The organism is Acinetobacter proteolyticus (genome assembly GCF_000367945.1).
Lineage (GTDB): Bacteria > Pseudomonadota > Gammaproteobacteria > Pseudomonadales > Moraxellaceae > Acinetobacter > Acinetobacter proteolyticus.
In genome coordinates this window covers 3,081,470-3,542,842 of the sequence record NZ_KB849179.1, presented here as the reverse complement: position 1 = coordinate 3,542,842, position 461,373 = coordinate 3,081,470, and the positions used below count along the sequence as shown (strand labels likewise).

The following is a 461,373-nucleotide window of genomic DNA, read 5'->3' as shown; positions in this document are numbered from 1 at the left end:
CATACAAGAAATAGGCATGTAAAGAATGTGCAGGACGATCGGTGGTATATGAAGCAGCTCTTAATGCTTGTCCAAGAACTTGTCCGCCGAACACTCGCTTGCCTACCAAATTGCGGCTATTGCCTCGGAAAATATGTTCTTCCAACTTTTCCAGATTCAACAGTTCAACCAATTCTTGAGTTAACGCATTCATGTAATAGCCTTCCAACATCAATGAGGAGAGATCAACCAATCCATTCAGGGTTGATAATTTTGATTGTGCCACAAATTCAAATGACAATGGTCAGGATAAAATGATTCATCCGTCACGTTAATTGTATTTATAACCGCTAAAAATACGATTTTTAACGATAAAATCTACCAAATACGCTATATTTTGTCAGAAAATAACATACCGTTTCATGTAAGAATATCGCAGAATGTCGTGTTCATCATGACTCGATGTCAGGATTATTATTTAGGAGTTTGTAATGTCCAAGACTGGATTTGGTCAAATGTATCGCCAACTTTCGAGTAAGTTACTTGACCTTGTGGTAACCCCACATGTTCTTGGTGAAGTTCCTACAGAATCCACCACAGCAGTGCCAAACGCAACAGAATCAAATAAGTTGGTTTGCTATGTATTACAAAATTATTCACGCAGTAATGCATTGGTGGTCGATGGTGAGACCCGCCGCCTAAATTTAAAACCAGCCTTGGATTCATTGAGTTTTGGAACTTATCAAGAAAAAAACTCCATCCTGTTTTTACATCATAACGAAAATAATTTTTTTAATACCCAAACTTTCCCACCGCGCCTGTTACAGCTGGTCGAGGCACTTGAGCAACACCCAGACGTTGATATTCAACTGGTTCCAGTGACGGTACTTTGGGGACGCTCGCCTGATAAAGAAGATTCTTGGTTCAAATTATTATTCTCAGATACTTGGGCAACACCAGGTACAGTTAAACAACTGATGAATATTGGCTTACATGGCCGCCAATCTTATTTAGAGTTTCACGAACCGCAATCTTTGCGTGAGTTGGTAGATTATGCCAAGACCAACCACCCAAATGTTTCACCAGCAACCTATATTGCAAGTTCATTAGACACCTATTTGGATCAGCAACGTGAAGTGGTACTTGGCCCAGACTTGTCAGACCGTCGCAATGTGATGCAATCCGTGGTGAAGTCTCCTGAGGTACAAGATGCCATTCGTCGTGAAAGCATTCAGCATAAAATTAGTATGCTCGAAGCTGAACGCCGTGCCATTGGTTATGTCAATGAAATCGTATCGGACTATTCTGCATCAGCAGTCCGTTTTGCCGATATGGCCCTGACCCGTCTCTGGACGCAACTCTATGACGGTGTTGAAGTACACAACTTCAGTACCGTGCGTGAACTCGCCAAAGATTATGAAATTGTTTATACCCCTTGTCATCGTAGTCATATCGACTATTTATTATTATCCTACGTGATTTATAAACGTGGCTTGATGATTCCATATATCGCTGCGGGTGATAACCTCAACCTACCATTTGTGGGTCAGTTATTACGTGGCGGCGGTGCCTTCTTTATTCGTCGTTCTTTCCGTGGTAATGCACTTTATACCTCTGTATTTAAAGAATATTTGCATAGCATTTTATCGCGCAATACACCAATCGAATACTTTATTGAAGGTGGTCGTTCTCGTACTGGTCGTTTGCTTCCGCCAAAAACAGGCATGCTGGCGATGACCATTCAAGGGCATTTACGTGGTCCAGCCAAACCGATCGTGTTTGTCCCAACCTATATTGGTTATGAGCGCCTGATGGAAGGCTCGACCTATGTCGGTGAAATGCAAGGCAAACCGAAAGAAGCGGAATCGATTTTTGGCATCGTGAAAACCTTGCGTAAAATTGAGCGTATCTTCGGTAAAGTACACGTCAACTTTGGTGAACCTGTGTTCCTGAATGATATTCTGAAGCAACACGATGCTGAAAACATTCAACCAGACACCGCAAGTACCACCGAGATTTCAGGTGTTGTCGCAAGCTCAGCCAATTTGATTTTAGAAAACATTAACCGTGCTGTGGTGATTAATCCTGTTTCACTACTCTCTTTAATTTTATTGGCGACACCAAAACACACCTTAGATGAAGAAATTTGTGCTAAGCAACTCGATATCTACCGTGATTTGGCGACTCAACAACCTTATGACGAACGCACACAAGTCACGTCATTATCGGGTAAAGAAATTATTGCCTACGGCCTAAAACTCAAGCTGATTAAACGCGTGCAGCATGTTTTAGGCGATATTATTGCGATTGAAGATAATCAAGCCGTATTACTGACTTACTTCCGCAATAACATTTTGCATGCCTTTGTATTGCCATCCTTGGTGGCTTCGCTGGTTGAACATAATGGTAAAATTAATAAGGCAGATTTAAGTAACGTGATTCGTACCTTATATCCGTTCTTAAAAGCTGAATTATTCATGAAATGGCAAACTGCTGATCTACAAAAGCAAATTGATAATTATATCAATGCGCTGGTGCAGATCGGCTTAATCTTCCAAGATCATGATGGTAATTTATTTAGCCCAACACCAAACAGTGAAGAACATCAAAAACTGGTAACTTTGGCGATGCCAGTCAAACAGAGTTTAGAGCGTTACTACATGACTTTGGCACTGATCACCCAACGTGGTTCAGGCAATATCTCAACCAAACAAGTTGAAGAACTCAGTCATTTATTGGGTCAACGTCTCTCTGTACTATATGAGTTCAACTCACCTGAGTTCTTCGATAAAGCCTTATTCCAAAGCTTTATTAAAGTTCTGACGCAACAGAATTATATTCGTAACAATGAACAGGGTTTCATTGAATATGATGATAATTTCAGTGAGATGGCCGCTGGTGCTCAACTGGTGTTAGATGAAACCACCTTACAAATGTTGCAGCACATCACTACATTTAGCGATGAAGAGTTGGCTGAGGCATTAGAGGCCATGGCATCACAGCAAGCCAAACGCCGCTTAAAACGTAAGAAAGCGTAAATAGAAAATAAATCCTCCCTCTTGCGCTGCTATAACCGCAGTTCACCTTTCAAAGGAGGGAGTTTCAGAAACCTAAAATCCTCTCAGATTCTCAATAATCCCCCTCTTGTTAAAGAGGGGTGAGTAGAGATTTTAAATCAGTCATCACAAAATTATGATTTACTGATCAATATTACTACTTAGATTGGCGTTTCTTTTAATCACTTAACGGCGACACTCCAAGTATTTAGGGTCATCCAGACAGCGCAGTCGTTTGATCAATTCGACAAAATAGGCATCGTAATAGCCGGAATCGACATAACGATTTCGAATCTTCACCACCATCGCATCATAACCTTGCTTTTCATAACCTGAGATATCTGCCCAATAATACGCTGGTAAATGGTTTTCCCATTGAATGGCTTGGGCAGCAAGTACATTGCTGTTGCGCACAAACCAAGATCGTATTTGATGACCGAAGCCTACTGGGTAACCTTGTGGCCGAATCACGATATTCATCGCAAAATACGCCATAGGGAAGTTCACCACTTGTGTCTCAGCACCAAATTCCTTTTTCAAGTTATACGGTAATATTCCATAAGCTGGCGCTGCCAAAATATCAATTTTTTTCTGCTTAAAGGATTCCACCGCATTGGAAAAATCAACATAGATCGGTTTAGCCCCCACACTTTGTACCAGCGCCTGTTGTGGTGGATTATTCTGCAAAATCCCAATGCTTTTATTCTTTAACTGAGATACTTTATTAATCTGTTGAGTATTCATGATCATATAGGCGGTCCCAATTGGAATCATACCCAGCACTTCATAATCCCCACTCAGCATGCGTTTTTCGATATTTGAATTATTCAACAGTTGTAGAAATGTCCGAGCCACACGATTATTCGGAATCAGTCCAATCCCTCCGCTTGTGCCCATAAAATGGTTATAGCGATAGGTATTAAAATTGGATGCGACCAAACCCGAACATTTACGCTGATCAAAAGCCTGTATGGCATCTTTTTCTTTTTTAAAGGTTTGAAAGCTTAGCTGAACTTGATTTTGTTGTGCGTACAGACGGATATCCTGTAAACGACGGCTGATATCACCCTGAGTACTTAAAGGATCAAACACGCACCAAGACTGCTCCGCAGCCCAACTTGCAGTTGTGATCAATCCAAATAAGATCATGCAAATTATTTTTCTCATGTATCACCCTTTACGCCGTACAGCAAACCTCGTGCTCAATTTAGGCGGTTCCTTTCAGGAATCTATTGGTATTTATAATTCAAAATACATACCAACTCTTTAAACTTTCTTTACAGTCTAATCGAATTATTTTTCATTACTATGTGCCAATAACGCCGCTGCATAGTCATTAAAGCAAATCAAATGGTCAAATCGAAACCCAGTATTGGATAGTCGTGTCGCATAGATTCGCTTACCTGTCTGTTGTTGTGACAAGAGTGTTAAGGCCGGTAGGTTTAACTGTTGTTGAAACCACAATAGAATTTCATGCATCGGGATCGGTAAATTATTGGTGATGATATAACTCGCCTCAACTTGAGCGACATCAGCCAATCTGGCTAGAAACTTGGCCAAATCATCAATATGAATGCGATTACTAAAATGCACTGCAGGATAAGTCGATGTTTGCTCAGCCAACTTTTTTAGCCGAGTGATTGAAGTTCCATAAATGCCAGTTGGGCGAACAATAATACTTTGTTGCGGATAATGCGCTTGCCAAAGTAATTCCATCTCCCGAAGAATGCGCCCTTGCTCATCAGCAGGCTGTATCAGCGATTCATCATCTATCCTTTGCCCTGCATTTTCGCCATAGACCCGAGTCGAAGACACAATCACGATGCGCTGTACAGGATGCCCTTTGAGTGCTGCAACAATTGCTGCAATGCTGTCAACATAAGTAGCTTGATAAGCATCAACCCCACTCTCTGAGGGTGCCAGAATCACATAGACCATTTCAATCGGCGCTAAGTCTGCCAAATCGAGTTGCTGCACATCCTGAATATAATGGGTCGCGTAACAATCTGTTTTTTCACTGCGACTTATTGTGCTAATGTGGTGTCCTTGCTCAAATAAGTGTTTAGCGACACGCTGAGATGTTTTACCATAACCAATAAATAAAATATGCATACACACCTTTGACCAGAGATGACATCAGTTCAGCAATTACAAGGCGTTGGTGCTGCCGCAGCGACCCTCTTAGAAAAGCTTCATATTTTTAGCACGGATGATTTGTTATTCCATCTTCCCCGTGACTATGAAGATCGTAGCACTATTATTCCAATGAATCAGCTGATCGTTGGACGAAGTTACTTGCTTGAAGGTGAAGTCCGTTCTGTCGATTTTCCACCAGGAAAAAAAAAATCGCTCGCAGCCCTGCTACAAGATGATTTTGGCAAGGTAACTTTACGCTTTTATCATATTTATAAAGGCCTGACTGATCGTATCCAAATGGGGCAACGATTACGGATTTTTGGTGAAGTTCGCGTTGGCGCACGGGGTTTGGAGCTATACCACCCTGAAATTCAGGTGATCCAACAGCATACTGCTTTACCGAAAACCCAGCTCACCGCGATTTACCCCAGCACCGAAGGCTTAACCCAACCTAAACTGCGTGAATACGTACGCCAAGCACTCAAACATCATAGTGATGACTTACCTGAATTATTGCCAAGCAAATACAGCAATGGCTATGAACTGAAACAAGCACTCCATTACATCCACGAGCCCCCGATTGATGCCAATATGCTGCAACTCAATCAAGGTTCGCATCCTGCACAACAACGCCTGATTTTTGAAGAACTGGTTGCCCATCAAATCAGTTTACTCACCCGACGTGCCTATATTCGGCAAATTTCTGCACCTCGCTTTAGTAGTAGCAAAGTGCTTGCGAAGAAGCTGTTAGAGGGCCTGCCCTTTCAGATGACCAATGCGCAAAAGCGGGTTTCCAAGGAAATTTTGCAGGACCTTAAACAAGATCAACCCATGTTACGTCTGGTACAAGGGGATGTCGGTGCAGGTAAAACCCTTGTGGCTGCCGTGGCTGCCTGTCATGCGCTGGAAGCCGATTGGCAAGTGGCGTTAATGGCACCGACGGAGATTTTGGCTGAACAACACTATTTAAACTTTAAACGCTGGTTTGAACCCCTAGGCATTCAAGTAGCATGGCTCTCGGGTAAGCAGAAAGGTAAAGCCCGAACCCAAGCCGAACAACAGATTAAAGAGGGTCATGCGCAATTGATCGTGGGTACGCATGCCCTGTTTCAAGATACCGTTGGATTTTCTAAACTTGGCTTGGTGATTATTGACGAACAGCATCGCTTCGGTGTTGATCAACGCCTCGCTTTAAGAAATAAAGGTGCCGATCAATTTACCCCACATCAATTGGTGATGACGGCAACACCGATTCCTCGTACTTTAGCCATGAGTGCTTATGGGGATTTAGATACCTCGATTATTGACGAACTTCCGCCTGGACGTACCCCGATTCAAACCGTAACCATTCCCCTAGAACGGCGTGAGCAGGTGCTGCAACGTATCGCAACCAATTGTCGTGAAGGTAAACAAGCTTATTGGGTCTGTACTTTGGTGGAACAATCTGAAACCTTGGATGCACAAGCGGCAGAAGCCACCTATCAAGAAATTAAAGAGCGCTTTCCAGACATTAATATTGGTTTGGTCCACGGCAAGATGAAGGCTGATGAAAAGCAAAGTGTCATGCAAGCCTTTAAAGACAATCAATCCCAACTGTTAATTGCCACTACAGTCATTGAAGTTGGGGTCGATGTCCCCAATGCGTCGATCATGGTGATTGAAAATGCCGAGCGCCTAGGTCTCTCTCAACTGCATCAATTGCGCGGTCGAGTAGGCCGTGGGGCAACTGCCAGTTTCTGTGCCCTACTGTATAAAACCCCATTATCGCAAAATGGGCAGGAACGGCTTTCGATTTTACGTGAAAGTAATGATGGCTTTGTGATTGCAGAAAAAGATTTGGAAATCCGAGGTCCGGGAGAATTACTCGGCACCAAACAAACCGGGGATATGGGCTTCCGCGTGGCACGTTTGGAACGGGATGATCATCTGCTTAGCCAAGCGCATTATGTGGCTGAGCAAATCCTGAAAGATTATCCACAACATGCAGATGGTCTACTCAAACGCTGGCTACCCGAAGCGCCAAGATATGCCTATGTTTAGACAGCTCGCAAAATCAGCACAACAGCTATTTGATTATTTTACGCCATGCAGTCTCTGCGACATCGGCATGAAACGCCAGTTTGGTGTGTGCCACAGTTGCTGGCAACAATTGCCTTGGCTCAAACAAAGTATTGAGCGCAATCAGCAACACGTCTTGGTTGCTTGCCATTATCAATATCCAATTGATCGGATCATTCAACAATTCAAATATGAGCAAAAACTGCACCAGCAAAGACTATTAGATGGCCTACTATTACAACTCAGACTTCCTAAAGTACATGCGATTGTACCGATGCCGATTTCGGCTGATCGTCTAGCAGAACGCGGCTTTAATCAAACCCTTCTTCTCGCCAAGGTATTGAGCAAAAGTTTGAAGATTCCCGTTTGGCAACCCGTACAACGCTTGGCCCAACACTCACAAAAAGGCCTGTCACGTTTAGAACGACTCGAAGATATTGAACAGCAATTTGTGGCAGCACCGCCCAACTCAATTCGTTATCGCAAAGTCCTCATTGTCGATGATGTGCTGACCACAGGCAGTTCGATCAGCGCATTATCCAAAGTCCTGACCCAACTCGGCTGCCAACAGATTTATAGTGCCTGCGTAGCAGCCGCACAAACACAACCGACTAACTCGCTTGATTTTGCTGGCACCACGGAATCACAACTTCTTTAGTCAGTGGTGCCAACAGGGTAGATTGGTCATTCAACTCAATCCATTTCATTTCTGCAATTTCAGCGGCAATTTTGGGTGTCTGTTTTAATTCAACCGCATACACATAACTCACCAACACATGATCAGGTTCATTGGCCGCGGCCGTTTCAAAACGACCAATGAATTGTTTCAATTCACATTCACAACCAATTTCTTCTAAAATCTCGCGTTGCATCGTGATTTCAGGTGCTTCATTTGTTTCGAGCTTTCCACCGACTTGCATAAAAGCATGGGTATTTTGTTTACGGACTAAGAGCAATTGATTGTGTTCATTCAAAATCACAGCAGCAGCCACAGTAATGGTTTTCAAAAATCGCTCCTTAGGCTTGAATTTCGGCGGTTGACATCCATTTCGGTGTCACAGGTTGATAAACCGAAAACGCAGCTAAAATATCCTCAATCTGCTCTGCGACAATTAATTTATCGACAAAACGTTCCTGACTAAAACCACGCTCAACAGAGCCTTGCAGCATTTTAAGCAGATCATCGTAAAAGCCTTCAACATTTAAAAATGCACATGGTTTCTGATGAATTCCCAACTGACTCCAAGTCCATTGCTCAAAAATTTCTTCCAGTGTGCCTGCACCACCAGGCAAGGCCACAAAGGCATCGGACAACTCAGCCATTTTGGTTTTACGTTCATGCATATTATTGACAATATGCAATTCGCTCAGGCCTGTATGCGCCAGCTCTCGATCAACCAAAGCATGGGGAATTACCCCAATCACTCGGCCTCCCGCCTGTAACGCACTATTGGCGACAACACCCATTAAGCCGGAACGGCCACCACCATAGATCAAGCTTTGACCCTGTGCTGCAATCGCCCGCCCTGTAGCCTCTGCCATTTGCTGATAAATAGGGTCATTGCCGAGAGAAGAACCACAGAAAACACATATAGAATTCATACAATTAAAACCGTTTTATATAACTGTCATGCTGATAAAGTAGGCTATGTAACAAGATTTTTGAGAAAATAACGTTTAGGCAAGTGTTTTTCGTTTCATCCTTGTCTAAAATACACGCTGCTTTTCGGTAAATGACCGAAAACATGATATCGACTGCGCGAGGAAAAAAGACATGCTTGAAGCCTTTTATGCCACAGAGCGCGGTAGTCTAGAAGATGCAACCATCAACGGAGGTTTCGATCTCCACCCCGAACTGGTCTGGATTGATCTCATCGCCCCGTCCCAAGAAGAACAACAATGGGTTCTGGATGCGTATGACCGAAACTTACCGACCCTAAAATCGCTTGAAGACATTTCCTCATCAGCACGATTTTACCGTGATGATGATGGAATTTTGCATATCAGTACCTATTTTTTAACAAAGAATAAAAACTTTCAAGTCGATGGTGATACTGACGACTCCTTGCCCATGTTAGCCATGGTACAAACGGTTGCATTTATTTTGCATAAAGATCGCTTATTTACCATGCGTGGTGAAAAGTTGGTCGCCTTTCGTGCCTTTCGTGCCCGTGCACGTCGTAATGACTATGATATGGATTATAAAGATCCCACATGGATCTTGCTCGGCTTACTTGAAGCGAAACTGGATGAACTTGCGGATATCTTGGAAGATATCCACAAGGACTTGGAACGATATTCCACGGAAGTCCTGAATAACCATCATCGCGAGAAAATTTTAGACCTTGATGACATGATTACCCGCTTAGCCCAGCAAGAAGATATGCTGGGAAAGGCACAGCTGTGTTTAATTGATTTACGCCGTGTATTGACCTTTTTAGCGCGTCCACGTGCATTAGGTAGTCACATTTATGATGCCGACATTCGTGAGTTGAGTGAAGATGTTCGCTCACTGGTCGAACATGATGCATTCTTGTTCCAAAAAGTACGATTCTTACTGGATACCACCTCTGGATTCATTAATACCGAACAGAATGACACGATTCGTCGATTCTCGATTTTACCGAGTATGCTTGCGCCACCGATGTTGATTGCGAGTATTTATGGGATGAACACCGATGTACTGCCCTTTGCGCATGGCAGCCTCAGTTTTTGGATTGTGATTGGTATTCTGATGGCCTTCCTCGTCTTGCCAATGTTTTACTTCCGTTGGAAAAAATGGATCTAAACAGAAAAGGATTATGTCTTTTTTTCAACATAATCCTTTCAATCTCAACAGCTTTTGCATGCGCACCACACTCTCCCAAAGATGTGTTTATAGCACGTGTCCAATCTATACCAAAGCAGTCTTCTAACACTCAAAATCAATTTGAATTTCAGCATGTTCGCTTTGTATTTCAGCATTTTCTCACCAAGTTATTGACACCTAAACCTACCCAATGGCACAGTAATTTTCCAGCCAAAACAATAAAAGCAAATGATTTAGTGATTGGTCTTGCCTATCCCGCAGATTCTGCTGTTCCCAATAACTATCAGATCAGCACTATGGCATTATTAGGTTGTGAGAAAAATATCATATCGATCAATCATCCAATTGCTCCCTTTACGGCATGGGATAGACAAGTTAAAAGCTGTAGTAATACTCCATCCAACATCAAATTATTGGATGTTTTTTTAGAATATGATCAGAGTTATTATTTAGCAAAGTTACATCAAAAATATCCAAGCTGTGAGGCGCTATTTTCTGCTTTTCCCAAAAGCTAAGCATAAAAAAAGAGAGCTATTTTTAGCTCTCTTTTTCCACTCTGCCAGATCAATCAAATCAATTTCAAATCGTCTTGTAAATGGCAAGCTTGGATGATTTTCAACATCTTCTCAGACACATTTTTAAAGTGCAGGCCTTTATTTTCAGGGGTTTGACGCAACCATTGCACCAAAACCGCCAAAGATAAAGTATTGCCTTGTTCAAGCTGGGCCAAATCAACAACCAAAGGAAAATTCTGATGTTGCTGAATATGCTTTAAACCAGCCTGATAGATCTGTTCTGCATTTTCAAAATTAATTGTCTTCGACACAATTAATTGCTGATCAATATATTGAATCACCCGTCACCTACTTATTTTTTGCTTACAGCAGCGTCTGCATCTGGTTTAAAGGTTGCAATCGCTTTATTGATGTCACCACCATTACGCTGAACCGTTGCCGCAAACTGGTTACGGAATTGCAAACCAAGGTCAATACCAGACACATTGATATTACGTACTTTCCATTGATCGCCTTTGTCGGTTAACTGGAACGATACTGGAATCTTTTCGCCATTGTGCAAGAAGTCTAAAGTGACCACAGGGTTTTTGCTGTTGGTCGATTTGAACGGACGCATGGTGTAGCTTTCATTGGTATATTTTGCGAAAGCACCGCCATAGTTCTCGATAATCACTTCACGGAAATTCTTCTCGAACTGTGCACGTTGTGCAGCATTGGTATACTGGTTATTCGCATATGTCCCCAATACAATACGGGTAAACGCTTGAGAATCCACATAAGGATCAAGGTTTTGACGAATAATCGTACGAACCAAAGCAGGATTATTCTGTAATTTTGCATTATCTGCTTTTAAACGTGTAATCAAGCCATCAGCCACACGCTTCACAAAATCAGGTGGGGTCTCTGTTGGTGCTGCAAATGCTGCACTAGCAAGCATAGTTGATAAAACGCTTGCTGTTAGAGTTTGTTTCAATAATGTATTCACTTCAATCTCCTAACCTGAATTACTCAACAAAAGATGGTTCTGCTTCAGCAGCAGGCTGCGAAGCTGAACTTTCTGTCGCAGTTGAGCTTGATGTGGCTTTGCCAGCACCGCCAGTAATAAACTTACTGATTAAATCTTCTAAATCCATGGTTCCTTGGGTATTTGAAACTACGTCACCACGTTTTAAGTAGTTCACACCACCACCTGGCACAACTTTCAAATATTTCTCCCCCAAAAGACCATTGGTTGCAACCATAATATAAGCATCTTCATCCAAACTGGTGATGGATGTCATGTTACTGATAAGTTGCTGTTCCATTTCTTTTTGTTTCGCAGCATCTGCTTGTTGATAATCAGCGCTATAGCGTAATTCTTCAAGTGCATTTTTTTGCACTTCTTTCAATTGCTCTGGGCTAAAGCTCGTCAACTTACCATCAAGATCAAATTTCACTGTTGCCAAACGCGTCACAGGATCAAGGGTAATCGATTCAACACGGCCAATGGTCACACCACTCATAGTGACTTTCGCACGTGCTTTTAAACCGTTTACGTTATCAAACTGCGCTGTCATGCTGTAGCTATCACGTAAATTAGTACCGACTAAACCACTGACTTTCATCGCAAGAAAAAATAGAGCGATACCGAAGATAATGACAAAAATACCTACGGCCAGCTCACTAGTACGTGATTTCATTAAATCCCTCCGAACATGACCGCAGTCAACACGAAATCAAAACCTAATACACAAAGTGAAGAATATACGACCGTTCTCGTCATTGCGGTCGCGATACCTTCTGGCGTCGGATCACAAGCATAACCTTGGTATACCGCTACCCATGTACAAATTAAAGCAAATACAATGCTTTTGATAATGGTGCCGTTAAAAACGTCATGCCAGAATTGTACGCTGCTTTGCATACCTCCCCAGAATGAACCTTCATCTGCACCCAAGAAATCAACACCCACCATTTTGCCGCCAATAATACCAATGGTTGCAAAAATCACAGTAAGCATTGGCAAGCTAACAATCCCCGCCCACAAACGTGGAGACACGATTTGTCTAAGTGGATCAACACCAATCATTTCCATACTGGCAAGTTGTTCACTTTGTTTCATGGAACCAATTTCAGCGGTTAATGCTGAACCAGCACGGCCTGCGAAGAGTAATGCTGCCACCACTGACGCCAGTTCGCGCAGCAGTGTCAATGAAATCGCCGTACCCAGCATCGCCTCACTACCGAAAGTGACTAGAATGCTATACATCTGTAAGCCAAGCACTGCACCAATAAACAAACCTGAAACAGCGATAATCAGCAGGGACATTACCCCGACACGATACATCTGATAAACAAAGCGCTGAAACCCACCTTTCGATGGCATGGAAAACAAAACTTGCAAGAGCATCAATGCCGCGGCACCAATCCCCTTTATCCGCTCAATAACGAGTCTACCTAACCAGGCAATCGTATTCATGGACGAACCTCGTTATCTAAATATGCTTGGTGAGTAAATTGATATTCGACAGGTCCCTCAACCGAACCTGTTAAAAACTGGCGCACAAATGGCGAAGCGTGATTTTTTAATTGTTCAGGTGAACCTTCACCCTGAATTTTGCCTTCTGCAACCACATAAATATAATCAGCAATCGACAGGGTCTCATCAACATCATGCGAGACAATAATCGTGGTTAAATCGAGCGCTTCTCTTAACGAACGAATTAGACGAGTTAAGACACCCATTACAATCGGATCTTGGCCCGCAAAAGGCTCATCATACATAATTAATTCTGGATCAAGTGCAATCGCACGCGCCAAAGCAACACGACGATTCATCCCACCTGACAGTTCAGACGGCATTAACTGTTCAGCGCCACGTAAACCCACCGACTCCAGTTTTAAAGCCACCAATTCTGCAATGATATGTTCAGGCAGTTTGGTATGTGCACGAATTGGGAAAGCGACATTTTCGTAGGTCGACATATCGGTAAATAATGCGCCACTCTGAAATAACATCCCCATACGTGCACGTGCAGCAAATAATTCTTGGCGAGACATGGTCGCAATGTTCTTGCCATCGAGCAGCACTTCACCCTGATCAGGGATCAATTGCCCACCGATCAAACGCAATAAGGTTGTTTTACCTGTACCAGATGGGCCCATAATTGCAGTAATTTGACCACGTCGAATGGTGAGGCTGATATCGTCATAAATGACGCGTTCTCCTCGATTAAAGCTCAAGTTTTTAACTTCAATTAAGGCTTCAGCATCGAGAGGAGCTTTGTTATTCATAATGGCATCATTCCTGCACTTTTTATGCACGCATACTATACACTGAAACATTAAACACTTGTTTTTATTTTGATAAACGATGTATGAAGATTATTAATTTATGTAGTTGTTCTTTGAAACAGTTTGGCTGGTGGTGTGCTGGGAATTGACCTTAAAAGAATCTGAGTGATTGGTATCAAATAATGCATAGGCAAAAAACAAACCATTACAGAGCATCAAAATGACAAATAGACACGGCAGCCCTTCACTACACATGAAAGACCAAGTTTGACTCAAAAGACTTTTATTTTGCTTAACCCTATTCATTTCTTATTTAAAATTTGAATTAGTACACATTTTTATAATTTTACATGACTAGCACAAAATAAAAAAGCCAGTTTTTCAACTGGCTTCTTGTTTTTATCGGTTTTTAACGATTAAAAATCGTTTTTGCGACGACGGTCACCACCGAAAGTTTCTTCACGTGTACCGCGCGCTGGACGATCATCGCTACCAAACTTACGCTTTGGACGATCTTCACCGCCGAAGCTGCGTTTTGGACGGTCATCACCGAAGCTACGCTTTGGACGATCGCCGAAACCACCTTCACGTTGTGGACGATCACCAAAATCACGTTTTGGACGGTCACCGAAGCTACCTTCACGACGTGGTTTGTAATCTACACGGTTACCACGGTTGTCATCATTCGAATCAAAACGCGGCTTATCGTTGAAACCACCTTCACGGCGTGGGCGATCTGAATTGAATTCGCGACGTGGACGGTCTTCACCACCAAAGCTGCGCTTTGGACGATCATCAAAACCACCTTCACGGCGCGGACGATCTGAATTAAATTCGCGACGTGGACGGTCTTCAAAACCGCCTTCACGGCGTGGACGATCTGAATTAAATTCGCGACGTGGACGGTCTTCAAAACCACCTTCACGACGTGGACGATCTGAATTAAATTCGCGACGTGGACGATCTTCACCACCAAATGATGGACGTTCGCCACGAGGTTTGTCATCGAAGCTACGACGTGGACGGTCATCACCACCTTCACGACGCTTGAAGCTACCTTCACCTTCAAAACGACGACCACCGCCGAAACCACCACGACCACGACCGCCGCCATCACGACCACCGCGACCACGACCACCGCCATCACGACCTGAACGCGCAGGAGGTGGAGATGGCTCAAGACCTTCAATTTCAGATACATTTAAACGTGCATCTAAATAATCTTCTAACGCACGAATTTTGCCACGCTCACGGTAAGTTGCTAAAGTCACCGCTTGACCTGTACGACCCGCACGACCTGTACGACCAATACGGTGTACATAGTCTTCGTTTTTCATCGGTAAACCGAAGTTAATTACGTGAGAAATTGTTGGTACGTCTAAACCACGTGCTGCTACGTCAGTTGCAACCAAGATTTTTGCACGACCTTCACGGATGCTGCGTAAACGACGGTTACGAACGGTTTGTGGCATCGCACCATGCAATGCAACAACAGAGTGGCCCGCTTCAGCTAATTCTTCAGCAAGCATATCGGTATCTTCTTGCGTGCTTGCGAATACAACAGCTTGATCTACTGATTCGTCAGATAACCAATGCGTAAGTAATTTTTTCTTGTGTTCAAAACCATCCGTCCAATGTAATGTTTGAGTTACATCAGTGTTGGTGCTGTGACCAGTTTCAATCGCAATACGTTGTGGATCATTCATCATGCGTTCAGCAAGACGGATAATACGATCTGCAAAAGTTGCAGAGAACATCAACGTTTGGTTACGGTTTGCAGCTAATTCACCAATCGCTTCTAAATCTTCAGCAAAGCCAAGATCAAGCATACGGTCAGCTTCATCAACAATTAAAGACTCAACTTTATCAAGCTTTAATTGACGACGGTTAACAAGGTCAAGTAAACGACCTGGAGTCGCAACAACTACTTGTGCACCTTTAAGCTGTTGGATTTGTTTGCCAAAAGGCATACCACCCATAATTGCAGCAATACGAACACCTTTCATGTGACGTACAAATGCAATCGCGTCTTGGCTTACTTGTTGAGCCAATTCACGTGTAGGAGAAATAACTAAAATTGTTGGCTGAGTCACAGCTTTCATGCGATCTTTAAATGGCACAAAAGTTTCCTGACCCGCTAAAGCGTTTAATGTAGGAAGTAAGAATGCTGCTGTTTTACCAGAACCAGTCTGGCTTGAAACCAATAAATCTTTTCCTTCTAACGCAGCTGGAATCGCTTGTTCTTGCACAGGAGTTGGTGTCGTAAAACCTAAACCTTCTAGGGCTTGTTGTAAGGTTTCGTGCAAAGAAAATTCGGCAAAAGTTTTGCTCATAGAGAGTTTCACCCTTGTGGGTGCTCCATTTTAATAAATACAAAAAATAGACATCGGCAACAAGCGGCAAAGCGACTCAAGCTGAAAATAGATGAAATTCAGCGGCAATCCGAATAACGACGATGTGGACTAAACGCACGCTTGATTACTGCCTCAACCTGAAGAATCGCTAAGCGATTTGGGCGCAAGATGTGGTCCTCTCTATGGACAGCGTGCGCTAATATGAATAGAACTGAATGTTCAGGTAATGAACTGGAATTTAAGTGCGTGGGCGGATTATAGCAGAATAATTTTAAAAGTCACCTTTTTTAATTGGTTTTTTCAATTTCATCACCCTTTATATTTGTATCCAAGCCACAGTAAAAACAAAAGATTAAGAATAATTAGGTACTTGAGTAAAAATTTTTCCTATATTTAAAAATTCATCATTTAATATATTTTCAATCGTGCTGACTAAACACTCAATCGTTATTTCTTTAACAACCAGCATATCGGCACACCAAAAATAGGAACCAAAAGCAGACTCACCTGCTCTATTATCTTTAGTCATTAAATATTGAATATTGGCGAGTGTAAACGCACTTCCAGAAAACGTCTTACCATTCACAGTTAACCAAAAATCAATATTTTGCTCTTCAACTTTATCCACATTCACCCGTATTTCATGATGGGTTTCTATATAAAAAAGCTCATTCTCATAAATAATCTTCATTACTTCCACTAACCCAAAATAAAAAAACCCTCAAAATATTGAGGGTTTTTTTAAATCTACAAATTATTTTGCAGCATCGCCCCAAGCTGGAACAACCGCTTGCATCAATGGTTTTAACATTTTAAGCGAACATGCAAGCACTTGACCATTGTCAAATGATTCACTACCACCACGTGCATCAACCACAACACCGCCTGCTTCCTTTACAATCAACTCACCCGCAGCGATATCCCACGGTTTTAAGCCTAACTCAAAGAAACCATCAAAACGACCTGCAGCAACATAAGCCAAATCTAATGCAGCTGAACCACCGCGACGAATTTGTGCGCCTGCTTTAGTTACAGCCAATAATGAAGCAAAATGTTGTTCTGCATAAGAAACAATTTCACCATTACGCTTTGCACGGTATGGATGACCTACTGCAAGGAAAGTATTTTCCAAGTTATCTTTTACATTGACACGAATACGGCGTTGATTCATCACTGCGCCACGACCACGACTTGCAGAGAATAATTCATCACGGACTGGATCATAGATCACACCATGTTGAGTCACGCCTTTATGTTGTACAGCAATCGAAATACAGAAATGTGGAAAGCCGTTGATAAAGTTTTGCGTACCATCTAAAGGATCAATCACCCAGCACCAATCTGCATCGTGACCTTTACCTTCTTGTAACCCAAACTCTTCACCAAGGAAGCTGTGGTTTTTATAACTTTTACGAAGCGTTTCAATTGTCAATTCTTCCAAGTAACGGTCAACACGCGTTACTGGACCATCAATGCCTTTTTCTTCAACTTGTAAATCGAGTTTATGACGATTCTGATGAGCCTTTAAAAGCTCTTGACCAACTGTTTGAGCCGCACGCGCAGCCATAACCACCATAGGTTCCATTGAACACCCACTACAAATTTGAAGATTTTGACAAAGAATAATGCATAAAAGCCCCTATATTCTATCAAATATAAGCGCTTTTAGGGGAAAAATGTTGCGAAAAATTATTCTAACTTTTACATCAACTTATTGATGAGCAAACCACGCGTGTTCAATTGAAGCGAGAATTCCTTGAGCATCTAGACCACAGTCTTGCAACATTTGCTGATGGGTGGCTTGATGCAAGAAGCTATCTGGTAACCCCAGATTCAAAATCGGTTTGAGAATACGTGCTTGTGCCAAAAATTCATTGACGGCACTGCCCGCACCTGCCATCACCGCATGCTCTTCAACAGTCACAAAAAGTTGAGTATGTGGCGCTAAGTCACGCAGTATCTGTTCATCCAATGGCTTCACAAAGCGCATATTTACAACACGTACACCAACCGCATGTTTCTGTGCAAACTGTTCAGCAGCATCAATAGATGCTGTAACACGGCTACCAAAGGCAAGGACACTAATCTGCTGTTCAGCATCCGAATTAAATTCAGCCACGATTTCAGCTTTACCAATTTCCATGGTGGTCATCTGCTGTTGAATCTCAACACCTGTACCGACACCACGTGGATAACGTACCGCAGTTGGCCCTTCATACAGGTAAGCGGTATGCAACATCTGACGACATTCATTTTCGTCTTTTGGTGCCATGATCACCATGTTGGGTACAGTACGCATATAAGCATAATCATATGCACCTGCATGCGTCGGGCCATCTTCACCGACCAGACCTGCACGATCTATTCCAAAAGTAACATCAAGGTTTTGCAGTGCCACATCGTGGATCAACTGGTCATAACCACGTTGCAGGAAAGTCGAATAAATCGCAACTACAGGTTTTAGACCTTCACAAGCCATACCCGCGGCTAAAGTCACCGCATGCTGTTCTGCAATGGCCACATCGAAGAACCGTTCAGGGTATTGCTGTGCAAATTGCACCATACCCGAACCTTCACACATCGCGGGGGTAATCGCGAGTAAGCGTTGATCTTGCGCAGCTTCATCACATAGCCATTGTCCAAACACATCGGAATATTTAGGTGGCGCTTTTACAGTCGATGCTTTTGTAGGCGTAGATGTTGTAGGTGCAATCTTAGTAATTGCATGATAGGTAATCGGATCTGCTTCTGCAGGCGCAAAGCCTTTACCTTTTTTGGTATAAATATGAACTAAACGTGGGCCTTTACGTTTTTTCAGTGCATGAAAAACTTGCGCTAGTTGTTCCACGTCATGGCCATCAAATGGCCCAAAATAATCAAAACCAATTGCTTTAAATAAATTATCAGCGGCATCGGTGGCGGATTGATGTAAACGTGAATTATAGGTCCACTTTGGATGTGGCTGAACATAAGCTTCGCCTTGTTCATTCACATTCACCAATTGACCTGTTTCCCAAATCGCAGCCAAGTGTTTCGCAAAACCGCCCGTACTGCATGAAATGGACATATCGTTGTCATTTAAAACTACGATTAAATCAGCATCATGTGCAACGGCGTCATTCATGGCTTCAAAAGCCATCCCCGCAGTCATTGCGCCGTCACCAACAATCGCCACAACATCACACGGATCTTTTTGGTAGCGACGTGCCAAAGCCATACCTAAACCTGCTGAAATTGCAGTTGAGGAATGCCCTACACCAAAAGTATCAAACGCAGATTCGTCACGTGCAGGAAATGCAGCCAAACCGTCTTTACTACGAATCGTAGTAATTCGATCACGGCGGCCTGTCAGAACTTTATGTGGGTAAGCTTGATGACCTACATCCCAAACCAAACGGTCGTTTGGTGTGTTAAAACAATAATGTAAGGCAACTGTCAGTTCAATCACACCTAGATTTGCGCCAAAGTGCCCACCACTCTGTCCTGCTGCATACAAAATATATTGACGCAACTCATCCGCCAATTGTGCGAGTTGGCTTTGCGCGAGCTGACGTAATTGTTGTGGATGATCAATTCCATCTAACAATGGCGTAACAGGGCGTTGAGTTGGAATTTCGGTATACAACATAATGTGGCAAAGCCTTTTTAAGCCTGGCAAATCCGAAGCTGGGTTAAATGGGGGCAATCATACAATTAAATATGATCTGCCTTCAATCAGCCACATGAGCAAATGATGTAGTGCTGAGCATTTGCATGTCAATCTTAATGACTGGCTCGCAGATTATCCTGAATTATGTCACTGTTTATCAACCATTATTGTGTGCTTTGTATGAAAAAGAAAAACTTATGTGAAAAATCAGAAATTCCAATTCACGCAATCTTCATACATTAGGCTATACTCAGACTGTTTTTATTATCATAGTGAGCTCTCTGTGCCGATTGAATTTATTGCAACATCAAAGCTTCCCACCGCTTTTGGTGACTTCAATATTTCCGTGTTTCAAGACCCCGCAACAGGTGAAGAACATGTGGCGCTTTCCAAAGGTTTAGAAACGGCTCCAGATCAGCCTGTACTCGTGCGTATCCACTCGGAATGCTTGACAGGTGATGCTTTTGCCTCACTGAAATGTGATTGTGGACCTCAACTGCAAGCCACGCAACGTTTAATTAATGAGGCAGGCCAAGGCGTGATTTTATATTTACGCCAAGAAGGTCGTGGTATCGGTTTAACCAACAAAATCCGTGCTTATGCCTTACAAGATCAAGGCCATGATACGGTTGATGCGAACCTGTTATTAAACCTGCCTGCCGATGCGCGTCGTTATGATATGTGCAGCATTATGCTTGATCATCTTCAAGTCAAAGAAGTGAAATTAATCACCAATAATCCTTTGAAATTAAAGGCTCTGACTGATTTAGGCATCAATGTAGTTGATCGAGTTCCTTTAACCGTGGGCCGCAATCCATTCAATGAACAATATTTAAAAACCAAACGTGAGCGTATGGATCATCTCTATAAAAAGGATGATTTCTAAGTGTAGAGTCATCACACTCATTAAAAGAGTATTCATTAATATGAAATTATTAAGTATTTTCTTAGTAACAGGTCTCCTGTTACTAAGTGGCTACACTCAAGCGAATGAGCATAAAGCATCCACGTTAAATACTAAAATTATCAATCAATTACATAAATTTCAACAGCAAGATCATTTTTTAAGTGATGGCTATCTATATACAGGCGTTCAAGATAATCAATTGAAAAGAGTATTAAATCAAAAAGTAGCCCAGACTGCTGAAGCGTACATCCAGCTTTATCAGCACTCGGCTCAACCAAGTAAACAACAGCGACTGAAAATACTTTCTGACGGTATCCATCAAATTGATCCTGACTCACTTGGTACAGATGATAGAGAGCAAGTTGCAGGTACATTTGAACATTTTTTAGATATTACTGGCTTGGAAAGTTCTGAGGGTATTTTAAATACTTGGCTATATAACGAAGAAATTAATAGACTTATCGAAAAGAATCGCGCTGCGCAGTCTAAATAAAAAGGATTATTGGCTCTCCAAACTTTTTATCCCAACTCATGTATCTGAATATAGATTCAGAAATCCCTTACTTTTCTTATGGATTTATGTTTTGATATAACTATCCCTAGATCACTTTACGAGGATCATCATGCAGCACCCAACTTCAGCTGATATTCAACGTGTTCGTGAGTTTTTACTCGATCTACAGGCACGGATTTGTGCAGGACTAGAGCAACAGGAACGTGCAGGCGGTGGCACCGCTGAGTTTATCATTGATGATTGGCAACGCACCGAAGGTGGCGGTGGTCGCTCTCGAGTTCTGCAAAATGGTGAAGTGATTGAAAAAGGTGGGGTCATGTTCTCCCACATCAATATCAGTAAGCTGCCCGCTTCTGCGACGGAACGTCACCCACAAATTGCAGGCGCAAAAGCACAGGCGTTGGGTGTATCATTGGTGATTCACCCGAAAAACCCAAATATTCCAACTTCGCATGCCAATGTTCGTTTATTTGTTGCGGAGCCTGAAGGCCAAGATCCAGTGTGGTGGTTTGGGGGTGGCTTTGACTTAACTCCTTTCTATCCTGATGAGCAAGATGTTCTCAACTGGCATCAAACTGCGTATGACTTATGCCAGCCTTTCGGGGACACGGTTTATGCGGAACATAAGCAATGGTGTGATGATTATTTCTATTTAAAGCATCGTGATGAGCAGCGTGGCGTGGGTGGTTTATTCTTTGATGATTTAAATCAATGGGATTTTGAAACCTGCTTTAAATACATTCAAGCCGTAGGTAATGGCTATTTAGCAGCGATCTTGCCGATTTTCGAAAAGCACCGTGAGCAGCCGTATACCGAAGCGCAGCGTGAGTTCCAACTGTATCGTCGTGGTCGTTATGTCGAATATAACTTGGTTTATGACCGCGGTACTTTGTTTGGCTTACAAACGGGTGGCCGTATTGAATCGATCTTGGTCAGCTTACCTAATCTTGCAGGTTGGTCATATCGCCCGGAGTGGGATGCAGACTCGGCAGAAAAGCGTCTTACCGATTATTATCTAAAACCAAGAGATTGGTTGGGTTTGCAGAAGTAAAAAGCGGCAATCCCTAATATTTCTATTAGGGATTTTTTTGATTATTGAAATAGACATTTCCACCCTTAAAAATGTACAATAAAAATGTACAATAAAAAGGATTAAAAATGTCTAATATCTCATTTACACATGCCCGAGCAAATCTCGCTAAATTAATTCAGCAAAGCCAACAGGGTCAAAGAACCTTTATTGCCCAACATGGGCATACTTCGGCTGTTCTTATTTCTTATTCTGAATATAAAAAATTACAGGGTGAGCCAGAAAACTTCATGCAGGCTTGGGAAAAATGGCATCAACAAGCACTTCAAGAATTAAATACTGAGAATACTGACTTTCAAACTGAACGAGACACTAGCCAAGGACGTGAGTTTTCATGGTAAGCCAAATCAGTTATTTACTTGATACCAATATCATTTCTGAATTGGCCAAACCTCAACCGAACTCAGCCGTTTTACAACAATTTTATGTCGCGCAACATGAAATTTCGATTTCAAGTATCGTCTGGCATGAATTACGCTTTGGCTGGTTGAGAATGCCTGATGGACAACGCAAGCAGCTCATCACAAAATTTTTACATGATGTGGTGAGTCTGATTCCGATTTTGGATTATGATGCGCAAGCTGCAAAAATCCATGCAGAAATTAGAATACAAACTCAGAAAATGGGAAATAATATTCCTTTTGTTGATGGACAGATTGCAGCTATTGCGATGGCTCAGGGCTTAATTCTAGTCACTCGGAATACCAAAGATTTTCAAGCCATAGAAGGATTACGGCAAATCAATTGGTTTACCGACACTATAGATCGCTAAATAACTCAACATATTCCTTGATCATTCTCATGATATTGGTGAATCACTCATGACCAAACAATTTGCTGTTATTGGAAATCCGATTGAACAATCCCGCTCACCAGAGCTTCATCATGCGTTTGCAGCAAAAACTGGGGTCGATCTACACTATAAAAAAATTCTTGCACCCTTAGATGGTTTCGAAAGTGGCGTAAAAGATTTCTTTGCACACAACGGCATCGGCATGAATGTCACCGTACCGTTTAAAGAACAAGCCTTTGCCCTTTGCGACCAACTGACTGAACGTGCCAAGATCGCCAAAGCCGTCAATACGCTGTGGATGCAGGACGGCAAACTGTATGGTGATAATACTGATGGTCAAGGCTTAGTTGCAGCAATTCAGGCATTGGGTTGGAACCTAGAAAATAGCCGTATTTTAATTTTAGGGGCTGGTGGCGCAACCCGTGGTGTGATCTATCCGTTGGTACAGGCGGGCGCAAAGCAGATTATGATTGCTAATCGTACCCTCGCCCGTGCTGAGCAGTTACTTGCAGATTTAGAAGATGCGGTTCCGCAAGCTGAGCTAAAAGCCATTGGCTTAGATCAATTGACAGGTGAATTTGATCTTGTGATTAATGCGACATCCGCAAGTTTAACCGGGGATACACTACAACTGCCTGAAAGCTTAGTGTTCCATCATGCTTATGAAATGGCTTATGGCAAACCCTCCAGCTTTCTCGATCAAGCCAAACAACGTCAAATTCCGTCTACTGATGGTTTCGGTATGCTGGTCGGTCAAGCGATTGAAGCATTTTCGATCTGGAACGGGGTAAAACCAGAACTAAAAGACTTTTTATAAACATCAAAGCACAAAATAAAAAACCTGCACTTTGCAGGTTTTTTATCAAAGATAAAGAAATTATTTAACGGTCAGCATTTTCTGATACACCTCTTTGAAAATCTCATAATCAATAAATTCGTTATGCTCGATTTTTAAAGACTGAATCGACTTTTCAGACAATTTATTCTTACGCGCATCTACATACACTTGTCCTAAGATATTTGCGGTTTGTCCAAGTAAGGCTTTTTCCTCACTTGAAGCACCATTCTCTTGTTCGAATTGAATTTGATATTGTTTGGCAAATAACTGCTGTGGTTGCTTATATTGCGCTTGTAGCTTTTTCCACGCTTGGCGATCTGTATCGCCACGCATGGCATCAAGCACAATACGATTCACCGCTTGACCCAATGTATCATCAAACTGGTCTTCGTTTTCAAGATGATGTTTCTTCTGTAAAGCTTCAATGCTTTGCAGGGCTTTCCCTTTTGGATTATAAACCTCTTCATTGGCATACCAATATGCATATACAGTGGCAATTTCCTGCAACTCTGGGCTTGAATAACGCTGTACAATCTGTGGTGTGCTTTCTGTTAGTTTCGCAATAAATACCGCTTTATAGGTTTGATCATAAGCATGCGTTGCATCATAGCGTTGTTCCGCAATGACTTTGAGTTGATCTTCCAAAGACATGGTATATGGTTCTGCTGAACGTTCTTGAACCCCTGCCTGACCTAATTTCTCAGAGAAACTGCTCACTGCTTGTTCCAGCATCGAGCCTTTGCTTGCTTCTGACCAACTCTTGGCGCGTTTCAACTGTGCCTGATCAATAGGTGTGGCTTTGCCATAATTTGAAATCAGCATATCGGCTTTGACACTAAAACGTGACTTCAATTCAGATAGGCCATAGTTCAAATCATAGTCTAATTTAACCGCACGACCTTGGGCATCCAAACCAACATCCATAATAAATGGATTTCGTTTCTCAACTGGTGGCAATGCTTTTGCAATATCCGCTTGGTGCTTGATCCAAAGTGCCTTAAATCCCTGATCATCAATAAATTGATTTTGATCATATGCCGCAAACTGTTTTTCGACCGCTTGTAATTTATTGATATAACTCAAGAAACCAGATTCAGCTTTCTGCTCACCAAAGACATCAATGTCATACATACTTTGGCAATACTGTGCATCACCATATGTAGTTTTTGGCGTATTTTGCAGGGCTGTACATTGCTCCTCAGTTAAACCCGCCTGTTCGTCTTCGGATACGTCTGAATCATCGGATACTTCTGGATATTCAGATGCTTCTGAATCGCCAGCCGCTGCTGCAACTGCTCGTGCCGCTGCTGCTTCTACCGTATCCTCTTCGGCTTGATCACTATCTTCCGATTCAGCATCATATTCAGTTTCCTCATCCTCCACGCCAAAGTGTTTATTCACCAACCGATACAATTCTTGGCTGACCACACTGGCATCATCCGCTGAATTTTTCTTATCCAACAATGAAGCGGTTTTTTCTGATTTAGATGAACTTGCAGCATCAACCTCATTGGCAATCAGTTTCTCAAGATTCTCTTCTTTAATATTGAGAACACTTTGCATGAAGTATTTTTCATTGACCTTGCTATACAAATTGGCTTGTAAAATCAGTTCTTCAATTGAGCTTTTTAAACGGATTTTCTCGACCACGCCAGCTGCTTGATCAGCAGAAGAAACCGATAAGGCTTGGATATTATTTTGATCTGCAAGACGATAATAGACAGCGCCAGAAGCTTTCACATATTCAGCAAATTTCTTGTAATCGACTTGCTTGAACATATCCTGATATTTAGAAAAATCTAAATAAGCCAGATTATTCTGACTGTCTTTATTGACTAAATACGGCATCAAAGCAAAATAGTTGATATAAAACTTATAATTATTCAGATCAACGACCATCGGTATTTTAGCTTGTACTAGCAAAGTTGGCTTTTCATAACGTGCTGTCAGGTTAAATGAGCCCATTTTCTGACGATAATGCACTGAGCCATCATATTCAAACTGCATGTCATTGAGGACATTGGCCATGATCTGGGTAAACTTATCTACTTTCGTTTGTCCTGAACTTTTTTGCTCTTGTGCCAAGGCTACATACAACGCTTGTTTTTGTTTTGAGTTTAAATTGACCTTCTGATCACGTAAATATTGATCGACTTTTTGTTTCAATGCCGTATCTAGAACAGCATTTTCTGCTTTTGCATTGCTATGCTGTTGACTCGGTTCAACATGAATATTAAATTTCCCGCGATAATCATAACTCGGATATTCATACATCGCGTTGATACTATTGATGGCTTTCTGTTCCAGATTGGTCGAAGCTGTATTGGTTTTAATGACATGTTGTGAACATGCCGAAAGACTTAGACCCATTAAGCATAAAGTTAAATATTTTAAACGCATAGCTTTACCAAACACCTTTATATCATTATATTTTCAATTCTAAAATTGAGTAATTTTCACATTTCATATCCGTTTTGACACCAACAGAAATGTGGTTTTTCTAAGAACTTATCTTCAAGGAAATTCGCTTTTCTGACATTCTTTTCCCTAGTGATTATCAATGTATTTTTATCACCATTGTGAATAATCAAAGTATCGAAACAGATAATCCAAAATGATTCAAATACAGGATTAAGATTATGCCAGCTTATAAAGCCCCGCTCCGTGATATTCGTTTCTTGATGAACGAAATGTTAGATTATCCAGCACATTACCAAACTTTGACAAGTGGTCAAAATGCGGATGCTGAAACAGTTGATATGATTCTTGAAGGTGCGGCAGATTATTGCGAAAACGTACTTTCTCCACTCAATCAGTCAGGTGACGAAGAAGGCTGTAGCTTTAACAACGGCGAAGTCACTACACCAAAAGGCTTTAAAGAAGCATATGACCAATTCGTTATGGGTGGCTGGCAAGGTCTTTCTTATCCAGAAGAATTTGGTGGTCAAGGCTTGCCGATGTCTTTAAACCTGATCAAATCTGAAATGATGGGAACGGCGAACTGGTCATTCACCATGTACCCAGGCTTGAGCACAGGCTGTATGAATACCATCATGCAGTTCGGTACAGACGAGCAAAAAAATACCTATATGCCTAAATTGGTTGAAGGGACTTGGTCAGGCACCATGTGCTTAACTGAACCGCAATGTGGTACCGACTTAGGTCAAGTTAAAACCAAAGCAGAACCTGCTGCTGATGGCACCTACAAAATCTCTGGGACTAAAATCTTCATCTCTGCGGGTGAGCATGATTTAACCGAGAACATTATTCACATCGTATTGGCTCGTCTTCCAGATGCGCCAGCAGGTACACGTGGTATTTCTTTATTCATCGTACCGAAGTTTATCCCAACTGCAGATGGCGGCGTAGGTGAGCGTAATACCGTTTCTTGTGGTTCAATCGAGCACAAGATGGGGATCAAAGCATCTGCAACTGCAGTGCTTAACTTTGACAATGCGACTGGTTACCTGATCGGTGAAATCAACAAAGGTTTACACGCAATGTTTACCTTTATGAATACGGCGCGTATCGGTACAGCAGTTCAAGGTATTGCACATGCTGAGCTTTCGTTCCAAGGCGCTTTACCATATGCGAAAGATCGTATGTCTATGCGTGCCCTTTCTGGTAAGAAAGAACCTGAGCGTGTCGGTGATGCAATCATTCACCATGCTGACGTTCGTCGTATGTTATTGACGCAAAAAGCAATTGCTGAAGGCGGCCGTTCAATGATCTATCATGCTGCAAAACTTGCAGACAAAATGACAGATGCATTGGTCAATGGCGATCAAGCAGCGTATGAAGCTTATGATGACAAACTCGGTTTCTATACACCAATTTTAAAAGGTTTCTTGACTGAGCTTGGCTTAGAAGCAGCCAACCACGGTATGCAGGTATACGGCGGTCATGGCTATATCCGTGAATGGGGTATGGAACAAATCGCACGTGATGCACGTATCTCAACCTTGTATGAAGGTACCACAGGGATTCAAGCACTTGACTTAATTGGCCGTAAAGTCCTGTTAAGCTCGAAAGGTAAAGTGGTTCGTGACTATACCGCTGAAATCTTGAAGTTCTGCGCAACTCACGCACGTAACAAGTATCTTCGTCGTTTTGCTTGGGACTTAACTAAGCTTTGCGCACAATGGAATACCTTAACTGTTCGTATCATGCTTGCTGCACGTAAAGACCGTGACATCGTTTCTTCAGCTTCAGTTGATTTCTTGATGTTCTCTGGCTACGTCATGATGGCTTATTTCTGGGCGCAACAAGCAGTGGTCGCTTCTGAGAAATTAGAAGCGGGTAACGGTAGCGAAACACCTGAATTCTATAAAGCGAAAATCAAAGTTGCCGATTTCTACTTCGACCGTTTATTGCCACGTGCACAGGGTCATGCAGAATCAATGGTAACCACGTCTCGTACCTTGACTTCACTTGCCCCTGAACATTTCAGCTTCGACTACTAATCGAAACTGCAATAAAAAAAGAGCGCTTAATGCGCTCTTTTTATTTTGAGTAAAAATTATTTATTCAACTTTTTTAAATACATAAGCCTGTTCTGGGAATGGATATTCTTTAAAGAATTTACGGTTACGCCCATTATCCCCATTCCAGATTTTATCCAAATCCATCACCAAGTCCTGATTAGGACTGACTTGATAATACAAGTTAACATCCGCAGCATCACAACGAATCATAATTTCGTTGAGTTCTTTATGCACATGCCACTGGACCTGCTTACAGGTTTGCTCAATCTTGGCGATGTTGCGTGACGGATCTGAACCGAGCCGGCTAAAACTGGTATTGGTCCAGAATACAGAGCCATCATCCATTAAATTCAGAATATATTCTGCTTCTTTCTCGTTATTGACACAGCCCGCAAAAGCATCACTACATGGAATACGTGCGTGATAACGGCCCGCATATACCAAATCGGCTTCTGATGGTTGACTTAAATTATGTTTACGGTCCGCAGAATACGGTAATGTTGCTTGGCCAGCCACTTGGGTCAATGAGACCCCTTGAGTATCAGATGCACCTAGTTCCTGTTCATCGACTAGTACTTCGCTTGCATTACGACTCGATTGCATCTGGGCTTGTTGCTTCATTGGCTCAGGATGATGGCTATCACAAGCACTCAAACCAAGACTCAATAGAACTCCTACACTCACATACTGTAAGAATAACCTGAACTGCATATTCATAAATCTCTAACATCAATATCGTTATCGCGTGCTTTTCACAAACAGACCCCGAACTTCCGAAAATATAGGGATCATTGCCGTGTTCGTCTATTCCCCAAATGGGTAATAGCCAATGCGATAGGACTGAAATAGCAAATTGACAAAGCAGTATGCTTTAATTCGGTGCATTTTAGGCGATGCTGTTGGTTTTTCCATCAAGGATTTACACAACTTAACCAATTTCCCATCTGTTTAAACTTTAAAAAATTCAGTTCGACCCTATTTCTTATTTAACAGCATTCCAAACTGAAATAATTTAATTTTTACTGCTGTTTCATAAATTTAAGGAGACAAACTCGATGACCAACTCTGGTTTATATCGCTCAAACCAACAAAGCATGATCGCTGGTGTGATGGGCGGTATTGCGGAACGATTTGGTTGGAACGCAAATTTATTACGCCTGATCTTTGTTGTGATCTCACTCATGAGTGCAGCCTTTCCGGGTATCTTGGTCTATCTGATTTTATGGCTGGTGATTCCAAAACAGCAGCAAGCGCGTGTTGATCATGTGCAAGGTTATAAGCAACCTGTAAAAACAGTTTATGAAGACCAGAGCATAAAACGTTAATTCAATTTAACTTTTGGTCGCTACGGTTGAAATTACCCCTAATCCAACCGTAGCTTTTTTTTATCTAAAATTTAGCCTTGACGATTGAGCAGTTTTTGCAAGGCCGCAATCATATCCGCACGGCTGATAATCCCAATCAAACGCTGTTCTTCAACCACGGGAATATAGTTAAACGACTTTTCTACAAAGTAAGGCACCAAATCCTGAATCGGCTGCTTAGGGCTGACTGTCACGACTTTGTGGCTCATAATTTGTCGAACATAATGTTGCCAAGAGTTTCGTGGATCTGTTGCACCCTTGAACCACTCCACCACTTCATATAAAGCCAAAGTCCCGACCAAATGATCATCGGCATTCACCACTGGCAAACTCATTAAATTCACTGCCTTAAACTTATCTAAGGCCTGATGAATATCATCATGCTCATGTAGCTTAATCACATCACGACTCATAATGTCCTGACAGACAAAGGAGTTCGCCAAACGTTCATTGGCATGTGACTGTGCCTCTAAAATGATTTTTTCTAAATCGTACTGACTAATATCCAGTAGCTCAGTGTGATGCTCTAAAGCATATTCAATATCTTTCGGTTGAATTGAGACTTTCTGAGTGGGTGTCGGGTCTTTCGATCGCTCATTCACATGTGCCGTAATTGGATAATGACGGCCAATCAAACGATTAAAAAACACTGCAAACACAAGTAATAAAATTGAATTAAGCAGGACTGGATACAAAATGAAATGAAAACCTAAGCGGTGTACAGCTTCTCCCCCCAATACCGCAGTAATCGCGACTGCGCCACTCGGTGGATGCAAGGAGTCTGTGGTCATCATCACAAAAATCGCCAACCCAACAGCAATGCTAAAAGCGCTGGTTAAATCGGGTAGGTATTGTGTACAGGCAACACCAATACATCCGGCCAAGGTATTTCCGACAATGACATTCCAAGGCTGCGCCAACGGGCTATTGGGTACTGCAAATAGCAGCACAGAAGATGCGCCCATCGGGGCGATATACCACGCATTCATGCCCCCTAGGACATACCAGCTAATCAAGGAGGAAATCGCCAAACCACATAAAGCCCCGAGGCCAGAGAGCATCCTCTCTTTTAAAGGCAGGACTTTATAATTTGGTTTTAGAAAATTTAGCCAGTCTGATTGGGTCAAGCTCACAATGCACCTTGCTGGATTCGCGTGGTTCTACTCGATGCAGAAGTATACGCCTACTCAAGTTTAAGGTGTATTTAAATTACAGTTTTAAATCATGATAAAAGCTGCTCAAGATCAATTTAAATATTCTCTCAATTGCTCCAATCGTTCTGCATATTTTTGCATCGGACAAAATTCATACATCGGTGAGCCGATATAAGCACCTGCATTCCGGCACTCTTGATCCACAAAATTTTTCCAGAGTTGTTGCGATTTCATGATGTCGTTATATCGTTCAGGCTGCTTATATTGCTTGCTCTGAGTTTTAATTTGATCCAGTAATTGTACGATCTGTTTGGTATAAAGCGTTTTAGCCCTTGTACTACAGATTTCTACTACTGCATTATTGATATTTCCCAACTTTAATTCTTGAATGGTTTCGTCAACACATTGGCTATAAGGGTCTATGGTTTTATCCTGTGCTTTGGCAAAAACATCGGCACTCAAACCTGTCATTGCAAGCAATACAACGGTGAACATTAATTTAGTCATTGATCTGCTCTTTTGTTCTTTTCATATTGTTTAATCATAATCAAAAATCACACCCATACTTATTTTTTTATTCTCATATGTTCTAAGAATATTTTTTCAAAAAACAGAAATAGCTTCAAATCAATTTTTCATTCAGATAACGCCAATATCGCTTCGGTAGATATTGCACATGCAATTTAATATTCTGTCGTTCTTTAATATTAATACTCTGAAAATAATCTTTCCAAAGCTGATCATATAATACTTCCTGCTCATCAAGCTCTAATTGAAAACTTTGACTCCCCCCCTTTTGCAAATTGCAATCAATTTCATACGCATCCATAAACACTTCGTGGATTTGCTGCAGATCATAATAAAGACCATAGTTACGCTGTTCATCATAAATCAACCAACGCTGATCCTGATAGCGCCGTTTAAAATGCGGCTGAATTAATGGCAGCACATTAAAATCGGGACGAACCAAACTCAAAAACAACCCATCTGTAGTTTTCTTAAAACGCACAAAAGCCTCCATCCGATGCTTTTCACGCCCTACTTTTTTGGTCCACTGAGAAATGGCCAACACACTCGGATGTAAATAATCTTTTTCTATAGAATGCGGCTGTTGAAAGACATAGATACAGTAATTAAAAAGATGCTGATACGCCTCCAATGACTCCGACAAAGACGCAAAATAAATCTGCTTTAATGCAGCTGGAGAAAGCTTTTGTTGTAAGGCAGACCATACCCGTTGGGCGTGTTGCTCATGACTCGGAACCTCAATGACTTCAGAAAACAAGCCATGTTGTGCTCCATCCAATAAACCAAGCTGAACCTGAAACTCTTTAAACTGAAAGGCATGAAATACGCAACTCAGTAAGCCTGCCATTGAACCATCAAAATAATAGCTCAGTTGCTCATTTGACATGGTTAAAATCCCAAACTCAACTGAGGTGAAAGCGGCTTGATATATTTAGATGAGCCTTGGGTCAAAATTTGCTGACGGATAAAACTTGAAGAAAGTTCTTTCTGAAAGCGAGGACTATCCTCACAACGAATAAAATACTGTGCACGTGAATAGGCCACACCCAATTGCTTTAATAAATCGACATGAATTTTGCCAAAACGACGCGCCTGTACAATTTTCTTGGCTGATTTCACCCCAATGCCCGGCACGCGTAAAATCATATGGTAGTCGGCACGATTTAAATCCACCGGAAACTGTTCAGGATGACGCAATGCCCAACTGAGTTTCGGGTCAACATCCAGATCCAGATGCGGGAAGCGTTCATTAACGATTTCATTGACCTGAAAACCATAAAAACGCATCAACCAATCACTCTGATAAAGTCGATTTTCGCGTAACAAGGGCGGTGCTGAACCCACTGCAGGTAGATAATTATTCTCGGTATTAATCGGGATATAGCCTGAGAAATAGACTCGCTTTAATTTAAATTCTTTATAGTGCCGATCTGCCATAAACAGCACATCTTGATCCGTTTCCTGATGTGCCCCGACTACCATCTGTGTGGTCTGTCCTGCGGGGACATATTTCGGCACATGCTTGATAATCTGGCGTTCATCTTTAAGTTGAATCAAGCGATCCCGAACCAGCCCCAAATCTTTTTGTACTTCCTGATGCGACTTTTCAGGTGCAAAAGCTTTTAAACCGACCTCGGTTGGCATTTCTAGATTGATGCTCATCCGATCGGCATACAGACCCGCTTCATGAATCAATTCAGGTGAAGCCCCCGGAATGGTTTTAAGATGAATATAGCCGTTAAAATTCTCTTCCAAACGCAGTTTCTTCACCACTTGCAGCATACGTTCCATGGTGTAGTCGGCTGACTTAAAAATACCTGAGCTCAGAAACAGCCCTTCAATATAATTACGACGATAAAAATTAATGGTCAGATCAACCACTTCTTGTACCGTAAATGCAGCCCGTTTCACATCATTGGAACGGCGTGACACACAATAGGCGCAATCAAAAATACAGACATTGCTGAACAGGATTTTCAGCAAAGAAACACAGCGCCCATCTTCGGTATAGCTATGACAAATCCCTGCCCGACTGGCATCACCTAGACCTTTGTCTTTATTTTTACGGTCACTGCCACTGGATGAACAGGACACATCATATTTGGCAGCGTCCGCTAAAATTTGCAGCTTTTCACGAATGCGATCAGACATTTCAAACGACCTGAAGAAAACAGAGAATATTGTTTTAAAATTAGCATTTCAAAGTTGTGAAATTAAGAGCATGTGAGATGCAATACGTCATGAGCTGACGTGAGGATTGTTCACTTTAAATCCAGACGGTTCATTTCAACGTTATTTAATCGATCTATACATATAATTAAGAAGAGCCGCTCTATTTTTTATTTCTGATCAGAACTTGCTGGCGAAGTGCTAGAAGCCTTTGCCACTCCCCTACAAAATCCTTATACTTAAGCACAATTTTTGTTTGATTCCAGTGGATGCACCATGAGTCGTGCTATATCGCATATTGATACCTTTCAGGGCTTAATTCTTGCCCTACAAAACTATTGGGCGGAGCAAGGCTGCGTCGTATTACAGCCATATGATATGGAAATGGGCGCAGGTACTTTCCACACTGCAACCTTCTTACGGGCATTGGGGCCAGAAACTTGGAACGCGGCTTATGTTCAACCTTCACGTCGTCCGAAAGACGGTCGTTATGGCGAGAACCCGAACCGTTTACAACACTACTATCAGTTCCAAGTGGTACTTAAGCCAAACCCAGACAATATCCAACAGCTTTATCTTGATTCATTAAAAGCCATCGGTATTGATACCCTCACTCACGACATTCGTTTTGTAGAAGACAACTGGGAATCTCCAACCCTTGGTGCTTGGGGCTTAGGTTGGGAAGTTTGGTTAAATGGTATGGAAGTGACTCAGTTCACTTACTTCCAGCAAGTCGGTGGTATTGAATGTTACCCAGTGACAGGTGAAATCACTTACGGCTTAGAACGTCTGGCGATGTACCTTCAAGGTGTGGACTCAGTTTACGATCTGGTTTGGACCAAAGGTCAATTCGGTACCGTAACCTATGGTGATGTATTCCATCAAAACGAAGTTGAGCAATCAACCTATAACTTTGAATACGCACCAGTCGACAAAATGTTTGAATTGTTTGACTTCTATGAAGCAGAAGCATCTCGTTTAATCGAAGCTGAACTGCCACTTCCTGCTTATGAGCAAGTGATCAAAGCATCGCATTGCTTTAACTTGTTGGATGCACGTGGTGCGATTTCGGTAACTGAACGTCAACGTTATATTTTACGTGTCCGTACTTTGGCGCGTTCAATTGCTCAAAGTTATGTGGCGGCCCGCGCGAAACTTGGTTTCCCAATGGCAGAACCACATTTGCGCGATGAAGTATTGGCTCAACTTAAAGCACAAGTTGAAGCAGAAGCTTCATTAAAAGCAAAAGACTAAAGTTGTTTTTCTGATGCAAAATCCTCACTCTATTGCCCATTATGGTATTGACGATCAGCAGCAAAGTATTGCCAATGCCGTTAAAAATGGTCAATAGGTGAGTGCTGCCAACAATACCAAGTGGTCTGAGCTGATCACATTTATGCAAAATGACGACTGGAGTCCTAGTTATCGTTATTGCTGGATCAGTAATAAATTTATCAGCAATTGGGATGTTGAGTGGTTTGGTCATTTACCCTATCCATTCGCAGGGGTGTTATGGCTAGACTTAAGTACATTAGAGCATCAGGTTGAAAAGCCTTGGGGACATAAAAAAATCATTGACCACTCGGCTCGATTTAAAAATTTATTGGTAAAGATTGGTTTAGAGTTTGAACAACGTGAAGATGTCATTCGGATTTGGGGATACCTACCCAAAGATGAAACAGATTTTCCACCCCAGACCAACTTTGTACAGCCACACCATATTTTTTCGGATACATGGAAATGACACATACCGTACTATTTGAATTGGGTTGTGAAGAACTTCCACCCAAAAGCTTAAAGACTTTGCGTGACGCACTTAAAGCAGAAACTGAAAAAGGTCTAAAAGATGCGGGCTTAAATTTCGCCTCTGTCGAAGCCTATGCTGCACCACGTCGTTTAGCATTGAAAATTGTTGATATCGATGCTGCTCAAGCGGACACGCAAAAACGTTTTGATGGCCCTGCGGTACAAGCGGCTTATGATGCTGAAGGCAAACCGACCAAAGCACTTGAAGGCTTTATGCGCGGTCAAGGCATCACGGCTGACCAACTTTCGACGTTCCAAGCAGGTAAAGTTGAAAAAGTTTGCTTCTTGAAGGATGTCAAAGGTCAAAGCCTTGATGCTTTACTGCCACAAATTTTACAGACTGCATTGGATAACTTACCCATCGCAAAACGTATGCGTTCAGCGGCAAGCCGTACTGAATTCGTACGTCCAGTAAAATGGGTAGTATTGCTGAAAGATGATCAAGTGGTTGAAGCAACCATTCAAGATCATAAAGCAGGGAATGTGACTTATGGTCATCGTTTCCATGCACCTGAAGCTGTGACTTTGGCACATGCAAATGACTATTTGGCGACTTTAGAACAAGCCTATGTGGTTGCGAACTTCGAAAAGCGTCAAGCGACGATTCAAGCACAAGTCAAAACATTGGCAGATGAAGTCAATGCCACTGCCATTGTGCCAGCTGACTTGCTTGATGAAGTAACAAGTCTTGTTGAATGGCCTGTTGCTTTACGTGCGACCTTTGAAGAGCGTTATTTAGCGGTTCCTCAAGAAGCGTTGATCACCACCATGCAGGATAACCAAAAGTATTTCTGCTTAATCAATGCCGAAGGTAAATTACAGCCTTACTTCATTACCATTTCAAATATTGAGTCGAAAGATCCGATTCAAATTATTGAAGGAAATGAGAAAGTTGTACGTCCACGTTTGTCTGATGCGGAATTCTTCTTCTTACAAGACCAAAAGCAACCGCTTGCGTCTCGTAAAGAAAAATTAGCCAACATGGTGTTCCAAGCACAATTAGGTACACTTTGGGATAAATCAGAACGTATTGCTCAATTAGCAGTGGCATTGTCTCCAATTACCGGTGCAAATGTTGCTGATGCTGAGAAAGCTGCGTTACTTGCGAAATGTGACTTAACCTCTGAACTTGTAGGTGAATTCCCAGAACTTCAAGGGATTGCCGGCACTTACTATGCGCGCCTTGAAGGTGAAAATAGCGAAGTTGCCGAAGCCTTAGGTGAACAGTATTTACCTAAGTTTGCTGGAGATGTATTACCACAAACCAAGACAGGTACAACCATTGCGCTTGCGGATCGTTTAGACACATTGGTCGGTATTTTCGGTATCGGTCAAGCACCAACAGGTTCTAAAGATCCATTTGCATTACGTCGTTCTGCAATCGGTATCTTGCGTTTAATCATCGAAAATGAACTTGATGTGACGATTGAAGAACTCGTTAACTTTGCATTGCAAGGTTATGGCGACGTTGTTAAAGATCACGATAAAACCCGTGCTGATGCGGTTGCATTCCTTGAAGGTCGTTACCGTGCCAAGTATGAAGACCAAGGCGTAGCGGTTGATGTAATTCAAGCGGTTCAAGCACTTGCACCAAAATCGCCACTTGATTTTGACAAGCGTGTGACTGCGGTCAATCATTTCCGTACCTTGCCAGAAGCAGCTGCACTGGCTGCGGCAAATAAACGTGTTGCCAATATTCTTGCTAAAGAAGCGACACCAGAAGGTGCTGTGGTTGAAGCGAATCTGGTTGAAGCTGCTGAAAAAACACTTTATGCAGAATTGTCTGCCCTCACACCTGTGGTTCAGCCATTGCTTGCTGCACGTAACTATACCGAAGCATTGTCTAAGCTGGCTGCGCTTCGCGCACCAATCGATGCCTTCTTTGAAGGTGTAATGGTCATGGCAGATGATGCTGAATTAAAAGCTAACCGTTTACGTTTATTGGCTCAATTACGTGATTTATTCACAGCGATTGCAGATGTAAGTGTATTACAGGGTTAAGCCTTTATAATACTTGATCTTTTTTAAATAAACCCCGCTATAAATTGGTGGGGTTTATTTTCGGCAATTTAGTTGACGGTTTTTCTAAAAGTAGCGGACACAGCATATTTTGGTTTATTGCTCATCTAATCTCTCCTGAGAGTACTAACGTCCGGCTCAACTGCCGGAGGTCAGATTGCAGCCACTTGTTATACGGCATTTGATTAATTCATGCCACAATGTTTTTAGCTAGGCCACATCTTCTCTCAATAAATAACCAGTAATGGAATATTGCTCAACTAGAAAATCCAAAACCACCATTGACTGTGTCCTTAAATTTGGTGTTCGTCTCACTTTGTCATGATTTTTGAATAAATACCTTCTCATATATCTTTCCAAGTAAAATAGAGTATTTCCTGATTTATCCTTTGATATATCAATATCAAATGTCTTTATTGCGTTACTGATCCAGTAAATACCATCATCTAAAAATTCACCCCCTATGCCGCAAAGAAGTTTGCTGATGCTATATATAAAAGATGATTCACCACCTATTTTACTGCTTAAATCACTAAAAAACTCTTTATTCTCAGGAGAAAATGTATGCCATGTCGTTGCTTCATCCTTCCAATAAATTCTTGCAAATAAAAAAGATTCGATTATACGCTCCCTATTATGCCGCCAACCTTGCGTACTTATTGAATCAACAATGTGGCTCTTAAATCGGTTCCATACATACCAGAATGAGTCCGGCATATTCAGCGAGTCTTCAGCGCTAACAAATTCATTTAATAAATCTGCCATACCTTCACTCAAGGCGAAATTATCGGTAAAATATTTAAGGTATTTATCCTTCTCGCTATTCTCTAGATGAAGGATAAAACGAGTATAGTGCTTCAAAAATTCATGTCTGAAAGCATAGTCAAGACGGTCTTCTCTATCATGTGAGAGTAATTGTTGTGAAATTATCCTAACAATTTCCTCGGTAAACGGCGCTAGCTCCTTGTGCTGGCTTTCCAATGGTGCAAGCTGAAAAGCCGTTATCAATATGTCGTTATCTATATTTTCAATATTGTCTATGGCGGCTTCTGTAATGGTTTCGTCTTCGATACTCTCTGCTAAACCCTCTAATTCTTTCAACAATTCCTGTTCAAAGTTATTTTTGTCAATATCATATTTGTGCTGCTTATATGCTTCTTGTCTTAAGCGATTCTGAACATCCCTATATTTTTGAGCAATTACCAAATACCCAATGCACAGAGACTTCATGAACTCAGGTTCACTCTTCCATAAGTGCTGAACGGCTTGAATAGCTACTGAATTTATTCTATCCGTTCCCATCATCGTTATTGGATCATGCCTCATTAATGCTTTGATTAATAGCAACTTGATAGTTAGTCTTTCGTTCGGAAAATCTTCTACCAATCTTGGGAGTACAAATAACGCAGGAACAAGGCCATCGCCGATCTGGTGCATGTAATCATCATTATTGACAATATTTGCGTACTCAAATATGACTTCCCTACAAAATTCTAGCTCAGTTTTTCCTAATTTTCCCTTAAAGTCTCGCAATAACACAGCGCATACATACGATGGTGTGGCTCGATCAAACAGTAACGCTTCACCCAGGTTGCCTTCTGAAAGCTGATCCCATATTTCTTTTGCCTCGCCCAAAGCAGTCAGCGGATCATTTTCATATGATTCATATTTTATGTAGTTATCTTTATTATAGAGCCTGCTATCAGCCCATATTTTTAAACCGGAATGTGCAAATGGCTTGCTCGCCTCTCGCTGAGACGTTTCACTATATTCCTTAAGCTCAGGATCAATCTCTGGATTGAATTCTATTGCTATACCATTTTCTACTTCTTTTGCTTCAGGTGACATTTTTCTTTTGTCCATACGGGCTAAATATAAAAGCCATGTTTTATCTCGATGATTTTCGTGTCCCTTGTCTGGTAAATTTTTGTAGTGGGCATCTAAAGTTTTCCAAATTTCCTGAAGCCTCTCCTCTGATTCCTCTTCACTTATTTCCTCTGTTCTAAAAAACTGATATTGAAGCGCTATATCTTCTAATGAAAATTTCCGATGTTTTTGGTCGCAAGCGCTTATTCTTTCATTTTCGTGATGCTCATTGATCCGATTAATACTAAAATTTTTTAGCGAAGTAAGCTGAGTTTTATGTGTTTGATCCAGCATCAATCGAGATGTGTCATAGAAGAAAAATTCCTTTGTCCTGAATAGAATTCTCGCCGTATTGAATGTTTTCTCATGAAACGCACATACAATGCTTGCAACAACCGCCACAAGCGCAGAAGATTCAGATCTGCTTAGGATATAAATTAGATAATATTCAAGTGTTTGAGTTTTGGTGTTTTTGCCTCTCTCAAGAAAGAAGCGTTCTAGTGACATTAATATTGATTCTAACAAATCAGGGTTTACCTGTGTTCCTCGGTACATGCACCAAAGTCGATTTGAGATAGGTAGGTCAATTTTCTTTCCATCATCTAGTAACAATGTTGCTGTTTCAATCTGACCGTTATCAAGGCTGGATTCCGCATATTTTTTTGAAGAATAATTTATTAGGTCGGCAATGAAGTCTAGAGTTAATTCTAAATTGGTTTGCAGCAGGGCGTATATGGGTGTTTGATAAGCACTGGCAGGGTAATAGTCTTGATGCCCATTCTCAATGCCAAATTCATGATTAATCTCTAGTCTTGATCCATAAAAATAATCGTCATTTTCTGGTGGTTCATACATCCAAAGGCACTTGGCTAAAGCGATCACTTTTTCCGGAATTTTCATAGCAACGTTGAAGCATTCCATTTTGGTTAAAATGAATTCACTCATAAGATGATATGGATCGTTATGTCGCCTCCAATTCTTTTGAATTATTTCATCAATGATGGCTTCAAGTTCATTTTTGATTTCACCTACCCCATACAGAATGGTGAGGATCAACTCCTTGGAAAAACCTTCATCCCTAATATAGACGTTGTTTTCGATTACTGATTTGTAAAACGATAATGCAATTAAGCTGGAATATTTAGTTGCGTCTCCAGACTTGTTGTGGCTGTTCCAGTCGTAAAGGATGGGCAATACAAACCTGAGATTATCTACACCTATATTATCGATATTATTATTAATGAACTTAATTAGTGAGTTCCATCCAGTGCCTTTTGGTCTAGTTATTACATAATCCATTGACAATATGTCAGGCGTTCGCACGTCAAGCCTATAAAAAAGACTATTATCTATTTCCTTGCACCCTATTCTTATTAACAAGCATATGCGCTTGAGAAGACTGAAGTCATCTTGCAATAGTAATTTTTTGCTGATATTAAAAAAGTACTCCGAGTAGTCGGACAAAAGCATAGAAACTAACGCTTCATCTTTCCACAACTTGGCTATACTGTGAGATGATAAGGTTTCTACGATAAGATGACTAACTTCTTCATTTTCGGTACTTAACTTCTCTGATAGCCACCGCCTAAAAGCTCTTCTGATGGGCAAAGACTGCTGTATTTTATCAAAAAATATTTCTGTATTTTCTGAGGATAAAAAGCTACCTTCGACGAATTTTCCCAGTGCCCACTCTTCATAAATGTCATGAGTAATAAAATATCCTCTATTGGGCTCATAATTAATAATCCCTTCAACAACTAAAGCATTTTCTACTTTTTCATTGGAGTAACTAATGTCAGGAATGACAAAAAATTTTCCTGTATTGGCTCTTTCTTTAGCAAGGCTAATAAAAAACTGCTCTCTTTGAGGAGATCTTTTCGTAATGACTCTCGGCCACAGAGACTCCTTGAACTCAAAGTAACTAGCGCCTTTGTTGTCCTGATAATGCTTCAAATATTCTCTCAGATAAAATGGAGTCAATATGAGTGTTTTAAATTTCTTGTCGTCTGGGATAATAAAATCATGTTTTTTAGCAAGCTCGAATAATGCATCTTCATCCAGCTTTTCTATATATATCGACTTAAAGCTAATTTTGTACACTTCATATAGCTGAAAAATCAAATCATCTAAGTAAGTATTTCTCGTAGTGAACCATACCTTCCATCCAGTTTTGATTAAGCTGGATAGATACTCTTTAATTGGATCAGTATTTTCTAGAGCAAGTAAATGCTCCGCAGAGTCAATAACAACGGTTTTATTATCGGCCCCATCATGTGCATCAATAAAATCTTTTAGAAAAATGCCTGACAAAAACTCGTTCAGACTACAAACAGAAAATTCCGTAGCTTTATGGACGTAAAAAGCATCGTTTGCACCTTTTTTTCCATATAGCTCTTTTATTAATGCTGTTTTTCCTATACCGCCTTCTCCACTTATAATTAACGCGCTGGCTTCTGACTCTTCAACTTCAGATATTAAATCAAAGCGATTAATTGAAACATCTTTGTCGCCAAAAGTAATTACAGTTTCAATATCATCTAGAATTGCGCCTGTGTGAGATTCAAACGATTTTAAAAGTCCAAATAAATTATCAGATTGGGTGAAGAAATATGAAGTGATCCGGCTACAATCATCTACAACAAACGGCGACTCGAAATAACTACAGCATCTCCACTCAATTACTAAGTTGTTGTCTTTTGCCTTTTTTTCTGCGTCTAGTTTACCTTGTGGTTCCTTTCCTTTGTTTTGACCCCACTCTGAATTTGTATAGAAAATTATTTTATTTAAATCAGGGTAATAACGTTTCGCCTTTGTAATTGTTTCTAGTATGTCATTTTTGTGGCTAGATAATGCCGTCTCATAAAATTTAGCCTGCCAGCCAACATTAACTCCATTTGAGGAAATTGGATTGGTCTCTATTGCGGACTGGTTCTTGTAGCGAAAAATTCCAGTTTTAGCTTTAAATTCATTGCAGAAAAGTAGATAACACATCCACTCAAACGCATCTTGTGGATTTTCAGAGAACTTTGTTTTAAATATTTCCCAATCAGTTTTAAACAATTTTACTTTTCCTTTTTGACTAGTAGCTGATATTAAGCGAATAAGATTTGACAGCAATACATTAAAATCAGCTTTAGTTTGAAATCCGAGACCCGCTTGATATCGCCTAACTACTCTTATGCGGCAGAAGTGACATATAAGATTCCAACCTCGGCTTCATAAAATAACTATTTTGCTTAAAATAAACCGTGAAAATATTGATTTGTATGGAATTAAAATTACCATGAGCAATATAAGGCGTCAACGATCATAAAATGTTAGATTACCTCTATCTTCTTGATTTGATGAAGCAGCGAATATGCTATAAACATATGTGCTATCGAACTGAACAGGCATAATGTTTACGCACTGTATCAATTTCATACCATCCCCACTCTTTTCTTCGCTCTAACGATAAGATATAAAATCTCGATTGCGACGCTATCGCTGAAAGGACAGAAAAGATGATGAATAAAGTACAAATATTATGTGTTACGACGGCACTGATTGCATCGTCTTCGCTTTGGGCAGCAGACACAACTAGCACCACAAGCAATGCTTCTAATGCTGTCCCTGAAAAAGCCATGCCCTACGGCGACAATCCAAGCCTAGGTCGTATCCTGCTATATAAAACAGGTAAAGGCATGCAGAATCTCGGTGATTCAATCCAAGGTGCATCTGATAACACCTCACAAAAGATCAGTGAAAAATGGCAAGACACCAAGAAATATACGGAAGAACAATCTGAAGTTGTTCAAGTGCAAACTGAAAAAGCCAAGCAATATACAGCCAAAAAATGGCAAGATACCAAAGATGCGGTGGTGGGCACCAATGAAGGTAATGTTCCAATTGAACGTGCCGAACTCAGCCAGCCCTCAAAAAACTAAGTCCACGACCTCTACTCAGTAGAGGTTTTTTATAACTAAAAATTGAATCAAACTACGGGAACTTGGTCCCTACGCAATACAGTTAATCTAAGATAGGCTGAGGTATTACTTTGAAAAAAATAAACTTTAAATTTACAGTGCTTATTCAAAACATTCATTGAACTTCACGGGTTTTGCCGACAAACTCAATCGCATAAATTCATCGGACTGGAATTTTGCACATGACGCAACATGCTTTTAAAACGATTCTATTTTCCTGCATCAGTGCAATCAGCTTCACTGCTTGCTCAACATTATCCACACCAAACAATGGTACACAAACATTACAACAAGTGAAGAATATTGGCGCCACGCCTTCAACTGAAGGCAATACTGCAAAACTAAGTAAGCAAGACCAACACTGCAACATTGAATTTACGGGCTACTTTGATGGCGGTCAGGCCGTTGAGCATTGGGTGTTTAATCAACACGGTTTAATTTCAGCAAGCTCGACCACCCGACACTATCAAGATAAAGCGCTTACTCAACCAACAACCGCAACCGCCTTTGATGTGCAAGATGCGACCGTTCAAGCCAATTTTCAAAAACTACAAAGTAACTTTAGTGCAGATAAGCTAGCACAATGTCATTAAGCCTATAAAAAAACTCGTTGCATCTATCTCTAGCTGCAACGAGTCATGGCTTTTTAAACTATTTTGGATCGATCTTTACACTATAAAATCATCTTAATTTGAACTGAGTCCGCTGGTTGCAGACAGTAAATCAATACGAGGGAACACTAAACCTGTACGCGTATCGGTAATCGGTTTACCTGTCACTCTTAAACGATTTACGGTTTGATCGATAGTCTCTGATGGTGTTACGCCATTGGCGCGTAATAACGCAATTGCCCCTGCCACATGAGGTGCTGCCTGTGAAGTTCCACCTTGAGTCTCACCACCCGCGGTAATCATTGCGCCTGGCGCCAATAAAGTCACCAATGAGCCACCATTACTAAAGCAGGTCACTTTATCGGCAGCGGTGGTTGGATCAGAGCATTTCAATGGATTGCCCCAAGACACCCCACCAATATTACTATCGTACACCGCACCTACTCGTATTGCACCTTTCACACAGGCTGGTGAAGAAATCCCATCAGCAAATGCATCATTACCTGAAGCGACTACAGGGACGACGCCTGCAGCGCGTGCATTGGCAAATGCCGTACTATAACTACTATTGTTACATTCTGAAGTGTATTTCACTCCAGGCACACCTAAGCTTAAATTAATGGCTTTGATGTTATAGGTCTGCGCATTATTCACCGCCCAGTTAATCCCCGCTAGAATATCACTGTCATAGGCAGTACTGGCCCATTGCCCTTGCGATCTGACTTTCCTAAAGGCATCAATCCCAATGATTTTAGTTTTAGCGGCAACTTTGGCAACAATCCCAGACACATTACTGCCGTGCCCATCATCATCCAGAGTATTGTCATCAGGTGCACTATCAAAGGCATAAACCACGCGACAAGTCGAAGCGGGGGTGTTCACTGCGGTACAACCAAAGTCAGCATGTTTATAATTCACCCCAGTATCAATCACCACCACGCTCGAACCTTCTCCAGTAAAACCATTTGTAACCGCTTGCGGTTGGTTAATTAAAGGCAAACTTTCCATGGTGGTGGTTACATTTTTACGGTTTGGATAGACCCCTTTGACATTCGGATCATTCAAAACTTGCGCTAAGGTTTCACGGTTTTGAATCCGATATAAGCCTAAAGGCAAACCATTAAACTCACGTAAGGTTTGAAAACCAGTCGCTTTAGCAAATTTATTTTTAAACTGACTTTTACCATCGGCAATTAAGCTTCGCTTTTCTAGTCCAAAAGTAGTGCTAGCAGCATTACTTTCATATTCAATCAGTAGGTCATTCGAATCATTGTCGACCAAGGCATCAATATTAATTTTACCTTGTTGTACTTTGTTGAGGGCCGCCGAGCTGAGTCGTTGTTTGAGTTGGACAGCATTGAGTGTCGCGGCTGAGGTGGTCGTGGTTAAAAAAGCGGATAGGCTTAATAGTAATAAAGTTTTATTGTTCACTGTTGATCTCCATCGTTCTTGGGTAAAGAACTGTTTTAATGGCTGTTTTTCTTGGGTAAAGAAATCCAGACGTTTTTAAAGTTTTTTAATTTCATTAGCTGGATCAGTGTCAGGATCGATCGGTTGTATCGAAGGATCACTCTTGGTGTCATAAAATTGGTCCTCTTTTTGCGTTGTATCCAATTTATTCAACATAGTTGAGGTAGTATGCTCTACGGGCTTCGTCTCCTGTTGATGTAAAACGGTTGAAGTTAACCCTGATTGTTCAGGATGGATTTGATAGATAGCGGTGTCATTGACTGAATTGTTCGATTCGGCAGGTTCAAAATAAAAAACCACCACACCCAATCCAATCAATACCAGAAGGAATGCTGCAATCTGTTTCATTCATATTCTCCAGCGCTTTATTTACTGGCCATTACTTGGTTTTCAATTATTTTTCTATAAATAATGCGAATACAATTTAAGATTCACTTTAAATTTCACATATTCTTTTAAATCAAATACGATCTGAATCGTTGTATTATCAAAAAAAGATCGTGATCTTCTCGTTCAATCTGATGCTTCAAAAAATGTAGTTAACGCACAAACAATACATCCCGTGAAATAAACAAATTGCTTTAAAAAAGTGCAATATTTATTTCACATAGATATACCAAGCAATAAAAATGCCATTTTTTTAATCTTTTTAAAAGCGGTTTAAATCAATTTATATATTCTTAATTTTCATATTCATTTAGATAAAATATAACCATAAGAAGAATGCCATTCTTATTCATCAATTTTTCAAAAAATGATTCTTTACAGTTATTTACACTCATTAAAAAAGTACATTTTTCACGTGCTTAACGCAATAATTAATCTTCACAATTTCTCTCCAGATTGTTTTTAAGCTGTAATCTGGTTGTAACGTTTGATGAAAATCACACATTTCTGATTTTTTGCTCGCTATGATGCAGTTGCGTTAATGAAGTACCCCAATACGGTACATCGCTTAAGGAAATCGCAATGAAAAAAATGATCAAAACAGCTATCGTGACAACCTCTATCCTCGCTTCTGCTTCTGTTTTTGCACAGAACGTAGGGGCAAATGCCAGTGGCTCAGCTCAAGTTAATGTACAATCAGGCGGCCTGCTTAAAGGCGTCACAGGTGCAGTGAAAGGTACAGCACAAGGTGTCGGTCAAGTGGCTCAAGGTGTTGGTCATACTGCACATAATGTCGGTCACGCTGCGGTAAATACGGGCGTTGCAGCAACTCAAAAAACTGTGAGCACAGCAACACAAGTGGGTTCACAAGTCGCAAATAAAACTGGTGAAGCTGTAAAAACCACAACCAACTATGCCGTAGACAAAGCCGTTGATGGTAAGGAATTGGCTGCGGATACCACAGCCAATGTAAAACAACGAATTGCAGACAAGAAAGCGGCAACTCAATCTAAGTCTTTAAATTTAGGTGCTGAAACCAATGCGCAAGCACAAGTAAATGGCAAAACCTCAGCGGTGAATGCACAAACTGGCTTAAATGCAGATAAAAAGAGCCTTCAAACAGGTGCGAATGTGGGTGTGAAAGTATTAGGTGTGAATGCGAACGTCAATACCAATGCAAAAATTGGCGCCAACTAATTTAAATCATAGCTAAAAAAAGCCCTTTGAATATTCAAAGGGCTTTTTTTATTGCAGTGCGGTCATTTAGCATAATTGCAGTTTGGTCTGTTCATCTGCATTATTTTCAATAAACTGAGTCAAGCCTTGTGGGTCACAACTCAAGGTCAGTTGTTTATAACTCAGACTATAAAAATCGGCATAGTGTTTAAACACCAGTGGCGATTGATCCAGTGCAAAAGGTTCGCCCTCTTTGACCAATTTGTGAATCCCGCGATCATTCATGCTTAACAGATAATATTCATCATTTAATCTGAGTTTCACCAAACTATTGGCCGTCAGGTTTAATGGCAATAGATAGGTTGGATTGGCCGCAATGATCTCAGCGCTATAGCACTCTAATTTCAAGCTTGCCAAGTTAAAGACCAAAAACTGATTCTGCACATTCACCACATTGGCGGCTTGGGTCTCGGTATGTTGCGCAAAATGCAGATGTACACCCAGCTTATGTAAATTCTGTTCAGTACCTTGTTTTAGATTAAACAGCTGCTGTACCAGTTTTTGTTTAAGTACCGCATCAAAATAACGCTCATCTAAGGCAATGTCGTTCTGTTGCAGTATTTTTAATAAAGCTTGGTGATGGCGCGGCAACAAAGCATCCAGCACATGTCGATAATAGAACTTGCTTTGTTTTTTAACCTCTCGAACCCGCTGATAGAAATAAGTGATCTCAAATGGTTTAACCACAAAATCATTCAGCAACTGAGAACTTGCCAACACTGAAAGTGCTTCATGGCCTGTAAATGGCAAATGAATCACATGCATTTTAGGCAATAAAGGTTGGATTTTTAAAAAATGCTCTTTGTCTTCTGCATAATATGGATCATAGACGATGATGTATTCACGCGATGAATCGACTTCATCTGCCTGAATTTGCATATCTTGATGGATAGACGCATCAAAAAACTCAGCATAACGGCGATCTTGTACCACATCAGGGTCAATAGAATACTGCGGCACAAAAGCCACAATCTTTTGCATATTCAATAAATTTGAATACTTGATTGCAGCATAGCCACCCATTGAGCCGCCATAGCCGACAATGCCTTTAAATTGCTGCAAAATCGGTTGAATCTGCTGCTGCATCTGCAACATGCTACTTTTTGGAAACCATGATTTCTGCTTCGGCATAATGCCGATCACATTGTATTGATATTTTATTAAGGATTTTTCAGCATTAATTGACATGCCTTTAGCGCGACTAATCAAATCGCCAAACGAAATCACTAAAGTGTCACTTGAACCTTTTAAAAAAATAACGCGAATATGCTCATCTTCAAATATTATTTGCTTATCCATGCTCACACTGAAAAGTTGATCCTAGGTCTGTAGCAAAAAGTCACCAAATGATGGCTTTGCCAAACCATAATTGCGGAGTATCTTATTTTATAGAGATAAGACAGATTAAAAAGCGCAAAAAATGACACAATCCTTACATCCTACTGCTCAAAAAGGCTTTAGTTTAGGGGCTGAACTATACCAACAGGTTCGCCCCAATTACCCGCAAGAAATAGCGGTTTGGCTGCAAGATCGGCTCCAAATAGATGAAAGTTCCACTGTTGTTGACCTCGGTGCTGGGACTGGCAAATTCTTACCCTACTTGATTCAGACCCAGGCAAAAGTGATCGCGGTCGAGCCTGTCACGGAAATGTTACAGCAGCTTCAACAAACCTATCCGACCGTCGATTGTCTACAAGCATTCAGTAGCGAACTGCCATTCGCGGATGCCTCAATTGATGCCATTCTCTGTGCACAATCGTTCCATTGGTTTGCCAATATTGAAACCTTAACAGAAATGCATCGTGTGCTCAGTCCAACAGGGCATCTTGGTTTGATCTGGAATCAGCGCGATACTGCTGTCGATTGGGTCAAAGCCTTGGCCGATGAAATTGCACCTTTAGAAGGTGATACCCCCCGTTATCATAGTGAATTATGGAAACAGGTCTTCGAAGGACAATCCTTATTTAAACTGGATGGATTAACCACCTTTCAACAAGCGCATCAGGGCACTGTCGAGCAGGTGGTGAGTAAACGCTTATTGTCTACCAGTTTTATCGCCGCGATGCCCTCCACAGAGCAACAACAGTTAAAAGCAAAGTTTGAACAAATTGTATTTGATTTTACAGGCTTAACTGCGCAAGATCAGATTAGTTTCCCCTATACCACTTTCGCCTACCATTTTCAGAAAATATCCAACTAATTCTTGAACGAGCTCTGCTATGCCTAACTTAAAAACCACATTTGCCATCACCTGTGTACTCAGCTCAGTGCTGATGCTCAGTGCTTGTAATAAGGACAAAGAGCCAACTGCAAAGCAACAGCAGCAAAGCAGCCCAAGCAATGATGCGATTGGTCAACTGAATCAAACACCGATCAAGCAATTTCCTGCCACAGCAGATGATGGACATGATATTGCGATATTGGACGACTATGATCGTCGCTTTACCGACATGAGCGATAGCATGGAAATGGAATTGGCCAAGATGAAAGAGGCCAATAGTCTCACGCCTGAATTCGAGCAGCAACGTCAAAAAGATAATGTGAACTCAGCCTTGAAAATGCTCAAAGAACTGGAGCTCAAAACTGAACAGGGTCGCTATATTCAAGGCTTACTTTATGATTATTGGGAACATCAAGCCCAAGTCTTGAAACAAGCCAATACCGCTCAAACGACAGATGCAAATCAGCAGGTCAATCAGCTGAATGAATATCTACATGCGCAAAGCCAGCTACATCATTGGAGAAATGCGCAAACAGCGGAAAGCAAAATGCAAGCCGAGTAACTGAATAAATAAAAAGGGGCTACTGCCCCTTTTTCATTGTAAATTCATTGTTAAATATTCTGTTTCTCAATCCAGTGAATGGAACTCACACGAAATAACTCACAGGCGCCATCACCCACTCCACCTGGGGTTAAAGAAGATTTCCACACCAAGTCCTTATCCCGGACCTCGACCAGTTCACCTTTGAGTTGGACCAAGTCACCGCGTTTCACTTGCTTGATTTGTTTGGCAATCTCTGGATTGGCAGGAATAATATGCATATTGGACACCAGTTTGATCGCTTGATCCGGTGGCACAGGTAAGGTGTTCATTTTCCAATTCAAATAACGGTCATATTGACGTACATCAATCGTCCGCGCGATCGCAGGATCAGTAAACAGACCCAAACTCACCGCATAGTCAATCGGAGAAAATTTGGCTTGCTCATCGTCATGATAGACCTTCGAACCGAGAATACGGAAATTACCATCAAAAGGTTTTAATACCGAAATCGATTGATATTCCACAACAGGCGCTAAGCCATTGGCAATATTATATTCTGCCTGACCGGTTGATGCATGTGTTTGCCCAATTGCAGCCACCATGCATAAACTCATCCATAGACGTTTTTTCATGGCTCGATTATCCTCGAAAATATTAGAAAAGCCTTTCTGTTGATAGTATGCTGAGATGGTGAAAAAAAGTGCTTTTTTTGGTAACAATCAAACTCACTTTAGTCATATTTTTGTGCTGTTATTTAAGTATCCTCTGAATTAAAACCAACGAATGGATCTCTATGATTTACCAATTTTACCAACGTCATATCTTTCCTCATTTGCTCAATCAAGTCATGCAAACTGCCAGCTTGATGGACCGACGTCGTGAATTATTGCTTCCACTCGAAGGTGAAGTACTCGAAATTGGTTTTGGTACAGGGCTGAATATTCCGTTTTATGGCAATGTTGATTCAGTCTACGCATTAGAGCCAAATCCTGATATTTATCAATTGGCCGTTGAACGAGTACAACATGCACCTTTCTTTATTAAGCATGTGCAATCCAGTGCAGAGAAATTGCCTTTCGCAGATGCGTCTTTAGATCATATTGTGTCGACGTGGACACTGTGTAGCATTGCTGATCTTGAACAGGCCTTAGCTGAAATACATCGAGTACTCAAACCGACAGGTACCTTCCATCTGGTTGAGCATGTCAAACATCCGAACTCGACAAAAATACAATCTTTGCAAACACTGCTGACCCCAATTCAGAAGCGTATTGCTGATGGCTGCCATCTAAACCGAGACGTTGAACGCCAGCTCTTACAAGCCAAATTTAAATTCATCGAAAAACAATATTTTGATGCAGAAGGTATTCCTGCTGTGGCACAAACAATGCTGTTGGCGCGTGTACAAAAATTAGAAACGCCTCATTGATCTTCAAAATCAATTCGCAAGGTTTCAAAACGAATGCGACCTTCTGTGACCGCTTGGGCAATCGCCTGTTGTCCTTTGCTCAAGCGTGCACCACCACTTTTAATATCCAGTAAAATCACCTCAATATCTTCGGCTGTGCCATCGCCATCTCGAAAGTCGGTATAACCATCAAAAACCACATAATCGACAGGATCACCTAAAAATTTAGCATCACTGGGTAAATAACGAAATTCCGGCAGAATCGGTGCAAACTGCTCAGCCATTTTGCCTTTTAACACCGCGCGACTGGTGTTGACACTGCGCTTCTGTGCATCCAGTAAAGCCTGTTTATGTTCTAACTCTAGTTCGGCGATATATTTTTCATACTCAGCCTGAATCCGACCATTACGGGTACTGGATAAAATAATCGTGGTGATCACGACACCAATACAACCACCAATCAGCATCGCCAACCAAACCGACATAGCAACTTTCCTTTTCTTGAATGTGGCTATTTAACTGCAACATGAAACTTTTGTCATGTGTAACACACTTGACCGAAAAAGATGCTAAGGTATAAACGAATACGAGAGCCTAGTTAATAAATCTAATTTCATGAAAACCATATTAATCGCAAATCAAAAAGGTGGCTGTGGCAAGACCATGACAGCTATTACACTCGCTGCAGCATTATCTCAAAAAGGATATAAGGTTGCGCTAGCAGATGCTGACAACCAAAAATCGTCTTTGCAATGGCTCAAGCAACGTCCTGAAACGGTCACAGGTATTCAGAGTCTGGATTGGCGACATGAAAAATCCATTGGCGAAGCACCCAAGAATTTAGATTATTTGATTATTGATGCCCCTGGTGCGCTCTCAGGTGAACATGCAGAGCAACTGGTCAGCGAAGCGCATGCGATTGTGACACCATTGCAACCATCGTTCTTTGATATCGACAGTACCCGTCGCTTCTTAAAACATTTACAAGACATTAAACGGATTCGTAAAGGCAAAGTGCAAATCCTATTGATTGCCAATCGTGTCAAACCGAATAGCGCCAGCTCCAAAGACATTCAAGACTTCTTCAGCAAAATCGAGCAAGATCCTGTGGCCTGGATTTCCGAGCGTAGCGCCTACGGTACATTGGCAATGCAAGGACTGAGTGTGTTTGATAAAACCCAGAAAAACTTTGTCAGTATCCAAAGCCAATGGCAACCTGTTTTAAACCAGTTGGTTGATGATCCAAGCGAGTGGTTCTAAGGCTTTGCAAAGAAACGTAATCTTTTGATCTCAAATCTTAAAATGGGGAAATGAAAATTTCCCTCGCCTACTTTTTCAGTTAAGATGGTTTTATTCAATTTCTAGCACTTGAGAAATACTATCGTGCAACAATACGCTCCCATATTACAACGCGTTTTGCTGTTTGGACTGTTCTTTGTCCTGCTCTTTTTGGGATTCAGTATTCTCAAATACTTTATTGTCCCTGTCCTTTGGGCTGCAATTATCGCCTATATGACTTGGCCCGTATATTTATGGGTTCAGCGTCGTTTCTTTGGTGAAAACCGACCTACACTGAATGCGACCCTGATGATTAGCTTGGTGATTATCGTGATTGGTGTACCTTTCATTTGTGCCATCTTTATGTTGCAACTTGAAGGTCGTAATTTATATTTTAATTTACAGCGACAACTGTTTTCAGGCCATGTTCAAGTCCCTGAATTTATCAAAAATCTACCGATTATTGGCAAAGACATCAGTCGTACTGTCAATGAACTGAGTAGTGATCCAAACAGTATTACCAAGAATATTGCCGAATGGATTCAAAGCCATCTCAGCTATGGGCGTTTTGTGTTGAGCGAGATTAGCCGTAACTTGGTCAAACTCACATTTGCACTGATGACCTTATTCTTCTTCTACCGTGATGGGCAAATGATTTTGGCACAAGTGAGTCGTGCCTTGGAAATGGTGATTGGCCCGCGTGTCCATCATTATTTAGATACCATTTCGGAAACGACTCGTGCTGTTGTATACGGCGTTGGCTTAACAGCCGTGGCACAAGCAATTTTGGCTGGCCTCAGCTATTTTGTTGCAGGCGTCCCGAATCCAATGCTGTTGACCATGGTCACCTTTATCTTGGCGCTGATTCCTTTTGGAACACCTGTTTCATATCTTGGGGTAGGCCTATGGTTATTTGCTCAAGGGCAAACCATGGAGGCCATTGGTGTTGTGGTTTGGGGTGTGGTGATTGTGAGTAGCTCGGATAACGTCATTCGTCCACTGGTGATTTCAGGTGCAACCCAGATTCCATTCATCTTGATCATGTTTGGGGTATTAGGCGGTATTGCCAGCTTTGGTCTGGTCGGCCTATTCATTGGCCCAGTGATTTTAGCCATCCTGTTAGCGATTTGGCGTGAATGGCTGCATGAAAATGTCGATGAGCCTGTTGCGGCTTTGGAAGCTCCTCCCGAAAATAAATAGGTTTGTTTTGTTTAATTTTTTGTCATGAATTGATTAATGTTGCTTGCGAGATATCCCTGACTTTGTTTGAATCGTCAAATAAAGATAATTTATAAGGATATCTACGCAATGACTTCAATGCTTCAAAAAATTTCTCTACTGAGCTGTCTGAGTTTAACTATCGTGGCCTGTTCTTCGGTTTCTCTCGATAACAATGCATCTAAAATCCAGACTCAGGCCAGCACAACGGATCAAAAGCAATTAATCCAAGTTTATCAAGTCGATGCCAATGGTGTGGGTGCTTCCATCGGAACCGTCGCATTTCAACAAACCCCTAAAGGCTTACTCATTACGCCAGCACTTTGGAAACTTTCTCCTGGTGAACATGGTTTCCACATCCATGAAAACCCATCCTGTGAAGCGGCACTAAAAGATGGAAAAATGGGCGCAGCCTTGGCCGCAGGCAGTCATTTAAACCCTGAAAAAGTTGCGCATCATGGTACACCTGAAACGGGCCACTTAGGTGATTTACCGGTATTGGTGGTGAATGATAAAGGCTTTGCAACTACTCCCGTAATTGCACCACGTTTAAAACTGGCTGATATTCAAAATCGTGCGATTATGATCCATGTCGGTGGAGACAATTATTCGGATACACCTAAGCCATTAGGCGGTGGTGGTGACCGTATTGCATGTGGTGTGATTAAGTAATCTAAATACTGTGGGTATCTTCCGAGTTATCCACAGTTGCTTTGCTTTTAGTCATTTTTTATATGTTCTTTCATCTCATTATAACAAAATCCAACTGAGCACGATTTTTGCATCTGATCTATTATTTGAAAAATCATGCAAATATTGATGCTAAAAAATAGTACTACTTGTTGGTTAACAGTGCTTTCCTTTGGGAAATTTATTTGTATGATGAATCCAGAACATATTCAAGAATAAGAATCGTGAAAAATTTATCCCGCCTGTTCAATCGCTTTCGCTCCAACTCAATTGTTCTTTATTGCCTACAAATCCTGATCGTGCTTTGCGGTACAACATTAGGTTTATATCAACTTGGTCTCGGGCAACTGATTGTTCCTGTCACCTTAGGCGCAATTGCGACCGCACTGACCGACTTTGATGATCGTCTCAGTATCCGTTTACGTAATCTGATCTATGTCTGCGTGCTGTTCTTTATAGTCAGTACCATTTTAGAGTTTCTCGCCCCCTATAAGTTTTGGTTTATTGTCTATCTCAGTCTCTCCAGTGCAGCACTGGTCATGATGGGTGCGCTTGGGCAACGCTATGCCACCATTTCCTTCGGTACGATTTTACTTTCGATCTATACCATGTTTGGTTTAGGAGAATATTCAAATTGGTATCAGCAACCGAGTTATTTTGTATTGGGTGCTTTGTGGTACGGACTGACCTCGATCTTATTTTTTGTTATTCGCCCAACCTTGCCTTTACAAGAAAAGGTCTCCACTATTTTTCAGGATCTTGCTGAATTACTACAAGCCAAATCACGGTTATTCGACCCAGATAATATTGATAATGTTGAAACACTGCTATTCGAACTTTCTCACAAAAATAGCCAAGTGGTCAGTAGCCTGAATCAAGCCAAGAACTCCTTACTGACCCGCTTAAAAGCATCTCGCGTTAACAACACCAGTATTTATTGGCTGAACTTATATTATTTTGCCCAAGACATGCATGAACAGGTCACGTCCAGTTATCTGCATTATGAAAAAATTCATCAGAACTTTAGCCGCAGTGATTTGATCTTTCGTATTCAAAAAAATATGCAGCTTCAAGCCTTGGCATGTCATGATTTAAGCCGAGCGATCTTAGATCATCAAAGCTATCAGCCCCGTGAATCTGCCAGTAAAGCATTAGAAAATCTAGAATTGTCGATGCGTGATTGGGTGCAACAACATCCGCATAATCTTGAAGTTAAAAATCTGGAATTGATCCTCAATAATTTAAAGAGTGTGCATGAGCAGTTTGCTCAACTGCAACTTAATCAAAATATTGAACAGCTTTCACCTCAGCAACATCAAGATCATTTGAACTTACTTGATGATGATATTCAGGGTGTGCAGGATTTAATTTTAAAAATCAAACAGCAGCTCAGTCCGCAATCGGCGCTGTTCCGTCACGCGGTGCGTTTGGCTGTGATCTTTGCAGTGGGTTATGCCATTTCCTTATTGCCCTTTGCTCAAAATGGCTACTGGATTTTACTCACCAGTTTATTTGTTTGCCAAATCACCTACTTTGCCACCAAAAGTCGTCTCAAACTCAGAACCATCGGCACTTTACTCGGGGTGTTATTAGGTATCCCCATTCTTTATTTTGTGCCAAGTATTGAAGGCCAGTTGCTATTAACCGTTATCTGTGGGGTCTCATTTTTCTATTTAAGACAGAAGAAATATGCACTTGCCACGGTCATGGCTACTTTGATGGTGTTATTGATTTTTAACTTAAAAGGAGCGGGTTTTAGTATTATCCTGCCACGCATTATTGACACTTTTATTGGTTGTGCAATTGCATGGCTGGCGGTCAATTTTATTTGGCCCGATTGGAATTTCCGCAATATCTCCAGCAACATCAAGAAAAATAATCAAACCACCTTCGATTATTTTCATGTGGTGGTACAGCAATATCATCAAGGGCGTGAACTCGATCTGGAATACCGAACCACTCGACGTGCCGCACACAATGCCCAGGTCGAGCTGTCGAATATGATCTCAAGTCTGAGTACTGAACCGCAGCCCAACCAAGAACTCATTCAATATGCCTTTCGCTATTTGGTCTATAGCCATAGCCAACTCAGTTATGTCTCGGCCTTGGGACATCAACGGGAGAAAATTGAAGATCAGGCGTTATTGGAATTACTAGATGAAATTGAGAATGTGCTCAAGCAAAGTCTGATCGAACAAGCCGCTATTCCGCAACAGCAAGTAGAACGCTTGCTCGAAGAGATTGAGATCTTAAACCAACAACATCAGGTCTCTGCAAAGCACCCGTTGCTGTTAAAACAAATGAGCCTGTTACTCGAAACTTTGCCTGAGTTAGTCCTATTAAAAAACAAACTGCTTGCCTTAGAAATTAAGTGAGCGTAATGAGTGCAAGTAAAACTGAAATCAGCTAAAAATATGATACTCGGAAGTGTCATCTGCAACCTGCGGAATATCTATAATATACTGTTTTTGCAATACTATTCTTCAGATGAAAGAAGTGAATAGGTTTTGCAGATGACAATGGTTTTGCCTACTTTTCCCGAAAGAAAAGTAGGTCGAACCTGAACGATGTTGAAATATATTTCAACTGAAGAGCAAGACGCAGTGGTTTATCCTAAACTAAGGTGAGAGCTCGGGACGACACCGTTAGGATTACTCACATCGCAAATGTTGGAAATGAATTTCATTAAATTCAAGCTAAATAAACCCTATAAACCTAAGCTTAATTCAACCCGTCTTGCTGACGTGCCAGCATATGTTGTTTCAAGGCATGACGTGGCGAACTAAACCAGAATAAAATCAAGACCAAACTGGCTAAAGCAAAGGCCCAAATATGGAAATGCGTATATAGCACCCGAACCAATTCAATCACGACAAAATAACTCACCATCATCAACATCGAGACTGCCGCTGCGACTGTTCCTTTTGAGACTTCCGAAGACATCAGTGCAAAACGGTACATCACCGAGAAGCTAATCCCCTCGCCCAAACTGATTAAGGTCATACCAATCAATAAACAAGGCACCAAATAGCTTTGCCAAATGACACCGAGCAGCAAGAATGCTGTACCCAATAACATGATCGGCAAACCAAATAGAATGGTTTGACCTAGCGGGAAACGATCAATAATCTTGATCAGAATGATATTGCCTGCAATTAAGCCAAAGAACACAGGGAACTGTGCCAAGCCATATTGCACACTGCTCAATTTCAGCTCATCAACCAAAATAATCGGTGATAAGGCAATCCATAGCATCAACGGCATCCCCACCATCGGTAAGGCGATGCTTAAACCCAAGAAGCGACGGTTACTCAATACCTTTTTAAAGTCATCAAAGATATAACTAAAAGGCTGTTTCGGTTGTTTACGGCTTTCTTGGGTCGCAGGCATAAATTTCTTTAAGCCAAACCAACTGATAAAAGACACCGCGGCAATGGCGACGAAGCCCCAATGCCATGACACATAATCAATCAGGAATGCCCCCAATACAGGGCCTAGTAAAGGTGCCAATAGAGAAATATTTGCCATCAGTGCCATAACTTTGATCGCATCACGCTCTTCAAAGGTTTCTTGAATGGCTGCATAACCGACCGCAGAAATGACGCTCAGCCCCATTCCCTGCAAAAAACGCAGTGTCAGGAACTGTTCAATATTATGGGTCAGTAATATCAGCAAACAGCATAGCGTAAAAAATGCCACACCGGCCAAGAGCACTTTTTTACGCCCGAGACGATCCGAAAGCGGTCCCAACAGCCAAGCAACACTAGCGCCACCCAACAAATAAAATGACATTGACGACGGTGCCCACGTTGCACTAACTGCAAATTGTTCTGTAATCGACAACATCGCAGGTTGAATCAAGTCATTACCGATATAAACTGAAAATTCAAATAGCACTAAAGCTAAAGGAAACATGAGCGTTATACGGTTTAACGTCATGTTCTGATTATTCGTCATCATGTTTTATTCACAAAAATAACCAACTCGTGTTCGTCCCATTTTTCAGCAAGAAAAATAGGCCCATCACCACAAGGTTTTATGGCTTAGATTTAAATTAAATTTTGATTCCATGCTGTGAGCCAGCATGTGATAAATGTGAAAACACCGTATTCACTGGGTGTATATAAGAAAAACAATTTATTTACGTGAGATTGGTAAATGTTTTACCGTTTGGCTAAATTGCCACGCGCAACTGTAGCACTTTTTAAAAATGACCGCAATTTAAACAGCCGATAACGATCATATTGAGATGTGCATAACCAAAAAGTTATCCACATCTTTGCTGATATTTTAGACGCAGCTCTGAATAAAATCCGTCCTTATGGGCAGAGATCAAATTGGAAAGTCTCGGTATTCTCGCCTCTGGCACATTGATAGCTTTGCTTTTTATTGACCACTTTCCAAACATCTTGATTTCGTTTCAGTTGATATTCTGTCCGTACCGCGATCACAGAGTCATCTAATTGTGCTTGCTCAACCGTGACCTGTGCATCGGTTGGATTCTCGGCACTGTTAAATTGTTGATCTATTTTTAAATTGCTGTCTGCATGAAATAGATCGGGCTGATCCGATAAAATTGCATGCATTACCGTACTCTTTTGCACTTCAGCTTGCTGCTGTGAGGGTGCTGTTGGTTGATTACATGCTGTGAGGAATAAAGCAGATCCCAAGATCATCGCAATTTTATGCATTTTGTACCCATCCAATCCATTTACTCATCTATGCTACTATGCAAAACTGAATGGCCACGCAACAAAATGTATGTGGCATACATTAAATTTGTTGTCATTATTCGATGATGATCATAACAAATGATTAAAAAAACACAGTTTATAACATCAAAATCACCTTAGTTTGGACATGCCGATATGTCAGATTTAGCAAAAAATTTAAGCATTATTTTAATCTTGGGCAGCACTTTAGCTGCCTGTTCCAAACATCCTGACAGTGCAGCAAGCGATGCTGCAGTTGCAACTGAAAGTGCGGCAATGGATAGTACTGCTGTTCAAGAAAATGCCGTTCAAAATCCAGAGCAATTGCTCAGCAATCAACAAAGTGCTTTGGAACAAAATCGCCAATTGGTGAAAAGCGCACAATTACAATTTGAAGTGAAAGATGTATTAAAAACCACATCAGCACTGGAACAGCAGTTATTGCAATACAATGGTTATATCGAAGAAAAGCAGATTAATTATCAAGTCAGTGACCGATCTGAACGTGACCGTATTGATGGCAGTGTCGATATTTATGAAAAGATCACCCCCACCGTGCAACTCACGGTACGTATCCCTAATGCACAGGTGACTAGCTTTTTAAATAATTTATTGCCACTCATGCTCAACTTTAATAGCCAGAGCTATGAAGCCAAACGTTATGAATTAAAATTGCTCGAAGAAAAGCTGAATACTGCCAATCAAAGTAACAGTGGATCAAATGCAGTGAACAATCAGCTGCAACAACTGACCAATTTAGAAGTCAAAGACCGCTTGGCCTATAGCACCATTCGACTGGAATTCTTCCAGCAATCACAAGTGCGTAAAAGCCATGATCTCAATATCAACCGTATTGCCACCTTAGACAGTGATCCGTTATTCAGCCGAATTTGGGAAGCGATTAAAGTGGGATTATATGGCTTTAGAGAAACTCTCATTTGGCTGGTGATGCTGTGGCCGTTGTATGTAGCGATTGCGATTTTATGGGGAGCTCGTCGTTGGTATAAGGCTAAAAAATCAAAAGCTGAATAGTTTAATTGTTGATTTTTGATCAAGAGTATTTTGCTCATTTATGCATTTTTACTCATGAATAGATTTTCTAAAATGCTTTCCAGTTTTTAGAGATTTATTTTTGAGTAATCGCATGAGCAATATTTTAATTATTAATGGCGCCAAACAGTTTGAACATTCGAATGGTGAGTTAAATGACACCTTAACCGAGTTTTCTCAAGCACATCTAAGCACCTTAGGTCATCAGGTACAAGTTACGCGTACCGATAGTGACTATGACATTCAAGCCGAAATTGCCAAATATCTATGGGCAGATGTGGTGATTTACCAAATGCCAGGTTGGTGGATGGGCGCACCGTGGACCATGAAAAAATACATCGATGATATCTTTACCATCGGACATGGCTCGCTTTATGCCAGTGATGGCCGTAGTCGTTCGGATGCCTCTAAAAAATATGGTTCGGGTGGTTTAATCCAAGGTAAAAAATACATGTTGTCTTTGACATGGAATGCACCGATGGAAGCCTTTACCGATCCGGACCAGTTCTTCCACGGTGTTGGTGTCGATGGCGTTTATTTACCTTTCCATAAAGCCAATCAATTCTTGGGTATGGACTCACTGCCAACATTTATCGTGAATGATGTCATCAAGGCGCCAAATGTGCCAAGTTATATCGAAGCGTACAAAACACATTTAGACCAGCTTTTTGCAGCAAGCCATTAAGTGAGAAAATAAGATGCTAACCATTATTGCTGAAATTTATACGCATGCAGGCACTGAACATCGCCAAGCAGTTTTAGATGCCTTTGAAAAAATTATTCCAACCGTTCTGGCAGAAGATGGTTGTCATGGCTATGAGCCTTTGATTGATCATCTTCCTACGATTGCGATGCAGGAAACGAATGAAAATACGATTGTCATGTTAGAGAAATGGCAAAGTACTGCTCATTTAGAAGCCCATATGCAAACTACCCATATGCAGCAGCATTTTGAAGCAACCAAAGACCATGTAGCCGATGTAAAAATCCGTATTCTAAACAGCGGGATTTAACAGATAACCCCATACATCTGAGTCCGACAAAATATAAAATCATTGTATCTTTAAGTCGAACTCAGCTGATGAGTAAACGCATTGTTCTACTGATAGTAATGCTGTTTTAAATGACGGCTATAATCGGTTAAATAGGCTTCCAAACTGGCACGACGATCTGCCTTCGGCATCGACTTTGCTGCCAGTTGCTCTATCTTGCTTTGCAACAGTTGAAGAATCGCAGCTTGTTCCGCTTGGGGTAGTTGTGCTTTTTCTTGCTGCTGCTTTTTAATTTCCAGATAGTCTTCTGCCCAATGCCGTAATGGATCATTTACATCCACTTGCGCAAACAGATCGGTAATCAATAATTCAGGCATCTGCTCTTGGGTTGCCAATTCTGCTGACATCAAGCCGCGAATCGAATAAAATACTTTTTTATAGGTAAAGTTATCTGCGGTTTGCATCACTTTCATGCCACCATTCGCCAATGATAAATAGTGGTGATACAGCGCACTATAGTCAATTCGCTCAAGCAATTCATCACGAAAGATTTGCCATTCTGGAAAGGCATTAAAATACACAATATGTGCTCTGACCCACTCCAAAACAGTAGGATTACTTTTTGCCAGTAACCCAAACATTTTATCGAGGTCATAAGAGACAAAATCAAAATCACCATCCATGATCTCGATCAAGTCACGATGTTTTTTATAATCAAAATATTGGTCTTTACTCGGTAGATGAAAACCGCGTACATCGTAGTCACTGTCAGGACTGGTCATGCCCCATAAACGGCTACCACTTTCAATATAAAATAGTGGGATGTCTTGGCGTTGTTCGAATAATTTTTCGATTTCGTGATGGATATTCATTGCGATGACTTCATTATTTAAAAATTTATACTTGTGAGAGACAATACTCTTTTCTACCGTACTCATTAATTTGATTTTAAAAAAATTATCGTTTGATAAAATCAATCTCTATTCAATATAACAAATAGGATCATGCATGCAACTGACTTATGCGGGACAGGTTTTCTTGGTGGTGGTTGCGATCTTGTGTGTCTGGTCTTTTGTGCTGACAAAGTTTTGGCTAAAACGTTTAGCTAAGAATCGCAACAGCAGTAAGTTTGAATTTGCTTATTTATTTGTTGTGGTGTTTAGCATCAGCTCCCTATTTTTCCCTTTTACTTATTGGGTGTCGCAAGCTGTATATGGTTTAGCAACCAAACCGAGCTACGATGCAACTATCGTGAGCTATAGCTCTGAATGGGTCGATACCGAACGTACAGATTCCAACGGGCGTAAATACAAAACCAAAACCTTAATGCATACGGCTCAGGTGCAATTCAAAGATGATCAAAACAGAACATTGGTCTTGGACAATTCAGTCCGTTCTGGCGATGTACCTGTGGTCGGAGACCATATTCAAGTGGTTTATGAGGCAGGTGATCAGTCTGCTCAAGAAAAGAGTTGGCGCACAGGTTTACTGTTTGCCGCTACCCTATTTATGCTGTTTATTATGGGCTATATCTTGGTCATGATTATTGCCTATGCTTTGAATCGGAATATGCAGGCTTACAAAGCCTTTACTAACGTCTTAATTTTTAGAATTACCCTTCCACTCGGCACAATGGCGATGTTTGGGATGCTGTCTTATTCGGTTTTTGCTTATTTCTTTTTGGGCAATCCACAGAATATACCTGTCTGGGCTGTTGCGATTTGCAGCTTCTTTTCACTCTGTCTTTTACCACTGATTTATCATATTTTGACAGGTTGGAAAGCGTATAAGAAATAAAAAAAAGCGAAGATCGTCCAAATAAAGGAATGAAAAAGGAAATGGATCACTCCTAACCTAAACATAGGTGGGTTATGAGCTGTAGAATATAAATGGTTAATTTAAAACAATCTTTTTACTTTTTATATTATAGATAAAAGTCGTAGTAAATTTATTGGAGTCGACACCTACTCCTATGTCACTATTATTCTTAATAAAAAAACTAGATAAATCTGAATAAGCAACCCTTTTTTTATTCTCAATTAGGCTTTGTAGTGTCATATCAGCACAGTAATCAGGTAGAGATTTTTTTACGGAAAGGCAAGGTGAAATAAAACTATTTATACTCTTCAATACATCATACTTAGAAATTTTTTTATCTTTAAGATATTCTGAAAGACTTAGCTCCTTTTTATTGGAGAGACTCAGTGTGTAATATTTATTAAAGTATCTTTCTGTTGAGTTGCTGATGTTATAATTAATTGAAAAACTTAATATATCCTCATTCTGAAATAGTTTTTCAAAACTAATTTCTGTAGGGTACTGCTCATCTTCTCTATCAAAATTGGTTGCAATAAATTTAGAAATAGAATTATTAATCTCTTTAAATTGTTTTCCTTTTATTGATGGATATGAACCACTTAATTGAAGATTATGGCTTGGCATAATATGGTTTCTAATTAGCTCATTATTTGTTTTTGTATGCCCTATAGTTATGTATGAAAAAAACATAAATATTAAACTGAATACTTTAAACTTCATGCTGCTTTCCAAAAAATAGTATGGCCTGCTGTTACTTTGGCAGTTAGTGATTTGCTAACGTTGCTACCCGTGTTGTATTCAGAGTTTTAAAAATATCAATAGGAATCACTGTTAGAGTTTCTCGGACACAACAGAACGTGCTCTAAAATTCTAAAATATGAGAAAATTTATCTGAATGAAAGAGACAAAAGAAGTTAAAAGAGCCCCAACTAAGCAAGATTGAGGCATGAGTTGGGGATGTTATAATCACAAATTATTGTTTACTTTAATGTTAAGCATTTTAGCTGGTTTAAATGGTCTTTATCCTCATTAAGTCTTTTAATGTAGAGAGGTTGGAACTCTAAAGATTTCTCAGTATCTTCTTGAATACTCTGAGGAGTTTTTTTCAAATCTATAATTCCTGTATATTTTTTAACAAACTTATTCATAATACATAGACCATCTATTGCTTCTAATGATATGTATTTATTAACGCTAATATCATTCTTGAAGCTATCATGATCCATTTCATAATTACCTATTAATGAATCCACCTTACGAATGGTATATATAAATAATTCATTATTTATTTCTGATTTATTATCAATAGTATTATATGCCGTTACATATAATCTTCGTGATTGACTTATATCATCTGAAATAGCAGTAGTTCTAGATTTAAGTACATCACTAATTTCATTTTCACGCTCTTTTTGGCTTATATCATTTGCATGACTACACCCTACTAAAGCTATACTAAATAATAAGATTGCTGAATAATTCATTAATTCTACCAATTCTTTGTATCAATGCTTTCATTTTCTTCGGAGATTGGAACTTGGTAACCATATTCTGTTCGACACAGTTCATAGGCTTTTCTATTCCATTTTTTATTGAAGATCATTTGATAGAGCCGATGCCCAATCATTAATGCACCTCTATTACTTCTATTGTTCGTAGCTAGTGCGATGTATCTTGCTTTATCAAAAATACCATATCCTGCGGGAGTTAGCTTTATAATATCTTCTAGATTCTTATAGTGTGCTGTGACTCGGATATCAAAACTATCTTTTAAAAGTTCTGTCGCAGCAATAAGTGCTTTATCTCTAGAAATTTTATATAGATAAGTAGAAAAGCGTAGATACATCAATGTGTGAAAGTATTCTGTGTAAATTAATCCAGGATTACTTTTTTCTATTTCCTTTAGATCAAACTCAAGACCAAAACGTAAAGCCATATCATACTCGAAAGGCTGTCTATTCTTGATATGATCCCAAAGATGCTGCGGAATACAAAAAGTATAAGGTACTATTTTTCTTACTTTTATTAGATTTTCCCAACCACTACATGCTGTCAAATATCCATCATCTGCTCTACATAAATTGGTAGTTTCTTTTAGGTTTATTCGACTTGATGCTTCGGAATTTATAGGTGTTTTATCATAGTTTGAATGAAAAATTATTCGACCTTCATTACTACTAACTCGATTACTGCTTCCCATATATAACCCTTATAGCTCGTCTAATGGTTTTGATAGATCTACAGTGATTAGCTGAACTGATTCTGGAGAGTATTCGCTTTCATAAAGAGCAGTCATTCCCTGTTTATTTGTATATCCTTTTACGAGCAAACTACCAGTTTCTTTACTATAAATTTCATATAGCATTTCAGAGATTCCTTCCTCTGTTTCCTCATCTACAATTTTAAACTGAATCTTATGAATTTCTTTAGATGGGGTCCCTACAAGAGAATTTTGCAAAGGTGTTAGAGGTGATGATGATATTGGAGAATAGTTAGCTCCTTGGCTTTCTCCCACAACATGAGATTGTTTCGGTAAAATTTTAGCACCACAAGTAAGCTGATCACCGACATAAGCAACAGCTTTGTCATCAAGAATAATATGATCATGACTTTTAATAATCTTTGACCAACATTTACATTTAGGGCAAAAATGGCCATCACCTGCTACCAAAAATAAGTTACCCATTTGAGAGGTTCTCATTTGGGTTGCAGGAATGATACCACCATGATTTGTCATCGAGTTATGAATTGCAAAGCCTACAGCCATGATTGTCTCCTAAGAAATTTAGTCATGACTGAGAAAACCTTGAGGGATTTCTTGATCAGCATACAAACGATACTCAAATACTGATTGTAGGCTTTCAATGATTTCATCACCATTTTCTAAGCGGCTACCAACAAGTGCAATGTCATATCCTTCAATTGCCCCTGCCTCGCCAGCACCCGAAATAATTTTAGAAGTTGTTCCATCCTCATAAATGGCTTCATCACCAACAACAGCAATAAGATGACCTTGTACTTTAATTTTTTGATTAATCATTGCTCTGATTAATCCACCATTTTTTGTTTTAGAACCATGTGTCGCTGCAAAGAACTTTTTATGCTTCTGTTTATTCATAAACTCTTGTTCAGCAGCAATACGTTCTTGGATTTCCTCTACAGATAAATTGGATACTTCATCTTGAGATAAATGTTTTTTAGGATTCACTTATATATCCTCATTCTTATTTAATTGAACAATTAATATTAAATACATTATTTTTCTTTATTTATTCAATAAAAACCATATACAACACTTATAATTGGCATGTAATGTCAACAAATAATGATAATTAAGTTTATATGTTTACATTTTGTATTATAAGAAAAAGTACGGCATTAACTTTTGATTTACAGAAAATAAAAAAGCGCATCTTTCGATACGCTTTTAACAGAGCTTCTTTTATTTAATCAAGCATTAAAGATCAAATAATTTTCCTGGGTTCATAATCCCATTCGGGTCAAACGCCAACTTCAATGCTTTCATATATTCAATTTCTTCAGGTGAACGTGAATATTCCAAATATGGCTTCTTGGTCATGCCCACACCGTGCTCGGCAGAGATCGAACCATCATATTTTTTCACGGTCTCAAACACGTATTTATTCACCACCTGACACTTGGCAAAGAACTCATCTTTGGTCAAGTTTTCAGGTTTTAGAATATTTAAGTGCAAGTTGCCGTCACCAATATGACCAAACCAGCAGATTTCAAAGTCAGGATAATTATCTTGAACAATTGCATTAATCTCACGAATAAATGCAGGTACGTGGGTAATTAATACTGAAATGTCATTTTTGTATGGAATAAACGGCGCAATTGATTCCGAAATATCTTCACGTAAACGCCATAAGCTTTCGACTTGATCAAGGCTCTGGCTCATCACGCCATCCAGCACCCAACCTTGTTCCATACAATGCTCAAAAATCTGCATTGCCTTGTCGACAATCGGCTCATACGGCGCTTCAAACTCAAGCAATACGTAGAACGGGCACTGTGTTTCAAATGGACGTTGTACATGACCACGGTCGAGTACTTTTTGCATCGCAAGTTCACCAAAGAACTCAAATGCGGTTAAGTCGATATCTTTCTGGAAAGCATGGAGTACCGGCATCACGGCATCAAAATCAGGCACACCGAGAACCAATACCTGTAAATTCTGTGGCTGACGCTCAAGTTTGATTTCAGCTTCTGTCACTAGGCCCAGCGTACCTTCACCACCAATAAACAAGTGTTGTAGCGAATAACCTGTCGCATTCTTAATCATGCCTTTGTTTAAACGCAGCACATCACCCTTACCTGTCACCACCGTCAAGCCAAGTACCCAGTTACGAGTCATGCCGTACTTGATGACTTTAATACCGCCGGCATTGGTGCCGATGTTACCGCCAATCTGGCTTGAACCCGCTGAAGCAAAATCGACTGGATAGTACATGCCTTGTTCTTCGGCATAATTCTGTAATTGCTCAGTCACCACACCTGCTTGTACGCGTACCATACGATCCGCTGGGTAGAACTCAAGAATCTGGTTCATCTTGTCAAAGCTAATCACGATCTCGCCATTGGTTGCGACCGCGCCCGCAGAAAGGCCGGTACGACCGCCCGATGGGGTAATCGCGATATTAAATTGATTGGCAAGTTTAACAATGGCCTGAACTTGTTCAGTGCTTGAAGGGAAAACGATGACTGATGGGTTCGGATCAAAATGTTTGGTATGATCTCGTCCCCAATTTTCCAAACTGTCGGCATCGGTTTTAATTCGGTTTTCACCCACAATTGCCGTTAATTGGGTCAATAACTCAGGTGTTAAAGCGACTGAAGCATTCATCGTTTACAGGCCTAGCAAGAAGTAAAGATAGAGCATTTGAATAACAACACAATATTTTTCAATATCTTAAAATGGTGTATTCAACATATAGAAACTCGGCAGAACAGCGCAAACCTGGTGTTTTCAGATTTGACTATCAGATCTCTGCATTTTACATAGAAGCAGGCACGGGATAAAGCTTAGGATAAAGATACTGTAATAACAAAATGTGTATAACCAATAAAATTCAGCTTCAACTGAAAAATTATCAATAATTCTGCTGTGCTAATTTTAAACCAAATATTTATATCTCAAAGCTCTATGCTATAGTACTGCAACTAAATTTTGGCCTTTGTAGCGGAGCCGTAATGAGCCAACATCTATCACTACCTAAAGACAAAATCCGTTTCCTTCTGTTAGAAGGTGTGCATCAAAACGCCATCGATACTTTAAATGCAGCGGGTTATACCAACATCGATTATCACAAAACTGCGCTTGAAGGCGATGCTTTAAAAGAAGCAGTTAAAGATGCTCACTTCATTGGTATTCGTTCCCGTACGCAATTAACTGAAGAAATCTTTGAAGCTGCGAACAAACTGATCGCAGTCGGTTGCTTCTGTATTGGTACCAACCAAGTCGATTTAAAAGCGGCGATGTCTCGTGGTATCCCTGTATTCAACGCACCGTATTCAAATACACGTTCGGTTGCAGAATTAGTTCTTGCTGAAACAATTCTGTTGCTTCGTCGTGTACCTGAAAAATCGAAAGATACACATGCGGGCGGTTGGAATAAAGCTGCGGTGGGTTCATTTGAAACTCGTGGTAAGACTTTAGGTATCGTCGGTTACGGCTCGATCGGTTCACAACTTTCTGTTTTAGCAGAAAGCTTAGGTATGAAAGTCATCTATTTTGATGCTGTGACTAAATTACCATTAGGTAATGCACGTCAAGTTGGCTCTTTAGATGAACTTTTAGAAACTGCGGATGTGGTAACGCTACACGTTCCAGATGTTCCGTCTACGCGTAACTTCTTCAAGAAAGAACAATTCGCGAAAATGAAAAAAGGCTCAATCTTCTTGAATGCTGCACGTGGTACATGTGTAGTGATCGAGGATTTAGCAGATGCAATTAAATCAGGTCACATCGCGGGTGCAGCGGTTGACGTATTCCCGAAAGAACCAAAAGCCAATGGTGAAGAGTTCCTATCTCCACTCCGTGGCTTAGACAACGTGATCTTAACCCCACACGTGGGTGGTTCGACCATGGAAGCGCAAGCAAACATCGGTTTAGAAGTAGCTGAAAAATTCGTTGCGTATTCAGACAAAGGGATGACCCTTTCTGCGGTGAACTTCCCAGAAATCGCATTACCACTTTCTGATGGTCAGCACCGTTTGCTTCATATCCACAAAAACGTTCCGGGTGTGTTATCGAAAATCAACACATTGTTTGCTGAACAAGGCATCAACATCTCTGGTCAGTCGTTAATGACGAAAGGTGATATCGGTTACTTGGTGATGGATGTTGATGCATCTGCATCTCAAGAAGCACTTGATACTTTGAACCACGTTGAAGGCACCATCCGCGTTCGCGTATTGTTCTAAGCAATATTTAGAATAATGTCGAAAAAGCCACAGTTGATGCTGTGGCTTTTTTATGGGCGTTTGACTTATTATGTGAATATTATACCAACTGTTAAATAATAAAATGTCTACCCCAATGCTGAAAACACCACTACATGCTTTATTGCTGTTGATGATTGCCATGTTGTGTGTGCAAGGCAGTGGTTCCTTGGCCAAAATTCTATTTCAAAGCTTTCCTGTATTAACCGTTTCCGCTATGCGCCTATTTTTTGGTGCGATCATATTGGCGGTGATTTTTAAAATCTGGACCATCAATTTTAAAGTGGTGCGCTGGAAAGCCATTCTCACTTATGGGGTGGCACTTGCAGGCATGAATGCGCTGTTCTATTTATCACTAGAACGCTTACCGCTCGGTCTTGCCGTTGCCTTTGAATTTATTGGGCCTTTAAGCGTCGCGCTGTATCATGCTCGGCAGAAATATGACTTCATCTGGGTTGGCTGTGCCATTCTGGGCTTAATGTTGCTCTTTCCTTTGCAACAGGCACAACAAGGTCTCGACATGCTTGGCGTATTCTTTGCCATCAGTGCAGGTGCGTGTTGGGCACTGTATATTATTGCAGGACAAAAACCATCGGGCATCTCAGGCAACCATACTGTTTGCTTAGGTATGTCAATTGGTATGCTCTGTCTACTCCCTTTCGCGCTCTTCTCAGGAGCAGTCGATCGGGTGTTTGAACTGCCGAATTTATATTATTTTATTGGCCTTGCGATATTAGCCAGTGCCTTACCGTTTACCTTAGAAATGATTGCGCTGCGCAGTTTAACCCCGCTGAGTTTTGGTACCTTGATGAGTCTGGAACCCGCGGTTGCTGCACTCTCAGGCTTTATCTTCCTTGGTGAAGTGTTGCTTTGGAATCAATGGCTAGCATTGGGCACCATTATCATTGCCTCGATTGGCTGTACCTTTACCACGCAACAGGCTCGACAGCAAAAAGAGGCTGGATAATCAGGGTATTCTGTATATGCAAGAATATTTAGAACTCACCTTAATCACCTTAGAAGGCTTATCTGAACAAGCAGGCAAGCCGATTGATCACGCTTCCTATTTAACCTCATTAATTAGCGCTTCAAATCAAGGTTATCTATTTGAGTATCGAAAAAAGCAGCAATTATTAGGCTATTTCACTGTTGAAAAATTAGAAGGACAACACTGGTTTGTTCCTATGTTCGTGATCCACCCTAATTATCGAAACAAAGAAGTTTTTGCTGCTCTGATGACACAGTTCATTCAATTTATTGAAGATCATCAGGTTGCAACACTGACCAGCCATGCTTTAAAAAATAATGACCCATCTTTAAAATTCCATAAACGCTTAGGCTTTACAATTATTCGTGAAAATCAGATCGCTTTTGAGCTTAAGCTTGAAATCAACGATGAGATTAAAAACAAATGGTGCTCAATCTTTGCACTACGGATAGACGTTCATGAATAAATATCCCAGCTCTTCCATCTACATGACATGGCTATCAACATGAAAAATATCCAGTTAATCGCCGTGCTATACATGGTGTTGTCCATGTTGTCCTATCAAATCAGCGCATCCTTTGCCAAGCAATTGATTGCCACACTTGATCCACTCACGGTGACCATTTTAAGACTGTGTTTTGCGACCATTCTGGTCGCGATCATGTTCCGTTCATGGAAAATCATTTCCAAATTGAAAGAACTGAAATGGCGAGATTTACTCTGTTATAGCGCAGCCTTAGGGTGTATGAATATTCTGTTCTACACCTCTTTGGGTAAGTTACCTCAAGGCATTGCGGTGGGCTTAGAGTTTATTGGCCCTTTGGGTTTGGCGTTACTCTCGATTAAACAGCGTAGTGATTATATTTGGGTGGCATTTGCAATTTTAGGCATTGCTTTGATGGTACCGTGGCACGATGCTCAAGCACAGCATTTCTCCTATATCGGTGCAGCATGTGCGCTGGGTGCAGGGTTCTTTTGGGCCTTGTATATATATTACGGACATCGTGTAGTACAGCAAAATATTGGTATGCATGCCTTGACCATTGCCATTGGTTTATCCGCACTAACCTTACTGCCCTTCGGGCTATGGAATAATGCGCCTGTACTGCTAGATACCCAGTATTGGGGCAAAGCACTGGTGATTGCCCTACTGGCAACTGCGATTCCTTATGCCTTGGATTTAATGGCACTCAAACGTCTGACTAAGCTCAGTTATGGGACGCTTTCTAGCCTTGCACCTGCATTAGCGGCCTTAGCTGGTCTGGTGCTACTGCATGAGCGAATTAGCTTAATTCAGTGGGTGGCTTTGGCTTGTATTATGGTGGCTTCGATTGGTGTTACTTTACGCGGAGGGAAAGCATAATTTTTAAGGAAAGTCGTTAGTAACGGGAGATTGATATGGAAATTGATGAAGAACTCACTCTAAAAAAAATACAAATCTTTCTGGCTTTTATGCGCTGTGGAAATCTTTCTAAAACAGCAACTGAAATGCAGCTGAGTAATGTCAGTGTTCATAAAGCCTTACACTCCTTGGAAAGTGCCCTACGTTGCCCTCTTTTTAAAAATGAAGGTCGTAATTTAATTCCGTTAAAAAGCGCTTATGTATTCGAAGAACGTGCGCAAAAAATCGTACAGGACATTTTTATTACGGTGAATAAAACCAGAGAAGCTGCCGGCTTTGCAGCAAAAGTTCTACATTTAGGTTCTCTTTACTCTTTAACCGTAAAAACGATTCCAAATGTGATTAGCGGACTCAAATTAAGACGCAGTGAACTCGATATTCAATTACTTCTTAGCTCCAATCAGGATCTGGTTAAAAAGCTTAAAACGACGGAACTTGACGCCATTATTGTGGCACTCAATGAAACAACGCAAGATGATGACTTTGAAATTTTGCCCATGTTCTGTGATGATATTTTTTTAGCGGTAAATAAAGACTCTAAATATGCTGATTTTGAGGAAATTGATCTCAGCCTACTCAAACAAGAAACCTTTTTGACTTTAACTCAAGGCTTTGCCACCCATAATGACAGTGATTTCATTTTTAAAAAGGCTGGTTTTTCACCTAAGGTTGCCTTACAGCTCAATGATATTTTTACTTTAATCAGTATGGTCAGCTCAGGTGTTGGTTTTGCACTTTTGCCCGGCCGTATTTCTGCGGTATATGAAAGCTCGGTTAAGCTTATCCCCTTGAAACAGCAATATCATCTGCAACAGGACATTGGGTTGGTATTCCTGAAAAGTAAGGAACGTGACCCCAATTTGCTGGCCTTGATTGCAGAGTGTCGGATGTTTGCCTCTCATGTACAGAAATGAATGATAAGCAACTTATAGCAATGAATAAGTTGCAAATATTCATGCTTGATTAGTTATCCAAAAATCGCATTTACCGTCAGAAAAAATACAGAGGGGCCAAGTAAGCAGCCAAGACCTGTATAAAAGGTTGCCACCAATGCACCATAAGGAACTAATCGGACATCTGTACCTGCCAATCCCGCGGCTGTACCACTGGTTGTGCCAGCCAGCCCACCAAAGACCATGGCTGAACGTGGACTTTTTAGATACATGAATTTTGCAAGCAGTGGTGTGCCGACCATAAAGAACACCGATTTGATCAGCCCGATTGCGATAGAAAGCGCAATCACATCGGAACTTGCACCAATGGCTGTTCCTGTAATTGGACCCACAATATAAGTCATCGCACCTGCGCCAATCGTGGTCATAGAAATCGGATCTCGATATCCCATAACCCATGCCACCATTGCACCAATGACAAAAGGAACAATACAGCCAAGCGTGAGTGCAATTAAGCCAATTTTTCCTGCTTTTTTCACTTCTTTGACATCCACTTCAAATGCAGTTGATGCAATTGCCAGATCACGGATCATTGCACCACCCAAGAGTGCAAAGCCAGAGAAAATAGCAATATCAGAAATTCCTTTTGTACCTTGTGTATAGACGCCTGCACAATAAGCCACCACAAGCCCTAAAGTAATGGCGATTGCCGAGCTTTGTAGTTTTCCCTTGGTTAAATATTTTGACAGCAGATGGGATACAAACATCATCAAACCTGTGACCGCAAGTGCAGTCACCAAAGCATTTTTTGTAAATACCGTCATTAACTCGTCCATTGTTTAAATCCTTTTGTTATTCATTATCGTGAGAATTATTTATGCTGCTTTTTCAGTGCCTTCTATTGTCCATTCATAGGTTTCATAATCACCACTTAATCGATTTAAATGGCGAATAACCAGCACCGTCCCAATCAGAGAAGTAATAGAAACGATCAGCCCTAACATACCACCAGATAACGCTGCAACCACATTTTGTCCTGCTGACATCGCCACCACGATTGGAATATACATACCAGACCAATATAAGATTCCAAACTGTGTCACCTGTGGTAAATAACCTTTTTTTGCTAATAATTCTTTAGCGAGAATCAAAAGAATCATAGAGATGGCGACACCACCCACATTGGCTTTTACTCCGATAAGGACACCTAAGGTATTGCCAAGATAATCACCGAGTAAATGACAAATCGCTAAAATTGCTGTTCCATATATAATCATTGTAAATCCCTCATATCCTTGGATTACTTACTATTTTTTAAATCATATTCCCATAGAAATCTGATTTTCCTGTTCTTTTTGCATTGCCATTCCAATGCTGTCTATGCGCGTTCCTTGAAATGACAATACAGTTCCTTCTTGAAATGGTCGACGTGCAAGTGTCGTCAGTACCATTCCCGGTAAAGCTTCAATCTGTAATCTGACTCCTCGTTCCCATGCCGCCTGAATCATGCTTTCCCAATCTACAGTACGACTCATATTAAAAGCCAAGTCATCACCAATCTGTTCTGGCCTGCCAAGTGTACGCGCCGTTGTACCACTTAAATAACGTATTTTAGGCTGCTTTAAAGTCACTCCCTTCATAGACGCTGCAAGCTGCTCAGCTTGCGGACTTAATAATTCACAATGCGATGGCACCGATACATCTAATTTTTTTGCCACTACGCCTTGTTGCTTCGCCAAAACTGCAACTTGGTTCATGGCTTCAAAGCGACCTGAAATAACGATTTGGTTATGTGCATTAATATTGGCGACAAAAACCTGTGGCATTATTTCATAAACTTGTTTCACCCACTTCTCAACAGATGTGCGATCTGTACCTATTAATGCGGTCATGCCATATCCTGTTGGATAAGCGTTTTGCATAAGTTCACCACGATAGGCAACCAAACGAACAGCATCTTCATAGGCTAAAACGCCTGCTACAACTGCTGCCGACCAAGCACCAATCGATAGACCGGCTACATAATCAGGCATTAATTTTTCAGCAGTTAATAGGGCTGAACTCACCACACCTGAAATCAGTAAACATAGCTGTACTGAACGTGTCGATTGCAATGCAGCCGAGCTGTCCAACAACAAGACATCTTCTTTAAGTGCATCCGATGCACGCTCAAGGTATTCTTTAACCAGAGCCGTTTGTGGTAGGTCGTGCAGCATATTGCTTCTTTGCACTCCCTGTCCTGGATACACCCAAATCGAAGCCATGATATCTACTCCCTAATTCCATGGGTTTTCTACTAAAACAGCACCATCAGGACGCTTCAATAAAACTTTTCCACGATTCCCAGCCCACTCTTTTAACGCCAGACCACCTTTTGGCAGTTGAAGCTGAATATCGACATTCAGCCCTGCTTGCTGAAAATTTTCGAGTAACGCAGTTGCCTGCTTTTTGGCAAAAGGCTGTTCCGCTCGAATCAACAAGTCGATATCGCTGTGCTGGGTGACGGTTTCAATACCTGTTGCCAGTTCAAAACCAAAACTTCCTGTATATCCCCAACACCCTGAAAAACTTTTCATGATGTTGGAAATACTCTGTAAACGTTCTGCCAAGTGTTTAAAGTGACTGGTATTTACTTGGGTCAATGCTTCGGGTTTAAGCTGTCTAGTAATGGCCGATCGTGGCATTTGCGTTGCATATCGTTGATGACGAAATTGCCCTCTTACACCCACCACGACCTGATCTACAGAGGTAATTGCCCGTCGAACGACAACAGGATCGCCTCGTAGCAAAACCTCTTTCACCCAAAGCGGAGCATCATCAGCCAAACAACTGACCGTCATGCCCCACAGTAAATCATGGGCTTCCAGCTCAAGTTTCATGACCATTGCTCACGCAATAATTCACGCACCTGTTTAGACATCTGACGATTTTGTCCGTGAAGTCTTTGTTCCAGCCCTCTGGACGGCTCAGCATGAATCTCTTTAAACGCTTGTGCAATTTCCTGCTTTGCCAATGAAAGATCATTCACTGTTGGTTGCTCTGGATTCTCAACCGATAAAAGTTGAGATAACAATCCAAGCGTTGCATAACTCTCAATGTCATAGGCCATCGGTGGAATGCTTGAAGCCAATTGCTCTAACTCATCAACAGACCGCAGAGTAACGCGTGCAGCAGATTCTTTACCCATTGCATGCACCATAACACCTGAATCTTTTAAGGCAATAATACGATTGGCTTGGTATCCATGCGCCAAGAAAGCACCCGACATTGACTTACCAACCAATAAACTGACAATAGGATGACCTGCCAATCTGGCTCTGGCATAGCTATCTACGGCACCTGCTAATGCTTGATGGATACCCAGCAATTCTTCACGGCGTCCATAAGCCTGACTAGGCACATCCACCAGACATAAAATGCCACGTTTCGTTTCAGCATTTGCATCGGCCTGAATCACGTCATCAACAGCTTTTGCCAAAGTCCAACCTTCCAGCAATCCAACTTCACCTTGTCTTGCACGCGGGAACAGATTACTACTATCTGGAACAACAGCAATTACCCGTAGTGCTTGTTGACCGATCTGACCATCCGCAACCAAAACAGAAGCAGGAAAGCCTTCAACTACCTTAAAACCTCGTGTAAAAGCCTTAAACCAATCTGCACCTCGAGTAGATGCTTTTAATGTATCAACGGCGATATTCATGCTTGCTCTCCTTGATACAAAGCCTGAACCTGTGCTGGAGTAATCTGCTCGGCAGTATCGACTTGTTGTAGCTGCGCTAAATAAAATGCGTAATTTGAACTGCGATGTTGATAAGGCAAACCTTGTTTCAAATAATCAATCACTTGTTGACGGATTATATTGCGGTCATCATCCACATAAGCATCGGCCAAACCACTGGCGAAGCGCTGATTACCACCTGTAATACTCCAAATAAATGGACGATCTTTGGCGTTATATTCTTGTATGCCTGCTTCCTGCTCAATCACTTGTGGGCCATTCAACCCCAATCTGCCTTCTTGCGTCATCACAATATAACTGCATAATCCGGCAGCAATTGACATACCACCAAAGCACCCGACACTCCCAGCAACCACAGCAATCACGGGTTGATACTGACGTAAATTCACAATTGCGGCCTGAATTTCAGCAATTGCAGCCAAACCTAGATTTGCCTCTTGTAAGCGAACGCCACCCGTCTCTAACAGTAAAATTGCAGCAGTAGGAATACCCTTAAGATTATCTTCAACCGCAAGCTCTAAAGCACCCGCAATTTTGGCACCACCGACTTCACCCAAGCTTCCACCTTGGAATAAACCCTCAATTGAAATTATAACGACGAGGTGCTCTTGAATAGAACCTTTTGCAATCACCACGCCATCATCCGCTTGCGGGACAATATTCTGCCGAATCAGCCAAGGTGACATGACGCGTGCAAACGGATCAAGTAACTCTCGAAAAGTGCCCTCATCTAACAATGCTTTGGCACGTTCCCTTGCGCTGAGTTCAATAAAATCCTGTTTATTTAACAAACTCTCGATATCAGTCATGCGCAATCTCCTCTAATGCTTGTTCCAGACGTAAGCGAACCACACCGGGGGTTGCACCAAAATCATGAATATCAATTTTGACCGCTGGCGGTGTCTGTGCAGTAAAAATTCGCTCAAACAGATTGTGCCAACGTGCAGCACTACCATCCGCCGAAGTGACGACATGAATAGAAGCTTTCCCTTTCTCGCCAGGTTCCATCAGAATTTCTAAATCACCCGAGCCCACACACCCTACCAATGCTTTTTTTACAGGTGGCTCTGTCGCAACAAACTCAAAATGAAGTGTTTCCATCATCAAAATCCCTCTTTATTTTTTAAAGTTGACTGCTCAACACGATCTATAAACAAGGTTGCTGCCAACAGATCTGCAGCACCGCCGGCAGAAGCCTTCATACGAAGCAGATCAATCTCTAAAAGGTGCAAAGCACGTCGGCCTTCCAAGCTGGAGCTTCCGCCCAAATCGAGTACGTGCTGTGCCCCTTGCTGCATACGCTTTAAACCCGATATTCCCGAGCGATAAAGCACGCAGGTATCGGTCAGGTCAGTCATCATGGCAAGCAAGGCATCTAGACGAGCAAACGCTTCTTTCATAGGTTTATTGCGACTTTGATAAAGCTGCTTTAAACCAAAATTCACAATCGTTGGAAAACCTTGTTGAGCCTGTTCTTTGGCACCTAAAATGCCTAATTTCTTCTGTACCTGCTGACCATGACTTAAAGCCTGCTCAGGAATAAAACGATCTTCAAACTGGGCAAGCTGACCTGCTAACTGACATAGCTCAACAGCCGATAAATATTGTTGATTGGTACGTGCCAACGCTGCCGCCGTCACCATTAACCCCAAGGCCCAAATTGCCCCGCGATGTGTATTGACACCATCTGTCGCCAACATCATGACTTTTTCACCTTGGCGACCAATTTCACCAATGTCTTCACGCAAAACTAAACAAACTTTTCCGTGATGCACTGCGGCTTGAGCCATCGTCTCGAACATGGGCTTTAAGCTTTTTGCAGAGCGCTCCATTAATTCCAATGTCAGGTCATCATGGGCACCACTGCCACGGCGATCAACCAAGGCTGGTTTAGGCGTCAGATTCACTTCATCAATCAAAGCCTCGACCGCCATATCTGCCAGAAGCTGGCTATCGCTGAGTGTTTGATATTGAACTTGTGCCATCATTACCAACTCCTGAATTTTGCAGGGGGTTGATATAGACCATCTGACCATGTCACCAAGTCGGCAATATTTTTCGCAGCTAACAGCTCACGTGTTGCATCGGTGCGGCGAATACCTAAATCTTCAGGGAACACCACCAAGCCTTCGCTTCTTAAACGCGCTGTCGTTTTAGGGTCTTGGCTTAAACCAATACTGGTCACGCCTGCCACCGCAGCAATCATGGCTTGGCGCTCTTCTTGGCTACTTGCTTTATATAAATAAGCAATACCTTCTTCGGTGAGTAAATGCGTGACATCATCGCCATAAATCATGATCGGTGCTAAAGGTAGACCTGCTGTTTTAGCAACATCAATCGCATCAAGGCGTTTCACAAAAGTTGGTTTTCCACCTTCTTGGAAGGTTTCGACCATTTGCACAACCAGTTTTTTTCCACGTGCCAAATAGGTTTCTGTTTCATTAGCACCGTGCAATCGCATATCTAACCATGCAGGGGTATCGTGACGACGGCCGCGAGGATCATGCCCCATGTTCGGTGCACCACCAAAACCAGCCAAACGCCCCTTAGTGACAGTCGAAGAATGTCCCATACCATCGACTTGCAACGTTGCACCAATAAATAAATCAACTGCGTACTGACCTGCCAGCTGACACATCATACGGTTGGAACGCAACGCACCATCACGACCTGTAAAGAAAACATCGGAGCGAGCTGCAACATATTTTTCCATACCGAGTTCGGTACCAAAGCAATGCACGCTTTCTACCCAACCTGTCTCAATCGCTGGAATTAAAGTTGGATGAGGGTTCAGTGCCCAGTTTCTACAGATTTTTCCTTTTAACCCTAAAGACTCACCATAGGTCGGTAAAATCAGTTCAATTGCCGCAGTATTAAAACCAATGCCATGATTGAGAGACTGTACATTATGCTTTTCATAAATCCCACGAATGGCCATCATCGCCATAAGTACATGAACGGGTTTGATATGTTTTGGATCACGAGTAAATAGTGGTTCGATATAAAAAGGCTGATCCGCCACAACCACGTAATCAACCCAAGAAGCAGGAATATCGACACGTGGTAACTCTGAAACGTCATCGACCAGTTCGTTAACTTGTACAATCACAATCCCATCGCTAAAAGCCGCAGGTTCAATGAGTGCAGGAGAATCTTCCGTACTTGGACCCGTGTAAATATTGCCTTGACGGTCTGCCATAAAGCCCGCCGATAACACCACATTTGGAATGAGATCGACCACCAAGCGTGAATACAATTCGATATAGGTATGAATCGCACCAACTTCTAATAACCCATCTTCAATCAGCTGGCTAATACGCAAACTCTGTGGACCAGCAAAAGAAAAATCCAATTTGCGAGCAATACCTTTCTCAAATAAGTCGAGATGTTCTGAACGACCTACGCTCGGCATGATCATATGCAGATCATGCAAAACATCTGGATTGGTTTGTGCCAAAGAACGTGATAAAAAATCTGCTTGTTTTTGATTATTGCCTTCGAGGACAACTTTATCACCCGGTGTAATCAATGTTTCCAAGACTTTAATAATGTCTTGAGTTGGAATGATCACACCATCGGTATATTGGTTTGCCATGTCCAGCTTTAGCTGTTTCGCATGACGCCGCTTTGTCCATAACCGTTCTTTATTCTGAACTGAGCCTTCCATGTGTGCTTACCTATAGATCACAGTTTTATTCTGAATCTATAAAAGCGCTTTATGGAATTTTGATCAATCAACCTACAGTGCTGATTATTAACCTGAAGTTAATGGTTTATTCAGTAATAGCGGTGATCGCAGGATATCACCCCTTATTTATTAAAATATTTACGATGTTCCACTCAAAATCTGATAACCCAAGCGACAGATTAAAATACTCACTAAAATCAAGAATAAAATACGGATAAAGCCACTGCCGTATTTTAGAGCCAAACGTACACCCAATAACGAGCCTGCAATATTGGCAACCGCCATCATCAGCCCCAATGCAAACAACACATGTCCTGTCGGAATAAAGAAACTCAGTGCTGCCAGATTAGTCATGAAGTTGCCGATTTTAGATAATGCCGAAGCATGTAGAAAGTCGACTTGCAAAAAACGAATAAAAAAGAAAATAAAGAAACTGCCCGTACCTGGGCCAAAAATACCATCATAGAAACCAATCGCTAAACTGCCAATTGCAGCCAGTACCAATAACTTAGGCGTGATTTGTTGATCGACATGCACTTGCCCAAATTGCTTCTTCATAAAGGTATAAATCGCAATCACGATCAACATGACCAAAACAATTGGTCTTAAAATATGTGTGGGTACTAACGATACACACGCCGCCCCAATAAATGAGCTGATAAAGGCGAATAATGCAATCACACCGAGCAACGACCATTGCAATTTTACACGGCGTACAAATGAAAAAGCCGCCGACCCTGTGCCACAAATCGAGGCCAGTTTATTGGTGCCAAATAAGGTGGCAGGTGCGGTTTGTGGTAAAGCCCCCATCAGGGCAGGAATCTGAATCAAACCGCCGCCACCTACGGCAGCATCAATGGTTCCTGCACAAAAAGCAAAGAACACTAAGGTTAGAATCAGTTCCCATTCCATTGACGATACTCTTATAAATTTAACAAGCGTTTTGGTACTAGACGTTTTTTATCGGTGATTTCAGCCAAGCCTAGGCAACGTTCACCATCAAAAACCAACACTTCAGCTGCGGCTTCATGATCAATGTTACTTTCCTGACCGTTACCAAAATACTTTTCACGGCCTTCAGGCAATTGCACCCGAGGAAAATGCTCAACAGGTGCATAGACTGACAGTAATAATGCATCCCGTTCTTCCAAAGAAAGGCTTTCGAGATATTCAATGGTATAACTTGGATTAATCTCAAAATGGCCTGTTTGAGTACGATGCAATTGGGTTAAATGGCCACCACAGCCCAAAACCTCACCAATATCTTCACCTAAGACACGGATATATGTACCCTTTGAACAGGTCACATCCAGCGTTAAGCTATCTTCAGTAAAACTAATCAGTGTTAATTCATAGATGGTGACTGGGCGCGCTTCACGCTCAATTTCGATCCCTTTACGTGCTAATTCATAGAGTGGACGACCTTCACGCTTCAAGGCTGAATACATCGGTGGCACTTGCTGAATATCGCCTCTGAATTGCGCCAACACCTGTTCAATACCTTCAGCCGTTAAAGTTGGTACTTCTCTCTGCTGGAGAATTTCACCTTCAACATCACCGGTCGCCGTGGTTTGTCCTAACTTGACCGTGGTTTGATAACGTTTGGTCGAATCGAGTAAATAATGCGAAAACTTGGTCGCTTCGCCTAAACAGATCGGCAATAAACCTGTCGCTAATGGATCGAGCGCACCGGTATGCCCTGCTTTTTGTGCATTAAAAAGACGACGCACCTTTTGCAATGCTGAGTTAGAGCTTAAACCTAAAGGTTTATTTAATAGGAAAACACCGCTTAAATGACGATAAGAACTTTTTTTCATAAAAGAAAAATCAAAGCATAAAGACCTATTTTAGCAAAACTCGGCCTAGGATTTAAAAAAGGATTGGCTTTTAGCCACAAACAGACATAAAAAAATGCGCCAAAGGCGCATTTTCTTGCTTTACAACAAAGTTAAAATTAACCTTGTTTACGAGCTGGTAACTTTTCACGAATACGTGCAGCTTTACCAGACAACTCGCGTAGGTAGTAAAGTTTAGCACGACGAACGTCACCACGACGTTTCACTTCGATTTTAGCAACGATTGGAGAGTGAGTTTGGAAAACACGCTCAACACCAACACCGCTAGAGATTTTACGAACTGTGAAAGCAGAGTTTAAACCACGGTTTTTCTTCGCGATTACAACACCTTCAAATGCTTGAAGACGCTCACGGTCACCCTCTTTTACTTTAACTTGAACGATAACTGTATCGCCCGGTGCAAAAGCAGGGATGTCTGATTTTAACTGTGCATTTTCAACAGCTTGAACTAAAGGATGTTTACCACTCATTGTGGAATCTCCAATATGTGCGGGAGAGAAGAGGTCTCTGACACCGCTGGGAATAGAGGCTAAAGCGCATATCTCCCGTTTAACTTTCCCCTTAAGACCAACGTCTTAAAGAGCCTATTTTTAACTTAAACTAAGTTTAAGTAGAACTCGAAGCAAAGCTTCTCGTCGGGTACAAAGACAAACTGATACCAGTTTAACCTTTGGAATTTTTTAACCATTTCATTTGCTGTCTGCTCAACGCTACTTTTTCCACCAATTCTGGTCGGCGATCTAAAGTTCGTTGATAACGCTGCAAAAAACGCCATTTCTCAATATTGGCATGATGTCCTGATTTAAGTACCTCAGGCACATCCAGCCCTTCAAAATGGTCAGGCTTGGTATATTGTGGACAATCCAGTAAACCATCCACAAAAGAATCTTGTATCGCAGATTGCTCGTCAGACATGACATTGGGCAATCGACGAATAATACTATCAAGCAACACCATCGCTGGTAGTTCACCACCCGATAAGACGTAATCCCCAATTGACCACTCTTGATCAACATAATGCTGGATTAAACGCTCATCGACCCCTTCATAACGTCCACACAATACAATCAAACCATCGTAATCAACGAATTGTTGTACTGCCTGTTCATTTAAGGTTTTGCCTTGCGGTGACATATACACCACTGGGGCATGAACACAGCCTGCTTGTGTTGCAAGTTGTTTGGCATGGTTAATTGCTTTTGCCAATGGCTCGGCCATCATCACCATACCCGGACCACCACCGAAAGGACGTTCATCCACTCGTTTGTAGTTACCCTCAGCAAAATCTCGTGGGTTAATGCAAGTCACTTGCACGATGTCACGCTTTGCTGCACGTCCGCTAATCCCGTACGCTGTAATCGCTTCAAACATTTCAGGAAATAATGTGATGACTGCAAAAAACACCGCAGACTCCTCTATTTTCCTGCTGCGCTACCTTCCTCGAAAGGATTAGTAGTCTACGCCCCAATTGACGTAAATACGACCAGCTTCAAGATCAACGCGTTGCACCACATCTTTATGCCAAGGAATCATTCGCTCTTCAGCATCAATGCTATCAGGGGTCGCTTTGACGACCATGACATCATTGGCACCTGTTTCAAACAGTTCGTAGATTTGACCAAGATTAACTTCTTGCTCTTCATCATCAAGACCTAACACCGTTAGACCTTTAAGATCAGACCAGTAGTACTCGTCTACATCTGCTTTAGGAAGCTGGGATTTGGCAATCCAAATATTCGCGCCAACCAGATTTTCCGCACCCGTACGATCATTCACGTCCTTTAATGCAACAACCAAGCCTTTGCCATGTGGTTTCCAACGTTTTACATCTATGGTTTGCCAACCTGCCTTGGTCTCGATGTACCAAGGAAGGTAGTCAAACATATTGCTCATGGGTTCAGTATTTGAATACACCCAGAGCCACCCATTCAATCCATAAGCTGAACGCAACTGTCCAATCTGAATACGATCTTCTGGCACATTCTGTACTGATGTCATGGGCTACCTACTACTATTATGCAGTAGTTGCAGCTTTTTTAGCTTGAGCAGCTAAAGAAGCAACGCGATCTGAAGGTTGAGCGCCTTGAGCAACCCAGTGAGCAAAACGGTCAGCATCTAAACGAATTTTTTCAGCTTTACCTTGTGCAGTTGGGTTAAAGAAACCAATACGCTCGATGAAACGACCATCACGTGCATTGCGGCTATCAGTTACAATGATTTGATAGAATGGACGTTTTTTTGCACCACCGCGCGCTAAACGAATAACAACCATGAGAACAACCTTATAATTTTTACGGATTATCCCTGCGCCGACCATCGGCAACACTTCAAACCCCTTTCATAGAGGGCGATATTCTACGTTATATTTGCCTTGAAAGAAAGATTAAATTTCAGCTTATCCACAGATCTGAATTTAATTTATAAAATCTGCAGTCTTACCAGTCCTCAGCAGCATTACCACAACTTGATGCCGTAATATTAGCTGCTGTTTTGGTCTTACATTTAAAACCCGCACTGGTCATCAGTAAGGAATAATTCCTCGGGCTTTGACTCACAGCTTTTAAAGACCATGTCTGAGCATTCACAGTTAATGTGAGCGTAAACTTCTGATTGCCAATACTTGAATTTAAAGGGAGCAACAAGCTGCTATTGGTTGCACTCGGAATGGTATAATAGGCACCTTGATTACTCGCAGTACCTTTCAGGGCAAAACCATCATAACTAAAGTTACGTGCTCGATGTTTTTCCAATAGCTCGGCAACTTTGAGCATTTCTTGTTGCGCCGTAGATAAATCTGCACGGCGGATATAGGTGTCATAACTGGGAACAGCAATTGCTGCAATAATTGCAATAATTGCCACCGTAATCATCAGTTCAATTAAGGTAAAGCCTGAATTGTGACGATGGTTTCCCTGCTCAGTAGGCCCGCGACTCCACCTAAGGAGGCGAGCGTGCAAAGCCTCCCCTTCATCTGAATCAATACACGGACCTAACTTCTTTTTATTCATTACGTTCATACCAAGTCAGTGGCACCAATTGGCGACGCATTTGATTGACAGGTAAACCACTCAACGTATTGCTACTATTCCCCGAAATTAACCCACGTGATTGTAAATTGTTTTTGCTTGTAGAACCTGCGCCAACACTGAGTGCCACAATGCCATCACCAGATTTACCCACCAATCCAACGGATTCCGAAAGCTGCGTTTGCTCACACACACCAAATGGTAAACAATAACGATACACCTCAGTTTTCCCACGAACCTGAACAGGGCAGGTTGGTGTTATGCCTCGATCATAAACACTGGCATACAAATTCTTGTTCATCACAACCATTTCATCTGTAACTTTTTTCGCATTGGAAAAAGAAACAGCCCAACCATTTGGCATCAATCCTTTTACTTCTGCAATATTCTTATCTTTAGCTTCATCTTTACCCAATATGCCACGTAGCGCTTTGCCTGTTGTGGTTAAATCAATATCTTTTGTCTCCAATTTATCTGCTGCCAAAGTATATAAATTAGTTTTGATTACATCGCGATCAAACAAATTATAAATAGCCCCCGAGCTAGAATCACTGGCTGGTAAACTACGATTGCCTGAGGCAATGCTAATGACAGCTAATGGTTGCTCATAGCCATAGACCGTAAAGTTTGGTGCATCAAAGAATCGTGGGCTAAGACCGCCAGCGACATGTAAATTTAAGATACGTGTCGCGCGTTGTGCAAAATCACCTGTTGTTGTATTGGCATTGATATCCACTCGCCAAACCTGCCCCCCTAAGTCACCAAAATACAAATGATCAACTAAACCATTGCCATCACGATCAGCGACACTGATACGACTGACAACGCTATAATCCATATTCGTTACATTTAAAGCATTCTCTTTTGCAGTATCATTTTTAGTTGTTGCACTTGAACTTGCCCACCACAATAAATCACCATTATCAGCATCAAACATATAAACTCCTGCACCTTTTTTATTGGTTTGGTTATATGTTGGGCACTCATACCCCTTGTTACTATAAGCAGATAAACTCACACCTGTTTCCGACTCAGCACAAGCAACCGTCCCTGAGGCATCATAGCCACCTCCTACAAACATCACTTGTTTACGTTGTCCTTTCCAATTGACATAAGCAATTGTAGGTTTAGACCAACTTTGCCCCATATTCTCGATTGCTGAGAATGCTTGCCCTGCCGGATTTGCTGCTGAATAAACTTTGCCTGTATTTGGATCGATATGGAATTTGATTTCGGGCTTGTCTAGATCTGCAAGGTTAAGTGCATAATAACTACGCCCTCCCATACGCAAACCACCATATAAAGTTTGTTTTCCTGTTGCGATGACAATATCTTTATTCTTTGCTTGCTGAACAGTTGCATAAACTTTGCCATCACTACCCATACCATAGGCATATTCGGTATAAGCGGTCCACGCACCGTCTATTCCATACGGCATATCAGGCCAATAACCTTTACGGTCTTTTAAAAATGCTTTTCTTTGCTCAGCATTTTCCAGCATTTCATTTGGTACAAAAGCAAATTTCTCTGTGCCATCGTCAGCATCCACGACATGTAATAAACCTTGAGTTGAACCAAAAGCAATGTAGTCATCCCGATCAATTTTATTCGTATCAAACTTAGCATATTGAGTCAGTTTTAATGGCGTAGAATGCAGTGACATACCCACTTGCCAAAGTGGTTCGCTTTGCGTAAGGCTATTTCCTGTTGCACTTTCGGGATTATCTAACTGATAGCCCAAAAGACTCATTAAATAACCACCATAGCTATCTTTGGCAGAAGCATTGATTGCACAGCGCGCCTCACTTGAATCAGCCAAATAATCAGTTGTTACTTTTTTCAGGCTTGAACTTTCAGCAAAAGTCCCATCAGTTTTACAATTTCGATTAATCCATAGTTTACGCACTGATGCATCCGCCTTTGTTGGACGTAAGGTCTTAAGTTGACCTAATGCCCCCCCTGTAAATAATTTAGTATTTTTATTTTGGTCTTCTAATTCATTACTATTCCATTGGTCTTTCCAATCCACCATACGGATAACATTATTTCCACTGGTCATATCTGTAACGGAGTATTTTTTAAGATTCCCAAACCAATTTTGTTGATCTGCTGGTGCAAACATACTGTTATATACATCATTGCTCAATTGATAGGGTGTTAATGGATCAGTTGGTATGGTTTGTAAGCCCATAAATGGTGCTGATTCCACATCAACAATATGCTGATTAAAATTGACAATACTCTGTGCAATCCCCCCGGTACTTGCTTCTGTATACCAGCCACCTTTACCTTCTTTCCCCCAATATGCAAGATTCCTCACATCTCCAAGTTCTGCGTCGGTTGTAGGCTGAGTCGGCAAAATGATATCAACCACATTTAAAAGTGGTCTTAGATCAGCAATAATACTCAAGAGACTCAATGCAGCATTTAATAAATTTTTTACACTGCTCAACAAAGTATTGACAATACTGCCACCTGTACCTGCACCAATGACAGTGTCGCCATTAAGCCGTACATAATTAAACTCCTTACCAATACCTGCTACACCTGTTTTAATCTCAACCTGCGTTCGATAAGCAGCATTGCTATCCAATAATGCTTTGGAATAATTCGCTAAGCATGCCCAAGTCGCTGTAGAGCTACCCAACTCCCAACCACTTGGCGGAGTTGCCTTACAAAAATCATTGATATTGGTTGTTGCAGTTTTTCCAAGTGATTTTTGCATAATGCGCTGTACTCCCAACGCATCAGCTGGCACAAGTTTTGGTGCATTGCCTGTTAAAACGAAAATCCCTTGCGCTTGGCATTGTGACGTTGTCGCTCCACTTATTTTTTGTTTGATCGAAGCTGGATTATCATAATCATCACTATTTGCCTTCATTGGAATAGTCGTAACACGATAGTTATAGCCTGAATAACTCGCATCCGCAGCATAGTAATAACGAACCACGCTCTTATTGGTATTGCCAGACAACCATCCAAGCAATGCTCCCAACAAATCGCCTAGCAGCCCATTGCTTGGTGTTACTTGTTCCGTACGAATGTAACCCGTTGGAATGGTATATTCTTTTAAATCTTGTGACCAACCACCCTTTTTTTCATATGAGGTACAATCATTATCTGCTTGTCGAGTTAAACATTTATATGCAACACTTGGCTTAGCTACAGGCACTTCAAACTCAGACAGAACCTCGCCTGTTGCTCTGGTATTATGTCCAAGTAAATAAGCTCCAGTTTCGGCATAGGCTGTGACCAACGGTGATTCTGGATTATTTAATAAAGCAATAAGTGTTGCAGGAAGACTACCAATAAGCCCAAGTACATCTGTCACTAAACCAAGAATATTAAGTCCATCAAGTACATTTCCAAGAATACCCACCACTTTGTCTAACGTATTTCCTAATGGATCAGAACTTGGTGCCAAACCGTCGATTGCGGCTTTAAGTGCTTTTCGTTGGTTACTATCATCGGCTACAACTGTACCACTTTCATCTTTATCGCCCTTTTTATAACCTAGCTCTAGTGCAGGCACGACAATCATTCCTGCTTTTTGGTTTACACCACTACCGTTTTTAGCAGGAGCAACCGAAAGACCTATTGCTGTTTTAGAAGATAATGCCGTAACCCCATTCTTTGCATTACCATTTAAAACATCACGTACAGCCATTTTGATTCGGGATAGACGACTATAACAACGATAACCTTCACCTAAGTTAATATTCACGGAAAGGATTTTATTACTTCGGACAGGCTCACTTGCTTCAAGCTTAGAAAATGGCGTACAACTGGCACGCATATAATCTAATGAACTTTGCAGACCTAATAAACTATTTTTTTGGGTTCCTGTGATGGTGTCGACCGTACCTAATAAGTCTAAAACTGCTTTTGGAAACACCACATCACAATAGACCTCTGTTCCAGCTGGTGGTGTCAACTTAACATCCACAACTGGCAATGCCCCAACAACCGCAAAAACTTTACTGCTAATACATAATGGATAGTCTTTTAATAAGTCCAATGCAGGAGATCCCATGCTTTGGGAGGTATCTACCATTAACATAATCGTGCTATTTCCCCCACTACTCCCTTGTCGGTAGATCTCAACATCACTTGCATGAACAGTGGGTGAAACAACAAAGAAACACGACAATGCAGAGCTGATCAATACAATCCATTTCGTGTTGTTAATAGTCACATTGATTGGTTTTTGTTGTTTCATCTTATTATTTTTCATGATCATTTCTCCCTTATGAACCTGATGGCTCAAAGTCAGATAAGAAGCGATATTCTGCAACTTGTGTGCTATATAAAATATTTTTCTCTTGTAGGCACTGAACCAATCCTGTTTCTTTTTTTTCAATCGCTTCTGGCGTTAGCTCAATACTTTTATTCAAACACCCTGTTTTCGTATCAAATAAATCACTATTGGGGTTTGAAAGTAGCCCTTCCATTACTGAGGTCACCTGTACACGCAAACGGATACTATTTTCTGTTTTTGCACCAATAGCATCTGTGCCACGCGCTAAATCCGAAAAAGGTTGAGCCGTAGAGGCTGCTTTTTTAATATGAATCTGGGTCACCACTTGTGAACGTCCGCCAGAAAACTGGGTTACATCACGTTTATCTTCACTACTAAGCGCCTGACATGCTCCACCACCTGTTGCCATCAACTGACTATGTTTCGTCGCACCATCCCAATACAACCAACTCGCATTTGACAAGTTAAAAGGCTGGGTTCCCTTAAAACAGAAAACCAGTTCTTTATTCCAGTTATCCTCATTCTTAAAGAAACCAACAATCCCATTGGCAGAGGCCATATTCTGCTGAATATCCGGATTTTGAAAATACATCAATGCTGCATCAGCATTTTGTGCCAATAACGTTTGTATTTGATTATTACTCACTAATTTTAATGAGCTCACACTTTGTCGAATAGCGAGAGTTCCTATGATCGTGATCATCAATACAATCATCAGTACAACAATCAGTGTCGAGCCACGTTGAGCATATCTCATGTTCCAGCCCCCCCATTTGTACAGGTTGTGGTTTTACTGCTATCGCAACCCTCTGAAACCCACCCCATCGCATTTCTTAAAGAAATTGTTTGATCCACAGCCTGACGTAAATAATTATCCTGAGAAGCGGGCGTGAGACTGACTTTGGTGCCAAGGACTTGAAATGGCTCTTTATTTCTTTGGTTAATCACAGCTGGATTGCCTGTTTTATTATCAGAACGAACCAAGACACCAATTTGAATGGCATGCACATGCGGACGAACAGTCAAGGTGACACCATCAATATTTTTTTTAGCTGGCGTCAATGCCATATAGTTCTTTACATCTGTATAAGCTAGGGTACTATTCGTACTATTAAGATCGCCATCCATATACCCCAAACGAATCTGAAAAAGATCCACATTAGGTAAAATGACCTGACTTGTACCCCAAGCCAGCTTTAAGCGATCAGTTGATGTCTTGGTATCAAGCATCGCTTGTGTATATTGTGCGGCTTGGCAACGTAAAGATTGCCGCGGGTCTGTTGACGTAGAACCAACATAATAACGCTGTACCACGAAAGTCCCATTCGCAACATCCGCACCAGAACAATCAAGACCGCCTTGAGGTGCTTGATAACGAATCAACAATTGATCATTGGTTAAACCCGTTACATTGGCATTCCCAAAACTAGTGATTTGGTTATTGGCAAAACAGTCTGCGCAATTTAGATCAACCGCCGCGCCCACATTATTTGAAGTCAGTAAAATACCTGCATAAGCGGTTTGGTCATTAATCGCTGGGACTGGGGAGCTTAAATTAGCTTTACGGATATCATCCACAATAAAGTTTAAACCCAAGCTGGCATTGTCTTGAATATGCGCCATTGCTTTTTGCAATTTATAACTGGTAATACCTGTGATAAATAATTGAATCGCAGCAGCGACAATCAGCAAACCCAATGTCAGTGAAATCATCAGTTCGATCAGGGTAAATCCTGCCTGAACCTTACTATATTTTAGATTGAAGAGGCCTGTTTCCATTTTAATAGGCCTCCAAAAATAAGCAGTGTGATCCAGAAACATAGACACCATCTTTAATACATGCTGCGATGCCTTGATCACCTGCTAGATTGGTTTCATTCCAAGCCACATATATACATTGTCGATTACTTCCTGTTGGACATTGGTCAACAGCGAGGTTCATGCCATTATTTTTGGCATCAAGTGCCACATTTTGTAAGTCTTGTAATGCAATCTTTTCAGGCTTATCTGCTACATTTACAACTTCAGTTTTAGAGATTTCAACCGCTTTCACGTTATATATTCCAGCACGGGTTGCTTGCGGATTAGCCCGCATCCGCTCTGCAAGGTCACGTGCAATCGTGAGTGCCAATACCTGTTTATTCGCTTCAAAGCTGGCATCAATCGCCCGCAACTGTAAAGCAGCAAAGCCCAACACACTGATTGCCAATAAAACCAGAGCAACCAATACTTCCACCAGCCCGACACCTTTCTGTTTTTGAATATTCATGTGCAAGCTCCTTCTTTGATTGTGGTATCGCCAATCACCCCAACCTGAATGCAATAAGACAGATTTTGCCGCTCTAAAATAAAATTCTTTTGTGCAGCAAGGCTGCCATTTCGTCTAAAGCTAAGATTGGTCGAGGAGCTATTGGCACTGATCACACCATGATCTAAACGTGCAATAAAGATTCGTTGTGTTTCTGCTTTTGGAATGGCGATGGCTGTAGCACAATCGTCATCGGATAAAGAGGCTAAACAGACTCCCGTACTTTGTCGTAACAAAACAGCTTGACTACGAGCTTCTGAAATTTTCATCACCAGTTCACGTGCTGAAGACTCAAGCTTTTGCCGGCTATACATGGTTGTAAATGAAGGAGCTGCCATGAGCGCAATGATTGCTAGAATAGTAATCGTGATAATGAGCTCAACCAACGTAAATCCTAAGATAGGAAACAGTCGAGTATTACTCGATCCTATCGCAAGACGAGAAGCTAGACTTCGAGTACGAAGATGAACAAAGCTCTGCTTTGTCTGAGCGCAAGATGGAGAGCTACACTCGAAGTTGAACGGATGAAGTTGGACAACACTCGACCCTATCATAAGACGAGAAGCTGTAACGCGAGACTGTAGGTCATCATGTGCTTGTTGCATACAGTCCTCCATATGCACAAATCTTTTTGTTTTAACGAGCATTTTGATTAATTTTTTATTAAGCATTGATTTTACAAATTATTTTTATAAAACCCTTACAGGTCTTTAATTTTAAATCAGTAAAATCAAATCGTTATATTAATAAGATGCACGTTATTTTCGTGATTGTTTTCATGTTTAATATCAATTTCCGTCTAAAATGCACTTAAATCCACCTTTAAGAGATAAAAGGTAGGTAAGAGCAGATAAATGATAAATGGGTCACATTCATTAATTATTGTTATTAAAAATATTAAATAGTTCAAAAAATCATCTGCCATAAAAAAGCAAACACTGAGGTTTGCTTTTTAAAGTACGCATAAAGGTTTAAAGAATTAGCGTCCGTCCCATGTAGAAATATTTGACAATCTAGCAATACATGCAGCAGCAGTGGATGAGGATTTACTCCAGTCTTTTTGACCTTGATCGTTTAGACAAATCACGCCATTGCCAGCTTGTGGTGTACCAGTCTTAGGTATTGCCGTTAATACCCATGTTGAAGCTGTAAGCGTATTAAAAGCAAGATCATAGAGTGGAGTTCCTTGCTTCGGACTAACAGATGAACCATAAATAGCAGTTATGGTATTCTTTGATGTGTCTGTATTAAGATAACTATTATACGCTAACTTCCTTGCCTGCATTATCTGAGCGATATTAATCATTTCTGCTTGCACATCAGCACGCTTAGCTCTTTGTCCATATTGTAGATATGATGGATAGGCGACAGCCGCAATAATGCCAATAATGGCCACTACAATCATTAATTCGATTAGCGTAAAACCGTTTCTAATATTCCTCATCACCAATTTTCCCCACCTGTTCCACATGTAGCATAGGTAATGTTTGCACTTGTTTTATTTTGACAACGTAAGCCAGAACTGGTCATTAAAAATGAAAAGTTTTGCACATCAGCACTCGTTGCTCTAATCGCCCAACTCTGTCCTGTTGCCGATGCTGCAGACAAAAGTGGATTTGTCGTCATTCCATCAACGATCGTTAATGTATATCTTACAGCTGCATCAGTCGCATTTAATGGTACTGTCAAAGTTTGAGTACTTGCATCAAACGGCGTTGTCCCCGTTGAGTTATACAAATATTGGGCATTAAAGCCTTTATAGCTAAAATTCCTTGATTTATGCCGTTCAAGTTGCTCAGCTAATTTCTGCATTTCTTGTTGTGCTGCAGCAGCGTTTGCACGGCGGGCATAATTTTGATAACTAGGCAGTGCAATTGCAGTAAGGATAGCAATTATAATCAGTACTAACATAAGTTCAACTAGGGTAAATCCTAGTTTGAACTTAGCTTGAGATTGGTAATTTTGCATAGCATATCTCTTATTGGCGGTAACGTTCATACCAGCGCGTTTGTATTAAACGACTGGTACATTGCCATTCACCTGTTCCTTGCGTATTACCTGCCATCGTGAGTTTACCGCAACTTCCTGCACTACTATCAGGTTTTGGTACAAATGTAATGCCGCGAATACCACCACCGATCACATTATCATTACATTCAGTTACCCCCGCAGGACAGCCGTTTGTCTTTGTCTGGAAGCCACTCTTAATTTCTAGTGCAGTATTTAAAGTTCCATCTGTTTTAATACATGCTCCAAACGGTAAACAGTACCTTTGCCAATCTGTTTCACCAACAACACGAGGTTTACAAGGGTCTTGTTGCTCAATACCAGTACCTTGTGGATCATAGACTGGTACTAACAAATTATTTGTAATGGCTAACGGCTCTTCGAATGCTTTCTGCCCCCCTCTAATACGGAAAGTACCATCCGCTCTTTCCATACTATTAATACCCGTTGTCGATGTACTTTTACTCGATAATGATCGATACCATCCAGCAGCCCCTGTGGTTGAACTCGGGAAAAAGAATCCAACAACTGTCTCACCTGTACCTAAAACTTGGGGATTCTTCTTAAAATCAGCTCGTGTCTTATTTTGCGTACTCAAAGTTGGACTAGCAGTAATCAAATCTCGCTTAGCAAAATCTTTATCCAATATGCCGTATACATTATTTACTGGTTGAGAGGTCAAGGCTGTTGTTGGTGTCATTCCATCTCGACCTGTCAATGGGAAAACATCTAGCGGGGTACTTCGATTCCCTGATGCAATACCAACCACAATAAAAGTACTTGTACCTTGATCATGAATGGTGACCGTTGGTGGTTCATAAAAACGCGGGGCTTTCGCTCCAGTGTAGTCATTCCCAACATCATTAGTTGTATCATTGGTTGCAAGATTTGCTAAACGGACTACACGAACACCAAAATCGCTATACGTTGAACCAGTCAATTTCTGATTATTATTAAAGTCAGCACGAAATACCTGCCCTCCCAAATCACCAAAATATAAATGATCAACTAGCCCATCAGCATCGCGATCCAAGGTACTAATACGACTTACAATACTATGTTTCATATATTGCTTATCACCATCAGCAGTTGTAGACCCGTAGGTAGCGGACCAAACCAGTTCTCCAGTTTTAGCATTAATCATATAAACTGCATTACCTTTTGCTTTCGTTCTAGTCGCACAGGTACTATCATTTCCTGATGCCGCTAAGGTAAATTCAGGATCCTCATAACATTCATCATAGCCACCACCGACAATTATGACTCGGGTAAGCACACCATCTTTGCGAATATTTGCCAATACAGGTTTAGACCAAGTTTGCCCTAAACGATCGAAACCAGAGGTTGAACTGTCAATTCTAAATAATAATTTAGGTTGAGTCGGCTCCAATACATTAAGACCATAATAACTATTCCCCCCCATTCGCATCCCACCGTAAATATTCATTTGTCGAGCAGTCACGCTACTAGTCGCAGGAGTTGCTGTTGTATCTGTTGTGATTTTATAAGTCGGATCTGCTACCCAAGAACCATCTATACCATATGCTGGGGCTAAAGAAGAATCACTTTGCCCTACTACAAGCGCTTTAGATTTCACACTATGGTTAAGAATCTCGGCAGGCACAAATACCATTTGCTCTTTACCATCCGAGGCATCAACAATATGAACACCTCCCTCCATTGAACCGTATAATATGGACTGAGTTCGGGCACTCGTTAAATTACCATTCGTGTCCAAAGTTCCTGAATATGTCAGTTGCATCGGATAGGAATGAATACTTCCTCCCATAGATAAATAAGGTGCGTCCGATGTTGTTAGTGACGAAGGCAATGTTGTAGCTGTAATATCTGTACTATAGCCTAAATAATTTAATAATTTGAGCTTAATACCTATAGGGAAGTCTTTAAGTGTAGTTTGCCCCGTTGTGGTATTAAATTTATTTAAAACATAAGCCGCAGATAAATCAATATTAGTATAAGGATCTGAGTTATCACTCGGCTTCGCAGGAATTTGCAATAATGCAGTTCCTGCAGTTGAGCCCGTTAACGGTGTTAAGCTTGTCCCATCAGAACTAGCAACATCGGTAAAAAGATTACGAATTTTATAGGCAGCAGAATAAGCATATTGTGAAATCACCCCATTAATACTAAGTTCTGCTTGTCCATTAATAGGTAATGGAACTTTTGAAAAAGAACCACCCAAGAAGACCTTTCCACCATCTGTATAGGTTGAGCTATTCCAATAATCCTTAGTCGCAGTTCGAAACGCACCATCAGAAGAGTAGACTAATCCCCCAGAATTCCCCTGAAAGGCTCCTAGATTTGCTGCACCTGACGTTGCAACACTGTATTTTTTTAGATTACCACGCCACGTTAAAGAATTATTTGCAGGATCAGGTTCAATCGCACGTAAGAAACCATATTCGGATAAGTTGTTTGGGTTTAATGCATCATAAGGTACCGAAATCTGTCCTGTCGTCAACGGATCAAGTGTTGCTCCACCTAGGTTTTTAATAAACTCGACTACACTATTCGTTACATCTGAGGGGCTAGATGCTTGAAAGAAACCACCATTACCATAACCACCATCATAGTTATAACCATCTGGTGTTCTATAACCTGAGGCTGAGGTCGCAGCGGTTGGTGATGAAACTGGGAGCGATCGCCCACCACCTGGTGAACATTTATCAGCGGGTAAAGCACCCGTTATTGGATCGCGATAGGCCCTTGAACTAATTTGACATGCATTTTGAATATCGACGTCGCTTGAACTATTAATTCTAGAGGCATTAAATAAACTACCGAAACCGACAAATGCAGTTTTAATTGATACCTGCTGCGGATTTCTTGCTGGATTAAATATTGCTTTTGCAAAATCCCCCATACAAGCCCAAGCTGAATTACTTGCTGAATTACTCAAAGATCCTGAGCAACTAAAAGAGTTACCTGATGAGCCCAATGCTTTTTGCATAAGTTGTAAGGACCGATCATTACTTGAACCGTTGGCAAAACCATCAGATAAAAAATAAACCCCCTGACCATCACAACTGGCACGGTCAGAAGCGGTTGGTAAAGGAGATTTATATCTTACATCTGTGTTAGAACTATTTCTATTTTCAACAATATCTGAATTCGCTGAAGTATCATTTAGTTTCGATTTTGGAGTACCACTATCAGCATTGGCAACTGTATATTCAAAAGTCGTGTAATAGTAAGTATAGTTATAAGAGCTATCCGAATTTGTACCATACACTTGAGCATTTCCAACACCTGGATCAATAGATGACCAAGAACTCCAACTACGGCAATCTTGCCAAAGTCTATCTGTATTAATATCTGAATCTCGATATCTTTCACATTGTTGATATCTCACCGTTCCGTTATAACGATCAACCCTTCTAACATAACTATCTTTACGGATCGTATATTTATTTTCTGAATAAGTTGTTGTCCCCAACAAATAGGAAGCGGCTTCCGCCATTGCATGAGCGGAAGGAGTACCTGCATCTGCAGTAAGACCTGCTATTTTTGTTTTTAATAATGTTCTTTGTGTACTAGTAGTACTTGTTTCTAGCGGTTTAGCCGCCACCAAAATTTGTGCAGTTTGGCCATCACCATCAGCAGAGAAATTACCCAAACCAACATTAGTCGCCGATAATTTAATCCTCGTATTACTTCCTGTGACATTAACATCCTGATCAGTACTATTTAATAACGCAAACATTCCATCTTTAAGACGAGTTAAGCGATCATAACAACGGTAAGCTGTAATTGAATTTCCTGTAGCTCCTAATGGAAAAGATTCACATGCTCCTACAGCTTTAGCTTCATTTGGGGCATTAGACCGAGTTAAGTAACAAAAATTTCTTTGATATGATGGTGTTGTCGAAGAATCAACATAATAATTAGTACCGCTTGATGGCGAGTTCGGATACGCAACTGGATTAGAGTTACACCCACTAGTTATATTATAATCCTCATAGCTATAACCTGAGCCCCTATATGGTCCCATACTTCCAGACGTATCCAACATCATAATAATGGTTTTTTTACCCGCTTTAGGCACTGCATAAATCTGTAAATCGCTTGCCTGTACTATAGATGTAGTCATCAGCCAAGTCATCGCTAAAGAACTCGTACAAATGGCATACCATAGCTTGTTATGTTGAAAGTCTTTTAATCTTTTATTCATGGTATTCCCCTTAACTTCCTGGAGCTGAGACTTCAGTTAACTGATTCACATAGTTAAATTCTTGAACTTGAGTACTAAATGGCACTCCTTTGTCTGCAAGACATTTTGCAAGCGTATACTCGCTTCCCGTGGCTAATGTCGCTGTAAGATCATCACTAACTTTGGCGTTGGCTGAGCTTAAGCAGTCTGTTTGAACAGATGAGATATCCACAGCATAGGCAGGTAACATCGCTGTTGTAGTTACCCGTATTCGCTGTGCTGATGTCATACTCTTTGGTAATTGAGTACCTTCTGAAACATTAATTCCTCGAGGTAAGTTCGAACCTGGAGCATCATTATTAGCATTAGTTGGAACACTAACAGCAACTTGAGTCACCACAGCAGGCCTATTACTACCAAAGTCAGACGTCAAACTACAAAAACCAGCCACACCACCATCATCAACACTGGCATTCTCTGTTGTGCCTTTACGAAGTAAGCTTGCATTCTTTGTTTGTGCAAAACGACTTGTTGTTGATGTTGGTTTATAACAAAAAATATATTCTCCACCTGGATTACTTTCATTTTCTTTTAAAGCCGCCCCAATTACATTACCAACGCTTGTTACCGTAGTTGGATCAAAATTATTAAACCATGCAAGCGGCGTATCAGAGGATTGAAAATTTAACTGTCCAACTTGACTATTTGTTGCCACACCTAATGAAACTATAGCAACACGAACAGCAAGGATTCCCACCACAATAATAATCAACAATATAATCATGACCACTATTAAGGTTGCACCACGCTGATGTTTTATATATGTACGTTTTGGATGGTTCATAGTGAATCTCCCATTGCATTACGTAGTGCAACAGTGGTGCTATATACTCTGCGTTGAAAACGTGTCGTTGTATCTGATGGCGTAGCTGTTTGATCCAACATTAAGACAGGCTGAGTTGGATCAATCGCATTATTTTGTGCATTATTTGCCGAACGCACTAATACTGAAATCTGTGTTGATAAAATTCGTGAACTCACCGTGACTTTTGTATTTGTTTCTGTTGCACTTCCAGCACCTGTTGTATTATCTGTTGCTGCAGTCTGAGCTACTGTACGGTACTGTGGAATTGTGTAATAAGCGAATTGATTCGAAACAGTTTTTGTAGTTGTCGAGGTTGAAGGGGTAGCTGTTCTATTTGTAATGGTCTTTGTAGTTTCCGTTGTTACCATTGCACCCAATAAGACATGAAAGTGATCAACACGAGGAATAATAATTTGCCCCGCATCTCCTAAACCAGTAATTGGTAAAGGAGAAATTGTATTTGTTGTTGAATTCACCGTTGTTCGTGCTGTAGTAGCTGCTATAACACCAGCAGCTGTTGCTGATGGTGTATTTGCATCACAAGCTAAAGCAAAGTCTGTAGAGGAACCATTACTATCGGGACGTACAAAATAACGCTGAACAACCAAATCGCCAGATAAAACGGTTGCACCTTCACAGTTAGTCATCTGCGTTGGTGCAAAAAATTGAATCGTCAATTGATCACTTACAGGATTTGCAATAACTGCGCCTGCTGAATCTTTTAAAGTTACTCGGGTTAGTCCTTTCCAATAGTTTGATGTGGTTGAAACAGTATCATCCTGCCCACGACTTAATAAAGCAGAATCAATATAAGCCGAACTACTCACTTTCGGTACAAAGTTAACATTGGTTGAACTTGTTGCGGTTGATCCCGTTAAAATAATTCCACCATAAGGTGTTTTATCATCCAGCTTTAAATTAGCTAAATTGTCTTGGTTCGCAAATCGAATATCTCGAACAATATAATCTAAACCAAAAATTCCACTGTCCTGAATTTCAGCATTGGCTTGCTGTAAGCGGCTTGAAAGAATTCCACCAGTAAATAATTGTACTGCAGCAGCGACGACAATTAAGCCTAGAACCAGTGCAACCATTAACTCAATTAAGGTAAAACCTGACTGCGACTTGACATTATTTTTTTTCATTAATAAACCTCCATCATGAGACAAGAGGCTCCAGCAACATAGATACCATTATTTCCCATACAACTAGAGACATCTGCAGAGCTGGTTGTTACGCCAGAAGCTGTATCTTCTTGCACCGTAGGCGATGTTTTACCCCAGAATGCATATAAACATTGGCGACGTATCGCCATTGTAGAAGTTACACCTGGACAATTATCCATGGTCAATTGCATTCCTAATTGATTAGCATTACGTGCTGCTTGATACGCATCGAATTGGGCAACTTGAATGGCTGTACATCCAGAATTAAAACAACTGGTAGGTGCTGTTGTTGCCGATGTAAGACCAGTGTAACTACGAACAAATGCAGGGTAACTCCCCATTTGGCTTTTATTAATACGCATATTTTCAGCAAGGCCACGCATAATCACCATCGCCTGAGACTTCTGCATCGCTTCAGCAGACGCATCATATGCTCTTAATTGCAAGGCCACGTACCCCAAAACGCCTATTGCCAGTAATAGTAGAGCAACAAGAACTTCCATTAACCCAATGCCCGCTTGTTCTTTATATTTGATCATCAGCAAGCACTCACTGTCGTATCTGGCTTAATAATGTATGCTCCTAGTCGAGTGATAACGATTGGCTTTTGAATCAATAACTTGGAATTACACAATGTAATCGTGGTGTCGCCTGTAATATTGGCGACTAAGCCATTGCTATCAAACCTTAAGGCAGAGGTTGTTGTGGTTGTCGTAGATGGCGGAGTCGTAATCACACTAACTGAAGTCGGGGTAGGAGAAATCGTCAATGACGTATTACTGTTTGCGACACCCCAGCTTAGTGTTCTTGCATTATTTGTACTTCCAGAAGAAGCAGCCAAATAAGCATCTATATTTGTCCTATTTAAAATTGCTTGGCTTTTAGCTTGAGATAATGCAGTTAGCAACTCCCTTGCATTTCGTTCATAACGTCTTTTTTCCATTAGGTTCGACATTGATGGCGCAGCCATGGTCGCAATCACCCCCAGCACAGAAATTGCTAACATCAATTCAATTAAGGTGAACCCCTGACTTTTCCCCATTTCCCCAGCACCCAATGATTAAAATTCACTACTCTATATTAAATTTTATTTTTACATAACCAATACAAAGCAGATAAGCACCAAAAAAAAACGGATGGAGTGCAATCCATCCGTTTCCAGTTCACATTTTTCTAATAAAATTAGGCTTGTATCACTTGGATACGCAACTCTTTTGGTAGACTAAAGGTAATGTTTTCTTCTCGTCCTTGTAGCTCTTTGGGTGGTGTTGCACCCCAATCTTGTAAACGCTGAATCACTTGTTTAATTAAAATTTCAGGCGCTGAGGCACCCGCCGTGACACCGATTTTACTGTCCTGTTTAAACCAAGCTTTTTCAAGTTGATCTGCATTATCGACCAAATATGCAGACTTACCCATACGCTCGGCCAATTCGCGCAAACGATTCGAATTTGATGAATTCGGAGAACCAACCACAAGCACGACATCACACTGTTCCGCTAGATCACGCACTGCATCTTGACGGTTTTGAGTGGCATAGCAGATATCATCTTTACGCGGACCTTGAATCAAAGGGAATTTGGTCCGCAATGCATCAATGACTTTAGCCGTATCATCAATTGAAAGTGTGGTTTGCGTGACAAATGCAACTTTTTCAGGATGCTTAACCATGAGTGCTTCGACATCTTGCTCATCTTCAACCAGATAAATCTCACCACCTCGAGACTTATCATATTGCCCCATGGTGCCTTCAACTTCTGGATGACCTTCATGTCCAATCAGAATTGCTTCAGTCCCTTCGCGTGCATATTTGGTCACTTCGATATGCACCTTGGTGACTAAGGGGCAGGTTGCATCAAAAACTTTTAAACCACGGCGTTCTGCTTCTTGCTGTACTGCTTTAGATACGCCATGCGCACTAAAGATCACAATCGAATCATCTGGGACTTGATCTAACTCATCCACAAAGACAGCACCACGCTGACGTAAATCATCGACTACAAACTTGTTATGTACGACTTCATGGCGTACATAAATCGGTGGGTTAAAACATTCCAGTGCCCGATTGACGATTGCTATAGCACGGTCAACACCAGCACAAAAGCCTCGTGGATTGGCCAACACGATTTCCATAACATCCTCTCTCATCAACTGAATTTTTACACCAAACTATTTCGTTTAATGGCACGCTACACTACAATAGCCAAGATATTTTATCATATTCAGGAAAAATATCATGTCGGGTCTCTTGTTTGTCGTTTCTGCAGCCTCAGGAACGGGCAAAACATCTTTGGTCAAAGCCCTACTCGATCGAGTCAGCAACCTACACGTTTCTGTCTCACATACCACACGCGGTCAACGTCCTGGTGAACTCGATGGTGTTCACTATCATTTTACCAGTAAAGAAAACTTTTTAGCACAAGTGGATGAAGGCGGCTTTATCGAATACGCGGAAGTCTTTGGTAACTACTACGGCACTTCTCAAGCCAAAGTTAAAGAGCAACTGCAACAAGGCCATGATGTTTTACTTGAGATCGACTGGCAAGGTGCTGAACAGGTTCGTCGACTTTTTCCTGAATCAAAACAAATCTTTATTCTCCCACCAACACAGTATGACTTAAGACAGCGTTTGTCTAATCGTGGTACAGATGCGGTCGATGTGATTGAACATCGTCTTAGTTGTGCCGTTGAAGATATGCGTCATTTTGCCAGTTTTGACTATGTCATTATTAATGATGATTTCAATAAAGCTGTGCATGATTTGGAAGCAATTATTACCGCAAACCGTTTGGTGACCTTGCAACAAAGCGCTCGCCATCAACAATTAATCGAAAACTTGATTACCCTTAATCGCGAATGACTTGAGTCTGGCAGAAAAGCCTTTTATACTACTCAGTCTTTTCAAATGTAATGTTCAAACGAGACAACTTATGGCACGTGTAACCGTTGAAGATTGTTTAGACCATGTAGATAACCGCTTCGAGTTAGTACTGGTGGCGAGTAAACGTGCACGTCAATTGGCACGTCAAGGCATGGAACCAACTGTAGAATGGGACAATGACAAACCAACAGTAGTTGCATTACGCGAAATTGCGGTTGGTCATGTCACTAAAGAAATTTTAAAACAACGCGATCAAGACTACCAAACATCAAATCTTGATATGGTATTGTCTACAAATTCATTAAACTTAGAAGGTTTCACTTTCTAAATCGAATTTGTTATGCGAAAAGCCCATTGTGAATACACTGGGCTTTTTTCTTTCTTGCAAAATTCAGCGCATATTGATAAAAGCAATATCCGTCATTGAAAAAATTTACGAGTTTTTATAATGAACAAATTGACAAGTTTCTCAATTTGCTTTTCATTAGAAGATAAGCGTAATGTCTTTGAGTACTAGCGCTAGAAATGAGTTTTCAATGGTATTCAATATGATTGAGTACATGTAGATTGTACTGAGTCACAAAATCATCCATGTAATACATCGTTAAAGTATCAACAGACAGATCATTACTGAATTCAAGTTATAAAAGGTGTTATATGCCAGGCGAAGAAGTCAGCCAAGCGAAGCAGCAGCTCAAAGTAATTATTGAAGCCTATCTCAAAGATAGTGACGTTCAACATGTGCTTGCTGCCTGCGATTTTGCTGATCTAGCGCATAGCGGTATTACACGTAAAAGCGGTGAACCCTATGTATTGCATCCGATTGCAGTCAGTTGCATTTTGGCGCATATGCGTCTTGATGCAGACACCTTAATGGCTGCACTTTTACATGATGTGATTGAAGATACTGAATTTACCAAAGATGAAATTGGGCAAAAATATGGGGTCGTCGTCGCCGAACTGGTCGATGGTGTTACCAAACTGAGCCATTCTAGCGATAAAGAATATAACAAAGCCGCATCATTCCGAAAAATTCTACAAGCGACTCTACAAGATCCACGTGTCATTATTATTAAACTGGCTGACCGTTATCACAATATGACCACCTTGGGCGCGCTGCGTCCAGATAAACGGGCGCGTATTGCTCAAGAAACACTTGATATTTTTGTTCCAATGGCGCGTCTGGTCGGTATGAACGAGATGGCGGATAACCTTGAACATCTCTGTTATCAAAATCTTGATTTAGACATGTTTAATGATGTGCAAACCGCATTATTGGAAACTAAGCCAAAGCGTTGTGAATACCAAGCGGTTTGGGAGCAAAAACTTTCTGAACTACTAAAAGCCTATGACCTCAAAGGTCGAATTAAAAAGAAAAATAACAATATCGAATTACTGCGCCATTTTATAAAAAATGAAATCGACTTAAATGAACTCAGCCACAGTCATGCCTTTGAAATCATTTTACAAAGTATTGCTGACTGCGACCGTCTGGTTGATGCGCTAAAAGATAATTTTCAGGTATTACAATACCGCGATCATATTCGCCGCCCTTTACCTGGTGGTAATCAGTCACTCATGATCCAGTTGAAAGGTGAGAAAACCACACTTTCCTTGACCATCCAAACTGAACTGATGCGTAAAGCAGCCCGTTTTGGTGTGGTACTGGGTGAAAATGCACCGCAAGCCTGTCGCTCAGCGATTCAGGCATCCATGCAGAACTTGAATACCTTAATTGATAGTGGCTGTGCGAAAACCACCTTTAGTGATCTGCTCGATTATTTGCACCAAGAAAAAATTTGGGTCTATACCCCACACGGACAATTGCATGAATTACCGCAAGGTGCGACCGTGGTTGATTTCGCCTATTCAGCCAGCTTGTTCTTAGGCAACCACGCGGTTGGTGCCAAAGTCGATGGTGAAATTCGCCCATTATCCACCCCACTACATAGCGGCCAAGTAGTTGAGATTATCACCGATGTGTTGGCAACACCGAATCCTGATTGGCTCAGCTTCATCAATACCCAAAAAGCACGTCGTGCATTACAGAATATTCTAAGAGAACAAGACATTGATGAGCAGCGCTTAGTCGGACAGCAGGCCTTAAACCGTGCCTTAAAACTGTTCCAGCGTTCAATCAATGATCTTTCTCCAACAGACTGGATCAATGTACTTGAATGGCGACACTTAGGTAGTAAAGACACGCTATTTGAACAGATTGCGGTAGGTGATCTATTACCCCAGTTGGTTGCCAATCATTTATTTGCACAAGACTATCACTCACAGCATCAAGATGCTTCTGATCGCTTAATCGTCGGTACAGAAGGCGTCGATGTCAAATATGCGCATTGCTGTAACCCAGTATTGGGTGACCCAATTCAAGGACATTTGTCGCGACGCGGTCTTATCGTACACCGTTCCCGTTGTCGGAACTTATTACACGAACAGCATCTGCATCCTGAAAACATCATGCCGTTACATTGGCAATCTGAAGAAATTGATGATGTTCGTTTCAGCGCCTATCTGTGCATCCATATGGCCATGAACGATGAACAAATTTCTGATTTGATCTATCAATGTCGTAAAGCCAAAACAGGCGTGGAAATGGTGCACTCGCAAGACCAAAAAACCTACGTGAATATCGTGGTCAGTAACCGAAATCAAATTGCTCAAATCATTCGAGATTTGCGTATGCACTTTGGCTTCCCACGTATTGAACGCTTGAATATGCCGATTGTTCAGCCTGAAGTTGCGAAATTAGCCACCGCCAGCTCAATATAAACATACTGTTCCAATCAAGCGTTTAGGCTACTTACAGGCATAAATATGCGAATAAAAAACTTCTGCTAGGGCGACTACGCAGTATTCAGCTCTTTCGTCGCTATGGTTTTGTGTTAAAGTCACAGAGATTTAAGATAGAAAAACGACATAGGAGAGCTAAATGTCACGCCAAGTTATTCATACTGAACACGCCCCTGCTGCTATCGGAACATATTCTCAAGCAATTCTCGTTGGCAACACGCTCTATCTTTCTGGCCAGATTGGTTTAGATCCGTACAGTATGGAACTTGTAGAAGGCATTGAAGCCCAGATTCGTCGCGTATTTGATAACTTAAAAGCGGTCTGCACTGCTGCAGGTGGCAGTCTAGCAGATATTGCGAAACTGAATATTTTCCTGACTGATCTCTCCCACTTCCAATTGGTGAATCAAATCATGGGCGAGTACTTTGCGCAGCCTTATCCTGCGCGTGCAGCATTGGGTGTTGCTAGCCTGCCGAAAGGTGCCTTGGTTGAAATGGATGGAATTGTGATCATTCCCTAAGCATTTTTTTAAATTTATATTTATCAAAAAGTTATAAATCATCAAAAATATCGCCGATCAGGCGGTATTTTTTTATTCAAATTCCCAATAAGAATATACTCATTGTTAGAATGAAATTCATTGACAAACGATAACAATTATCAATAATATCAATTATCGCATTTATATTTGTGGCTCACTCCCATGTATGTTTGTTTATGTCGTGGAATTACAGATCAGGATATCAAAGACGCCGTTGCAAATGGCGCAGAGAGCTATCGTGAAATCCGTGAACTACTCGATCTAGGAACATGTTGTGGTCGTTGTGCTCCAGAAGCCCGCGCTATTATCAGTGATGAGCTTGCTGAAATCGCCGCACGTATTTCTATAGCTGCCTGATTTATCTTCAAAATTACCGATCCAATTCAACTCGTGTTTTACGACTCCACCGCTTCCTGCAGAACCTAAAAAGTTCCTCATTTAAGCGGTTTTTTTATAAAAATCATAACCATATCATGATGTTTTTGATTGTGATTTTCATTTGCCGTTCAATAAATTACTCGCCAGTCGATTCGTTGTTGATTAAAATAAAATAAATTGCCTTAGCAACTAGGGCATCACTTGGTGTTTTTGGAGTAAGTGCAATGAAAGGCAATCGCGAAGTTATCAATCAGCTCAATCAAGTGCTGTATCATCATTTAACTGCGATCAACCAATATTTCTTACATTCTCGCATGTTTAATGATTGGGGAATTGAACAATTAGGTTCAGCTGAATACAAAGAATCTATCCGCCAAATGAAACATGCAGACAAAGTGATTGAGCGTATTTTATTCTTAGAAGGTTTACCGAATCTACAACACTTAGGCAAGCTGTATATCGGTCAACATACTGAAGAAGTCCTGAACTGCGATATTCGCAAGGTCAAAGAAAATATCGAAGCAATTAAACAAGCTGTTGAACTTGCAGAAGCAGAACAGGATTATGTGACCCGTGATTTGGTTCAAGAAATTCTAGAGAAAGAAGAAGAGTATTGGGATTGGCTCGACACCCAACTTGATCTGGTTGAAAATGTGGGTATCGAGAATTATATTCAAAGCCAAATTTAATTCGTCTCTTCAACCCCAACTATTTATTGAGTTGAATCAAAAATAAAGCCCTAATTAGGGCTTTATTTTTATCTCGCTTGCTTATTCATCTCAACCACTTCTGGCAAGCTGAGTGTTTGTCCATACAACTGCTGTAAAATAAACAGTTGCTGTTCTGCTTCTTCAAACTTGTGATTATAAACCAATACCTGTGCGTACTTTTTCAGGTTATAAGGGGTTGCTTTATTTTTGACTAAAGCATTAATCCACTCCAAATCACGCTCTGACATTTGTGTTTGAGGTTTTAGACTGATCCAATCAAGTCGCTGCTGAAATTGCGTTAGCAGTAGAATTTTAGAACTTCCCAGTATCTCTACTGTCGGTTGCTGCTTTTTAAAAATCAAGCGGCTATTTTCCTGAAATAGCTTGTAATCACGCCAGATCAATAACAACAGTACGATACCAATCAGCCAAATAAAGCGAACGACATGTTTATTTAAAGTCACTGCTTTTAGCTGAGGTGTTTGTGCTTGAACTAGCCCTAATAAAAAGCCCATAGGCAGCAGGAAATACGCATAGCGTTGTGGAAACTCCAGCATGGCATGAATCAGGATTGCAGCGACCATCATGATTGCAATCACCGAAGTGCTGTCTTTGGCATTTCGATCTAACCAAAAGAACCACAGTCCCATATAAGCAATAATGAACAATCCAAGTGGCAAACCATTCCACACCAACAAATCAAGTAATACATTATGTGCACTGATCACCCACTCATGTGAGGGATGTAAATTGAAAATACTGATTTGCGCAACGCTGGTCTGATTCCAGCCATAGCCTAACCATGGCTGTTGTTTCAACGCCAACAGCATTTGCGTCCAAATATCAAAACGCAAATATCCAGAACTGGCACGTTCAGCAACACTACTTGTTTGGATGACTTCTGAACTAAAGAGATTACCTAGCAATGGTAACCCCCAAATCGCAATCACAAAGAAACCTATACACCATACCCAGAGCAGTCTAAAGTTGAAACGCGGTTGCTGCTTATATTGTTTATACATCCAATAAAAGAAGATAAACAAACACACCACCCATGACGTTCGAGACTGAGTTAAAGCAACGGTAAATAGAATCAATAAACTCGCTAGCAGTAACCAATATGACGCTATGGCTCTTTTTTCATAGAGATATAATGCGCCCATCAACCCCATAATCAAAAACGTGGCTAAGTGATTTGGCTGGCCAAAGTTAGCATAAGGTCGATCCCCTTTTAACTGCATGATGCCATTAATGACACCACCTAGCCCACACCACTGCACAATCGCCATGACACTACAGACCATCGCAATACCGAATAGAAGCTTTGATATCTCCTGCATCAGCGCTTCACGCTGATCAGCTTGCAAAGAAAGATTATAACCAAGCACAATCATCAGCCAAAAAGCCAATACATAAAGAGAGCTTAATAGTGCCGTGCTAAAGTCATTGACCAGACCAAAGCTCCATTGCAGCAATGGAACAGCAATAATTGGCGTGATCCAGAGTTGGGCTCGTGGAATAATTATTTTTTTATTGAGAAATACAGCAAGTAGGACTAAGCCAGCTGAAAAGCTGGCGAGCTCACCTGAAAAAGTCACCCAAGGGTAAGTATGAAATGGAGAAAGCCAAGCAAAGCTGATCAGAACGCTGGCAAGAAAAAAGCATAAAAATTGCATAAGGTATCTTAGAAAAGCACTTATCTCTTATAATACAGCAAAGTACTTTATACAGCTTAAACAAGTCAGATAAACTACATTTCTCAACTGATCAAGTCGTGTCCCGATTATATTTCTATTTAAAAAAATTAAAGATATTTATAAGATTGAGTATTTTTGTATAGCCATACATATTAGAATACATACATATTATCAATGCTTTATCAAAATGAAAACCGAGCCTAAAAACAAAAACATGTCACATCTTTACACCCTGATTAACAACAAGATCACAACTCAGCAATTAACGATTGCTGTGGTTGGCTTGGGTTATGTCGGTTTACCGCTCGCCTTGGCCTTTAGCAAACAATTTAAAGTCATTGGCTATGACACTAATCAAAAAAGAGTAAGTGAACTTACAAATCAACAAGACTCTACGTTAGAGATCAGCCGCACAGAACTTGGTGATTTATCTAATCTTCATCTGAGTTCTGATCCAGACAAACTCACGGAATGTGATGTTTTTATCGTCACAGTACCGACACCAATCGATCATTTTAAACAACCCGATTTAAATCCCTTAATTCAAGCATCAACCACAATTGCAAGACATTTAAAGGCTGGCGATATTGTGATTTATGAATCTACAGTCTACCCCGGTGCGACCGAAGAGGTTTGTGTTCCAATATTAGAAAAATATTCACAACTCAAGTTTAATCAAGATTTTTTTGTAGGTTATAGTCCCGAGCGTATCAATCCTGGCGATAAGAGCAAAAGTGTTACAACCATTAAAAAAGTTACTTCAGGTTCAACACCAGAAATTGCCGATTTAATTGACCAAATTTATTTAACTATTATTACCGCAGGCACACATAAAGCTACTTCAATCAAAGTAGCCGAAGCAGCAAAAGTAATCGAAAACACTCAACGTGATGTTAATATCGCCCTCATCAATGAGCTTGCTCTTATTTTTAATAAGCTCGGCATTGATACTGAAGAGGTGTTACAAGCTGCAGCGACCAAATGGAACTTTCTACCTTTTCGTCCAGGGCTCGTTGGTGGGCATTGTATCAGCGTAGATCCATACTATCTGACACATAAGGCTCAATCTATAGGTCTACACCCAGAGATTATCTTAGCGGCGCGTCGATTAAATGACCGTATGGGTGAGTATGTTGCGACGCAACTCATCAAAGAAATGGTTAAACAAAAGATCCAAGTTGTCGGGGCAAATATTCTGGTGATGGGACTGTCATTTAAAGAGAACTGCCCAGATATTCGCAATACTAAAATCATTGACCTGATTCAATCACTCAAAGAGTATGATTTGAACCTTGATGTCTATGATCCTTGGGTTGATCCATCAGAAGTCATTAAAGAATATGGTTTGGAACCTGTTCAAACCCTTCAACCAGCTCATTACGATGCGATTGTACTGGCTATTGGGCATCAACAATTCAAGAGCATGAGTTTTGAGGAACTTCAGGCTTTAGGTAAGGAGAACTTTGTTCTTTATGATCTCAAATATATCCTCCCTCCTCACCAGTCCAATCTCAGATTATAATTTAAATACCACGGCAACTAGAAGGTAAGTATGTTTGCTGAATATTAGAGGAAGCACACTCCCAACGTGTTGCACCATTATCTCTATATGCCATCATAGCAATTGTGATCTGCTTACCCGCAATATTTTGATTGGTATTTACTGAATTAAGAGTAAATTCGAATGCACATATTGCTCCCGTATAAGCAGTGCTAAGACTAATTCGATTCACATACTCTGTATCAATCAATCCTGATACTGGAACACCTAAGTCAACAATACTTGTTGGACATGTGCCGAGTTCACCATATTTTGCAATTAATTCATTTTTAAAATAGCCTGTTATTGCTAAAGCTTCTGCCACTTGCGCTCTAGCCACAAAATTCTGGTACGCGGGAATAGCTATACTTGCCAAAATACTAATTATGGCCATAACAATCATAAGCTCAATTAGTGTAAATCCCTTGACACTAGTCATTACTCCACTCCCAATACAATATAGGAGCTTATAAACAAAAATCGTGCCAAATAAATAAAGTGTTTAAATTCAAATATTTAAACCAAACCCCATCAAAAAAGTAAATGACATATTTTGTCAAATGATGACTTACTCGATTCATTTATTTAATAGAAGTTAAACTCTCACACAACAAAGGCTTACAAGTTTCAAGAGCTATCTTCAGAATTAATTTCCCACTACACTCTAAAGATTTATTCTCCCTGCGCAAATTAAATTTAGTTTACCTATAGCATCTAACTTGAAATACTAAGTTATTTAATTTTATGAAATATCTTAGATACATTTGACCGAATATCCTGATATATTTCTAAATTGTTTACCCAAAGTGTCAATAAAGAGAATAATTGTGAGTAAAAATCATATTTTTATAGTCGGGACGAGAGCACAACTCATAAAAGTTGCACCAACTCTTAAATTTTTTGAGGATAATCAATTATCTACAAAATTTATTCTGACTGGACAACATAAAGACACTATGGGTGATCTTATTCAAGAATTTGATATCAATACTCCTCCAATCCAACTTATTAAAGATAAAGAGCACTCTTCAATTATAAACTTGTTATTATGGATGCCTATGATTTTCTTTATTTTAATAAATACTTTAAAAAAAGAGAAAAAATCATATATTTTTGTGCATGGTGATACCCTTACTACCCTATTTAGCACTATAACAGCAAAGCTCACTGGACATACGGTTGTACATTTAGAGAGTGGTTTAACTTCAAATAAGCTTTTTAATCCATTTCCAGAAGAAATTATTAGACGTATTGTCTTTAGATATACAGATATTGCATGTTGCCCAAGCTTACAAGACACTCAAAACATGAAAAAATATAGCAGACTTCATATACTTAATACTCATGGAAATACAATATTAGATAGTATTCAATGTTTAAAGATTGGCGAGCATATTACAAAGAAGCCTAATACTATTTTAGTATCTCTACATAGATTCCAAAATATTTATAATAAAGAAAAACTTGCAGAAATTACAGAAATGTTAATTCGCTTAAGTACTCAAAATAGAATATTTTTCGTCTTACATCCAGCCACAGAAAAAAAGCTAAACTCTCATAATTTACTTACTCGTTTACAAGGACAAGCAAATATAGAATTATTACCAAGAATGACTTATCAGAACTTCTTGAATCTTTCACTTTCAAGTGATCTCGTGATTACTGATGGTGGTTCCAATCAAGAAGAGCTTTCGTTCTTTGGACATCCAACAATTATTTTAAGAGATACTACAGAGCGGCAAGATGGTATTGGAGAAAATGCAATTCTAATAAATGATACTCACGAAATAGTGAGCTATATTCAATCAAAAGGTTACCTATCCCTACAAAGGAATAAAAGTAAGCTAGAAAAGTCCCCAAGTGCTATGATTGGTAAATACTTTAAGGAGCTTAATAAGATTAATTAAACTAAATTTGTCTAATCAAAGAATTAAAGCATTCTAAATTATTTTTCCAATCAGGAATTTCTATATTTACTTTGGTTAAATAAGTAAGTTGGTCATTTATTTTAAATGCTAATGATTCAAAATCATTAGCATCATATAGTAAGTCTTGTTCTAACAACTTTTTCATATCACCAACATTTGTCGATATAATTGTCAAATTTGTTGCTAGCATTTCATATGCTTTTTGAGGAAAACAATATCGTCCAAAGTTATCATCAGGGATACATAAAATCCCGACATCTAAAGCTTGAAATAGATAATTAACATCTGAATGAGGAAGCAGACCAAGGTAAATTACTCTATTATCATCTGGTAAGACCGTACACTCTCCAACAGGACCAGCCAATACAAGATAAGCATCAGGATTTTGTTGACGAACAATTCTCCATGCACTTAACAAGTCATTAATTCCTTTAGCTTTTGTTAGACTTCCAGCAGTTCCTATTAATTGTGCCTGAATAGGTAATTTTAATTTTTTCCGCGCCTCAATTTTATTTCCTTGAAAGAATAATTCTTTATCTATAACACTAGGCATTGTCAAGATGAATGGCACATCAGGATGATCTTGTTTTATTTTTTCAGCTAGACTATGGCTTGTGGTACTAATTAATTGCGCAGAATCTAATGCATGCTGAAACAAAGTCTTAATAAACGGAATTTTGGCTTGACCATAGGATTCAAAATTATCATATAAGTCTGCTACAAATGGTTTATTCAACTTTTTTGCGCACCATGCTCCTAAAACAATATGAGGGATATCGGATGCCGCAATAACAATATCTGGTTGAGATTGTTCTATTTTTTTTAATAGATAGATGGGATAACTCAATATTTTTAATTTCTGATAGGCTGAATAACTTTTAGATGTCCAAATCAGATACTTATTTTCATCAGATTCATTCCAAACACCATCAATATGAGATTGATAGCTTAGACAGAAGCATTCAACCTGATGCCCCAATAAAGCAAGTTGATTTGGTATCTCATATAAACGAGCATATCTGTCCAAAATGACATCTTTAGACATGTATTGTCGTTTACATAAGAATGCAATTTTCAATTATTTTTCTCCAGAATTTTATATGCTGCATTTAGAGCAGCACCTACAACTTGATCCATGTTGTAATAACGATATTCAGCTAAACGTCCTACAAAAGTGACATTTCCCTCTAAATTTGCAAGCTCCTGATATTTTTTAAATAATGTCTCATTTTCAGTACGTGGAATTGGATAATACGGATCGCCATCAGCCATCGGGTATTCTTTAACAATTGAAGTTGAAGAATGATTTTGTCCGGTTAAATGCTTAAATTCAGTGATACGAGTAAAATCAAAATCATTTGGATAATTCACCGTACCTACACTTTGACTCCACTCTACTTTTTCTAAATGCTCATGCTCAAAGCGCAATGATCGATATGGCAACTTTCCAAATTTAAAATCATAGAATGCATCTATCGGTCCTGTATATACGATATGATCAAATTCATATTGCATTAATACATCTTTGAACTCAGTTGCAAGCTTCAATTGAATATTTGGATGATCCAACATGTTCTCAAACATTCTCGTGTAACCATATAGTGGCATCGCTTGATAAGTATCAGTAAAGTAGCGATCATCTGTATTCGTGCGTGTTGGAATACGCGCCGCAACCCCAGCTTTTAATTGTGATGGCTCTAAACCCCACTGCTTCCTTGTATAATTTAAAAAGAATTTTTCATAAAGATCTCGTCCTACCGAGTTAAGAACAACGTCTTCACTCGTTTGTATAAGAGGGCGGACTTCTCGTACTTTATCGAAATATTCAGTAGCTTGTGCTTCTGTGAGCTCTAAATTATAGAGCTTGTTTAAGGTATCCCGATTTATAGGAAATGGATATTCTTGTCCATTAACAACACCACGAACCCGATGCTCATAATTTCTCCACTCAGTAAATTTCGAAAGATAATTAAAAATTCGTTCACTATTGGTATGAAATATATGTGGACCATATTGGTGTATCAAAATCCCATGTTTATCTATCACATCATAAGCATTTCCTGCAATATGATCTCGACGATCAACAACGAGTATTTGATGCCCTGCCTCAGCCAGTTCACGTGCAACAACAGACCCAGCAAAGCCCGCTCCTAAAATTAAAAAGAACAATTTACTCTCCTACTATTTAATTTTTTAAATTCTCTTTTAACTTGAAAAATAATCTAGGAGATATACATAAAAGTAAAGATGCTAGAAAACCAATCCATATACTAATTGAAAAAAACCTCGAAAAATATCTAACCCATAATACTGAAATATATTTTCTTTCAAAATATTTATCTTCTTTACTCCTACTAAAAACATCATTTATATAATGTGACGTATATAAAGTGCTATTTAAATCCTTAACATTATCAACAAACCTATTTGGGAAGACAATATCAGAGTCCTGCCAATCATAAGTATGAAAATTTAAAGAAATCAACAATTCAGAAATTTTAAAATAATAAAAGTTAATAAATCCAGGGAACTTCATTTTAATTGAAAAATTATTTCGATTTAACCAACCCACCATAAGAGTTTGTTCAGGAACAAGTTTTTCATTTGACATATAAGGATAAAAAAAACACATCCAAATTTTCTTCTTAGAAAACATAGCATCTTCATACTTTAAAATTTTTCTATCCCAAAGCCTAGTCATATCCTCTTTACTACCAAATTGAACTACGTCACTTATATGAAATAACAAACAAGCATAAGAAGTTGGCTTTCTCATATATAGATTAGTTACATTAATAGATCTTTCATTTAATATATATTTTTCTAATTCATTATCATCATTATTTTGATTTTTATAAATTTTAAAAAAACTTACCCCCTTTAAAAACAAGTCAGCTCTAAACTTAAGAACATATTTTTTAGTACACAAACAAATACCTTGAAATGTAGACACCACCATTTTATTATAATTCCAGGTTTTATCATGAAGTGTAAGAAATGAAGGCGGCTCTTTATTATATAAAACATGATTTACAATTGATTCATCACACTTTTGGCCGACCCAAGTTGATACCACAATTTCAGCATTTGGCAAATATTTTTTAATAGAGTTTACACAACGATAGAATAAACAATTTTCATCACCTTCTACATAATGAGTTAATCCTTGGATAACGACAGAGATATTAGATGAATCAATTGTTTCACCATCATCAATTACTTTCATTTACTCATTCACCATAAACTTATCATTTAAAGCACCAGGTATTTTAACTACAACATTAACAGTATCAGTTAAAGCTTCAAATGCTGTGATCTCTCCAGGCTCAAGAACTATAATATCCCCTTCACACCACTCCCTATTAACCATTCTTACTTTACCACTTAAAATCATTGTAACTTCAGTAGCAACTTTATGATAATGAGCCTCTTCAAATTCGCCAGCCTTATATTTCTTCACAGCGACTTCACAGATGTCTGTTTTTAATGCACTTGGAGAAAATCCCCCAACAAACCAACCCTTTACCATATTTTCATATTTAAAACTATCCATTACAAAACCTCCTTAAGTTGAAATAATATTAACTATTCTTCCTCTCAATAAATGCTTCTAATTGCTCTAATTGTTTCTCACTCTTAATTGGATGGTATAAATTTTTATCTATTTGATATATTCCTATTTCTTTATGGGCTAGAACTAACTCATTTAAAACTGGGCAAATATAAAACAATCCATTCAATGAGGCATCTTTCCGAATCATCTTTTTTGTAGCATCAACAAAGTCTTTCCCGTTCTTAAACCAATAATAACCAACTGTTGCATATTGACTAATTGGCCGTTTTTCAGCAGCTTCTACTACCAAATTATCTTTCAAACTGACATAGGAGTATCTTGGATGAATCGAGTTGAAGCTTACAACTCCAGCATCTAATGATCTTTCCTTAAAACTCTTTATAGGTAATGATAAATCAATGTCCAATAATTCATTGATATTTAAAATCAATAACTCATCAGTATTATCAATATAAGGCACAGCAAGTAATGCTGTGCATGCTGCACCTTTAGTATTATTACCAACCTGCAGTATCTTTGCATCTGGAGCTAATAAATGAATAATATTATCCAAGTAATAATAACGCACATCACTACTTCTTAATGCAATAATAAGCTGAATATCCTTACCCATAGTTAATTGACAAGCATTAATTAAATGTTGAATTAATGGTGTACCATCAAATTCAACCAAGGGTAAAGGATAGGCCTCATTCTGCTCATCTACTATATTTTGTCCAGCTGCTAACAATAAAATATTCATAATCGCTCTTCAATTACTGCAAGATAATTCTCAATTTTAGTCAGATTAACATCATAAACATCTCTTACTTCTAATACATGCGCACCTGATAATCTTGCCGCTTTAATACCATTTTCATTATCCTCAATGATTAGACATTCATGAGGATGTAGTTGCAATTTCGACATGGTTTTCAAGTAAATTTCAGCATCTGGTTTTGGTTTAATTACATCAGAAGCAGAAACTATGACAGACAAATATTGTGCTAAACAAGCTTTTTCCATCATTACCTCTACTGTATCTCGTACAGAATTAGAAGCTACAGCAAGTCGATAACCACTAGTCTTTAATGATGAGAGAGCATATTCATGGATAAATTTTGGTTTACATTGAGTATAGACCATTTCCATAGTATATAGTTGCTTCATTTCATTAATGAATAAATGTAACTCTTTAGGTAAGTCTGATTCTAAAGATAACATTTCTAATTTTTTTTTTGTTGGAAGCCCATCATAAGTTGTTAAATGATCATACCGACTAATAGCGAAACCAAATAGCTGAAGTGCTTTGTTTAAAGCTTCGTAGTGCCACTCCTTTGCCTCAATTAAAACTCCATCCATATCAAAAATAATGGCTTTAATTTTTTTCATTATGTGTATCTCCGAAAAAAAAATTTCGAGCTAATTCGGGGTAATCTGTACATAAAATTAAATTAGGTGATTTTTTTAAAGAATAAATCTTTTCCCACAAATCCTTTTGACTACGTCCATGTAATTCAGAAGAAACAATACATACCTTTTTTCCTTGGCTTAAGAACGACTCTATTAGCTCTACACTATACCAATCAGTATAAAAAGCATCTAACCAAATACCACTAGATTGCTCTAACCAAATCGGGTGCCGCTCAACTTCACTAATCCGAGTAAAAACAGGAATGTTCAGATCTAAATATACTTTCATATCAGGTATAGACATATCAAAAACAAACCAATTCAAACTAGGATATTCATTCATAGTTTGAAGTAATGGTTTAGCTAAACCATCAGCTTTTATATTTAGAGCTAAATATAGCGACTTACTTCCTAGAAGATTCAGAAAATCACTAAGATACATGGATTGACTTATAGGAATATCATGTGAAATCACAAGCCTACCCATTTGATCACGAATATCTGTTTCAGTACCAAAATCCAGATCAAATGATCTTTGAAATGCAACTAACGTATTTTTTTCATGTTCTGCTTGCCAGTATCCACGATGACTTAAAATTTCCATCATTCTTCTACCACACTCTTTGAAAGCGGAAGTTTTAAAAAGACTTCCAAATCTGTAGGAGTACCCAATCCATACATTCCTTCTGCTTCAGAACCAATATTATATATACCTATTTTTTTATTTTTTGATATTAACTTATTATAAACAGGCGCAACATAATACTCATTATTAGTTTTTTCTTGATTTTTAATCATAATTTCTGCTGCTTCAACAAAATCTCTTCCATGAGAAAAATTATAAATCCCAACAGTTGCTTCATTAGAAATAACCTGTTTTTCGACAACTTTATCTACAAGACCCTCATGATTTAATGAAACGAATGACCACTTTGGATCATTAGCATTCATTGTCATAATAAGACCATCTAATTTTTCTACATTAATTTTTGAAAGATAATCATTAATAGAAATATCAACATATTGATCACTATTTGCGATCATTAATGCATCATCATTATTAATATAGTCTTTTGCATATAAAACTGTACAAGCAGCACCATCAGTCACTCCATCAACCCCAATAACAATAGAGTTTTTCGACCATTGATTTAATTTTTCTTTTAAATCATACTGCAGAATATGTTTTTCCTGGCAAATAAAAATAAATCGATGTGGCTGACTTGGCTTTATATTCTTAACAACCAATTTAATCATTGGAATATTATGAATACTTATTAAAGGCTTAGGATTTTCATAACCCTCTACCTTAAATCTACTGCCCGCACCAGCCATAGGTATTACAATATTTAACATTTGATATCCCCTCTCAAAATTCAACCTATAAATTAATAATCTGATCACATTTCGCTACGGCAGTTTCTCTATGTGCGATAATAACTATCGTTTTTTTCCCACTTAGAGATTGAATTGCTTCATTAACTGCTTTTTCAGTTTCCACATCTAAAGCACTTGTGGCTTCGTCCATAAATAATATCTTCGGTTTTTTATATAAAGCTCGAGCTATGCCTAAACGTTGTTTTTGCCCACCAGATAACATTATTCCTCTCTCACCAATCATAGTATTATAACCATCTACTAAGTGCTTAATTATAAATTCATGTAACTGTGCTTGTTTTGCAGACGATTCAACTTGATCCCAATTAATTTTATCTTTTTCTATACCGAATGCGATATTCTCAGCAATACTCTTATCTGCTAGATAAATACTTTGAGGTACATACCCAACAATTTTATGCCATATTTGAATATTTTCATTTGTTAACTTAACTCCATCAACTGATATCGTTCCATGTTGAGGTTGAAGGATTCCTAACATGATATCCATTAATGTACTTTTTCCACTCCCGCTTCTTCCTATAATACCCAAACTAGTATTTTTTTTAACTTTCAGACTAAAATTATTAATTATTATATGCTCAGGCCTATTTGGATATGAAAAACAAATATTTTCTAAAATAATTGATTGTTTGAACTCCAGGTTCTGATCTAACGCCGCTGGACTATTTTCTAAATATTTTTTTTCTAAAAGAAACTCTGGCATTAATATAGATAAAATTTGCTCTGAAAATCTAATTTGGGAAATAGATCTATACATATTTTGTGCTGCTGGCAACATACGATAAGCAGCAAAACCATATAAACCTAATATTGGTAAAATATGAGAAACTTCTTTACCAGATATAACAAGTATCATAGCTAAACTAATTAAACATCCATACCCTACGGTTTCAATAATATTGAGTGGGATTTGCCCTAAAGTATCACGTGTTGCTATATGCCTGGCAAAAATACGGGATGACTGCTCGAATTTTTCAATATATCCTTTTTTTGCATTATTAATAATTACATCCTTTATGCCTGCCAATGCCTCTTGACATGCTTGGTATCGTTCTGTATTTGCCTGCGTAAATTCACCACCAATTTGTGTAAGTTTATTTTTCACTAAAGTATAAATAACTGAATAAAACAGTATGAGTACAATTGCAGTTGAAACAGCCATAACTGGATCATATAACAATAGAATCCCAATCATTGCAAATAAAACCATACCATATGACATCAGCGTTAAAGCAGGTAAAATCATAGTCCAAATTAGTTGATCTACTTCAGATAAAATATTTTTTATAAGCGTTGCACTGTTTCTCTGAATAAAAAACTCATAATTTTGTTGTAAATATATTTTAAGTAATCGAGTAGAAAAATAATGTCGCTGCAAACTTGAGAAACGATTCACTGCATATTGAGTAACAATTTTAAAAAAAGTTGAGGAAACAACAATAATTAATGATAAACACCCAAGATAAATAATAAAATCCTGTTTATTTACAGAATTTGAGAATCCATAAAACATTTTCAAATAGTAATTTGAATCTACAATATCTGGATTAGATAAAACAGCTAAAAATGGCATAATTGAAAGAACACCAGCAGATTCAATAAAAGCCATACCTATGACTAAAATTAAAACATAAACTACTTTACGTTTATCAAGCGGAGATAAAATCTGCCAAAGTTGCTTCAAGCTTTTTAACACAATTAACCTACTTTTCTTTATACATGAGCGCAGTAATTTGCTCTGAAATTAGACCCATTAAAAAAATCATGACACTTCCTGTATATAACAGTGCACTCATATTGGTAAAGCGATGATACTCATAAAGTGTATAACCATACCAGCTTGTAGCCATGAAAAATAATACAACAGCAATGGGTAAAAACATTTTTAAGGGTGAGAACAAAGTCGCAATTTTAAAAATAATCAGAAAAAAACGAACCCCATCTTTAATTGGGTTAATATGACTTTTACCAATTCGCTTAGCTGCATGAATAGGTACATAAGTCACCGAGTAGCCAGCTCTAAAGAATGCCATGGTACTGGTTGTTGGGTAGGAAAACCCATTAGGCAATAAATACAGAAATTCTCTAAATTTATTTGCCTGCACAGCTCTAAAGCCTGAAGTTAAGTCCTCCACTTCATGCTCAGTCATATATGTAGCAAGATTATTATACAAAGCATTTGCCACGCCCCGTCCAATACTAGCTTGAGATCCCCTCTGTCTGGCACCAACAACAAGATCATAACCCTGTTCGATTTTACCCAATAACAAAAAGATATCATCAGGATTGTGTTGCCCATCAGCATCCATAAAGACAAGCACATCACCTGTTGCTGTTCTTGCCCCAGTTTTAATTGCTGCACCATTCCCTTTAGAGTATGGATGCGAAACTACTTTGGCTCCGGCCCCAGCTGCAATCTCTGCTGTGTCATCTGTTGAACCATCATTAACAACAATAATTTCATGAACAATATTAAGTTGTTTTATTTTATCAACTGTTTGCCCAATAGCCCCAGACTCATTTTTAGCAGGTAAAACGACTGTAATTTTATTCATAACTTTTACCAAAAATTTTTGAAGATGTATTCATATCCTCAATTGATTTTTTCAAACTATTTAGACTAATCATCCAAGACTCTTTTGCTGCATTATTTGGCGCATAAGTTAGGGATTCATTAATCCATTTTATTGCCTCATCATTGTCATGTATTTGAAATAAATTTACAGCGACAAGTTGTGCGATAGATAGACTTGGATAATCATAAAATGCCTTTTTTGCAAATTCGACATATGAGTCAATAACACCTAATGACTTGAAATTTAAAGCAATTTCATAGTGTATATGATGTCTAACTTTGGGATTTCTTTCAACTCTTGCTAATTTCAAAAGTCCTTCAAGAAAAGACTGATAATCTTGTATAGATACACCTACACAGTGCCCTTCTCTGATTAAACTACCAAGCTGAGCTAACCCCGTAGTGAACTCTAACGTAGCTTTTACTTTTGGAGCATTTTCAATCAACTTTAAGAATTGTTGTTTGTTTTCAAAAAGATTAACTTTTGTGGAACACATTTTTGTCATGATTCCAATCCCAACACTAATATGCTCAGGATGCTTTTGATAGAAATCAGTTAAAATTTTAGTCGAAGCCTCCTTAAAACCATATAAATCGTATTGCCAAGATAAAGTTTGAATTGCTCTTGTAGATTCAGGATTTCTCATAGCCCATAGCTCAGCTGCAATTAAAGGCTGTCCCCAGATATAAGTGACTTGTTGTGTTGAATAAATAGGGATGCCACTATAAATTATTGCCAAAAACCAGACCATAAATCGAGTAGTTGTTACATATAAAGCTTCAGCAATTAAGACGGGTAAGAAAAATGAAATACCTAGAATTGCAAGATAATTTCGATGTTCAAAGTATAACTCTAATGGAATGAATGTTGACTCAATTAAATGTGCAGATAAAAAGAAAAAAACAGAAAAGGTTAGAAATGCTACCCACGCCATATTATTTTTTATAAATAAATAACTTAAAAATACAATCACCCCTATCCAGAAAAGTAAAGCTAGCCAGGGTTGATACATTTCCCAAGAATAGATTGGATAACCATCATGAAAAGGCCCAAAGTCTATTGCTCTTGGTAAAATAGTTTGCTTTATATAATCAAGCAAAATAATTAACTCTGTTGCAAGCCTTTCTAACAAACTAAATTCTCTGTAATAATTATAATTATTGATCATTCCATTCCAAGCTATAATGCCATAGATCAATAAAAATATAGGTATAACCAGCAAACTTAGCTTGGACCAAATGAACCATATTTTTTTATATGCTGGTTTTTCTAAGCTTCTAAATAGAAATAACTCACATAATGCAATATATATTACCGTTAGCACCCCATTTTCTTTAGCATATACACTAAGCAAAACCCCTAAAGATACAATGGAACTCATAATAAAAAGTTGGGAAATACGATGTGTCCCCGTATATTTTATCCGCCACCAAATAAAATATGCCAAAGTTACTAAACTAAAAAATGCAGAAACAAGAGTCATTCTTTGCACGGGCATAAGAATCGCACTTACTTGAATCGGCGAAAAAACCCAAAAACATGTCGCAAAACAGGCCATCCACCAAGCATTACTTCGATATTTTTCCTGAATTTTAAAAAGATGATAGGCAATAAAATAGACCAAAAGACTATTCAGTACATGCCAGATCAATGAAGTCTGGACAAAACCCCATGGATTATTAGGCCAATCACTAAAATTTGGAATAAAGCTCAATAAGGAAATTGGACGGCCTGTTGGCCCCGCTCCACCACCAAAGGCAAAATTGATAATCCCTTGATAAGTATTGGCACTTGCTAAGCCTTTTAAATTTGCGAGGTCATCAAATTGCCAAGTCAATCCTTTTGCTTGGGCATAAATAAAATACAGACAAGTAATCAGAATAGAAAAAAAGAACAATAAATATCCTAGTTGTTTTTTTTGTATCGCTCTAGGTTGGAATTCCAAACACGTTCTCCAAGAAAATTACCTTAGCATAAAAAATCCAGCATATAGCTGGATTTTTTAGTATCCCATAAATTAACGGAATGCTTTAGGTGCCCATTTAGCATCAAAACTACAAACGCCTTTCCACACAACGCTACCACCAGCATCACGTGGAGTAACAGTACAAGTTCCGTTATTAATTTTTGAGTTTACATTACGACCATAAGTTGCTGTGATTGCACCGCCAGTTCCGACTACAACCTGAGTGACATATGTACCAACAATAGATGCCGCAGCTGGTACGCCTGCCGAAGCATTAGAAGCAGGGAAACGTCCTTTATCCGCCCAGAAATCAGCAACACCTGCTTTCGCTCCAGCCATTAAGTTTACGCCTTCACCCACTTGTGTGCGAATAACATAATCCTGATATGCAGGAATCGCAATCGCAGCCAAGATACCGATAATCGCGACAACGATCATCAATTCGATAAGAGTAAAACCCTTTTGCATTGATTTCATAACATTTCTCCAATGAGTATTTTTTTATAAGCTTTTTTCAGCTATTTAGTAATTAGCATGTTTTATGCCAGTCCTTAGCTTAGCTAATTTTAACCTAAAAAAACAGGGACTTAAAAAAAATTCATGTTGGATAAAATCAGCGCAATTCAGACATTTTAAGAAAAAAAATGACAAATAACGTCATCTTTACTGCTTAATTATTCATTTTTTTCGCTAACGAATTTGACTATTTTCTACTTGTATGTAAATTGAGCGACCCAATTCACAGAAAATTTATTGATATTTTTTTTACCGCTTATCAGAAGATATTTGGCATAATCGACCGATAATAGATTTAATGTACAGAACATTCTGCACATTAATTGATTTCTTTAAAAATCTCAAGTGCCAATGATTAAAGAAAAATTAAACTCTCTTTTAATTTAGGATAATTGGTTCATTCGGTAATTCATTTTGATCGTTGAGATCTGTTTTTACATAATACTGATCTAAGACCAGTCCAACCTCCGCAACACCATTATTTACGGCCTGTAGATATTGCTTTTGAGCCAAGAGCAGCACGATACTTTGACAAATTTCATTCCAAGTTTCAGCCGGTATGGCGTTTTTTAAACCGCGATCAATCACAATTTCAACTTTACGCTCGCACAAATTTAAATACAGCAATACACCACTATTCAGTTCAGTATCCCAAACACCCAATTCAGCAAACAGTTGTTGAGCGCGTAAACGGGTATTTTGATGGTAGGCTTGCGAACAGGGGATATGTCCTTCGATCACCACCTGAATCTCCCCCACATGATCCTTTTCTGCCTGCTGGACCGCTTTGGCTATCTCGGCTCGATCTTGCTTACTAAAATAACGATGTGCGGAGGAGACGTAGAGAAAGTGCTTAAACCAGCGCTTTAAACTCGGTTGCACCTGATCATCCAATTTAGGTTGGGTAATAATCTGTGTTGTATCTGTCTTGCTTACCATGAGCCTGATGCTCCTCCCCCGCCAAAGCTGCCGCCACCGCCACTATAACCACCGCCGCTGCCACCACCGAATCCTCCACCTCCGCCGCCACGACCACCACCAGATAGGAAGGCTTGAAAAATCAGTTGTGCCAATGAGGTAATCAGTAAAAAGAAGATTCCGACACCGAGCAATAAGCTCATCACTAGACCTGCACCGTTGACTAGACCAGCAACGGTTGCAGCCACGGCAGCGGTGGAAGCACTCAAACGATTACCGACAATAAACGAACCAACCACACCCGCAATCAAGATAAACAGTGCCATAGTCAACGTATTGTCTTTAGCCTGCTGTGCTTGGATTGCTTGTTCATGTCGATCTTTCAACTCTTGTGCGGCTTGCTGCGCAATTTCAGGGTCTAAATTGACGATACGGCTAATTTCATCCAAACCTGCTGCAATCCCTTGAGCATATTGCCCCTGTTTAAAGTAAGGGGTGATTTGATTGCGGATAATTCGACTCAGTACCACATCAGGCAATACGCCTTCCAGACCATAACCGGTCAAGATTTGGATATTACGATCATTGACTGCAATTGCCATCAATAAACCATTATCGCGTTTGGCTGAGCCTAATTGCCATTTCTCACCTGCACGCAAGGCAAAATCAAAAATGGCTTCCTGCCCAGTGGTCGGTACAATAATCACCCCGATTTGGGCTTTGCCTTGCTGATATAGACTCAAAATCTTCTGGTTGAGCTGCTGCATCTCAGCAGCACTCAAGACTTTGGCCTGATCAATCACAGGTTGATTTAAAGTCGGCAAACCACGAATCGATTCACCTTCGGCCATATCATTGGCCACTTGCGGTAAAGCTGGTGTTTCTGGCTGCTGAGGCGTTGTAGATGAGGTATTTGCTTTTTGCTGTTGTTGAATAATCTTACCCGCAACAATCACATCGCTTTGATCGGTTGTGGTCGCGACTTCAGCCCAAACCGTATGCTGGAAAAGCAGTGTCGCAAAAACGATGCTTAAAACAGGTAAAATTCGCTGCTTTAAGTTCTGCTTAAACAGGTTCAACATACGGCAACTCCTCACAGTTCAGAACAATTTCACAGATTAATTAAATGAAACTGTCGGTGCTTGCTGTGCAGCTTGTTCCGCCTTGAAGTTTTCTTTGGTTTTCATGCCAATCACTTTAGCCGTCATCACTTGCGGGAATTGACGTACATAAGCGTTATAGTCTTGAACCGTGGTGATATAGCGGTTACGCGCAACCGCGATACGGTTTTCAGTACCTTCAAGTTGTGCCTGTAAATCACGGAACTGCTCATTGGCTTTCAAGTCAGGATAGTTTTCTGACACCGCAATCAAGCGCGATAACGCACCTGTCAACTGGCTTTGCGCTTGTTGGTATTTCTCAAATAATGCGGGATCTTCCAGCACTTCTTTATCGACTTTCAGACCTGCTACATTCGAACGTGCCTGAGTCACCTCAGTCAGCACCTGTTCTTCATGTTTGGCATAGCCTTTCACCACATTGACTAAATTCGGCACCAGATCGGCACGGCGTTGATATTGGTTCTGCACTTCAGACCAAGATGCATTCACCGCTTCATCTTTAACTTGCAAGGTATTATAACCACAACCCGTAAATAACAAGGTGCTTGCCAATACGGTTGCCAATGCCGTTTGTTTGATGATTTTCATAAAAATTTATCCTCAAATTTTTCTTTATATTTTTGCGATAATTCATTGTAATGGGATTTTTTGTCAGCTGTGTAACATTTATTAAAGTTGATTTATTGATATTTAAATAAAAAAGGCATTACCCAAGCAAGCTTGAAGTAATGCCGCGCTAAGCACAAACTTTGTGATTTGAATTGGAATTAACTATAGATTTTAGATGCTGTTTGTTCTTGAAAACTTGCCATCCCATATTCATCAGCCATACGTGCTTTCCAGTAATTGACCAAGCTGGTGTAGTCATGTTTGGCAGGATGAAAATCAGCTTGATAATAGGATAAATATTCCGGAATAAGCTGCAATAACATTTTTCCGAGCAAGTACATACCAAATAGATTGCCACCGAGTTTCGGTAAACTTTTCCACTTATCTTGCCAGATTAAACGTGTAGTGGCATAAAAAGTTAGGCTGGCAAAGCCTGTGGTCACACTGCGCATTAGTAAACGACGAATACGATCATCACCATAGACTTCTTGATAAACATCAAAGGCCACCGAACGATGTTCAATTTCTTCAATCGCATGCCAGACCCACAACTTCATCGCATCCTCATCTAAAGTACTGAGGATTTCAGGATGTTTAAGAATATACCCCCCTAACATTGCGGTAAAATGCTCAAAGGCACAGGTCAAAGCCAATTGTAGTTTCGGGTGGATATTTCGCAGCATATCATCCCGTTTCGCCAACCATGCCTGAAACCGATCGAGATTATAATCCTCACGTCGCCATGCATCATTAAACTCAGTATGCGCTTTGGAATGCATCGCCTCTTGCCCAATAAAGGCCGCAATCTGCGCCTGTAATTGTGGATCTTGCACTTTATCTCGGACATTACGCACACTATTGACAAAATACTGCTCTCCAATCGGGAAAGTTGAAGACAGTGCCGTGAGTAAATGTGACATTACTGGAGAATTGGCAAAATAATGACGTTTGATTTTGTTCGGATTAAATTGCAAACGTCGTACTGTAATTCCCAAGGCTTTGGGGCGGTTTAAATAAGTTTTCTCGACCTTCACATTCGCAAGAGCCATCTCAATTGCCTGCAGCATTTCCTAGACTGAGTTCGAGTATTACGCTGGAAAAATGGCAAAGACAGGGCCAAAAAGCTTATAAAGTTTGCCAAAACTACCAAAATGATGACTGGTCTAGGCCGATGAAATTGGTGCGACACATTCTTCTGGTTTAATTTTTCTCAGGCTCAACATGGCTACAAGAAACAGTCCGCCCATAATCGCAACCACACTATGAAAGGCCAATAATTGGGCTTGAGCCATAGAATAATGCAAGCCTGTCACCGCCCATTTGATCATAAACGCAGTTAGTGTGCCCAATACCGCAATGCCAAAAGTCAGCCCAAGCTGTCTGAGCATATTTAAAATTGCCGCAGCAAAACTGGCATCGGCCTGCGATACCGCATGCAAGCTCAAAGTACTGGAACTGGGTACAATCAATCCAATGCCCGCTCCCATCAGGCCACTTAAACCCATAAACAACAGATAAGAAGAATTACTCTGGAAACTGATCATTGCGATCAAGGCGATTCCAGAAATGAATAACCCTATTCTGAGTAAGGGCAATGCACCATAACTTTGCTGTAAACGACCAAAGCAAATAGAAACCAGCGCCTGCATCAGAAATTGCGGGGCGATCAACCAACCCGCTTGGGCAGCACTTAAATGAACCTGTTCCTGATAAAACAAGGCAAAGACAAATAAGGAACTATAGCCTGCAAACCCCAATAGAAAAGAGATCAGATTAAAACGTAAAAAAATGCGGTTATGGAATAAATGACGTGGAATCAGCGGATGCAAAGCGTGTTTTTGATGTCGAATAAAAATCAGTGCAAACACCACCGAAAGCAAGAAACTAAAAACAATCAAATACCCTATATGCGCTTGCTGAACCATGATAATACTATAGGTCAAGGTGGCAATCGCAATCACGCTATAGATCAGCCCCAAATAATCAAAACTGATTTTTTGCTGATATTGATCGACGGCAATACCTTTCCAGCCCAAAAATAAGGCCAATAATCCAACAGGGAGATTCAACCAGAAAATACTCTGCCAGCCTAAATAATGCACCATGAGGCCTCCCATCAAGGGCCCAACAATCAAGGCAAAGGCACTGAATGAACTCCAGTTGCCAATTTCCCGTGCTTTGCGATTGGCTTGGGTAAAATGATGTACGATGATCGCCAAAGTCAATGGAATCAGCATCGCACCTGCGATGCCCTGAATCACTCGCCCAATAATCAAGATGCCAAAATCCGGTGCTGCGGCACAAATCACAGAGCCTAAAATAAAGATCCCGACACCGACCAACCACAAGCGTTTACGCCCCAACCATTGGCTTAAAGCCCCCACTGCCAACATCAAACTCGACATACTCAACGCATAGCTATCAATCACCCACTGTAAATCGGCGAGATGACTATTGAACTGTGTCTGAATTGCAGTTAAAGCTAGATTGACACTGCTCAAATCCACCAAGCAGAGAAAGGTACTGGTATATAGTGCCGCAATTAACAGCCGATCATTGAGTTTCGATGTCATTATTTTATCCACTCAGTAAAAATCAAAAATGAGAATTATTATCATTAATAGCATAGCAATTTATTAAACACTTGTTAAAGTTTTTATTTATTTTAACCAACAAACTAAGCAGCACAGATTAAGACCATGTAAAAAAGCCCAAGCACGAGGCTTGGGCTTTTGAACAACTTAAATATGTCGAATAGGTTTATACACCAAGATAATCCAAGATACCTTCAGCAGCTTGACGGCCTTCCCAGATCGCGGTAACCACCAAGTCAGAACCACGAACCATATCTCCACCTGCGAAGATTTTTGGATTCGAAGTTTGGAATTTGAATTCTTGCTGTTCTGCCGCAACCACACGACCTGAACCATCTAAACTCACATTCGCACCACCGAACCAGTCTGCTGGACTTGGACGGAAACCAAATGCCAATAATACGGCATCCGCTGGTAGAATTTCTTCAGAACTCGGAATCGGTTCAGGACTACGACGACCACGGCTGTCTGCTTCACCCATTTGTGTAGTGACCACCTTAACGCCAGTCACTTTGCCATTCTCGCCCACAATCTCGATTGGCTGACGGTTGAACAGGAATTTTACACCCTCTTCATAGGCATTCTTCACTTCACGTGCAGAACCTGGCATATTGCTTTCATCACGGCGATAAGCACAGGTCACATCATGCGCACCTTGACGTAATGAAGTACGGTTACAGTCCATCGCAGTATCACCACCACCTAGAACGATCACCTTTTTACCATCGACACTGATGTATTCGCTTGGATCTTTTTCCCAACCTTGGCAACGGTTCACATTGGCAATTAAGAAATCTAAGGCATCGTAAACACCGTCAAGATCTTCACCAGGGAAACCACCTTTCATATAGGTATAAGTGCCCATGCCCATAAACACGGCATCGTATTCCGCAAGCAATTGCTCAATGGTCACATCCACACCAATTTCAGTATTTAAACGGAATTCAATGCCCATCCCCGTGAAAATCTCACGGCGACGTTTCATGACGTCTTTTTCCATTTTAAATTCTGGAATACCAAAAGTCAGTAGACCACCAATTTCAGGACGCTTGTCAAATACAACTGGTTTAACCCCACCACGTGCCAAAATATCCGCACAGCCTAAACCTGCAGGACCTGCACCAATGATGGCTACTTTCTTATTGGTCCATTTGACACCTGACATATCTGGACGCCAGCCCAAAGCAAACGCGGTATCATTGATATATTTTTCTGCATTACCAATCGTGACTGCACCAAAACCATCATTTAAGGTACATGCACCTTCACAAAGACGGTCTTGTGGGCAAACACGGCCACAAACTTCTGGCAAGGTATTGGTTTGATGGCACAGTTCAGCCGCTTGGAAAATCTGACCTTCTGCAATCAGCTTTAACCAGTTTGGAATGTAGTTATGGACTGGACATTTCCATTCACAATATGGGTTACCACAGCCTAAACAACGGTGGGTCTGATTAGCAGCCACTTCCGCGGTAAAAGGTTTATAAATTTCCACAAACTCTGCCTTGCGGACAGTAATATCTTTTTTCTCTGGATCTTGGCGTGCTACATCCAGAAATTGAAAGTCATTATTAAGGCGCTCTGCCATGTCTCTCTCCGTGGGTAGGCGCAGTGATGTCCTTCACCGCTGCACCTGCCTATGTCTTTGCAGTCGTGGAATTATTGTGGATCAGCTTGGGTTGTTTTTAAAAGCGTTTGCAAATTAGCAGCTTTCGGTTTTACAAGCCAGAACTTACGACTATAGAAGTCGAACTCATTACGGATTTTGTAGGCCCAAGCACTACCTGTCTCTTGGATATGCTCATCCAGAATACGTAATAAATTCTCTTTATGATCTTCCATCGCCTCAGTAGAAATACGATTCAGATCAATCAGTTCATGGTTGTAATAATCTACAAAGTCATTATCAAGGTCGAGAACATAGGCGAAACCACCTGTCATCCCTGCACCGAAGTTATGACCGACTTTACCCAATACCGTCACCACACCACCTGTCATATATTCACAACAGTGGTCGCCAGCACCTTCAATCACCGCAAATGCACCTGAGTTACGAACTGCGAAACGCTCGCCTGCAGTACCAGCAGCAAAGACTTTACCACCCGTTGCACCATATAAACAGGTGTTACCAATGATTGCTGTGTTTTGGGTTTGGAATGGTGAGCCTTTTGGTGGGAAGATCGATACGCGACCGCCCGCCATCCCTTTACCGACATAGTCGTTGGCATCACCTTCCAGTTTGATATGCAAACCACCCGCATTCCAGACACCAAGTGACTGACCAGCCGTACCGACAAGGTTCATCACCACTGGGCTGCCTTCCATACCCAAGTTGCCATAGCGACGCGCAATCTCACCAGAGATACGTGCACCAATCGAGCGGTCACAGTTACCCACAGTGAAGTTGAATGAACCACCTGAACCCGCTTCAATTGCTGGTAACATCTCTGCCACCATTTTTTCAGCCAAGACACCTTTATCAAATGGCGCATTACCTTGAACTTGGCAATATTGTGCCTTACCTTCAGCAGAAGGATGCGACGTCAATAACGCACTGAGATCAAGATGCGCATGTTTCTCTGTTTCACCCGGTAAAACTTCGAGTAAATCCACACGACCAATCAAATCTTTCAGTGATGCAACACCCAATGCGGCTAACCATTCACGGGTTTCTTCTGCAATAAACTTGAAGAAGTTGATTAGCATTTGTGGCTCGCCAATATAATGCTCTTGACGTAAATGATCTTGTTGCGTTGCAACACCCGTCGCACAGTTGTTTAAGTGACAAATACGCAGGTATTTACAGCCTAAAGCAATCATCGGTGTTGAACCGAAACCAAAGCTTTCAGCACCTAAAATCGCAGCTTTGATCACATCTAGGCCGGTTTTCAAACCACCATCGGTTTGTACACGCACCTTGCCACGTAAGTCATTCACACGTAGCGCTTGATGCGCTTCGCTAAGACCTAACTCCCATGGTGAACCCGCATGGTGAATCGATGATAATGGTGATGCAGCCGTACCACCGTCATAACCTGAAATGGTAATGAAATCGGCATAGGCTTTTGCCACACCCGCAGCAATGGTACCAACACCCGGCTCAGACACCAGTTTTACTGAAACCATCGCTTGTGGGTTGACTTGTTTTAAGTCGAAAATCAATTGCGATAAATCTTCAATCGAATAAATATCGTGGTGCGGTGGCGGAGAAATCAGCGTGACACCCGGCACTGAGTAACGTAAACGTGCAATTAAGCCATTCACTTTACCACCTGGTAACTGACCACCCTCACCAGGTTTTGCACCTTGCGCCACTTTAATCTGCAACACTTCAGCAGAGGTTAAATACGCAGGAGTAACACCGAAACGACCCGATGCAATCTGTTTGATTTTCGAGTTACGAATCGTGCCATAACGCGCAGGATCTTCACCACCTTCACCTGAGTTTGAACGACCTCCAATGGTGTTCATGGCAATGGCAATGGCTTCATGTGCTTCTGGTGATAAGGCACCCAGTGACATACCCGCTGAATCGAAACGTGGCAGAATTTCTTCAATTGTTTCAACTTGATCAATCGCAATCGAATTCGTGGTTTTTAATTTAAATAAATCACGAATCGTTGCAACAGGACGGTTATTCACCAATTCTGCATATTCTTTAAAGTCTTGATATTGACCTGAACGCACCGCTTTATGCAGTGAGTTAATCACGTCTGGGTTGAACGCGTGATACTCTTTACCAAATACGAATTTAAGCAAACCACCTTGATCAATCGGCTTACGATTTTGCCAAGCTGTAGTCGCCAATTTTTTCTGGTCATTTTCAAGGTCAGCAAAAGTCGCACCTTGGATACGGCTCGGTACACCAAGGAAGCATTTATCGACCACTTCAGATGATAGACCCACCGCTTCAAACAATTGACCGCCACGATAAGAAGCAACTGTCGAGATTCCCATTTTAGAAAGAACTTTCAATAAGCCTTTCTCAATCCCTTTCCGGAAGTTGGCTTGAGCATGGATTGGATCACCCAATAACTCACCTTTCGCAACCAAATCATTGATCACATCATAAGCCAGATATGGATAAACAGCAGTCGCACCGAAGCCTAGCAATACCGCAAATTGGTGTGGATCACGAGCAAAACCAGTTTCAACTAGAATGTTTGCATCAGTACGCAAACCGGTTTTAATTAAATGATGGTGCACAGCGCCTGTTGCCAATGCAGAATTTGCAGGCAAGAAACCTTCACACAAGTTCTTATCGGTAAGCACAATCAATGTCTTACCATCACGAACGGCTTGTGCCGCTTCTTCACAGATGCGTGCAATTGCCGCTTGCAGACCTTCAGCTTCTGCATAGTTCAGATCGATATCAACAACGCCGTAACCTTCACGTTCTTTTTCAACATCACGAAGCTGCTGCATTTTCGAATTTGACAATACAGGGCTTGAAATGATGATACGGTCCGCATGTTCTGGGCCTTGCTCAAACACGTTCTGTTCACGACCCAAACAGGTTTCCAACGACATTACGATTGATTCACGTAATGGATCAATCGGAGGGTTGGTCACTTGCGCAAACTGTTGACGGAAATAATCAGACACATGGCGAACTTGGCGAGACAATACTGCCATTGGCGTATCATCACCCATCGAGCCTACTGCTTCCTGACCGCTTTCTGCAATTGGACGCAATAACTGGTCGCGCTCTTCAAATGTCACCATAAACATTTTTTGAGCTGCTTTTAATGCATCACCCGTTAAGCCTTGGTCAAGCAACTGCTCTTCAAGCTGTGGATTGGCTTGTAAACGGATGGCGTGGTCACGCAACCATTCACGGTATGGACGCATATTTTTAAGATGATTGCTAACATCTTTGGTATCCAACACTTTGCCAGTCAAAGTATCAATCACTAAAATTTGACCAGGCCCCACACGGCCTTTAGACACCACATCTTCAGGTTCATAACCCCATACACCAATTTCTGATGCAAGTGTGATGTAATCATTCTTGGTGATCACCCAACGCGCTGGACGTAAGCCATTACGGTCAAGCATACAAATTGCATGACGACCATCTTGAATCACCAGACCTGCTGGACCATCCCATGCTTCCATATGCTTCGAGTTAAACTCATAGAAAGCACGTAAGTCAGCGTCTAAAGTTTCAACGTTTTGCCATGCTGGCGGAACCAGCATACGGAGTGCACGGAACAGATCCATACCACCACCAACCAAGATTTCAAGCATGTTATCTAAGCTTGAAGAATCCGAGCCAGTACGGTTCACAATTGGATTTAACTCAGTTAAACCTGGAAGTAATGGGTTTTCAAATTTTGGCGTACGTGCCAATGCCCAGTTACGGTTTGCAGTAATGGTGTTGATTTCACCATTGTGCGCTAAATAACGGAACGGCTGCGCCAACGGCCAACGTGGTAAGGTATTGGTCGAGAAACGTTGGTGGAATACCACAATATGTGAGGTTAAACGTGCATCCGCCAAATCGGTATAGAAGTCAGCAATCGCAGCTGGCATCATCAAACCTTTATAGCTGATCACCGTTGTCGCCAACGTAGTCACATAGAAAAGCGGATCATTTTGTAATTGTTGTTCTGCACGACGACGAGCCAAGAAGAGCTTACGGTTAAACTCAACTTCAGTTAAACCCATCGGGCAGTTCACGAGAATTTGTTCGAATGCAGGTAAGGATTGTAGTGCAATCTCACCCAAGGCATCATTATTTGTAGGTACAACACGCCATGCTGCAACAGTTAAACCTTCAGCAGCAATTTCTTTATTTAAAATATTTTTGGCATTTTGCGCTAAAGCAGGATCGATGTTTAGGAATACAGTCCCTGCAGCAAAAATCTCAGTCAGGTTACTGCCTAATTTTTGTGCTTCTTCACGGAAAAATTGTTTCGGCATCGCCAATAACAATCCGCAACCATCTCCTGTCTTACCATCCGCGGCAATACCACCACGGTGCGTCATGCAACTTAAACTGTGAATCGCAGTTTCGACCAGATGATGGCTTGAGTCACCCTTCATATGGGCAATCAGACCAAAACCACAGTTATCCTTAAACTCGTCAGGCTGATATAAACCTTGAGCGGGAGCTACAGTATTAGGCGATGGCATGTGCATAGCGTACCCTTCTTTCAACATGGCTCTTTCGAGCAACAAACAATCAATTCATTTTCTGCGATATTGCCGATTAACTCATACAAAGTTCAATGCTTCGCGAAAACATTTTTCATGGCGAATTTGCAATATACGTCTTTCCTTTATGAGATTGCACCCTATAAAGTGTTTTCAGTTATTACACCTTCACCTAGGTTTGTAAAGCACAAAAACTTTCCATTTCACCCAATTAATGAACTGTTTAGCACAAAACAGGGCAATGAGCAGACAAATTAGCACCACAAAAAAGCAAAAAACATGCCATATATGCATGTTTTTACTAAATCATTAAAAAAGTTAAAATAACATCAAGATACACGCAAGAATGCGCTCATTTTTGCGCACAAAAATGCACCAAAAAATACCGTTCTGCTATAAAAAGAACCATCAATGCACAATTATGGTGCAATTTTAATTAAAAGGATCACTCACTTCACGCTTTGAAGCATCTGAATTTTCTTTTATTTTTTCAGCAGTTGCAGGTGGTTTTGGTGCCGATTGAGTTTGTTTTACATTGACGACATTGCCCTGTGCATCTCGTTGCGTCACCGTGGTTTTTACCGTGCTCGATGCATCTGTACTACGCGCATTGCTTGCAGTTTGGGTTCCAATCAGCAAACTTTCATCCACACGCGGCAATGCCGCAGGCCTTAACTGCACAGCATAGAGCTGATTGTTTGCTGACTTCATTTCATCAGAGCCTAAGTCATTCACTAAAGCAGCGTAGCTTGATAACTGATGAGCCGTGGGCTGAATAGATTCTGGTAAGGCCAAATTTAATTGCGCAAATTGGCGACTTGCATCTTCGGCACTGCCAAACACACCATAAGCAAGCACATATTGCTCAACCTGATCTTCACCACTCAAGCGAAAATATACAAACTTTCTGCGGTCTTCACGATTAAGTAAAAAGTTTTTAATAATCGCCTCATCTGAACTACGGAAAACTTCCATGGTCCATTGGCGTTGATTTTCTTTGATAAATTTGGTTCCACGGAATTCAGGTGCATGATCATTGGACACCACGACACGCGTGGTCAAATCCAAAGGTTTGACCTCATCCGAGAGTGCGCCTAAATGCGCCGTGGCCGCAACTTTTTCAGGTTGGATCTGAATCTGGGCCTGAGTTTCCTTTTCGGTTGGCTGCTCTTCTTTGATCAAGGCTTTACTATCTGTCACACCCCAGAATATCAATGCAGCAATTAAACACGCCACAGCAAAAATGAGCCAGCTATATTGTTGAATATTTTGCCAAATTGATCGTGATACAGCCATGCTTTTCCCAAATGAGTAATTATGCAGATTGATTTGCAAGAATAGATTGTTTCATCAGCTCAACATCAAAATCTTTGGTAATCACAGCTTGCCCTAATTTTTTCAATAAAACCAAGCGTAATTGACCATTTAAGACTTTTTTATCGTGTGACATATAAGCCAAGAATTCATCTAATGGAATTTTCGGACATGATATCGGTAAATGAGCACGTTGAATGATATTTTTTGTACGTTGCAGATCTTCCGCAGAGATCCAGCCTAAACGCTGCGACAAATCTGCCGCCATCACCATTCCTGTTGCTACCGCCTCACCATGTAACCATGTGCCATAACCTAGATAGGATTCAATTGCATGACCGAAAGTATGACCGAGATTGAGCAACGCACGCTCACCCTGTTCTTTTTCATCATTGGCCACGATACGTGCTTTATGCGCACAGGAGCGAAAAACTGCTTCAGCCAATAGATTTGCATCACGGCCAACTAAGGCATCTATGTTTTGTTCCAACCAAACCAAGAAATCAACATCGCCAAGCAAGGCATATTTAATTACTTCAGCCAAACCTGCAGACAATTCACGATCAGGCAAGGTATCCAGTTGTGCCATATCTGCAAGTACCACTTGTGGTTGCTGGAAAGCGCCCAACATATTTTTACCTAAAGGATGATTAATCCCCGTCTTACCACCGACACTGGAATCCACTTGCGACAATAAAGTAGTCGGTACCTGCACAAAGTTCACGCCACGCTGGAAACAAGCCGAGGCAAAACCCGCCATATCCCCAATTACACCACCACCCAGAGCAAGCACGGTGCAATCACGGTTAAAACCCGCTTCCAGCAGAGCATCAAAGATTAAATTCAGGTGCTGAATATCTTTATATTTTTCACCATCGGGCAAGATGCACTGTGCAACTTGTTTATCCAGTTGGGTTAAAGCATCGAGATAATGTTGTAGATAGAGTGGTGCAACCGTGGTATTGGATACCAACATGACTTGGCGGCCATGAAGATACGGCTCAAGTAAGCTTTTAGGATCTAAATGACTGCCAATATAGATTGGATAACGACGATCACCTAACTCAACATGTAACGTTTGCATAAACTTAGACCAACCAGAAACGACTTAAACTTGTTTAGATAAAATAACGTGCAAAATACGTTGTGCTAAATCCCGTGCCGCACCTTGATTTGTTTCAATAATATAGTGCGCAACCTCACGATACAAAGGATCGCGGATCGCCAAGAGATCACGTAATTTTTGCTCTGGATTTTCGACTTGCAATAAGGGGCGATTTTTATCCCGATAGGTTCGCTGTAGTTGCAGTTCTACAGGGGTATACAGATAAACAACGATGCCACGTTGTTTTAGAAATTCTCGGTTTTTGGGTTGGGTAACAGCGCCTCCACCCGTTGCCAATACCAATAATGGACGTGAGGTTAAGTCATTTAAAACATTGGTCTCGCGTAACCGAAATCCGACCTCTCCTTCTTTTTCAAAGATCCATGGAATGGTGGCACCTGTTTTACGTTCGATTTCATGATCACTATCAATAAAATCCCGACCTAACAATTCTGCTAAATGTCGGCCAACTGTTGTTTTTCCTGCCCCCATTGGCCCTACCAAATAAACATTTGGTAGGGTTTCAAACGCTTTGCTTGGCAACGCGCCACCTATATTCATTGCAATTATTGAAAATATATTAATGATTTCTAGTCAAAGTGTCATTAACAATTCTCGGCGTCACAAAAATAAGCAGTTCACGTTTATTATCGGTTTTGCGCTCTCTACGGAATAATTTACCTAAATAAGGAATATCACCTAAGAAAGGTACCTTTGTTTGTGAATTAATATTCTCTTGTTCGAAAATACCACCAAGCACTACTGTTTCACCATTATCGACCAATACATTGGTATCAATCGAGTTTTTATTAATCGTCAATTGACCTGTTGGTGTTGGGTTACTTGGTGAGTCTTTGGTAATGTTCAACTTCATCATAACTTTACCCTCAGGGGTAATACTTGGAGTGACATCCAGGCTCAAAGTCGCATCAATAAACTCAGTCTTCGGCACCGCATTTGCCCCACCACCTGAAGAAGATGCATATGGAATTTTAGTCCCTGATTCAATTTTTGCAGGTTGTTTATCTGCAGTCATCACTTTTGGCGTTGAAATCACTTCACCGTAACCATCTGCTTGTACCGCTGATAGCTCTAGGTCCAACATAAAGTCAGATAAACTAATTAAACCAAAAGCAATACGACTTGCGCCTGGGGTAACAGCGCCTAAATCGACATTCAGGTTATCAGGACGTTCAATATCATATTTCCAGCCACCCGTATCACTATTTTTTTGTGGGTCACGTAAATTCCATAAAGTCGTATTACTACCGCCGACCAGAAGGTCATTATTATTGGTGATTCCTTGGGATAAAATACCCCACTTGACCCCCATTTCTTTGGTAAAGTCAGTACTGGCACTAACAATCCGCGCTTCAATCATAACTTGTTTTACTGATACATCCAATAAATCGACCATCTTGCGAATCTGATCAATTTTCTGTGAAGTATCATTCACAATTAAAGTATTAGTGCGTGGATCAACCGAAACTGTGCCTCGTGGGCTGAGTAACCCGCCAGACAAAGTATCATTGCTTACTGAGCCAGAATTACCATTACTATTTGTATTAGCATTCTTACCTTGCGTAATCAACTTCTCAATATCAACTGCTTTTGCATAGCTCAATGTAATATATTCAGTTTGTAGAGGCGCCAATTTTACACTTTGCGCCATCGCTTTGGCTTCTTCTTCTTCCGCCTTAATCAATTCAGTCACTGGTGCAATCCAGATCACATTGCCATTACGGCGTTTATCCAGATTTTTGGTCTTGAGTACAATATCGAGGGCCTGATCCCAAGGCACATCTTTAAGGCGCAGGGTAATATTACCTTGTACGGTATCCGCTGCGACCATATTAATGCCGGTAAAATCTGCCAATAACTGTAAGACACGGCGCACTTCAATATCTTGGAAATCTAGAGAGATTTTATTGCCAGTATAAGCTTGTGACTTGGGTTTGGTTGGGGAATTATCGACAGGACGCTTTAAGCTAATGGTCAGCTTATTTTCGGCCTGATAGGCCATATATTCATAGCTGCCTGCAGATTGAATGGTAATCACGCCATTGCCTTTATCATTATAGGCATCAATGCTGGCAACAGGAGTTGCAAAATCATTGGTATTTAAACGACGGGCTAAATGCGTTGGAATTTTATTCCCTGCTGTACGCACGACAATTTTACTGCCTTGTTGTTGTACATCCACAGGGGTATTATTCCCCAGCAAATCAATAACAACTAGACCTTCGCCTTGGTTGCCTCGTTGGAAACCAATATTAGAAACACCTTGCTGTGCTTGACGTGCAGCAACTGACGGTGCATTCGCTGCAGCGGGTTTAGCTGAATTAATTTTCAGCACAAAGGTATTACCTTCAACCCGTGTGGTAAACGCACCCGCATCTTTTAAATTTACAATGACACGAGAACGCTGATCATCAGATGCAACCTCAATTGAACTTGCTTCAGCAGTTGAGACTGGAATTGAATTTTGCTTTAGACCCTGTTGTGCCTTATCAAAATCCAAAATCAAACGAGCAGGTTGTTCAAGTTGATAAGCTTGTGGTTGTGGGGGAAGGCCATTAAACATCACACGAATTTCCGTGCCCTGATCACCCAAACTCATTGGTACAATATTGGTCATATTAACTTGCGCTGATGCCACTTGCATCACCGCAATCGCAACAGCACCCATAGAAAATTGACGGAATGCATGATTCATGGTCTTCGCTTCCCCAAATAAAGAATCTTTAAACTGTTTTTTCATTGTTATTCCCTTAATCTTACGGTGCTGGTCCAATTAAAACGAGTGTACGAGGTCTCTCGACATAACCTTCACGACCATCAGGTACGATTTCAACCAAATCAATTTGAGTCGGGCTAATTTTAATAATACGCCCTTGGTTCATCCCCAAATAACTCCCCACTTGCACCCGCTCAATTTGACCATCTGGTGTTTGAATCAGGGCAATCGTATCGCTGGTTTTACCGCGCATGCTGCCCTTCATGTTCAACGATTCCAGTGCATAACTTTCTAAAGGCTGTGGCTGACGATTAAAATTCGGATAAACCCGTTTCCCCGCCATAATCTTTAACTCAGCAGCCAATGAGCTTGGCATAAACGGGCTTTTAAGCTGATGTGCTGCATAGTTAAACAATGGGACTGGAGTAAAAATTGGTGCTGGTTCAATCGGCAAAGGTGGCTGATTACGAATGTCAGCCATTTTTTGATTCACCGCATCAATACGAGAATCGCACCCCACCAAACTCGCCCCAATCAAGAAACCAAGTAATAATTTATAATTATTCACTACTATTTCCCTCCTTGTGCAGGTGGAGTAGTTGCTGCTGGTGTACTCGCAGCATTATTTGTTTGTTCATCCGTTCCAACATAACGATAGGTTTTTGCGTTAACGGTATAGTTCACTACAGGAATATCAGATTTTTTCTGAGTGTCTTCTTTTGCTTCAACTGTGAAATCGTGTAGGGTGACAATACGTGGCAAAGCCGCAATACCAGTGACAAATGCACCAAAGGCATGATAATCCCCTGTCGCATCAATACTGATTGGCTGTTCAATAAAGAACTCTTGCTTTACTTCACTTTCTAGACGGATGTTTTTAAATTTCAGCCCTGAATTGACACCTGTTAAGTTGATATCCTCAACCAAACTCGGAATTTCAGTCTCTTTCGGCAACTGCTCTAACTGTTGGTTAAAGTTGGCTTCCATTTCTTGCAGTTGTGCTTGATATTGTTGCAAATTACGCAGTTTTGAATCTTTTTCTTTAAACTCATTCAGCAAACTTTGTTCTTGAGCTTCTGCATTTGCGATCGATTCAAGTTGCGACTTGATCACCACAAAATATCCCAATGCAATAACCGCCAAGAATACGAAAATCCAGCAGGTAATTTTAACCGATAGCGGCCAACTACCATAGTTATTCATATCCAAGGTATTAAACTGTTGGAAGAATTGGTCGACCGTCATCTTCTTTTTCTTGATCGCAACAGTGTCTTGATTTAAATCATCAGCTTTATCTAACTTCATTTTGCCACCCCGACTACCCCTGATGCGGCTGCTTCTGACATTGCTGTAGCTTCCGCAGTTGTCCCGATCTCACCCAGATCTACAGTGACCACAAAACTGCCATAATTTTCCTCTACACGAGGTACCAAGGAGGTTGCTGTTTTGTCTTTATTTTTGTTTTCATCCACAGCAAGGAAAGAATTCATAAAGGCATTACGGTACCAAGGTGAAGCCTCTAGATTACGCAACAGTTCAGCCACGGTATTCGGACTTTCTGCCTTACCTTCAATCGTGAACTTGTCCCCAATACGGCTAAACTTAGTTAAGTACATTGTGGGTGGTGTCACTCGAACGAGTTCATCCACCAGACGTACTGTAACAGGACGTTGCCCCTGTAAGCCCTGAATTAGTTTCATACGTTCAATAATGGCGTTACGACGTTCTTGTAAACCGTCCAGCGCTTTGAGTTGCGTATCTAAGTTTTGGTTGGTACTGACAATCAATTGATTGGCTTGTTCCTGATCATTAAGTTTATGATCAAAATACATCCACCCCGAAAATACCGATGCAACCCCTAATGCAGCAACCCCAACACAAAATGCGACAAACTGCTTCTTTCTTTGTTCTCTTAGCTCATCACGCCAAGGGAGTAAGTTAATCTTTGCCATTAATCAAAACTCCTCAATGCCAAACCACATGCCACCATCAAAGAGGAAGCATCGTTTTCAATTTTTTTAATATCAATTTGAGAAGAAAAACCCATTTGCAGAAATGGATTGGCAATGGTGACCCGATAACCGAGCTTTTGTTGTAATAACTTGGCTAGACCTGGAATATTGGCATTCCCGCCCGCCAACAAAATATGGTCAATTTCATTGAATTGTGAAGATGAAAAGAAGAACTGGAGCGAACGTGCCGCCTGTTGAACCACTGCATCCAAGAAAGGCTCGAGGACTTCGGTGTCGTAATCATCTGGTAAGGTGCGTTCTTTCTTGGCACGCCCCGCTTCTTCAAAAGAAAGACCATAACGACTCTGTACATCTTGAGTCAGTTGACGACCACCAAACACTTGCTCACGCGTATAAATGATCTTGCCTTTTTGCATTACCGACAAGGTGGTCATGGTATGACCAATATCTAAGATCCCCACCGTATTGGCACCCATTGGCAAGGTATCAGCAAATACACTGAATGCACGCTCCATGGCATAGCTTTCAACTTCTGCAATTTTTGCTGTTAAGCCCGCCAGTTCCAAAACTTCAACACGCGTATCGACATTCTCGGTACGTGTTGCAACCAAGAGTACATTGACCCGATTTGGATTCGCTAAGCGATCAGGCAAAACTTCAAAATCAAGACTGACTTCATCTAATGGGAACGGAATGTATTGCTCAGCGTCCATACGGATTTGAACTTCACGCTCTTCATCCGTCATGTCAGCATCCATCTCAATGATCTTGTTAATGACCATCGATGTTGGCACTGCAATCGCGACATTGGTGGTGTGAGGATTGGCAAGGTTGACCACTCTCTCAAGCGCATCACCTACCGCCTCTGGATTCAGTATGCTTTTTTCCACGACACTGCTTTCAGGCAATGGCATCACTGCATAACTTTCAACCCAATATCTACCGTTCTTTACAGAGAGCTCCAATAACTTAACAGTTGTCGAACTAATATCGACACCCACTAACCCCTTATTTGGTTTACGATATAACCTGAGCACAGTACTTTCCTATTTATTTTTTTATCCCCAAAAATACAACACACTAATTTTGTTTTGGTCTTTAATTGCTACGGATACAATAACTCATCTAACAATCCGCATGTCTAAAGGATATACTGACCACAATTAGTTTGCCATTCGCTCTTATTAAAACTTACTTATTATGAAAAAGCTATCCAGTTCTGGTATTGTTCGCCCATTTTTTTTGATCGTTATTATTATCTTAGTCTCACTTCCAATGGGATTTTATGGCATGTATCTCTATCTTGCGCCTTCACTGCCAGATATGAGTTCACTCAAAAAAGCGCCTTTACTAAAACCGTTGCAAGTCTACACGACAGATAATCAGTTAATTGCGGAATACGGCGGAAAATTATCCATTCCTGTTAAATACGAACAGATTCCTCCTTCTTTTATCCACGCCTTTTTGGCAGCAGAAGACTCATCCTTTTTTGAGCACAATGGGATTAGTTTCAAAGGGCTTGGGCGAGCACTGACTGAATCTGTTACAGGGTCTGATGTCCAAACTGGGGGCTCAACCATTACCATGCAGGTGGCAAAAAACTATTATTTAAGTCCAGACCGAACGCTTCGACGTAAACTAACAGAAGTGTTTCTGGCACGTAAAATTGAGCAAAACTTAACAAAACAGGAAATTCTGACCGCTTACGTCAATAAAATTTTCTTGGGTAAAAATGCTTATGGGATTGCGGCTGCCGCACGTGTCTATTACAACAAAAATATTAATGAGCTCAGCACTGCACAAATGGCCATGATCGCAGGTCTACCCAAAGCACCATCGAAGTATAATCCTGTAGTCAATCCGGAACGTGCGCTTGAGCGTCGTAACTGGATTTTAGGTCGTATGCTACAACTCGGCTATATCAACCAAAATCAATATCAACAAGCAGTTGCAGAACCGATCAATCTGAACATGGTCGATCGTTCCGTCAGCAATGTTTTCCCTTATGTCGGTGAAATGGTGCGTTCCGAATTGGTTGAACATTTTGGCGAACAAGCCGTTGACTCAGGCTATAAGGTTTACACAACCATTGATAGCAAACGCCAGCGCTATGCTGAACAAGCAATTCAGGATGGTTTAGAAGCTTACGACCGTCGTCATGGCTGGCGCGGCCCTGAAGCACACGACAAACCTTTGAAGCAATTTATGGCTTATGCCAACACTTACCCTGCACAAGTGATCAAAGTCAATAACAACTCTTTTGATGCCTTGATGCAAGATGGCTCAACAGTGACTGTAAACTGGTCTGGGATGTCATGGGTTCGTCCTTATCGCAATGCCAATAGCGTTGGCGGCGCACCTTCAAATGCCTCACAGATTGTCAAAGTTAAAGATATTATTCGCTTACGTCCGAATGAAGGTAAAACCGTTTGGTCTTTGGTGCAAGTGCCAAAAGTTCAAGGTCAACTGATTGCCATCAATCCGAATGACGGTGCAATCGAAGCCGTTGTTGGTGGCTATAACTTTTATCAATCGAAATTTAACCGTGCAATACAAGGTTGGAGACAACCAGGTTCCACCATTAAACCCTTTGTTTATGCACTGGCTTTAGAACGCGGCATGACGCCTTATAGCATGGTCAATGACAGTCCAATCACCATTGGTAAATGGTCACCAAGAAACTCGGATGGTCGCTATTTGGGCATGATTCCTTTACGTCGTGCGCTTTATTTATCTCGAAATACCGTTTCAGTACGCTTATTACAAAATGTCGGCATTGAGCGTACTCGCCAACTATTTATGGATTTCGGTCTACAAGAAGATCAAATTCCACGTAACTTTACTATTGCGTTAGGGACTCCTCAGGTATTGCCAATTCAAATGGCAACAGGCTACGCCACCTTTGCCAATGGTGGTTACCGCATTCAGCCACACTTTATTAAACGCATTGAAGATGCATCTGGCAAAGTTATTTACGAAGCAAAACCTGAATATGCATGTATCCCATGTATTAGCAGTCCCAATGCAAGCACGGAGCAGCAAGCGACTGACACAGACAAAGATCAAGCTAAACAGCAAGTCACAGAGATCACCAACCAAAGTTTAGATGAGGCAACTGCAGCATCTGAAGCACCACTCCTCACAGCCGATGCAGCACAAACTGCAAAAACCAACAGCGATTACCGTCAAGCACAACGTATCTTAAAATCAAGCTCAGCCTATGATATGGCCAACATCTTACGTGATGTGATTCAGCACGGTACAGGTCGAGCAGCCTTGAAAATTGGCCGTGATGATTTGGGTGGTAAAACGGGTACCACCAATGATGCCAAAGATGCATGGTTCGCTGGTTTTAATGGCAAATTAGTTGCAATTGCTTGGGTTGGTTTTGACCAACCGCGCACACTCGGTCGCCGCGAATACGGTGGCGTTGCTGCGCTTCCGATCTGGACCAACTTTATGGGGAACTCTTTAAAAGATACCCCATCGGCATGGGTACGTTTGGATAAAGAAGCAAAAGATCCGATCTCTCGTGATAAGTTACAAATCCAGCAAAGCGAAGATAAAAAAGAATATCGTGCCTCTCCACCACTGGCGCGTCCACTGTATCGTCCAGCACCACCAGCGCCAACACGTTCAGTACAAAATGATTTTTCAGACTTACCTGGAACAACATCATCAACTGATGAACAACCAATTGTGCCTGCTAAAAAGCAACCACCAGCAATGGGCTCGAACTCATCAAACCCAGCACCTCCACCGAAGGAAAAGGATGGCATTGAGCATTTGATCAATCAAATACAGTAAATAAAAAAGAAGCCATCAATGTGATGGCTTCTTTTTTTTCTGAAACAGATAAATTTGAAAGGCGGCAGTCGCCGCAAAGGTCTGGGCTTGCTCCAACAGTTTACGCCGTTCAGGATTGGCTTTGTAGGCATATGGCGTCATTGCAATTAAGTTCTTTAATGCTTTCTGATCCAATTGCATGGGTGCTTCAACGATCTGTGCTTGCTTTAACTCAAACTGGGCATTCAACTGCTGCACAAACTTCTCTGGCTCATGTAAATTGACTTGCTCAAATAGGGCTTCACGCAAATCATAGAGATGTTTTGGTGCAGGGGTCACCACAATTAAATAGCCATCATCACGCAATACTCTTACGATTTCATCTTGCGGTATTGGACTAAACAAACTGGTACAAATATCCAGTACATGATCCTGAACTGGCAATGTCGCCCCTGTGCCCACCACCCAAGTTACCTTGTTATTTAACTTTGCCGCACGTTGTACCGCTGTTTTAGCAATATCCACACCAATACATTGCTGGGTGTATGCTTGCATGGCACTGGTATAATATCCCTCACCACATCCAATGTCCAAGAGGGCCTTAGGTTGCAGTTGCTGTAACATTGCGACCACTGCGTGTTTTAAAGGTTGATAAAAACCGGCCTGCAAAAACTCACGGCGTGCCAATACTGATTCGGGTGTATCCCCTGGGCTTTTACTGTGCTTGTGTTGCACCACATGCAAATTGACATAGCCTTGTTTGGCTATATCGTAATGATGTCCATTTTCACATTGCCAAGAATTCGCGACCAAACTCAATGATTGGCGACAAACAGGACACATCAACAAACTCATCTATTTTCTCCAAACATAAAAAAAGCTGGTGATCACCAGCTTCTTTTTGAATCTTGGTTTAACGTAATTTTAGCGTCATTAAGCCCAATACCACGAGGAAAATGGTAATAATCCAAAAACGGATCACCACTTGGGTTTCTTTCCAACCTTGCTTTTCATAATGGTGATGTAACGGGGCCATCAAGAACACACGCTTATTCCGCATCCGCAATGAACCGATTTGCAAAAATACCGAAATCGCCTCCATCACAAACACACCACCCATAATGGCAAATACGATTTCCTGACGAACCATCACCGCAATCGTACCGAGCATTGCACCAAGTGCCAATGCACCGACATCACCCATAAAGACTTGTGCTGGATGTGCATTGTACCAAAGGAAGGCCAAACCCGCACCGACCATAGCTGAACAGATCACCACCAGTTCCGAGGTATATTTAACATAAGGAATATGCAAATAATTGGCAAAACGAATATCACCAGACAAATATGCAAATACCCCTAAACCGGCCGCCACCATTACAATCGGCATAATCGCCAAGCCATCCAGACCATCGGTCAAATTGACTGCATTCGACGCCCCATTGATGACTAGATAGGTGAACCCAATAAATGCCAAACCCAAGGGTATAGCTGAAAGCGGAATGGAGAGATTTTTAAAGAATGGAATCAACAAATCCAGCATATTCGCCGTATGTTCTACACTGTCTTGTTGTTTTGCAATCACATATAAGGCAATACCTGCGCCTAACGACGCCACCGAAGTCCAAAAGAACTTCTTCCGTGCTGGTAAACCTGCATTGTCTTTATAACGGACTTTAATCCAGTCATCGGCCCAACCTACTGCACCAAAAACCACCATCACACCGAGCACAATCCAGACATAAGGATTGGACAAGTCTGCCCACAACAAGGTACTAATTCCGATCGAAAGCAGGATTAAAATCCCGCCCATGGTTGGGGTACCCATTTTCTTGGCATGGTTTTCAGGTGCAAAAGAGCTCACCGCCTGACCATATTTTAATGCTTGTAATTTACGAATCATGACTGGACCTAAAGCCAATCCGATCGTCAGGGCAGTCAGCAAACTCAACAAAGAGCGCAATGTTAAATAACGAACAACCTGGAACGAACTGTTATAGTCCGCCAATTGCTCAAATAACCATAACAACATTTAAATTTTCTCCATCAAGTCAGCCATCAACGTTTCCATATGGGTATAACGAGACCCTTTAAACAGGAAACTCATTGACTGGGGTTGATGTGTTTGGACTAAATTAATTAAAAACGGTAAGGCTTCTTTTTGAGAGGCAAAGGCATGTAATTTTGCTGCATTGGCTGAGCCTTGTTGTGCAGCGGCAGCAAATTCACCGACCACGATCAACTGATCAAGCGGCAAAGTCGCCAAATCTTTTCCAAGATCATGATGTTCCTGCCAACTACTATCACCTAATTCTCCAATATCCCCCATCACCATGACTTTTAAGCCTTGTTGTTGTAGCAAAACCTGTGCTGCTGCGCGCATTGAGGTTGGATTGGCATTATAGGTATCATCAATGAACAGGTGATTTTGGTGTTGAATGAAGTTCAAACGACCTTTGGCTCCTTGTGCCTGTTCCAGACCTTGCACAATATCGTCCAGCGCAACACCAAGTGCGAGCGCAAATGCAGTGGCTGCAGCGGCATTCTGGACATTATGTGCTCCTGCAAACGGCAAATTCACCGTACGCACACCTTGTGGTGTATGCAAATTAAATTGTGCCGATTGAGGATGCAACTGAACTTCGGTTGCAAATACATCACCGCCATCACCAAAACTCAAGATTGAATGTGCTTGTGCATTTTGACGGATGCTTTCACTAAAATCATCCTGCGCAGGGACAATCGCAATCCCTTCAGGCAAGATATGCGCATAAATTTCAGACTTAGCACGGCAGATACCTTCGCGCCCACCAAACTCACCCAGATGTGCAGTGCCGATATTCAAAATACCGGCCACATGCGGCTGTACCAGATTCGAGGTATAATCAATTTCACCCTGATGACTTGCCCCTAACTCCATCACGGCATATTGATGCTCTGGGCGTAATTCCAATAACATCATCGGTACACCGAGATCATTATTTAAATTGCCACGGGTAATTAAGGTTGGTGCCAAACCAGATAAAATACTACCCAACATTTCTTTGGTGGTGGTTTTACCACTACTGCCTGTCAAAGCAATCACTTTGAGTTGTGAGTTCTGTTGACGGCGATAAGCACCAAGCTGACCTAAAGCCAGACGGGTATCTTTTACAATGAGTTGTGCAATATCCGCATCAATTGGATGTTCCACAATGGCAATTTGACAGCCTTGATTAGCAACTTGAGCCACAAAATTATGCGCATCAAAACGTTCGCCTTTTAAGGCAAGAAAAGCATCACCAGCTTCGGCATGACGTGAGTCGGTTAAAATACGTTTAATTTCACCTTGTGGAATATTGTGCTGAAACCACTCGCCTTGGGTCGCTTGTTGTAATTGTTCTGCGGTCCAAGGTTGTAATGGAACGGTACTGGTCGTTGAAGTATGCATATGCTTTATTTACCTTTTAAGCTTATTGCGCAGAATATGCTGAATCGACAGAATGTGGCTGTGCCGCAATCGCAGACTGCACCTCAACCACATCATCAAACCAGTGACGAATCCCATCAATTTCTTGATAGTTTTCATGTCCCTTACCTGCAATCACTACAATATCACCCGCTTGAGCTTGTGCGACCACAAATTTAATCGCTTCACGACGGTCATGAATTTCATGCATCGCATGTTCTGCAAAGTGAATTCCTTGCTTCATATCGGCAAAAATCTGTTCAGGATTTTCAGTGCGTGGATTGTCCGATGTGAGAATCACAGGATTAGCATGATCAAGTGCCGCCTGCGTCATCAATGGACGCTTGCCACGATCACGATCTCCACCACAACCAAATACCGCCCAAAGCTGCCCCGTGACATGACGCTTTAATGTGGTCAACACCTGAATCAATGCATCAGGTGTATGTGCATAATCCACCACAAATAGACGTTCTGCATCCTGAATCACTTGCATACGACCTGGTGCACCTTGCAGTTGCGGTACAAACGGGACTAAATCAGCCAAGGCAAAACCCGCATACTCAGCCGCAATCAAGCTGGCCAATAAATTCTCAACATTGAAATGACCGAGCAATGGACTTTGTACTGAATATGAACCTGTCGGGCTGATCAGGTTAAAACTTGCCCCACTCAGGCGATACTGTAAATCCGCAATATGATAATCCGCAGTCGCTTGGGTTAAGGAATAAGTCAAAATTTTAGGTTGTGCTGGATTAGCCTTCGCAGCATTCAGCATCAGATGTGCATGTGCATCATCCAAGTTAATCACTACGGCTTTTAAGCTCGTAAACTTGAATAATAAGGCTTTGGCTTCAGCATATGCCTCTAAAGTTCCGTGATAATCCAGATGATCACGACTTAAATTACTATACACCGCAATTTCAAGCTCACAGCCGTTCAAACGACCTTGCTCTAAACCATGTGAACTGGCTTCCAGCGCCACAAAGCTTGCCCCCTGTTTAGCATAATCATGCAGGGCTTGTTGTAATTGCAAAGCATCCAAGGTGGTATGTGTCGATGCCGTTAAATTTGGCAAAATTCCATTGCCCGTGGTGCCCATCACGGCACAACCCTTGCCTTGTGAACTCACCAACTCTGCAATCAGACGTGAAATCGTAGTTTTACCATTGGTTCCAGTGACCGCGATACCACGTAAGGGTTGTACAGGATCAATGGCTTGCAAATATTGTTTTTGCCATGCACCCATCAAATAACGTACATCTGGACACACCCATTCATTCGCAAAACCTAAAGCAGTCTCGCTAATGATCGCCAATGCTCCAGCATCTATGGCATTCTGGGCAAATTGGCGTGTTTTTTCAGGTTGACTATAACTACTCAAGGCAATAAAAATTTGCCCCGCTTTAACCTTTCTACTGTCTAGGCAAAAGCCCTGAAAAGGCTGTGTATACCAAGCCGCATCGATGTTGATCGGATGTATCTGTTGAAAACGAATCGACATAATCTACCTACGGATTGGATTTTATAGAAGTATCAAGAGGCTTATCTAAAGGCACATTAAGCAAACGCAATGATTCCTGCATAATGCGCGCAAATACGGGTGCTGCCACCAAACCACCGTAATAACGGCCTTGTGGATTTTCCACCACCACAATCATGGCTAAACGTGGATCACTAATCGGCGCAACCCCTGCAAACAGTGCACGATATTCGCTGTTTGAATAGCCTTTACGGTCGGCACGCAACTTATGCGCTGTCCCGGTTTTACCACCGACACGATAACCTGGAATTACCGCCTGTTTCGCGGTTCCGCCTGGCATAGTCACTTGTTCAAGCATGGTGAGGACTTGATCCGCAATTTTCGGTGCCAAGACCTGCGTACCTTCAGGGGCTTTGTCTAACTTACGTAAGCTCAATGGCATTTGCACACCATGATTGGCCAACATGGCGTAGCCTTGTGCAACCTGCAAAATCGTTGCATTCAAACCATAACCATAAGCCATGGTTCCCAATTGGGAAGGATTCAGCTTATCGCCTGAATAGAGTAGGCCAGCACTTTCACCTGGGAATTTCACCGCCGAACGATGACCAAAGCCTGCACGTCTAAAGAACGAAGGTACCGTATCTTTGGGTAGAGACAGGGCAATTTTAGCTGAACCCACGTTCGAAGATTTAATAATCACGCCTGAGACTGTTAAAGCACCATAGTTATGTGTATCACGAATGGTATGCCAGCCTAAACGCATCGAACCTGGTGAAGTATTCACAATGCTATTCGGCGTATATTTACCACTTTCCAAAGCCGCAGCTACGGTGAATGGCTTCATGGTTGAACCAGGCTCAAACATATCAATCGCACCACGGTTACGCATGGCATCTTTGTTGCTGAGACCATTTTTATCGTTCGGGTTATACGATGGCCAACTGGTCATCGCCAAAATTTCACCCGTTTTGACATCTACCGCTATTGCCGTTGCAGAGCGAGCATTATTGGCTACGCCCGCAGCAGTTAATTCACGATACATAATATATTGCAAACGCGAGTCGATACTCAGGGTGACATTTTCACCCGACTCGACTTCTTTAATGACTTCTGAAACTTTAAGACGGTTACCTTTTTTATCCCGAATAATTTTTTGCTCGCCATCAACCCCTGACAACTGTTTATTCAGTTGCATTTCCAAACCTTCAATTCCCACTCCCTCACTATTGGTCAAACCAATAATCTGGGCATTCGGTTGCGGTTGCGGATAGTAGCGCTTATAACTTTTCTCAGCATAAACGCCTTGGAAATTGCGTTTGGTAATCAAATCCGCTTGTTGTGGTGGAATTTCTTTTTGTAAGACCAAATAGCGTGAACGTGGGCGTGCCTGCATTTGCTTTTTCAAATCTGCACGATCAACCCCAACAGCATCGGCCAATTCATCAAGGTTTAAATTTTTATCGGGTAATTGACGTTTTAATTTTCGATTATTCGGATCTTTTTTAAGCTCAGCCGTAATTTCATCAAATTGCTGCTTAGTCTCCCAATAATCTCTCGGATCAATTACGATTTTCATGATTGGCGTACTAATCGCTAAAGGCACACCGTGGCGATCGCTGATCACGCCACGCATTGCCTCTAGTCGCTCCGTTCGCAAAATATTGGCATTGGCTTTATTTTGCAGAAAGTCTTTATTGACCACCTGCACATAGAACGCACGCGCAATCAGCACCACAAAGCACAGCAGCACGGTGCCCCAAAGCAAGTAAAATCGCCACATATCCAAAGCAAGCGTTGGTCTTTCAGAAATGGACTGCTGTTTTTTTCGTATTGGTTTGCTTCGCTTATCTGCCATACAGCATGCCTTATTTATCTTGCTTTGAAGTCATAGGTAAAGAAATCACAACCGTCTGCGTCGCAGGTGGTGAGAACATACGAAGTTGCGTCACTGCACGCGAACCAATCTGGGCGGTTGCCCCAAAGGTTTGCTGCTCAATCAGTAAACGCCCCCATTCCGCGTTTAGATCATCTCGTTCACGCATATATGCACTCAAGTCCCGATAATCATGACGATATTCGAACACCTGAAATACCACCATCATTGCACTGGTGAACACCAGCGCAACGAGCACAGCATAAACAGCAACCTTTTTCAGTCCCTTTCTGCTGCTTGATATCACGTCGTCATCATTGTTGTTGTTCATTCTCAGCCTTTTTGCTCTAGACGCTCTGCCACACGTAGCCATGCACTACGTGAACGAGGATTTGCTTTTACTTCTGCTTCACTCGCACGAATACGAGAGACTTTCTTTAAACGTCGAGTATCTACCTGTGCTTGAGGCATACCCCAACCCGAATCTTCAGGTAAGCTCGATTCTTTTTGGATAAACTGTTTGATTAAACGATCTTCCAAAGAATGAAAGCTAATCACGGCCAACTGCCCCGTTGCTTTTAACAAGCTGACAGCTTGCGGTAAAAAGCTCTCGATATCATCAAGCTCTTTGTTAATGGCAATGCGAATCGCTTGGAAGGTCCGTGTGGCAGGATGTTTATGCTTTTCCCACTTTGGATGTGCTGTTTTGACCACTTCTGCCAGTTGTGCTGTTGTGGTCATTTCACCTGCCAGTTTAATCGCTTTAGCAATACGACGGCTATAACGTTCTTCACCATATTGGTAAATAATGTTTGCCAGTTTTTCTTCTTCGATTTCAAGTAACCATTGCGCAGCTGTTGGCCCTTGCGAATTGTCCATCCGCATATCTAGGGGCCCGTTTTGCATGAAGCTAAAACCACGTTCTGCTTGATCAAGCTGTGGCGATGAAACACCGAGATCAGCCATGATCCCATCTACTTCGGTAATGCCAATATTGGCAAGTTCGGCTTGAATGTCAGCAAAACTGGCGTGAATGATTTTAAAGCGCGGATCTTCTTGTTCTAATTGTGCTGCAACCTCAAGGGCTTGTGGATCTTTATCAAAGGCATAGACACGCGCATTGGCATCTAATTTGGACAGTAATAGTTTGGTATGTCCCCCTCGACCAAAGGTAGCATCAACGAAAATACCAGTATCGCGGCCTGCCAATACGCCATCAACGGTTTCATGAAGTAAGACAGAAATATGCGACATAAGAAATGAATCAACAGCTAAAAATGTAACTGCACATTATCACCTTGTTTTATGCCAGTACCAAACGACTTTTTGTAGAGAATTCTTAACTTTTCATAGATAAAACCGTTTTCTTATCATTTTTCAGTCAATAAAAAAGCAAATACAGTAAGTATTTGCTTTTTCAATTTTAGCAGTGTACTGAGTACACACCTGATTTATGGTTTTTCCGCATAGATTTGATCAAAAATCGCCCCATTCACGAAATGGGTTTTTTGCGCTTTTGCCCACCCCCCAAATACATCATTAATCTTGAAGAGTTTAATCTTTGGAAATTGCTGCGCATATTTTGCAGCGACTTGAGGATTACGCGGACGGAAATAATATTTCGCGGCCAAATCCTGTCCCAACGGAGAGTAAAGGAAGTTTAAATAGCCACGCGCTAACTGACGATTGCCATTTTTATCGACCGTTTTATCAACAATAGCCACCGAAGGTTCTGCCAAAATCGAAATTGATGGATACACAATTTCAAATTTATCTTTACCTAAACCTTGAGTTGCCAATAATGCCTCATTTTCCCATGATAGCAGCACATCACCAATGCCTCGCTCAGCAAAAGTGGTTAAAGAGCCACGTGCACCTGAGTCTAAGACTTTGACATTTTGATAGAGTTTTTTCACCAATTCACGAGCCTTAGCGTCGTTACCCCCAGGTTGTTTGAGCGCATACCCCCATGCTGCCAAATAGATCCAGCGCGGCGCCCCTCCTGTTTTCGGATTCGGGGTAATGATTTCTACACCAGGCTTGGTCAAATCATTCCAGTCACGGATATTTTTTGGGTTGCCTTTGCGCACCAAGAACACCACTGTTGAAGTATACGGAGCTGAATTGTCTTTAAATTGTTTTTGCCAGTCTTTACGAATTAAACCCGCATTAGCAATTTCATCAATATCATTGGCCAAAGCCAAAGTCACCACATCTGCTTGTAGACCATCGATGACTGAACGCGCCTGTTTACCAGAACCGCCATGTGATTGTTTAAAGTCAATATCTTGACCTGTTCGCTTTTTCCAATACTGGCCAAATGCCTGATTATATTCTTGATAAAACTCACGCGTCGGATCGTAGGACACATTTAAAAAAGTGGTTGCTGCTTGTGCCACACTATTCAGACCCAAAGCCAGTAACGCTGCTGCGATGACTGTTTTCATTTATTCTTTCTCATTTCACCCCGTTTGTGTTCACTATATTTACTTGAAAATATTTTACAATCATACAGTTATATCAATATATGAGTTACTATTCTGTTTTTTAGATATGCCTGAAAACACTTATGATGATAATTTCACTGTAATCTCTTGTATTTTGCAGTTAAAATGAGAAAAATTATCATTCTCCACTTTTTCTACACATTTGCTTGCTAAATTTCACTTGTATACAAAGTAGCCGTTTTGCTATAAATACATGGCAGCATGTGTCAAATTTTAATATTTTTGTAAAAAGTGTGACGTAGTTATACTTTTTTATTAAGATTTATGTTTAAATCGTATTATTAAAGCAATACTATAGTTGTTTGGTTAGTCTTGTAGACTCAAAATCATGAAGGGGATGTGAGCAATGCGAGCATTAAAATTGAAAAAAGCACTAGGCTTAAGCTTATTTTTGGCGGCTTCTGTTCAGATGGGACATGCAGCGGCAATTAAAGAAAGCAATAACATAAAAAGCATTGATAAATCTTCTGCGAGCCTGATTGTTAAAGCGCTTGATCAGCAAAAACGCAATACCAGCATGTTGCCATCGACAGATGATGAATTAAAAATGCTGAATACGATTCGTACCACCCCAACACAAACGTTCTTTGCTAGCCAGCATGAGCGCTTTTCACGTTTCGTTCAAACCATATTCCAACCGCATACCTCTTAAATTTTAAATTTGTGCCCCTTCACATATTTAAATCAAGCCTAGTCATGCCGTGACTAGGCTTTTTCGTTATAATCATTTCAATTTAAATTTAAGCTCCGATCATTTATGAAAGTTCGTACCCGTATTGCGCCGTCTCCTACTGGTTTTCCACACGTAGGCACAGCTTATATTGCGTTATTTAATCTATGTTTTGCCAAACAGCACGGCGGTGAGTTTATTTTACGTATTGAAGATACGGATCAACTTCGCTCAACACCTGAATCTGAAAAAATGATTTTAGATTCTTTACGCTGGTTAGGTTTGAACTGGTCAGAAGGTCCAGATGTGGGTGGCCCACATGCCCCTTATCGCCAATCAGAACGTATGGGGATTTATAAGCAATACGCTTTGGAACTGGTTGAAAAAGGTCATGCTTTCTATTGTTTTGCAACCGCAGAAGAACTTGATCAAATGCGTGCTGAGCAACAAGCGCGTGGCGAAACACCGAAATATGACGGTCGTGGTTTAAAACTCTCACAAGAAGAAGTTCAACGCCGTCTCGCTGCGGATGAGCCACATGTAATTCGTATGAAAGTACCTGAGGAAGGCATTTGTAAAATTAATGACTTACTCCGTGGTGAAGTGGAAATTCCATGGGCACAAGTCGATATGCAAGTGCTGCTCAAAACAGATGGTTTACCAACCTACCACCTAGCCAATGTGGTCGATGACCATTTAATGGAAATCACCCATGTGTTGCGTGGCGAAGAGTGGTTGCCGTCTGCACCGAAGCACCAACTACTGTATCAATATTTTGGTTGGGACATGCCAACGCTGTGCCACATGCCGCTATTGCGTAACCCTGATAAATCAAAACTGTCGAAACGTAAGAATCCGACCTCAATCAACTATTACCGCGATATCGGTGTTCTGCCAGAAGCCTTGTTGAACTATCTTGGTCGTATGGGCTGGTCAATGCCGGATGAACGTGAAGTATTCACCCTAGAAGACATGATCCAAAATTTTGATGTACAACGTGTTTCGTTGGGCGGCCCAATCTTTGATGTTGAAAAACTCAACTGGCTTAATGGTCAGTGGATCAAAGGATTGACACCTGGACAACTTCTAGACCGTTTGTTGGCCTGGAAAAGTGATCGCCAAACCCTTGAAGATATTGCTGCTGCGATTCAACCGCGTATTAATTTACTCTCTGAAGCCGTGAATTGGGCAGGTTTTTACTTCAACCATATGCCACAAATCAGCAAAGAACAGTTTGAAAGCAAAAAATTGACCGAAGAACAAGTTCGTCAAAGCTTGCAGTTTGCGATTTGGCGTTTAGAAAGTCAGTTTACTTGGAACAATGACACGGTTAGCCAAACCCTAATGGATTTGGCCAGCCAGATGGAAATCAAACTACGTGACTTCATGCCTGCTTTCTTTATCGCGATTGCGGGTTCGACCAGCTCAACCCCTGTGATGCAAGCGATGGTCACGCTGGGTCCTGATTTAACCTTTGCACGTCTCCGCCATGCGTTAGAGTTGGTGGGTGCACCAAGCAAGAAAGAGCTGAAAGTCTGGGAAAAGCTCAATGAATCACTAAAATTGCCGAAAAATGATGCAAATAGTGAGACTTAATTCAGTTTAATGATTGACGTGTGAGCGCATTCCCCCTAATATTGCGCTCACACATTCTGGGGTCATAGCTCAGTTGGTAGAGCGCTACAATGGCATTGTAGAGGTCAGCAGTTCGATCCTGCTTGGCTCCACCAGATTCTCGAAATCACAACACGTGACCGAGATGAAAGCTAGATTTTAGTGTTTTATGTGTTGCCTCATCTGTCCCTATCGTCTAGAGGCCTAGGACATCGCCCTTTCACGGCGGTAACCGGGGTTCGAATCCCCGTAGGGACGCCATATTCTTATCTAATAATTATATTTTTCTCACAATCTTTCTCAATCAGATTGCACATTTTCGAATTTTCCATAAAATAGCCGCTTCTCTATGCTTGGACAAATTGTCGTATGCAATCTTCCAACTCGAATACGCATTCAGAATCAAAAACATTAAAACGTGCCATGAGCACTCGCCATTTAGTTATGCTTTCTTTAGGCGGTGCAATCGGTACAGGTTTATTTTTAGGTTCTGGTGAAGTTATCGCTCAAACCGGCCCTGTGGGCGCAATTATTGCCTATGTATTAGGTGGTTTAATTGCCTATATGGTCATGCTCTGCTTAGGTGAGCTTGCTGTACACATGCCTGTTGCTGGATCTTTTGGTGCATACGCTCAAAAATATATTGGTCCAGGCACAGGTTATATGATTTCTTGGGTCTATTGGCTCACGTGGACCGCAACCCTCGGTACAGAATTTACCGCTGCGGCATTGCTGATGCAGGAATGGTTTCCGCATATTTCCATGTGGATTTGGACCATTATCTTTGCAGTCACCATTTTAGGGCTCAACCTCACCTCAACCCGAATGTTCGCCGAATCTGAATTCTGGCTTGCACTGGTTAAAGTTGTGACCGTGATTGCCTTTATCATTTTAGGTTTATTGGCAATTTTCGGTTTGATTTCGTTCAATGGTTATGAGTCAGCACCTTTATTCCATAACTTGACCGCACACGGCTGGTTCCCGCAAGGCCTGATTCCGATCTTTACCACCATGCTGATTGTGAATTTTGCCTTTTCAGGTACCGAATTAATTGGTGTTGCCGCAGGTGAAACCAAAGATCCAGCTGAAAATGTACCCAAGGCAATCAATGCCGCGATCTGGCGTTTATTGATTTTCTTTGTGGGTACCATCATTGTGATCAGTGCCCTACTGCCATTCCAAGTCGCGGGCTTAGGGGGTGAAGGGGTAAGTAGCAGTCCTTTCGTGACGGTATTTAACTACATTGGTATTCCTTATGCCGATGACATTATCCGTTTCGTGATTATTACCGCACTCCTTTCTGCTGCCAACTCAGGTCTCTATGCTGCATCACGCATGATGTGGTCTTTGTCTGATCAACGCCAACTTCCGAGTGTATTCTCACGCTTATCAAAAAGTGGTACCCCGATTATTGCACTTGTAGTCACCATGTTTGGCGCGATTCCCGGTTTGTTATCAGAACATTTTGCACCTGAAACGATTTTCAAGAATTTACTGGGTGTTGCCGCATTTACCATGGTCATCGTATGGATGAGTATTTGCTGGAGTCAATTTAATTTCAGACGCCAATGGTATAAAGCAGGTCATACAGCAAAGGATTTGAAATTTGCTGCTCCGTTTTATCCGATTGTACCGATCTTAGGCTTTATCTTCTGTTTTATTACCGGTTTGAGTATGGCCGCAGATCCTGAAATGCAAGCGGGCTTTATTGGCTGCTTATTGTTTATTGCAGCCTGCTATTTAAGTCATTACGTTTTTTATCGTCATCGTAAATAAGTAAAGCGCCAAAAAAAATGCAGCTCAGACTGCATTTTTTTATATCTGTTAAAAACAGTATTTTCTCGGTATTTTTTGCTTAACTGCTTATTTTTGATTATTTATTCCGCAACATGTTTTATTTTTAGACACTTACCCACTTTTTTTAGATTTTATTCAGAAAAGTGTTTGACACCCTATCTAATTCACCCTAATATACGCCCACCTCTGAAACGTCCCTATCGTCTAGAGGCCTAGGACATCGCCCTTTCACGGCGGTAACCGGGGTTCGAATCCCCGTAGGGACGCCACTAAATTCGAGGAAAAGCAAAGACAAGATCTTTGCCGAGAATTTAGGCCTAGCAATCAATATGTTTGACATACGATGCTCAGGTAAATTTCCTCAGATATGTCCCTATCGTCTAGAGGCCTAGGACATCGCCCTTTCACGGCGGTAACCGGGGTTCGAATCCCCGTAGGGACGCCAAATTCTGAAAAAGCCACTGCATTGACAGTGGCTTTTTTATTGCCTATTCAGTTCCAATCCCGACCTGAACTTCTAGACGTCCAGATTGCACACGCAAACCACGGATCTCGAATTGATCAACCAGTTGTTGTACCAACTCACGGCTTTCCTGCAAAATATTTAAACCTGGCAAAATACTAAAATCAGTCAGGTTTAATAACTTATCTACCATCCACGAACGGTTATTAATGAAATCAATAAAGCCCGCTTCTTCCAAATCGATATACCATAAGCGATGCCCTTCTTTTTGAATACCTGGCACATCACGAATCAGATGATTGATTAAGAATGGAATTGGCAAAGAATTAATTAACTCAAAGCTCACATTACCAACACGACGTGCCGCCCAATTGGTCAGGGTACCACCATGGCGAATTTGTAGATCAAGATGCTCATCGACTTGGCGCAGACGCAAATACTTTTCCTGCCCAATACGACACTCTAAGACGTTAAATTCGAGTGAAAGTCGATACAAAAAACGACGATAGTGCCCATCCAGTTCGATATGAAAGCGGTCATTACCACACTCAATTTTAATATCATCAATTTCGCTACGATCCATTCGTTTACGAATCTGATTATTCAGCAACATCTCGGGTAAATATAGGGTCAGACTGCTTTTTCCCAAAGAAGCTCTCGCCATGGCTAAAGCAACCTGACGTGCCGCCTCGCTGGTCTCCGAGACCATATCACGAACAGTATTGCGCACCCCTTCGACCCCACGTTTGGTGTGATGGGTGACATGATCCAAGGCATCTAGTGCTGCATCTGCCACACCCGCAATATTGCGTGAAGTATCGCTGGCAAATTCCACTGCATCCTGTGCATGCTGTAATGTTTTATTGATCAGTCGACGTGATAATGATGGTTTCTCAGCTGAGACTTCCGCATCCGCTGGCATAATATCGAACATCGCCTTTTTATCATCTTGTCGATTCAAGATGCTCTCCCTCTTCCCTTTCTTACAGGCTCATTTCTTATGAGCATCAATCTGCTTTCTGAACTTATTAGATGTTTTTCTGTAGATTAGCATGCTCTGCGCTGCGATTTGCGTCTTTTTGTTGCATCGCTTCAAATTATTTGCTGCTTCAGACCAACATCGCTTTTACATAAAATTCTATGACTCATCAGCTTGAATAGGTGCCTGCCCATCTTCGACGCTCAGCGTCTGCATCTGACTCAAACGCAGTGCTTTATATTTTGCCAATACCAATTCAAGCTGCTGCACCTTCTCCTGCCCAATGCCAAAATTTGATAGTTCACGTAATGCTACCCATGCGGCTTGCATCTGCTCAAACTCATTGCCTTTCACCAGTTTTAGCGTCATCCAATCAGCGAGATCCTGCACACGTTTTTGCATTTCAAACTGCAAGGCAAATAGTCCACTGCTTAAGGCCGATGCATCCAATAATCTTAATCTGTTCCGTACTTGCTCAAACTGCTGGCTTTGTTGTTGCAGATATACCGTTAAAACCTCCTGATTGAACCAGACTGCAAAAGCAATCATATCCTGAACAACCACATCACGCTGTATATACAGTGCATTCCGTTCAGGATGTTGTTTATTCAAACGGAGAGCTCCTAAATACACCATCAAGCCTTGTTGCAAGATGATCTGAATATGGCCCAGATCAAAATCGCAGTTTGACTTTAATTCCACTGCAGTCAGTTGATCAAACAATACCTCATACTGAACAGGTTGCTGTAATAAGCCCAAAATCTCTGCATTCTGTTGGATAGCTTGCCATAAACAAGTCAGCGGTGGATCGGCTCGCGCTGTTCGGGTCGAACCTTGCTCCAAAAGATGCTGCCATGCGGCTTGCATCGTGTTCTGCTGATCCAAACTTGTGAGCACACGCTGCGCTGTTAAAAGCTGTGGTGCGGTTGCAATCACGTCCTGACTAAAAGGAATATGCGATGGCTTAGCGCCAAAAATACCATTTAAGGATTTCCCCAGCGAATTTAGGCCACGCCCCATATCTGCCAATAAATTGGTATTTGCAGCTCGTGTCCGCAGTATCGACTCGGGTAACAACAAACTGACCGCACGCTGTAATCGCTGGCTCTGATTTTTCTGGTCAATCGGTTTCAGATGATGGAGCAACAGATACAGCGCATATTCAACATCACTCAGCCGTGGCTGATATTCAGGATGATTGCGACTCAACAGACAGTCAATATAAGCATAAAAGGCAGTTTCATTACGCTGCTGCGATTGTTGTGCCGCCCATTCATAGTATTCAATTGCTTGACTGTATTGTGCTGCCCCTGCGTAGGCTTTGGCCAGTGCAATCGCATGTTGCGCACTTGGATAATGTTGTTGGAAATAATGCAAAAGATCAATTTTCGGTTGTTGATCTAGACAGCGATCCAACTGACGTAGATAGCCATTGATGTGTTGTTGATTTGGCTGTTTCACAATGAACTTCAGACGATAAACCAAACACTGCTCATACCATGCATATTTACGCGCATGCGTCTCATAAGCGCTCAGCAGCTCATCTTCAATTAACTGGATCAATTGGCTGGCATAGACAATATCTTCATCATTCTCATGCCTGAATTGCCATTGCTTGGGTAAAGTCACCTTAAATAAACGCAGCAGAAAATGCGCACTGAGATCAGGGCTTTGCATCGTCACCAACATCAACTTATCTTGGCTAGAGAGATGCTCTTTTCCCTTCTGAATGCGGGATAAACGCAACTTTAGAATCTTGGTGCTTAACATGCGTTTCCTTTCGCATTATTCAACCCACTCATCTTGCAACTTAGCAGACTGCCCTGACTTTTGCGAATGGCTTTAGACGAGCTGTCGCAAGGTTTTTAGGCAAATCTAAACATCGGCTTAGGGACAGGATAAACAATCAAATAAGTAAATTTATGTATTTGAAAGGCTCAAGATTTTTGCTTTTGCATAATTTTCGCTAAAATGGACAAAACAGAATAGGAATCCTATATGCAATACCGTTGCCCTAAATGTCAAAGCGTGAAAATTATGCCTGTCAGTCAGGGTGCTAACAGCCCTCGTCCGAATGTACCAAAAAGTTTGGTGCTTCTGGTTCCTGCCATTTTTATTTTATTAATTTTGGTCTTGATTAGCGTTGCGATGTGGATTTTTGGCAATGGTGCCGGCCAAGGTCTGCAAATTGCGACCGTCGTGGTTTTTGTAATCTGTGTGATTGCAGGGGTTTTATTCTGGCGTGATCTACCTGATTTTAAAATTTCAATGCAAGCGTTTATGCAGGCACAAAAACATTGGAAATGCCGTGACTGCAACAACGAATGGCAGAATTAATTATTATCCAAAAAATATTCACATCAGCTTAATGCTGATGTGAAGGATCTTGTTCAGCTTTCTCATCGTGTTGATGGGTATGCTGGCAATTCATTTCTTCGTCATCTTCAATTTGCAAGGTCACTTCAGCAATGCCATGCTCATGCGATAACATCTCAATCGCAGCACGGTGCAATTGATTACGATCAGCTCTCGGCGCAAACAGATGCACGGTCAAATGAATATTCTTTGAGGTAATCGCCCAGACCTTTAACTGATGGATACTCTCAACGCCATCCAATCCCAGTAGATCATTGCGTAACTTTTCAATATCGACCTCTTCTGGCACACCTTCCAACAAGATATTGATACTCTGCTTGAGCAGAATCCACGTTCTCGGCAATACCCAGAAACCAATCGCAACTGCAAGAATGGTATCAACCCAATACCAATTGGTGAAATAGATCACCACGGCACCGACAATGACAGCCACCGAACCCAATGCATCACTCAACACTTCCAAGTATGCACCCTTCATATTCAGGCTTTCGGCAGCACTGGACATTAACAGTTTCATGGAAATTAAGTTAATAACTAGGCCCAAACTCGCCACAATCAACATACCCACACTTTGAATTTCAGGCGGTTGCGTAAAGCGTTGGTAAGCTTCGTACAGAATGTACATGGCCACAAAAAACAGCATCGAGGCATTAAATAAGGCTGCCAGAATCTCAAAACGCTGATAGCCAAAAGTACGCTTGTTATCTGCAGGACGTTTGGCAATTTTAATCGCCACTAAAGCAATCGCTAATGCAGCCGCATCGGTAAACATATGTGCTGCATCAGACAGTAACGCCAAACTCTGGGTGATTAAACCCGCAACCACTTCGACCACTAAGAAGGTTGAAGTTAGTATCAGCGCAATGGTGAGTTTTTTGATATTACCTTCAGTGACCGCTGCATGACTATGGTCATGCCCTTGATGTCCACCCATGTTGGACTCCTTATCATAATTGAATAAGACCTATTGCAGTCTTAAAGTCAGCCAAGGCGAAAATCGCTTTGGCTGGTTCAGATTCTTCTTAATAAAGTGCTTCATTAAGAAGATAGCATAAACAGATTAAATTGCACTTTCCTGACGTTTGTCCTGTTTGGCTTCATTCATCCAACGATATACCACTGGCAAAATCAGCAAGGTCAGTAAAGTCGATGAAATAATCCCACCAATCACCACAGTCGCCAGTGGACGCTGAACTTCTGCACCTGTGCCCGTGGCAATCGCCATTGGAATAAAGCCAAGCGATGCAACAAAAGCGGTCATTAAAACAGGGCGTAAACGTAATACCGCACCATGCCATGTGGCATAATGAATATCATATTTCTCTCGCAACTCTTTAATAAAGCTGAGCATCACCAGACCATTCAGCACTGCGACACCCGAGAGTGCAATAAAACCGACACCTGCAGACATCGACAAGGGAATATCGCGTAGCCACAGCGCCACCAAACCGCCCGACAGGGCAAATGGCACGCCACTAAACACCAGCAAGCTTTCTTTAAAGTTATTAAATACCGCCATCAACAGAACGAAGATCATCAGCAATGCCAATGGCACCACAATCTGCATTCTAGCTTTTGCCGAGGCCAGATTTTCAAACTGACCGCCATAACCGAGCCAATAACCACTTGGTAATTTTTGCTGTGATAGTTTCTGTTGCATCTCACCTACAAATGAGCCCAAATCACGGTCGCGAACGTTGGTGGTGACTACAACACGGCGCTTGCCATTTTCACGGCTGACTTGTGCCAAGCCTAGAATATTCTCTACCTTTGCCACGTCTTGCAGTTTGATCAAGCCACCATTCGGCAGTTGAATCGGCAGCATGGACAATTGCTGCGGCGTACGCATCACATCATCCAAACGCACCACAAAATCAAAACGACGGTCGCCTTGCAAAATCTGTCCAACACTTTGTCCACCAATACTGGCAGCGACTAAATCCTGAATGGATTTAACCGATAAACCATATTGTGCAGCCAGTGCATGATCGATATCGACATTGAGTAAGGGTAAGCCATCGGTCTGCTCGACTTTGACCTCACTTGCGCCCGTAATGGTTCTCAGGGTTTGAGCAACTTTTTCAGCCTCTTGGTTCAGAACCTGCATATCATCACCAAAGATTTTGACCCCAATATCACTACGTACCCCTGAAATCAATTCGTTAAAACGTAGTTCAATCGGTTGTGAAAACTCACTGTTGTTGCCTGGGATTTTCTCAACGTAGGCCAACATTTTGCTTCGAAGCTCGTCAATGGTTTCCGATTTATCAGACCATTGATCACGCGGTTTTAATAGCACCACGGCATCCGAAATATTCGGTGGCATCACATCCGTTGCCACTTCAGCTGTACCGGTTCGAGCAAAGATTGCTTTGATTTCTGGAAACTCTGCGAGTAATTGCTTCTCAACACTTTCCTGAATTTTCAGTGACTCTTCAATTCCAGTACTTGGTGCACGCATTAACTGTAAAGCAAAATCTCCTTCACTCAGTTGTGGCGCAAACTCACTACCGACACGCGAGCCAATCGCAGCGGTTAAGACCAGAATGGTAACTGCGCCGGCCACCACCACATAACGTAGTGCATAAGCTTTATCCAGTAGGCTTTCATAACTGCTTTTTAACGTCGCCATCCAGCGACTTTCTTTCTCTTTGACCTCGCCAGTAACAAATAGCGCTACTGCTGCTGGAACGAAAGTCACCGATAAAATAATGGCACCGATCAAGGCCAAGACCACCGTCATCGCCATTGGATGGAACATTTTCGCTTCCACACCGGCCAGTGCAAAAATAGGCAAATACACCACCATGATGATGATTTGTCCAAAGATCAGCGGACGTCGTGCTTGCTTTGCCGCCAAGAAGACTTCGGTAAAGCGTTCTGAACGGGTCAGGAGTCGGCCTTTATGGTGTTGTGCTTCTGCCAGCCGTCGGATACAGTTTTCGACAATCACCACTGCACCATCGACGATAATCCCGAAGTCCAATGCGCCTAAACTCATCAAGTTGGCACTGATTTTCTGCTCCGCCATCCCTGTCAGGGTAAACAGCATGGATAAGGGAATAATACAGGCGGTAATCAATGCTGCACGGAAGTTACCCAAGAATACAAACAGGATTACAATCACCAAGATTGCACCTTCAATCAGGTTCTTCGCCACCGTCTTAATGGCTTTATCAACCAAATTACTGCGGTTATAGACGGTTTCGACCACCACCCCTTCAGGCAATGAACGTTTGATTTCCTGCATTTTGCTGTCGAGTGCTTGAGCGATGGATTTACTGTTCTCACCCATCATCATCATCGCGATACCCAGTACGGTTTCTTCACCGTTATAGGTAGCACCACCGGTTCTCAGATCATGTCCAATCGAAACCGTTGCAACATCAGCAACACGGATCGGCAAACCATTCTTGGTACTAACCGTGACATTCTCAATATCTTGTACGGTTTTCAACATTCCCGGAATACGTACCGTAAGCTGCTGACCATTTTCTTCAATAAAACCCGCACCACGGTTTTCATTATTTTCGGTTAACACGGTTTGTAAGTCGGTTAAGGGAATTTGCAATTGCTGTAAACGTTTCAGATCAGGAGAAACCACATAGGTCTTGTTATATCCCCCAATGGTATTGATTTCTGCAACACCCGGCACACGCTGTAATTGAGGACGAACGATCCAGTCCTGAATTTCACGTAGGTCCATGGCCTGATAAGGCGTACCATCGGCCTTTTTGGCATTCGGTTCAGCCTTGATCACCCATTGATAGATCTCACCCAGACCCGTTGAAATCGGTGACATTTGCGGATCAATCTCATCAGGCAACGCACTCTTGGCTTCCTGTAAGCGCTGGTTAATCAGCTGGCGCGCCCAGTAGATATCGGTACCATCTTTAAAAATCACCGTGACTTGGGACAAGCCATAACGAGAGATCGAACGGGTTTGTTCCAAGTTGGGAATACCCGACATGGCATTTTCAATCGGATAAGTAATCCGTTGTTCAACTTCAGGTGCAGTGAATCCACCTGCCTGACTATTAATCTGTACCTGTACGTTAGTAATATCAGGTACGGCATCAATCGACAGTTTTTGGTAGCTATAAATGCCGACCCCGATCCATGCCACCACAAACAGCATGACCCAAATCGCATTGCGGATTGAAAACTGAATAATCCGATCAAACAGACCTTCCGCAGGAGGAAGCTGCAACTTATCTTTAGTGTCCATGCGCAGCCTCTCCCTTTTCAATCTCAGATTTCAAAAGGAAACTGCCTTGACTGACATATTGTTGCTTTTCAGTCAGACCCGATTGGATTTCCACCCACTGCCCATCACTTGAGTAATTACCCAGTTGTACAGGTGTTGGGGTGAAATGCATTTGATCTTTTTCTTGCTTAGCGACAAAAACCGTGGCTTTACCCTCGATCTGCTGAATCGCCGCTTTGGCAACACGAAGTACAGGCTTCTTATCGGTGCCATCTAACAACACATTTACCATCAAATTCGGTCGTAATTCTTTGGCTGGGGTTAACACTTTGGCACGCACCTGCAAACGACCTGTCTGGGTATCTGCTGCGGTGGTCAAAGTCTGGATTTGTGCTTTAAAGCTATTATTGGTTTGCAGCGACTTAAACTCGATCTGCTGCTCTGGTTGGACATTGATGTTATTGACGCTTGGTAAAATAAACTCAATCCAGAGTTGATCCAGCTGATCAATCACAAATAACTGCTTATCGGCGGTAATTTGCTCACCCACTACAATATCTTTCAGACTCACCACACCGCTTAACGGTGCGGTCAAGACATAGCGCCCTTGACTGCCATTGGATGCGCCCAAGGCAGATAAACGGCTACGCGCAGCTTGTACCTGAATCTGTGCCTGACGATAGGCATTGTAGGCACGTTGATAATCCTGACGTGCAGAAACCCCTTGTTCCCAAAGTTGTTTTTCACGTTGATAATCTTGTTGGGCAAGCGTTAAAGCTTCTTGAGCAATACTTAAATTGGCTTGTTGATCCACCAAGTCAGGAATAAATAGAGTGGCTAACACTTGCCCTTTCTTGACTTGTTGACCGAGTACCGCATTGACACTTTCCACACGTCCAGCAAAGGTCGCGGAAACATGCGCTTGCTGATCGGTATTGGTGACCAACTTGGCAGGATACGCGAATTGCTGTCCGACTTCGCCCACACCAACCTGAGCCAGTTTGACCCCGTATTCAGTCATCTGTTTTGGGCTTAGATTTAAGCTACCTTCCTCACTTTCCTGAGCCTGCCCAGCTTCACCTTCTGTATGTCCTTCCTCACCTTCGCCATGACTATCAGCCGCAGCTGCTGTATCACCACTGGCTTTATTCTTGCCCGTAAAAAATAATAACGCGCTCAGGACTAAGCCAATGGCAACAACCAGAATGACCCAAAACCACTGCTTTTTAGATTTATTTGTCGACATTATTCTGCTCCTACTACAGCGGGAAGGTTATTGGTATCTTTCCAAAGGGTTTGATTAATCTGATTTAAGGCATCACTTGAACTCACCATACTCGGCTCAATGCCCAGTGCTAAACTTTCTGCATCAATTTGCTTTTGCCATGCACTCTTGAGTAACTGCACTTTATTTAAACGTTGATCTTGCAATTGCATGGTGGCTTGCTGCACATCAGTAATGGCATATTTACCGACTTTGAAGCCGAGCAGCATTTTCTCTTGCACCGTTTCAGACAATGGAATTTGTCGCTGATTGACGAGATCGAACTGTTGTTTCAACCCCGCCAACTCTGCTGTTAAGGTCTGAATCGCATTCAAGTTCTGCTGCTTGTAAAACTGTTGCTGTTTGACCAGTAAATCTTGTTTGGCATTGGCAATTCGCAATGAATACTGTTGACGATTGAAAATATTCAAAGGGATATCGATGCCCACTCGGAACTTGTTATCAGTCGAATTGGTTTCTGCGCTTTTACTTTGCACCATGCCTAAATTGACGGTTGGATTTGGTCGGTTGGATACTTTTAAATAATCGATATTGGCTTTTTGACGCACTATATCGAGTTGAATAGCACGCTCAAATAAATTGTTCTGCAAATAATCTTGCAAATCATTTTGTTGTGGCCAGACATTGCTTGCCTGAGTAGAGAAGCGGTTATCGGTACTGCCCCACAGATTCGCCAATTGACGCTTTGCAGTGGCTAAAGAGAGTTCGGTTTGTTGAAATAACCGTTGATTTTCAATATGCGCCATCAAGGTACGATCTAAATCGACCTGCGCAATGCTGCCGGCTTTAAGTCTTAAGCGCGTTGCATCCAAAGTGTCCTGGCTGGTTTTTAACTGTGCCTGAACCACATCATGTTCCAACTCTAACACCACCACTTGCGACCACAGATATTTGACTGCTAACTCAAGTTGCGCATTATATAGCTCTTGGTTAAGGCCCACTTGAGATGCCTGTACATCCGCAAGTTTGACGGCAGCCCGCCGTTGACCAAAAATATCCAATTTCTGTGAAACACCAAACTCTAACTCTTTATCTTTACCTGATCTAAAGTCGGTTTGCTGAATTGAGATACTTGGATTCGACCATAAACCTGCTTGTTTTACATTGGCCTCAGCAATTCCTTGCTGTGTTTGCCACACCCCCGTGCCAGCCTGATATCGTTTCACATCCTGCAAAATTTGTTCAAAATTCAGATTGCGTTGTGCAGCATTACTTATAGGCTGCTGATTCGCATCCAGTAAAGATTCTGCGGCAATGGATGGACTCAAAATGGCAGTAGTTAAGGCAAGTGCCAACACTGACCACTTCAATGACAATTGAGTACGATTTTTTCGCGTATGCTGATCAATAGCATGGATACGCTGATTTAAACTAGAAGACATATAAAGCCCCGCAAAGTAATAAGATTGCGGTGGGCTATTTTTCGGCTACCCCACCTATAGCGGGGTCAATACAGGGGGCGGATTTAATCCTGTGAGGTGTGGTGACTGGTAAGAATTGGACCAGTAATATTTTTGTTCTACGTCCTGACTGTGCAACATGGGTTCATTTACACGTTGCTGAACTTCAGCAACCACCACATGAAAACAAGAAGGTAGATGATCATGATGATCTTGCAAGCTTAAAGGCATCGGTAAATCTGCTGCGACGTTATCGAAGACAGTACCTTGTTCAGAACTGTGTGCCTTTTCAGCGACATGATGTCCAAAATGATTCAACATACTATATTCGCGCACCGTTTCATGCGCACAAAAAGCGGCCGCCACATTCCAGAAACTTTGGAACATGAACAAACTCAGCAAGACGGTCACGAAAACAGTTGAGCGTTGCAACAGCACACCCTTACAGTAAATTGCACAAAGGCACTATAGCAGGCTACGCCGATGTAATAAAATTACAAAATACTTTTTAGTCAACTTCTTCCTGATTTAAAACATTTTTTCTTCGACATTGATAACAATGATTTCACTTTTACGGATACGTTATGTATAAATCTTTCTCTATTTTGCTCTTCGCGATGATGCTCAGCCTCAGTGGATGTGCCACCACTATTCTTTCGACTGCGCTCCCCAATGAGACCCAACACGTTCAAACCGACACCTTAAAAAGCGACCAAATAATTGCACTGGGACAAGCTATTCAAAATGAAAAAAGCCAAGGCCTGGTGTTTATTGGTCAGGATTTCAATTACTTAATGACCGATGGTAATGCTGAACTACTGAAACTTTTACATGCCATTCCAGCAGAACAGCGATCTTTCACCAGCGCATCACCTTTGGTCCTCACCATGGATGATCCAACTCATTTTCGGGGCGTCTTACAGATTCAATATAATACCCGTATGATTGATCTGAATCAGAAGCAAAAAGATCTATTAAAATCCCTAGGTTTTAGACAAAATTTTGACTTGATTCAAAATCAAGAAACCGCGCCTTATCCTTATATCAATGTATTTTTTAAAGGGCAGCTCTATCAAGCACTCGATCAACAAAAAATCCAACAGAAATTGACGCAACCCTATCCAATCACTTTACAACAAGAGACCATCATTACCACCAAACATCCAATCAAACGAGCAACCCGTATGGTGCTCTATCCTTTGGCAATGGTCTTTGATGTTGTCACAGTGACACCCCTGTTAATGTGGTCTGATCTGCACGGCGATTTTAATAAATAGACACAAATAAATTGGCATTGCATATAAGCTAATCACCAGAGCAATTAGGTATTGGCTTATTTTTTATGACATTTCTCAATCTTCTGAAATACACAAATAGAACAATAGCTGCAAAGAAAAAACATATATTAAAAACATAATAATGAAAAACTTAGCTTAAGGAGTTGCATGATGAATATTGCAAATATCAAACAGCGGTTGCATTCCTATTGTTCTGGTTTGGTTCAACAGAGCATCCTGTCCGACTCTGAACAGGAAATTCACAAAGCCGAATTTTTTAAAACATTGGCACATCACGAACATGAGCAAGATGCTCATCCCTTTATTTCTGCCAATGATCGCAATGCCGTTTGGTATTTTCTACGTGCAGCGCTACGTGGTAATGCAGATGCAGCCTTTAAACTGGGTGAGAGCTATTTACATGGCGAGTTGGGTTTAGATAAAAATTATGGCAAAGCACAATATTGGCTGGAACGCGCGGCCCATTTAGGACATCCTGAAGCCAAAGCTTATTTATATAGTGCTTTTAGTGAATTAGCATTTTCATAAGTAGAAAAAAACCAGCTCGAAAGCTGGTTTTTATATCAGGACTTAACCTGTAATTTTTTTGTATTTCGTACGTTTTTGAGCCGCATCATCACCGAGACGCGATTGGCGATAAGCTTCGTATTCTGCATAGTTACCTGTGTAGAATTCTGGCTGTTCGTTCTCAAACGACAAGATGTGTGTTGCAATACGGTCGAGGAACCAACGGTCATGCGATACCACCATAACCGTACCTGGGAATACCAGAATGGCATCCTCAAGTGCACGTAAAGTCTCGATATCCAAGTCGTTCGACGGTTCATCCAGCAAGATCACGTTTGCACCCATCTGCAAGATCTTGGCAAGTTGTAAACGGTTACGCTCACCACCCGACAATTCACCTACACGTTTTTGCTGATCTTGGCCTTTAAAGTTAAAGCGGCCGATATAAGCACGTGATGCGATTTCGTAATCACCAATTTTCAGGATATCTAAACCGCCAGAAACTTCCTCCCAAACGGTTTTGTTGTTATCCAAAGTGTCACGAATCTGACCCACGTAAGCCACTTTAACTGACTCACCTAACGTTACAGTACCGGTATCCGGTTGCTGTTCGCCAGTCATCATACGGAATAAGGTGGTTTTACCCGCACCATTTGGACCAACAATACCCACGATTGCTGTAGGCGGTACAGTGAACGTCAGGTTTTCATAGAGTAAGCGACCATCGAATGATTTACTGATTCCTTCCACTTCCACCACTTTGTTACCCAGACGTGGGCCAGGTGGAATATAGATTTCAGAGGTTTCATTACGTTGTTGGAATTCTTTAGAGTTAAGCTCTTCAAAACGTTCCATACGCGCTTTGTTTTTCTTTTGCTGGCCTTTGGCATTTGAGCGAACCCATTCAAGTTCTTTTTTCAATGCTTTAGCAAAAGATTCTTCTTGTTTCTGTTCCTGCTCTAGACGGGCATTCTTTTGTTCCAACCAAGAAGAATAGTTACCTTGGTAAGGAATACCATGTCCACGGTCAAGTTCAAGAATCCACTCAGCCACGTTATCCAAGAAATAACGGTCATGCGTAATCGCAACGATTGTGCCTGGGAAGTCTTTCAAGAAACGTTCTAACCAAGACACTGACTCAGCATCTAAATGGTTGGTCGGTTCGTCAAGAAGTAGCATATCAGGCTTAGAAAGCAATAAACGGCACAATGCAACACGACGACGCTCACCACCTGAAAGCAAGGATACATCGGCATCCCATGCTGGAAGGTTCAATGCATCAGCAGCAATTTCAAGCTGGTTATTGAGGTTATGCGCATCCCATGCATGGATGATAGATTCCAATTTTTCTTGCTCTTTCGCAAGTGCATCAAAATCCGCATCTGGTTCAGCATATTCAGCAAAAACCTGATCAAGACGTTCTAAAGCATCCAGTGCTTCGCGTACGCCATCTTCAACGTTACCACGAACATCTTTGCTTGGATCAAGTGGCGGCTCTTGTTCTAAATAGCCGATTTTGATTCCTGGTTGTGCACGAGCTTCACCTGAGAAATCTTTATCTACGCCAGCCATAATACGGAGTAAGGTTGACTTACCTGCACCGTTCAAACCAAGCACACCAATTTTTGCGCCCGGGAAAAATGATAAAGAGATGTCTTTTAAGATTTCGCGCTTCGGCGGAACCATTTTTGACACTCGGTTCATCGTATAAATATATTGGGCCACGCAGGACTCCTCAATTGAAAAACCAATACATCGCAAATAAAGCGAATCAATAATCGGGCGTATTATACGCTGAAAACCCTATTGACTTGAAGTTAAGTTGGGATTTGTTTGCCTCCTACACTGGTTTTTCTTTTGCAAGACATTACAGGCTTGAATGATTTCAGTTTTCTCAAAACAATTACTGGAGTCAAAGAACTGGCTATATCACCAAAAACGCTATACAGCGCAAAAAATATGCACCATTTTGGATAAAATATACGCTAGACTCGGTCAGTATTTAACTCACGTAGATGATGTAATCATGACCTATAAAGATGAAACTTTAGCCATTCATGCGGGATATTCACCAGAAGCAACTACCAAAGCCGTGGCGGTACCGATTTATCAAACCACCTCTTATGCCTTTGATAATACGCAACATGGTGCAGATCTATTTGATCTCAAAGTACAGGGCAATATCTATACACGGATCATGAACCCAACCACAGCCGTACTTGAACAACGTATTGCGGCACTTGAAGGTGGGATTGGTGCATTGGCCTTAGCCTCCGGCATGGCTGCAATTACCTACGCGATTCAAACCATTGCTGAAGCGGGAGACAATATTGCCTCAGTATCGACCTTATATGGTGGAACGTATAACCTGTTTGCTCACACCTTGCCAAAGCAAGGTATTGAAGTCCGTTTCTTCGATTATCAAAATCCTGAAGCATTGCGTCAAATTATTGATGACAAAACCAAATTGGTGTTTGTTGAATCCATTGGTAATCCGCTCGGCAATATCATCGATCTGGAAGTGATTGCCAAGATTGCGCATGAGTATGGTGTACCTGTGATCGTGGATAATACCGTAGCAACACCTGCCCTATTGAAGCCGTTTGAATTTGGTGCTGATATTGTTGTGCATTCTCTAACCAAGTATATCGGCGGACATGGCAATAGCATCGGTGGCGTGATTGTCGATAGCGGCAAGTTTCCTTGGGGCAAATATCCTGAACGCTTTAAAGCCTTAAATACTCCTGACCCAAGCTATCACGGCGTGAATTATGTCGAAGTGTTGGGTGAAGCTGCTTTTATTGCACGTGCGCGCGTGGTGCCATTACGTAACACCGGCGCAGCCATTAGTCCACTCAGCGTATTTCTGATCTTACAAGGTCTGGAAACTTTAAACCTGAGAATGGAACGCCACACAGAAAATGCCATCAAGGTTGCCGAATACTTAAAACAACATGCAAAAGTAAAATGGGTCAATTACGCAGGTCTATCTGATCATCCACAGCACCATTTGGCACAAAAGTATGTGAAAGGTAAACCTTCTGCTATCCTTTCTTTCGGTGTTCAGGACGGTTTAGCGGGTGGAACACGGTTTATTGATGCATTACAGCTATTTACACGCTTAGTGAATATTGGGGATGCCAAAAGCTTGGCTTGTCACCCAGCCACAACCACACATCGCCAACTCAATGGGGAAGAGCTGAAATCAGCAGGAGTCAGTGAAGATTTAGTGCGTTTGTCTATTGGGATTGAGCATGTTGATGACCTGATTGCTGACCTTGAACAGGCCCTTGCCCAAGTTTAATTTAAATGAAATCAACAAGCCCCTGAATAGGGGCTTATTTTTTATGCAAAATCACAAATTTTTTATTGCTTTTTCAACTATTACAACATCTTGTTTTAGAGCTTTTACTCTAAAAAAGCCATTATTTTTCAAAGATTTACACTAGACAAACAAAAAAAATCGGTTAATATTAGACCAAAATAAAGTGCAGTGTTTAATCGGGATAAGCAAGCATTGCAACAACAGTGTGATTAATGTAGGACACTTACATGAATGCAAAACTCAAAAAACTTTTTCAGCAAAAAGTCGACGGTAAAACGATCATTGTCACTGGTGCATCGAGTGGTATTGGTTTAACGGTTTCTAAATACCTTGCACAAGCAGGTGCTCATGTACTCTTGCTTGCTCGTACCAAGGAGAAGTTAGATGAGGTAAAAGCAGAGATTGAAGCGGAAGGTGGAACAGCCTCTGTTTTCCCATGTGATCTAAACGACATGGAATCAATCGATGCAGTTTCAAAAGAAATCTTAGCGGCAGTTGATCACATTGATATTCTTGTTAACAATGCAGGACGTTCAATCCGTCGCGCAGTACATGAGTCGGTTGATCGTTTCCATGACTTCGAACGTACCATGCAGCTCAACTACTTTGGTGCCGTACGTTTAGTCTTAAATGTTTTACCGCACATGATGCAGCGTAAAGACGGCCAGATTATTAACATCAGCTCGATTGGTGTTCTTGCCAACGCAACGCGCTTTTCTGCTTATGTAGCGTCTAAAGCTGCATTGGATGCATTTAGTCGTTGTTTATCTGCAGAAGTTCACTCACATAAAATTGCGATTACCTCTATTTATATGCCTTTGGTGCGCACACCAATGATTGCACCAACCAAAATTTATAAATATGTACCAACGCTTTCACCTGAAGAAGCAGCCGATTTAATTGCCTATGCGATCGTGAAGCGTCCGAAAAAGATCGCAACCAATTTAGGTCGACTTGCATCGATTACTTATGCCATTGCACCAGACATCAACAACATTTTAATGTCGATTGGTTTCAACTTATTCCCAAGTTCTACTGCTTCTGTCGGTGAGCAAGAGAAGTTGAATTTAATTCAACGTGCCTATGCACGTTTGTTCCCTGGCGAACACTGGTAATCTTTTTAGCTAGATTCAGAAAAATAGCCAATCTTTTGATTGGCTATTTTTTTATTAGAAATAAGTTCTAGTTGCTTTGATTGATCCAGTCCGTGGTTTTTCGAATCGCAGCTTCTAGATTTCCCATCGAAATCTGCCAACGCTGTTGAAACTGTGTCAATCGTTCTCGATCTAACTGTTCTGTTCTTAGAAAACTCAGCATTTCTGTAGACATTTCTAGTTTTCTCGCCAACCATTGCCACTTTAAAATAAACCTCAACAGTCCGATCGGTACATGTCGAGTTGGTGCACTCACCTGCAATTGATCCGCAATCATTTGAGTGAGTTGATGCAAAGCCAGATTGTTCTCACTCACAGCCAACATTGCTTGATTCGACAAAGCCGCATCCACAGAAGCACCGACCATTATCCGACATAGGTCATCGACACGTACTAAAGGTAGATAATGCTGAGCCGTTGCCGGGATGGCACTCATTTTTCCCCGTTTGAGCAAATCAATCATTTGCGCGATCGGCTGATTCGTGGGTATTTCACCAACCATATCATCGCCAACCACTGTTGCAGGATGAATAATCGTCCAATCTACGGATAGCTGTTGTGCACGTCGTATCCATGCAAAATGAGCTTCAATCTTCGATGCTTCATAAGCCCCCAGATGCTGATACACAGCTTGCCATTGGGTACGTTCAGGTTGTTCAAAACAGACCCCTGCCTGCTGTAAATGACTCGTAATCGTCAACATATAGCCCGAAACGTGCACAGCGCGTTTTAAATCACAATGCTGATGCACACAAGTGAATAAATTCAACGCACCTTCAACATTGACGGCCCTTGCTTGTTGCATACTCAGGTTCCACGCAAACAACGCACTACTATTATATAAAGTATCCACTGCGCTTAATTTTTGCCACCCTTGTTCGCTGATGGCAAGCTTAGCCTGTGTCACATCACCTTGGATAAAGCTCAGTTGATTCAAGGAAACACCTGTTTGACTGAGCCAATTTGTGAGCACGGCTTGTTGTTTCACTTGATTCCGAAGCAAGGCAAAAACCGTGTGTCCTTGCTTCAGTAGCTCTAAAATTAAATAGCGGCCAATAAATCCTGTTGCACCTGCGACCAAAGCGACTTGTTTATCTTGCTGTGTTTTTAAGTTGTTATGCACCATCTGCTACGCCCTTTTGATTGAATGTAGGCATAGGCTAAAGGATGGAGTACACTCAATGGTCAAGTGGTTTATGCACCACTTTTTTATAAAATAATAAAGGATAGTTACTATGTTGATTGGACAATTGGCAAAACAGGCAGATCTGAGTCGAGACACCATTCGCTTTTATGAAAAAATGCAGTTGATCCAGTCGATGACCTGTAATAATGGCTATAAAGATTACCCTGAACAAACCCTACAACAACTACAATTGATTCGTACTGCTAAAAATCTAGGTTTTGCGCTCAATGAAATTAAACAGATCTTGGCAATGACAGCCCAAGAGGAAATCCCTGCCCCACAAGTACAAAGCATTTTCCAAGACAAGTTAGATTTGATAGATGAGAAGATTGCACAGCTTCATCAAATCAGAACGATGTTAAGCCGATTTACTCAAGGTGAAGCGTGTCCATTGAGAAAAGATTGTCCGATTCCAGACCTCAACCAATTGCTTTAAAAACTTTTTGTAATGGCAGCAACGGCCCATGTGCATAAACTAAAACTTATCCACAGCTTTGCTGCATTAATCATCAGTAATGTCAGTTGATTTACCCTCTAGCATATTTTCTGGATCACCTATTTTTAGTGTCATTGCCCTATTCACCTAGCGGCACACTCATGTCACGGCTTTAACTGGAATAAAACAATGCAACTGGCAAAATACCTTCATTACAATCAATTTACACAACAGTTGATGACTTACTCAATAAAATTGTCCCCGAATAGAACTCAATTAATTGCTTTTAAAAACATTAAATTCTTAATATTGACCATTCTGACATTCTTTATCTGTCAATGATTTAGCTCTAAACCAGCATTATTCTCCCTATCTAAAAATATATTCATAAAAAGCATACAAAATAATGCCATTTTCATGCTTTTTTAGCGGTATATAACATTCTGTAAAGATTCAGTTACAGAATCTTGCTTGGTTGAAAAGGAACGTATATGAGTCAGACATATAGCAAGGAAGAAAGAAGAAGTCGTATCAAAGGTATTGTGGGTGCGGCATCAGGGAATTTAGTTGAATGGTTTGATTTCTATATTTATGCCGTATTTGCTGCTTATTTTACGCATGCATTGACTGCACCAGATATGGAACCTACCACCAAAGCCATTTATGTATGGGGGGTGTTTGGTGCCAGCTTTTTCATGCGCCCAATCGGCAGTTGGCTGTTCGGACGTATTGCTGACCGTCAAGGCCGTAAGCAATCAATGGTCATTTCGATTTGCTTAATGGCACTCAGTTCATTCCTGTTTGCAGCCTTACCGACTTATGATCAAGTCGGAATGTGGGCACCCTTTTTACTGCTCATGGTGCGTTTACTACAAGGCCTCTCTGTGGGTGGGGAATACGGCGCTGTTGCCACCTATATGAGTGAACTTGGTCTAAAAGGACAACGTGGCTTCTTTGCATCATTCCAATATGTCACGCTTTCAGGTGGTCAGTTACTTGCCAGTTTGCTGGGGGTGATTTTGCTTGGTTTCATGACCGAACAACAGCTGAATGATGGTGGCTGGCGTATTCCTTTCGTCATCGGTGGTGTTGCTGCATTATTGTCTTTGTTTGCCCGTAGTCGTTTAGAAGAAACCTTGTCACATGAAGATGCCGAACGTGAAGAATCGGGTAGCTTAGTCGCCTTGCTTAAACAGCATTGGAAAACTTTCCTATTGGTTGTCGGCTATACCTCTGCGGGTTCACTAACCTTCTATGTAGTCACGGTTTATTCAAAAACCTATCTCACCAATATTGGTATGGATGGCAAAACCGTCGGTTTTATCATGACTACGGCATTGTTTGTGTTTATGTTGGCTCAACCGCTGTTTGGTATGCTGTCAGATCGTATCGGGCGTCGTGCGTCCATGTTGGCATTCAGTTTACTCAGCGCTATCTTTATTTATCCAGTGATGGTTACAGGTATGCGCAGCTTTGCTGACTCTCCTGTGATTATCACCCTGTTACTCATTTTCTTGATGATGTTGCTGAGCTTCTATACCTCAATCAGTGGTCTGGTCAAAGCTGAAATGTTCCCACCACATGTCCGTGCCTTAGGTGTCGGTTTCTCATATGCAGTGGGTAATGCCTTATTTGGGGGTTCTGCACCTTCAGTGGCGTTATTATTTAAAGATGCAGGCATTGAAAACACCTTCTTTGTCTATGTCATTATCATGCTGTTAATCTGTTTCATGTGTAGTTGGGCCTTACCGAAAAAGCCTGAATATCTGGAACATGATCACTAAATAAATTGTGTCCTAAATCTAAACCACTTTTGTAAAAGCAAAGGTGGTTTTTTTATTTTCAGCGTTATTGCAAATAAGGATTGAAGTTCACCAACTGCTTAAACCCACTCTGTACCAGCATGGCAGTACGGGAGCGAGGACGTTGCTGTGCTTCTTGTAGGGTAAATTCAATCATGATCCGATTAAAATCAAGACGAGGGTATCTTAGCTGTAATTGCTGTCTAAACTGTTTGGAAAACTCATAACCGCGACTACCGATGACGTCACAACTGGCCGCTTGTTGCAGCAAATGTGCTTCTACTCCCTCATCGAGCCCAACATAAGGATTCATATGCAGACTGATCACATCAAACAGTTGGTCTGCACGAGGCAATTGCCACCCCTGTTCAAGCGACCAATCTCTTGCCGCATAAGCGCCTTGACCTGCAAAGCAACGACACTGCGCATGATGCTGATAATGTTGTTCTGTCATACCCAAATCATGCAATAAACACGAAACAGCGAGTAGTTCATCATCAGATTTTAAATGCTGCATTTGGCCAAATGCCGTGGCATAACACCATGTTCTGAGACAATGGTTCTGTAAGTCTTGCGAACTGCAATCCTGCATTTTCTCCAAGGCCTGTCGCACATCTGAACTGTCTGGCAATCTCAGATCATCCACCTCCAATTCATGCTGCGTAGCAGGTTTATCCCGATAAGCCAAACTGTACATTTTGATGCTTTGCTTAAGCACAGGTAAAATACTATAGCTCAAAAGTGCCATACGATCTTTTAAGGATAAATCCCCCAAATTCTGTGCCATCCAAGCTTGTCGACCGATCTGCATTTTTATTCAACCTCAAAATTAGAGTAATTACTCTAATTTATGTTTTACTGTAAAAATTTGAAGAAGTCAAAATTATGCAGATTTTTTAGTTATGGCTTGGATATAACAGTTTCTAGTGTCCTCTCAACTCAACTCTCTTATTTTGACGTGTGCTTGACAATTTAATCTGCAGCTTTAAAAGCTTGAACTGTCCTGAAAACTGATCCACTTTTCATAAAAAACAATCTCGAATTCAAACTTATATTTCAAAAAAATTAAACAGAATGTTCATTTATTGGCCTTTTCGTTTAGTTTGTCTGCTTAAATTTAAGAACAAATTAAGTTTTTATGCATAATGGTCGGCGCTTTATTTTTTATTTTTGGTGTATTTTTAACACTTTTTTATGGCAAGAGGTTACAACTTTAGGGAGTAAATAATGCTGACGCTGATAGGTATTCTAATTATTGTGACAATTGTTGCGCTACTGATGTCTGGTAAAACCAGTCCAATTGTTGCGATGTCAATTGTTCCTCTTATTGGCGCGCTCATTGCTGGTTTTTCGATTAGCGAGATTTCTGGTTTCTTTGAAGCCGGTCTAGCCAAAGTGACCAAAGTGGCGACCATGTTTTTATTCGCCATTTTGTTTTTTAGCATTTTAAAAGAATTACATGTCTTTGACCCGATGATTAAACGCATGGTGCAAATGACCCGTGGCAATGTTGTCATCGTTGCCGTGATGACCACTCTGATTGCTGCGATTGTACATTTGGATGGTTCAGGCGCTGCCACTTTTTTGATTATTATTCCGGCCTTATTACCACTTTATCGTAAGCTGGGCATGAGTCCCTATCTGATGCTATTACTGATGGCAGGCAGTATGGGCGTGATGAATATGGTGCCATGGGGCGGACCTTTGGGACGTGCTTCAGCCGCGACAGGTTTAGATGCTGCCACACTCTGGCATAGCTTGATCCCAGTTCAGATTGCGGGTGTAGCAGGGATGATGGTGTTTGCCGTATTCATGGGTTTACGTGAGAAAAAGCGTATTCTCGCAGCCCAAGCCCTTGGCACCACCCCATTTGAACAAGATTGCATGGCCAAGGATCTGGCTGAAGATCTGCAAGAAGACGCTAAACCAAAGAATCTATGGTTTAACCTTGGACTGATCGTTGCTGCCATCGTGTGTTTGGCATTTGGTCTGTTCTCTGCACCTTATGTATTTATGATTGCCCTTGCATTGGTCCTGATTGTCAATTTCCCGCAGCCAAAAACACAAATTGAAGTGATTGGCCGTCATGCACCACAAGCATTGAGCATGGTTGCCATTATTTTTGCGGCAGGTGCCTTCCTTGGGATTCTGTCTGAATCAGGCATGCTGCAATCGATTGCTTTGGACCTCATTAAAATCCTGCCAAGCACATGGATTGCCAGTCTGCACATTCTGGTAGGAATTTTGGGTGTCCCGATGGACATCTTTACCAGTACCGATGCCTATTACTTTGCTTTATTGCCTATTGTGCAGGAAGTCACTGCCACAGCTGGGGTGAATGCAGATTCCGTGGTATATGCCATGGCGATTGGCAACAATGCAGGGACCTTTGTCAGCCCCTTCTCACCTGCCACTTGGCTTGCAGTCGGACTGACAGGCACCGATATGGGACGCCATCTACGCTATTCATTTGGCTGGATTTGGCTATTTAGCTTCTTTACCTTAGGTGTGGGTTTCTTACTGGGCCTCTATTGATCTTTAACGAACAGGAAAAGCATACTCAGGTATGCTTTTTTTATTGTCTATTTGCTTTGCCCAGATGCATTGGATATTTCCCCTTCCATTACAACTTGGTTTTTAATAGCGGATCTAACCAGTCGACAAAGTCCTGAAAATACTTGGGACGATATTGACGGTCCGTCAGCAAAAGACTAACAGGTAACTGCAAACAAGGAATGTCGATGAACAAACGTTGTAATTGTCCTTGCTCAACATAAGGCGCTGCATCAAATTCAGGAATCTGAATCATGCCAATACCGGCTAAGCCTGCCTGAATATAGGCCTCAGTATTCTCAACCAATAAGCGATATGGCATTTTGACTCGATGCGCTTGAAATTCCAGTTCACTCCATTCCTGATAATGTTTGGCAACATGATAATCCACAGCGAAGTGTTGTTGCAGCTCATCAAAATCCCTTGGTTCACCAAACTCTGCCAAATAATGGGGTGCTGCCACAGTCCATATTTCGGTCTGGGTAATGGGACGAATTAGCAGATATTCATCCTGAACTTGTCCAACGCGTACCACACAATCCAGCTGCTGCTCAATCAAATTAGAAAAATCATCACTGCCATTCATCAATACTTTTACTTTGGGATAACGTTGATAAAATTCAGATAGATGAGGAATCAAAACTTGTGTGGCTAAGCGTTTCGGCATACCAATACTGATCTTACCTTCCTGACTACGCACATGGGTTTTAAAACGATTCAGCTCTTTTAACTGTGTTACCAAGCGCATGGCTTCATCGTAAAACAAACTGCCTTCATGGGTTAATGCCACTTTACGCGTAGTGCGATAAAACAGTAGTACCTCATATTCTTTTTCCAGTGTTTGAATCGCATAAGTCACATTGGAACGTGGTAATCCCAATTGCAGCGCGGCTTGTGCAAAAGACTGTTTCTCTGCCACTAAGCAAAAGATTTTTAAACGATCAATCTTATCCATGTTTATTGTTCAACTTTTTTGCACAATCAGTTCAATACTAACAACTATTTCAAACAAATAAATTCAATTAGCATGTTTTTTATGCATAACAACATCAGGACAAATACATGTCACAGCATCATCTAAATGGGAAAACCGTACTGATCACAGGCGGCGCAAAAAACTTAGGCGGTTTAATTTCACGTAAGTTTGCTGAACAAGGTGCAAATTTATTGATTCATTACAACAGCGCTGCCACGCAAGCCGATGCAGAACAAACCTTAAAAGACGTACAGGCTCTTGGAGCAAAAGCGATCTTGGTACAAGCCGATTTATCCGATATTCAAAATATTGAGCAATTGTTTCTCACCGCGAAAGAAAACTTTGGTGGCGTCGATATTGCGATTAATACGGTAGGCCGTGTGCTAAAAAAACCCTATTTAGACACCACCGAGCAAGAGTTTGATGGCATGAATGACATCAACAATAAAATTGCCTATTTCTTTATTCAATCGGCAGGTCGTCATCTGAATGATAATGGCAAGATCTGCACCATCGTGACCAGTTTACTTGCAGCGTATACGGGACTTTATTCAACCTATGAAGGCTTAAAAGCCCCTGTCGAGCATTATACCCGTGCTGCATCCAAAGAATTTGGTGAACGGGGCATCTCCGTTACTGCTGTTGCACCAGGCCCAATGGATACGCCATTTTTCTACGGTCAGGAAGCACCTGAAGCCGTGGCCTATCATAAATCAGCATCGGCTTTAGGTGGTTTAACCAAAATCGAAGATATTGAACCTTTGGTTCGCTTTTTGGTGACGGATGGCTGGTGGATCACTGGACAAACCATTTTTGCCAATGGTGGTTATACCACCCGTTAAGTCGAATATTGACAAAGGTTTGGGCATTCAAGCGCAATGCCCAAACCGACTAAGGTAAGAAAAACACCAAAGCATAGAAACAGGACAAACTCAGGATAATGGTCAATAAGGTATGTTTCACCTTATACGCAATGATGACGGTTAAAATCGTGGCCAAAAAATATGGATTCAATAAAGTCGAACGAAATGCGCCATGTTCATCCATAAACACAATCGGCGTTGCAATCGCAGTCAATAAACACGGTGCAGAATACTGTAAGGATTGTTGAAACCATTTCGGTAATCGCAACGGAATATTCGGTTCTAGCAAAATATAGCGATTCATAAATACCACCAAAGCGAGAATAACTAAGAGAAACCAAGTCATGCCACACGCTCCCGTAGATTCTGTAAACAAGTGGCGGTCAACATGCCGATCACACCTGCCAAAATGGCGGCACTTTTAATCCCTAAACTCAGAAAAACCAAGGTTAACAGCACAGATACCAACACACCGACCAAGGTATTTATATTTTTAATAAACGGAATCACGATGGCGATAAAAGTCGCAACAATAGAAAAGTCCAAATGATATTGATCAAGATTCGGCACTGATGAGGCAAGCAGCACCCCACAAATGCTAAACAGGACCCAGCACAGATAAAAACAGCTTCCAGCACCCAATAAATAGTAAATATAGTGTTGCTGCTTTTTAATACTCACCGCAAATAATTCATCAGTCAGCAAAAAGCCCAATAGCAAGCGATGTTTTAAAGGCTGTTTGGAAATGTCTTCACGCAGATACAGTGCATATAGATAATGCTGTGTGGTAATCAAAAAGACTGAAATAATAATGGTAATTGCTGGTGTGCCTGCCATCACCAAACCCAAGGTCATCAACTGTGCGGCGCCGGCAAACACCAAGGCTGACATGCCAATCGCTTGCCCAGTGCTCAAACCTGCTTGCACTGCCATAGAACCGGCCAATAGTCCCCACGGTAATACCGCGAAACAGAGCGGCAGTATTTTAACTACCCCATTGAGAAATGCCCGCGATATGCTCATCGGCGTATCATCGATTATGCTTTCACTTAACATCAACATCACAATTGCTCATAAAAGACCTGATGACTATGCCAAAAATAGATCAATGAGAATTGTATAAAATTGCTATTTTATTTGAGATAAGCCACATAACCACCAGGGGTAATCCCAAAAGTTTGACGAAAATGCCGACTAAAATGACTCTGATCCGAAAAACCACATTGCTGTGAAACCTCAGATAACAGCAGCCCCTGTCTTAACAGTTTTTGAGATTTTTGCAACCGTGCTTGCACCAACCACGCATGCGGTGATAGTCCGACATGTTTTTTAAATTGACGTAAAAAATGCCATTGGCTGAAATTGGCCATTGCTGCAAGTTCAGCTAGAGAAAATTCTTGCTCAGGCATACTCGCCATCAGCTCTTTGATATTAAGGATACGCTGTTTGGCATTACTCAGGTCTGTTATGTGCGGTTTGACCTGACTGTATTTCGATACCAACCAGGCAATGGTGGATAAAAATAGGGTTTGTTTGAGCAAGGTATTATTTGGTTGTTCCAATAAATCGAATAACAGGCGCAATTGCTGTGCCAACCCTTCATCATGCAATACGGCTTCTCTGAACCAAGGTGCTGTACCATGTATTGTGGTCAAATCACGTGTCAACTCATAAAATACTTCTGGGGTTGGATAGATGGCACGATAACGCCATCCCGTTTCAACCGCAGCAGAACCCGTATGTACTTCATCGGCATTGACCAGAATAATATCGCCTTGCGGTGCAACATGGTTACCGCCAGTGCGATAGAAGCGTTGCGCCCCTTCTTCAATCACACCAATGCAAAATCCTTCATGAACATGTCGTGAAAATTCCTGCTGATAATAACTTGCTTTCAGCATTTCCAAACCACCTAGTTCTGCTAGGTGTAAATAATCGACTTGCTCACGAGGTCTTCGCGACATCAAGACCTCCTTTGAATTCTTTGCATCATGTCAGGTTAGCGCGATTTAGATAGATGTATAGAACAAAATTGCTATTTGTTCAAAACAAAGATAAATTTTGGCGGTTCAATAAAAACAGATGAATAAGCTTTTATTCAACCATTTAAATTGTGAATTAAAATAAAAAATCTATTTTATATAATCCGATACAAAGAAAGTAAAAAAGATAATCATCTCAACATATTTAATTTTTATTTAAAATCTTTTAAACTCCGCACATAATTTATGCAATAAATTGTAATAAAACCAAAAGCAAAAAAATTGAGAGAACACGATGTTAAATCCCCTGCACCCTAAAAAATTAATCCCTTTAAGTTATGCAATCGCACTGAGTCTTTCTGTATTAGGAACCACCACAATTCCAAGTTATGTGCACGCATCGGCTTCAACAGAAGAAACTGCAACCAATACCACCACGACTCAAAATGCTGCAGAAAACCCGATGGCAACCTTAGATTGGCATTTAGGACCGAAAAAAGAAAATGTCGCCAATGTCGCAACGTTGAATACCCTCAAAGATGAAGGATTTTTAGACCCAAAGAATGCTGATAAATTCCTAGAACTCACGGGAAATTTAACCACAGGCACGACCAATATTTTAGTTGCTCCAGATGATTCATGGTGGGCGACCTTTGATTTTGATCCCTCGGGCTATGTTAAAGATGATGAGAAAATCGATGCTGATGCCCTATTAAAACAACTCAAAGAGTCTGATGAACCATCTAATGAAGAACGTGCACGTTTAGGTTATCCAAAATTGTATACCGTTGGCTGGGCTGTTCCGCCGCATTATGACAATCAAACCAAACGTTTAGAGTGGGCACTTAAAATCCGTGATGAAGAGAATAATGAAGCCATTAACTATACCATTCGTATTTTAGGGCGTACTGGCGTCACCAGTGCAACCCTAGTATCTGACGAAGAACATTTAACACAGAATATTAATGCGTTTAAAACCAGCTTAAAGGGTTTTGATTATAATTTTGGTGAGAAATACGCAGAATACCGTGAAGGTGATAAAGTCGCTGAATATGGCCTAGCTGCCTTAATTGCAGGGGGTGCAGCGGTCGTTGCAACCAAAAAGGGTTTCTGGGCTGCGATTGCCGCATTCTTCGCAGCAGCATGGAAATTCATTGCTGTAGGGGCAATTGCCGTAGGTGGATGGCTGCGCTCCTTGTTTAATAAAAAGAAATCATAAATGTCGTTATCCTTCGACATATTGATTATACTTGGGATACTCGGGTTCTATATTTATGACTCGGCTCATCTCTATTTTTATAATGAGTTTAATCTTCAAAAGGGGCTGGGATCCCCCTTTAAATCACAATTGATTTCACGGCAACTGAACGTCTTCCGTAAATATTTATTCATCCCAAACCTACTTTTATCGCATCAACTCCTTTTTAAATGTGCCTGGAAGATCAAAGATCCTGAGCCCGTTGTTCATACCCACGATATTGTCCACCTCAAAAATATCAGCCAAACCTTAAAGCCGCTGCAATGGATCAATATTTTCATCTTTGTGCTGACCTTAGCGGTTTTACCCTTTTTAATTTTATTTAAAGCAGGCTATCTTGCCGTTGCGATCATCTTAGTCATTATTTATAGTTTAAATCTCATTTCTATTTTGTTTGTGATTGTAAAAAGGAAAAAACTCCAGCTTTCCTGGCTTAAAATCATGCAACTATTATTAGATGCCTTACTCTGCCCTCCTTTTGCATTAAATCTATTACGAAAAATTAGTTTAAATTATCATGCAAAAACAGATGGTATATTGCTCGCTGCTCAAATCCTCAATCCACAACAATATCAACAGTTACTTGATGAGATTCTGCTGGATATCCAAGCATTAAAAATCGCATCAAATGAAAAAAATATTGCTCAGCTCGAATTAAGAGAACAACAACTGCTCCAATTAAAAGCGCCACTTGAGCATCCATAAAATCGCCCGTAGCAGGTCATTCAAATAAGAATTAGTTTAATATTACCGGAAGATCAACCCGTCTCATCTCTTGACCATATTTGAGCATCGAATCTTTTTTCATGTGATAGCATACTTTGACATTATCATAGGCATCTCGATAGGCATCAACACTGCCTTGAATGCACAGTTGTGGTTGTTTAAGCGAAAATTGAATCAATGCAGGCTGACCGTTTAATTCGCCTTTTTCATCTTTAAAGCCTAAGACTGCATCACGTAACGGAAACACCACACCTGTTTGCGTATCTATTACCACATAACGAATCTCTTGAGTTGATCCGACATTAAGCAAAATTTTTGTTGCATCAAAGTTTGGCAACTGTTTTGCCAATGCAGCTTTATATTGAGCAATGCTGCGTTTGGAGCAAAAATCAAAATCATCATAATCAAAGCGACAGTCAGCGGTTGCGTTATAAGGGACTTTTGCCAGCGCAGCAAAGCTCCAAGCTGCAATCGCCAATACAAACAATATTTTTTTCATTATTTAACCCTTCGTTTTTTATGTTTATTGCCGTCACAGACATGCAAAAATTAGAACCCTCTCACTCAAAATAAAAGCCTCCTTCGGAGGCTTTTATTTAATTGCTCAATTATTTAGAACCTTTAATCCCAGCTTGCAATAACAGCGCACCTAAACCACCAATTTTTTGCTCTTGTGGTTTTTCAGATTTTGGCTTGTGATGTTGTGGACGCTTAGCATCACCCTCTTTACGTGGTGGACGTTGACCTTGTGGCTTACGTTCTGAACGTTCAGCACGGTCTTGTTGAGGACGCTGTTGAGACCGTGCCGCTTTGGCTGGAGCAGAACCTTCCGCACGCATACTCAAGTTCACGCGATTACGTTCCACGTCGACTTGCATCACACGTACTTGCACGATTTGGCCTGGTTTCACCACTTTATGTGGATCAGACACAAATTCATTGGCAAGTTCAGAAATATGCACGAGACCATCTTGATGTACACCCACATCGACGAAGGCACCAAAGTTGGTCACATTGGTCACAACACCTTCAAGTTGTAAGCCTTCAGTCAATTGTGCAACTTCAGTAATGTCTTCACGGAATTTTGCAGTACGGAATTCTGGGCGTGGATCACGACCCGGTTTTTCCAATTCAGCCAAAACGTCTTGAATGGTCGGTAGACCAAATTTGTCATCCACAAATTCATCGGCTTTGACTTGGCGAATAATTTCAGTATTCCCGATAATGTCTTTTACTGTTGTCGCTTTTGCTGCAACAATTTTTTCCACCAGACCATAACTTTCAGGGTGAACGGCTGAGGCATCTAATGGCTCTGAACCATTTTGCACACGCAAGAAGCCCGCAGATTGTTCAAAAGTACGCTCACCTAAACGTGGTACTTTCTTCAATGCCTGACGGTTGTCAAAACGACCGTTTTCTTTACGGTATTCAACAATTTGTTGCGCAATCGACTTATTTAGACCCGCAATATAGGCCAAGATCGCGGGTGACGCTGTATTCACGTCTACACCCACCGCATTCACACAGTCTTCAACCACAGCATCCAGTGTTTTTGCGAGACCGGTTTGGTTGACGTCATGTTGATATTGACCTACACCAATCGATTTTGGATCGATTTTTACCAACTCAGCCAATGGATCTTGTAAACGGCGTGCAATTGACACTGCGCCACGAATCGAAACATCAAGCTCAGGTAGCTCTTGTGATGCCAATTCACTTGCCGAATAAACCGATGCACCCGCTTCACTTACAGTGATACGTGTCAGTTTTAAATCGGTATTTTCTGCCATCATTTCAGCAACAACCGCTTCTGTTTCACGGCTTGCGGTACCATTACCAATCGCAATAAGTTCCACGTGGAACTCTCGACATAAACGTGCAAGTTCAGCAATCGAGCCTGCTTTATCTTCTTTCGGGGCAAATGGGTAGATGGTGCTATGCGCCAATACATCGCCTGCATCACTGACCACAGCAAGCTTCACCCCAGTACGGATACCAGGGTCTACCCCTAATGTAGTGCGACTGCCTGCAGGTGCGGAGAGTAATAAATGGCGTAAGTTTTCAGCAAATACATCCATTGCTTCAGCTTCGGCAGCCAAACGTTTATCTGTTAATAAGGAATGTTCGATTTGTGGACGAATTTTGCCTAACCAGAACAGTTTAGCCGTTTGCTTTAAATAATCCTGACGGCTTTGTGGTTGAATTTGCTCAAGATTATATTCTGTTTCAATACGAGCCAATGGCGCATCATCTTCGCCATCTACTTTCAAGCCCAATACATTTTCTTGGCGACCACGTAACATTGCCAATAAACGATGCGATGGCACTTTATTGAGGTTCTCAGAAAACTCAAAATAATCACGGAACTTTTTACCAACTTCTTTTTTCTCATCAGAAGCCACTGCACTTTTCAAGACTGCAGTTTTAGCAAAAGTTTGTTTTAATTCAGTGGTTAAAGCAATATTTTGTGCCCAATCATCAATCAAGATATGCTGAATTGCATCCAGCTGGCTTTCTACGTCTGGGTAGTCTTCATGGCTAAAGCCCGCTAAAGCTTCAGTGGGATCAACTTGATCAGCAATAATTTTTTCAGCAATCACCCCGAGGCCAGCCTCTTTTGCTTTAAATGATTTGCTGGTCCGTTTCGGACGGTATGGCGCGTAAATTTCTTCTAATGCATTCTTGGTGTCTGCTGCATTGACGCGTGCTAATAAATCATCGCTTAATTTATCTTGTTCTTGTAAAGATTGGATCACCTTCTCACGACGCTCGTATAAATCACGTAAATAAGTTAAACGTGTATCGAGTTGACGTAATTGCGTATCGTCTAAGCCTTGCGTGACTTCTTTACGGTAACGTGCAATAAAAGGAACGCTAGCACCTTCATCAATTAAACGAATAGCAGCTTCTACTTGGTTTGGACGTACGGCAAGTTCATTTGCCAACTGCTGAACTAAGTCAGTCATCGTGATTGATTCCACAAGGGTTAAGTCTAAAAGCACTGATTATAAAGTTCATGGCTATAAAATCCACCATTGTTTTTTTGAATATTGTGAGAGTAGTTTATGCAAATCTCGGAATGTTTCTAAAATACCAAGATTTTTTCGCCTAAATATTGAAAAATAGATTGATTGTCATCATTTTGCCTGTATATATTTGGTATCTATCTCTTGATTTTATTGGCAATATTTGTTGCTTTATAACATAGCCAAAACTGTGCAATGAATCGTATACTCAAAGTTGTATTGATATTTCACAATCGCATTGCATAAAGACGATGACAATAAACGATAAAGGAGCACATCATGAGTTTAGTTGTACCTGCCGAATCGACGGAAACTGTGCACCATGAGACAGACCGGGTCGAACGCATCTTAGTGGTCGATGACGATGTGCGCTTGCGTACGCTGTTACAACGCTTTTTGGAAGATAAAGGCTTTGTGGTAAAAACTGCCCATGATGCAACACAAATGGACCGTTTACTGCAACGTGAACTGTTCTCGCTTATCGTGCTTGATTTTATGCTTCCTGTCGAAGACGGTTTAAGCATTTGCCGTCGTTTACGCCAATCCAATATCGATACCCCGATTATCATGCTCACTGCGCGTGGTAGTGACTCTGACCGTATTGCCGGTCTGGAAGCAGGCGCAGATGACTATTTGCCAAAACCGTTTAACCCGAATGAGTTATTGGCACGTATCCGTGCCGTGTTACGTCGTCAAGTGCGTGAAGTACCGGGTGCACCGAGCCAACAAGTGGAAGTGGTCAGCTTTGGCCCATGGTCTTTAGATTTATCCACTCGTACACTGACCCGTGAAGGTCAGGTCGTTACCCTCACCACGGGCGAGTTTGCGGTATTGAAAGCATTGGTACAGCATCCACGTGAACCATTAACGCGTGACAAGCTAATGAATTTGGCACGTGGCCGTGAATGGGGCGCAATGGAGCGTTCGATTGATGTGCAAGTCTCTCGTCTACGCCGTTTAATTGAAGATAACCCTGCGCGTGCTCGCTATATCCAAACCGTTTGGGGCGTAGGCTACGTTTTTGTTCCAGATGGCGCTGAATAAGTTTTGGGAAATAAACGTTGAAACTTGAACCAATTGATCCACAAGAATTTACGGATTTTTCGGCTTATTCAGAAAGGCCACGAACCAAATGGGAACGTTTTTTAGATAAAATTAAACCGCGTTCCGCTGCTATGCGCACCACCATTCTGGTCTTATTCATGGTGTTCTTTAGCCTGTTTATGTCTTTGTGGTTCTTTTGGCGAACACTTTATCTTCCAGAGTTACAACAACATGCCCGCTACCTCGCGATTGAATTGGAACTGGTCAATAATCCAGATATTCGAATTCTGCATCGCGATAGTGAAGTGGATGTCGATACATGGTTAAAAAATCGTATTGGCATTGAATATGTGACTGATCCCAAAGAATTTCCCAGAGTTGAAGATAAATTCTTAGCGGAACTATTTACCAATCAAATTGAGTCCAAACTAGCCAAAGAGCTGGGTGTAGAAAACGTTACGGTTTATTTTAAATTTAAACCGATTCCACGCATCTGGATTCAAACACCAGAAATGAACGGGAACTGGGTGAGAGAACCTTTAAAAACCTATACCAATTATAGTGTTGAACTGATTGCTGGTTGGTTATTTGGTGTTCCCATTGTATCGTCCATTATTATTTTAATTTTGGTTCGGCAAATGAACCGACCTTTGCGTCGCTTACAAAATACAGCCAACAATTACAGTAAAACCGGCAAAGCACCTTATCTCGACACCAATCATGGGCCACTCGAAATCCGTCAAGTTAACCAAGCTTTTAACCATATGGTGTATACGCTTGAACAAACCGAACGTGATCGTCAGATTATGTTGGCAGGGATTTCACACGACTTGCGCACACCATTGACGCGTATTCGTTTGACCGCAGAAATGCTGCCTGATGAGTTTTTCCGTGAAGGCCTGATCTACGATGTCGACGACATGGACGCGATTCTCAATCAGTTCATTTCCTATATGCGGGATGGTTCGGACGAAGAACTGACAGAGACCAACCTGAATACTCTACTGCAAGAACTGGTGGTGCAATTCAAACCACTGGACATCCGTTTTGAAGCACAAGAGTTGCCGATCATTCCTGCGCGAAGCTTGTCTTTAAAACGCCTGATTGCCAATTTAATTAACAATGCCAAACGCTATGGCGCGGAGCCGATTGAATTATCCGCCAGTCATGTCGATGAGCACATCTTAATTACGGTGACCGATCATGGTGAAGGCATTCCACCCGATCAAGTCGAAGAGTTAATGCAACCTTTCGTACGTGGTAATTCAGCACGGACAATTCAAGGCAGTGGTTTAGGTTTGGCGATCGTAAAACGGATTGTCGATATTCACCAAGGACAGATCAGCATCCGCAACCGCGAGCAAGGCGGTTTGGAAGTGGTGATTTCCCTCCCGATTCCTATAGCACCAAGTGACGAGCCACAGAACAATGCCATCGACAAAATAAAACAGACGCTAACAGGGCATTTTTAACGTGACCTGATCTGCATCGTCTGTCATGCCTCTTCGACTAAAGTCTTCAGTCCAATTGCTGCAGGAGGGTTGGCTTTGGTTCAGTTTTATACTGGTCCAAACCAAACAAACCTCCTGCTCTAAAATTTCTTTCCTGTATAAATTCAATCAAATATCACACAGAAAATAAGCAACTGAAAAGCAGATGAATAAAGCGTATGCAGCTGTATTAGACCTTAGCCTTATTTCAATTCACTTTTCATGTTTTAGCGCTAAAATCCATATCCAATGAAAAGCAATATTGAGAATGGATGATGTCTTTAAGTCGTATTCGTCTTGCAGCACTGCATGACAAAGTGATGAGTGCAGAGCAGGCAGCTCAGTTTATTAAAAATGATATGACGGTGGGTATGAGCGGTTTTACCCGTGCCGGTGAAGCGAAAGCTGTACCACAAGCATTGGTTGAACAAGCTAAAAAAAATCCGTTAAAAATCACATTAATTACCGGTGCAAGCCTCGGCAACGACTTAGACAAACAATTGACGGAAGCCGGTGTTCTTGCACGTCGTATGCCATTCCAAGTCGATAATACTTTGCGTCGTGCCATTAATAACGGCGAAGTGATGTTTATCGACCAACATTTGTCTGAAACTGTTGAACAGATGCGTAATCAGCAGCTTAAACGCCCAGATGTTGCGGTGATTGAAGCCGTTGCCATTACTGAGGATGGTCATATTGTTCCAACCACTTCTGTCGGTAACTCAGCGAGTTTTGCCATTTTTGCAGAAAAAGTCATTGTCGAAATCAATACATCTTTGAGTGAGAACTTTGAAGGTTTACACGATATTTATATCCCGACTTATCGTCCAACCCGTACACCACTCCCATTAACTCAAGTGGATGACCGTATTGGTTCGACTGCGATTCCAATCGATCCTGCAAAAATCGTGGGGATTGTCTTTAATGACACCGCAGATTCACCATCAACGGTGACTGCACCTGATGCTGAGACTCAAGGCATTGCCAACCACTTGATCAAATTCTTTGAACAGGAAGTGGCTGCAGGTCGTTTAGCGAAAAACTTAGGCCCATTACAGGCGGGGATTGGTTCAATTGCCAATGCGGTGCTTACTGGTCTGAAAGACTCGAATTTTGAAGACTTGGTCATGTATTCAGAAGTATTGCAAGACTGTACGTTTGAGTTAATTGATGCCGGCAAGATGAAGTTTGCTTCGGGCAGCTCAATCACTTTATCGGCACAATGTGGCGAGCGGGTTTTCGGTAACCTTGAACACTACAAAGACAAATTGGTATTACGCCCACAAGAAATCTCTAATCATCCAGAGCTTGTGCGTCGTTTGGGTATTATTGGCATTAACACCGCTCTTGAGTTTGATATCTACGGCAACGTGAACTCAACCCATGTCTGTGGTACCAAGATGATGAATGGTATTGGGGGTTCAGGTGACTTTGCTCGTAACGCGCACCTTGCGATCTTCGTGACCAAATCTATTGCCAAAGGCGGGGATATTTCATCAATCGTGCCAATGGTCAGCCATGTCGACCACAATGAACATGATGTTGATATTTTAGTAACTGAAGTGGGTCTTGCTGACCTACGTGGTTTAGCGCCACGTGAACGAGCCCGTGTGATTATTGATAACTGTGTACATCCACTGTATCAAGGTGCGCTTAACGATTACTTTGACCGTGCTTGCGCACGCGGTGGACATACCCCCCACATTCTTCGTGAAGCCTTATCTTGGCATGCCAATTTTGAAGAAACAGGTCATATGTTAGCGCCTGCAGCTATCGCAAAGTCTGCTTAACGCATCGCGTCAAGCCAAATAAAAAAGCATGTTCCGACATGCTTTTTTATTTTTCTATCCAGAAGTAGCTAAGCGCCCGACTCTGAGCAAAATTGGAAAACGGACTGCAATCGGCTGCTGTATCTGTAAAATGTCTTGCAAGCTCGCTAAAGGGCTAACATGCTGTTGATCTTGATAATGCTTTACCGCAGACCAAGTGTTTAAATAATCCCACAATTGCGGCCCTGTCCAACTCAACTCAATCTGAAACTGCGGCATGCTGATTTCCTCAAAGGGAAAGGGAATGCTTTGATAAAGCTCATCAATATAACGTCGCTCTGCATCCCAAAAACCCTTTAAAGTATAGTGATAGAGTTGATCGATTCGCTGATTTAGATCTGTATCATCCAACTGAATTAAGCCATAACCAATTACGGCAAAAAGACCATCTGGCTTCAATGTTCGTTTTACTTCTGCATAGAATTTTTCAAAATCAAACCAGTGAATCGCTTGGGCGACAGTAATTAAATCAAAAGACTGATCTGCAAATACAGGCTGCTCGGCGGCTTGCTGTAAATACTGCACATTGGGTAATACTGGGGCCTGATCTAATTGATTTTGACTGAGATCAGTTGCAACCACTTGCTTAAAATAGGGAGCGATCAGCTGGGTTAACTGCCCAGAACCTGCCCCACAGTCCCATGCACAGGCAAAGCCATTCAGTTGCTTGATTAAGCTATTAACCAATGATTGTGGATAGGTCGGCCGTGCCTGTTGATAAAGTTCACTGTGTTCAGAGAATAAGTCTTTCATGCGAGTTTATTCTTCAATTTTTCTACTTGTCATCAATATAACAAAATATTGAAGCAATAAAAAAAGCCCCAAACTTTCGTTTGAGGCTTTTTGAATATGGTGGCGAGACCCAGGATCGAACTGGGGACACACGGATTTTCAATCCGTTGCTCTACCTACTGAGCTATCACGCCAATGGGGTGTATTAAGCCGTATCTCAGACCAATAGTCAATAATTATCATGAGCTTTTGATTTGAATGCACATTTTTCACGCAATCATTTTTTGGGGTAAAAAAAATCCCTGATGGGATCAGGGATTGAAAATACAAATTTATGGTGGCGAGACCCAGGATCGAACTGGGGACACACGGATTTTCAATCCGTTGCTCTACCTACTGAGCTATCACGCCAAAGTGGGCGTATTAAACAATGTTTGTCTAAGCCCGTCAAGCAAATTTGTGGATTTTTCTCTTAAGCGCTTAATTTTGCTGCAAAGCAGTAAGCTAAAGCTTAGATTTTGCCAAGATGTGATAAACAGCGATGGATTGCCCCACAGCCCGGTTCAAACTGTTTGACCCCTTGCTCTTCTTCCATACGGCACACCTCTTCAACCAAGCGTTCTGCCACACCGCGGCCACGATTGGCTGGATGCACCACAATATATTCCAAAACACGGCTTTCACCTTGTCCTGTCGCCCAAATTGCACCTATAATTTTGGTGTTAAATTCAGCAGTGTAAACTGTGGTATATTGCTGGAGATTTTGTTCAAGTTGTTCCATTGCATCTTGCCCATCGCCAAACTCTGGGCTGGTATCGTAAAGTCGCTCGAGCTGAGTACGAATTCCTAGATTATCCAGAGAACTGTAAGCATGTACGGTAATAGGCATTGATTAACCCTCCTGAGCAAACTATGATGCTGTCACTTTTTCGTCACAGCGAAACTATTGGTTTTTAATTCAATCATTTTTGACGTTTTTTGAGGAACGTGTCCATGACGCAACGTATCAGTGAAGTGGTAAGAAATACCAACGAAACAAAAATTCGAGTTCGTCTCAATCTCGATGGTACTGGTCAAGGCACACTCAACACTGGAGTTCCATTTTTAGACCATATGATTGATCAAATCAAGCGTCATGGTCTATTTGATATCGACATTCATTGCGATGGTGATCTAGAAATTGACGACCATCACACCGTCGAAGACTGTGGAATCACCTTGGGGCAAGCGTTTGCGCAAGCACTCGGCGATAAAAAAGGCTTACGTCGTTATGGGCATTTTTATGCGCCTTTAGATGAAGCGCTATCTCGTGTTGTGGTTGATCTGTCTGGTCGTCCAGGCTTATTCATGGATATTCCATTTACGCGTGCCCGTATCGGAACATTTGATGTCGATTTATTTTCAGAGTTCTTCCAAGGTTTTGTCAATCATGCACTGATGACATTGCATATTGATAACCTGAAAGGCAAAAATAGTCACCACCAGATTGAAAGTGTGTTTAAAGCGCTCGCGCGTGCCTTACGTATGGCTTGTGAAATTGATCCACGTGCAGAAAACACCATCGCTTCCACCAAAGGTAGTTTGTAATGACCCGTATTGCTTTACTTGATTATGGCATGGGCAACCTACACTCTGCGGCAAAAGCCCTAGAGCATGTCGGTGCGACGGTTGATGTCACCAACGATCCGAAACTGATTGCTAAAGCGGATAAAATTGTCTTCCCTGGCGTCGGTGCAATGCGTGACTGTATGCAAGGTATGCATGAAGCAGGGATTGATGAAGTGGTACGTCAGGCTGCTTTTAATAAACCTGTGCTTGCGATTTGTGTCGGTATGCAAGCCCTGTTGCAAAGTTCGGAAGAAAATGGCGGTGTGGCTGCATTGGGTATTTTTGATGGTGTAGTGAAACACTTCCCTGAAATTCCCAATTTAAAAGTGCCGCATATGGGCTGGAACCAAGTACATCAACTTGATCCAAGTCATCCCATGTGGAACAACATTGAGCAAGATGCACGCTTCTATTTTGTGCACAGCTATTATGTCGAGCCAAAAGATTCATCCGTCACTGCGGCAACCTGTGATTATGGCGTGAATTTCTGTACCGCGATTCACAAAGACAATTTGTTTGCCACGCAATTCCATCCTGAAAAAAGTCATACCGCTGGCCTACAGCTGTTAAAGAACTTTGTGGAATGGAAGATCTAAACTTACTTAATGCAGATCAAGTTTTTCGTTATTACTTGATCTGCAACTCATAAAATAATTTAAGCTTTAATTTTGCAATTTTTTCTTTATTATTCTAAATGATACATTTTTCAACTCTTACAATCCCATAAAAACACTTAGATAGGAATAACAATGAATTTATCTACTCAAAACGTGGATCATCCACTGAGTCCCAAAGGCCGTTTTGGTCGACTTTCCTATGCCGCTTGGACATTTTTAAGTTCAATCATCGCAGTGATTCTCATTTTTATCTTGGCATTTGGCGCGGTGCTCGTGACTGGAGGCAGTCTCGAACAAGGGCAAGATTATCCAGTCCTCGCAATTGTCCTGTTTATCATTCTCTATATCGCCCTCGTCTATTTTTCTTTTGTCTTTACCATTCGTCGTCTACATGACCGGAATCAAACGGGTTGGTTGTCATTATTAGCCCTTGTCCCCTTTGTAAATTTCGTTTTCATTATTTATCTGTTCTGTGCTAAAGGAACAGCAGGTCAAAATAAGTTTGGTGCTGAACGTGAGACATCAGGCTGGGAAAAAGTCTTGGGCTGGATTTATATTGTCATCATTCCACTTGTCATTATTTTTGCTTTAGTAGGCAGCGCAGTTCCTGCATATCAAGACTATGTGCAACGAAGTCAATTCATACAGCAACAATAGCCCACTTAAAAGAGATCAACAACAGCCAAGTTCCGACTTGGCTTTTTTATTTCACTAAAACCCTTTAAGCTCAATCAAACGCTTTGAGTTTTAATGCAGATGGATACGCCTCAATACCCTTCCCCTTTAAGCAAAGAACACATTCGCGCATTGCCTGTATTTCAAAATCTAAGCCCAGATCGTATCTTGGTGATCCAAACGCTTGAACAATGCAAGGCCATTCAAGCGGAACTCGCTTCTATTCAGATCTTCGGTTTCGACACCGAATCTAAACCAACCTTCAAAGTCGGTGAAAAATCGACGGGGCCTCACCTAATCCAGCTGGCAACACCAAAGCAAGCTTATCTGTTCCAAGTTAGTGCTGAGATTTTAGCCTTCCTTAAGCCAATTCTCGAAAATGAACAGCAACTCAAAGTGGGTTTTGGACTGAAAAATGATGCGCATATCTTTCGTAGTAAAGGTATTCAGCCCAATGCAATGATTGATCTATCCAAGAGCTTTGCAAGTTTTGGTTATCGCAGCCAAGTTGGTACTCAAACGGCAATCGCGCTCCTATTCCAGCGTTATTTTGCCAAAAGTAAAAAAGTCAGCACTTCAAACTGGTCCGTTAAAAATCTCAGTCCGCAACAAATCAATTATGCCGCCGCAGATGCCTATGCCGCACTGCTCTGCTTCGAGCAACTGTATCAGCAACAACTACTCACAACACAATTATTGCAACAAATCAGGAGAATACTGGAAAGTTTAGCAGACAAGGCTTAGCGATTGATCAATATTTTGCTAATATGGAGCCAATTTAAACTCTATGATGATGCAAGGAGCGAAAGCATGCTAATCATCCCAGCAATTGACCTGAAAGATGGTAAATGTGTCCGTTTGAAACAAGGACGTATGGAAGACGATACCGTTTTCTCTGAAGATCCTGTGGCAACTGCACAACATTGGGTGGATGAAGGCGCACGTCGTTTACATTTAGTCGATTTAAATGGTGCTTTCGCAGGTACGCCAATTCATAAACCAGTGGTTGAAGCGATTGCACGTGCACAACCTGAGCTTCCAATTCAGATTGGCGGTGGTATCCGCTCACTGGAAACGATTGAACACTATTTGGAAGCTGGCGTTTCTTTCGTGATCATCGGCACCAAAGCCGTGAAAGAACCTGAGTTTGTTAACGAAGCATGTAAACGCTTCGCAGGTCATATTATTGTAGGGATTGATGCAATCAATGGCATGGTGGCAACTGATGGTTGGGCTAATGTCACTGATGTAAAAGCAACTGATCTTGCTAAACGTTTTGCCGATGCTGGCGTATCGAGTATTGTGTATACCGATATTGCACGTGATGGCATGATGCAAGGTGTGAACGTTGAACAAACCGTAAACTTAGCAAACTATTCAGGTCTGCCTGTGATTGCTTCTGGCGGTGTCACCAATCTGGATGATGTTCGTAATTTAAAAGGCCAAAAAGGTATTTTAGGTGCCATTACTGGTCGTGCCATCTATGAAGGCACCTTAAACCTACGTGAAGCACAATTATTGTTGGATGAAGACCGCCTTTAAGCTGTCTGGCCTAGAAGTTACCTACGTTGGTAACTTCTTTACCTCAATACAGTACATTGCGAATAAATTTTAAAGGCTGTTTCGAACGGTTGGCATAACAATAATAAATAGAGCTCTCAAATAAAATCGACTCACCTGCCTGAAGCACACGATTTTCATGTTCAAACGAAATCGTCAACTCTCCCTCCACCACATAAATTAACTCTTGCCAACCTTTTTGATCTGGTTCGGCCTGATACACCTCACCCACGGCCAAAGACCATGCCCATAATTCGACTTGTGTTTGGGTCGGTACTGCAGCCAACAGCGTGGCCTGACTTTCAGCCTGTTGGCCCTGCCAAGCCAAGGTATTCACAATGGCAGATTCACTCAGTTCAGATGGGCTAACCAGCTTTTTAAAATCGACGGCTAATGCAATTGCAATTGCATCAAGCTTGGCCAGACTGATATTGACTTGGCCTGTTTCCAAAGCAGCAATGGTACGGCGACTGACGCCTGCTCGATCTGCCAAGTCTTGCTGGCTGAGCTGACGTTCGGTACGAAACAGACGAATATTCTGTCCCACATCTTGCAATACCGTCTCTGAATGGCTCATTCATTCCTACAATGAAAATAAAAATATGCGCAATATATTGCACAATACCAACAAGCAATGCAATATGTGCAGTATATTGCACTTTACTAACAAGGATGGCTGCGTTGACCGCTTTGTCTCAATCTCCTAAAGCCGCACAATTTGCGCTTATTTTTATTACCATGATTTGGGGTGGCACTTTTTTAGCGGTGCAACATGCCCTGAATTTTAGTAGTCCGATGTTTTTTGTCGGCTGTCGTTTTGCAGTCGCGGCTTTGGCAATCTTTTTAATCTCGATTAAATCGATGCGTGGCCTAACCCTAAAAGAGAGCTTGGCAGGTACAGCCATCGGCATTGTGATTGCAATTGGCTATGGCACACAGACCATTGGTCTTCAAACGATTCTGAGTAGCGAATCCGCGTTTCTCACTGCGCTGTATGTGCCTCTCGTCCCCATTTTAATGTGGGTGATCTTTCAAAAGATGCCTTCTATGATGACTTGGGTCGGTACAGCACTGGCCTTTACGGGTTTAATCTTGTTAACAGGCAATGGCTTTTCCAGTATTAACTTTAGTTATGGTCAAGTACTCACCCTGATTTGTGCTTTTGTGATTGCGCTCGAAATTATCCTGATTGGTTATTTCGCGGGGAAAGTGAATCTAAGACGGGTCACGGTGATTCAACTGGCGGTCGCTTCATGCTTATCATTTGCCAGTATGCCCTTGGTGGGTGAACACAGTATTCCTGATTTTTCATGGGGGTTAGTGATTATCGCAGTGGCGCTCGGCTTAGCCAGTGCGTTAATTCAGTTTGTGATGAACTGGGCACAACGTATGGTCGATCCGACGCGCGCTGCAATTATTTATGCGGGTGAACCGGTTTGGGCAGGTGTAATCGGGCGTATTGCGGGAGAACGTTTACCATTATTGGCCTTATTTGGAGGATTATTAGTGGTGCTTGGGGTTTTAGTCAGCGAATTAAAATTTAAATTCTTTGCGAAGCAACAACTGCCAGAAAATAAATAAATATAGGAAAGCACACCACAGTTTTTTCTTTCAATAAAAGCTGTGGTGCGCTGAAACCGCTAAGCTGGGATTTGTTTTTGATTCGCAGCAACAGGACTATTGCCAATCTGCCACACATAAGGCAATGGCGTTTGATTCACTTCCCAATCGCCAATCACTTTCTGTTTATAGACCAATGGATTATGTGATGAGACCACACGGGCATTGCGCCAAAAACGGTCTAATTGCTTGTCGGTGCTACTGGCCGATGCACCCAAGGCATTAAACAGCTCGGTACTCAGACTCAAGACCAACTCCGCAATCACCACCTGTCCTTGTGCCGACACCAATTCAGCACGCTCATTGGCTTCTAACTCGGCTTGTTCATCATTTTGAAAATGTTGTAAATACGCAGCATCCAAAGCTTCAGCAGTAGTTAATGCAATACTTTGCGCCGCATAAGCTTGTGCAGACGCTTTGCCAATCACTTGTAGAATTTGTGCATCTTCACGTACCAGATTGGCATTGCCATGACTATAAATCCGCGTCCGCTGACGCACTTCCTGCTTAAAGGTCTCCACTGCACTTTGTGCAATCCCCGCCAAAGTCGCGAGATGTACTACCTGATAAAATGCGGTTTGATATTTAAATCGGTTTTCAAACACCAAAATATGATCTCGCTCTATCTCCACATTGTTTAAGGTTAGGGTTCCGCTGCCTGTGGTTTTTTGCCCAAAGCCATCCCAGTCATCCACAATATCTATGCCTTCTGCTTGGGTGGACACCGCAGCAATCACATGCTGATGGGTAGTTTCATCTAAGGCAAAGAGATCAATCCAGTCAGCGAATATCGTACCTGTAGAATAATACTTCTGACCATTGATACGGAGTTTTCCATCCTGCGCTGCCGTGACACGAGTCGCTACATCTCCGATTTCAACTTTACCAATTTCTGTCCACGCATTCCCCACAATCTCACCACGGACAAAGCGTTCAAACCATAAGGTCTGGGGTTCAGTTTTTTGGGCATTTAAACGGTCTTCGACAAAGGCAAAATGACCGCGTAGGGCCTGAACCACGTTGGAGTCGGCCTGAGCAAGTTCAATTAATAACTGAAATAGCTGCTTTTGCGAAACCCCATCACCACCAAAAGCCACAGGCACGCGTACCGCGCCAAAGCCTGCCTGTTTTAACCACTGAATCGGTTCATAGGGCAAGCTTCGGTTTTTTTCCCGTGCTAAAGCACCTTCCGCAATTCGTTCGAAGATCGGACGGAACTTGCCCGCCACCTGTTCATAATGTGCACCCAAAGAGAGATTTTGATTGCTTTGACTGGTCATAACAGTACCCTCCTAGCTCCACGCATGACGTGGCAGTGCCACACCATTCAAATAATAATTACCCACCAGATTGTATTTCCAACGTACCGGATCATGCAGGGTATGCGTGCGTGCATTGCGCCAGTGTCGATCCAGATTCAACTCGGATAAGGTGGAACGGGTACCGGATAACTCAAATAATTTATTGGCTGCCAAGAGTGCGATTTCAGTGGTTAATACTTTCGATTCAGCCGTGAGTAAAGTTGCTTCTGTTACGGTTTCTTCGCTTGGATTGGCCAAAGCACGATCAATTGCTTCTCCTGCCAAAGCTAAAACCGCCTCTGCGGCACGGAGTTTAATTTTTAGCTCGCCAATATTGCTAATGGTATAGGGATCTTCACTGGCATGTTCCACACCTGAATCAATCCAAGGTCGAGCATACTCACGCACATAGCGAATGGTTTCCTCAATAGCCCCACGCGCAATCCCCGCATCGACAGCGGACTGAATAATTTGCGAAATTGCACCTGCTGCTGTTGGGCGTTCAAAAGCCTGATGAATCGGCACTACATATTTTAAATCGACTCGCACATGATCCAGCTGTACGCTGCCACTGGCTGTAGTGCGCTGACCAAAACTGCTCCAGTCATTCACAATGGTCAAACCTGGACTATGTTGTGGTACCAATGCTGCAAATACTTTGCCATCATCACTGACGGCAACCACAGGAATCCAATGTGCCAATAAAGCACCTGTGGCAAAGAATTTCTGACCACTGATCAGCGCATAATCCTCTTTAAATTCAATTTTGGTGGTCAAATCCGCGACGGTTTTCGAGTTTTTTTCTGAGAATGCATTGCCTAAACGCTTGCCTTGCAGCACTTGTTCGAAGAAGAACTGCTGCTGTTCCAATGACGCATCCAAACGGATATGTTCTAAAAAGGCCCAATGATTTTGTGCAATCTGCCCTAAAGATGAATCTGCGCTGGAAATAATCGTCACCACCTCAGCAAGGGTTTTATAACTCACCCCTGCACCACCGAACTGTTTTGGAATATTAATTCCCCATAGACCCGATGCCGAATATTGCTGGATTTCCTGCAGTGGCAGCTTGCGTTCATGATCACGCTTTGCTGCCTCTTTGGCAAAAGCAGCCGCTACGCGATGGGCCACAGCAATCGCTTCTTGATCTGAAGCAATCACATGTGCTGGCGTATTATTCAAGTAAAAATCTTGCGGAATACTCTGTGCATCTTCCAGTTTTATTTCTATTTTTGAGGTCATTATAAATACTCATTTTTCCAGTTATAAAAATAAACTAGCACTATTTTTATTGCATATTTATAAGTTAAATTTAGAACCTAATCTTTTTATTTAAAATAAACTCACACCATTACTTATTGATTAAAAAAACAACTTAAAATCAATAATAAACAACTCAACAAGACGGACAAGCGCGTCAATACCATTTGCCCAAGTAAAACAAAATAACGTTTTGAATTTAATAAAAAACAACCATTAAATTGACAACCCAAAGTCACGTTAAATAGATTCATGATAAACATTGATTTTTTTATGATTAATCAATTCAATCTTTTTTAATTAAGATCAATAAAAATCTTTAATTTAGTAAAGAACAATGAGCAAGCAAATTAGATTTAATGCCTTTGAAATGAACTGTATTGCGCATCAGTCTCCGGGATTGTGGCGTCACCCTCAGGATCGCTCGACTGAATATAAAGACCTCGAATATTGGACCGATTTGGCCAAAATATTAGAGCGTGGCAAGTTTGATGGGGTTTTTATTGCCGATGTGTTAGGTATTTATGATGTTTATCATCAATCAACACAACATGCGCTCACAGGTGCCGTACAAGTTCCCGTGAATGATCCTTTGCAAATCGTACCTGCTATGGCGGCCGTCACCAAACACCTAGGCTTCGGTCTGACCACCTCGATTTCTTTTGAACATCCTTATCCCTTTGCACGGCGTATGAGCACCTTGGATCATCTGACCAAAGGCCGCATTGGTTGGAACATCGTCACCTCATACTTGGAAAGTGGCTCAAAAAATTTGGGGCTTAAAACGCAAGTCAGTCATGATCAACGTTATGACATCGCTGATGAATATTTAGAAGTTCTCTATAAACTTTGGGAGGGCTCTTGGGAACAAGATGCTGTATTGCGTGATAAAGAAAAAGGCATTTTTGCAGACCATCGCAAAGTCCATCCCATCAATCATCAAGGTCAATATTTTAGCGTTCCTGGCATTCATATTTGCGAACCTTCCCCACAACGTACCCCTGTACTTTATCAAGCAGGCGCATCTAGTCGTGGGCAGTTATTTGCAAGCCAAAATGCTGAATGTGTGTTTATTTCTGCGCCGACCAAAGCAGCCGTGAAAAAACTGGTACAAGGCATTCGCTCCAACCTAGTTGAACAAGGCAAAGACCCTCATTCAATTTTGATCTACACCATGCTATCCATCGTAGTGGATGAAACTGACGCGAAAGCCCAAGCAAAATTTAAAGACTATCAAAGCTACGCCAGCTATCACGGCGGACTCACTTTGGCATCAGGTTGGTCTGGCGTTGATTTTTCACAATTTCATGCAGCAGACAAAGTTGAATATATTCATACCGATGCGATTCAATCAATGCTGGATTCTTATGTAAAAGCCGACCCGAATCGAATTTGGACCATTGAAGAAATTGCCAAATTTATTAGTATCGGTGGCAATGGCCCAATCTTGGTGGGCTCAGCTGCAACTGTGGCCGACCAACTACAGGCATGGACCGAAGAAACCGATATTGACGGCTTTAACTTGGCCTATATTTTGGCGCATCAAAGCTTTGAAGATGTGGTGGAATATCTGGTGCCGGAACTACAGCAACGTGGCGTGTATGCAACGGAATATACCGAAGGGACGTTGCGTGAGAAACTATTTGGACAAGGTCCATTGCTGACAGAACAGCATCGAGGGGCAAGCTATCGCTATCATGCAAAAGCGAAAACCAACAACAATAGAGAACTCGCTTAGGTTGATACACCCAGCGAGTTCTGGTCGATCTTAGTCTTGATACATCGGTTTATTGTCATTCAAGGCAATCAAACCACGGATGGCACGATAGACGATCCACACCCATGCCCCAAAAATCACCGCAAAGGCAAAGGTGGTTGCAGAAACCGCAACACCTGCAAAGGCCGTTCCGTTATCACCAGTAAAGAACAGGAACGAAAACGGAATAAAGGCAATAATATTCCAAGCCAAATACCACCAGAAGGTGCGGATTTGCCACGTAAAGTGACTTTCAAAGATCGAGCCTTGGACATCACTACGTTTTACATAGTTGATGATCAAGGCGATGATTGCCAACAAACCACCAGTAAAAATCGCAATGATATAAAGCACATACAGCACCAAAGTCAAAGTACGGTTTGGATCTTGATCAACGGAATAATTCATTTTTATTTATCTCCAGAAACAAACTCCCTCAATCAATAGAACACATTGAGCGGAGAAATTAGCCAACATATCAATAGTATATGGAAGACTATGGTACAGAAATAAATCTTACGAAACGGTTGTTTTTGTGTTTTATGTCTCAGTTTTTGCTGAGCAAGCCAACCACCGCACCATCCCCCCAAAGAATCCACGATATGCAAGGTCTGCTCTGGAATACGTCGATTGCCTAATTGAGCTGCTTCTTTATCTTGTGCATACAACCAATAACTCAACACATTCATCAAACTCACGAACAATAAAGTATAAGGCGGCAGCAATTTACTAAAGCTTGCGATCAACATGAAAACAATATAAATCACAATGCCAATCTGCATCGCAGACCAGCGTTTCGACGCTGTAGGCTGACTCGGACGGGCACGATGCTCAATCACCTGCGATGCTTTCAAATAGGTCGCCTGTTGAGCGCGATAACGACCGCGCTCATCCAGAATTACCACATATTCCAAGGCACAACCGACCAAGGGTCGCGGCCCTGTGCGAGCAAAGTCTTTGATATGGATAAAGACACGATCTTTTGCTGTGTCATTGGGTTGGATAAAGCCATAGCCTTTATCATCAAACCACTCAACTAAACGACCTTGATCTCGCATGTCTATTCCCTAAGCTGTGATTCGTTGTAAACGGTCTTGTAACATCATGCGCATTTCCAGCGGATCTTTTTGCAAAATATCATCGCCGGTACGCCCTTGCTCGGCATTTTTCTGTGCTACTTGTAAGCGCATACTCCAGAAACGGCACGCCGCCATTGCCAAGAAGATATTTAAACAGGCCAGCTCATCAACGGTCAGCTGACGAATGCTTTGATAAGCTGCAAGAAAGGCATTGGCCTTGGCTTGATCTAAATGCGCTTGTGGATAGGCAGTACAGAAATCATTGATACTAATCGCAATATCAAATAACCATTCATCTTGATTCAATTCATAAAAATCCAGAATACCCTGTAGTTGATCGCCTTCAAACAAGGTGTTATCTCTGAATAAATCTGAATGAATAAAACCCATCGGGCGGTCAGGATGCTGCTGGGTAATTGCCGCAAACTGCTGGAACACCAGAGCTAATAATTCCTGATCTTGCGCATTCATTTGTGGCTTAAGTTGCTCAGCGACATCAGACCAATATTGATGATTACGATTAAAATCACGTTCTAAAGGAAAGCCTTGTAAGGCCAAATGCAATTTTGCCTGTGCTTGTGCAATCGCCTGAATTTGGATAATGCTGGCATCTTCAGGGTGCTCACCCATCAAGCGTGGCGCAATTTGTGCAGGTTTATCTGCAATACTATGAATGGCCTGACCACTATGCTTTAAAGGCACCGCCACAGGCACACCTGCCTCACCCAAACAATCCAGTACAGGCACCAACTCACCTGCCCCTTCAGCATCTAATTCTTCAAACACCGTTAAAACATAGTGTTTCTGTGATTGATCCACCAAAAAATAATTGGTGTTTTGAATACCGCCTTGGATTGGAATCAGGTCAATCACCGCTAAACCATAAGGCTCAGCAAAGGCTTGAACTTCTTCTAAACTCAACGGGGTATAAACCGACATGGAAAACCTGCAAAAAATAGCTGTGAAGTTTGATAGAATACCTGTTCCCTCCATGAAGGTGTAGCACCCCTTTCTTTATTGGCGATTTTTTGGAAAATTTTATGCTCGCAAAACGTATTATCCCTTGCTTAGATGTTGATAATGGTCGAGTCGTCAAAGGCGTTCAATTCCTTGATATTCGTGACGCAGGTGACCCTGTTGAAGTCGCCCGTCGTTATAACGAACAAGGCGCCGATGAAATTACCTTTTTAGATATTACTGCTACCCATCATGGACGCGACACCACTTACCGTACCGTAGAACGCATGGCAGAAAGCGTTTTTGTACCCTTAACTGTGGGTGGTGGTGTCCGTAAAGTTGAAGATATCCGTTTATTGTTGAATGCAGGTGCTGATAAAGTCAGTATCAACTCGGCTGCCGTGTTTACTCCTGAGTTTGTCCAAGAAGCCTCGCAACGCTTTGGTGCGCAATGCATCGTGGTCGCGATTGATGCGAAAAAAACTGGCGAGAACAAGTGGGAAATTTTTACCCACGGTGGCCGTAAGCCAACAGGCATCGATGCGATTGAATGGGCGGTGAAAATGGCTGACTTCGGTGCAGGCGAACTGCTGATTACCAGTATGGATGCTGATGGTACCAAAGCAGGTTATGACATTGCCTTGATGCGTCAGATCAATGATCGCGTCAATATCCCGACCATCGCTTCGGGTGGTGTAGGCAACTTACAGCATTTGGCCGATGGCATCTTAAAAGGTGGTGCAGATGCGGTACTGGCTGCTTCTATTTTCCACTTTGGTCAACACACCATTCCAGAAGCAAAACAATATCTTGCCGCACAAGGCATTGAGATGCGTCTTTAATGAGATAAACCATAAAAAACCTCTCAATGGAGAGGTTTTTTTATTTAAAAATCGCTGTATACAGATAAAAAAAATACCTTGCTGAGCAAGGTATGGAAACTGCGTTATACAACGCTAGAGGGTAAGCACAATATCATTATTTTGAACAAATTCTGAGCAATTAAAATGCTTGAGCTAAATTAGCGAGAAAATGCACAAAGATATTGACATTAAAAACCAATTTTATTGACAATTCACGACATCCCCCTATTTTTATCGTCATGATTTGTCAATAAAAGCCTGCTCAGCCCGCTAGATCAATCCAATTTAAGCCACCGATTCTTGCGATTGTTTTTGCGGTTGCTCAGCGACAGGCGCTTCCACCAATTTTGGTTTCTGCTCCACCCATTTAACAGGAAAAATAGACTCTACCGCTTGGGTCAATGCTTTAGACAAAGTTGCAGGTAAAGGAAGACCCAATGGATTGGTCTCTTTTAAATCCGCAGAAGACACCACACGGGTTCCCATTACATAATCAAACCATGGACGCGTTACACACCAGTTGGCATCTTGGTTGGAATTCATATGATGATCATAATGCCAAGGAATGGTGCGTTTTGCCCAATCGGGTTCTAAGTGCGCACGGCGATGCACATAATAATAATTGCCCGCACTATACAGTGCCGCCAAAGACATGCCCTTTGAAATTGGATAAAACGCCACACTGGCAACCCCTGCCACCACTGCCAATGACATGATTTCATTCCGGGTACGCCAATGCTCGACACCTTCCACATAGCAATCATCCGAAAACTGCTGTTTACGTACTTCACGATGATGTGCCCAGTGCGACTCCATGCTTTTTGGCACAGGGCTATAACGTGGCTGACCTGGACGGTGTACCCCATGCAAAATATATTTATGTGCAAACCATTCAAATGCATTGGCAACTGCCAAGCCTGCAATAAAACCTTTGATCATGGTTTTCTCCAAATGTTTCCTTATTTTTATTCAAGATATAAATTTTTGTAGGCGAAGTATTGACGATACGATATATTTATATTGACAAAACACGACAAGCTAAGAGGTAGACAGGATGTCTCAACTCAAGAACTATACAGGCTCTGTTTTTGGTGGTTTGGGGCATTTATTAAAAGCCTATTGTGAAGCAGAAAACATCAGCATTCCTGAACAATTACAACAGGTTCAGAACCTAGAGCGCTTTGATTATGTGATTTGGCGAGACCTGCTAGAAGACCTGAATCGACTGCATCCGAAGAGTGGTTTAGGCTTGGAGATCGCAGAATACGTGCAGCCTAAACACTTAGGCATCATTGCCTATTTGGCCCTGTCCTGTGAAAACCTAGGTGAAGCACTGTCTCGTTATCATGACTTCCATCGCCTGATTTATGATGGTAGCCCTTTGGTGGTTGAATTTAATCACCCTTATGCCTCAATCCGTTGGGAAGCTCCTGAACCACATCCGACTCAGTTGACTGATGAAATCGCGATTGCCTTGATGGTGCAGTTCCTTAAACTGTTTATGTCGGGTGACACCATTCATCTGCATGAAGTGCATTTCGTCAATGCCGCGCCAAAAAATATCAGCATTTATGAGCAGTATTTCCACTGTAAAGTCCGTTTTGAACAGCCCAAAACACAATTATTATTGCCAGTCAGCGAAGCCTTTAAGCCGCTCAAAACAAGTGATCACACCTTACAGCAACTGTTGTTGCAGCAAGCCCAAGCCTTGCTCGATAAACTGCCGAATTCGACCCAACTGGATCAACGCCTTCAACATGCCATTTTGACAGGGCTACAAAAGAATCAATATCAAATCGATTTTATCGCCGAAAAACTGGGCCTGTCGGTGCGTCAATTACAGCGCCATTTACAACAACAAAACACTACCTTTCAAGAGCGGGTACAGCAGGTCCGCTTTATGCTGGCGACCGAATATTTAAAAGACCCTCATCTGAGTTTGCAAGAAATTGCGCTACTGCTCTGTTATTCTGAACAAAGTGCTTTTCAACGTGCTTTTAAGATTTGGACGGGGCAAACCCCGCAACAGTGGCGAAACAACAACATAACTTACAATTCGTAATAAAAACACTCATGAACTAACGGTTTCGCAACTGATCGTTTTCATTGCACGTTTTATACAAGAGCCTATATACCTATGTGAATTGGTTCACAATTTTTTCACGAGGGTTAAACATATCCATAATAAATTTTGGATGCTTGCTTTTTTATTTTTTATAACTGATGTGGTGATAACAATGAACAAATATTTAGCAGAATTTCTCGGGACCTTTTGGCTTGTTTTTGGTGGTTGTGGTAGTGCTGTGCTTGCAGCTGCATACCCTGAACTTGGCATTGGTTTCTTAGGTGTTGCATTAGCATTTGGTTTAACTGTTTTAACAGGTGCTTACGCTTTCGGTCATATTTCGGGTGGTCACTTTAACCCTGCGGTCAGTGTAGGTTTATGGGTCGGTGGACGTTTTAACTCAAAAGACTTAGTTCCTTATATCGTGTCTCAAGTGATTGGTGGTGCGCTTGCAGCATTCGTGCTGTATATCATCGTACAAGGTCAAGCAGGCTTTGCAGGTACAGGTGGTTTCGCAACCAATGGCTATGGTGAACTCTCTCCAAACCATTTCTCTGTTGCGTCAGCATTCTTGATTGAGGTTGTTTTAACTGCGTTCTTCTTGATCGTGATTATGGGAGCAACGGATCGTCGTGCACCTGCTGGTTTTGCGCCAATTGCAATTGGTTTAGCTTTAACCTTGATCCACTTGATCAGTATTCCAGTCACCAACACATCAGTAAACCCTGCACGTAGTACTGCGGTTGCGTTATTTGCTGAAACAGCAGCAATCAGCCAACTTTGGTTGTTCTGGGTTGCACCAATCATCGGTGCCATCATTGGTGCAGTGATCTACAAAGTCGTGGGCAGCGAAAAAGACTAAGCGCGATATATCCCATAAAAAAACAGCCCTGTGCTCAATTGCGGTACAGGGCTGTTTTTTTATAAGAATGGATTTTCAATATCCTGCTCAGGTTTTCCCTCAATCTGCTCAGGTAAATCATCCTTCTCCAATGCAGCAACCACGTCATTGATAAAGCTTTGCAATGCCTTGGCTGTTTTAAGGCCTGCCTGATCTTTGGTAATCTGCAAATTGCCATATAAACTCACGCAATCGACCTGATTTTCCAAAGTCAGATCATAAATTGCCGAAGACTCATCACCCTGTTCAAAAGGTTTAAACATCGTTTCCCTCTCATTGTTGTTGTCTATCCCACAACATGAGCCAAGCAGGCTGACTTTGCAAGCGGTACTTATCGCAAGATTTGTAAGAAATACTGCACCAAAGCATTCACCAATTGATTGATCAAGGCTTGCTTGGTTTCTTCATCAATCTGCGGGAATTTACTTTCAGTGGCATTGGTCGGTTGTGAACTAAACTCACGCTGCTGTGCTTGAATGGCATCGGTTTTAGCATCTTCAGCACATTGACTCTGACCATCCCAATGCAAATAGCTAATGTCTTTATTCGGCTTCACTTGCTGCGCGGACACAGGCAGTTGATAAACATTGCGCTTCTGCTGCTCGGTCAACTGTGGAAATAAATTAATTCCCAGTTTCTCTTCCAAATAGCAAACACTGACCACTTTGACCTGCTGAGAATTATTATTTGGCGCATAGTAGGCCCCAATAATCCCCTGCTTAGGTAAATACACCGCTTTGTACACTGCAGTCGGGACAATCACGCCCTTACCAATAGTTTTCAGGCGTTTACCTTCAAATACTGGCCCTGTCAGTACATAGGCATCTTTATGTTGTTTGGTCACAACTGAACGTACCGCTTCTTCTAATTTACGCCACACTTCCTGATTATTCTTCGGCGCTTGCGGCACCATATTGGCCAGTGAGAAGCTGTCATATTGCGCCGCAGTATTATTCATATCACCATTCGGCGCCATATGACCACGGTCATAGCCTGAACCACGATAGTCGGACAATAAAGCACGATGTGCAGGCTTTAGCCGTGTTTCTTCATGGAAATTATCTTCCCGTTTAATTTTGATACTTAAGCGTTCTGGTGTTAGATATTCTGCTGTCCACAATGGGGTCTTAGATACACCTGAATACATCACATTAAAATCATTAAAACACAAGGCATAGCTGTCTTTTTTTAAGCTATCTTTACTGAGTAAGGGTGGAACATCACGATAAAACTGTTTTAGACAACCCGTATTACTGGATTGAAATGGGATGAACTTGGAAATTTTTTCACTGCCAAATGCGATCGCAAAACTCCCTGTTGCGACCAGTGCCAACATCATTTTTCCAACATTTTGGCTCAAAAAAGCAAATGGGCTTTTACTCTTTCGGGTTGGTCTCTTTGCCATAACTACATCAAAATCAATACGAACGCGCAGCTTAACAACTCAAAAGCACTGTGTATATTGAGTTTCAGCCCAGAGCGACACTTTATGTCGCAAATCTGTACACTTGATCTACAGACAATAAAAAAGGCACGCTCAGGTGCCTCTTTTATGCGTTTTTCTTAAATTTCGATCTGACTACCCAACTCCACTACACGGTTGGTTGGAATCTGATAGAAGTCACTGACAGGGCTGGTATTGCGCTGCATCGAGATGAATAACTTTTCACGCCACGGCGACATGCCATCCCCCACGGTATGCACAATACGGTCACGTGAAATGAAGAAACTCATTTGCATCATATCGAATTCAAAACCAAGCTCCTTATAAGCTTGTTCTAATGCATTCGGTACATTCGGCTGATCTTTAAATCCGTAGTACATATAGATTCGATAAAAATGCTCATCCAATTTTTCAACTTTTAAGCGATCTGCTTCAGCCACATACGGAATATCTTGGGTATATACCGTGACCATCACATTACGTTCATGCAGCACTTTATTGTGCTTGATGTTGTGTAACATCGCATGCGGCACAATGTTCGGTGTACCAGTTAAGAAAATCGCTTCACCTGGCACAAAATGAGTTTCTTTGCTCATGCCAATACTCTTGATAAACAATTCAATTGGCAAAGCATTGGTTTCCATACGGTTATAGACAATTTCACGACCACGTTTCCACGTCATCAAAATGGTATAGACCACCACACCAATCAGAATCGGCACCCAACCACCTGAGAGGATTTTTAATGAGGTGGAACCAACAAAAATTAAATCAATAATCAGGAATGGCACCGCAAATAAGGCCACTTTCCATAACGGCCAACGCCATACGCCATAGGCCAAAGTCGAGATCAAAATCGTTCCGCACAGCATGGTCATGGTCACGGCTACACCATAAGCACTGGCCAACTCGGCACTGCTTTCAAACAATAGAATCAGGATCACCACCGAGATAAACAGCACCCAGTTAATAAAAGGCAAATAAATCTGACCTTGCTCCACATCCGAAGTATGGTGCACGGTTAAGCGTGGTAAATAGCGTAATTGAATGGCTTGATTCGCCATCGAAAATACGCCAGTAATCACTGCTTGAGAAGCGATCACGGCTGCGGCTGTTGCTAAGCCAATCATTGGGAATAAAGCCCAATCTGGCACTAATAAATAGAACGGGTTTTCAATGGCTTTAGCGTCGCGTAACAGTAGCGCACCTTGACCTGCATAGTTTAAAAGCAAGCAAGGCAGTACCACCAAGAACCATGCCAATTTAATCGGCACGCGTCCAAAATGTCCCATGTCGGCATACAACGCCTCACCACCAGTCATGGTCAGAATCACTGCACCCATGGTGATAAAGGCAACTGTCGGTTGATCAAAGACAAAATGGAATGCCCAATACGGATTGACCATCATCAAGACATACGGGGTCTGGATGATACTCCAGAGACCAATCAAACCAATAGACGCAAACCATAGCAGTGTAATTGGGCCAAAGAATTTCCCCATGGTGGCGGTACCATGCCGCTGCACCATAAATAATGCCGTGAGGATACCCAAAGCAATCGGCACCAACCAACGATCTAAAGCAGGCGTCACCAGACTCAAACCTTCAATCGCAGACAGTACTGAAATTGCAGGGGTAATGATCCCGTCACCAAAAAACAGTGATGCGCCGATAAAGCCCAATGCAATCAGAAAGATTTTATTTTTATTGCTAAAAACCGAGGAACGCAGATTCAGTGCGAGCAGTGACATGATCCCGCCTTCACCATTGTTGTCCGCACGCATGATCATTGAGACGTACTTAAAACTAATCGTTAGGTTCATACACCAGAAGATCAGCGAAAGAATACCTAGGATCGATCCTTCGCTGATATCAACATGTCCTGTGACAAAGCATTGCCGTATTGCATAGAGCGGACTGGTTCCAATGTCTCCAAATACCACCCCTAATGCTGCCAGCGTCATCGCGGGCAATGCGGCTTTTTTTGCAGTACTTTGCATATGATGTTGTCTTCAAAATAGAACGTTATATGGCGCAATATTATCATTAGCCAAAAAGTTTTTCTGCAAATCTGTTCGACTACAACTTGGCAGCGTGCATTTTTTTGGGTACTATCGCACACCTTGGTGAGGTGTCCGAGTGGCTGAAGGAGCACGCCTGGAAAGTGTGTATACGTTTGCGCGTATCGAGGGTTCGAATCCCTCTCTCACCGCCAAGATTATTTCCAAAACCATCTAAAAATGATCTAAAAAGCTTAAATCTAAAGGATTTAGGCTTTTTTTATTGCTTACAGGTTCCTACCCTTTCCATTGCAATCCCCCATGTTGTGGGGGATAATTGGGGGATGATTATAAAAATCGAATAATCGTCCCCCAATTTGTATGGATACCATTCAGAATGCTTAGCGATGCTCAAGTTAGAAAGATTAAACCACTTGAAAAGAAAAAGCGTTATGCCGATGAAAAAGGACTGTATTTAGAAGTCACGCCATCAGGTGGTCGCTTCTGGCGGTTAAAATATCGGTTTAATGGTCGTGAAAGTACTCTCACTATTGGCAGCTATCCAGAGATTTCACTTGCACAAGCTCGTCGAGCTCGTGATGAAGCACGTATTCAGCTTTACAATAATATCGATCCCAATGCTGTGAAAAATCAACGCTTACAGCAAATAGATAAAAGCATCCTTTTCAAATCACTTGCGATGGAGTGGATGGAGGACCGTAAAGCCGTCATTAAAGAAACGACTTATCTACGTGATCTATCAGTATTCGAAAAAGACCTTTTTCCTGTATTAGGTGATATGCCTATTGATCAAATTAAAGGTAAAGATGTACTTGCTTGCGCAAAAAAAATTGAAGCACGTGGTGCTTTGGAAATGGCAAAACGCTCGATTCCTTTAACTGGTCGTATTTTCCGTTTTGCAATCCGTAAAGGCATTATTGAAAATGATCCAACCCCCCACTTACAAGAGGCTTTAAAGCCTCGTAAAGTGAAACATATGGCCCGTTTGGATATTTCAGAATTTCCACCATTCCTTGAACGTATGGATCGTTATCATGGCAGCCCAATGATTAAAACTGCGATTCAGTTGATGACCTTAACTTTCGTACGTACTGCTGAACTTAGAATGATGGAATGGGAAGAAATTGATTTTCAAACTAAATTGTGGCGTATACCTGCTGATAAAATGAAAATGGCACAACCGCATATTGTTCCTTTATCTAAACAAGCAATCGAGTTAATTGAACGATTACGCCCCCTTACAGGAAACAAGCAATACGTGTTCTATAATCACAGTACAGCTAAACCTATGAGCAGTAATGCTCTTTTATGTGTAATTCGTACAATGGGTTATAACGGAAAGATGACAGGACATGGCTTCCGTGGGCTTGCTTCTACAACCTTACATGAACAAGGTTATATGCATGACGCAATAGAGATTCAACTTGCCCATAGAGTAGGTAATGCTGTATCCCAAGCCTATAACCATGCACAACATTTGGACTATCGGATTAAGATGATGCAGGAGTGGTCAAATTTTATTGATGGTTTGAGATGTAAGGTTGCATCGTATACTTAGCTTATAGCTGTTTAAAAAACATATTCTCAGTAATTTGCTGGAATGTATTTTATTCAAGCAGCTACCAACTTTTATATAACTTTAATCAACTAATTTATCGTATGATAACTATTTTAGATAAGCTATCAGTAAAAGTCGTCCTTATCCTTTTATGATGGAGTGATATGTCAAGCTCAGAAAACGACCTCGAAAACGCACTAATAGAAAAGTTGCACGAGTTAAAATATACCATCAAAAAAATTTCTGATTTGGATTCACTTACTGCAAATTTTCGAGAAAAATTTAATGAATTGAATCAAGTCCAACTTACTGATGATGAGTTCGAACGTTTATTACAAGAAAATATCAGTTCCGATGTATTTGCTTGTTCACAGCGCTTACGTGAACAACATGTCTTCGACCGTGAAGATGGTACTCCACTTTACTATACTTTAGTTAACACCAAAGATTGGTGCAAAAATGAGTTTGAGGTTATCCGACAATTTCGTCTTAATACCCATAATAGTTATCATCGTTACGATGTAATTATTTTAATAAATGGTCTACCTCTAATTCAGATTGAATTAAAAACTCTCGATATTTCTCCACGTCGAGCTATGCAGCAAATTGTTGATTATAAGAATGATGTCGGTAATGGTTATACCAATACTTTATTTGCATTCATGCAATTATTTATTGTTACAAATCAATCCCAAACAATGTATTTCAGTAACAATCAATCTCAGCACTTTAATTTCAGTGCTGATGAACAGTTTTTACCTATTTACCATTGGGCAGACCCAGATAATCGTAAAGTCAATGGCTTGCATGAATTTGCTGATAAATTTTTAAACAAGTGCAAACTTGGGAAGATGATTAGTCGTTACATGGTTCTCATTACAACTGAACAAAAAATTTTGATAATGAGACCTTACCAAATCTATGCAGTTGAAGCGATTGTTGAAAGTATCAAACAGAATCGTGGAAATGGTTATATTTGGCATACCACAGGTAGTGGTAAAACCTTAACCTCATTTAAAGCATCGACTTTACTAAAAGATAACCCAGATATTGAAAAATGCTTATTTGTGGTCGATCGTAAAGATTTAGACCGCCAAACCCGTGAAGAGTTTAATAAGTTTCAAGATGGATGTGTCGAAGAAAATACTAATACGGCTACTCTAGTACGCCGCTTACTCTCCACAAATCATAGTGATAAAGTTATTGTTACTACCATTCAGAAACTTGCACTAGCTTTAAGTGACTCACCATCAAATGATAAACAGAAATCTACTAAAAATTCATCACGTTCAAAATATCTAAGTTTTAAAGAACAGTTAAAGCCATTACAAAATAAACGAATTGCAATTATTTTTGATGAATGCCATCGATCACAGTTTGGCGAGAACCATCAGGCAATCAAAAACTTTTTCCCAAACTCTCAACTATTTGGCTTTACTGGAACACCTATCTTTAAAGCAAATGCTACTGTCCAACGTATAGATGGAAAAGAAGCAAGTTATGCAGAAACAAAAGACATTTTTCAGCACAGATTACATGCCTACACTATTACTCATGCAATTGCGGATGACAATGTTTTAAAGTTTAATATCGAATATTTTAGAGCAACTCAAGTAGATCAAGATAAGCCTTTCACCGCTCGTGTTGGTGATCCAACTACACAAGCAAAAATTGTTGATGCAATTCTAAATAAACATCATCATGCAACTCATGAGCGCAAATTTAATGCGATTTTTGCTACAAGTTCAATTAATGATGCTATTAGTTACTACCATTTATTTAAAGCAAAGCAAGCTGAGCGGCTAGAAACCAATCCAACCTACTCTGTACTAAATATTGCCTGTGTATTTTCACCACCTGCTGATGGTGATGCCGATGTAAAACAACTTTCAGAGGATTTACCGAATGAACAATGGGATAATAAAGATAAACCTAATGAGAAAAAGCAAGCATTAACGGCCATCATCAGTGATTACAATGCTCAGTTTGGTGCAAACCATAGTTTGGCACAATTTGATAATTACTATCAGGATGTCCAACAACGGATCAAAGATCAGAAGTATCAAAACAGTGATAAAACTCCCCAATCCCAAAAAATCGACATAACTATTGTAGTCGATATGCTTTTAACTGGCTTCGATTCCAAATATTTAAACACTCTTTATGTTGATAAAAATCTAAAATATCACGGTCTGATTCAAGCTTTCTCTCGTACTAATCGGGTATTAAATGATTCAAAACCTTATGGAACTATTATTGATTTCCGTGGCTTAGAATCCGCCGTTGAGGAGTCGGTAAAGTTATTTTCAGACTTAGAGGATGAGAGTGATGCCAAAGAAATTTGGCTTGTTGAATCTGCTGCACAAGTTATTGCAAAATTAGCTGTAGCTAAACAGCAATTAGATAGTTTTATGCAATCTAAAGGCTTAGAGTCTCTTCCAGAGGAAGTTATCAATCTTCAGGGAGATACAGCAAAAGTTGAATTTATAAATAAATTTAAAGAAATTCAGCGCTTACAAACCCAATTGAGCCAATATACTGATTTAAGCGAGAAACAGTTAAAATCTATTTCTGCAATTATATCTAAAGACGAACTACGTAGTTTTCAATCTATTTACCTGGAGACTGCTAAGCGCTTTAAAGCAAAACAAGAAAAGCCCGATAATCAGCAAAATGATGAAATTCAACAAGTCGATTTTGAATTTGTCTTGTTCAACTCTGCAATGATTGATTATGACTACATCATGAAACTCATCAGTGATTACAGTCAGGCAACACCTGAACAGCAAAATATGACCCGTGAAGAACTTATTAATCTAATTAGAAGTGATGCTAAGTTTGTTAATGACGCTGATGACATTGCCGCCTATGTTTATAGTTTGAAAATAGGTAGAGGTTTAAACGAAACTGATATAAAACAGGGTTATGAACAATTCAAACGTGAAAAAATTGATGATGAAATTGATAAGATTGCTGAAAAGTATGGCTTAGAGATTGAGGCATTAAAACTGTTTGTAGATGCTACACTTGCTCGCATGATTGTTGACAATGATTTATTGCATGAATTACTCGCTCCGCTAGACTTAGGTTGGAAAGAACGCAGTAAAACACGTAAAGCTTTAATACAGGATTTAACCGAACCGATGCAAAAACGTACTAATGGGCGTGAAATTTCAGGGTGGGATGCACATGTTAGATAAACAACTTGTAGATTCTTATGAAAAATCTTATTTACCCCAATTACGCTTCACTGAGTTTCAAGCAGAGGCCGGGTGGAAATTAAAGAAACTAGGTAATATAGCGAACTTCCTAAAAGGTAAAGGGATTTCAAAGGCAGATATTGATGAGAACGGTATCACTCCTTGTATTAGATATGGCGAACTTTACACAACTTACAATGAAGTAATCGATAAAGTTTTATCTAGAACTAATATCCCAATTAATAATCTCATTTACAGTAAAGTCAATGATGTCATTATTCCTTCATCAGGAGAAACCCATATAGATATCGCAAAAGCGTCTTGTGTAATGCTTGATAACATTGCGCTAGGTGGTGACTTAAATATTATTCGCAGTAAGCATAATGGTATATTTATAAGTTACTATTTAAATGGCTCTTTAAAATCTAAAATTTCTAAAATTGCTCAGGGTAATGCTGTTGTACATCTTTATTCAGATCAATTAAAAAAATTAGAATTAGCAATACCATCACCAGCTGAACAGAAAAAAGTTATAGATTGCCTATCATCACTCGATAAATTAATAGAAAATGAGGAGACAAGACTAATAGCATTTAAACAAAATAAAAAAGGCTTATTACAACAACTATTCCCACAGAATGGAGAAAATTTGCCAAAACTAAGGTTTGATAAATTCAAGGATGATTGGAAAAACTTAGTGCTATCTACAATTGCCAAACCAGTTAAGAAAAAAAATACAGCTAAAGATGCTATTCAAGTTTTGTCTCTTTCCAATGAGTATGGTTTAATTTCTCAATCGGATTATTTCCTAAAAAAAGTAGCTGGTGATAACACTAATAGATATATTGTTTTACAGAAAAATGACTTTGTATACAACGATAGAATTACCAAAAACTCTACTTACGGAACAATTAAAAGACTTTCCCTTCATGACAATGGAATTGTTTCACCAATTTATAAATGCTTCCGCTTTGAAAAAAATCAAAGCCCTTCTTTCTGGGAGTATTTTTTTGAATCTAAGAGCCACGAAAGTGAAATCAAACAAATTGTAAATGAAGGAGCAAGAGCTGGTCGTTATAATATTTCCATAGATAAGTTTTTATGTATCAATGTAATGCAACCATCTCCATTAGAACAAGAAAAAATTGCTTCCTGTCTAATTTCACTAGATAGCTTAATTAAGAATCAAACAAATTATATTGAACAGCTTAGAAGACATAAAAAAGGCTTACTGCAACAATTATTTCCAGTAATTGAGGAAATATAAAATGGCTGGTAATAGGAAAATTTACCCATATAAAAGCTTAAATAGAGTTGTTGAACGTCTAAGAGGTGATCTCAATGATGGTAAAGATTTCGTTTTAGTTTATGCCTACAATGGAACAGGAAAAACTCGTTTATCAATGGAGTTTAAAGAAAAAGGAAAAAAAGGTACTAAAAAGAATAAGACCATCAATAATCGTGACACCTTATATTTTAATGCTTTTACGGAAGACTTATTCCGTTGGGATAATGACTTAGTTGGTGATAAAAATCGTAAATTGTATTTAAACAAAGATTCTAGATTTTTTTTAGGTTTTAAAGAGCTTGCACTTGAAGAAAAAATATTTAATCATCTTGAAAAATATGCAGATTTTGATTTCCGAATAGATTATGAATCATGGACGGTTTCATTTTCTCGTCAAGAGACCTTTAAACTTAAAGGTCAAGATAAATTTACCACAAAAATAATAGACAATATCAAAGTATCTAGAGGTGAAGAAAATTTATTTATTTGGTGTACATTCTTAGCAATCAGTGAATTAGCGATTGATAAACAAGAAGCTTACGATTGGGTAAAATATATTTATATTGATGATCCTATTTCATCATTAGATGATAATAATGTAATTGCGTTATCAAGTGATTTAGCTAAGTTAATTTGTATGGCGAAAGAGGCAGTAAAAGTAGTCATTTCTACACACCACGGTTTATTTTTTAATATCATGAACAATGAGTTAAAAAAACACAATCATAAATGCTATTTTTTATACAAGAACAAGCATACCAATGAGTATCAATTACAAACTACAAGTGATACACCCTTTTTCTATCATGTTGCTATGCTTAAAGAACTACATGATGCTGCAAATTCTAACCCGTCTAGACTCTATACTTATCATTTTAATATTTTGCGCAGCGTTATGGAAAAAACAGCTTCTTTTTTTGGCGCTGAAGATTTTTCATTTTGTATCAAAAATATTGATAACGCGGCTCTTTTTTCTAGAGCATTAAATTTAATGAGCCATGGTCAATACTCAATTTATGATCCACGGAAAATGCTTCCCGATAATCAAAAATTGTTTAAAGATATTCTCAATGCATTTTTAGAACGCTATCCATTTCAATTACCTAATATTGGTGAAGTTGCTCAACCAACAGCCTCTACATCTCCTCAAATAGATATGCCACAGGAAACTCAATCATGACCGAACAGGAACAGCAAAAACTTGGTGCCTTACTTTGGGATATTGCGAACCAACTGCGTGGCTCAATGAATGCCGATGATTTTCGGGATTACATGTTATCTTTCCTATTTTTACGCTATTTGTCTTCCAATTATGAAGGAGCAGTAGCCAAAGAGCTTGGTTCAGACTATCCAAAACCTATCAAAAATGATAATGGTACAATTAAGCAAACATCTTTAAGTGTTTGGTACGCTAATAATCCTACAGACGTAACAGACTTCGAAGACAGTATGAGAAGTCTAATTCACTATGTAATTAAGCCAGAATATCTTTGGAGTAACATCGCTGAGCTTGCTCGTACACAGCATGAAGATCTACTTAAAACGTTAAATGCAGGCTTTAAGTATATAGAAGAACATTCTTTCGCTCGTAGTTTCAATGGTCTATTTTCTGAAATTAACCTTAACTCTGAGAAATTAGGTAAAGATAACAAAATTAGAAATAATAAACTGTGTTCAATTATTAGTAGTATTGAAGAAAAGCTTGTTGGATTTTCGACTAATAATGACACTTTAGGCGATGCTTATGAATACCTCATTGCACAATTCGCATCAGGTTCAGGGAAAAAAGCTGGTGAATTTTATACGCCACAGCCTATTTCAACGATTTTGTCTCGTATAGTGACATTAGATAGCCAAGACCCAAGTACAGGCTATAAACAGACCTTAGAGCGAATTATGGACTTCACATGTGGTTCAGGATCTTTATTGCTTAATGTCCGTCAACATGCAAAAGAGCATGATGGCAAAATCGGTAAAATTTATGGCCAAGAAAAAAATATTACAACTTATAACTTAGCGCGTATGAACATGCTATTACATGGTGTAAAAGATACTGAATTTGAAATTTTCCATGGTGATACTTTAACCAATGACTGGGATATTTTGAGTGAGCTTAACCCTTCTAAAAAAATTACTTTTAATGCGATTGTGGCAAATCCACCATTCAGCTTAAAGTGGGATACAACTGAAGCTCTTGCGAAAGACTTTCGTTTTAAAGATTATGGCCTAGCTCCAAAATCTGCTGCTGATTTCGCATTTTTACTCCATGGATTTCACTTTTTAGCAGAAGATGGCGTAATGGCAATCATCTTGCCACATGGTGTATTATTTCGTGGTGGTGCCGAAAAGCAAATTAGGCAGAAATTGCTCGATGATGGACATATTGATACTGTAATTGGACTACCAGCCAATCTATTTTTTTCTACGGGTATTCCTGTATGTATTCTAGTCTTAAAACGTTGTAAAAAATTTGATGATGTTTTATTCATCAATGCTGCGGATTATTTTGAACCAAGTAAAAAACAAAATCGCTTGCGTGATAAAGATATTGAGAAAATTGTACATTCTTATCAATACCGCCAAGAAGAAGAACGCTATTCTAAACGAGTGAGTTTAGATGATATCAAAAACAATGATTACAACCTGAATATTTCTAGATATATAAGTACTTCCGAACCAGAAGAGCAAATTGATCTAAAGGCAACAAATGAACAATTACAATTGCTCGTCGAGCAAATCAAAAAATCTAAAGATGAACATAATGCATTTTTAAGGGAGCTAGGATTATCAGAATTACCTTAAAAGAATAGAATTTAATCAACTCAAAGTTTAATAGTGCACATGGGCAATCGCTCATGTGCACTATCTTTTCTAAAAGTAGAGATAAATGAAAAACAAATATCATTTACAATAACTGGCTTAGAATTAGTTTTAAGAAAACTACTTTTAGTATTCTCTACTTATTAACTTAGTTTCAATCCACTGATGTATTTCCAAAGCTGACCAACCAATACGTGATTCGCTCAACCGAATCGGTTTTGGAAAGGTTGGATCATAATATTTTGACTCTTTATTTATCAGTTCGTAGATTCTTGACCGACTAATGCTTGTGAACTTTACAACGTCCTTAACAGTAATAATTTGATTCATCTGAAATGATTGAGATCTGAGTACATCCATGATGTTTTCTCCTAGTTAATTCAAAGCCTGCACCTACTGCTGCAATCCTTTCTAAATATCCTGAACATTGGTTAAGTCATGAGTCGGCATAAAAAAAGCCACATCTAGAAGATGTGGCTATAGGTGTTGCTATGGTTGTACAGTATGCTTAGGCTAATGGAGATGGCTTAACTGAAACTGAATTTAAGCAATCATTCTAAGGGCTTGTTCTAAACCACGTTGTTTAATCGCTGCACCTGCTCCAAACCAAGCAGAATCCAAGCGATGATCCGTACTCATGGCTCGGCGTTCATGGTCAATGAATTCCGTGATTGAGCAAAGCAAACCATAGGCTGTATCTTTAGCCGAGCTGAGTTCTGCCCCTCGACCATGTCCGTTAAACATGGTCATCACTTTAGACATGGCTCGTCCATTCGGTTCAGTTTTATTGTCTGATCTGGATGACTGAATTTGCTTGGGCATCGCTGCATTTCGATAAAACTGAACAATGCTTTCATCCTGTTCTGCCACACTGAGATTGGTATTGTTAAATACTGCATCAAAGTAGGCGGCCGCTTCTTGTTGAGTCACTTTACGCTGACTCAGTTGTTTCATTTCATACATGTGTTCATCCCATGCACGAACTGAGATACCCAGTCGCTGTTTGACTTTTTCTGCATCGAATCGAGTGCTGTGCGGAACTTTGACGACGCCTGCACTGCCTTGCTGACCACATAAAGCGATTGCCAAGGTGTTATTACATACCACACGGATACTGGTGAATTGGGCGGTAGTTGCCAATGTTCCATCGCAGGCAGTTGCCAATAAAATGTAGCCGTTGCTGATATCCTTACCCCTGAGTGCTGAGGTCTGTCCTGTTTTAGCCAATGCCCAGAATTTCTTGCCGCCTTTGAGTACTCCTGCTGTTTCTAGTTCGAAACCAGATTGTTCAGTGAGATCTCGATAGAACTCTAAAATCTCTTGGGGTTGTACCTCCTGAAAACGTTGGCTCACCACGGATAACGGCGCATGGGTATCTGATCGATACAGCACGCGCTGTTCTTCAAAAGGCATGATGATGCTTTGCCCTCGATGGTTTTGCGCCATATAGCTGACATTGGAGGATTCTATTCGCCAGTCCATACCTGCCTGTTGTGCCCATACTTCGATGGGTTGGTTTTGACTTAATTGATTGCCTAAGCCATGCCAAGGGGTTTGACCGACATATGCCATTTGTTCAAGTTGATGTGCCATGATGTTTTCCTTATCGGTTTGAATGATAAAAATATGGATGTTGTGAGCTGTTGTATTCGCCTTGTTCAAATGCCAGTGCAAAATGATGATTACATTCCAAACATTGATAGAGCGTTTCTGGTTTTTGGCTTTGTTTCAGCATGGGTTCGGGTGCATGTTCATGAACATGATTGAGAAAACAAACTGCACAGCCGATTACACCGCCAATCAAGCTGCCAATGACATAAACAATAGGACGTTGTCCTTTGATCATTCGTGCGCTTGAAGCTCCCATCACGGCATAGTTAACGACATGCTGCATCAGGTTCTGCATCGGTGGTTTGCTAAATGATTTCTGCTGGGAAGTTGCTGTATTAGGAAGAGGTTGAGGAATTATTTCGGTTTCATCACTGCCACACATTGGACAATTGATTCTGATCATCGTAAGCACCATAAATTTGAGATATAAAAAAGCCATGCCCTTTGAGGGGCATGGCTTTTTGATTTAGTTGAGTATATTTAAGTTAGATCTAGTTTTTTAAGAGATCGTTTTAATTAAAGCTATAACTTGCAGTTCCCTGTGTGGTTTCTATATCAACCTGTACCACATTTGCAAAGCTACAACCTTGCAGTCTGAGTCTAGACACTTGGCCCATTTGAAAATGCAGTGGGAAATTGAATCTTCGGTCATGTCCAATATATTGGCACTGCCCATTGTTCACAGTGACATTGGTGACATCTATTTGGTTAGGTGAATTCGAGCGAATCGTGATGATTGCAGGTGGATGGTAAGCTATACCTCCCATTTCATTTAATTCCACTGAGAATGCATCAGGCTCAAGCCCCGCGCCACATCCTTGTAGAGCTAATACCGACAATGATATTAATGCAGTCCATCCCACTGTTTTAATTAAGTTGTTCATCATTCATTAATCCTAAATTTTGTATTCAGATGTTGAGTTGATAGGTTATTTTTCTCTGCCGTGTTCAGCAGAGAACACCTCTTACATCTAGGTAATATGTATTTGAAATTTCTTTATTTTTAAAAATATAGAAACACATGTTTGGTCATATTCATCCTTCACCTAAATACTTGAACTCTTCAGGTTCTTTGGGAATTTCTTTTTTGGGATATTTCTGCATTAAGCTTTCTGGAGACTGATATTGCTCTAGACCAAATTTAAATTGCCACACAGGAGAATGAGAGACATCCTTAAAGGGCATTGTTTTCAATTGTTCATGCGTATCAGTAACAAACTGTCGTTTCAACTCAATTGCCGATTTTTGTTTAAAACTAATCGGTTTAAATACAGGTGACACATACATCACCTCTTCAACATTACTGCTATGCCGATCTGGATTCCCTACCTTTTTAAAGTAGAAAAAAATGCCATCAAGATTGAGTTGATTATTTTTAAAATTAAAGACAAAACCTAATCTAAGCTGGTTAAAGTTTGCCGCAATTTGTTTGGCTAAATCAGGTTGGACCTTGATGACTAGATCCGACTCCATAACGTCAACTGCTAGATGAATATGCATCTGTTCCTGATCTGCGTCATATTCATAAGAAGCATCTGAAACTGCAAAATAAATATCACCCACACTACGGTTTAAAGCCTGTTCTAATAACTTCAGATCATAATCGACCGCCGTCGTTTCAGCATTTTGATTTGCCTGTTTCACCCGTTCCTCATAGGCTTGGCTTTTTTCAAATTCCTGCTTCGATTCAATCTTTGGTGCTTTTAAGTAGCGGATATAATTGATCGCCAAGTTATTGCTATATTTAAAATATTCGTCACTGGTCAGATCAATGTACAAATCATTATCTCTAGAACTATGTTCCCGATTACCAATCACAAAAATCTGATCTGATCCCAAATGTAGCTGAGGATGAATAAGTTCATAGTTGTCAACGAATGCAGAGAGTCTAAACTTTTCCGTCTCCCACATTGTCGGATAACGGATTCGGTATTGTGCTTGAATATCCGAGAGCTCGAATTCTTGCAAATTTTGGTCGGGACTAATTTGATCTTTAGGAACAATTACGGTTGGCATTTCAGCAACAGGCTCAGACTCTAACATTGTTTCAATGGTTTGGTCGTTTACAGCAGGATCACTTTCTGGTTTGTCTTTACTCGAACAGGCATTCAGTCCAATTAATAAAATACATAAGGACAGACGCTTTAATTTTGTTGTCATCGTGCATCATTCTCTTTTATTGTCCATAAGCACCTCTCAGCAATAGCGAAGCTAGGCTCATGGCGGTTTGATGTTTAACTTGGAGTTCTGCATTCTCTGCTGACGTGACAATTCCGTAGAGTGATATCTACTTTTTAGTCTTTAAATAATTCAGATAAGCAGGCCAATAAAGGAATAAGCACCTTCATTGAGTGTTCCCCAATCGCATGATTTTTAAAATGTAGTGTTATCTGGCATCGATAAAGCCATAAAACTTACTGGGGTAAAAAAGAGAATGAGAATTTCGGAATGTAGTACGCATGGCGGACTCCTTGTGTGTATTAAAGAGCTCTACCAACTTACTGCTAAATAATGGTGGCAGAACGAGAGAGGGTTAGCAGACTGACACACAAGAATCAGCACGCACAAGGCGTCCCTCCCTCGCCCTACCGCAACGGAGGAGGAACGAACGAGTTCGCCACCAAAAAATTAATTTTTTGGTGTGCTTGTGTGTAAACGGTCTGCTAAAACCGACTGACAATGTAGGTCAGCAGGCAAAGGATAATTGGCAAGGTTTAGAGTGTCAATGTTCTATAGAAAAATGAATCCACTCAACCATTAGAAGAAGTAAAAAACTGTACTCTATAGACTTAAATGCTTGTAAAAAGTTAGGTTCTCGTTAAGGGTGAAAGTTCCGCTTTAAGTCTTTAAAAAAACGAATTTTAACAGCTAACTTTGCACATCATTTATAGGCCCTACTTTTGACAAAGCGCATGTTGAAGACTAGATTTAAAGTTTAACTATTTTTTCACTCCATTTCACTCTCTAGAAATTGCAAATACCAAGGAGAAAAGCGTTAAAGAAATTATTGCATTTAAAACAAATCTACATTTATCTTAAAGAATACTTATGTCTAATTCATATTTTAGAGATGCAGAATGCCAGACCAGTTGAAAATTGATAATCAAATTAAACTCATGAGTGTCTTAGAAGATTTTGTAATAAAAAATATTAAATATCCTTTAGGTGACCAAACAGCTCAAATTCAGTATTACAAATCACTTGGTGCAGATTTAGGACCTAATCGCTTGGAATACAGCAATAAAGTCTCTGAGTTAGACAAACAAAATATCTACGCTTACCACTCTGTAGGGCGCTATAAAGAAACTGAGCAACAAAAAACCTATCGAAATAGCGCCGTACAAAAAATACGGCTCTCCAAAGATCCTAGTGATACTATTGAAATTCCGCTTATCGATCGACTTCCTCGGTATTACGATGACATTCTCACTGATATAAAAAATTTTAATTCTTACATCAAGTCTCAGGAGACCATCAATTTAAAACAAGTAGAAAAATTACGTAAGAAGGCTTTTCATACCTATGCCTTTCATAATGACTGTCAGAGTTTAGAAGTTGTACCTCCAGAGATTAATAGAGTTTTCGAAAAAATTCATAATGGGCATAAACAACAATCAACAATAGATATCATTAAGCGAAGTTTTCTTGCATACGCTGAAAAGGTCCTACTTGATGAAGAGGAAGTTAATAAAATACGCTTTATAAATAAGGATATAATCATTCAGCAACTAGAGTCTGAATCTATTCCTTTTGTAAAAGAAGCTTCAATTCAACAGCATAAAGTTGATATTAAATTATTACTCGTACAACTCATCCGTATGAATCATGCTAAAGAAAGCCTACTTATCCCTGCTGATCCTGATGGTTTATCAGAAGCAATCTATATCTTTAATGAACATGAATATTTTAGAACAAAGAGAAGAAAATACAAAAAACTGATTTCTAGCTATCGTGGAAAAATCAAGGAAATAAAAGGCATTAGAGATACAGATTCCCAACATCTACTGAGAAAAAAATATACGGGGGATAGTGAAATTTGGCTAAAACAGCACAAAGTTTGTGGGCAGTCTCTCTATCAAATGATTAAAGATATAGTCAAAAAAAATAAAGAATGCCCAAAATAAAAAAATAGCAATTCATGATTATCTAGGCTGATCTATTGATAAAAGATAGATCAGCACTCTTCAATACCCTATTTATCATCGATTCCCCCTTCTACAGCATGACCAACTTTCTGTTTCCCAAAAAACTATGGAAATAGCATGTCCGTGCAAATAGGGTATTTTTAAATATCATCATTTTTTAAAGTAGTGAAACCATCCAACTACATCCCAAAGGACAAATTATGGTTTCGGCAACTAATTCATTTTCATTCAAAATGATTTCACGCACAGATTTAGAAGACCTGACAGGTTTATCTAGATCTACAATTTATGACCGTATCAACCCTAAATCTAAACGCTATGACCCCGACTTCCCCAAACCAGTAAAGTTTGGGCATCTCACCCGCTGGAGACTCAGTGAAGTTCAGGCATGGATTCAATCTAAAATCGAAGCACGCAATCTTCTACAAAAGACGGCTTAACTGTGTATATCGCCATCATCAGCACATCCCCGTAAATACGATATGAATTTGTGCATAGCTCGTCTATTTGTTGTGAAGCTGAATTTAGGTATTAAATCATTTAAATACATATTCTTATAGATATTAATATACATTAAGTATCAATATCTTAATGGATATTCCTATTAAGTATTTATGTAAAAGATACGTCTTAATGACCTTATAAGTTGTGTCACCTACTTAAATATAATCATCTGTCGTGACTCTGACTGCACCAAGCTAAGTCAGATCACCGTTAATTCACCAGATGTCAGAATAGTATTTAAACGAGACTCTCTGAGACACAAACCTAATCATTTCACCATAAAGCCTAGACACTGCTTGATCCAGTGTCTACAGACATCTATTGCTCAAATTTCTTGAAAACTTATTCATCGAGAAATTTATGAACCAACTTCAATTACTTGACCATTCAGCAGGTACGTTCACATTAGAAGAACAGCTTGCATTAGCCCAATCTGATCTGAGTTCAGCGATTATAACGAACCAAGATGAGCCCCCTTATCTACTACGGCATCAGTCCGATTATGAAGCAGACATTTGTTTAAATATTCTGAACGTGGTTGCGAAATGTGAAAATGCTCAATTGCCTATAGCACACATAGCCCATGCACACTTCTACCAATCTACTCAACATTACCGAGTAGATTTCGCTTCAGGATGGGATGTGTTAGTGAAGAAGGTATTACCTGCTTTCTATCATCAATTCACTGATCAATACTTCTATAGTGAAGAAATCACAGCTTGGATGTTTGTACGCGATCAATTCTCAGTGAGTAAACTTGAGTTTCTAGCACATTTATCATCGCTCGATCCTGCAAATAAGGAAAATGTTCAAGAATACATTGACTCACTTAACCTATTCATTGAGCGCCTGTCCCAGCACACTCACAGTGCCCCTTATAAGAAAAAAATCAGGGATCGGAACTCTACCAAAAAAGAAAATAAGAAAGCCTGTGTTGAGCTCCTCAACCATCTTATCGCGAAGTTTGCCAAGCTGCTGGTTATTAGGATGGACTTTTCACTAAAGCGGGACCTTAAAACGATCCTGAAGCATGCCTCAGCAATGGGCATGCCTTATTCGCGTAATGATCTGAACTATCTAAAAGAATGTATGCATAGATTTAAGAATAACTGGCGCAATAACACGCTATTAAATGATATTGAAGGCTATGTCTTCCAATACGAATACTCTGCTGCAACTGGGTTCCATATACACAGTTATTTATTCTTTGATGGCAATAAACATCAGGAAGATATCAGCATTGCGCAATATATATCTGATTACTGGAAGAAGATCACCCGCAATCAAGGAAGCACTTATATCTGCAACATGAATAAAGACCAATATAAATACTGCGGCATTGGATTAATTCATTATTCAGATATGGAAAAGCAATCCTTCTTAATCAAAACCTTTGATTACATCTGCAAGGCTGATCAGTTCTTTATTTTTTCTGCTCTAAAGAACTTCAAACGATTTCAACGTAGTGCATTACCTGAACCTAAAGCTAAGTCAGGCCGTTCTCGCATCTTAATCTCAACAGAATCTCAATAATTAATTCAGGAACAACGATATGACTACGCTCAGCGCTTTAGAAAAAGTTGAAGGGAACAACCACCTCAATCATATTACCTATGCCTATCCTTTCCGAGCAGCTTACACACCTGTTTTGCCACTACCATTATTTAAGTACTGTGAACTGATCCAGAGTATAAAAAATAAGAAAGGTTTTAGGATGTTTACCCATAACCCAACAGCATTTCCTCACCCCAATATCCCCAATTTGTACTTTACAAATCTAGGGAGTCAGGTCTTTCAGATCGTACTAGACAATACACAAAATCCCTATACGACAGGCAAATTTAAAAATACGTTGATTCATCCAGAAATCTATTTACTCAGCCAACTTATGCTGAGACATGGCATCATTCATATTCCATTAATGGAATATCAGCGAATAGAACATGTTTGTGAAATTTGTTTCGCAGATTTCAAAGTACATACCTCCACCAGAGCTTTTATGACACAAATTAACTCATGGAACACTAAATTGCGTTATTGCAATAATTCTTATGATCGATTCATAAAGTTTATTTGTGCTGAAACAAATAAGTTTGAGGTCCATTCCTTACTGGTACAACGTAAACTAAGGAATAGTCTGGTCAGCGTTTCTGATACAACCGAGTTTCTTGATAAGTCTGCTTATGAAATTGTACGAGAGAAAAGTAATGAGATTATTCAGGCTGTGTGGCGTATGCGTCAACAAAATGGTGTTTTAGGCATTCTTTCACGTGAGGAAATGGATATAGAACAAACCAGCTCCATCAGACTCATTTTCTTTGTTCGAAAAGATTTTTCTGACCTCATTCCATTTTCTGAAACATCACTTTCCGATGTACTTACTCCCTATTTAATTGATCACAATCTAGATTGCATTAGTTTGGGTACTGTTCAAACCATGAATTCTGGTATAGCCCCGCATTTTCAAGGCCAAGAACAGAATTATTATGACCTCACACAAATTCATGCCGGTACTCGTTTAAATATACTTAAAGCTCAACTCATTGTTCCTGACTATTGGTTCAGAATCAGAGATGATTCTTGTAGCCTAATTGTTGAACGAGGGCAAACACATTATGAGCGGTAACTCTGATTGATTGATAAAACAGCATGGGTTAACCCATGCTGTTTTATAGTTACCTAGATAATAAAAGGAGTTTATATTTGTTCAATCTTCAAAATTAGCCCAAATATCATGAATCCTATGCTTGTTATCAACTTCAAATAATACACAAACCATTAAACGATATTTATCAATTTTTAAAGCTTCTTTTACTGCATCTTCTGCACTATCATATTTATGTGCTAGGTCAGGAATTTTGACATATACTCTATTAACAATTAAATCAGATTCCTCTACAAGACCAACAAACTCATCCTCATCATAAAGATGAATCACATAACCTTGAAATTCAGCACTATCAGGCAACCCTAGCCGACGCTTAGCCTCATCAATGGTAATACGTTCCCCCACTAACTTCTCTTGCTTGGCTTGAGCTACACGATCGTCTAATGAACCTCTTTGTTTTGCTTGCCCCATTATTACTACTCCTTACTTAAACTAGATTTAATTATTCAGAATTTTCACTTGTATCATTTTCTTCATTTTGGTTTTTATAGAACCAATAGAATTGCTTAATAAATATAAGCTCTCCCTCTTCAAGATGATCATATTGCTCAGGAAAATCCTTGGAAAACAGAAATTTTTGCTCAAAGTTCTGTTCAATAACCTCTATCAATATCTCAATATTTATTTGTTTTATAATTTGTTTGTATTGTTCAAATTTCAAATCGCTCCTATGAGGTCTAGATCGATTACCGCCTTCAGCTATCCCTAAATATGCAGAAAAAATTTTAATTATAAGCTCAGGTTTATTGGGCAAAATTTTACTGAGATATTCATTTACAAAGTTAGGTTGTATATATTCATTAAGTATTCTGAATAAAATAGGCAAATTTCTTGGAACAGCTTCAACAAAATTAATATTACAAGAAAGTTTCGACTCTATGAAAGAAACTAAATATTTACTTAATTCATCCATATCAACACTTAAAAATACATCCGTTTCTTCAGGTCTTTCCTCATCATATTTTTTGACCCATTGTAGGAGATCAAACATAAAATCTAAATTAGTGACATGATCCATGACGAATTTGACATATTCTAAGCGATCTCTTTTATCTATATTCTGAAGTAAATCAGAAATTAGCATTGCTCCTTGAATGACGGGGGTGTACCAGTCGAATAATTTTAATGTATATGGAAGTTGGTCACTTTTTTGAGCTATTGCAACACTCAACGAGAGTGATATTTTCTCAGATAAATTACTAGCCCTTACCCTCAATTTAGAAATTACTTTCTCTGCATTTTCATGATTTAAAAACTCATTTAATGGATTCTTATCGGGTTCGAATTCGTCTTGCCAAAGCTCGCATTGCTGAAGAATTTCTTTGATTGTGACATCAGAAATATCTTCTTCTAGGATGGAATAAGTAAAATATCTAGAATAATAATTTGGGGCACAAACTCTCTGTTTTTCATCCCAGACTGTATACCACTCTGAACCATAAAAGGTATTATGGTAAGATGAGTTGATTTTAGGAAATAAGTCTTTCAATAATTCTATAATTTTCTCTTTATCTACATGTTTGCATAATCCTATCGCCTGATCGATCAATTGCTTAATTTTCTCTTTATCAGAATTGTTATTTGTATATCTTACCTCTGTAAAGGTACCTGAAAAAAGTTCTTTGTTTATTCTCAACATATCGTAGATTGGCTGATAAAATACTCTAATTGCTTCAACTAACATTAGTTCAACTGTATCAACCTCACCTTTCAAAATAGGTAAAGAGAACAATAGAATATTTCCATAAAGCTTTGCTTTTCTTGGCGTAGTTACAACTGAACTAAAATATCTTGTGAATTTACTGGCATAATCACTTGCTTGATCTTGTGTAAGTTCTATGCCTGCAACTGTAAGTGCCTCATCTATCCCTTGGAAGCAAAATTTAATTAATACTGATTGATCAATAAGAGGTAAGTGTAAAGGCACTTGTATAATTTTTTCTAAAAAAGCCTCTCCTGCATTATGAGAAGAATTTGCATAACGATCTTGCAATGAAGCAGCAACTATATCCTTATCAAAAGCAAGAATATATGCTGTATACTTAAAATCAGCGGTAAGCTTCACTAATCTAAAAAGAGCATGAATTTCAGTTTTTTCTAACCTATCAACATCATCAATCAAAATTAAGACTCTTTTCTGAGCTCTCTCTAATTCACCTTCAATTCGTTCTTTTAATTTTTGTAATTCTATACTTGGTATAAAACTGCTGATTGCCTGCCCCACTTCAGCTGCACCAAATATACTAGTAATAGCAGGTGCGAAAGATTTAACAGCATCTTTGGCTTTATCAGTCCTAGTAATAAGCTTAGCCTCAATTGCATGGGCAATGTCTTGAAAAAAAGCCTTTAGTAGTTCTTCCTCTGCTCCAAATCGCCATGGATTAAACTTTATACATATAACATCTTGATTATCATTCAAAGATTCTTCAATAAAGTTTAGAACAGACGTTTTACCATTCCCCCAAGCTCCATATAGTCCTATTACTATACTAGAAGAGTCAATTCTGTTTGCAATAACATCTGCTATTCTCTTCGAAAACAACCACCGATTAAATTTATCTTCCCTATGCTTTGTTACTGGAGAGTCAGATGAGTAACTGTCAGCCATAAAGTTCTCTCACTTTATTTTTAAATAGTATATTCTTAACAAGAAATTCATATATTTACAAAGATTTATTTTATTTGAAACTACAAATTTACTTAAAAAACCTTCATGGGGGACGATTGGGGGATTAAATAAAATTTATACTTTTTTATTCCAATTTTATCAACAACTTAATATTCAAATATGGCTCCCTCTCTCGCCAAGTTTACTTTCTATGACATCTCATAGAATCCTAAAAGCTTAAACCTAAAGGGTTTAGGCTTTTTTTATTGCTTTATATTTTCCAATTAACCTTAATAAATATTAAATATTATGATGAAAAACAATCATATAAAATTAAATCATCTAATAATTTAAATCTAGTTTTCATCAACTTTCCGAACTCTCTCAATCGTAATGTACTCATTTGGAATAACGATCTGTTTCTCAACCTTTTTAACTTTGTAAGCAATCAGAGTATTTTTACCAATACCTTGGAATAAAACTTTTACATCCTTAAAAATAAAGGTTTGATGTTCACTTAGCTCAGGAGTTGTTGTTTTGGGTAAATCAATTAAGTTGGCATAAGGGGCTTTAATATACAGTGTCGCTTTTTCTATACTGACACCTGTTTTTTGCATCGTGAAATCTAAGAATACTTTGCCAATATCTCCAATAAAAAACATAGGTACAAGAGGAATTAGGATAAGAAAGAACGATATTTGTATACTGTCTTTGATATGTGTTTCTAATCTCTTTAATTTAGCTCTGGCAAATGTTTTAAGATTTTCACTGGCATCAGGATCATCAATAATATCCTTTAAATTTTCAAACTTATTACCAAACTCTTTGATCTTCTGTCTATTAATATAAAAAGCATAATAGAACAGCGAAATAAAGGCCGAAGTAAGAGCTACATAAAAGCTGATTTTCCAATGTAATAACAACAAACCACGAATGGTATATAAGAGATATAGGGAGGCAATCAATGTAAGAATACTTATCTTTGGAAAGGGAAGTTTTTTACCTATTCGTGTATGCTGTGGCAAATACTTATCTACAGTACTAAGAATTAGATAGACCATAGGCATTAAGGAAATTCCAAAGAAAAACAGTACCATGCTTAATCCAGCATAGACAATTGAACAGGCAACAAAAATCAATAGAAAAATAAGTGTATCGCCAAAGCTAATTTCTGAAGGGATATAACCGATTGTGAACAGATAGGCAACTAAGCATAATATTCCAATCGAAATAATTGCTTTTATAGTTGTTAGCCCTACTTCATGCCACTGACTAAAATTATTTAAAAATCTTGTTGTTAAATCATTCATTTCTTATTAAACCAATTTCTATAACGCCCTTTAAATGAGCTTCCCCAAATCATGTAGACCTATCATGAAATACTTATTGATTCCCAATTTAGATTTTTTAGATGCTTTACCTCAAAAAATTTAGGTAAATTCAAAAATAACCTATATCACTGCTCTCATAAAAGATATCCATTCTCTTTTATTTAGCAATATACCCAGTTTACAACACTCTATGTTCTTTCAATATTTATCAGGGCATCCACCTAGAACTGATAAATTGCCTTTTTGAAAATTACTATACGTTATTAAACTCCCCAGATATCTCGAATTAAAGTTTGGCATCCACCAAGAAAAACGATAGCCAATACACAAGCCATTTTCATAAAATCTGTCTTTTTCATTATTTAAAATTCCTTATGCAGCTTCAGTTTCAGGTTTAGCTTCTATACTTGCGATATCGCAATATTTAAGCATTTGTTATAAAAGATAAATTTTGCGGAATAGGCTACGAGTTAAGTCATTTTGCTTCTAAAGACACTATTTTAGCTATTGAATATAAAGTATTAGCCAATACTTGTTGATCTTTATAACTACTAGCGTGATCATAGCCATTTATTACAAAAACTTGCTTTGTTATATCTCTTTGAACATCGGCCCCTGATTGGTGACAAACAGTTCCATCTCCCGCTCCAGTCTTGGGATTTGGTGCAACATGCAGCTTAAAAATGACATCCTCCCCCTGTCTTCTTTTTATCTTGCGCTCACCATCCTCTGCAAATAAATTTCTATCCCAAGTATAAACTTCTACAGTGGGTAATATTTTTTCACCAGTAAAAGGATCTGTTATAACTTTTGCATTTCTATCAAATGGAATACCGTTATAATTTATAAGTTCGTCTTCTGTTTCAACATCAATCCTTTGTTCCGTTTCCCACACAACCTCATTAAAAGCGAGATGCTGTGGATCATTACCATAATGAGCATACGTATTGGTGTGATAACTATCCTTTATACTCTCATGAAAATTTTGCACCAAGCTTACATTTTTTATAAAAAAATCAGATGTTTCAGTAAACTCTGCCTGCTCTAATCCTCCATCTTGCTGATCATTTCTTCCATCATTCATTTGCCATTGGGCATCTTTACCACCTCCCCCAAGATTTTTCCATTGTGCGTTTTTATCACCAAATTGACCAACGTCAGTTCCCAAAGATTTCCCCAACCCACCCAAGCCACCAAGTCCTAAAGCTCCGCCTTGCCAAGATTTTCTTGAGTTTTCATTTTCTTTAATTTTATTTGTTAAAATACTAGCTGGATCTAAATAATCCATATTGACCATACGCCACCATGCATTTGTATCTTTATAAATTTCGTCGTAGGGATCTGATTTGGGTAAAGTTGCGGTGATGATCTCTCCATTGAGTTTTCTTGCAATAAGCTTTAACCAGGTTTTAGACTTTCCTGTATTTACGAAGTTTGCAAAAGGAAGTAACTGTAAACCTCCTGGTGAATTCCCTAAAACAGGAGTAAGTTTTTCACAAGTCGCACCAAAAACATGTTTCGCTATACTATCAACTGCACTACCCGTTACCTCTGATCCATCCCAACCATTTGCAAATCTTTTATATACAGTAGGGGCCCCACTGGCTGGCATTACACCATGAACAACCCCCAAGATATCATTTTTAATAGAATCATCTTGAATTAAAGAACGAGTTACGAGTCCTCCCATTGAATGGGTAACAATAATAAATTTCTTAAAGGTAGCCTTTGGATACTCTTTTTTTACTTGAGCCTTAACTTCTGAATTTAGTCTTTCTGCTACATTCTTAGCTGATACATCATTGGATTGTAGCCAGTTATAACCTAATGCAAACACAGGGAAAGCGTAGTCGGCTAATTTTCCAAATTCATTTTTTGTAATCAATTTAAAATCTTTTGTAGGGTTCCAAACACTCCTGATCGCGTTTTCTTTGATCATGTCGCTACCAGTGATATTTGTTAGCACTCTCCAGACATCTGACCCTCTAAAATCATCTTCATTTTGAATTCCTAAAAAGCTTAAATCGAATTTAGTTAGCTCTCGATTTAAAAATCTTTCCAAATGAATTAAAGCTGCACCATATCCATCCCACCAAACGGTTCCCCATCCACGACTTCGCGCTTTATCTTCATCAAAATTAGCAATATCTTTCTTCTTTAAATTGATTTCGCCCGCATTACTAACCTGAGTTGTTTCAGGATTTAATTGTCGTTGTCTTTTTTTAGCAGTTCTAAAAAATTTGCCATCTACTGCAGCCCAAGCACCACTCATTTTACCATTCGGCGGAAACCAGACTTGATCTCCATCATTACTCATAATATTAGAGCCCATGATTCCAGGGATAAATATTATGGGTATCACAAACTTAGGGCCTAGAATAGCATTAGCTAATGTAGGGTTAGTGCTCGGTGTTGTTATTGAAGTAAAGTGATCTTCATTTTTTTTTGTGGCATCATTTTGAATTGGCATTGAAAAAATTCCTAAAATCTTTTAATTGTATTTAGTATTACTTCATACAAATGAATGGATTCTTTTTCATTAATACTTGCAGTTTTTATATTATTATTTTCATAACCAGTATCAACTTCTAACTGCACAAGAGGATCTGTTGCCAAACCTGGAGTACCAAGATGTTCCCAAGTTGCCAAAACACCATCTTTCCCTTTCATTGGAGTTTTAACTAACCACTCAACTCCCTCTAACTTCCCTCCTAGATTTTGAGCTTTAGCCCCTTTTCGAATTGTTTTCGTCTCTGCCTCTGCTTTAGCAAGCAGTCCTTCTTTTTTTAAATTATAATTTGTTCGTTCTATTAAATCGGGGGTTGGTTTTGAAAGTGCCTCAGCTTCGAGTGCAACCCTAACGGAAGGCGCATCTTTTAGCCTAAATCCAATACTATTGTAACTATGTCTATATACTTTCCCCTCATTTCTTATAAAGCCATTATCTATACAAACTCCAGCCTGTGTTGGAATTTCATTATTTTTCCGTGCAACTAAATTATTAAGCAAGTGATTAAGTGCTTCATCACTTTCAGTTTTAAATTTTGTTGAATAAGTTCCATTAATCAAAAAAAGTGTTTTATTCATTAAAACCCAAGCATAAACATCATTTGCTCCTCTTTGATCTTTACCTACTTTTCCTTTAAACACTTTAACAGTTTTTCCATCATTAACCTGTTCAGCTCTATCTTCAATGATAAGCATATTATTTTTAGAGTATTCCAACAGTTTATCTTCATAGGCCTTTTTAAGATCATCATGGGAAGCATTTTTTTTATTTTTAATATAAAAAGAATTATAACGATCTGAACCACCTATTAACTCAGCGCTAACAGGCAGTTGGAAAGAATACCTTCCAATGCACCAATTTTGCATCTTATCTAACTTAATCATTGTTTGACTACCATTCGTGTTATCATTATCTGCGTAAGAGCAGCCTGAGAATAAAAATAAAATAACTAGATTTATTGAGGCTAATGGGATTCTCATAATTACACCTATTTATCTAAACTAAAGCTTGAGTAAAAAAACCATTAGTTTTTAGCCTGTTCAAGTATTTCCAATACGGCTTTACCCATAGAGAGCATCGTAACCTTTTGAGTTTTTCCTTCAGCATCAGTTACACCTTCAATAACTTTCCCATCTTCTGTCGTAATCTTATATTTGGTATTTGGTTGCGCCACACCAGCACGATTGCGAACAATAAATTGCTCGTCATAATCCATTTGTAATTTAGGCATTGCCGCCAAGTCAGTACTTAAATTACTCCCCGCCATTGTTTTAATCTGCCCTGCTTTTAGCGACATGGTACCAGGACAAACAACATCAATATTTCCACCTTCAATTTTGATATAACCGCCCCCCGCGGCTAATAATATTCCCTTACCGCTTTCTATTTTGACAAAGTCATTAATCGCATAAACGTGCATCAGTTCTTGTGAGGCTATTTTCATCGTATCAGCCTGAGCTTCTATTTCTATGGGACCCTGCCCAGCTTTAATTTTAATGCCCGCAGCTTTCGCAAAAAGGGAAATCTTATCTAAGACATTCGCCAAAAAGCCTCGCCCTGAAAAAATCTGTACATTCCGTTCAGAACTTAAATCGATATTTTCTTTGGCTTGGGCAACAATCCCTTTATCCGTATCTAGAATGATTGAATCTTTGGCATCAATCGCAATATATGGCGTAGAATCTGACTCATTCCAGTGAGGAAGTTCAGTTTTTAGGGACTCTTGAAGTTCTAGGTCAGGTTCCGTGGTTTGATGTCCTTTTGCCGCATCTCGAATTGCAGTATTAGTGCCTAAGAACTTTTCAATATTCTTTTGTAGGTTTCCACGGTCAAGCTGCTTACCAACCGCATTACCAGAGACCTCCGTTGTAATCAAAATCCCTTTGGGGGCACGAATTCCGCCCCACTCATCCGTTCTTAACTCAAAACCCTCACCACGACCTTCGCTTTCAGCTGTCTCTTTCGGATGACTTAAATTGCCTAAATTCAGTTGGGTTGTACCATGACTGCTGTGTAACTGGGCACTGATTTGTCCTGTAGTATCATCAAAACGCAGTTGGTTATAACCTTCACCACCGACTTCTTTAGAACGAATCCCGCTCAGCTTTTTGGTATCGGGAAGTTGGCCTTTAAGATCAAATTTAGTTGGTGAACGTTGTGCTTCATGGATGCGACCTGTCACAAATGGGCGGTCAATGTTGCCATCAAAGAAGTCAATCACAACTAATTCATCTTTACGCGGTAAAAAGCGTGCACCATAACCTTCACCTGCCCAAGGGGTCAGCACATCCACCCATGCCGAATCGGTATCACTGTCATTAGCGCCAGCACCGCCATCATGCGCATGATCTACTGTACGGGTGAACAGGAAGCGAACTTTAATCCGCCCCCATTCATCGACATGGATTTCTTCACCATCACTCACCACTTTGGCACGCTGTACATGTGCTATGGGACGGTGCAGCAATGGATCATATTCAGGCACAATATCAATCGTTCGGCGCACAACCATCAATTCATTGGCTTGGCGTTCCTGTTCACTGTCTTTACTGATCGTCCAATGGCTGAGACTCAATAATTTCTCAACTTGGTCTTTAATCTCTTTAGGAAGGTTATTCTGGTTATAAAAATGCTTGGTCAGAATCAAAAACTGTTTATCATTTTGGCTATGATTTTTTTCTAACTCAGGATGATCGTTCAACTGAAACCAATAACCAACCTGTGTATCCCGCACACTACTATGCGCAGTAAAATATTTTGCTTGTAAAGCCTGATATTGATTTAGCTGTTTATTGAGTTTATCTAACTGGCTATTTCCTGAGACTGTAGCTTGATCCTCTCCATTGAGATCACGAATCCAAGCAGGTGAAATATTCCATGCTTGTTCCAGACTTAAACTTTCATTATCTCGCTGAGCACTGTGCTGATGTGAACTGATCACGGAACCACTGGCATCTTCTTGGCTTAAACTATCCGCCTGCCAGCGCTGCACATGAATAGCAGTGGGTTGCAATTGGCGTTGTGCAATAAAGCTGGTAATACTATCCGACTGTTCTGTCGCATGAGAGCGATGATAGCGAATGTTTCGACGTTCAAGTGCCTTAAATTGTGCATTATCATCAATTAAACGTAATTTTTGTGGCTCAATACTCTGGCTATTACTAGAGACAATATAGCTGGATTCATCAATTAAAAAGTTAATCGACTCTTCACGTAACAACCGCGTTAAATAGGCATAATCACTTTCATTCGACTGCATTGAGAAAGGACGAACATCGTAGTCCTTGCTCAAACCACTGCTATCTAATTTAAGACTAGCTGCAAATAAAGGGCTTTTACTTTGCCATTCCTTAAAAATAATTTCACAAATCTCCACCGCACTTTTATTCATAAACACGCGGCTATTGCGTCGCTTATGCCATAAGCTGGTAGCATCCTGCATCGTCAGTCGATAAAGGCTTAAAGCACCATCACTTTGCCCCTGACTTGCGCCTGTAATAATTCCTGTGGTTCTAAACAGTTGACCAGCATCTGTCACTTGATCAACAGCAACTTGACAGCCAATAAATTGTTTGAGTTCGATATAAGGATTGGTAGATAAACAAATCAGTTCTAAGGATAATCCATCATTAATACCATGATAACCCTCTAGGCGTTGCAGCATGACTTGAGTATTAAGTGCTGTATTTGAAAACTGAATACTCATCGCACGCTTTTGAGTGCCAACGCCTAATTTATCTAAGACGTTAAAGATATTATTCAACATTATTATTGCCTTATTCTTGATCAAAAAAAATTACCAGAATGATTTGTCTGATTCAATTATGAACAGGTTTCGTTTTGTGTCATTGTAACTAAAAAGTCTTCGATAGCCTTGAACAACATAACGGCCCAACTGATATTTTTCTTGTATTTTCGGAATACTGAGTTGCTCCAAATCCTGTTGGTGTTGTTTTACCCAAGCCCTCTTTTGATCCTCAATGCTAATATTTAAAAATTTTCTTAAAACCATACGATTTTTAATAATATATTTTTCACTCCGTTTTAATCTTTTCGCAACTTCAGTCAAACTTAAATGCAAGTCCAGTAAAATCTCCTGATTTTCTAAACGCCATGCTTGAACTCGATCCTTATGCTTTGCCAGACCTAAACGCTGTCTTAATTCATCTTTCTTCCGAAAAATCTGTTCAAGGCTCAAACCAAGCTTTTTGGCTAAGTCCTCATTACTTAACTCAGGATTGAGGAGGTCTTCTTGATGTAGCGCAAACCAAGCCTCTTTTTGTGCTTTCATTTTGGGGATATTCAGTATTTCTCTTAATCTTGCTTTTGCTCTTAAAATTTCTTCTGGCATTTTTTGGAATTGATCAGCTAAGACGGCAACCGTTTTTCCTGAGTTTAATAATTCCTCTTGATGATCCAATAACCATTGCCGCTTTTCTTGCTTATCATTTTGAAATTTTTCAGAAAAACTGAATTCATCTAGCTCTTGCCGAATACGGTTATAAAATTTTTTAGCAATAAATACACTGACATCAAATTTTTCTATGATTTCCTGAACAGTTAAGCCGTTCAGCTGTTGTTTATTGGCTTGAAACCACTGCTCTTGAATCACCTCAGCTTGTTTTTTTCTAAGTTTCTTCCGCACAGGAATGTCGACAAGTTCAGCCAACCAGATTTTATGTTGATAAACTTGAGGTCGTGTTAATCCATACTTCGCTTTTAATGTCTCTGAACTGTCGTACAACAGTTCATCTTGATGTGCCAGAATCCATGAATTATTTCGATAGATAAAATTTCTTTGAATACCCAATAGCCGTCTGAATTTACCGACCATACTTAAAGAGAGTTCAAGTTGTTTCGCAACTTCAAAGACTTTGTATTCTTTTACAAAATCGGCCATCTCTGGGGTTAAGATCACTGAAAAACTTGGACTAACGCCCTCATCTTTAGCGGTAAACCCATAAGGCCAGCCACGATAGACGATAATACCTGTATGTGTTTTTCGCTCCTCTTAGGCATCCCAATACTCACCCTCCCAATCCTTGACCGTTTTAATTTTAAAATATTTATATTTTCCCATTATTTTATTTCACTGCTCGCAATCAATTATAAAATCGCATCCACCAACATTTTTAGCGATTTTAATACTAACTAATCTTTATTTTAGAAATCAACACTCCACCTGATATGTATATTAAACTGACCTATTAGGTATAAAATTTTAAGTTAGAATATGAGGTATATTTATTGAGTTAGAAGGAAAAAATTAAACACTTACATAAATATCAAAAGATAATAATTTCTCAAAAAATAAAATTCTTTTATCCATGCTCATACCCGATCCTGCCCCATCTCTGCTACTCTCTTTCTTTTACCTTTCTACCTTTCACTATGCTCAGTTTATTTGTTTACGGGACTCTAGGGCCCAACCGTCCCAATGCCCATATCATGGAAAATATTGGTGGTACGTGGGTAGAAGCACATGTATTTGGTAGACTCAAACAACAAGGCTGGGGCGCTGAATTGGGCTTTCCGGGTATTGTTTTAGATCAAACAGATCAAAAGGTATCTGGCTTTGTATTTTTCTCAGATAACCTAGAACAGCACTGGCAAGCACTGGATGAATTCGAAGGTGCAGGCTATCAACGTGTCCCTGTTAAAGCGCATTTAAGCACAGGTGAAGTGATTGATTCCTTTGTCTATGCACTCAATAGTTAAGCTGAAATTGGCGAAAATTCGACAACCAAATTAAATTTATCTGATTGCTCATTTTTTCGCTTGTTTTTTTAATTAGATTCTGTAGAATTCTCGCCACGTTGCCGGCATAGCTCAGTTGGTAGAGCAACTGACTTGTAATCAGTAGGTCCACAGTTCGAATCCGTGTGCCGGCACCATTTCTCGCTTTACTCTCGTTTCTTCCCCATCATTTTCTCAAAATGCGAAATATTCGGATTTAATAGATCCCATTCATTTGCATGACTCACAAAACATTCTGCTTGTGGTTGATACAAATTTGGCTCATCCAATGTTCCTGCACGGATCGAAATCATCTCTGGTACAAGTTCTGGTAGGCCAAACATTTGTGAACCACAATTGGGGCAAAATGCACGGCGGATCGGCTTCCCAGATAATCCCAAAGACTCAAAATATTTTAATTCACCATTAATCTTCAGTTCTGATTGATGAAAGAAGGCAATCGGTGCATAAGCACTACCTGTGGCTTTCTGACAATCACGACAATGACAATTAAAACGATAACGTGGCGCAACCTGCGCCTGATAGCTCACTGCCCCACACAGGCATGAACCTTTATATTCATTTGGCATCTTGTTCTCACTTTTTTATTGCACTGATTTGAATATAACGCACTAATCCATCTTGATAGAGTTTTCGGCACAACTTGGCAGTCATGTTTATTTTGAGTTGGGCCAAATCAAACGCTGATTTTTCAATTTCCCGTGTTTCGATATATTCCGCAAAACCATTCAATACTGGCTCAGAAAAATCCTGAATTTGAATATCAGTAAAACCATGCTGTGCTAAAGTCTGTGCAAGCTGCTGCTGATCCATCACATGCTGCCAATTCACATCGGCACTTTTTAATAGATAGCGATATTTCTGTTTTTGTAGAGCAGAACACTGCTGCCAATTTTCAGACCACATTAATGTGTGAAACGCGATCCGACCTTTTGAATTCAAAACTGGAGCTGCAGATTCAAGAAATGAATTCAAATCACTGTGATAAGCCGCATCTATACACAGCACTACATCAAATGAATTCAAAAGTTGCCGTGCTTTTAAATTCAAAAAAGATCCACAATGAATTTGAATCTGCGGTAATTGTTTTTGAATTCGTTTGACACAATCAGGCTGCAACTCAACTGCACTGAGTTGTTGAATCTGATAATGCTGGGTCCAGTGCAACAAACTGGCACCTTGTCCACAGCCTAAATCTAAAACATGATCTGTGGATTTCAGTTGAATCGATTGCGCAATTTGATCGGCCAGACTTTGGCAAGCTTGTGGATAATGATCATGTTGGTCTTGCCAAAAACCTAAATTACTCCAAGCAAGCAATGCATCATCACCGAGTCGTTTGGCATCAATCGCATATTTATGCCCTATGACTTTTTCGATCAGCGCTTGCTTGAAGGTGGCCATACTTAATAACCGAGTTCAGGCGCAACTTTGACTTTTGGTTTTAATCCAACAAATGGAACGGCTGCACCTAAGATTTCAGAAATATGCATCGCAGAAGTCACAGCAGATTCCAAAATTGGTAAGCCATCGCAAGACCATGAACCGCAATAAAACACTTTACGGTTTAGATCCAAATGACGTTGTTGAATTTGTTTATTCAAAGCCACGGTTTCTGAATCGACCACTGCGCGGGTGAGTTTGACCTTGGAAATGATTTTCTTCGGATCGATATCAATCACCGGACACCAGGTCTGGAATACTGCATTTTTACCCACCAAGCTTGGCTCAATCGCATTGATCCATACGGTAAATTGCTGACGGGTAAATTTACGATCCATCATATAGCTTAATACCGCCCAATCTTTACGGCGTTGTGGCATCACAATTGGATCGGTATGAATCACCAAATCGCCCTGTTCAAAGCGGAATTTTTTCAGTAAGGCAATATCATCGGCAAATTGCGGCTGCTTGAGAAAATCTTCAATCACTGGGGTTGGTGTCGCAATCACCACACGGTCAAATAATTGGCTTTCACCCTGTGCATTTTCCACCAAAACTTTTTCGCCCTGCTCTTCAACTTTTTGAACAGGCGAACCACTATGAATTTCAATGCCTTCAATCAAGCGATTGACTAATGCAGGCGTTCCGCCTTTCATCCGCAATAAGGCTTCACCTTCCGTCAACTGACGAATAAATTCCAATAAAGGTTTAGCTGGCCATTCACCAATGGTTTTAGGATGGCAAGTACAAATGGTATACAGCACTGGCATCACTGTGCCATGCCAGAACACTTCCTCAATATGATATTGATTCATGAACTCAGCTAAGGTGATGTCTTGATTATCCGATTTAAAGAATTGATGTACCGCTGTTTTCAGTTGCAACATGCCTTTGACTAAGCGCCAACCATATTGCTGAATCCCTTTTCGGTTATTAATAATTGGGAAATTGCCAATTCGGCTGCGTGATGTCGTCAACCATGTATCTGTTTTATCTTCAAACAACCAACTGCAAGCCATAAAGGTACGGACTGGAAAGGTTTCAATCCCAAGGTAACTGGCCAAACTTAAAGTATTTTTCCAAAGCTTGGGATTCATGACTCTGAGCGGGGCATCAATGATGCCACCATCAAAATCAATACTATGACTATCCATGCCTCGACCTGCGAGTGCTTCGAATATCGTGACCTTATGCCCTGCATCATGTAGGATTCTGGCTGAGGCAAGTCCTGCCATTCCACTGCCAATAATTGCAATATCCAAAATTATGTCCCATCAGTTGATGATTTTTCTTGATTATGACCGATAGTTAAGCGAAATACGGTATTAAAAAATACCAGATTGACGGCTTCTGCCAGACTTTTGTCGTAATATCGTTGTTGGATTCTTGTTACATTTTATCACAAATTGCATTTCAATCGTAACATCATGAAAGAATTAAAATTATTACATTTTGGGACATAAAAATATACAGAACATTCTATATTTTTTCATTTTCAGCACTTTACAGCCTTTGCAAAGCCCAATATTAGTGCTATTTTTATTGAACAATAACGAGAACAAAGTCACATAACAAGCTGAATAATTATAAGTGACATAATATTAAAAAAATCAATAGAGGACCCTTACAGCGAAAGCCTATCACTCTAACGGAGTGATAGGCTTTCTTATATAAGCAACTGATTTAATTTGCAATTAAGCTTGCATTGAACCAAATTTACCGCTATTGAAATCACGAACTGCCTCAACGATTTCCGTTTTGCTGTTCATGACAAATGGTCCATAACCTTCAATCGGTTCATTCAGCGGCTGACCCGTTAAGATCAGGAATTTACTGTCTTGTTCAGCCTTGATACTAAAGTCAATTTCTTCACGGCTGAGTACCACCAAACTCGGTGCTTCTATGCTTTGGTTCTCATTTAAGACCACCTGACCAGAGAGCAATACCAACAATGCGGTATGGCCTTCGGTCGCATAAAAGGTATGTTCCTGATCTTTTACAATCGTACCATCCCAGACATTGACTGGACTAAAGGTGGTTGCTGCACCTGCAGTATCTTGGTATTGACCTGCAATCACTCGCATCTCACTACCCGCATCATCCAGTGTAATGTGCTGAATTTGATCTGCTTCAATGGCTTGGTATTTTGCTGGCGTCATTTTGGAATGCGCTGGCAAATTAACCCACAACTGAACCATTTCAAACAAACCACCTTGATGGGCAAACTCAGGCGAATGGAACTCTTGATGCAAGATACCACCACCTGCAGTCATCCATTGCACATCACCAGCTTTAATGGTTCCACCACCGCCACTTGAGTCTTTATGCGTCACTTCACCTTGATAGGCAATGGTCACAGTCTCAAAGCCACGATGTGGATGCGAACCCACGCCATGTTGAGCTGTGGTTGGGTCAAATTGATAGGGTGCAGCATAGTCCAAGAGAAGGAATGGACTGATACTTTGGCCTAAACGGTCGTAGGAAAATAAGTTATACACTGGGAAACCATCACCGACCCAGTGCATGTGTTTGTTTTGATACACACCCAGAATTCTTTTCATTTGGTTTCTCCTATAGAGTAGAAGTTCTGTTCTTGGGCTCTATTTTACGCCTCAAACAGGCATGCTTATAGGCTCAGAATGGCAACACATTATTCTACATATAGGACAATTAAAAGTTAGAAACACAAATAATCTCTAAACATTATCAATCATCCTATTTTTGATATTGTTTATCTCATTTTTTGCGCTTCATCTACATGAAAAATTTAACTAGCATAATTTCAAGCACTACGGAAATTCACTTTCTTTTCCGTATTCTTTTTACAAAAACATGAGGATACAACAATGGCTAAAGACTATATTCGCCTAGACAAAGACAATGCAGCTGTACTTTTGGTCGACCACCAAGCAGGCCTCCTTTCATTGGTTCGGGATATTGATCCAGACAAATTTAAAAACAATGTTTTGGCATTGGCAGATGCCGCAAAATACTTTAACTTACCGACAATTCTCACCACCAGCTTTGAAAATGGCCCAAATGGTCCACTGGTCCCTGAACTGAAAGAACTGTTCCCCGATGCCCCTTATATCGCTCGTCCAGGCCAAATCAATGCGTGGGACAATGAAGACTTTGTTAAAGCCGTCAAAGCTACAGGTAAAAAACAATTGATTATTGCCGGTGTGGTCACGGAAGTCTGCGTGGCATTCCCAGCCCTGTCTGCACTGGCAGAAGACTTTGAAGTATTTGTGATTACCGATGCGTCAGGTACCTTTAATGCGCTCACTCGCGATGCGGCGTGGGATCGTATGTCACAAGCAGGCGCACAGCTCATGACATGGTTTGGGATGGCTTGTGAACTGCATCGTGACTGGCGCAATGATATCGAAGGCTTAGGCGCTTTATTCTCGAATCATATTCCAGATTATCGCAACTTGATGACCAGCTATTTCACCAATACTGCAGAAAAATAAACCGTCATATCAAGATTAGAAGGGGTCTGTTGATATTTCCGCCATGTCTTGCGTTATCAGCTAAAACGACATAAACAAGGCATGAAATGCAGGTAATGGTCTTCCCCTTACCAAGTTTCATAACGCAGTTTAGGGAAGTTTTAGCTATAACCCTACGGGACAGAGACACTTTTTGCCGCTACTGTGTTATGCCTTATTCATTTAGAATAACTAAATCTCATAAGGCATGCCTTGTATCGTCTAAAAAATGTCTTCTGTCGCAAGCATCTGTGAAATGTCAACAGCCCCTAGTTAATGCTATCCTAATCTTGTCATATTTATCGGATTCGCTTTGCCTTGATCAACTCATTTGATGACTTTCATTATTTCTATTTGGTGGTAAAACACGGCGGATTTAGTGCGGCCAGCGAGGCTGAAAATATCAGCAAATCCAAGCTTAGCCGTCACATCATTGAACTTGAACATAAATTTAATGTCAGCCTGATCCAACGCACTACCCGTCATTTTAAAGTCACGGATTTAGGTCAAGAGTTTTATGAAGAATGCTGCAAAGTGATTGCACAAGTCGAATGTGCCGAAAATGTCTTGCTCAAGCAAAAAAATGAACCACAAGGCATGGTCAAAATCAGTTGCCCACCATTAATGATGCATTTCCAGATTCGGAAATTACTCAATCAGTTTTTAAAAGCCTATCCCAAAGTTGAAATCTCTTTAGAACTGACCAGCCGCCGTGTCGATGTGCTACATGATGATATTGATATCGCGATCCGTACCAGTTTTGAACCCAATCAAGATTCCAGTTTAATTGTCCGCGATGTGATTCGAACCGAGCATTGTCTAGTCGCAGCGCCCGAATTACTGCAAGACAGAACTATTCAGCATTATTCAGAACTACAGCACTATCCGAGCGTAGCCTTAGGCATTCAAAAACATCAATATTATTGGCATTTATGTCATGTCAACAGTGATGAAACTGTAGATGTGCCTTATCAACCGCGGGTCAAAAGCAATGATTTGGCTGGCGTCTATTATGCGGTCCATGATGGTTTGGGCATTGCCGATCTGCCTTATCTCACGGTGCAAGCGGATATCCAAAAAGGTAAACTGATTCACCTATTACCCGAATGGAAATCCAATCGGGGCACCGTACAATTGGTGTATGCCTCGCGCAAAGGCCAGCGCTTAGTGGTGGAAAAGCTGATCGAGACCCTGATGGAAGGTCTGAGAGAATTGGCAAAAACTGACAGTGGCTATTCTTTATAATGCAATATTATTAATAAAGCACAGAATTGTGCTGTTTCAGTTCCGCAAATTTTTGCACCAGAAAATCGATCAATAATTTCATCGACGGCAACAATCCACGTCTAGAGGTATAAACCAAGTGGATCAACTCAGGTTTAGGCTGCCATTCAGGCAACACATGAATCAAACGCCCTTGTTTAATGTCTTCAGCTATCATCAATTCTGGTAATTTTGCCACGCCCAAGCCTTGCAGCGTGGCTTCTCTAAGCGCAGTCAAATCCGTGGTGGTCAAACGTGGGTGGCACTGCACTTTTTGTTCTTGCTGATCCTTTGAAAATAATTGCCAATAATATTCAGGGGCAAAGGATTCCATCATGAGCACGGGAAATTGGGTTAGTTGTTGCGGCTCATTAATTGAATAAAACTGATGTAACAGATCTGGACTCGCAACAATAAACTGCCGTGCCAAGGCCAACTCGCGCACAATTAAATCACTGTCTGGCAAAGGTAAAGGACGAATCCGCACGGCCAAATCAAACCGTTCATTGATTAAATCCACACGGCGGTTGGTGGCTTCGACATGCAGACTGATTTTCGGATACAGCCGTAAAAACTCATTCAACATTTGACTGATATTGATATGCAATAAATTGGTCGGGCAAGACAGCTTGATCAATCCACGCGGCTCGGCCGTTAAAAATTCGATTGCCTCTTCGGCAGCTTCAGCTTCAATCAACATGGCCTTGCAATGCTGATAATAGATTTTACCCACCTCGGTAATCGAGACCTGTCGAGTGGTTCGATTGATCAGCTTCACCCCCAGTCGATCTTCCAATTCAGCAATACGACGGCTGAGTAAAGACTTGGTCACCATCAATTCTTGGCTGGCTGCTGAAAAGCCACCACAATCGATCACTTTCACAAAGAAATATAAGTCATTTAAATCTTTCATGTTATTTGCTCAACCCACCAATAATGGCAATAATTGTTCTTTTGACATGACAATATATCCTATTTTATATATTTCTCACCAATCGTCCTGTCTATATTATTAATTATACCCCCTAAGACAAGATGAGGATACAACAATGACAATGCCAGCAAACTTCAATGGTCAAGCACCTGTTATCGATGTCAATGATGCCGTGATGCTCTTGATTGACCACCAAAGTGGTTTATTCCAAACCGTCGGCGATATGCCAATGCCTGAATTACGTCAACGTGCAGCAGCCTTGGCCAAGATTGCCAGTTTGGCCAACATTCCAGTGATCACCACCGCTTCTGTACCACAAGGTCCCAATGGCCCATTAATTCCAGAAATCCATGCCAATGCCCCGCATGCCCAATATGTGGCACGTAAAGGTGAGATCAATGCATGGCATAACCAAGACTTTGTCAATGCCGTTAAAGCGACAGGCCGTAATACCCTAATTATTGCAGGCACGATTACCAGTGTATGTATGGCCTTCCCTGCGATCAGTGCTGTTGCCGAAGGTTACAAAGTCTTTGCCGTGATTGATGCTTCTGGAACCTATAGCAAAATGGCAGAAGAAATTACCCTAGCTCGTGTGGTGCAAGCTGGTGTGGTGCCGATGGATACCGCGGCTGTGGCATCAGAAATTCAGCGTACTTGGAACCGTGACGATGCATTGGAATGGGCACAGGTCTATACTCAGATTTTCCCTGCTTATCAGCTTCTGATTGAAAGTTACAGCAAAGCCCAAGAAGTGGTGACCAACCACGAAACCTTGGACTCTGCGCGATAAAATCAACAGCAACAAAAAAGGCATAAAACCCAGTTTTATGCCTTTTTTGTGCCGACTATGCGGAGTTAGAACGGTAAATCATCGTCTAAATCAGCAGGTGCTGCCGCAGCGGGTTGCGGTGCTGCTTTTGGTGTATTAAAACCATTACCTGCTTGAGGACTACCCGCATAATTGCCTTGATTGCCGCCAGCTTGACCATAACCACCTTGGTTGTTGTTATTGTTATAGCCTGTATTTTGGTAACCGCCACTTTGGTTATTATTGTTAAAACGGGGTTGGTTAAAGTCGCCACCGCTCTGCTCGCCTTGTTGACGGCTATCCAGCATCTGCATTTGATCGCCACGAATTTCAGTGCTGTAACGCTCTTGACCATTTTGGTCGGTCCATTGACGGGTACGCAATGAACCTTCGATATACACTTTTGAACCTTTACGTAGATACTGTTGTGCAATTTCACCTAAACGGTTATGCAACACGATACGGTGCCATTCTGTTTGCTCTTTACGCTCACCCGTACTTTTGTCCATCCACGATTCACTGGTTGCAATCGAGAATTGAGTTAATGATCCACCATTTGGAAAGGTTTTAGTTTCTGGATCTTTACCTAAAGTACCTACTAAAATAACTTTATTCACACCACGCATTAGCTGTCTTCATCCTATATATTTCTATGTTTTACTTTATAAGAGTTATGATTAAATGGCTACCTCTTTGCCAATCAAGTGCGTTAAATCTTGTCGCCCAGCATCATCAATGCACTGTTTATCGACTTTAATATACGCAACTTGCTGTTCTGGCATCACCACGACTTCTTCAATACCACGAATTGCCAAAAGTTTTGAAGTCCATTCATCTGTTTGTATTGCTTGAGGTAAAGGCAACACAATAGAAGACAAATATCTCGGCTGAGCCAGACCAAAACTAATTAGCAGCCATATTATAGCAATCCCCGTCAGCACACTCCACCCGAGCGCAGTATTCTGTAACATCAAAAGCTGCCCACCCAAGGTTCCGCCAAAGAATGCACCCAAGAACTGGCTACTAGCATTGACGCCCATGGCAGTGGCTTTGGATTGGATCGGTGCTGCTTTGGATAACCAAGAGGGTAATAATGCTTCCATGACATTGAAGGCGATAAAGAATAATCCCAACCCTGCCAGCAATACATATTTAGACTCATAGCCAAAGATTAGAATCAGCAAACCGCCGATAAGCCCTGCAATCGCAGTGAGAAAAATGCCGCGCATTTTGCGATATTTTTCCGCGATAATAATGCTTGGGAAGGCAAAGAACAGGCTGATGACCAACAATGGTAAATAGACTAAACCATGCTTTGCTAAAGGAATTCCAGCATATTCAATCAACTGTGAAGGCACATAAATAAACATCGCAGTCAGCAATAAATGCAGTGCAAAGACTGAGACATGCAGACGATTCAACTCACCCATTTGGATGACTTGTTTGAGCTGATTCAGATAGCCTTGCTGATAGTTGCGATGGTGTCGCGTGACTTTAGGGACCAGCAAGAGCATTGCAATCGCAGCCAAACCCATAATGGTGGTGACAAAGAACAGACCTGAAATGCCCACCAGACTGGTCAGCCACGGTCCTAAGCTAAAGGCCACCACAAAAGACAGACCAATACTCATGCCCATTGCGGCCATAGCCTTGGTGCGTTGTTCTTCACGGGTGACATCGGCCAGTAATGCCATCACCACTGCTGAAACAGCACCTGCACCTGCGATGGCACGTCCAATAATCACCCCGTAAATGCTGTCGGATAGACCAGCAATGGCACCACCAATGGCAAATAACAATAAGCCAAGCACCACCAAAGGCTTACGGCTAAAGCGATCGGCCAATAGGCTAAATGGAATCTGTAAAATTGCTTGGGTTAAGCCATAGACCCCCACCGCGAGACCGATTAAGGCAGGTGTGGCATATTGATAGGATTGTCCTGCGACCGAAAATACAGGAATAATCATGAACAAGCCCAACATGCGTAAGGCAAAAATGCTACTTAAGGCAAAGGTTGAACGGCGTTCTAAAGCATTCATTATTGATAAGACACTATAACTGGCTCAGCGAATTATAAGCCATTCGCCTACAAAGGTTGTAAGTTAGATCATGAAAATCACAATCTTTCTTCAAGGAAAAATAAAGGAGCGATGTTCGCTCCTTTATTTACACTAGCTGATCAAGCTGAAAACAAGCTTAAGAAGCTTGCTGTTCTCGCTTGCTATATTGAATCGAGGCCAACACCGCCCACACAATAAAGGCCACGCCGATCAAACCTGTGACCACTTCAGGCACATGTAAGCCAGTACCGCTGGCAATCATGATGAATGCCAGTGCACCAATCGCATAGTGTGCGCCATGCTCTAAATAAATATATGCATCCAAAGTGCCCTTTTCGACCAAGTAAATAGTCATTGAACGGACAAAGATTGCACCGATCGCTAGACCCAGCATGATGATTACCACATCACTGGTAATCGCAAATGCACCAATCACACCGTCAAAGCTGAAGGATGCATCAAGTACTTCAAGGTAGAGGAAACCACCAAAACCGGCTTTTACCACACCCGAAGCTGCGCCACTTGAGTCATGGCCTATGGCATTGCCATTTTCATCAATCTCAGGCTCACCACCCAGTAAATGACTCAAGACCTGTACCCCGATATACACCACGATGCCCCAGATTCCTGCCATGGTCACAGCCAAACGAGCAGACTCATCGACATTCGCCGCCATAATAATCATCGCGATCAAAGCCAAGAACACCGACATGGCAGGCACGTTGGCCAAATGGGCTAATTTCGCTTCCAACCATTTAAACCAATGGGTTTCTTTACCATCGTCAAAGAAGAAGTTGAGGAACACCATCAATAAGAAGGTACCCCCAAAGGCTGAAATTTCAGCATGATGGGCCATTAAGCGTTCTGAATAGGTTTTTGGATCATTCAGGGCCATTTTGGCGACTTCAACCATACCCATGTCCGCGGTTACCGCGACAATCACCACAGGGAAGATTAAACGCATCCCAAATACGGCAATCAGGATACCGACGGTCAAGAAGATCATTTTCCAGAAATGATCCCAACCACGCAGTACTGAGGCATTCACCACCGCATTGTCGAAAGAAAGAGATACTTCCATCACCGCTAGAATGGCAGTAATGGTCAGTGCTTTTAGCATGGTGGCAACACCCGCTTCAGGGCCGTGCGTATAGCCCCAGTAGGCCGAAAGTGCTAAACACACAATCGTAAAAAATATTGAGAAACGGAAATGCTTCATGAGCAGCCTTTTATCCAAATGTAGAGTGATAAAAATGTGCTTATTGTAGGCGAGTTTTGACCCAAAAACAGAAAAGATTGTTGCACTTGTTTGGCAAAGAAAACCATCCCAACCAGACTCTGCTATAGTGCTGAAAGATTTCTTTTATATGTACTTTAATAGGTTCATTCCATGACGTTTTCTCAAGATGTTTGGCAACGTAATCAAGATTTATATCAAAAAATATTAGCGCTTCCGTTTAATCAGGAACTTGCAGCAGGCACACTCGACCGTACAGCTTTTTGTCATTATGTGATTCAAGATGCGCATTACTTATTGGCCTATGGTCGTGCCTTAGCGGTTGCTGCCGCAAAGGCTTATGAAGCTGATGATGTGATTCAATTTTCTGAAGCAGCAAAAATCGCCATTATTGTGGAACGCAGCTTGCACAGTGACTTTATGCAGGAATTTGAGATCAGCAAAACCGAGTTTGAAAGCACACCGCTGACTTTGGCCTGTCATCATTACACCTCATTCTTGACGGCAACCGCATGGTCAGAAAGCTATCCTGTGATTTTGGCGGCCTTACTGCCCTGTTTCTGGATTTATGCCGAAGTGGGTAAAGATATCGTCAGCCAATCGGTTGCCAACAATCCTTACCAAGCATGGATCGATACCTATGCAGGAGAGGAATTTAATACCGCGGTACGTAATGTGATTGCGACGGTTGATAAAGTGGCAGCCCGTTGTGATGAAGATACCTTAGCCAAAATGCATGCAGCCTATAGCATGGGGGCAAAACTGGAGTGGTTATTCTGGGACAGTGCTTATCAGCAACGCCAATGGTTAGGACTCGATCAAGCCTAAGCGCCCAACCCTGCGTCGTATTTTCTCCAGACATAAAAAAGCCCCAATTAAGGGGCTTAGTCGTATATCGTATCGTCCGATATACTGTATGAGGCTCATCTCAAACTGAGCGCATTAAAACATAAATAGGCTCAAATGCCTATATCAATTTTTCGATTAAAAAACATTCACCACAATTAAAGCAATCAATGCTGGAATTGCCTGAATATAAATAATCTTTTTACTCGCGGTCAGACCGCCATAAATCCCTGCAATCAGCACACAAGCTAAAAAGAAATTGGCAATCGCAATGGCATAAGTCGCTGGTGCCAGTAATGACCAAAATAAACCTGCGGCAAGGAAACCATTATACAGTCCCTGATTTTGTGCCAACACTTTGGTCAGTTGTGCTTTTTCCAGACTATTGCCAAAGGCTTTTAAACCATAGGGCTTGTCCCACAAAAACATTTCCAGCACCAAGATATAAACGTGCAATACTGCAATTAACCCGATCAATACTTGTCCCAACATGCGATTTTTTCCTTTTTATTGTGTTTGAATTTAATTGGTTCAGTCACAAAACTGACCCAATATGTTTAGACTGATGGTGTTAACAACACTTTACCTTGACGCGCGCCTTGAGTTGCTTTCAACGCAGCAGTATTAATCTGGTCAAAACTGAATACTCCTTCAACTGGCAAAATCAGTTTTTTCTGTGTTGCTAATGTAATCAGTTCTACAAACAAAGCCTTTTTACGTTCCACTGACATTTCTTTATTGACCACACTAGCCCAGAATCCCTTAACCGTGGCTTGTTTAAAAATCAGATCACCCGATGAGATCTGCATGGTCTCGCCAGTCATACTGCCAAATGACACCAATAGGCTATTTTCACTGAGTAAATTCAACATTTCCCCGCTGGCACTGCCGCCAATTGAATCCACCCCAGCGATTAATGGCTGATCTGCATGAAGCGCTTTGACTTGTTGCTTCCAATCTGACTGATTTGTCGCCACCACGTGCTGAATCCCTAAGGCCTGCATTTCTGCAATTGCATCAGTACGACGAACCAGATGAATCACTTGCAGTCCACGCGCTTGAGCAATCATGGCGACGGTTTTCCCTACCGCACCATTTGCGGTATTTTGAATCAACCATTGACCTGCTTGTACGTTGACAAAATCGAGGAGCATCAGCGCACTGATCGGCATCCCGATTAGTTGTGCGGCGGTCTGGTCATCAATTGCGTCATTTAAAGCAATAATACTGGCTGCCGGCGCGATAAAATATTCCGCCCAACTGCCATGTACCCCCGCGACCGCAACACGCTGTCCTAATTTATTTGCATCAACACCTTCACCCACTGCATCGACGATACCCACCGCTTCGCTGCCCCCAATCGCAGGCAAGGTTGGCTTATAACCATAGCTACCACGTACAGTCCAAACATCGTGATTATGGATTGGAGACATAATCATCTTGATACGAACTTCACCTGCTTTCGGCTCAGGCTGAGGCATATCACCCAACTGCAACACATCGACGGGTTCACCAAAACTGTGATGGATAATACTTTGCATGTTTTATTCCTTAATCGGTTGGAGCAGTTGTTGAGTGGTTTCTAAGGCTAAATGTAAGGGTGCTTTGTCTTGGGCCAACTTGGTCATCAAGGCAGCTCCTAACCACAGTTGATACATCACTTGGGCGGTTTTGAGTGGGTCAAGATGGGTAGGAATTGAGCCTTGTTGTTGCCCTTCTTGCAGTAACAACGCCACGCGTTGTGTCAATCGATGCACACCAAGGTTGAGAATTTGGCGCATGTCTTCAGATAAATCCGCAACCTCTGCGGCCAATTTCACAATCAGACAATTCTCTGCCCAACTGCCATACACAGGATCATCGATCCACGCCTGCCATAACGCCATCAAACGCGCATAAGCACTTTGTTCAGTCTGTTGCCAAAGCTGCTCGACACGGACTTTATAATCCGCCATATATTGTTCCAGCAAGGCACAGCCAAATGCCTCTTTAGAAGCAAAATAATGGTAGAACGACCCTTTCGGGACATCACAGGCCTTGAGAATCTCTTGCAAGCCAACACCGACAAAACCTTTACGTAATACCAATTCAAAACTGGTATCGAGAATATGTTGTCGCGTAGCTTCACTTTTATTTGATCGTTTCATAGGCATACTATAAATTAATATTAGACCAGTCGTATAGTAAAATATCTATTTTAATAAGTGATCAATTTTTACATGGTAATCTGAGGCATTGAATGCTAAAAATACTAGGCGCTTAGCGTGCGATAAATGTGAACCAGTTCATTAACCGTCACAATTTGTCGTTTTAATTATTTTTATACCACTTGAACGATTTTAAATCGCTATCATATACACGTTTTCATATTCAGCTTATTGAGATGTATTTATGAGTCAAAGTCATATCCGTATTCGAGGCGCACGTACCCATAATTTAAAAAATGTGTCACTCGATATTCCACGTGACAAGTTTGTGGTGATTACGGGACTTTCTGGCTCAGGTAAATCATCCTTGGCCTTTGATACCTTGTATGCCGAAGGTCAACGTCGTTATGTCGAATCACTTTCCGCTTATGCGCGTCAATTCCTTTCGCAAATGGAAAAACCAGAAGTCGATTCGATTGAAGGTTTATCCCCTGCAATTGCGATTGAGCAAAAGTCGACCAGCCATAACCCACGTTCAACCGTGGGTACCATTACCGAAATTTATGACTATTTACGTTTGCTCTATGCGCGCGTAGGTACACCCTACTGCCCTGAACATGATTTGCCGATGGTGGCACAAACCATTTCAGAAATGGTCGATGCAGTCAAAAGCCTTGAAGAAGGCACTGCACTGATGTTGCTCGCCCCTGTAGTCCGTGAGCGTAAAGGTGAATACACCCAACTGTTTGAACAGCTACAAGGTCAAGGTTTTGTGCGTGCCCGTGTCGATGGTGAAATTATTGATATTGATACCCCGCCTGAACTGGACAAAAAGAAAAAACACACCATTGAAGTGGTGGTCGATCGTTTTAAAGTGCGTGATGATCTGGGGAACCGTATTGCAGAATCCTTTGAAACTGCATTGCGTCTAGGCGGCGATATTGCAGTTTTATCATGGATGAATGGCGAACATCCTGAACGTGTGTTTTCAGCTAAACACTCCTGCCCTGAATGTGATCGTGCCGTGGCTGAACTTGAACCACGCCTGTTCTCATTCAACAACCCATTCGGCGCCTGCCCTGTCTGCGATGGCTTGGGAACGCGTAGCCATTTCAGTGCTGATAAACTGATTCCGAATCCAGAGGTGTCCATCAGCCAAGGGGCGATTCGTGGCTGGGATAGACAGCGTCCGTATTACTACACCATGCTGCAAAAAGTGGCTGATCATTTCAATATTGACCTCGATCAACCATGGAACACACTGGATAAAGATACACAAAAGAAATTCTTACAAGGCTCAGGTAAAGAGAAAATCGATCTGAGTTATATCGATGAACGCGGCCGTAAGCACAGCCGTGTGCAAGCCTTTGAAGGGATTTTGCCGCATTTGGAACGCCGTTACCGTGAGACGGAATCGAATTATGTACGTGATGATCTGGCGCAATATCTGTCGAATGCAGCCTGTGATGCTTGCGGTGGTTCACGTCTCAATGAAATTTCTCGCCATGTGCGGGTCAAAGACAAGACCATTGCACAGATCACTAAAATGTCGATTGGTGATGCGGAAAATTATTATCAAGACCTGAACCTTGAAGGGGCTAAAGGCGAAATCGCCGATAAAATCTTTAAAGAGATTCGTGAACGCTTACACTTCTTGGTCAGCGTTGGCCTGAATTATCTCAGCTTGGCACGTTCAGCTGAAACCCTTTCAGGGGGTGAAGCACAACGTATCCGTCTGGCCTCACAAATTGGTGCGGGCTTGATGGGCGTGATGTATGTGCTGGATGAACCTTCGATTGGTCTACATCAACGTGATAATGATCGCTTGCTACAAACCCTCATTCGCCTACGCGATTTAGGTAATACCGTACTGGTGGTTGAGCACGATGAAGATGCGATTCGTGCCGCTGACCATATTATTGATATCGGACCAGGTGCGGGGATTCATGGCGGTGCGGTGATTGCTGAAGGCACTTATGATGAGTTGGCCAATCATGCAGACTCACTCACAGGTCAATATCTATCAGGCAAGCGCAAAATTGAAGTACCGAAACAACGTACCATCTCACCGCGCCCAGATGAAGTCATCAAGCTCTCTGGTGCCAGCGGACATAACTTACAGAATGTGGATTTGACTATCCCATTGGGCATCATGACCTGTGTCACAGGGGTTTCAGGTTCAGGTAAATCAACGCTGATTAACCGTACCTTATTGCCTTTGGCTGCGACTCAACTGAATGGTGCGACGACCCTGACTGCGGAAAAGTTTGACTCGATTGATGGCTTACAGCATTTGGATAAAGTGGTCGATATTGACCAAAGTCCAATTGGGCGTACCCCTCGTTCCAACCCTGCAACCTATACGGGTTTATTCACACCAATTCGTGAGTTATTCGCGCAAACCCCAGAAGCCAAAGCGCGTGGTTATAGTGCAGGTCGTTTCTCGTTTAACGTAAAAGGTGGCCGTTGTGAAGCCTGTGAAGGCGATGGCATGATCAAAGTGGCGATGCACTTCCTGCCGGATATGTATGTGCCATGTGATGCCTGCCATGGCAAACGTTATAACCGTGAAACTTTAGAAGTCGGCTATAAAGGCAAAAATATTTCTGATGTCTTGGAAATGACAGTTGAAGATGCCGCTGAATTCTTTAGTGCGATTCCGGTGATTCATCGCCGTTTAGATACCTTAACCCAAGTCGGGCTCGGCTATATTCGTTTAGGACAAGCAGCAACCACGCTTTCAGGTGGTGAAGCACAACGGGTCAAACTGGCACGTGAATTGGCAAAACGCGATACAGGTCGAACCTTATATATTCTGGATGAACCGACCACAGGTCTGCATTTCCATGATATTGCCAAGTTACTCGACATTTTGTATGAGCTACGCAATAAGGGCAATACCATTGTGGTGATTGAGCATAATCTGGATGTGATCAAGACTGCGGACTGGGTGATTGATCTTGGCCCTGAAGGTGGTTCGGGTGGTGGTCAGATTATTGCTGAAGGAACACCAGAACAAGTGGCGCAAGTTGAAATTTCACATACCGGTCGTTTCTTAAAACCGATGTTGAAATAATACTCCCATTCAATAAATTTTAACGCTCTCAAGCAGGATTAAGCACAGCCACTTAATCCTGTTTTGCTTCTAGATTAAACACTCTAGAATAATTCCAGCTTCTTTTCCTATAACCCATCAAGTCTCTACAATATTCTTCCCTTTCGCCTTCGCTTTAAGCAACGACTGATCGGCTTTTTCTAACAGCTCTAACCAACTCTTGGCGCCAATTGCGACACCGATACTGACCGACACATGAATCGACTCCGCCACATTCGGAATCACAATTTTTTCTTTTAAAATCCCAGAACGAATACTTTCTGCGACAACTTTGGCGGCACCCATTTGAATATTTTCAATCACCACCAAAAACTCATCACCACCATAACGCACAATTAAATCTGATGCCCGAACATTATGTTTCAGTTGATCGGCAATCATACTAATCACCTGATCCCCAACAATATGACCATACTGATCATTCACGAACTTAAAATTATCAATGTCAATCGCAATCACGCAGGTCTGTGACAAAGACTCAGGTTTGGATTCCAACATTTGAATATATTCATCCAAAGCTAATCGATTAGCGACTCCAGTTAACACATCCGTATTCGCAATTTGCTTAAGTTGCAGTTCCATTTGATCACGTTGCGTCAACATGACTTTGAGTTTATCAATCGCCTCAAACAAAGAAAAAAATTCGCTTTTGCGTTTATTTTCAGTAGGAAGTTCATCGGAGGTCCCCGAGAGTCGTAAAATCATATTACGGGCATGAATTAATGGACTAAATACCCTTCTCTTGGCATAGATCATGGTAAAAATGGCGATCAGCAAAGACAGACTTGAAATACACAAGGTGAATATGAATTGCCGCTTAGCCAACTTATTCTGTTCATCAGCCACCCGAATACTGTAATCCAGAATATAGTTTTGCAAATCCATCACCGTGGTGAATTTCCCCACCATTCGTTCTGTCAGTTCTGTACCCGACAGGAAATAGGCCTGATTATTCTTGCTTTCATCAAGCAACTTGGCCACGATCGGCAAGCCTTTATCTAGAAATTCAGTTTTGACACGGCGATACAAGCGTACATATTCAAGCGTCTTTGACTGTTCCGGCTGAATCGTATCAATTAATTCCCAGAGATAAATTGCTTGATGTTGAGTCTGTAACGAGCGCGCTCGGTTTTCATCTGAAATTTTCTCATCAAAGGTCACAGGCGCCATAATATTAGATGCCACCCGTCCTGCCTGATCACGCATATCCGTGAGCACCAGAATCGAGGTAAAGTAATTCGACATCTTGCTATTTTTACTATTAGAACGTACCAATAACCAAGTTAAAAACTCACGGCTTTCATCCCAAACACTAAACATCGATAAAATCGCATGATCGTATTGCTTCGAGGTTCGCTCTGCATGCGGTGTATTGGCATAGGCATCGACAATACCGCGTGCTTTGGATAATTTAACTTTTAGACCTGTTTCCAGTTCATAAGCAATTAACCTAAAGCCATGTTGTGTTAATACCTCAATGGTCTCATCAATCTGCGCATCGACAATTTTACGATATTCGAATAATTCCTTTTGATTTTCTAACAGCACCTCAGGCTGGCTCGACATCACTTTATTGGAAGGTGCCCGTTCTCTGGAAATTTTATTGGATGTTTTGACTAAGGCGCGCAGACAGGTAATTTCTGTCAAGGTCTGATCAGATTTGATATATTCTTGGTAACTATTGATAATTAAAGGAATGGAAAGATAAAAAATCGAAAAGATAATGACAATCATGCAGAAAAAGAGGCGACGGCTAATTTGCTCAGATCGTAATTTCGAGCTTTTTAATTTACGCCCCATTCACACACCTTGCACTTTTCAAAAACGATCTCAATTGATTTTTAAATAGAACTTAATTTTACCTGAATTCTAAATCGTACTACCACGCTTAAACCAAGGTTTTTGGTTACATTAATCGCGGCAGCTTGAATTCAATCGTGGTTGTCATATTGAGATTATTTTCAAAAAATCAAATTTGAGAATGATTTTTATTTAATTAAAACAGGCTAAGTGTTTTATATTATTAAAATAAAGTATTATAAATTTAGACCAAGCTTCAATAGCGCATAGACAATCAAAGCAGTTTTTTCTGAATCACCTTATCCAAAATGATCTTAGAATTAATACTCATAATGCCCTTAATCTTATTCAATTTATTAATAATGAATTGTGAAAACGCATTCAGGTCTTTGGTCGCCACATGCAGCACATAATTCGATTCACCTGTAATCACATAGGCGTTCACAACTTCTTCAAAGTCCTCAATCTGCTTTAAGAAAAAATTATGATCACTTTCAGTGAGTTGAATTAATTTTATTTCAACTATTGCCTCAATTTTAATGCCTAATTTTTCATAATTGAGCCGAGCTTGGTATTTCTCAATAATGCCATTGCTTTCCAAAAGCTTGACCCGTCGATGACAGGCAGAGGGGGAAAGATTCACCAGATCGGCCAATTCCTGATTACTCAGGCGTGCATCGTTCTGCAAGAAATTTAGGATTTTAAGATCAATCGCATCAATATTCATATTCGGAAATTATTCTAATAATTTAAATATTATTGAAATCATATCCTAATTTTCAACTTTATCTACCGATTTTATCGGATAAAAAACAAAAAATGCAGTGATAAAATTTAACAGTGGAATTCAATAAATATAGGGATGCAATTCAATATGGTGACACAAGAACAATGCCTTTATTGGGATAAACAAGACGAGCTCAGCACATTTAAAAATGAATTTGCCTTGCCTAATAATCTGATTTATCTAGACGGTAACTCTTTAGGCGCAAGACCGAAGAAATCTTTAAATTATGCACAGCATATTATCCAACAAGAATGGGGTGAAGATCTCATTAACAGTTGGAATAAAGCAGATTGGTGGGGCTTACCGACCCGTCTAGGTGATAAAGTCGGACAACTGATCGGCGCCAATACTGGCGAAACCGTAATTTCTGATTCAACCACCTTAAATTTATTTAAAGTGCTATCCGCTGCAGTCAAAATTCAAGCCGAGAAGCATCCGCAACGTAAAATCATTGTCGCGGAAAAAGACGCTTTCCCCACCGATATTTATATTATCGAAGGCTTCATTGACTTGATCAATCAAGGCTATCAGGTCGAATTGATTGAGGGTGTCGCAGGTTTAAGCGAAATTTTAACGACTGAGGTCGCCGTTGTGGTGCTGTCGCATGTCAATTATCGCACTGGTTATTTCTATGATATGAACGCGATTAACCAGCAAATCCATGCCAGTAATGCCTTAATCATCTGGGATTTATGCCACTCTGTTGGCGCTGTGCCAATGGATCTCAATCAAACGAACAGTGATTTTGCCATTGGTTGTACCTATAAATATCTCAATGGTGGTCCTGGCTCGCCTGCGCTGCTCTGGGTCAATCCCAAACATCGAGATCAGTTCTGGCAACCACTTTCTGGCTGGTGGGGACATCAAAAACCCTTTGCCATGGCTCAGCATTATCAACCAGCCAACAATATTCGCCGTTATCTGTGTGGTACTCAGCCAATTATTTCCATGAGTCTGATCGAATGTGGGGTGGATATTTTCCTGAAAGCCAACATGCAGAAAATTCGTGAAAAATCGCTTAAATTAACCGATCTATTTATTGCACTGGTTGATCAGGAATGTGCCGAATATGGTTTTGAGCTAATCACACCAAAAGAGCATCAATATCGCGGCAGCCATGTCAGCTATCAACATCCGCATGGCTATGAAATTATTCAGGCACTGATCGCTCGTGGGGTGATCGGAGACTATCGTGAACCTGAGGTCTTACGCTTTGGCATTACCCCGTTGTATCTTGGATTTGAAGATATCTGGAATGCGGTGCAACATCTCAAAGCCATCATGCAGCATCAAGAATGGAACAATCAAAGCTATCTGGTACGGGGTGAAGTGACCTAAGTTGTCACGTTCAGATTGAGCTTATGGCTAGGAGAGGCCGATGAATAATTTTGACAAGATTCAAGCACGTGAAGCAGGGCTACATAAGAAATTATCCGCCAAACAAATGGCAATGATTGCGATTGGTGGCGCAATTGGAACAGGGCTGTTTATGGGGAGCAAATTTGCGATGAGCTTTGCTGGCCCTGCGGTCATTTTGAGTTATGCCATTGGCGGGCTAATTGCCTTTGCGCTGATGACATGTCTCGCCGAAATGACCGTACAACACCCGACTTCAGGCTCATTTGGCGCCTATGCTGAACATTATATCAGCCCCTTGGCGGGTTTCTTGGTACGCTACAGTTATTGGGCCTGTATCGTGCTGGCGGTTGGAACCGAAATCACTGCCGTCGCAGACTATATGAAAATGTGGTTTCCCGATCTGCCCGCATGGATCTGGATCGTGTTTTTTTCAGGTACTTTGCTTGCAGTGAATGCCTATAGCGTCAAAGCATTTGGACTGGTGGAATACTGGTTCTCCACCATTAAAATCTTTGCGATTATCGTGTTTATTCTGTTGGCAATCGGTATTCTGACTCAAAACAATCAGCAAAGTCATCATGTGCTGACTAATCTAATTGGACACGGTGGCTTCTTTCCCAATGGATTCAGTGGCGTCTGGATTGGGGTGATTATTTCGATTTTCAGTTATTTAAGTATTGAAATGATTGCCGTTGCTGCAGGTGAAGCATCGAATCCAGAAAAAGCGGTCAAATACGCCTTTAAGAGTACCGCAATACGTCTGATTTTATTCTATTTACTGTCCTTGTCCTTAATTGTAGCACTGGTTCCATGGACAGAACTGATTGGCAAAGATGCCAGCAGCCCCTTTGTGACCGTGATGAAAATTGTCGGTATTCCATATGCAGATAGTATTCTCAATTTCATCGTGATTGTCGCGGCCCTCTCTGCCATGAATAGCATGTTGTATATTTCAACCCGAATGCTATTTAGCTTGTCACGGGCAGGTGATGCTCCTCAGATCTTCGGTAAAATCCGCCCCAATGGCGTGCCCATCAATGCGCTGTTTTTATCTGCGATGGGGATTGCTGTTGCAAGCGTGGTCTATACCATCAATCCTGAATCGGCCTTTCCCATCATGATTGCCTTATCCATGTTCGGCGCACTATTTACTTGGGGCAGCATCTTTGTGACCCATATCTGTTTTAGACGGCATATTGCGAAAAATGGTATTGGATTAAAATACAGAATCCCAGCAAGTCAGTTCATTTCACTGTTTGGTTTATTCAGTATTCTGAGCATTACCCTCACCACCTGGTTCACTGCCGAATTTAAATCCACCCTACAGTTTGGCATTCCCTTTATTGTGCTGTTAATCGTTTTTTATATGCTAAAACGCAGCTCGGCAAAGCTCGATTTAAGCACAAACACAGAAGCTTCTGAGTAAATACGCTATGAAGCTTTATGATAATTCTCGAACAGTTGCAAATGAGCAGGATATTCTGATGGCGTTTCAACAGCGTAGCCTATTGAGTTATCAGCAACATTCCTGTATTCAGAATATTGCCTATGCGGCGACAGCTCGATCGTGCTTAGATCTCTTTCCTTTAGCACAGGCGCGCAAAACTGTCGTGTTTGTGCATGGTGGCTATTGGCAATGGTGTAATAAATCCGATTTTGCCTTTATCGCCACGGATGTTGTTGCCAACAATATGCAATGTGTCTTACTTGAATATGACTTGGCCCCGCAACGCAGCATGGGTGAAATCGTCCAGCAAATCCAAAAAGCACTTGATTTTATCCAACAACAAGCATGGAGCACTCAAGAGATTATGTTGGTTGGGCATTCTGCGGGGGCTCATTTATCTGCACTAATGCTCAAGCATCCTGCTGTAAGTGAAGCCGTTTTATTGAGTGGTATTTATGATCTCGCGCCCATTCAGCAGACCCATTTAAATACAGCCTTGAATCTCTCGGAACACGAGATTCGACAATATAGTCCCCTCCTGATCGAGGCCACTGTCCAAAAGCCCTATGCCATTTTCTGTGGCGCACAAGAGCTCGATGAGTTGATCGGGCAAAGTCAGTCGTACTTTCATCGAAGGAAAGCCATCGACCCAGACTTTGTCTCCTTCCAGCTAATGGATAACACGCATCATTACAACATCTTAGATGAATATTTTCATCGGAGATTAACCACTCACACTTAAATCTATACATGGACGTATTTAAAAATGGTTAAGTTCAAACTTCAATACCATCGGGTTTTTATTGCCCTGAGTTTTGCACTCTGTTCTTCGGCATTTGCACAGATTGAATTGATCAATCAAGATCAGATTTTCACTGCACAGGACAACTTTAAACTGACCAGTGCTGGTAGTCTCAGATTGCAAGCCCTGAATTTCGATCAGTATCAGCCATCCAATGCAGCACAGAAATATCGTCGTAATGGCTATAGCTCAACCAGCAGGATCTATCTCAATACCGACTATAAAATCAATGATGATCTGCATTTGGTTACGGGTTATCAGAATTTTATTAATCCAGCCAAAATTTTAGATTGGGATGGGCATTATCAAAACAATGATGAGCGTCTGACCACAGAGCAAGCCTATGCGGGAATCTCGAGCCATCGCTATGGCACTTTAAAATATGGAAAAATTTATAGTCTGTATTACGATGTGGTCGGGAGTAAAACCGATCTTTGGGACTACAGTACACTGGCACAACCTCAAACATGGAGCCCTTTTGCTTATTTCGATGGGACTCAAGCAGCCAGTAATACTTTAAGATATGAGAAGAAAACGAAAAATATTGATTTTTATGCAGCTTATTTATTTGAGGATCGCATCAGCCTGAATCAGCTCCGTTATCAACGTAAAGCGGGGCAAGAAGCCGCTGTCGATATTCACTTAAATAAAAACTTAAACTGGGCAATTTCATGGAAACACAACAAAGCTCAGCTGCAATCTGATCATGCAACATCTAAGCTCTCACAAGACATGCTTGCGACAGCCCTATTCTATTTTGATGGGACATGGATGCTCAGTACAGGTGCAGGCTGGTATAAAAATCTATTGCCTAATTTTGATGCATTCAATCAAGCCTCCACCCAATCAGTTGAAAACCTGTTAGACACTGAAGCGTATGGGCTTGAATATTATGCAGGCTATCATGTCGAGCTTGACCATCATGGTATGAAATACCTCCAACCTTATCTGATGGGGAATTATTTAACATATCGGAGCGGCTATGATTTCTCTCGACGCGACCATGGCATTGGCGTGGCAATCCGTTTCAATCGCGGTTTTGGCTTTGATTATGAACGCCTGTATACCCAAGACAGCAACCATACCCCTGACATGCATTTATTTCGCTTACGCTACGAGTGGTAATTCCGAAATTTAATGCACTCATATGGGCAAAACGTTTTGAGTCTCAAGTACACGCGCCAAGGGATCTAAACGCTTTGCCACTAAACTTCTAGTTTAAATAATATCAATCATATTTCACTTGGGTTCAGCGCTTGCTTTTCCATGCTTGAATGCATTTAAAAATCGAAAAAAACTATTCAAAGTATAAAAATTATCAATTTTACAAATTAATTTTCAAAGGAGATAATTTAAGCATACAGAGATTTGCAGAATTTAAACCGCTAACCCTCTAGGATGTTTTCTCCCCTAAGCTAAACATCCTTTCTCAGCCCAGCTTTCCCCAAAAGCTGGGTCTTTTTTTGCGTATTTAATGGGCTAACAATCCCAACTGTTGCAAGGCTTGATACACAATCGCTTTACGTGCATCTGCATGCTCAGGCTGGCTCATTTGCATATTCAGTGAGAAGGCTGTGATCTTACCATTTGGCTGTTCAATCCAGCCTGTCCACCATCCCACTTGCGGGCTAACATCCATGCCCCAACCACTTTTTGCATAGATTTTAGTTCCCTGAATCTGATCCACCAATAACATCGCTTTGACTTGTTGCTGTGTTGGCTGGTCAAATGGCAATTTCTGTTTTGCCAACGCATAGGCAAAGCGAACTTCTTCTACGGGGGTGATTTTTAATGGGCCAACTAACCAGAAATTATCAACTTGTGTCCCAATATTTTTATTGCCATAACCCACACGCTTCACTTCACGGGTCATTAACTCCAAGCCAATACGTCTTGCTAGTTCCTGATACACAGGTACCGCCGATGCCTGCATCGCTTCAGCTAAGGTTAAATCTTTTTCCCAACTGCTGAATGCCCGCTTTTTGCCATCCCATTTAAACACTTCATCTGGTGTGGTCTTATGATGTTGTATACCAATCAAGGCATTTAGCATTTTAAAGGTTGAGGCAGGAATATAGCGCTGTTCTGCACGATCAAGATCATTGCCATAGCTTTGAATTTTCTTGCCATCATAAATCACCAAAACACCACTGGTTTGGGCACTCTGAAATAAGCTTGAAATCTGTTGCTGTTCATTTTTCTGTGTCGAAAGCTGTTGCTTTTGTTGACTAAAACTTTGACAAGCGGCCATGGGAATCGCAAAAAAGATGGCTGTAAACAGGGCCAGACATGTTAATTTTTTCGACATGATCATAAAGCTGGAAAAGTAGAATAATCGACTACTATAATTGTTTTATCACGGCTCTTCTGTAGTGTTATTTTCATCAATGCTTTGTAAAAAACAGACAAAAAAAAGCTCAGCCTTGGGGAAAGCCGAGCTAGTAAAACAATGATGTAAAAACATCAAAAAACTCAAAAGAAAATGTTATGAGATATTTAAATGCAAATTAGATATCCCTTGCTTTGTATTATGTGAATTAGCTCTCATAAAGTAAAGTTGATTAAATAGATCGGGTTTATTGTTACAATCGATTTTGTTGATTGATCATTAAAAATCAGATTTATTCGACGTTTTTGGTTTATATTATTTCGCAGCCCATAACATGAAATTATGCAAAGTAAGTCGCAAAAAAATAGTAGAATAATATTTTAATGCACACTTTTATTGTCAAAATTATGACAATAACAAGAACAACTTAAATGAAAAAATCGATCACAATGATTGGATAAACCAATTAAAATATCTGTGGATGACATTATTATGACATCGCTTATCTTGTTAAAAAATAAACTTATCTATTTGTTAGATATATATTTTATAAAAGGTTGACAATGTTTTTCTTAGTTGTTCATTTTTCATACACCACTTGATCAGCATTTGTTCGTTTATCGGAAGCTCAAATTTATTACATTGACTTCATACTTTGTTACAATACAATGGCTCCAACTTTTCTCTTTCTTGTTTTAAAGCTGGAAATCATTATGAAAAAACTCGGTTTAGCCACTGCTTTAGTTTTAGCCATGACCGGCGCTCATGCATACCAATTCGAAGTTCAAGGTCAATCTGAATTCATCGATGCAAAAAGCAACAATGACAAAGACTTCACTGGTGCGGCTCAAGGTACTTACTACTTCAAAAATGTAGATGCTTCTAAAGGTCCTTTAGCTGAAGCTGCATTCTTAAACCAAGCATCTAATGTTTCTGTAGCTTATAGCTTTGCAGAATTAAGCGGTGATGAAGTTGCAACTGTGAAGAACAACTCTTTCGGTGCAAAAGGTGAAGCTTACCTTCCAACTCCTTACTTACCTGTGTATACAAGTGCTGCATACAGCCATTCACAAACTAAGTCTGAAGGCGAAAAAGACAATGGTGACCGTTTCGCATTAGAAGTCGGTACTATGCTTACTCCTAACTTCTTGGTTGCTGTTGGTTATACGAACATCGCTGACCAATTTGCTTTAGACGCAAACAGCGTTCTTTCAAATGGTATTGCTAAATCAGTAGCTCAACCATTAGTTATTGGTGAAGACCAAGATGCGATCACTGCGCGTACTAAATACGTAGGTAACATCGATGGTACAAACATGGCTGTAGGTTTTGAAGCTGGTCTTGTTTACGGTGACTTCCAAGCATACGAATTGAAAACTGACGTATATGTAACTCCTAAATTAAGCGTTGGTGCTTCATATGCAGAAGCTAACTTCAGCTCAAACCCATTAAATGAAGACAACTTCTCTCCAATCAAATCTGCTTGGGGCGCGAATGTCAACTACTTCATCACTCCAGCAATTGCTGTAGGTGCAACATATGTAAACGCGAATGCAGTACATGCAAACGTAGATACGCAAACTGTTGGCTTAAACGCGAAGTTCCGTTTCTAATATTGGATTTAGGTTCTATACAGAACATCTAATTCAAAACAAAAAACCAGTTCTGATGAACTGGTTTTTTGTTTTCTGATCTTCATTAAAATTAAAAATCGAATTTGTCATTCAATCTCTTACATCTTCTTATCTTCAATATTTAAAGCACTAATTGCCAAGACCGCTTGGGTCCGATTTTGCACCCCTAACTTGCGAAAAATTGCGGTGACATGTGCTTTGATTGTGGCTTCTGAAACTTCTAATTCATACGCAATTTGTTTATTCAATAAACCTTCTGCCACCATCATCAATACACGGAACTGCTGTGGCGTGAGTGATTGTAAACGTTCGGCTAAAGCGGTTTCATCTGCTGCACGCGGATCAAAGCCTGCATGGGTCGGTAAGTTCGGTGGTAACCAAATCTCACCTTCCAAAACATGCTTAATCGCTTCCCCAATATGGCTTGGATGTGAAGATTTTGGAATATAGCCCATTGCACCATGCGCAATCGCACGTTGAATAATTGAAACTTCTTCATGTGCCGAGACCACAATAATTGGAATTGCAGGATATTGTGCGCGCACATATACCAAGGCAGAGAAACCTGATGCGCCTGGAAGATTTAGGTCCAGCAACACTAGATCAGGCTCTGCGCCATGCTCTAAACGTGCATAAAACTCATCAACATCGGCTGTTTCCTGAATTTGCGCTTGTGGCAAACTATAACGAACCGCTTGAATCAAAGCATGTCTAAATAAAGGATGGTCGTCTACAATTAAAATATTCATAAGCGCTTAAGCTATCTGCAAGTACGTCACTGTACGTTGTTTATTTAAATTCAATCTGCCTAAGCCTATTTTCAATTCAAGGCTAGGTCAAGCGCAAGCATGGATTTATTTCTTTTTCCCGCAAAATAAATCAAATATTGATATAACCCATCACAGCTCACGCTTTAGCAAAGACAGTTAAAAAAAACTTAAGTAGAAACATCAAATTACCTGCATAGAATTTAAAGACTCTGCTGATTTATCGACATATCGATAAAAAAGATAAGCTTGCAGCATTTCCTTATTTTACAGCCGAGGTCGAGCTATAGATAAATAAATAGCAATTCGAAATGATCTTTTAGGCTGTTATTATGTCCAATCGCAATACCCTCTCGACTCCCCTCAATATTGTCGCTGTATCAGGTGGTTTAAACAGTCCGTCAAAAACTGAAGGTCTGGTTCAGGCGATTCTGGATGAGCTTTCAGAAGCGATCAATATCAAAGTCCATTTTGTCAAACTCAGTGAAATCGGGCCATTATTGGGTGGAGCCATTTACCGCAATCAATTGCCACAACGCGTACAAGATGATCTCGCAGCAGTAGAAGCAGCAGATGCACTGATTGTTGGCACCCCAGTTTATCGTGCTTCATTTACAGGTTTATTTAAACACTTCTTCGACTTTGTTGAACAGACGGCTTTGGTCGATGTCCCTGTTTTATTGGCGGCCTCAGGTGGCAGTGACCGTCATGCGCTGGTCTTAGAACATCAATTACGCCCTTTATTTAGCTTTTTCCAAGCACAAACCTTACCGATTGGCGTGTATGCCACTGATCGTGACTTTACACCTGAATATACAGTAAAAAGCGAACAATTATCGGATCGCGTGACCCTCGCTGTGGCGCGTGCCTTACCAATTTTGGAATGGGCGCCAGCCAAAGGGCAACGTGCTGCGGCCATCAAAACCAAAACTGAACAAGCCAATCAAAATCTCGGCATCAATAAACAGATTGAACAGGCAGAGGTACTCCCATCTGCGGCTGTACCTAATCTGGATGCAGCTGAATCTCGCTTACATCCTAAGTCAGCCAAGAATCTTACCCACGTGGCATAAGCATATTAAATGGAGGATACAACGATGACAACAACAGCATCCGCAATTAAATTTGCCTACTGGGTTCCCAATGTGAGTGGCGGTCTCGTTGTAAGCAACATTGAACAACGTACCGACTGGAGCTATGACTATAACGTGCGTCTCGCACAGGCAGCGGAACGCAGCGGCTTTGAATATGCTCTCACCCAAATCCGTTTTACCGCAGGCTATGGCGCAGAAAACCAACATGAATCAGTCAGTTTCAGTCATGCCCTATTGGCAAAAACTGAAAAATTGCGTGTGATTGCCGCCATTCTGCCCGGCCCTTGGAAGCCTGCGTTGGCCGCCAAACAATTGGCCACGATCGACTATCTCACCCAAGGGCGTATTGCGATTAATGTGGTCAGCGGCTGGTTCCGTGGTGAATTTGATGCGATTGGTGAACCTTGGCCTGAACATGATGAGCGTTATGTACGCTCAGAAGAGTTTATTCGTACTCTGAAAGGGGTTTGGACAACTGACAATTATAGCTTTGACGGCAAATATTACCAATTCCAGAATTACACGCTTAAACCCAAACCTTTGCAAAAACCTTATATCGAAGTGTTTCAGGGTGGTAGTTCCCGTGCCGCACGTGATATGGCAGCACGGGTGTCCGATTGGTATTTTACCAATGGCAATAGTGTCGAAGAAATTAAGAAACAGGTCGATGATGTGCGCAGCAAAGCCAAGTTGGCCAATCGACAAGTCAAGATTGGGGTCAATGCCTTTATCATTGCCCGTGATACCGAAGAAGAAGCCAAAGCCGTACTGAATGAAATCATTGCACAAGCCAACGTTGAAGCGGTGAATGCCTTCGGTGATGCGACTCGTGAAGCTGGTGCAGCAGCCCCTGAGCGTGAGGGAAATTGGGCAAAATCAACCTTTGATGATTTGGTGCAATATAACGATGGCTTTAAAACCAATCTGATAGGCACACCACAGCAAATTGCAGAACGCATTGTGGCCCTAAAAAATGTGGGGGTTGATCTGGTGCTTTCAGGTTTTCTGCATTTCATTGAGGAAGTTGAATATTTCGGAGAAAAAGTTCTACCGCTGGTCCGTCAACTTGAACAACAACAGGAGCATCATCTCGCAGCAAAATCAGCATAGTTTTCAACATTAAATAAGAAGAAAAACAAAAGAAATGGCAAATACTCCCCAAGACTCGGCTTGGGGCTTTTTTATTTTAACTGGTCTCAATTTCTCGCATTACGGTTTCAACCGAATAACGGCACCACTGTGACAGCTGTTCAATAAATTCATTTAATTGTGGCGGATTAAAGTGGCTAACGATCATATAGCAGGCGTTGCCAAGAATTTTAAAACATTCATCCACTTGCTCATATTGTTTGACCAAGTGCTCAACTTCAATAAACGCTTGCTGATCATTCATAAACAGTTGAATGAATTGTTTATGTTCATACTTTATCGCGATGGTGTAATTTTTGATAATACCCGCATCCATCAACTGGACAATACGAGCCCCCACAGCTTGTCCGGTACGATGTACGCGCTGTCCAATTTCTTTATGGCTTAGACGTGAATCCTGTTTCAGCAGTTCAATAATTTTTAAGTCGATGGGATCAAGTTCAATATTCATTTTTCATTACGAAAGAAAACCAGCAACAATGCTTTCACCTGAATATAGCCGATTTTTCACGCTTGCCCTACTCTTGTTTTAACTTAACACTGGAAGTAAAAACCATGAAACAGGCCCTACTGATTATTGATGTGCAAAATGATTATTTTAAAAATGGCAAAATGGAATTGGTCAATCCAGACCTCGCTCTGGCGAAAACCAACCAATTAGAAGATCATTTTATCCAAAACAATTTACCGATTATTTATATCCAACATATTAATCCAGCTTCAGCCAGTTTCTTTCAGGAAAATACCATCGGTGTTGAATTACATCCACAACTGAAAGTCACAGAAACATCACTGATTATCGAAAAGCATTTCCCGAACAGCTTTCTAGAAACCAATCTTCAAGCCATCCTTGAACAGCATCAAGTTGAACAGTTAGTGATCACAGGAATGATGACCCATGTCTGTATTGATTCAGGGACACGTGCAGCCAAAGAACTCGGCTATCAGCCGATTGTGATTGCAGACGCTACGGCAACTCGTGATCTCGAATATGCAGGTAAGATCGTCAAAGCCGCAGATGTACAAGATGCTTTTTTAGCGGCACTGGGTTTCTTTGCCACCGTACAGAACACAGCAGATTTTTTAGCGCACCATTAAATAATAGAGCTCTTTCAAAAGCCGAAAAAGGATCAATCATTGGTAAATAATTAGTATTGAAAGTCCCTTCTCCCTTTGAGATGAGGGCTGTGAGTCCGCAAAAGAATGAGAGGAATTCTTCATATAAATCCTCTCCCTAGCCCTCTCCTTTAAAAAGGAGAGGGAACTTTCATTGCCAATTCAACACAGCTTAAAAAATGACTTATGCAAGAAATCTAATGCAGATAAAAAAAGAGCGCTCCATCGAACGCTCTTTTCACATTTGAATCAGGTTTATCGGTTTGGATAAACTGTCGCAATCAAATGATCAACCACAGCCGGTTCAGCCAGTGTTGAGGTATCGCCTAAGCTATCCAATTCATTTGCCGCGATCTTTCTCAGGATACGGCGCATGATTTTACCGGAACGGGTTTTAGGTAAGGCAGGCGCCCAATGCAGGGCATCTGGGGTTGCCACAGGCCCAAGCACTTTACGCACCCAATTCACCAACTCCTTCCGTAGCTCCTCAGACTCAGCTACATCGGCTTGTAAGGTGACAAACGTACAAATGCCCTGACCCTTAATCTCATGCGGCATACCCACCACAGCAGCCTCAGCCACGGCCTCATGTGCCACCAAAGCACTTTCAATCTCGGCTGTACCTAGGCGATGCCCTGAGACGTTGAGTACATCATCGACACGTCCAGTAATCCAGTAATAGCCATCTGCATCTCGGCGTGCACCATCACCAGTGAAATAACAGCCTTTAAAGGTCGAGAAATAGGCTTCAATAAAACGCTCTGGATCGCCCCAAATGGTTCGCATTTGACCCGGCCATGAATCTTTGATTACCAGATTGCCTTCAGTTGCGCCTTCCAGTTCATTGCCATCAGCATCAACCAAGGCGGGTTGTACCCCAAAGAATGGACGTGTTGCTGAACCAGGTTTTAAGGCCGTTGCACCCGGCAAAGGTGAAATTAAAATGCCGCCAGTCTCAGTTTGCCACCATGTATCGACAATTGGACAACGGCCTTCACCCACCACTTCATGATACCAGTTCCATGCTTCTGGATTGATTGGCTCACCGACCGAACCAAGCAAACGTAAACTACTCCGATCACTTTCACGCACATAGGCATCGCCTTCACGCATCATGGCACGAATCGCAGTCGGGGCTGTATACAGAATGGTGACGTTATGCTTATCAATCACATGCCCGATACGTGCCCAAGTTGGGTATTGTGGAATCCCTTCAAACATCACCGTGGTGGTGGCATTACTCAATGGACCGTAAAGCAAATAACTATGTCCTGTAATCCAACCTACATCGGCGGTACACCAATACACATCATCTTCTTTTAGATCAAAGACTTCTCTAAAGGTGGTATTCACATAGACCAGATAACCACCGGTGGTATGTAACACACCTTTCGGTTTCCCTGTTGAACCCGAGGTGTACAGAATGAAGAGTGGATCTTCTGCTTTCATCGGTTCTGGTGGGCAATGCTCATCCACTTCCATGATGGCAAGGTGATACCAAATATCACGGTCAGCATTGAACTGAATCGGATTGCCAGTACGATGTACCACAATGACATTTTGGACACTATCCGTCCCATTAATTGCTAAAGCAGCATCTACATTTTCTTTTAATGGAAGCAGCTTGCCGCCACGCATGCCCGCATCCGCGGTAATGACCAATTTTGCTTGACTGTCTTCAATACGACTGGCCAATGAGTCTGGCGAGAAGCCACCAAACACCACACAATGCACTGCACCGATGCGTGCGCAGGCCAGCATCGCTATTGCGGCTTCAGGCACCATTGGCATATACAGCACCACTCGATCCCCTTTGCGAATACCCTGTTTTTTAAGTACGTTGGCAAAGCGGCATACTTCATCATGCAGTTCGACAAAAGAAATGATCTTATGTCGTGATGGATGATCACCTTCCCAGATAATCGCAGGCTTTAAAGGATTATCTTTAAGATGACGATCTAAGCAGTTGGCAGAAACATTCAGCTCACCATCTGCAAACCATTCAATTTTGAAATTATCTTGCTGGAAACTGGTATTCTTGACCTGTGTGAATGGTTTGATCCATTCAATCTTGCCGGCTTCCTCTGCCCAAAATGCTTCAGGTTGCTCAATCGAATGCTGGTAACGTTTGAAATAGTCTGCTTCAGAGATTCTGGCCGTTTCTTTGAATTTATCAGGCACTGGGTAGATTTCTTTCATAGCTCACTTCCTTGGTTTTTTATCTCATACCTTAGATGTTCTCATCTATTGCTCGGGTATGTTTTGTTCTCTCTCGCAGTATGGGCACCATTTACAAGCGCAAACAATGCGGCTTTGGTCGTAGAAATGTCAGGACGATGCTATTGCAACTTTTTAGCTGACATGCTCAACTAAAATAACAAAGCCTGTTGTTTTACCACGCACTTACTTTCAAAAATTTACTCAAAATAATTTAAATTTGAACTGCTTGTCTATGCTTTTTGTTCTTAAAATAAGTGATTATTTTGATCATTGCTAAAAGCTTAAAAGATTTAATAATCAAAAAAATAGGAATGCTCTATGTTTGATCCTGCAACAACTGTGCAAGTACAGCCCCGTAGTGACCATCCGCTCTCTCCAAGCGGTCGTTTCAATCGCCTCAGTTATTTAGGTTGGTATGGTTTACTCAGCTTGGCCTGTCTGGCTGCATTTATCTTGATCTTTGCCTTCGCGGGTATTTTTGCAAGCAGCAATATTGATGATGCCATATTCAGCGCCTTTTCAGGCATGTCAGTCTTTGCCATGATTGCAGTATGGTTGGGTGCCTTTTATTTACAAATCGTGTTTTTGATTCGTCGTCTACATGACTTAAATAAAACCGGCTGGCTCTGTTTGCTGTTATTGGTACCTGTGATTCAGTTGCTATTTACACTATATGTTTTATTGGCACCAGGTACCCCTCATCGCAATGATTATGGCGATCTTCGCCCTTCACGGGCATGGGAAAAATTACTGGCGTGGCTGATGATTTTGATCACCTTACTGATGATGTCAGGGATCTTCATTTTTGCTTATTATTTTGCGAGCCCAGACCTTTGGGAAGCCCCAACACAACTGATTGAAAATACCACCGGTTATTTCTAATCCAATCGCCTCTGTCGAATGATTTGATCATGAGCGGAAGCAAATATTGAATTTCACATGCGTATTAGGCATAAATTCATTATGATTGCTCCCCTCATTTACTCCTCCTTTGCGAAATAGAGATCTTGCTGTGGCAAACGAACAAACAACATTGACTGAAGTGGCGAAAGATACGGGTGCGCTGATTCATCAAGCAAGCGCCAAGACCACTGAAACAGTATTGGCGCATACCGAAAAATATCATGATGCCTATACCACCATTGATAAAATCATGGACAGCTTTTGGGAGCGCATTCCCTATATCGGGATTGCGATTACTGTTTTCATTATCTTTTGGCTGCTCACCAAGTTGTTTAAACTCTTTATTCGTAAGACGTTAGAAAATCGCAGCTATACCCGCCAAAATTTAGTCCTAGTACTCAATCGTGTCGGTAGTACTTTTATTATCTTCTTTGGCTTCTTGATTGCGTTGGTGATTGCCATTCCGGGTTTTACCCCAAGTCAATTGATTGGTGCTTTGGGAATTGGTTCGGTTGCAATTGGTTTTGCCTTCAAAGATATCTTCCAGAACTTATTGTCAGGGATTTTGATTCTGATCAGCGAACCGTTCCGCATCGGCGATGATATTGTGGTAAATGGTTTAGAAGGCAATGTGGAGGATATTCAAATCCGTGCGACTTTCCTACGTTCGCCTGATGGCCGTCGTATCGTAATTCCCAATGCCACGGTGTACACCAGTGCCGTCACCGTCAATAATGCCTATCAACGTCGTCGCTGTGAATTTGTAGTCGGTATTGGCTATGAAGATGACATGCAAAAAGCCAAGAAGATTATTCTAGATATCCTGGATCGTAATCTGAATGTGCTGAGTCAACCAGGCTTCTCGGTCAATGTCACTGCGCTGGCAGATTTCTCAATTAATTTAACGGTACGCTGGTGGGTCAATACCACAGAAACCAGTACCTCAGCCTCTATCAGTGAAATCCAAGAATTGGTGGTGACTGCTTTTGATGAGAAAGGCATCTCAATTCCTTACCCAGTACAAGAAGTCAAAGTTTATCGGGGTGATCAATCTGAGCAGGCGGATAATTCAGACAAATAAGCGCCCTAAAATATTCGACACCGCTGTTTCGGTTCTTAAAATTCGGTTGCCTAAGCTCATCGCTTGGCAGCCGTTTTTGATAAGCAGATCGATCTCATAAGGAATAAATCCCCCTTCTGGACCAATCACCACACTACAGCGATGTCGAATCGCATACGGCATTGGCTGCTCAGCATAGGGATGCGCCACATAAGCAGGCTGTTCCGCAACAATCAATGTCGGTAAAACATCTTCAACAAAAGGTTTAAAGCGTTTATACAGCTGGATTTCGGGTGCTAGGGTATCGCCCGCCTGCTCCAAGCCCAAAGTCACATAATCATTCAGTTGCTGTAAAAACGGTGTTTGCCAATAGCTCTTATCCACGCGATAACTATGAATCAGGCTAATCCGTTCCACGCCCAAAGTCACCGCATCCATAATGATACGACGTAATACTTTAGGACGTGGCAAGGCCAGAATTAGATGCACGGGAAGCTTTGCAGGAACAACTTCTGTTTGAATTGGGCGAACGGTAATACCTTGTTCGCTGATACTGACCACTTCAGTTAAGTAGCGCTGGCCGGCTCGAATGCCCACTTTCAAGGTATCACCAACATTGAGCTGTAAGTGTTGGCGTAAATGCTGTAATTGCCTAGGTTGGTTAATCTGCCACACATCCACTGAGTGACATTGTTCAGTTTCAAGTAAAACGATATTCATGATGCAGCTATTTGTTGTAAGTAATGATCAAGGCACTGAATATGCTGTTGTAATGAACCTTTATTCGCCTGTAAAACCTGCTTAGCCTGTCTAACCAATTGCTGAGCATGTGCAGTATCCGCAAGACAAGCCAATAGCTGTTGCCCGACTTGCTCAGCATTTTCTCCAATTAAAATCCCTTGTTGTGCCACAAACTCATCCACAATGGTTTGAAAATTGAAATAGCGCGGACCAATCACTGTGGGCACATTCAGGACCATCGGTTCCAGAATATTGTGTCCACCGCCAGGCTCATTCAATGAACCACCGACAAAACAGGCTTGACTCAAGACATACCACAGCCACATCTCACCCATACTATCGGCAAGGAAGACTTGGGTATCCGCTTGAATCGATTGTTGCAGACTCCGGCGTTGGGTTTTTAAATTTAAACTTTGGCAGACTTGGTACACCTCATCAAACCGTTCCGGATGACGAGGTACCACGATACAAAGTAAATTCGGATTTGAATTTAAATGCGGCTGTAATTGTTTCAGTAAACTTTGTTCTTCAGGTGCATGGGTACTGGCTAAGGTCATAATCTGACGATTCGCCAATTGCCACTCTTGTTTGAGTTGCTGTGCTTGTAGTACAAAATGCTCTGGTGCAGCAATATCAAATTTAATATTGCCAACCACCTGACTTTTGGCAGGGTCAAGACCTAAATTGACATAACGCTGTTGGGTTGCGACATCTTGTGCCAGTAGCCAAGTGAGTTGTTGTAGCATCGGTTGCGTTAAACGACGAACCTTGCCATAACCTTTGGCTGATTTTTCAGAAAGACGTGCGTTCAATAAAATACAGGGAATCTGTTGTTGTTGTTGTGCTTCGGCAATTAAATTGGGCCAGATCTCTGTTTCAACCAATGCCAATAGTCGTGGTTGATACAGATTAAAAAATCGCTTTAATAATGCTTTTTGATCGACAGGCAAATAGACTGCCTGAAATAAATCGAGATAAGGGGCTTTTAAAAATAGGGATTTCGCCCGTGCTTGACCGGTCTTGGTGGTATTGGTCACTAAAACCGGATGACCTAATTTTAAATAATGTTCAATTAATGGCTGTGCAGCGTTGGTTTCACCGACTGATACCGCATGAAACCAAATCGTTGCTAAATTTTTAGGAGGCTGAAACGGCCCAAACCGCTCAATACATTCCTGTTGAAACAGCACGTCACTTTCTGCCCGTTGTTTGATTTTCCAGCGGTATAAGGGCTTGAGACAAGCCAATAGAACGTTATACCAAAACGGTGTTTGCTGTGCTGCTGTATTCTGCGCCATCCGAGACCATAATTTACAAGGTGATTGCTGCTCATTATGCGGAAATTAAAACAAAAACTCATGCAATTTTGGTAAATCACATGAGTCATTTTTTAAAGTTTTAAAACAGATTAAGCTTCTAACTGTTCAAAGGCAGGATAATCGGTATAACCCTCAGCCCCTTCACCATATAAGGTTTGTGGCTGAAGTGGGTTTAAAGGTAAATCATGTTGTAAACGTTCAAATAAATCTGGATTGGCAATATATTGTTTACCAAATGAGACGGCATCCGCTTGACCTGTCGCCAAAATGCGTTTCGCAGAATCCGCAGTTAAACCTTCATTGGCAATCCACACACCTTTAAATTTAGGACGGAGTTGTGGCAATAAACTATCTGCAGCCTCATACTCACGCGTGAAAATAAAGCCCACATTACGCTGATCTAGTTGCTCAACCACATAGCCAAAAGTTGCCAATGGATTTTCATCACCCATATCGTGCGAATCACCGCGTGGTGCAAGATGTACACCCACTCGACCAGCACCCCATACCTCGATAAAGGTATCTACGACTTGGAGTAATAAACGCGCACGATTTTCAATTGAACCGCCGTATTCATCATCACGATGATTGGTACTACTTTGTAAGAATTGATCGATCAGATAGCCATTCGCCGCATGCAATTCCACACCATCAAAACCAGCAGCTTTAGCCTGTTCCGCGGCATTTCTATATTGCGCAACGATTTCTTGAATTTCTTCATGCGACAAAGCACGCGGTGTCACAAAAGGACGCTTTGGACGAAGTAAACTCACTTCACCTGCAGGTTGAATCGCACTTGGGGCCACTGGTGTATCACCATCCAATAAGTCTGGATGTGAAATACGACCAACATGCCACAGCTGAACCACAATTTTTGAACCTTGTGCGTGTACGGCTTCAACAATTTTATGCCATGCCTGCGCTTGTTCTTGTGACCACAAACCTGGCGTATTGGCATATCCCGCTGCTTTTGGGCTAATCACCGTTGCTTCGGTAATAATAAGACCAGCATTGGCACGTTGTTGATAATATTCCACCATCAAATCGTTTGGAATACGCTGTGCACCACTACGCGCTCTAGTTAAAGGAGCTAAAACCAAGCGGTTTTTAATCGTGAAATCACCTACTTGCAAAGTAGAATTTAGTTCAGCCATGATCGCCTCAACTTACACTTCTTCGATTTAAAGTGCTTGTTTTAAATGTTCGATATATTGCTGAATCAAAGCTTCATTACGCGTAAAATAAGACCACTGCCCATATTTCTCAACCTTAATCAAACCCGCCTGTTGCAATACAGACAAATGATTCGACATGGTCGATTGCGCAACTTTTCCTAAACGTTCGATGTGCCCTGCACATACTCCCCGTTCAAAACTACCACCACATTGCTCAACGGGTAGAAATTGCTCAGGCTCTTTTAGCCATTGCAAAATCTGTCGACGTAATGGATTGGCTAAGGCTTTGCTTATAACATCAATATCCATAGACTCACCACGTTTCTCAAGCGGCAACGCTTTGTTCAGCACCTGAAACCAGTATATCGAACTTTTTAAATATTAATATCCATTTTTTTCGATATTAATATCATATTTTTTCGATTGACCTGCCGATGCTGAACGAGATTGCCGTTTTAATTGGATTAAAACTTATAAACCTTGTTTCAAACTTGCTTCGATGAACTTATCTAAGTCACCATCTAACACTGCTTTGGTATTAGAATTTTCCACACCTGTACGCAAGTCTTTAATACGTGAATCATCTAGGACATACGAACGAATTTGACTTCCCCAACCGATATCTGACTTCGAGTCTTCTAAGGCTTGAGCAGCTTCATTACGTTTGCTCATCTCGAGTTCATAGAGCTTGGCACGTAATTGCTTCCACGCATGGTCGCGGTTGGCATGTTGTGAGCGTTGGTTCTGACAAGCCACCACAATCCCTGTCGGCGCGTGAGTTAAACGAACCGCAGAATCGGTTTTGTTAATGTGCTGACCACCCGCACCCGAAGCACGGTAAGTATCGGTACGAACATCGGATGGATTGATATCAATTTCGATATTGTCATCAATCTCAGGTGAGATAAATACCGCAGAGAATGAAGTATGACGGTTGTTGTTACTGTCAAATGGTGACTTACGGACTAAACGATGTACGCCACTTTCAGTACGTAACCAACCATAAGCAAATTCACCATCCACACGGATCGTTGCTGATTTAATTCCAGCAACATCACCGTCTGACACTTCCATCAATTCAGCTTTAAAGCCATGACGTTCGATCCAGCGCAAATACATACGCAATAACATCGATGCCCAATCCTGTGCTTCTGTACCACCTGAACCTGATTGAATTTCAAGGAAGCATGGATTTGGATCCATTGGATTGCTAAACATACGGCGGAATTCAAGATTGCCCAATGCTTCTTCAGCACTGTCTAATTCTGCTTGCACATCAGCCAATAAACTTTCATCATCTGCTTCAACCGCAAGGTCAAGCATGGCCTTGGCATCATCTAACTGTTCAGCAAGACGATCAAACACACCAATGGTATTTTCTAAACTGCCCTTTTCTTTGGCGATGGTTTGAGCACGGTTCTGATCATTCCAAATCGCAGGGTCTTCTAGTTCTCTTAAAACTTCTTCTAAACGCTCAACCTTTAGATCGTAGTCAAAGATACCCCCGTAGTGTTTGGCTACGATCAGATAAGTCTTTCAATTGAATTAAATACGGATTAATTTCCACGCGTCTGTTCTCACACTATTTTTTCACTTAATCCGCTATTTTAACATAACTGTTTTAGTCGACACAGCCATGTCATTTTGAATACATAGGTTTATTAAAATTGGCTTTATTTATAAATTCATTTGATCTTTAAAATATTTCTGAATCCTGATCTTACTCGTCCCATCGTGTAAAAATTAGACTAAAAACACTAAAACACATAATTCCTCCTAAGTTTTAATAAATCAAAACATTGGTTTTTTATCAATAAATATCAACAATATAAAATGTCAAAATTACAAGTTAATTACATTTGTACAGTTTGATTACCTTATCAAGATTGACGATCATGAAAATTGCTCTAGACTCAAGTTGTAACAAAACATGTATCAGTGTTTAACACTTGGTTTAAATCTTAATGAGGAAACAACCATGAAAAAATTAGCAATTGCATCAGCACTTTTATCTGCAATCGCAGTAACAGGAACTGCTCATGCTTATCAAGCTGAGGTAGGTGGTTCTTATACCTATAAAGACCAAGATCGTTTTGGTGACAGTGATCGTTTCAGCATAGACGGTAAATATTACTTTAACCCAGTACAAACACGTAATGCCCCACTTGCAGAAGCAGCGTTCCTTGACCGTGCGAGCAATGTAAAAGCACAATACGCTTATGAAAAAGATGATGCATTCAAAAACAATCAATATGGCGCAGGTATTGAATACTTTATTCCAAACAGTGATTTTTATTTAAGCGGTAATATTGGTCGTGAAGAAATCAAACCAAATTCTAAATATGCAACTGATGAAGACAAATTAAAAATCAACCATTACTCAGCTGAAGTGGGCTACTTACCAGCACCAGGTTTATTGGTTGCTGCGGGTGCAAAAACTGTTGACGTGAAAGATGGCGACCGTGAAACTAGCCCGACCCTTCGTGCCAAGTATGTGACTCAAGTTGGTCAAAACGACGTGAACTTAGAAGCATACACTGCTTTTGGTGACAACAAAGAAGTGAAATTAAAAGGTGATTACTTCATTGATAAAACTTTAAGCGTTGGTGTGGATTATCAAAAACTTGATTATGACAACACTTTCATCAATTCAAATGAATGGGGTATTTCTGCGAAGAAATTCTTCAATCAACAAGTGAGCTTGGAAGGTCGTGTAGGTTTCGGTAACGATAAATCATATATTGATAATGACTATACTTCATTCGGTCTTCGTGGTGCATATCGCTTCTAAGACTTGAACAGAAGTTTGTAACATCGGAAACGCCCTGAATCATTCGGGGCGTTTTTTATTGCCAATCTCGTTTTCTTATCATTTTCAATCCTCCTCCTTACAGATCTTTTTTAGCTGAATCCTTTATTTAAAAATTGACGCTTGTCTATTTTTGAATACACTACTCCGTGTAACAAAATATGTATTATTTTTAATCGGGGGAATTTTCTAATGAAAAAATTAAGTCTTGTTGCAGCACTGTTAAGTGCTTGTTTTGCAATTAATGCCCATGCTTATCAAAGTGAAGTCGATGCTGCCTATGAACATATCGATATGGATGAGGGGAAAGGCAACAGCGCGGTAATCACGGGTAAATATTATTTTAACCCTGTACAAACCCGTAATGCGCCTTTGGCAGAAGCTGCTTTCTTAGATAAGGCATCAAATATCGGTGGCGGTTATGCCTATAGCAAACTGGAAGATGACGAAGATTCTAGTGACTTACAATTCAATATTATCGGCCTTCAAGGTGAGTTTTATATCCCTAACTCACAATTCTATCTTTCTGGTGCCTTACATCGTACCAATGTCAAAGCAACAATGAATGGTTTAGGCTCTAATTCTGAAAATGGCGATGGCTATAGTCTAGAAGCAGGTTTCTTACCAATCAATGGATTACTTCTTGCAGTGGGTGTTGCAGATTTATCTGATAGCCTAAATCCAGTTCAGATTGCTCAATACGGCTTTACCAATACACTTTCAAACGCTGCAATTGTGTCTGGCGAAAATGACGATACCGCGGTTTCTTTACGCGCGAAATATGTTTCTCAAATTGGTGGTTACTATACCAATTTCGAAGCACTCAGCTATATTGGCGACGAAACGACGTATCGCCTAGGCGCTGATCTTTATCTTGATTCAACACTTAGTGTTGGTCTCTCATTTGCAGATTCTACCGCTGATGATTCAGACAGTGTTTTCAATGTTCACGCTCAGAAATTCTTTACTCCTCGATTTGCTGTAGGCATTGGTTATACCACAACAGATGGTGTTGATTCTTATGGTCTTAACGGTACTGTCCGCTTCTAATCAATAGCGTAAACGATTAAAAAATCCGCTCTAATGAGCGGATTTTTTATTGTTTTAAATAAGCGATTTGCAGTTGCAGACTGGTATTGCCATTAAAGACATTACGTTCCAGTGTATAGACCAGATCGACATGGCCCAGCATGGGATCAAATTCAAAACGATCTTTGGCATTAAAGGCAATGGCATCGACCGAATGTGGTCCGACCGCCAGTTTCAACTTCAGATGCTGTTCTTTCAACCAGCGATAATCAATGACTTTGAAGCGTCCCTCGAATTGAGGTAATGGAAATTTTTGTCCCCACGGGCCCAGTTGTTCGATCCAGTCCAGGGTTCCCAAATGCAGATCGGCATCGGTCAATTCACCATCCGTCCACAAAGTCGCTTGAAATAGATCCTCATCCATCTCGGCAATCGACTGGGTAAATACGCTTTTAAATGCCTCAAAATTTTCTTTTTTGAGGGTTAAACCTGCGGCAGCAGCATGCCCGCCAAAATGACTGACCAAGTGCGGATAATGTTCTGCAACTTGCTCAATGGTATCGCGAATATGAATGCCATCAATCGACCGTGCTGAACCTTTAATATGCATGCCATCTTCATCGGGCGCAAACACTAAACTTGGACGATGGAATTGCTCTTTTAAGCGCCCAGCCACAATACCAATCACGCCTTGGTGCCATTGTTCATCAAACATTACCAGTGCTGCAGGTAAATGCTCTTTTTCCAGCTGAATATGTTGCAACGCATTTAACGCTTGCTGCTTCATTTCAGTTTCAACCTGACGGCGTTCGATATTGAGCTGATTCAATTGTTGTGCTAAAGGATAGGCTGTTTGCATATCAGCAGCGAGCAGACACTCAATCCCAATACGCATACTTTCCATGCGGCCTGCCGCATTAATACGTGGACCCACGACAAAGCCTAAATCCTGTGCGCGAAGGCTAGCAGCATCACGACCGGCAATATCCAATAAGGCTAAAATACCTGCACGACATTGATGTTGCTGAATTCGCTTTAATCCAGCATCAATCAGGATACGATTGTTATAGTCCAGTGTCGCAACATCGGCGTAGGTTCCCAATGCCACTAGATCCAAATACTGCGTTACCTTGCTAGTCGTTTTACCTTGCTGAGTTCGTAAACTTGCCAGTCGAGCCAGCACATAGAAAGCCACGCCTACCCCAGCCAAAGCCTTACTTGAAAACGCACAACCCAGTTGGTTCGGATTGACCACAGCTTCAGCACTTGGTGTCGGCTTAGTAGTTAAGTGATGATCTGTAATGATCACCTGCATCCCTAATGCTTGAGCCGTGTCTACACCGGCATGGCTGGAAATCCCGTTATCGACTGTAATCAAAAGATCTGGCTGATAGCTTTGCTGAGCCAATTCAGCAATTGCCGGAGTGAGCCCATAACCATACTTAAAACGATCAGGCACCAGATACTCAACTCTGGCTCCCATGTCTTGTAGAACAAGAACCATTAGAGCGGTACTGGTCGCCCCATCGGCATCGTAGTCACCAACAATCACAATCTGTTTTTGCTGATCAATGGCTTGATCAATCAAGGCCACCGCCTGCTCCAACCCCTTAAGTTCTGGAGATAGCAAGTGCTTAAGTTTCAGCTCCAACTCTTGCTCAGACTGCACGCCACGTCTTGCCAAAATCTCGGCAATAAACGGAGGCACGCCCTGAAACTGTTCAGGGCGTGTCAGCAACGGTCTTTTTTGAATTTGAATCTGGGTCATTTATGGCATCAAACGCTGGATAGTCCAAAGACCATTTTGCTTTTCATAACTTAAACGGTCATGTAAGCGATTTGGTCGCCCTTGCCAAAACTCATAATAATCTGCTTCCAGACGATATCCGCCCCAAAATTCAGGCTTATCCAGTTCAGCTTGAGCTTGGCTTTGCAGCGCCTGAAAGCGTTGTTGCAATAACTCACGGCTTTCAATCACCCCACTCTGCGGGGTACTGATATGTGCTGCGATCTGGCTGTCACGTGGACGTTTATGGTAGTAATCCGTTGATTCCTGTTCAGAAATCTTGATGACCTTGCCACCAATACGGATCTGACGCTCTAGACTCGGCCAGTAAAACAGCAATTCGGCATAGGGATTTTCTGCTAAATCCAATCCTTTTTGGCTGTCATAATTGGTATAAAAATCATACCCCGCTACGGTAGCACCGCGTAACAATACGGTACGCACATGCGGGCGACCTTGAGTATTTGCAGTCGCTAATGACATGGCATAAGGCTCATGCAAATGTGCTGCAAGGGCATGATTGAACCAGTTCAGGAATTGCGCATGTGGCTCAGCACTGATCTGGGCTTCATGTAATTCACCCTGCTCATAGCTCAAACGCAACTCACTGAGGTCTTTAATCACATCACTCATGCTAGCTCTCCCTTAAGCAGCTTGGGCTTGAGCGCGTACTGCATCTGCTAAATGATTCGCCAAAGCCTCAACTTCTTGCTGCTGATCACCTTCCACCATGACACGAATCACAGGTTCTGTACCTGATTTACGGATCAACAAACGACCTCGACCTTTGAGTTGCTGCTCGGCTTTTTCAAATTCTGCAACCAACGCAGGAATCGAATAAGGGTCGATCATATGTTGTAAGCGAACATTGACCAACACCTGTGGGAATAACACAAAGCCATCCACCAACTCATGTAAGGCTTTACCTTGTTCAACCATCACCGTAAGCACTTGTAACGCTGCAATAATCGCATCCCCTGTGGTGCTCTTATCCAAAGTTAGAATATGGCCTGATGGTTCACCACCTGTGACCCAATTCTTTTCTTCTAGGGCTTGTAATACATAACGGTCACCGACTTTGGCACGAACAAAGCCAACCTCCGCTTGTTGCAAAGCCAACTCCAGTGCCATATTACTCATGACCGTGCCTACAACACCTTGGGGCTTATTCTTCGCCTGTGTTGCCAGGATATACAGGATATGGTCACCATCAATCAATTGACCATTTTTATCCACCATCACCACACGATCTGCATCACCATCGAAAGCAATCCCCACATCGGCTTGATGTTCCAAAACTGCTTTCTGCAACTGTTCTGGATGGGTTGAACCACAGTTTTCATTGATGTTCAAACCATCAGGCTCATTAAATAATGGAATGACTTTGGCGCCAAGCTCACGGAACACCGATGGACCTACGCTATAGGCTGCACCATTAGCACAATCCACCACGATTTTTAAATTACGTAAGTCGAAATGGTACGGGAAAGTCGATTTACAAAATTCGATGTAGCGACCATTGGCATCTTTAACACGGACACTCTTACCTAAATTTGCGGTGTCCTCAATCAACAACTCTTTTTCCAGTTCCTGATTGATTTGGTCTTGTAGAGCATCTGGTAATTTTTTACCTTCGCTGGAAAAGAATTTAATGCCATTATCAAAATAAGGGTTATGCGATGCAGAAATTACAATCCCAGCATGTGCATGCAGTGCACGGGTAAGGTGCGCAATCGCTGGGGTGGGTAATGGCCCCAATAAATGTACATATACCCCTGCGGCATTCAGGCCTGCTTGTAAAGCAGCTTCTAAAATATAACCCGATAAGCGCGTGTCTTTCCCCAGCACCACAATTGGTTTATTTTTAGGGCTATTTCTTTTTAATACTTTTCCTGCGGCAAAGCCTAACTTTAATGCAAATTCTGGCGTAATTGGCAGTTGTCCAAATTTGCCGCGAATTCCATCAGTACCAAAATAACTCATCTTCTACTCACTTTCTTATCTTGATCTGGTCTGTAACCATATCTTTCTTCATCTTGTTCACTTTACACCAAAACAAAAAAAACCGTCAGTGGCCTGACGGTTTTTCAATCAGCAAAATTACCAAAAATCAACCAACTCGATAGTTTGGTGCTTCCTTGGTAATGGTCACGTCATGAACGTGCGATTCAGACATGCCTGCTGACGTAATTTTAACGAATTTTGCATTTTGACGAAGATCTTCAATCACAGATGAACCGGTATAACCCATCGAGGAACGTAGACCACCCATCATTTGATGGACGATGTTACCCATTGGCCCTTTATATGGAACTCGACCTTCAATGCCTTCTGGGACTAACTTTTCAGCACCCGCTTTAGCATCTTGGAAATAACGGTCAGCAGAACCAGATACACCCGCCATTGCACCCAATGAACCCATGCCACGATAGGCTTTGTAGTAACGGCCTTGGAAGAATTCAACTTCACCTGGCGCTTCTTCAGTTCCAGCGAGGAGTGATCCCACCATAATCGTGCTTGCACCTGCGCCAATCGCTTTCGCCATATCGCCAGAGAAACGAATACCGCCATCTGCAATCAAAGGAATTTGATCTTTCAATGCATTCGCAACGCTATCAATTGCAGAAATCTGTGGCATACCAATACCCGCCACAATACGTGTGGTACAAATCGAACCAGGGCCGATACCGACTTTTACGGCATCTGCGCCTGCATCAAGCAATGCCAACGCTGCATCACCAGTCGCAATGTTGCCGCCAATCACTTGCACTTGTGGGTAATTAGCTTTAACCCAACGTACACGTTCGATTACGCCAGCGGAATGACCATGTGCGGTATCCACCACAATCGCATCAACACCAGCATCAACCAAAGCTTCAACACGGCTTGGTGTTTCAGCACCTGTACCTACCGCAGCACCTACACGTAAACGACCCAAATCATCTTTACAACTATTTGGATAGCTCTCGGCTTTACGGAAATCAGTCACCGTAATTAAGCCTTTCAGCTCATTCTGCTCACCCACCACCAAAACTTTTTCAATGCGGTGTTTTTGCAATAATGCTTGGATATTTTCTTTCGACTCGCCTTCACGTACAGTCACAAGGCGATCTTGACCTGTCATGATATTGCTAACAGGCTGCTCAAGATTGGTTTCAAAGCGGGTATCACGACCCGTCACGATTCCAACCACTTTGCCGTCTTTCACAACAGGTACGCCACTAATATTATTGGCCTGAGTGATTGCAATCAATTCACGAACTGTTGTTTCAGGGGTGACCGTAATTGGATCTTTCACCATACCTGCTTCAAATTTTTTCACACGACGGACTTCAGCGGCTTGCGCTGCGATATCCATGTTTTTGTGCAAAATACCAATACCGCCGTTTTGCGCCATCGCAATCGCCATACGTGACTCAGTCACCGTATCCATTGCAGCAGAAACGAGAGGGATATTAAGTTGAATTCCGCGAGTTAAACGTGTCTTTAGGGAGACATCTTTTGGGAGAACAGTTGAGTAGGCAGGAAGTAATAAGACATCATCGAAGGTTAACGCTTCTTGAACGATGGTCAGCATAACAATCTCACTGGTAATTTCCGTGAGCTATTATAAACAAATTTCGATGTGATTTTCATTTTCTATGATGAAAATAATTTGAATCTGTGCTGAGCACAGAATTTGCTCAGCCATTTATTGACACAGATGACATCAAGCTGGTCAGCATACCTGATCATAATGATCATGTTTTTCAAATAGCTGTGTCCAATACCTAACCACGAGATTAAAGAATCTAGGATCGTGTCTTGCTGCAAGCGAAGACTACACCTTGCTTCAACTTAAATGACTTTATATATAAATAGAGCAACCCAACTGTTGCCCTATCCCATCTAGAAGCCATGATGTTTGCTTAGTCGCTACCGAAAGAGAAAAAGGAAAAGACTTAGCTCATTTCAGCGGGCAGACTAAAGACATATTCATTCATCAAGTCTACGCCACACTCTAAAGTTTCAATCCAGTCCAAAAACTGAGTGATCATGGTCTTGCCGACAAAGGCCGTACCGTGTTGCGGCACAATCATCTCTAAATCCATTTGCCGTACCATATTCACCCACAAACGAATGACTTTATTGGAACACATATAACGCTGGTGAAAACCCTTCATTTTTTTGATGTGTGCGTCAAAATCAGTAATCGGCAGACTGGCATCGTCGACAATGGAAGCGCCCATATCCCCAGAAAATAGAATTTTTGCGGTTGGATCATAAAACTGGAAATTCCCCACCGAATGTAGGAAATGTGCAGGCACTGCAACAATAAAAGATTCACCCAAAGGAATAATTTGCCCTGTATCGGACAGTTCAATCAGACGTTCTTCCCAATTGCCTTTCATTCGATCACTCATAAAAGCTGAATTCAAATGTGGTAAAAAGCGCGCCCACAGCTTAGAGGCCACGACTTTGGCATCGGTATACACCAACCAACGCGGCATTGAGGTAATAATGTCAGGGTCTTGATGCGAGGCCATTACATAGTCAAGATTTTTCAGTTTGGTATAACGATTGAGTTCCATGGTTAAGGGAACATAAGTGAGATCACCACCAGGATCTAAGACAGCGGCACGTTCATGATCAATAATTAAGAATTGATTAGCCTGAATGCCTTCCCCTTTAACCAAACTGGTAAAACTAATGCATTTATGTGTACCATTATCAAACAATATTTGCGATGTTGTCCGCTCAAAACTCATAACCACCCCAGAAAAATTCTTTAAATATGAAATATTTTTAATTCCATAATAAAATAATGGGATTTAGCTCATGTTTCAATCAGATATTGGATTTTTATCATAATTGATAAGAAAAAGCCCATCACATTTGGATGGGCCATCGCTGATTTAAAATTCAAACCACTTAGAAAAAGTAATGCTGCACTAAAGTAGAGACACCGACAATCAAGAAAATTGCAGCACCAATTTTATGGATCAATGAAATTGGCAATTTATCTGCCAGCTTATTACCAATAAATACCGCAGGTGCATTGGCAAGCATCATTCCAAATGTTGTGCCCAGCATCACCCAGAACACACTGTCAAAACGTGCCGCTAAAGCGACAGTTGCAATCTGGGTTTTATCACCAATTTCAGCCAAGAAGAACAAAATGAAGGTAGCACCAAATACCCCGAATTTCTGCCATTTATTGATGTTTTCAGTTTCATCACCCAGTTCATCTGGAATCAGCATCCAGATCGCCATTCCGATAAAACCAAGTGCCAAAATCCATAATAGAATTTCAGGGCTGAGTACGGTGGTAATCCATTGTCCCAAGACAGCAGAAATACCATGGTTGATCGTGGTGGCTAATAGAATGGCAATTAAAATCGGAATTGGTTTACGGAAACGTGCTGCAAGCAAGAGTGCGAGCAATTGTGTTTTATCACCCATTTCAGCAAGGGCAACAATTGAGGTGGAGATGAGGAATTCATACATAATTGAATGCTCTGGCTAGCAAAATATACCGATGACCTACCGCTCCTGCTAGCCAAAATCAAATAGATTGATGCAGAGTGGTAAATCAAAGGTCTTGCCAACAAAAGCACAGCTGAGAAGCTGTTCTTGGTTCTTTGCTATGATGACCATGTTCAGTTGAACAATTATGTTGATCATCACCTCTTTACTTTGCGTAAAGAGCGGCTACTCCCCAATGAAGTGAAGCTATTTTAGCAAACAATAAAATGGTTTTGAATGGTTAAACCCAAAATTTTTGGTAACTCCAAATGAGCACACGTAATAAACCGAGAAAAAAAGCCAAATAGGCACTAAGCCCCAAAAAGCCAAAACCACCCCAACCGCTTGCCCCGCCTACATTTTGGGCTTGATATTCCATTGCCATCACGACAGTCGCAAGCAACACTTCAAACCCCATCACCACATACATCACCCAATCCCAGGGGAAATGTAAAAAGCTGACCCATAGTCCCATCGCCACAAAAACAATGAGTAATAAAGGCAGCATCATCCGATAAATCACCAACATCCCTGCTCCTTCAAGCAATGAAAATTTATTCTCAGTTCAACATAACATAAATAAAGCCGTATTTTTTTCCAGCCTAAAACAGAAAACCCCGCCAAAGCGAGGTTTTCAGAATTCAAAAAGCGATTAGAGCAATAAGCTACGAATATCTTTCAACAATTTAGTCAGCTTATTGGTAAAACGTGCCGCATCAGCACCATTAATCACACGGTGGTCATACGATAACGACAATGGCAGCATTAAGCGTGGATCAAAGTCTTTACCATTCCATACCGGTTGCATGGTCGCCGGTGAGATACCCAAAATCGCAACTTGCGGCCAATTGACCAACGGCGTAAATGCGGTACCACCAATACTACCCAAGCTGGTAATGGTAAAGTTAGCACCTTGTAAATCTTTCGGTGACAATTTACGATCACGGGCTTTTTGGCTGAGTTCGGCCAATTCCGTCGCGATTTGCTTAATTGATTTTTGATCAGGATTACGCAGTACAGGAACCGTCAAGCCATCTGGTGTTGCAACCGCAATCCCCATATGGATTTCGTTACGCAGCAATACTGACTTTTGATCATCGGCCAAATGCCCCGCAAAATATGGCTCTTCTTTTAACAAGTGCGCAACCGCCTTCGCAATAAAGGCCAAGATGGTTAAGCTCAAACCTTGCTTTTTAAAGCCATCTTTCAGTTCGCCACGCCATGCTTCAAGCTCGGTAATATCCGCCAAGTCAAACTGTGTCACTTGCGGAATAAAGTTATTCAATGACAATTGCGGTACAGACACTTGCTGTAAACGCGTCATTGTTTTCACTTCACCACCACCAAATGCACTAAAGTCTGGCAACTTCGGCAAGCCTGAAGCCACTGGAGCGGCTTGCGTTGCAGCAGCGGGTTGTGGTGCGGTCAGACGTGTTTTCACATAAGCAAAGACATCGTCCTTCATCACACGGCCATGTTCACCAGATGCTTTCACCTGTCCAAGAACTACACCTAACTCGCGAGCCAGTTTACGTACCGCCGGTCCAGCATAAACTTTGGCATTGTCAGCTTCTTGCGCTTTGGTCAGCTTCTCAGCTTGCGCTGGCGCACTCGGTGCTGCTGTCGCTGCCGCCTGTGGTTTTGCTGCTACAGCTTGAGTCGCAGGTGCAGCGGCTGCTTGAGCTTTTGGCGCTGCTGATGCAGCGGCCGAGCCACTCACTTCAATCGTTGCCAAAGCCACGCCTTGACGCACTTCTTGATTGGCGGAAACATGAATTGCTTTTACAATGCCTGCTACTGAACTTGGCACTTCAACCGAAGCTTTGTCCGACTCAACCACGCATAAGCTTTGTTGAGCTTCAACGCGATCACCCACATTGACCAGAATTTCTGAAACCAGTGCTTTTTCTACACCCAGATCAGGCACTTCTATTTCAACATTACCTGTTGAGGTATTGCTTGCAGCTGGTGCTTCTGTAATTCCGGCTGGCGCTTCTGTTTGAGCTGGGGCTGCTTGAGGCTCAGATGACGTTGCAGCGCTCGCAGTCTTGACCTGAATTAAGACCACGCCTTCTTTGATGCTGTCGCCTTCTTTAATCTGGATCGCTTCCACAATCCCCGCAACCGAACTTGGTACTTCTACTGTCGCCTTGTCCGATTCAACCACCACAATACTTTGTTCAGGTTCAATCTGATCACCGACTTTCACCAGTACTTCTGCAACCAAAGCTTTTTCAACACCAATATCTGGAACTTTGACATCCACAACCTGACTAGCTGTCGCTGTTGGAGCGGCAGCGGGTTGTGCTTTTGTTTCAGCTTCGACAGGTTTTGCTTCTGCTTTTGGCGCTTCCGCTTTCGGTGCTTCATTCGCAGGCGCTTCAGCAGCAGTCTCAGACTCAAGTTCGATCAAGGCCACACCTTCAGTGACCTCATCACCCTGTTGAACCAGAATACTTTTCACGATACCCGCTGCCGTGCTTGGCACTTCAACCGTGGCTTTATCTGATTCTAAAACCAAGAGGCTATCATCAACTGCAACATGGTCGCCCACTTTGACCAAGATTTCTGCAACGACGGCTTTATCTACGCCAATATCAGGTGCTTGGATTTGCATGATTATTTCCCCTCACCTGTTTGATGTTCATTGTATTCAGCAACGGCCTGAACTTCTGGATGCGCTTGTGGCGCCCATGCTACTGGACGATCCGTATCTAACTCAAAGTTAGAAATGGCATCTTTCACTAAACGCGCATCAACTTCGCCTTCATCAGCAAGTTTTTTCAATGTCGCAACAACGATATGCGCAGCGTCAACACCAAAGAAACTACGTAAGTTCGCACGTGTATCTGAACGACCGTAACCATCTGTACCTAATGCAACAAATGGACGACCATCTGGAAGATAGGCACGGATTTGTTCGCTATACGCACGCATATGATCTGTCGCAGAAACAACAATACCTTCGGTACCACGTAACTGTTGTGATACCCAAGATTCTTTCACGTCTTCAGTCAGTGGGTGTAAACGGTTGTATTCTTCACATACCATACCGTCACGCGACAACTCATTGAAGCTGGTGACACTCCACACATTAGAGTGGATCTGGTATTCATCACGCAAAATTTTCGCAGCTTTAATCACTTCACGAAGAATGACACCTGAACCCAATAATTGCACAGTGGCTTTTTCATCTTTTTCGAACAAGTACATACCACGTTTAATGCCTTCCTCAGCGCCTTCTGGCATTGCAGGATGCTCGTAGTTTTCATTCATTACGGTTAAGTAATAGAACACTCGCTCTTGGTTGACATACATACGTTGTAAACCGTCGTGGACAATCACCGCCAATTCATAACCAAAACATGGATCATAAGATACACAGTTTGGAATGGTGTTCGCCAAGATATGTGAATGACCATCTTGGTGCTGTAAACCTTCACCGTTCAATGTGGTACGGCCAGCAGTCGCACCAAGTAAGAAGCCTTGTGCCTGCGCATCACCAGCAGCCCACGCAATGTCACCAATACGTTGGAAACCAAACATTGAGTAGTACATGTACATTGGAATCATTGGCAAGTTATTAGTTGAATAACTGGTTGCCAACGCAGCCCATGCACTCATCGCACCCGCTTCGTTAATCCCTTCTTGCAACATGTGGCCGTCACTTGCTTCACGGTAATGCATTAACTGTTCTTGGTCTTCTGGGGTATATTTTTGACCGTGTGCAGCATAAATACCAAGCTGACGGAACATCCCTTCTAAACCAAAAGTACGCGCTTCATCTGGAACGATTGGCACGACGCGGTCTTTAATTGCTTTTTCTTTCAGTAAAGCCGCAATTAAACGAACCATCAGCATCGTGGTCGATTGTTCTTTACCACCTGAACCATTTAATACCGCATCAAATACAGAGAGTTCAGGAATCGCTAGAGTTTCACTCTCACGACGGCGTGCAGGTAGGTAACCGCCTAATGCTTCACGACGCGCCTTCATATACTTCATTTCTGGAGAGTTTTCACTTGGGCGATAGAATGGAAGCTCTTCTAACTTGTCATCTGTAAATGGCAGATTAAAACGATCACGTACATATTTCAAAGAATCGATCTGCATTTTTTTGATTTGGTGGGTTTTGTTCACCGCTTCAATTTCTTCAGACAAACCGTAACCTTTAACCGTTTTCGCAAGAATAACGGTAGGCTGACCTTTGGCTTTCATTGCTTCTGCATAGGCAGCAAACACTTTGTACGGGTCATGACCACCACGGTTAAGATTATCGATGTCTTCATCGCTTAAATCTTTGACCAATTCTGCAGCTTCTGGATACTTGCCAAAGAATTTCTCACGGGTATATGCACCACCTTTCACTTGATAGCGCTGGTACTCACCATCAACTGTTTCTTCCATCACCGCTTTTAAAGCACCAGAACTGTCCTGCGCAAGTAATGGATCCCAATGACGGCCCCACACTACTTTAATGACACGCCAGCCCGCACCACGGAATAAAGATTCTAATTCTTGAATAATTTTACCGTTACCACGTACAGGACCATCGAGGCGCTGTAAGTTACAGTTCACCACCCAAATCAGATTATCAAGCTTTTCACGACCTGCCAGTGAAATTGCACCCGTACTTTCTGGCTCATCCATTTCACCATCGCCAAGATAGGCCCAGACTTTACGGTCTTCTTCTTTAATCAAACCACGATTCATCAAATATTTTTGAATGTGTGCTTGATAAATCGACATGATCGGCCCCAGACCCATTGATACGGTCGGGAACTGCCAATAGTCAGGCATCAAATACGGATGTGGATAGCTTGGTAAACCATTACCGCCCACTTCGCGGCGGAAATTACTTAACTGTTCTTCATTTAAACGTCCTTCGAGGAAAGAACGTGCATAGATACCAGGTGCACAGTGGCCTTGGTAATAAATCATGTCGCCGCCGAAATTATTTGAGGCAGCACGGAAGAAATGGTTAAAGCCCACATCATACAAAGTTGCAGATGATGCGAAACTTGCAAGGTGACCACCCAAATCGTCGCCCGTTTTATTGGCACGCAACACCATTGCCAATGCATTCCAGCGAATCAAGGCACGAATTCGACGTTCCATATCCTGATCACCAGGCATGGCTGGTTGTTCTTCAACTGAAATGGTATTGAGGTAAGGCGTATTTAGGCGTTGGATTGGAACATGTTTTGCAATAGCCCGTTGATAAAGTTTTTCTAGTAAGAAAGCAGCACGCTCTGTGCCCATATGTTGTAATACTGAATCAAATGCTTCTTGCCATTCCTGGGTTTCTTGCGCGTCAGAGTCGCCATAAAACGCCATACAATTCACCTTTTCCCTTAAGTTATTTGTCAACCCTATTTTTATCATGTTTTGCGGTGATAGAGGTATTGCCCTAAATGAATGCAAAATGCCTTATTATTTTCTGACAAAATAGTCATTGACCGAAATGAAACAAAAAACATAAAAAATCGCCAATAAAGGCGATTTTTTCGGATATTTATATACAACTGTTAACAAATTACATTAAGGCAACATTGCTAAATAAGTTGATGGATTTTTCCGTTGACCATCTTTCACAACTTCAAAATGTAAATGTGGTCCGGTACAACGACCTGTACAACCGACATTGGCAATATGCTCGCCTGCACCAACACGGTCACCCGCATTGACCATTAAACGCGATGCATGTGCATAACGAGTGATGTAACCGTTGCCATGATCAATTTCAACATACTGACCATAACCTGTACCCCAACCTGATTTGGTCACGACACCCGGGCCAGTCGCATAGATTGGCGTACCTGATGGTGCAGCAAGATCAACACCTGAATGGTGACGGGTTGAACCTAATAGGGTGCGGTTACCCCAAGAAGAGCTGACACGGCCTTCTTGCAATGGATGACTCACCAACCAAGAATAACCTGTATTTGCAGAGAACGAAGAAGCTGTATTGTCTTGAGATGAAATCGCTGAACGACCATATTTCTTCTCGATCGTTGCATTGTTCAATTCAATGGTTTTTTCACGTAATTTAACTGACACATTCGATACGGCTGGCAGATCCATATCAGCAGAATGAGTATAAGAACCTTGAGCTAAGGTTTTTGATAATTGCTCTAAACGGTCATCACCTGTGGCTTGACCAATGTTCTGATAATCTGCGAAAGCAACCGAAGCAGCTGAAGCAGCCAATGAAAATGCGAGTAAAATACGACGCGTATGATGCATAAAAACCTCTTGAAACCGTCCTTCAAACGTTCCTTTATCATCTGTTCCTTGATAACAGTTGAAGCAAACGCTTAAGATGGACACATCACCTCCGAGGAAGTTCTATGTCTGAGCCTAACAACGTTTTCCAACAGAAAGGACAACACATAAAAACTGGAAACTTAACGTTTCTGACGACGCAAGTCACACAATGGAAACAACTTACGAAAATTATTCAACCCTTACTGCCCCAACCAGAGCAATGGCAGGTTGTTTGTTATCAACATGGCGTTTTGATCATAACGGGTGAAAATCAAGCAATGATTAGTCAACTCAGCTATTTACAAAGCCACTATGTTGCGCAGTTAGCTCAGCTCGAAGGACTCAAGGAATTACGAAAAATTCAAGTTCGGTTAAGAAACAAAACAGTTGTTTCTCGTGAACCCTCTCCCCCAACAAAAACACTAACATCAGAGACCCAAGAGCAATTGCGCAGCGCCGCTGAATATGTGAGCGACCCTAAGCTTAGCCAAGCTTTACTACGTTTGGCAAGCAATAAAAAGTAAACTGCATAGATTAAGTATTGGAATACACACTAGTTTTGTGTGATGAAAATCTCAGATTCAATTGTTATAATATAACATAGGCAATAAAAGACAATGACTTATGTCACACTCACATAAGGAATTGGACAATCACTCTCGTTATTAAATGTTACAATTTCATAACTGCTTGGATCGTTTTGAACATTGCGTAATAGCTGGTTGTTCAACGCATGCCCCGATTTATACCCATCAAACTTGGCAATAATTTGATGTCCAAGCAAATATAAGTCACCGACAGCATCTAAAATTTTATGGCGTACAAACTCATCGGCAAAGCGCAAACCTTCCTCATTGACCACACCGGTATCATCCACACCAATCGCATTTTCAAGACTTGCACCCAAAGCCAAATTATTGGCTTTTAAATAGTCTAAATCTTTCATAAAGCCGAATGTTCGTGCTTCACTCACTTCATAAACAAAGGTTTCTGTCGAAAAATCGATAGTCGCTGACTGGTATTCTTTGGCAAAGGCAGGATGGTCAAAGTCGATGGTAAAGTTCAGCTGGAAGCCTGAATGCGGTGAGAAAATGGCTTTTTTGTCGTCGATTAAAGCCTCTACTGGCTTTAAAATACGAATGAACTTCTTTGGCGCATCTTGCTCCGCCAGTTCACCTTGCATCAGCAAATAGATAAAAGGCCCTGCACTCCCATCCATGATTGGCACTTCGGATGCAGACACTTCAACAATCAGGTTATCAATTCCCAAGCCAGCAATCGCACTCATCACATGTTCAATGGTACCGACTTTAATGTCGTCACGCACCAGATTCGAACACATAAAGGCTTCTTGGATTAACAGCGCATTGGCGGTAATATCCACCGGAGGATTTAAGTCGATACGGCGAAAGACAATACCCCCATCAATATGATGCGGAACAAAATTAATCAGCACCTTTTGACCACTGTGCAGACCAATACCGCTCGCTTTCACCACACGCTTGAGAGTACGTTGTTTCAACATGCCATACCAACTTCATTTGCAAAAACCGATATAACTTAGCATATTTTGCCATTTTAAAAAAATAAAAAAGGGGGCAATTACTTGCCCCCTTTCGCTAAATATATGATTTTATTATTTACGCTGTTGATTTTTCAGATAGTCTTGAATGCTCATTGGCGATGATCTTGGCGTAGAACTTGCCGCAGCGCTCACTGGCGCCTCGGTATTTGTACGTTTGCTGATCGCAGGAACATCATCCTCATCCACCGATTGTTGAGCAGATTGAGAAACTGGTGCATGTGAAGTCACCGCACGACGCTTTTGATCAACTTCACTCGCATTACGGGTTAAACCTGTTGCAATAACTGTGACACGTAATTCATCACGTGCATCTGGATCAAATACCGTACCGTAGAAAATTTCACCTTCATCTAAGTCAACAATCTGGTTGACCACATCGGTAATGATTTCAGTTTCACGTAGGGTAATATCATCCCCACCCGTGATGTTAATCAATACACCTTTCGCATTGATAATATTCACATTATCAAGCAATGGGCTACGAATCGCCTGTTCAGCTGCTTGGCGCGCACGGTCTTCACCACGGCCTAAACCAGCACCCATCATGGCATAACCACGAGTACTCATGGCTGTTTTCAAGTCAGCAAAGTCAAGGTTAATATGACCACGATTCACCACAAGATCAAAGATACTGCGGACCGCATTCAACAATACATCATCTGCCTTTTTATAGGCATCTTTCATTGAGATATCGCCATATACGCTCAATAAGCGCTGGTTGGGAATGATGATCAATGAATCAACATGTGCCTCTAAAGCATCAATGCCTTTTTCCGCAGACTTTTGACGACGACGGCCTTCAAAGTTGAATGGCGTAGTCACCACACCTACGGTCAAGATACCCATTTCTTTGGCAACTTCGGCAACCACTGGCGCAGCACCAGTACCTGTACCACCGCCCATACCGGCAGTGACAAAGACCATGTCGGTACCTTCAAGATGCTGACGAATCACTTCACGGCTTTCTTCTGCCGCAATTTGACCCACCTCAGGATTCGCACCTGCACCCAAACCACGTGTACTTTGTTCACCCAATTGAATTTTAAACGGGGCATTCATGCTATCCAGGGCTTGTTTGTCAGTATTTGCACAAACGAACTTTACACCTTGAATGTCAGATTGCGCCATATGCTGCACGGCATTACCACCGCCACCACCAACGCCAAATACTGTGAAACGGGCTTGACCGTTGCCATTGTCTAGTTCATCTTCTATAAATTCAAATGAGGCCATGACCTTTAGATTTCCTAATATTAATGGCAGTTACTTCAGCCCGTTACTGCCCTGATTTTTAAACAACTGATGTTTAGGATGCTGTTCAATAATCGCTAGCTTGTCAAGTACAGTGGCAGATTTAGAACAACTTCCTAACAAATTTTCCCAAAAATAACTACAACTTAAAAGATGGCCTTTAATTTGCTATTTAATGCATTCCAACCATTGGCAACGCGATCAACAAAACTACGATCACTTGCCTCTTCTGGTTCTTCCACCGTATCTTGCAAATCACTCTGGCTAAACATCAACAAACCCGCTGCGGTTGCGTACATAGAACGACGCAAGGCTGGTAAATGCTGATCATCCGCATAGACCTGTAACGGCGGATTACCCAAGTGTGCCGAGACACCCAACATACGACGTGCCAGATTCACCATGCCTTCAATTTGACAGGCATCCCCAGTGAGTACCACGCCATGATAGAGACCATGAATGGCACCGCTATGCTCTAATTCTTCACGAATCAGGCTAAAGATTTCTTCATAACGTGCAATGATGATTTCTGCAAGCTCAATACGACTGATGGTTTGTGTGCCATCAATGCCTTGTACTTGAATCATGTGATCAGGCTTAACTACGCTCATATCCACGCAGCCATGCAAAATCTTGATGCGTTCCGCTTCTTCCGTGGTGGTCTGCAAAACAGCGGCAATATCACGGGTAACATTCTCACCACCACGTGGCAAGGTCCGTGCAAGCGCCAAACGACCATCCAGATACACGGCAATATTGGTAATACCCGCACCAATATCCACCAAGCAAACACCATATTCTTTTTCGTCTTTCAGCAGACTGGCTTCAGCGGTTGCCAAGCAAGACACCACCATTTTCTCCACCCCGATATTGGCGCCTTTCATGGCCCGATCAAGGTTTTGCATGGTGCTGATGGGCATCATCATCAACTGATAATGCCCCGTCATACTATGCGCCGACATATTGACTGGGTTTTGTACCCATTCAGCCGAATCACCCAGCTCAAAGCCCAATGGCACCGCACTGGCCAGATAATAATCTGGCGATACATGACTGGCTTTGGCCAACTCTAAGGCGCGTACCACTTCATTTGTCGTAATAATATGATCGTGGTTGGCGACTGGCGTACGGCCTGAGGCATAAAAACTTTGTAATTCAGTACTTGGAATCGACACCCATGCACTATGAATACGGCATTCAGCCATATCCTCTGCTTCGGATACCGCATTTTTAATCGCCGCAATCACCTTGTCTAGGCTAACAATCTTGCCTTTAACCATACCTCGGTTGCGAGCAGTTGCCATGCCAATGACCTGGATCTTATCCGGCGCATGGATCTTACCAATCAAAACTGTGACTTTATGAGTCCCAATATCAATCGCAACAACTGAGGGAACAGCTTCACTCATTACTTCAATACCATATCTTTAGTGTTGTTTAGGACCACTGCCCTTTATTTTAAGCCACGTATTATGGCTTTGCCTGAATTGCCCCTGCAAGGCTTGTGTCATCAATCGTTACAACTAACTGACCGTTGACAATCTTTGGCGGAGCTGCGTTCTTCCACTGAATAGCTAGGCCATTCCGATAACGCAGATCAATTGCCGTGATTTTTGACCATACAGGTTTTAAGTCCGTTTGTGCCAAATGGCTTAAACGCTGAAGCTTATTCATGGTCTGATCCTGATCTACAATAATCCGCAGGCCTGAATCAAACTGCATGAACCACGTCATACGCTCGGTTAAATACAATTCTTTTAATCTTAAATTCGCTGGATGAAACAGTTGATTAATTTCATTATAGCGACGCATCATCATTTTGGATTGGCTGGCTGGCCCATGCAGTAGCGGCAAGTTTGGATGTGCTGTTGGCACCGCCTCGCTAAATACATCACCATTGTCACTAAGCAAACGCCCTGTTCCCCAACGTGCAATCGCATGACGCGGCATCACCCGCACCCGAATTGCATTTGGCCAAGCCCGTGACACCACCACACGATCAACCCATGACACTTTTAATGCTTGATCTCGAATCTGTTCTAAATCTGAAGTGAAGTAGTTATCTTTAATAATTGGATTAAGATATTGAACTAACTGTTGATTCTCAACATCAGAATGGGTTCCCACCACCTGCAACTCCGCGACTCGAGCATCAGTCATGACTTTATACAAAGCAAACAGACCTAGTGCTAACACCGCAAATGCAATCACCAGCAAAATCCAACCGCCCGCATTCACCATCTTTTGTCGAGGTGAAGGAGGTTTCTCGTGAATCGAGCTGATGGCTGGCCGTGTTTTACGGCGCATCGAAGCAGGTAGTTGAGCCATAAAGTTAAGCCGACTTTGCTAAGGTTTGCTCTAAAATCGCAACGCAGAGCTGATCAAAGTTATAACCCACGGCTTGCGCCGCTTTTGGCACCAACGAGTGACTGGTCATTCCCGGAACGGTATTTACTTCCAGCAACCAGAAGTTGCCCTGCTCATCCTGCATCGCATCAATACGACCCCAACCTTCTGCACCGACCGCTTGGAAAGCGCGTAAACAAAGCGCCTGTAAGCTTTTTTCTTCCGCTTCACTCAGACCGCAAGGAATGCCATATTCCACGTCATTGCGTTGATATTTCGCTTCATAGTCGTAGAACGCCACATCTGCGGGTGGCTGTAACCGAATCACTGGTAATGGCTGACCATTCAAGAATGAAATGGTGAATTCACGCCCTGTGATCCATTTTTCTGCCATCACCACCGCATCGTGCTGGGTGGCTTTCTCAATCGCCGCAGCAAAGTCTTCTGCTTTTTCAACCTTACTCATGCCAACGCTTGAGCCTTCGTGCACAGGCTTGATAATCACCGGCAAGCCCAATTCTGCAATCACAGGTTCAAGATCTGTGTCTTTGGTGATAATACGGTACGGCGCAGTCGGCAGGTCACTGCCCTGCCAGATTTGCTTGGTTTTGACTTTGTCCATACCAATCGCAGAACCTTGTACACCCGTGCCGGTATATGGAAGGTTTAACCATTCCAATACACCTTGGATCTGACCGTCTTCACCACCACGACCATGTAATACGATAAAAGCACGATCATAGCCCACCAGTTCCGTCACACTACGATCTTGTGGGTCAAATGCTTCTGCCTGTACGCCCGAACGCAACAATGCCTCTAAAACAGCTTGGCCGCTGTCCAACGACACAGCACGCTCAGCCGACTTCCCACCAAACAACACAGCAACTTTGCCGAATTTTGCAGCATTTGACACGTTTATATCCTTAAAAAAACTTCATATATTCTATTAAATCCCTCCCCACCTCCCTTTTCAAAGGGAGGAGTTCCCCCTTTAACAAAGGGGGTTAGGGGGATTTGGCATACAAGCGATGCTGAGCCAATTCTACCGAAATTGCGCCAACGTTACCCGCGCCTTGTGTTAATAACAGGTCATTTGCTTGTAACACTTTTTGTAAAACGTTCGGTAAATTGCCTTCCACTGGATCGACCAAGATCGGTTCAACTTCGCCACGTAAACGAATACTACGAGCTAAAGCACGACTATCCGCACCCACAATCGGCTTTTCACCCGCTGGATAAACTTCCAGTAATAACAATTGATCGACTTGCGATAACACATCGACAAAGTCATCAAAACAATCACGGGTACGGCTAAAACGGTGCGGCTGGAACAACATCACCAAACGGCGGTCTGGGTGGCTGGCACGTGCTGCTTTAATGGTCGCTTCAACTTCTTTTGGATGGTGACCATAGTCATCCACCAACTTCACCAGGCCTTCGCCCACTTCATATTCACCTTGAACTTGGAAGCGACGCCCCACGCCACTAAAGCCTTCTAAAGCACGGCAAATCGCACCATCAGAAACACCTTCATCGGTTGCCACACCAATCGCAGCCAATGCATTCAAGACATTATGCAAACCAGGTTGATTGATAGTGACACGCAATGGCTCACGGTCTTTACGCAATACGGTAAAGTGCGATTGCATGCCTTCTTGTTCAACATCAACCGCACGAATATCGTTGTCTTCATCAAAACCATAGGTCAGGACTGGACGACCGACACGCGGTAAAATCTCACGGATATTGGCGTCATCACCACAAACCACAGCCAAGCCATAGAATGGCAGGTTATGCAGGAACTGAATAAAGGTATCTTTTAACTTATCAAAACTGCCTTCATAGGTGTCCATATGATCTGCATCGATATTGGTCACGATCGCAGCCATCGGTTGCAAATACAAGAAAGAGGCATCTGACTCATCTGCTTCCGCCACGATAAAACGGCTTTCACCGAGTGCTGCATTCACACCTGTACTATTCAGCAAACCGCCAATCACATACGTTGGATCAAGGTTTTCTTCTGCCAACATGGTGGTCAATAAGCTTGTCGTTGTAGTTTTACCGTGTGTTCCTGCAACTGCAATCCCGTGACGGTAACGCATCAACTCACCCAACATTTCCGCACGACGCACGATTGGGGTACGTTGTTCGATGGCTGCTTTAATTTCTGGATTTTCAGGATCAATCGCAGTCGATACCACCAACACATTGGCATTTTTAATATTGTCAGCCGAGTGACCAATAAATACTTTAATACCGTTCGCTTCGAGTTGAGCTGTGGTTTTCGACGCTTTAATGTCTGAGCCTGAAATTTTATAACCTTGGTTACTCAATACTTCGGCAATACCGCACATCCCTGCACCACCAATACCAACAAAGTGGATATTTTTAATACGGCGCATTTCTGGCACTTTAATCAGCTTTTTGGCTTGGTTTGGACTTGTAGGAGACATAAATAAACTCGAATTACAATTTTTTAATCAGATCAACCACATGCTGTGTTGCATTCGGTTGTGCTTGTTGACGTGCTTTTACAGCCATTTCAGAGAGTAGCTGACGATTTAATAAGGTTGCTAATAACTCGTCTAAAACAGCAGGTGTCATGTCTGCTTGCTGGCAAATCTTGGCTGCGCCAGCATTAGCCAAGAATTTCGCATTTGCGGTTTGGTGATCATCCACCGCAATCGGTAAAGGCACAAAAATCGCGGCCAAACCTGCGGTTGCCACTTCGGTCACCGTTAAAGCACCGGCGCGGCAAATAATCAAGTCTGCTTCACTATAGGCTTTTGCCATATCGTGAATAAAGGGCTCCACTTGAATATCTAAACTGGCAGGTGCACCTTGATACAGTGCCCGCGTGGCATCTTGCTTGTTTTGACCACACTGATGGAATACTTTGAGCGGAACATTGACCTTTTTCAAAGCTTCAGGCAAACGCTCATTCAACGCTTGAGCACCCAATGAACCGCCCACAATCAGAAGATTGATCGGCAATTGTTCTTGTTCACGGGTTTGATAACGCCAAGAAGGATTTAAAATCGCCGTGATTTCTGCACGTACAGGATTACCTGTGGTCACGACTTTATCACTGTTTGCAAATGTATTTGGAAAAGCCTGACACACGGTCTTGGCAATACGTGCCAATTGGGTGTTGGTAAAACCTGCAATGGCATTTTGCTCATGAATTAGCACAGGAATACCCAACAAACGTGCAGCCAAGCCGCCTGGGCCTGCCACATAACCACCAAAACCAGCCACAGCATCAATCTTGAGCTGTTTCATATAGCGCATAGCGCTGAGCGTGGCTTTTAAAATTTTAAACGGTGCACTGATTTTACGGACAAGGCCATTGCCGCGCACACCTTGAATATCAATTTGATAAATCGGAATATTTTGATCTTTCAGCAACCGATTTTCCATTCCCGTAGGCGTCGCTAACCAAGAGACTTGGCAGCCTTCCTGTTGCAGCTGTTTGGCAACAGCAAGCGCGGGAAACACATGCCCACCTGTACCTGCGGCCATCATCATGACATGTTTGGGTTTGTTCTGCGGTGAATTGGTCACGGTCTAATTCTTCAACTCAAAAAAGAAGGTTATCGTCTATTGTTTTCGGGAGTTATTTTAATCCTAAAGTTTCATTCACGAAAAGCGAATTTCACCTGTTTACAACAGAAAGCTGGGCTTTTTTCGATTCTTTGTTAAAAACAAGGTTCTGCCGATATACAAAAGCCCGTTTGACTGCCAATTTCGCTGACATTCAAACGGGCAATTCGGTCAAAAATGCAACTTTTTTAGTTTTTACGACCTGCTTCTAAAACATCAAAAAGATCATCGGCAATCGAGGTGCCAAATTGCGCATCAATCTCACGGATACAGGTTGGACTGGTCACGTTAATTTCAGTCACATAGTTACCAATCACATCCAAGCCAACAAAGACCAGACCTTTTTCACGCAGGAATGGACCGACTTTTGCCGCAATCAATTTATCATTTTCAGTCAGTGGGCGGGCTTGACCTAGACCACCCGCGGCCAAATTACCGCGCACTTCGCCATTTTGCGGAATCCGTGCCAAGCAATATGGAATCGGCTCGCCATTGACCATCAAGATGCGTTTATCGCCTTCGACAATTTCAGGGATATAACGTTGCGCCATAATTGGACGCGTACCCATTTCTGTGAGCATTTCCAAGGTCGAGCCAATGTTCACGCCATCTTGGTATAAACGGAAAATCCCCATACCGCCCATGCCATCCAAAGGCTTCACAATCACATCGCCATGTTCTTTGATAAATTCACGAATCAGACTTTGTTGTGAGGTCACCAAAGTAGGTACTTGTAATTCAGGGAACTGCGTGGCAAACAATTTTTCATTACAGTCACGTAGCGATTGTGGTTTGTTGATGATCCACACGCCTTCACGCTCTGCCTGTTCCAAAATATAGGTGGTATAGACAAAGTTCATGTCGAATGGTGGGTCTTTACGCATCAACACCACATCGTAATCCGCCAACGATTCTTTGCGCTGCTCACCCAATTCATAGTAATGGTTATAATCTTCAAATACTTTCAGTGGTGAGATCAGGCCAAAGGCTTTGCCTTGGTCGATATATAAATCGTGTTGTAATGCATAACCCAATTCATGTCCACGACGGTTGGCCGCCCATAACATCGCCATAGTTGAATCTTTTTTGAGATTCACAGTTTCAATCGGGTCCATCACCACCAGTACACGCATAATCTGACGCTCGTATTTTTAATCTTGGCAAAAAGTATAGCGAAGTTTGCGGTCAATCGTGAAACAAGTTGTATAAATATTAAAGATTAAAAAATCTATTTTGTTCAACTAATTACAACATATTAAAAATATTCAGCTTTATGATTTAATTTGTTTCGGATGAGGAAATCACCAGTAGATGTATCGTAGACCAGTCATTTCCATTTTCCTCATTTTCTAGGCTATTTATCGCAAAAGCTTTTGAATATCTTTGGCAATTTTTTCAGGTTTGGTGATTGGGGCATAGCGTTTGACCACTTCCCCTTTTTGATTGATCAGGAATTTAGTGAAGTTCCATTTAATGCTGCTGCCTAACAGACCTTTGGCTTCAGAAGTGAGATATTGATATAAAGGATGAGCGGTTGGGCCATTCACATCGACCTTGGCAAACATCGGAAAAGATACCCCATAGTTACGTTGACAGAAGCTGCCGATTTCTTCATTACTGGATGGATCTTGGTTGGCAAATTGATTACATGGAAAACCAAGAATCACCAGACCTTGCTGTTGATAGTCCTGATATAACTTTTCCAAACCTTCAAATTGCGGCGTGAGGCCACACTGACTGGCCGTATTCACCACCAATAACACTTTGCCTTGGTAATCTGCGAGGTTCTTTTGTTCGCCTTCTAACAGTTCAGCCTGAAAATCATAAATCTTGCTCATAGGTGTTCTCTCTTCGATCCAATGGTGGATGTACTCAAAATCATTTGCTGAATCATTCAGCTTGCCTATTTAATATTTCACACAATTATATTGTGTGCAAGTTAATTATACACAATATACTTTTTACACAATCCCATTTATACTGAATGTTCAACAACCAAGTCGAGGACAAATCATCATGGCTGAAGTTTCATTTTTGGATAACCAAGTGTGTTTTGCCATGTATTCCGCGACCAATGCGATGATTCGTCAGTATCGCCCTTTGCTGAAGGAATATGATCTGACCTATCCGCAATTTATTGTATTGCTGGCTTTGTATGAACAGGACAATGTGATGTTGTCTGAGATTGGGCAGAAGACTTTTTTTGATTCTGGAACGCTAACACCGATTATTAAAAAACTCGAAGAGAAGCAGTTTTTAAAGCGTGTTGCAGTCAAAGAAGATGAGCGAATGAAAAAAGTGATCTTGCTGGAAAAAGCACTGACTGCAAAAGATGAAATTACCCTGATTCCGTTTAAGCTCGCCTGTTCGCTAGGTATGAACCCGAATGATCTGCTAGCGATTCATAATCTGTGCCATCGTTTTTTAAAGGGTTTGGAACAATCGAAACTCGAAGGTCTGGAAAATTAAATGCAGCAAGCGATTGTGGGTTTTCATCTCGATGAGCAAGGACATTGGGTTGCAGACCTCGCCTGTGGGCATGGGCAGCATGTGCGCCATGATCCACCGTGGCAAAATCGCCCTTGGGTGTTAACCGAACAAGGGCGCAGTGAGAAATTAGGTGTGATGTTGGAATGTAAGAAGTGTGAGGATGTATAATTCTCATAAGAGATTTTATGTTAAATAAAAAATATTTAGTTAATTGAGCCTGTATATTGATTTACAGGCTCATTTTATTTTAAGTATTTTTTTGAAGAAAACTTAGCAATCTATTTTCTAAGCTTTGATTACTCACTTCTTTTAAAGCAAGATCACATAAAAAATCAATGAATCGAGATTCAGTAGCCCCCTGTTTCAAAGCTTCAGCTTTTAACTCTTCCCATAATTTTTTCCCTTTTTTCAGCTCCTTCTGTGGAGTGTTTTGGGTATTTTTGGTATAGGAGTCTATGACTTTTCTTAAACTCTTTTGTCTAAAAAAGCTATTCTCAATTCTCTGAAATAGTTCACGATTTTTTGTCTCTATAATATTTTTGTATAAAAATTTCTCTAGACTATCAATAGGTAAGAAGCATAAGTTTATTGCTTGGATATCATCCTTAAATTTCTGCTCAACTTCTGTTTGGACATCACCATCAAGTATTGACATAATCTTGCAACCAGCACCACCTAGTCTAATACGCATGGCTTCACGATGAAAGTTAATTACACCAGAATAACCACCAATACATATAACTTGGAATAATGCATTGAGATGAGAAAGCTTATCTCGTAGAATTTTTTCGATATATGCTTTAGCTAAAACATCTTCAACGAGAATAATTCGATCAAAAAAATATCCAAGAGAAACGTCACGCATTGCGTAACCTGGATAACAATTATAAATAACCTCAATATTATTTTTTTCGTCTTTATCTAGTAGAAAAATATCTTCTTTATTGACTCTAGAGATGATTACAGGACTATGAGTAGAAATATATACACATAGATTATATTGATCATATATTTCTTCAAAAAATTCAATAAGTCTTTCTTGTGAGGCTGGATGTAAAGCTAGATCTGCTTCATCTAAAATAACAATAGCTGGTTCATTTTTTTTATCATTTTTAATTGTATCAAGTCTTTCCTTTAAGTAATCTAGTAAACTGATAATTAGATATTCACCAGAACTCATAGTACATTGATGAATGATGCTATCTTCAGTAATAAGGGCATACATCGGTCTAGTTAAATCTAATTTTTTCAGATCAAACTCTGGTTTAGTCTTTTTTAGGTTACTGTAATATTTTTCATCACCTTTTAATATAAAGCCTAGCCAATTACAAACAAATTGATCGGAATCAATAAATTCTTCTTTTTTGGTGCTTAGTATCTTTCCAATCTTAGATTTATGTGCATCTGTAAATCTATTACCATAAATAAAACTACTCTCAAATATGCCATCGAAATTGATTTGAGTTACAGCTTTTTCAGACATAGACCAAGAGGACCAAGTATTTGGCTTCCATGTATTAGTCGTATTTGCGTAAGTATAAGAAATGACAGCATTATCATTTGAATGTTTAAAATACTTATTCAAAGCATTTCTATAAACGATTTTAGATAAAGTTGTCATAACGGTACTTTTTCCAATACCATTAGAACCACATATAATATGTATTCCCTTTTTTATAGGTACATTAATTTCAAATGTATTAATTCCTCTTAAATTTTCAATTTTTAAGTTTAATGTACTCATCTTTTACCAATTTCAATATTTTACCAATCTAATTATATAAGATATTAATTTATATATAAATTTTTTTATATTATTAAGATTAACTAAAATTAACATAATACACGTTATATGAGATTTTTTAATTTTCCCCATTTATATCAATATATTATGAAAATTTACTCTAAGGTTCAGCTCATTAGAGCGGGATTTTTCGTCACTTTTCAAGTTCAGTACTCATTTTTTAATCATTATTTCAAGTAGTCAATTAGCTAAACTTAATAAGAAGAAAGCCCCATCTGCTTCCTTTCCCATGTCTAACCTTTAAATTCAATACCTTTCAAGATAGGTTTATATATGCCAAAGTGTATATCTAGAATTACAGATTGTATTGACCTCAAGCCAACTTGAGCTTTTATAGTTACCCATTAATCTAAAAATATGGATAGATGGATGGATAACTCAAATAAAACGTTTCTCATATACGGCGTCAGTAAAGGTCTAGGCAAAGCCATTGTTCAAGCTGTACCAAAGCCAACAGATACCATCTACGGTGTCTCTCGCACCCAACCACAAGAAGTTCCAAACTTAAACTGGATTCGTGCTGATCTATCCAAACCAAAGCAAGCGGTAAGCGATGTAAAGAAAGCAATTAGGCAACAAAAAATTGATGTACTGATTTACAATGTGGGTATTTGGGAGCAACAAGCATTTAGCGAACACTATAATTTTGAGAACGTTTCTGCTGCTGAAATCAACCAAATTATCAATACCAATATCAGCACCTGTATCCTGTCGATTCAATCATTGATCGAAAATCTAAAACTCTCCAACAACGCCAAAATCATTCTGATCGGTTCCACTTGGGGTGTTGATAATCATAACGGCAAAGAGCTGGTTTTCTCCGCTACCAAATTTGCTCTGAGAGGTATTGCACAATCACTTCGAGAAATCTTACGTGAACACTTGATTGGGGTCAGTGTACTGAACTTGGGCTATCTGGCCAGTGAATATGAAATAGATAAACCAACTCAAAATGTTTTAGAAGAGACTGTATATTCTCTCATCCCTTTAGCCGATGTGATTCAAGCGATTCATTTTATTCTTTCAACCACTAAGGCAAGCTGTGTTAAAGAAATCTTGATGCCTGCGATGTTGGATCAGAATGTTTAGCTGTTTATAAATACTCTAAATAGCCAACATAAGATGAGCCAACACATTCAAAGCCCATTTGTCGGTAAAGTTCTATTGCAGAGGTGTTCTCTATATCGACAATGAGGTGTGCCGTACGCCCACTCTCAACGATTTGATTGACTGCAAACGCCAACACACCCTCAGCATAACCCTGCCGACGATAGGCAGGAAAGGTATACGTTCCGCCTAGACTGACTAAACGATGAGTTTCAATCCCGAATCGGACGATAGACACAATCTGACCATCAACTTCATGCACAACAACCTTCGCTTGCTGAATAAGCGCATTCCAATCCGATCGTTCATCTACCGAGCGTTCTTGATTGTATAAGTGCTGATATTCAATCAGACGAGGAATATCTGATGTAATCGCTAAACGACCACTTGTCTGTGGGAAACGACGTGAAGAGACCATAATCCATTGATCATACTCTCGTAATATGCTCACTTGATGCCCTGCTACAGAACGCAACATATCCCGTCCAAAAGATGTAGTGACAATACGACGGGGTTTTAACTTAAGAAGCGCTGAACAAAGTAATCCAGCGGAGGAACTCGTCTCTGGTAACCAAAAGCAAGCACCACCAGCCAAGACCACAGCAACACTCAACAAGACATTTGGCTGATTTGAATCATATAGTCTTAGTAGTTGCCACTGAGCATCAATCACTTGTGTCTGATCAAGAAATACGGTGATCCCAAGAGAGTAATAAAATCGAGCATCCAGCCATTGAAAAATGAATTGGCGCTCACTTTGAGATGTAAAAGATCCTCTTATAATTTTCACACCAGGATTTGCCTGCTCTATCTTGGTTTTCACTTTTCTTTATCTCCTATTTTTTATAAAGACACCTCTGTATACTATGCTCTTGAAATAACCGCTTAAAAGCTCAACTTTCCAAAACGATTAGATCAACGCAGATGTACAAAATAATTCTAATTCTCTTTTTATGTGGGCTATCTACCGCCTGTATGAATGCAAAATATATTGATGATCCAGATCAATATTTTAATCTTTTGGGTGAAACAACAGAAAGTAAAAACTTCGAGCTATTTGTTCATCAACTCGAACCAAAAGAAATGCCCCAACTCAGCAATCAATTCTGGAATGACGAATTTCCTAAGCTTGATTTCTATGATCAAAGCTTAATGTTTCCTCAAAATGGCATCGAAATGCTGTTAAAAAATAAAAAAATTGTCTCGATCAAGTTATATCTCCCTGATCAAGAGGTTTCATTTGCAAACTATAAAGGACACAAATTACCCCTCGGCCTTTTCAGTGATGACTCCGAAAAACAAGTGACGGAAAAACTGAAGACCCATAAAGACACCAATACCAATCCTCATCGGCACGTCAAAGAATTTGAAACTGAAAAAGCCAGTGTTGCCATTGATCAAGTAACAGGAAAAATCATTTACATCGAACTACATGAACATCCTCTACAAGACTAAAAGCATTAAGAAATTAATTAAATTGGATAATTTTGAATGAAAAGTACACTGAAATATGTATTCGCCAGCATCGTTCTACTGCAATCGAGTCACAGTTTTGCAGATAAAAAGATCAGTACAGAAGAACAGGCCGTTTATGGAGATATCGGTGCATTACTATTGGGTCAGACAAAAGACACTCAGGTCACGTCAACCCCCGATGGTGTTTATATTGAATCGCTATTTTGTCGAAAACAGACGCCCCCTTTTACAACGCTATTAAAAGGGCAACTGGCCATCAAACAGGATCAGGCCTTAATTTCTCTTTTTCAAAATATGTTCTGCGCACCTGCAGATGCCGATTCGCAAGTGAGCTTAAGTGCTTTTTCAAACCAGATTCAGGATTCACTTCCCTTTAGTTTGGCCTCTTATATGGGGATGCAAGAGTTAGGACACTGGTCCCTCGAAGATGCGACCGTTCTCTCCAATACCCCAGCCAAACAAGTTGAAGTCAATATGTTTGGATTAAACCCTAGGCAGGTTTCAAGCTCAGTGGTTTTTTGGCAGGTTGTTTCACCCACACATGTACGTGTTTGGTTTGGTATGTTTAAAATGGCCCCTTCAGATGCCATTATCTATGAATTTAAATTTAAAGATCAGCACTGGAAACTCACCCATCTTTGGATGAGTACTCGTTTGTAAAATATAGACGAGATAAAAATTGCTCAGCGGAGGAGTCGAACATTTTTTGTGAAAATACCAACTGGGGACGACTAAAAATAATGGTTCGATTTACATTTATAGACGCGCTTTTTCTTATTCCTGTTCTATTTTGGCCAATCACTCAAGTTGTATTGGCAATTCAATCATTGATCGAAAATCTCAAACTCTCCGATAATGCCAAAATCATTCTAATCGGCTCAACGTGGGGTGTTGATAACCATAACGGTAAAGAGCTTGTTTTCTTCGCAACCAAATTTTCGTTAAGGGGCATTGCGCAATCCCTTCGAGAAATCTTACGTGAGCACTTGATTGGGGTCAGTGTGCTGAACTTGGGCTATCTGGCCAGTGAATATGAAATAGATAAACCAACACAAGACGTTTTAGAACAAACTGAATATTCTCTTATTCCATTATCCGATGTGATTCAGGCAATTCATTTTATTCTTTCAACCACGAAGGCAAGCTGTGTTAAAGAAATCCTGATGCCTACAATGTTGGATCAGAATGTTTGATTTTTATAAGTCTGCTCAATAACCCTTATCAAATGTTCGGTATGCCCACTCTCGATTTTAGCTAAGTGTCACAAATATTAATCATGATGTTACATCATTCAGAGGTACATTAAGGTTTAGTCTTTAGTCGAAAATTTAGTAAATATTTAAAGGAATATAGGAATGCAGAAGAAAAATATTGGCATTATATTTGGAGGAAAATCTACCGAGCATGAAGTATCACTTCAGTCTGCAAGAAATATTGTTGATGCGATAGATCGAGAAAAATTTGATGTGACATTAATCGGTATCGATAAAAATGGAATATGGCATCTGAATGAAAGTACTCATTTTTTATTAAATTCAGACAATCCATCTCTCATTTCACTGCATCAATCAGGGCGAAATATTGCGTTCATTCCAGGCAAAAATGAAAAACAAATCATCGAGTTTCAAAACAAAACGCTATCGCAATTGGATGTAATCTTTCCGATCGTTCACGGAACACTTGGAGAAGATGGCTCATTGCAAGGATTGTTAAGAATGGTGAACCTTCCATTTGTTGGTTCTCAAGTCCTCAGTTCTGCCATGTGTATGGATAAAGATATAACTAAAAGATTATTAAGAGATGCTGGCTTAAACATTACACCATTCATAAAGTTAACTAAGAAAAATAGAAAAGATATCAGCTTCGAAATTGCAAGTTCACAATTAGGCTGCCCATTATTTGTTAAACCCGCTAATCAGGGTTCATCAGTAGGTGTGAGTAAAGTCACCACTCAAGATGAATTTGAAACAGCTCTAGATACAGCATTCATTTACGACAATAAAGTGCTGATTGAGCAAGGAATTAATGGCAGGGAAATAGAGTGTGCAGTTATCGGCAACAGTGAACCTTTAGCGAGTGTTTGCGGAGAAATTGAACTTGAAGATAGTTTCTATTCCTATGACACAAAATATATTAATGACAAAGGTGCAACAGTAACCATTCCCGCAAACATACCAGATGAAATCAGCGAAAAAATTAGAGAGATCTCGATCAAAGCTTATGAAATTTTGGAATGTACAGGACTCGCAAGGGTCGATGTTTTTTTAACAAAAAATGGAGAAGTTTTTATTAATGAAATAAATACTTTACCCGGTTTTACCAACATCAGTATGTTTCCAAAACTATGGGAAGCGAGTGGACTAAGTTATTCTGACCTCATTACCCGTTTAATAGAATTAGCAATTGAACATCATGAAAATAACGCTCAGCTACAAAATACAGTTTCTTTAAACAAGAAAGAGTAATCGTATTTTCCCGCTCAAAACCAAAGAATAAAAAAGGAAGCCTCAGCTTCCTTTTCGTTTACATCTAAAACTTAGATACCATATTTTTCACGATAAGCCTGCATATTGGCCAAAGCGTCTTTTTCGCCTTTCGCATCTAAATAATCCATCAAATCTTTCATGGTGATCAATGCATGCACAGGGATTTCGAGTTCTTTTTGTACTTCCTGAATCGCAGAAAGCTGACCTTGACCACGTTCTTGACGATCTAACGCCACCAATACACCTGCAATTTCAGCACCTGCATTTTTTAAGATAGTGACTACTTCGCGAATCGCCGTCCCCGCCGTGATCACATCATCAATGATCCAGACCTTTTGCCCTGCAACCGAAGCACCCACCAACACACCGCCTTCACCATGATCTTTGGCTTCTTTACGGTTAAAGCCCCACGGTACGCTTTTGCCATGTACTTGAGACAATGCCACAGCTGTTGCTGCGACAAAAGGAATCCCTTTATACGCTGGGCCAAAAATCACACCAACATTGTCACACTGTACCAGCTTATCGGCATAGCCTTGCGCTAACAAAGACAGTGCTTCACCATCGTTTAACAAACCTGCGTTAAAGAAATAAGGACTGACACGGCCTGATTTTAAGGTAAACTCACCAAATTTAAGCACTCCACGTGATAATGCGAGTTCGATAAAAGCTTGCGGATGAAATGACACAGGCGTTGTCATATAAAGTGCTCCAAATTCTTCAATTGAGGTTAAACAGACGTATGATACCAAAGGATAGCTATCCAAGTGATGTAAAAATTCTTCGAGTCGTTTCAATTAACGTAAATGGCTTGCGCTCATCAGTCACCAAAGGCCTGCTCGAATGGTTAGAACAGTCGGGTGCCGATGTGGTGTGTATGCAGGAAAGTCGCATCACGCATGAACAATGGACCGATAAATTTAAACCTGAAGGCTGGTATACCCATCTGTTCCCTGCTGAACGTGCAGGCTATGCAGGTACGGCGATTTATAGCCGTCTGCCATTCGTTTCAGTAAAAGATGGTTTAGGCTTTGAATTGGCTGATTCTCAGGGCCGTTTTATCACCGCTGAATTTGATTTAGGACTGTCACAAACTGTTCATATTGCCTCGTTATACTTGCCATCAGGATCAAGCGGTGACGAAGCGCAAGCACGCAAAGACGTGTTTTTACAAGAATACGCCAAAATACTCAAACAGTGGCGAGATGAAAATAAATCAATCATTGTCTGTGGGGATTACAATATCGTGCATAAACGCATCGATATTAAAAACTGGTCAGGCAACCAGAAATCTTCTGGGGTTCTGCCACATGAACGTGCTTGGCTCGATCATATGTATGATGAGTTAGGTTATGTGGATACTTTCCGCGAAGTTCGCCCTGAAGCAGAATTGTATTCATGGTGGTCAAATCGCGGTCAAGCACGTGCGAAAAATGTTGGGTGGCGTATCGACTACCATGCCTGCTCTCCAGACTGGAAAGCACGTACAACAAATGCATGGGTCTATAAAGAACAATGGTTTAGCGACCATGCACCGGTGATTATCGACTATAAAATACACGAATAAGTGAACACTTGTTCACTTTGATCGCTTCTTTAGCTTACATAACTTGTCGCTTTTGTGTATTTTTATTTCGCATCTAGAACGGCATTATAGCTTCACGGCACAGGGAAGCGGTCAGGATGACCAAAAAGGGATAGGACGCCGTAGGAAGATAAAATAAACTTAGATTAAGTTTATTTGCATGGATGAGACATTGGACGTTGAAATGAGACCCGCATAATCAGGAAGATTATATGCGGGTTTTCTCTTTTCTAAATCTTAGATTTTCTTGCTTTAATTGGTCTTTAGCAATTCTGCTCAAAGTACATGATGATTTTTGTCACTGAGTTTCCGCTTCAAATACTCGACCGATTAACTGAATAAAAAATTTCAACTGGTATATCCCCTATCTTTTACGTTAGGCTTTGGCTCATCTCTTTATTGTTTTTATGGTTTTCGCTATGTTTAAAATTTACGGCATTAAAAATTGTAATTCGATGAAAAAAGCCTTTGATGCATTACAGGCCAACGGCATCAATTACGAGTTTCATGATTATAAAAAACAAGGCATTGATGCAGATACTTTAGCGATCTGGTTAAAAGAGATTGGCGCAGACAAAGTACTGAATAAAAAAGGCACCACATGGCGCAAACTCACTGCCGATGAGCAAGCACACGCCACCAGCAATGAACAGAACCTGATTGACACCCTGATCGCGCAGCCAAGCCTGATTAAGCGTCCTGTACTGCAAACGCCACAAGGTTTCGTGATTGGCTTTGATGAGGCCGCGTATCAAGCTTTATCTGCTTAAATTCGATCAATCAGCAGCAATAAAAAACCGAGTCTCACGACTCGGTTTTTTGCTATTTAAATCTGGCTTAGTTAGTACGAATCCAAGTCTGGTTACGACCTAAAGCAGCGACACCAATGTAGCCACGTAATTTCAGCTTCTTACCACCTTCGATAATTTCAGCTTTCAATTTATAGGTTTTTCCATTTTTAGGATCGATAATTGAACCACCATCGTAATTCACACCACCGACATTTTTCAGGCCATGCACAATGGTCACACCTTTCAGTGGTTTGTTGTGATAGGTTCCTTCACATTTAGAACAGGCATTTTCTTGACCCGCTACCAAATATTTTTGAATAGACGCAGTGAGAGTTCCATCCTTTTGCTCCGTGAACTTCACGATCGCCTTTGGCTGTTTTGTTTCATCATCGATGGTCTGCCAAACACTGCCATTCAGCGCATCCGCTGCATTGGCAAAAGTTGTCAAACCGAGCAATCCAAATGCTAAAGCAATTTTCTTCATTTTTGTAATATCCTTAAGGGTCTTTCAAACTGAAAGTATTGAGAACTTCAATCAATATTGCAATTCTTGATTATGACTATTTGGTATAACCTGAGTAAGGGTGTCATAGCGCACATTTTTTCAGATATTATCGTCGTGCGTAGGCATCGCTTGTTTTCAAGAACTTTCTTATTGGTATACTGATCTAACAATATGGAAAAATTATGAAATTTGCTACTGTTTGGAAATATTATTTTACTGAATCCTTACTCAAAGCGACGATTCGGACACCAAGCCAATTTAATTTGGCCCCAAATGCGCTACGTCCTTTACTCGACCAATTGTGTCGTCTATTTCCACAAAATCCAACAGTACAAGTTCGCCCAATACGTCTGGCAGGCGTGCGCGGTGAAGAAATCAAAGCCCAAGCAGCGGCAACACAGCTGATCTTTCATATTCATGGTGGTGCGTTTTTCCTCGGTAGTTTAAATACGCATCGTGCCTTGATGACGGATATTGCCGCACGCACCCAAATGCAAGTGATTCATGTCGATTATCCACTTGCACCAGAACATCCTTATCCAGAAGCCATTGATGCGATTTTCGATGTTTATCAAGCGCTGTTGGTACAAGGCATTAAACCGAAAGATATTATTATTTCAGGTGATTCTTGCGGTGCTAACCTTGCCTTGGCACTGTGTTTACGTCTCAAACAACAACCTGAGTTGATGCCAAGTGGCTTGATTCTGATGTCGCCTTATCTCGATCTCACCTTAACCAGTGAATCGCTACGCTTTAACCAGAAACATGATGCCTTGTTGTCTATTGAGGCCTTACAGGCCGGTATCAATCATTATCTTACAGAGAACATTCAAGCCGATGACCCACGTGTTTCACCCTTGTTTGATGATTTAAAAGGGCTTCCACCCACCTTGGTACAAGTCGGTTCTAAAGAAATTCTATTGGATGATTCAAAACGCTTTAGAGAAAAAGCGGAAAAAGCCGATGTCAAAGTTCAGTTCAAGCTGTATACCGGCATGTGGCATAACTTTCAGATGTTTAATGCTTGGTTCCCTGAGGCCAAACAAGCATTGGCTGATATTGCCGAATTTGCCCATGTACTTGATCGTGACTGAACCAAATAAAATCGTGTAAAAAATGGTCAGCTATGGCTGACCATTGTCACTCTTAATTCCCTTTTGTCATCATAAAATAAAATTGATTGGATATTCAGATAACAGCCGATTTATCAAAGAATTTTTCCCGTCCTGATTTGCATTAAAAAGCCCAGAGTTCGACTTTTTTCTCATTCTAAAGATGTTATTGTTATTTCAATAATCGTTCTTCGGTATTTTGACGACAACTTTACAGTTCCTAGGAATCTCATTGCATAAAAGGATGCATGCCAATGGTGAAGATTCGTTTTAATAGGTCAACTGACACAAAAAGATGGGGCTTTAAGCTTTCTTGGGAACATCATATTGTAGTCAATTGGACTATACTCAAAAAAAGTATTTTATTGCTGATACTTGCAGCATTTATGAACCTGTTTTGGATCAGTTGGGACATTTTTGTCTTACTTAACACGCAGTACTATGAATGGGTGCATTTGAATCTGGTACGTTCACAATTATGGACCAGTCTGCTCATGTTGGTGGTTCTGCTACTCTTGATCATCCCTTGTCATCTGTTTAAAGAACAACTTTGGGCACAAAGTATTCTACCTATTCTGAGCGTACAGGTCTTTACTGCAATGCTGTGCCATAACAGCTATTTGGTAGGAAGTTTTAGCCCTGCCACCATGGTCGGTTATGTCAGTGTGGTCGGTGTAGGCTTGGTGCTGTTTGACCGTAGGATGGTGTACTGCGCACTCATTCCAGCAACATTTGCCTTATTGCTCTGCAACTACCTCAGTATGATTGGGGTGCTGACCTATGCACCATTATTTAATATGCAGCGCCTGAATGAAGTGTCCATGCACCCGTTTTGGGTCGGCAGTATGATGTTTTTCTTATTGCCAATCATGTTGGCCTGTTTATTTCTGTTTGAAATTCTGCTGACGCAATGGCGGACTCGGGAGATGACCATTCAAATCCTCAGTCGTCTGGATCCGCTGACCAATGTGCTGAATCGGCGCAGTATCGGCAGCTATTTAGAAAAATTACATCAACAGCCTGAGCCACTGTATTCGATCATCCTGCTGGATCTGGATCATTTTAAAAGTATTAATGATCATTTCGGACACAGTATGGGAGATCAGGTCTTGGTACAGGTCGCAAAATGCTTGGCCAATAATTTGCGTGATCAGGACATCATCGGCCGTTTTGGCGGCGAAGAGTTTATTTTATTACTGCCCAACACCACCACGGCACAGGCACAGAACGTGGCAGAACGCTGCCGCTTGGCAGTCTCGCAATTGCGATTTATCACAGAGCACAAACAAGAGTTCGTCGTCAGTGCCAGCTTTGGGATTAGCAGCTCACTCAGTGCGGACGAACCTCATCTGATTATCAGTCAAGCCGATCAAGCCCTATATGCAGTCAAAGCTGGGGGACGTAATCAAGTTAGAATCTTTACAGATCTGATTAGTAGTTAATGTAATGAAGGCATGGATCTGCCTTCATTACACTACTGTTTAGCCTTTCAAAAATTCTTCTCGATGTTGACGATAAGGTTCATCAAAAGGCACAAACATCTGTTCCTGTTTAGCTTCGTCAATCCATTGCTGTACCGATGCCAAAGACAAGATTTTTTGCACATAGGCTTGGCTGGATGTGGAGAGTGGCAGTTGATAGCATTCAAAACGCATCACCACAGGCGCATAGAATGCATCTGCAATACTAAACTCGCCACATAAAAAACTATCTTCGCTTGGACGTTGTGACCAGATTTGATCAATTCGAGCCACCTCGGCACGCAACTGTGCATGTTCGGCCCAGAGTTGTTTGCCAATATGGCTTAGATCTGCTTCGACATTCATGGGGCAAAGATTGCGTAAGCTTTGAAAGCTACTGTGCATTTCAGCACTGATACAACGTGCTCGAGCACGCCATGTCTTCTCCTGTGGCCATAACTCAAGTTCTGGATGCTGTTCCGCAATATATTCACAGATCGCCAGACTATCCCAAATGATGAGATCACCATTCACTAACGCAGGGACTTTTCCGGTTGGATTGAGCTTTAAAATCTTTGTTTTAAATTCACTTTCAGGTTCAAAACTATCAAACTGAATCACATGCTCCTGAAAGGAAATCCCCGCTTGTGTAAGTAAAATCCATGGACGCATCGACCAAGTGGAGTAGTTTTTATTGCCAATAAAGAGTTGATACATTGTTATTGTTTCCCTTTAAATAAAGCCAGTTGCTGTAATAGCTCAGCTTTCTGAAATGCACCCGTTAAGCGTAGCGAGCGAATTTCTTGTTGTTGCTGATCTAAGAATAAGTAAGTCGGTGGCCCTAAAATATCCCACTCCGCCAACAATACTTGATGGGAGGCATCATAATGGCTTAAATCCAGTTTAATCAGATAATAGCCCGACAATGCATGCTGTACCTCTACATCTTTTAAAATACGATGCTCAATCGGCTGACAGGCCACACACCAGTCCGCATAGACATCAATCACAATGCCACGATCTTTAGGTGCATTGGCTAAGATCTGCTGAAATTCATCTGCCGTCTGTGCCACATGCCATTCAGCCAATTGATCTGCCTGAACCGAACTCAGACTTTGAAAATGCTGATATTGATTAAAGGCCAGTGCTGGAATGGCTAAAATCAGTAACAGTGCATAGAGCCATTGCAGCTTACTTTTCTGAGCAAACAGACGATAAGCCGCATAAATAATAAAGGTCAAACCGAGAACTAGGCTAAGAATTTGAATCGCGAGTTCTGGCAATAAAGGCCGAATAAAGTAAATGCTCAAGGCCAGCATTAAAAAGGCAAAAATCACCTTGATTTGATTCATCCAGTCACCAGCTTTAGGTAAAGCTTTTGCGCCCAATACACTGGCGAGCAGCAAAGGAATCCCCATGCCAAAGCCCAGTGTAAACAGCAACAGCGCACCTTGCCATTGACTTTGTGTTTGCGAAATAAACAGTAACACCCCTGCCAAAGGTGCGGTCATACATGGCCCGACCAACAGTGCAGAGATCATCCCCATCACACTGGCACCAACCAAGGTGCCGCCTTTTTGATTAGACTGCAGTTGGTCCAGTCGATTGACCCAGTTCTGCGGCAATTTCAACTCGAACAGACCAAATAGATTGAGGGCAAATACCACGAACAATATGCTAAATGCAATCAAGGTGGCAGGCTGTTGTAACCAACGCTGGAAATTCAATCCTGCCGCAGAAGCAATTAGACCGAGTACCGCATAGATCAAGGCCATACTCACGACAAAAGTGAGTGCAATCGCCCACGCTTTAACACCTTTATTGTCTCGTACAATCAAGGAAGTCAAAATCGGTAACATCGGCAAGGAACACGGCGTAAATGCCAATAAAATCCCTAAACCCAAGAACAGTAAAAGACTATAAGCCAAGGAATGCTGTTCAAGCGCACTTGACCATTTTTGGTCTTGTGCCATCACGCCTGAATCATTTGAATTTGAGCTTTGTGCAGCTGGCTCAGCTTGCCCTTCATCATTGCTTGCAGTTTGGGTATTTAAAGCTTGAGATGAACGAGCGACATCTAAAAAACTTTTTTTGGTATTTGTACTGATATTCTGAGCACTGATCAAGCCATCCGCATCGGTCTGGAATTCAATATTCTGTGGCGGATAGCAAATACGGTCTTTGGCACAACCCTGCCAAGTGACACGATAATGCTGCGAGGCTTGGGTTGGAATACTAAATTCGGCTTGTTGATAATAAACTTGGCTGTGGCCATAGTTCTCATCATACTGCTCGACTGCTTTTGGTAAAGTCAGTGCAACGGGCTGATTCCCCTGCTGCACTTCAAACTTATGCTGATAAAGATAATAATTCGGCTGAATCGACCAATGTAAACGTGCCTGATTGGGCTGTGTTGATTCAACCGTAAATGCAAAAGCCTGTTCAGGGCTCAGCAACGGTGCGGATGAATTTTCTTGGGCGTAAGTCAAAGACCCACATAACAACAATAAAGTCCCGAGAAAGTAACGCATCAGCGAGAAAGACGCCCCCACCTGAACAGACATTTTCATGATTCTCTCACTACGACCAGCCCAAAGCTCTCCCATTCATATTAGAAGTGAGTTTAAGAGCATTCAGGCGGATTGTTCTTAGAATAAAACCGATACGCCGAAGCCACCGTTATAACTTTTTTGATCGCCATTGAGGTCAACACCAATGCTGGCATCCAATTGCGTGCGATTATTCAAAGCATAAATCAGACCTGTACCTAGACCATATTCATAATCTTGACTTTCGGCTTTACGGTAAACAAACTCTGAATAACCCGATAATTTACCGGCAATTTTATAGTCAATGGTTGGAATCGCAGTCACGGCCCAATCACTGTTTTGTGCTTCATAACGCATGGTGATCGAAGTACCGATCAGATCACTAAACTCATACGCGACAGCTGAAGTGAGGCTATAGATATCGTCATGATTGGTGAATTCATCATTGCCCGTTGCAATAATGGCTTCTGCCAACAAGGCCATGGATAAACGATCATCTTTTAGATCAATGGCTTTTTTCAAACCAATGCTGACATCGCCCAGACCATTGGTCTCTTTTTTGCTGCCTGCACGTTTGTATTGCTGCCACACTGGACCTTGCCAGCCCAATTGCAATTCCAAGCCATCCGCCAGACCGGTACGTAATAACATGTCACCGTTTAGGGTTAAAGTCTTGTCTTTGATACCATCGACCTTGCCTTCTTGATAGCTGACACTGGGTAGACTTTGTTCCCATGCCAACTGTCCTACAGGAGTAATCCCTGTGCCGATACCTGAACCTGGGCGATCAAAAGAAAAGTCAGCCGCAAAAGCGGTACTTGTCATTATTGATGCGGCAATGAAGCTCAATGTTTGCAATGTTTTCATTCTATTCCTCATTCTATTTCTAATGGCTTGGCTTATGCGCTGAGCTCTTTTGACATTTTTGCGCCATGCTGACGTAGCAATTCCAGTGTTGCTCGCTCTTCTGGCAATGATTCTGACCAATCAATCTCATCAAATTCACAATCAAAGAATAACTGGCTGATCGAAGATAAAATGGTGAGCCCTTCTTCGTCACGGGTATTCGGATCTACTTTTTCATCAAGTAAACGTTGTACTACAGGCACACAGGCAGAACTTGCCGCATCCCAAAGCGGGCCGTAGAATTCTTCTGCATCCCATAAATGTAAATTGGCTTTGGCTTGAATAAGCGCGTCTAAAATATCAAGATAGACTTTAAGTTGTTGTTGCTTTTGTTCTTCGCTCAACGGTTTACCCGCTTCATAAGCTTCGCAGATTTGTTCCCACCACGCGAATAAACCATCACAAATCAAAGAAACTGGCGGGCCTTGTTCAGGATCAATAAAATTCGGGTCGAGTCCTTCAGCAAGTAAAGTTTGCACTTGGCCAAAATCGAGTTGTTGTATGGCTTGCACCAAGGCCTGCTGTTGCTTATTTAACATGACCAATTCTCACAATATTTTTTAATGGGTCTATTATGCCGAATATCCTGACAGGATTTTATAAAAGCATCTAAAAAATCATGTATAAATTTGATACACGCATAAAAAAAGCCCCAAACAGGGCTTTTTTTATGCGTCGATTTTTACGCTTCATCATCCACTTTTACATCGTCATCTACATCAACATATTCTGGTAAGCCACCACGATGGTGTTCTTTTTTCTCATACAGATGCTCCAAACTACGTTTCAGTTTATCAATTGCACCATGAATCGAGTTATCAATATTTGCTGCTTTGTGTGTCACTGCGACAGGTTTCATTCCTGCTGGACGAGCCTCAATCATACAACGTTTGTCATGATCGCCCGTTTTATCCCCGTTCTCATCACTAATATGAACCGAAAAATGTGTAATACGCTCGCTATAACGTTGAAATTCTTGTGTAAGTTCTGCACGAACATAACTGATTAAGCGTTCACTACCTTGAATGTTTTTATCTGTACGGATTTCAATATTCATAAATATCTTCCTCTCTTATCTGTGAGACGGTGCTACAAAACTTTCTTATCTGGCACACTTTGAGCATGCAATCATTCAGTGCAGTTGTATATTCTGATTATGTAAATACCTGTTGTCTCCTCGCTTTGCATCTGTTGCTTTTCAGTATGTAAGAAGATCTTCTATAGTTCCAATATCTGACTTTCCTTTGAAATATGCAAGCTGATTTTTGACATTTTGATGAAATCTTCAACAAAAAGATGGCTGACTTTAACACCCTTTTAGGTGGGTTCTAGCATATACAATTCTTTTGTTCATTTGGTCAAATTTGGCTTTATTTTTGCTTAATACCTTGTATCCTTTACACGCCTTTTGGGGGGAGATTTTTTAAATGCAATTGAAGCAACTTGCAGCAACATGTTTATTGGTATCTACAGCAGCTTTCACTCAAGCGAAGCCGATTTGGCAAGATTTCAGCTTGACCGGTTTGTACGGTGAAAACTACGAAGTTGTTGATGAAAAGCAAACAACCATCACCGTTGAATATGCGGCGAAAGTAAAATATGCCGATGTATTCTTCTTTATGGACCGCATGCGTGGCAGCGATGACCACAAAAGCACTTATTTCGAGCTTTCTCCACGTTTAAGCTTAGGAGAAATTTCAGGTCAAAAACTTGCGTTTGGTCCAATCAAAGATGTGCTGATCTCAACCACTTGGGAAAGCAACAATGATGACTTTTCTAGCTTTGATAACTTCTTGTATGGTGTCGGTTTTGATCTTGCTATTCCATATTTCCAATATGCGAATGTAAACTTCTACCGTGCTAACAACGAAAATACCGCTGATGACTACCAAATGACCATTGCTTATGCTTTGCCATTTAAAGTATCAAACGAAGATTTCTTGGTGGATGGTTTCCTTGACTGGTCAACAGGTGAAAAAGATCACGCCAGTGAACTGAACTGGACCACACAATACAAGTGGAACTTGGGTAAACACATTTCACCAGACACTCGCCTCTATTTAGGTGTTGAGCATTCTGTTTGGAATAACAAATTTGGTATGAAAAATCGTGACGAAAACAACGTCAGCGCTTTGATCAAATACCATTTCTAATCTGATTAGAATGTTAAAAAACAGCAAGGATTTCCTTGCTGTTTTTGTTTGCATCACAGAATATAAATGCGAGTTGATCTTTTGTCCGATCAGCATCATATCTATTTATTTTGTCCAATTTGATGACCTTCGTCCATGTCTGTAAATATTGCACTTGCTGATTCTGCCTTAGCCACACATTTCCACATGCGTTTTGCCACGACCGACGACCTAGAACACATCCTCGCGATCTATAATGCTGAAATTCTGAATGGCACGGCGAATTGGAATGATCAAGCTGTTTCGCTCGACAATTACCAGCAACGTTTTCACGGCATGCAGCAACAACAATTTCCCATGATCGTGGTCGAAGACCTAAATAGCCATCAAGTCGCGGGTTATGCCTATTACACTGCTTTTCGGACCATCAGCGGTTATCGTCAAAGCATTGAGCATTCTGTTTTTGTTGACCCAAGCTACGCACGCCAAGGTCTGGGTAAAGCGCTGATGCAACAACTGATTCATCTGGCCAAACAACAAAACATGCATATCATGGTGGCTGCGATTGATAGTGAAAATAAGGGTTCAATAGTGCTACATGAACAGCTTGGCTTTATTCAAACAGGTTATATGCCACAGGTTGGTCAAAAGTTTGGCACATGGCGAGATTTGGTCTGGATGCAACTGCAACTCACAGAATCTCAATAAAAAGCTCACTTTTACCCTACTGTCTTACGACTGAATTGTGGCTTAGAATGAAAGCAATACTTGATTTCAAAAATAGCCAAAATGATTAAAACATCTCAACTCGGTCTGTGCCTTTCCATCGCAATCGCTTCAAGCGCGAGCTTTGCCGAAGTTTCTTTTGAACAAGAATTGCAACAGGGCTGTGCCAAAGTAAAACAATATGCACAAGCAGGTAAAAAGTTTTACGATCAAAAGCAATATCTCAAAGCCGCCAAACAATTTGAAGATCAAGCCGCATGGGCACATTTCTGTCAGGCCAATGCTGACGAAAGTGGCATTCAGGTTAGTGACCGAGACATTGAAATCGCCAACAACAACGTCGGCTTGAGTTATGCCAAACTGGACAAACCGCAATGGGCAAGAGTCTGGTTTCTTCGAGATAAAGACTCGAAAACCAGTCAATACAACTTAAAACAATTGCCCAAGCCAAAACTATCCTCTGATCTACAAGGGACTTATGTCCGCGCCAATGGTTTTGGGCAATGGGATTACATCAAGGTCAGCAAAAAACAGAATAAATATGCGATTGCCTTTGATGGTTATTACTTTGGACTACGTGGCCTGATCTATGGACCCAATATGGGACAGTTTGAAACCAGCATGCCAATCAAGTCAAAACAAGCCAACTATCGCTATGAAGATTGCCAAATCAAACTTCAATTCGCCAATGATGTAAAGCTTGGACAAAAAATTGAGGTTGAACAGCACAATGGCGAGTCCTCATGTGGCTTTGGACATAATGTCTATGCTGGCGGTACGTTTTATAAGGTTGAAGACAAATAAATCGAGTGCTAACCATTTAATGTTCTAAATTGCATTTTCCCAACATTCACTATCGTGATAGGCGACATGGATGTCGCCATGTTCGACTACCTAGCGCTAATTCCAAAGCCATGCTTTGGAATTGCTCAGGACGACCCGTCAGTCGAACAAAAGATTTTTACTTACTTTTGATCTCTCAAAAGTAAGGTCCATCATAAAGATACATTCCTTAGAACAAGGATAAAGTAACTGTTCGCCAAGAAATACTAAATCGCCACCAGCTCCCGAATCCCCTTCTCAGGCATATCCTCTCCGCGCCCTTGTGCAATCACCTGCCCACGCGCCATCACGGTATACGCATCTGCCAACTCTTCAGCAAAGTCATAAAACTGCTCCACCAAAATAATCGCCATCTCGCCTTGATCAGCCAGTTTACGAATCACCCGACCAATATCCTTAATAATCGAGGGCTGAATCCCTTCGGTGGGTTCGTCTAAAATCAAAACACTTGGCTCCGAAGCCAACGCTCGAGCAATCGCAAGCTGTTGTTGCTGACCACCGGATAAATCACCACCACGGCGGTGTTTCATTTCATCCAGCACAGGGAAAATCTCATATAAATGGCTTGGCACCTTACGGGTCTTGGCCCCTGAGAATTTAGCCATGCCAATTAAAATATTTTCTTCTACCGTTAAAGTCGAAAAGATATCACGACCTTGCGGCACATAGGCCAAACCCGCACGCACCCGTTGCTCAGGGGACATTTTGGCAATATCTTTGCCATCTAACAGGATTTGTCCAGACTTAATCGGCAGAATCCCCATCAAGCATTTCAATAAGGTGGTTTTGCCCACACCATTACGTCCTAAGACCACACTGCATTCACCCACAGGCGCATTAAAAGACACATCACGTAGAATATGACTGCCACCATAGAACTGATTAATTTGTTTCACTTCTAACATGTGCCTCTCCTAACGTCCTAAATACTTTTCAATCACATCTTCATTGGCCTGAACCTCTGCCAATGTACCCTCGGCCAAGATCGCCCCTTGCGCCAGTACCGTGACTTTTTCACTGATGGTGTCAATAAAACTCATATCATGTTCCACCACCACAAGGGTGTGATTTTTTTTCAGTTCCAGACACAGTTCAGCCGTACGCTCGGTTTCAGCATCGGTCATTCCTGCAACAGGCTCATCCAATAAAATCAACTTCGGCCGTTGCATCAGCAACATGCCGATTTCCAACCACTGTTTTTGTCCATGCGAGAGCAGCCCCGCTGGCTTGTGTACAAACTCCTTTAAACGAATCTGTTCCAGACTTTCATCCAAAGCCAATTGCGCTTCTGGGTCTAAACGAGAAAAGAAGCTTTTCTTCACCCGTTTATCTCGTGGTGCTGCCAATAGTAGATTTTCCATGACAGTAAAATTTTCAAATACCGTTGGCTTTTGGAATTTTCGACCGATACCCGCTTCGGCAATTTGCTCGGTACTCATTTTGGCAAGATCATAGTTTTGTCCAAAAAATGCCGTGCCTGTGGTTGGACGGGTTTTACCTGTAATCACATCCATCAAGGTGGTTTTACCCGCCCCATTCGGCCCGATGATGCAGCGTAATTCACCCTCGGCAATGTACAACGACAAATCATTTAAGGCTCGAAATGAGTCAAACCAGACACTGACTTTTTCCAGATATAAGGCAATGCCATGGCTAAAATCCGCACCTTGCGGCTTGGCACGACCATAGCCCTCACCCAGTTGACCGCCATGTTGAGCTGAGTCTATTAATACATCACTCATTTAATCACGCTCCTTTTTAAAACGGTCAAATAAACCAATCACACCTTTTGGTAAGAACAAGGTCACCACGATGAATAGCGCGCCCAAGATCAATAACCATGCTTCTGGCGCAGCCACCGTGAAATAGGTTTTCACTGCATTGATTAAACCTGCCCCTAAAATCGGGCCAATCAAAGTGCCACGTCCACCCGCAGCCACCCACACCGCCATTTCAATTGAATTGACTGGGTTCATTTCACTTGGGTTAATGATGCCTGCCTGCGGCACATACAGGGCCCCTGCAATGCCCGCAATCACTGCAGACAATACCCATGCGGATAACTTGTACCACAGCGTACGATAGCCGAGGTATTGCAAACGATTTTCACTGTCACGAATCGCGCCCAATACTCTCCCATAAGGACGATTCATCAGTTGACGTAGGCCAAGGAAGCACAACATCAACATCAACGCAGTCACAAAGCACAGCGTTGCGCGCATTGGTGCAGAGGTAATATCAAAACCCAAAATTGTTTTAAAGCCTGTAAAACCATTATTGCCCCCAAAGCCTGTTTCATTACGGAAAAACAGTAATGCGGCGGCAAAGGTCATGGCTTGAGTAATAATCGAGAAATATACGCCTTTGATTTTGGAGCGAAATGCAAAAAAGCCAAAGATAAATGCGATCAAACCGGGTACCAGCACCACCAGTGCTAAAGCCCACGCAATATGCTCGGTCCCGATCCAATACCAAGGTAACTCGGTCCAACTCAGGAAGCGCATAAAATCAGGCAGACCATCACCTGCAGATTGACGCATCAGGTACATGCCAAAGGCATATCCCCCCAAAGCAAAATACAAACCATGTCCCAAGCTTAGAATCCCGGCATAGCCCCAGACCAGATCCAGTGCAAGAGCCACCAAAGCCAAACACATGATCTTGCCAATCAAGGTGATCCAGTAAGCGGATAGGTAAAATGCCGAGTCAGGAGACAACAGGTGTAGCCATGGCAACAATAAGAGCACGCCGAAACAAACTGCAATCGCCACCGCGCTATAGGGCTTGTCAGCAAATAAAGAAGTGATTTTCATTGGCTTACTCCACAAAACGGCCTTTGATGGCAAACAAACCTTGTGGACGCTTTTGGATAAACAAAATCACAAGAACCAAGAGAATAATTTTTGCGAGCACTGCGCCTAAACCAATCTCTAAAACTGTACCGCTAATCCCCAATCCGAGTGCCGCCAATACCGCCCCCCAAACTTGACCGACACCACCGACCACGACAACGAGGAAGGCATCAATAATGTAGTTTTGTCCAAGGTCTGGTCCAACATTACCCACCTGTGCCAAGGCACAGCCTGCCAAACCCGCCAAGCCTGAACCCAGACCAAAAGCCATCATGTCAATCCGTGCAGAACGGATACCGACAGCACGCGCCATTTGACGGTTTTGCGTTACCGCCCGTACAAATAAACCAAAGCGGGTTTTATTGAGTAAAAACAGCAACAGTAATAACACCGCAACAGTAAAGCCAATAATGGCGATACGGTTATACGGCAACATTAAGCTCGGTGTGAGCGCAATTCCGCCACTCAACCATGCTACGTTGGAAACCTCTACATTTTGCGCACCAAACACCATGCGCACCAATTGCATCAGGATCAGGCTCACCCCAAAGGTGGCAAGTAAAGTCTCCAGTTGACGACCATAGAGCGGGCGAATCACGGTGCGTTCAATCAACATGCCCATCAAGGCACTGACCAGAAATGCCGCAGGAATTGCCGCCAATAGATACCAATCCATCAATCCCGCAAAATGGGTTTTAAAAAAGCTTTGAATCACATAGGTGGTATAGGCACCGATCATAATCAGCTCACCATGTGCCATGTTAATCACCCCAAGCAGACCATAGGTAATCGCTAAGCCAAGCGCTGCGAGCAGTAAAATACTGGCGGTACTCAGACCTGAAAAGACATGGCCTGACCATTCACTGATTTGTAGTCGGGTTTTAATTTTATTGTGTGCATCCAACAACGCTGCCTTCAATGCAGGATTGCTTTGCGGTTGTTCTAAGGTTTGAGTGATCAAGGCGAATACGTCAGGACGATTTGAATCGGCCAAGACTTTCACGGCTTCAAGCTTGGTGAACGCATCAGGGCTATTAAAATCCAAACGGGCTTTGAGCTGTGCTAAACGTGCTTTGACCTGATCATTTTTTTCATTCAGATAAAGCTGCTTCACCATCGCCACATCGAGTTCAGCCAAATTATTTTCTAAAATATCGACCGCAGCTAAACGTTGTGAAGCATCTGTAGAATTGAGTTTGGCCTTGGCTTGACCAAAATTCAGTGCCTTGCGTAAGGTATTGACTAAAGTCACTTGAGATAAATCCGCAGGCCATTGTTCCAGCGCCTGTTGCTCAGGATAGCTGAACAGCTTGTCATCATTTTTTAACAGATAAGTATTCCCTGCGCTATCGGTATACAGCTCATTTTGATCAATATAGGCCACCAGTTGATCCAGTTGTTCAATACTGGCAGGCCATTGATTGAGCATGGCGCGACGCGTGGCAAAATCGGACTTCACAAAGGTCTGAATGGCATCTTGAGAAGCTGTAGACGTCACGGTTGTTGCGGATGTGGCTTCTGCCCATGCTGGACTAAAAATCATCTGTGCCATGATGCAGAGCAGTGCCAAAACATAGTGTTTCGCCATAGAACTCCCCTTATTATTAACGGTTTTAAATAGGTCAAAAAACAGAATAAAAATGCCTGCTGCCGATACAGCACAGCAGGCGAAAAGCCCCTTATTTCGGGATATACGGACTCCAAGGCTCTGCCTTTATGGTTTGTGGTGTTTTATAGACCACGTCGAATTGACCATCACCGCGGATCTGTCCAATCATCACGGGTTTATGTAGATGGTGATTAGTTTCATCCATTTTTAAGGTATAGCCCGATGGTGCAGCAAAGGTCTGACCTGCCATCGCATCACGAACTTTGTCCACCTCAGTCGTGCCTGCTTTTTCAACCGCTTGCTTCCACATATTGATCCCGACATAGGTCGCTTCCATCGGATCGTTGGTCACCACTTTGTCTGCATTTGGAAGTTTGTATTCCACCGCATATTGTTTGAATTTATTCACAAACTCAGTGTTCTTCGGATTTTTCACCGACATGAAATAGTTCCATGACGCTAAATGACCGACCAATGGTTTGGTATCGATACCACGTAATTCTTCCTCACCCACCGAGAACGCCATGACGGGAATATCAGACGCTTTAATGCCTTGGTTGCCCAATTCACGATAGAACGGCACATTAGAATCGCCATTGATGGTCGAAATGACCGCAGTCTTTTTACCCGCAGAGAACTTCTTAATATTGGAGACAATGGTTTGATAATTACTATGACCAAAGGGGGTGTACTCTTCCATGATGTCGGCATCGGCCACACCTTTCGACTTCAAGAATGCACGCAAGATTTTATTGGTGGTCCGTGGATAGACATAGTCTGTACCGAGTAACACAAAACGTTCTGCTTTACCGCCTTCATCTCCCATCAAGTATTCAACTGCAGGAATCGCTTGTTGGTTCGGTGCTGCACCGGTATAGAAGATGTTTTTAGATTGTTCCTGACCTTCATACTGCACTGGATAGAACAATAAGCCATTCAGCTCTTCCACCACAGGCAACACTGATTTACGCGAAACAGATGTCCAGCAGCCAAAAATAACAGCCACTTTATCTTGGGTAATCAACTGACGGGCTTTTTCTGCAAATAATGGCCAATCCGAAGCAGGGTCAACAATCACTGGTTCTAATTTTTTTCCGAGTACCCCACCATTGGCATTGATCTCATTAATAGTCATCAAGGCGGTATCTTTAAGCGAGGTTTCTGAAATCGCCATGGTGCCTGAAAGTGAATGTAGAATCCCGACCTTAATGGTATCGCCGCTGGCTGCGGGTGCAGTTTTGGCTTCTGTTTTGGTTTGTTCTGTTTTTTCTGCTGGTTTTGAACAGCCAACCAGACCGATCCCCATCATGGCTGCCATCAGTACAGACATCGACATCAATTTGTTTTGCATCTTTCTCTCCACCCATCAATAATTGTGATTTTTACTGGGTGGAGTTATTCAATTTCTGTGCCAACACAATAAGATATTGTTTTTGATTAATTTAAATAAAATTTAAGCTTTAATTCTTTCATCTTGTATACAACATTGCATACAAAAAATACGTGCTGACCTAAAATGATGCAAATTTGTTCAGCATAGATATCTAAACCTCAAGCAAAGAAAAAGCCAAGCTAATGCTTGGCTTTAATCCAACAATGAGACAAAGCACTTAAACAGTAATATCCGCTAAATTACCCTTTTGTTCTAACCAGTGCTTACGGTCGGCTGAACGCTTTTTCGCCAGCAATTTATCCAATAAACCTGCGGTTAAATGTGCATCGTCCAAGTCCAACTGCACCAATCGACGCGTATTCGGATCCATGGTGGTTTCACGCAATTGACTGGCATTCATCTCGCCCAACCCTTTAAATCGAGTGATCTGCGGATTCTTGTTGCCTTTAACTTTTTTCAGGATGCTTTCAAGCTCATCATCATCCAAGGCGTAGTACACATCTTTACCAATATCAATACGATAGAGTGGAGGCATCGCCACAAACAGATGCCCCTCTTCAACCAAGGTCGGGAAATGTTTTACGAATAAAGCGCATAATAAAGTTGCGATATGCAGACCATCTGAGTCCGCATCGGCAAGGATACAGATCTTGCCATAACGTAATTCAGACAGATCATCACTGCCCGGATCGACCCCGATCGCGATGGCAATATCATGCACTTCTTGAGAAGCCAACACTTCATCCGAAGAGACTTCCCATGTATTCAGAATTTTTCCGCGAATTGGCATAATCGCTTGGAAGTTCTTGTCGCGTGCTTGTTTGGCACTACCGCCCGCGGAATCCCCTTCGACAATAAATAATTCACTGTCCTCACGGGTTAAGCCGACACAGTCCGCCAGTTTTCCTGGTAGTGCTGGACCTGCCACAATCTTCTTACGTTCAACTTTTTTCGCTGCTTTAAGACGACGCCCTGCTTTGGCAATCGCCATTTCAGCCAGTTGTGTCGCAATCTCTGCGTGTTGATTCAGCCATAGGGCAAATGCATCTTTGGCGATGTTCAGCACAATATTAGAGGCTTCACGACTGGATAAACGTTCTTTGGTTTGCCCAGAAAATTGGGGCTCTTGGAATTTCAGCGATAGAATAAAATTTACGCCATCCCAGACATCTTCCGCAGACAGCTTCATATTACGTGGCAACAAATTGCGTAATTCACAGAATTCACGCAAGGCTTCGGTCACACCTGAACGTAGACCATTGACATGGGTACCACCTTGCGCGGTTGGAATTAAGTTGACATAGCTTTCCTGAATCTGCTCGCCACCTTCCACATTCCAGCAAATCGCAAATTCACAGGCAGCGCGGTCGGCTTGACCACTACTGACAAAAGCAGGATCTGGCAAGATGTCACGATCTTGCAATTCATCCATCAAATAGTCGACCAGACCATTTTCAAATTGCCATTCAATCTTTTCATTATTGATTTTATCGTCATAAATAATCTTTAAGCCAGCCGCTAAAACAGCCTTGGCTTTTAAATTATGTTTCAGTGCTTTAAGTGCAAATTTAGGGCTATCAAAATATTTGGTTTCAGGCCAGAAACGCACGGTCGTGCCTGTGGCACGCTTAGCGACCTTACCTTCTAAGACCGACAAAGGCGCAACGGGCTCGCCTTGTTCAAAGGCCATTTGATAGAGATTACCTTGACGCTGTACTGCCACTTCAACACGGGTCGATAAGGCATTCACCACCGAAATCCCGACCCCATGCAGACCACCAGAGAACTGATAGTTATCGGTACTGAATTTACCGCCTGCATGCAGCTTGGTCAAAATAATCTCGATACCACTTTGCCCATATTCAGGATGAATATCGACTGGCATTCCGCGTCCATTATCTTCGACTGACAATGAGCCATCTTCATAGACCGTGACACAAATCTGATTGGCATGACCCGCAAGTGCTTCATCGACTGCATTATCAATCACCTCTTGCGCCAAATGGTTTGGACGTGAGGTATCGGTATACATGCCTGGTCGACGACGAACAGGATCTAAACCAGAAAGAACTTCAAGGGATTGGGCCGTGTATTGTGTCACTTGGTCTGACTTCCTTATTGGATCGCTGCCGATAAAAATTCGAGAATTAAAGGTAATTTTTCTTCAAAATCATCCATTGCATGATTACCATTAGCGTCGGTTAAAATCAATGATGATGGATGAACTGCACTATAATAACGTTGAGCTTGCTGATAATCCAAGACTTCGTCGCCTTGTTGCAACAGCACCAGAATTTTATCAGCATGCGCCAGTTTCGTGTCAGCAATCGATTGTAATTGCTGCAGTTGATCGGCATCAAGGGTCCATGATGCAGTAACTTTGAGCGGGATTTGTTCAATCCCAAATAAATCTTCGAATAAACGCCATGGTTGCATAGCCGGATTAATCAGTACAGCAGCACAGCCATATTTAGCGACAAGATATGTCGCATAAAAGCCCCCCAAGCTACTTCCCACTAAAACAACTTTATCCTGTGCTAAATTTTCGATAAGCTGAGAGAGTTGTTCTAGCACTTGGTTGGGCGGCTGATTTAAATCAGGTAAATGCACCTGTATCGCCTCATGCTGTGCACAATATTGTTGCAACTGCTGCCCTTTTATCGACATCGGACTGCTTCGGAAACCATGTAGATAGATAATTTGCATACGCACCAAAATAGGCAATGAGTTGACATAAAGTGAAATAAATCACATTATTTTGATTAATAGTTAAACAAATAACAATATAAATTACATTTAAGCTGGATATTGTCTGACACAAAAAACGATACTGTACTCCGTTCATCAGTATTCTAAAAAAATTACGTATGAAAGACATAAGATGTAAGCGTTTGTTGTAGTTTATCTAAACAATATTCAGAAAAAACACTTCAAACCTTCGGTATATATCAAGGATGGGGAAATCAATATGCCAAGTTTAACACCTCTGCATGAAACCTATTGTAAGTGGGATCGCACGCCCCCAAGTCAGGCAGATGTTCTGGAAGGTTTGGCACAGCTGGTCAGTACCAGTCTCAGTGGCGTACACGAACTGATCCAAGTGGTACAAACTGAGGTATTAAGGACAACGCTCGGTTTAAGTGCACAAAAAGCCAAACAATTACAAAAGCACCCTCAACTGCAAAAGTTTTATCAGTTTTCTTATGTGGCACTGCAGAAATATGGCAGTCATTTTCTTGCACCTAATTTACGTCGCATTATTGAAAAATTTCCAGTCTTGCATGATAAGCCCTTAACCCCAACCTTGCATTTTTTAGTGGGTGCGCTGAATGGAGTTTTTGGTGATTTCTTTTTAAAGCAACACAATCCAATGGCGTTACCAATGGTGCTTTATGATCACTATGGTTCATTACAGCAAGGCGAGCTAACAGGCCGTGTGGTGATTCTGGCTCATGGTTTGTGTATGAACCATTTAACTTGGTCTAATCATCGTTATGGTGGGATTGGTGAGCGTTTGCTCGCGCAACGTGATAACAACACCATGTTGTATTTGAATTACAACACTGGACGCCGAATTTCTGCGAATGGCCGTAGTTTTGCCAATACCTTAGAGGATTTGGTGCAACGTAATCCGCGTATTACCAGTATTGACCTGATCGGTCACAGTATGGGTGGCTTGGTTTCGCGTAGTGCCCTGTTTTATGGCAAACAGAATCTGTATCAATGGGTGCATATGGTCGAGAATCTGGTTTGTATCGGTTCGCCACATCATGGTGCAGTACTTGAACGTTTTGGTTTCGTTTTACAAGACAAACTCGGTGGCTTCCCGTTTATCAACTTGCTAGGTCAGTTGGTGAATGTGCGTAGTAACGGCATACTTGATCTACGTTATGGCAGTGTCCGTGATGATGACTGGGAACATAATGATGCACGTATTGGCTTTGCCGACGACAACCGTAAACCTGCTCCTCTCCCATCGCATATCAATACCTTCTTGATTGCAGGGACTTTAGAATTTGAGAAGTTACGTAATAAAGCGCTGTCTGTGATTGGGGATTACCTGGTCAGTGTGAAAAGTGCTTTGGGTGAACACCAAAATCCACGTTTCCAATTGAAATTACCTGACACCCATAAAGCGGTTTTCTATGGGTTGAATCATTTTGAAATTCAGTATCATTCCAGTGTGGCCGAACAAATCACACGCTGGTTATATCCAGATGCTAAAGAGAAAGTTGAAGCCGGTGTACAAACCCATATGATCAACGTACCTCAAAACTATACCTTTGATGATTTAGAAGGCATTGTTGAGACCTAAACCATAAAAGCTCAGTTAGATTCTAGCTAGCTGAGCTTTTTTCGGTCAAAAGCTGTAACAGGCTCAATCAGCTTAGGAATAGCTTTACTTCACAAATTCACCTTGGTCATTTAATTTCAGTTTTAGATCTTTTCCATCTTCTTTATATAAAATTTCATACTTCTGATTAATCACAATATTTTGAGATGCATCTAAGGTAATGCTTTTAACCAAGCCAAACTTGTTTACCGTTGTCAGATTTATTTCTGGATTTCCAGCTTCACTTGAAGAAGGAGATGCAATTAATAAAATGCCTGTACTTGTTTCTGGGAAAATGACTGAATCACCATAACGTGGGTTGATAAAGTTATAAACTTTAATCAGATGGCTGCTATCAATCAAATTGATTGAGCCGCAGTTCATTCTTTGTGCCGATAAAATACAGTTAAGATGGGCATTTGAGTTAGAGAAGTGATCAGGAAGCCATCATCATTTTTTAACTTTACAGGATTTGATGAAGCTTTATGTATTTGGTTTTGATGAGAAATTTTATGTTTCTTTTCTGAGGCAGTGCTACAGGAAGCAGTTATAATGCTTAAGCAGATTAAGCCTAGAATATAGGTATATTTTCTATAGGATGAATTCATAATAAGTTCCACTAAAATCAACCACAACGACCATAACATTCACTAAATTTAATCTTTTTCTTGGTTAAGCAATTCACCTGCTTAGGTACGTAAGCATCAGGTGTCTCGGCTTGAAGATAAATTAAATAGTTATAATAATTTATTCATCATACACATTTCAAAAATTGACTTAAAAAAATACGATAGATACATAATTTCATCCTTACTATTTCTATTGCCCCACTAGATGCCCTAAATCAACTCCTGCACTGTTGCTCCAGATATCGAACAAACTGCACTCTAATTTTAACAAGAATAAAGAAGGTTTTTATGACCTTCTTTATCATTTTATATTTATAGATTATATTTTCTTAAAATAAATTTTACTTTCATCTGAACATTCATTATAAAAAATTCCAGAAAATTGTTTTTTTACCATTTCATTTTTCATATAAGCCTTACAATCTAAAAATATCGTACCATCCTTTTTTTTCGTAAATTTAATTTCTTGTTTTTGATAGTATGGATTTTTGTCATAATTATCATTCAAAAAATAAATGCCTTTTTTATAGTTTCTGGATTGTACTTGGTTTGAATTATCACCCATTAATAAAAAATCGACTCCCCCCATAGTCAAAAACACTTTATTTATACCTAAAATTAAATTCTCATCATTCTCAGATAAAATATGAGAATTTGCCCACCCCATTAAAACATCTTCATTATAAATATTTTTATAATAGAGAACATACCCCTCCTTATTCTTTTTTAAATAAAATTCATCATTCGGAGGAGCAAAACTTTCAAAAAAATATTGATCTTTATTACTTCTCGCCTTATTCAATTGACATTTACCAGTTATATTACAAATTTTAAATGAATAAAAAGTATCATTAAAATTCATAAATGAATTCAAAGATGCTGAAGATTTAACCGATTTCACATTTTCTTCTATTTTGTTAATTTCTTTGGCGACTGACGAACTGCTTGAGCAAGCAAAAATAGGGGTTAGCACTAATATAGCTAAATACATTTTTATATGATTAAAAACTTTCACAAACTTATCTCCTTATTTTTATACCACAAAACTTTTAACAGCACTAAAACTACAGACATCTATCGATATAATTATTTTTACCTAAAGTATTCATTGGAATTTTATTTTCATTATCATAAGTAACATCATATAATTTATTATTATTTTTATCAATTTTAATCCACCCAAATGTCGCTCCATTGTTTACCCCACTTTTACTTTTCACAAATATTTGTATGTAATCCTTTTCTGAAAAATCGAAAGTAATATCTTTCTTTTTAATTTCTTTCATGTCAAAATTTTTATAAACAATAGCATTAAGATCATTTTCACATTGCTGATTTTGATCCAAACTATTAACATTTATCTTCGCACTGCATCCACTAGTTAATAAAACAGAAAATAAAAAACATATAAATTTCATTAGCAACCCGCCATTATCTCTTAAAATATTAACACAATCCTGGCTTTCATTTTATCAGGAGTACTACTTTTAAATCGTTCTGTTCACTTCAACCACTCTAAACTTCCTTGGATAATTTTTTGATTCTCAAAAATACCCTTATATTTAATACTATCAAAATTACTCCATTGAAAAATTTTATATAAATTAATCCCATTACCATAATTAAATCTATTCGGTAATTGCGGAACCTCGCCTGCAACTCCAATTTCCCTTTTGCTGTATAAACCCTAATGCCATTTTACGCAGCAAACAAACTGATCTTGTCCTGTACATGCCAATAATATTTTTCTGTACGCTCAAATTAATTGAACCACTAGCACTCTCGGCAATATCCTGAGCGGTCTGAAAGATAATATTTTCAGGCGTGGCTAATGCAATCCCATTCGACAATGCCAGCAACATCAGCGCCTGTCTGAAAAGTTTGCCTTGCTCTTACTGTTTGTTTACAAAAAAGCCCGAACTAAGCAAAATTCGGGCTGATTTCACGTATTTACTACAATACAAATAAAATTATCATTTTAATTGTACTCGTTTTTCTTTATTTCCTTCCATATAAGTTAAATTATAATTCTTATCGATTAATACGTTTTTAGTTGCTGGTATAAATTTCTTTTCTTCCACACCAAAAGCATTAATGATTAAAATAGCAAGTTGTGGCCCCTCATCCTCATTATCTTCAAATGGAGAAATAATGATTTGTTTACCACTTTCTGTTTCTGGAAGAACAATACCATCCCCATAACTAGGAGAAATAGATGGATAGAATTTTATCAAATTAGATGAGCTCACCAAATTAACTTTAGAACAACTATTTATATCTTTCTTTAAAAGACATTTAAAATGATCAACTGAATTGTAAGGTAAATGTGTTAATACTAAACCATGAATATTTTTTTCTTCTTTCGAAGATTTTCCAGTTGTTAAAAATGATAATCTAGATAAATATTCATCCCTATAACATTGATTTCTAACTAGACCAGCACCTTCCCCAGCTATATGACTTATTTTCCCTTCACAATTACTTTTTATTTTTTTCACCCATTTATCATAATCATTTTTTTCTCTATTTTTCTCATTATCAAGTTTAATAATTAATTTTTTATTTTCCTTTTCTATACATTGTATACTTTCATAAACATTATTTTTATTACAATTTACTGACGAACTATCCGCACATGCTGATATTGTTGAACCAAATGCTAACAATACTAATCCTGTACCAACCACATATTTACTAAACATATTAAATTCCTTTGAAGTTTTTAGGGAGAACTATTTTAAAAGGTTTTGGCATTTTATTTCTTAGTTCAGTCGTAGTGCCATGAGCATGTATAGCTGTTCCATTGCCAAGTATCATACCTTTCTTTACTGCTTCATCATGAAATTTATCTACCCATGCCTTTCTATTTTTTGCATCTGAATAATATTTATTTGCATAGTTTAGATTTTCTCCAATAATGGAAAGTTTACCATCTGCTCTTTCTATAAGATAGCTATTAACAAAATTCCTAACCCTTGTACTTACATGCGATATTGGCATTTTTTCAACACTACCATAAGGGTCTAAACTTTTAGGACCTGTAATTTTAGAAAACTGTCTATCAGCATTGACTACACTTCTGACACTATTCCCCCATACACCAGACTTGACTCTATTCATAATAGTATCTACAACACCAGCAGCTTGATCAGTAAAATACTTCTCTGTTTTAAACTTTATTACCTCAGTCTCAGTTACTTTCATAATATCTATAATATCATCATTACTTAGTACTAGTTCACCCCCCACTATATTATCATGTGGTTTTGGTGTTGACACCCCCCCTCCACAACTTAAAATCCTAGGAACTTTCAAACTGTTTACTAGAGTAAACATTTTAACGCCATTTAATTCAACTATTGTTTTTTGAAAAATATTTCCACCAAAATATACAGCTGAGAATTTAGTAACGTCAAAATGTACCCATGTAGTTGCTCCTGAAGTTCCACTATTAAAAACTTTTGGTTCTAAATAAATTTTATCAACCTCTCTATTTTCTGATGCTCGCATTTTTTTAATCATAATTTCTTTTCGAATAAATTCCATATCATTGACTTCACGAGTCCTACTTCCATTCTTATTAAAATGAATATCCAGAGCTAACCCCATATGATTTACTGTTGCTCTTCCATGCTTTTTATTATTTTCAATACATCTATAACCAGACTCTATATAAGCCACTTCGATTTTCTTTTTCTTAAATTCATTTTTTAAATAAAAATTTACAGCCTTTAATATCCAGATTAGACTTCGGTGTAATCCTGGATATTCATTTGCTTTATTTGAACCAGATTGAACCCCCATATTACCATTACCAAAGCCCGAACATTTTCCACAATTACAAGCAGCTTTCCCCATAAAACCTGCAATAGGGTATTCTTCATAAAATTTATCCAACGCTACCAATACTGAGCCACAAATTTTCCCCGTCTCTGGTACCCCCATATAATCCCGTTGGAATTGCTTAATACAATTTGCAGTTAGTTCGGTAAACTCATCCGTAGGTAAAGCCCCACCGAAGCCCGCCAAACGAATATTTACTTCTCGAATAAGCTCACTCTTACCACTTGAAATACATTGCGGATTGGTTTTGCATAAATTTGGAGCATCTGCTTTAGGTGTACCACCATCCTGACTACGGTCATCCACTGTCAGTATCTTGGAAGCAGCGTTTGTAGCTTCATTCAGCGTTTTTTTACCTTCTTCATAAAGCTCATTCACTTGGTCGAGGATTTTACTGCCAAAATTTGCTCCAAAAATTCCTTCTTCCTGCTTTTTCTGAGGTGTTGTACTCGATGGCCTTACAGGTGGAGTCTGTGGTGCTTTTGTTTTAGTGCTGCTAGCCGAAGGTTGTGATCTCTGCTGAGTGGTCTGTTTAGCTTTTTCTTGATGTGAATTATTTCCTGTAGCAGGAATATTCACTGGCAACTTAATCACTTGCCCAATACTAATCTTATTGGGGTCATCTATTTTATTCAAACGCTCCAACGCTCGAACAGTAGTATGATTTTTTTGAGCTATTTCAAATAAAGTTTCACCCTTTTTTACAACATGCGTTTTTCTTTTATATTGTCCATTATTACCTTGATTTGTTAATGTTTTTAAATCCAACATTACTTTTGGGCTTGTAATTTTTACGAGCATGCGATCTCTAGACATTACAAAACTTTGTACCTTGATCATCAAGCCATTAAACATACTTTTGATATAAACATCTAAAGCCGTACCTTTATCTCGACTAATCTCAACGATACATCCAGATGAGTTCGTAAATCCCGCAGCAATAACTTGCCCAGTCCTCTGATTTTTTACTTCATATTGTGCTTTTGAGATTGGGCTACCAAATAAATCTAAGAGTTGTATCGTAACTAATGATTTTTTATTCATTTCCAATCCCTATCTTCTACATTATTCTCTGTTTCTGAGTCATTCACATTTTGATCTGCTAAAAAATCATCTTCATCAAAACTATCAATGACTAATCCCCATTCATCATTAGAGCCAACAAGGACCTGAACTTTGGTTGGATCTGGCGTGCTAATTTTTCCTGTACGACCATGCTCATCTATTGATCCCGAAGTAAATGAATTCGTTCCCGGTACAAAAGCTTTATAACTGAGCTGGCTAAAATCGCTCTCCCAAAATAAGTCATAAATATCTAAGCGATTGCTAAAAGTCGGTGTGCTAGGTAATTCAGGAACCTCATATGAAACCTTAGCGCCACTCACAAATAAATGCTGACCAGCCTTACTCTCAAACTTACCACCCGTGGTTGAAAACACCCCGTTGGCATTGATCTTCAGCTGAGAACCGCCCGCTGTTAGTACAATTTCTTTAGGACTGGTGATTTCAATCTTATCTTCAGTAGAAATCAGTTTAATCACCTTCTTGGCAATCGCTTCAATCGCATCATCCTGCGCCTGCAACTCCAATTTCCCTTTTGCTGCATACGCTCTAAAGCCCTTTTGTGCAGCAAACAAGCTGATCTTGTCCTGTGCATGCCCAATAATATTCTTTTGTGCACTCAGGTTAATTGAACCACTGGCACTCTCGGCAATATCCTGAGAAGCCTGCAAAATAATATTTTCAGGTGTCGTTAATGCAATTCCATTCGGTGATGCCAACAACATCAGCGCCTGTCTGAAAATCTTGCCTTGTTCTTGTTGCTTGGCATTCGAACTGCTTTCCAAACCTTGGGTATAACCTTCCATAAAGCCCTGTAAGGAGCTCAATGCTTTGGACGGAGTGATGTCTAACTTGCTGCCTTTACTAAAGGTGCCACAGGCACTCATCAGCTCAAAATCTTTAATATCGACATTGGCCAAAACCTTTCCGACTTCTTTAATACTTTCAAAAGGGTTTTGCTGAATTCGATCTTTAATGCTGGCAAGCTTGCCTTTGACAATATCAGCGCCATGCTCTTCAACGTTTTCAATGAACTCTTTCAGATTTTCAACCGCATCTTTGGCATCACTAAAGAACGCATTAAACTCATCTACTGCACCTTTGGCATTGCCGCCGAGGGCACCAATATCCTCAATAAAACCACCACAATCCTTTAAAGCATGGATCGGATCATTACTCATCCCTTCTTTAAATAAATTTAAAGTGCTATCCAGTGCTTGACCTGTGGTTTTAAGTTCCAATGACTGAATAAACTTCGGTAAACGGTTAATCACATTCAGCGCATCGGTCTGTTGCTTCGCAGCCACTTCACTGAGCATTTTCATGCTGTCATAACCCTGTGACAGCAAAGATTGTGCCTGGGTAGCTTCCAAATGATCAGCAATCGCCTGTTCTTGCGCATAGGTACTGATCAGCATGCCTTTGCCTGCCCGTACAGCACCCCAAGCATCCGTTCTAAGCTCGAAGCCCTCACCACGACCGTTGCTGCTTTCCTGCACTTTAGGATGACTTAAATTACCTAAATTCAGCTGTGTTGCCGCATGGCTACTTTGTAATTGGGTACTGATTTGCCCTGTCGTATCATCAAAACGTAACTGGTTAAAACCATTGCCATTGACTTCCTGACTGCGGATACCACTGAGTTTTTTAGTGTCTGGAAGCTGCCCTTTGACATCAAACTTGGTCGGGGAGCGTTGTGCTTCATGGATACGTCCAGTCACAAAAGGACGATCGATGTTGCCATCAAAAAAGTCGATGACCACCACCTCCCCAATACGCGGCAAGAAGCGTGCTCCATAGCCTTCCCCCGCCCAAGGGGTGAGGACATCGACCCATGCGGAGTCGGTGTCATTGTCATTACTACCTGCTCCACCGTCATGGCCATGATCCTCACTGCGGGTAAACAGAAAACGAACCTTGATCCGTCCCCACTCATCCACATAAATAGTTTCCCCTTCGGGCCCCACTACTTTGGCGCGTTGCGGATAGGCAATCGGACGATGTAACTCTGGATCATATTCAGGGGTGATCTTGATCTGACGGCGAATCAAGGTCAGTTCATTACCCTGACGCTCTGCCTCGTCATAGTCGTGTTGATCCCAGCGGCTCTGGCTGAGCAGTTGACTGACCTGTTGCTGTAAATCTTTGGGTAAATTATTTTGATTGTAGAAATGCTTGGCAATAATCAGGAACTCCTGATCAGCCCCTTCATGCTGATCAATTTCAGGATGTTCCCTGAGATTAAACCAATACCCGACTTGGCTATCGCGCACGGTACTATAAGCCTTAAAATATTTGGCTTGACTGGCGTACATGTCATTGAATTGCTGATTCAGTTTTTCTAGCTGACTGCCACCTGAAGCCGTGGCTTGGTCTTCACCTTTTAAGTCCTGCATCCAAGCTGGACTGATATGCCATGCCTGTTCAAGGCTTAAACTGGCAGAATCAAAACTTTCCGAATGGTTATGGCTGGTAACCACTGAACCTGCACCTTCTTCTTGTGCCAAGGCATCAGGCTGCCAACGTTGCAGATGCACCGCAGTCGGCTGCAAGCTACGCACCGCCACAAAACCGGTTATGCTGTCCTGAAATTCTGTGGCACTGCTACGGTGATAACGAATACTCCGTCGAGCCAAAGCTTGATATTGACTATTATCATCAATCAATCTTAGCTTCTGTGCTTTGACAGGGGTACTTGAATGCGGTACAAAAAGCTCAGCTTCATCAATCAGCCAGTTTATGCCTTCACTGCGCCATAAGCGTGTAAGAAAAGAATAGTCGGATTCATTATGGCCCATCACAAATGGGCGTATATCATAATTCTGGCTTAAGCCACTCAGATCCAGACTCAAACTTGCTGCAAATAATGGACTTCTTTGCTGCCACTCTTTGAACAAAACTTCAGTGATTTCCACAATAGTTTTATTCATAAAAACACGGCTATTACGGCGCTTATGCCATAAATGGGTCGCATCGTGTACAGTCAGCTTATACAGCGTTAATGCGCCATCACTTTGTCCATAACTGGCCTCGGTCACAATCCCCGTGGTGCGAAACAGTTGCCCTGAATCGGTAACCTGATCAACTGCAACCTGAACCCCAATAAATTGTTTGAGGGGAATCTGGGCATTGGTCGAAAGACAAATCAGCTCGGCTGACAAGCCCTCATTAAGTTGATGCTGGCCTTGTATACGTTGTAAAAAAACTTGGTTATTCAGTAATTTATTAGAAAATTGTACGTGAATGGCACGTTTCTGTGCATTTAGCCCTATTTTTTCTAATACATTAAATATATTAAAAAGCATTTTTTATAATCAGATCGTACGGGGAATCGGCTGAACTTTACAAAAAACAGACCTATCTGTCCACAAAAAAAGCTTTTAAGCAACAAAATGGCACAACTTGTTTAGTTTTTGAGAAAATAAAACCCGAAATAGACATTCATATTTCGGGTGTTTAAATGATTTAGAACAACGATTCGCTTATTTTTGTGTAACGCGATAGTTTCTAAATAATTGCCATAAGCAAATCAGTAAAATCAAACTAAAATAAACCAGAGACCAAACGGGCAGCGATTGACCGAGGAAAGTCCAATCTATCGCGGCGCATTCCCCTGAACCCGAAAGTACTTCCTGTAATACGGTTTTCATTGGCAAGGCATCCACCAGATAGTTTAAGCCAGGCCCACAACTTGGAACCTGATCAGGTGGTAAACTTTGCAGCCAGACATGACGTGCCGCAACACCAACTGACCAGCCAATTGATAAGGTTGCTAAAAATGCATAAAAGCGTTTGAAACCACTTGAAACTGGATTATGGATAAAGGCGACTAGCGCGATTACGCCCATCCCAATTAAACCAAGGCGTTGGAAAATACAGAGTGGACAAGGATCCAAGCCCTGCACATGTTCTAAATACAACGCAAATGAGATACCAATAATGCTGGTCAGTACCAGTACTGCACTGACTAAGCGATAATTCCATCGCATGGGAAGTCCTCTAAAATATTAGCGATATTGTGCAAGATATTGTTCAAAACTCATGTCGTTATCTTGTTCAAGTTGCGCCTGTTTTTGCAACGAAGTTTGCGCCAATTGTTCAAAATAGTGTTTGCGTTCTTCACTGAGTGGATGTTGGTCATAATGATCGACATGTTGCTGCGCCATGACACTACCAAAATTCCATGTGCCACCATGTTGCAAGGTATCTGCAATCACGTGCGCCGAAGGTGTGTTTTCAACATGGTCTAGGCGTTGTTGCATCACTTGAATGGCATCTTGATATAGCTGGGTGCCATCCATTTGGTCTAGTATCTTGGCACAGGCTTGAATCGCATTTAAGTGAGTTTGTGCCCAGTCTTTTAATGAGATCGAATGATCTCCTTCTTCGATCTTGGCATCTGCCGCACGACCACGATTCACCACTTCAGTTTGGTTACGATCAATCTGTTCTTGTTCTTCAGCAAAGAGATCCGGACTGTCTTTGAGCAAGCAATACAAAGCTAAACTTTCAAGGAAGCCTGCCGAAATTTCATCAATTCCAATCGCGCTATACGGATTCACATCCACTGCACGTAATTCGACATAGCCAACGCCACGATTTTTTAAGGCTTGTGAAGGTGTTTCACCTGCTTGCGGCACCTGTTTAGGACGCACCAGACTGTAGTATTCATTTTCAATCTGTAGTACATGATCGTTGATCTGAATCGGCTCGCCCTGTTCATCATTTAAACCGAGCTGGGTAAATTCTGGATAAGGGGTATGCACGGCTTTTTGTAAGCCATCTAAGTAATCGTGCAGATCGTTATAATGAATCCCAAGTTCTTTTTGTGCTGAGTTTTGATAACCCAAACGCCCCATCCGCAATGCAGTCGCTTCCGGTAAATAAAGTGTGCCTTTGACTAAAGGCTGTAAATGATGCTGACGACCAGTCAGGAAACAACGACACACCGATGGACTTGCGCCTAACATATACATCACTAAAGGAATCAGGCGAATAAAATTGCGAATCAAACCAAAATAACGGTGACTACGATAATCTTGCAGGCTGAGCTGTTTTAATTTTGGGTTGCTCTCATGCTGCTGTAAAACCGCAAATAGTTGTTCTGGAAACGATAAATTATAATGAACCCCTGAAATGGTCTGCATACGGCGACCATAACGTACGCCTAAACCACGGCGATAAAGCGTTTTAAAGCGGCCGATATTGGAACTGCCATATTGTGCCAGTTTAATATTTTCTTCGTTATCATCCAGCATACAGGGCATCGACAAAGGCCAGAGTTTCTCACCCTCCTCAAGCTGTTGATGTACGATGCTATGGATATCACTTAATTCGTTTAAAGCGGCAGCGATGGTGCTTTGTGGCGTGGTGATGAACTCCATCAACGCTTCTGAATAATCGGTGGTGATATGTGGATGTGTTAACGCTGAACCGAGTGCTTCTGGATGATTTTTTTGTGATAAAAATCCATTACTTTGCATGCGTAGGCTTTCACGCTCGATCCCACGTAACATCCCCTTTAATAGCGAGGCATCTACCCAAGTTGGTATCACAGAGGAAGTAAGGCTGGGTTGATTCATATTCTATGCTCGCTTATTCAAGATCAGCCGACCACATACATGGTAGCGGCTTCGTCGATTCTACAGACATGATGTGCATGCCGATCCCTTCGACTCAGCCAATTATAACGACAATTACGATCTAGTCATCTAGGCTCTGTTCACATTTCATAAATAGCTGCGACAGAAACCCCTGTTTAGTTTGGCAATTTTTATCACAATCTTGTTACATAAGACACGCTGAAATTGTGATTTTATTGAAAAATAAATCTTCCAATGGATACTCACCCATGCAAGCGCAAGACATTCTTAATTTTTGGTTTGACCCTGATCATCGTGTACTTTGGTTTGCAAAAAGTGATGATTTTGATGCAAAAATTCGTGCGTCCTTTGCAGAGATTCATCAGCAAGCTGCTCAGGCGGAGCTGTGGTCATGGCGCCAAACACCTGAAGGACGTTTGGCTGAAATTATTATCCTCGATCAGTTCTCACGAAATTTATATCGAGATCAGGCACAGGCCTTTGCCTACGACAGCTTGGCTTTAACCCTGTCACAAGAAGCGATTAGCTTGCAGCTGGATGCACAACTCAGTCCCGAGCAACGTTCCTTTCTTTATATGCCGTTTATGCATAGCGAATCCAAACTCATACATGAATTTGCCCTAAAATTGTTTCAACGCTTAGGCAATGAAATTAATTTAAACTTTGAGAAAAAGCATAAAGTGATCATTGATCGTTTTGGTCGTTATCCACATCGCAATGCAATTTTAGGCCGTAACTCAAGCGCTGAAGAACTGGAATTTTTAACTCAACCGAATAGTAGTTTCTAAGTCGATCTCCCTCGACACTGTACACAGGAATGGCATATGAAAGCTTTATTAATATGCACCCCGCTCCTTGTCGCACTGACATTTGCAGGATGTGCAACGGTTCCCTCCAAACCCAGAACCTTTGACCAACTCGGACAATTCACCGCTTATCCGTTAAATAACAAAACTTACCGCGTTGGTTTCCAAGCGGATAATAATTTGAGTTATGGTACGGCTGAGGAAATTACCTTGCTCAAAGCAGCGCAAACCACGGTCAAAAATGGTTTCCGCTATTTTAGTGTGGTGGATGATCCAAGCAACGCTCGCCATAAAACACCCCGTCAGGCGGTGATTTATCCGACACCGTCGTATTATCCTTATGGTTATTATCGTCGTCATCCAGCCTTTTGGCCGGATCCATTCTACGATACCCCACAAGTGGTCAATATTGATCCGATTCAGGTGTCGTATACTATCGAGTGCTTTAAGACACAGCAGCAATCACCAGATGCCTTTGATGCACAACTGATTTTGCAATCCTTAGGGCCTAAATATGGCTTGAGTCCAACAGGAGACGTGTTGCAGCCACCTGCACCACCTCAAAACAAAAAATGAAATTAAAAGGATGACTCAATGAGTTCAGTCGAAGAAATCCACGTCCCAAGCTTACAACGAAGTAAATACTTCGCCACCATGGCACTGATTATTGCAGTGGTGTCATGGGTCGCTTTAATGGTCGCGGCACATTTCCTGCCTGAATATAAATGGCTCATCCATATTTTCATGCTCGGTGCAGAAGCAGGCGTGGTCGGTGGCTTGGCAGACTGGTATGCGGTTACGGTGTTATTCCGCAACCCTTTTGGCAGAATGCCATTACCCAAACTGTTGCGTGATCATACCGAAATTATTCCGCGCAATAAGGCCCGTATTGCCGAGTCAATGGGTCGCTTTGTACAGGAAAACTTCCTCTCCCCACAGATTGTAGAACGCAGTCTACAAAATGCCGATATCAGTTTGGCAGTAGGTCAGTGGTTGGCTAATCCTAAGAACAATCAGCATGTGGTGCAGATGATCCAGCACACTGTGCCGAGAATTTTTGAATTTGTCAGCCAAGATCAAATTGCACATTTTGTCCAAAATAACAGTGTGCAATGGGTCAGAAGCACCAAGGTCAATAAATTGGCCAGTGAAATGCTGCGTGCCGTATTGGAAAATGATTTCCATCAAGATGTGTTACAGCGTGGACTCGATCTGGCACATGAATGGATGGTGTCTCATCCTGAAGAAGCACGTGATTTATCACGTAAATTATTCCAAGAATTAGGCGTTTGGAAACTGGCTAAAGGCGCAAGCTGGATCGGCATTGATGTACAGCAACGCACTATTGATTCACTTATTGAAAAAGTTGAATCGATGCTGGCCAATCCTGATCATCCTTGGCGTCAAGATATTGAAGCTACCACGCATAACTTGATGTTAGAACTGGCAGAGCCTGACAGTGAAGCTAGCCAACGTTTAAATCGTGGTAAAGATGCCCTGCTTGATAGTCCACAGGTATTGAACTTTATCAGTGGCGCTGTAGCAATTTTATGTGATGCAATTAAAACCGATTTAATGCAGGAAGATTCAGGCATTGCCACCAACTTACAGGCGGCGATACAGCAGCTCGGTGAAAGTCTAATTCAGAATGAAAAAGTGCGTCAGGTACTGAATGAAAAGATGATCGGCTTAGCCACCAATTTCAGTGAGCAATATAGCGACAAGATCATTCGTTATATCAGTGAGCGCATTCATGAATGGGATTCTCGTGAAATGATTGCCAAAATCGAAAGTGAAGTTGGTGGTGATTTGCATATGATCCGCGTCAATGGTGTGATTGTCGGTGCATTTATTGGTTTAGCACTCGGCGTGATTCGTGCCATTGTTGAAAATGTTTTGTAAATAAATCAAATCCTAAAGTTCTCTAGCTCAATTTAAGTTGGGATCAGCTATCGCGACGGCGGCACGGATGCCGCCCATAGTGCTGCGGCCTCAAGGATGGGCCGTCAGCACTATAAAGGATTTTTGTTACTTTTCATCCTTGAAAAGTAAAACATGCCTATACAAATTACATATAATTTCTCACAGCATACGAGGCTGTGCAGAGTCATCGTAAAAAAGAAATTAGATATTAAAAAGGACATCCGATGTTGCAACTTCAGTCAAAACTCCCAAGCCAAGGCGTCACCATTTTTAGTGTCATGACTGAACTCGCACAACGACTCAATGCCCTGAACTTATCCCAAGGCTTCCCAGATTTCCCTGCGCCACCTGCATTACTCGAAGCCCTCAGCCAAGCGACACTCTCAGGTTATAACCAATACCCTGCGGGTGACGGTGTATTGGCCTTAAGACAACAACTGGCAACACAATTCTTGGCACGCGATCAGTTGCAACTCGACCCAGTCACTGAAATCACCATCACCCCTGGTGCAACCATTGCGATTTTCTGTGCCATTCAAGCCTGTATCCATGCAGGCGATGAAGTGATTATTTTCGATCCAAGCTATGACAGCTATGCCCCTGCGGTTCAGTTGGCAGGTGGAAAATCAGTGCATATTCATTTAGATGCACCAAGTTTTCAGGTGAATTGGCAAAAGGTCAAAGACAGTATCAATGCCAACACCCGCATGATCATTGTCAACACCCCACACAATCCAACAGGGGCAATTTGGTCAGAACAGGATTGGCGTCAGTTAATTGAGTTGATTCAAGATAAAAATATCGTGGTGCTCTCCGATGAAGTCTATGAACATCTGATTTTTGATGGGCAGAAACACCATAGTGCACTGCAATTTCCAGAATTGCGTGAACGCAGCTTCGTAATTGGTTCTTTCGGTAAAACCTATCATGTCACAGGCTGGAAAACCGGCTATTGTGTTGCTGCGCCACAACTCATGCGTCTATTCCGCCAGATTTATCAATTTGCCAATTTCTGTGGCACCACTCCATGCCAGATTGCACTGGCCAACTATATGCAACAACACCCTGAACATATTCAGGAATTGCCAAGTTTTTATCAGGCGAAACGTGATCTGTTCAATGCCCAAATTCAAAATTCACGTTTCGACTTCATCCCATCTCAAGGTACCTATTTCCAAAATCTGGATTACAGCAACATTCGTCCTGATCTTAATGATATCGAGATGTGCCAATTTCTTGCGGAGCAACATAAAATTGTGGCCATTCCAATTTCGGTGTTCTATCAACAAGCACCAGCATCATTACGCCTGATTCGTTTCTGTTTTGCCAAAACCGATCAAACATTACAACGCGCAGGTCAAATCCTCGTACAATGTTGATCAACAAAAATAAACTGAACCCTCATCTTCAACACAACTGAGAATGTTATGTTGACAAAAATACAATCGTTTCAGGATGAAGCGTGAAGGAAATTGAATGACACCACGCCAACCCTTGGTCATGCAGCCGAATCTCTGGAAAACCTTTTTTGTGTTTCTGGTGCCGTTGATTGCCACCAATATTTTACAAAACCTGTCTGGAACCATTAATACCATCTTCGTCGGTCAAATGATGGGGGTGAATGCAATTGCCGCTGTATCAGTATTCTTCCCCATCCTGTTCTTTTTACTGGCTTTTGTGATCGGGATTTCCGCAGGCTCCACGGTGCTGATTGGGCAGGCATGGGGTGCACAGAATCTGGAAAAAGTCCGTGCTGTGATTGGTTCCACCATATTTATGACCTTGATCGGCGGCAGTATTATTGCGGTCTTGGGACTAATCTTCGCCAAACATATTCTGGAGTTACTAGGCACCGATCCCACAGTGATGCACCTGTCCTTGCCTTATGTGCAATGGATGTTGGTGGGCAGCCCCTTACTGTTCGTCTATATTATCTATACTTCGATCTTGCGTGGTGTCGGTGATAGTGTGACGCCACTGATTGCACTGAGCCTCACTAGCTTGATTGGTTTGGGTGTAACCCCCGTTTTGCTGAAAGGTTATTTTGGTTTTCCGGCGTTAGGTATTGTTGCCCCTGCGATTGCAACCATTATCGGTTATGCCGCTGTGCTGATTTTCTTAGCAATTTATCTAAACTATAAAAACCATCCACTGAAAATTGATGGTCTATTGCTGCAACATATTCGCCACGATGTTGAACTGAGTAAATTAATTTTAAAACTCGGTATTCCAACAGGGATTCAGATGGTCACCACCTCCTTAGCGGGTTTGGTGATTATTGGCTTGATTAACCATTATGGTGCACATGCCACCGCAGCTTATGGTGCAGTCAATCAAGTACTGAACTACATTCAATTTCCAGCCTTGTCGATTTCGATTGCCGCTTCGATTTTTGCTGCACAAGCGATTGGTGCAGGTCAACCTGATTTATTGGCCAAAGTCACCCGTACCGCTTTGGGTATGAATTTCTTATTTACCGGTAGTTTGATTGCTCTGGCTTATTTGTTCTCAAAATATCTAATGGCACTGTTTATTACCGATCACAGCGTAATTGAGCTGGGTCAACAACTGTTATTTATTGTGCTGTGGTCGATTCTATTCTTTGGTGCCAGTGCTATTTTTGCATCGATTATGCGTGCCAGTGGTGCCGTCAATATCCCAATGCTCATCAATATTTTCACGATTGTTCTGATCGAAGTGCCGTGTGCGTATTGGTTTAGTTCATTGTGGGGCTTAACAGGCATCTGGATTGCCTATGCGCTGTCCTTTGTTTGTCTATGCCTGTTCCAAGCCTTTTATTATCAATTCTTTTGGAAAAAGACCAAGATTAAAGTCCTTATTTAACCTGAGCGCGAGGCTGAATATGGTACTCGGAAACGTCATCTACAACCTGCGTGGTGTAAACAAAATAATGTTTTTGCGATATATTTTAATAAATCCAAGAATAGAACAGGTTTTGTAGATGACCATGATTTTGCCTACTTTTGCCAAAACAAAAGTAGGGCGAGCCGTAGGCTGATCCTAAAATTGGGTGAGAACATGGCAAGATTCCACCAAGCTAATCATTTTCAATAGGTTAGAGAGGAATTCAACCGAACTCAGATTGTTTAATATCTGCTTGTTCTGACAGATATAAAAAAGCCATTCACGGAGAATGGCTTTTTTTCATGCTGACAACTTACATCATCTTGGTTGCAAGCGCTGCAATACGTTGATAACCCGTCGGGAATAAACGTTGGAACGAATCCACAATACGCGCATCTGTACCAATCAATAAACGGCGTTTATCTTTCAATACCGCATTTAAAATCTGACGTGCAGCTTCTTCTGGTGGGGTGCGCAGGAACTTATCGAATTGCTTGATTGATTTGTTCGGGTCCATACCCAAACTCTTCAAACTGTCATTCATTTTCGCTGCTTTGGCGATGTTGGTACGAATCCCGCCTGGGTGTACGCAGAGGGAGCTGACACCGCCCTTCTCAATATCTAATTCTTGGCGCAGTGATTCAGTAAAACCGCGTACCGCAAATTTAGTTGCGTTATACGCCGATTGCGTTGGTTGCGAGGTTAAACCAAAGATACTGGAGATGTTGATGATATGACCATCTTTGGTTTGTTTGATGAATGGCAGAAATTCTTTGGTGCCATAAACCACACCCCAGAAATTGATTCCAACAATCCATTCTAAATCTTCATAGCTCGCACCTTCGACGGTTGAGCCAAGTGCTACGCCTGCGTTATTGAAGATCAAATTGACTGAGCCATGATCCTGTACAGTCTCTTGTGCCCACTGTTTCACCGCATCACGGTTTGAAACATCAAGCACTTTGGTGGTCACTGTTACAGGGTACTGCTTCACTAATTCAACAGTCTGGGTCAAGCCTTTTTCATTGATATCACTCAATGACAAATGACAGCCTTGTTTCGCTAATAAAACGGCCAATTGTTGTCCAATCCCAGAACCTGCACCGGTAATCGCTGCGACTTTATTTTTAAAATTTTTCATTGCCTATCCTTTGTACTACGAATGATACGCACATATTCGCTCAGACCATGTGCTGTTTAACCTGTAACCAATATAATTTTGACAATACGTGTTGTCAATATAGTACACTCTAGCTTTAAGACAAATGGCAATAACCAACATCCTACATGTCATAATAGGCCTATTTACATTTCATGACTGATGATGTTTAAAAGAGACAAGGCATATTTTCAAAATTTAGTTATGCTAGTCAGCATAACAGGGTTGAAATGCAACTATTAGACACACGATTTAAAGACTTTTTAGGGAACGGTTTTCTCAATGGCAACTCAAGATCAAGCGACACGCAAGAAAAACAATACCGAAGCGAAAGAACGGCAATTCAAAGGTCTGTCTTTAACTGAGCGCAAAGAAGCACGTCGTGAAAAATTGATTGAAGCAGGTATTGCAACCTACGGTACACAAGGCTTTTTCTCGGTCACGGTCAAAGATGTCTGCAATGAAGCCAAGCTGACTGAACGCTATTTTTATGAATCATTTAAGAAAAGCGAAGAGCTGTTTCAAACTGTATTCTTAAAAATGATTGAGAAAATGCAAACTTGTTTAACCCAAGCCGTTTTAATGGCTGCGCCTGAACCCAAGAATATGGTGACCGCAGGTTTGTCGGCTTTATTGGGTGCGATTAAAGATGATCCACGTATGGCACGGATTATTTATATTGATGCGATGTTGGTGCAGGATTTACATAATCAAGCCACCATTCAAGAAACGCTGACCCAGTTCGATCGCATTATTCAGGGCTTCGTGATGATCACTATGCCCAATGCCCCACATAGCACTGAAGAAGTCTCGTTGATGGCAACTGGCTTAAATGGTTATGTTACCCATATTATTATTCGTTGGGTCTCGGAAGGCTTCAAACAGCCTCTGGAAGATGTTCTGTCCGCCTGTTGTGCTGTCTTTTTGTCTTTTATCGAAACCACCTCGCAAAAAAATTAAAATCGTTTTACAGTTTTGTGACACCCAAAGCTGTTAAACTACAGTTAAGTTAAGCAGATGAATTCATTTGCTTTCTTGCGAGGTAAATTGTCATCAATCCGTCATGACTCTGCCCCATGCTTGTCACAATTTATTGCTAAATTCGACTTTATTAATTCTTTTGCAATGATATTGTCATAATTAATCTTTGTAATAAGCCTGTCATAACAACAAAACGGTTAAACCGTTACAGATTTTAAGGGTATTGCGCTGTGAAAGATGACTATATTTTAATTGTCGATGATGAGCTACCGATCCGCGAAATGATCCATACCTCTTTAGATATGGCAGGCTTCCAATGTTTACAAGCTGAGGATGCCAAACAAGCGCATCAGATTATCGTTGATCAGCGTCCTGCGCTTATTTTGCTGGATTGGATGCTACCAGGTGGCGTGAGCGGCGTAGACTTATGTCGCCGGCTCAAACGCGATGAAAACTTGGCCGAAATTCCTGTAATCATGCTGACTGCACGTGGCGAAGAAGACCATAAAGTACAAGGTCTGGACGCAGGTGCCGATGATTACATGACCAAGCCATTTTCAACCCGTGAACTGGTGTCTCGTATCAAAGCGGTGTTACGTCGTGCCAATGCATTGAGCGGTGAAAAAGTCATTGATGCCAATGGCTTATTACTAGATCCTGTCAGCCAGCGCGTCAGTTTTGGCAACAGTATTTTAGATATGGGTCCAACCGAATATCGTTTATTGGCCTTCTTCATGACCCATCCTGAGCGCGCCTACACCCGTGCTCAACTCCTAGATCAAGTCTGGGGTGGTAATGTCTATATCGAAGACCGTACCATTGATGTGCATATCCGTCGTTTACGCAAAGTATTAGAGCCTTTTGGTGTTGATCGTTTTGTGCAAACTGTTCGTGGCACAGGTTACCGTTTCTCGACACGAGCAGATTTAGCAGTAGGTTAAAAATCCTTTATGTATGAGCCTTACCCCGTCCCTGAACTGGCACGTGAACACCAACGTTTTCGTTACAGCAGTTTATGGACATTTGCAAAACAAGATTTAAGACTGTTACTTTTTTTCTTATTGATTGCAAGCTTAGTCGGATTCGGGGTCGGTTACTTCTGGAGCTGTATTTTTGTCGCCTTTGTGCTGTTCTTCATGCTACAGCTCCGCTCGCTTTATCTGGTCAATGAATGGATTTCCAATCGTCCTTATGATGTCCCACCCAATCTAAACGGGATTTGGGGTGCATTACTGTTTAATGTTTATCGTGCACAACGTCAAGAACGGATTGTTCAAGCTGAGATGGTCGGTTTGATTGATCGGGCGCAATCCTCTTTAGTGGCCTTGGCCGAAGCCGTGGTTTTAATTGATGATCAACACCAAATTGAATGGTGGAATCCTGCCGCTGAAAAACTGTTAGGGATTAGTCCTTTAGATCGTGGCCGTAATTTATTGTCGATATTGCGCCAACCCAGTTTTATTGAATATTTTAACCACAGTGATCAATCTCCTGATGGCATCCGCCTGCAAGCGCAGATGGATGAAGATCGTTATGTGCAAGTCAAACTGACCCGCTTCGGTGGCGAAAGTCGTCTATTGGTCGCTTACGACACCACACGAGTACATAATCTGGAGCAGATGCGTAAAGACTTTGTCGATAATATTTCACATGAATTACGTACACCGCTTACCGTACTCAGTGGCTATATCGAAACCTTTATTGATCAAGATGATATTACCCCACGTTGGAAACGTGCTTTTACCCAGATGCAGTCTCAAACCAAACGCATGAATGCGTTGGTCAATGACTTGCTACTATTATCTAACTTAGAAAATAATAAAAAAGTTGCTAAGAATCAGATCATTGATATGGCTAATCTGATGAACCAAATCTTTGATGATGCACGTGCCTACAATCTCGATTACGGTCATACCTTAAATCTGGATATTGATAGTCATTGTGACCTGATTGGTTCCGATATCGAAATTGCCAGCGCCTTTAGCAATTTAATTACCAATGCGATTAAATATACTCCTGCTGGCGGTATTATCACCATTGGTTGGCATGAAGATGGTGATCATGCTTACTTTACCGTACAGGATAATGGGATCGGGATTAACCCAAAACATTTGCCGCGTTTAACTGAACGTTTCTATCGTGTTGATAGCGCACGTAGCCGTCAAACAGGTGGAACTGGACTTGGATTGGCAATTGTGAAACACGTGTTGATGCAACACGGCGCATACTTAGAAATTAGCTCTAAAGAAAATGAAGGTTCGACCTTTACTGCGGTGTTCCCTAAAGAACGCTTATACCGCATGATTTAAACCTGTCAGGGAACTGCCAAGTTCCCTAAAACAGGATGTGATCATTCCACTAAAATAATATAATAAATTGTTGTTTCATTTCATTATTTCTATTTTTTGATGTATTCCTCATGCTAAATACTTCTTTTCTTCGCACTTGTGTTCTATTACTTGGGCTCAATACGCCTTTGGCGATTCACGCTGCTCCGACAGATCCACTAATTGGTACGTGGAAAGTCGTGGATGAACGTACGGGTTCGTACCTGTCTGATATCGTGATTCGCAGACATTCTGCAACCGAGCAGTACAGTGCTGTGATTGTCAAAATGTATCCTTCTGCCAAGGAGGCTGCACCCACTGTATGTACAGCATGTCCAGGCACGTTAAAGAATCAACAGATGATCGGCATGGAAGTATTAACAGGACTGAAAATGCTCAATCAAAATGAGGAATTTGGACAAGGTGTTTGGCTCAATCCTTATGATGGTCAAAAATACAGCCTGAGTGGCCGTTTAAGTAAAACAGGTAAAATGTTGAGTATCAATGCGAAAAACCCAAACAATAATAGTTTCCGTAATATGACCTGGATTCGACTTTAATGATTTAAATTCAGCCACAACAATTATTTATATTTCACATAAAAAAGGGCGCATTTTATGCACCCTTTTTTATAAATTTAAGCATAAAACTGTCAATTATGAGCTGCTTTTGGCACTCAGCGCTGCTGGCTCAAGCAAATGGCTGGGTAAACCAAAAATATGATCAAAAAAGTAATTATAAACAAAGGTATAGCATGGAATCAGCACCATCAAACTAAAATCGAGCAGGAAAGCTTTGACTAAACTGATCTGCATCCACCAGGCAATCAAGGGAATCAAAATCATCACCAAGACAATTTGAAAGCCAATGGCATGTGCCAGACGTCTGAGTACTGTCCTTTTTTTTGATGTCTGCTTCTTTTCCCACATCTCAAACACAGCGTTATAAAAGAAATTGACCGTCACTGCAATTACCGCAATCAAGATCGACAAAGGCCCTGTATGGCTGATGGTGGTACCTGAAAGCACTGCCAGCACCATTGCACAGATAAAAAAGCTAAAAACTTCATAGAAAAACACATAAGTGACTCTTCTCTTGGTTCCTTGCATGACCACACCTTAAAATCAATAATGAGTGGATTTTACGCCTTAAATTTGATAAAAAAAGTCAATCGTCATCAGATTTACTGACAAGGAAATTGCCATGAAACTCAGTCGTGAGCAGCTTGAACTAATTCTGGAAATTATTGATCGTGGTAATTTTTCCGCAGCGGCACGTGCTTTAAATCGTGTCCCTTCAGCAGTCAGCATGGCGATTGCCAATCTCGAAGCAGAGCTGAATTTAAAATTATTTGAACGCAGTAAAAATCACCTCTCCCCCACCGAAGTCGCGCTTTCAATCGAACCGCACGCCCGACTGATTGTGACCAAATTAGGTCAGCTCGACCTGCATCTGACCGAACTTTCAACTGGACTCGAGACCAATCTCTGCATTGGCATCGCCGCAGATGTGAATCAAAAATTTTTATTGGCAGGAATTGAACAGCTGATTCAACACTATCCATTACTCAATATTGAATTGGTTAGTGCACCCCAACAGGAGCTCAAAACACGGCTACACAATAACGAAATTGATCTGTATATCGCCTATAGCTCATCACAACTCGATAACAATGAACGCTTCCGCTTGCTGGGTATGGAACAATTTGTTGCTGCGGTTTCACCGAAAGATGCACAACAGCTGAAAGCGCATAATAAAAATGAACTCACCATGTTATCTGAACTCAGACAGATTATTGTTGCGAGCAAGCATTATCCATTACCTGATAGTCGGGTATTGGTCTCAGATTCTTATTGGTATAGCGATAATTTATCTATGGCCATTGATATGGTGGAACAAGGTCTCGGTTGGGGTAATTTCCCCCTTTCTGTAGTGCAAACACATTTTGCCAAACACAGTCTGGTTCGCTTAGCCTTTCTCGATACCACCAATGGGCTGGATATGCCGATTCATGCGATTTGGCCTGCTTATAAACCACTGAGCAAATCCATGCAGCTCTTGATTGAATTGTGGGAAAAACAAATCAATATGAAATAAAAAAGCCCGACATCCAAGTCGGGCTTTTTCGTATTCCTTTCACTAGATACAACTCCTGTCATATCTCACGTCCTGATGCGCAAACTTATCATTCTTGTTTTATGTTTTGGAACTTCCTGTTCCTGATGAGTTCATATTAGGCAATTCAACTGAGTCGGAAAATGGGACATTGCCTCTAATTGGTGTAAGAAAAAGCGTACACTGCTGAACTGTCCATCATTTACAAAAGTAACTCAGCATAACGCAATAAGTCTCAAGAATGTATCAATCTCCCAATAAATCAATCGGCTGCTCTGTCGTCATCACCCCCATATACTGATCATAGCTGTGTGCCAGTAGACAAATCACTACAGCAGCAATCAAGGTCAAAATCTTATTTCTCATTGTCATCGTCAGCGACCTGAATCAAGGATCTATAAAAAAGGTATAAGATTTCTTCCATCTAATCTAATATAGAAAAAACAAGCACTGATCTAATTTTGAGATATGTGGACATTCAAACAATTTAATTATCTAATCACAATTGTTGAAACTGGGGGCTTTATTGCTGCCTCGGAAAAGCTATTTATTGCTCAATCGGCCCTAAGCCGACAAATCAAAAATTTAGAAGAAGAATTAGGTTTCGAGATTTTTGATCGATCTGAGAAGAAAATTAGACTCACACCTGCAGGTGAAGCACTGTATAAAAGTTTAAAAACCAATATCGATCATTTAAAAAGTTCAATTGTCAGCGCCCAAAGTATCAGCCGCGGTGAAGGTCGAATCATTAAAATTGCGCACTCGAGTAGTATTGTGTTGGATCAAAACAAGCTGGAAATTTTTGAGCAGCTCTGTGATACCCATAACATTGATATCGAAATGAATACCCTATCCTCTGAATTACAATTGGAATATTTGTTGAATGGCACTATTGATCTGGGTTTTATTCGGCCCCCGATTTATCACAATTTAAATGATGTGAATTCGATCAGTTTATACACGGCCCCTTTATATGTTGCTGCCCATATTGCAGACCCATTATTAGGTGAAAAAGAAAGTATCTCGATCCGTGAATTGGCGCCATTAAATTTTGTTTCTGTACCGCATAAAGCCCGTGGTGGCTTAAGCTATTTGGCCGCCAATTTATGTTTGGTGAATGGTTTTAGTCCGAAAAGAACCAGAATCTATTCAAGGAAAAGGTCTCAATTGGAACTGGTCGCCAATGGTTTTGGCGTGTGTATTGTGCCCGAAGAATTTAAAGTGATTTTGCCTAGCAATGTCAGACTGATTCCAATCCAAGACGAGAACACCCTCAGTGAAGTGAAACTCATCTGGAAAAAGGATGAAGACTCGATCGTTGAGCGTTGTGCAGCATCGATTCATACTTATTATAGTGCCAAGCAGGTGAGCTAAAAATTGACTGAGCTTTAGCTCAAATGAAAAAAGCCCGACATCCTGTCGGGCTTTTTCGTATTCCTTTCACTAGATACAACTCCTGTCATATCTCACATCCTGATGCGCAAACTTATCATTCTTGTTTTATGTTTTGGAACTTCCTGTTCCTGATGAGTTCATATTAGGCAATTCAGCTTAGGCTGAAAATGGGATATTGCCCTGAATTGGTGTAAGCAAAAACTTACATGATTTTGTTCCAAATCAAAACTAAACCTGAGAAAAATCAAAATCTGCTTTTGATAAAACCAGACTAATCTTATTTACTCATCACTGTATCATCTCATTCTAATAATTGATTTTAAAAGTCCAAAAGAATGCCTATCTCTATACTTATAAGTATGTTTATTTTCTCATTCACAATGTCCATCTCACCAGGGCCAATCAATATTACAATTCTTTCCACCAGCTTGATTCACGGTTTTAAGAAAACACTTCCCTTCATCTCGGGAGCAACTCTTGGCTTTAGCTTGTTATTAATATTTTTAGGCTTTGGATTTAGTCAAACGATTAGCCATTATCCTATCTTTTTCAAAATACTAGAATGTATAGGCGCTTTATTTATTTTTTATATTGGTCAGAAAATTATATTTTCTAAACCAGAGATTGAACTTTTAAAAAATATATCTATTGCTAGTTTTGCAGATGGATTTCTCTTACAGTGGCTCAACCCTAAAGCATGGATAGCATGCCTCTCAGGTATCTCATTATTTTCCTCCCCCGTGAGTTATCATCCCTTGATTCTGTTTATTCTAATCTATTTCATTACTTGCTATATCTGTTTAATGCTTTGGGGCATTTCTGGACATAAACTCGCAAAAATATTAACTAATCCACGCCAGCTCAAAATCCTGAATATTTTAATGGGTGGGTCTTTAATCATTTTATCGATTTATATGTTGATCAAACTCTTTTGGAGTTAAATGATTGATATAACCGCTCAATCAAGGCATGCGCAATACTATTAACTGGAATATTGGCCGGCCAAACCGCATACACACTCAACGGCTCAAGTGTCCAATTCGGTAGAACTTTCACAATATTTTGCTGTGCAAGATCAGCTTGGATTAACTCATCAGGAGGCGCTGCCAGTCCTACATTTAATTTTGCCAGATGATATGCGGCTTCAACATTATTCACATAAATATGAGGTTGATAGGAGATTTCAACTTCCTCTCCTGTGTGCTGATGCCGCAATATTCTCTTATTTTTTCTCATACTCAAACCAATCCATTTCATATTGATCAGATCTTTAGGATGAGTAATGGGTTGCTGCTGTTTTAAAAAGTCAGGTGTTGCAACAATACTTCGGGCTAAAGGAAATAGATAGCGAGCTTTAAATGAACTATCAGGAAGCTCGCCAATTCGAATCGCAATATCCACATTCTCAGCGATCAAATCTGTTCGGCTATCATCACAGGTAAGGTGTACAGTTAAGCCCTGATATGCCTCACAAAATGTCGTGATACAGCGCATCAAATCACTGTGAATAAAAACCGCAGGAATAGAAATATGCAATTGTGTCTTTCTAATAATAGAACGTTGCTTAAAATCTGAAAGACCAGATTCATAGGTTTCCAACATGATTTTGGCGGTATCTAAAAGTTTTTGCCCATCATGAGTTAAGGTCATTTTCCGTGTATTTCGATAAAATAAGGCACATTCCAAATTCTTTTCTAACTTGGCTAAATGCATACTCACTGTCGTGGTAGATAGGCCTAATGCTTTAGCACCTTTTGAAATTGAACCAAACTCAGCAATTTTCGCAAAAATAATTAAATATCTTATATCTTCAATCATATTTTAATATAGAGTCATTCTTCAAGATTAAAATATACCTATACATTCTGACGATTTCAAAATAACCTTTTTCGCAATGTTAAAAAACCCGCAATACATGTACAAACAGCCAAAACAAGACCTAAGTTCTGAACAAAACCTGCAATAGCCAACATCACACTCAGTAATAAATAGTAAGTCAGTCCCAATATTGCGCCTGCGGTTCCCGCATTCTGCCGATAATCAGTTAATACGGTACTGAGCATATTTGGAATAACAATATTATAAGCCATCACGATTCCCATCATCGGTGCTAAAAACCATGCAGCGTCTTGTAAAGCAAAAACCAATAGACTCGATAATATTGCGAAAAGACAGGCATATCGAATCAATAATTCAATCTTCCAGCCTTTCATTAACATCCTGCGATTGAAAAAACTTCCCGATAGCGAGAAAATCGCCAACAATCCTCCTGTCCATCCAAACTCTCGTACGCCCCAACCCAAACGCTGAAACAGAAATGGAGCAAGACCGTAATAGCTGAAAATCATTGTATTGAATAATGAAATTAAAAGTACACCTTTCCATATCTTTGAATCTCTTAGCATAATAAAACCCAGCCTAAAGAACCTAGGCTTCACCATTTTTTGCGGACGAGTTTCTGGTAGTGCAACCACGGTAACGACAAATAAGCCTATGGCTAATATAGACAACCCAATAAAAATCCCCATATGCCCATACAGAGAAACGATCCAGCCGCCACTCATTAAGCCAAAGACCGGACTGATTGCAAGTGCAGCTCCCAATACGGAAAATACACGTGCCAAAGCTTTTGACTCATAGCTATCGCGCAAGATCGTTTGGACCACAACTGATCCAGCAGCAGCGCCTAAGGCTGCAATCATTCGAGCAAGCAACAGAATATTAAAATCAGTGCTAAACATTGCCAGTACAGCACCGCATGCGTAGCACATTAATCCCAACAGCATTGTAGGACGACGGCCGATCCAATCGCTTAACCAGCCCCAGAGGGCGACTCCTAAGGCAAAAGCAAAAAAATAGACTGAAAGCGTTTGAGAACTTTGTTCATGACTGACATGAAATGAGGAGGCAATACTCGGTAAAGCAGGGCTATAAATCGTTTCCACCAGTTGCGGAAACATGATCAATAAAATTAATAACCATAGCGGAGGTTGTTTCTTCATTTGCACAATTTTTATCTATTGACTGAGTTCTATCTATTGTTGTGAAAATGAATTCGTCTGATTACAATGATTCAGACTTAAACTATAAAAAAACGGACAAGATGGCGAGAATCAGCCCAACCACCTGTTTTAATGCCGATCATTTTCATCTTCCAGTGATTGGTATTGCTGCGGATATGCCTGTACATGACTCGGGCCAACACAGTCATGGGCGACATCAACTCCTGTTTTCTGCAGCAGGCTGTATTAGCATCGAAATGGACACAAAGGTTTATTTACTTCCCCCTGGCCGGGCGGCATGGATTCCAGCAGGTGTATTACATCGTGCAATAATGCGGGGAGTCATCGCTTATCGCTCTTTATACTTCTCAACGGATTTACCCCTGAGACAAATCCCACTTCAGATTTCTACGGTTAATCCGCTTTTATTTGCAGTTATTGAACGAATGGCATTTTGGCCTTGGGATATGTCTGCGGAATCTCAAAACAGTCTTTTGACCGTATTTATGGAAGAATTAAAGACAGCGCCAAAAGAAAACTGGAGATTATCATTTCCCCAAGATCGCCGTTTATCTGTCTGGATAGAACGTATTCGTCAAGGTGAATTACCCTTACGGTTAAATGTATTCGCCCAACAAGCTGGTGCCTGTGAACGCACCATTAGCCGAATATTTATAAAAGAAACAGGGATGAATTATCAAAATTGGCGTCAGCAATGGAGATTATTGAAAGCCATAGAAATGTTAGCGGAAAAGGAAACAATCAGTAAGATTGCTCAGACGCTAGAATTTATCAGTGACAGTGCATTTATTGCTTTTTTCCGCCAACATACAGGCGTGACACCCACATGCTATATTTGTTAAGAAAAAGCATAATGCAGATAAAAGCCTCTCAAATATACGCTTTGAGAGGCTTTTATTTTTAGTTCAAAACAACTTAAACCGAATGACCTAAACGCTCACCCATCACCACCGTCGAATTGGCTTTAAACTGCTCTTCCCAAACCATTTTATCTTTTTCAAATAAAACTACAGCAGTTGAACCTAGGTAGAAACGACCTAACTCGGCACCTTTCTCCAATTTCATTTGGTGATGCTGTAATTCAACTTTGCCCGATGGTTTTACTTTACCCGTCGCAACAGTTTCAATACCCGCCACAATCATGGCGCCAACTAAAACCACCGCCATACGACCCAGTTCGGTATCAAATAAACACACCATACGCTCATTGCGTGCAAATAAACCTGGTACGTTTTCAGCCGTGGTTTGGTTAACTGAGAACAACTCACCCGGAATATATAAAGTTTCAGTCAATGTGCCCGCCAAAGGCATATGGACGCGGTGATAATCTTTTGGTGATAAATACACGGTTGCAAATTGACCTTCTTGGAAAGGCTTCGCTAACTGTGGATCACCAATCAATTTTTCGACTGAAAAGCTTTGACCCTTAGCTTGAAAAATATCACCCGCTTCAATTTTACCGAGCTGTGAAATCGCACCATCCGCAGGACAAACAATGCTATCCGCTTGTTCGTCAATTCCACGGACACCCTCTTTTAACGCACGGGTAAAAAATTCATTAAATGACTTATATTGCAGTGAATTGCTTTGCGCCGCAATACTCATATCAATGCCATATTTTGCTTTGAATGCCTGAATCACAGCAGTTTTTACCAAGACATTTTCACTTGCGGCAACCTTACCGACAACACGACTCAGTTGATGTTGCGGCACAAGATTCTGTGCTTTGATAAAGAGTTGTTTTTTTAAATCTGCTGCAAAACTCAAGACGGTGACTCCCCTGAAATAATAGGACTATCGAGGCGATTGCCCCATTCACTCCACGCACCATCGTAGGCTCTCACTTGCCAGTTGAGCAATCTTGCCAAAATATACGCCAAGCCAGAACGGTGATGAGACTGACAGTACACCACCACAGGTTGTTGTAAATTAAAGCCTAATTGTTCTAAACGTTGTTGTGTGCGTTCAAGCGGGTGTAATTTTAGATGATTTTCACGGTTTAGGGCAGTACTCCATTCAAAATGCAGTGCATTTGGGATGTGACCGCCGCGTCGCGCAGCCAAGCGTAAACCCGTATATTCCTCATTGGTCCGGCAATCCCAGAGCTGAATATTGTCTTGTTCGACCTGTTGTAACAATTCGTGATATTCAATTCGATGCTGCTGCACGGTATCTAAATCAATCTGGAACAGATTCGGAACGGGCTTTACGGGATCAACTTCAGCTGTGGTCGGCAAACCTGCCCCCAACCAGCCATGAATGCCACCATTAATCAAACTGGTGCGGTTAAAACCAAGGCAATGTAAATTCCAGATTAAACGTCCTGCCCAAGCCCCACCTTCATCGTCATAGACCACGACATGATGCTGAGGTGAAATATTTAATTTTTCGATTAAGGCTTGTAAACCAGCTAAATCAGGCAATACCCCATTGGCTTGTTCTTGTTGTGCAACCAAGTATTTAGGTTGTAAATGAATCGCATGAGGAATATGCAATTGTTCATATACCGAAGCTCGGCTTAAATCGACAATACGAATCAACTCGTTGCCCAAATACGGCACCAGTTGTTCAGGCTCAATCAGTAAACCCAGTTTAAAATCTACGTCAGTCATGGTTATGCTGTTTTATCATCCGCATTGGGGATGATATTAACATAGCCGACTTTTTATCTTTGTCTGATTTTTTGCATTGATTTAGCAGAAAAGTAGATATAGCAAAAAGTCCAACGATTATGGATTAAAAGTATAAAATTTGCTCACAATTGCGAAAGTTAAGCCATATAAATCTATCGAGAAAATTTACTGGTGCGGAGGCGGCATGGATGCCGCCCGTTGAACTGCGGCATCAAGGATGTGACGTCAGTTCAACAAAAGATTTTTGTTACTTTTGATCTTTCAAAAGTAAAGAGTGCCTATACAGATCTCTCATAACGTTTGAGTTATTCCACGGTCATACCAGATTTGGGTGTGAAAAATAGCTAGGCTTCTTCAATATCAAATACCTGACGCAAATACGCCAAGAAGGTATCATTATCCGTCATAGTCTTACCCGGACTATCCGAAATCTTCGCCACCGACTGACGATTACACTCCACCAATTTCAACACAATATTCAACGGCTTCTGCCCCATATCATTGGTCAAATTGGTGCCAATCCCAAAACTTACTTGGAAACGATCTTTAAAATACTGATGCAATAACCATGCTTTTTCTAAATTCAAACCGTCACTAAAGGTTAACATTTTGGTTTTGGTATCAATCTTGAGTTTGCGATAATGCGCATATGCCTTATCCCCCCATTCATACGGGTCGCCACTGTCATGACGCAGACCATCAAACAACTTGGCAAAATACAAATCAAAATCACGCAGGAAGGCATCCATTCCCACCACATCGGTCAGGGCAATACCTAAATCGCCACGATACTCTTGCACCCACGCTTCCAATGCGGCTTTTTGGAAATTACGCAAACGTACATCAAGTGCTTGAAAAGCCTGCAGGAACTCATGTGCCATGGTCCCAATCGGGCTGATCCCCAACTGCTTGGCCAACAATACATTACTGGTGCCTCGGAATACTTTGGGTGCTGCCGCCTGAAAGGCCTGTACCACGTGCTTTTGCCATTCAAAGCTATAACGGCGGCGTGTGCCAAAATCAGACACAAGGAATGGTGGTTCTTTATCTTGTTGTTCTTGGGCATAGTGCTGTAACTGTAGCAATTTCTGTTGCAGGCGGCGTTCACCCTCAAGCAACACCTCATCACTACGAATACGACGGAAATACAATTCATTGACGATGGCCAAGACAAAAATCTCAAACATCATCGCCTGAACCATCGGGCCTTCAATGCGAATATCTAAGCGCCCAGCCTCATCAATACTGGCTTGGATAAAACGACGTTTGAGCTGGAACAATTCCAGATAATCAACAAAATCACTTTTAATAAAACGTAATGAACGCAGGTACTGTAATTCATCTTCGGCAAAACGTAGTTCACAGAGCAAATCCAACTGCTGATTCAAGTCATCCAAAATATCAACTAAGGGATAAACCGTATCTTCTAAATTACGGCAACGAAATAAATACACACTATGCGTTTGCGGAAACTGATGCAACACCACCTGTAACATGGTGAATTTATATAAGTCGGTATCCAGTAAAGATTGAATAATTGGTGTAGACATGACTGAATTAGGATCTATTCTATTTCAAGCATTAAAGCATACTTTTATCCAGAAATGAGACTGTCTACGACGATGGATATTTTTCTCAAAACCATGCCATTCAATGTCTTTTTAAATTCAATAGCTTAGAACAATAGCAAAGCTTAGTTGGAGAGCTCAGCCTGAATCTGTTTTAAGCGTTGCTGTTGTCCGAATTGAATTGCAAACTGTTCAGCGCTGAGTTGACCTGTTTTTGCGGCATTAACATCACAATCGACCTGACGCAATTGTTTGGCAATGCTCCATTCGGCCTTAACAATCGCCGCCATTAAGGCGGTATGTCCACGCTTGTCTCGAAGACAGCGATTGGCACCTTGTTTGATCAACACATTGACCGCTTCTTTTTGCCCGTAATAACTCGCCATCATCAATGCGCTATAACCGGAGCGATCCTGCACATCGATCGGAAAACCATGCTTCAAAAACTCTTGTAAAACTTCAACATTGCCTATTTTGGCCGCAGAGAAAAATAGCTCAACCACCTCTTCTGATCCGTTGATTGCGGCAGATGGGGTATCCGCATAGGCTGAGGCCGAAACACTGCCGCAGGCTACGCCAATTGCAAATAATGCAGTTCTGAAGTGAATCATCACAATATCCTAAAATTGAATCAGGAGTGCCTGTAACACTCACCCTAGGTGCAGGAAAGGCGATTGAGGTTACAGGACTTTCTGGGGGTAACATTCAGGCACCTGTTACCACATGCTAAAACTAGTTATTCGTCTTTCAATTGCGCTGCTTTCGCTTGAGCATTTTTAAGATTCACACTCACAGCCTTGGCAAGACGTGCCCCATAATCAGCATCGGCTTTATAGAAATAAGACACCATGATGGTCTTGGTCTCGATATCTTTGACTTGTCCAAGATCTGCCGCAAGATTACGAATCAAATCATTTTTTTCAACAGCTGAATAGCTGCGGTATAACTCTCCCGCTTGCTTGAAGGGTTGTTGTTTCTGAATCGCCTGCTGCATCACTTTACCTTGCAACGGCGTTTGTACAGCTCTAGCAGTCTCCGTTGCTGGTTTAGGCTCAATCGTACTTGGTTCATAGTTAACTTGAGACTCGGTTTGCCCCATATTCATAAAACCTTCTTGGTTGTTGTTATTCACCGCAACCCGAGGGCGATTCACTGGAATCTGCTGATGATTGGCGCCTAAACGATATAACTGGGTATCCGAATAAGAGAAGATACGACCTTGTAACAAACGGTCTTCTGACGGTTCAATGCCCGGAATCAAGTTGCCTGGTGCAAAAGCCGATTGTTCAGTTTCCTGAAAGAAGTTTTTCGGCATACGATTCAGGGTCAAGGTTCCGACTTTGACTTCAGGCACCACATCGCTTGGCCATATTTTGGTTGCATCTAATGGATTAAAATCAAATTTGTCCAAATCTTTTGGATCAAGTACCTGAATATACAAATCCCATTTCGGATAATTGCCTGCATACACATTTTTGTACATATCATTGGTCAAATGATTCCAGTCACGACCTTGGACTTCACGCACCTGATCGAGATTCAGACCTTTCACACCTTGTTTAGAACGCCAGTTGAACTTAACGTACTTATATTCACCTTTGTCGTTGTAGAGTTTAAAGGCATGCACGCCAAAGCCATCTAGCGTGCGGTAGCTTTCTGGTGTACCTAAATTTGAATAGACATAGGTCAACATATTGATTGACCAAGGCTGGCTTTTTAAGAAATCAAAAATACGATTCGGATCTTGGACATTGGTCACAGGATCAGGCTTCATGGCATGAACAAAATCAGGGAACTTGATTGCATCACGGATAAAGAATACGGGTAGATTATTGCCGACCAAATCCCAATTGCCCTGCTGTGTATAGAACTTCACGGCAAAACCATGCGGGTCACGTGCGGTTTCAGGCGAGCCTTTAGGATGGATGACTGTTGAGAAGCGAACAAAAACAGGGGTGGTTGTACCTGCCTTAAACATCGATGCGACCGTTAAATCAGACAAATCCTTACTTGCAACGAAATCACCATACACGCCTGTACCACGGGCATGCACCACACGTTCAGGGATACGTTCACGACCAAAACGTTGTAATTTTTGAATCAATTGCACATCTTGTAGTAGCGTTGCGCCATTCGCACCTGCTGTCATTGAGTTTTGATTGTCACCTACAGGTGCACCATTATCTTTTGTTAAAGGTGCTGCATACGCTGTGCCAAGCGTTGCTGCAATAATTGTAAATAAAAAAGTTCGCTTAAACATGCTATTAAATCCAAAATCTAAATACCTTTCCTGCACGGGGACTATACAAAGATTCAGACAATAGATAAAAAAGATAATTTTAATAAAATAAATCGAAAAATAAGATCATAGTAAATTCCCGGATTCTGCAAGCTCGATGTAAAGCAGCCTAATCTGCTAGACTGCGGCATCTCTAGCATACGGATCCTTACTTTTCTATGCGTGCATTAATTCAACGGGTCCTTGAAGCCAAAGTTGTGGTGGAAGGACAGACGACAGGTGAAATTCAACACGGTTTACTGGTGTTTTTAGGTCTAGGCAAAGAAGATACTTTTAAAACAGGCCAAAAGCTGATTGATAAGATTCTGAAATATCGAATTTTTGATGATGAACAAGGCAAAATGGGCTGGAATGTCAGCCAAGCCAATGGTGGACTGCTATTGGTCTCTCAATTTACGCTGATGGCACAAACACAAAAAGGCTTGCGTCCTGACTTTGGCCCTGCTATGCCGCCTTCAGAAGCAAAAGCGCTGTATGAACAATTGGTCGAGTATGCTCAACAACAGTTTAACCACGTGCAAACTGGGATTTTTGCCGCAGATATGAAAGTGCATCTGGTCAATGATGGTCCAGTGACTTTCAACCTAGAAGTCGAATAAATCACGGCAATAAAAAAACTCCCAATGGGAGTTTTTTTATGTCAGCTCATTTACTTGCCTGTTTTTTCTTTAATAAAGGCACGTGCTTGACGAATTTTTTCTTTGACTGGTTTTGGCACTTTAGGTGGAATCAGTTTTGCCGCCTGGTTAAACCACACCAATAAGCTAAAGTCACCTTCCATTTTAATGCTGCCATCTTGCATACCCGTCATAAATGCCGTCGGATCACCTTTCAACAAAGTTTTAACACCTTGCTCGCTTGACGCAAACTGTAAAATAAAATCTGCTTTTTCTGGGCTACCTGCAACGGTATCAATCTTGCCACGATTCACAAGAATCTGACGGGCAAAACCTAAATCTGTACCAATCTGAATACGGAATTCACGGTCATGCACCAATTCAATAAACTTTGGGCTGGTACGTGCCAATTGCTTCATACGTAACGCCAAACCTGCCACTAATAAATCCAGTGGATCAGTGCTTACATCAACGATAGGTAACTTAACCACAGGTAAAGAAGAAAGCTTCATGACAATTATGCCTACAGTATTATGATGAAAATTAAGACAACCGTATCCTAGCACAGTTGTAGAGCGGTCTGTAAAAGCTTTGTTGCAAAAAATTAGTACAAAAAAGGCATGCTGAGCATGCCTTTGATGTTGTTCGAATTATTATAATTTATCTGCTAGAACATTGTTGCTGATCGTCCTTATAAACAGGTGTATGTTCAATATACTGGCGATTTGCCAGCTGTTTTTGTGCTTGTTTGTCTTCACGTAAAAGAATAAATGTAACCGTCATCATCGCGAGGCTCAAGGCGGTTAGGTAGCTATAAGCAACGGACATCTCGAACATGGTTTGCACACCAAAGCGCACCACTTCTAATAGTCCCCAGCACAGCATACCTGCCAACATAAAACCTAACCAACGACGATAAGGAGAAAAGAAAACAGCAATAACTGCGACAGCGATTAAGCCAAATCCAACCAACATGGTGAAATTCGCTGCTTCCATAGAAACCTCCGTCTTAAAAAGGGTGATCTGTATCGTGTTCAGACCTCTATCTTGTTCTGTAATCTCTAACAGTACTTCGTGTTGCATTAACGTCTTTATGCATTATGGAGCGTTTTTTTTAGAAAAAAAGAGCCTGAAATTAACCTTACGACACAAGCTGTCGCAATATGCTTTTGTCATTACATTTTTAAAACATAGAAAAGTCCTGAATCTCCATATAGCATCAATTGCCGCGTGTCATTACAAAAAACTATGCCTCTTTTTTGCTGCAAAAAAACTTTTTTTGGAATTTTTTTATCGTTGTTTTTCTATACATTTAGACATAATTATGACGGATAAATGACGTACAAAAAATGAATAAGGCCGCTGAAAAAGCGGCCCTATGTTGAAGCATTTTAGCATCGGCTTAGGCGCGATTTAAATCTTTGTCATGCATACCTAACAAGTACAAAACACCATCCAAACCAACACTGGAAATCGCTTGATTGGCATTTTGACGAACCAAAGGTTTAGCACGGAACGCCACACCAAGACCTGCGATCGAGAGCATCGGTAAGTCATTGGCCCCATCACCCACGGCCATCGCCTGCTCTAGCGAAATGCCCATTTTCTCAGCCAATTGACGCAGTAACTCTGCTTTACGAGCACCATCAACAATCGCACCTTTCACCTCACCTGTCACCACACCATTTTCGACATCTAAAATGTTGGCATGTACTTCATCAATACCCAGCTTTACCTGAAGATATTCAGCAAAATACTGAAACCCTCCTGAAAGGATTACGGTTTTATAACCTAAGGCTTTAAGCGTTGAAATGAGGCGCTCTGCCCCTTCGGTTACCGTCAACCGTTCCGCAATCTTTGGCAGCACCGAAGCATCTAAGCCTTTTAATAACGCCACACGGGCACGGAAGCTTTGCTGGAAATCAAGCTCGCCCAGCATGGCACGCTCAGTAATTTCAGCTACTTGTGCACCAACACCTGCTTCTAACGCCAACTCATCAATGACTTCTTGCTCGATCAAGGTCGAATCCATATCAAAGCATACCAAGCGACGATTACGGCGATACGCATTGTCTTCCTGCACTGCCACATCAATATTCAACTCACCCGATAAACTTAGACAAGCTGCACGCATTGCCTGTGCATCCAGCATCTGTCCACTTAAACCAAATTGAACACAGGCACGGCGTGGAAATGGGCTTTCCGCATCAAGTTCTAAACGCCCTGATAAACGGGTGACTGTTTCAATATTAAAGCCCTGACTCGACACAATTTTTGTCACTGCTTGCAGATGTGCAGCGGTCAGTTCTGGTGCAAGTGCAGTCACGATATAACGTGTTCGACCACCTTCACTCACCCATTGATCATATTCTGCGTTGGAGATTGGTTTAAATCGCACAGTTAGGCCAATATCATGTGCTAAAATCAGAATCTCTTTCATTGCTAATGCTGTTGCGGTCTCATTATCCGATGCAACAACGATCCCAAGGGTCAGTTGATTATGGATAACCGCCTGACCGACATCGAGAATTTGCAAAGAATGTACGGATAGTACCTGCATTAATCGAGTAAACTGATTCGGTTGATCTGGTCCTAGAAAGGATATAAGAATGATTTCTCGCATGAATTGACTCGTGGTTGAGCGACAACTATTGTAAGAATCATAACATAACCCATGAATCTATTTGCCTTGGAAGTTTAACTTGAATGCGCCTCGCCAAGGGCTATTTGCTAGCCTACTGATCGTAAGTTTTGCATTGCATACCTTTTTATTGGTGATTGCAACGACACATCAACTCAATGAAAACCGCGCTAGCCAAGGACAACTGATGACCAGTCAGTTAGTGGCAGATAGTCTTGCAGAGTTGGAACCAGCCAATACCGTTTCACTGGCCTTGGTGGCAAATCGTTATGCCACCAATCCAAGTGTTGCCTCTATTCGGATCTTGGACGCCAATAAACAAGTGCTTGCAACCAGCGGCATGGCCAAAACTCGCCAAGGTGAAGTGTTTGTTCGTGATGCGCTACAAAATGAAAAGAAAGTGGGTACTGTTGAAATTACCTTAATCCAGCCGAGTATCGGTGAGATTTTACGGACTCAATGGTTGGCTATTTTAGTTTCTTTATTTATTCATGGCTTAATCTGGTTGGCTTACCGTGCGATTGCACGTCCAACCCGCAGTGAATACTTGGCACGCATCAATCAAGAAAATCACCTCAAGCATGAGATTCAGCGTTTAACCCAAGCATTGGCCTTGGAAAAGCAAAATACCGTGACCTTGGTTGCTCAGGCACAACAACAAGCAAAAGCCCAACCAAGCAAGCCACGTGTTGAAAAAAGTCCAATCGAGTCAGCACAATTGGATGATCAAGCTCTAGCGCTCAACATTCAGTTTTATGATCCGAAGCAATTACTAAGCAGTGTCAATCAATCTGTTTCTGTCCCCTATTTCAAGCTGTGCCAATTGTTCTTAGATAAAAGTATTGTGCTCTGTGCCAAGCATTACCAAATTGATCCTGCTCAAATTCAAGTGGTACAGGAATTTAATGCGGAAGGCGCAACTCTGGCAACCAGCTCGGAAAAATCACATGCACTGGAGTGTCTGATGATGGTCGGTGCGGTGTTCCAATTATTAGCAGATGTTCTGTATAAACGTTATCGTGAAGATAAACGCTTTGCGCTACAAACTCGTGGTGCAGTGGCAAGTGCGGTAGATGCCATGCAACTGGATGCCGTTGAAGCGGCAAAGCGCTTGGCGCAACATTTACATGCCAAAGAGGCAGCGTTGCATTTAAATCACGAGCAACTTAAAAACATTCAAAACTGTTATGAATTGGTGGCGATGCCAAATCCAAGCAATATCATGACGCGCCACGCGTTTATGATTAATGGTATGAATGAGGAATGTGCAACCCTTGCCCAAACGCTGCGTACCGAAATTTTAATGGGTAAAAAAGCCAAGGCATCGACAGAGTTTGAATAAATCACGGTTCGCGCAAGTGAACCGAATTACCTCAGCAGAAGGCTTTGTCTCAGGATAAAGCCTTCTGTTTTTTTATTTAGACCAGTCAATCTCAACCGGATAAAGACTCAAAGCTTTCTGATTAAATGGCAAACACGACTCTCAATAAAGTATGGCCTGATCAGTTTTTTAACCTGTCATGTTATTGATAAAGAAGCACAGGCGAAATTTTTTAAAATGCGGTAAACTATGCCAGATTTATCGAATACTAGTGCCTGAAAAGGCAGCATCAAAGGTGAAAGCGAATGCCGCTGAGTCGTGTTGAAGAGCTTGTCGCAGATATTCGTGCAGGCAAAATGGTTATCCTTATGGATGACGAAGATCGTGAAAATGAAGGTGACTTAGTCATCGCCGCAACGCATGTTCGTCCTGAAGATATTAACTTCATGATTACCCATGCACGTGGTTTGGTCTGCCTGACGCTTAGTCGTGATCGTTGTAAGCAACTCAACCTTCCTTTAATGGTTGATCAAAATGGTGCGCAACACGCAACCAACTTCACCCTTTCGATTGAAGCGGCAGAAGGCATCAGTACCGGTATCTCAGCCGCTGAACGTGCACATACCATTCGTACCGCAGTGGCGGCACATGCCAAACCAAGTGATATCGTTCAACCGGGTCACATCTTCCCATTGATGGCACAACCGGGTGGTGTACTACACCGTGCAGGTCATACCGAAGCAGGTTGTGATCTCACCCGTTTAGCAGGTTTAGAGCCAGCCTCTGTCATCTGTGAAATTATTAATGATGACGGTACAATGGCACGTCGTCCCGATCTAGAAGTGTTTGCAGAAAAACACGGCTTAAAAATCGGAACCATTGCAGATCTGATCCATTATCGCATGACCAATGAGCAAACCGTTGAACGTTTGTCTCAAGAAAGCATCGAGACAGAATACGGCGCATTTGAACTGTATAAGTACCGTGAAATCGGTAATCCAGATATTCACATTGCCTTAGTTAAAGGTGATCCGAAACAAGGCGTGACCACTGTTCGTGTACATGGTTTCAGCCCGATTCGTGACTTATTGAAACTCAATAAAGCCGATGGTTCGTCTGCTTGGAATTTAGATCTTGCAATGAAAACCATTGCTGCCAGTGATCGTGGTGTGTTGGTGTGGATTGGTCAGGATCACCTAGAAGACCTAGGCCCTGCACTCAACAGCTTAAACCAACCAAAACCATTGAAATCCAATGCAGCACTTTCTCATCAATATCAGACCATTGGTGTCGGTGCACAGATTTTACGCGATTTAGGTGTTGAGAAAATGAAGTTGTTGAGTTCTCCACTTCGTTTCAATGCCTTATCTGGTTTTAATTTAGAGGTAGTGGAATACATCACTGCCGATCAAATCACAGCAAAATAATCGAGGTTGCTATGGCAATTCGCCGAATTGAAGGTTTATTACATCTCGCAAGCGAAGGTCGTTATGCGATCTTAGTGGGTCGTTTCAACAGCTTCGTGGTTGAACATTTACTCGAAGGTGCGATCGATACATTGAAACGCCACGGTGTTGCAGAAGAAGCGATCACTGTGATCCATGCACCAGGTGCCTGGGAACTGCCGATCGTTGCAAAAAAATTAGCGGCTTCAAATCAATTTGATGCCATCATTGCATTAGGTGCAGTGATCCGTGGTAGCACACCACATTTTGATTTTGTTGCAGGTGAATGTGCAAAAGGTTTAGGTGTAGTTGCACTTGAAAGCACAATGCCTGTGATCAATGGTGTCTTAACCACAGACAGCATTGAACAAGCAATTGAACGTTCTGGTACGAAAGCAGGTAACAAAGGTAGCGAAGCTGCATTGACTGCAATCGAAATGGTTAACTTATTAAAGGCAATTTAAAGCATGTCGCAAACACTTCAGGCCGCTTATGCAGCGAAACGCAAAGCACGTCGTTTTGCTGTACAAGGGATTTATGAATGGCAAATGAGTCATAACCCAGTTCATGAAATTGAAGCACGCACGCGTGTTGAAAATGCCATGCACAAAGTTGACCTTAACTATTACCATGAATTGCTCACTCAAGTGGTTGCTCAACATGAAGCTTTAGATGAGTTACTCATCCCTGTACTTGACCGTGAGTTAAATGCCCTGGATGGCGTAGAACTTGCAACCTTACGACTGGGTGCATATGAACTCCGAGATCACCTAGAAGTGCCGTACCGCGTTGTACTTGATGAAGCGATTGAGCTAGCTAAACACTTTGGTGGTGCAGACAGCCACAAATACATCAATGGTGTATTAGACCGTCTTTCATCGAAGCTGCGTGAAGCTGAAAAACAGCAAGCAAAATAATAGGCTTGTGTTAGATGGCTGAGTTTTCAATTATTGAGCATTACTTTAAACGTACATCCAATACCGATGTCAGTTTAGGCATCGGTGATGACTCGGCTATCGTTACTCCCCCTCCTTCGCAGCAACTGGTGATCTGTGCAGATACACTGGTCGCTGGTCGCCATTTCCCCTTAGACACCGCTGCCCATGCCATCGGCTGGAAAAGTGTTGCAGTCAATTTATCGGATTTGGCGGCAATGGGTGCAAAACCCCACAGCATTTTACTCGCCTTGAGTCTTCCTGCAGTTGATCATGACTGGCTGGCTGGCTTTAGTCAGGGCATCTTTGATTGCTGTGATCAATTTGGCGTGAGTCTGATTGGGGGTGATACCACCCAAAGTACCCAATTGACCATCAGTGTGACCGCCTTAGGTTGGATTGAACACGGTCAGGCCATTACCCGTGCAGGTGCTCAGGTCGGTGACTATATCTGTGTCAGCGGCCAAATTGGCGATGCTGCGTTTGGATTACAACATCTTGGCCATGCTTTGCAACAGCGCCTTGATTATCCAACCCCACGTTGTCAACTGGGCCAACAGCTGAAGGGGTTGGCTAGTAGTATGATTGATGTGTCTGATGGACTTGCCCAAGACCTTGGGCATATTCTGAAAGCCTCTCAGGTGGGTGCAAGCTTACAGCTTGAGAAACTTCCGTTAGATCCATCACTGAAACAACTAGATTTGCAACAAGCTTGGCATTATGCGCTTGCAGGTGGCGATGATTACGAATTATGCTTTACAATATCACCGCAAAACTTTAAACAACTGTCGCAACAACAATTAGATGTTCCGCTTACAATAATCGGCGAAATTACCCAACAAACTGGATTGTTATTTAAGTATATGGGCAAAGCACACCCATTACATGTTCATGGATACCAACACTTTGCATAAGCCTCCCATTCACTTTAACCAAATGACTTGGTTCAACCGCTTCATCGTGTTCTGCGGTGTCGGTTTTGGTTCTGGTTTAGCACCCAAAGCCCCTGGAACCTTTGGTTCTGCCTTTGCACTGTTATTTACGCCGCTATGGCTCTATCTCGGTCTATCGGCCAGTATCGTCGTGGTTGTTTTAATGTCTTTGATTGGCATTTATATCTGTGGACATACCGCTAAAGTCATCAATGTGCATGATGATGGCCGCATTGTCTGGGATGAGTTTGCAGGACAATCCATTACCCTACTGCCTTTGCTCTATTTACAGCAAATGAATTGGCTATGGGTCATTGTCGGCTTCATCTTATTCCGTATATTTGATGTCTGGAAACCATTCCCAATTAGCTGGGCTGACCAAAAAGTGTCTGGCGGCTTAGGGATTATGCTGGATGATATCATTGCTGGTCTTTGGGCAGCACTCTGTATTCTTATTTTTCATTTTTATCTTTTGACTTAAGCCACTATTAGAGTTAGTTATGTCAACAACTGTTATTATTCTTGCAGCTGGGAAAGGAACGCGGATGCGTTCACAATTACCAAAAGTATTACAACCACTTGCAGGTCGTCCTCTGCTTGGACATGTGATTCAAACCGCAAAAAAACTCAATGCCCAAAACATTATTACCATATATGGACATGGCGGTGAGCAGGTTAAGCAAAGCTTTGCAGCAGAACAGATCGAATGGGTTGAGCAGGCAGAACAACTCGGCACAGGTCATGCCGTACAAATGACCCTACCTGTTTTACCGCAAGAGGGTGTGTCGCTAATTTTATCAGGCGATGTACCTTGTATTCATGCAAATACGTTACAAAAATTATTGGATGCATCAACTCAGACAGGCATTGGCTTAGTAACGCTCACAGTCGATGATGCAACAGGTTATGGCCGTATTGTCCGTCAAGACGGCAAAATTCAAGCCATTGTTGAACATAAAGATGCCAATGAGGCGCAACGCCAAATTAAAGAATTTAATACCGGCATTTATTGTGTCAGTAATGCAAAACTGCATGAGTGGTTGCCTCAACTTTCCAATGAAAATGCGCAAGGCGAATATTATCTCACCGATATTGTCGCGATGGCAATTGCAGATGGCTTAGAGGTCGCCTCAGTTGAACCCGAGCTTGCATTTGAGGTTGACGGTGTGAATAACCGCTTACAACTTGCGACCTTGGAACGTCAGTTCCAACAGCAACAAGCCAAAGAATTGATGCTACAAGGTGTTCACTTAATTGACCCAAATCGTTTTGATTTACGTGGTACCTTAAGCTGTGGACAAGACGTACAGATTGATGTCAATGTCATCATCGAAGGTGATTGCGAGTTGGGTGATAACGTCCAACTCGGTGCAGGCTGTATTCTAAAGAATACCCGCATTGCAGCAGGTACTAAGGTTCAGGCTTATAGCATTTTTGAGAATGCAATTGTCGGTGAAAATACCCAAATTGGGCCTTTCGCGCGTTTACGCCCAGGTGCCAATCTTGCCAATGATGTGCATATCGGTAACTTTGTTGAAGTGAAGAACTCGAATATGGGTCTAGGCTCAAAAGCCAATCACTTTACTTACTTAGGTGATGCCGATATTGGCGCGGGCTGTAATATTGGTGCGGGTACCATTACCTGTAATTATGATGGTGCCAACAAACACCGTACCATTATTGAGGACAATGTATTCATTGGAACCAATAACTCCTTGGTTGCACCAATCAAAATTGGTCGAGGTGCTACAACGGGTGCAGGATCAACCCTGACTCGAGATGTGGCTGAGCATAGTTTGGCTGTCGAACGATCAAAACAGTTTGAAAAAGCAAATTATCAACGTCCCCAAAAACTGAAAAAATAAGAGGATAAAATTATGTGTGGTATTGTTGGTGGCGTTGCTGAACGTTGTGTAACCGATATTCTGATTGAAGGACTAAAACGTCTGGAATATCGCGGCTATGACTCTGCTGGTTTGGCATTACTCAATAATCAGAAAATCCTACGTGAACGTCGTGTTGGTAAAGTTGCCAACTTGGCCGAAGCCGTATCAGAACAACATTTAACCGGTAATGTGGGTATCGCACACACGCGTTGGGCAACTCACGGTAAACCGACAGAAAATAATGCCCACCCGCACGTTTCGGGTGATGTTGCAGTGGTTCATAACGGGATCATTGAAAACTACCAAGAACTCAAAGATGAATTGCAAGCTTTAGGCTATGTATTTACCTCGCAAACCGATACTGAAGTGGTTGCACATCTTGTGCACGATGCGTTAAAGCAAACCGATAGCTTGTTGGAAGCGGTACAAAAGATTACACCACGCCTTAAAGGTGCTTATGCACTTGGGATTGTGCATACGGCACATCCAGACGAATTGATTACAGTTCGTGAAGGTTCGCCACTGGTGATTGGTGTCGGTATTGGCGAGAACTTCATTAGCTCAGACCAATTGGCATTATTGCCTGTGACCAATCGCTTCGTTTATTTAGAAGAAGGTGATATTGCGCGCTTAACCCGTAGCAGCATTGAGGTCTTTGTCAACGGCGAGCCTGTACAACGTCCAGTCAAAGAGTTAGATGCAACGGTCAGCAATGCATCTAAGGGTGAATATAAGCACTTCATGCTGAAAGAAATCTATGAGCAGCCTGAAGCGATTCAGCAAACCATTTCTCAAGCATTGAACGGCAATAGCTTACGTGAAGATTTCCTCAATCATGCCAATGCCGATTTTGACAAGATTCAGCAAATTCAAATTATTGCCTGTGGGACCAGCTATCATGCGGGGATGATTGCCAAATATTGGTTTGAACAACTGATTGGCGTCCCTTGCCAAGTTGAGATTGCGAGTGAGTTCCGTTATCGCAGCCCAGTGATTGTGGCAAATACACTGTATATCTGTATTTCTCAATCAGGTGAAACTGCGGATACTTTAGCCGCGTTGCGTGAAACCCAGAAACGTGCCAAAGCCAATAGCATTGACATCAATACCATGACGATTTGTAACGTTGCAACCTCATCAATGGTACGTGAAACAGATCATCATTTACTGACGCTTGCTGGTCCTGAAATTGGGGTGGCATCAACCAAAGCCTTTACCACGCAACTTGCAGCATTGATGTTATTGATCTTAAAAATTGGTCAAGTCAAAAATCGCTTGTCTGATACTCAATTGAATGAGATCACAACAGCATTGTGGCATTGTCCAAAAGTGATTTTGGACACCTTACAGGGTGACACAGAGATTCTGCGTTTATCTGCATTGTTCGTTGAGAAAAATCACTGCTTATTCTTGGGCCGTGGTACACACTTCCCGATTGCACTTGAAGGTGCATTGAAACTGAAAGAAATTTCATATATTCATGCTGAAGGTTATGCTGCAGGTGAATTGAAGCATGGGCCATTGGCATTAGTGGATAATGAAATGCCTGTGGTGATTTTAGCGCCGCAGGATGACATGCTCGATAAACTCAAATCGAACATGGAAGAAGTACAAGCCCGTGGTGGTGAATTATTTGTCTTTGCAGATGAAAATAGCGGTATTCACGGTAAAGACCGTCAACACGTGGTTCATGTGCCAGCAGTAAATGAATGGCTGGCACCGATCGTTTACAGCGTGCCTGTACAACTGCTGTCTTATCATGTTGCAGTGTTACGTGGTACTGATGTCGATCAACCACGTAACCTCGCCAAGAGTGTTACGGTCGAGTAATTCGATACGGCGTATCAGCGTCGTTTGTAGTCAGACAATAAAGTCTCACACCAAACAATAAAGTGTCATACTAAACAAAAAAGTATCATACTAGATTGTTTGTTTTATGAACACCTGTTATGCTCATTTCAAATGAACACAACAGGTGTTTTTTATGCTATCAGTCCAACAACAGCAAAAATGGATCAAAGATGGCCGAGGCGATGGTGAGTTATCATCATATAAACCGTGGTTGACTGTTCGGGATCTATCATCACTTGGTCGCTCTCATCGAGTTTACGGCCATAAAACGAAGCGGACACATCATCTACTCTCTGACTTAGAGCTCGCTATTTTCTTAATTTTAGAATGGAATCCTCTGATTCAAGATATACGAGAACAATTCCCTCTTCGGATAGAACAAACTGAAGAAATCGCCCATTTAACTTGTATTCCACACCCTGCCGTTAGAGGCATTAAGCAGATAATGAGTACGGATTTTTATGTATTTAGTTCCGACGGGCTTTGTTGCACAAACCTATCTGTAAAGGCTTTTTCAGCGATATAATTTTCAAATGAAGAAGCCTACACACAAAATCTACCGCACAACCAATTGGCCCGCATATAACCGAGCACTCATGAGTCGCGGAAATATTGCCATTTGGTTTGATCCTGCTACGCAATGGTATGCTCCATCAAAAGGCAAACAAGGGCGAAATCAAACCTACTCCGACGCAGCTATCCAATGCTGCTTAATGATTAAATCTCTATTCCGTTTGTCTTTACGTATGGTTACTGGCTTTGTGCAAAGTCTGATTAAACTTTGCGGATTAAATTGGACAGCACCAGATTATTCCACCATTTGTAGAAGACAAAAGCATATTGATATTGCAATCAGCTACCAAAAAAGTAGCGATGGGCTGCATCTACTCGTAGACTCTACAGGCATGAAGTTTCTAGGTGAGGGCGAATGGAAACGCAAGAAACATGGAGCTGAATATCGTCGCCAATGGCGTAAACTACATATTGGTATAGATGCCAAAACCCTACAAATACGCGCTATTCAGCTCACAACCAATAATGTCAGTGATTCACAGGTGCTTGGTGATTTACTTAATCAGATTCCACAAGATGAGCAGATTGACTCTGTTTATACCGATGGAGCTTATGACACCAAGCAATGCCGTCAGGTCATTGCAGATCGGCAAGCATATGCGGTGATTCCACCTAGAAAAAATGCGAAACCATGGAAAGATACAAAGAGTAGATCGCTAGAGCGAAATAAATTACTTCGAACAGTTAAACGTTTAGGCAGGACATTATGGAAAAAATGGTCAGGCTATCATCGCCAAAGTTTGGTGGAAACCAAGATGCATTGCATCAAATTATTAGGCGATAAATTAATGGCAAGAAGCTTTCCTAGTCAGGTGAATGAAATTCATGCACGTGTAGCAGTTCTCAACAGATTTACGGAATTAGGTCGACCACTTACCCAAGTTACGCCTTAAATTTGGCACAATTAGGGGCGCTTTGCATTTCAAATCTTTGTGCAACAAAGCCCTATTGGAGCAGAAATTAGCAATCATTAATCGCATGGCAGCGACCAACGATTTGCCTGATGCGATGATCAATCAATCTGGTCTAAAAATAACACCTCTCGATGCCGTGGCTCCTGATACAGCCCAAACTTTAATTGACCAAACAGCAATGCTGTTACCACATATCAAGATCACCGAATTATTAATGGAGGTCGATGAATGGACAGGCTTTACTCGACACTTCACTCATTTGAAAACGGATGACACTGCGAAGGATAAAGCGTTATTGCTCACGACCATACTGGCTGATGCAATTAATTTAGGGCTGACGAAAATGGCCGAATCATGTCCTGGTACAACTTATGCCAAACTCTCATGGCTACAGGCTTGGCATATCCGTGATGAAACTTATTCAACGGCATTGGCCGAATTGGTGAATGCTCAATTGAAACAACCTTTCGCTGAAAACTGGGGAGATGGCACTACCTCCTCATCAGATGGCCAACGCTTCCGCGCAGGTGGCAGAGCTGAAAGTACAGGACATATCAATCCAAAATATGGCGCAGAGCCTGGAAGGTTATTTTATACACACATTTCTGATCAATACGCACCATTTAGCAGTAAGCTGATCAATGTGGGCGTTCGTGATTCAACCTATGTTCTTGATGGGCTGCTGTATCACGAGTCTGATTTACGCATCGAGGAACACTACACCGATACGGCTGGATTCACCGACCATGTTTTTGCACTCATGCACATGCTAGGGTTTCGATTTGCACCACGAATTCGTGATCTGGGCGATACGAAACTCTATATTCCAAAGTCAGACATAGACTATGCCGCACTTAAACCCATGATTGGCGGCACACTGAATATCAAACAGATTCGTACTCATTGGGACGATATTTTGCGTCTGGCCGCATCAATCAAGCAAGGGACTGTCACAGCGTCGCTAATGCTACGTAAACTCGGTAGTTATCCACGACAGAATGGTTTGGCATTGGCATTACGAGAGCTGGGGCGTATTGAGCGCACACTGTTTATCTTGGATTGGTTGCAAAGCGTAGAACTACGCCGTCGGGTTCAAGCTGGATTAAATAAAGGTGAAGCCCGTAATGCATTAGCGCGCGCCGTTTTCTTTTATCGATTGGGTGAGATTCGAGATCGAAGCTTTGAGCAACAGCGTTATCGAGCCAGTGGCTTGAATCTAGTGACCGCCGCCATTGTATTGTGGAACACGGTTTATTTAGAGAGAGCGACTAACGCCCTACGAGGGCATGGTCGCACAGTCGATGATACCTTGCTGCAATATCTGTCACCGCTGGGGTGGGAGCACATCAATTTAACTGGGGATTATCTATGGCGAAGCAAAGCCAAGATAGGTGGTGGAAAATTTAGGCCATTGCGCGCAATTGAAAAACCTTAGCGTGCTATATTTTCCGTTTCCTGAGACGACCCCTACAAGGGCCGTAAGCCGTCACTGACTCCTGAACAAGTGGCTCTGCTGCATCAACGTCTTGAATCTGGCGACTACAAAACCAAGCGAGCATTGGCGAAGGAGTTTGGGATTTCTGCGCCAACGCTGTATCGGTATCAGTAGTAGTTCCAGCTATTTGATATTATTTGTCTATCTATTGAAAATTTTTCTGAGTAAAACAGGGTCGGCATCCTGAACTGAGCTTGCTCCAATTTTATTTGCTGCTAACCGTAAACAGGAATCGACCGATACAAACCAACTTGCCATCAAGTAGTAACTGAACCGATACTGTCGTAATGCGCCGACCCGCACGAACAATACTGGGGACTGCCTGTAACGTACCTATAAATGCTGGCCGCAGGTAATCAAAGGTCATCGTGGAGCATAAGGGCAGCTCATTATCACCACGCTGACGGGCAAGATAGGCGGCGGCGGCCACTTCACCAAAACTCGCGAGAATGCCGCCATGAAACGTGCCAATCATCGGGTTGCCGATATGCGAATCACGAAAGTCCATAAAGTACTGTATTTCTCCATGTTGCATTTCCTCACGAAAACCTAGAAAATCGACAAAAGGCTCGTCACACAATTTTAGTGGGGGTGTTTCCGCGCTCATCTGATTTACTATACTCATATCACTCGCCTCGCGCTTCATTGCTGTCAAAAGAGGGTCCCATCGTGCCGATTGCGAAAGAACCAGTGACAGTAGCCAGTAGCTCACCACTGTCTTCTGCAACCGCTCGGCCCGTGATAAAGGCCACCGTATCGGTTCTACCAATGCAATCCACTATCGCCTTTAAACCTACCGCAGAGGGAATACGTCGCAAAAAATCGACACGCAAATCAATAGTGGCAATCGGCTCTAACGACCGCAATGACGAAAAAATAGATAAGCCGCAAGTCGTATCCAGCAGCGTCACCAAAGCCCCTCGATGCAGTGAGCCTTTACGGTCAGAGAGTTGCTCAGAGAAGGGCATCGTCATCTCGGCATGACCATCGCTCACTGCACCAACACTAATATTGAACATATTGAATAAAGGGTGATTAGTACCAAAAAACGCCTTAGCCATGGTCAGGTGTGCCGTGTTATTACTGTCCATTTTTGAACTCCCGCCATTGCTGGCTGATTTTATTGCGAAAAAATTAGCGGCACGTCTCAAAGTGCAAGGGCGGCATCTGTATAATTACGTTCGGCCTGCATCACCGCCACAATGGCCTCTTCAATGGCGGCATATGGAAAGTTTGTGCTTTCCGAGGCAGACTTCAAACACATGGCTAATGCCGTCCATGCTTTTTCGCAAGCCCTCATTAACAGGGGCAGTCGATATTGCTGTACACTTGCGTCATAGTGAACCGCTTCATCAAGGAATTCAGCGTACATTTTGCGGAAGCCGCCGCCACCTGTGCCACGCTTTTCAATAATTTGGTAGGCAAATCGGGTCGTCCAGTGCCAATCGCCTGTGGCTCCCCAACGACTCAGTTCGGCCAGCCATGTTTCCAGTGCCGATATGCCACTCACAGCTAATGACTTGGCGTTGTCATGGATGACACCGGTAATCATCTCGGGGGTAATTTCGCCTTGAAACGCGGTGGGCGTGAACATATTGCCATAGTGAATAAATGGGGGCTGTGTAGAAAAACGTGCGCGGGTCAGTGCCTCTCGCGTCACCGACAAAACACTCGGACGCTCGGTATCGGTGACAAATACCGCACCTGTCTCTGGATTTCTCGACCAAGCGGCTATGGCGTGACCGGGAAAGTGCGTGCTGCTGTTGAAGTAAGGTAAATAAAAAATATCCGTCAGCAACAGGGTGGGGTGACCCGCATCCAAACATTTCTCCAGCGCGGTGGCTGCCGATTCGGGTGACTCGAAGGTTTGCCACTCAAAGGGTATACCGATACTTTCAAATACGCGCGCTTCAAACCCCAAAGACCGCACATGCACTAAAAATGGCACAGGGGCGTCAGCCATTTCCAAATAGGTCACGCCAAGCCCTGAGCCTAATCCAAAGCACATGGCCTCGGAAATATTCAGCCCATTAAACTCGAGCAAATCACGAATTGCGGAGCTGCCACAATGCCTCCCGATGGCGTGCGTGATACGGGATGGAGTCTTATAGTTGGTCACAGGTTTTTTGCCTCTTCGTGAAAATCTGGATTAAGGATGCCTCTTGTCATCATCTGCCATATCGCATCCGCGATCTGTTCAAGATTGTACTTACCATTTTCTTTATACCAAGTGGCAGCCCAGTTTATTGCTCCTAGCCCAATCAGTCTTAACAGATCTGCATCCACATCGTTTCGGATACAACCATAAGACTGCAGATCATCAAGAATTGTCTGCCAATATCGCTCGTATCTGTCTCTCTCAGCAATAATCTGCTCACGTGCGACTCCATGTACCGAGCGCCACTCAAACAACAACACATAAACCATATCGTCACCCGACATAAGGATATCGACATGTGTCTGCAGTGCCGATTGCATTTTTTTGAGTGGATCTTGAATCGCGGAAGTCGCCTCAACAATCCTGTAAATAGTTCTCTCAATAGCAAGCCGCATCATATCAACCAAAATATCGTCTTTACTACGATAGCGGTAATGCAGACTGCCTGGAAGAATACCACAAGCACTGGCAATTTCTCGCACACTGGTACGCTCAAAACCCTTTTCTCGAAACAGCTTGGCAGAAGCGGCTAATACTCTCTCGCGGTCAGCAACTTCGACTCGCGTAGATTCACTACTCAACATAGTTTGACTCATAACATTATATCAATAAGACAGGTTACTCGACTTGGTCAAGTCGAGTCGAGTCTTTCACGGTCTCTCCTGATCTATACAGCTTTTGCAATGGGGACATTAAAAACAATTCGTGACGCTTCCATAGGGTCTTGATGCTTATCATATTCAGCCAGCCAAGAATTAACCTTTTCTGGGATTTCGGTGTCGCTAGGATGGAAACCTGGCTTAAACCAGTCCAGATAGCGTGGAATAAGTCTGGTAATCAGGCCACGTGGTCCATAGAGGCGATAAAATCCCTTAGCAAGCACCAATGGCTGACCTTGTAGTTTGTCAATTTTCAACATATGCCAAAGAACTGAGCCAACCACCGCATGTACCAGTAGCGTTCCGATAATCAAAGCAGATGCGCGGGTGAAATACCCCCCACCTGCCGCTGTTTCGTAAACATCAAAGGCTACTGTTTTGTGTTCGACTTCTTCTACCCCATGCCACATGAACATGGCACGCATTGCGGGATGAGCATTCTTGAACATCTCACCCTCACCCTCCATAGCACCCTCGCCTAGTACAGCAGTAATATGTTCAAAGGCAGCTGTCATGGCCAACAGATACTTGGCGGGCAGGTGTTTTTGGGAGAGCCGAATAAATAATTTGAATCTTGCGATGACCTTTTCGACATGAATGCCTTGCGACTGCATCACCGCATTATACTGGTCATGCACAATGCCATGTTGCGCTTCTTGGCGAAAAAAGTTTTTGATATCTTCTCTCAGTTTAGGATCTGTGACCAGATCCTGATAGTTACGCACCGACTGAATAAAAAAACGCTCTCCATCGGGGAAGTGAATAGAAAGTGCATCAAAGAAGCGTGTTAACACCGGGTCACCGTCGTTCCAAAAAACTGGAACATCACTTAAATCAAACCGCGGCTTACGTGGCTGGATATTGATCATATGAGTCATGGCGAGAGTTTCCTTGTAAAGGCATCGAATGTCTGTAAACCTGCTATCACATTTGACCTTGAGCAATATTTTTCACCTTGGTCAGGCACAGCAAATATCACACAAGAATTCAACGGGTATTGGTCAAATGACCAAATGCATATTTTGAATATATATTGGTCGATTGACCAAATGTCAAGCCTGTCCTCAAAATTTGATAGAATGAGTTAACAACGCAGCAGGTGAGCCAGATCATCTTTGACATCGAATATAGCTACCAGACCTTTTGGCAGAGGTGTTTTTTTAATGTTAGTTTTTTTACATTAGAGTGTGTTGACGTTTGAAAATATTGATTGCAAATTGGAGGCAGACTCAGAGAATTAAAGCTCTCCCCATCCGAGTCCACCATGCCACGCTTTATGCTGAACGACCAACATTGAGCAAAGATTTCTCCTATGCTCAAGCAACAGGACATTGATCACAAACCAAATTTACGGCTCACCGTAGAAGCCATGCTCTACAGAATGTGGGTGAAATGTCCATGGCTAGACCTACCTCCTGACTGAGTTTGGTCAGCAGCCTAATCTCTACAAAAGATACAACGACTGGTCAGCAAAAGGTTTTTTCCAAAGCATACTCAGGGTTTTATCTACTGACTCTGATATAGAGTAGGGGTTATGGATAGCAATTACGTCAAGGCACATCAACATAATGCACGTGCTGCAACTCACGATCAGGAGGCGATTGGCTTAAGTCGAGGTAGCAAGACAAGTAAGATCCATCTTGCCGTAGATGGGTATGGATTACCCATCGTGTTTGCGATCACGGGTGGTGAATTACACAAAGCCAAAGCTGCACCTGACTTGCTCTCACAGGTATCTATCGATGCCATTCTGATTAACATCTGAATCAGCGTAATGCAAATCTAGCCTGATGTAGTTTTAAGCTACCCCATCAACGCCTGTACCGCAATCGACTCATCCGCCAACCGCAGTGGATCGACCGCCGTACCAGCCGTGATCAGCTTTTTGCTTAGCATAAACTCCTGCGGACGATTCACACAATCCGCCGCAATCAGGCGACCCGCCTGCAAATAAAACGCTGCAAAGCTACGCCTTTGCTGCACATCACCCCGAATCACGATCTGATCATACCCCTGACTGAGTCCCGCAATCTGCAACTTTAGATCATACTGATCTGACCAAAACCAAGGCAAACTCTTCGAGGTCCGCTGTAAGCCACACAAGGTCGCCGAGGCAATTTTGGCCTGTTCATTGGCGTTTGGTACCGACTCCAAGCGCATCCGCCGCTGATAAATCGGATTAAACGCATTGGCACAATCCCCGATGGCCACAATCTCTGGCGCACTGGTACGGCAATACTCATCAATCACAATACCATTGTCCACCTGCAAGCCCGCGTCCAGCGCCAACTCGATATTCGGTACAACCCCGACCCCGATGATCACCAGATCTGCATCGAACATCGAACCATCGGCACACAGCACCGCTTGCGCCCGCCCCTCACCCGTGATCGCCGTGACCGACACACCGGTATGAATCGTCACACCCTGTTCGCGATGAATCCGCGTATAAAAGTCCGACACTTCCGGTGCAGTTACCCGCTGCAAAATCCGCTCGGCGGCTTCCAAGACCACCACCTGCATGCCCTGCTCGGTCAATGCGGCGGCTGTTTCAAGACCGATATAGCCACCACCGATCACCACTGCTTTGCCGTTGGGTTGTACAAATGGCTGGATAGCCTGTACATCGCTGATATTTCTAAGATAATGCACACCTGCCAAATCAGACCCAGCCAGCGACACCGTCCTGACTCGTGCACCGGTACACAGCGCCAACTGGTCATACGCAAGCGTACTGCCATCTTGTAGTGTCACGCTGCGCGCTGCCCGATCAATCGCAACCACCCGCCCGTGCCGAAATTCGATCTGATTTTTTTGATAAAAAGCGGCTGGCCGAATCAATAACTCATCGACCAGTTGTGCACCGCATAAAAAGGTCTTGGACAACGGCGGTCGATGATACGGCAAATACGGCTCATCGCCGATCACCACAATCTCGCCCTGCCAGCCATCTGGCCGCAGACTTGCCGCCAACTGCGCCGCAGCATGACTTGCGCCAATGATGACGATTGTTTGCATATGAATTCACTCAGTTCATGGTTGATGCACAGCATCAATTGTTGCCGACGACAGTTGCAAAATGCCTCTGTCGCCTATTTTGATACCTACGCTTTGGCAGTCAGTTTGACCATCATCTTGGCATAGCCGCGCACAAAGTTAGATTGCACAATTTCTGGCTCACCCAAAACCTCAATATTTTCAAAACGCTGAAGCAGCTCTTCCCATAAGATTCGCAACTGCATCTCGGCCAAGCGATTACCCATACAGCGATGCACACCAAAACCAAATGACAGATGATTACGCGCACCTTTACGATCAATGATCAATTCATCAGGTCGCTCAATCACTCGCTCATCGCGGTTGCCAGAAACGTACCACATCACCACCTTGTCGCCTTTTTTGATGGTCTGACCGTTAAGCTCTACATCTTGCTTGGCAATCCGACGCATATAGGCCAGCGGGGTTTGCCAGCGAATAATTTCGGATACCATGTTCGGGATCAAGCTCGGATTGTTTTTGAGTTTGACGAACTCATTTGGAAACAGGTTAAGTGCGTATACCCCACCCGTCATCGAGTTGCGTGTGGTATCGTTGCCGCCGACAATTAGCAAGACCAAATTGCCCATAAACTCCATCGGCCGATAAATCAGGTCTTTAGTCGCTTCGTTTGACTGCATCAAGCTGATCAAATCATAGCCCATTTCAGCGCCTGCAGATTTTTGTGCGGCTTTTCTATGCCATAACTCCGCAAAATGCTTTGCTGCATCGACTGCTGCATCAAAAATCTCATCCAAATTTGTCACTGTCCCACCTGTGGCCTCCGCAGTGCCAGCCATCAAGTCTGACCATTCAACCAATTTGTGCCGCTTTTCGTATGGGAAATCAAATAATGTTGCCAACATACGGGCTGTCAGCTCAATCGAAACATTCTGCACCCAATCAAACGGCTGATCCGTTGGCAACTGATCCAAAACCTCTTGCACGCGTAGCCGAATCAAACCCTCTAGCTCTTTGAGATTTTTTGGTGCGACTACATCCTGTACGGCCTGCCGCTGCACATCGTGCTTGGGTGGGTCCATTGCAATAAACATTTCAGCATCTAACCCAGGAGGGGTGTTGCCAATCGCGATCACAGGTTCAGCTGAAAAAATCTCATGATTTTTATCGACATAGACAATATCATCGTAACGCGTGACCGACCAAAATGCCCCAAACGGACTGTTGGCTTGATAATGTACCGGTGCTTCATCACGCAGCCGCTTAAAGTAAGACTGCCATTTTTTTTGCTTGTATAAAAATGGGTTGCTAACATCAATCTCAGCAAGTGCCAGTGTTGCAACTTCTGGAATCGGTTGCTCGATAAATGCAGGAAATTCTTGCACGTTAAACACACGGAATTTGGCTTTTTGCATCCACTGAATGCCGCGAACCTGCGTGTGCAATGGGACAAAACGGGTCACTTGACCATGCAAAAACTGCTTGCCCGTTTGAAACTGCTCATTAGACTTGACTTTATCCGTAACCGTGGTTGCTACGTCTGCAGCGGTGCTGGTGACAGTTTGGGTTATTTTCTCAAAAATTTCTGCGACTGAGTTCATGATGGTCTCCTGACTGAGCATCGTTGACGAGGTGTGTTTGTTAAGGCGGTTGATCCGCTGGGTTACAGCTGACGTGTTACATCTGAAACTCAGGCAGATGTACCGTCATGCCATCCATTGCATCGGTCACTTGGATACAACACGCCAAACGTGAGGTGGCAGCACGCTCTGGGGTCATTTCCAACATCTGCTGCTCATTCGCTTGTGCCGTACCCGCAACATCCGACCACTCAGCACTGACAATCACGTGGCAGGTACCACAGGCGCATTCGCCACCGCAATCCCCATCAATTCCGGCAACACCGTTTTCAACCGCCAACTGCATTAGTGACTTACCCGCTTCGATTGCAACGCTGGTTTGTGCACCATCGTGGGCAATAAATGTAATTTGGCTCATGGCTACGACTCCGATTTGGCTTAATTTCACTGTTCAAGCTCAAGATTACGCACTCTCTGCGGTTCTGTAGAGGTTATTATTTGACAAATAGAGGTCATAAAAAGACAATATTACCTCGTCAGCCAATAAAGCATATTCCATGTATCAGACTCACTCAGGCAAAGAACCCGCGATCATTCCGTGTAGCTATACCCGTTTGATCGGTCGAGAACTGGACTTACAAGCGCGCGATCTGCCGAAATTATTAAAATTCACTGCGCTGACCACTGAGCAACTGATGCGTGATGACACCATGATCACGGCCAGCCAACAGATTCAAATCTTACAAAATAGCTTGGAGTTGTCCGCATCCGATCAGTTTGGCTTGCGTTTAGGGCAGCGGCTCACGCCGTCAACACATGGCTCGATGGGCTTTTTAATCAATAGCAGCCCGAACTTATTGGCCGTGTTACAAGCGTTTCAAACTTTTTTGCCGACCCGTATGAGTTTGATTAGGCTCGAAACACACACCAATGCTGAGTGGACGACCTGCTTGATTTTCTTTGAGCAGACCTTGAGTCATGCAGTACATCGGCTACTGTCCGAAACTGTTGCGGTGATTTTTTCGGAATGTGCCGAATTTATTGTTGGACGACCGCTGACCGAGGCGGTGATTCAGTTTAGCCATCCCGCCCCCGATCATCATGCCTGTTACGCGGATTATCTTGCCGGTACCTATCAGTTTGATCAGCCACAACTGTCGATCCGAGTGCCGACCGAGTTGTGCTTGATTGCCAATGCATCCGCGCAGCACGATAGCTATCTGCTGGCGATGCAACAATGCGAAATGATCCTCAACCGGCTCAAGACCCAACAACACAGCACCACCTACCAAGTGCAAAAAGCCATGCTGTCCTATCCGCTCGGGCAACTGAGTGAAGAGGATCTGGCTGCAGCCTTGTTTATGAATAAGCGTACGCTGGCCAGACGTCTGGTCAAAGAGAACACGAGTTACCGGCTGATTCGAGATCGGATTTTATCTGAGAAAGCCAGTAGTTATTTACATGACCCTCAAATATCGGTCGAGGCAATTGCCAGCTTACTGAATTACCACGACTCTGCTAATTTTCGGCGCGCGTTTAAACGCTGGTTTGGTGTATCACCAAGTGCTTATCGGCGAAAAATCACCCATCGGCAAGAAGAAAATGACCTGAGAGAATGAGGTTGTTCGTATGATTGTTAATACGTTGAAACATCAATACGCCCTAGAAAAATACCTTAAAACGCTATGTCAGAGATGGCAATCATATGGCAGCCCTCCACTTCCAATCCGATAACCTCAACTCAACCCAACGCTTGCAACCCGCTGTGAACTCTGTAGAGGTTTTAATTCCCATTGCAGCCCATCCACCGTCAATGTCTTCAGTTAGGGGTCGTCTCAGGAAACGGAAAATATAGCACGCTAAGGATTTTCACTCCGACTTCTTTTAACGATATCCAACACGGTATTTTTGCTTAGATTGACCAGCCGACCGACTTGTCGATAAGAGTGTCCAGCAGACACCAACTCCAACACTTTAGGTGCCAGACGATCTGACTTGGTACGTTGACCAGGACGACGACCAAACACAACGCCACGCGCTTGTGCCGCTGCTACACCAGAGCGCACACGTTCACGTAGTAAATCTCCCTCAAACTCTGCTAATGCAGACATCACAGAAGCCATGAGCTTTCCCTGAGATGTGGAAAGGTCAAACTGCAAACCTGTTTGTGCCACCAGAGATACCCCGAAATGCCCAAGATTGTTGACGCTCACTTAATATTGACCAGCGATGCTCGTTGAATATTGACCAGGCATTTAAGCAATGTAGCGTACTACACTGCTGTGGATAAATCGATCAATTGCTGTTGCTTTTTCTTCACTGATCGACGGTTAAAATAACTCTCCTTTCTCTGCTTCTCGTTTCTTTATACGCTGCTTGGCTTCCTCCGTGCTTTGCTTAAAACGATAGGATTCATTACCCGTTTCGATGATATGGCAATGATGAGTCAGTCGATCCAGCAGTGCAGTCGTCAACTTAGCATCACCAAATACATTGCTCCATTCCGAGAAGCTCAAGTTCGTCGTAATGATAGGGGTCGTCTCAGGAAACGGAAAATATAGCACGCTAAGGTTTTTCAATTGCGCGCAATGGCCTAAATTTTCCACCACCTATCTTGGCTTTGCTTCGCCATAGATAATCCCCAGTTAAATTGATGTGCTCCCACCCCAGCGGTGACAGATATTGCAGCAAGGTATCATCGACTGTGCGACCATGCCCTCGTAGGGCGTTAGTCGCTCTCTCTAAATAAACCGTGTTCCACAATACAATGGCGGCGGTCACTAGATTCAAGCCACTGGCTCGATAACGCTGTTGCTCAAAGCTTCGATCTCGAATCTCACCCAATCGATAAAAGAAAACGGCGCGCGCTAATGCATTACGGGCTTCACCTTTATTTAATCCAGCTTGAACCCGACGGCGTAGTTCTACGCTTTGCAACCAATCCAAGATAAACAGTGTGCGCTCAATACGCCCCAGCTCTCGTAATGCCAATGCCAAACCATTCTGTCGTGGATAACTACCGAGTTTACGTAGCATTAGCGACGCTGTGACAGTCCCTTGCTTGATTGATGCGGCCAGACGCAAAATATCGTCCCAATGAGTACGAATCTGTTTGATATTCAGTGTGCCGCCAATCATGGGTTTAAGTGCGGCATAGTCTATGTCTGACTTTGGAATATAGAGTTTCGTATCGCCCAGATCACGAATTCGTGGTGCAAATCGAAACCCTAGCATGTGCATGAGTGCAAAAACATGGTCGGTGAATCCAGCCGTATCGGTGTAGTGTTCCTCGATGCGTAAATCAGACTCGTGATACAGCAGCCCATCAAGAACATAGGTTGAATCACGAACGCCCACATTGATCAGCTTACTGCTAAATGGTGCGTATTGATCAGAAATGTGTGTATAAAATAACCTTCCAGGCTCTGCGCCATATTTTGGATTGATATGTCCTGTACTTTCAGCTCTGCCACCTGCGCGGAAGCGTTGGCCATCTGATGAGGAGGTAGTGCCATCTCCCCAGTTTTCAGCGAAAGGTTGTTTCAATTGAGCATTCACCAATTCGGCCAATGCCGTTGAATAAGTTTCATCACGGATATGCCAAGCCTGTAGCCATGAGAGTTTGGCATAAGTTGTACCAGGACATGATTCGGCCATTTTCGTCAGCCCTAAATTAATTGCATCAGCCAGTATGGTCGTGAGCAATAACGCTTTATCCTTCGCAGTGTCATCCGTTTTCAAATGAGTGAAGTGTCGAGTAAAGCCTGTCCATTCATCGACCTCCATTAATAATTCGGTGATCTTGATATGTGGTAACAGCATTGCTGTTTGGTCAATTAAAGTTTGGGCTGTATCAGGAGCCACGGCATCGAGAGGTGTTATTTTTAGACCAGATTGATTGATCATCGCATCAGGCAAATCGTTGGTCGCTGCCATGCGATTAATGATTGCTAATTTCTGCTCCAATAGTGAAAGGCGACTTTGCAAATATAGATCACAATCAGTAGTAATGGTTAGAGGTAACTCATTGGACTGTTTTAGCTGATTAAATTTATCAGCAGTCACTAAATACTCATCGAAGTCTTTGAATTGGCGAGAGCCTTGTACCCAGAGATCCCCAGCCCGTAGCGAGTTTTTAAGTTCAGATAACACACATATTTCGTAATAGCGGCGATCAATACCATCATCGGTAAAGACTAGTCTTGCCCACCGTTTTTTGATAAACGCTATTGGAGCATTAGAGGGGATTTTTCGTGTATTATCAACATTCATGCTGCGGAGCAACTCTACAGCGGCAAGCATATCTTTTGCTGCTGGGGCAGCACGCAATTTAAGTATGGCAAGAAGTTCTGGCGCGTAACGGCGTAAAGTTGCATAGCTCTCGCCAATTCGTGGTAAAAAATCAAAGTCTTCGGGTTGCGCCAGTTTTTCTGCCTCAGTAATACTTGCTGCAAAAGCATCCCATGAAATAACAGTTTCGATGGCGGCAAACGGATCACTGCCATTTTGCTTGGCATCTAGCAAGGCTTTCCCGATAAGCCCATACAAACGCACTTTGTCGTTGATCGCTTTACCTGATGATTGAAATTGTTGCTGGTGTTTATTTTTTGCGATAGCAAATAGCTTTCCAATAATGCGATCATGCAGGTCAATAATTTCGTCGGTGATCGTGGCCATACTCTCCACAACGATTGCTACCAAAGGGCTTTGTTGCACAAACCTATCTGTAAAGGCTTTTTCAGCGATATAATTTTCAAATGAAGAAGCCTACACACAAAATCTACCGCACAACCAATTGGCCCGCATATAACCGAGCACTCATGAGTCGCGGAAATATTGCCATTTGGTTTGATCCTGCTACGCAATGGTATGCTCCATCAAAAGGCAAACAAGGGCGAAATCAAACCTACTCCGACGCAGCTATCCAATGCTGCTTAATGATTAAATCTCTATTCCGTTTGTCTTTACGTATGGTTACTGGCTTTGTGCAAAGTCTGATTAAACTTTGCGGATTAAATTGGACAGCACCAGATTATTCCACCATTTGTAGAAGACAAAAGCATATTGATATTGCAATCAGCTACCAAAAAAGTAGCGATGGGCTGCATCTACTCGTAGACTCTACAGGCATGAAGTTTCTAGGTGAGGGCGAATGGAAACGCAAGAAACATGGAGCTGAATATCGTCGCCAATGGCGTAAACTACATATTGGTATAGATGCCAAAACCCTACAAATACGCGCTATTCAGCTCACAACCAATAATGTCAGTGATTCACAGGTGCTTGGTGATTTACTTAATCAGATTCCACAAGATGAGCAGATTGACTCTGTTTATACCGATGGAGCTTATGACACCAAGCAATGCCGTCAGGTCATTGCAGATCGGCAAGCATATGCGGTGATTCCACCTAGAAAAAATGCGAAACCATGGAAAGATACAAAGAGTAGATCGCTAGAGCGAAATAAATTACTTCGAACAGTTAAACGTTTAGGCAGGACATTATGGAAAAAATGGTCAGGCTATCATCGCCAAAGTTTGGTGGAAACCAAGATGCATTGCATCAAATTATTAGGCGATAAATTAATGGCAAGAAGCTTTCCTAGTCAGGTGAATGAAATTCATGCACGTGTAGCAGTTCTCAACAGATTTACGGAATTAGGTCGACCACTTACCCAAGTTACGCCTTAAATTTGGCACAATTAGGGGCGCTTTGCATTTCAAATCTTTGTGCAACAAAGCCCATCGAAATTAAAAGTGGCACTATTTATGTCTTGCGAAGTAAGTCAGATAACTCATTCATTAAAGAGCATAAAGATGTCATTCACAAAATTGGTGTGACCACAAGTAAGGTCAACCAGCGGATTACTGATGCAAAGAATGATCCTACTTATCTACTCGCAGATGTTGAGCTTGTTGCTAGCTATGGGTTACCAGAAAATATTGTGCCGCATAAATTAGAAAAGTTGATTCATAAGGTCCTACAATCAGCTCAGTTGGATATTAATATCGAAGATAGATTTGGGAAACCTGTAAAACCAAAAGAATGGTTCTTGGTTTCTCTTAACATCATTAATGACATTATTAATCATATTAAAAAAGGCTCTATTGAGACTGTTTACTACGATGCGGAAAAAGCTCAGCTAATTTCCACATCTTAGTATGAAACTTTATTGTATATATTTTCTGAGTTGAACTCCTCAAGCATGAGCTTGGTATGAAACTTTATTGTTTGTCCTAATATGAAAAATCAACCGCTTACCAAGATTTTAGTATGATACTTTATTGTCTAATTACATCGTTTGTACGACGCTGATACATAAAAAAAGCGCCATAAACTAATTCTTTATGGCGCTTTTTTTTGGATTTGTCATGATCTCAGTCATTTAATAGATCAGATTTAGCATCTGATGATCAATATAGATTGTGTTCTGCAACAGTCAGGTTAATAACCGAAAGGCAAATGCATCAAGCCACATAACGTGTAGTTTTATGATTCAATAAAATGATTGAATTCAAAATAATGACACCAAAAATCGAGATCAAAATCAGCTTCCAGTCCACAAACAGCAATGAGGTTAATAAGATCACCACATCAATGCCCATTTGCACTTTTCCTGCTGGAATTTTAAAACGTTCCTGCAAATACAACGCCAGTAGGTTGATACCACCTAAACTCGAACGATGTCTAAATAGAATCAAAAAACTCACCCCCATCAAGACGTTGGCAAAAATCGTAGCGTAGATTGGGTTAACATCGGAGAGGTGAAAAAATTGTGGAATAATTTCAGTAAATCCCGCCAATAATGCAACGGCAATAAAGGTTTTCACTACCAGTGCGATGCCCATCTTTTTATAGGCAAAATAATAAAATGGAATATTGATCAGGAAAAATAACACGCCGAACTTCAGATCGGTAATGTAGTGAATCAGCAAAGATAGACCTGCTGTCCCCCCCGTCATAATGCCTGCCTGCTGCAATAAAGTCATTGCAAAAGACAGAATGAATGTTCCGATCAACATTGCCAATGCATCTTCAATTTTAGAGTGCTGCTCAATCACAGGCATGACTGGACTTACCAGAGATACATTTTGCTCGGTATTCATAACGGTACAACTCAAATAGGAGAACAGCTAAAGGGAGAGAGATCTTTCAAAGAAAGACATGGCATATTTGATCATTTTTATTAAAATTTCGCAATTTATTCTTATATTTTTGCCATAAATGCAATTTATATTCAAAATAATCCATTTCGAATAGTCTATGCGCTTCGATCAGCCTTGCTCTAACTTTGTCTTAGATCAAACGACAATAAAATCCTGTTTTTATTTAATCGCAATTCCGTTTTCTTTTAATTTTTCCAGCACAATTGAAGTATTGAGATTACTGACACCAAAGTTCTTGGAAGACAAAATCCCGATGAGTTTGACCATCTCATCCAGATTTTTAACTGCCACTTTAAGGGCAAAATCATAACTGCCTGTCAGTTTATGAATATCTTTCACAGCAGGTTCGTGCATCAAGAATTCAACAAAACGATCATGGGTTGCATCACTATAGTTCTGCAATTTCACTTCAATAATACCCATGATCGGCGCAGGATCAGCACTCAATGCAATTTGTGCATAATAACCCGTGATAATTTTCTTCTGTTCAAGCTGAACCCGACGGCGTGAACATTGCGAGGTCGATAAACCGACCAATTCAGCCAATTCCTGATTGGCTAAGCGTCCATTCATTTGTAAATGATGGATAATTTTTTGATCAAAATCATCAAGTTCGATGGTCATAAAATGCTCAGTTTAGGTTTAAGGCATAATTTAACTGATGCTGGTGCATCAACCTGAGAAGTGTAACGCCTTTAGATCAAACAGCTCAAGCTTATGCCAAAATTGCAGCAGACTGAATCCGCTGAATCCCATGTGCTGACATACTTTGCCATGCACTGTGTAATGAACCATTCAGATCAATCGCTTTACAGGCATCCTCAATCACATAGGTTTTAAAACCCATCTGTGCGGCATCCAAGGCTGTCCATGCCACACAAAAATCAGTGGCAATGCCCACAATATAGACCGTATCAATTTGATGTTCTTGAAGATAGCCCTTTAATCCCGTCGGGGTTTTACGATCTGCTTCCATAAAGGCGGAATAGCTATCAATATTAACGTGAAAGCCTTTACGAATAATCAATTGTGCCGTTGGAATATCTAAAGCAGGATGAAATTCGGCATCCGACGTCCCCTGTACACAATGCTTTGGCCACAATACCTGCGTACCATAAGGTAACTCAATGGTTTCAAAAGGCGCTTTATGTGCATGATTGTCAGCGAAAGAAATATGTTGATCAGGATGCCAGTCTTGGGTCAGCACCACTGTTTCAAACTGATGTGCCAATTGATTAATCACAGGAATAATCTGATCAGCATCCGTGACTGCCAAGTTCCCACCCGGGGTAAACCCATTTTGCACATCGACAACAATTAATGCACTGTGTTTTGAATCGCTTTGCATCTCATTATTCAACCTAGATCGCTCCTTGTACAATACGCTGCCTCATTGTTTCTGACTAGCCAAACAGACACAAACTTTTCATAAGATGAAAATCATTCAAGTAAAAGATGAATTAAAGTTTTCGGCTGTTTGACTAAAGCATATTGTTCTTATGCCGCCGATCAGTCATAATTTGCATAATTGTCATTCAATCGAATTCATTATTGAACGACGAATCAAAATACTGCAACCATCCAATATTTCGTTTCAACTAATTCAATCTCGGATGGGAAAATAGGATAGTTTTTTAAAATGACTCAGCTAGCACAGAATATTCAAGGCTCAATTGTCGCACTCGTCACCCCTATGTTTGAAGATGGTCGCGTAGATTGGAAGAGCCTTGAGAAGCTCGTTGAGTGGCACATCCAACAAGGTACACATAGTATTGTTGCTGTTGGCACAACGGGCGAAGCGTCTACATTAAGCATGGAAGAACACACACAAGTCATCAAAGAAGTGATTCGTGTAGCCAATAAACGCATCCCAATTATCGCGGGCACAGGTGCAAACTCAACTCACGAAGCAATCGAACTCACTAAAGCAGCGAAAGAACTCGGTGCCGATGCCGCATTGCTCGTGACGCCATATTATAATAAACCCACACAAGAAGGCTTATATCAACACTATAAAGCGATTGCTGAAGCAGTTGATATTCCACAAATTCTTTATAATGTTCCAGGTCGTACTGGCGTTGACATGCAAAATGAAACTGTGATTCGTCTTGCCGATGTTAAAAACATTGTTGGGATTAAAGATGCAACAGGTGATGTACCCCGTGGTCAAGCCCTCATCGAAGGTTTAAAAGGTAAAATCGCAGTTTACTCAGGCGATGATGAAACCGCTTGGGAACTGATTTTGCTGGGTGCGAAAGGCAATATCTCGGTTACCGCCAATGTTGCACCAAAACAAATGAGCGAAGTTTGTGAAGCAGCTTTAGCTGGCGATCAAGCCAAAGCACAAAGTTTGAATCAACAAATTGCAAATCTACACAATATTTTGTTTTGCGAATCAAACCCAATTCCTGTGAAATGGGCATTGCATGAGATGGGATACATTAGTACAGGTCTACGCCTGCCTTTAACCGCTCTCGCAGAACAATATCGTGAACCGCTCCGCACAGATTTAAAAACTGCGGGCATTATTTAATACGAGCAATTTATGATGCAATTACGTCTTGGTGTTGTCCTTGTCATTTCAGCTTTAAGTTTGGCTGGTTGTGGTCGTTTTGCCCTCAATAATCATTCTTTAGATTATAAAAAAGCGCAAGCGCTTGAACCACTCAAATTCCCTGAGAATGCAACGGTAAGACCATTCACGCCATTGTATCCAGCACCAACGGTTGATCCACTTGCGATTCAACATGCGCCAACATTTGAAAACAAAACTGGCAACCGTTATGCATTACCTCGTCCAGAGTCAATGCAAACTGCAAGCACTACCACTGAAGCGACAGCAACGACATTAGGTCGTCCACAATTGGTGATGGATGGAAATAAAAACCCATTACTGAAAGTGGAAGGTCCAACGGCAACTGCTTGGCAATATGCCTTTGCAACCGTAAGCAGCCTCAACTACCAAGTCATCTCTCAGGCAGATCATGGCTATGAAGCAACGATTAAGGTGGGTGAACAAAACTACCTATTGAAGCTTTCTGCGGTTGGCTCAAGCAATACTATTGCCCTCTTCAAACTCGACACGACTTTTGCAGAACCAGCGGTTGCAACTGAAGTGTTAGCCCAGATTTACCAAAATTGGCCAGCCTAGCCGTTTACTAGGCATTTTTTTCAAAAGGTTCCCTCATGTTAAAACAAACCTTGCTCTATACTGGTAAAGCTAAATCTGTATACGAGACAGATAACGCTGATCACCTGATTTTGGTCTTTCGTGATGATGCCTCGGCATTCAATGGCGAAAAAATCGAGCAACTCGATCGTAAGGGCAAGGTCAACAACCGTTTTAACGCCTTCATCATGGATAAATTAGCTGCAGCTGGTATTGAAACGCATTTTGAAAAATTGCTTTCTCCAACTGAAGTGCTAGTTAAAAAACTTCAGATGATTCCGGTTGAATGTGTCATCCGCAACTATGCAGCGGGTTCATTGTGCCGTCGTTTAGGTGTTGAAGAAGGTAAGGAACTCACCCCACCAACATTTGAATTATTCTTTAAAGATGATGCGCTTGGCGATCCAATGGTGAACGAATCTCAAGCAATTGCTTTAGGTTGGGCGACTGCAGAACAGCTTGAAAAAATGAAAGAATTGACTTACCAAGTGAATGATGTGCTTAAAGCATTATTCGATGCAGGTAATATGATTCTGGTTGATTTCAAACTTGAATTCGGCGTATTCCACGACCGCATCGTATTGGGTGATGAATTCTCTCCAGACGGTTGCCGTTTATGGGACAAAGACACCAAGAAAAAATTGGATAAAGACCGTTTCCGCCAAGGTTTAGGTGGTGTGGTTGAAGCATATGAAGAAGTTGCTGCACGTTTAGGCATTAACTTAGACGATATCTAAGCCTAGCTAAGCTGTTACTTCTAAACAAAAAACCAGTCCAATCGGGCTGGTTTTTTTATTCTTTATTCAAAAATCATTAGCTTCGCTTTAAATATCAATACCATATAAATCATCTACTTAAAAAGCATTCAATCAGCTTTGCAACTTTAATTCTAACCTTATGTTTTTATATTGTTTTTGAAAATATTTTGATGCTCCTACCATGTTCACAAATGTTTACAAAACTTGAGTTAGAAGATCAAAATGAATGCTCCCCTTGTAAAAACTTTTCCTTTAAATCTAAGTAGTAGCCTGATTCTGCTTGCCCTGTATAGCAATGTACATGCCGCTGAGAACAGCCCAATAGAGCCCGAACAAGTCAAAACGCTCGCCACCATTGTTGTTACCGGAACCCGTGCCAACAATCGTTCGCAAACAGAGTCCTTACAGCCAATTGATGTGATCAGTGCCAAAGAGCTGACTGAACGCACCGGCTCCAATGAACTTGGCACAGCGCTCTCTCGAATTATTCCTTCGATTAATTTTCCACGTCCAACCGTGGTGGATGGAACTGAACTGGTCCGTCCTGCTCAACTGAAAGGACTAGCACCTGATCAGGTACTGGTTTTGGTGAATGGTAAGCGTCGCCACACAGGTGCCTTTATTAACCTTGGCGGGACCATTGGTCGTGGTTCTGCCCCAACCGATTTAAATGCCATTCCGATCTCAGCGATTAGCCGTGTCGAAGTCCTGCGTGAAGGTGCATCAGCTCGCTATGGTTCCGATGCGATTGCAGGCGTGATTAATATTATTTTGAAATCCAATCCAAAACATGGCGAAGCTGGGATTAAATACGGGATTTATAACAAGGGTGATGGCGAACAAAAACAATCCTCTGTTTCGGGTGGGACCCAACTGAATAATTATGGCTATGCGATCTTTTCAGGAGAGTGGCAGGATAGTCAAGCCACCAATCGCGCAGGTGCTGACCTGCGTGATCCCAAATCAAGTACCTATGGGCAGCGTACTTTCCGTTTTGGTGATCCAGATTCCGATGAAGTCAAAGCAGCCTTGAATGTAGGTTATGACCTCAGTGATCATGCTGAGCTGTATTCTTTTGCGACCTATAGCCATCGTAATGCAGAAACTGCTGGATTCTATCGTTTAAGCAATGCCTCCAATAATATTCCTGCCCTGTTTCCCAATGGCTATCTGCCGATCATTCAGGGCCAACTCGATGATTTTGGTGCAGTTGCAGGGATCAAAGGCGATTGGTCTGCGTGGCATTATGATGCTTCAGTCAATTATGGTTTAAATCGTTATGATGTCGATACCAAGACCATTAATGTCGATCTCTATAAAGACACCGCTACCACGCCTTTTGGATTCCAAAATGGCACATTAAAAAATGCACAAACGGTAGTGAACTTTGATCTTTCTCGAGAGTTTAATCTTGCAGCACTCGCCAGCCCACTGAATGTTGCCTTTGGTACGCAATATTTAAATCAGAAGTATCAAATACAAGCGGGTGATCCAGCGTCCTATTATAAAAGTGGCTCTTCTGGATTAGCGGGCTTTCGCTCTGCCGATGCTGGTGAATGGTCACGCGACAGTTATGCGGCTTATCTGGATTTAGAGGCCAATTTAACTGAAAAACTCTCAGCATCTACAGCCTATCGCCATGAATATTACAATGATTTTGGTCATACCGATAATGCGTCATTGTCTTTACGTTATGCGATTCATCCAGCGATTGCGGTACGTGGTAGCGCCTCTACTGGTTTCCGCGCCCCAAGTCTTGCCCAACAATATTTCACCCAAACCTCTTCACAGCTGATCAATGGTCAATTTGCTGAAGCAGGTACCTTTCCCACCACGTCATACGTTGCTCAACTGCTTGGTGCCGAACAACTTAAACCAGAGAAATCTAAAAACTATAGTGTGGGTTTAGTCTTGACACCTACAGATCAACTATATGTGACGTTGGATGCTTATCAAATCGACATTGATAACCGGATTAGCCTGTCCTCCAATATCAATGCCAGCAGTGCGACCGTTCGCCAATACCTGAATTCAAAAGGGATCACTGACACCAACTTCAACACGATTCGTTATTTCAACAATGCCAGCGATACCCGCACGCGTGGTGTTGACTTAGTTGCGACCTATAAATGGGCTGCATTGCCTTATGGCGAATTGAATACCTCACTGGCCTACAACTACAATAAAAATAAAGTGACCCATGTGGATGGCAATCCAGCCATCTTAGATGCGCTGGGCATTAACCTCACGCGTCTGGATCGTCGAGAGCAGTACGGTTTATTGGCTGGCAGTACCCCTGAACATAAATTCAGTTTGGCGAATGACTATAAGTTTGGAAACTTCACGGTAAATACCAATCTCACCCGTTATGGCAGCTTTAAAACCTTTAGTAATTCAGGTGAAGCCAAAGACCAAAAATTCTCAGCCAAATGGTTACTCGATTTAGCGTTGTCTTACCAATATCAAAACTGGAACTTCACGGTTGGTGGCGACAATATTACCGATGTATATCCTGATAAAGATGTCTACGATATCAACCAACCCACAGGTGGCAGCTTACCTTATAGCCAGTTCTCGCCTTTTGGCTTTAATGGCGCGTTCTATTACGGCAAGATCAATTATCGTTGGTAATAATCAAAAAACCGAGCCATCTGGCTCGGTTTTTTTATATTATGATATTGGCTCAATTAACTCTAAAATCCATAAATAGGCATTCCAATATTAATGAAGCCGCTAGGCCGATCCTGAATATTTTGTAGAGGCATGGGAATTCGATCTATCTTTAGGCTTAAGTTTATAAAATGATGATGAGATATCTTTCAATTTTTTTCTTATTGATGTCAGGCATAGCTGGATATACCATTGATAAATTTGGACAGGATCTATGTCTTTCTGACTATATCGCGGTTGGTACTATCACCTACTTTAAAGAGTTGCAGGGTGTTTCTGCAAATGATCCGTCCATGCTCAGCATATGCGGAATATTCTCTATTATCTTTTCAATCATTCTCATTTTAATAAAAAACAAATATTTATACTTAACAGTGATCATCATCCTATTCATCCTAGAATTCATATTAATGCATATGATAGAAACAGCCTCCTATACAGAAATCCTCTACGACTCAATTACGAAATGTTCAAATCTTTCTATACTTGGGTGGGTGGTCGGCCAACTGATAGGTTTAATTGGAAGTATTTGCTATATATTTAAAAACAACGAATAAGCTTTATTACCCTTGCAGAAAAAACCGAGCCAGATGGCTCGGTTTTCAGTTTAATTCTGCGCGTTCTGATAAATCAGTTTGCCTTCTTTATAAGTGGCCAATACTTTAATGTTTTTAATCTCACGACTGGGTACAGTTAACGGGTTCTGATTCAGAATGACCAAATCAGCCAATTTACCTTGGCTTAAAGTACCCTTGCTCTGATCCTCAAAGTACTGATACGCCGCCCAATCTGTCATCGACTTTAATGCCAGATATGGGCTAATGCGCTCATCTGCACCCAAAACATAATTGCTCCGCGTTACTCGGTTCACGGTGGCATCGAGCATCATCATACTACTCGGGGGTACTACAGGTGCATCATGATGTTCGGTAAAGATCAGATGCTTTTTTAAAGCGGTTGCAGTTGGCGAAATATGGGCAGCTCGGGTTTCACCCAGTGTTTGCTGACGATGCCAATCACCCCAATAAAAGGTATGCAACGAGAAGAAGGACGGAATAATATCTAAGGCCTTAAGCTGATCCAGTTGATCATCACGGATGGTTTGTGAATGAATCAATACGCTACGACGATCTGCTAGTCCTTGTTTTGCTGTGGCATCTTTCACTGCCCCAATAAACTGATCAATCGCAGCATCACCATTGGCATGCGCAAGCACCTGCCAACCTTGCTTAAAGGCTAAATTGATATAGTCCTTGACCTGCTGATCATTACTTATGGCAGGATAGCCCTTATATGTCTTATCTTTACCTTCCGGTGGTACCAGATAAGGCTGGGTCAGCCAAGCGGTTTTGCCTTGGGGTGAGCCATCTAAACTGATTTTCACTCCACCAATTCGAAAATGATGATCATACTGTCGCTGGCTACCTTGCTTGAGCATATAGTCTTGGCTGGTGGTGATATCGGGATAAGAAACCACATCAATTGGCAATCGATTCTGCTTGGCTAAAGCGTGCCACATTTCAGTGGTGCCCTGATCAGCGCGCCCTTCTTGTACCGTGGTAAAACCATTTTTTACATAGGCATCAATGCCCTTTTCTGCAATTTGGAACATCACCGCAGGGGGTACATCTTTAAAAATTGAGCCAATTGCGGTAAATAAAGCGGACTCTTCTAGCACACCGTTAGGCACATTTGAGCCTGCTTCACGGCGAATCACACCACCCGCTGGATTCGGGGTATTTTGATTGATCTTCAATAATTCCAGTGCTTTGTGATTGACTGATGCTAAATGCCCTGATTGATGCAGAATCATCACCGGTTGGTCTTGAGAGACCCGATCTAAATCGGTTGCCGTCGGATGACGCTGCTCATTCAGTTGTGCATCATCATAACCATTCCCCAAAATCCAGCCGCCCATGGTTTTAATCACGGATGGATTTTGGACTTTCCAACTATTCAGCACATTCACCAAAGAGTTGATATCTGAGACCTGACCATCAGGCATGGGGTAGAGATTAGCCACCATTTGATGAAAACCAACCATATTCACATGACTATGCGCGTCAATAAAACTGGGCAATAAGGTTTTATTTTTTAGATCAATCAACTGAACGCTCTTATCCGCTAAGCGTTCAGCCTGCTGCTTTGAGCCCACAAAAACAATTTTTCCATCCTTTACCAACAGGGCTTCTGCATATTCAGGACTGTTGCCTGACATGGTGAGAATCGGGCCACCATAAAACAGTTGTTCTGTTGCAGTGACAGGCACTGCCTTGGTTGCACAACCCGTAACAGCCAGTGAAATAGAAGTAAATAAGGCGCAGTGTTTGAGATAAGTCTGGTTCATGCATTAAAACCCATATTTTTATTATGTCTTTTTTGATTAAAGCTGATTCTCCCCACAATAGAAAGCATTCACTGATTATTTTTGTAATGTTTGATCAATTTTTACTGTGCTACACAGCTCAGGGGTTAAAACATTTTTGCCAGTTTATTGGAGATTTTAATCGCGGCATCATCGACATAATGGCTATAGGGTTGTGCCAACATAATGCTCAGCAACACAATCAGTAAACTTGCCAGCACTCCCGCATTGAGATAAGACAAGCCGCCTTGTACATATAAAAGATTAAACAAGGGAATACCCAAAGCGTATAGCACCGCCAAGTGGATCAGATAAATTGAAAATGAAATCTTGCCTAAAAAGACCAACACAGGTTGGTCAAAGAATTGTGCTAGCCATTTGCCTTTGAGTACTGCATAAACAATGCAAAAGCCACCAATAAAGTTGAGGTAGTCATATGTTTTTTCACCGAGGAACTGGCTAAAAAGCTGATAGCTTGAGCTACTGTTATGTGCACCACAAAAGTATAGACCGAGTAAAAAAAGCGAGATGGAAACAGCGGTTCCCAATTCTGCAGCATACAGAAATAAACCCATGCCCAAAACAAAGCTGAGAAGGCCCAACAACACGGTTTGCGAGATCGTATACGCAGTCACAATACTGATGATGAGAAATAGACCGCATAAAATCGGCAGCTTGCCATAGAAATAACAGGCCAGATAAATCACCAGTGACCCAAGCAACTCAATTTGCATGGTCCACAGCACCCAGTTATAGCTGGAATCGCCAAATAAGAATGCACCAATACTGCCTTCATATAAGGCTGTGCCCAGTTGCGGATGTGGGTTGGCGAGAGCTGCTCCCCATTCGGAAACATGCGACACATCCACAGGCACAAAACACACCAGATAAGCGATAATACAAGAGACAAAAGCTGGAATGGCCAAACGTGGGTAACGCTTGACCAAGGAATTTTTCAATTGTGTTGCGGTATTGTGCTTTTTAAAACTGGATAATGTCAGTACAAAGCCACTTAAAACAAAGAATACAAAAACCGCGCCTGTACCTGAATAAAAGAAGGCCAAGGGTGAGTGATGTAACTGCGCAAAAAAATCATATTGCGGTACAGCACTGACATCAAAATTATGCAGTTGCGGAAAAAAGGTCAGTGATAAATGTGACAACACAACGGCAAGACATGCCAAGCCTCGGATACTTTCCGCAGCATTAATTTTGTTTGTGGTCATGGTGGAGCTTGATCATCCTTGATAAGCGGGATGATGCGACCTTTTATCTATAGTGTCTAGAGGTCACTTACAAAAATACAGTGACTGTTCAGCGCATCAGCAACAATACGCTAAACCAGACAATGTTTTAGTGTTTTTTCTGCGTTGCTAGCCAGCATAGAATCGAGCCTAAACACACCATAAATGCGCCATACCAGAAAGAAAGGCCTAACGGCGTACTGAGTAGAATTGCCGAGAAAAAGGCAGATAAAACTGGAATAAAATAGGATGCACCTGCCAATAACGTCACATTGCCATGTAAAATCCCAACATTCCAAGCGGCATAACCAAAGCCCATCGCTGCTGCCGCAAAAAACAATGAAATTGAAGAAGACCCATCAAAATCAAAGCTGCCGCCCCCCATCAATGCATATTTAATCCACAGCACCACCGAGACCAGAATAAAAAATAAGGTGATGCCATTAGTTCCCTGTGCAATTCTCGCTGTGAGCGTGCAGTAGGCTGCCCAGAGCAATGTTCCAATAAAGGCAAGCCCATAACTGAATGGATTATTCTGAATGTTATGTAACATCCCTGACAAATCTAAGCCCTGCTCTCCACCGAGTACCCAACAGATCCCCAATATTGAAATGATAAAGCCAGGAATAATCAAAAAATTGGCTTTTTGCTGATTAAAAATAATGGCAGCGACCATGGTAAAGGTCGGCCATAAATAGTTGACCATTCCCACCTCAATCGCCTGTCGATTATTACTGCTATAGCCAATCGAAAGCGATAAACAAATTTCATAGGCAACAAATAGAATACTGCCCCAGATCAAATAGTTTTTGGGAAAGCTTTTGAGGCTGGTCCAACCGACCGAGAAAAACAGGAAAATTGAGGCCAGTGTATAAATTAGTGCTGCACCACCCACTGCGCCAAAATGACTACTGACATCCTTAATCAAGGCAACAATCAAACTCCAGAGCAAGATCGCGACCAATCCAATGAGTGTTGCTTTTTTTGCGTTCATTTTTATACAAATAGCATATTGAGGCCAAAGCAGAATCTATCGATGCGATTCAGAATCTTGCTTTGGACAATTTTAAAATGATCGGTGTATTCACCGAGTTTTGATTACTGCTGCTGTTGTTCTTGTTGCCAACGACGTTGCTGCAAACGTTCGCCTTCGACTTCACGTTTATTTAAGGCTCGCTCATACAGTTTGGTACCGCGTAATTCTGGAGGCAAATAGTCCTGTAACACGAAGTGTTCAGGATAGTTATGCGGATATAGATAATCCACGCCATAGCCTTGCTGCTTCATCAACTTGGTTGGCGCATTGCGTAAGTGTAAAGGCACAGGTAGGTTTGCGGTTTTTTCTGCCAGCTCCAAGGCTTTGTTAATCGCGAGATAAGTACTATTACTTTTCGGGCTAGTGGCCAGATACACGGCACATTGGCCTAGAATAATACGCGCTTCAGGCATCCCCACCGCTTGGACTGAACGGAAACACTCTCCCGCCAATAACAAGGCATTTGGATTGGAATTGCCGATATCTTCCGATGCGGCAATCAACATTCGACGTGCAATAAAGACTGGATCTTCACCACCTTTCAGCATGCGTGCCATCCAGTACAGGGTTGCATCTGGATCACTACCACGAATCGATTTGATAAATGCCGAAACCAGATCGTAATGCTGCTCACCCGATTTGTCATAGCGTGCAATATTCTGCTGCGCGACTTTAACGACGATGGCATTGGTTACAATATTCTCAACATCAGGCTCAAAGGTACTGGCAATCAAATCAATCAGATTAAGCGCCTTACGTGCATCACCTGCCGCAAACTGAATCAGTGCATCATATTCTTCAATCTGGATAAAGCGTTCTTTTAAGAACTTATCCGTTTGAATGGCTTTATTCAGTAGGGTTTGAATCGCCTCAGCACTCAGATTATTCAGGGTATAGACCTGACAGCGGGACAGTAAGGCACTATTCACTTCAAAAGAAGGATTCTCTGTAGTCGCCCCAATCAAGGTGATTTTGCCTTTCTCAACCGCATTGAGTAAGGCGTCTTGCTGCGATTTATTGAAACGATGGATCTCATCAATAAATACCACAGGGGTTAACAAGTCACCACTTTCCGCAATCACCTCACGGAGTTCTTTCACGCCGGTATTAAGTGCAGATAGGCTGATAAAAGGACGATCTACTGCCTGAGCCAATAACAATGCAATCGTGGTTTTCCCGACCCCTGGAGGCCCCCAGAAGATGATCGAAGGCAAATGCCCTTGATCAATCATCTGACGTAAAGGGGCATTTTCACCCAACAAATGATCTTGTCCGATAATTTCGGACAAGTCACGAGGGCGTAAACGTTCAGGTAAAGGAATATGCGTATCTGACATCATCACTGGCTTTATGATCTTTTACCCTAGTCTATTGTGTCTGGCTCAAATCTACAATTTGAATCTGCACTCACGCGACATTCTATTGCGCGCTGTTGTTCTGAACCAACTGTTGCATCACCCGATAGCTGGCTTTGATCCGCTCTTCATTGGGAAAATTGGTATTGGCTAACATCACGATTCCAATTTTTTGCTGCGGAATAAAGGCCACATAGGCCCCAAAACCATTGGTCGCTCCTGTTTTATTAAAGAAGGTCGCAGGCGTGGCAAGCTTTGGTTGTTTAATCGCTGTGATCGCATGACTTTCTAAAGCCATTTTGCTCGAGTTACCCTGCAACAGTGTTTCAAGTGCTACTGGATAAGCATACTGTTCCCAGCCCAGACCTTGGGTCATTGCACCCACTTTAAAATAACCCACATGGGTATTTTCAATCGCTTGGCGAAGCGGTTGTTTGAATTGCTGCGGATTGATTTGCGCATCGAGGAATTTCAGCATATCTGCACTGCTACTTTTCAGCCCATAAGCTTCTGCATCAAACATACCTGCTGAAACACGCATGGCTTGATCGGCTTTGTACCCCCATGCATATTGCGACATGTGCTGCTCAGGTACTCGAATAAAACTTTGTGTCATTCCCAATTGCGGCAGCAAGGTTGTTTCAATCAGTTCACTATACGGTTTTTTCATTGCCAAGGCAGTGACATAGCCCATCAAACCAATACTTGGATTGGAATATTGACGCGCAGCACCAACTTTGGTTTTTGCTTGCCAAGTCTGAAAATATTTCACCATATCCTGTTGATGCACCACCTCATCAGGAAATTGCAGCGGAAAGCCACCTGCATTATAGGTCCCTAGATTCAGTATCGTGGCACGATTGACCGCAGTATTTTTCAGTTCAGGAAAATATTTGGCAGGATGATCCGACAAAGACAGTTGTCCTTGTGCCTGTGCATAAGCCGCTAAAGTCGCATTAAAAGTCTTACTGACGGAGCCAAGTTCAAATAAAGTATTGTTGCTGACCGCTTGTTGGTTTTGCTTTGAAGCAAGCCCATAATTCACAAAATAATGTTGACCATTCAGAGTCACAGCAACGGCCATACCTGGAATTTTATATTGCGCCAATAAAGGCTTAAATTGCTGATCTACAATGGTCTGAACTTGTTGCTCGGTCAAATTTCCAGCCCAAAGCGCTGAACTGCAGGACAACAGTCCTGTAAGTACAAATAGTTTTTTTAAAGTCAAAGAAAAGGCTTTCGGCTGATTCATGATGTGTATCACTTGAAGTTAAAATTTAATTGGTATGCAGTTTAAGTAGCTTGGCTTTAGGTCCATCTTCGATCACCCAGATCGAGCCATCCTGTGCTTGGTGTAGGCCGCGAATTCGTTGTTTCATCTCAAGTCGTTGTACTTCTTGGACGGGTTTTGCAGCTAAATCCACCACGACAATGGCTTGAGAGGATAAGCCACCAATCAACGCTTTGTGTTGCCACAAAGGAAACTGCGAACCTGAATAAATGATCATACTGGATGGGGAGATCACAGGCGTCCAATCGATTTCAGGGGCTTTAAATTCTGGACGGGTATGATGATCAGGAATCGGCAAACCTGAATAATGGTCGCCATTCGATACCGTTGGGTAGCCGTAGTTGGTTCCTTTCACAATACGGTTTAATTCATCACCGCCTTTGGGGCCCATTTCAACCACCCACAGTTGCCCTTGCTGGTCGAAGGCCATTCCCAATGGATTACGATGCCCCAGTGACCAAATTTCAGCCGTTACACCACCTTTTTGGTGAAACGGGTTGCCCTCAGCAGGCGTACCATCAGCATTTAAACGCAAAATCTTGCCTAAATTACTATTTAAATCTTGGGCAGGGTCAAACTTCTGGCGCTCACCCGAACTGACCCAAAGTTTGTCATCGGGACCAAACTGCATACGATGACCATAATGACCTTGCCCTGAGACTTTCGGCACTTGTTGCCAGATGGTTTTTAAATCCGTAAGCTTGGGTTGCTTGGGATCAGATAAATCCAGTTTCGCATATGCAATCTCTGCACCATAACCACCCTGACCTTTGCTGGCATAACTCAAATATATTTGGTGATTCTGCTGAAAATCAGGATGCAAAATGACATCACCTAAGCCCCCTTGCCCGCCATAACTGACAGTTGGAACGCCAGCGACATTGATACTGCTCTTGGTTTGAGGATCGAATAATTTTAATTGCCCTTTACGCTCAGTAATCAGCAAACGCTGATCGGGCAAACTCGCAATCGCCCATGGCTCATCAAATTCAGCGACGGTCTCAATCTGATACTTTTGTGCAGTGCGCTGGCTTGACGCCTGTTGTGCTGTATTCTGTTCTGGTGTTTTGGAGTTACTTTCATTGGCACCACATGCAGCCAGAAATAAAATGCCGCTATATAGCCAAGGTGTCATCCACAGTTTATTCATTGCTCATCTCCCTGTTTTATTCTTCATCTTAGGGAACATCAGCAATAAAAATACTGCAAAAGTGTTGTTTTTATGATCACCCTGTCTTATTGATGAGTTGCACCGCTATTAACGAATCCAACGCACAATATAATCTTCAATCTGTTCTTCATCGATTTCAGTTTCTGAAATACAACGCCCTGCCGCTGACTTCTTTGCCTTGATCACACTTTGACGTGAACCTGTATTCAGATAATGCCAAGAAGGTAAATTCTTACCCTCACTTAATCGACGGTAGGCACAACTTGGCGGCAACCAAGAAATGGTGCTGAGTCGCTCTGGGGTTAATTGGATGCAATCAGGCACTTGCTGTTGGCGGTTAGGATAATCGGAACAACGCGCGGTTTTACAGTCCAGTAATTTGCATGCCACTTTGGTATACGCAACCTCTGCGCTTTCTTCATCTTCTAACTTGATCAAACAACATAAACCGCAGCCGTCGCACAATGCCTCCCACTCCGCATTGCTGAGCTGATCAAGCGGATAGTGTTCCCAAAAGTTGGGGCGCAATTCAACGGACATACAGAGCTTTCAATACTAAAAAATAAGCTTCTTATTATAGCATTTATCTTTGCTTTGCTGACTTCAATCTCTTTTAATTGATTTAACACTTCTTTAAGTATTAAACATTTAAACCACATAAACACCACATTTTGTGCAAAAAACACACGCTATAGTGAACGCATAATGAAAAATTAGGAGAACACGACATGTTCCGTTGGGCCATTATTTTTGCAGTCATCGCACTCATTGCCAGTCTATTAGGTTTTGGTGGCGTAGCAGGTTTATCCAAAGATTTCGCGGTAATCTTATTGGTTGTTGCCGTCATCTTAGCAATTGTCGGCTTCTTATCCAGAGGCAAAGTCTAGTTGTTTCGACCTACCTAAAACATAAAAAGAAGAATCTTAGTATTCTTCTTTTTTCATTTTTGATCATCGTTAAATCAAGCGTATTTATTATGTTTTTACGATGTCATCCATTTTCTTTTTTATGTTTTAATCAAGGCATTCTAAAAATACAGATCAGGATTATAGAATGAGCTTCCCGATTAACACACGTGAAATTGAATATACCGCTCCCGATGGTCAACGCCTCATTGGTTATTTCGCCGCACCTGCAATTGATATGCCTGTTGCTGGGGTGATTGTTGCACCGGAATGGTGGGGGCGCAATGCATATACTGAGCAACGTGCCCGTGAGCTTGCGGAACATGGTTTTGCTGCCCTTGCGATTGATATGTATGGCGATAAAAAAGTGACCACAGCTGTTCCACAAGCCTCTGAATGGATGAACCAAACTTTTGAGCATGCCGATACCATTGTTGACCGTGCTCAAGCAGGCTTAAATGCTTTAGCGGCTCAAGCAGAAGTCAATGCCGACAAATTGGCAGCGGTTGGGTTCTGCTATGGCGGTAAAGTGGTGCTAGATTTGGCGCGTTCAGGTGCTGATATCAAAGCCGTTGTCACGTTTCATGCGATATTAAGTCCGAAAGCTCCTGCAGAGAAAGGCAAAGTTAAAGCCGAGATTTTAGTCCTACATGGTGAATTGGATAGCATGGTGACCTTGGATAATGTGGCAAGCTTCCGTCAGGAAATGCATGAGGCTGGCGTGGATCATGAGGTGATTATTTTTGAAGATGCCAAACATGGTTTTAGTAACCCACTTGCAGATGAACGTGCCAAAGCCAACAACGTTGACTTAGGCTATAACGCAGAAGCAGAACGTCAAGGTCTTGAGGCGATGTATGAGCTGTTAGATAAACATTTAAAGTGATTTGAAAGCTTATCAAAGGACATCTAGGCGAACTTTTAAATCAAATAATTAAGTCCATTAAGCTCTTAATCACAATGCTGGGGCAAATCCAAAATTTAGACGCTCCTAAGCGTTTACTGGAATAAAGGCGACATGGATGTCGTCTGTTTGGCTGCATTACAAGGATGTAATGTCAGTCAATGAGCAGGGACTAAAGCTGCGAAAGGGTTTTGCCTTGCGTTGCTTTATTCGCAACTCATGCCCCATCAAAAGTAAGGCATCACCTGCACGTCAATAGATAAACTTTCAAATAATGGAGCAGTGCAAACTTAACGGAGTCTTGCCAAGTTCTCATCGAATTTCAAACCATATCTTTGATGACCTACACCTCGTTTATGTTCCAACAGAATTTTAACGCCTAAAAAACCTATTTCCGCTATACTACGCCTCTGCTTGTTACTGTTCTGATTGATGTCTGATTTCTCATTTTCTGATGCACTACTTACATGGTTCGACCAACACGGTCGTCACGACCTGCCGTGGCAAGTGGCCGATGATCCCTACAAAGTTTGGGTCTCAGAAATCATGCTGCAACAGACGCAGGTCAAAACTGTACTGCAATATTTCGACCGTTTTATTCAACGTTTTCCAACAGTCGACAGCCTTGGTCAAGCCAGTTGGGATGATGTCGCACCTTATTGGGCAGGCCTCGGTTACTATGCTCGTGCCCGTAACCTGCACAAAGCGGCAGGTATCGTCAGTCTACAGGGTCACTTCCCTGAAACTTTAGAACAGTGGATCGAATTACCAGGCATTGGCCGCTCCACCGCTGGTGCGCTCATGTCACTTGGCTTACGTCAATATGGCGTAATTATGGATGGCAACGTGAAACGTGTATTGGCGCGTTTCCTCGCCATCGAAGATGATCTATCTAAACCTCAACATGAACGAACACTCTGGCAAATTGCGGAACAGCTCTGCCCAGAAGAGCGCAATCATGATTATACCCAAGCGATTATGGACTTGGGTGCAACCGTGTGTACTCCCAAAAAACCATTATGTTTATACTGTCCCATGCAGCAACACTGTCAGGCCTATCAACAAGGCTTAGAACAGGAACTGCCGTTTAAAAAAGCCAAGAAACCTGTTCCCGTCAGAACGGCGAATGTACTCCTGATTCAGTCCGGTAATGAATGGCTGTGGCAACAACGTGAAGCACATGGACTTTGGGGGGGACTGTATTGTCTCCCGATCATCGAGCAAGCAACCGAATTACAACAGATTGAACAGCACTTTAAACTACAAGCTCAAGTATCATCTTTGCAGATTAGCCATAGCTTTACTCACTTTACTTGGTTGCTGCATGAAAAGTTGTTCCACGTGGAACACGATCAAAAAGAACAACTCAGCATCGAATTAAATGGCATATGGCTCAGTCCAGAAACTGCGATTGCCAAAGGCATTCCAACAGCCATGAAAAAATTGATCACAGCAAAACAAAAGGCTTAACCCCTTCAAAGCTGTAGCTCAAAACGCAAGGAGTTTGTGTGCGTCATTCGATTTCCTATACCGTTCTTGGCGTGCTGATGGTTTTACTCTCAGCATGTGCCACCACCCCAAAGAAACCTACTCCCTTACCCAATGCTCAGGTGAACAAGCTCAAGAGCATGCGTTTAGACAGCCGCCTCCCTGTGCCTGTCAAAGGTGTGAGTCGAAACGAATTACGGGATACTTGGGGCGCGGCACGAAGTCAGGGCCGTAGTCATGAAGGCATCGATATCATGGCGGAGCGCGGTACGAAAGTGTATAGTGCGACCGAAGGCTTAGTTGCTGATTTACGTAATAATAATTTAGGTGGCAAGGTGATCTGGATCATGGGTCCGGCAGGCTCTTGGCACTATTATGCGCATCTGGATGGACATAAACGTGGTCTCAATATAGGAGATTATGTTCGTAAAGGTGATCTGATCGGTTACGTGGGCAATACCGGCAATGCGCGTTATACCGCTCCGCATTTACACTACGGAATTTATTTAAATGGCAAAGGGCGTGGTGCAGTCAACCCATACCCATATTTACGTTAGGAACACACAATGTCAGAAGCATTGATTGAACGTCTGGTTGAATTTGCTGAGTCTGGAAATCAGCAAAAAATCATCCTGAATGGCACCAGCTATCAGGGTTGGATTATGGAAATTACTGAAGATGCCTTGCTGATCAGTACTGGCTTTGCCGATAAATCAGGTAAAGACTTTTGGCTTAAATTTGCTGATTTAACCGATGCAGAATTGTATTATTGGGATACCCGCCCAAATGAATGGGTGGCCTTCCAACTTTAAATTATACTGTTCAAATAACAACAAGGAGCATCTAATATGACAATTCAACGCTGTGGCTGGTGCTCCGATGATCCCCTCTATATGGCTTACCATGATCAAGAATGGGGCAAGCCTCAACACGATGAAACTCACTTGTTTGAAATGCTCTGTCTGGAAGGACAGCAAGCAGGTTTATCATGGATCACGGTCCTGAAAAAACGCGAGCACTATCGCTCACATTTCTTTCAGCATTCCATCGCAGAAGTCGCAGCACTCACCGATGATCAACTTGAACTCAAACTCAGCGATGCAGGTTTAATTCGTCATATTGGTAAGCTCAAAGCCATCCGCGATAATGCCATTGCTTGGCTCAAACTCAAAGATGAAGTCGAAGATGTGCCCGCTTGGCTGTGGAATTTCGTCGATCATCAAACTGAACATAATGATGTCGTGAATTACCGCGAAGCACCTGCACAAACTGAGCTGAGTCAAAAACTCTCCAAAACCTTAAAAAAACGTGGCTTTAAATTTGTGGGCCCAACCACCTGCTACGCTTTTATGCAGGCGGTGGGTATGGTCAATGACCATGAAAATGATTGCCAATTTAAATAACCAATCATCATCGATTTTCTTTGAATGGGAGTTCCAATGAGCAATAATCAAATTCGCGCTTATGCTGCAATGCAAGCAGGTGAGCAAGTGGTGCCCTACCAATTTGATGCGGGAGACTTAAAAGCCCATCAAGTTGAAGTCAAAGTTGAATATTGTGGTCTGTGCCACTCCGATCTATCCGTGATTAATAATGAATGGCAGTCGTCAGTTTATCCTGCTGTGGCTGGGCATGAAATCATTGGTACCATCGTTGCACTGGGATCAGAAGCCAAAGGGTTGAGAATTGGTCAACGGGTAGGGATTGGTTGGACCGCTGAAACCTGCCAAGCCTGTGATCCCTGTATCGGGGGTAATCAGGTGCTCTGTACTGGCGAAAGAACTGCTACCATCGTTGGGCATGCTGGTGGTTTTGCCGACAAAGTTCGTGCAGGTTGGCAATGGGTCATTCCCCTTCCAGATGATTTAGACCCTGAAAGTGCTGGCCCGCTACTTTGTGGAGGCATCACGGTATTCGATCCCTTACTGAAACACAAAATCCAAGCCACACATCATGTGGGTGTGATTGGTATTGGTGGCTTAGGCCATATCGCGATTAAACTACTCAAAGCATGGGGCTGTGAAATCACCGCCTTTAGTTCTAATCCAGATAAAACTGAAGAACTGAAAGCCATGGGGGCTGACCACGTGGTCAATAGTCGTGATGCTCAAGCGATCAAGACACAACGAGGCAAGTTCGATTTATTGCTCAGTACCGTCAATGTGACGTTGAACTGGCAAGCCTATCTGAATACCCTTGCACCGAATGGTAGCCTGCATTTCTTGGGGATTACTTTAGAACCCATCCCTGTTGCCGTCGGGGCAATCATGAGTGGCGCCAAATCGGTGACTGCGTCGCCTACAGGTTCACCTTTGGCGCTACGCCAACTGCTGCAATTTGCCGCACGTAAAAACATTGCGCCACAGATTGAGCTATTTCCGATGTCGCAACTGAATGAAGCGATTGAACGTCTGCATTCAGGCCAAGCACGTTATCGCATCGTACTCAAAGCAGACTTCGACTAGTTCATACTCTGCCGTACCCAATCCGCCAACTGTTGAATCGCTTGGCGGATTTCTGCTGTTAACGCATGACCGGCATTTAAGCGGATAAAATGCTGATAACGGCGATCTTCACCAAACACTTCGCCAGGCACAATGTTGATCCCCTGCGCTTGCGCCAAATAATAGAGTTCCAACCCCGTAATGCTGTCTGGAAGCTGTAACCATAATGCATACCCACCTTGTGACTGGCTCAGCGCAATCGGAATACCGTGAAAGCGCTCTAAAATATACGCTCGGTACTGCTCCACTTGCTGCATCAACTTGGGTCTCAGTCGGTCTAAATGCTCCCGATAACCACGGCTATAAATAAAGTCTGCTAAACCTAACTGTAATGGCGTATTCACCCCAACGTTATTGGCTAACAACTGCGGACGTAAATGTTGTAATTGCCGCCCTAAACAGAACCATCCGACCCGATAGGCGGTCGATAATGATTTAGAGACCGAACCACACCAGATCACATAACCTTCCTGATCCCAATAACGAATTGGCAAAGGGCGTTCTTTTTGGAAACTGCATTCGCCATAAATATCATCTTCCAAGATAAAGCATTGATATTTTTGTGCCAGTTGCGCGATCTGCTGTTTCTGTTCATTGCTCAGACAATAACCCAAAGGATTCTGAAAATTGGCGGTCAGCAAACACAGTTTGGCACTGCCCTGTTGCATAAAAAACTCTAAACGTTCCAGATCAACCCCACGATGATCGGCAGGAATTTCAATAATGTTGCGCTTCAGGCTGGCCAACATTTGCAGCTGACCATTAAAGGTCGGGGTTGGAATTAAAATACTATCACCTTCTTTGCTAATCTGTTGGATTAGCAGTGATAAAGCTGGCATACAGCCATTGCTAATAAAAATATCTTCGGTGGCGACATAAATTCCATCTTCACGCCAATGGTCTGACAACGCTTGGCGTAAATGCTGATGACCCTGTTTATTACAATATAAAAAATCTTCAGGCTGACAATGCTTGAGCGCGCGTTGTAGAGAGCGACGCAGCCCATCCACAGGAATCAAATGCGGAGACAATTGAATCGCCCCCAAAGGGGTTAAATTGTGTTGAATTGAAGCGGTCTGAATTTGGTTTTGCAGATCTAAATTTGAAACTTGTCTCGCCTTAGATTCAAAATTAGGACTGTCAGGCACGGCACTTTGATATTGTCTCGAATTGACAAAATAGCCCGATTTGGCTTTGACATAAATTAACCCTTTGGCTTCCAGTAGCTCGTAACACTGTTGCGCTGTACTCAGGCTGACACTTTGCTGACGTGCAAATTCCCTTAAAGAACTTAACTTCTGTTGTGGCTGTAACTCATGCTGGTAGATTTTATGCGCCAGCTGTTCTGCTAAACGTTGATATTGGAAGCTCATCTCTGTACTGCTTTTTTATAAATTTCTGTATCTGTATTGGTTTATACAACACCGTTAAGCTATAAAAATCAACAACCAAAGGATAAAACCATGAAAAATAATATTTTATTTATATTCAGCGCCATTTTATTTACAGGCTGCAATCTGTCTGACCAAGCTACTTATCAGCAACAACAAGTGTGTAAATCACTCTCACAGGGATATCTGCAAATTCAAAACCAATCGACCTATGAATTATGGAAAATGGAGAAAAGTGAAGCCCCTGAGCAGACCCGTATCATCAAACTGACCTATAAGAAGCCCAATGAAAATGGCGTGATGCTCTCAAGTACCTTTCTGCCAACAGTCGAACTTGAATGCAAGCTACAGCAGCAACATATTGTTGTTTCCGTGATACAAAAAACAGGACCGTCAATTCCGGTGCTGAATGTACAACTTCAAAATCAAGCTATTGGCAAACCGAGAAGCCTTGACTTAGTTGCTCAGTCAAAAACTCAATAAATAAACGGACCCGTTTCGGCAAGTGCTCTTGTTGATAATAAACCGCATGGATGCTTTGATAAGAATGTTCGATCTGGTCCTCAAACAAGGCCTCAAGGCGACCTTCTCGAATGTCCTGCCAGATTTCAAATTCAGACAGTCGAGCAATCCCCTGCCCACGCAAACAGAGTTGTCGGACCGTTTCACCACTGGACGCTCTGACTTTAGGTTGTGCTTGAAAATATTCACCCTCAATTTTAATCGGCCAAGTGTTGATATAGGTTGGACGGGTAAAACCAATCACATCATGTTCAGGCAATGCTTGCGGCTGTAAAGGTGTGCCCTTGCGTTTTAGATATTCAGGGCTGGCAACAATATAGATACGACTTTTACACACCAATTTGGCGTGTAAGCTGGAATCATGCAATTCACCAAAACGAAACGCCACATCGGTTTTATGTTCCAGTAGATCAATCACCAAATCATTACTATTCAACTCGATTTCAATATTGGGATAACACTGCCGAAACTTGTGTACCAATGGCGTAATCACATGCAAAATAAAAGGTGTGGCTGAGTCAATCCGAATCACCCCCGAAGTATCCTGATCTGATTTCTGTAATGCTTCTTCGGCGGCATTTAAATCACTCAGGATTTTGCGGGCATGTTGCAGAAACTGCTGGCCTTCTTGAGTGAGCTTTAATTTTCGCGTGGTCCGTTCTAGTAAGGTCACTTCGAGCTTGGATTCTAAACGGCTCAACGAGCGACTCAGTCCAGATGCCGTCTGCCCCAGTCGTTCAGCAGCGGCAATAAATGAACCTGTATCGACGATGGTCATAAAAGCAAGCAGTTCTTCTACCGTAGACTTCATTACCACCCTCTCAATTATTGATATTTAGTCAACTGTATTTTGCAAATTCCTCTATTTTTTAGCAACAATAATCATCGCAAAATAACAGCCATCCACAAAACAGCTCTTTAGAGCATGAAAAAAGATTAGGTGAAAAATATGCATATCCCTCAATTTGGTTTAGGTACTTTCCGTCTTAAAGATCAAGCAGTGATTGATTCAGTTAAAACCGCTCTAGAAGTAGGTTACCGTGCCATCGATACTGCACAAATTTATGAAAACGAAGCTGCGGTTGGCCAAGCCATTGCCGAAAGCGGTGTGGCTCGTCACGATTTATTCTTAACCACAAAAATCTGGGTCGATAATTTTGCTGAAGATAAGTTTATTCCCAGCTTAAAAGACAGCTTACAAAAACTTCGTACCGATGCCGTTGATCTCACCTTGATCCACTGGCCAGCTCCAGCACTGGGTGTCTCCATCCCAAGCGTGATGCAATTGTTATTAGAAGCGAAACAACAGGGTTTGACTAAACAAATCGGGATTTCAAACTTTAATATCGCCTTGACCCAACAAGCGATTGATAGCATTGGTGTAGAACACATTGCCACCAACCAGATTGAACTCAGTCCTTATTTGCAGAACCGCACCTTGGTCAATTTTTTACGTGAACAAAACATTGACGTGACCTCATATATGACACTGGCATATGGCAAAGTACTGAGTGACCCAACCTTACTTGAAATTGCAGCACAACATCAGGCAACCACCGCACAAGTGGCATTGGCCTGGGCCTTACAAAATGGTTTTGCTGTAATTCCATCGTCAACAAAACGTGAAAACCTGATCAGTAACTTAAAAGCACAAGACTTAACTTTAAGTGCAGAGGAAATGCAGCTGATCGCTCAACTTGAACGTAATGGTCGAGAAGTGAGTCCTGAACCATTTGCGCCTGAATGGGACAAATAAAATGAGCAGCCGCATCAACCTTCCTTTGCTGGCACTGGCCATTGGTGCATTTGCAATTGGAACAACAGAGTTCTCTCCAATGGGTCTGTTGCCTAATATTGCCAATGATCTCGGGGTGTCGATCCCAAGTGCAGGCATGCTGATTACGGGGTATGCATTGGGCGTGATGCTCGGTGCGCCAATCATGACCTTATGGTTTGGTGGCTTTGCCCGTCGTAATGCCCTGATTTTACTGATGGCGATCTTCACCATTGGTAACCTGATCGCAGCCTTTGCACCCAACTATATGAGTTTAATGGGCGCTCGCCTGATTACCAGTCTGAATCACGGTGCCTTCTTCGGAATTGGCTCTGTGGTGGCCGCCAGTGTTGTTCCAGCAAATAAACAGGCCAGTGCGGTGGCCACCATGTTTATGGGCCTCACCATCGCCAATATTGGTGGTGTACCACTCGCAACATGGGTGGGACAAAATATTGGCTGGCGCATGTCTTTCCTTGCGATTTCAGCACTCGGTGTTGTCACCATGCTATCGCTCTGGAAAGCATTGCCTGCGGGATCGGTCGGTCAAAAACCGAATGTGAAAATGGAACTCAAAGTTCTGACTCGCCTGCCTGTGGTGTTGGCACTCTTAACCACAGTATTTGGTGCTTCGGCGATGTTTACCCTATACACCTACATCGCGCCAAGCTTGGTTGAGTTCACCCATGCCTCTCCGACCTTTATCACCATGATGTTGGTCTTGATCGGGATTGGTTTCTCCATTGGTAACCATTTTGGTGGTAAATTTGCCGATATCTCGGTAGACAAAACCCTGATTGGTTTCTTGGCCTTACTGATTACATTGATGCTGTTTTTCCCAATTCTTGCTCAATCACAACTGGGCGCAGCCATTGGTTTAGTGATCTGGGGCGCAGCAGCATTTGCGATTGTTCCACCTTTACAAATGCGCGTGATGTCGGTTGCACATGAAGCCTCGGGACTTGCTTCCTCAGTCAATATCGGTGCCTTTAACTTAGGCAATGCCGTCGGTGCGGCGGCAGGTGGTGCAGTCTTAAGCCTCGGCTTAAATTATGCATCAGTCTCCATGATTGGAGCAGTATTGGCAGGTATCGGCTTAATCCTAGTATTCATTCAAATGAAACTTGCATCAAAAGCAGATCCACAGCTAAAACAATGTCCTCAAGCTTAAGCACAAATAAAAAAGCCTGATTGAAATCAGGCTTTTTTATTATTTCAATACATCCGGCAATTTCGGCTGTGCGTATAAAGGATTATTCACTTCCTTTTTCATTTTCATCAGCATTTGATAGGGTTGCTGCTGCACAAACATATTTACAAAGCTTAATGGAATCGAACCTGCAGGATCGGCATACCCATTGGTGGTGACTTTGACTTTATTATTGCCTAATTTCTGGAAGGTCCAATCCCCTGCGTATTTGGTTAAACGCACCACATCTGGTTGTTCCGGGTAACTATTCTGAATGGCATTATTTTTAATACTAATGCTGCCATCCGCATTTTTACTCATTTTACCTTTAATCACCACATCACGGTCTTTTAAAGGAAATGGGAAGTCCAGCACCATATACAGGGTAAACTCACCTTTTTTATCATCCCGAGATAACATTTGCGCTTTACCAACATAGGGTACCCATTGCGGTGTGCGCTCTACATCCAGTACCACCGCTACAGCACGTTCTAAAGGGACATCAAAGGTGGTTTCAGCTTTATACTGAATAATCGGATTGTTTTCTGTTTGATAGGTCCAAACCTTAATATTGTTCCGATGCAAACTGAGTTTGGCTGTATCTGTTGCTGCAGTCACCGCAAAGCTGCTGAGACTGAGCAATGTGGCAAGAACGATATGTTTTTTATTCATGTCATGCTCAATTGTTGTAATAAGGACGAGAGCTTGTTTCACTCCTCTCGGAAAGAAAGCTCAACAAGCTCTTTTATAGTACAAAAAAGGAACGTTTTAAACGTCAATCTCGTTAAAGCCTAAAACATCTTTCATATCATATTTACGTGCTTCACGGCCAACTACCCACGCCGCTGCACGGACGGCACCTGAAGCAAAGTTCATACGGTTGGTGGCTTTGTGTGTTACTTCAACACGCTCACCTTCACCAATAAACATCACCGTATGTTCACCGACGATATCGCCACCACGAATGGTTTCAAAACCAATGGTTTGACGATCACGCGGGCCGGTATAGCCTTCACGGCCATACACCGCCACTTCTTTTAAATTACGGCCTAAAGTATCGGCAATCGCCTCACCCATCATAAATGCCGTACCAGAAGGCGCATCGACTTTATGACGATGGTGCGCTTCAATGATTTCGATATCCACCGTATCACCAAACACTTTCGCTGCGAGTTCCAATAATTTAATCGAAACATTGACACCCACTGAATAGTTAGCTGCATAGACGACTGGGGTCTGGGTTGCCGTCTCATCTAAAAATGCCTTTTGTTCATCCGACATTCCTGTAGTACCGATTACCATGGCCACACCCGCTTCACGGCACAGCTTTAAATGCTGTTCCGTTGCAACTGGTGCCGTGAAATCAATCACCACATCACAGTCTTTTAATACATCACTCAAACTTCCCACGATCTTGACACCGATGTTGCCAATGCCTGCAAGTTCTCCAGCATCTGCACCCACCAAGCTGCTTTCAGGACGCTCAACAGCTGCTGCCAGTTGGTAGCCGGCTTGTTGTACCGCTTGAATCAGAATACGCCCCATGCGTCCGCCTGCACCCAAGATTCCAATGCGTGGAGAAGTTGACATAATATTTCCCAGTCTTTTATTTAAACAATTGAGCTACTATAGCAAAACTCTGTGCTTGCGCTAAAAATTTCCCATAAAAAAACCTGCCGCAGCAGGTTTTTTTATCAATACCGATTAATCAAATAAGCGGTCAAAGAATGATTTTTTCTTTGGCGATGCAGCATGGCCATCACCATCAAACGAGGCTTGTAATTCTTTCAATAATTCACGTTGGCGACTGTTTAAATTCACAGGGGTTTCGACCACGATACGGCACAATAGATCGCCGACCATGCTGCTACGTACAGGACGAACGCCTTTGCCACGTAAGCGGAATAATTTACCAGTTTGCGTTCCTTCTGGAATTTTTAAGCTGACACGACCATCAAGCGTCGGAATTTCAATTTCTTTCCCTAAAGCTGCATCGGCAATGCTGACTGGTACATCCATATACAGATCTGCACCGTCACGTTGGAAGACTTCATGTTCACGAACCACCACTTCAACGTATAAGTCACCCGCCTGACCATCACGAATCGCTTCACCTTTACCGGTTAAGCGTACGCGGTCACCATTGTCCACACCGGCAGGAATGGTCACTTCTAAGGTTTGCTGACGATCTGCTACACCTGAACCATGACAGCTGCTACATGGGTTCTTGATGATTTTGCCTTGACCACGACAAGTACTACAGGTCTGCTGAACCGAGAAGAAACCTTGTTGCATGCGCACTTGACCCGCACCATGACAGGTACGACAGGTTTCAACATCATTCGGATTTTTAGATCCCTTACCATCACAGGTTTCACATGGTGCTGGTGCAGTAAAGGTAATGGTTTTTTTCACACCTTTGACCGCTTCTTCAAGCGTCAGCTCCATCACATAGCGGAGGTCTGAACCACGGCGTTGACGTTGTTGCTGACGGCCACCGCCACCAAACGCACCACCAAAAATATCGCCAAACTGACTGAAAATGTCTTCTGCGCTAAAACCGCCGAAGCCACCACCTGCGCCACCAAAGCCACCTTCAAAGGCGCTATGTCCAGCGCGGTCATACATGCTGCGCTTTTCTTCATCAGAAAGCACTTCATATGCTTCTGCCGCTTCTTTGAACTTTTCTTCAGCTTCAGCGTTGTCCGGGTTACGGTCTGGATGATACTTCATCGCCAACTTACGATAGGCTTTTTTGATCTCATCATCACTTGCGGTTTTCGAAACGCCTAAAACCTCATAATAATCACGTTTAGCCATGGTTGGCGATGCTCCTCACGGAATTTATTTAAATCTAAAAAACAAATAGGCTCTGCTGACTTCGGTAATAAAAAAGTCAACAGAGCCTTAATAGGGGCTGTACGATAAATTTACAAGGGCTATTGCAATAAAAAAGCCATAAATTTAGAAAACAGCTTTATTCTTAAAGTACTTAGCAATCCCTTTCAGCCAAGCATTCAATAAAAATAACCAAGCAATTGAACTAAACACCACACCAGCGACCGTCATCGCGGTCACCCAAAGTACGCTGTTCCAGGCAAAAAAGAACAAGGGAATAAACCATAGTGCTGCGAAGAAAGCCATCAATAAAAATAACAGCACATTACGCATAATCCAGAGTGCATGCGCATGTATCCATACTTCGGCATTATCCACAATCGCAACTTTCTTTGCTAATAGGTATGCAAACACCGCAAACACTATTGTAAATAATGCAAGAAACATGAACACGTAAGAAATCGCCACGTAGCGGCGATGCTGCTCAATATTGTCTTGCCCCATGCTCTATATCACCTCATTCACAGCATTGTGCAAAATTTGTCATGCAATGAAATTCAATTATTTTTTGGTCTTAAAATATAGGTGCTACTATATTGAAATTTTCAATTTTTCGCACCTTTATTCACAAAATAATTACGATAGTTGTGTTGTTTTTTTAACCTTAAACCATGCTGCATACAGTGCAGGCAGGAAAAATAAGGTTAATAAGGTGGCAACAATCAAGCCACCCATAATCGCAACTGCCATCGGACCAAAGAAAATACTACGTGATAAGGGGATCATGGCCAGGACTGCTGCCAGTGCTGTCAACACAATCGGACGGAAACGGCGCATGGTTGCACCAATCACGGCCTCCCACGGTTCATGTCCTGCCAGAATGTCCTGTTCAATCTGATCAATCAAGATCAGTGAGTTACGCATGATCATCCCTGATAGGGCAATGGTGCCAAGCATTGCGACGAAGCCAAAGGGTTTATTGAACAGTAACAAGAACGCCACTACCCCAATCAAACCCAAGGGTGCGGTGAGCAAGACGATGGTTGCCCGCGACATACTGCGCAACTGAATCATCAATAAAGTCATCACTACGGCCAAGAATAAAGGCATGCCTGCATTGACCGAGTTTTGGCCTTTCGCTGATTCCTCGACCGTCCCCCCCACTTCGAGCAGATAACCACTTGGCAGGTCTGCACGAAGCGTCTGCATTTGATCTGCTAACTGCTGAACCACGGTGGCAGGCTGCAAATGGGTACGAATATCGGCACGAACGGTAATGGTCGGCAAACGGTTACGATGCCAAATCAAACCTTCTTCAAAGCGCGATTCAATATTGGCAATTTGCGCCAAGGGTACTGTTGTACCTTTGCTGGTCGGCACGGCCAAGCTTGCCAAAGAAGCCACTTCAACCCGTTCTGATTTATCACCGCGTAACCGAATTTCGATCAATTCACGTTTTTCACGGTATTGATTCATCACCGCCCCTGTCACTGAGGCATTCAAGAAATTGGCTAAATCGACACTGGAAACGCCCATCTGACGTGCACGGTCTTGGTCAATTTCAATCGCAATGATTTTGCTCGGTTCGCCCCAATCCAAATGTACATTGGTGGTATTTGGGTCTTCACTCAGGACTTTGGCCACTTTCTGTGCCCATTGACGTACGGTACTCAGGTCTTCACCCGAGACACGATACTGCAATGGATAACCCACTGGGGGACCATTTTCCAACAACGACACCCGAGTACGCACTTGCGGCAATAATTGCTTGATCTGCTTGTCCAAAGAACGGCGGATCTCATCACGATCATCTAAAGAAGATGCCAAGACCACAAATTGAGCAAAGCTGGCTTGTGGTAATTGCTGATCGAGCGGTAAATAAAAACGTGGTGAGCCTGTACCGACATAGGCCACATAGTTATCAATGCCTTGTTGTTTTGACAGGAACTGCTCTACTTTATGCACCGCTTGTTCAGTCGCGGTCAGAGATGCGCCCTCTTCCAGTTTTAAGTCCACCAAAATTTCAGCCCGATTCGATGGCGGGAAGAATTGTTGCGGTACCAGTTTAAACATGGCCACCGACAATACAAAGATGCCCACCGTTACCGCAATCACGGTTTTGCGATAGGTGATACAGACTTCCACCACACGACGGAAAGATTGATAAAACTTAGATTGATAAGGGTCATGATGCTGACCATGCGTTTCCACCACCGGTGCAGGCTGCTTACGCAATCTTGCCCAAAGACGGACATACCATGCCGCTTGCTGCTGCTGTTTAGTGAAATCAGGCAGGAGTTTTTCACCCAAATACGGTACAAACAACACGGCTGCGATCCATGACACAATCAGCGCAATAGTCACCACTTGGAAAATAGAACGGGTATATTCACCTGTCCCCGATTGAGCGGTGGCAATCGGCAAAAAGCCTGCTGCGGTAATCAGGGTTCCCGTTAACATCGGGAAAGCGGTGGTTTGCCAAGCAAAGCCTGCAGCTTTTAATCGGCTATAGCCCTGCTCCATTTTAATCGCCATCATTTCAACAGCGATAATCGCATCATCGACCAGTAACCCGAGGGCCAAAATCAATGCCCCCAGTGAAATCTTGTGCAGTCCGACATCAAACAGATTCATGCCTGCAAAAGTCATCGCCAGTACCAGTGGAATGGACAGCGCCACCACCAAACCGGTACGGAAACCTAGCGAGAAGAAGCTGACCAATAACACGATGATCACCGCTTCGGCCAAGACTTTTAAGAACTCTTGAATACTGCGTTGTACCGCAACCGGCTGATCCGAAACTTTTTGCAATTTCATGCCCAAAGGCAGGGTTTTCTGTAGACGGTTAAATTCGGTTTCCAGATTTTTACCGAGCGCAATGATGTCGCCACCTTTGCGCATCGAGACCGCAATCCCGATCCCGTTCTCCCCCATAAAACGCATACGGGGTTGCGCCGGTTCGCTAAAACCACGATAAACATCTGCAACATCACCCAGTTGAATGGTTTTATCACCGACCAACAATGGCATTTTTTTCAGGTCTTCGACACTATGCAAATGCCCACTGACACGGATTTGAATACGATCCGTGCCCGTTTCAAAGAACCCCGCACCCGCCATGTCATTTTGCTTTTGAATCGCTTCCTGAATTGCAGTGACAGGCACACCTAACTGAACTGCCTTGGTATTGGACAGTTCAATCCAGATTTTCTGATCTTGCAGACCCACCAGATTGACCTTGTTGACATCTTTGACCCGTTGCAATTGCAGTTGCAAACGGTCGGCATATTCTTTCATCACCGCATAGTCAAAGTCTTTGCCTGTCAGCACATAGATATTGCCAAAGGTGTCGCCAAACTCATCATTGAAAAAAGGACCTTGTACACCACTCGGCAATTGTGAGCGGATATCATTGACCTTCTTACGCACGTTATACCAAACATCTGGAATGGCACTGGACGGCAAGCTGTCCTTCGCGACAAAGGTCACCAGCGACTCACCTGGGCGTGAATAGGCCATGATGCGATCATACTGCCCGGTGGTCATTAACTCTTTTTCAATGCGGTCGGTGACCAGCGTCGATACTTCTTTGGCAGTTGCGCCAGGCCAGTAGGTCTGCACCACCATCACCTTAAAGGTAAAAGGCGGATCTTCACTCTGTGACAGTTTAGAATAGGACATGATGCCCACGATGCCGAGCAACAGCATAAAATAAAGGATAATGCCCTTATTTTTGAGTGCCCATTCTGAAAGGTTAAATTTCATCTCTAACCTCCCGTTTTGACAGTGACATCGCGGTTCTCACGATCGACAGGATGAATCTTTTGCTGGTCACGCAGTAAATGTACACCACCAACCACAACCCAATCTGTTGCTTTTAAACCTGACACAACTGGCACACTATCTCGACCATAAGTGCCTAAAGTCACAGGCACTTTGCGTATACTTTGATTGGCATTCACCACCCACACATAAGCTTGTTGATCGTTGGCCGTGACACTGGATAAAGGTACGCTCAAAACGTTACTGTCCTGCGCCACAAAGAACACCCGTGCGCTTTGCCCGAGTTGAATACTGGACTGCCCTTCCAGTAAAGAGACCTTTACCGTAAAGGTTCGAGATTGATCAGCAGCGGGTGAAACTTCACGAACTTTGGCAGCAAAGCGTGCATCAGGTTGCGACCATAAGGTCACCCATGCAGGTTGTCCGACCTTGATGGTACTCACCGCTTGCTCAGGTACACCGAACACCACTTCGCGCTCGCCATCAATCGCCAATTGATAAGCAGCTTGTCCTGCGGCCAGCACTTGCCCAATCTCAATCTGACGTTGGGTAATCACGCCATTTTTATTGGAGATCAGCTGGTTATAACCCGTTTGGTTAGAGGACACTTCATAATTAGAACGTGCCTGCTGCAAACTGGCTTGTGCCGATTCATACTGATTCTTGACCGCATCAAATTGTGAGCGGCTTACTGCATTGACAGGGAGTAATTGCTGATAACGCTGATATTCTTCAGCCGCAATTTTTGCCGCAGCCTCTGCACTCTGTAGCTGGGCCTTGGCTGCATTCATTTGCAGTTGCGCATCTTTGACATCCAATTTTGCCAGTACTTGTCCGACTTTGACCCGATCACCGACATCGACATAACGTTCCGTAATCTGTCCGCCGACACGGAAGGCCAAAGCGGTTTGCTGTCTTGCCTGTACATCACCGGCATAGCTTTTTTGATCGACATGATTGCGACTGGGTTGAGTCACCATGACATACGGAATTTCCTCTGTCTTCGGTGTCTCTTTTTGGCAGGCGCTGAGGAGTACACTACTGACAATGAGTAACCCCAATATGATACGATTGATCTGATTCATCTCTTTGCGCTCTTATTCAAATTGATTTTTAAGGCGTGATATGAGCATTATCATAGATTGTTTATTTTTTAATTAATATACCCATGAGTACACTAATTAAAAATTAAAGCTAGAATTTTGATTTTTTAGATCAATTAAAAGAGAACGATAACGTGCAAATCAACAGTGGTCGCCCTAAAGATTTAGAGAAAAGAGCCAAAATTTTACAGGCTGCAAAATCTATTTTTTTAAAATTGGGTTATCACGCCACCAATATGAATCAGATTGCCAAAGAAGCAGGGGTCACCAAACTCACGGTGTATAACCACTTCCAAGACAAGGGCAATCTGTTTATCTGCGCCATTGAAGAAAGCTGTGAAGAATCGATTCGGACCAAACAGTTTGAACTGACCGCAGATTCTGATTTCAAACAGGCTTTGCAACTGATGTGTCAACGGGCTTTGAGTATTATCTATCTGCCTGAAGCGCTGAAACTGGATTGCCTGCTGTTTGAACTGGCAGCGGAACAAAGTCCATTAACCCAACAGTTTTTTGATGCGTCACATACTCGCATGTGTCATGTCTGGTGTGATTTTTTTGAGCAAGCCATCGCCTTTAAATTTATTCAGGCAGACGCGCCACTCAAGCAAACAGAGCTGATCATCTCGCTGATGTTGGGTATCCGTCATCAACAAGTGTTACTGGGTCTAGCTCCTGTACCCACGGCGGATGAAATCGATCAGATCATTCAACATGCCATCGAGATTTTTTTGCTTAAATATCAACCGACAATTTAGAGAAAATTCACATTTTTTTACGTTCTGCTCTTGGAATGTCTCCCAATCGCGCTATAGTCGAGTGAGAACAACAGGAGAATTAGAATGATTCAGCAAATCACTGCTCCATTACGTGAAGATGTCCGCTTACTCGGCAATTTACTTGGAGAGACCTTAAAGCAACATGCTGGGCAAGATTTGTTTAATCAGATTGAGCAAATTCGCGCATTAGCCAAAGGTGCACGTGACGGCCAGATCGAAGCAGAAAAACAGCTCGAACAATTGTTTCTCGGTTTAAAAGATGAAGAGATTTTGCCGCTGACCCGCGCATTCTCACATTTTCTAAACTTCGCCAATATTGCTGAACAGTATCATGTGGTACGTAGTCGCCGTCAGGCCGAGTTCGATGAGCACGCGCCTAGCCCAAACCCACTGCCACATTTATTCGAAAAATTTAAAACCCAACAGATCAATGCACAGCAACTGTTTCAACAGATCTGTGATTTAAAAATTGAATTGGTGCTAACTGCACATCCAACCGAGGTCAGCCGCCGTACCCTAATTCAAAAATATGATGATATTACCGACTGCCTTTCACAATTAGATCAACAAAAACTGACACCAAGAGAACGCCAACAGACCATCGCTACCCTGAAGCAATTGGTCAGTTCAGCCTGGCAAACCGATGAGATTCGTCAACATCGCCCAACCCCAGTCGATGAAGCCAAGTGGGGCTTTGCGACCATCGAGCAGTCGCTCTGGAATGCAGTACCGAAATTCATACGTGAACTGAATGAACTCACCCAGCAACATTGTGAACATGCCTTGCCTTTGAGCATCGCACCGATTCGTTTTGCCTCATGGATGGGCGGTGACCGCGATGGCAACCCGAATGTGACGCATCAAGTCACCCAAGAAGTGCTATGGCTATCACGTTGGCAAGCTGCTGATTTGTATTTGCGTGATATTGAAAATCTGCGTTGGGAATTATCCATTCAAAGCTGCTCCGAGGAATTAACTCAAGCATTAGGTTATGAACATCCAGAACCGTATCGTGAATATCTGCGCGACACCCGTGAGCGTTTAAAAGCTACCCGCCACTGGTTGGGACAACGTTTACAAGGCACAGAAGCAGATGACAGCAATATCATCAAAAACAAAGAGGAACTGTTGGCGCCGTTACTGCTTTGCTATCGCTCATTAATCGACAGTAATTTGGCTGAGATCGCCAATGGACAATTGTTGGATTTCATTTATCGGGTCAATTGTTTCGGCATTGAACTGCTCAAGCTGGATATTCGTCAAGAATCGGGGCGTCACCGTCAGGCCATTTCTGCGATTACCGAATATCTAGGTCTAGGTAATTTTGAATCGTGGACCGAACAAGCTCGTCAAAACTTCCTGATCCAAGAGCTACAAAGCAAACGCCCGTTATTGCCAAAGTTCTTTAATGAGCCAGAAGGTAGCCTGATTCAGCATCCTGACGTACTTGAAGTATTTGCCACCATGCGGACCTTGGCAGAACAGCCAACCGAGAGCTTGGGTGCCTATATTATTTCCATGGCAGAATATCCAAGTGATGTGCTCGCGGTTTTATTGCTGCAAAAGGAAGCTGGGATTCAACATCCGCTACGCGTCGTGCCTTTATTTGAAACCTTGAAAGATCTGGATGGCGCAGCCAAAACCATGACGACCTTGTTCAATATGCATTGGTATAAACAGCATATTCAAGGCAAACATGAGGTGATGATTGGCTATTCAGATTCAGCCAAAGATGCAGGCTTTATGTCAGCCAATTGGGCACAATATCGTGCTCAAGAGGAATTGACTGCAATTGCCAAACAACATGGCGTGCAATTGACCTTGTTCCATGGTCGCGGTGGTTCAATCAGCCGCGGTGGTGCACCAACGCAACAGGCTCTGTTCTCGCAACCCCCAGGTTCAATTTCAGGTGCGATTCGAGTGACTGAACAAGGTGAGATGATTCGCTTCAAATTCGGTCTAGAAGGTATTGCGCTGCAAAATCTGGAAATCTATACCGCTGCAACTTTAGAAGCGACCCTACTCCCACCACCAGAACCGAAACAACAATGGCGTGACTTGATGAATCAAATGACTGATTTATCGGTCAAGGTCTATCGTCAAACCGTGCGTGAAAATCCAAACTTCGTCAGCTATCTACGGACGGTTACGCCAGAACTGGAACTGCAAATGTTACCATTGGGTTCACGCCCAGCTAAACGTAAAGTCAGTGGTGGTATTGAATCACTACGTGCCATTCCATGGGTGTTTGCATGGACCCAAATCCGTTTGATGCTGCCGGCTTGGTTGGGTACAGGTACGGCGATTAACCAAGTACATGAACAGCATCAGAACACCCTGAATGAAATGCTGGCACAGTGGCCTTATTTCCAGACCCTGATTGATATGCTGGAAATGGTATTGTCCAAATCTGATGCCGATATTGCCCTGTATTATGAGTCACATCTGACTCAGGATCAGGACTTAAAGGTGCTTGGCGTGGAATTACGCCAGCGTCTGCAAAATGCAGTGGATACCCTGCTACGCTTAAAGGGTGAATCTAAACTGCTCAGCAATAATGAGGTTTTAGATCAATCCATGCAGGTACGTAAACCGTATTTACTGCCGCTACATTTATTACAGGCCGAATTGATGAAACGTCGTCGCCTATATCTGTCGGAACATCAAACCGAACATAGCCCTGTCGATCACGCCTTGATGGTCAGTATTGCAGGGATTGCCGCAGGTCTGCGTAACACAGGTTAAGCACTAATCTTGGCTTTGCCATCAATAGGAACTCTGCCTATTGATGGCAAGACTGGCAAAATATGCCATCTATATTTAAAAAAGAGAAAAAATCCAAAAAAATATTTTGAAAATAAGAGCGTTAACTTTTCAAAGCATCAGCACGAAAATAAATAATAAAACCGCTAGCTTATTTTGAAACAAATTTTACCAAAAGGTAAAAACATAAACTTGCAATGCCTGTTCTGGCAATATTCTCAATGGCTTATAGGTGAAAGCTCGTTTTAAGACAGGGTATCATACGCGCTGATATCACATAATGAGTCTAATTTATGTCAAGTTGGTTTCCAAAATGGCAACCGTATCAGGGCAAGATCGATCATCGACCTGTTGCGACAAATGAATATTTACCGCCCTTACAAAGTGCGGTGCTCGGGGTTCAACACGCATTTGCTATGTTTGGTGCAACAGTTCTCGCACCTTTATTAATGGGTTTTAGCCCAAACCTTGCCATTTTAATGTCAGGGATTTGTACCATCATTTTCTTCCTGATCACAGGTGGACGGGTGCCGAGCTATTTAGGCTCAAGCTTTGCCTTTATTGGTGTGGTTGCTGCTGCAACAGGACACATCACTGGCTCTGGGGCCAATCCTAACCTTTCGGTTGCACTTGGCGGGATCGTCGCCTGTGGTATTTTTTATGCCTTGATCGGTTTTGCGGTGATGCTGACGGGTACGCGCTGGATTGAAAAACTGATGCCACCCGTGGTGACTGGTGCGATCGTGATGATCATTGGTCTCAACCTTGCCCCTGTCACCATCAAAGGAGTTGCGGGTCAACCATTTGAGATGTGGATGGCGCTCATCACTGTACTGAGCATGGGCATCATTGCGGTCTTTACCAAAGGCTTATTACAACGCTTATTACTGCTCGTTGGCTTACTGATTGCCTATGCGATTTATGCCATTGCAACCAATGTTTTAGGCTATGGCAAACCGATTGATTTCTCCCAAATCGCAGCAGCGCCATGGTTTGGTATTCCAAGCTTTTCACATCCAACTTTTGATTTAAATGCGATTCTGATTATTGCACCAGTCGCACTGATTTTAGTGGCAGAGAATCTGGGGCATATCAAAGCAGTGGGTGCAATGACCGGCGAAAACCTGACCCCACAATTGGGCAAAGCTTTTGTTGCCGACGGTTTAGCCACTACCTTATCGGGCAGTGTTGGTGCACCGGGTATGACCACTTATGGTGAGAACATTGGTGTGATGGCCGTTACCCGTGTGTACTCCACCATTGTGTTTGTGATCGCAGGTGTGTTTGCAATTTTCTTGGGTCTTTCGCCTAAGTTTGGTGCAGTGATCAGCACCATTCCAACCGCAGTCCTCACAGGGGCTTCGATTGTGGTGTTTGGCTTGATTACCATTGCCGGTGCGAAAATCTGGATCGAAAACAAAGTCGATTTCTCAAACAATAAAAACCTGATCATTGCCTCAGTCACTATTATTTTAGGTGCCGGCAACTTTGAATTGTTATTTGGTAGCTTTAATTTAGGTGGCATTGGAACCGCAACTTTTGCTGCGATTTTCCTGAACCTGTTATTCAGTTTAAAAGATAAAAACTAAAACCTTGAAGGCAGCGCAAGCTGCCTTTTTTATTTTGCGAATGATACCTCTACTAGATAATGCCACCATTGGCTCTAATCACCTGTGCATTGATCCAGTTACTGGCATCACTCACCGCAAAATCAAGCACCGCAGCAATATCTTCCACAGTGCCTAAACGCTCTAAAGGGGCTGCTTTGGCCAACTGTGCAATCAATGCCTCACTCTTGCCCTCAAAGAATAGTTCCGTCGCTGTTGGACCAGGTGCAATTGCATTGACCGTAATATTTTTACCTCTTAATTCTTTGGCAAGAATAGCCGTCAAAGCTTCAATGGCTGCTTTAGACGCGGTATAAATACCATACCCTTCCAGCTTCATACCGATCACGCTACTGGACAGATTGATAATTTTTCCACCTTGCTCCAGTCGTTTCGCCGCCTCTCGCATGCTATATAAGTTACCTTTTAAATTAATCGCTAAGACCTTTTCAATGGTTTCATCATCTAAAGCTTCAATTTTTTGAAAGCACATAATGCCCGCATTATTAATCAGAACGTCTACTCGTCCATAGCTTTGGATGACATATTCAAATAGCTGCTCAACCTGATGCGACTGGCTGATATCTGCTTTAAATGCGCTTGCGGTCCCGCCTGCAGCTGTAATTTTTTCAACGAGCTGATTCGCTTCTAAATCATTGCGCGCGTAATTAATCACGATTTGATGACCTTGCCGTGCCAATAAGGCTGCACTAAAAGCACCAATGCCTCGGGATGCGCCTGTAATCAAAATCACTTTTTTATCATTTGCTGGCGTATTCATTTTTAACCTCATCCAACTCAACTTATCAAGGAATACGATCTATGATACTGTTCAGTCAGAACAAGATAATCCATCAAATTTCGGCTTCTATATACGGATAGACCGAACAAAAGAATCAAGCCTATGAACAAGTTAAATGCAATGTCGGCATTCGTACATGTGGTTGAGCAGCGAAGTTTTACCAAAGCAGCACAGATCCTGAACTTACCGCGCTCAACCCTGACAGATGCAATTAAACAATTAGAAACGCAGTTGAATACCCGCCTACTGTTTCGGACCACACGACAGGTCAATCTAACTGACGAAGGCCATCTGTATTATCAGCGCTGTAAATATATTCTGGCTTATATTGATGAATCAGATCATGATTTTTTACATGCTAAACCGCAAGGCACGTTAAAGGTCGAAGTCCACGGTATCTTTGCTGCGCATTTTATTCTGCCCAAACTACACCAGTTTCTCGGTGAATATCCACAAATTCAATTACAACTGACTGAAAGTGATCGCTATGTTGATCTGATTAAAGAAGGCATCGACTGTGTGATTCGGATTGGTCATTTAAATAATAGTGAACTGGTGGTCAGACCCTTGGGGCAGATCCCGCAAGTCACCCTCGCGAGTCCTGAATACCTCAACAAATACGGCACACCGAACGCACTGAGTGATTTAAAACAGCATTTTATGGTGGGGTTTTACTCCAGCGCACGACAAAAAGCGCTTCCCTTAGAATTCATCATCAATCATCAGCTTGAGTTTTATGACCTAAGTTCCTTAATTCAGGTCAATGGGGCGCACACCTACTCTGCTGCGGCAGAACAAGGCTTTGGTATTATTCAGGTGCCACGTTATGGTCATTTAAAGCAAATCGAAAATGGTCAGCTGTGCCCTGTGTTAACCCAATACGCTGTCCCTTCTTTACCCGTTTCTTTGCTTTACCCCTCAAAAATACGGGTTTCACCCCGACAACGGGTATTTATTGAATGGATCGTGCAGTTGTTTAAAGATCATCCTTTGGATCAGGGTTAAACGTTTCGCTCATCATCAAAAACGGTTTTTGCTGCACTTAAGTCCACTATCTTTATTGAAGGGATGTTTAGTATGATGGCTTTTTATATTTCAATACGTTGCCATCATGCGTTTTGATTTTTTTGATTTACAACTATTTCTGCATATCGTCACTACAGGCAGTCTGACCAAAGGGGCGGAACGTTCTGCGATTTCCTTGCAAGCGGCCAGTGAGCGCATCAAAAAACTTGAACAATATTTCGATACACCTCTGTTTATTCGACAGACCACAGGCGTTGAGCTTACCAGTGCAGGCCATGCCTTAGCCGAACATGCACGACGTTTGCTCCGACAAAAAGACCAACTTGAACAAGAGATGCAACGCTTTCGGCAGCAACAGCCCGAATCCATAACCCTATGGTGCAACTCCTCTGCACAAAGTGAATATCTGCCACCGCTGTTACCGCAATACCTGATGCGCCATCCTGACATCAATATCGATCTGCATGAAGCTGAAAGTTCAGAGATTATTGCAGCTCTCGGCAAAGGCATGGCCAAGCTCGGCTTGGTTTCCAGTTTCTTTGATATTCGCCCTTTGCAGACCCAAGAATTTGCCAGTGATCCCTTGGTGCTGATTTGCCCAGCCTCACATGCCCTTGCTCAATACACACAATTGAATTTGGTCGAGGCCTTAAACTATGGTTTTATTGGGTTGATGCCGCATCATTCTTTGCAGCAATCCATCGAAACCCAAGCCAAGTTGCTCGGTTTTAATATCCAATACCGTTTACGTTTGCCCAATTTCGCTGCGATTGCTGAAGTGGTGGCAAAAGGTGTTGGTATCGCCATTATGCCTGCCCGCGCTGCACAGCGTTTAGCACCAGATTATCATTTCCACACCGTACAACTCATGGGTGCATGGGCCAATCGGAAACTTTTGTTGGCAACACAGAATTTCAGTCAACTACCCGAAACTTATCAACAGTTTGCAGATTTTTTATTGCAACATCGCCCTTAGTTCAGCCCCCAATTAATGCGATAGCATATAAGCACCTAATGCGACCAATCCCATAAAAAATAGGCGGCGGAAGCGTTGCTCATTCAATTGATAGCGGATTTTTTTACCCAACCACATGCCAATTAAAGCTGCGACCAACGCCACAACCGATAGGCGATAATCGAGGATGATGCCTGCCATTGGATTATGCTGTAAAAACACGGCAAGGCAAATGGTGGACACGGTAAAGGTCAAGCCCAAAGCCTGAACCAGCTCATCCCGTTTTAAATGCAAAGACTGTAAATAAGGTACCACGGGAATAATCACCACACCTGTCGCTACGGTCACCGCCCCACCGATATAACCAACTACGGGTGAGAGCCAACGCTCATATTTGCCCAAATGAGGTAGATTCTTAACGCATAGGCCATAAAGCCCGTACAGTATCAGCATCGTCCCCAAGAGAATTTCACTGCTTTGGCCATGGCTTTGGCTTAAAGTGGGTAAAAAACTCCAGATCGATCCAACTACTATACCGACCAGTAAGGACCAGAAACGGCGTACAAAAGTCCAGACCCGCCCCTCAGCAAACAGCTGCCAGATATTGGTGATCATGGACGGAACAATCAGCAGTGAGGCAGCCTGAAACGGACTCATGGCAATCGTCAGCAGTCCCATTGAGACCGCAGGTAAGCCTAAGCCGATCATGCCTTTAATCATGCCCGCAAAGACAAATACCATCACAATAATTGCTAAAAAAGTCACGCCCGAATCTCCGATATCACATCGGAGTTATGCTACGAAAAAAAGCGCAGCTTGCCCTATTCTTATTTTTGGGAGTAGGCCTCAGGCAGAGCTTGAGGCGGTTCTATATTTATCTTCCAACACATTGCTGAGAATGCTTTCAATCATCCAGACCCGATACAGGCTGTTAAACACATAACTTTGCCCGTCAATCCGCAATTCTAACACTGGAAAATCAGGCTGATGCTTTTGCTGACACAGTTCATCGTTCTGCTGTAGTAAAGCTTCGACATCCTGTTCAGTGATGTGCTCGATCTCTAAACGTTTTTGCATGCGTTGAAAATGGGCTTTAAATGAGAGGTCTTTCCCCCGTGTCCACACGCCTTCAAAAATCTGGTGGATGCAATCGACTTGCTGTTCTTCTGGGACACTATAAAACAGTCGTGCCATCTCATACGTCGCGTCCTTGGTCGGACGGCAGAACGGCGTAAATGCCACTTGGGTTCGCTTGGAAACACGGGTTGCCAAACTCCAGTCAAACCAATCCCGTCCGTGATAACTCAACGGATAGACTTTTAGCTGAATATTATAATAATTGGCCAGTTCTTCTTTAATATAAGCCAATAATAACCAACTCATTGGATCTTCAAGCGCGATATATAAATCTAACTCGGGATGCATGGCCTGCACTTCATTGAGCGCTTCACCATCATTAATCAAATGCTCACGCCATTCGATATGATTGATCAGGAAAATTGGATTTCCAGTCAACAGTTTTTGCTGTTTTAGACGACGGGTCAAACGCAATAAATCATCGACCGCTTGGTATTTACGCTCACCAAATTCGAAATAACTGGCAGCAACGGGCACATCTTTAAAAATGCGTTCAGGATAATCTTGAGGGCTTTGGTGCCGACTGGCCATGGCATACAGGGTACGTAATTTGCCGTATTGTTGCTGCCACAGCATATGGAACACATCTTCCAGTAAATGTAAGAAGTTCTGTTCACGTAAGGGGGTATTTCGAAGAATGGTTTCAGCTTGTTGTAATGCTTCTGCGCTGGGAATTTCTGGAGTGTCATCAAAGCCAAAACGATGTTGCTTGGCCAGAATCTTGGCATCATTTAAACAGTAACTGAGCCATTCCTGCTTGGACATTCCATTCGGAGGCTCCGCGTCCTGCCTCGAAATAATCACTTTTAACGGTTTCAGCTCATCGCTCAGGATTTCATTGAGCTGATCCAGTTGTTGTACCGCAAGATAGCTATAAACATCGTCTAGACGCAGGTAAATGCTTAAACCCTGTTCCGTGGGTAACACCGCCTGACGTGAAGGTTTCTGATAGAACCAACTCGATCGGATGGGATCAAACCAACGACGTAACAAAGACATGTCGATCGCCTCTAATGGTCATAAAGTGAAATATGAATCGATATACTCAAACTTGGGTTGGAACAAGTGAGTCAATAAGTCTGTTCAGTATCTTATAAAATAACAAAAAAGTCCCCCTTAATTGAAAGAGGGACTGAAAGGGATTACAAAACTCGTACTGCGCCTTTGGCTGCACTGGTCGAATGCATTGCGTAAATCTTCAATGACTTAGACACTTTACGTTTACGTTCTTCTGCTGGATGCCAACCCTTGGCTTCCTGCACGGTACGGCGATGCGCCATAGTTGCATCGTCGATATCAAGATGAATGGTACGATTCGGAATATCGATTTGAATGGTATCACCATCTTCAACCAAACCAATTGCACCACCTTCAGCAGCTTCAGGAGACACGTGACCAATCGACAAACCTGATGAACCACCCGAGAAGCGACCATCGGTAATCAAAGCACAATCCTTACCTAAGCCTTTCGACTTCAAGTAACTGGTTGGATACAACATTTCCTGCATCCCCGGTCCACCACGTGGGCCTTCATAGCGAATCACTACGATGTCGCCAGCTACGATTTTATGATCCAGAATCGCTTCAACCGCAGAATCTTGGCTTTCAAAAACGCGTGCTGTACCGGTAAATTTAAGAATCGACTCATCCACACCCGCGGTTTTAACGATACAGCCATCTAGAGCGATGTTGCCGTAAAGGACTGCCAAACCGCCATCTTTAGAGAACGCATGTTCAGCATTACGAATCACGCCTTTTTCGCGGTCACCATCTAAAGTTGAGTAATAACGGTTCTGCGAGAATGCCACTTGGGTTGGAATACCACCCGGAGATGAACGATAGAACTCATAAACGTCTGCATCTTCAGTGCGGATAATATCCCACTTGTCCAAGGCATCTTTCAACGTAGGTTCGTGCACGGTTGGGCATGAGGTATTGAGTAAGTTGGCACGATCTAGCTCGCCCAAGATCGCCATGATGCCACCTGCACGGTGTACATCTTCCATATGCACGTCTTGTTTTGCAGGTGCAACTTTTGACAATACTGGTACTTGACGAGACAGGCGGTCGATATCATCCATCGTGAAATCAACTTCTGCTTCATGTGCAGCAGCAAGTAAATGCAATACGGTATTGGTTGAACCACCCATTGCGATATCCAAAGTCATAGCATTTTCAAATGCGGCTTTGGTTGCAATTGAGCGTGGCAAGATGCTGTCATCATTCTGTTCATAATAGCGTTTCGCCAGTTCAACCACTAAACGACCTGCTTTTAAGAACAATTTTTCACGGTTGGCATGGGTTGCCACGATTGAACCGTTGCCCGGTAGAGACAAACCTAAAGCTTCGGTTAAGCAGTTCATTGAGTTAGCCGTGAACATCCCTGAACATGAACCACACGTCGGACATGCCGAGCGTTCAAATGCCGCAACTTCTTCATCGGTATAGCTTTCGTCTGCTGCAACTACCATGGCATCAACCAGGTCAATCGCCTTTTCATCACCGCGGAATTTAACTTTACCCGCTTCCATTGGCCCACCAGACACGAACACCACTGGGATATTCAAGCGCATTGCCGCCATCAGCATTCCCGGAGTGATCTTGTCACAGTTCGAGATACAGACCATGGCATCGGCGCAATGGGCATTGACCATGTATTCCACAGAATCGGCAATCAAATCACGTGATGGCAGTGAATACAGCATCCCGTCATGACCCATGGCAATTCCGTCATCGACGGCAATGGTATTAAATTCTTTTGCCACACCACCAGAAGCTTCAATTTCTCTCGCAACAAGTTGACCTAAATCTTTAAGATGCACGTGACCGGGAACAAATTGGGTAAATGAGTTGACCACCGCAATAATTGGCTTGCCAAAATCTTCATCTTTCATACCGGTCGCACGCCATAAACCGCGCGCGCCCGCCATATTTCTTCCATGTGTTGATGTTTTCGAACGATAATCAGGCATTTTGTATTCCCAACAAGTGTGTGCTCGAGAAAAATAAGACTTTCTCTCTGGCGAAATGATACTGAGCTCTTTGCATCATACTACAAGTTATCGTTTAACAGATGACCAACAGGCCTATCTTTTTTTGCACAAAAGCAATTCAGCCCGTGAATTAGGGACTCGTCGTGTTTTCGCTTATAATTTGAGATAAGTTTTATTTGGATTCCATTTGTGAAAATCATTTTTGCTGGTACGCCTGAATTTGCGGCAACCGCATTGGCGGCATTATTAAAAACATCCCACCAGATCATTGCGGTTTATACCCAACCTGACCGTAAATCAGGACGTGGGCAAAAATTAACGCCATCGCCTGTTAAACAATTGGCACTTGAACACGGTTTACCCGTTTATCAACCTTTGAATTTTAAAGCGTCTACCGAAGACGGTTTGGCCGCTCGACAAGAACTTGCTGCACTAGGCGCAGATGTGATGGTGGTTGCGGCTTATGGCTTGATTTTACCGCAAGCGGTGTTAGATACACCGAAATACGGTTGTTTAAATATCCATGGATCATTGTTACCCCGCTGGCGTGGCGCTGCACCAATTCAACGTGCCATCGCGACAGGGGATGCTGAAACGGGCATCACCATCATGCAAATGGCGGCAGGTTTAGATACAGGCGATATGATGTATAAAACCTACTGCCCAATCACCGCCGAAGACACCTCTGCCAGCTTGCATGATAAATTGGCGCTTCAAGGTGCAGAAGCGATTTGTACGGTACTTGAATCAGAACAAAGCTTGCAGGATTTCATTGAAAAACGTGAAGTGCAAGATGAGGCGCTGACCGTTTATGCGCACAAATTAGTGAAAGCCGAAGCGCGTATCGATTGGGCTGTAAATGCAGTTCAAATCGACCGTAATATTCGTGCTTTTAATCCTTGGCCAGTGGCTTTTATCCAACTGGATGAAAACAATGCCTTACGTGTTTGGGGCTCGATGCTTTCTCAGCTCAGCAAAACCGATGCACAAGTCGGTGAAATCCTTGCCATTGATAAACAAGGCGTGCATGTTGCCTGTGGCGACGATAGCGCGGTGTGCTTAACCAGTTTGCAATGGCCAGGTGCTAAAGCCTTAAATCCAGTGCAAATTGCTCAAACCCAAAAATTACATCTTGGACAAATTCTCCCATGAGCCAATCGAATCAATCATCTGCAAAAAATTTAAATCTGCGTGCGCAGGTGATCAAAACACTTTTGGCGGTTCAAAATGGGCAATCTTTGTCTTCTGTTTTGAATCAACATCTCAACATCGTTTCTGAACGTGACCGTGGTTTATATCACGAACTTACTTTAGGTTGTTTGCGCCAATGGTATTCGTTAAAAGCCATTACCTTACCCTTGCTCACAAAACCATTAGACAATGAAGCCCTAGAAAGTTGTTTATATCTGGGTTTATATCAAATTTTATGTACGCGCATTCCGGTACATGCTGCGATTTCAGAAACTGTAAATGCGGCTAAGCAACTCGGTTTTGAGCCAATGAGTGGTTTGGTCAATGCGATTCTGCGCCGTGTTTCACGTGAAACAGATGAATTTCAAACCGCGTTGAATCATACCCATGGTTTACCAAGTTGGTTATTCAAACGACTCAAAAAAGATTGGCCTGAGCAAGTAGAACTGCTATGCCAAGCCTTAAAACAAGTCGCGCCACTGACCCTACGCGTCAACGAACGCCAAGTCAGTCGTAATGAATATTTAGAGATTTTGGACGAAGAACAGATTGATGCTCGTCCTTGCACGCTTTCAGATGTGGGTATTGTTTTGGAACAAACAGGCAATATTACCCATTTACCCGGTTTTGAAGAAGGCGGTTTTTCTGTTCAAGATGAACATGCACAATTGTGCGCCACGCTTTTACCGAACCTAGATAACAAAGTTGTTGTCGACGCATGTGCTGCACCAGGGGGTAAAGCTGCACACATCCTTGAGCGCTTTAACCCGAAAAAACTGATTGCGCTGGATCATGATGCCAAACGTTTATTACGTGTGTCTGAAAATTTAGAACGTCTTGCCCTAGATCAGGACAATGTTGAGATTGTGACCGCTGATGCGACGACTTGGCAGGCACCAGAACCCGTCGATTGTATCGTGCTGGATGCACCTTGTTCTGCCACAGGCGTGATTCGCCGCCATCCCGATATTCGTCTGCTCAGACAGTCGACCGATATCGCGCAAACCGTTGCATTACAACAGCAGATTTTGCAGCAGATGTGGCAACAGCTTAAAGTCGGCGGCACTTTGCTATATATCACCTGCTCGATTCTAAAAGCTGAAAATGAGCAGCAAATGGCGGCATTCTTTGCAGAACATGTGGATGCAGAAGAAATCAAAATCAATGCAGATTGGGGCATTGAACAGATCCATGGTCGTCAGTTGTTTCCTTCTGCACATGCTGGCGATGGTTTCTATTATTGCCGAATCAAAAAATTGGCATAAATCAAAAATAAAAAAGCAGGCTTTAGGCCTGCTTTTTTTGAATCTGTTTTAAAGCGTATGCTGATCTTTGACTTCTTCCAGAACCTCATCCAGTTCTTCTGGGTTTTTGGTTAAGTGCAAAATAGACAATGCCAATCCACCCCATAAAAACACCATTGAAATCACCATCATTACGATTGCTGAAGTATTCATATTTGTTCTCCTAGCGATCTTTGATTCGGCTGAGTACAAGTGCAACGACAGCACAGAAAATCACGCTGCCCCATCCAAATACACCTTGTAAGCTCATGCTATAACTATCGTAACCGTTTTTCACCAAATTAAATATGGTCATGCTTAAGGTGGTTAACAAAATCAACGAAGTGATTACGGTTAGGGTGAAATCCCAACCTTTGCCCAGTTGAATCGTCGAAATACGGTTGACGTGATCACGCAATTCACGCAACGCTGAGCGCTTAAACCACGCAATACTGATAATTGAAATCAATGCACCACCAATAATCCCGATGTTATTGATGAAGTGATCGACGATATCCACCAGTTTAATCGCATTCACACTTGAGAATAAGATCACTGAAACCAGCGCACTACCACCACCAATAATCGTTACAGCTTTAGTACGGCCCCATTTCAACTTATCCTGCATTGCCGCAATCGGCACTTCCAAAATACTGACCATGGAAGAGATACCCGCAACAAACAGCGAAGAGAAGAATAAGAAACCAAATAAATCTGCACCGGCCCCTAAACTTGAAATGATTTTAGGGAATGCAATGAATGCTAGACCAATACCACCACTCACAACATCGTGTACTTCTTTTCCTGCCGCATGTGCCATAAAGCCCAACGCAGCAAAAATACCGATACCCGCCAAAATCTCTGTCGATGCATTGGCAAAACCAACGATCAAGCCTGAACCAGTTAAGTTAGTTTTAGGTTTTAAGTAAGAGGCATAGGTCACCATGATCCCGAAGCCAACCGACAACGAGAAGAAAGTATGACCATAGGCAGCTAACCAAACTTTATAGTTCATCATCGCTGACCAGTTCGGAGTAAAGAAAGCATTTAAGCCTTCTACCGCACCTGGTAAACGTAAGGATTGAATCACAAGAACCGTAAACAGCACGAATAACAACGGCATGAAAATCTTATTGGATAATTCAACGCCCTTCTTCACACCGCCATACAAAATGATTAAGGTCAGTGCCCAAATCCCAACAATCGGCCAGAACAAATGGCTCACGAATTGTAGATCGAAGCCTGTGGCTTTCGAGGTCTGCAAATATGTATTAAAGAAGAAGCTTTCTGGGTCACTGCCCCATGCCTGACCAATCGAGAAGTAGACATAACTCCCCGCCCAAGTCAGTACACTGGCGTAGTATAGGCCGATAATGATACAGACACAGACTTGCCACCAACCCAGTGTCTCACCGCCTTTAAATAGCGCACGATAGGCTTTTGGTGGTGAATTACGCGCACGATGGCCGGTTGCATAATCCAAGAATAAAAGAGGTAAACCAGCGGTAATCAACGCCAGTAAATAAGGGATAAGAAACGCCCCGCCGCCATTTTCATAAGCAACATAAGGGAAACGCCAAATGTTACCTAAACCTACAGCTGAACCAACAGCTGCAATAATAAAACCAGATCGTGATGTCCAGTTTTCACGAGAATCTGCCATAAAACACCTAAGTTGTCCTGCTGGCCATTCCATGCTGTGTTAGGTTTTTATTATCCAACAGACATGAAAAGTGCCATAAAAAATCTTGTTTTGCTTGCATGAAATTTCAACCTTGTGGGTCTCCGTTTGCATGGACAAACAAAGCAAAAACCAAACCATCTTCCTTAAAGATTGGGCTTTGTTTTTCTGCTTTTAATAGCCGAACAATACCTGTTTTTATTTCTTTTTACTGTAAATTCTGCAAGAAAAAATCGTGTTTTCTAAACAACTGATTATTTTTCAACAGACTGTAATTTTGACCTTGCAGTCAACTTATAAAAATCAAGTACATAAAACAATCAAGCGAAGCTAAAACTCCGCTTGGGCCACAATCTTTTTTATTGTTTGATGGCTAATAATCTTTCCTCTTGCATATCCCGAATCGCAGAATGAATCCCTTCCCGACCAAGGCCAGAATCCTTCACCCCACCATAAGGCATATTATCGACACGGAACGTTGGGACATCGTTAATAATCACACCTCCAACATGTAAATGATCCCATGCATATAGCATCTTATTCAGATTTTGCGTATAGACGCCTGCCTGTAAACCAAAACGACTCTGGTTAATGGTGGCAATACCCTGTTCAAAATCCTTAAATTTTTCGAGGATCGCCACAGGACCAAAAGCTTCATCTTTATAGATTTCCAGCTTGGCATCTACATTTTCCAGCAAAGCAGGTTCAAACAACATGCCTTGTAAACTTCCTCCTGTCAGTATTTTTGCTCCTTTTTTCTCGGCTTTATCCAGCCATTTTTTTAGGCGAACCGCCTCAGCTTCCTTAATCATTGGCCCAACCAATGTGGTTGCTAAAGCGGGATCATCCACTTTGATTTTTTTCAATTTGGCGACCAGTTTCTTTTTTACTTCCACATAAATATCAGCATGAATTAAAATCCGCTGTACACTGATACAGACCTGCCCCGCATGCCCATAAGCGGCACTGATCAAACGATCTATGAGTGCCTCATCAATCACGGTATCTGCATCGATCAGAACCGCAGCATTACCACCCAGTTCTAAGGTGACTTTCTTGCGCCCTGCACGCGCTTTCATATCCCAACCGACTTGATCTGAACCTGTAAAGCTCAGTAATTTAAAGCGATCATCGGTCACCAAAATATCTGCTGCTTGACGGTCACACGGCAAGATCGACCATGAACCTTTAGGTAGATCTGTTTCAGCTAACACTTTGGCGATCATTAATGCACTGATTGGAGTCAAACTGGCAGGTTTTAAAACAAAAGGACAGCCTGCTGCAATCGCAGGCGCAATCTTATGTGCCACCAGATTTAAAGGGAAATTAAATGGACTGATTAAGGAAATCGCGCCAATTGGCACATGCTTGACCATGCCACGAAAGCGGGCTGCTGCAGGTGTCACCGCCAAGGGTAACATGCGACCATCATCGAGCTGCGTCACCGCATCTGCTGCCAATTGGAAGGTATTAATCAAACGTTCAACTTCGGCACTCGCTGCCCCGCGTGGCTTGCCACCTTCGGCAATCAGGATGTCCGTCAATTCTTCACGCAGTTCATTAAAGCGCTTTACACAATGCAATAAGATCTGTTGTTTTTGAAAGGGCTTTAATGCTGCCATTTTCTGTTCTGCTTTGACTGAAGCAGAAATGGCTTTTTCAAGTACTTTGGCATCGGCCAGAGCAACACGAGCATAGACGGTATTTCGATACTTATCATGTACTTCAAGCCATTGCCCCGTGCTTACCGCTTTTCCCGCGACATACAGTGGATAATCCCGCACGCTTGTTGTATCTGTCATTATTCTTGATCCCATTATAAAAATTTAAAATTAGACTACTGCATATTTTCCAAGATCACTATATGATTCGCCCATTCGCTGATGAATTCACAACAATTCATTACGGTTTTTGATACTGATTAGGACAATGCAATGAAAATATTAAAAATATCAATGCTTGCTTTAGGGACAAGCTTTTGTGGTCTAGCACAAGCAGATATGATTGGTGTAAAAGGTGATCTTAGCTATTGGAATTACGATGGCGAAGCCAATATGGCTGCGCAAACTTCTGCACCAGATCAAGACCTTGATCGTAAAGGTTCTGCACAAGTTTCGCTTGCATTTGAACACCCGATTCCACTGATTCCAAATGCAAAAATTCGCTATGTAAATTTAAAATCACAAACTGAAAATGAAGTTGCAGGTCAGCCAGTTTATGATTTAAATATCGATCATACCGACTTCATTTTGTATTATGAAATCTTAGACACCATCGTAAATGCAGATGTTGGTCTAGGTGCCACTAACCTCAATGGTGATGTAAAAACACTTGGCTTAAGCAAAACTGATATCGATAAAACGGTTCCTGTGATTTATGGATCAGCTGGGGTAAAACTACCTTTCACAGGCTTAAGCGCTAAAGCTGAGTTGTTATATAGCAACTTTAACGACGCTAAAATCACCGATGCGCAAGCCGAACTACAATACAACTTTATTGACAATCTCTTGGTCGATGTTGGCTTAAAAGCAGGCTACCGTATCTTGGATGTCAAATTAGATGATTACGAAAAAAATGACCTTAAATTTAATTTCAAAGGTCCTTATATCGGCTTAGACATCCATTTCTAAGGTTCGAGCTAAGTAAAAACGGAATCAGTAGATTCCGTTTTTTATGAGCAATCATTGAAGACCGCCACATCGATGTACGCTAAAACCTACAATAATCGCCGCGATTGACGAATATCCTAACCTAAACTTTTCACCTATCATACAAATCATAGAGAGACAGGAAGTCTCATTGAGAATAATAAAACACACAGGACGTGGTCGTTAATAGGATATCAACGACATAAACTGAATATGAAGAAGCCCCGTCAGGATGATGGGGCTTCTTTTTATCTATCATTTTTATAGGTGATTTAAAGACTTTTAAGATACGCAACCACTTCGCTATGCTCTGCCATTTCTGCAAGCTGTAATGCCGTATATTCACTTTTATAAGCCACGTTTGCACCTTTACTCACCAACAGCTTCACTACGGACAAATGATCGTTCTCAGCAGCAGCCTGTAGTGCACTATAGCCTTCTTCATCGGTCTGGTTTGGGTCTATCCCCTCTGCCAATAACTGTTCGACTTGTTCCACATCACCAAGGGATGCCCAATACACTAGCTCAGGAAGATGTAGTTCATCATCATCTTCAGGAAGTGGTGAAAAAGAGTTAAGCTTCATGTGTTTCCTCGGATTTAAAAATTAGTTTTCGCTCCATCACAATCACTGGAGCAACATATTCACTGAGTTCTTTACGATAAAGTTCTACAAAACATTCCTTTGACCAAAATGAAAATGCAGGTTCATTTGATTGAACCACTGCAATTCTCAAGCGATCACATCCCCAAACATGAGCAAGACCCGAAATAAAATGGACTGCTTGCGTGCCATAGCCTAAACCTTGATGAGACTCTATAAACAATAACAGTCCAATAAATACTATTGATGACTCGGGATAACCTTGCAGAATATCCATACAACCAATCATCTGTTCTTTATGATAAATCGCGTAAAAAAACTTTGCAGTAAATGGATGTCCGCTAGGCACAGCTTTTAGATCGTTTCGAGCAGCATTTTTATCTGCGCTATATCCTTGAATAAGTTTAAAGTAATTTGGAGTAGCCTCAAATACAGCTTGGATACTGGCTATATCAGTTTCACTATCAGAGCAGAGAAGACGATAACTCAGCATATACTTAATATCCTGATTTTTTAAATACGGGCAACTTTTTCTTATATCGCATCAAAGCTGTACTCCATTCACCATCGACCAATGGTAGGGCATCAATTCTCTTAAGGATTTAAATAATAATTTGTTCTCAGCTGTACTCACTGCCACGAGAACATCTCCTCCCCAATAGGAAAGACGCTCTTGGCAGATTCCACAAGGTGTTAAAATTAGAATATTTGAATGTTCCGACGCTCTACATATACAGAGGGAATGTGTAATTTTTTCATTGATTTTATGTGCCTCCAAGCATGCCCCGACTTCCATACAAAGTGATAAAGCATCATTTCGTGTTTCAGGAGCAACACTTATCAAAATTTTACCACTCTCAGTGGCGAGTGCAGCAACACCACCCCAGCCTTTAGGATAACGGCTCTCCATAAAAACTTTCGCAGCTTGAAATAACTTTTGTTCCATCGTATCTCCAAACAAAGTCATAACTTCGCAATTCTTATTGTTGATATCTCATAATAGTTGCTTCTACCGTATGGTGATTGGCTTGATGTAGCACTTTAAAACCATGTCGTTGGTAGAGTGAAATATTATGGCTTTCACATTGTAAATAAAGCATGGTTACGCCTAATTCTCTGGCTTTTTCTTTTGCCATAGTAATCATTCGGCTGGCAACACCTTGTCCTCGCCATAAAGGATCAACAAAAATCCCACCGATCCAATGCTCATATTCTGGATAGTTTTTATTCTCTCGTAGCTTCAGTTCTAAGGCACCGATCAATTCATTTTCATGATGAGCTACGATTGCTAAAGGAATAACATCACGATTAGCTGCTTTTTCCAGCACCTTTTGATGCATCATTTCTTCGGTAATCTGTAAAGAGAGATAAGCCCATTCGTTATAGTACCACTTTGCAATTTTTCCAATCGCTTCTGGGTGATCTACGAGCAAAGAAATTTTCATTGTATTTTTAGTTTTGAGAATGATTTAACCGATTTTAGCCAATTTCTTCTCCCCGTTTTTCTCTTTCCAATAAAAAAACACCCCCTCAGCGTAAGCGGAGGGGGTGTTTAGATTTAAAAGCTGGCGATGACTTACTCTCACATGGCAAGTGCCACACTACCATCAGCGCTAAGAGG

The 461,373-nt window shown here is 41.8% G+C and carries 417 protein-coding genes, 8 tRNA genes, 9 pseudogenes and 1 riboswitch (1 of these 435 running past the window's edge); of the genes and pseudogenes, 172 read left to right on the top strand and 262 right to left on the bottom strand.

All coding sequences use genetic code 11. The features are described from left to right. On the bottom strand, window positions 1-193 hold the 5' portion of the coding sequence (locus F993_RS00660) for an acyl-CoA thioesterase (protein ID WP_004657660.1). The gene continues 680 nt to the left of window position 1, outside the view; the window shows 193 of its 873 coding nt (coding positions 1-193); it begins with the start codon at window positions 191-193; the stop codon falls past the left edge of the window. Window positions 194-470: 277 nt separating this feature from the next. On the opposite strand from F993_RS00660, the gene plsB reads away from it, so the two are divergent. Next, window positions 471-3,017 (top strand): glycerol-3-phosphate 1-O-acyltransferase PlsB, encoded by a 2,547-nt coding sequence (gene plsB / locus F993_RS00665; protein ID WP_004657658.1) that lies wholly within the window; start codon window positions 471-473, stop codon window positions 3,015-3,017. Window positions 3,018-3,221: 204 nt separating this feature from the next. Here plsB and F993_RS00670 read toward each other — a convergent pair whose 3' ends face one another. Both F993_RS00670 and F993_RS00675 read right to left on the bottom strand, forming a co-directional pair. Next, window positions 3,222-4,202 (bottom strand): putative solute-binding protein, encoded by a 981-nt coding sequence (locus F993_RS00670; RefSeq protein WP_004657655.1) that lies wholly within the window; start codon window positions 4,200-4,202, stop codon window positions 3,222-3,224. Window positions 4,203-4,328: 126 nt separating this feature from the next. Then, complete coding sequence (locus F993_RS00675) at window positions 4,329-5,147, bottom strand: NAD(P)H-binding protein (protein ID WP_004657654.1); 819 nt, start codon at window positions 5,145-5,147, stop codon at window positions 4,329-4,331. Between the two features lie 18 nt (window positions 5,148-5,165). On the opposite strand from F993_RS00675, the gene recG reads away from it, so the two are divergent. Both recG and F993_RS00685 read left to right on the top strand, forming a co-directional pair. Next, complete coding sequence (recG, locus tag F993_RS00680) at window positions 5,166-7,211, top strand: ATP-dependent DNA helicase RecG (RefSeq protein ID WP_004657653.1); 2,046 nt, start codon at window positions 5,166-5,168, stop codon at window positions 7,209-7,211. After that, window positions 7,204-7,887 (top strand): ComF family protein, encoded by a 684-nt coding sequence (locus F993_RS00685; protein WP_032812626.1) that lies wholly within the window; start codon window positions 7,204-7,206, stop codon window positions 7,885-7,887. Before recG ends, F993_RS00685 begins: the two co-directional genes overlap by 8 nt. On the opposite strand, the gene F993_RS00690 is transcribed toward F993_RS00685, so the two are convergent. Both F993_RS00690 and F993_RS00695 read right to left on the bottom strand, forming a co-directional pair. After that, complete coding sequence (locus tag F993_RS00690; RefSeq protein ID WP_004657650.1) at window positions 7,841-8,236, bottom strand: NUDIX hydrolase; 396 nt, start codon at window positions 8,234-8,236, stop codon at window positions 7,841-7,843. The genes F993_RS00685 and F993_RS00690 overlap by 47 nt on opposite strands. Before the next feature lie 10 nt (window positions 8,237-8,246). Continuing rightward, on the bottom strand, window positions 8,247-8,831 hold the full coding sequence (locus F993_RS00695) for an LOG family protein (protein WP_004657648.1): 585 nt from the start codon (window positions 8,829-8,831) through the stop codon (window positions 8,247-8,249). A 172-nt stretch (window positions 8,832-9,003) separates the two neighbouring features. On the opposite strand from F993_RS00695, the gene F993_RS00700 reads away from it, so the two are divergent. Both F993_RS00700 and F993_RS00705 read left to right on the top strand, forming a co-directional pair. Further along, a complete protein-coding gene (locus F993_RS00700) occupies window positions 9,004-10,017 on the top strand; it encodes a magnesium and cobalt transport protein CorA (protein WP_004657647.1) in 1,014 nt (337 codons plus the stop codon). Next, on the top strand, window positions 10,008-10,553 hold the full coding sequence (locus F993_RS00705; RefSeq protein WP_004657645.1) for a hypothetical protein: 546 nt from the start codon (window positions 10,008-10,010) through the stop codon (window positions 10,551-10,553). The genes F993_RS00700 and F993_RS00705 overlap by 10 nt, the downstream gene beginning before the upstream one ends. A 53-nt stretch (window positions 10,554-10,606) precedes the next feature. Here F993_RS00705 and F993_RS00710 read toward each other — a convergent pair whose 3' ends face one another. The 9 genes from F993_RS00710 to dxs all read right to left on the bottom strand — a co-directional run bounded on the left by F993_RS00710 (window position 10,607) and on the right by dxs (window position 19,808). Then, window positions 10,607-10,894 (bottom strand): STAS domain-containing protein, encoded by a 288-nt coding sequence (locus F993_RS00710; protein WP_004657643.1) that lies wholly within the window; start codon window positions 10,892-10,894, stop codon window positions 10,607-10,609. An 11-nt stretch (window positions 10,895-10,905) separates the two neighbouring features. Beyond that, window positions 10,906-11,538, bottom strand: a complete 633-nt coding sequence (locus F993_RS00715; RefSeq protein ID WP_004657642.1) for an MlaC/ttg2D family ABC transporter substrate-binding protein — start codon at window positions 11,536-11,538, stop codon at window positions 10,906-10,908. A 19-nt stretch (window positions 11,539-11,557) separates the two neighbouring features. After that, window positions 11,558-12,232, bottom strand: coding sequence for an outer membrane lipid asymmetry maintenance protein MlaD (mlaD, locus tag F993_RS00720; protein WP_004657639.1), 675 nt, complete (start codon window positions 12,230-12,232; stop codon window positions 11,558-11,560). Next, the gene (gene mlaE, locus F993_RS00725) at window positions 12,232-13,011 is read right to left on the bottom strand and encodes a lipid asymmetry maintenance ABC transporter permease subunit MlaE (RefSeq protein ID WP_004657638.1); all 780 of its coding nucleotides are present in this window, start codon (window positions 13,009-13,011) and stop codon (window positions 12,232-12,234) included. The genes mlaD and mlaE overlap by 1 nt, the downstream gene beginning before the upstream one ends. Next, a complete protein-coding gene (locus tag F993_RS00730) occupies window positions 13,008-13,826 on the bottom strand; it encodes an ABC transporter ATP-binding protein (RefSeq protein WP_004657636.1) in 819 nt (272 codons plus the stop codon). Before F993_RS00730 ends, mlaE begins: the two co-directional genes overlap by 4 nt. A gap of 416 nt (window positions 13,827-14,242) precedes the next feature. Next, on the bottom strand, window positions 14,243-16,159 hold the full coding sequence (locus F993_RS00735; RefSeq protein ID WP_004657633.1) for a DEAD/DEAH box helicase: 1,917 nt from the start codon (window positions 16,157-16,159) through the stop codon (window positions 14,243-14,245). A 373-nt stretch (window positions 16,160-16,532) separates the two neighbouring features. Continuing rightward, window positions 16,533-16,871 (bottom strand): hypothetical protein, encoded by a 339-nt coding sequence (locus F993_RS00740; protein WP_004657631.1) that lies wholly within the window; start codon window positions 16,869-16,871, stop codon window positions 16,533-16,535. A gap of 63 nt (window positions 16,872-16,934) precedes the next feature. Next, a complete protein-coding gene (locus F993_RS00745) occupies window positions 16,935-17,765 on the bottom strand; it encodes an inositol monophosphatase family protein (protein WP_004657630.1) in 831 nt (276 codons plus the stop codon). Between the two features lie 126 nt (window positions 17,766-17,891). Next, window positions 17,892-19,808: a 1-deoxy-D-xylulose-5-phosphate synthase gene (gene dxs, locus F993_RS00750; protein WP_004657627.1), complete on the bottom strand. Its 1,917-nt coding sequence runs from the start codon at window positions 19,806-19,808 to the stop codon at window positions 17,892-17,894. A gap of 304 nt (window positions 19,809-20,112) precedes the next feature. Here dxs and ribA point away from each other — a divergent pair, with 304 nt between their 5' ends. The 6 genes from ribA (at window position 20,113) to aroE (ending at window position 23,950) form a co-directional block, all read left to right on the top strand. Beyond that, window positions 20,113-20,715, top strand: coding sequence for a GTP cyclohydrolase II (ribA, locus tag F993_RS00755; protein WP_004657624.1), 603 nt, complete (start codon window positions 20,113-20,115; stop codon window positions 20,713-20,715). A gap of 40 nt (window positions 20,716-20,755) precedes the next feature. Continuing rightward, the gene (locus tag F993_RS00760) at window positions 20,756-21,229 is read left to right on the top strand and encodes a DUF4844 domain-containing protein (RefSeq protein WP_004657622.1); all 474 of its coding nucleotides are present in this window, start codon (window positions 20,756-20,758) and stop codon (window positions 21,227-21,229) included. 130 nt (window positions 21,230-21,359) lie between these two features. Further along, window positions 21,360-22,301 carry an oxygen-dependent coproporphyrinogen oxidase gene (hemF, locus tag F993_RS00765; RefSeq protein ID WP_004657620.1) on the top strand — a complete coding sequence of 314 codons (942 nt, stop codon included), beginning with the start codon at window positions 21,360-21,362 and terminating at the stop codon, window positions 22,299-22,301. 107 nt (window positions 22,302-22,408) lie between these two features. Then, on the top strand, window positions 22,409-22,681 hold the full coding sequence (locus F993_RS00770; RefSeq protein ID WP_004657619.1) for a type II toxin-antitoxin system Phd/YefM family antitoxin: 273 nt from the start codon (window positions 22,409-22,411) through the stop codon (window positions 22,679-22,681). Continuing rightward, window positions 22,675-23,112 (top strand): type II toxin-antitoxin system VapC family toxin, encoded by a 438-nt coding sequence (locus tag F993_RS00775; protein WP_004657616.1) that lies wholly within the window; start codon window positions 22,675-22,677, stop codon window positions 23,110-23,112. Before F993_RS00770 ends, F993_RS00775 begins: the two co-directional genes overlap by 7 nt. A 49-nt stretch (window positions 23,113-23,161) precedes the next feature. Next, window positions 23,162-23,950 carry a shikimate dehydrogenase gene (aroE, locus tag F993_RS00780; protein WP_004657614.1) on the top strand — a complete coding sequence of 263 codons (789 nt, stop codon included), beginning with the start codon at window positions 23,162-23,164 and terminating at the stop codon, window positions 23,948-23,950. A 60-nt stretch (window positions 23,951-24,010) separates the two neighbouring features. On the opposite strand, the gene F993_RS00785 is transcribed toward aroE, so the two are convergent. Next, window positions 24,011-26,371 carry a hypothetical protein gene (locus F993_RS00785; RefSeq protein ID WP_004657612.1) on the bottom strand — a complete coding sequence of 787 codons (2,361 nt, stop codon included), beginning with the start codon at window positions 26,369-26,371 and terminating at the stop codon, window positions 24,011-24,013. 239 nt (window positions 26,372-26,610) lie between these two features. Here F993_RS00785 and F993_RS00790 point away from each other — a divergent pair, with 239 nt between their 5' ends. Next, window positions 26,611-28,434, top strand: coding sequence for an acyl-CoA dehydrogenase C-terminal domain-containing protein (locus F993_RS00790; RefSeq protein ID WP_004657610.1), 1,824 nt, complete (start codon window positions 26,611-26,613; stop codon window positions 28,432-28,434). Between the two features lie 60 nt (window positions 28,435-28,494). Here the strand turns inward: F993_RS00790 and F993_RS00795 are convergent, their stop codons facing one another. Then, on the bottom strand, window positions 28,495-29,166 hold the full coding sequence (locus F993_RS00795; RefSeq protein ID WP_004657608.1) for a hypothetical protein: 672 nt from the start codon (window positions 29,164-29,166) through the stop codon (window positions 28,495-28,497). 344 nt (window positions 29,167-29,510) lie between these two features. Between F993_RS00795 and F993_RS00800 the strand changes: the two genes are divergently transcribed. Then, window positions 29,511-29,780, top strand: coding sequence for a PspC domain-containing protein (locus F993_RS00800; protein WP_004657607.1), 270 nt, complete (start codon window positions 29,511-29,513; stop codon window positions 29,778-29,780). A 71-nt stretch (window positions 29,781-29,851) separates the two neighbouring features. Here F993_RS00800 and F993_RS00805 read toward each other — a convergent pair whose 3' ends face one another. The 4 genes from F993_RS00805 to F993_RS00820 all read right to left on the bottom strand — a co-directional run bounded on the left by F993_RS00805 (window position 29,852) and on the right by F993_RS00820 (window position 33,652). After that, window positions 29,852-30,952: an HPP family protein gene (locus F993_RS00805; protein ID WP_004657605.1), complete on the bottom strand. Its 1,101-nt coding sequence runs from the start codon at window positions 30,950-30,952 to the stop codon at window positions 29,852-29,854. A 111-nt stretch (window positions 30,953-31,063) separates the two neighbouring features. Continuing rightward, the gene (locus F993_RS00810; protein ID WP_004657603.1) at window positions 31,064-31,480 is read right to left on the bottom strand and encodes a lysozyme inhibitor LprI family protein; all 417 of its coding nucleotides are present in this window, start codon (window positions 31,478-31,480) and stop codon (window positions 31,064-31,066) included. A gap of 115 nt (window positions 31,481-31,595) precedes the next feature. Continuing rightward, the gene (locus F993_RS00815) at window positions 31,596-32,387 is read right to left on the bottom strand and encodes a TIGR03915 family putative DNA repair protein (RefSeq protein ID WP_004657601.1); all 792 of its coding nucleotides are present in this window, start codon (window positions 32,385-32,387) and stop codon (window positions 31,596-31,598) included. Between the two features lie 2 nt (window positions 32,388-32,389). Beyond that, on the bottom strand, window positions 32,390-33,652 hold the full coding sequence (locus tag F993_RS00820) for a putative DNA modification/repair radical SAM protein (protein ID WP_004657599.1): 1,263 nt from the start codon (window positions 33,650-33,652) through the stop codon (window positions 32,390-32,392). 294 nt (window positions 33,653-33,946) lie between these two features. Between F993_RS00820 and glyQ the strand changes: the two genes are divergently transcribed. The 3 genes from glyQ to glyS all read left to right on the top strand — a co-directional run bounded on the left by glyQ (window position 33,947) and on the right by glyS (window position 37,477). Beyond that, the gene (gene glyQ / locus F993_RS00825; RefSeq protein ID WP_004657598.1) at window positions 33,947-34,924 is read left to right on the top strand and encodes a glycine--tRNA ligase subunit alpha; all 978 of its coding nucleotides are present in this window, start codon (window positions 33,947-33,949) and stop codon (window positions 34,922-34,924) included. A gap of 97 nt (window positions 34,925-35,021) precedes the next feature. Then, on the top strand, window positions 35,022-35,414 hold the full coding sequence (locus F993_RS0119840) for a DUF6678 family protein (RefSeq protein ID WP_228254120.1): 393 nt from the start codon (window positions 35,022-35,024) through the stop codon (window positions 35,412-35,414). Continuing rightward, the gene (glyS, locus tag F993_RS00830) at window positions 35,411-37,477 is read left to right on the top strand and encodes a glycine--tRNA ligase subunit beta (RefSeq protein WP_004657593.1); all 2,067 of its coding nucleotides are present in this window, start codon (window positions 35,411-35,413) and stop codon (window positions 37,475-37,477) included. Before F993_RS0119840 ends, glyS begins: the two co-directional genes overlap by 4 nt. Window positions 37,478-37,705: 228 nt before the next feature. On the opposite strand, the gene avs4 is transcribed toward glyS, so the two are convergent. Then, window positions 37,706-42,421 (bottom strand): AVAST type 4 anti-phage nuclease Avs4, encoded by a 4,716-nt coding sequence (gene avs4, locus F993_RS00835; protein WP_004657592.1) that lies wholly within the window; start codon window positions 42,419-42,421, stop codon window positions 37,706-37,708. A gap of 443 nt (window positions 42,422-42,864) precedes the next feature. Between avs4 and F993_RS00840 the strand changes: the two genes are divergently transcribed. Next, a complete protein-coding gene (locus F993_RS00840; protein WP_004657590.1) occupies window positions 42,865-43,287 on the top strand; it encodes a hypothetical protein in 423 nt (140 codons plus the stop codon). Window positions 43,288-43,508: 221 nt separating this feature from the next. Continuing rightward, window positions 43,509-43,919, top strand: a complete 411-nt coding sequence (locus F993_RS00845) for a hypothetical protein (RefSeq protein WP_004657588.1) — start codon at window positions 43,509-43,511, stop codon at window positions 43,917-43,919. A gap of 93 nt (window positions 43,920-44,012) precedes the next feature. Here F993_RS00845 and F993_RS00850 read toward each other — a convergent pair whose 3' ends face one another. Together F993_RS00850 and F993_RS00855 are read right to left on the bottom strand one after the other, a co-directional pair. Next, window positions 44,013-45,368, bottom strand: coding sequence for a S8 family serine peptidase (locus F993_RS00850; RefSeq protein WP_004657586.1), 1,356 nt, complete (start codon window positions 45,366-45,368; stop codon window positions 44,013-44,015). A 75-nt stretch (window positions 45,369-45,443) separates the two neighbouring features. Next, on the bottom strand, window positions 45,444-45,755 hold the full coding sequence (locus F993_RS00855; protein WP_004657584.1) for a hypothetical protein: 312 nt from the start codon (window positions 45,753-45,755) through the stop codon (window positions 45,444-45,446). A gap of 621 nt (window positions 45,756-46,376) precedes the next feature. On the opposite strand from F993_RS00855, the gene F993_RS00860 reads away from it, so the two are divergent. Then, a complete protein-coding gene (locus F993_RS00860) occupies window positions 46,377-46,991 on the top strand; it encodes a hypothetical protein (RefSeq protein ID WP_004657582.1) in 615 nt (204 codons plus the stop codon). Window positions 46,992-47,057: 66 nt separating this feature from the next. Here the strand turns inward: F993_RS00860 and F993_RS00865 are convergent, their stop codons facing one another. Further along, window positions 47,058-48,329 (bottom strand): hypothetical protein, encoded by a 1,272-nt coding sequence (locus F993_RS00865; RefSeq protein WP_004657580.1) that lies wholly within the window; start codon window positions 48,327-48,329, stop codon window positions 47,058-47,060. A 121-nt stretch (window positions 48,330-48,450) separates the two neighbouring features. On the opposite strand from F993_RS00865, the gene F993_RS00870 reads away from it, so the two are divergent. Beyond that, window positions 48,451-49,230: a class I SAM-dependent methyltransferase gene (locus F993_RS00870; protein ID WP_004657578.1), complete on the top strand. Its 780-nt coding sequence runs from the start codon at window positions 48,451-48,453 to the stop codon at window positions 49,228-49,230. 19 nt (window positions 49,231-49,249) lie between these two features. Next, the gene (locus F993_RS00875; protein WP_004657575.1) at window positions 49,250-49,813 is read left to right on the top strand and encodes a hypothetical protein; all 564 of its coding nucleotides are present in this window, start codon (window positions 49,250-49,252) and stop codon (window positions 49,811-49,813) included. Between the two features lie 50 nt (window positions 49,814-49,863). Here the strand turns inward: F993_RS00875 and F993_RS00880 are convergent, their stop codons facing one another. Continuing rightward, on the bottom strand, window positions 49,864-50,427 hold the full coding sequence (locus F993_RS00880; protein ID WP_004657571.1) for a hypothetical protein: 564 nt from the start codon (window positions 50,425-50,427) through the stop codon (window positions 49,864-49,866). A gap of 161 nt (window positions 50,428-50,588) precedes the next feature. Between F993_RS00880 and F993_RS00885 the strand changes: the two genes are divergently transcribed. Continuing rightward, window positions 50,589-51,224 carry a class I SAM-dependent methyltransferase gene (locus F993_RS00885; protein ID WP_004657569.1) on the top strand — a complete coding sequence of 212 codons (636 nt, stop codon included), beginning with the start codon at window positions 50,589-50,591 and terminating at the stop codon, window positions 51,222-51,224. Here F993_RS00885 and F993_RS00890 read toward each other — a convergent pair. Next, complete coding sequence (locus F993_RS00890) at window positions 51,218-51,688, bottom strand: Holliday junction resolvase-like protein (RefSeq protein ID WP_004657567.1); 471 nt, start codon at window positions 51,686-51,688, stop codon at window positions 51,218-51,220. The genes F993_RS00885 and F993_RS00890 overlap by 7 nt on opposite strands. 130 nt (window positions 51,689-51,818) lie before the next feature. Between F993_RS00890 and F993_RS00895 the strand changes: the two genes are divergently transcribed. From F993_RS00895 to yccS, 4 genes are all read left to right on the top strand, one after another. Next, on the top strand, window positions 51,819-52,463 hold the full coding sequence (locus F993_RS00895; RefSeq protein ID WP_004657565.1) for a ParA family protein: 645 nt from the start codon (window positions 51,819-51,821) through the stop codon (window positions 52,461-52,463). A 123-nt stretch (window positions 52,464-52,586) separates the two neighbouring features. Further along, on the top strand, window positions 52,587-53,681 hold the full coding sequence (locus F993_RS00900) for an AI-2E family transporter (protein ID WP_004657563.1): 1,095 nt from the start codon (window positions 52,587-52,589) through the stop codon (window positions 53,679-53,681). A 108-nt stretch (window positions 53,682-53,789) separates the two neighbouring features. Then, on the top strand, window positions 53,790-54,371 hold the full coding sequence (sodC, locus tag F993_RS00905; RefSeq protein ID WP_004657562.1) for a superoxide dismutase family protein: 582 nt from the start codon (window positions 53,790-53,792) through the stop codon (window positions 54,369-54,371). A 242-nt stretch (window positions 54,372-54,613) separates the two neighbouring features. Continuing rightward, window positions 54,614-56,764 (top strand): YccS family putative transporter, encoded by a 2,151-nt coding sequence (yccS, locus tag F993_RS00910; RefSeq protein WP_004657560.1) that lies wholly within the window; start codon window positions 54,614-54,616, stop codon window positions 56,762-56,764. 346 nt (window positions 56,765-57,110) lie between these two features. Here the strand turns inward: yccS and craA are convergent, their stop codons facing one another. Both craA and F993_RS00920 read right to left on the bottom strand, forming a co-directional pair. Continuing rightward, window positions 57,111-58,346 carry a chloramphenicol efflux MFS transporter CraA gene (craA, locus tag F993_RS00915; protein ID WP_407637372.1) on the bottom strand — a complete coding sequence of 412 codons (1,236 nt, stop codon included), beginning with the start codon at window positions 58,344-58,346 and terminating at the stop codon, window positions 57,111-57,113. Window positions 58,347-58,708: 362 nt separating this feature from the next. Continuing rightward, complete coding sequence (locus F993_RS00920) at window positions 58,709-59,080, bottom strand: hypothetical protein (RefSeq protein ID WP_004657556.1); 372 nt, start codon at window positions 59,078-59,080, stop codon at window positions 58,709-58,711. Window positions 59,081-59,257: 177 nt separating this feature from the next. Between F993_RS00920 and F993_RS00925 the strand changes: the two genes are divergently transcribed. From F993_RS00925 to F993_RS00935, 3 genes are all read left to right on the top strand, one after another. After that, window positions 59,258-60,133: a DUF4349 domain-containing protein gene (locus F993_RS00925; protein WP_004657554.1), complete on the top strand. Its 876-nt coding sequence runs from the start codon at window positions 59,258-59,260 to the stop codon at window positions 60,131-60,133. Between the two features lie 112 nt (window positions 60,134-60,245). Beyond that, on the top strand, window positions 60,246-60,836 hold the full coding sequence (locus F993_RS00930; protein ID WP_004657552.1) for an NAD(P)H-dependent oxidoreductase: 591 nt from the start codon (window positions 60,246-60,248) through the stop codon (window positions 60,834-60,836). A gap of 13 nt (window positions 60,837-60,849) precedes the next feature. Further along, a complete protein-coding gene (locus F993_RS00935; protein ID WP_004657550.1) occupies window positions 60,850-61,164 on the top strand; it encodes a putative quinol monooxygenase in 315 nt (104 codons plus the stop codon). An 86-nt stretch (window positions 61,165-61,250) separates the two neighbouring features. Here F993_RS00935 and F993_RS00940 read toward each other — a convergent pair whose 3' ends face one another. Further along, entirely contained in the window at window positions 61,251-62,015 is a 765-nt protein-coding gene (locus tag F993_RS00940) for a nucleotidyltransferase domain-containing protein (protein WP_032812622.1), read from the bottom strand. A gap of 136 nt (window positions 62,016-62,151) precedes the next feature. On the opposite strand from F993_RS00940, the gene F993_RS00945 reads away from it, so the two are divergent. Further along, window positions 62,152-62,940, top strand: a complete 789-nt coding sequence (locus tag F993_RS00945) for a hypothetical protein (RefSeq protein WP_004657546.1) — start codon at window positions 62,152-62,154, stop codon at window positions 62,938-62,940. A 96-nt stretch (window positions 62,941-63,036) separates the two neighbouring features. Here the strand turns inward: F993_RS00945 and F993_RS00950 are convergent, their stop codons facing one another. The 6 genes from F993_RS00950 to F993_RS00970 form a co-directional block, all read right to left on the bottom strand. Further along, on the bottom strand, window positions 63,037-63,681 hold the full coding sequence (locus tag F993_RS00950) for a hypothetical protein (RefSeq protein WP_004657544.1): 645 nt from the start codon (window positions 63,679-63,681) through the stop codon (window positions 63,037-63,039). Window positions 63,682-63,941: 260 nt separating this feature from the next. Next, window positions 63,942-64,445 (bottom strand): hypothetical protein, encoded by a 504-nt coding sequence (locus F993_RS00955; protein ID WP_004657543.1) that lies wholly within the window; start codon window positions 64,443-64,445, stop codon window positions 63,942-63,944. Window positions 64,446-64,450: 5 nt separating this feature from the next. Further along, complete coding sequence (locus F993_RS20575) at window positions 64,451-65,161, bottom strand: hypothetical protein (protein ID WP_004657541.1); 711 nt, start codon at window positions 65,159-65,161, stop codon at window positions 64,451-64,453. 9 nt (window positions 65,162-65,170) lie between these two features. Beyond that, the gene (locus F993_RS00960; RefSeq protein WP_004657539.1) at window positions 65,171-65,728 is read right to left on the bottom strand and encodes a PAAR domain-containing protein; all 558 of its coding nucleotides are present in this window, start codon (window positions 65,726-65,728) and stop codon (window positions 65,171-65,173) included. A gap of 18 nt (window positions 65,729-65,746) precedes the next feature. Beyond that, a complete protein-coding gene (locus F993_RS00965; RefSeq protein WP_004657535.1) occupies window positions 65,747-66,169 on the bottom strand; it encodes a PAAR domain-containing protein in 423 nt (140 codons plus the stop codon). Window positions 66,170-66,418: 249 nt separating this feature from the next. Beyond that, window positions 66,419-67,828: an FAD-binding oxidoreductase gene (locus F993_RS00970; protein WP_004657534.1), complete on the bottom strand. Its 1,410-nt coding sequence runs from the start codon at window positions 67,826-67,828 to the stop codon at window positions 66,419-66,421. 347 nt (window positions 67,829-68,175) lie between these two features. Here F993_RS00970 and serA point away from each other — a divergent pair, with 347 nt between their 5' ends. The 5 genes from serA to F993_RS00995 all read left to right on the top strand — a co-directional run bounded on the left by serA (window position 68,176) and on the right by F993_RS00995 (window position 72,730). Continuing rightward, complete coding sequence (serA, locus tag F993_RS00975; protein WP_004657532.1) at window positions 68,176-69,408, top strand: phosphoglycerate dehydrogenase; 1,233 nt, start codon at window positions 68,176-68,178, stop codon at window positions 69,406-69,408. A gap of 103 nt (window positions 69,409-69,511) precedes the next feature. Next, complete coding sequence (locus F993_RS00980) at window positions 69,512-70,393, top strand: EamA family transporter (protein WP_032812620.1); 882 nt, start codon at window positions 69,512-69,514, stop codon at window positions 70,391-70,393. 16 nt (window positions 70,394-70,409) lie between these two features. After that, the gene (locus F993_RS00985; RefSeq protein ID WP_004657527.1) at window positions 70,410-70,880 is read left to right on the top strand and encodes a GNAT family N-acetyltransferase; all 471 of its coding nucleotides are present in this window, start codon (window positions 70,410-70,412) and stop codon (window positions 70,878-70,880) included. Window positions 70,881-70,919: 39 nt separating this feature from the next. Continuing rightward, the gene (locus tag F993_RS00990; protein ID WP_004657526.1) at window positions 70,920-71,777 is read left to right on the top strand and encodes an EamA family transporter; all 858 of its coding nucleotides are present in this window, start codon (window positions 70,920-70,922) and stop codon (window positions 71,775-71,777) included. A gap of 35 nt (window positions 71,778-71,812) precedes the next feature. Further along, window positions 71,813-72,730 carry a LysR family transcriptional regulator gene (locus F993_RS00995; RefSeq protein WP_004657523.1) on the top strand — a complete coding sequence of 306 codons (918 nt, stop codon included), beginning with the start codon at window positions 71,813-71,815 and terminating at the stop codon, window positions 72,728-72,730. Window positions 72,731-72,783: 53 nt separating this feature from the next. On the opposite strand, the gene madM is transcribed toward F993_RS00995, so the two are convergent. The 29 genes from madM to ispH form a co-directional block, all read right to left on the bottom strand. Continuing rightward, on the bottom strand, window positions 72,784-73,545 hold the full coding sequence (gene madM, locus F993_RS01000) for a malonate transporter subunit MadM (protein ID WP_004657522.1): 762 nt from the start codon (window positions 73,543-73,545) through the stop codon (window positions 72,784-72,786). Window positions 73,546-73,584: 39 nt separating this feature from the next. Continuing rightward, on the bottom strand, window positions 73,585-73,986 hold the full coding sequence (madL, locus tag F993_RS01005) for a malonate transporter subunit MadL (protein ID WP_004657521.1): 402 nt from the start codon (window positions 73,984-73,986) through the stop codon (window positions 73,585-73,587). Between the two features lie 42 nt (window positions 73,987-74,028). Beyond that, entirely contained in the window at window positions 74,029-74,973 is a 945-nt protein-coding gene (gene mdcH / locus F993_RS01010; RefSeq protein ID WP_004657519.1) for a malonate decarboxylase subunit epsilon, read from the bottom strand. Between the two features lie 12 nt (window positions 74,974-74,985). After that, window positions 74,986-75,594 carry a malonate decarboxylase holo-ACP synthase gene (locus F993_RS01015; protein ID WP_085942731.1) on the bottom strand — a complete coding sequence of 203 codons (609 nt, stop codon included), beginning with the start codon at window positions 75,592-75,594 and terminating at the stop codon, window positions 74,986-74,988. Next, complete coding sequence (mdcE, locus tag F993_RS01020; RefSeq protein WP_004657516.1) at window positions 75,585-76,412, bottom strand: biotin-independent malonate decarboxylase subunit gamma; 828 nt, start codon at window positions 76,410-76,412, stop codon at window positions 75,585-75,587. Before mdcE ends, F993_RS01015 begins: the two co-directional genes overlap by 10 nt. Continuing rightward, window positions 76,409-77,260, bottom strand: coding sequence for a biotin-independent malonate decarboxylase subunit beta (locus tag F993_RS01025; protein WP_004657515.1), 852 nt, complete (start codon window positions 77,258-77,260; stop codon window positions 76,409-76,411). The genes mdcE and F993_RS01025 overlap by 4 nt, the downstream gene beginning before the upstream one ends. Beyond that, on the bottom strand, window positions 77,253-77,552 hold the full coding sequence (locus tag F993_RS01030; RefSeq protein WP_032812787.1) for a malonate decarboxylase subunit delta: 300 nt from the start codon (window positions 77,550-77,552) through the stop codon (window positions 77,253-77,255). Before F993_RS01030 ends, F993_RS01025 begins: the two co-directional genes overlap by 8 nt. Window positions 77,553-77,554: 2 nt before the next feature. Continuing rightward, window positions 77,555-78,439, bottom strand: coding sequence for a triphosphoribosyl-dephospho-CoA synthase (locus tag F993_RS01035; protein WP_004657511.1), 885 nt, complete (start codon window positions 78,437-78,439; stop codon window positions 77,555-77,557). After that, window positions 78,439-80,118, bottom strand: coding sequence for a malonate decarboxylase subunit alpha (gene mdcA, locus F993_RS01040; protein WP_004657509.1), 1,680 nt, complete (start codon window positions 80,116-80,118; stop codon window positions 78,439-78,441). Before mdcA ends, F993_RS01035 begins: the two co-directional genes overlap by 1 nt. 159 nt (window positions 80,119-80,277) lie before the next feature. Beyond that, complete coding sequence (locus F993_RS01045; protein ID WP_004657507.1) at window positions 80,278-81,051, bottom strand: sulfite exporter TauE/SafE family protein; 774 nt, start codon at window positions 81,049-81,051, stop codon at window positions 80,278-80,280. 11 nt (window positions 81,052-81,062) lie between these two features. Then, window positions 81,063-81,956: a tRNA pseudouridine(55) synthase TruB gene (gene truB, locus F993_RS01050; protein ID WP_004657504.1), complete on the bottom strand. Its 894-nt coding sequence runs from the start codon at window positions 81,954-81,956 to the stop codon at window positions 81,063-81,065. Window positions 81,957-82,093: 137 nt separating this feature from the next. Further along, window positions 82,094-82,465 carry a 50S ribosomal protein L19 gene (rplS, locus tag F993_RS01055; RefSeq protein ID WP_004657502.1) on the bottom strand — a complete coding sequence of 124 codons (372 nt, stop codon included), beginning with the start codon at window positions 82,463-82,465 and terminating at the stop codon, window positions 82,094-82,096. 193 nt (window positions 82,466-82,658) lie between these two features. Continuing rightward, entirely contained in the window at window positions 82,659-83,399 is a 741-nt protein-coding gene (trmD, locus tag F993_RS01060) for a tRNA (guanosine(37)-N1)-methyltransferase TrmD (RefSeq protein WP_004657500.1), read from the bottom strand. Between the two features lie 45 nt (window positions 83,400-83,444). Further along, entirely contained in the window at window positions 83,445-83,993 is a 549-nt protein-coding gene (gene rimM / locus F993_RS01065) for a ribosome maturation factor RimM (RefSeq protein ID WP_004657498.1), read from the bottom strand. A 16-nt stretch (window positions 83,994-84,009) separates the two neighbouring features. Continuing rightward, the gene (gene rpsP, locus F993_RS01070; RefSeq protein ID WP_004657497.1) at window positions 84,010-84,267 is read right to left on the bottom strand and encodes a 30S ribosomal protein S16; all 258 of its coding nucleotides are present in this window, start codon (window positions 84,265-84,267) and stop codon (window positions 84,010-84,012) included. A 163-nt stretch (window positions 84,268-84,430) separates the two neighbouring features. Beyond that, window positions 84,431-85,012: a type IV pilin protein gene (locus F993_RS01075; RefSeq protein ID WP_004657495.1), complete on the bottom strand. Its 582-nt coding sequence runs from the start codon at window positions 85,010-85,012 to the stop codon at window positions 84,431-84,433. Continuing rightward, a complete protein-coding gene (locus F993_RS01080; protein WP_004657494.1) occupies window positions 84,996-89,255 on the bottom strand; it encodes a pilus assembly protein in 4,260 nt (1,419 codons plus the stop codon). Before F993_RS01080 ends, F993_RS01075 begins: the two co-directional genes overlap by 17 nt. 13 nt (window positions 89,256-89,268) lie before the next feature. Then, on the bottom strand, window positions 89,269-90,036 hold the full coding sequence (locus tag F993_RS01085; RefSeq protein ID WP_004657493.1) for a pilus assembly PilX family protein: 768 nt from the start codon (window positions 90,034-90,036) through the stop codon (window positions 89,269-89,271). Beyond that, a complete protein-coding gene (locus F993_RS01090) occupies window positions 90,033-91,058 on the bottom strand; it encodes a PilW family protein (RefSeq protein WP_004657490.1) in 1,026 nt (341 codons plus the stop codon). Before F993_RS01090 ends, F993_RS01085 begins: the two co-directional genes overlap by 4 nt. A 1-nt stretch (window position 91,059) precedes the next feature. Next, window positions 91,060-91,548: a type IV pilus modification protein PilV gene (gene pilV, locus F993_RS01095; protein WP_004657488.1), complete on the bottom strand. Its 489-nt coding sequence runs from the start codon at window positions 91,546-91,548 to the stop codon at window positions 91,060-91,062. Then, window positions 91,545-92,192, bottom strand: a complete 648-nt coding sequence (locus tag F993_RS01100; protein ID WP_004657486.1) for a GspH/FimT family pseudopilin — start codon at window positions 92,190-92,192, stop codon at window positions 91,545-91,547. Before F993_RS01100 ends, pilV (F993_RS01095) begins: the two co-directional genes overlap by 4 nt. Before the next feature lie 374 nt (window positions 92,193-92,566). Continuing rightward, complete coding sequence (locus F993_RS01105; protein ID WP_032812786.1) at window positions 92,567-93,022, bottom strand: type IV pilin protein; 456 nt, start codon at window positions 93,020-93,022, stop codon at window positions 92,567-92,569. Between the two features lie 8 nt (window positions 93,023-93,030). Continuing rightward, window positions 93,031-93,555, bottom strand: coding sequence for a type IV pilin protein (locus F993_RS01110; RefSeq protein ID WP_004657482.1), 525 nt, complete (start codon window positions 93,553-93,555; stop codon window positions 93,031-93,033). Between the two features lie 10 nt (window positions 93,556-93,565). Then, window positions 93,566-97,786: a pilus assembly protein gene (locus F993_RS01115; RefSeq protein WP_004657480.1), complete on the bottom strand. Its 4,221-nt coding sequence runs from the start codon at window positions 97,784-97,786 to the stop codon at window positions 93,566-93,568. Between the two features lie 10 nt (window positions 97,787-97,796). After that, window positions 97,797-98,609 (bottom strand): PilX N-terminal domain-containing pilus assembly protein, encoded by an 813-nt coding sequence (locus tag F993_RS01120; RefSeq protein ID WP_004657479.1) that lies wholly within the window; start codon window positions 98,607-98,609, stop codon window positions 97,797-97,799. After that, entirely contained in the window at window positions 98,606-99,775 is a 1,170-nt protein-coding gene (locus tag F993_RS01125) for a prepilin-type N-terminal cleavage/methylation domain-containing protein (RefSeq protein ID WP_004657477.1), read from the bottom strand. The genes F993_RS01120 and F993_RS01125 overlap by 4 nt, the downstream gene beginning before the upstream one ends. After that, window positions 99,775-100,335: a type IV pilus modification protein PilV gene (pilV, locus tag F993_RS01130; protein WP_004657475.1), complete on the bottom strand. Its 561-nt coding sequence runs from the start codon at window positions 100,333-100,335 to the stop codon at window positions 99,775-99,777. The genes F993_RS01125 and pilV (F993_RS01130) overlap by 1 nt, the downstream gene beginning before the upstream one ends. Beyond that, a complete protein-coding gene (locus tag F993_RS01135) occupies window positions 100,335-100,838 on the bottom strand; it encodes a GspH/FimT family pseudopilin (RefSeq protein WP_004657472.1) in 504 nt (167 codons plus the stop codon). Before F993_RS01135 ends, pilV (F993_RS01130) begins: the two co-directional genes overlap by 1 nt. Window positions 100,839-100,978: 140 nt before the next feature. Further along, a complete protein-coding gene (gene ispH, locus F993_RS01140; RefSeq protein ID WP_004657470.1) occupies window positions 100,979-101,929 on the bottom strand; it encodes a 4-hydroxy-3-methylbut-2-enyl diphosphate reductase in 951 nt (316 codons plus the stop codon). A gap of 103 nt (window positions 101,930-102,032) precedes the next feature. Between ispH and gmk the strand changes: the two genes are divergently transcribed. The 6 genes from gmk to bfr all read left to right on the top strand — a co-directional run bounded on the left by gmk (window position 102,033) and on the right by bfr (window position 107,087). Next, on the top strand, window positions 102,033-102,656 hold the full coding sequence (gmk, locus tag F993_RS01145) for a guanylate kinase (RefSeq protein ID WP_004657468.1): 624 nt from the start codon (window positions 102,033-102,035) through the stop codon (window positions 102,654-102,656). Window positions 102,657-102,726: 70 nt separating this feature from the next. Beyond that, window positions 102,727-103,005 (top strand): DNA-directed RNA polymerase subunit omega, encoded by a 279-nt coding sequence (gene rpoZ / locus F993_RS01150; protein WP_004657467.1) that lies wholly within the window; start codon window positions 102,727-102,729, stop codon window positions 103,003-103,005. A gap of 329 nt (window positions 103,006-103,334) precedes the next feature. Further along, window positions 103,335-105,458 (top strand): RelA/SpoT family protein, encoded by a 2,124-nt coding sequence (locus tag F993_RS01155; protein ID WP_004657465.1) that lies wholly within the window; start codon window positions 103,335-103,337, stop codon window positions 105,456-105,458. A gap of 160 nt (window positions 105,459-105,618) precedes the next feature. Next, window positions 105,619-105,999: a RidA family protein gene (locus F993_RS01160; RefSeq protein ID WP_004657462.1), complete on the top strand. Its 381-nt coding sequence runs from the start codon at window positions 105,619-105,621 to the stop codon at window positions 105,997-105,999. A gap of 183 nt (window positions 106,000-106,182) precedes the next feature. Continuing rightward, a complete protein-coding gene (locus tag F993_RS01165; protein WP_004657461.1) occupies window positions 106,183-106,377 on the top strand; it encodes a bacterioferritin-associated ferredoxin in 195 nt (64 codons plus the stop codon). A 245-nt stretch (window positions 106,378-106,622) separates the two neighbouring features. Beyond that, window positions 106,623-107,087, top strand: a complete 465-nt coding sequence (gene bfr, locus F993_RS01170) for a heteropolymeric bacterioferritin subunit Bfr (protein WP_004657459.1) — start codon at window positions 106,623-106,625, stop codon at window positions 107,085-107,087. Between the two features lie 68 nt (window positions 107,088-107,155). Here the strand turns inward: bfr and F993_RS01175 are convergent, their stop codons facing one another. Then, complete coding sequence (locus F993_RS01175) at window positions 107,156-108,784, bottom strand: PglL family O-oligosaccharyltransferase (RefSeq protein ID WP_004657458.1); 1,629 nt, start codon at window positions 108,782-108,784, stop codon at window positions 107,156-107,158. A gap of 268 nt (window positions 108,785-109,052) precedes the next feature. Here F993_RS01175 and tviB point away from each other — a divergent pair, with 268 nt between their 5' ends. Next, a complete protein-coding gene (gene tviB / locus F993_RS01180; protein WP_032812785.1) occupies window positions 109,053-110,327 on the top strand; it encodes a Vi polysaccharide biosynthesis UDP-N-acetylglucosamine C-6 dehydrogenase TviB in 1,275 nt (424 codons plus the stop codon). 1 nt (window position 110,328) lies between these two features. Here tviB and F993_RS01185 read toward each other — a convergent pair whose 3' ends face one another. Next, window positions 110,329-110,784, bottom strand: coding sequence for a pilin (locus F993_RS01185; protein ID WP_004657456.1), 456 nt, complete (start codon window positions 110,782-110,784; stop codon window positions 110,329-110,331). A 388-nt stretch (window positions 110,785-111,172) separates the two neighbouring features. Between F993_RS01185 and F993_RS01190 the strand changes: the two genes are divergently transcribed. Beyond that, window positions 111,173-112,252: a UDP-N-acetylglucosamine 2-epimerase gene (locus F993_RS01190; RefSeq protein ID WP_004657455.1), complete on the top strand. Its 1,080-nt coding sequence runs from the start codon at window positions 111,173-111,175 to the stop codon at window positions 112,250-112,252. Window position 112,253: 1 nt separating this feature from the next. Here the strand turns inward: F993_RS01190 and F993_RS01195 are convergent, their stop codons facing one another. The 27 genes from F993_RS01195 to F993_RS01325 all read right to left on the bottom strand — a co-directional run bounded on the left by F993_RS01195 (window position 112,254) and on the right by F993_RS01325 (window position 143,265). After that, the gene (locus F993_RS01195) at window positions 112,254-113,318 is read right to left on the bottom strand and encodes a glycosyltransferase family 4 protein (RefSeq protein ID WP_157407280.1); all 1,065 of its coding nucleotides are present in this window, start codon (window positions 113,316-113,318) and stop codon (window positions 112,254-112,256) included. Window positions 113,319-113,347: 29 nt separating this feature from the next. Then, window positions 113,348-114,442 (bottom strand): UDP-galactopyranose mutase, encoded by a 1,095-nt coding sequence (gene glf / locus F993_RS01200; RefSeq protein ID WP_004657453.1) that lies wholly within the window; start codon window positions 114,440-114,442, stop codon window positions 113,348-113,350. Between the two features lie 16 nt (window positions 114,443-114,458). Further along, the gene (locus F993_RS01205; protein ID WP_004657452.1) at window positions 114,459-115,499 is read right to left on the bottom strand and encodes a WavE lipopolysaccharide synthesis family protein; all 1,041 of its coding nucleotides are present in this window, start codon (window positions 115,497-115,499) and stop codon (window positions 114,459-114,461) included. Beyond that, window positions 115,500-115,826: a cupin domain-containing protein gene (locus F993_RS01210; protein WP_004657451.1), complete on the bottom strand. Its 327-nt coding sequence runs from the start codon at window positions 115,824-115,826 to the stop codon at window positions 115,500-115,502. 28 nt (window positions 115,827-115,854) lie between these two features. After that, the gene (locus F993_RS01215) at window positions 115,855-116,589 is read right to left on the bottom strand and encodes a glycosyltransferase family 2 protein (RefSeq protein ID WP_004657450.1); all 735 of its coding nucleotides are present in this window, start codon (window positions 116,587-116,589) and stop codon (window positions 115,855-115,857) included. Further along, complete coding sequence (locus F993_RS01220) at window positions 116,586-117,218, bottom strand: HAD family hydrolase (RefSeq protein ID WP_004657449.1); 633 nt, start codon at window positions 117,216-117,218, stop codon at window positions 116,586-116,588. Before F993_RS01220 ends, F993_RS01215 begins: the two co-directional genes overlap by 4 nt. Further along, the gene (locus F993_RS01225; RefSeq protein WP_004657448.1) at window positions 117,205-117,846 is read right to left on the bottom strand and encodes a PI-PLC domain-containing protein; all 642 of its coding nucleotides are present in this window, start codon (window positions 117,844-117,846) and stop codon (window positions 117,205-117,207) included. The genes F993_RS01220 and F993_RS01225 overlap by 14 nt, the downstream gene beginning before the upstream one ends. Then, entirely contained in the window at window positions 117,843-118,595 is a 753-nt protein-coding gene (locus F993_RS01230; RefSeq protein WP_004657447.1) for a glycosyltransferase family 2 protein, read from the bottom strand. Before F993_RS01230 ends, F993_RS01225 begins: the two co-directional genes overlap by 4 nt. 25 nt (window positions 118,596-118,620) lie before the next feature. After that, on the bottom strand, window positions 118,621-120,336 hold the full coding sequence (locus tag F993_RS01235; RefSeq protein ID WP_004657446.1) for an ABC transporter ATP-binding protein: 1,716 nt from the start codon (window positions 120,334-120,336) through the stop codon (window positions 118,621-118,623). A 7-nt stretch (window positions 120,337-120,343) separates the two neighbouring features. Beyond that, window positions 120,344-121,195 (bottom strand): glycosyltransferase family 2 protein, encoded by an 852-nt coding sequence (locus tag F993_RS01240; protein ID WP_004657445.1) that lies wholly within the window; start codon window positions 121,193-121,195, stop codon window positions 120,344-120,346. Then, window positions 121,188-123,161: a hypothetical protein gene (locus tag F993_RS01245; RefSeq protein WP_004657444.1), complete on the bottom strand. Its 1,974-nt coding sequence runs from the start codon at window positions 123,159-123,161 to the stop codon at window positions 121,188-121,190. The genes F993_RS01240 and F993_RS01245 overlap by 8 nt, the downstream gene beginning before the upstream one ends. 72 nt (window positions 123,162-123,233) lie before the next feature. Further along, window positions 123,234-123,650 carry a pilin gene (locus F993_RS01250; protein ID WP_171066089.1) on the bottom strand — a complete coding sequence of 139 codons (417 nt, stop codon included), beginning with the start codon at window positions 123,648-123,650 and terminating at the stop codon, window positions 123,234-123,236. A 426-nt stretch (window positions 123,651-124,076) separates the two neighbouring features. After that, a complete protein-coding gene (locus F993_RS01255; protein WP_004657441.1) occupies window positions 124,077-124,637 on the bottom strand; it encodes a TPM domain-containing protein in 561 nt (186 codons plus the stop codon). Next, the gene (locus F993_RS01260) at window positions 124,631-125,698 is read right to left on the bottom strand and encodes a TPM domain-containing protein (RefSeq protein WP_004657440.1); all 1,068 of its coding nucleotides are present in this window, start codon (window positions 125,696-125,698) and stop codon (window positions 124,631-124,633) included. The genes F993_RS01255 and F993_RS01260 overlap by 7 nt, the downstream gene beginning before the upstream one ends. Before the next feature lie 36 nt (window positions 125,699-125,734). Beyond that, the gene (locus F993_RS01265) at window positions 125,735-126,325 is read right to left on the bottom strand and encodes a LemA family protein (protein ID WP_004657438.1); all 591 of its coding nucleotides are present in this window, start codon (window positions 126,323-126,325) and stop codon (window positions 125,735-125,737) included. 179 nt (window positions 126,326-126,504) lie between these two features. Further along, window positions 126,505-127,395, bottom strand: a complete 891-nt coding sequence (locus tag F993_RS01270) for a metal-dependent hydrolase (RefSeq protein WP_004657436.1) — start codon at window positions 127,393-127,395, stop codon at window positions 126,505-126,507. A gap of 114 nt (window positions 127,396-127,509) precedes the next feature. Continuing rightward, window positions 127,510-128,919 carry an MFS transporter gene (locus tag F993_RS01275; RefSeq protein WP_004657434.1) on the bottom strand — a complete coding sequence of 470 codons (1,410 nt, stop codon included), beginning with the start codon at window positions 128,917-128,919 and terminating at the stop codon, window positions 127,510-127,512. A gap of 187 nt (window positions 128,920-129,106) precedes the next feature. Beyond that, a complete protein-coding gene (locus F993_RS01280) occupies window positions 129,107-130,528 on the bottom strand; it encodes an FAD-dependent oxidoreductase (protein WP_004657432.1) in 1,422 nt (473 codons plus the stop codon). A gap of 71 nt (window positions 130,529-130,599) precedes the next feature. Beyond that, complete coding sequence (gene gltB, locus F993_RS01285; RefSeq protein ID WP_171066020.1) at window positions 130,600-135,078, bottom strand: glutamate synthase large subunit; 4,479 nt, start codon at window positions 135,076-135,078, stop codon at window positions 130,600-130,602. Window positions 135,079-135,531: 453 nt separating this feature from the next. Then, complete coding sequence (locus tag F993_RS01290; RefSeq protein ID WP_004657429.1) at window positions 135,532-136,395, bottom strand: hypothetical protein; 864 nt, start codon at window positions 136,393-136,395, stop codon at window positions 135,532-135,534. Window positions 136,396-136,414: 19 nt separating this feature from the next. Beyond that, complete coding sequence (gene aroB / locus F993_RS01295) at window positions 136,415-137,497, bottom strand: 3-dehydroquinate synthase (RefSeq protein ID WP_004657427.1); 1,083 nt, start codon at window positions 137,495-137,497, stop codon at window positions 136,415-136,417. A gap of 24 nt (window positions 137,498-137,521) precedes the next feature. Next, window positions 137,522-138,079 carry a shikimate kinase AroK gene (gene aroK, locus F993_RS01300; protein WP_004657425.1) on the bottom strand — a complete coding sequence of 186 codons (558 nt, stop codon included), beginning with the start codon at window positions 138,077-138,079 and terminating at the stop codon, window positions 137,522-137,524. A 19-nt stretch (window positions 138,080-138,098) separates the two neighbouring features. Next, window positions 138,099-140,234: a type IV pilus secretin PilQ gene (pilQ, locus tag F993_RS01305; RefSeq protein WP_171066088.1), complete on the bottom strand. Its 2,136-nt coding sequence runs from the start codon at window positions 140,232-140,234 to the stop codon at window positions 138,099-138,101. 61 nt (window positions 140,235-140,295) lie between these two features. Continuing rightward, window positions 140,296-140,823 carry a pilus assembly protein PilP gene (locus F993_RS01310; RefSeq protein ID WP_004657420.1) on the bottom strand — a complete coding sequence of 176 codons (528 nt, stop codon included), beginning with the start codon at window positions 140,821-140,823 and terminating at the stop codon, window positions 140,296-140,298. Window positions 140,824-140,825: 2 nt separating this feature from the next. Continuing rightward, window positions 140,826-141,560, bottom strand: coding sequence for a type IV pilus inner membrane component PilO (locus F993_RS01315; protein ID WP_004657418.1), 735 nt, complete (start codon window positions 141,558-141,560; stop codon window positions 140,826-140,828). Beyond that, window positions 141,557-142,207, bottom strand: coding sequence for a PilN domain-containing protein (locus F993_RS01320; RefSeq protein ID WP_004657417.1), 651 nt, complete (start codon window positions 142,205-142,207; stop codon window positions 141,557-141,559). Before F993_RS01320 ends, F993_RS01315 begins: the two co-directional genes overlap by 4 nt. Beyond that, window positions 142,207-143,265, bottom strand: a complete 1,059-nt coding sequence (locus F993_RS01325; protein ID WP_004657415.1) for a pilus assembly protein PilM — start codon at window positions 143,263-143,265, stop codon at window positions 142,207-142,209. Before F993_RS01325 ends, F993_RS01320 begins: the two co-directional genes overlap by 1 nt. Window positions 143,266-143,428: 163 nt before the next feature. On the opposite strand from F993_RS01325, the gene ponA reads away from it, so the two are divergent. After that, window positions 143,429-146,035 (top strand): penicillin-binding protein PBP1a, encoded by a 2,607-nt coding sequence (gene ponA, locus F993_RS01330; RefSeq protein WP_004657413.1) that lies wholly within the window; start codon window positions 143,429-143,431, stop codon window positions 146,033-146,035. A gap of 15 nt (window positions 146,036-146,050) precedes the next feature. Here the strand turns inward: ponA and F993_RS01335 are convergent, their stop codons facing one another. The 8 genes and pseudogenes from F993_RS01335 to F993_RS01370 form a co-directional block, all read right to left on the bottom strand. Then, window positions 146,051-146,869: a putative RNA methyltransferase gene (locus F993_RS01335; protein WP_004657411.1), complete on the bottom strand. Its 819-nt coding sequence runs from the start codon at window positions 146,867-146,869 to the stop codon at window positions 146,051-146,053. A gap of 58 nt (window positions 146,870-146,927) precedes the next feature. Next, window positions 146,928-148,046 (bottom strand): phospho-N-acetylmuramoyl-pentapeptide-transferase, encoded by a 1,119-nt coding sequence (gene mraY, locus F993_RS01340; RefSeq protein ID WP_004657409.1) that lies wholly within the window; start codon window positions 148,044-148,046, stop codon window positions 146,928-146,930. Next, window positions 148,047-149,444 (bottom strand): UDP-N-acetylmuramoyl-tripeptide--D-alanyl-D-alanine ligase, encoded by a 1,398-nt coding sequence (locus F993_RS01345; protein WP_004657408.1) that lies wholly within the window; start codon window positions 149,442-149,444, stop codon window positions 148,047-148,049. It lies immediately after the preceding gene. Between the two features lie 22 nt (window positions 149,445-149,466). After that, the gene (locus F993_RS01350) at window positions 149,467-150,966 is read right to left on the bottom strand and encodes a UDP-N-acetylmuramoyl-L-alanyl-D-glutamate--2,6-diaminopimelate ligase (protein ID WP_004657406.1); all 1,500 of its coding nucleotides are present in this window, start codon (window positions 150,964-150,966) and stop codon (window positions 149,467-149,469) included. A 3-nt stretch (window positions 150,967-150,969) separates the two neighbouring features. Next, window positions 150,970-152,803: pseudogene (gene ftsI, locus F993_RS01355) on the bottom strand (penicillin-binding protein PBP3). Between the two features lie 10 nt (window positions 152,804-152,813). After that, entirely contained in the window at window positions 152,814-153,152 is a 339-nt protein-coding gene (gene ftsL, locus F993_RS01360; protein WP_004657403.1) for a cell division protein FtsL, read from the bottom strand. A 2-nt stretch (window positions 153,153-153,154) separates the two neighbouring features. Then, the gene (rsmH, locus tag F993_RS01365) at window positions 153,155-154,075 is read right to left on the bottom strand and encodes a 16S rRNA (cytosine(1402)-N(4))-methyltransferase RsmH (protein WP_004657401.1); all 921 of its coding nucleotides are present in this window, start codon (window positions 154,073-154,075) and stop codon (window positions 153,155-153,157) included. Window positions 154,076-154,272: 197 nt separating this feature from the next. Next, window positions 154,273-155,268: a sulfate ABC transporter substrate-binding protein gene (locus F993_RS01370; RefSeq protein ID WP_004657400.1), complete on the bottom strand. Its 996-nt coding sequence runs from the start codon at window positions 155,266-155,268 to the stop codon at window positions 154,273-154,275. 469 nt (window positions 155,269-155,737) lie between these two features. On the opposite strand from F993_RS01370, the gene F993_RS01375 reads away from it, so the two are divergent. The 7 genes from F993_RS01375 (at window position 155,738) to F993_RS01405 (ending at window position 159,854) form a co-directional block, all read left to right on the top strand. Beyond that, on the top strand, window positions 155,738-155,980 hold the full coding sequence (locus tag F993_RS01375) for a DUF4179 domain-containing protein (protein ID WP_407637371.1): 243 nt from the start codon (window positions 155,738-155,740) through the stop codon (window positions 155,978-155,980). 105 nt (window positions 155,981-156,085) lie between these two features. Continuing rightward, on the top strand, window positions 156,086-157,594 hold the full coding sequence (gene gltX / locus F993_RS01380; protein WP_004657396.1) for a glutamate--tRNA ligase: 1,509 nt from the start codon (window positions 156,086-156,088) through the stop codon (window positions 157,592-157,594). Between the two features lie 58 nt (window positions 157,595-157,652). Further along, window positions 157,653-157,728, top strand: a tRNA-Ala gene (locus F993_RS01385). A gap of 69 nt (window positions 157,729-157,797) precedes the next feature. Beyond that, window positions 157,798-157,873 (top strand) — tRNA-Glu (locus F993_RS01390). Between the two features lie 108 nt (window positions 157,874-157,981). After that, window positions 157,982-159,388: an amino acid permease gene (locus tag F993_RS01395; RefSeq protein ID WP_004657394.1), complete on the top strand. Its 1,407-nt coding sequence runs from the start codon at window positions 157,982-157,984 to the stop codon at window positions 159,386-159,388. A gap of 214 nt (window positions 159,389-159,602) precedes the next feature. Further along, a tRNA-Glu gene (locus F993_RS01400) sits at window positions 159,603-159,678 on the top strand. Window positions 159,679-159,778: 100 nt separating this feature from the next. Next, window positions 159,779-159,854: transfer RNA gene (locus tag F993_RS01405), tRNA-Glu, on the top strand. Between the two features lie 43 nt (window positions 159,855-159,897). Here the strand turns inward: F993_RS01405 and F993_RS01410 are convergent. Both F993_RS01410 and F993_RS01415 read right to left on the bottom strand, forming a co-directional pair. Beyond that, the gene (locus tag F993_RS01410) at window positions 159,898-160,833 is read right to left on the bottom strand and encodes a hypothetical protein (RefSeq protein WP_004657391.1); all 936 of its coding nucleotides are present in this window, start codon (window positions 160,831-160,833) and stop codon (window positions 159,898-159,900) included. 177 nt (window positions 160,834-161,010) lie between these two features. Beyond that, the gene (locus tag F993_RS01415) at window positions 161,011-162,621 is read right to left on the bottom strand and encodes a hypothetical protein (RefSeq protein ID WP_004657389.1); all 1,611 of its coding nucleotides are present in this window, start codon (window positions 162,619-162,621) and stop codon (window positions 161,011-161,013) included. A gap of 228 nt (window positions 162,622-162,849) precedes the next feature. Here F993_RS01415 and F993_RS01420 point away from each other — a divergent pair, with 228 nt between their 5' ends. Beyond that, window positions 162,850-163,188, top strand: coding sequence for a hypothetical protein (locus tag F993_RS01420; RefSeq protein ID WP_004657388.1), 339 nt, complete (start codon window positions 162,850-162,852; stop codon window positions 163,186-163,188). A 28-nt stretch (window positions 163,189-163,216) separates the two neighbouring features. Here F993_RS01420 and F993_RS01425 read toward each other — a convergent pair whose 3' ends face one another. From F993_RS01425 to F993_RS01445, 5 genes are all read right to left on the bottom strand, one after another. After that, a complete protein-coding gene (locus F993_RS01425) occupies window positions 163,217-164,161 on the bottom strand; it encodes a cation diffusion facilitator family transporter (protein WP_004657385.1) in 945 nt (314 codons plus the stop codon). Window positions 164,162-164,287: 126 nt separating this feature from the next. Continuing rightward, window positions 164,288-167,455 carry an efflux RND transporter permease subunit gene (locus F993_RS01430; protein WP_004657383.1) on the bottom strand — a complete coding sequence of 1,056 codons (3,168 nt, stop codon included), beginning with the start codon at window positions 167,453-167,455 and terminating at the stop codon, window positions 164,288-164,290. After that, entirely contained in the window at window positions 167,445-168,680 is a 1,236-nt protein-coding gene (locus F993_RS01435) for an efflux RND transporter periplasmic adaptor subunit (protein ID WP_004657381.1), read from the bottom strand. The genes F993_RS01430 and F993_RS01435 overlap by 11 nt, the downstream gene beginning before the upstream one ends. Beyond that, window positions 168,680-170,101, bottom strand: a complete 1,422-nt coding sequence (locus F993_RS01440) for a TolC family protein (RefSeq protein ID WP_004657378.1) — start codon at window positions 170,099-170,101, stop codon at window positions 168,680-168,682. The genes F993_RS01435 and F993_RS01440 overlap by 1 nt, the downstream gene beginning before the upstream one ends. 54 nt (window positions 170,102-170,155) lie before the next feature. Beyond that, window positions 170,156-170,551 (bottom strand): cation efflux protein, CzcI-like, encoded by a 396-nt coding sequence (locus F993_RS01445; RefSeq protein WP_206600702.1) that lies wholly within the window; start codon window positions 170,549-170,551, stop codon window positions 170,156-170,158. Between the two features lie 152 nt (window positions 170,552-170,703). Between F993_RS01445 and F993_RS01450 the strand changes: the two genes are divergently transcribed. Together F993_RS01450 and F993_RS01455 are read left to right on the top strand one after the other, a co-directional pair. Next, complete coding sequence (locus F993_RS01450; protein WP_004657374.1) at window positions 170,704-171,396, top strand: YidX family protein; 693 nt, start codon at window positions 170,704-170,706, stop codon at window positions 171,394-171,396. A 171-nt stretch (window positions 171,397-171,567) separates the two neighbouring features. Continuing rightward, window positions 171,568-171,945, top strand: coding sequence for a tetratricopeptide repeat protein (locus tag F993_RS01455; protein WP_004657372.1), 378 nt, complete (start codon window positions 171,568-171,570; stop codon window positions 171,943-171,945). Between the two features lie 42 nt (window positions 171,946-171,987). Here the strand turns inward: F993_RS01455 and ettA are convergent, their stop codons facing one another. Then, a complete protein-coding gene (ettA, locus tag F993_RS01460; RefSeq protein WP_004657370.1) occupies window positions 171,988-173,649 on the bottom strand; it encodes an energy-dependent translational throttle protein EttA in 1,662 nt (553 codons plus the stop codon). Between the two features lie 301 nt (window positions 173,650-173,950). On the opposite strand from ettA, the gene F993_RS01465 reads away from it, so the two are divergent. Both F993_RS01465 and F993_RS01470 read left to right on the top strand, forming a co-directional pair. Next, entirely contained in the window at window positions 173,951-175,228 is a 1,278-nt protein-coding gene (locus F993_RS01465; RefSeq protein ID WP_032812616.1) for an O-acetylhomoserine aminocarboxypropyltransferase/cysteine synthase family protein, read from the top strand. 248 nt (window positions 175,229-175,476) lie between these two features. After that, the gene (locus tag F993_RS01470; RefSeq protein ID WP_004657366.1) at window positions 175,477-176,364 is read left to right on the top strand and encodes an SDR family NAD(P)-dependent oxidoreductase; all 888 of its coding nucleotides are present in this window, start codon (window positions 175,477-175,479) and stop codon (window positions 176,362-176,364) included. 67 nt (window positions 176,365-176,431) lie between these two features. On the opposite strand, the gene F993_RS01475 is transcribed toward F993_RS01470, so the two are convergent. Beyond that, complete coding sequence (locus F993_RS01475; RefSeq protein ID WP_004657365.1) at window positions 176,432-177,529, bottom strand: SDR family NAD(P)-dependent oxidoreductase; 1,098 nt, start codon at window positions 177,527-177,529, stop codon at window positions 176,432-176,434. A gap of 109 nt (window positions 177,530-177,638) precedes the next feature. Here F993_RS01475 and F993_RS01480 point away from each other — a divergent pair, with 109 nt between their 5' ends. Next, a complete protein-coding gene (locus tag F993_RS01480) occupies window positions 177,639-178,025 on the top strand; it encodes a MerR family DNA-binding protein (RefSeq protein WP_004657363.1) in 387 nt (128 codons plus the stop codon). Window positions 178,026-178,516: 491 nt separating this feature from the next. Then, the gene (locus tag F993_RS01485; protein WP_004657361.1) at window positions 178,517-179,809 is read left to right on the top strand and encodes an MFS transporter; all 1,293 of its coding nucleotides are present in this window, start codon (window positions 178,517-178,519) and stop codon (window positions 179,807-179,809) included. Between the two features lie 64 nt (window positions 179,810-179,873). Here F993_RS01485 and F993_RS01490 read toward each other — a convergent pair whose 3' ends face one another. Continuing rightward, window positions 179,874-180,638 (bottom strand): HD domain-containing protein, encoded by a 765-nt coding sequence (locus F993_RS01490; RefSeq protein ID WP_004657359.1) that lies wholly within the window; start codon window positions 180,636-180,638, stop codon window positions 179,874-179,876. Window positions 180,639-181,054: 416 nt separating this feature from the next. Here F993_RS01490 and F993_RS01495 point away from each other — a divergent pair, with 416 nt between their 5' ends. Then, on the top strand, window positions 181,055-182,362 hold the full coding sequence (locus F993_RS01495; protein ID WP_004657357.1) for a CitMHS family transporter: 1,308 nt from the start codon (window positions 181,055-181,057) through the stop codon (window positions 182,360-182,362). 88 nt (window positions 182,363-182,450) lie between these two features. Here the strand turns inward: F993_RS01495 and F993_RS01500 are convergent, their stop codons facing one another. Next, window positions 182,451-183,335, bottom strand: a complete 885-nt coding sequence (locus F993_RS01500; RefSeq protein ID WP_004657355.1) for a LysR family transcriptional regulator — start codon at window positions 183,333-183,335, stop codon at window positions 182,451-182,453. 107 nt (window positions 183,336-183,442) lie between these two features. On the opposite strand from F993_RS01500, the gene F993_RS01505 reads away from it, so the two are divergent. Continuing rightward, window positions 183,443-184,198, top strand: a complete 756-nt coding sequence (locus F993_RS01505) for an SDR family oxidoreductase (RefSeq protein WP_004657353.1) — start codon at window positions 183,443-183,445, stop codon at window positions 184,196-184,198. 49 nt (window positions 184,199-184,247) lie between these two features. On the opposite strand, the gene F993_RS01510 is transcribed toward F993_RS01505, so the two are convergent. From F993_RS01510 to F993_RS01520, 3 genes are all read right to left on the bottom strand, one after another. Next, on the bottom strand, window positions 184,248-184,565 hold the full coding sequence (locus F993_RS01510; protein ID WP_004657351.1) for an AzlD domain-containing protein: 318 nt from the start codon (window positions 184,563-184,565) through the stop codon (window positions 184,248-184,250). Then, a complete protein-coding gene (locus F993_RS01515) occupies window positions 184,562-185,275 on the bottom strand; it encodes an AzlC family ABC transporter permease (protein ID WP_032812781.1) in 714 nt (237 codons plus the stop codon). Before F993_RS01515 ends, F993_RS01510 begins: the two co-directional genes overlap by 4 nt. A 77-nt stretch (window positions 185,276-185,352) precedes the next feature. Further along, window positions 185,353-186,183, bottom strand: coding sequence for an AraC family transcriptional regulator (locus tag F993_RS01520; protein WP_004657347.1), 831 nt, complete (start codon window positions 186,181-186,183; stop codon window positions 185,353-185,355). 313 nt (window positions 186,184-186,496) lie between these two features. Between F993_RS01520 and F993_RS01525 the strand changes: the two genes are divergently transcribed. Both F993_RS01525 and F993_RS01530 read left to right on the top strand, forming a co-directional pair. Then, complete coding sequence (locus F993_RS01525; protein ID WP_004657345.1) at window positions 186,497-187,420, top strand: DUF2167 domain-containing protein; 924 nt, start codon at window positions 186,497-186,499, stop codon at window positions 187,418-187,420. After that, window positions 187,421-188,164 carry a hypothetical protein gene (locus F993_RS01530; RefSeq protein WP_004657343.1) on the top strand — a complete coding sequence of 248 codons (744 nt, stop codon included), beginning with the start codon at window positions 187,421-187,423 and terminating at the stop codon, window positions 188,162-188,164. It begins immediately after the preceding gene. Between the two features lie 31 nt (window positions 188,165-188,195). Here the strand turns inward: F993_RS01530 and F993_RS01535 are convergent, their stop codons facing one another. Both F993_RS01535 and F993_RS01540 read right to left on the bottom strand, forming a co-directional pair. Next, window positions 188,196-188,684, bottom strand: coding sequence for a hypothetical protein (locus tag F993_RS01535; RefSeq protein ID WP_004657342.1), 489 nt, complete (start codon window positions 188,682-188,684; stop codon window positions 188,196-188,198). Between the two features lie 109 nt (window positions 188,685-188,793). Continuing rightward, window positions 188,794-191,151: a Tex family protein gene (locus F993_RS01540; protein ID WP_004657339.1), complete on the bottom strand. Its 2,358-nt coding sequence runs from the start codon at window positions 191,149-191,151 to the stop codon at window positions 188,794-188,796. Between the two features lie 339 nt (window positions 191,152-191,490). Here F993_RS01540 and ompR point away from each other — a divergent pair, with 339 nt between their 5' ends. The 3 genes from ompR (at window position 191,491) to F993_RS01555 (ending at window position 195,535) form a co-directional block, all read left to right on the top strand. Next, the gene (gene ompR / locus F993_RS01545) at window positions 191,491-192,255 is read left to right on the top strand and encodes an osmolarity response regulator transcription factor OmpR (RefSeq protein WP_004657337.1); all 765 of its coding nucleotides are present in this window, start codon (window positions 191,491-191,493) and stop codon (window positions 192,253-192,255) included. 17 nt (window positions 192,256-192,272) lie between these two features. Beyond that, window positions 192,273-193,727 (top strand): ATP-binding protein, encoded by a 1,455-nt coding sequence (locus F993_RS01550; RefSeq protein ID WP_004657335.1) that lies wholly within the window; start codon window positions 192,273-192,275, stop codon window positions 193,725-193,727. A 293-nt stretch (window positions 193,728-194,020) separates the two neighbouring features. Next, window positions 194,021-195,535, top strand: coding sequence for an acetyl-CoA hydrolase/transferase family protein (locus F993_RS01555; protein ID WP_004657334.1), 1,515 nt, complete (start codon window positions 194,021-194,023; stop codon window positions 195,533-195,535). Window positions 195,536-195,589: 54 nt separating this feature from the next. Here F993_RS01555 and F993_RS01560 read toward each other — a convergent pair whose 3' ends face one another. The 4 genes from F993_RS01560 to F993_RS01575 all read right to left on the bottom strand — a co-directional run bounded on the left by F993_RS01560 (window position 195,590) and on the right by F993_RS01575 (window position 197,195). Then, complete coding sequence (locus F993_RS01560) at window positions 195,590-196,327, bottom strand: class I SAM-dependent methyltransferase (RefSeq protein WP_004657332.1); 738 nt, start codon at window positions 196,325-196,327, stop codon at window positions 195,590-195,592. Window positions 196,328-196,424: 97 nt separating this feature from the next. Then, window positions 196,425-196,500: transfer RNA gene (locus F993_RS01565), tRNA-Phe, on the bottom strand. Between the two features lie 141 nt (window positions 196,501-196,641). After that, window positions 196,642-196,717 (bottom strand) — tRNA-Phe (locus tag F993_RS01570). 100 nt (window positions 196,718-196,817) lie between these two features. Beyond that, window positions 196,818-197,195 (bottom strand): GNAT family N-acetyltransferase, encoded by a 378-nt coding sequence (locus F993_RS01575; protein ID WP_004657331.1) that lies wholly within the window; start codon window positions 197,193-197,195, stop codon window positions 196,818-196,820. A 104-nt stretch (window positions 197,196-197,299) separates the two neighbouring features. On the opposite strand from F993_RS01575, the gene hisB reads away from it, so the two are divergent. From hisB to hisA, 5 genes are all read left to right on the top strand, one after another. Beyond that, complete coding sequence (gene hisB / locus F993_RS01580) at window positions 197,300-197,893, top strand: imidazoleglycerol-phosphate dehydratase HisB (protein WP_000194096.1); 594 nt, start codon at window positions 197,300-197,302, stop codon at window positions 197,891-197,893. Further along, window positions 197,893-198,510, top strand: a complete 618-nt coding sequence (gene hisH, locus F993_RS01585) for an imidazole glycerol phosphate synthase subunit HisH (protein WP_004657328.1) — start codon at window positions 197,893-197,895, stop codon at window positions 198,508-198,510. The genes hisB and hisH overlap by 1 nt, the downstream gene beginning before the upstream one ends. Window positions 198,511-198,663: 153 nt before the next feature. Next, window positions 198,664-199,188 carry a DUF805 domain-containing protein gene (locus F993_RS01590; protein ID WP_004657327.1) on the top strand — a complete coding sequence of 175 codons (525 nt, stop codon included), beginning with the start codon at window positions 198,664-198,666 and terminating at the stop codon, window positions 199,186-199,188. A gap of 93 nt (window positions 199,189-199,281) precedes the next feature. Further along, complete coding sequence (locus tag F993_RS01595; protein ID WP_004657325.1) at window positions 199,282-199,950, top strand: 3'-5' exonuclease; 669 nt, start codon at window positions 199,282-199,284, stop codon at window positions 199,948-199,950. Window positions 199,951-200,016: 66 nt separating this feature from the next. Further along, window positions 200,017-200,748: a 1-(5-phosphoribosyl)-5-[(5-phosphoribosylamino)methylideneamino]imidazole-4-carboxamide isomerase gene (hisA, locus tag F993_RS01600; protein WP_004657323.1), complete on the top strand. Its 732-nt coding sequence runs from the start codon at window positions 200,017-200,019 to the stop codon at window positions 200,746-200,748. Window positions 200,749-200,791: 43 nt separating this feature from the next. Here the strand turns inward: hisA and F993_RS01605 are convergent, their stop codons facing one another. Continuing rightward, a complete protein-coding gene (locus F993_RS01605) occupies window positions 200,792-201,343 on the bottom strand; it encodes a helix-turn-helix domain-containing protein (protein WP_004657322.1) in 552 nt (183 codons plus the stop codon). A 95-nt stretch (window positions 201,344-201,438) separates the two neighbouring features. Between F993_RS01605 and F993_RS01610 the strand changes: the two genes are divergently transcribed. Beyond that, window positions 201,439-202,347, top strand: a complete 909-nt coding sequence (locus F993_RS01610) for a DMT family transporter (RefSeq protein ID WP_004657319.1) — start codon at window positions 201,439-201,441, stop codon at window positions 202,345-202,347. A 59-nt stretch (window positions 202,348-202,406) separates the two neighbouring features. Here F993_RS01610 and F993_RS01615 read toward each other — a convergent pair whose 3' ends face one another. Both F993_RS01615 and F993_RS01620 read right to left on the bottom strand, forming a co-directional pair. Next, window positions 202,407-203,666, bottom strand: coding sequence for an acyl-CoA dehydrogenase family protein (locus tag F993_RS01615; RefSeq protein WP_004657317.1), 1,260 nt, complete (start codon window positions 203,664-203,666; stop codon window positions 202,407-202,409). A 12-nt stretch (window positions 203,667-203,678) separates the two neighbouring features. Further along, window positions 203,679-204,929, bottom strand: a complete 1,251-nt coding sequence (locus F993_RS01620) for an SfnB family sulfur acquisition oxidoreductase (protein WP_004657315.1) — start codon at window positions 204,927-204,929, stop codon at window positions 203,679-203,681. Between the two features lie 355 nt (window positions 204,930-205,284). Between F993_RS01620 and F993_RS01625 the strand changes: the two genes are divergently transcribed. Then, window positions 205,285-206,685 carry an LLM class flavin-dependent oxidoreductase gene (locus F993_RS01625; RefSeq protein WP_004657314.1) on the top strand — a complete coding sequence of 467 codons (1,401 nt, stop codon included), beginning with the start codon at window positions 205,285-205,287 and terminating at the stop codon, window positions 206,683-206,685. Between the two features lie 30 nt (window positions 206,686-206,715). On the opposite strand, the gene F993_RS01630 is transcribed toward F993_RS01625, so the two are convergent. The 3 genes from F993_RS01630 to F993_RS01640 are packed head-to-tail and all read right to left on the bottom strand — an operon-like array spanning window position 206,716 to window position 208,721. After that, on the bottom strand, window positions 206,716-207,111 hold the full coding sequence (locus F993_RS01630) for a DUF4870 family protein (RefSeq protein ID WP_004657312.1): 396 nt from the start codon (window positions 207,109-207,111) through the stop codon (window positions 206,716-206,718). A gap of 32 nt (window positions 207,112-207,143) precedes the next feature. Then, complete coding sequence (locus F993_RS01635) at window positions 207,144-207,761, bottom strand: DUF1294 domain-containing protein (protein ID WP_004657310.1); 618 nt, start codon at window positions 207,759-207,761, stop codon at window positions 207,144-207,146. A 9-nt stretch (window positions 207,762-207,770) separates the two neighbouring features. Next, complete coding sequence (locus tag F993_RS01640) at window positions 207,771-208,721, bottom strand: homoserine kinase (RefSeq protein WP_004657308.1); 951 nt, start codon at window positions 208,719-208,721, stop codon at window positions 207,771-207,773. Window positions 208,722-208,822: 101 nt separating this feature from the next. On the opposite strand from F993_RS01640, the gene hisF reads away from it, so the two are divergent. Beyond that, window positions 208,823-209,581 carry an imidazole glycerol phosphate synthase subunit HisF gene (gene hisF / locus F993_RS01645; protein WP_004657307.1) on the top strand — a complete coding sequence of 253 codons (759 nt, stop codon included), beginning with the start codon at window positions 208,823-208,825 and terminating at the stop codon, window positions 209,579-209,581. Between the two features lie 306 nt (window positions 209,582-209,887). Here hisF and F993_RS01650 read toward each other — a convergent pair whose 3' ends face one another. Next, window positions 209,888-210,541, bottom strand: a complete 654-nt coding sequence (locus F993_RS01650) for a sterol desaturase family protein (protein ID WP_004657305.1) — start codon at window positions 210,539-210,541, stop codon at window positions 209,888-209,890. Between the two features lie 115 nt (window positions 210,542-210,656). On the opposite strand from F993_RS01650, the gene F993_RS01655 reads away from it, so the two are divergent. Both F993_RS01655 and aqpZ read left to right on the top strand, forming a co-directional pair. Continuing rightward, window positions 210,657-211,664 carry an AraC family transcriptional regulator gene (locus F993_RS01655; RefSeq protein WP_004657303.1) on the top strand — a complete coding sequence of 336 codons (1,008 nt, stop codon included), beginning with the start codon at window positions 210,657-210,659 and terminating at the stop codon, window positions 211,662-211,664. Window positions 211,665-211,839: 175 nt separating this feature from the next. Further along, complete coding sequence (gene aqpZ, locus F993_RS01660) at window positions 211,840-212,529, top strand: aquaporin Z (RefSeq protein WP_004657301.1); 690 nt, start codon at window positions 211,840-211,842, stop codon at window positions 212,527-212,529. Between the two features lie 59 nt (window positions 212,530-212,588). Here aqpZ and F993_RS01665 read toward each other — a convergent pair whose 3' ends face one another. The 3 genes from F993_RS01665 to F993_RS01675 form a co-directional block, all read right to left on the bottom strand. Beyond that, on the bottom strand, window positions 212,589-212,831 hold the full coding sequence (locus F993_RS01665; protein WP_004657299.1) for a hypothetical protein: 243 nt from the start codon (window positions 212,829-212,831) through the stop codon (window positions 212,589-212,591). Between the two features lie 68 nt (window positions 212,832-212,899). Continuing rightward, window positions 212,900-213,973, bottom strand: a complete 1,074-nt coding sequence (locus tag F993_RS01670) for a DNA/RNA non-specific endonuclease (RefSeq protein WP_032812610.1) — start codon at window positions 213,971-213,973, stop codon at window positions 212,900-212,902. 158 nt (window positions 213,974-214,131) lie between these two features. Beyond that, window positions 214,132-216,012, bottom strand: coding sequence for a potassium transporter Kup (locus tag F993_RS01675; protein ID WP_004657295.1), 1,881 nt, complete (start codon window positions 216,010-216,012; stop codon window positions 214,132-214,134). Window positions 216,013-216,137: 125 nt separating this feature from the next. Between F993_RS01675 and F993_RS01680 the strand changes: the two genes are divergently transcribed. The 6 genes from F993_RS01680 (at window position 216,138) to F993_RS01705 (ending at window position 224,881) form a co-directional block, all read left to right on the top strand. Next, a tRNA-Ser gene (locus tag F993_RS01680) sits at window positions 216,138-216,227 on the top strand. Between the two features lie 182 nt (window positions 216,228-216,409). Continuing rightward, window positions 216,410-217,591, top strand: coding sequence for a tyrosine-type recombinase/integrase (locus F993_RS01685; RefSeq protein ID WP_004657293.1), 1,182 nt, complete (start codon window positions 216,410-216,412; stop codon window positions 217,589-217,591). Window positions 217,592-217,755: 164 nt separating this feature from the next. Next, complete coding sequence (locus F993_RS01690) at window positions 217,756-220,791, top strand: type I restriction endonuclease subunit R (protein ID WP_004657292.1); 3,036 nt, start codon at window positions 217,756-217,758, stop codon at window positions 220,789-220,791. Continuing rightward, window positions 220,781-222,058: a restriction endonuclease subunit S gene (locus F993_RS01695; protein WP_004657290.1), complete on the top strand. Its 1,278-nt coding sequence runs from the start codon at window positions 220,781-220,783 to the stop codon at window positions 222,056-222,058. The genes F993_RS01690 and F993_RS01695 overlap by 11 nt, the downstream gene beginning before the upstream one ends. 1 nt (window position 222,059) lies before the next feature. Further along, window positions 222,060-223,259 carry an AAA family ATPase gene (locus tag F993_RS01700; protein ID WP_004657288.1) on the top strand — a complete coding sequence of 400 codons (1,200 nt, stop codon included), beginning with the start codon at window positions 222,060-222,062 and terminating at the stop codon, window positions 223,257-223,259. Beyond that, a complete protein-coding gene (locus F993_RS01705; protein WP_004657286.1) occupies window positions 223,256-224,881 on the top strand; it encodes a type I restriction-modification system subunit M in 1,626 nt (541 codons plus the stop codon). The genes F993_RS01700 and F993_RS01705 overlap by 4 nt, the downstream gene beginning before the upstream one ends. Before the next feature lie 144 nt (window positions 224,882-225,025). Here the strand turns inward: F993_RS01705 and F993_RS01710 are convergent, their stop codons facing one another. The 5 genes from F993_RS01710 to F993_RS01730 form a co-directional block, all read right to left on the bottom strand. Then, the gene (locus F993_RS01710; RefSeq protein WP_004657284.1) at window positions 225,026-225,259 is read right to left on the bottom strand and encodes a helix-turn-helix transcriptional regulator; all 234 of its coding nucleotides are present in this window, start codon (window positions 225,257-225,259) and stop codon (window positions 225,026-225,028) included. Between the two features lie 183 nt (window positions 225,260-225,442). After that, a complete protein-coding gene (locus F993_RS01715) occupies window positions 225,443-226,492 on the bottom strand; it encodes a DUF932 domain-containing protein (RefSeq protein WP_004657282.1) in 1,050 nt (349 codons plus the stop codon). Window positions 226,493-226,502: 10 nt separating this feature from the next. Continuing rightward, entirely contained in the window at window positions 226,503-226,913 is a 411-nt protein-coding gene (locus tag F993_RS01720; protein ID WP_032812779.1) for a hypothetical protein, read from the bottom strand. 109 nt (window positions 226,914-227,022) lie between these two features. Continuing rightward, window positions 227,023-227,397, bottom strand: a complete 375-nt coding sequence (locus F993_RS01725; protein ID WP_050560260.1) for a hypothetical protein — start codon at window positions 227,395-227,397, stop codon at window positions 227,023-227,025. A 148-nt stretch (window positions 227,398-227,545) separates the two neighbouring features. After that, a complete protein-coding gene (locus tag F993_RS01730) occupies window positions 227,546-228,670 on the bottom strand; it encodes a hypothetical protein (RefSeq protein WP_004657276.1) in 1,125 nt (374 codons plus the stop codon). A 917-nt stretch (window positions 228,671-229,587) separates the two neighbouring features. Between F993_RS01730 and F993_RS01735 the strand changes: the two genes are divergently transcribed. The 4 genes from F993_RS01735 to F993_RS01745 all read left to right on the top strand — a co-directional run bounded on the left by F993_RS01735 (window position 229,588) and on the right by F993_RS01745 (window position 233,785). Beyond that, a complete protein-coding gene (locus F993_RS01735) occupies window positions 229,588-230,634 on the top strand; it encodes a hypothetical protein (protein ID WP_004657273.1) in 1,047 nt (348 codons plus the stop codon). 221 nt (window positions 230,635-230,855) lie between these two features. Further along, entirely contained in the window at window positions 230,856-231,095 is a 240-nt protein-coding gene (locus F993_RS20285) for a helix-turn-helix transcriptional regulator (RefSeq protein ID WP_004657271.1), read from the top strand. Window positions 231,096-231,519: 424 nt separating this feature from the next. Further along, window positions 231,520-232,692 (top strand): YagK/YfjJ domain-containing protein, encoded by a 1,173-nt coding sequence (locus F993_RS01740; RefSeq protein WP_004657269.1) that lies wholly within the window; start codon window positions 231,520-231,522, stop codon window positions 232,690-232,692. Window positions 232,693-232,711: 19 nt separating this feature from the next. Then, entirely contained in the window at window positions 232,712-233,785 is a 1,074-nt protein-coding gene (locus F993_RS01745) for a hypothetical protein (protein ID WP_004657267.1), read from the top strand. A gap of 81 nt (window positions 233,786-233,866) precedes the next feature. Here the strand turns inward: F993_RS01745 and F993_RS01750 are convergent, their stop codons facing one another. From F993_RS01750 to F993_RS01775, 7 genes are all read right to left on the bottom strand, one after another. After that, entirely contained in the window at window positions 233,867-234,238 is a 372-nt protein-coding gene (locus F993_RS01750) for a hypothetical protein (protein ID WP_004657266.1), read from the bottom strand. Between the two features lie 31 nt (window positions 234,239-234,269). Then, the gene (locus F993_RS01755) at window positions 234,270-236,435 is read right to left on the bottom strand and encodes a KAP family P-loop NTPase fold protein (RefSeq protein ID WP_004657264.1); all 2,166 of its coding nucleotides are present in this window, start codon (window positions 236,433-236,435) and stop codon (window positions 234,270-234,272) included. Window positions 236,436-236,791: 356 nt separating this feature from the next. After that, a complete protein-coding gene (locus tag F993_RS01760) occupies window positions 236,792-237,745 on the bottom strand; it encodes a hypothetical protein (protein ID WP_004657262.1) in 954 nt (317 codons plus the stop codon). 496 nt (window positions 237,746-238,241) lie between these two features. Beyond that, a complete protein-coding gene (locus tag F993_RS19915; protein ID WP_004657260.1) occupies window positions 238,242-240,236 on the bottom strand; it encodes an esterase/lipase family protein in 1,995 nt (664 codons plus the stop codon). 11 nt (window positions 240,237-240,247) lie between these two features. Next, a complete protein-coding gene (locus tag F993_RS01765) occupies window positions 240,248-241,255 on the bottom strand; it encodes a T6SS immunity protein Tli4 family protein (protein WP_004657258.1) in 1,008 nt (335 codons plus the stop codon). Between the two features lie 44 nt (window positions 241,256-241,299). After that, window positions 241,300-244,041: a type VI secretion system Vgr family protein gene (locus F993_RS01770; protein WP_004657256.1), complete on the bottom strand. Its 2,742-nt coding sequence runs from the start codon at window positions 244,039-244,041 to the stop codon at window positions 241,300-241,302. Window positions 244,042-244,071: 30 nt separating this feature from the next. Further along, on the bottom strand, window positions 244,072-245,193 hold the full coding sequence (locus F993_RS01775) for a hypothetical protein (protein ID WP_407637360.1): 1,122 nt from the start codon (window positions 245,191-245,193) through the stop codon (window positions 244,072-244,074). Between the two features lie 473 nt (window positions 245,194-245,666). On the opposite strand from F993_RS01775, the gene F993_RS01780 reads away from it, so the two are divergent. Further along, the gene (locus F993_RS01780) at window positions 245,667-245,993 is read left to right on the top strand and encodes a gamma-glutamylcyclotransferase family protein (RefSeq protein ID WP_004657253.1); all 327 of its coding nucleotides are present in this window, start codon (window positions 245,667-245,669) and stop codon (window positions 245,991-245,993) included. A 100-nt stretch (window positions 245,994-246,093) separates the two neighbouring features. Beyond that, a tRNA-Thr gene (locus tag F993_RS01785) sits at window positions 246,094-246,169 on the top strand. Between the two features lie 9 nt (window positions 246,170-246,178). Here F993_RS01785 and F993_RS01790 read toward each other — a convergent pair. The 4 genes from F993_RS01790 to F993_RS01805 form a co-directional block, all read right to left on the bottom strand. After that, a complete protein-coding gene (locus tag F993_RS01790) occupies window positions 246,179-246,601 on the bottom strand; it encodes a GFA family protein (protein WP_004657251.1) in 423 nt (140 codons plus the stop codon). A 7-nt stretch (window positions 246,602-246,608) separates the two neighbouring features. Then, window positions 246,609-247,436 (bottom strand): SAM-dependent methyltransferase, encoded by an 828-nt coding sequence (locus tag F993_RS01795; protein ID WP_004657249.1) that lies wholly within the window; start codon window positions 247,434-247,436, stop codon window positions 246,609-246,611. A 2-nt stretch (window positions 247,437-247,438) separates the two neighbouring features. Continuing rightward, complete coding sequence (locus F993_RS01800) at window positions 247,439-248,737, bottom strand: FAD-dependent oxidoreductase (RefSeq protein WP_004657247.1); 1,299 nt, start codon at window positions 248,735-248,737, stop codon at window positions 247,439-247,441. 432 nt (window positions 248,738-249,169) lie between these two features. Continuing rightward, window positions 249,170-250,036: a pirin family protein gene (locus F993_RS01805; protein WP_004657245.1), complete on the bottom strand. Its 867-nt coding sequence runs from the start codon at window positions 250,034-250,036 to the stop codon at window positions 249,170-249,172. Between the two features lie 285 nt (window positions 250,037-250,321). Here F993_RS01805 and ycaC point away from each other — a divergent pair, with 285 nt between their 5' ends. Continuing rightward, window positions 250,322-250,948, top strand: a complete 627-nt coding sequence (ycaC, locus tag F993_RS01810) for an isochorismate family cysteine hydrolase YcaC (protein WP_004657244.1) — start codon at window positions 250,322-250,324, stop codon at window positions 250,946-250,948. A gap of 336 nt (window positions 250,949-251,284) precedes the next feature. Next, window positions 251,285-252,211 carry a LysR substrate-binding domain-containing protein gene (locus F993_RS01815; RefSeq protein ID WP_004657242.1) on the top strand — a complete coding sequence of 309 codons (927 nt, stop codon included), beginning with the start codon at window positions 251,285-251,287 and terminating at the stop codon, window positions 252,209-252,211. Window positions 252,212-252,221: 10 nt separating this feature from the next. Here the strand turns inward: F993_RS01815 and F993_RS01820 are convergent, their stop codons facing one another. Continuing rightward, the gene (locus F993_RS01820) at window positions 252,222-253,142 is read right to left on the bottom strand and encodes a LysR substrate-binding domain-containing protein (protein ID WP_004657239.1); all 921 of its coding nucleotides are present in this window, start codon (window positions 253,140-253,142) and stop codon (window positions 252,222-252,224) included. A 136-nt stretch (window positions 253,143-253,278) separates the two neighbouring features. Between F993_RS01820 and F993_RS01825 the strand changes: the two genes are divergently transcribed. Continuing rightward, window positions 253,279-253,956, top strand: coding sequence for a hydrolase (locus tag F993_RS01825; protein WP_004657237.1), 678 nt, complete (start codon window positions 253,279-253,281; stop codon window positions 253,954-253,956). A 65-nt stretch (window positions 253,957-254,021) separates the two neighbouring features. Here F993_RS01825 and ssb read toward each other — a convergent pair whose 3' ends face one another. The 3 genes from ssb to F993_RS01840 form a co-directional block, all read right to left on the bottom strand. Further along, complete coding sequence (gene ssb / locus F993_RS01830) at window positions 254,022-254,600, bottom strand: single-stranded DNA-binding protein (protein WP_004657235.1); 579 nt, start codon at window positions 254,598-254,600, stop codon at window positions 254,022-254,024. 51 nt (window positions 254,601-254,651) lie between these two features. Further along, complete coding sequence (locus F993_RS01835) at window positions 254,652-256,016, bottom strand: MFS transporter (protein WP_032812607.1); 1,365 nt, start codon at window positions 256,014-256,016, stop codon at window positions 254,652-254,654. 154 nt (window positions 256,017-256,170) lie between these two features. Continuing rightward, entirely contained in the window at window positions 256,171-257,253 is a 1,083-nt protein-coding gene (locus F993_RS01840) for a DUF475 domain-containing protein (protein ID WP_004657231.1), read from the bottom strand. 171 nt (window positions 257,254-257,424) lie between these two features. On the opposite strand from F993_RS01840, the gene tenA reads away from it, so the two are divergent. Continuing rightward, window positions 257,425-258,099 carry a thiaminase II gene (tenA, locus tag F993_RS01845; protein WP_004657230.1) on the top strand — a complete coding sequence of 225 codons (675 nt, stop codon included), beginning with the start codon at window positions 257,425-257,427 and terminating at the stop codon, window positions 258,097-258,099. A gap of 156 nt (window positions 258,100-258,255) precedes the next feature. On the opposite strand, the gene F993_RS01850 is transcribed toward tenA, so the two are convergent. The 3 genes from F993_RS01850 to F993_RS01860 form a co-directional block, all read right to left on the bottom strand. Next, window positions 258,256-258,609 (bottom strand): DUF1304 domain-containing protein, encoded by a 354-nt coding sequence (locus F993_RS01850; RefSeq protein ID WP_004657228.1) that lies wholly within the window; start codon window positions 258,607-258,609, stop codon window positions 258,256-258,258. A 65-nt stretch (window positions 258,610-258,674) separates the two neighbouring features. Further along, window positions 258,675-259,658 (bottom strand): zinc-binding dehydrogenase, encoded by a 984-nt coding sequence (locus tag F993_RS01855; protein WP_004657226.1) that lies wholly within the window; start codon window positions 259,656-259,658, stop codon window positions 258,675-258,677. Window positions 259,659-259,661: 3 nt separating this feature from the next. Continuing rightward, window positions 259,662-260,264, bottom strand: a complete 603-nt coding sequence (locus F993_RS01860) for a TetR/AcrR family transcriptional regulator (protein WP_004657224.1) — start codon at window positions 260,262-260,264, stop codon at window positions 259,662-259,664. Window positions 260,265-260,508: 244 nt separating this feature from the next. Here F993_RS01860 and uvrA point away from each other — a divergent pair, with 244 nt between their 5' ends. After that, a complete protein-coding gene (uvrA, locus tag F993_RS01865) occupies window positions 260,509-263,340 on the top strand; it encodes an excinuclease ABC subunit UvrA (RefSeq protein ID WP_004657222.1) in 2,832 nt (943 codons plus the stop codon). 117 nt (window positions 263,341-263,457) lie between these two features. Here uvrA and F993_RS01870 read toward each other — a convergent pair whose 3' ends face one another. Both F993_RS01870 and gigD read right to left on the bottom strand, forming a co-directional pair. Next, a complete protein-coding gene (locus tag F993_RS01870) occupies window positions 263,458-265,179 on the bottom strand; it encodes a GGDEF domain-containing protein (protein ID WP_004657219.1) in 1,722 nt (573 codons plus the stop codon). Between the two features lie 274 nt (window positions 265,180-265,453). Further along, complete coding sequence (gene gigD / locus F993_RS01875; RefSeq protein WP_004657217.1) at window positions 265,454-265,906, bottom strand: Lrp/AsnC family transcriptional regulator GigD; 453 nt, start codon at window positions 265,904-265,906, stop codon at window positions 265,454-265,456. Window positions 265,907-266,053: 147 nt separating this feature from the next. On the opposite strand from gigD, the gene kynU reads away from it, so the two are divergent. Genes kynU through F993_RS01895 form a run of 4 tightly spaced genes read left to right on the top strand, consistent with a single transcriptional unit; the run spans window position 266,054 to window position 270,699 of the window. Further along, window positions 266,054-267,304: a kynureninase gene (kynU, locus tag F993_RS01880; protein ID WP_004657216.1), complete on the top strand. Its 1,251-nt coding sequence runs from the start codon at window positions 266,054-266,056 to the stop codon at window positions 267,302-267,304. A 40-nt stretch (window positions 267,305-267,344) separates the two neighbouring features. Beyond that, complete coding sequence (locus tag F993_RS01885) at window positions 267,345-268,751, top strand: amino acid permease (RefSeq protein WP_004657214.1); 1,407 nt, start codon at window positions 267,345-267,347, stop codon at window positions 268,749-268,751. Between the two features lie 7 nt (window positions 268,752-268,758). Further along, window positions 268,759-269,514: an alpha/beta hydrolase gene (locus tag F993_RS01890; RefSeq protein ID WP_004657211.1), complete on the top strand. Its 756-nt coding sequence runs from the start codon at window positions 268,759-268,761 to the stop codon at window positions 269,512-269,514. A 24-nt stretch (window positions 269,515-269,538) separates the two neighbouring features. Beyond that, window positions 269,539-270,699, top strand: a complete 1,161-nt coding sequence (locus tag F993_RS01895; RefSeq protein WP_004657209.1) for a porin — start codon at window positions 269,539-269,541, stop codon at window positions 270,697-270,699. A gap of 346 nt (window positions 270,700-271,045) precedes the next feature. Here the strand turns inward: F993_RS01895 and F993_RS01900 are convergent, their stop codons facing one another. Continuing rightward, window positions 271,046-271,888 carry an OXA-286 family carbapenem-hydrolyzing class D beta-lactamase OXA-286 gene (locus tag F993_RS01900; RefSeq protein ID WP_004657207.1) on the bottom strand — a complete coding sequence of 281 codons (843 nt, stop codon included), beginning with the start codon at window positions 271,886-271,888 and terminating at the stop codon, window positions 271,046-271,048. A 728-nt stretch (window positions 271,889-272,616) separates the two neighbouring features. Here F993_RS01900 and omp33-36 point away from each other — a divergent pair. Beyond that, window positions 272,617-273,516 carry a porin Omp33-36 gene (gene omp33-36, locus F993_RS01905; protein WP_004657205.1) on the top strand — a complete coding sequence of 300 codons (900 nt, stop codon included), beginning with the start codon at window positions 272,617-272,619 and terminating at the stop codon, window positions 273,514-273,516. A gap of 119 nt (window positions 273,517-273,635) precedes the next feature. Here the strand turns inward: omp33-36 and F993_RS01910 are convergent, their stop codons facing one another. After that, window positions 273,636-274,286, bottom strand: coding sequence for a response regulator (locus F993_RS01910; protein WP_004657203.1), 651 nt, complete (start codon window positions 274,284-274,286; stop codon window positions 273,636-273,638). A gap of 350 nt (window positions 274,287-274,636) precedes the next feature. Here F993_RS01910 and msuE point away from each other — a divergent pair, with 350 nt between their 5' ends. Then, window positions 274,637-275,377 carry an FMN reductase gene (gene msuE / locus F993_RS01915; RefSeq protein WP_004657202.1) on the top strand — a complete coding sequence of 247 codons (741 nt, stop codon included), beginning with the start codon at window positions 274,637-274,639 and terminating at the stop codon, window positions 275,375-275,377. Between the two features lie 24 nt (window positions 275,378-275,401). Beyond that, window positions 275,402-276,508, top strand: a complete 1,107-nt coding sequence (gene sfnG / locus F993_RS01920) for a dimethylsulfone monooxygenase SfnG (protein ID WP_004657200.1) — start codon at window positions 275,402-275,404, stop codon at window positions 276,506-276,508. Between the two features lie 76 nt (window positions 276,509-276,584). On the opposite strand, the gene F993_RS01925 is transcribed toward sfnG, so the two are convergent. Further along, window positions 276,585-276,998 (bottom strand): Lrp/AsnC family transcriptional regulator, encoded by a 414-nt coding sequence (locus F993_RS01925; protein WP_004657199.1) that lies wholly within the window; start codon window positions 276,996-276,998, stop codon window positions 276,585-276,587. A 104-nt stretch (window positions 276,999-277,102) separates the two neighbouring features. Here F993_RS01925 and F993_RS01930 point away from each other — a divergent pair, with 104 nt between their 5' ends. Further along, complete coding sequence (locus F993_RS01930; RefSeq protein ID WP_004657196.1) at window positions 277,103-277,645, top strand: cysteine hydrolase family protein; 543 nt, start codon at window positions 277,103-277,105, stop codon at window positions 277,643-277,645. Window positions 277,646-277,918: 273 nt separating this feature from the next. Here the strand turns inward: F993_RS01930 and acs are convergent, their stop codons facing one another. Beyond that, window positions 277,919-279,862: an acetate--CoA ligase gene (acs, locus tag F993_RS01935; RefSeq protein WP_004657194.1), complete on the bottom strand. Its 1,944-nt coding sequence runs from the start codon at window positions 279,860-279,862 to the stop codon at window positions 277,919-277,921. Window positions 279,863-280,201: 339 nt separating this feature from the next. Here acs and F993_RS01940 point away from each other — a divergent pair, with 339 nt between their 5' ends. Continuing rightward, window positions 280,202-280,765, top strand: coding sequence for a DUF805 domain-containing protein (locus F993_RS01940; protein WP_004657192.1), 564 nt, complete (start codon window positions 280,202-280,204; stop codon window positions 280,763-280,765). A gap of 130 nt (window positions 280,766-280,895) precedes the next feature. Further along, window positions 280,896-281,867: a mechanosensitive ion channel family protein gene (locus F993_RS01945; RefSeq protein WP_004657191.1), complete on the top strand. Its 972-nt coding sequence runs from the start codon at window positions 280,896-280,898 to the stop codon at window positions 281,865-281,867. Here the strand turns inward: F993_RS01945 and F993_RS01950 are convergent. The 5 genes from F993_RS01950 to prfB form a co-directional block, all read right to left on the bottom strand. Beyond that, window positions 281,856-282,566 carry a 16S rRNA (uracil(1498)-N(3))-methyltransferase gene (locus F993_RS01950; protein ID WP_004657189.1) on the bottom strand — a complete coding sequence of 237 codons (711 nt, stop codon included), beginning with the start codon at window positions 282,564-282,566 and terminating at the stop codon, window positions 281,856-281,858. The genes F993_RS01945 and F993_RS01950 overlap by 12 nt on opposite strands. Beyond that, a complete protein-coding gene (locus F993_RS01955; protein ID WP_004657186.1) occupies window positions 282,563-283,885 on the bottom strand; it encodes a 3-deoxy-D-manno-octulosonic acid transferase in 1,323 nt (440 codons plus the stop codon). Before F993_RS01955 ends, F993_RS01950 begins: the two co-directional genes overlap by 4 nt. A gap of 110 nt (window positions 283,886-283,995) precedes the next feature. After that, window positions 283,996-285,060 carry an alkene reductase gene (locus F993_RS01960; protein ID WP_004657184.1) on the bottom strand — a complete coding sequence of 355 codons (1,065 nt, stop codon included), beginning with the start codon at window positions 285,058-285,060 and terminating at the stop codon, window positions 283,996-283,998. Between the two features lie 27 nt (window positions 285,061-285,087). After that, the gene (locus F993_RS01965) at window positions 285,088-285,390 is read right to left on the bottom strand and encodes an ArsR/SmtB family transcription factor (RefSeq protein ID WP_010590065.1); all 303 of its coding nucleotides are present in this window, start codon (window positions 285,388-285,390) and stop codon (window positions 285,088-285,090) included. Between the two features lie 162 nt (window positions 285,391-285,552). Beyond that, a protein-coding gene (gene prfB, locus F993_RS01970) for a peptide chain release factor 2 (protein ID WP_101235479.1) occupies window positions 285,553-286,648 on the bottom strand; the annotation gives its coding sequence in 2 pieces (ribosomal slippage) (window positions 285,553-286,575 and window positions 286,577-286,648; 1,095 coding nt in all). Between the two features lie 411 nt (window positions 286,649-287,059). Between prfB and F993_RS01975 the strand changes: the two genes are divergently transcribed. Both F993_RS01975 and F993_RS01980 read left to right on the top strand, forming a co-directional pair. Beyond that, entirely contained in the window at window positions 287,060-287,872 is an 813-nt protein-coding gene (locus tag F993_RS01975; RefSeq protein WP_004657176.1) for a putative porin, read from the top strand. A 210-nt stretch (window positions 287,873-288,082) separates the two neighbouring features. Continuing rightward, the gene (locus F993_RS01980) at window positions 288,083-288,940 is read left to right on the top strand and encodes a putative porin (RefSeq protein ID WP_004657174.1); all 858 of its coding nucleotides are present in this window, start codon (window positions 288,083-288,085) and stop codon (window positions 288,938-288,940) included. Between the two features lie 46 nt (window positions 288,941-288,986). Here the strand turns inward: F993_RS01980 and recJ are convergent, their stop codons facing one another. The 10 genes from recJ to F993_RS02030 all read right to left on the bottom strand — a co-directional run bounded on the left by recJ (window position 288,987) and on the right by F993_RS02030 (window position 302,456). Then, complete coding sequence (gene recJ / locus F993_RS01985; protein WP_004657172.1) at window positions 288,987-290,687, bottom strand: single-stranded-DNA-specific exonuclease RecJ; 1,701 nt, start codon at window positions 290,685-290,687, stop codon at window positions 288,987-288,989. Further along, window positions 290,688-291,338, bottom strand: coding sequence for a pyridoxamine 5'-phosphate oxidase (gene pdxH / locus F993_RS01990; RefSeq protein WP_004657171.1), 651 nt, complete (start codon window positions 291,336-291,338; stop codon window positions 290,688-290,690). A 12-nt stretch (window positions 291,339-291,350) separates the two neighbouring features. Continuing rightward, window positions 291,351-292,688, bottom strand: coding sequence for a phosphoglucosamine mutase (glmM, locus tag F993_RS01995; RefSeq protein WP_004657168.1), 1,338 nt, complete (start codon window positions 292,686-292,688; stop codon window positions 291,351-291,353). 127 nt (window positions 292,689-292,815) lie between these two features. After that, a complete protein-coding gene (guaB, locus tag F993_RS02000; protein WP_004657166.1) occupies window positions 292,816-294,282 on the bottom strand; it encodes an IMP dehydrogenase in 1,467 nt (488 codons plus the stop codon). A gap of 364 nt (window positions 294,283-294,646) precedes the next feature. Further along, window positions 294,647-295,453, bottom strand: a complete 807-nt coding sequence (locus F993_RS02005) for an oxygen-binding di-iron domain-containing protein (protein WP_004657164.1) — start codon at window positions 295,451-295,453, stop codon at window positions 294,647-294,649. 163 nt (window positions 295,454-295,616) lie between these two features. Beyond that, window positions 295,617-296,192: a TMEM165/GDT1 family protein gene (locus tag F993_RS02010; RefSeq protein WP_004657162.1), complete on the bottom strand. Its 576-nt coding sequence runs from the start codon at window positions 296,190-296,192 to the stop codon at window positions 295,617-295,619. Window positions 296,193-296,275: 83 nt separating this feature from the next. Next, window positions 296,276-296,417: riboswitch (yybP-ykoY riboswitch) on the bottom strand. Window positions 296,418-296,451: 34 nt separating this feature from the next. Beyond that, window positions 296,452-296,739, bottom strand: a complete 288-nt coding sequence (locus F993_RS02015) for a hypothetical protein (RefSeq protein ID WP_004657161.1) — start codon at window positions 296,737-296,739, stop codon at window positions 296,452-296,454. A gap of 123 nt (window positions 296,740-296,862) precedes the next feature. Continuing rightward, a complete protein-coding gene (locus F993_RS02020; RefSeq protein ID WP_004657160.1) occupies window positions 296,863-298,827 on the bottom strand; it encodes a 2-oxo acid dehydrogenase subunit E2 in 1,965 nt (654 codons plus the stop codon). A 2-nt stretch (window positions 298,828-298,829) separates the two neighbouring features. Further along, on the bottom strand, window positions 298,830-301,547 hold the full coding sequence (gene aceE / locus F993_RS02025; RefSeq protein ID WP_004657158.1) for a pyruvate dehydrogenase (acetyl-transferring), homodimeric type: 2,718 nt from the start codon (window positions 301,545-301,547) through the stop codon (window positions 298,830-298,832). 204 nt (window positions 301,548-301,751) lie between these two features. Next, window positions 301,752-302,456, bottom strand: coding sequence for a M23 family metallopeptidase (locus F993_RS02030; protein ID WP_004657156.1), 705 nt, complete (start codon window positions 302,454-302,456; stop codon window positions 301,752-301,754). Between the two features lie 104 nt (window positions 302,457-302,560). On the opposite strand from F993_RS02030, the gene F993_RS02035 reads away from it, so the two are divergent. Then, window positions 302,561-303,001, top strand: a complete 441-nt coding sequence (locus F993_RS02035) for a hypothetical protein (protein WP_004657154.1) — start codon at window positions 302,561-302,563, stop codon at window positions 302,999-303,001. A gap of 98 nt (window positions 303,002-303,099) precedes the next feature. Here the strand turns inward: F993_RS02035 and lpxC are convergent, their stop codons facing one another. The 9 genes from lpxC to F993_RS02080 all read right to left on the bottom strand — a co-directional run bounded on the left by lpxC (window position 303,100) and on the right by F993_RS02080 (window position 313,103). Continuing rightward, window positions 303,100-304,002: a UDP-3-O-acyl-N-acetylglucosamine deacetylase gene (gene lpxC / locus F993_RS02040; protein WP_004657153.1), complete on the bottom strand. Its 903-nt coding sequence runs from the start codon at window positions 304,000-304,002 to the stop codon at window positions 303,100-303,102. Window positions 304,003-304,113: 111 nt separating this feature from the next. After that, the gene (ftsZ, locus tag F993_RS02045) at window positions 304,114-305,295 is read right to left on the bottom strand and encodes a cell division protein FtsZ (RefSeq protein ID WP_004657151.1); all 1,182 of its coding nucleotides are present in this window, start codon (window positions 305,293-305,295) and stop codon (window positions 304,114-304,116) included. Between the two features lie 164 nt (window positions 305,296-305,459). Next, window positions 305,460-306,722 carry a cell division protein FtsA gene (gene ftsA, locus F993_RS02050; protein WP_004657149.1) on the bottom strand — a complete coding sequence of 421 codons (1,263 nt, stop codon included), beginning with the start codon at window positions 306,720-306,722 and terminating at the stop codon, window positions 305,460-305,462. A 61-nt stretch (window positions 306,723-306,783) separates the two neighbouring features. Then, window positions 306,784-307,641, bottom strand: a complete 858-nt coding sequence (locus tag F993_RS02055; protein ID WP_004657146.1) for a cell division protein FtsQ/DivIB — start codon at window positions 307,639-307,641, stop codon at window positions 306,784-306,786. A gap of 4 nt (window positions 307,642-307,645) precedes the next feature. After that, window positions 307,646-308,572, bottom strand: coding sequence for a D-alanine--D-alanine ligase (locus tag F993_RS02060; protein WP_004657145.1), 927 nt, complete (start codon window positions 308,570-308,572; stop codon window positions 307,646-307,648). A 91-nt stretch (window positions 308,573-308,663) separates the two neighbouring features. Beyond that, the gene (murC, locus tag F993_RS02065; RefSeq protein WP_004657143.1) at window positions 308,664-310,115 is read right to left on the bottom strand and encodes a UDP-N-acetylmuramate--L-alanine ligase; all 1,452 of its coding nucleotides are present in this window, start codon (window positions 310,113-310,115) and stop codon (window positions 308,664-308,666) included. Between the two features lie 13 nt (window positions 310,116-310,128). Beyond that, entirely contained in the window at window positions 310,129-311,226 is a 1,098-nt protein-coding gene (gene murG, locus F993_RS02070) for an undecaprenyldiphospho-muramoylpentapeptide beta-N-acetylglucosaminyltransferase (RefSeq protein WP_081401977.1), read from the bottom strand. A 227-nt stretch (window positions 311,227-311,453) separates the two neighbouring features. Next, on the bottom strand, window positions 311,454-312,398 hold the full coding sequence (gene gshB, locus F993_RS02075) for a glutathione synthase (RefSeq protein WP_004657141.1): 945 nt from the start codon (window positions 312,396-312,398) through the stop codon (window positions 311,454-311,456). Window positions 312,399-312,623: 225 nt separating this feature from the next. Further along, entirely contained in the window at window positions 312,624-313,103 is a 480-nt protein-coding gene (locus tag F993_RS02080; protein ID WP_004657140.1) for a glutathione peroxidase, read from the bottom strand. Window positions 313,104-313,281: 178 nt separating this feature from the next. Between F993_RS02080 and F993_RS02085 the strand changes: the two genes are divergently transcribed. Both F993_RS02085 and F993_RS02090 read left to right on the top strand, forming a co-directional pair. Then, window positions 313,282-313,734, top strand: a complete 453-nt coding sequence (locus F993_RS02085) for a MarR family winged helix-turn-helix transcriptional regulator (protein ID WP_004657139.1) — start codon at window positions 313,282-313,284, stop codon at window positions 313,732-313,734. Further along, entirely contained in the window at window positions 313,735-313,923 is a 189-nt protein-coding gene (locus tag F993_RS02090) for a DUF3565 domain-containing protein (protein WP_004657138.1), read from the top strand. It abuts the gene before it with no gap. A 79-nt stretch (window positions 313,924-314,002) separates the two neighbouring features. Here F993_RS02090 and F993_RS02095 read toward each other — a convergent pair whose 3' ends face one another. Continuing rightward, window positions 314,003-315,499 (bottom strand): ATP-dependent nuclease, encoded by a 1,497-nt coding sequence (locus tag F993_RS02095; protein ID WP_004657137.1) that lies wholly within the window; start codon window positions 315,497-315,499, stop codon window positions 314,003-314,005. A 429-nt stretch (window positions 315,500-315,928) separates the two neighbouring features. On the opposite strand from F993_RS02095, the gene F993_RS02100 reads away from it, so the two are divergent. Beyond that, complete coding sequence (locus tag F993_RS02100; RefSeq protein WP_004657136.1) at window positions 315,929-316,648, top strand: SDR family NAD(P)-dependent oxidoreductase; 720 nt, start codon at window positions 315,929-315,931, stop codon at window positions 316,646-316,648. Window positions 316,649-316,652: 4 nt separating this feature from the next. Here F993_RS02100 and F993_RS02105 read toward each other — a convergent pair whose 3' ends face one another. Further along, a complete protein-coding gene (locus F993_RS02105) occupies window positions 316,653-317,489 on the bottom strand; it encodes a GNAT family N-acetyltransferase (RefSeq protein WP_004657135.1) in 837 nt (278 codons plus the stop codon). 152 nt (window positions 317,490-317,641) lie between these two features. On the opposite strand from F993_RS02105, the gene F993_RS02110 reads away from it, so the two are divergent. From F993_RS02110 to ddlA, 4 genes and pseudogenes are all read left to right on the top strand, one after another. After that, complete coding sequence (locus F993_RS02110) at window positions 317,642-318,121, top strand: hypothetical protein (RefSeq protein WP_004657134.1); 480 nt, start codon at window positions 317,642-317,644, stop codon at window positions 318,119-318,121. 36 nt (window positions 318,122-318,157) lie between these two features. Beyond that, window positions 318,158-318,802, top strand: a complete 645-nt coding sequence (locus F993_RS02115) for a hypothetical protein (RefSeq protein WP_004657133.1) — start codon at window positions 318,158-318,160, stop codon at window positions 318,800-318,802. Window positions 318,803-318,954: 152 nt separating this feature from the next. Further along, window positions 318,955-319,335 (top strand): annotated as a pseudogene (locus F993_RS02120) (SDR family NAD(P)-dependent oxidoreductase); the annotation flags it as partial. A gap of 162 nt (window positions 319,336-319,497) precedes the next feature. Next, window positions 319,498-320,607, top strand: a complete 1,110-nt coding sequence (gene ddlA / locus F993_RS02125; RefSeq protein ID WP_004657131.1) for a D-alanine--D-alanine ligase — start codon at window positions 319,498-319,500, stop codon at window positions 320,605-320,607. A 71-nt stretch (window positions 320,608-320,678) separates the two neighbouring features. Here ddlA and pyrE read toward each other — a convergent pair whose 3' ends face one another. After that, entirely contained in the window at window positions 320,679-321,329 is a 651-nt protein-coding gene (pyrE, locus tag F993_RS02130; protein WP_004657130.1) for an orotate phosphoribosyltransferase, read from the bottom strand. Between the two features lie 41 nt (window positions 321,330-321,370). Here pyrE and F993_RS02135 point away from each other — a divergent pair, with 41 nt between their 5' ends. Both F993_RS02135 and F993_RS02140 read left to right on the top strand, forming a co-directional pair. After that, window positions 321,371-322,195 carry an exodeoxyribonuclease III gene (locus F993_RS02135; protein WP_004657129.1) on the top strand — a complete coding sequence of 275 codons (825 nt, stop codon included), beginning with the start codon at window positions 321,371-321,373 and terminating at the stop codon, window positions 322,193-322,195. Window positions 322,196-322,632: 437 nt separating this feature from the next. Continuing rightward, complete coding sequence (locus F993_RS02140; protein ID WP_004657128.1) at window positions 322,633-322,983, top strand: arsenate reductase; 351 nt, start codon at window positions 322,633-322,635, stop codon at window positions 322,981-322,983. 67 nt (window positions 322,984-323,050) lie between these two features. Here F993_RS02140 and F993_RS02145 read toward each other — a convergent pair whose 3' ends face one another. Continuing rightward, window positions 323,051-323,488: a DUF2147 domain-containing protein gene (locus F993_RS02145; protein ID WP_004657126.1), complete on the bottom strand. Its 438-nt coding sequence runs from the start codon at window positions 323,486-323,488 to the stop codon at window positions 323,051-323,053. A 203-nt stretch (window positions 323,489-323,691) separates the two neighbouring features. Here F993_RS02145 and F993_RS02150 point away from each other — a divergent pair, with 203 nt between their 5' ends. Then, entirely contained in the window at window positions 323,692-324,603 is a 912-nt protein-coding gene (locus tag F993_RS02150; RefSeq protein WP_004657124.1) for an alpha/beta hydrolase, read from the top strand. Between the two features lie 272 nt (window positions 324,604-324,875). Beyond that, the gene (locus F993_RS02155) at window positions 324,876-326,063 is read left to right on the top strand and encodes a GGDEF domain-containing protein (protein WP_004657122.1); all 1,188 of its coding nucleotides are present in this window, start codon (window positions 324,876-324,878) and stop codon (window positions 326,061-326,063) included. Between the two features lie 39 nt (window positions 326,064-326,102). Here the strand turns inward: F993_RS02155 and F993_RS02160 are convergent, their stop codons facing one another. The 5 genes from F993_RS02160 to F993_RS02180 form a co-directional block, all read right to left on the bottom strand. Continuing rightward, on the bottom strand, window positions 326,103-326,798 hold the full coding sequence (locus tag F993_RS02160; protein WP_004657120.1) for a glutathione S-transferase family protein: 696 nt from the start codon (window positions 326,796-326,798) through the stop codon (window positions 326,103-326,105). A 2-nt stretch (window positions 326,799-326,800) separates the two neighbouring features. Further along, window positions 326,801-328,651, bottom strand: coding sequence for a protein-disulfide reductase DsbD (dsbD, locus tag F993_RS02165; RefSeq protein WP_032812601.1), 1,851 nt, complete (start codon window positions 328,649-328,651; stop codon window positions 326,801-326,803). 78 nt (window positions 328,652-328,729) lie between these two features. Then, window positions 328,730-329,497, bottom strand: coding sequence for a transporter (locus F993_RS02170; protein ID WP_004657117.1), 768 nt, complete (start codon window positions 329,495-329,497; stop codon window positions 328,730-328,732). 32 nt (window positions 329,498-329,529) lie between these two features. Then, window positions 329,530-330,075, bottom strand: coding sequence for an ankyrin repeat domain-containing protein (locus tag F993_RS02175; RefSeq protein WP_004657115.1), 546 nt, complete (start codon window positions 330,073-330,075; stop codon window positions 329,530-329,532). Between the two features lie 143 nt (window positions 330,076-330,218). Beyond that, window positions 330,219-330,593: an HPF/RaiA family ribosome-associated protein gene (locus F993_RS02180; RefSeq protein ID WP_004657113.1), complete on the bottom strand. Its 375-nt coding sequence runs from the start codon at window positions 330,591-330,593 to the stop codon at window positions 330,219-330,221. Window positions 330,594-330,963: 370 nt separating this feature from the next. Between F993_RS02180 and F993_RS02185 the strand changes: the two genes are divergently transcribed. From F993_RS02185 to F993_RS02195, 3 genes are all read left to right on the top strand, one after another. Next, window positions 330,964-331,689 carry an outer membrane protein OmpK gene (locus F993_RS02185; protein WP_004657111.1) on the top strand — a complete coding sequence of 242 codons (726 nt, stop codon included), beginning with the start codon at window positions 330,964-330,966 and terminating at the stop codon, window positions 331,687-331,689. A 135-nt stretch (window positions 331,690-331,824) separates the two neighbouring features. Further along, window positions 331,825-332,376 carry a GNAT family N-acetyltransferase gene (locus tag F993_RS02190; protein ID WP_004657109.1) on the top strand — a complete coding sequence of 184 codons (552 nt, stop codon included), beginning with the start codon at window positions 331,825-331,827 and terminating at the stop codon, window positions 332,374-332,376. Window positions 332,377-332,457: 81 nt separating this feature from the next. Continuing rightward, on the top strand, window positions 332,458-333,198 hold the full coding sequence (locus tag F993_RS02195; RefSeq protein WP_004657108.1) for a hypothetical protein: 741 nt from the start codon (window positions 332,458-332,460) through the stop codon (window positions 333,196-333,198). A 245-nt stretch (window positions 333,199-333,443) separates the two neighbouring features. Here the strand turns inward: F993_RS02195 and urtE are convergent, their stop codons facing one another. The 7 genes from urtE to F993_RS02230 form a co-directional block, all read right to left on the bottom strand. Next, window positions 333,444-334,142 (bottom strand): urea ABC transporter ATP-binding subunit UrtE, encoded by a 699-nt coding sequence (gene urtE, locus F993_RS02200; RefSeq protein ID WP_004657106.1) that lies wholly within the window; start codon window positions 334,140-334,142, stop codon window positions 333,444-333,446. A gap of 9 nt (window positions 334,143-334,151) precedes the next feature. Then, window positions 334,152-334,979, bottom strand: a complete 828-nt coding sequence (gene urtD, locus F993_RS02205) for an urea ABC transporter ATP-binding protein UrtD (RefSeq protein WP_004657105.1) — start codon at window positions 334,977-334,979, stop codon at window positions 334,152-334,154. After that, on the bottom strand, window positions 334,980-336,050 hold the full coding sequence (gene urtC, locus F993_RS02210) for an urea ABC transporter permease subunit UrtC (protein WP_004657103.1): 1,071 nt from the start codon (window positions 336,048-336,050) through the stop codon (window positions 334,980-334,982). A 4-nt stretch (window positions 336,051-336,054) separates the two neighbouring features. Further along, window positions 336,055-337,677 carry an urea ABC transporter permease subunit UrtB gene (gene urtB, locus F993_RS02215; protein ID WP_004657101.1) on the bottom strand — a complete coding sequence of 541 codons (1,623 nt, stop codon included), beginning with the start codon at window positions 337,675-337,677 and terminating at the stop codon, window positions 336,055-336,057. A gap of 91 nt (window positions 337,678-337,768) precedes the next feature. Beyond that, entirely contained in the window at window positions 337,769-339,049 is a 1,281-nt protein-coding gene (gene urtA, locus F993_RS02220) for an urea ABC transporter substrate-binding protein (protein ID WP_004657099.1), read from the bottom strand. A gap of 259 nt (window positions 339,050-339,308) precedes the next feature. Beyond that, window positions 339,309-341,192: a DNA topoisomerase IV subunit B gene (gene parE / locus F993_RS02225; protein ID WP_004657097.1), complete on the bottom strand. Its 1,884-nt coding sequence runs from the start codon at window positions 341,190-341,192 to the stop codon at window positions 339,309-339,311. 14 nt (window positions 341,193-341,206) lie between these two features. Continuing rightward, window positions 341,207-341,797 (bottom strand): YqiA/YcfP family alpha/beta fold hydrolase, encoded by a 591-nt coding sequence (locus F993_RS02230; protein WP_004657096.1) that lies wholly within the window; start codon window positions 341,795-341,797, stop codon window positions 341,207-341,209. Window positions 341,798-342,059: 262 nt separating this feature from the next. On the opposite strand from F993_RS02230, the gene F993_RS02235 reads away from it, so the two are divergent. Further along, window positions 342,060-343,406: a PGAP1-like alpha/beta domain-containing protein gene (locus F993_RS02235; protein ID WP_004657094.1), complete on the top strand. Its 1,347-nt coding sequence runs from the start codon at window positions 342,060-342,062 to the stop codon at window positions 343,404-343,406. 84 nt (window positions 343,407-343,490) lie between these two features. Here the strand turns inward: F993_RS02235 and F993_RS0119825 are convergent. From F993_RS0119825 to gshA, 9 genes and pseudogenes are all read right to left on the bottom strand, one after another. Continuing rightward, a pseudogene (locus F993_RS0119825) lies at window positions 343,491-344,032 on the bottom strand (hypothetical protein). Window positions 344,033-344,372: 340 nt separating this feature from the next. Further along, a complete protein-coding gene (locus tag F993_RS02240) occupies window positions 344,373-345,068 on the bottom strand; it encodes a hypothetical protein (RefSeq protein WP_004657090.1) in 696 nt (231 codons plus the stop codon). A gap of 49 nt (window positions 345,069-345,117) precedes the next feature. After that, window positions 345,118-345,471, bottom strand: coding sequence for a hypothetical protein (locus tag F993_RS02245; protein ID WP_004657087.1), 354 nt, complete (start codon window positions 345,469-345,471; stop codon window positions 345,118-345,120). 283 nt (window positions 345,472-345,754) lie between these two features. Continuing rightward, a pseudogene (locus F993_RS02250) lies at window positions 345,755-345,945 on the bottom strand (DUF2345 domain-containing protein); the annotation flags it as partial. Between the two features lie 81 nt (window positions 345,946-346,026). After that, window positions 346,027-346,755 (bottom strand): hypothetical protein, encoded by a 729-nt coding sequence (locus F993_RS02255; protein ID WP_004657083.1) that lies wholly within the window; start codon window positions 346,753-346,755, stop codon window positions 346,027-346,029. A 1-nt stretch (window position 346,756) separates the two neighbouring features. Next, entirely contained in the window at window positions 346,757-348,940 is a 2,184-nt protein-coding gene (locus F993_RS02260) for a M23 family metallopeptidase (protein WP_004657081.1), read from the bottom strand. After that, on the bottom strand, window positions 348,937-352,263 hold the full coding sequence (locus tag F993_RS02265) for a type VI secretion system Vgr family protein (protein WP_004657078.1): 3,327 nt from the start codon (window positions 352,261-352,263) through the stop codon (window positions 348,937-348,939). Before F993_RS02265 ends, F993_RS02260 begins: the two co-directional genes overlap by 4 nt. A gap of 177 nt (window positions 352,264-352,440) precedes the next feature. Next, a complete protein-coding gene (locus tag F993_RS02270) occupies window positions 352,441-352,947 on the bottom strand; it encodes a disulfide bond formation protein B (RefSeq protein WP_004657076.1) in 507 nt (168 codons plus the stop codon). A gap of 18 nt (window positions 352,948-352,965) precedes the next feature. Then, window positions 352,966-354,540, bottom strand: coding sequence for a glutamate--cysteine ligase (gene gshA, locus F993_RS02275; RefSeq protein WP_004657073.1), 1,575 nt, complete (start codon window positions 354,538-354,540; stop codon window positions 352,966-352,968). A gap of 269 nt (window positions 354,541-354,809) precedes the next feature. On the opposite strand from gshA, the gene F993_RS02280 reads away from it, so the two are divergent. The 5 genes from F993_RS02280 (at window position 354,810) to F993_RS02300 (ending at window position 360,134) form a co-directional block, all read left to right on the top strand. Beyond that, window positions 354,810-355,349 (top strand): DUF924 family protein, encoded by a 540-nt coding sequence (locus tag F993_RS02280; RefSeq protein ID WP_004657071.1) that lies wholly within the window; start codon window positions 354,810-354,812, stop codon window positions 355,347-355,349. A gap of 36 nt (window positions 355,350-355,385) precedes the next feature. Beyond that, window positions 355,386-355,943 (top strand): CC0125/CC1285 family lipoprotein, encoded by a 558-nt coding sequence (locus tag F993_RS02285; RefSeq protein WP_004657069.1) that lies wholly within the window; start codon window positions 355,386-355,388, stop codon window positions 355,941-355,943. Window positions 355,944-355,961: 18 nt separating this feature from the next. Then, window positions 355,962-357,269, top strand: a complete 1,308-nt coding sequence (locus tag F993_RS02290; RefSeq protein ID WP_004657066.1) for a DUF445 domain-containing protein — start codon at window positions 355,962-355,964, stop codon at window positions 357,267-357,269. Window positions 357,270-357,514: 245 nt separating this feature from the next. Beyond that, on the top strand, window positions 357,515-358,669 hold the full coding sequence (locus tag F993_RS02295; RefSeq protein ID WP_004657064.1) for a pyridoxal phosphate-dependent aminotransferase: 1,155 nt from the start codon (window positions 357,515-357,517) through the stop codon (window positions 358,667-358,669). Window positions 358,670-358,766: 97 nt separating this feature from the next. Further along, window positions 358,767-360,134 carry an MATE family efflux transporter gene (locus F993_RS02300; protein ID WP_004657062.1) on the top strand — a complete coding sequence of 456 codons (1,368 nt, stop codon included), beginning with the start codon at window positions 358,767-358,769 and terminating at the stop codon, window positions 360,132-360,134. Window positions 360,135-360,468: 334 nt separating this feature from the next. Here the strand turns inward: F993_RS02300 and F993_RS02305 are convergent, their stop codons facing one another. After that, window positions 360,469-361,296, bottom strand: a complete 828-nt coding sequence (locus F993_RS02305) for an SDR family NAD(P)-dependent oxidoreductase (protein ID WP_004657060.1) — start codon at window positions 361,294-361,296, stop codon at window positions 360,469-360,471. A 300-nt stretch (window positions 361,297-361,596) separates the two neighbouring features. Here F993_RS02305 and F993_RS02310 point away from each other — a divergent pair, with 300 nt between their 5' ends. The 4 genes from F993_RS02310 to F993_RS02325 all read left to right on the top strand — a co-directional run bounded on the left by F993_RS02310 (window position 361,597) and on the right by F993_RS02325 (window position 365,182). Further along, window positions 361,597-362,274 carry a TetR/AcrR family transcriptional regulator gene (locus F993_RS02310; RefSeq protein ID WP_004657058.1) on the top strand — a complete coding sequence of 226 codons (678 nt, stop codon included), beginning with the start codon at window positions 361,597-361,599 and terminating at the stop codon, window positions 362,272-362,274. A 251-nt stretch (window positions 362,275-362,525) separates the two neighbouring features. Beyond that, complete coding sequence (gene phoB, locus F993_RS02315; protein ID WP_004657056.1) at window positions 362,526-363,236, top strand: phosphate regulon transcriptional regulator PhoB; 711 nt, start codon at window positions 362,526-362,528, stop codon at window positions 363,234-363,236. A gap of 9 nt (window positions 363,237-363,245) precedes the next feature. Then, a complete protein-coding gene (gene phoR / locus F993_RS02320; RefSeq protein WP_004657054.1) occupies window positions 363,246-364,604 on the top strand; it encodes a phosphate regulon sensor histidine kinase PhoR in 1,359 nt (452 codons plus the stop codon). 110 nt (window positions 364,605-364,714) lie between these two features. Beyond that, window positions 364,715-365,182 carry a DUF2147 domain-containing protein gene (locus F993_RS02325; RefSeq protein WP_004657052.1) on the top strand — a complete coding sequence of 156 codons (468 nt, stop codon included), beginning with the start codon at window positions 364,715-364,717 and terminating at the stop codon, window positions 365,180-365,182. A 96-nt stretch (window positions 365,183-365,278) separates the two neighbouring features. Here the strand turns inward: F993_RS02325 and F993_RS02330 are convergent, their stop codons facing one another. Beyond that, window positions 365,279-365,731, bottom strand: a complete 453-nt coding sequence (locus tag F993_RS02330) for a PACE efflux transporter (protein ID WP_004657050.1) — start codon at window positions 365,729-365,731, stop codon at window positions 365,279-365,281. A gap of 94 nt (window positions 365,732-365,825) precedes the next feature. On the opposite strand from F993_RS02330, the gene F993_RS02335 reads away from it, so the two are divergent. Further along, window positions 365,826-366,719, top strand: a complete 894-nt coding sequence (locus F993_RS02335) for a LysR family transcriptional regulator (protein WP_004657048.1) — start codon at window positions 365,826-365,828, stop codon at window positions 366,717-366,719. Between the two features lie 264 nt (window positions 366,720-366,983). On the opposite strand, the gene F993_RS20840 is transcribed toward F993_RS02335, so the two are convergent. Beyond that, window positions 366,984-367,109: a hypothetical protein gene (locus F993_RS20840; RefSeq protein WP_004657046.1), complete on the bottom strand. Its 126-nt coding sequence runs from the start codon at window positions 367,107-367,109 to the stop codon at window positions 366,984-366,986. A 96-nt stretch (window positions 367,110-367,205) separates the two neighbouring features. Here F993_RS20840 and F993_RS02340 point away from each other — a divergent pair, with 96 nt between their 5' ends. Both F993_RS02340 and F993_RS02345 read left to right on the top strand, forming a co-directional pair. After that, on the top strand, window positions 367,206-368,111 hold the full coding sequence (locus F993_RS02340; RefSeq protein ID WP_004657044.1) for a LysR family transcriptional regulator: 906 nt from the start codon (window positions 367,206-367,208) through the stop codon (window positions 368,109-368,111). Window positions 368,112-368,467: 356 nt separating this feature from the next. Next, window positions 368,468-369,073 (top strand): LysE family translocator, encoded by a 606-nt coding sequence (locus F993_RS02345; protein ID WP_004657042.1) that lies wholly within the window; start codon window positions 368,468-368,470, stop codon window positions 369,071-369,073. Here F993_RS02345 and F993_RS02350 read toward each other — a convergent pair. Together F993_RS02350 and F993_RS02355 are read right to left on the bottom strand one after the other, a co-directional pair. Continuing rightward, complete coding sequence (locus F993_RS02350; protein WP_004657041.1) at window positions 369,054-369,950, bottom strand: LysR family transcriptional regulator; 897 nt, start codon at window positions 369,948-369,950, stop codon at window positions 369,054-369,056. The genes F993_RS02345 and F993_RS02350 overlap by 20 nt on opposite strands. Window positions 369,951-370,006: 56 nt before the next feature. Next, on the bottom strand, window positions 370,007-371,134 hold the full coding sequence (locus F993_RS02355; RefSeq protein WP_004657039.1) for a multidrug effflux MFS transporter: 1,128 nt from the start codon (window positions 371,132-371,134) through the stop codon (window positions 370,007-370,009). 47 nt (window positions 371,135-371,181) lie between these two features. On the opposite strand from F993_RS02355, the gene F993_RS02360 reads away from it, so the two are divergent. Then, window positions 371,182-371,997, top strand: coding sequence for an AraC family transcriptional regulator (locus tag F993_RS02360; protein WP_004657038.1), 816 nt, complete (start codon window positions 371,182-371,184; stop codon window positions 371,995-371,997). Window positions 371,998-372,070: 73 nt separating this feature from the next. Here F993_RS02360 and asd read toward each other — a convergent pair whose 3' ends face one another. From asd to F993_RS02385, 5 genes are all read right to left on the bottom strand, one after another. After that, window positions 372,071-372,922 (bottom strand): archaetidylserine decarboxylase, encoded by an 852-nt coding sequence (asd, locus tag F993_RS02365; protein ID WP_004657036.1) that lies wholly within the window; start codon window positions 372,920-372,922, stop codon window positions 372,071-372,073. Further along, window positions 372,919-373,767 (bottom strand): sulfurtransferase, encoded by an 849-nt coding sequence (locus F993_RS02370; RefSeq protein ID WP_004657035.1) that lies wholly within the window; start codon window positions 373,765-373,767, stop codon window positions 372,919-372,921. The genes asd and F993_RS02370 overlap by 4 nt, the downstream gene beginning before the upstream one ends. A gap of 365 nt (window positions 373,768-374,132) precedes the next feature. Further along, entirely contained in the window at window positions 374,133-375,338 is a 1,206-nt protein-coding gene (pncB, locus tag F993_RS02375) for a nicotinate phosphoribosyltransferase (RefSeq protein ID WP_004657033.1), read from the bottom strand. A 143-nt stretch (window positions 375,339-375,481) separates the two neighbouring features. After that, on the bottom strand, window positions 375,482-375,967 hold the full coding sequence (locus F993_RS02380; RefSeq protein ID WP_004657032.1) for an ankyrin repeat domain-containing protein: 486 nt from the start codon (window positions 375,965-375,967) through the stop codon (window positions 375,482-375,484). Between the two features lie 125 nt (window positions 375,968-376,092). Next, window positions 376,093-377,616, bottom strand: a complete 1,524-nt coding sequence (locus F993_RS02385; protein WP_004657030.1) for a catalase — start codon at window positions 377,614-377,616, stop codon at window positions 376,093-376,095. Between the two features lie 197 nt (window positions 377,617-377,813). Here F993_RS02385 and dtd point away from each other — a divergent pair, with 197 nt between their 5' ends. After that, a complete protein-coding gene (dtd, locus tag F993_RS02390) occupies window positions 377,814-378,254 on the top strand; it encodes a D-aminoacyl-tRNA deacylase (RefSeq protein ID WP_004657028.1) in 441 nt (146 codons plus the stop codon). A 50-nt stretch (window positions 378,255-378,304) separates the two neighbouring features. Here the strand turns inward: dtd and F993_RS02395 are convergent, their stop codons facing one another. The 3 genes from F993_RS02395 to serB all read right to left on the bottom strand — a co-directional run bounded on the left by F993_RS02395 (window position 378,305) and on the right by serB (window position 380,895). After that, complete coding sequence (locus tag F993_RS02395) at window positions 378,305-378,784, bottom strand: hypothetical protein (RefSeq protein WP_004657026.1); 480 nt, start codon at window positions 378,782-378,784, stop codon at window positions 378,305-378,307. A 148-nt stretch (window positions 378,785-378,932) separates the two neighbouring features. Then, window positions 378,933-379,268, bottom strand: a complete 336-nt coding sequence (aciT, locus tag F993_RS02400) for a ciprofloxacin tolerance protein AciT (protein ID WP_004657025.1) — start codon at window positions 379,266-379,268, stop codon at window positions 378,933-378,935. Window positions 379,269-379,674: 406 nt separating this feature from the next. Continuing rightward, window positions 379,675-380,895, bottom strand: coding sequence for a phosphoserine phosphatase SerB (gene serB / locus F993_RS02405; RefSeq protein ID WP_004657023.1), 1,221 nt, complete (start codon window positions 380,893-380,895; stop codon window positions 379,675-379,677). Window positions 380,896-380,956: 61 nt separating this feature from the next. Between serB and F993_RS02410 the strand changes: the two genes are divergently transcribed. The 12 genes and pseudogenes from F993_RS02410 to F993_RS20270 all read left to right on the top strand — a co-directional run. Continuing rightward, window positions 380,957-382,255 (top strand): hypothetical protein, encoded by a 1,299-nt coding sequence (locus F993_RS02410; protein WP_171066018.1) that lies wholly within the window; start codon window positions 380,957-380,959, stop codon window positions 382,253-382,255. 284 nt (window positions 382,256-382,539) lie between these two features. Beyond that, on the top strand, window positions 382,540-383,661 hold the full coding sequence (gene ribBA / locus F993_RS02415) for a bifunctional 3,4-dihydroxy-2-butanone-4-phosphate synthase/GTP cyclohydrolase II (RefSeq protein ID WP_004657019.1): 1,122 nt from the start codon (window positions 382,540-382,542) through the stop codon (window positions 383,659-383,661). An 11-nt stretch (window positions 383,662-383,672) separates the two neighbouring features. After that, on the top strand, window positions 383,673-384,143 hold the full coding sequence (ribH, locus tag F993_RS02420; protein ID WP_004657017.1) for a 6,7-dimethyl-8-ribityllumazine synthase: 471 nt from the start codon (window positions 383,673-383,675) through the stop codon (window positions 384,141-384,143). Window positions 384,144-384,146: 3 nt separating this feature from the next. After that, window positions 384,147-384,596 carry a transcription antitermination factor NusB gene (gene nusB / locus F993_RS02425; RefSeq protein ID WP_004657014.1) on the top strand — a complete coding sequence of 150 codons (450 nt, stop codon included), beginning with the start codon at window positions 384,147-384,149 and terminating at the stop codon, window positions 384,594-384,596. Window positions 384,597-384,610: 14 nt separating this feature from the next. Continuing rightward, the gene (gene thiL, locus F993_RS02430; protein ID WP_004657012.1) at window positions 384,611-385,528 is read left to right on the top strand and encodes a thiamine-phosphate kinase; all 918 of its coding nucleotides are present in this window, start codon (window positions 384,611-384,613) and stop codon (window positions 385,526-385,528) included. Beyond that, on the top strand, window positions 385,506-386,027 hold the full coding sequence (locus tag F993_RS02435) for a phosphatidylglycerophosphatase A family protein (protein WP_004657010.1): 522 nt from the start codon (window positions 385,506-385,508) through the stop codon (window positions 386,025-386,027). Before thiL ends, F993_RS02435 begins: the two co-directional genes overlap by 23 nt. 19 nt (window positions 386,028-386,046) lie before the next feature. Further along, the gene (gene glmU, locus F993_RS02440) at window positions 386,047-387,411 is read left to right on the top strand and encodes a bifunctional UDP-N-acetylglucosamine diphosphorylase/glucosamine-1-phosphate N-acetyltransferase GlmU (RefSeq protein WP_004657008.1); all 1,365 of its coding nucleotides are present in this window, start codon (window positions 386,047-386,049) and stop codon (window positions 387,409-387,411) included. 12 nt (window positions 387,412-387,423) lie between these two features. Beyond that, window positions 387,424-389,262, top strand: coding sequence for a glutamine--fructose-6-phosphate transaminase (isomerizing) (gene glmS / locus F993_RS02445; RefSeq protein WP_004657007.1), 1,839 nt, complete (start codon window positions 387,424-387,426; stop codon window positions 389,260-389,262). 154 nt (window positions 389,263-389,416) lie between these two features. Beyond that, window positions 389,417-389,761, top strand: a pseudogene (locus tag F993_RS02450) (heteromeric transposase endonuclease subunit TnsA); the annotation flags it as partial. 55 nt (window positions 389,762-389,816) lie between these two features. Further along, window positions 389,817-390,749: an IS5-like element IS17 family transposase gene (locus F993_RS02455; protein ID WP_081401976.1), complete on the top strand. Its 933-nt coding sequence runs from the start codon at window positions 389,817-389,819 to the stop codon at window positions 390,747-390,749. Between the two features lie 52 nt (window positions 390,750-390,801). Then, a pseudogene (locus tag F993_RS02460) lies at window positions 390,802-392,205 on the top strand (Tn3-like element ISAcsp1 family transposase); the annotation flags it as partial. A 51-nt stretch (window positions 392,206-392,256) separates the two neighbouring features. After that, window positions 392,257-392,379: pseudogene (locus F993_RS20270) on the top strand (helix-turn-helix domain-containing protein); the annotation flags it as partial. Window positions 392,380-392,470: 91 nt separating this feature from the next. Here F993_RS20270 and F993_RS02465 read toward each other — a convergent pair. From F993_RS02465 to F993_RS02485, 5 genes are all read right to left on the bottom strand, one after another. After that, the gene (locus F993_RS02465) at window positions 392,471-392,890 is read right to left on the bottom strand and encodes a PaaI family thioesterase (RefSeq protein ID WP_000029507.1); all 420 of its coding nucleotides are present in this window, start codon (window positions 392,888-392,890) and stop codon (window positions 392,471-392,473) included. Window position 392,891: 1 nt separating this feature from the next. After that, window positions 392,892-393,356: a PaaI family thioesterase gene (locus tag F993_RS02470; protein WP_000378064.1), complete on the bottom strand. Its 465-nt coding sequence runs from the start codon at window positions 393,354-393,356 to the stop codon at window positions 392,892-392,894. 56 nt (window positions 393,357-393,412) lie between these two features. Next, window positions 393,413-394,384: a BtrH N-terminal domain-containing protein gene (locus F993_RS02475; RefSeq protein ID WP_000186299.1), complete on the bottom strand. Its 972-nt coding sequence runs from the start codon at window positions 394,382-394,384 to the stop codon at window positions 393,413-393,415. Beyond that, the gene (locus tag F993_RS02480; protein WP_000952904.1) at window positions 394,381-395,007 is read right to left on the bottom strand and encodes a TetR/AcrR family transcriptional regulator; all 627 of its coding nucleotides are present in this window, start codon (window positions 395,005-395,007) and stop codon (window positions 394,381-394,383) included. The genes F993_RS02475 and F993_RS02480 overlap by 4 nt, the downstream gene beginning before the upstream one ends. A gap of 83 nt (window positions 395,008-395,090) precedes the next feature. Next, entirely contained in the window at window positions 395,091-395,960 is an 870-nt protein-coding gene (locus F993_RS02485) for a metal-dependent hydrolase (protein ID WP_000149466.1), read from the bottom strand. Between the two features lie 656 nt (window positions 395,961-396,616). On the opposite strand from F993_RS02485, the gene F993_RS02490 reads away from it, so the two are divergent. Beyond that, window positions 396,617-396,847 carry an IS5 family transposase gene (locus F993_RS02490; RefSeq protein ID WP_004656998.1) on the top strand — a complete coding sequence of 77 codons (231 nt, stop codon included), beginning with the start codon at window positions 396,617-396,619 and terminating at the stop codon, window positions 396,845-396,847. Between the two features lie 38 nt (window positions 396,848-396,885). Here the strand turns inward: F993_RS02490 and F993_RS02495 are convergent, their stop codons facing one another. From F993_RS02495 to F993_RS02505, 3 genes are all read right to left on the bottom strand, one after another. After that, a complete protein-coding gene (locus F993_RS02495) occupies window positions 396,886-398,100 on the bottom strand; it encodes an NAD(P)/FAD-dependent oxidoreductase (protein WP_001193555.1) in 1,215 nt (404 codons plus the stop codon). Window positions 398,101-398,186: 86 nt separating this feature from the next. Beyond that, the gene (locus F993_RS02500) at window positions 398,187-399,680 is read right to left on the bottom strand and encodes a cytochrome P450 (RefSeq protein WP_001089493.1); all 1,494 of its coding nucleotides are present in this window, start codon (window positions 399,678-399,680) and stop codon (window positions 398,187-398,189) included. Window positions 399,681-399,756: 76 nt separating this feature from the next. Continuing rightward, window positions 399,757-400,077, bottom strand: a complete 321-nt coding sequence (locus F993_RS02505) for a 2Fe-2S iron-sulfur cluster-binding protein (RefSeq protein WP_000078398.1) — start codon at window positions 400,075-400,077, stop codon at window positions 399,757-399,759. A gap of 139 nt (window positions 400,078-400,216) precedes the next feature. On the opposite strand from F993_RS02505, the gene F993_RS02510 reads away from it, so the two are divergent. Then, complete coding sequence (locus tag F993_RS02510; protein ID WP_004656993.1) at window positions 400,217-401,278, top strand: transcriptional regulator CypR; 1,062 nt, start codon at window positions 400,217-400,219, stop codon at window positions 401,276-401,278. 240 nt (window positions 401,279-401,518) lie between these two features. Here the strand turns inward: F993_RS02510 and F993_RS02515 are convergent, their stop codons facing one another. From F993_RS02515 to F993_RS02520, 3 genes and pseudogenes are all read right to left on the bottom strand, one after another. Further along, on the bottom strand, window positions 401,519-401,872 hold the full coding sequence (locus tag F993_RS02515) for a recombinase family protein (protein ID WP_009516421.1): 354 nt from the start codon (window positions 401,870-401,872) through the stop codon (window positions 401,519-401,521). Between the two features lie 117 nt (window positions 401,873-401,989). Next, window positions 401,990-402,208: pseudogene (locus F993_RS0119815) on the bottom strand (ATP-binding protein); the annotation flags it as partial. Between the two features lie 16 nt (window positions 402,209-402,224). Further along, window positions 402,225-404,360, bottom strand: a pseudogene (locus F993_RS02520) (Tn3-like element ISAcsp1 family transposase); the annotation flags it as partial. A gap of 56 nt (window positions 404,361-404,416) precedes the next feature. Between F993_RS02520 and F993_RS02525 the strand changes: the two are divergent. Both F993_RS02525 and F993_RS02530 read left to right on the top strand, forming a co-directional pair. After that, complete coding sequence (locus tag F993_RS02525; protein WP_081401976.1) at window positions 404,417-405,349, top strand: IS5-like element IS17 family transposase; 933 nt, start codon at window positions 404,417-404,419, stop codon at window positions 405,347-405,349. A 2-nt stretch (window positions 405,350-405,351) separates the two neighbouring features. Beyond that, on the top strand, window positions 405,352-405,819 hold the full coding sequence (locus tag F993_RS02530) for a GIY-YIG nuclease family protein (RefSeq protein ID WP_004656987.1): 468 nt from the start codon (window positions 405,352-405,354) through the stop codon (window positions 405,817-405,819). Between the two features lie 307 nt (window positions 405,820-406,126). Here the strand turns inward: F993_RS02530 and F993_RS02535 are convergent, their stop codons facing one another. The 3 genes from F993_RS02535 to pncA all read right to left on the bottom strand — a co-directional run bounded on the left by F993_RS02535 (window position 406,127) and on the right by pncA (window position 408,173). Then, window positions 406,127-406,765, bottom strand: coding sequence for a YitT family protein (locus F993_RS02535; protein WP_004656984.1), 639 nt, complete (start codon window positions 406,763-406,765; stop codon window positions 406,127-406,129). A gap of 219 nt (window positions 406,766-406,984) precedes the next feature. Further along, a complete protein-coding gene (locus F993_RS02540; protein WP_004656983.1) occupies window positions 406,985-407,449 on the bottom strand; it encodes an Lrp/AsnC family transcriptional regulator in 465 nt (154 codons plus the stop codon). Between the two features lie 91 nt (window positions 407,450-407,540). Further along, complete coding sequence (pncA, locus tag F993_RS02545; protein ID WP_004656981.1) at window positions 407,541-408,173, bottom strand: bifunctional nicotinamidase/pyrazinamidase; 633 nt, start codon at window positions 408,171-408,173, stop codon at window positions 407,541-407,543. A 291-nt stretch (window positions 408,174-408,464) separates the two neighbouring features. Between pncA and dapA the strand changes: the two genes are divergently transcribed. From dapA to F993_RS02565, 4 genes are all read left to right on the top strand, one after another. After that, the gene (gene dapA, locus F993_RS02550) at window positions 408,465-409,358 is read left to right on the top strand and encodes a 4-hydroxy-tetrahydrodipicolinate synthase (RefSeq protein ID WP_004656980.1); all 894 of its coding nucleotides are present in this window, start codon (window positions 408,465-408,467) and stop codon (window positions 409,356-409,358) included. A 15-nt stretch (window positions 409,359-409,373) separates the two neighbouring features. Further along, window positions 409,374-409,976 carry a hypothetical protein gene (locus F993_RS02555; RefSeq protein ID WP_004656978.1) on the top strand — a complete coding sequence of 201 codons (603 nt, stop codon included), beginning with the start codon at window positions 409,374-409,376 and terminating at the stop codon, window positions 409,974-409,976. A 35-nt stretch (window positions 409,977-410,011) separates the two neighbouring features. Continuing rightward, a complete protein-coding gene (gene purC, locus F993_RS02560; protein WP_004656976.1) occupies window positions 410,012-410,731 on the top strand; it encodes a phosphoribosylaminoimidazolesuccinocarboxamide synthase in 720 nt (239 codons plus the stop codon). Between the two features lie 243 nt (window positions 410,732-410,974). Continuing rightward, on the top strand, window positions 410,975-413,383 hold the full coding sequence (locus F993_RS02565) for a TonB-dependent receptor plug domain-containing protein (RefSeq protein ID WP_004656975.1): 2,409 nt from the start codon (window positions 410,975-410,977) through the stop codon (window positions 413,381-413,383). A 646-nt stretch (window positions 413,384-414,029) separates the two neighbouring features. On the opposite strand, the gene F993_RS02575 is transcribed toward F993_RS02565, so the two are convergent. The 7 genes from F993_RS02575 to F993_RS02605 form a co-directional block, all read right to left on the bottom strand. Then, a complete protein-coding gene (locus tag F993_RS02575) occupies window positions 414,030-415,769 on the bottom strand; it encodes an amidohydrolase (RefSeq protein WP_004656971.1) in 1,740 nt (579 codons plus the stop codon). A gap of 125 nt (window positions 415,770-415,894) precedes the next feature. Beyond that, on the bottom strand, window positions 415,895-417,013 hold the full coding sequence (locus tag F993_RS02580; protein ID WP_004656968.1) for an acyltransferase family protein: 1,119 nt from the start codon (window positions 417,011-417,013) through the stop codon (window positions 415,895-415,897). 127 nt (window positions 417,014-417,140) lie between these two features. Then, the gene (yddG, locus tag F993_RS02585) at window positions 417,141-418,025 is read right to left on the bottom strand and encodes an aromatic amino acid DMT transporter YddG (protein ID WP_004656966.1); all 885 of its coding nucleotides are present in this window, start codon (window positions 418,023-418,025) and stop codon (window positions 417,141-417,143) included. Between the two features lie 104 nt (window positions 418,026-418,129). Then, window positions 418,130-419,404, bottom strand: a complete 1,275-nt coding sequence (locus F993_RS02590) for a replication-associated recombination protein A (protein ID WP_032812586.1) — start codon at window positions 419,402-419,404, stop codon at window positions 418,130-418,132. Between the two features lie 82 nt (window positions 419,405-419,486). Continuing rightward, window positions 419,487-420,674: a class C beta-lactamase gene (ampC, locus tag F993_RS02595; protein WP_004656962.1), complete on the bottom strand. Its 1,188-nt coding sequence runs from the start codon at window positions 420,672-420,674 to the stop codon at window positions 419,487-419,489. Between the two features lie 25 nt (window positions 420,675-420,699). Next, complete coding sequence (locus F993_RS02600) at window positions 420,700-421,863, bottom strand: PQQ-dependent sugar dehydrogenase (RefSeq protein WP_004656960.1); 1,164 nt, start codon at window positions 421,861-421,863, stop codon at window positions 420,700-420,702. A 108-nt stretch (window positions 421,864-421,971) separates the two neighbouring features. Beyond that, on the bottom strand, window positions 421,972-422,424 hold the full coding sequence (locus F993_RS02605) for a YcgN family cysteine cluster protein (RefSeq protein WP_004656958.1): 453 nt from the start codon (window positions 422,422-422,424) through the stop codon (window positions 421,972-421,974). 188 nt (window positions 422,425-422,612) lie between these two features. Here F993_RS02605 and F993_RS20260 point away from each other — a divergent pair, with 188 nt between their 5' ends. The 7 genes from F993_RS20260 to ahr all read left to right on the top strand — a co-directional run bounded on the left by F993_RS20260 (window position 422,613) and on the right by ahr (window position 427,646). Continuing rightward, window positions 422,613-422,771: a DUF1328 domain-containing protein gene (locus F993_RS20260; protein ID WP_004656956.1), complete on the top strand. Its 159-nt coding sequence runs from the start codon at window positions 422,613-422,615 to the stop codon at window positions 422,769-422,771. Window positions 422,772-422,937: 166 nt separating this feature from the next. Continuing rightward, complete coding sequence (locus F993_RS02615; RefSeq protein ID WP_004656954.1) at window positions 422,938-423,675, top strand: dienelactone hydrolase family protein; 738 nt, start codon at window positions 422,938-422,940, stop codon at window positions 423,673-423,675. A 450-nt stretch (window positions 423,676-424,125) separates the two neighbouring features. Further along, window positions 424,126-425,163 carry an A/G-specific adenine glycosylase gene (mutY, locus tag F993_RS02620; protein ID WP_004656952.1) on the top strand — a complete coding sequence of 346 codons (1,038 nt, stop codon included), beginning with the start codon at window positions 424,126-424,128 and terminating at the stop codon, window positions 425,161-425,163. A 77-nt stretch (window positions 425,164-425,240) separates the two neighbouring features. Continuing rightward, window positions 425,241-425,738 carry a M23 family metallopeptidase gene (locus tag F993_RS02625; RefSeq protein WP_407637370.1) on the top strand — a complete coding sequence of 166 codons (498 nt, stop codon included), beginning with the start codon at window positions 425,241-425,243 and terminating at the stop codon, window positions 425,736-425,738. Between the two features lie 9 nt (window positions 425,739-425,747). After that, window positions 425,748-425,993 carry a hypothetical protein gene (locus F993_RS02630; protein ID WP_004656948.1) on the top strand — a complete coding sequence of 82 codons (246 nt, stop codon included), beginning with the start codon at window positions 425,748-425,750 and terminating at the stop codon, window positions 425,991-425,993. Between the two features lie 36 nt (window positions 425,994-426,029). Further along, window positions 426,030-426,584: a DNA-3-methyladenine glycosylase I gene (locus F993_RS02635; protein WP_004656947.1), complete on the top strand. Its 555-nt coding sequence runs from the start codon at window positions 426,030-426,032 to the stop codon at window positions 426,582-426,584. Between the two features lie 36 nt (window positions 426,585-426,620). Continuing rightward, complete coding sequence (gene ahr, locus F993_RS02640) at window positions 426,621-427,646, top strand: NADPH-dependent aldehyde reductase Ahr (protein WP_004656945.1); 1,026 nt, start codon at window positions 426,621-426,623, stop codon at window positions 427,644-427,646. On the opposite strand, the gene F993_RS02645 is transcribed toward ahr, so the two are convergent. After that, a complete protein-coding gene (locus F993_RS02645) occupies window positions 427,643-429,058 on the bottom strand; it encodes an aminotransferase-like domain-containing protein (RefSeq protein ID WP_004656943.1) in 1,416 nt (471 codons plus the stop codon). The genes ahr and F993_RS02645 overlap by 4 nt on opposite strands. Window positions 429,059-429,148: 90 nt before the next feature. Between F993_RS02645 and F993_RS02650 the strand changes: the two genes are divergently transcribed. Next, on the top strand, window positions 429,149-429,559 hold the full coding sequence (locus F993_RS02650) for a hypothetical protein (RefSeq protein WP_004656942.1): 411 nt from the start codon (window positions 429,149-429,151) through the stop codon (window positions 429,557-429,559). On the opposite strand, the gene F993_RS02655 is transcribed toward F993_RS02650, so the two are convergent. Next, complete coding sequence (locus tag F993_RS02655; RefSeq protein ID WP_004656940.1) at window positions 429,507-430,409, bottom strand: LysR family transcriptional regulator; 903 nt, start codon at window positions 430,407-430,409, stop codon at window positions 429,507-429,509. The genes F993_RS02650 and F993_RS02655 overlap by 53 nt on opposite strands. A gap of 138 nt (window positions 430,410-430,547) precedes the next feature. Between F993_RS02655 and dkgB the strand changes: the two genes are divergently transcribed. Together dkgB and F993_RS02665 are read left to right on the top strand one after the other, a co-directional pair. Beyond that, complete coding sequence (dkgB, locus tag F993_RS02660; protein WP_004656938.1) at window positions 430,548-431,354, top strand: 2,5-didehydrogluconate reductase DkgB; 807 nt, start codon at window positions 430,548-430,550, stop codon at window positions 431,352-431,354. 1 nt (window position 431,355) lies between these two features. Next, window positions 431,356-432,543 carry an MFS transporter gene (locus F993_RS02665; RefSeq protein ID WP_004656937.1) on the top strand — a complete coding sequence of 396 codons (1,188 nt, stop codon included), beginning with the start codon at window positions 431,356-431,358 and terminating at the stop codon, window positions 432,541-432,543. Window positions 432,544-432,582: 39 nt separating this feature from the next. Here F993_RS02665 and F993_RS02670 read toward each other — a convergent pair whose 3' ends face one another. From F993_RS02670 to F993_RS02695, 6 genes are all read right to left on the bottom strand, one after another. Beyond that, window positions 432,583-433,233 carry an START domain-containing protein gene (locus F993_RS02670; RefSeq protein ID WP_004656935.1) on the bottom strand — a complete coding sequence of 217 codons (651 nt, stop codon included), beginning with the start codon at window positions 433,231-433,233 and terminating at the stop codon, window positions 432,583-432,585. 96 nt (window positions 433,234-433,329) lie between these two features. Further along, window positions 433,330-434,151, bottom strand: coding sequence for a 4-hydroxy-tetrahydrodipicolinate reductase (gene dapB / locus F993_RS02675; RefSeq protein WP_004656934.1), 822 nt, complete (start codon window positions 434,149-434,151; stop codon window positions 433,330-433,332). A gap of 114 nt (window positions 434,152-434,265) precedes the next feature. Continuing rightward, a complete protein-coding gene (dnaJ, locus tag F993_RS02680) occupies window positions 434,266-435,381 on the bottom strand; it encodes a molecular chaperone DnaJ (RefSeq protein ID WP_004656932.1) in 1,116 nt (371 codons plus the stop codon). Window positions 435,382-435,525: 144 nt separating this feature from the next. Next, window positions 435,526-435,903, bottom strand: coding sequence for a hypothetical protein (locus F993_RS02685; protein WP_004656931.1), 378 nt, complete (start codon window positions 435,901-435,903; stop codon window positions 435,526-435,528). A gap of 132 nt (window positions 435,904-436,035) precedes the next feature. Further along, on the bottom strand, window positions 436,036-439,164 hold the full coding sequence (locus F993_RS02690) for an efflux RND transporter permease subunit (protein WP_004656929.1): 3,129 nt from the start codon (window positions 439,162-439,164) through the stop codon (window positions 436,036-436,038). 2 nt (window positions 439,165-439,166) lie between these two features. After that, on the bottom strand, window positions 439,167-440,267 hold the full coding sequence (locus F993_RS02695; RefSeq protein ID WP_004656927.1) for an efflux RND transporter periplasmic adaptor subunit: 1,101 nt from the start codon (window positions 440,265-440,267) through the stop codon (window positions 439,167-439,169). A 152-nt stretch (window positions 440,268-440,419) separates the two neighbouring features. On the opposite strand from F993_RS02695, the gene F993_RS02700 reads away from it, so the two are divergent. The 3 genes from F993_RS02700 (at window position 440,420) to F993_RS02710 (ending at window position 445,416) form a co-directional block, all read left to right on the top strand. After that, entirely contained in the window at window positions 440,420-441,043 is a 624-nt protein-coding gene (locus F993_RS02700) for a TetR/AcrR family transcriptional regulator (RefSeq protein WP_004656926.1), read from the top strand. An 84-nt stretch (window positions 441,044-441,127) separates the two neighbouring features. Beyond that, window positions 441,128-443,809, top strand: a complete 2,682-nt coding sequence (ppc, locus tag F993_RS02705) for a phosphoenolpyruvate carboxylase (RefSeq protein WP_004656923.1) — start codon at window positions 441,128-441,130, stop codon at window positions 443,807-443,809. Between the two features lie 311 nt (window positions 443,810-444,120). Beyond that, window positions 444,121-445,416 (top strand): solute carrier family 23 protein, encoded by a 1,296-nt coding sequence (locus F993_RS02710; RefSeq protein ID WP_004656921.1) that lies wholly within the window; start codon window positions 444,121-444,123, stop codon window positions 445,414-445,416. Between the two features lie 52 nt (window positions 445,417-445,468). Here F993_RS02710 and F993_RS02715 read toward each other — a convergent pair whose 3' ends face one another. Then, a complete protein-coding gene (locus F993_RS02715) occupies window positions 445,469-446,215 on the bottom strand; it encodes an SDR family oxidoreductase (RefSeq protein WP_004656919.1) in 747 nt (248 codons plus the stop codon). 123 nt (window positions 446,216-446,338) lie between these two features. Here F993_RS02715 and F993_RS02720 point away from each other — a divergent pair, with 123 nt between their 5' ends. Further along, window positions 446,339-447,241, top strand: coding sequence for a LysR family transcriptional regulator (locus F993_RS02720; protein WP_004656914.1), 903 nt, complete (start codon window positions 446,339-446,341; stop codon window positions 447,239-447,241). Between the two features lie 106 nt (window positions 447,242-447,347). Further along, window positions 447,348-448,238, top strand: a complete 891-nt coding sequence (locus tag F993_RS02725; protein ID WP_004656912.1) for a LysR family transcriptional regulator — start codon at window positions 447,348-447,350, stop codon at window positions 448,236-448,238. Window positions 448,239-448,250: 12 nt separating this feature from the next. Here F993_RS02725 and F993_RS02730 read toward each other — a convergent pair whose 3' ends face one another. The 3 genes from F993_RS02730 to ilvD form a co-directional block, all read right to left on the bottom strand. Continuing rightward, entirely contained in the window at window positions 448,251-448,982 is a 732-nt protein-coding gene (locus tag F993_RS02730) for a sulfite exporter TauE/SafE family protein (RefSeq protein ID WP_004656909.1), read from the bottom strand. An 81-nt stretch (window positions 448,983-449,063) separates the two neighbouring features. Then, entirely contained in the window at window positions 449,064-450,353 is a 1,290-nt protein-coding gene (locus F993_RS02735) for a hypothetical protein (RefSeq protein ID WP_004656907.1), read from the bottom strand. 143 nt (window positions 450,354-450,496) lie between these two features. Beyond that, the gene (gene ilvD, locus F993_RS02740; RefSeq protein ID WP_032812580.1) at window positions 450,497-452,326 is read right to left on the bottom strand and encodes a dihydroxy-acid dehydratase; all 1,830 of its coding nucleotides are present in this window, start codon (window positions 452,324-452,326) and stop codon (window positions 450,497-450,499) included. A 210-nt stretch (window positions 452,327-452,536) separates the two neighbouring features. Here ilvD and fmt point away from each other — a divergent pair, with 210 nt between their 5' ends. Beyond that, the gene (fmt, locus tag F993_RS02745; RefSeq protein ID WP_004656903.1) at window positions 452,537-453,499 is read left to right on the top strand and encodes a methionyl-tRNA formyltransferase; all 963 of its coding nucleotides are present in this window, start codon (window positions 452,537-452,539) and stop codon (window positions 453,497-453,499) included. After that, window positions 453,496-454,803 carry a 16S rRNA (cytosine(967)-C(5))-methyltransferase RsmB gene (rsmB, locus tag F993_RS02750; RefSeq protein WP_004656901.1) on the top strand — a complete coding sequence of 436 codons (1,308 nt, stop codon included), beginning with the start codon at window positions 453,496-453,498 and terminating at the stop codon, window positions 454,801-454,803. The genes fmt and rsmB overlap by 4 nt, the downstream gene beginning before the upstream one ends. A 48-nt stretch (window positions 454,804-454,851) precedes the next feature. Here rsmB and F993_RS20255 read toward each other — a convergent pair whose 3' ends face one another. The 3 genes from F993_RS20255 to F993_RS02760 all read right to left on the bottom strand — a co-directional run bounded on the left by F993_RS20255 (window position 454,852) and on the right by F993_RS02760 (window position 458,304). Further along, on the bottom strand, window positions 454,852-454,995 hold the full coding sequence (locus F993_RS20255; protein ID WP_004656899.1) for a methionine/alanine import family NSS transporter small subunit: 144 nt from the start codon (window positions 454,993-454,995) through the stop codon (window positions 454,852-454,854). 10 nt (window positions 454,996-455,005) lie between these two features. Further along, on the bottom strand, window positions 455,006-456,484 hold the full coding sequence (locus F993_RS02755) for a sodium-dependent transporter (RefSeq protein ID WP_004656898.1): 1,479 nt from the start codon (window positions 456,482-456,484) through the stop codon (window positions 455,006-455,008). A gap of 377 nt (window positions 456,485-456,861) precedes the next feature. After that, window positions 456,862-458,304, bottom strand: coding sequence for an aldehyde dehydrogenase family protein (locus F993_RS02760; protein ID WP_004656896.1), 1,443 nt, complete (start codon window positions 458,302-458,304; stop codon window positions 456,862-456,864). Window positions 458,305-458,436: 132 nt separating this feature from the next. On the opposite strand from F993_RS02760, the gene F993_RS02765 reads away from it, so the two are divergent. Further along, window positions 458,437-459,132 (top strand): TIGR04219 family outer membrane beta-barrel protein, encoded by a 696-nt coding sequence (locus F993_RS02765; RefSeq protein WP_004656894.1) that lies wholly within the window; start codon window positions 458,437-458,439, stop codon window positions 459,130-459,132. A 290-nt stretch (window positions 459,133-459,422) separates the two neighbouring features. Here the strand turns inward: F993_RS02765 and F993_RS02770 are convergent, their stop codons facing one another. The 4 genes from F993_RS02770 to F993_RS02785 are packed head-to-tail and all read right to left on the bottom strand — an operon-like array spanning window position 459,423 to window position 461,197. Further along, window positions 459,423-459,734, bottom strand: a complete 312-nt coding sequence (locus tag F993_RS02770) for an ankyrin repeat domain-containing protein (RefSeq protein ID WP_004656892.1) — start codon at window positions 459,732-459,734, stop codon at window positions 459,423-459,425. Beyond that, window positions 459,724-460,245: a GNAT family N-acetyltransferase gene (locus F993_RS02775; RefSeq protein WP_004656890.1), complete on the bottom strand. Its 522-nt coding sequence runs from the start codon at window positions 460,243-460,245 to the stop codon at window positions 459,724-459,726. The genes F993_RS02770 and F993_RS02775 overlap by 11 nt, the downstream gene beginning before the upstream one ends. A gap of 51 nt (window positions 460,246-460,296) precedes the next feature. Then, window positions 460,297-460,698, bottom strand: a complete 402-nt coding sequence (locus F993_RS02780) for a cytidine deaminase (protein WP_004656887.1) — start codon at window positions 460,696-460,698, stop codon at window positions 460,297-460,299. A gap of 34 nt (window positions 460,699-460,732) precedes the next feature. Further along, window positions 460,733-461,197 carry a GNAT family N-acetyltransferase gene (locus F993_RS02785; RefSeq protein WP_004656885.1) on the bottom strand — a complete coding sequence of 155 codons (465 nt, stop codon included), beginning with the start codon at window positions 461,195-461,197 and terminating at the stop codon, window positions 460,733-460,735. Between the last annotated feature and the right edge of the window lie 176 nt (window positions 461,198-461,373).

What these genes read in the sequence shown, in the direction of transcription:
- plsB (WP_004657658.1), top strand. Translation starts at nt 471, where the DNA reads ATGTCCAAGACTGGATTTGGTCAAATGTATCGCCAACTTTCGAGTAAG.
- F993_RS00670 (WP_004657655.1), bottom strand. Translation starts at nt 4,202, where the DNA reads ATGAGAAAAATAATTTGCATGATCTTATTTGGATTGATCACAACTGCA.
- F993_RS00675 (WP_004657654.1), bottom strand. Translation starts at nt 5,147, where the DNA reads ATGCATATTTTATTTATTGGTTATGGTAAAACATCTCAGCGTGTCGCT.
- recG (WP_004657653.1), top strand. Translation starts at nt 5,166, where the DNA reads ATGACATCAGTTCAGCAATTACAAGGCGTTGGTGCTGCCGCAGCGACC.
- F993_RS00685 (WP_032812626.1), top strand. Translation starts at nt 7,204, where the DNA reads ATGTTTAGACAGCTCGCAAAATCAGCACAACAGCTATTTGATTATTTT.
- F993_RS00695 (WP_004657648.1), bottom strand. Translation starts at nt 8,831, where the DNA reads ATGAATTCTATATGTGTTTTCTGTGGTTCTTCTCTCGGCAATGACCCT.
- F993_RS00700 (WP_004657647.1), top strand. Translation starts at nt 9,004, where the DNA reads ATGCTTGAAGCCTTTTATGCCACAGAGCGCGGTAGTCTAGAAGATGCA.
- F993_RS00705 (WP_004657645.1), top strand. Translation starts at nt 10,008, where the DNA reads ATGGATCTAAACAGAAAAGGATTATGTCTTTTTTTCAACATAATCCTT.
- mlaD (WP_004657639.1), bottom strand. Translation starts at nt 12,232, where the DNA reads ATGAAATCACGTACTAGTGAGCTGGCCGTAGGTATTTTTGTCATTATC.
- mlaE (WP_004657638.1), bottom strand. Translation starts at nt 13,011, where the DNA reads ATGAATACGATTGCCTGGTTAGGTAGACTCGTTATTGAGCGGATAAAG.
- F993_RS00730 (WP_004657636.1), bottom strand. Translation starts at nt 13,826, where the DNA reads ATGAATAACAAAGCTCCTCTCGATGCTGAAGCCTTAATTGAAGTTAAA.
- F993_RS00735 (WP_004657633.1), bottom strand. Translation starts at nt 16,159, where the DNA reads ATGAGCAAAACTTTTGCCGAATTTTCTTTGCACGAAACCTTACAACAA.
- F993_RS00740 (WP_004657631.1), bottom strand. Translation starts at nt 16,871, where the DNA reads ATGAAGATTATTTATGAGAATGAGCTTTTTTATATAGAAACCCATCAT.
- F993_RS00745 (WP_004657630.1), bottom strand. Translation starts at nt 17,765, where the DNA reads ATGGAACCTATGGTGGTTATGGCTGCGCGTGCGGCTCAAACAGTTGGT.
- dxs (WP_004657627.1), bottom strand. Translation starts at nt 19,808, where the DNA reads ATGTTGTATACCGAAATTCCAACTCAACGCCCTGTTACGCCATTGTTA.
- F993_RS00760 (WP_004657622.1), top strand. Translation starts at nt 20,756, where the DNA reads ATGAAATTATTAAGTATTTTCTTAGTAACAGGTCTCCTGTTACTAAGT.
- hemF (WP_004657620.1), top strand. Translation starts at nt 21,360, where the DNA reads ATGCAGCACCCAACTTCAGCTGATATTCAACGTGTTCGTGAGTTTTTA.
- F993_RS00770 (WP_004657619.1), top strand. Translation starts at nt 22,409, where the DNA reads ATGTCTAATATCTCATTTACACATGCCCGAGCAAATCTCGCTAAATTA.
- F993_RS00775 (WP_004657616.1), top strand. Translation starts at nt 22,675, where the DNA reads ATGGTAAGCCAAATCAGTTATTTACTTGATACCAATATCATTTCTGAA.
- aroE (WP_004657614.1), top strand. Translation starts at nt 23,162, where the DNA reads ATGACCAAACAATTTGCTGTTATTGGAAATCCGATTGAACAATCCCGC.
- F993_RS00785 (WP_004657612.1), bottom strand. Translation starts at nt 26,371, where the DNA reads ATGCGTTTAAAATATTTAACTTTATGCTTAATGGGTCTAAGTCTTTCG.
- F993_RS00790 (WP_004657610.1), top strand. Translation starts at nt 26,611, where the DNA reads ATGCCAGCTTATAAAGCCCCGCTCCGTGATATTCGTTTCTTGATGAAC.
- F993_RS00795 (WP_004657608.1), bottom strand. Translation starts at nt 29,166, where the DNA reads ATGCAGTTCAGGTTATTCTTACAGTATGTGAGTGTAGGAGTTCTATTG.
- F993_RS00800 (WP_004657607.1), top strand. Translation starts at nt 29,511, where the DNA reads ATGACCAACTCTGGTTTATATCGCTCAAACCAACAAAGCATGATCGCT.
- F993_RS00810 (WP_004657603.1), bottom strand. Translation starts at nt 31,480, where the DNA reads ATGACTAAATTAATGTTCACCGTTGTATTGCTTGCAATGACAGGTTTG.
- F993_RS00815 (WP_004657601.1), bottom strand. Translation starts at nt 32,387, where the DNA reads ATGTCAAATGAGCAACTGAGCTATTATTTTGATGGTTCAATGGCAGGC.
- F993_RS00820 (WP_004657599.1), bottom strand. Translation starts at nt 33,652, where the DNA reads ATGTCTGATCGCATTCGTGAAAAGCTGCAAATTTTAGCGGACGCTGCC.
- glyQ (WP_004657598.1), top strand. Translation starts at nt 33,947, where the DNA reads ATGAGTCGTGCTATATCGCATATTGATACCTTTCAGGGCTTAATTCTT.
- glyS (WP_004657593.1), top strand. Translation starts at nt 35,411, where the DNA reads ATGACACATACCGTACTATTTGAATTGGGTTGTGAAGAACTTCCACCC.
- F993_RS00840 (WP_004657590.1), top strand. Translation starts at nt 42,865, where the DNA reads ATGATGAATAAAGTACAAATATTATGTGTTACGACGGCACTGATTGCA.
- F993_RS00845 (WP_004657588.1), top strand. Translation starts at nt 43,509, where the DNA reads ATGACGCAACATGCTTTTAAAACGATTCTATTTTCCTGCATCAGTGCA.
- F993_RS00855 (WP_004657584.1), bottom strand. Translation starts at nt 45,755, where the DNA reads ATGAAACAGATTGCAGCATTCCTTCTGGTATTGATTGGATTGGGTGTG.
- F993_RS00860 (WP_004657582.1), top strand. Translation starts at nt 46,377, where the DNA reads ATGAAAAAAATGATCAAAACAGCTATCGTGACAACCTCTATCCTCGCT.
- F993_RS00865 (WP_004657580.1), bottom strand. Translation starts at nt 48,329, where the DNA reads ATGGATAAGCAAATAATATTTGAAGATGAGCATATTCGCGTTATTTTT.
- F993_RS00870 (WP_004657578.1), top strand. Translation starts at nt 48,451, where the DNA reads ATGACACAATCCTTACATCCTACTGCTCAAAAAGGCTTTAGTTTAGGG.
- F993_RS00875 (WP_004657575.1), top strand. Translation starts at nt 49,250, where the DNA reads ATGCCTAACTTAAAAACCACATTTGCCATCACCTGTGTACTCAGCTCA.
- F993_RS00880 (WP_004657571.1), bottom strand. Translation starts at nt 50,427, where the DNA reads ATGAAAAAACGTCTATGGATGAGTTTATGCATGGTGGCTGCAATTGGG.
- F993_RS00885 (WP_004657569.1), top strand. Translation starts at nt 50,589, where the DNA reads ATGATTTACCAATTTTACCAACGTCATATCTTTCCTCATTTGCTCAAT.
- F993_RS00890 (WP_004657567.1), bottom strand. Translation starts at nt 51,688, where the DNA reads ATGTCGGTTTGGTTGGCGATGCTGATTGGTGGTTGTATTGGTGTCGTG.
- F993_RS00895 (WP_004657565.1), top strand. Translation starts at nt 51,819, where the DNA reads ATGAAAACCATATTAATCGCAAATCAAAAAGGTGGCTGTGGCAAGACC.
- sodC (WP_004657562.1), top strand. Translation starts at nt 53,790, where the DNA reads ATGACTTCAATGCTTCAAAAAATTTCTCTACTGAGCTGTCTGAGTTTA.
- craA (WP_407637372.1), bottom strand. Translation starts at nt 58,346, where the DNA reads ATGACGAATAATCAGAACATGACGTTAAACCGTATAACGCTCATGTTT.
- F993_RS00920 (WP_004657556.1), bottom strand. Translation starts at nt 59,080, where the DNA reads ATGCATAAAATTGCGATGATCTTGGGATCTGCTTTATTCCTCACAGCA.
- F993_RS00925 (WP_004657554.1), top strand. Translation starts at nt 59,258, where the DNA reads ATGTCAGATTTAGCAAAAAATTTAAGCATTATTTTAATCTTGGGCAGC.
- F993_RS00930 (WP_004657552.1), top strand. Translation starts at nt 60,246, where the DNA reads ATGAGCAATATTTTAATTATTAATGGCGCCAAACAGTTTGAACATTCG.
- F993_RS00935 (WP_004657550.1), top strand. Translation starts at nt 60,850, where the DNA reads ATGCTAACCATTATTGCTGAAATTTATACGCATGCAGGCACTGAACAT.
- F993_RS00940 (WP_032812622.1), bottom strand. Translation starts at nt 62,015, where the DNA reads ATGAATATCCATCACGAAATCGAAAAATTATTCGAACAACGCCAAGAC.
- F993_RS00945 (WP_004657546.1), top strand. Translation starts at nt 62,152, where the DNA reads ATGCAACTGACTTATGCGGGACAGGTTTTCTTGGTGGTGGTTGCGATC.
- F993_RS00950 (WP_004657544.1), bottom strand. Translation starts at nt 63,681, where the DNA reads ATGAAGTTTAAAGTATTCAGTTTAATATTTATGTTTTTTTCATACATA.
- F993_RS00955 (WP_004657543.1), bottom strand. Translation starts at nt 64,445, where the DNA reads ATGAATTATTCAGCAATCTTATTATTTAGTATAGCTTTAGTAGGGTGT.
- F993_RS20575 (WP_004657541.1), bottom strand. Translation starts at nt 65,161, where the DNA reads ATGGGAAGCAGTAATCGAGTTAGTAGTAATGAAGGTCGAATAATTTTT.
- F993_RS00960 (WP_004657539.1), bottom strand. Translation starts at nt 65,728, where the DNA reads ATGGCTGTAGGCTTTGCAATTCATAACTCGATGACAAATCATGGTGGT.
- F993_RS00970 (WP_004657534.1), bottom strand. Translation starts at nt 67,828, where the DNA reads ATGAATGCTTCAGTCGCTTTAACACCTGAGTTATTGACCCAATTAACG.
- serA (WP_004657532.1), top strand. Translation starts at nt 68,176, where the DNA reads ATGAGCCAACATCTATCACTACCTAAAGACAAAATCCGTTTCCTTCTG.
- F993_RS00980 (WP_032812620.1), top strand. Translation starts at nt 69,512, where the DNA reads ATGTCTACCCCAATGCTGAAAACACCACTACATGCTTTATTGCTGTTG.
- F993_RS00985 (WP_004657527.1), top strand. Translation starts at nt 70,410, where the DNA reads ATGCAAGAATATTTAGAACTCACCTTAATCACCTTAGAAGGCTTATCT.
- F993_RS00990 (WP_004657526.1), top strand. Translation starts at nt 70,920, where the DNA reads ATGAAAAATATCCAGTTAATCGCCGTGCTATACATGGTGTTGTCCATG.
- F993_RS00995 (WP_004657523.1), top strand. Translation starts at nt 71,813, where the DNA reads ATGGAAATTGATGAAGAACTCACTCTAAAAAAAATACAAATCTTTCTG.
- madM (WP_004657522.1), bottom strand. Translation starts at nt 73,545, where the DNA reads ATGGACGAGTTAATGACGGTATTTACAAAAAATGCTTTGGTGACTGCA.
- madL (WP_004657521.1), bottom strand. Translation starts at nt 73,986, where the DNA reads ATGATTATATATGGAACAGCAATTTTAGCGATTTGTCATTTACTCGGT.
- mdcH (WP_004657519.1), bottom strand. Translation starts at nt 74,973, where the DNA reads ATGGCTTCGATTTGGGTGTATCCAGGACAGGGAGTGCAAAGAAGCAAT.
- F993_RS01015 (WP_085942731.1), bottom strand. Translation starts at nt 75,594, where the DNA reads ATGGTCATGAAACTTGAGCTGGAAGCCCATGATTTACTGTGGGGCATG.
- mdcE (WP_004657516.1), bottom strand. Translation starts at nt 76,412, where the DNA reads ATGAATATCGCCGTTGATACATTAAAAGCATCTACTCGAGGTGCAGAT.
- F993_RS01025 (WP_004657515.1), bottom strand. Translation starts at nt 77,260, where the DNA reads ATGACTGATATCGAGAGTTTGTTAAATAAACAGGATTTTATTGAACTC.
- F993_RS01030 (WP_032812787.1), bottom strand. Translation starts at nt 77,552, where the DNA reads ATGGAAACACTTCATTTTGAGTTTGTTGCGACAGAGCCACCTGTAAAA.
- F993_RS01035 (WP_004657511.1), bottom strand. Translation starts at nt 78,439, where the DNA reads ATGATGGCACAAGTTCAATATCAAACACTCAGCGATAGCCAGCTTCTG.
- mdcA (WP_004657509.1), bottom strand. Translation starts at nt 80,118, where the DNA reads ATGGAAGGCTCAGTTCAGAATAAAGAACGGTTATGGACAAAGCGGCGT.
- F993_RS01045 (WP_004657507.1), bottom strand. Translation starts at nt 81,051, where the DNA reads ATGGAATGGGAACTGATTCTAACCTTAGTGTTCTTTGCTTTTTGTGCA.
- truB (WP_004657504.1), bottom strand. Translation starts at nt 81,956, where the DNA reads ATGAAAAAAAGTTCTTATCGTCATTTAAGCGGTGTTTTCCTATTAAAT.
- rplS (WP_004657502.1), bottom strand. Translation starts at nt 82,465, where the DNA reads ATGAGTGGTAAACATCCTTTAGTTCAAGCTGTTGAAAATGCACAGTTA.
- rimM (WP_004657498.1), bottom strand. Translation starts at nt 83,993, where the DNA reads ATGACATCAGTACAGAATGTGCCAGAAGATCGTATTCAGATTGGACAG.
- rpsP (WP_004657497.1), bottom strand. Translation starts at nt 84,267, where the DNA reads ATGGTTGTTATTCGTTTAGCGCGCGGTGGTGCAAAAAAACGTCCATTC.
- F993_RS01075 (WP_004657495.1), bottom strand. Translation starts at nt 85,012, where the DNA reads ATGAACGTAATGAATAAAAAGAAGTTAGGTCCGTGTATTGATTCAGAT.
- F993_RS01080 (WP_004657494.1), bottom strand. Translation starts at nt 89,255, where the DNA reads ATGAAAAATAATAAGATGAAACAACAAAAACCAATCAATGTGACTATT.
- F993_RS01085 (WP_004657493.1), bottom strand. Translation starts at nt 90,036, where the DNA reads ATGAGATATGCTCAACGTGGCTCGACACTGATTGTTGTACTGATGATT.
- F993_RS01090 (WP_004657490.1), bottom strand. Translation starts at nt 91,058, where the DNA reads ATGGAAACAGGCCTCTTCAATCTAAAATATAGTAAGGTTCAGGCAGGA.
- pilV (WP_004657488.1), bottom strand. Translation starts at nt 91,548, where the DNA reads ATGAATATTCAAAAACAGAAAGGTGTCGGGCTGGTGGAAGTATTGGTT.
- F993_RS01100 (WP_004657486.1), bottom strand. Translation starts at nt 92,192, where the DNA reads ATGCAACAAGCACATGATGACCTACAGTCTCGCGTTACAGCTTCTCGT.
- F993_RS01110 (WP_004657482.1), bottom strand. Translation starts at nt 93,555, where the DNA reads ATGCAAAATTACCAATCTCAAGCTAAGTTCAAACTAGGATTTACCCTA.
- F993_RS01115 (WP_004657480.1), bottom strand. Translation starts at nt 97,786, where the DNA reads ATGAATAAAAGATTAAAAGACTTTCAACATAACAAGCTATGGTATGCC.
- F993_RS01120 (WP_004657479.1), bottom strand. Translation starts at nt 98,609, where the DNA reads ATGAACCATCCAAAACGTACATATATAAAACATCAGCGTGGTGCAACC.
- F993_RS01125 (WP_004657477.1), bottom strand. Translation starts at nt 99,775, where the DNA reads ATGAAAAAAAATAATGTCAAGTCGCAGTCAGGTTTTACCTTAATTGAG.
- pilV (WP_004657475.1), bottom strand. Translation starts at nt 100,335, where the DNA reads ATGATCAAATATAAAGAACAAGCGGGCATTGGGTTAATGGAAGTTCTT.
- F993_RS01135 (WP_004657472.1), bottom strand. Translation starts at nt 100,838, where the DNA reads ATGGGGAAAAGTCAGGGGTTCACCTTAATTGAATTGATGTTAGCAATT.
- ispH (WP_004657470.1), bottom strand. Translation starts at nt 101,929, where the DNA reads ATGGAAATCGTGTTGGCCAATCCACGAGGCTTTTGTGCTGGTGTTGAC.
- gmk (WP_004657468.1), top strand. Translation starts at nt 102,033, where the DNA reads ATGTCGGGTCTCTTGTTTGTCGTTTCTGCAGCCTCAGGAACGGGCAAA.
- rpoZ (WP_004657467.1), top strand. Translation starts at nt 102,727, where the DNA reads ATGGCACGTGTAACCGTTGAAGATTGTTTAGACCATGTAGATAACCGC.
- F993_RS01155 (WP_004657465.1), top strand. Translation starts at nt 103,335, where the DNA reads ATGCCAGGCGAAGAAGTCAGCCAAGCGAAGCAGCAGCTCAAAGTAATT.
- F993_RS01160 (WP_004657462.1), top strand. Translation starts at nt 105,619, where the DNA reads ATGTCACGCCAAGTTATTCATACTGAACACGCCCCTGCTGCTATCGGA.
- F993_RS01165 (WP_004657461.1), top strand. Translation starts at nt 106,183, where the DNA reads ATGTATGTTTGTTTATGTCGTGGAATTACAGATCAGGATATCAAAGAC.
- bfr (WP_004657459.1), top strand. Translation starts at nt 106,623, where the DNA reads ATGAAAGGCAATCGCGAAGTTATCAATCAGCTCAATCAAGTGCTGTAT.
- F993_RS01175 (WP_004657458.1), bottom strand. Translation starts at nt 108,784, where the DNA reads ATGCAATTTTTATGCTTTTTTCTTGCCAGCGTTCTGATCAGCTTTGCT.
- F993_RS01185 (WP_004657456.1), bottom strand. Translation starts at nt 110,784, where the DNA reads ATGACTAGTGTCAAGGGATTTACACTAATTGAGCTTATGATTGTTATG.
- F993_RS01195 (WP_157407280.1), bottom strand. Translation starts at nt 113,318, where the DNA reads ATGTCTAAAGATGTCATTTTGGACAGATATGCTCGTTTATATGAGATA.
- F993_RS01205 (WP_004657452.1), bottom strand. Translation starts at nt 115,499, where the DNA reads ATGAAAGTAATTGATGATGGTGAAACAATTGATTCATCTAATATCTCT.
- F993_RS01210 (WP_004657451.1), bottom strand. Translation starts at nt 115,826, where the DNA reads ATGGATAGTTTTAAATATGAAAATATGGTAAAGGGTTGGTTTGTTGGG.
- F993_RS01215 (WP_004657450.1), bottom strand. Translation starts at nt 116,589, where the DNA reads ATGAATATTTTATTGTTAGCAGCTGGACAAAATATAGTAGATGAGCAG.
- F993_RS01220 (WP_004657449.1), bottom strand. Translation starts at nt 117,218, where the DNA reads ATGAAAAAAATTAAAGCCATTATTTTTGATATGGATGGAGTTTTAATT.
- F993_RS01225 (WP_004657448.1), bottom strand. Translation starts at nt 117,846, where the DNA reads ATGATGGAAATTTTAAGTCATCGTGGATACTGGCAAGCAGAACATGAA.
- F993_RS01230 (WP_004657447.1), bottom strand. Translation starts at nt 118,595, where the DNA reads ATGTTAAATATTGTAATACCTATGGCTGGTGCGGGCAGTAGATTTAAG.
- F993_RS01240 (WP_004657445.1), bottom strand. Translation starts at nt 121,195, where the DNA reads ATGAATAAAATTACAGTCGTTTTACCTGCTAAAAATGAGTCTGGGGCT.
- F993_RS01250 (WP_171066089.1), bottom strand. Translation starts at nt 123,650, where the DNA reads ATGCAAAAGGGTTTTACTCTTATCGAATTGATGATCGTTGTCGCGATT.
- F993_RS01255 (WP_004657441.1), bottom strand. Translation starts at nt 124,637, where the DNA reads ATGGTAAGCAAGACAGATACAACACAGATTATTACCCAACCTAAATTG.
- F993_RS01260 (WP_004657440.1), bottom strand. Translation starts at nt 125,698, where the DNA reads ATGTTGAACCTGTTTAAGCAGAACTTAAAGCAGCGAATTTTACCTGTT.
- F993_RS01265 (WP_004657438.1), bottom strand. Translation starts at nt 126,325, where the DNA reads ATGAAAATCATCAAACAAACGGCATTGGCAACCGTATTGGCAAGCACC.
- F993_RS01270 (WP_004657436.1), bottom strand. Translation starts at nt 127,395, where the DNA reads ATGGCTCTTGCGAATGTGAAGGTCGAGAAAACTTATTTAAACCGCCCC.
- F993_RS01275 (WP_004657434.1), bottom strand. Translation starts at nt 128,919, where the DNA reads ATGACATCGAAACTCAATGATCGGCTGTTAATTGCGGCACTATATACC.
- F993_RS01280 (WP_004657432.1), bottom strand. Translation starts at nt 130,528, where the DNA reads ATGGCAGAGCGCCTTAATAATGACTTTCAATTTCTGGATGTAGCACGC.
- gltB (WP_171066020.1), bottom strand. Translation starts at nt 135,078, where the DNA reads ATGCCATCGCCTAATACTGTAGCTCCCGCTCAAGGTTTATATCAGCCT.
- F993_RS01290 (WP_004657429.1), bottom strand. Translation starts at nt 136,395, where the DNA reads ATGGCTGTATCACGATCAATTTGGCAAAATATTCAACAATATAGCTGG.
- aroB (WP_004657427.1), bottom strand. Translation starts at nt 137,497, where the DNA reads ATGCAAACGTTACATGTTGAGTTAGGTGATCGTCGTTATCCAATCTAT.
- aroK (WP_004657425.1), bottom strand. Translation starts at nt 138,079, where the DNA reads ATGAATATAGGTGGCGCGTTGCCAAGCAAAGCGTTTGAAACCCTACCA.
- pilQ (WP_171066088.1), bottom strand. Translation starts at nt 140,234, where the DNA reads ATGAATCATGCATTCCGTCAATTTTCTATGGGTGCTGTTGCGATTGCG.
- F993_RS01315 (WP_004657418.1), bottom strand. Translation starts at nt 141,560, where the DNA reads ATGAAGTTAGATAAAGCTGATGATTTAAATCAAGACACTGTTGCGATC.
- F993_RS01320 (WP_004657417.1), bottom strand. Translation starts at nt 142,207, where the DNA reads ATGGCAAAGATTAACTTACTCCCTTGGCGTGATGAGCTAAGAGAACAA.
- ponA (WP_004657413.1), top strand. Translation starts at nt 143,429, where the DNA reads ATGAAAAAGCTATCCAGTTCTGGTATTGTTCGCCCATTTTTTTTGATC.
- F993_RS01335 (WP_004657411.1), bottom strand. Translation starts at nt 146,869, where the DNA reads ATGAGTTTGTTGATGTGTCCTGTTTGTCGCCAATCATTGAGTTTGGTC.
- mraY (WP_004657409.1), bottom strand. Translation starts at nt 148,046, where the DNA reads ATGTTGTTATGGTTATTTGAGCAATTGGCGGACTATAACAGTTCGTTC.
- F993_RS01345 (WP_004657408.1), bottom strand. Translation starts at nt 149,444, where the DNA reads ATGCATACTTCAACGACCAGTACCGTTCCATTACAACCTTGGACCGCA.
- F993_RS01350 (WP_004657406.1), bottom strand. Translation starts at nt 150,966, where the DNA reads ATGTCGATTCGTTTTCAACAGATACATCCGATCAACATCGATGCGGCT.
- ftsL (WP_004657403.1), bottom strand. Translation starts at nt 153,152, where the DNA reads ATGAACAACAACAATGATGACGACGTGATATCAAGCAGCAGAAAGGGA.
- rsmH (WP_004657401.1), bottom strand. Translation starts at nt 154,075, where the DNA reads ATGTCGCATATTTCTGTCTTACTTCATGAAACCGTTGATGGCGTATTG.
- F993_RS01370 (WP_004657400.1), bottom strand. Translation starts at nt 155,268, where the DNA reads ATGAAAACAGTCATCGCAGCAGCGTTACTGGCTTTGGGTCTGAATAGT.
- F993_RS01375 (WP_407637371.1), top strand. Translation starts at nt 155,738, where the DNA reads ATGGGACATGCAGCGGCAATTAAAGAAAGCAATAACATAAAAAGCATT.
- gltX (WP_004657396.1), top strand. Translation starts at nt 156,086, where the DNA reads ATGAAAGTTCGTACCCGTATTGCGCCGTCTCCTACTGGTTTTCCACAC.
- F993_RS01395 (WP_004657394.1), top strand. Translation starts at nt 157,982, where the DNA reads ATGCAATCTTCCAACTCGAATACGCATTCAGAATCAAAAACATTAAAA.
- F993_RS01415 (WP_004657389.1), bottom strand. Translation starts at nt 162,621, where the DNA reads ATGTTAAGCACCAAGATTCTAAAGTTGCGTTTATCCCGCATTCAGAAG.
- F993_RS01420 (WP_004657388.1), top strand. Translation starts at nt 162,850, where the DNA reads ATGCAATACCGTTGCCCTAAATGTCAAAGCGTGAAAATTATGCCTGTC.
- F993_RS01425 (WP_004657385.1), bottom strand. Translation starts at nt 164,161, where the DNA reads ATGGGTGGACATCAAGGGCATGACCATAGTCATGCAGCGGTCACTGAA.
- F993_RS01430 (WP_004657383.1), bottom strand. Translation starts at nt 167,455, where the DNA reads ATGGACACTAAAGATAAGTTGCAGCTTCCTCCTGCGGAAGGTCTGTTT.
- F993_RS01435 (WP_004657381.1), bottom strand. Translation starts at nt 168,680, where the DNA reads ATGTCGACAAATAAATCTAAAAAGCAGTGGTTTTGGGTCATTCTGGTT.
- F993_RS01440 (WP_004657378.1), bottom strand. Translation starts at nt 170,101, where the DNA reads ATGTCTTCTAGTTTAAATCAGCGTATCCATGCTATTGATCAGCATACG.
- F993_RS01450 (WP_004657374.1), top strand. Translation starts at nt 170,704, where the DNA reads ATGTATAAATCTTTCTCTATTTTGCTCTTCGCGATGATGCTCAGCCTC.
- F993_RS01455 (WP_004657372.1), top strand. Translation starts at nt 171,568, where the DNA reads ATGAATATTGCAAATATCAAACAGCGGTTGCATTCCTATTGTTCTGGT.
- F993_RS01465 (WP_032812616.1), top strand. Translation starts at nt 173,951, where the DNA reads ATGACCTATAAAGATGAAACTTTAGCCATTCATGCGGGATATTCACCA.
- F993_RS01470 (WP_004657366.1), top strand. Translation starts at nt 175,477, where the DNA reads ATGAATGCAAAACTCAAAAAACTTTTTCAGCAAAAAGTCGACGGTAAA.
- F993_RS01475 (WP_004657365.1), bottom strand. Translation starts at nt 177,529, where the DNA reads ATGGTGCATAACAACTTAAAAACACAGCAAGATAAACAAGTCGCTTTG.
- F993_RS01480 (WP_004657363.1), top strand. Translation starts at nt 177,639, where the DNA reads ATGTTGATTGGACAATTGGCAAAACAGGCAGATCTGAGTCGAGACACC.
- F993_RS01485 (WP_004657361.1), top strand. Translation starts at nt 178,517, where the DNA reads ATGAGTCAGACATATAGCAAGGAAGAAAGAAGAAGTCGTATCAAAGGT.
- F993_RS01490 (WP_004657359.1), bottom strand. Translation starts at nt 180,638, where the DNA reads ATGCAGATCGGTCGACAAGCTTGGATGGCACAGAATTTGGGGGATTTA.
- F993_RS01495 (WP_004657357.1), top strand. Translation starts at nt 181,055, where the DNA reads ATGCTGACGCTGATAGGTATTCTAATTATTGTGACAATTGTTGCGCTA.
- F993_RS01500 (WP_004657355.1), bottom strand. Translation starts at nt 183,335, where the DNA reads ATGGATAAGATTGATCGTTTAAAAATCTTTTGCTTAGTGGCAGAGAAA.
- F993_RS01505 (WP_004657353.1), top strand. Translation starts at nt 183,443, where the DNA reads ATGTCACAGCATCATCTAAATGGGAAAACCGTACTGATCACAGGCGGC.
- F993_RS01510 (WP_004657351.1), bottom strand. Translation starts at nt 184,565, where the DNA reads ATGACTTGGTTTCTCTTAGTTATTCTCGCTTTGGTGGTATTTATGAAT.
- F993_RS01515 (WP_032812781.1), bottom strand. Translation starts at nt 185,275, where the DNA reads ATGTTAAGTGAAAGCATAATCGATGATACGCCGATGAGCATATCGCGG.
- F993_RS01520 (WP_004657347.1), bottom strand. Translation starts at nt 186,183, where the DNA reads ATGTCGCGAAGACCTCGTGAGCAAGTCGATTATTTACACCTAGCAGAA.
- F993_RS01525 (WP_004657345.1), top strand. Translation starts at nt 186,497, where the DNA reads ATGTTAAATCCCCTGCACCCTAAAAAATTAATCCCTTTAAGTTATGCA.
- F993_RS01530 (WP_004657343.1), top strand. Translation starts at nt 187,421, where the DNA reads ATGTCGTTATCCTTCGACATATTGATTATACTTGGGATACTCGGGTTC.
- F993_RS01535 (WP_004657342.1), bottom strand. Translation starts at nt 188,684, where the DNA reads ATGAAAAAAATATTGTTTGTATTGGCGATTGCAGCTTGGAGCTTTGCT.
- F993_RS01540 (WP_004657339.1), bottom strand. Translation starts at nt 191,151, where the DNA reads ATGACTGACTTAGTTCAGCAGTTGGCAAATGAACTTGCCGTACGTCCA.
- ompR (WP_004657337.1), top strand. Translation starts at nt 191,491, where the DNA reads ATGAGTTTAGTTGTACCTGCCGAATCGACGGAAACTGTGCACCATGAG.
- F993_RS01555 (WP_004657334.1), top strand. Translation starts at nt 194,021, where the DNA reads ATGTCTTTAAGTCGTATTCGTCTTGCAGCACTGCATGACAAAGTGATG.
- F993_RS01560 (WP_004657332.1), bottom strand. Translation starts at nt 196,327, where the DNA reads ATGAAAGACTTATTCTCTGAACACAGTGAACTTTATCAACAGGCACGG.
- F993_RS01575 (WP_004657331.1), bottom strand. Translation starts at nt 197,195, where the DNA reads ATGCCTATTACCGTACATGCTTACAGTTCTCTGGATAATCTAGGAATT.
- hisB (WP_000194096.1), top strand. Translation starts at nt 197,300, where the DNA reads ATGACGCAACGTATCAGTGAAGTGGTAAGAAATACCAACGAAACAAAA.
- hisH (WP_004657328.1), top strand. Translation starts at nt 197,893, where the DNA reads ATGACCCGTATTGCTTTACTTGATTATGGCATGGGCAACCTACACTCT.
- F993_RS01590 (WP_004657327.1), top strand. Translation starts at nt 198,664, where the DNA reads ATGAATTTATCTACTCAAAACGTGGATCATCCACTGAGTCCCAAAGGC.
- F993_RS01595 (WP_004657325.1), top strand. Translation starts at nt 199,282, where the DNA reads ATGCAGATGGATACGCCTCAATACCCTTCCCCTTTAAGCAAAGAACAC.
- hisA (WP_004657323.1), top strand. Translation starts at nt 200,017, where the DNA reads ATGCTAATCATCCCAGCAATTGACCTGAAAGATGGTAAATGTGTCCGT.
- F993_RS01605 (WP_004657322.1), bottom strand. Translation starts at nt 201,343, where the DNA reads ATGAGCCATTCAGAGACGGTATTGCAAGATGTGGGACAGAATATTCGT.
- F993_RS01610 (WP_004657319.1), top strand. Translation starts at nt 201,439, where the DNA reads ATGGCTGCGTTGACCGCTTTGTCTCAATCTCCTAAAGCCGCACAATTT.
- F993_RS01615 (WP_004657317.1), bottom strand. Translation starts at nt 203,666, where the DNA reads ATGACCAGTCAAAGCAATCAAAATCTCTCTTTGGGTGCACATTATGAA.
- F993_RS01620 (WP_004657315.1), bottom strand. Translation starts at nt 204,929, where the DNA reads ATGACCTCAAAAATAGAAATAAAACTGGAAGATGCACAGAGTATTCCG.
- F993_RS01625 (WP_004657314.1), top strand. Translation starts at nt 205,285, where the DNA reads ATGAGCAAGCAAATTAGATTTAATGCCTTTGAAATGAACTGTATTGCG.
- F993_RS01630 (WP_004657312.1), bottom strand. Translation starts at nt 207,111, where the DNA reads ATGAATTATTCCGTTGATCAAGATCCAAACCGTACTTTGACTTTGGTG.
- F993_RS01635 (WP_004657310.1), bottom strand. Translation starts at nt 207,761, where the DNA reads ATGCGAGATCAAGGTCGTTTAGTTGAGTGGTTTGATGATAAAGGCTAT.
- F993_RS01640 (WP_004657308.1), bottom strand. Translation starts at nt 208,721, where the DNA reads ATGTCGGTTTATACCCCGTTGAGTTTAGAAGAAGTTCAAGCCTTTGCT.
- hisF (WP_004657307.1), top strand. Translation starts at nt 208,823, where the DNA reads ATGCTCGCAAAACGTATTATCCCTTGCTTAGATGTTGATAATGGTCGA.
- F993_RS01650 (WP_004657305.1), bottom strand. Translation starts at nt 210,541, where the DNA reads ATGATCAAAGGTTTTATTGCAGGCTTGGCAGTTGCCAATGCATTTGAA.
- F993_RS01655 (WP_004657303.1), top strand. Translation starts at nt 210,657, where the DNA reads ATGTCTCAACTCAAGAACTATACAGGCTCTGTTTTTGGTGGTTTGGGG.
- aqpZ (WP_004657301.1), top strand. Translation starts at nt 211,840, where the DNA reads ATGAACAAATATTTAGCAGAATTTCTCGGGACCTTTTGGCTTGTTTTT.
- F993_RS01665 (WP_004657299.1), bottom strand. Translation starts at nt 212,831, where the DNA reads ATGTTTAAACCTTTTGAACAGGGTGATGAGTCTTCGGCAATTTATGAT.
- F993_RS01670 (WP_032812610.1), bottom strand. Translation starts at nt 213,973, where the DNA reads ATGGCAAAGAGACCAACCCGAAAGAGTAAAAGCCCATTTGCTTTTTTG.
- F993_RS01675 (WP_004657295.1), bottom strand. Translation starts at nt 216,012, where the DNA reads ATGCAAAGTACTGCAAAAAAAGCCGCATTGCCCGCGATGACGCTGGCA.
- F993_RS01685 (WP_004657293.1), top strand. Translation starts at nt 216,410, where the DNA reads ATGCTTAGCGATGCTCAAGTTAGAAAGATTAAACCACTTGAAAAGAAA.
- F993_RS01690 (WP_004657292.1), top strand. Translation starts at nt 217,756, where the DNA reads ATGTCAAGCTCAGAAAACGACCTCGAAAACGCACTAATAGAAAAGTTG.
- F993_RS01695 (WP_004657290.1), top strand. Translation starts at nt 220,781, where the DNA reads ATGTTAGATAAACAACTTGTAGATTCTTATGAAAAATCTTATTTACCC.
- F993_RS01700 (WP_004657288.1), top strand. Translation starts at nt 222,060, where the DNA reads ATGGCTGGTAATAGGAAAATTTACCCATATAAAAGCTTAAATAGAGTT.
- F993_RS01705 (WP_004657286.1), top strand. Translation starts at nt 223,256, where the DNA reads ATGACCGAACAGGAACAGCAAAAACTTGGTGCCTTACTTTGGGATATT.
- F993_RS01710 (WP_004657284.1), bottom strand. Translation starts at nt 225,259, where the DNA reads ATGGATGTACTCAGATCTCAATCATTTCAGATGAATCAAATTATTACT.
- F993_RS01715 (WP_004657282.1), bottom strand. Translation starts at nt 226,492, where the DNA reads ATGGCACATCAACTTGAACAAATGGCATATGTCGGTCAAACCCCTTGG.
- F993_RS01720 (WP_032812779.1), bottom strand. Translation starts at nt 226,913, where the DNA reads ATGATCAGAATCAATTGTCCAATGTGTGGCAGTGATGAAACCGAAATA.
- F993_RS01725 (WP_050560260.1), bottom strand. Translation starts at nt 227,397, where the DNA reads ATGATGAACAACTTAATTAAAACAGTGGGATGGACTGCATTAATATCA.
- F993_RS01730 (WP_004657276.1), bottom strand. Translation starts at nt 228,670, where the DNA reads ATGACAACAAAATTAAAGCGTCTGTCCTTATGTATTTTATTAATTGGA.
- F993_RS01735 (WP_004657273.1), top strand. Translation starts at nt 229,588, where the DNA reads ATGCCAGACCAGTTGAAAATTGATAATCAAATTAAACTCATGAGTGTC.
- F993_RS20285 (WP_004657271.1), top strand. Translation starts at nt 230,856, where the DNA reads ATGGTTTCGGCAACTAATTCATTTTCATTCAAAATGATTTCACGCACA.
- F993_RS01740 (WP_004657269.1), top strand. Translation starts at nt 231,520, where the DNA reads ATGAACCAACTTCAATTACTTGACCATTCAGCAGGTACGTTCACATTA.
- F993_RS01745 (WP_004657267.1), top strand. Translation starts at nt 232,712, where the DNA reads ATGACTACGCTCAGCGCTTTAGAAAAAGTTGAAGGGAACAACCACCTC.
- F993_RS01750 (WP_004657266.1), bottom strand. Translation starts at nt 234,238, where the DNA reads ATGGGGCAAGCAAAACAAAGAGGTTCATTAGACGATCGTGTAGCTCAA.
- F993_RS01755 (WP_004657264.1), bottom strand. Translation starts at nt 236,435, where the DNA reads ATGGCTGACAGTTACTCATCTGACTCTCCAGTAACAAAGCATAGGGAA.
- F993_RS01760 (WP_004657262.1), bottom strand. Translation starts at nt 237,745, where the DNA reads ATGAATGATTTAACAACAAGATTTTTAAATAATTTTAGTCAGTGGCAT.
- F993_RS19915 (WP_004657260.1), bottom strand. Translation starts at nt 240,236, where the DNA reads ATGCCAATTCAAAATGATGCCACAAAAAAAAATGAAGATCACTTTACT.
- F993_RS01765 (WP_004657258.1), bottom strand. Translation starts at nt 241,255, where the DNA reads ATGAGAATCCCATTAGCCTCAATAAATCTAGTTATTTTATTTTTATTC.
- F993_RS01770 (WP_004657256.1), bottom strand. Translation starts at nt 244,041, where the DNA reads ATGTTGAATAATATCTTTAACGTCTTAGATAAATTAGGCGTTGGCACT.
- F993_RS01780 (WP_004657253.1), top strand. Translation starts at nt 245,667, where the DNA reads ATGCTCAGTTTATTTGTTTACGGGACTCTAGGGCCCAACCGTCCCAAT.
- F993_RS01790 (WP_004657251.1), bottom strand. Translation starts at nt 246,601, where the DNA reads ATGCCAAATGAATATAAAGGTTCATGCCTGTGTGGGGCAGTGAGCTAT.
- F993_RS01795 (WP_004657249.1), bottom strand. Translation starts at nt 247,436, where the DNA reads ATGGCCACCTTCAAGCAAGCGCTGATCGAAAAAGTCATAGGGCATAAA.
- F993_RS01805 (WP_004657245.1), bottom strand. Translation starts at nt 250,036, where the DNA reads ATGAAAAGAATTCTGGGTGTGTATCAAAACAAACACATGCACTGGGTC.
- ycaC (WP_004657244.1), top strand. Translation starts at nt 250,322, where the DNA reads ATGGCTAAAGACTATATTCGCCTAGACAAAGACAATGCAGCTGTACTT.
- F993_RS01820 (WP_004657239.1), bottom strand. Translation starts at nt 253,142, where the DNA reads ATGAAAGATTTAAATGACTTATATTTCTTTGTGAAAGTGATCGATTGT.
- F993_RS01825 (WP_004657237.1), top strand. Translation starts at nt 253,279, where the DNA reads ATGACAATGCCAGCAAACTTCAATGGTCAAGCACCTGTTATCGATGTC.
- ssb (WP_004657235.1), bottom strand. Translation starts at nt 254,600, where the DNA reads ATGCGTGGTGTGAATAAAGTTATTTTAGTAGGTACTTTAGGTAAAGAT.
- F993_RS01840 (WP_004657231.1), bottom strand. Translation starts at nt 257,253, where the DNA reads ATGAAGCATTTCCGTTTCTCAATATTTTTTACGATTGTGTGTTTAGCA.
- tenA (WP_004657230.1), top strand. Translation starts at nt 257,425, where the DNA reads ATGACGTTTTCTCAAGATGTTTGGCAACGTAATCAAGATTTATATCAA.
- F993_RS01850 (WP_004657228.1), bottom strand. Translation starts at nt 258,609, where the DNA reads ATGTTGGGACAAGTATTGATCGGGTTAATTGCAGTATTGCACGTTTAT.
- F993_RS01855 (WP_004657226.1), bottom strand. Translation starts at nt 259,658, where the DNA reads ATGCAAAGTATTATCCATCACAGTTTTGGTGAACCCGTCGATGTGTTG.
- F993_RS01860 (WP_004657224.1), bottom strand. Translation starts at nt 260,264, where the DNA reads ATGAAACGATCAAATAAAAGTGAAGCTACGCGACAACATATTCTCGAT.
- uvrA (WP_004657222.1), top strand. Translation starts at nt 260,509, where the DNA reads ATGAGTCAAAGTCATATCCGTATTCGAGGCGCACGTACCCATAATTTA.
- F993_RS01870 (WP_004657219.1), bottom strand. Translation starts at nt 265,179, where the DNA reads ATGGGGCGTAAATTAAAAAGCTCGAAATTACGATCTGAGCAAATTAGC.
- gigD (WP_004657217.1), bottom strand. Translation starts at nt 265,906, where the DNA reads ATGAATATTGATGCGATTGATCTTAAAATCCTAAATTTCTTGCAGAAC.
- kynU (WP_004657216.1), top strand. Translation starts at nt 266,054, where the DNA reads ATGGTGACACAAGAACAATGCCTTTATTGGGATAAACAAGACGAGCTC.
- F993_RS01885 (WP_004657214.1), top strand. Translation starts at nt 267,345, where the DNA reads ATGAATAATTTTGACAAGATTCAAGCACGTGAAGCAGGGCTACATAAG.
- F993_RS01890 (WP_004657211.1), top strand. Translation starts at nt 268,759, where the DNA reads ATGAAGCTTTATGATAATTCTCGAACAGTTGCAAATGAGCAGGATATT.
- F993_RS01895 (WP_004657209.1), top strand. Translation starts at nt 269,539, where the DNA reads ATGGTTAAGTTCAAACTTCAATACCATCGGGTTTTTATTGCCCTGAGT.
- F993_RS01900 (WP_004657207.1), bottom strand. Translation starts at nt 271,888, where the DNA reads ATGATCATGTCGAAAAAATTAACATGTCTGGCCCTGTTTACAGCCATC.
- omp33-36 (WP_004657205.1), top strand. Translation starts at nt 272,617, where the DNA reads ATGAAAAAACTCGGTTTAGCCACTGCTTTAGTTTTAGCCATGACCGGC.
- F993_RS01910 (WP_004657203.1), bottom strand. Translation starts at nt 274,286, where the DNA reads ATGAATATTTTAATTGTAGACGACCATCCTTTATTTAGACATGCTTTG.
- msuE (WP_004657202.1), top strand. Translation starts at nt 274,637, where the DNA reads ATGTCCAATCGCAATACCCTCTCGACTCCCCTCAATATTGTCGCTGTA.
- sfnG (WP_004657200.1), top strand. Translation starts at nt 275,402, where the DNA reads ATGACAACAACAGCATCCGCAATTAAATTTGCCTACTGGGTTCCCAAT.
- F993_RS01925 (WP_004657199.1), bottom strand. Translation starts at nt 276,998, where the DNA reads ATGAATATTGAACTTGATCCCATCGACTTAAAAATTATTGAACTGCTG.
- F993_RS01930 (WP_004657196.1), top strand. Translation starts at nt 277,103, where the DNA reads ATGAAACAGGCCCTACTGATTATTGATGTGCAAAATGATTATTTTAAA.
- acs (WP_004657194.1), bottom strand. Translation starts at nt 279,862, where the DNA reads ATGAAAGAAATCTACCCAGTGCCTGATAAATTCAAAGAAACGGCCAGA.
- F993_RS01940 (WP_004657192.1), top strand. Translation starts at nt 280,202, where the DNA reads ATGTTTGATCCTGCAACAACTGTGCAAGTACAGCCCCGTAGTGACCAT.
- F993_RS01950 (WP_004657189.1), bottom strand. Translation starts at nt 282,566, where the DNA reads ATGAATATCGTTTTACTTGAAACTGAACAATGTCACTCAGTGGATGTG.
- F993_RS01955 (WP_004657186.1), bottom strand. Translation starts at nt 283,885, where the DNA reads ATGGCGCAGAATACAGCAGCACAGCAAACACCGTTTTGGTATAACGTT.
- F993_RS01960 (WP_004657184.1), bottom strand. Translation starts at nt 285,060, where the DNA reads ATGGCTGAACTAAATTCTACTTTGCAAGTAGGTGATTTCACGATTAAA.
- F993_RS01965 (WP_010590065.1), bottom strand. Translation starts at nt 285,390, where the DNA reads ATGGATATTGATGTTATAAGCAAAGCCTTAGCCAATCCATTACGTCGA.
- F993_RS01975 (WP_004657176.1), top strand. Translation starts at nt 287,060, where the DNA reads ATGAAAAAATTAGCAATTGCATCAGCACTTTTATCTGCAATCGCAGTA.
- F993_RS01980 (WP_004657174.1), top strand. Translation starts at nt 288,083, where the DNA reads ATGAAAAAATTAAGTCTTGTTGCAGCACTGTTAAGTGCTTGTTTTGCA.
- recJ (WP_004657172.1), bottom strand. Translation starts at nt 290,687, where the DNA reads ATGACCCAGATTCAAATTCAAAAAAGACCGTTGCTGACACGCCCTGAA.
- pdxH (WP_004657171.1), bottom strand. Translation starts at nt 291,338, where the DNA reads ATGAGTGATGTGATTAAAGACCTCAGTGAGTTGCGTTTGAGCTATGAG.
- glmM (WP_004657168.1), bottom strand. Translation starts at nt 292,688, where the DNA reads ATGAGTTATTTTGGTACTGATGGAATTCGCGGCAAATTTGGACAACTG.
- guaB (WP_004657166.1), bottom strand. Translation starts at nt 294,282, where the DNA reads ATGCTGACCATCGTTCAAGAAGCGTTAACCTTCGATGATGTCTTATTA.
- F993_RS02005 (WP_004657164.1), bottom strand. Translation starts at nt 295,453, where the DNA reads ATGAGTTTTGAGCGGACAACATCGCAAATATTGTTTGATAATGGTACA.
- F993_RS02010 (WP_004657162.1), bottom strand. Translation starts at nt 296,192, where the DNA reads ATGTATGAATTCCTCATCTCCACCTCAATTGTTGCCCTTGCTGAAATG.
- F993_RS02015 (WP_004657161.1), bottom strand. Translation starts at nt 296,739, where the DNA reads ATGTTGGTGATTTATCGGATGATGCTGCCTTTATTACTCATTGTTTTT.
- F993_RS02020 (WP_004657160.1), bottom strand. Translation starts at nt 298,827, where the DNA reads ATGCAAATCCAAGCACCTGATATTGGCGTAGATAAAGCCGTCGTTGCA.
- aceE (WP_004657158.1), bottom strand. Translation starts at nt 301,547, where the DNA reads ATGGCGTTTTATGGCGACTCTGACGCGCAAGAAACCCAGGAATGGCAA.
- F993_RS02030 (WP_004657156.1), bottom strand. Translation starts at nt 302,456, where the DNA reads ATGCATCATACGCGTCGTATTTTACTCGCATTTTCATTGGCTGCTTCA.
- F993_RS02035 (WP_004657154.1), top strand. Translation starts at nt 302,561, where the DNA reads ATGTCTGAGCCTAACAACGTTTTCCAACAGAAAGGACAACACATAAAA.
- lpxC (WP_004657153.1), bottom strand. Translation starts at nt 304,002, where the DNA reads ATGTTGAAACAACGTACTCTCAAGCGTGTGGTGAAAGCGAGCGGTATT.
- ftsZ (WP_004657151.1), bottom strand. Translation starts at nt 305,295, where the DNA reads ATGGCCTCATTTGAATTTATAGAAGATGAACTAGACAATGGCAACGGT.
- ftsA (WP_004657149.1), bottom strand. Translation starts at nt 306,722, where the DNA reads ATGAGTGAAGCTGTTCCCTCAGTTGTTGCGATTGATATTGGGACTCAT.
- F993_RS02055 (WP_004657146.1), bottom strand. Translation starts at nt 307,641, where the DNA reads ATGGCTCAACTACCTGCTTCGATGCGCCGTAAAACACGGCCAGCCATC.
- murC (WP_004657143.1), bottom strand. Translation starts at nt 310,115, where the DNA reads ATGTCTCCTACAAGTCCAAACCAAGCCAAAAAGCTGATTAAAGTGCCA.
- gshB (WP_004657141.1), bottom strand. Translation starts at nt 312,398, where the DNA reads ATGCGTGTACTGGTGGTGATGGACCCGATTGAAACTGTGAATCTCAAA.
- F993_RS02080 (WP_004657140.1), bottom strand. Translation starts at nt 313,103, where the DNA reads ATGAGCAAGATTTATGATTTTCAGGCTGAACTGTTAGAAGGCGAACAA.
- F993_RS02085 (WP_004657139.1), top strand. Translation starts at nt 313,282, where the DNA reads ATGGCTGAAGTTTCATTTTTGGATAACCAAGTGTGTTTTGCCATGTAT.
- F993_RS02090 (WP_004657138.1), top strand. Translation starts at nt 313,735, where the DNA reads ATGCAGCAAGCGATTGTGGGTTTTCATCTCGATGAGCAAGGACATTGG.
- F993_RS02095 (WP_004657137.1), bottom strand. Translation starts at nt 315,499, where the DNA reads ATGAGTACATTAAACTTAAAAATTGAAAATTTAAGAGGAATTAATACA.
- F993_RS02100 (WP_004657136.1), top strand. Translation starts at nt 315,929, where the DNA reads ATGGATAACTCAAATAAAACGTTTCTCATATACGGCGTCAGTAAAGGT.
- F993_RS02110 (WP_004657134.1), top strand. Translation starts at nt 317,642, where the DNA reads ATGAATGCAAAATATATTGATGATCCAGATCAATATTTTAATCTTTTG.
- F993_RS02115 (WP_004657133.1), top strand. Translation starts at nt 318,158, where the DNA reads ATGAAAAGTACACTGAAATATGTATTCGCCAGCATCGTTCTACTGCAA.
- ddlA (WP_004657131.1), top strand. Translation starts at nt 319,498, where the DNA reads ATGCAGAAGAAAAATATTGGCATTATATTTGGAGGAAAATCTACCGAG.
- pyrE (WP_004657130.1), bottom strand. Translation starts at nt 321,329, where the DNA reads ATGACAACGCCTGTGTCATTTCATCCGCAAGCTTTTATCGAACTCGCA.
- F993_RS02135 (WP_004657129.1), top strand. Translation starts at nt 321,371, where the DNA reads ATGATACCAAAGGATAGCTATCCAAGTGATGTAAAAATTCTTCGAGTC.
- F993_RS02140 (WP_004657128.1), top strand. Translation starts at nt 322,633, where the DNA reads ATGTTTAAAATTTACGGCATTAAAAATTGTAATTCGATGAAAAAAGCC.
- F993_RS02145 (WP_004657126.1), bottom strand. Translation starts at nt 323,488, where the DNA reads ATGAAGAAAATTGCTTTAGCATTTGGATTGCTCGGTTTGACAACTTTT.
- F993_RS02150 (WP_004657124.1), top strand. Translation starts at nt 323,692, where the DNA reads ATGAAATTTGCTACTGTTTGGAAATATTATTTTACTGAATCCTTACTC.
- F993_RS02155 (WP_004657122.1), top strand. Translation starts at nt 324,876, where the DNA reads ATGGTGAAGATTCGTTTTAATAGGTCAACTGACACAAAAAGATGGGGC.
- F993_RS02160 (WP_004657120.1), bottom strand. Translation starts at nt 326,798, where the DNA reads ATGTATCAACTCTTTATTGGCAATAAAAACTACTCCACTTGGTCGATG.
- dsbD (WP_032812601.1), bottom strand. Translation starts at nt 328,651, where the DNA reads ATGAAAATGTCTGTTCAGGTGGGGGCGTCTTTCTCGCTGATGCGTTAC.
- F993_RS02170 (WP_004657117.1), bottom strand. Translation starts at nt 329,497, where the DNA reads ATGAAAACATTGCAAACATTGAGCTTCATTGCCGCATCAATAATGACA.
- F993_RS02175 (WP_004657115.1), bottom strand. Translation starts at nt 330,075, where the DNA reads ATGTTAAATAAGCAACAGCAGGCCTTGGTGCAAGCCATACAACAACTC.
- F993_RS02180 (WP_004657113.1), bottom strand. Translation starts at nt 330,593, where the DNA reads ATGAATATTGAAATCCGTACAGATAAAAACATTCAAGGTAGTGAACGC.
- F993_RS02185 (WP_004657111.1), top strand. Translation starts at nt 330,964, where the DNA reads ATGCAATTGAAGCAACTTGCAGCAACATGTTTATTGGTATCTACAGCA.
- F993_RS02190 (WP_004657109.1), top strand. Translation starts at nt 331,825, where the DNA reads ATGTCTGTAAATATTGCACTTGCTGATTCTGCCTTAGCCACACATTTC.
- F993_RS02195 (WP_004657108.1), top strand. Translation starts at nt 332,458, where the DNA reads ATGATTAAAACATCTCAACTCGGTCTGTGCCTTTCCATCGCAATCGCT.
- urtE (WP_004657106.1), bottom strand. Translation starts at nt 334,142, where the DNA reads ATGTTAGAAGTGAAACAAATTAATCAGTTCTATGGTGGCAGTCATATT.
- urtD (WP_004657105.1), bottom strand. Translation starts at nt 334,979, where the DNA reads ATGAGTGATGTATTAATAGACTCAGCTCAACATGGCGGTCAACTGGGT.
- urtC (WP_004657103.1), bottom strand. Translation starts at nt 336,050, where the DNA reads ATGAAAATCACTTCTTTATTTGCTGACAAGCCCTATAGCGCGGTGGCG.
- urtB (WP_004657101.1), bottom strand. Translation starts at nt 337,677, where the DNA reads ATGGCGAAACACTATGTTTTGGCACTGCTCTGCATCATGGCACAGATG.
- urtA (WP_004657099.1), bottom strand. Translation starts at nt 339,049, where the DNA reads ATGCAAAACAAATTGATGTCGATGTCTGTACTGATGGCAGCCATGATG.
- F993_RS02230 (WP_004657096.1), bottom strand. Translation starts at nt 341,797, where the DNA reads ATGCAAATTATCTATCTACATGGTTTCCGAAGCAGTCCGATGTCGATA.
- F993_RS02235 (WP_004657094.1), top strand. Translation starts at nt 342,060, where the DNA reads ATGCCAAGTTTAACACCTCTGCATGAAACCTATTGTAAGTGGGATCGC.
- F993_RS02245 (WP_004657087.1), bottom strand. Translation starts at nt 345,471, where the DNA reads ATGAAATTTATATGTTTTTTATTTTCTGTTTTATTAACTAGTGGATGC.
- F993_RS02255 (WP_004657083.1), bottom strand. Translation starts at nt 346,755, where the DNA reads ATGTTTAGTAAATATGTGGTTGGTACAGGATTAGTATTGTTAGCATTT.
- F993_RS02260 (WP_004657081.1), bottom strand. Translation starts at nt 348,940, where the DNA reads ATGAATAAAAAATCATTAGTTACGATACAACTCTTAGATTTATTTGGT.
- F993_RS02265 (WP_004657078.1), bottom strand. Translation starts at nt 352,263, where the DNA reads ATGCTTTTTAATATATTTAATGTATTAGAAAAAATAGGGCTAAATGCA.
- F993_RS02270 (WP_004657076.1), bottom strand. Translation starts at nt 352,947, where the DNA reads ATGCGATGGAATTATCGCTTAGTCAGTGCAGTACTGGTACTGACCAGC.
- gshA (WP_004657073.1), bottom strand. Translation starts at nt 354,540, where the DNA reads ATGAATCAACCCAGCCTTACTTCCTCTGTGATACCAACTTGGGTAGAT.
- F993_RS02280 (WP_004657071.1), top strand. Translation starts at nt 354,810, where the DNA reads ATGCAAGCGCAAGACATTCTTAATTTTTGGTTTGACCCTGATCATCGT.
- F993_RS02285 (WP_004657069.1), top strand. Translation starts at nt 355,386, where the DNA reads ATGAAAGCTTTATTAATATGCACCCCGCTCCTTGTCGCACTGACATTT.
- F993_RS02290 (WP_004657066.1), top strand. Translation starts at nt 355,962, where the DNA reads ATGAGTTCAGTCGAAGAAATCCACGTCCCAAGCTTACAACGAAGTAAA.
- F993_RS02295 (WP_004657064.1), top strand. Translation starts at nt 357,515, where the DNA reads ATGTTGCAACTTCAGTCAAAACTCCCAAGCCAAGGCGTCACCATTTTT.
- F993_RS02300 (WP_004657062.1), top strand. Translation starts at nt 358,767, where the DNA reads ATGACACCACGCCAACCCTTGGTCATGCAGCCGAATCTCTGGAAAACC.
- F993_RS02305 (WP_004657060.1), bottom strand. Translation starts at nt 361,296, where the DNA reads ATGAAAAATTTTAAAAATAAAGTCGCAGCGATTACCGGTGCAGGTTCT.
- F993_RS02310 (WP_004657058.1), top strand. Translation starts at nt 361,597, where the DNA reads ATGGCAACTCAAGATCAAGCGACACGCAAGAAAAACAATACCGAAGCG.
- phoR (WP_004657054.1), top strand. Translation starts at nt 363,246, where the DNA reads ATGTATGAGCCTTACCCCGTCCCTGAACTGGCACGTGAACACCAACGT.
- F993_RS02325 (WP_004657052.1), top strand. Translation starts at nt 364,715, where the DNA reads ATGCTAAATACTTCTTTTCTTCGCACTTGTGTTCTATTACTTGGGCTC.
- F993_RS02330 (WP_004657050.1), bottom strand. Translation starts at nt 365,731, where the DNA reads ATGCAAGGAACCAAGAGAAGAGTCACTTATGTGTTTTTCTATGAAGTT.
- F993_RS02335 (WP_004657048.1), top strand. Translation starts at nt 365,826, where the DNA reads ATGAAACTCAGTCGTGAGCAGCTTGAACTAATTCTGGAAATTATTGAT.
- F993_RS20840 (WP_004657046.1), bottom strand. Translation starts at nt 367,109, where the DNA reads ATGACAATGAGAAATAAGATTTTGACCTTGATTGCTGCTGTAGTGATT.
- F993_RS02340 (WP_004657044.1), top strand. Translation starts at nt 367,206, where the DNA reads ATGTGGACATTCAAACAATTTAATTATCTAATCACAATTGTTGAAACT.
- F993_RS02345 (WP_004657042.1), top strand. Translation starts at nt 368,468, where the DNA reads ATGCCTATCTCTATACTTATAAGTATGTTTATTTTCTCATTCACAATG.
- F993_RS02350 (WP_004657041.1), bottom strand. Translation starts at nt 369,950, where the DNA reads ATGATTGAAGATATAAGATATTTAATTATTTTTGCGAAAATTGCTGAG.
- F993_RS02355 (WP_004657039.1), bottom strand. Translation starts at nt 371,134, where the DNA reads ATGAAGAAACAACCTCCGCTATGGTTATTAATTTTATTGATCATGTTT.
- F993_RS02360 (WP_004657038.1), top strand. Translation starts at nt 371,182, where the DNA reads ATGAATTCGTCTGATTACAATGATTCAGACTTAAACTATAAAAAAACG.
- F993_RS02370 (WP_004657035.1), bottom strand. Translation starts at nt 373,767, where the DNA reads ATGACTGACGTAGATTTTAAACTGGGTTTACTGATTGAGCCTGAACAA.
- pncB (WP_004657033.1), bottom strand. Translation starts at nt 375,338, where the DNA reads ATGTCTACACCAATTATTCAATCTTTACTGGATACCGACTTATATAAA.
- F993_RS02380 (WP_004657032.1), bottom strand. Translation starts at nt 375,967, where the DNA reads ATGATTCACTTCAGAACTGCATTATTTGCAATTGGCGTAGCCTGCGGC.
- F993_RS02385 (WP_004657030.1), bottom strand. Translation starts at nt 377,616, where the DNA reads ATGTTTAAGCGAACTTTTTTATTTACAATTATTGCAGCAACGCTTGGC.
- dtd (WP_004657028.1), top strand. Translation starts at nt 377,814, where the DNA reads ATGCGTGCATTAATTCAACGGGTCCTTGAAGCCAAAGTTGTGGTGGAA.
- F993_RS02395 (WP_004657026.1), bottom strand. Translation starts at nt 378,784, where the DNA reads ATGAAGCTTTCTTCTTTACCTGTGGTTAAGTTACCTATCGTTGATGTA.
- aciT (WP_004657025.1), bottom strand. Translation starts at nt 379,268, where the DNA reads ATGGAAGCAGCGAATTTCACCATGTTGGTTGGATTTGGCTTAATCGCT.
- serB (WP_004657023.1), bottom strand. Translation starts at nt 380,895, where the DNA reads ATGCGAGAAATCATTCTTATATCCTTTCTAGGACCAGATCAACCGAAT.
- ribBA (WP_004657019.1), top strand. Translation starts at nt 382,540, where the DNA reads ATGCCGCTGAGTCGTGTTGAAGAGCTTGTCGCAGATATTCGTGCAGGC.
- ribH (WP_004657017.1), top strand. Translation starts at nt 383,673, where the DNA reads ATGGCAATTCGCCGAATTGAAGGTTTATTACATCTCGCAAGCGAAGGT.
- nusB (WP_004657014.1), top strand. Translation starts at nt 384,147, where the DNA reads ATGTCGCAAACACTTCAGGCCGCTTATGCAGCGAAACGCAAAGCACGT.
- thiL (WP_004657012.1), top strand. Translation starts at nt 384,611, where the DNA reads ATGGCTGAGTTTTCAATTATTGAGCATTACTTTAAACGTACATCCAAT.
- F993_RS02435 (WP_004657010.1), top strand. Translation starts at nt 385,506, where the DNA reads ATGGATACCAACACTTTGCATAAGCCTCCCATTCACTTTAACCAAATG.
- glmU (WP_004657008.1), top strand. Translation starts at nt 386,047, where the DNA reads ATGTCAACAACTGTTATTATTCTTGCAGCTGGGAAAGGAACGCGGATG.
- glmS (WP_004657007.1), top strand. Translation starts at nt 387,424, where the DNA reads ATGTGTGGTATTGTTGGTGGCGTTGCTGAACGTTGTGTAACCGATATT.
- F993_RS02455 (WP_081401976.1), top strand. Translation starts at nt 389,817, where the DNA reads ATGAAGAAGCCTACACACAAAATCTACCGCACAACCAATTGGCCCGCA.
- F993_RS02465 (WP_000029507.1), bottom strand. Translation starts at nt 392,890, where the DNA reads ATGAGTATAGTAAATCAGATGAGCGCGGAAACACCCCCACTAAAATTG.
- F993_RS02470 (WP_000378064.1), bottom strand. Translation starts at nt 393,356, where the DNA reads ATGGACAGTAATAACACGGCACACCTGACCATGGCTAAGGCGTTTTTT.
- F993_RS02480 (WP_000952904.1), bottom strand. Translation starts at nt 395,007, where the DNA reads ATGTTGAGTAGTGAATCTACGCGAGTCGAAGTTGCTGACCGCGAGAGA.
- F993_RS02485 (WP_000149466.1), bottom strand. Translation starts at nt 395,960, where the DNA reads ATGACTCATATGATCAATATCCAGCCACGTAAGCCGCGGTTTGATTTA.
- F993_RS02490 (WP_004656998.1), top strand. Translation starts at nt 396,617, where the DNA reads ATGGATAGCAATTACGTCAAGGCACATCAACATAATGCACGTGCTGCA.
- F993_RS02495 (WP_001193555.1), bottom strand. Translation starts at nt 398,100, where the DNA reads ATGCAAACAATCGTCATCATTGGCGCAAGTCATGCTGCGGCGCAGTTG.
- F993_RS02500 (WP_001089493.1), bottom strand. Translation starts at nt 399,680, where the DNA reads ATGAACTCAGTCGCAGAAATTTTTGAGAAAATAACCCAAACTGTCACC.
- F993_RS02505 (WP_000078398.1), bottom strand. Translation starts at nt 400,077, where the DNA reads ATGAGCCAAATTACATTTATTGCCCACGATGGTGCACAAACCAGCGTT.
- F993_RS02510 (WP_004656993.1), top strand. Translation starts at nt 400,217, where the DNA reads ATGTATCAGACTCACTCAGGCAAAGAACCCGCGATCATTCCGTGTAGC.
- F993_RS02525 (WP_081401976.1), top strand. Translation starts at nt 404,417, where the DNA reads ATGAAGAAGCCTACACACAAAATCTACCGCACAACCAATTGGCCCGCA.
- F993_RS02535 (WP_004656984.1), bottom strand. Translation starts at nt 406,765, where the DNA reads ATGAATACCGAGCAAAATGTATCTCTGGTAAGTCCAGTCATGCCTGTG.
- F993_RS02540 (WP_004656983.1), bottom strand. Translation starts at nt 407,449, where the DNA reads ATGACCATCGAACTTGATGATTTTGATCAAAAAATTATCCATCATTTA.
- pncA (WP_004656981.1), bottom strand. Translation starts at nt 408,173, where the DNA reads ATGCAAAGCGATTCAAAACACAGTGCATTAATTGTTGTCGATGTGCAA.
- dapA (WP_004656980.1), top strand. Translation starts at nt 408,465, where the DNA reads ATGACTCAGCTAGCACAGAATATTCAAGGCTCAATTGTCGCACTCGTC.
- F993_RS02555 (WP_004656978.1), top strand. Translation starts at nt 409,374, where the DNA reads ATGCAATTACGTCTTGGTGTTGTCCTTGTCATTTCAGCTTTAAGTTTG.
- purC (WP_004656976.1), top strand. Translation starts at nt 410,012, where the DNA reads ATGTTAAAACAAACCTTGCTCTATACTGGTAAAGCTAAATCTGTATAC.
- F993_RS02565 (WP_004656975.1), top strand. Translation starts at nt 410,975, where the DNA reads ATGAATGCTCCCCTTGTAAAAACTTTTCCTTTAAATCTAAGTAGTAGC.
- F993_RS02575 (WP_004656971.1), bottom strand. Translation starts at nt 415,769, where the DNA reads ATGAACCAGACTTATCTCAAACACTGCGCCTTATTTACTTCTATTTCA.
- F993_RS02580 (WP_004656968.1), bottom strand. Translation starts at nt 417,013, where the DNA reads ATGACCACAAACAAAATTAATGCTGCGGAAAGTATCCGAGGCTTGGCA.
- yddG (WP_004656966.1), bottom strand. Translation starts at nt 418,025, where the DNA reads ATGAACGCAAAAAAAGCAACACTCATTGGATTGGTCGCGATCTTGCTC.
- F993_RS02590 (WP_032812586.1), bottom strand. Translation starts at nt 419,404, where the DNA reads ATGTCAGATACGCATATTCCTTTACCTGAACGTTTACGCCCTCGTGAC.
- ampC (WP_004656962.1), bottom strand. Translation starts at nt 420,674, where the DNA reads ATGAATCAGCCGAAAGCCTTTTCTTTGACTTTAAAAAAACTATTTGTA.
- F993_RS02600 (WP_004656960.1), bottom strand. Translation starts at nt 421,863, where the DNA reads ATGAATAAACTGTGGATGACACCTTGGCTATATAGCGGCATTTTATTT.
- F993_RS02605 (WP_004656958.1), bottom strand. Translation starts at nt 422,424, where the DNA reads ATGTCCGTTGAATTGCGCCCCAACTTTTGGGAACACTATCCGCTTGAT.
- F993_RS20260 (WP_004656956.1), top strand. Translation starts at nt 422,613, where the DNA reads ATGTTCCGTTGGGCCATTATTTTTGCAGTCATCGCACTCATTGCCAGT.
- F993_RS02615 (WP_004656954.1), top strand. Translation starts at nt 422,938, where the DNA reads ATGAGCTTCCCGATTAACACACGTGAAATTGAATATACCGCTCCCGAT.
- mutY (WP_004656952.1), top strand. Translation starts at nt 424,126, where the DNA reads ATGTCTGATTTCTCATTTTCTGATGCACTACTTACATGGTTCGACCAA.
- F993_RS02625 (WP_407637370.1), top strand. Translation starts at nt 425,241, where the DNA reads ATGGTTTTACTCTCAGCATGTGCCACCACCCCAAAGAAACCTACTCCC.
- F993_RS02630 (WP_004656948.1), top strand. Translation starts at nt 425,748, where the DNA reads ATGTCAGAAGCATTGATTGAACGTCTGGTTGAATTTGCTGAGTCTGGA.
- F993_RS02635 (WP_004656947.1), top strand. Translation starts at nt 426,030, where the DNA reads ATGACAATTCAACGCTGTGGCTGGTGCTCCGATGATCCCCTCTATATG.
- ahr (WP_004656945.1), top strand. Translation starts at nt 426,621, where the DNA reads ATGAGCAATAATCAAATTCGCGCTTATGCTGCAATGCAAGCAGGTGAG.
- F993_RS02645 (WP_004656943.1), bottom strand. Translation starts at nt 429,058, where the DNA reads ATGAGCTTCCAATATCAACGTTTAGCAGAACAGCTGGCGCATAAAATC.
- F993_RS02650 (WP_004656942.1), top strand. Translation starts at nt 429,149, where the DNA reads ATGAAAAATAATATTTTATTTATATTCAGCGCCATTTTATTTACAGGC.
- F993_RS02655 (WP_004656940.1), bottom strand. Translation starts at nt 430,409, where the DNA reads ATGAAGTCTACGGTAGAAGAACTGCTTGCTTTTATGACCATCGTCGAT.
- dkgB (WP_004656938.1), top strand. Translation starts at nt 430,548, where the DNA reads ATGCATATCCCTCAATTTGGTTTAGGTACTTTCCGTCTTAAAGATCAA.
- F993_RS02665 (WP_004656937.1), top strand. Translation starts at nt 431,356, where the DNA reads ATGAGCAGCCGCATCAACCTTCCTTTGCTGGCACTGGCCATTGGTGCA.
- F993_RS02670 (WP_004656935.1), bottom strand. Translation starts at nt 433,233, where the DNA reads ATGAATAAAAAACATATCGTTCTTGCCACATTGCTCAGTCTCAGCAGC.
- dapB (WP_004656934.1), bottom strand. Translation starts at nt 434,151, where the DNA reads ATGTCAACTTCTCCACGCATTGGAATCTTGGGTGCAGGCGGACGCATG.
- dnaJ (WP_004656932.1), bottom strand. Translation starts at nt 435,381, where the DNA reads ATGGCTAAACGTGATTATTATGAGGTTTTAGGCGTTTCGAAAACCGCA.
- F993_RS02685 (WP_004656931.1), bottom strand. Translation starts at nt 435,903, where the DNA reads ATGGGGCAAGACAATATTGAGCAGCATCGCCGCTACGTGGCGATTTCT.
- F993_RS02690 (WP_004656929.1), bottom strand. Translation starts at nt 439,164, where the DNA reads ATGAAATTTAACCTTTCAGAATGGGCACTCAAAAATAAGGGCATTATC.
- F993_RS02695 (WP_004656927.1), bottom strand. Translation starts at nt 440,267, where the DNA reads ATGAATCAGATCAATCGTATCATATTGGGGTTACTCATTGTCAGTAGT.
- ppc (WP_004656923.1), top strand. Translation starts at nt 441,128, where the DNA reads ATGATTCAGCAAATCACTGCTCCATTACGTGAAGATGTCCGCTTACTC.
- F993_RS02710 (WP_004656921.1), top strand. Translation starts at nt 444,121, where the DNA reads ATGTCAAGTTGGTTTCCAAAATGGCAACCGTATCAGGGCAAGATCGAT.
- F993_RS02715 (WP_004656919.1), bottom strand. Translation starts at nt 446,215, where the DNA reads ATGAATACGCCAGCAAATGATAAAAAAGTGATTTTGATTACAGGCGCA.
- F993_RS02720 (WP_004656914.1), top strand. Translation starts at nt 446,339, where the DNA reads ATGAACAAGTTAAATGCAATGTCGGCATTCGTACATGTGGTTGAGCAG.
- F993_RS02725 (WP_004656912.1), top strand. Translation starts at nt 447,348, where the DNA reads ATGCGTTTTGATTTTTTTGATTTACAACTATTTCTGCATATCGTCACT.
- F993_RS02735 (WP_004656907.1), bottom strand. Translation starts at nt 450,353, where the DNA reads ATGTCTTTGTTACGTCGTTGGTTTGATCCCATCCGATCGAGTTGGTTC.
- ilvD (WP_032812580.1), bottom strand. Translation starts at nt 452,326, where the DNA reads ATGCCTGATTATCGTTCGAAAACATCAACACATGGAAGAAATATGGCG.
- rsmB (WP_004656901.1), top strand. Translation starts at nt 453,496, where the DNA reads ATGAGCCAATCGAATCAATCATCTGCAAAAAATTTAAATCTGCGTGCG.
- F993_RS20255 (WP_004656899.1), bottom strand. Translation starts at nt 454,995, where the DNA reads ATGAATACTTCAGCAATCGTAATGATGGTGATTTCAATGGTGTTTTTA.
- F993_RS02755 (WP_004656898.1), bottom strand. Translation starts at nt 456,484, where the DNA reads ATGGCAGATTCTCGTGAAAACTGGACATCACGATCTGGTTTTATTATT.
- F993_RS02760 (WP_004656896.1), bottom strand. Translation starts at nt 458,304, where the DNA reads ATGACAGATACAACAAGCGTGCGGGATTATCCACTGTATGTCGCGGGA.
- F993_RS02765 (WP_004656894.1), top strand. Translation starts at nt 458,437, where the DNA reads ATGAAAATATTAAAAATATCAATGCTTGCTTTAGGGACAAGCTTTTGT.
- F993_RS02770 (WP_004656892.1), bottom strand. Translation starts at nt 459,734, where the DNA reads ATGAAGCTTAACTCTTTTTCACCACTTCCTGAAGATGATGATGAACTA.
- F993_RS02775 (WP_004656890.1), bottom strand. Translation starts at nt 460,245, where the DNA reads ATGCTGAGTTATCGTCTTCTCTGCTCTGATAGTGAAACTGATATAGCC.
- F993_RS02780 (WP_004656887.1), bottom strand. Translation starts at nt 460,698, where the DNA reads ATGGAACAAAAGTTATTTCAAGCTGCGAAAGTTTTTATGGAGAGCCGT.
- F993_RS02785 (WP_004656885.1), bottom strand. Translation starts at nt 461,197, where the DNA reads ATGAAAATTTCTTTGCTCGTAGATCACCCAGAAGCGATTGGAAAAATT.